Raw genomic sequence first — 355,757 nt, forward strand, 5'->3', positions numbered from 1 at the left:
GGTGTTCCTAGTCGCGCACATTTGAGCGCTTCTGGAATATCGCCCATATAGGCAAAGCCCGGAGAAAACCCCACTGCGTATACTTTATAAGTCGTGCTTGTGTGCAATTCGATAACTTCTTCAATAGACAGTGACGTTTTTTTACTCACTACACTCAAATCACTTGCATTAGGTGCACCGTACCAAACGGGAATATCAATCACTGCGCTACTTTCGTTTCCTTTTGCTTGTGAAGAGTCTGACTGCTGGTATATGTCTTCAGTACTTAAGTTGCTTAGGGCACGGTACACACCGTGGCTATCAATTAATGTCATGTCAAAAACAATTAATAAACTGTCGTAGGACGGCACACATTCACGCAGCCAAGCCCACGAATTGCTTCCCTTTTTGCTATCTATCGCTGCCAGCATGTGATGACAAGCGTTATTTGCGTCATCCAGGTTTGTGCCATCAAAATACAAAATAATGGCGTCTGCACTTGCTGTAACTATTCGCTTAATGCGACCGAAAGCTTGCATCTGCTGTCCTTGTTGTCTTAACGGCCATAACTATTGCTATTGAGCGCTAGATAATAGGTATCTAACACCTGGTACAACAAAGGTTGATAGCCTTTTATATTGTTCTTTTAAATTGTGTTTTTAATGAGGCAAATTTATAGAAATGTTCTGATTTTTTTTGCAATACTCACCGCCCCTTTAGTATCACCATGTACACACAGAGAATCCGCTTCTATTGCAAGTGTTGCTCCCGAAGCTGTGGTTACCGTACCCGACGATATAAGTTGTTTAGCTTGAAGTAGTGCGTCGCTCTCGCTTAATACGGCACCTTCAAGTAAGCGGGATTGTAGCAAACCTTCATCGGTATAACGCCTGTCTGAAAATGCTTCAAAATACAACGGCAGTCCCCACTCTTGCGCAGCGTCTTTAAGCGCCGCATTGTGCGAAGTAGCCTGCACCATTAACGCAAGGGGCGAATCTGAATGCTGCGTATTTATTTCAGCGATGCTTTGCATGACTGTGCGCATGACTGCAGTATCTTTCATCATGTCGTTGTAAAGCGCACCATGAGGTTTCACATAGCTCACTTTAGCTCCGCAAATTTTTGCCATCCCACTTAACGCGCTTACTTGATATTGAATCATAGCGCTAAGTTCATCGGCAGCAATCGCCATACTTCTGCGGCCAAAGCCCTGTAAGTCTGGATAGGCTGGATGTGCTCCTATGACCACGTCATGTTGTTTAGCTGACAGAATAGCCTGCTTCATGACTAATGGATCACCCGCATGAAAACCACATGCAATGTTGGCCTGATCAATTTCTGCCATAATGGCCGATTCCACCGGCATAGACCATGCGCCAAAACTCTCACCTAAATCGCAATTTAACTTCATAATGGTTTAGCTCTTACGTTCATTCCAGTATCATGTTACCTGTTCTTTTTAAAAAGTCAGTGCTGATGATAAATATTGGAAAAATTAATACATTACGCGTCGTAGCCCAATACCCTTTTGGCTACGCTTTAGCGCCACTTGTCGAAAACAACGACGAAAACGACTGCGTAATAGAAATAGATGATGCTGAAGAGCTGCAAACTGTGACCCTTGCGATTGACGAAGTAGAAACTTCGCTTACCGAAGGCCAGCAGGTAGATGTATTTGTAGCCACAGATCAGCGCGGCGATCTTTATGCCACCATGAAGAAACCTTTGATTCAAGTTGGTGAAACTAAAGTACTTAAAGCAGTATCTGCCACTAACTTTGGTGCATTTTTCGATTGGGGCTTAGACAACGACCTTTTAGTGCCTAACGACTTCCAAGCTCAACCTGTTAATCCAGGTATGTACTATGTTGTTCACACCTTTTTTGATGATAAAACTCAGCGTATTTTAGGTGCTACCAAGCTCCACTATTTTCTAAAGGAAAGTAGCGCCTACCTCAACGAGGGCGACACAGTGCAATGCTTGGTTTATGCCAAAACTGATTTAGGTTTTAAGGTAGTTATCAATGAAAAAAGCTTAGGTCTTATTTTCCATAGCGATGCCTTTAAGCCGCTTAAAGTCGGGCAAGCTACTGAAGGGGTAATTAAAACCATTCGTGACGACGGCAAAGTGGATGTAGCCCTTCAGCGCATAGACAAAGGTGGCCGTGATGCACTTCAACAAGCCATTTTGGATGATTTGGAAGCCCACGGTGGGATTTCTACGCTAACAGATAAGAGTGCGCCAGAAGCCATTTACTCTCATTTTAACGTGAGTAAGGCGGCGTATAAAAAAGCGTTAGGGGCGCTATATAAGCAAAAGAAAATCACGCTTAGCCCAGATGCAGTTCGCCTTAACAAATAAACGCACATGTTACAGCTGCATTGAAGCGCTAAACTAGCCTGTCTTGCAGCTTCCTTTTTTTATTCTTATGACATTAGGACAAACAATGAAAGCACGTGTTTCTTGGGACCAAGATTTAACGTTTACCGGTACAACAGACAGTGGATATAAAACGGTAATGGACGGCAGCGGTAAGGCCGTGTCACCAATGGAATCAGTACTATTAGCAGTTGGTGCGTGTTCAAGTATTGACGTGGTAGACATTCTTAAAAAAGGCCGCTTTAACATTGAAGCCTGTAATTGTGAGTTGGAAGCTGAACGCGCTGAAGAGCCGCCTCGAGTATTTACTAAAATTCACGCGCATTACACGGTGTCAGGCGAAGGCATTAGTGAAAAGGCCCTTGCTCGTGCTGTGCAGCTTTCTGCAGAAAAATACTGTTCCGTCATGCTAATGCTAACGGGAAATGTAGAGATCACTACAAGCTATACTTTGGTTTAATAAACTATAGTAGAAACAACCTCTTTTTAGTGATTCTCGCTAAGCATTAGTATAAAAAGCCAACCGTTTAGGTTGGCTTTTTCGTAGACACCGTTTGTTACAATCGTAAGCCCATGAAATATAAAACAATTAACATTAGTTAACATCTTTGGCATATTAGCTGCTGTATGTGGTCATTATTATATAACGACAATTACGTTAGGGTTATTGACCATGGAAACTACAACGCGCAGCAACACCTCTTTTGCACCAATACGTTCTTTATTACCGTTTTCGCCAACATCACTCAAATTACTTGTTGGAAGCGGTATTGTTGCCCTCACTCTCTCGATGACAGCATGTTCCGATGCCGATGCTGTTAACGACCAAGCCAATACCACTGAAGTCGAAGAAACCGTTTTTGCTATTCCCGTTGAAACCCAAACCATTGTTACCGGCGACATTACGTCTACTTACGATACAACCGCTATTTTAGAAGCTCGTGAAGAGGCATTTGTGGTTGCGCGAGCATCTGGAATTATCGAAGAAATCTTCGTAGAAGAAGGTGATTATGTTGAAAAAGGCCAGGTACTGGCACAGCTTGATAAGCGCCGCTACGAGCTGAACTTATCAAAAGCACAGGCTGATTTAGCTGGTATTGAAAGCGAACTAGAAAAGGTCAACAAAGTCTATTCTAAAAAGCTTATCAGCGATGACACTTACGACAAGCTCACTTCGCAATTTGAATCAGCAAAAGCATCTGTACGCTTGGCTGAACTTGATTTGAAAGAAGCAACGATCACGGCACCAATTGATGGATACATTGCAGAAAGGAATGCCAAGGTAGGTAACCTGACTGAATCGTTCCAACGGGAGAGAATGTTTCATATCGTTCAGCAGCGCAATCTGCAAGGCATTGTGTATTTACCCGAAAACGAGCTGCCTAACGTGGTCATTGGGCAAGGCGCTAAGTTGACAGTTGCGGCCTTAGGCGACAGAACGATTACAGCCAACGTAGAGCGTATTAGCCCGGTTATCGACGCGACCACCGGCACGTTCAAAGTAACGTTAAAAGTACCTAACGAAGATAACAAACTAAAAGCCGGCATGTTTACCGATGTATCGCTTGAATATGCTACCCATGCAAACGCTACATTATTACCCCGCAGAGCGCTGGTTACCATCGATAACAACCACAGCGTGTTCGTTGTCGATAATGGCAAAGTTAAAAAAGTTGATATTTCTACTGGCTTTGAAAACAACGAAGTAATCGAAGTTACCCATGGTTTAAGCGGCAATGAAGAAGTGGTTACTGCAGGCCACCAAAATTTGAAAGACAGCGCCCCTGTTGAAGTAGTAAACAGCTAATTCGGCCCAACAAGGAATTCACACAATGCGTATTGTAGATATTGCTGTAAAGCGCCCTGTTGCCGTTAGTATGTTCACTTTTGCGGTATTGCTCTTTGGTATGATGTCGTTAGGCAGACTGTCGGTTAACCTACTGCCTGACTTATCTTACCCTACTCTCACCATTCGCACCGACTACGACGGTGCAGCGCCAGGCGAAGTCGAACAACTGGTTTCAAAGCCCATTGAAGAAGCCATTGGTGTAGTGAAAGGTGTACGTAAAGTCACGTCCACATCGCGAGCAGGACAGTCTGACGTGGTGCTTTCGTTTGCATGGGGTACTGACATGGATTTCGCGAGTTTAGAAGTACGCGAAAAACTTGATGTATTGCAGCTTCCCCTTGATATAGAAAAGCCAAGACTCCTTCGTTTTAACCCAAGTCTAGACCCGGTAATTAAACTGGGGCTGACGGCACAAAGCGATACGTCAAGTTTAAGCGTAGCGCAAATGAAGCGATTACGTTTATATGCCGAACAGCAAGTAAAACGAGCGCTAGAGTCAGTAGAGGGTGTGGCAGCCGTGCGTGTTGGCGGTGGTTTAGAAAACGAGATTCACATTCTTATCGACCAGCAGAAAGCCAGTCAACTGTCTATTCCCATTACCCGCATTGTTGACCGGGTAAGTGCTGAAAACATCAACGCGGCGGGCGGTCGAATTGATAACGCAGCCCAGGCGTTTTTGGTCAGAACCTTAAATCAGTTTGAAACACTTAGCGATATCGAAAACCTCTTCATTGGGCGTTTTGAAGGCAGAAACATTCAACTTAAAGACGTGGCTACAGTTGAAAGTGCCTATAAAGATCGTGATGTGGTAACGCGCTTTAACGGCAATGAAGGTATTGAAATTGCCATTTATAAAGAAGGCGATGCTAACGCCGTTAACGTTGCGCAAAAAGTGGCTAGCCGGTTAAATGAGGTCAACAACAACCTGCCTTCAACCTACACGCTTAGCGAAATTTATGACCAAAGCGTGTTCATTAAGCAAGCTATAGATAACGTGAAATCAGCGGCAGTGATGGGCGGTATTTTAGCTATGTTAGTGCTGTATCTCTTTCTTAAAGACTTCTGGGCTACCGTTATTATCTCGGTTTCTATTCCGGTATCAGTAATTGCTACCTTCAACTTGATGTATGCCAACGACATAAGCTTAAACATGATGAGCTTAGGTGGAATCGCACTTGCTGTTGGCTTGTTAGTAGACAACAGCATTGTTGTGCTTGAAAACATAGACCGTCACAAAAAGTTAAAAACGGCTGGAAGTGACAACGCTACAGCTAATGAAAACTCAAGAGCTGAAAACACTAAAGCAGAGGATTCCGCCGCCAGTGAAGGCACAAAAGAAGTCTCTGGCGCAATTGTGGCTTCGACACTGACCACTATGGCCGTGTTTGTGCCGCTAATATTTGTAGAAGGTATTGCAGGTCAGCTGTTTAAAGACCAAGCGTTGACCGTGTCGTTCGCTTTAGCAGCATCGCTTGTTGTTGCGCTCACACTTATCCCTGCAATGGCACATAAGAAGAAAAAGCAACAGCTTGATCACGAAGATGTGTTCACTACACCAGCGCCTCCCCCTCCTACGTCAACGTTTGGCAAAGTTATGTATTACATTACCCTGCCTATTCGTTGGGTATTCAGACTTATCTTTGTATTTTTACCTGCGGCTTTGGTCACCTTGGTGATAGGTGCATGGCATATCTTCAGCAAATTACTGAGCGTTGCCTTTAAACCACTTATTTGGGTATTTAATAAAGCGTTTGACCTTCTCGCTTCTGCCTATGAAAAACTGCTACGTATAAGCCTTCGCGCAAAAGCGCTGGTACTAGCCATTGCCTTTGTACTTGCGGCGGGCGCGGTGTTGCTGATACCGAGATTGGGCATGGAACTTATCCCAACCCTATCACAAGGAGAATTCTCGGTAGAAGTGTCCCTTCCTGCGGGTTCGCCACTAGCGCGTACTGACGCTATTATCAGCGAGCTTGCTGCGGTTGCAGTAAATAACAATGATGGCGGCGAAACCAAGGTGCTTCGCACGTATGCCATGTCTGGTACGGGTAGCCTTATAAGCGCCGCGCCTAATCAGGGTGGCGATCATTGGGGCCGCTTAAACATTGTCATGCAGCCTACGGCGACGGCTAACGATATGGACGCGGTAAAGCGTGCCCTTCGCGATCATTTAGCGTTTAAACCTCAGGTTCAGGCAACGTTTTCAGAGCCAGAGCTATTTAGTTTTGCATCGCCTATTCAAATTGAAATTGCGGGTTACGACCTTAATCAACTACAGCAGTATGGCGACGCCATTGCTACCAAGCTAGCCAGTTTTAATAATTTTGCAGACGTAACGACCAGCATTCGTGACGGAAACCCAGAGCTTAAAATAGCCTTCCATCACGCCAAACTTGCTCGCCTTGAGCTTGACGCATCAACCGTTTCTCAGCTTATTGCAGCCAAAGTAGGTGGCCGTGTCGCTACACAGTACAGTGTTGAAGACAGAAAGGTGGATGTGCTGGTAAGAACGCAAGAAAACCAGCGAGATGACATCGCCAGCGTGCGCGCCATTGTTGTTAACCCAGGCTCTGCACAACCTATTCCATTAAGTGCCGTGGCAGACGTATACATGAGTGTAGGTCCTAGCGAGATCACCCGCGTTGGACAGCAGCGTGTAGCGCTGGTATCTGCGAATTTAGCCAAAGGTAAGCTTGATGAAGCAGTTGCCGTTGCTAATAAAGTTATCGATGAAACCCAACTTCCTCTGTCATTAAGTGCAACAGTAACCGGGCAAAGTGAAGACATGCAAAGCAGCTTCCGTTCACTACAGTTTGCCCTAGCACTTGCCGTGTTTATGGTGTATTTGGTTATGGCGTCACAGTTTGAGTCGCTGCTGCACCCTCTGCTTATTTTGTTCGCAGTGCCGCTAGCCGGTGCAGGTTCTGTGTACGGGTTGTGGCTTACCAATACGCCGCTAAACGTGGTGGTATTTATCGGTTTGATTATGCTGTGCGGTATTGTAGTGAACAACGCTATTGTATTAGTTGACCGTATAAATCAGTTACGCCGTCAAGGAGTAGATAAAGACACCGCTATTCTAGATGCTGCAAAGACCCGCCTGCGCCCTATTGTGATGACTACACTTACTACGGTGTTGGGTCTATTGCCTATGGCGTTTGGTTTTGGTGAAGGTGCTGAAATTCGCACGCCAATGGCCATCACCGTTATTTACGGCCTTCTGTTTGCAAGCTTGCTCACCCTCATTTTACTGCCAGTGCTTTACAGCCTGTTCGACGTGAAGAAAAACGTTGCGCAGAAAACGTCTGTTAATACTAATGCGGGCTTTGGTGACGAAGCAGCAATGTCGAAAGGAGGTGTACTATGAGTACACCTTCTCACAACGCTAATAACAGTTCTGAAACCAATACTGACATGCGCCAAACACGTGACCCGAGTCAACGCGAGACAGACATAGCTTCACAGCCGCAGCTTTCAAAAATTGCAGGTATAGGCGCCTCGCTTGCACGCTTTGCGTTAAATAAGCCCGTTACCATCGGAATGCTGTTTTTATCTATGTTGCTGTTCGGCATTGTATCTGGCCGCTTATTACCTTTAGAGAAGTTCCCTGGGATTGATATTCCAGAAATGGTAGTGCAGATCCCCTACCCTGATGCAACGCCAGTTGAGATTGAAACCATGATCACCCGCCCCGTAGAAGAGGCCGTTGCTACCATGTCGGGGATAAAGCGATTAAGGGCACGTTCGTACGACAATATGGCTGAGGTCATTGTGGAATTCGATTGGGATGAGAACCTTAAAGCCAAAAGTATTGAAGCACGTGAAAAGATTGACGCTATTCGCCACGAACTCCCTGACGATATAGAGCGGATCATGGTGTATAAATTTAACACCAACGATATGCCTATATTCCAGCTGCGCGTATCGAGCGACCGCGACTTATCAAATGCTTACGATTTGCTTGAGCGTAACCTTAAGCGTCCGCTAGAGCGTGTTCCAGGTGTATCGAAAGTTGAGCTATATGGCACCATGAAGCGTCAAATTACTATTCGCTTAGATCCTAAGAAAATGGCGGCCTACCAAATAGACGGAACCCGTTTAGAGCAGCAGCTTCAAAACGCCAACTTCTCGCTAACTGCGGGCTATATGTACAACAACGGTGAAAAAGTTTTAGTTAACCCCACTGGCGAATTCACCGATGTAAACGACTTTAAAAACATGTGGGTTACTCGCAGCGTGCGCTTGTCTGATATTGCCAGCGTGACATACGAACTTCCTCAGCGCAACGAAGGGCGTCATTTAGATCGCACCTTTGCGGTAGGCTTTAACGTATTTCGCGAATCGGGCAGCAATCTTGTAGAAGTGTCCGACGCGGTAATGAAAGTTATCGAAAAAGCCAAGGAAGACCCTGAGTTTACAGGCATTAGTTTGTTTGTAATGGACGACACCGCGAAAAGCGTGACTTCGTCGCTGAGCGATTTGCTAAACGCTGGCCTTTTAGGTGCGTTGCTTTCAGTTATTGTGCTGTACTTATTCTTGCGTCAGTTAACCACAACCTTAATTGTAGTGCTGTCGGTGCCGTTCTCTATTTGTATAGCCTTGGGCGTAATGTATCTCTTGGGCTATACCCTTAATATTTTATCACTCATGGGCCTCATGCTAGCGGTAGGTATGCTGGTAGACAACGCCGTTGTGATCACCGAAAGCGTATTTCAAGAACGCCAACAAGAGGGAGACATTAAGCGAGCCACCCAGATTGGTGTAAACAAAGTCAGTCTTGCGGTCATTGCTGGAACTGCAACCACGGCAATAGTGTTTTTACCTAATATTATTGGGGTAAAAATAGACGTGACTATTTTCCTAGAGCACGTTGCTGTGGCTATCTGTATATCTCTGTTCGCGTCGCTTTTCATTGCTAAAACACTTATTCCCTTGCTGACAACTAAGGTAAAGATCCCTGTTGTAAAAACGCCTAAAACACCGTCCTACATAAAAGGCTATGGTCGTGCGCTTAACTGGATGTTAAAGCACCAGCTCATAACCTGCATTATCGCTTTATTTATTCTGGGATCGACTATTGTGCCCATGCAAGCGGTAACGTCTGACGATGAAGGTAACGACAATCAAGAGCGCATTTGGCTTAACTATCATGTAACGCAAAACTTCACCTTGGAGGAAGTGGAAAAAACCGTCGATAAAATGGAAGCTTACCTATATGAAAACCAAGAACGCTTTCACATTAAACAGGTGTATACCTATTTTACTGCCGGCCATGCAGTGAGCGGGATCACGCTTAATGACGAGTTGCCCGTAAGTGTGAGCAAAATTAAGGAGGATATTCGTGAAAACATGCCTTCATTTGTGCGTGCTCGCCCCTCTTTCCAGTGGGATAGCGGCAACGGTGGTGGCGTAAGAGTAATGCTGTTGGGTGAATCTTCAGAAACCTTGCTGAATATTTCAGAGCAGATCATTCCTATTCTTTCCACCATAGAAGGGCTGGAGGATGTAAAAGCCGACACGGGATCTACCCGCGACGAGGTTCAAATACGCATAGACAGAGAGAAAGCAAATCGCTTTGGCATACAAGTAAACGATGTGGCTAAACTTATCTCTACGGCACTACGCGGCAGTAATTTACGTACATTCCGCTATGGTGACGCCGGAGAAGTGGCGGTGCAGCTTAAGTTTGGCAGCGATATTCAAGCCTCGTTAAGCGAACTTAAGAACATCAATATTGGGTTTACGCAGGGTCAATCGGTAACGCTGAACATGATTGCCGATTTCTCTGTGGTGCCACAGCTTTCGCAAATTAACCGCAACTATCGTCAAACCGCGCTTGCTATTGGTGCAAATCTAGAGGGTGAAACCACCACCGAACAAGCTCGTGAACGCATAGAAAAAGCACTAGCTAATATCGAATTGCCTACAGGCTATAAGTGGACGCTAGACGGTAGCTTCTCTCGCCAGGATGAAGCCAATGCCGTAATGCAAATGAATATGCTGTTAGCGCTTTGCATGATATACGTTGTAATGGCTGCATTGTTTGAGTCGCTCATCCTTCCAACGTCTGTGATCACTTCGCTGTTATTTTCGTTCACTGGTGTGTTTTGGGCATTTATGGTGACGGGTACCTCAATGTCTATCATGGGAATGATTGGTATGCTGATATTGATGGGCATTGTGGTTAACAATGGCATTGTATTAGTAGACAGAATCAATCAGCTAATCAACGAAGGTTTATCGCTGTATGACGCAGTGATTGAGGGATGTATAACACGTATCAGGCCTATTCTGATGACAGTAGCCACCACGGTATTAGGGCTAATTCCACTAGCTATGGGAAGTACTCGAATTGGCGGCGACGGCCCTCCCTACTCGCCAATGGCGATAGCGATCATTGGTGGGCTGGTGTTCTCAACGCTAACCAGCTTGTTCTTAGTACCACTTGCTTACGTGTTGCTGCTAAAACTTAGGTTTAAAACGCAGCGTTTGTTTAAAACCAGTAAAGCGCGTGTAGCCACGTATATTAGAATCGCCAATTAAGGCGCATACTTTAAAAAAAGTAAGACAAAAAGCGGGTCTAGTTTTCACTTCTACGTCAACGTGATTGACGATGAGTGTAAGCTAGCCCGCTTTTTCTGGATTTATCGTTACCGCAAACAATGCCTTAGCTACGCGACGTTAGGTATTCATGTACCGCATCAGCATGACGCTCTTCAGAAAATTCAATAAGGCTACTACCATTGCATGTTAAACCTTCTTCAGACGTTACCATACGTAATACCTCACGTTGGCTGGCACCAATTCGACCTACGTTACGCGATAGGCTTGAACGAAGAACTCTTACATCGTCATCAATTACCGCTTTACAAAACCCAGCAAATTGGGTTTCACCTACAAAGCGGATGTCTTTTTGCGGTGCTGCCGCAGTGGCGTTAACGCTAAATGCTACGGTTGCAGTTACGGCTAGTACTTTTACCGCGTTTGTTAGTTTTGTATTAACTCGTTTCATGTTTCATTCCTCAATGTGTGGTTGAAGGTGCTATATCAAGTTTGTGGCAAACTCTTGGGTTTTGGTCGAACGGCGCAGAATGGATCAACGTTTCGCTCAACGCCCTTTATTTATGCACCAAGAATCAAAATTTTTCTGTTGAATGATTGTGTAACGGCGGTAAATACGCGGTAAATCAGGTTGTTACACCCTTGTTACCAACTTAAGTGACTGTTTTGCAAAGAATAATTTAAATTACATATTACTAATATATATAGAAGAGTAACTTGTAGGAAGAAAGAAGTATAAGACTTTAGTATAAAAAGGCCCCTTAAGGGGCCTTAAAACTGTAATTTTAACAAAATTTTTGAAGATACAGCCTAGTTAACAAGCAAATAATTGCTAATTTTACGTAATTAAATTACAAAAAATGTAGGTAACTACTCATATTTGCGCTCACGCTTGGTTTCAATTGCGTCGATATAAGCGTGCCATGACGCATAGCCGACAATAGGCATTAAAACAATAAAACCAACGAAACCTGTAACATAACCGACCGCAACGGTGGTAAAAATTATGGCTCCCCAGATGAGCATAGGAACCTTGTTTACCCACACTGCGTTTACGCTGGTCAGTACTGCCGTGGCAAGGTCGACTTTGCGTTCCATCAAAATAGGTTGGGTAAACGCCGTAACAAATAGCATTGCCAATGTAAAACCAGCGCCAACGAGTGTGCCCAACGCTAAAAATGGTAATAAGCTTTCTAAATCGTTTTCTATATAAGGTGGATAGAGAGCATGAATTAGAGATGCAACACGCAACCAAAAAATCATCATCACCATAAGTAAAATAGCAAAGCCCCACTCGTTAAACGCATTTCTTCGCATTGCGCGCAGCGAATGACGCAACGTAGGCTTATGCCCTTTTTCCATTTCCCAGCTCACATCGTAAAGGCCAGCAGCCAGAAACGGCCCTATCAACATAAAACAAACAATGGCGGGTAAAATAACTAGGTGCCAACCTGTCATTTCAACCAAGTACATAATGAACCACGGAATAACCGCGAAAAGAACGCCATAAAACAATGTGAGCCCCGGCGCACGCATAGCGTCTCTTAATGCTAGCGACAGCCACTTAATCGGGTCACCAACGTCTAACTCTTTACAGGGAATAACACGTGCTATACCACTTTGCGTGATTGCATTCTCTGGTGTTTCTTTGAAATGGTGGGACATATTCTTATCACCTCTGCTTGTTAGCCTGTTTGTTACTAACGCGTTTTTTATACACGCCTTACTACTACGATAGGCGCAGAATGAAAAGTTCACAAGCTATTAACATAAATTTTATACTTAAGTGACAGGAGTGATATTCATCTCGTTACATGTTCAATAAATAGCCACTTGGTGAAAAAAGTCGTACTTAAAGCGGAAATACTGCAAAAAGGCCATCGCATATGGCTTTGGATTGCGATAATCTCAGGGTATGTAAATCAACCAGATAGACCATGAAAACTGTATCTCGCTCACATAAATTAGATAACGTTTGTTACGACATTAGAGGCCCCATCGCTGCGCAAGCACGCAAAATGGAAGACGAAGGACACCGCATATTAAAGCTGAATATAGGTAATCCCGCCCCATTTGGATTTGAAGCCCCTGACGATATCGTAAAAGACGTTATTCATAACCTGCCTACGTCTCAAGGATATTCAGACTCGACAGGAATTTATGCCGCCCGCGTGGCCGTGATGCAGTATTACCAGCAGCGCAACATTAAAGACATCCGTGTAGACGATGTTTATATTGGCAACGGCGTATCTGAGTTAATCATGATGGCGATGCAAGCGTTGCTTAATCATGGTGATGAAGTTCTTATTCCAAGCCCTGACTACCCACTTTGGACGGCAGCAGTTAGCCTTTCGTCAGGTTCACCAGTTCATTATCGCTGCGACGAACAAGCAGGCTGGTTCCCTGACATTGACGACATAAAAAGTAAAATCACCAGTAAGACTCGTGCAATAGTACTGATCAACCCTAACAACCCAACTGGCGCAGTTTACGACAAAGCCCTGTTACAAGAAGTAGTTGAAGTTGCCCGCGAACACGGCTTAGTAGTGTTTAGCGACGAGATTTACGACAAAATTCTTTACGACGAAGCAAAGCACACCAGTATTGCTTCACTGGCTGACGATGTGTTTTTTGTTACCTTTGGCGGCTTGAGCAAAAACTACCGCGTGGCGGGCTTTCGTTCAGGTTGGCTAGTTGTCAGCGGCAACAAGCGCCTGGCGTCGGATTATATTGAAGGGCTTAACATACTGTCTTCTATGCGAATGTGCGCGAATGTACCTTGTCAAAGTGCCATTCAAACAGCATTAGGCGGCTATCAAAGTATTGACGACTTGGTAAAGGAAAATGGGCGTTTGCGCATTCAGCGTGACGTAACCACAGATATGCTAAACGGTATCGACGGTATCTCTTGCGTTAAACCTAAAGGTGCCATGTATTGTTTCGCCAAAGTAGATGAGAAGAAATTCAACATTCAGAACGACGAACAAATGGTGTTGGATTTATTAAGCTCTGAAAAGATTCTGCTGGTACACGGTCGCGCGTTTAACCTAACCGAAGGCACCTACTTCCGGTTAGTATTTTTACCGCACAGCGATGTATTAGTGCCTGCACTGCATCGTATTGGCAACTTCTTTAGAACGTATAAGCAAGGGGCGTAACGTGTCTGATAAAAGTCACTTTTTTGCGCACCTGGCGCGCTTAAAGCTTATTAATCGCTGGCCGCTTATGCATAACGTGCGCACAGAAAATGTGCAGGAGCACAGTTTGCAGGTCGCCATGGTTGCCCACGCGCTTGCTTTAATAAAAAATAAGTTTTTTGGCGGCACACTAAATCCAGATCGCATTGCAACCATGGCAATATTTCACGACGTGTCGGAGGTACTCACCGGTGACCTCCCTACCCCTGTGAAATACTTTAACCCTGCGATTAAAGAAGAATATAAAAAGATCGAAAAAATTGCAGAGAACAAGCTAATTGAAATGGCACCTGAAGCATTTCGAGAAGACTATGCGGCGCTTATTGATCATCACTACCATAGTGAAGAAGAAGCTTTTATTGTGAAAGCAGCAGACGTACTTTGCGCTTATCTAAAAACGCTTGAAGAATTAGCTGCTGGTAACCAAGAGTTTAAGCTGGCTAAAAAACGATTAGATAAAACCCTTAAAGAGTATCATTCTGAAGAAGTAGACTACTTCTTAACGCGTTACGTACCAAGCTTTTCTTTAAGTCTTGATGAAATTACGCAAGACGATATGTGAGCAAAGTAATTAAGCGCCCCGAAATTACTATACTGACGTAACAAAAGTAGCAAACACAGCATGGCAGCGAGGTTTTTTTGGCAACAAGCGATTGGGAATTAGCATTACACGAGCGTCGTTTACCCCGAAGCGAAACGCGCGACGGCGATCACCGCAATCCGTATCAACGTGATAAAGCGCGGGTTCTTCACAGCGCCGCGTTTCGCAGATTGCAGGCAAAAACCCAAGTGCTGGGTGTGGGGCTGAGCGACTTCTATCGCACTCGACTTACCCACTCTCTAGAAGCTGCCCAAATTGGCACCGGTATTACAGCCCAGCTGTGGGTGAAGTTTCCAGATATCGCCACTACTTTGGCTCTTGATCCTACGTTAATCGAAACCCTCTGCTTGGCTCACGATATTGGTCATCCACCTTTTGGCCATGGTGGTGAAATTGCCCTGAATTACATGATGCACCAATACGGCGGGTTTGAAGGAAACGGACAAACCTTTAGGATCATCACTCAGCTAGAGCCCTATACCGCCGAACACGGCATGAATTTATGCAGAAGAAGCGTGTTAGGCTTGGTTAAATATCCGAATTTTATCGATGCCCTTCATAGTAAAGGACCTACACCAGAGCGCCCTGTTTCACTTCGTCAGGTAAAGGCTCACGACTGGCACCCTCCGAAGGGGTTGTTTCGCTGCGACGAGCCTCTATTCGACTGGCTACTTGCGCCATTTAGCAATGAAGATAAAGATGCGTTTATGCAGTTTACTGCAAAACCGAATACCCACAGTAAAACGCAATTTAAATCGTTCGACTGCTCAATTATGGAGCTGTCTGACGATATCGCCTATGGCATTCACGACTTAGAAGATGCCATTGTAATGGATATGGTAGACAAGCATCATTTTGTCGAGGATGTAACCACCCCGCTAAAAGCACTAGATGTACCCTGGCTGTCAGACAATATAGAAGTGCTTACCAATAAGCTATTTAGCGCTGCACATCACGAAAGAAAAAATGCCATAGGTGCGCTGGTAAATAGCTTTATCACAGCCATTGAAATAAAAGGCGTTGAGGGTTTTGCTCACCCGTTACTGGCGTTTAACGCCGTGATGCCCGAACAATTTGCACAAGCCCTAGAGCTTTTCAAACGCTTTGTGTTTAACAAAGTAATACGCCGCCCCGATGTGCAGCTTCTTGAATATAAAGGACAGCTGGTGGTTATGGAGCTTTTTGAAGCCTTTGCATCAGATCCCGACCGCCTACTTCCCGAAAACACCCAAGTTCGCTGGCGCAAGGCCTGTGAGAACGACAATGGTATGCGCGTTCTCGCCGACTATATATCCGGCATGACCGACGAATTCGCCTCTCGCCTATACAGCAATATCTTTTCCCCTAAACAAGGCGGTATTCAAGATAGTTTGCATATGTAAACTAATCGACGAATTAAAGAATCGTGCAGTTACTTTTTCTAAAAATGGCGTTGAGCATAGCTTATAAATGCGTAGAAGCACTCACCAACCAAGGAATGTGTTCAATTTCAATATAGCTGTACACTCTGTTTCTTAGCGATGCCGCAGGTATTACACCTTCATTTTCAAGTTGTTTGATCAAACGCTTTGTACTTAACTCAAGGGATTGGGCGCGCATTTGATTATAGCCCACTGCTAAATTTCGCAATAGCAACGCAATATCAATGCGCTCATCTAATACGCTTTCGGGATAGCGTTTGTGAAAGTTAAGGATTGCGCGATACGTTTTCGCCATAAAAATTGTTTCTCTAGTAACCATCCCATACATTTGAGCAGCTAAACTTCGCGTTAGGTGGTCTGTCTCTCTAAAGTGCCTCATTTGGACTTGATTAAAGTATTCATCATTTGCATCAACCAAAGTGTCCAACGCTTTAAGGGTATATTTAACTTTCTTATTTCCATAAAGCGTACAGCTTAAAAAATTTCGAAGTTGCGACCTATCCTTCACAACATTTGCTTTGGCTTTTTCATACAGGTCGGATATATCTTCCAGCAAAAGTGGAGAAGTACCGTTAGCGATGTTCGCTGATAAAAATTGAAGACCGAGTGAAGCTACTACCATATCGGGCAATTGCACGTTGGGGTCAGTTAATATGTTTTCAATTGCACTAAGCGTAGAAGCTTCGCTTTGATTTGGGGTGCCCGAAATAATGGAGTGATATAGGGCTGCACTTTTATCTGAACTACGCTCGATAAAAGGAAATGCATCGATGTTGGATAATTCGTTAGCCCAACTGATATTTGCCACATTCACACATAAGACAAACACGATTGCCGAAAATATTTTCATAGGGTCCTTCCTTTGCTGTTAACATCAGCTTTCCTGTCTGATTTAAACCCTACTGCCATTATTACAGCATGTCAAAATCGAAGAATTGTAACAGCACCACTCTTTAATGAAATTTAATACCGATTTCTACGGTCTAATTTAATACGCACCTAAAACTTAATTGCTGTGGTCTCGTATTAACAGCATTGGTAAGACATCAAGTAAAGCTTAATGCGCGCTATAACATTCTCAAGTACCAAATATACACAGAGAATCTTATTTAGATATGGCGTTTTTTAACGGCAGATAAAGGTATAGTAATGGCAAAACCATTTAAACCCTCAGTAAAATTAACTGACAATGACGTAACCAATGAAGACGTTTACAAGAGTCGTCGTTCATTGCTTAAATCTATGGGCTTTGTAGGTGCGTCTACGTTACTTGCAAAGTCGGCAGGTGCTGCCGGTTGGTTCTGGGAAAATGAAGAAGAAAAGGCTGCTTTCAAAGGCAAGGCACTGGAGTTTAGTCAGCCCCCTAAGTTTCAGATAGCGGAAACCCGAACGCCTGAAGATAAAGTGACTAGCTACAACAATTTTTATGAGTTTGGCACATCTAAAGATGCGCCTGCTAAAAATGCGACTGAATTTCAAACTAATCCATGGACGTTGAAAGTTGAAGGTATGGTGAAAAACCCCATTGAGCTTGATTACGATGCCTTAACCAAACGCTTTCCCCTTGAAGAACGCATTTACCGGTTGCGCTGTGTTGAAGCGTGGTCGATGGTGGTGCCTTGGATTGGGTTCGAGTTAGGGGCGTTGTTAAAACAAGCCGATCCGTTGATGTCAGCCAAGTATGTGGCATTTGAAACTTTATATGACCCTGAGCAAATGCCCGGTCAACGAAGCCGCTTTACCGGTGGTGGTATTGATTACCCTTACGTAGAGGGTTTGCGTCTTGATGAAGCTATGCACCCGTTAACGCTAATGTCGGTTGGTCTTTACGGGAAGACCTTACCACCTCAAAACGGCGCGCCTATCAGGCTTGTTGTACCGTGGAAGTATGGTTTTAAAAGCATTAAGTCTATTGTGAGAATTAGCCTGACCGACAAGAAGCCTCCTACCACATGGAATCGACTGGCCGCCAACGAGTATGGCTTTTACGCTAATGTGAACCCAAACGTGTCGCACCCAAGGTGGAGCCAAGCCAGCGAGCGTAGAATAACCACAGGTGGGCTACTTGCCAGAAATCGCATCGACACCCAAATGTTCAACGGCTACAGCGAAGTTGCGCCACTATACAAAGATATGGATTTATCCCGTTATTACTAGCTGCTACTTTTTATAGGGCTACGAGCAAATAGCTAGCCCTTTTAACCAATATCTTATAACCGAAGCTATTAAACATTATTATTAAGTTGTTCATTTAATGCCGTTAAGAAAAAAACCGTTTCGATTCTCTATTTGGCAGCGTCGCAGTTTGAAGGGCCTTATTCACCTTTTTGCATTAGGCTACGTCGCTTGGTTGTTCTTTGCCGGGATCAACGACCAGCTTGGACCAGACCCCGTAAACACGCTCATTAATGAGACTGGAACTTGGGCAATCCATTTTCTTTTACTAACGCTTACTCTAAGCCCACTTGCTAAATGGCTACCAAGCCCAGAACCTATGCAATTCAGACGTATGATTGGCGTATACACCTTTGTGTACGCCTTTGCACACCTACTCACTTACATTGTGTTTGAACTCCAGCTTGATATGGCACTAGTGGCTAGCGAGATAGTAAGCAGGCCTTACATAATTGTTGGCATGGCAGCGTTACTTCTTCTTTTTGCTCTCACTGCCACGTCGTTTAAGCGTATCCAGCGCAACATGGGAAGAAAGTGGCAGAAGCTTCATAACAGCATTTACCTAATTCTGCCCCTTGCACTACTGCATTTCAGCTGGTCACAGAAGACGTTTTGGCAAGAGCCCGTTTGGTATTGGATGATTGGACTGATATTAATGAGCCCAAGAATGAAGCAGTGGTATGTGACGTATCAGAAGAAAAGCCAAAAGAAGTCGAGAGACGAAAATGCGGCAACGTGAGAAAAATAAAGCAGACAACTTTTTAAACCAGTACGTAAAGCAGGGCAGCATAGCGCGCTGTTTTACTAATAGTTACGGCAAGAATGAAATACCAAAACGGGCTTCTAAGTACACCTGCCACTAGCGTAATAGGGTCGCCAATAATAGGTACCCAGCATAGAAACAAGCTCCACTTCCCCCACTTCGTAAAGGTGTGACTTGCACGGGTAAACGCCGCTTCGCTCACTTTTAACTTATCGGTCGCAATTTCTTTTCCGAACTTGAAGCCCAATACATAATTAACCACCGAGCCGAGTACATTTCCTAACGAAGCAACAAAAAGCAACAACACCCAGCTCAACCCACTACTGTATAAAGCACTAAGCACAATTTCAGAGCTGAAAGGCAATATAGTGGCAGCCAAAAATGCTGATAAGAACATCCCCAAGTAGCCTAAATGTATTAATGCGCTCAACGCTCCTCCAGCTTTATACAGTAGTGTTCTATGTAAGATTCGCGCGGATCTTACCTCAATCGGTGTCTAAATACTTCCTGCAGAAATTGATAGAACAAAAAAACCATTATCTTTTATATAGTTACTGAGAAAGCACCAATTTGTGTGAAAAAAGTACAACTAAATACTTGCCAAAGCCCTCTTTTACGAATACTGTATACACATACACACTGTATAAGCAACCAGCATCAATTAATAACAATATTCCCCAAGTTCGTATTGTGAACTTTAGGGCAAATGCATAAAGGGTTTTACTATGAACACATCTTCAGTTTCACGATTTAATGCTTTGCGCGCTTCGGTTTCAAATGTTGTTCAACTACCGTTACCGATAGAGGGATTTCCTAGCGAAAAACAAGGTAATGGAAAAGGAAGTAACAACAAAGGTTGGAATTATCTGCTTTCAAACACGGTGTCGTTTTCAAAAACCGTTGATCATGCAATTCGTATTCAAAAACCTGAAAAAGAAAAAATGCCAGAGTGGATCAGTAAACTGATTACAGGTGGACAGTGTAAAACGCTTTATGTAGAAAACATCGATTTGGACCTTCAACCAACAGATAGTGAAATGATCAGAAAGCTGTGTGAGCTTTACTCTGTCAGCCTAGTGAATGTGCGTGTTAACAGTATTAATGATGAACAAAATGTCGCATTGGGCCCTTGGTGATAAAAAGCCTGTTTATGCCTAAATCCTGTTTTTGCCCAAATAGAGACATAGGCAAAGTTTAAACATTTATTGTCATACGCCCTTTTGCCCTATTTTTTGGTATGGTTTTCTTGGTATGAGTTCTTTGGTGTGATTTCTCTGACATGAGTTATCTGGCATAGCTCGCCACGGAATCATTGAATACCTGCAACATTCACGTTTAAAAAAGTTGGGGCTCACGCCACTTATATTTATACTGTAGCGCTTTGTTATACTCTTAAACCGCGAGTTGTCTTATGCGCTGTTACTGTTGCTCATCAAAACCCTTCAACGAATGCTGCGAGCCTTTTATTAAGGGTGTTGAATACCCTAATTCTGCCGAACAACTTATGCGCTCGCGATTTTCAGCCTACGCTACAGCGCACTATCAGTATATTCTGGAAACCTATACCAAAGAGAAGCAGCTGGCTCTTTCTGTAGAGGAGTTGGCGAAAAGCGCACAAGGTGCGACATGGTTTGCGCTGAAAGTACACCCCACTCTAGCGGCTAACTCCGTAGATAGCTTGGTAAATAACTCGGTCGGTAGTACTGAAGCTAGTTCGATAGACAGTTCTGCACATGCTAGCGCTAAAGTCGAAGCGCTAACTAGCGCCGAGCCAATTTTAAAGCCCAATACTGCCGTCGTTGAATTCACTGCTTACTATTTTGAAAATAAGAGCATGTATCAGCTTCACGAAACGTCGAATTTTTGTGTTGAAGACGGTAAGTGGCGTTATCACGATGGCGAATTACACGACGACTGCGGAAAAGTTAAATACGGCAGAAACCTCCCTTGTGTTTGCGGTAGCAATAAGAAATACAAACAATGCTGCGGGCTTAAAAACCGTTAATGCTTTAGTGGCTTGAAAAAGTTAACGCATACTAATTATTGCTCTACACTTAAACGTAACGTGATGTGAAGCACTTAGGTAAAAAATAATAATATGATTCACATATTGTCGCTGCCGCTTTTTGTGACATCCAGCATCTGCTTGCTGATGAGCTTTTTCTTCGCTTTGCTCTATTACCGACTAACCTTTCACCATAAAGAACCCGTTAAATACTATTTTCTATTTGCACTGTCGGCTTTAATAAGTGCGATTTTCTTTGGTGCTTTTGGCGTACTGGTGAATTCAGGTGAGAATCTTTTCGCTCTTAGTATTTCAAATAGACTTACCATTATTGGGGCTATGTTTACCCTTGTCACTAGTCTTCATTTCTACCTTGCATTCTATAGCTACACCGCCCCTTATTTTTTGAAATGGTGTTATGTCATCTGCGGTATATTTTCTGTTTTAACTGCTGTGCCCAGCCCATACTTTTTAGATAATGCGTTCTATGCGACGTCTAAGTACTATACCGGGCTAAAGTATGGATTTCTTTTTGAAGTTTGGGGAATTTGGATCCTGGTGTTGGGATCCTATTGCATATATATACTCGTTCGCGTGTTTGCCCGCCAACGCTCAAGACTTGAAAAAAGTAGTACTGTACTACTGCTTCTCATGGCGAACACACTATGGCTTATAACTGGTATCAGCGATACGTTAACCGGTATAGAAGTTGTTGATCTTCCCCCGCTCACTTGGCTTGGTTCATTTATTGTTACCAGTACCATTGCATGGATTTTAGTACTTCACATCGACGGATTATATAAAGATAGACGTAAGCTCAACGACAAGTTAATGCACGACCATTTAACTCAGGCCTTATCTCGTAGTTTTTTAGAAGTTAAGCTAAATGAAGCCATTTTTAGGATCAAAAATAGCGACATAAATCGATTAGTGGTGTGCATATTCGATGTTGATAATTTTAAAAATATCAACGATAACTACGGTCACTCTAGTGGTGATGTATTACTCAAAAACATTACTGAAATTGTGAAAAGACACCTCAGCCCAAGTGACTGCGTGGCGCGTTTAGGTGGCGATGAATTTGTGATCTTATTCTCTGATTACCACTCTGCGCTTAAAGCGAGTGATATTGTAGAGCAAATTCGCCAAACTATTGCTTCTACAGTATTTAAAGCAAAAGCACACACTTTTAGTACAACCTGTTCATTCGGAATAGTAAATATCTTATCTGAAGGGGACCTCGCAGAAGACCCGGCTCACGATATTTTATCAACCGCTGACGAGGCCCTATACACGGCGAAATCTTTAGGCAAAAATACTATTAAAAACATTGGCTATCATGATTGATATTTGCGTTTTTAGCTTGATGATCTGCGTGGCTTCCCACTTCATAATTCAACCACTAGATACCGAATTTTACCATTCACAGCCTGTGGCAGAAAAAACTGTCCATTATATGTAAAATACTGAATTCCATTAATTTTGACCGTTTGTGCTTCATTCGGCAATTGGCTGTAGAAATGGCCTGATAAATATTGTTTTTCACCCTCGTGTTTTTCAAGTATAGGTTCACTTACCACCACGTATTCATCGCCCGATTGAAAGTAGTAAACACCCTCCGCCGTAAAATATCTATCTCCCTCGAAAATAATCACATCGGGGTTTGGTGGAAGTGTCTTAACAGTGATACCTATAGGAGGTTTAACTACTTGGTAATGCCCGTCGAATTTACGGTAAAACACACCATGATGGTAGCGATAAGCGGCCCCGTGATAATGAATGACGTGCGCATTTTGGGGAACGTCTTTTGGTTTATGTCCCGGCTCGTAACTAGGTTTAGTTAACACGTTTGTGATAAGTGCTCCTATTCCTATTCCTGCTGCTACTGCAACCACGGCACCGCTGCCATGTCCACCGACCCTAACGTGCCCTCTAGCACCGCCAGGTGAATGCGCACACGCTGTGATAAGTGATACTGACAAAACAGATACCATCGCTATTTTTAATTTCATATTGCAACCCTATTAGAATTGAAGTTAAACGGTTGGAAGACTGTCGTTACTGTCTGTTCTATTTGATTTCATTCGTTTGAGAAAATTCGTCAGCAACTCATCAAGTAATGTATAAATTGAGTAAAGCGCATGCCGTTAATTTAGTGTCTTCATGCCTAACCTTGTTTCGTGAACAATGTGATCCTTTACCTATATTTCGAGGAAAGAATGTATGACTGTAACTAAATGGAGGTTATACATTATGGAATTACAAGGTAAGACAGCGCTTATTACAGGTGCAAACCGTGGGATTGGAGAAGCAACTGTAAAAGCCCTTTTCGATAAAGGCGTGAGCAAGGTTTATTTGGCGGTACGGGATACTGAATCAACCACTCACCTTCACGCAAAATACGCAGAAAAAGTGGAAACACTGCAAGTTGACGTTACCGATAAGGCATCAGTCCAAAAGCTCGCCCAAAAAGCCACTGATACTCACATTGTCGTTAATAATGCGGGAGTGATGAAGCACGAGTCGCCGCTAAGCGAGAATGCTGAAGATGCCCTTCGCAGTGAGTTTGAAGTAAATGTGTTTGGCTTACTTCACGTTGCGCAAGCATTTGAATCGACACTGGTTGCCAACAAGGGTGCCATTGTTCAGCTTAATTCCATTGCATCAGTTAAAACCTTTGGCGACATATCAACATACTGCGCATCTAAAGCAGCAACCTATTCGTTGACCCAAGGCTTACGTGAAAAACTATCTGAAAAAGGGGTAGCAGTCATTAGTATCCACCCAGGCCCTATTGGAACTGACATGGGTAAAAATGCAGGCTTTGATGATGCTCCCGGTCCTGAAGTCGTAGCGAACGCGATAGCAGAAGCGCTAGAAAGTGAAGATTTTCATACTTTCCCTGATGACGTTGCTAAACAAATTGGCGACGCATACGCGAGTTTCGCAGACAATATTATTTTAGGCGACATGTCTCTCTAGTACCTAAAAAAGCGCCCCCGTTCAGGGGGCGTTGTTTCTGAATTCTGCTATACCCACCAAATCTTAGGTCATTTTTATTCTTGCTCCACCAAAGCTATGTCAGGACTTTAGGCAATAAAACAACTCAGTACCTAAATTCTATGTACCGGAAATGGGCGCCCTAATATGGAGTTTGGAATGACTCAGCGTCACTGCGTCTCTGGAGTAACACAGTTTACTTTTACATCAATTATATTAGTATAAATTCTAGAGCGGCTTTGTATTACGTGTATTACGAAGCCGCTTTTTTATTTCTAATTGTCACAACATTGCTACGAAATCTACTATCGTATCTAGTTATGAAAAATAAAAAACAAGGAAGGTTATGACTACTATTTTACGTATTGCTGCGACGTTCTCTGCTACTGCGCTCTTATTAGGCTGCGGTGGTAGCGATTCAAACGATACACTCGACGACCTCAACGCCAATCGCGCAAAGTGGGAAAACGGAAACATCGACAATTATCAGTTTGAATATCAAGTCTCATGCTTTTGTACCGAAGAAACCATACTTCCTCGCTTAGTCTTGGTAGAAGATGGTCAGGTCACCTCTCAAACCATTGTTGCAGGCAATATTGCCTTACCCTTAGATGATGCAACTACAGAAAACATTGATAGCTTGTTTCAACTTATTGCATTAGAAGAAAGTCGTGCAGAATCTCTATCGGTAAAATACGACCCTGAACTCGGCTATCCGACCGAAATTAGCGTGGATATCAACGAGCAAATAGCTGACGACGAATATACCCTAACAATTAGCAACCTTGTTGCCGAAGGCGATGTGGCTTGCACAGCAACGGTAGAAGATGGCCTCTTGCTTTCGGTAACAGATAAAACAACGCAAATGCCGATTGCATGTGGCGTTACAGCTACTGTTACGGAAGAAGCGTATTCAGAGACCGTTGAGATTGATGATACGGATTGTGCGGATGACGATTTAATTGCAATGCTGGAAGAACGTCCTGGCTTTTACAGCCTCACTGTACAAAAACAGGGTTATCAAGACTATCTGGTAGATAATGTAGGTATTGGTAAAGACTTGTGTCATGTCTTGACCAGAGAATTCAACGTAGAACTAATACCAGAATAACCATTGCTCAACGGCTTTCGAAAAAAGCCTGAACCATAGAGTGAAATGCCCCCCCAGTAGTTGGACTATCCAATTACTGGGGTCACGCCAGTAGGCTCAGGCTTTTTGTTAAGTTACCTGCGTGTCAGGCTTGTAGGATCAAGGCACAAGCACCATTTTGCCTTTCACTTCCCGGTTCATAACCTTCGCCATGGCTTTTGTGGCTTGTTCTAATGGCAACGCTTCATCTACAACCACTTTAACCTTACCTTGCACATACCACGTTAAAAGCTCTTGCATGTTCTCAGCGAAGCCTTTTGGATCGTGCTGAGTAAACGAGCCCCAAAATACGCCCATGACCGAATAGCCTTTTACCAGCGCTAAATTAACTGGAAATTTAGGAATTTCACCGCCTGCAAAGCCAACTACAAGCAAACGCCCTTCCCATGCCATACTGCGGCTGCAAGCGTGGAATGTGTCACCACCAACGCATTCATAAACTACGTCAACACCTTTGCCGCCTGTAACTTCCTTCAGCGTTTCTTTGAGATCTTTTTCTTTGTAGTTAATTAAAACATCTGCGCCATACTCTTTGGCAAGGGCTAGCTTTTCTTCTGTTGAACAAACAGCAATCACTTTAGCGCCCATAATCTTGCCTATTTGCACCGCTGCTAAACCAGTACCACCCGCTGCGCCAGTTACCACCAGTGTTTCGCCTGGCTGCAGTTTTGCGCGTTGTTTTAACGCGTGATGTGCTGTCGCATGAGCAGTAACAAGAGCTGCCCCCTCGTTTACGTGAATGGGATCGGGTAACGGCATAACATGAGTGGCAGGGATCAGCGCTTTTTCTGCGTAACCACCTAAGTTAGACAGCGCAATAACTCTCTGACCTTCTTTTAAGTGGCTTACGCCCTCACCTACTTCAGAGATAGTGCCTGCTACTTCGTTACCAGGAATAAACGGGAAGTCTGGCTGCATTTGATACAGACCTTGCACCAATAACCCATCAGGAAAATTCACTCCTGCAGCTTCCACGTTTACGACTACATGACCCTTTTTAACTTCCGGGTCTGCCACGTCTTTAAATTGAAGGTCATCAAGTGGCCCGAAAGATTCGCATACAATTGCTTTCATACTGTCTCCAGTTTTTTATTCGACGTACACGCTATTGATAACGTGGCACGCCATTTAATACGTTATAAGGCGCTCATTCGCTTTGGTGAATGGTTTGGTTTGCAATTTGAGCAAGGGGTCGCACCATCGCGCCTAACTGCATGGCCTTCTCGCTTGACGCATTCCCATCGTGGGCGCGCTTTACCACACCTTGTAAAATAGCGGCTAAGCGGAAAAAGCTGAACGCCAAATAGAATGTCCAATTATCAATTGCGCCAATTTCCCTGCGTTTGCAGTACGCATCGATATACTCTTTTTCTGTAGGTATACCTAACTGCTTTCGATCAAGTCCGCCTAACCCTGCTGCGTGTGCAATATCAGAGGGAAGGCGTAGCTGCATGCACTGATATGCCAAATCGGCATACGGATGTCCTAACGTTGATAGTTCCCAATCGAGCACCGCGACTACTTTTGGATTTAAAGGGTCAGCCATATCAAACATCATATTGTCCAATCGAAAATCGCCATGGACCAACGAGACTTGCCCATCATCTTCAGGCAGGTTGGCCTCAAGATACTGAATAAGACTTTCAATTTCTTCAATATGCTCAAGTTCAGATGCTCGATACTGCTTTGTCCACCTGCTTAGTTGACGTTCGAAGTAGCTGCCAGGCTTGCCGTAATCGGTTAAGCCTGCACCTTCAATATCGACACTGTGAAGCGCAGCAAGGACTCGATTCATTTCATCGTACATTGCACCGCGTGTTGCAGAAGACTCTACTTCCGGTAACGCACTGTTCCAGAAAATGTCCCCCTCTACAAACGCCATTATGTAAAACATGCTGCCAATAATGCTGGAATCTTCACACAAATGGTACGCTTTAGGCACTGGCACTTCTGAGCCTTGCAAGGCGTTAATTACGCGAAATTCTCGGTCAACCGCATGGGCCGATTTCAATAACTTTCCGGGAGGTTGGCGGCGTAACACGTAAACGCCGTTGTCCGTGGTTAGCTTAAACGTAGGGTTTGACTGTCCACCTGCAAACTTCTCGGCAGTTTTAACTTTCCCAATGCTAGGGCACGCAGTAGATAAGTATTCATTCAACACAGCTAAATCTAGCGCATGTGGGGCTTTCGCCTTGTCTTTAGACACGTTTACTCCTTACCCGTAATTCTTCAGTATTGTTCTGATAAATCACACACCTATCCAGTAACAGCTTTTTCTGCAATAAGATTACGACCTAACTGCATCATGTGAACCTGATCTGGGCCATCTGCCAGCTTGATGGTACGCGCATAAGCGTACATAGCAGATAATACAAAATCTTGGCTTGTGCCTGCGGCGCCGTGCATCTGTATAGCTTGATCAATGACGTTACAGGCCATAGTAGGCGCAACTATCTTGATAGCAGCGATAAGGTCGCGCGACACTTTGTTACCGTAGCGATCCATTTTATCTGCGGCTTTTAACGTAAGCAGACGTGCCTGTTCAATATCACAGTGCATCTGCGCAATGCTCTCTCTAACCGATTGCTGTTTTGACAACGGCTTGCCAAACGCCACACGGTTTTCAACTCGTTCACAGGCCATATCGAGCGCGCGCTGTGCACAGCCAATAAGACGCATACAGTGGTGAATACGGCCCGGGCCTAAGCGACCTTGGGCAATTTCAAAACCGCGTCCTTCACCAAGCAGTAAGTTTTCTGCCGGAACACGTACGTCTTCAAACAAAACTTCAGCATGACCAATAGGCTCGTCGTAATAGCCCATTGCAGCCATTGGGCGAACAATGGTCACACCTTTGGTGTCCATAGGGACTAGAATTTGAGACTGCTGCTGGTGACGAGGCGCATCGAAATCAGTTTTGCCCATTACCACCATAATTTTACAGTTTTCATTCATGGCACCGCTGGTGTACCACTTGCGGCCGTTAATAACGTATTCATTGCCATCGCGCTTAATTGAGGTTTCGATGTTAGTGGCGTCACTTGAAGCCACTGCTGGCTCTGTCATAGCAAAGGCTGAACGTATATCTCCATTCAGAAGCGGCTCTAACCACTGCTTTTTCTGACTTTCGTTACCGTACTTCGCCAGTACTTCCATATTGCCGGTATCTGGCGCACTACAGTTGAATATTTCAGCGCTAAACAAAACTCTGCCCATTTCTTCACAAAGTGGCGCATATTCTACGTTAGTCAGGCCCGCGCCATAGGGCTTATATTCTTCAGGTAAAAACAAATTCCATAGACCCGCTTCTTTGGCACGTTGCTTTAGCGTGTGCATCATTTGCGGCGTTTTCCAACGACCTTCGCCATTGGTGGCAGAGCCATTTTCTACGGCGTGAATGTATTCCTTTTCAATTGGATACACCTCTTCTTTCATAAATGCTTTTAGTTTGTCTAAAAGTGCTTGGGTCTTTTCATTATATTCAAAGTTCATAACTGCCCCATTTAGCTGTAGGTAATGGCGTGTAACCTGTCAATCACATCCAGGTGAGGTACGCTATTGAAGTTATTAAGGTGAACGCCTCGCGCATTAGCAAAGCATTGAGAAAAACTGGCATTTCGAATCTGCAAATTCATATTCACAACGGTGGCCGCATCGTAGCCAAGAATGTGTTTGAGCATCATGGCAATTGCGCCGCCAGAACTCACAACAAGAACTCGCTTTGCGTCAATACTTTGAAGATGTGTAAGCATACTGCGAACTCGGTCTTCAAACTGCCCCCATGTTTCATCAAGGAGTTCATGCGCCAGTTCGTCTTGCGACCAGGCAAGCATAGCTTTTTTAAGCAATCGGTAATATTCAGAAGGCGACGCACCTTCTGGTACTTTTGCTTCTGGATAGCGGGTTAAATAGGCGGTAGCCACCGCTTGAAAATTAAATTCATTCAATGCGCTGTTCACTGTAACTTCTGGTAGTGTATAGTTTTCAGAGGCGATGCCCGCAGCAATACCGTCTTTAGTTTCATGGTGTCTAACCATGTCGCCAGAAAACACCGCATCAAACATGATATTGCGATGTTTGAAATAATCACCAAGCCAAATCGCCTGTTGTCCACCTAGTTCACTAAGTTTGTCATAGTTCGCTTTGCCAAAGGACGCTTGACCATGCCGCACTAAATAGATGTCTGTCATACCGCCGCCTGATGTTATTAATATGTTAACTTTCAACCAACATACTAAGGAAAACGGTGATATAAGTTTAATTGATATTTTGAATGAGTATGCATCATGTGAAACTATTGGCAGATGATAAGGCGTTCATTTTTTGCACGTTGCGAACAATATTTGACATGATAGGTTCAAATGCGTGCAATATATGTTCAATAAATTGTATAGTGAAAAAGCACTACTCAACGCCATAGGGAAGTTGGCGCATTGAAAATGTGAAGGACTACTCGCATACGGACGCGACCTTGTCGTGATTAATTTTGTTTTAAGCTAAGCGCTTTTAAAAATAAAAAGAACCAAAATGAAGTCACTTACACACGTTTTGCCTTGTACCCACCCATGTACAGTTGTTGCAACATCTACTTCCAAAAATGCCAAAACACCCTACTTCTTCAGCACGCCATTTATCGCATCGATTGTTTCATCTTCGTTTGTTCTAGCCCCCCACACTTACGCCAATGAAGATGCTGAATTGACTCAGCACAACAAAAAGGCGCTGGAACACATTGTTGTGCAGGCGCAAAAGACCAGTCAAAACTTGCAAGATGTACCTGTTGCCGTCACTGCGCTCTCGGGTCAAGACCTAGTTGGAACAGTTAGCCGAGATGTGTTTGACCTGCAAAACTACGTACCTGCCTTTGGCGCGTTTCAAAATCAAAGCGTAACAAATTCAGGGTTTTCAATACGCGGTATTGGCACGTCTTCACAAAACTTCGGCTTCGAGTCTTCGGTGGGTTTATACGTAGATGGTGTATACCGTGCAAGACAAAACGCGTTAATTAACGACTTAGTCGATATTGAATCTATTGAAGTGTTGCGTGGGCCACAGGGCACACTATTCGGAAAGAATACCGCCGCTGGCGCAATGACGTTGACCACGGTCGCACCTTCACACGACGAGCGCGATGGCTTTGCCGAAGCCATCATTGGCAATGATAACTTGGTTCGTTTGAGTGCTGGCTCATCGTTTTCGCTTATCGACGATATTCTTGCCATGCGTGTTTCGGGTTTTAGCTCTCATAGCGACGGTTTCATTACCGATGAGCGCAGCGGACAAACCCTGAATAACCGTAACCGTTCTGCGATAAAAGCACAGCTGCTTTACACTCCAACAGATGAAATTAGCGTGCGACTTATTGCTGATTACGGCGAGCTAGACGAACGGTGCTGCGGCGCACTTACTTTTCAAAACAACATTCAGGCTAATGACATAGCGGGTAAATTTGGCACTGATGCGCTGCTGCTACAACCGCCATTCAATGCGACTATTTATGGGCGCGATAACTTTTACGACTATAGAACCTCGCTCTCGCAAACTCCCCTTTCAAAAATGAAAGACAAAGGACTATCAGTTCAAGTAGATGCGGCTTTAAACAAAGCATGGGATTTTGTGAGCATAAGCGCGTACCGCGCGTTTGACAGCTTAGATACGGTAGATACTGACTTTTCTGATGCCGACCTTCTTACCGCCACTAACGACGCCAGGCAGCAATCGTTTTCTCAAGAAATTAGATTGCATTACACCAGTGAAGATGTGCGTGGGTTATTAGGTGTTTACTATTACAGCCAAAACTTAAATCTAACCTTTGATACTACCACGCAAGATGATTTTAGTGCGTTCTTTAATGCCGCTGCATCCGATTTGCTGCCTTTGGCTAACGCCATCAACGAGCTATCTGTAGTTACATCAGGCTTTATTGCGCCTGCTGCAGCACCCGCGCCGTCCGGTACTGCTTTCGAACACAGCGCCAATCAAGAGCAGGACAGCATTGCTTTATTTTCTCAGCTGGATTGGCTGTTAAACAGTGATTTCACATTAACGACGGGCATACGCTATACCCGCGAAGAAAAGTCGATTATCGGAACCTACGATGAGCAAGGGCCTGGTATTGACGGACTAAGTCAAAACCCAGCGCAATGGCCTGATGCAGGTCGTGCTATAGTTGGGTTACAAAACATCGCTGCTGCGTTAGCGGCGGGACAAGCCCCTACAGCAGAGTCCCTTAACGCTATCGCACCATTTCAACAAGCGGGCTGGGGATATTTCTTCCTGGGATCAGCAGCAGTTATGCCGCGCCCTGATTTAAACGAAGAGCTTGATGATTCGCAGTTAACCGGCACAGTGAAACTGGCTTATCACCCAAATGACAACACGCTAACGTACGCCAGTTTTGCGACTGGTTACAAAGCTGGCGGTACGAATACCGACAGAATCTTACCTTCGCTTAGCCCGCTTTTTGATGCTGAAAAATCGCGAAGTGCTGAAATAGGTATAAAACACGATTTTGAAGAATACGGCGTTCGCGTAAATGCTGCGGCGCACTATACACAAATTAGCGACTTTCAGGCGACGACCTTTACCGGAACGGGGTTCAACCTGCAAAATGCGGGCGATATCATAGTCAAAGGCGTAGAGCTTGAAGCCACATGGCTAATGACAGAAAGCACCGAATTACATGCAGTTGCGTCGCGCACATTGGCGAATTTTGATGAGTTTAAACGCGGTACCTGTTGGGTAGCGTACACGTGGCACACCGGCATTGACGACCCGGGCCGTGTGGAGCCTAACGACCCGTTCTGTTCAAGAGACGGAGACCGCGTAGGCTTCGAGCCTCAGAACTCACTGTCTCTTATGCTGAATCACTACTTCGAAGCTGGGAATTATCCTGCCTCCGCCAGTATTGACTACCAATACACGGGGGACGTATTCCTTGATGATGCGAACGACCCGTACAAGTACGCTGATGACTTTTCATTATTTAACGTTCGCGTAAGTTTCACTATCCCACAATGGGATAGCGAAATTATTGCGTGGTCGCGCAACGTTTTCGATGAAGAGTACGTTGCTCGAAGTGGCTTTGATGTACCCGTACAAACCGGAAAGATCATGGCCTACCCAGGTGCACCTAGAAGCTTTGGCGTTACCTTCAGAAAGTCTTTCTAACGCTTTAAATGTGTGGGTTTGGTATGAAACACCGCATGGCACTGAGCAATAACAGACAGCGCTATATGCTCTGGTAGCTCACCACCGATATCAAAGCCAGCTGGGCTCGCGAAATACTGCGTAAAGTCGGTATTACCAAGCCCGGCTAAATCCATAATTTCCTGCTTGCGGTGCAGCGGACCGAGCATTGCCGTATAGGTTAACGATTGCTTACTTAGCACCTGCAGCGCTTTTGCATCAATTTCTCGGTGATGGGACATAAGCACCGCAGCTTGAATATTATGCTCGCCCATGTGAAGACGTAAGCCTTCCGTAGACGGGTCTTCAATTAAGTAATTTACTTCTGGAAAGTGTTCAAGTCTTGCTTGTGCAGGCCTTGGATCCCAAAGACTTACTAAATAGCCCTGCAAACTAGCAAGCTTGGTCATAAAGGTAGCGTCATACCCACCTCCAACAACAAGTAAGTGGATAGGCGGCAGCATCAAAACTGACAACGTGCGCTTGCCATCAACTGTGTCTAGCACAGCTTTTCTAGGTTTAGCAGAATGGTCTTCCAATTCCGAGCAATTACCCAAAGTACCGTCTACGGCGCAGTGCCACTCACACACTTTTCCGTTTGATAAGCTTTTGCTAACCACATCCAGTGATAAATACTGATTACTCTCGTTAACAGGTACAAGTGCTAGATGCACCACACCGCCGCATCCTACACCTAGTTTAAACGCGATGTCTTCTTCATCTTCATCGTCGTAAACCGCGGTACGACTAACGCCGTCTGTCATTACACGCTGCGCTTTTTTAACGATGTCACTTTCTAAGCAGCCGCCGCTTAATATACCTAGCTGATGCCCTGCATCACTAAACAACATCATAGCGCCGGCTTTGCGATAGCATGAGCCTTCGGTTTTAAAAATGAAACCTAGCACCCATTTGTGCTTGTTTTTAAGTGGAAGCCACTGGGCCAACAAATGGTTAACGTGATTACTCATAACTACCTCTACACCCGTTTAACCTGCTTATTGCTGTGATGCTGCTTGGGCAATAAATGCAGCCAAGGTTGCAGGCTCTTGCGCACCAGCCACACCCTGATTACCGATCACAAAAGTAGGTACACTTTGGATACCGCGCTGTATCCAAAGGGTTTCTTCCTCGCGAACTACTTGCGCGTATTTTTCAGTTTTAATTACTGCTTCAGCTTCGGTTTTGTCGAGGCCCACAGACTCGGCCAATTCTACTAGCACACCAAGATCGTTCACGTCTTTACCATCAGTGAAGTAAGCATTAAACAAGCTAAGCTTCATTTCTTCTTCAAGGCCGTTTTGTGCTGCAAAGTGAATAAGCTGATGGGCTTTAAAAGTATTCTGCATGCGAGAGTCGTCAGTGAAATTAAATGCAAAACCCAACTCTTTACCCGCTTGTACAAGTCGTGCTCGGTTCTCCACGCTTTGCTGCTCACTAATGCCGTATTTTTCCATTATATGCTCGCGAAGGTTTTGCCCGTCTTCTGGCATATTGGGGTTTAACTCGAACGGGTGAAACTTAATATCTACTTCAATGTTATCGAGGGTTTTAATGGCTTCTTGCAAACGCTGGTACCCAACAATGCACCACGGGCACACCACGTCAGATACCATATTAACCGTCACTCTCTGCATATCGCTCGCACCTTGTACACTTTGCTCATTTGCTGCCATTATAGGCCTCGCTTTGTTGAATTCATGAATATATAAGGGCTTAGATAAGGTTACTAAAAGAAACTTCAACCCCAAACAGCGATTATTTTGTCGCAGTTACATCAGTTTCTGCTTTGACTTTTTTTGCCGTGCCCATTGTGGTGCTGTAAAGCGTGGAAAGTTTTTCAAGGGCTGAGTGTGCCCATATTTCATAGCCTTTTGTAGAGGGATGAAAGCCATCTTCTGCCATCAAACCACTTTGCTGGATATCTGTTATAGTCCCGCTCACACTAAGTGCACTAACATACAATAGGTCTGCGTTAGCACGGGCTGTTACGCTATCAACCAAAGCTTGGTTTAATAGCCACGCGCGGTAACCTAATAGTGCACGCAAAGGTTGCGGAAGCGCTGGAAAGCAATGAATTGGCGGTAATGCAGTAAATAATATTGTTTCGCATCCAAATTTATCTGACAGCAGCGCGCTAATAGCATCGATGTTTTGTCGCCAGCGTTTCAACGGTACAAATTTGGTCACGTCGTTAACACCAATAGAGACGAGCGCCGACGAAAAGTGCTCGGCAGGCATTTCATGCAAAAGATTAAGCACATCTTCACTCTTAAAACCAGTTTTAGCCTGCAACGTCACTCGCGTTGGCCCGTGCTTAACAAGCTTTGAATACAGCAGACCTGTGAGTGCCCCCATCTGCGTTGTTGCACCCACGCCAGCGGCAGCAGAATCGCCTACAACCAAAACGTTATTAGTTAGTAGCAAATCACTATCGGCTGAGGCAAATACCCGCTCGCCGGCGGGCTCGGGCAATACAGCTGTCTTTTTCCTCACCCACAATGCTTGAAGCAAAATGATTGGAAAAAGTACGACAATGGTAAGGTTTAATGCCAAAACCTTGAAGTAGATCAAATCAGCCTCCCAAGCAATCCATTAAGCTTTAATCATCGAATTGAATTCGCGCCTAGATATCTAAGAGTAAGTGCAGAGCCAAGATGACAATAGTAGCCGTAAAACAACGCCCCGTATCAACCATTACTAAATATGCGCTGAATGCACCCCGCTATACTTCTTACCCCACTGCACTTGCGTTTGAGCCACTTCAAGAAGATATTCTCCCAAGAGCACTTGCCGTTTCTAAGGCTCCGGTAGTCAGTCTTTACGTTCACATTCCGTTTTGTAAAACGCTTTGCTACTACTGTGGCTGCAATAAAATGGTGACCCGTCACAATGAAAAAGCGGACGAATATTTAGACTACATAGAAAAAGAAATCCTGTCTAAGCGTTATTTAACAGACGGCAGGCGTGTAGTTTCTCTGCACTTAGGTGGCGGTTCACCCAGCTTTTTGAGCGAGACTCAGCATACTTATTTAATGTACCTGCTAAAAAAACACTTTACCTTTGAAGCAGGTGCTGAGTTGTCTATTGAATTAGACCCCAGAAATATCGATAAACGCTACCTTCAGAACTTAAAATGCCTTGGCTACACGCGCATTAGCTTTGGCCTTCAAGACACGGACTACAACGTACAGAAAACCATAAATCGCGTACAAAGCACGTCTCACATTGCCGATTTAGTGTTCGAGGCTCGGTCGCTGGGTTTTGACTCCGTCAATTTAGACCTAATTTATGGGTTGCCGCATCAGTCAATTGAAACGTTCTCATCGACTATCGCTGCCACGAAAGCCATGATGCCAGATCGTATTTCGCTTTTCAGCTACGCACACCTTCCCAAAAGATTTGCTGCGCAGCGAAAGTTTGCTGAAGAAACACTGCCTAGCAGTGAAGAAAAAGCGGCGCTTTACAACCTGGCTGTTAATAGCTTTACGAGCATAGGTTACGAAATGATTGGTCTTGATCATTTTTCTTTAAGCAAAGATTCCTTAGCCATTGCGAAGAATAAAGGCGAGCTTCACCGTAACTTTCAAGGGTACACTTTGCGTGGTGACGCCGACCTTATAGGCTTTGGCGTATCGGCCATTAGCACGGTAGGTAACGCCCTTGCGCAAAATGCGAAGGATCTAAATGAATATTACAGTCGGTTAGACAATAATTCTCCTTGTTCCAAGGTTGGGCTTTCGCTGACAATTGATGATCTCATTCGCAGAGACATAATTTCTAGCTTAATGTGTAATTTAGCGGTAGATAAACAGGCCATAGCTGACAAGCATCACATCATATTCGATGAATACTTTGCTTCAGCGCTACATAACCTTGGAGAGCTTGAACAAGATGGGCTTGTAGAAGTTACCCCAAAATATATTCGAGTGCCAGATTCAGCGCGCATATACATCCGTGCAATTTGTGCACGTTTCGACGCTTACTTAAATACAAGTGAAACGCTCTGTAGTTATTCAAAAGCCATATAAATTTAGGGCAATTTAAATCGTGCAATAACCTGCATACCCACAGCAAGCTCAAGGCGCGTTAGGGAAATACAGCTAATGCTGGCATACAGGGTTTGATTACTGTTTAGTACATCAAGTTTTAACAACACCTTCGCACTGTTTGCCGTCGCTAGCTTTGTAGGTGTGCGTTTTGTGTCAGCGTTATTTTCAGGGTCGTTCAAAGAGCTAAGCGGGTTAGCCACTGGCTCGATACGGGATATAACACACGGTAGTGCATTTAAAATACTGATTGTGCTGGCGTTGCCAAAGTCAGCAGTATTGGTATCGATGCTTACATCACAGGCTTTAACTGCAAAACGAACAGAAACTTGCTCACCGCATTGCTGAGGCAAATAGGACACTGATTCTGCAGTGACGAATATCTCGTGCCCCGCTACCTCAACGCGCTCAATTCCGTTTTCCGACTGACATTCCTCGTTGTCTTGTATGGTTAAAACGTTTCGATCTTGTTGCGTTTCGCTATCGGGTTTGTAGCTGACAACGGCGTTTTGTGACTGGTAGCTGTCGAATGCTTCGCTTTGCGCAGTAACTTTAAGTCCCTCAAGTACGCTAGACGGTGTCGCAAATCCTTCTTTTGCGAATACTTGAGTCAATACATCGCGCGTTTTTCCACAAAGCTCTGTGCGGCCTTGATCAATAAAAACCAACTCATCGCTGAACAAGGCAAGATCATCTAAATCGTGAGAGATCACAAAGCATATTAGCTTCCCCGAAACACACAAATTGTTCAAAAACTGGTAAATTTTGCGCCGGGTGAAGATATCAATTGCGCTTAACGATTCATCTAGCAATAACACATCTGGCCCATTGACCAAGGCTCTTGCAATCGCGACCCGCTGCGCTTCACCACCAGAAAGCGCTTGAACTGGCTTATCGATTAAATGTTCGCAATAACAGCCGCGCAAGCACGTGTCGATAGACATTGCATTAGGGCTTGCGTGACGCTGCGCCAAGGCTAAATTACCGCGCACATCCGTATGGGGAAATAACATAGGTTGCTGAAAAACGATGCCGACCTTTTGAGAGGTCCACGGCGTTTGCACTTTTGCGCTTTTTTCTACGCCAGCTAGGGCGCGAAACAAGCTGCTTTTTCCCGCACCTGATGGACCGGTAACCCCAATGAATCTGCTTTGTGGCTGCAATGAGATTTGTGCGTTAATGCGATTTGGTAGTAGCGCAGATATTTGCATGTTAACGCGCCTCATCACTACGGGTGACACCGTTAAAACGATAGAGCGCCGCGAGCATTACGAATGAAAAAATCAAAAGGGCCAACGCAAGGTTGTGTGCACTGCTATATTCCAGCGCTTCTACCTGTTCATATAGCGCGATAGACAGCACCTGAGTTTCTCCTGGAATATTGCCTCCTATCATTAGTACTACGCCAAACTCGCCTATGGTATGTGCAAAGCTTAAGCCTAATGCCACCACTATGGGCGCTTTGCTTAAAGGCAGTACTATTTTTATAAAAGCTTCAAAGGCCGAAAACCCCAGCGTTTTTGCTACATCTAAATAACGGTTATCCAATTGCGAAAAGCCGCTATACAAAGGCTGCAGAGCAAATGGAAGCGAGTAGATAACAGACCCCAATACCAAGCCTTCAAAGCTAAATGCTAAATTACTCCCGGTTAGGCTTTGCCATCCCTGCCCCAACGCACTTTGCGGCGAAAAAGCAATAAGCAAATAAAACCCCAGCACAGTTGGCGGTAACACCAAAGGCAACGCGAGTATCGACATCACCAAAGGCTTAGCTTTGCTCTGCCAGTTCGCTAAAAACCATGCTAGCGGCAATGCGAATAACAACAGTAAGCCACTGGTTATAAAGGCCAGCTTTAAGGTGAGTAATATAGCTTCAAGTGTCGATGCCCCGAAGAATTCTGTGAGCATACTTAGTTACCAACGCCTGATGCAATTGTGGATTCATAACCCCATTCAGTTAAGCTGTGCTGCACCCCTTGCGACATTAAATATTGTACGAAAAGGCTGGGTGATGACACTCCACTAGCGTCACTCAAACGAAATGCTCTGGTTGGCTCAACGTTGTCGTTGTGAATAGGCTCATCAACTGGCGCTGCCGCATTTTTGATTGGAAGTGGTTCGAACAGATTCGGAGATAATGTAGCTACCGTTTTACTATTAACCACCAACGATTGAATAATGGGTTGATACAAGGTTTCAGGTACTGGGACGATAACCGTAATAGCCTCAGCGCTTTCGCTATTCACAGCACTGTTAAAATTAGAAGGCAATTCAGAAGATAAGTTTGCAGGCAAATCTAACGCCGATGAGTACGCAACGAACGCCCCTTTCACGCTGCCAGTGGTATAAAACTGCAAGGTTTGCAGCACGTTCTTACCCATCACTCTGTGAGGTAAAAACTGGTGCCATAAGGATAAGTTTTGCAACGTCTGTTGCGCAGCATCACCATAGGGGGCCAGTTTAGGGTTTGCGATAGCTACCTTGTTTTGAGGGTTTTCCATTAATTGAACAAGCTGCTTCGACAAGCAATCGGTAAGCTGAACGTTTATTTGTGCAGTGGTGTCTTTCGTTGATGTACGCGCTATTTGATCGCAGTTTCTTTCACTCGATGTCTTACTAGATATTTCATTGAATGCCTGACTTGATAAGTCGCCAGCATAGACAAACGCCAGCTTGCCTTTAGCGTAATCCACCAGATTGCCGTGGTGCACTAGGTTATTATCAACCAAGGCTTGCGGCCGAGCGCGATCTGCAGATAGAAACACGTCGAAGCTAGCACCATGCTGAATTTGCGCATACAAAGTACCGCTAGAAGATACCGTTACCGCGACTTCTATGCCGGTAAGCTCAGTAAACTGCTCGGCAATACTCTTTAGCGGTTTTGCAAAGTTTGCCGCAACAGCTACGTTAATTTTTTCGTCGCGCTTGAAATTTACTGAATGGTTTTGTTTATCGGCACTAATAACGCTCCCTTCATTTACAGTATTATTCGCCGCTTCAAAACTGCTCGCCTGCACCACAGAACTTGAAAAAGCCGTAACACCTAGGGCTACACTTGCATATGTACTTGCACTTACCAAAATAAGCATGGCCAAGTTAACAAAGCTTGAAAGTCGCATTGCCAAAGAAAAAAACATTACTTTTTGTGCATCCACTTAAGTGCCGCTTTATCGTCAGATGCTTTTGCCGCAACCCATTCAGATTTATCGCCCTTAAATTCTTTTTTCCAAAGCGGTACCGACTGTTTAAGCATGTCCATTAAGTAGCAGGCAGCGTCAAACGCCGCCTGGCGGTGGGGAGCGGCGGCACCTACCCATACAATTTGTTCGTTGTTGTGTATGCGCCCTACTCTGTGCAGTGCGCCAGCACTGTTAAGTGAAAAGCGTTCGCTCGCTTGTTCAACCAGAAGCATTAACGCTTTTTCAGTCATGCCCGGGTAATGCTCTAATTCGATGCCGTCTATATCGCCAGCGTTATTAAAGTCTCGCACTAGCCCAGTAAAAGTAACAATCGCGCCGGTGTTGCCGCAGGCCTTCTCATCTGCCGACTGTTTTAGCCTAGCGTAAAGCTCTCCTTGGTCGAAATCTTCAACTTGAACTAGCGCGAACATAGCTAGCCCCCTGTCACAGGTGGAAATAGCGCCAGCTCATCGCCGTCGCTAAGTTCGGTTTTAGGGTCGCAAAGCTCTTGATTACAGGCAGTAAGCACACTGCCCTCTAAGGCTAATGCCCACTTGTCACTGCGCGCTTTAAGCTGCGATATCACGGTCTCTATGGTGCTGTTCTCGCTTAGATTAAGCGCAATATTGTCTTCTCCCGTAATCTCTCGGGTTTGTGCGAATGTTTTTACCGTTACCTGCATACTTTGCCTGTTATCTACTTTGTTAAGGTCGCTTTGTGCGCACTGTTTGATATTTTTAAGCCTGGGAAATGGATTGAGCCTAAAGTGCATTGCTTTTTGAGCGCGTGTACACTTTATGCACTTTAGGCTCGTTTATTTTTAAGCTAGCTACTTTTCATGTGCACTAAGAATCAGACTGCCAATGGCCTGTCTTACCGCCTTTTTTCTCTAGTACCCGTATCCCTTCCATATGCATGCCAGGGTCGATGGCTTTGCACATATCAAACAAGGTTAACAGCGCCACATTTACGCCCGTGAGCGCTTCCATTTCAACGCCGGTTTTACCGCTTAGCTTGCAATAGCAGGTGGCTTGAATTCGGTTTTGGTCGGCCTGAATGTCGAAGTTTATATCCACCTTTGACAGTGCCAATGGGTGACAAAGAGGAATAAGATCCGCGCAGCGTTTTGCCCCTTGAATACCCGCTACACGGGCAACTGCAAATACATCACCTTTCGCAATTTTTGCTTCAGAGATTTGGCGAATAACGTCTTCGCTTACGTATAAAAAACCTTCTGCTGTGGCTTCTCGCTTGGTAACGTCTTTGTCGCTAACGTCTACCATGTTAGCTTCGCCACCAGCGTTTAAATGGCTAAAGGTACTCATGCTTCCACCAAATGCTTCACAAAATTACACGGTCTAAAGTCGGCATCAAGCTGGCTAGAAATAATTTTTTCCCACGCCGTACGACACGCGCCTGTTGAGCCTGGTAAGCAGAAAATAACCGTATTATTAGCAAAGCCCGCAACCGCGCGAGACTGAATGGTTGATGTGCCAATCTCTTCATAGCTAATTTGACGGAATAGCTCGCCAAAGCCGTCGACTTCTTTATCGAACAATACACTGATGGCCTCTGGCGTTGAGTCACGGTGGGTAAAACCTGTACCACCGGTAATTAATGCGGCGTGAATGTTTTTATCGGCAATCCATTTCGACACCACGGCGCGCTGCTGATAAATATCGTCTTTCACCAAATCGCGATCGTAAAGGTTATGGCCAACCGAGGTAAGAGCCTCTTTCAAGTAGTCTCCCGACTTGTCGTTTTCGAGGGTGCGCGTATCTGAAATAGTGAGTACGGCAATATTAAGGGGTTGGCTGACAACTGACATATGAAATCCTAATTTGATATGCGACATTTTGGCGGTTTTTGATAAAGTACCAGCCAAAATACTATTTGGTAATCACTTTATAAGGGTGCATGCCATGAATTCAACAATTAAGTTGGCATAAACTATGTCTAAAAGCCTAACTCATCAGCAGGCTATGCGTTATAACCGCCATATCGTGCTTCCAAAAGTGGACCTAGACGGTCAAGAAGCGCTGCTAAACGCCAATATTTGTATCATTGGTATTGGCGGGCTTGGCACCGCGGCTGCTACTAACCTTTGCGCCAGTGGCGTGGGCTCTCTTACACTTATCGACCACGACACAGTTGAGGCCACCAACCTGCCAAGGCAAACCTTGTTTAGCGAACAAGATGTAGGCACAAATAAAGTAGAGGCGGCTAAAGCGCGGCTTACTGCAATAAACAGCGACTGCGACATTACCGTAATGGCAGAACCGTTTTCGGCGCCCAGCAGTACTAAGGGCAATACTCAGCTGTCACCAGCGTTAAAACAGGCCATAGAGCGTGCTGACGTTGTGCTAGATTGCACGGACAATACAGACTCGCGAGATTTAATAAACCTACTGTGTTTTAAACTAAATACCCCGCTAGTATCGGGTGCAGCCATTCGCTTTGAAGGCCAGCTTTTCGTAGCTATACCCGGTGAGAGCCGCTGCTATGCATGCTTACGAACGCTATTTGAATCACCCGATTTAAGCTGTGTTGAGGCAGGTATATTCTCGCCAGTAGTAAATATTGTTGGTACTTACCAAGCAATGCTAGCTATGCAAGTATTGATGGATTTCGATAATATTCCTAAAAACACGTTAATGACGTTTGATGCTCTGTCGCACGAGTGGCGAAACTGGAAACTACCTAAAGGCGTAGATTGCGAGCTATGTGCTTGCTAACAATACGTGCTTTTGCAGCATGAATGACAAAAGCTGTGTTTAAAAGCAGCATATTTAAACAAAGAACAAGACAGAAAATAGGTTGATTTAAATGACAACCCAAGTAGTGAAAAAACACATGGTAGTGGCGCAAAACGCGTCTGGACGTAACATGAACGTGCCTATTTATCGTATGAAGGGCGCGCGCCCTGGCCCCACCGTGTATATTCAAAGCTCTATTCACGGCGCTGAAGTGCAAGGCAACGTGGTTATTTACCATCTCATTCAGCGCTTAAAAGACATGGATATTTGCGGCGAAATTATCCTAGTGCCCAACTGTAATCCCATTGGTACTAACATTAAAGCCGGTGAATACACATTAGGCCGTTTCGACCCTGTGAACGGCACAAACTGGAACCGCGGCTATTTCTTCGATAAAGAAGCGGTTAAGCATTTCGCTAAAACGGTAACCCGCGAAGAGTCTATTGAAGGCATAAAACAACGTTTTCGCGCTCATTTATCTAACGCTATCGACAACAAACTGGCCGAACCCTGGGGTTTAGGCTTGGCGCAGCAGCTAAACCTGAAACTACAACAAATGGCGGTAAACGCCGACTTTGTTCTAGATCTTCACAACGGCCCGGTGTCTACCCGTCACGTTTATATTCCCGAGTACGCCAAAGACAGTGCTAAGCTGTTTAACATTCCTCACTGTATTTTTATACCTAACGTATTTGCAGGTGCGCTAGACGAAGCGACGTTCTGCCCTTGGTGGACACTGCAAGAAAGCATAAAAACTAATTTAGAGCGCGAGATTAGCTTTAACGTAGAGGCTTTCACGCTAGAAATGGGTAGCCAAGAAGTGATCGATTTTAACGAAGGTAATATAGACGCCACCAGTATTCTTAGCTACCTGAACGCTAAAGGTGTATTGCACGAGTGTGACATTAAACCGAAAGAAATGCAGCGTTTAGGCGTGTATTTAAAAGACTATAAAACCCTGTTTACTAACTGGGGCGGCATGGTGGAGTACATGGCAAAACCAGGCCAAACGGTTAAGAAAGGTGAACCGCTAGCGCAAATTTTAAATATTGACGACCTAGATACCGACAACGGCAGCAGGACCTTAGAAGCGCCTTGCGATTTGATCCCTATTCTGCACTTCCCGTCGGCTTCGGTGTTAAGTGGTACACAGTTGTACAAGGTGTTTACGAATTATAAGGAGTTGTGAGCGAACAACGAACATTGCGCGGACTCATTTAGAAATGATAATGTTGTGTTCGATTATCATCATAGCTTGTTAATTTATAAGGATTTTAAATAAAAATGATTAGGGCTTTTTTATTATGTTGCAGTTTAATAATTGCGACGTCTGCTTTTGGAGGTATGCCCCCCTATTTCAACAAAGAAATTGATAGCGAGTACAGAGAGCTGCTTAAACATGTGGATGAGATGCTTCCGAAAACGGATATACAGCTAGCATATCTTCCCTCATTTTATCCATTTAGCCTGCTGGATGTTCGTCCAACGCATTTCATCAACAATAACGACAAGCAAGCTTTTGCAAATTTCAATTTTGGGGTATTTGGAAGTCGATTGCTAAATATCAATAAGAAGCAGCTGGCTAATTTACCAAGTATTTCAATATGTAAAGAGCAAAAATGTAAAGAAGAAAGAATTGAGCGGATAAAAGACTTTTTAGTGGACTCGAAGCTTGAAGTTGAAGGGTTGAGGCAAAGTAAGAATATTTATATTGTACAGCAAACTACGTCACATGTTTTTCGCATAAATAATACGTTTTATAGTCCAACGCAGCTTATTACCTACTATCCATCCGAAAAGGCAGGATTTATCCCGTCCAGTGATTACAAGTTATCCACGCCTGAACAAGCTTCTGAATTGCTGGCATTATCTGAGACTACGAAGTCACTGAGAGAGGTAATGGCTAAGTATGACGTTGCTGCAATCACGAAGGTAAACGAAGAGAGTTTCAACATAATTTTTGGAGGTATAAGTGATAACCACTGGGGAATTGTGATTAATCACCAATCAACTATTCCAACTTCTGGCGACTATAACCACATAGGATTGGAATACGACATTGTTCAAAAAGTTTCAGATAGTAGCTTTTACTATCAGACTAACTAATGCCTGTTTTTGATATAACTCGCAAGTTAAGTGCCTAGCCCCTAAATATTTCGTGCTTTTGTTTTGATGCCAGTCACCGCAATTCGTGTGTATTCAAAATACCTTAAATTCAAATAGTGAATACAACGCTATCCTTACATAAGGTGAAACGTTGACGTGAATAAAGAGAATCCATCTATTTTTCATCTGAACAAACACAAAAGTAAGGGCGTGACTTTCACTAAAGTCTGACCTTTAACAACTAATAAAACTTACATTTTACTTAGCATTGCGAAGTAAGTTGAGTTGTTGAAGTTTTTAACAACTGATTTAATTACAGACGCTTGTGGTCAAAGCGAGTCAGGAGTAAGAAGTCTAACGCAAGCCCCCTGCTCTGCCAAAGGTTTACAAGATAAAAACCATTGGTCATTGCCGTCCCCATTCTTGTCCACCCATTTCTACCAGCCGAGACGCTGCTCGTCTAAAGGAAAAGGCGAGATCACTGGCGGACGAAAATTGTGCCAATGACACGCCAACTCGTCCCGTCGCCGACCACTCATAATATTCTCCCTCCTTGGTGCGGATCATGGTCGTAGCGAAGGAACTCGAGTTGCCCCCCTTCTCACTGACAATCAATTCTCCGTCGCCTTCGCTACTCTCAACATGTGCTTCAAAATCAACAAACAGTTCGTCGAGCGGGACTTGTGCCGCCAGCACTAAGCGGGTACGGGATTCATAACATGCGTCAATTAGGGTCACAAATCGGCGTGCTTCGTTGAGGTGATTGGCGTTTAATTGGGGGACGCGTTCCATGATGATGACCGGAAATCGCCGGCAGAGGGAAATATAATCGGCCGCCCCAAGCGGTTGATAGCACAACTCGGAAAATTCAAACCAGGCGCATCGGTCATTCAATCGGGCGACTTGGACAGTGCGACCAAAGTGGACAGAAATGCTCTCGGTCTCAGTTGTGAATGCAGTGCCACCAAATATTTCTTCCAACTGCGCCTGTATGTAGTCATCAACACCGCCATAAGCATCTTTGCTCGACCAAAAGTAGGATTGGCCATCCGCTCGAGTTTCGAGCCGATAATCCACACTGGAATCTTCCATTGAAACAATGTCGAACGTGTGTTCTAACATGTCTATGAATGGCAAAAAGAGAGAGCGGTTAATGCCTCCCTCGTACAGAGCATCGGGGGCGCGATTCGAGGTGGCCACCACCACCACATTCCATTCCGATAGGAATAAAAAAAGTCGTTTCAAAATCATGGCATCGGCAACGTCCGTGACTTGGAATTCATCGAAACAAAGAAGCTGGGCTTCTTGCGCTAATTGTTGTGCAATGATCGGTAGCGCATCATCTCTTGGGTACTGTTGTTTGTATACAAATATTCGGTGATGGACGTCTAACATGAATTCATGAAAGTGCACGCGGCGTTTGGTTATTTTTGCGTGTTTGTAATTGCGATTATTACAGCGATAATTATCAGCAGAACCAGCAACCGACGCGTAAAAGAGATCCATTAAAAAGCTCTTTCCTACCCCAACCGGGCCATGAATGTAAATACCTCGCGGTGGTGAACCGAAATACCACAAATCGAACTTCTTTCGAAAAAAGGACCGGGCTGATACCAAGGTTCGCACCAATGACAGTAACAGCGGTCTGCGGCTTTCAGAGCTGCTTGTCGGTTTATTGGTGCGCACTCGTCTTGGTGGGAGCGAGGCAAGAGACTCGTGTAGAACATCGAGTTTTGCCGCGAGAGCGACTTGGGCATTATCTCGTCTCACCTCTCCGGCATCCACCATACGTTCATACGCTTTTGTCACTGGGGCTGTCAGAAATGACCGCCGAGCGGTGCGATGTTGTACTGCTATATTCTTCATCATGAACCTGATGAGTTTATCAACAAGGTAATTTAGTACGCTAAATTTCTTTATGGGTATCAAACGAGTTTGTAACAAAGCCCCAAGCTTCAACCTCCTTTATTACCCAATAGGTGATAAGAGCGTGTTTTAAATCGGCGAACCTGGCGGAAGCGGTTCTATTTCAAAAGCACCTGGCCATGTCTTACTAGCCCAATAGGTATCAAACTGCTCTTTCAGTATTTCATACTGATTGTCGTCAGCCTTATCGTCTAGCCATTCGCTAAATTCAATTAAAGCAAGTTCAGCTTCCATTCTTACTTCTGGCGCCAACTTATCGTTAGTTACAGCTTTCATCACTGCATTTAACGCCACTAACTGTAAGCGTTTTGCTAGTGGGCTTTGCGACTTATTTTTATACCAGTGAACGTTTAGTATTTGTTTCACTAACATTGAAACGCCTACTTTTTTGCGTCTGTCATTAGTACTTCTTGTTTGCCACTCCAAACGGTTTAAGCGCTCTGGGTGCAACAATAATTCAAACGCGAAGTTAGATGCCGAAGCAGCGGCAGAAACAGGGTCTAACATTAAACCCATTTTTCCCTTAAAGTGCTCGCGGGTAATATCGTCGCCATAGGCCGTAGGTGGAATAAGGGCGAGAACCGACTCAGGAATGGTCAGGTAATCGGCGGTAGTCGCAGTCAGTAACTGTTGCATAGCGCGTTGCTGCACTGCAAGCGCTACAAACTGTTGGCCCTGCGCTTGGGTGTAGTCACCTTTACGTTCGTATTCATACACTAAACCGCCGACTTGCTTTGCTACAGCTTCTAGCTGATAGCGATGTAGCAAGTAAATAGGTACTAAAGCATTTTCAAGAGACGACAAACTGCTGTTCGGGCTTAAGGTATCTAGGCCTAAATTGGCTAACGCCAGTTCGCGCACTTGTGAAATTTCATCGAAGGCATCTAGCGGATTGCTCCCGTTTTCCCACATATGGCCATTTGCCGATGCATGGCGACTGCTGCGGGTATCTGGGTCTGACTTAAAGCTTAAGCCCTCATTACGACCTTTTACGATGATTTTTGCTAAGGCTTCGGCTTCCTCTACGTCGCTGGCAAAGTCTTGGTAACCATATGCTACGGCGTGTATATCCCATTCGCCTATGCCTTTATCATAAGCGCCTTCCAAGCTGATTTTGCCGTTTTTAATACTAATTTTGGGATGAGGATAATCCATCACCGACGCACGGTTGTTTTCACTTGCTGCAAAATTGTGTGCTATGCCTAGCGTATGCCCTACTTCGTGAGCAGACAGTTGCCTAATGCGGTCTAGCGCCATCTCTTGCTGCACCGTGGTGTCGGTATTACCCTCTTTGAACGGGCTGGTTAGGCCTAGGGCAATTAAATAATCTTGTCTTACACGCAGCGAACCTAAAGTAACGTGACCTTTGATAATTTCGCCCGTGCGCGGGTCGACAACCGACGAGCCGTACGACCAACCCCGCGTTGCGCGGTGCACCCAGTTAATCACGTTGTAACGCACGTCCATTGGGTCGGCCCCTTCTGGCAATACTTTCACCTGAAACGCGTCTTTATAACCTGCAGCTTCATAGGCTTGATTCCACCAACTCGCCCCTTCTTTAAGCGCGGTCATTACCGGCTCGGGAATGCCTGGATCTAGATAATACACGATAGGCTCTACTGCTTCGCTCATTGCAGCATGCGGGGTTTTCTTGTGTAAACGATGGCGGGTAATAAAACGCTGTTCGGTAGGCTCACTTATAGGCGTAGAGTAATCAAAGTAGCTGAATTTCCAGTAGCCTGAGTATGGGTGGTACTCTCTGGGCGTGTAGTTATCGTCAGGCAGTGCCACAAACGAGTGATGCAAGTGAACCGTCACACTTTCTGGATCGGGCGTAACTTGCTGCACGTATTCGCCCGGCTTTTTACCTGCAAAAGTGACTAAAGCTTCTAATTCAGTATTTTTTTCAAAGCCTTTAGTTTTAGGTAAGTACACACCGCTTCGCATTTTATCAACGCTGAAGCTACCTTGGTTGGTTCGCGCCATACGGTTTCCTATACCGTGAATATCACTTAACAGAAAAGGCGTATAGTCGATAAGGCTAACTTCGTCGCTTTTTGCTACCAGCGTAAAACCAGCAATAACCGAATCTGCGAAAGCTTCATCAATACTCTGCTTTTCAGCGTCGCTGCCGTGGGCCGCGCGGTATTTGGTGTTGTGCTGCTTTAATAAAACCTTATTACCAAATTTTTCAAAGCTGACTAAGCGCGTGTCGCCTAACTGGCCGCGATCAAGGCCAATATCGTTTGAACCTACGCCATATGGCAAACTGCTTTGGAACAAATATTCGGCATCGATTGTAGGCACGGCCAAGTAAACTTTGTCGCTTTCATCGTCATAGTAAACGGGGATTAACCCGTCTTTTTTGGTCATATCGCTGGTGAATTCACCGATGCTTGGTAACGCTGCCCAAGCTGAAGATGCAGACACGACAAACAATACCGTAAACGCAATAGCTGATTTACCCGATGCTTTCACCTGTCGCGCGGCTTTGTGAAAAATGTTCAATTGCAGCATGCAGTTAGTCCTTATTATTGTGAATTTCTAGCCTACCCTATGTAAGAGATTTTGCCCATGGTAATTCGTCGTTTTTACGCCCACGCCAAGCTGACCAGTTTTTCTGGAGAATTTACTTGAATCACAGCCAAGAGTAAGCCCTAATTGCGCTATCGATTTAACCAGCTCAAACTATGAAGGGTTTAATTTTGAAGTTTACCTCTCGCGCTACCGCTATTTCTCCGTTTCTCGCCATGGCCTATGGCGAAAAAGCCACCGTACTAGAAGAGCAAGGTAAAGATGTTATTAGGCTTAATTTAGGCGAGCCTGATTTTGGCGCTCCAGCGGCAGTACTTGCGGCAATGAAAGAAAGCTTGGATATTCCTGATTTTCCCTATACCTCTGCATTGGGTATTCCAGAACTACGTCAATCAATTGCTAGCTTTTATGAAACCCAACATGAAGTAAAACTAAGCCCATCACGAGTCGTAGTTACCGCTGGTGCTTCAGGCGCGCTACTTTTGGCAAGCGCCGCTCTAGTAGAGCCTGGCGACAACGTGATATTGGGCGACCCTTCTTACCCGTGCAATCGACGCTTTTTAAACGCGTTTGGCGCAGAGGTAACGCTAGTACCAACACGTAGTGAAGATAGCTTTCAACTAACTGCCGAAAGTGTTGCCGATAATTGGAAACACAACACGAAAGGCGTGCTTATCGCCACACCTGCCAACCCTACAGGCACGGCGATAGAAACAGACGAGCTGATTAAGATTGGACAATACTGCAAAGCCAAGGGTGGCTTTTTAATTGTTGATGAAATTTATTTAGACCTAGCGCTTTCATTGGATGTTCAAGTGGATACTGACGCGTCTATATCAAATGACAAAAAACTCCAAACTGTGCTTGCCAACGCAGAACTGCAGGACACTGTGGTAGTCATAAACAGCTTTTCAAAATACTTTGGTATGACAGGTTGGCGTCTTGGCTGGTGCGTGGTGCCTGAGACAATGACCTCAATAGTCGAGAAGCTCGCGCAGAATTTGTTTATTTGCCCTTCTACCCTTTCTCAAAAAGCCGCACTTGCGTGCTTTACCCCTGATGCCTTGGCGCAGTGTGAGCAAAACCGCAATACGCTGATAGAGCGTTCATCTCTTGTTTTTAATGCGCTTAAAAATATGGGGCTTAGTTTGGATGCAAAGCCTGACGGCGCGTTTTACGCTTACATCAACATTAAGCATACGGGCTTAAGTGCTATCGAATTCTGTGATGCTCTACTCTCGCAGTATTATGTGGCGCTGACACCAGGCAATGATTTTGGCGAGCACAATGCCGACCACTATGTACGGCTGTCCTTCGCGACCAACATTGAACGCCTTAGCGAAGGGCTTTCACGACTGGCTAAGTTTATTGAGTCACTAAGATAGCGCGTTTTGTCGACAGCTGTTTAATTTCGTGAATAGACAAATATTATCTAAAAAAATGAAAGATATCTGCACTTGTGCGTATATTGGGTAATACATATTGATGACACGTGTCGAAACGATATAAAACAGGACAAAACAATGAGTAACGAACGGGAATTTGATGTAGTTATTTTCGGTGCCACTGGTTTTACGGGCAAACTAGTGGCTGAGTATTTTCAGGCGCAATATGGCAATGACAGCAATGTTAAATGGGCAGTAGCAGGTCGCAACGAAGCTAAACTTAATGATGTAAAACAAGAACTAGGCATTAGCGACAGCGTTACTAGCATCGTAGCCGACGGTGATGATGGCGAGGCACTTGACGCAATGACAAAGCGCACAGCCGTTGTACTGACTACCGTAGGACCATACCAAATTTACGGCGAAAAGTTACTATCAGCGTGTGTTGATAATGGTACAGGCTATACAGATTTATGTGGTGAACCGGCGTGGATGCACCAAATGATCAACAAGTACGAAGCAAAAGCTAAGGAAACGGGTGCCAACATTGTGTTTTCTTGCGGCTTCGACTCTGTGCCATTCGATTTAGGTGTTCACTACTTACAAGAACATGCTAAAAAGCAAACCGGCGAAGTAATCGAATATGTAAAAGGTCGAGTACGCAAAATGCAGGGCACGTTCTCTGGAGGTACGGCTGCTAGTTTGAAAGCGACAATGGCTGCAGCGCACAAAGACAAATCAGTAATGGCTGCGCTTATCAACCCTCTCTCGCTAACCGACGGTTCGACTAACCAACCACAGCCAGATGGCAACAAACCCTATTTTGACGAACAGTTAGGTACGTGGGTAGCGCCATTTATCATGGCTGCTATCAATACCAAGAATGTTCACCGCTCTAATTACCTAGCAGGCTACGCTTACGGTAAGAACTTTCAGTACGATGAAATGATGATGACGGGGCCTGGCGAAAAAGGTGAAGCCATGGCAAACCACGTAGCTAAAGATAAGTCTCTGGCTAGCGATGATGGCCCTAAGCCTGGGGAAGGCCCAAGCAAGGAAGAGCGCGAGAACGGTTTTTACGATGTAATGTTTGTAGGCACAGCCAAAAATGGCGATATGCTAGCCGTATCGGTTAAAGGCGATAAAGACCCTGGCTATGGCTCTACCAGCAAGATGATTTCAGAATCGGCGCTTTGCTTGTGTAAAGACGTAAACCTATCGGGCGGCTTTTTTACACCAGCAGCAGCCTTAGGCGATAAGTTAATTAGCCGCCTTGAAGAAAAAGCAGGCTTAACGTTTGCTATCGAAAAGTAGCGTGCATTTTCGCACAACTAATTTGAAAAAAGCTGAACACAAATAGTGTTCAGCCTTTTCTTTCTGCGCTAGGTGTTATTATTGTTTTTCTAAGCAAGTACTGCTTTTAATGCTTTAACACAGGCATCGGTTTCTGCAGGCGTCCCCACACTTATTCGCGACCATGAATCGTAACCTGGCCAAGTGCGCCCTACTACCTTTATACCTTGGGCTTTCATTTTTTCTGCGAACTTGTCGTGCGGCATGCCCGTATCCATGTAAATGAAATTCCCTTGTGGATTCGGCGCATATGGCTGCTTTAATTCTTTGGCAACTTTTACTAACTTGTCACGTTCAGTCTTAATCCGTGAACGCATAGTGTTTAGATTCGCGTGGTCATCCATACTTGCCATACCTGCAACGAGTGCCAAGTAGTTTACGCCCCCCATTCGCAGCATACCGCCCATGGTTTTCGCTTGCTCAGCTGGCATAATGGCGTAACCTAAACGCTGGCCTGCCATGGCGTGAATTTTCGAGAATGTGCGGCAAATTACTACATTATGCCCTTCTGCTACTAGCTTCGACTGCACGTTAGCCGGGTAAGCATCTGACATTTCAATGTAGGCTTCATCAATAAAGACTTGCGCTTTCTTCGATACGCGTTTTGCAAACGCGGTAAGTTTAGCCGCATCTACCATGCTGCCCGTTGGATTGTTTGGATTACATACATAAACGGCGGTTGTATCTTCAGTTACTGCCGCTTCAATGGCGTCTAGGTCGAAAGTCATGTCATTAGCAAGGGGCACGTAAGTCACATCTGCGCCCATAAATTCAGCGCCTCGCGGTACACCTTCATAGGTTGCCATAGACGTTACTAGCTTATTACCATTTTTCGTGATCCAGTCGGCATAGCCAAAAAGAATTGGTGAAGAACCGTTTGTGATAACGATTTGGTCAGCAGATACGCCTTCTTGCTTAGCAATTTTTTGCGCCAACACTTCAACCGTAGCGTCGGTATAACGCGCTAGGTTCAAAAGCTCGCTTTGCATTGCCTTAGCGGCCTTTTTCGAAGGTCCAAAGGCGTTTTCATTTGACGATAAGCGAATAAGACCATCGTTCACGTTAGGTGTAGCCGACGGAAAATGTTCGGTGGGCATTCCCGCCGCATGCAGGTCGCCCATAATACTGTCGACACTCGTCGTCAGGGCCACTGCACCAGCCCCTAACCCCACTGATTTTAACCAATTTCGACGTGAAGAATTTATCGTGGTTTGTTGTACATTTTTATTCATATTTCGCTCAGCCTTCCATCTACAATGTCTTTAGACTAAAGGCTTGGTTTTGAACGCGCAATAGCCTAAAAATGCTAAACCATTGACACAATTGCACTTTTTCTGTGCATAAAACGCACTAAAATTGACAATGTAAGTAGTTTTAACGTGTTAAGCGGTTACATTGCGGTGCAGCGCTTTTATTAGCATTTAAGCGTTTGCGATGAATGACATTTTTTCTCGGATTTAGCAGAGTATATTTTAAAGCGTGTTATTACACGCTTTAAAATATGGACTTACACAAACTGTGCTAAGTCAGTCTAACTAGCGCGTCTAGCTCTTGAAAAAGCTATAAGCGATAACAAAAAAACACCAAATGATGTTGGTTCTGAAACTTGAGTAACTGAAAGTTGTGCGTTTCGGCCGATATCATAAGCTTCGTCATTAGCTTTGATATACCAAGTTCCGTCGTCGAAAAATTCCAAATCGAACGTAATCAATTTCAAAAGAGCTTCTTGACCTGAATTGACTAAAGTACTCATCTTGATATATTCGCCGGTCAAGGGGTCCACAGGAACATAAGTATCGAAAGATATTGATAAGAAGTAACTTTCTAGGTCTCCCGTAATTTTGCCTACAACGCTTAAATTTTCGCCGAATTCAGCATAGTAGCCCTCTGGAGAAACCGTGCCAGTTACTGTTGTGAGAAACTCAGTCCGTTCAATAGTACTAAATATATCGTCAGAGTTATCAATCCAAGCATCCTCGGAAGAATAACCCGCGTTATATATAATTAGATTGTCCACATGGTTCGATGGACCATCGTACTGAAATGAATAAAGATTAGACGAATTAAAACGATAGTCTTCTCCATAAGTAAAACCATCAACAACAATGTTACCTGATACATTTATTGCATTTAAAAAGCTATCGTCTCCTTTTGTGCCTAAACAATCAGAACAACTTCCAGTCCAACTAATTATGGTTCTGTTTTGAGCACTGGTCTCGAATATTATGCCGGCCGACGCTGATGAAGCCGCCACCATTAAGGCTGCCGAGAAACAAGCATTTCTTAAGTACATCTTAATTCCTTTTATTAATTATTATGATTTCCGAATATATAAGAAAATCCTAAATAAGCAAAAACTAAACCACTTATTATTTTCATTAAATTCAGTTAGTTAAAATAAACATTTATAATATCGTAAATTTTCTCGACACTTTATTACGACTCTAGGATTACACAGCTATTAGATTGCAGAAGTGCAATCAGCGAAAAGTAAAACGCTGCAAATATGCAAAATTTTAATCAAGAAAAGTTTAAAATTTGATACCTAAAAAATAGCCATACTAATAATTAAACTTTTATCCAACCGGTCTAGTAAAAACTTTTGAGTTCACGATAAGCAGGAGTTTTAAAATGGCTAAGGACCACGGTAACCAAATAAAAAATGACGATACCTATGAAGCCCTTCGCGACGAAGGCTATAGCAAAGAAAAGTCAGCGCGCATTGCCAATGCACAAGCTAATAGTAAACAAACTCCGTCAAAAGATGGCGGAAAAGCCAATAGATATGAAGATCGCACTAAAGACGAGCTCTATCAAAAAGCCAAAGAAGTGGGCATTGACGGGCGTTCAAACATGAGTAAAGACGAGTTAATTGATGCGCTGCGTAATCACTGAGGGGGCTTTGGCCGTCACTACACAGCGTTGAAGGAACGCATATACGGCCATTATTAAGTGTCAGCGCACAATTATTATTGATCTCTGGTTAAAAGTCCGAAGGATTGGTCGAACTTTCAGGGTTTGCGAAAGTATCTGTGGAACGAAATTCGGCAGATACAAAAAAATGAACAGCATAAGTTCGCAACTATTGCGACTTCCACTCTTCATATTCAAGCTGGGCTTTGCGCATATTTATCAGCAGTTTAGTCAGTTCAGGGTCTTTTTTAATGACAGTTTCCATATAAGCAAAAGATTCATTTCTGTCGCTAACCGTTAAGTCTTCGATATCTTTCATGGTTGGTGTAGGCATGTTCTGTCTAAGCGCCTGCTGAGTTTCCTTGTACATCCGATCAAGCGCATACTGGGGGTAGCAGACAGTCTTCTTAATTCGGCTGTTTACGGATGACTCTTTTCTACATCTTACTTTGAACTTTTTGTTGTCTGCTAATGCGTTAAATCGTCTGTAAAAATCCAGCTCCGTTCGCTGGATTTTACGTAGGAAAAAACCACTATTTTTATTAACTTTACCTTTTACCTCAACGACTTCTATATCTTTAGGTTCAACAAATTCTTCTTTGTTGTTAGTTTGCGGTGTAGCGTTAGCCAAACCACAAATGAATACCCCTGAAGCCAGAAGTAATGAAAAGCGTAAGGGCGAAACGAAATTGATGTGTTTTATGAGATTCACAGGCTGCCTCCTTGCCGTCCTATAAGACAAAAATAAAAATAGTAGACTTGATAACTTCTAGTGTTAAGTAACTAATAGGTAGTATTAAGTTGCTAATAAAGTAAGTCAAGGCATCTACTTTATACAATGTAAGTATTTGTTAACCGAATGCGTTTCTTTTCAGCTTTGTTTACCTCTAGAGGCTTCAACTAATACTTCTCAAATGGCTTAAAGGTGACAGAGTACGTCGCTTTAACAAATAAAGGCTAACGCGCATTACCACAAGCTTTGCCATTTAAATTCCTAGTCTACGCCGCAATAAATGCGCTTTAATGTAAAGTTGTTGGCTAATAGATATACCGTGTTTTACTAAACGCAGTTTCAAAGAAGCATTAGGTTTAATGCACACGCCTATCGTTTGAACGGCATTGCAAAAAGTGCTTTGTAACTGGGTTGAACATCATCAATACCAGTATCTTTGGTATCTGCGTCTTTGAACGTGCCAAATAAACGATCCCACACAATGCATACGCAGCCATAGTTAGTGTTGCTTTCACTGAACACTTGAGAGTGATGATGAATATGGTAACGATTAGTTGTGAAGAACCAGCCAACCACCGCTGAGTTTAAATTCAAGTTGCTATGTGCCAGGACGGCTGTTATTGCTGTTAATGAAACAAATGCAGCACCAACTACCTCTCCACCTAAAAGAAAGCCCACAATAGCTCTAGGAAAGATAAGGAAAAACCCTTCTAGAGGATGGTTTGCAACTGCATTTAAGCTGCTTAGTTTTTTAAACGCATGGTGCGCGCTGTGACCTGAAAGCCTCCACAGCCATCCCCATCGGTGAGACGCCCTATGATACCAATAGTTAACAAACTCTAGTGCAGAAAAGATAAGCAATACTTGTAAGACTACGGGCCATTGCGAAGGCCAAATGTTTAAATGCCACGCTTCGCTTAAATTCGCCATCCACTTGAAAAGTGATGCTTCATACAGCGTTTCTATCATCGCATATGCTGCCCCGGCAAGGATCACAAATACCAAAAGTGCAGCAGTTTCACCCGCGCTTTTTCGCCATTCAGGGCGCGCTGGAATAGTAATTTCAAAAAGTGTAATAATACAAAATGCTACAGTGACAAATAAAATATGCGTATCAAGGGAGGCGTCAATATGTGCCAAGTAAAGAGAAGCGACTATTAAAATAGGCTGTAACGACCAATAGACTATTTGACGCATTCCGTGCGTTAAAAATGTACTAAACCTAGTTTCAACACTCATATCAATTCCTTTTTAGCATTCACTTCCATCTGTGAAATTTGTTGTGTGCACTTGCGTCACACACCGCTCTAAGTTATCGCACCTTACTAGAATAAATTTGATTAATAAACGAGCGACATGGTTTAAGTTGTTACAATTTGCTACCTTCTTGTTTCTAAATGAAAAACGATCCGAGTTTGTCAATTAACGCATAAAGGTTGCACTGTGAAACACCAAGAGCGAGATAAAGTTGAAATTGTCCCCTATAAAAAAGCGTGGCGTGAGCAGTTTCAAATTGCTAAGCGCTGCTTATTATCTGCGCTAGGCGATATTTGCATTTGTATTGACCACATTGGCTCTACTTCTATTCCTAACATGCCAGCTAAAGACCGAATTGATATTCAAATTGGAGTTAGTGAAATATCTCCTGCTATTTGCGACACGATAAACCAGCGAATAAGTAAATTAAACTTGCCTAACGCTCACCTGAGCCAAGATCATTTACCGCCTAACGAATCATGCCTTGCGGACTGGCGTAAAATTTACCTGCAAGGGGTCACAGAACAATGGTCGTTTAAAGCGAATATTCATATACGAAAAGTAGGTGCAAAAAACTTTAACTATGCTCTTCTATTCAGAGATTATCTTAGCATTGATGACGATACCGCAAAGGCTTACGCGTTCTTCAAGCAAACCCTTGCCTCCCAAATTCCAGACGATAGAGACTTATATTCACAACTGAAAGATCCGGTCTGTGACCTAATTATGATTAGTGCTAGGCGTTGGGAGGATAAAACGATGTAAGCCCTCATTCCAAGCGCAAGATGACATGAATTTATTTCATATAAAAATGAAATTAAGTCATTTTTATTCATGAATAAAACCACGTATAAATTAACCATAGCTTTTACAGCACTCACAGTACTCGGTTTAATTTTAGGAATAGAAGCGCACTCTCATGAACAACAACGTTAGCACTGACTTTTCTTTTACTATTAACAGCGTTCAGTTTAATGAAGATTATCGCCCTTCAGATAACACGCGAATCACCACTAATTTTGCTAATTTAGCGCGAGGTGAGCGCCGAAAAGAGAACTTACGCGATGCGTTAAGTATGATTAACAATCGGTTCAACGCGTTAGCGAGCTGGGATAATGAGCGTGGCGATCGCTATGCCGTTGAATTAGAAATAGTATCGGTAGATATTGATGTAGAGGGTAACGGCAAAACCTTCCCTACGATTGAGATTTTGCAAACTAACATTATCGATAAAAAAACGGGGAAGCGTACCCAAGGTATTGTGGGCAATAACTTCTCGTCTTATGTTCGAGATTATGATTTTAGCGTTCGCCTTTCTAATCATAATCGTGGCCAATCATCGTTCAGCGTACCAAACGATTTTGGCGATCTACACGGTAAATTGTTCCAGTATTTCGTTAACTCAGAAGCTTATAAAGCACATTTCTCAAAGCTCCCGGTTATTTGCTTAAGTGTTTCCGATAACAAAACCTATCGCAGAACCGAAAACCAGCACCCTGTTTTAGGCGTTGAATATCAACCAAACGAGTCCTCGTTGACCGAGCAGTATTTCAAAAAGATGGGCTTAAACGTTCGTTATTTTATGCCGCCTAACAGTGCCGCGCCTTTCGCGTTTTATTTCTTTGGCGACTTACTGAACGACTATACAAACTTAGAGCTTATAAGCACTATCGCAACGATGGAAACGTTTCAGAAAATCTATCGCCCTGAAATCTATAACGCTAACGCACAAGCAGGTTTAAGTTACAAACCGAATTTAAAAAATAGCGATCACTCGGTCACTCGCATTGTGTACGACCGCGACGAACGCAGTCACCTTGCCGTCGAGCAAGGCAAGTTTGTGGAAGAGAACTTTATTAAACCTTATCAACATAAGCTGCAGCAATTTACAGCAAGTTACGCCAGTTAAACGCTTCGGAACTGGTTGTTGGTCCCTTACTCTTTGTCAGCTGAAATCAACGGTTCGCTAAAAAAGTGAGCTTATAAATTTTGATGGGGCGCAACGGCCTGCCCCACAGCCATTCATATTAATTATTGACTTAAAGAAAACGAATCACATGAAAAAATTACTTCCCACCTCTATCGCCGGCAGCCTACCAAAACCTTCATGGCTTGCAGAGCCTGAAACCCTGTGGTCGCCGTGGAAGCTAGAAGGCGAAGCATTAGAAGAAGGTAAAAAAGACGCCCTGCGCGTTACACTTCAGGAACAAACGATATCAGGCATTGATATTGTGTGCGACGGTGAGCAAACCCGTCAGCACTTTGTGACTACCTTCATTGAGCACCTTGACGGTGTAGATTTCGAAAACCGTAAAACAGTACGAATTCGCAATCGTTACGACGCGAGCGTTCCCGTTGTAACCCAGGCGGTTACCCGACCTAAATCGGTATTCGTTGAAGATGCTAAATTTTTAAGAAGCCAAACTGATCAGCCTATTAAATGGGCGTTACCTGGCCCGATGACCATGGTCGATACCTTATACGACGACCATTATAAAAGCCGAGAAAAGCTCGCATGGGAATTTGCAAAGATTTTAAACCAAGAAGCGAAAGAACTAGAGGCTGCAGGCGTTGATATTATTCAATTTGATGAACCCTCATTTAACGTATTTTTTGATGAAGTAAACGAATGGGGAATTGCAGCATTAGAGCGCGCTATTGAAGGGTTAAAATGTGAAACAGCGGTACACATTTGCTACGGCTACGGCATTAAAGCCAATACCGATTGGAAGAAAACGCTAGGCTCAGAATGGCGTCAGTACGAAGAAAGCTTTCCTAAACTAGCGAAGTCGAGCATTGATATGGTGTCATTGGAGTGCCACAACTCCCATGTACCCATTGAACTAATATCCCTTCTTAAAGGCAAAAAAGTGATGGTAGGTGCTATTGATGTTGCAACTGACAGTATAGAAACACCAGAAGAAGTCGCTGCAACATTGCGTGAAGCGTTAAAATACGTGGATGCAGACAAACTTTACCCTTGCACCAACTGCGGCATGGCGCCACTTTCACGAAGTGTTGCCCGTGGCAAGCTTGAAGCACTTAGCGCGGGAGCTGAAATAGTCAGGCAGGAACTAACACTGAAACGCTCTGCGTAACAATACTTTTTGCCACTTCTCGATTTCTACCATTCATAATAGAAAACAAGCCCGCGCACGCGGGCTTGCTATATTCACAATTATTGCTAATTTTAAGAACTAGATATGTTGCAATAGTTGCCTGTCTTAAACATGCCGTAGTTTTAACCATCTATTCAAATTTGTATTATACTTCAGACATTTATTAGTTTTTGTTTAAACTACAGTGTAAACTTTGGTGGTCTTTTGAAGATGAAATGCTTCAAAAGATGTTGAGTTTGGCGCAAAGGGAAGAGCCAAATTACATGTTGTAATCCAAACTAAAGATGAAAGCGATAATGACTCCAAAACCTTTAAGAAAAAAACGAGTTAAATTTTCAAACTGCATTCTGTTTTTCCTAATTTCAATTTGCACTTTCACGCTGTGTCATGCTGTTGAAGCCCCCAACAGTATTTTAAAGGAAGCGTATGAAATACGCAGTTCTAACCCTCAAAAATCTAAAGCGCTATTTACTAGCATAGACAAGGCAAGCTTAAGTGAAGATGATAAGCAACTTTATGATTTTACTGCGGCTTATATACAGCTAGTAGCCGGTGACTTACTTGCGGCATCTGAGGCCTATCGGCAAATAGCAGAAGGTGATTATTCGTTTAGCTATCAATTTCAGTCGTATGCAGCATTAGCAGCAATCAATGCCGCTACACAAAACTGGGCTGAGGCATTTTCAGCCATGGATTTTTTGACTGAAAATATTGACAAGATCACTGACCCTTTAGTGAAAGAGCAGGCGCACAATGCAATCATTAACTTCTACAACTCTATTGACGAAAAAGAGACGGTGATTAGCTATGGGAATTCGTTAATTGATGGGCAACACTCTACGCGATTTACTTGTTTCTTGCATATGCAGCTTATCGTTGCTCTGGTCTTGACCGAAAGCGACTCGCTGTCAGAAGAACGATTTTCTCAAGCACTCAATTATTGTGAAACTGCGAACGAGCAAATAGCGCTTATTGCGATTTATACACATTACGCCACCTATTTGTATAACAGAAACGAAATTGATAGCTCTCTCGCTGTTCTTAAAGAACATCTTGTTGACGTAGAGAGCACCAACTACCCGCCGTTACTAGAAGAATACTATGCTCTGTTAAGTAAGATATATTTTCTAAAAGGAGAATATAAACTAGCCAAAGAATACGCTTATAAAGTAATAGACCAAAATGAAGATGCCGGGTACGCCGTTATTTCAGAAATAGATGCCTACGAAGTCTTGTATAAAATTGCGGAAAAACAACAGAACTATAAAAAGGCGCTCGAATTACATAAAGCCTATGCAAAATCGAAATCTTTAAATTTATCGAGCATGAGTAACAAAATGCTAAGCATTCACAAAGCTCAGCAAGATAGCCTTATAAAGTCGAACCAAATTACCCTGCTCGATGCAGAAAACTCACTACTAAAAGCACGAGCGCAATTAGCACAAGAAGAAGAAAATATACGAAAGCTAATATATTTAGTGCTTTTTTTAACGTTTGTGGTCATCACTTTCTGGTTATACAAAAAACGCAGCCACTATATTGCCTTAAAGAATATTTCACAAAGAGATGGTCTTACAGGCACTGCAAACCGCACCTTCTTTACAACAATGGCCTCAGAGCAAATAAGCAACGCTCAACAGCAATCAAATTCCGTCAGCTTAATCATTTTTGACTTAGACGACTTTAAACAGATCAACGACACCTTTGGTCACCGGATGGGCGATCAGGCTTTGCAGACAGCGGTATCAGCAGCTCAAAAAGGCTGCAGACCACAAGACTGCATCGGCCGATTAGGTGGTGAAGAGTTTGGTATTATTTTACCTAACTGTAGCCTCGAACAGGCGCTTACTATAGCTCAACGCTGCCAGAAAGAAATAGAACTTACTAATCAATCTGACCAACAAGATTTCAAACTTACTGCTAGCTTTGGCGTTGCCAGCGCTCCTAACCACGCCTACGACTTTGAGGTACTGTTTGAGGCCGCAGATAAGGCACTTTATCAATCTAAAGCTTCCGGCAAAAACCAAGTTAGCAGTTAGCTTCTTAATAATTAATGATTGCCAAAAGCACTTCAAACTAAGAAGGTTATTAAGTATTGCCCCAAAATTCTTAGTGATGAAGCTGAAAATATGCGGTGCTAATTAACGAAAGCGAAACATTTAAATTAACATTCCAGAATTGCCGATAGAAAACCTAAATATTAAGACAAGTTGCAGAACCAATTTCAACAAGGTCAAAATAAATACTATTTATTAAATTTCTGCCTTTTTACATCGCAAATAGCCGTAATACATTCCGTTTCTATTGCACTTCTATCTGCCCATAAAAAGCACTATTAGATTAGGTTTTAATCAAGTGTTTATAATGCGAACCTGCTTTGTTCGTTTTTCATTCAGTAACTTTAATACATAGTAGAAATCTACTATTTAAATAAGTATCAAAAAAAAGTTAACCGCCTAAATAGCACCACCTATTTCGCCGCAAAAAATTGATTTCGCTGGTTCTTGCTCATTAGAATGCGCGCCCTCTTAGACATAAGTATAAATTCGTACACAAATAAACCTTGTAAGGCTTGCCTAAAATTTGGGCCTTATATGACAACAAGCACACTAAATCTAATTCATTAGGAACAATCCATGAAAAACATTGCAACTGCTGTTCGGTTCGCACTGGCTGGAAGCGTCGCTTTGACCTCTGGCAACGTATTCGCGCAAGATTCTTCGACTGAAAGCGCCGATGTTGAAAAAATTCAAGTTACAGGTTCACGTATTTCTCGCCAAGGCGCTATTGCCCCTTCGCCAGTAACCGCCATTTCTGGCGAGTCGCTTCTTAACTCGGGTGCCATGAACATCGGTGAAGTACTTAACGAGCTACCCTCACTTGCTAATACGTTCTCGCTAGGTAATTCAAGTCAGTTCATCGGAACAGCTGGCCTTAACATTTTAGATCTTCGCGGTATGGGCACAGATCGTACACTTGTGCTAGTTGACGGGAAACGACACGTATCTTCATCAGCAGGAACTGCTGCGGTAGATACTAACACTATCCCTACTTCATGGATTGAGCGCGTTGAAATTGTCACTGGTGGTGCATCTGCTGTATACGGTGCAGACGCCGTTACTGGTGTAGTTAACTTCATTCTTAAAAAGAATATTGAAGGGTTTGATATCAGCGCGACACAAGGCTTTGCACAGGAAAATGGTTATAAAAACGATAAGTACCAAGCGTCTTACGGTTTTAACTTTGACAACGACCGAGGCAACATTGCTTTTGCCGCTGAATACAGCTCACAAGAGTCACTAGATGCGCTAGACAACCCTTGGACTGCTACGTCCTATCGCAATATGAGCTTTGAAAGCATCATGGGTTACGAACGTAATGAAGATCAGCTAGATTCAACTGCCTACCCGGATGATATTTATACCGCTAACGCAGGTTACTACGTGATCAATAATGCGGGAGTATTTGGCGATGGTACGAAAACCTTTAATGCCGACGGTTCAATTAAAGACATTTATATTGGCGACCAAGTAGATGGCGTTTTTTGCGCCAATTGTGACTTTTTCAACCTTCGCCAATTCACACAGCTACAGCCAGAATTTGACCGTACTAACCTAAACGTAAAAGGTAATTACGAGCTTAATGACGATACTAGGGTTTACGCACAAGCTAAATATGCACGCACTCGTGCTATTTCTATGGCGCAGCCAGCGTTCTTTTTCTACAGCGACGAAACAACTATAACGCGAGACAACGCATTTTTAGACGACAGTGTTGCTGACTACATGGATGCAAACGGCCTTGATAGTATTGTACTAAACCGCATGATGACCGATTTAGGTGTTCGTACAGAAGCTGACGAGCGCGAAACCTATCGCTACGTGTTAGGTGTAGAAGGCTACATAAATGATGAATGGAACTACGAAGCGTTTGTAAACTACGGCAAAACAGAGCTAGAGCGTGAGAACCGCAACAACTTGATTTTGCAAAACTTCTACAACGCTATAGATGCAGTTGAAGATGACAATGGCAACATTGTTTGTGCATCAGGTAGCGCAGATGGCTGTGTACCGCTTAACATTATGGGTTACGGCCAAGCCTCTCAAGAAGCTATCGACTATGTGAATACTACGTCTGTAGGTACCAGCAAAATTGAACAGTATAATGCTGGTGCAACTATCGCTAACTCAGGTATCTACGAGCTGCCAGCGGGCTACATAGGCTTTGCAGCGGGTGTGGAATATCGCAAAGAGAAAAGTGAAATTGATGAGCCTGAAAACGCGGCAGGTACCTTCTTCAACGCGCTAGGCGAAGATAAGGGTGAATACGACGTTTCTGAGGTATTTACAGAAGTTACTATCCCGCTTCTTGAAGGTTTACCGGGTGTTGATATGCTTACGTTCGATACAGCGGCACGTATTGCTAACTACTCATCTATTGGCAACGCGAAAAGCTGGAAGCTTGGTTTAGATTGGCAGGTTTTTGAAGACTTACGTGTTAGAGCAACTAAGTCCTCTGCCCTTCGTGCGCCGAATATTAGCGAGCTTTACGGTGAAGCCAGCCAAACGTTCTTCAACGTTGACGACCCATGCCGTACAGACAACTTAGAAAACCTCGCTAACCCAGATCAGCGTATTGCTAACTGCGCCGCACTAGGCGTCCCGACAGACTTCAACTCTGACTATGATGCGGCAACGTTGGAAGGCGTAAACGGCGGTAACATCGACCTTCAAGCAGAACAATCTATTTCTAAAACAGTAGGCTTCGTGTATACGCCAAGCTGGTTTGAAGGTTTTACCGCTACCGTAGACTATTGGGAAATTGAGCTAACAGACGCAATCACCAACATCGATGGTCAAACTATTCTGGACCGTTGCGTTGACTCTGAGACAGGCATCGATAATCCATATTGTGGTCTTATCGACCGTGATTCAGAAACAGGCGAAATTACCGAAATTCGCAGCTACGCGCTGAACATTGCGGGTCAAGAAGCGAAAGGTGTCGACTTTGAATTTGGCTACGACTTTGACGCGCTAGAAGGTGCATTCCGTACAAGCCTAATTGCGACTTACCTAAAAGATCGTAAAGAGTTCCCATTCCAAGACAACCCTGAGCTATTTTACCAAAATGCAGGCACGGCGGGTGAATCGGACTGGCAAGGCGTATTCACAGTTAACTACAGCCGTGGTGATTGGGAAGCAAGTTGGAAAACCCGTTACATAGAGCGCGCCAGCATTTATGACAATCAAGACCTAGCGCTAAACCCTAACCCAAGTGATCGTATGGAACTGCCTTCATACGCAGTGACTGACGTCACCGCCGGTTACAACTTCGCGAACGGCGTTAGCCTAACCGTAGGTGTTGATAATTTATTCAACCGCGCTCTTCCTGTAGGTACCACAGGTACGGGTTCAACTGATGCTGCCTATGACAACATCGGCCGCTTTGGTTACGTGACCGTAGCATATAAAATGTAAAACGCATTGATAATCTAAAAAACAAAAACCGGCGTCTTAGCGCCGGTTTTTTTGGGGGAGTAATTCACAAGAAGCAAGTGTGAACAGGATCTATGTAGCAAGCGTTTCCATTACTCTTGCAGCAACGTCTGGATGTCTTTTATCAAATAACTAACAGACGCGGCATTCAAGCCATTATAAATTCCACGAATATGCTTATTTTTATCAATAAGCAACAAGCTTTCAGTATGCAAAAAGTCTTTATTTTTTTGCACATTACCTAGGTCTTCACTAGCAAAATATGCCTGTTTTGCAATGGTATAAATTTTGTCTTTATCACCGGTAAGCAAATGCCACTGCTCGTTGTTAATATTATTTTTACTCGCGTAGGCTTGCAGTACGTCAATGGTATCTGTTGAGGGACGAATAGAATGTTGTACTATTTTTACCTGCTCATTCCCTACGAACGTTTCTTGAACCCGAATGAGTTTTGAGCGCACAGTCGGGCAAATTCCAGGGCACGTACTAAAAAAGAAGCCAGCAACGTAAACTTTATCATCTAGGTCCCGGTCGGTAATCGTTTGCCCGCTCTGGTCGGTAAAACTAAACGCAGGGATTTTGTGAAACGACGATAAATCTACTTCGTCTTCTGATAACCAATAAGGAGCGAAGGAAGCGTCTTGATAATAAGGTAGTTCCTCAACCTGTGCGCTATTAGCACTTTGCAGGTCATTTGCTTTGTGCGCAAATGAACCCCCGCTATAAGCCAATAGATTGCAGGCGATAGTAATCAACAGATATTTCTTCATCTTCTAATCCAACGCAGTTATTTGCTTTTCTTAAGCCAAATATACGGCCATTTTTGTATTCAAAATTACTAAACAATTTGCCATTTTGACGCCAGGCTTGCTGCAGTCCGCTTGGCTGACCTGACCTAAAATTATATCGCTTAAATTTCTCGCCACTTCGGTACCATTCCTCGGCCACGCCTTCTATTTTTCCATTTTCAAAAAAACGGAGTGACCGTAAATTTCCGTTAGCCCACCAACTTTTCACTTCTCCTTCGCGCTTGGCATCGTTGAATGTAGCCTGGTACGCAAGTTTACTGTTAGTAAACCATTTCTTAGTTTCACCATGTCGACGACCATCTTTAAACTGTTCACGCGCCGCAATGGCGCCATCAGGATAGTGTGTTACTACTTCGCCAGTAAAAGGTGTTCCGCGGTAAACCCTAAGTCCTTCGCTGTTAATAGCTATATCATTATTAGAGACAGGCTGTGGGACACTCGCATTAAAGTAATAGATAGCGCTTCCTATTAGGCCGGCGCCCACCACGAAAGCCAATAAATACTTCATGTGAAACACGCAGCTTAGTTCACACCGTTGGGCGTGCCTTGAAAGTCTCCGGGGAAAATAAGGTAGTATTCACCATTTAGGTATTGCTCTGCTGATACATGGTAGTGATACTCTCCTTCCACATTCGATGCGTCGGTAAATTGAGTTACACCAATGTGCCCGTTCGATGCATCAAGATCACTAGGATAGTCGGCGCTCGAGTAACAACGTCTGCCATAAATGAAAAAACCGTCTGACATAATACCTACTAGGCTATCATCATCATAGGTGATGGCTCTAGGCTCTAAGTGATAGTGATAGGTTTGTGGGCCAGTATGGGCACCGTTTCTATCGAAGCCTTGTATAACGCCTAAGGAAACATCGCCGTTACCTTCTGAGTCGTTAAAAATTGGTGCACCGCTCGTTGCAATACCTATTGCCCCCAAAGGCGTAGCGGAAGATGAATCAGCTAGCTCGGGGTTGACTGGCACTGTAAGCTGGAACAAATTAATGTAATCTTCAATATCGCCAGGGGAACGCCGTTGGTCGAATAGGTCAGGATCTTCAGGTTCAACATACAAACCGCTTTCGTTGCCTGAATCCCAATAAGAAGACGTATGATTAGGTTTGCCATTTGCCTCAACGGTTACAGTACAGCCGTCAGATGAAAGCACAGCCGTCACGTTAGCTGAGGCATTGAACTCCAAAAATATTGCGGGTAGCGAAGTAACCGGGTTATCGCAAGAGTCAGCAGTGCTGCCAGTATCCGTTTCCTCTTCTGATGAGCCAGTATCGACAGTTACACTTTCACTCTCTGAGCCTCCACAGGCGGCAAGCGTTCCAATAATTGCCATTGTAATGAATGATCGCGCAAACAAATCGGGCTTTCTCATAACTGACTACCTCAGTATCTTTAGTTTTTTTATCATTTCAAATAAGGTACTGAACCTTTGTGCAGATAATGTGCAGAAAATGCATAAAAACGCGTGAATGTAATCTAGGTTAACTCCACGGAGTTGCAGCTCAATTCATTTAACGAAGTGGGTGTTAACCCCCTTTCGCCCAAAATTGTTGGTTTAGCTTTAAGTGGTCGGCGTTGATCCAAATTGAAGCCAATGAAATAGTAACTAAGTCTAACGTTTCTAACGAAGCATCTTAACGTACAGTTTTGCCCACAAATTAGGATATCCCCAATCCATGAATGCATCTGACCGAATTAAAGCCTCATCCATTTATCTTGCAACCGCACTTGTTTTTTCACCGTTTGTAATGGCCCAAAAAGGCCCGCATCCTGAAGGCCCACCACCGCCTCGGCCAGATACGCCTGAAACATTGGCAATAAAAGCTCGAATGGGTGATACAAGTACGCTTATGGGAGATATTAGTGTTCCAGCTGCAACGGAAGACTGTGACAACAGTGAGCATATTACGACGCTTCTGTGCCTCATCTCTTTGCTTAAATCTACCTTAAGTGAAGATAATCTATCGCTAATCCAAACCGAATATTCACTGGAGCAAGCCAAAAACTGGAGCAATTTGCCCGCCGGTGCGTTCCCAGAGCGCCCAGGAATATTTCTTGGCGAATTGTCCATCAAACAAAGGGGCATGGTAAAAGCTATTTTGAAAGAAGCGGCCAGCGAAAGTAGAAATGAAGGCTTCGATGAAATGGTTCAAACACTTAACGCCGATGACTACATAGGAACTATTAGCACAGACTATAAAGCCGCCTACTCCTCTTACAATGGCAAGCTCGCCTTTTTAGGTGAGCCATCAGAAGATGGGCTTTGGGAGCTATATTATGGCGGTCACCATTTTGCCTTCTCTAACACGTACAACAACGGAAAGCTTGTAGGCGCTACCCCCTCTTTTCGGGGGATTGAGCCATTTCCTTCCTTCGAAATGAATGGACGTGAGAATAAACCGCTTCTGCAAGAACGTAATGCGTTTTCGAAATTACTCACATCATTAAGCGAAAAACAGCAAGAAAAAGCGAAATTAAAAGGAACCTACCGAGATATTTTAGCGGGACCGCAAGCTGATGATGCTATTCCCGAAAAGCAAGAAGGCTTAGCAGTTTCCTCGCTATCAGAACAACAGGTTTCTCTGTTGAAAGAAGCTATCTATACCTATGTTGGCGATATTCACGAAACCGAGGCGAAACGGTACATGGAAAAATACGCAAGTGAATTTAACAACACAGTTATCGGGTATTCTGGGACTACATCACTGAACTCTGAAGACGATTATGTGCGCGTTCACGGCCCCTCGCTATGGATAGAATTCTCTATGCAGTCGAACAAATCGACAAATCAACCAGGTAACCACCCTCACTCGGTTTGGCGTGATAGACAAACCGATTATGGCGGACAAAAGTAGTGATAACGATAAAACCGTTAAAAGCTCTTATCAGTGTTACTTGCGTTTTTGTATGCAGCTTCTTCGCACTAGCATGTCCAGCTAGCGCGCATTCACTGCCAGGCAGTGAGTTAGTCATTAAACAGAGTAGCTCTCAAACAAGGATAACCTTAAGCTTCGCTTTGGAAGAGTTTGTTATTGCAGCGCCACACTTAAAGTTTGTTGAAAAGACATCAAGTTTAGGTGATTTGACCAATAACCAAGTCAAGCAATTGTCTAGCTATTTTAACCAACACTTTAAGATTAAGCCCTTAAATGACGAACAAGATGATCAGTTCATTTCACCAAGCTTAGATGCAATCGAAATACAGGGCGCATTCAACGAGCACGTTGGACAATATAGGCGAGTTGAAGCCCAATTTTCAGTGGATTCAAAAACGTTGCCGTACAACAGTCTTTTTCCAGCTGTTCTGCACTTCGACGCGATTTTGCACGAGATACGAAGTCATAGAGTGGTGGTGTTTTATGAAGGTGAGCAGAACAGTAAGATAAAGCTTGTTGACTTTGTTTACAGTGAAACTAACGGAAAGCCTGCCACCCATTTACTGTCACCAAACAGCTAACAGAACGTTTAACGGCCTTGCTACTATGAATAAGATTTTAGCATGTCAGACAGCGGCATAAGTTTAACCTCGGCACAGAAAAGCGGCGATTCACTGTTGACCCAACCAGCGCAAGTAAGATGGCTTGGGTCTTTTTCAACAGGCGCAACCAACATGTTTAAACAATCATTGCTTTTGAGTTGCGCTAATTGCTGATTATCGATACACATATTTTGCGAAACGTAGATCATTGGGTTACTTATCAAGTCATAACCTAGGGCCTGAGCTCGTTCTAACATTGCCGAAGACATTAATGAAAGTGGATAAAACTGTGGGAAACAAACCGTATTCGCAAATTCATCAATGTATTGTGTTTGATCGGCAAAGGCGCTTAACAGGTAATTTTTAGCATTACCAACAATCATCCATTTTCGTTTTAAAAAAGCACTGTCATCTAATAATGTTCGGTCTGGCATCTTTGAAAGATGACCTTTGTCATACTTAAGTAATGGGGACGAAACGGATAAATAGTCTGACTGCCTGTAGAAACCCATTAAGCTTGGCTTCCCCGATGCTTTCAAGATCAGGCGTTGCGATTCTTGCTCGCCCATCGGTGTTTTAGATACACGGGCCGACTTGAGTATCAAGCTTAGTTCGTCGCCTTCTCTAGCAGGGTTAACGAAGCTAAATTCATACACTGAGTATCGTCTTTGCTCAATAGTAGAAGCACTTTGGTTTATCTGCGTTTCTACAAACAAACCAAGTTGAAAGCCAAGCGCTATCGTACCTTGGAACGGGTTACCTGCTATACGCTGCCAGCGCAATGGATCGTGAAACAGGTTAAAATCGTCCGTAGCATTTCGAGCGATGTCGATATGTAATTGGGTAAGAATGTGCACTTGCTTTCCTTAACTAAGAAACATCCACCATAAAAAGCTATTTCAAACACGGTATTTGTGTTCAAAAGATGCCTAATTCACATAGCGAAGGGGAATATTCCACCTTACAGTTTCACCAAGTATAGGTCATAAAAGCAATAGCAACTAACTCTCAGATATTGCATTGTTTCATCGACATTTAGCCCTTATTCGAGTCATTATTTTATCGCCATGTACACATCTATGTGGTTGGCATTCACATAATGCTCGAAGTCCACTGTAAACGCCCTTTCATATTCAGTATCTGCTTGGGTGAAATAGCGCCAGATATCACTCCATACATCGATAGCAATTTGCGGCATTTCACCTTGTCGGGAAAAAACGAGATATTTTCCCGCGGGGATAGTAATGTTCTCAATCTTTAAATGTTCGGGCACTGTGTCGCCATCAAAACCTGCTAGCACCGAAAAGTCACCGGTATGATCTGATTCGTAGTTGAAATAAACGCCATACACCCGCTCGCCGCCTCGATAGTCAACAGGTATTGAACTATCAAACCTCTGCCAAAGCGCGGGGATCTTCCCCTTTGGCGAGAATTCAGCATGATTGTTGGTAATCACCGAAAAGCCTTTAATATTTATCGGTGAAGTAAGGTTTCTTACGTCCATAAAAACGTCCTAATTGTTAAGCATACAGAAAGTTTGTCCAAGCAAGTGGATTCAAGCAAACCATGTTTTAGCAGAATGACTTCAACACCTTACCTTAAGTTTCACTCCTACTGGTACGTTTCTTGATTTAATTTTTGATAAAATAATAAATGCTTCTCAAAATAAAAAACAAATTTAGGACTCACCATGGCACATACAGGAAACGTCGTTATTTCGGGTGAAGGTTACGATGTTATTGACTGCGAAACGTGCGGATTTAAACATGTCACGCCAATTCCAGACAAACTGGAGAATGAAACACTTTATCGTGATAGCCACTACGATGACGGCGAACGCGATAGGCTAAATTATTATGAGCGAGACCGCGATTGGTGGCTAATGAGTTACCGTGATGTGCTTAGTGAAATAGCTCAATTTATTACGCCTAATGATGACAATACCCTGGTTGATATTGGCTGCGGTGCGGGTCTGTTTTTGGAAGCCGCTAAAGGTGAAGGGTGGAACACAGTTGGTGTCGAAATAAGTACAATAGCGGCAAACCATTGCCGCGATAAAGGCTTAGAAATCATTAACAGCAGCTTCGATGCTGATCTCACCAGCCTTCCAGAGAATATCAAAGTGGTTCACATGCGTAATATTCTAGAACATGTTCCAGACCCATTCTCACTCATTAATGTTGCTTTCGACAAACTCGCTAGTGGTGGTATTTTAGTTGTGGGTGTACCGAACGACTTTAACCCTTTACAAGAAGGCTTAAGAAAAACCCAAAATTACAAACCTTGGTGGGTTGCCGTCCCACACCACCTAAATTACTTTGATTTCGACTCGCTAGAAGCATTCGTTTCAAAATGTGGATTTAGTCCTTTGAGCCGCTTTTCCAGCTTCCCACTCGACCTATTTCTTGCAATGGGCGACAACTACATTGAAACCCCAAGCATAGGCCGTGAATGTCATTTAAAAAGAGTTAACTTTGAGTGGTTCATGGAAAACGCGGGATTAAGCAGTTTACGCCAAGATATTTATCGCGCTTTTTCTAACCTAAATTTAGGCAGAGAAGCCATTATAATTGCGCAAAAGCCTTAGGACTGTTCATGAAAATTGAGTATATAACGAATGCGAGCTTTTTGTTCACTTTCAGTGACGGAACAACGGTTTTAACCGACCCTTGGTATGAAGATGGCATATATCATGGCCTTCTTTTCAACTACCCTCCTATTCATGAAGAGCAGCGCGCACATTATTTAAATTTAAAGCCTGATTATTTATATATTAGCCACATCCATGGTGACCACTTTAACCCTTATACGCTTTCTCATTTTGATAAAGACATCCCAATACTGATCGGTAAATTTCCGACGCCCGCCCTTCGCTTAGCTTTGCAGCAATTAGGCTTTACGAATATTACGGAATGTACCTTCGACAAACCGTGGCAACTTGGCGAGCACAGCATAACGATTATAAAAGAGTTTTCCGGGTCTTCTGATGACATTGTGAATGAAACAAACATACCTGTCGATTCATCAATATACCTTGAAGATAGAAACGGGTATAAGGTGTTTTTTGCTGTCGACAACCCTATGCAAATCAGACACGCAGAACAAGTTAGGGCGACTTTCGGTAAGCTTGATGCAGCGATTCTTGCTTACAGTGGCGCAAGTATTTACCCCTTTGTTTTTTCTCATTATAGCGATGATGAAAAACACACTCGCGTCGCGCAGTTAAAAGCCTCTCGATTACAGAAGTTTTGCGAACTTGCTAAAATTATCGGTGCGGATTTTAATATTCCGGCTGCCGGGTCTTTTGTGATAGCAGGAACGGGTTATCAATACGCGCAGTATCAACATCAAGCATGTCCTGAAGAAATTGAATCGGCCTGGCAACATCACAATCTTAACAATGATAAGTTGGTCTTGTTATCGACCGGTGACGTTCTGGACTTGGCCTCCCGCTCAACAGAGTATTCGCCTCTTGCGTTAGATAGGAATTTTACTCAACAAGACAGAGTAAACTACGCTGAGTCTCTCAAAGATTTCCCATGCGAGCTTCACAATATAGCTTGGCCTGAAGGGCTCATGATGCCAATCAATAGCTTAATTTTTAAGGCTAGAGCAAACGTTTGGAGCGCTCAACAAAGGTTATCTACATTTCCAGATACGGACGTGGTGTTACACATTCAGCCAGTAGAACAACTGAATGCAGGCTTGCAATGCCCAATGTACGCTAAGATAGATATGAAAAATGAACGTGTTCAGATAAACACATCGTTTGAACCGACTAAAGATAAGCCTTATATCAAATTTACAATGTCTACGCAGGTGCTGATAGCCCTTCTTTTAGGCGGTACATTTTGGAATGTAGCTGAGTATCACATGACAATTGAACGGGTTCCCGATCAGTTCGATCCTACTCTAAGAAGCTTGATGTCGTATTTTAAATTATAGTGCGCTGAATCATTGGCGAAGTATTGCGTTGATCTTAGTTCTTGCTCGCATAAGTATAATACACGCACAACCATTACCCACGGTAATGCATACAGGTATCAAAATGAAAAAACTCATTTTTCATCTTGCTCCTTTGCCCGTATTGAATCATAAACGTTGGCAGCACGTTGCATAGGATATATTAGCAACCGCTGCCACGGCGTTTTGGTTATTAGGCTTTAATTTTCAGTACTTTCCCTTATCAACGCGCATTTCAGTGTTAGAACAAATATAATCCAGTTTTGTCCCATCCAGGTTGCATTATATTGTGAATCAACGTTTTCTACTTGCCATAGTCGCTGTGCTTCTGGCGATGGTAACCATTCAATCTGGTGCATCGTTTGCAAAACAACTCTTTCCAATCGTCGGTCCTGAAGGCACCAGCGCACTGCGTGCTTTTTTCGCCGCATTAGTACTAACAATAATTTTTAGACCCTGGCGAGCACGCTTAAGTGCAAAAGGGTGGCGTAACGTAATTTTCTACGGCGCGTGCTTAGGCGCAATGAATATTATTTTTTATCTCGCGATTGAACGCATTCCTCTTGGCATAGGCGTTGCGCTTGAGTTCACTGGTCCTTTAGCGGTTGCATTTTTTAGTGCCAGAAAAAAGCGGGATTTTGCCTGGGCTATTTTAGCTGTCGCAGGAGTGTGCTTGCTACTTCCCGATATTGGCGGTGCAACGGCTGATAGTTTAGATCCCGTTGGCGTTGTTCTAGCCCTTACAGCTGGCGCTTTTTGGGCCGGTTATATTGTATTTGGAAATAAGACGGGCAGCGAAGGTTCTGGTGGTATTACGGTAACATTAGGCATGTTGGTAGCAGCTATTTGTGTGGTTCCTATTGGCGCAGTAAGCCAAGGCACCGCTTTACTCTCTTTAGACGTTATTTTCATAGGCTGCGCCGTAGGCATTTTTTCATCGGCTATCCCCTATACCTTAGAAATGAGTGCTATGCGTAATATGCCTAAGCAAACCTTCAGCATTATGATGAGTGTTGAGCCAGCTGTTGCAGCCATAGCTGCGTTTATCATTATTGATGAAACCCTTACGCTTTCACAATGGTTTGCCGTGGCTTTAGTTGTTATTGCTACCGCAGGAAGTTCTGCAACTCAAAAGCAACTACCAAAAGAAAAACAAATCGAAACCCTATCTTAGGGTTTCAAGCTTACTTTTCCCTTCTTATTATCCTGCTTTGTGAACTCATACCTTGCCCGTATCGTTAAACAACTAAGTAAACGGTTAAATTAACGATACAGGAAGTAGCTATGAAACATTACGCGGTGAACACAGAAGTTGAATGGGAATGGGGCAATGGCAGTGCAACGGGCAATATTAGAGAAAAATTTACCAGTAATGTAGAACGCACCATTAAGGGTTCTTCGGTAAAACGAGAGGCAAGCGACAGCGACCCAGCTTACCTCATTGAGCAAGACGACGGCAGTAAAGTGCTGAAATCTCACAGCGAAATTACGAAGTCGTCTTAATCTGTTTATTGATAAACCTAAACAAAAAATGCAGCGTTCTTTTTTCACTGATAGCGATGTCGTCAATGTAGCGAAGTCGCTTATTGGTCAATTCCTTTTTAGCAACGTCGGCGGCGTACTAACCGGGGGAACGATAACAGAAACGGAGGCCTACCGTGGTCATCAGGACCTTGCCATGGAAAAACACCTGTTGCGGCGCCCTTCTTCTATATCAACACTTAAAAAGCAAGGCGGCATTGCGTACATCTACACCATTTATGGTACTCACAGTATGTTGAATATTGTTACAAATGATGCTGACCACACTGACTCAGTTCTGATCCGAGAAATTAAGCCTACAGAAGGTGTCGAAAAAATGCGTGAACGCCGCGGCGTAAATACATCATTGCGTAATTTATGTAACGGCCCAGCTAAGCTGACACAGGCTCTGGCGATAACACCTGCGCTAAACGGTGAGCCTGTGTTAAATAACACTTTGATTTGGATTGAGGAAAGTAACCGTACCATTGTGAGTGAGCACATCACTAGTTCGCCTCGCATTGGCATAGACTACGCAAAAGACAATCAAACGGGTAAGCAAGGTGCACGGGATGACACAACCTTGCCTTGGCGGTTCACGCTTAAGTAGCGCACTTCAACTAAGACTACTTTGCAAAAGCGAAGGTCAGTTTGCAGTCGATGTATTTGAGCAATTTATTTACCACCCTTGGCACAGCAATATCACCGCTAGCAGTTTTTGATTCAACATAAATATCGCAGTCATCATATTGAATTTGCTGGCGAATAACGTAGTCGTTGATTTCGTCAAACAGGCTTTCTTTTAACGGCACCATACCAATGAACGCATCTGGGCCTTTTTTATCTACACATTCTTCACGCTTAATAAAATAAGCGCCTTCAATTTCTCGTTTTAGCGTGTACGCTTGCATGGCATCTAACGATGTTAAGCGAAAGTGCACGCTTATTTGGGGTTCTGTCACTCGTAATCTCGGTTTTTCTGTTGAAATTTATATAGGGCCTGTAGACCTTTAGTATACAGCAAAGGTCTACAGGCCCTAATTGGCTACTGCTTGATTTCCACTTTCCAAGGTGGGTTCACCCTATTTTCCCCTGCCCAGTACAGCTTTATTTTATTGCCCGATGGATCTTTTAAAATGGCCTCTTTCCAAAGGTACCGTTGTTCAGTTGGCGGTTGCTCAAAACGAATGCCTTTCTCGACAAGTGATGTATAGAGTTCGTCTAATTCCTCATGTTCGAAATAAATTACACTGGAACTTTGAGTACGCTCGCTTTCTAAAGAGAGCGAAAAAGTAGACGAGCCTTCAGGGCACGTGAATCTAGCATAATGAGGAGTGTCTACAATTTGGGTAAACCCAAGTGTAAGGTAAAATTCTACCGCGTCGACCATATTAGTTACGGGTAATGTTACTTGATTCAAATCCATTAGAGCCTACTCCTTTTTTTAAATGTTCAGAATCGCCAGCCTGTTGGGTTACACCTCAAAAATAGCGACCTATCGACATAAAGCTTACACTATTAAAAACAATGTTGCTGCTGTAGCCGCGCCCATTGTAAGGTTAAACTGCCTTCTTCGAACTGGCGAACTCAACCACACCCGTATTTTTGCGCCTACCGCCGCCCAAAGCGAGATGCTTGGAAAGCCAATAACCGCAAAAGCAGTGACAATCGCAATGCCAGATTGGGTGTAGTGCTCGCCAGGCAGCGAAAACGTGCCTACGCTGGCTAACGCCATCATCCATGCTTTAGGATTTATTAGCTGGAATAATGCCCCTTCCCACCACTTAAGCGGCCCTTGGCGTTTGGTCGATTTAATTTTGTTTTCTATTTCATCTACTGGCTCATCTACTGGGCCAGTGGCAATTTTAAATGCTAGCCATAACAGGTATGCCACGCCAAGTACTTTAAGCACACTGTACAGTACAGGAAATATGTTGAACAGCGCTCCAACGCCAAGCAGTGTGCCTATCATTAAGCCAGCGACGCCAATTACAATACCCAGTATGTGCGGCAGCGAGCGTTTATAACCGTATTGTGCTCCAGAAGCCAGCAACATCATGTTATTTGGGCCAGGCGTTACCGTACTGATAAATGCAAATGTCGCAAGTGCGATGAGTAAAGATGTTTCCATGACAGTCCCTATGTGTTGATGTAAGCAATGCGTTTCTATAAAAGGAAGAAGGTCGATTAACCAGCCATTTATTCTTCACCAATACAATACAATCATATTTTTGTATGCATCATACCCAAATACACTTAAAAACAGCCATACAGTTTCGTCATGGTAACGCCTGCATGGTAGTTTTTTCACCAATCTGTATGGTTAAAAGCCACAATAAATTAAGATATAGTTATCTGTATGCAGGTAACTTTTAAAGAGTATGGTTGAAATGACGCTTTACGAAACATTAGCCAATGAACTTAAAGCCCAGATCGAGCGTGGTGTTTTTGAGGTGGGGAACAAGTTACCTTCGGTTAGGCAGCTGTCAACGGAGCATAAAGTAAGTATAGCTACCGTGCAGGAAGCATATCGAGTGTTAGAAACGCAGCAACTGGTAGAGGCAAAACCTAAATCAGGTTATTTTGTTGCCCGTAGTGTATTAATAGATAACACCCCTAACATGACGAAGCCTCCGCAACGTCCTATGGATGTGTCTCAATGGGAAGATGTACTAGACACCTTGCTAAATACCTTCAATAAAGAGCATGACGCTAAAACCCTGTGTCAGTTTCAGCATGCCATGCCCAACATGACTGCCAAAACCCTTAAACCGCTTATAAAACGCCTGCATGAACTCACCAAACATCGAGCCTTGGACGGCATGATTTACGGTGACGTAAAAGGTGATGAAACTCTGCGAAAACAGCTTAGCCGATTGGCCGCAGCATCTGGCTGTGTGTTGCAGAGCGATGAATTTATTGTGACTTCTGGCTGCCAGGAAGCCTTATCTGTGTGCCTTCGCGCAGTAGCGAGCGCCGGCGATGTAATAGCGGTAGAATCCCCTGGGTTCTACGGTGCTATGCAAGCTATAAAAGGCGCTGAATTAAAAGCGTTAGAGATCCCCACCGACTCTGAAGTAGGGCTGAGTTTAGAAGCATTAAAGTTGGCCTTGGATCAATGGCCGATTAAGGCCATTTTAGTTGCCCCTACAGTAAATAATCCACAGGGATTCGTTATGCCTGAGGCGAAAAAGAAAGCGTTATACGAATTGGCCAGAGAGTACGACGTAGCCATTATTGAAGACGACATTTATGGTGATATTGCGTATTCCTACCCACGTCCAAAGACCATCAAGTCTTTCGATAAAGATGGGCGTGTTTTGCTGTGTTCGTCTTTTTCAAAAACGCTAGCTCCTGGTTTTCGCGTGGGTTGGATAGCGCCGGGAAGCTACAGAAATAAAGTGCTCCACGTTAAATATGTTAGCAGCTCTATGTGCCCTACCTTGCCCCAATTGGCTATAGCCAGTTTCATCGAGCAAGGCGGTTACGACAAACATATTCGGGCTATGCGTCACCATTACCTAAGTGCACGAGACGCCCTACGTTCAGACATAAGGCGTTACTTTCCTGCCGACACTTGTATTAGCTATCCGCAAGGTGGCTATGTGTTATGGGTAGAACTCAATAGTCGATACGACTCCGTTAAGCTAGCTGACGAGGCCAAGGAACTAGGCATTTACATCGCGCCGGGTCAATTGTTTTCGGCAACAGGGAAATATCGACATTGCCTGCGGTTTAATTTTATTGATAGTACTCAGGCTGCACGCACCGAAGCTATCAAACGCCTTGGTGAGATGCTTGTTACGCAACACGCCTAATTCTTTATACAAAAGGCGTAAACCCGGGGGCAGTTGATCCACATCAACGCAGGCTAGTCATAAGTCCACCAAAATAAAACCATCAAAACTACTCTACGAAACTTTGTATGCTTACGTTAGTAAATAATACAGATGCGAATGACGACATTGTGCCTGAGGCACATGGGCTATACCGGCTACATTTAAAGCCTAACACGCAAATGGCGATAGAGAACAAGCCTGTCTTTGGTGCGAATATTACCCTACATAGCAGCATTTTAAAGCACGATAATTTTGTGGCGACACCAGATAATATATTAGGTTGGCTAGATCACTGTGGCTTGTCACACTTTGCCGTGAAAGCCGAGGCCGACAATGCAAAAAATGAAGACACCTCAGCATTCCTGCCTTCCCAATTTTTAAATGCTGAAGGCGGAGTTTTGCGCGTTACTGCGCCCACACGCATTTATCTGATCAGCAAGACCCCCACTGATATAAACAAACGTGGCCTGTGCCTTTTTACGCCAGTAAAATAAACACACAGAAATGTACTCTGACCCCAAAATTTTGGGGTCAGAGTACATTTTTTATTCGATTTCTATGGTGGCGTTTGATGTGCTCTCTAATTGCAGGCTAATCGCTTCAGACAGCCCGGAATAACGCTTATCTACCCGCTGAACCATGTGGGTAAATGTTGCGTTGTCAGAAATGATTAAGCAGCCGTCTTTGGCACGGGTTAACCCTGTGTACACTAGGCCTCGATGAAATAAATTGGCTGCTTTCTCGCTATCAGGCTTAGGTAGAATAAGTACAACATGGTTAAACTCAGAGCCCTGAGATTTATGTATGGTCATGGCATACACAGTTTCAAACTGCGGTACTCTTGATAGCGATATGCTGCGCAACGCTTGTTTTTGCTGTAGCGCCTTGTCAGCACTGTCTCCCGCATTTGCCGAAGCTTTCTGACTTGAACCGTTTTGACCCGAAGCTTGGCTATCCTGGTAAAACCACGCATATAGCTTTCCTTTGCTGTCAGGCCAGATCACACCAACCTCACCGTTTGAAAGTCGCTGTGGGTGATGGTTCTTTACAATCATGATGGGCTGACCTTGATAGAAATGGCCTTCCCGCTTTCTGATCTTGTGCTTGATAGCATCGAACACCAAATTATTCAGGCCTTCTACGCCCATTCCGCCCTTGCGGACCGGGGTTAGCCACCTAACCACATTCAGACGATTAAGCGCCTCTTCGGCACTGCCAGCGTGAAAAATAGGCAAGAAGCTTTCTTTGGCCAACTGGTGTAAATCACGGCCGCTAACCTGGTGCTCTGGCCATAGGTGAACGCCAGATTGTAGGCGTGATGCAGTCTTTGAAACAAGAGTTGAATCGATATTTGAATTGAGGCCAGCAGTTTCATCATTGTCACTAGCCTTGCCGGTAATCGCGGTAAGTGCGCCGCTTGCATCACCTCGCTGTATGGCCGTTGCAACTTTTGCCACCTGCCCTTTGAAGCGCTGCGGTGCTTGCAGAGTTGCTACATAGCTTTTTGCCTGCTCATCAACAGGTAACAGAGGCAAATGCGGGCACAGCGTAGCGATGTGCTGACGCATTAACGATGGCACGCCACCTAAAGAAAGCGCGTCGTCATGACTGTTAAAACTAAGTGAACTATGTGTGCTGTTTGTGCCATTTGACACATTCGCGTTTTCGTCAAAACTTGCTGGCCCGGTACTTACTAGCTGCTCTAACACGTTGCCAAGCTCAACTGCTGGAAGCTGATCTGCATCACCGATAAAATAGAGCCGTGCATGGTCTGGCAATGCTCGTACTATACGTGTCATTAGCGCTAAGTCGACCATACTTGCTTCATCGACAATGAGCACATCTGCTGCCAATTGGTTGTGCTGATTGAACTTAGTCGATACACCGTGCTCGCGCAATCCTAGTAATCTATGCAGCGTCACAGCATCGGTAGGCACGTTGTTAAGTACTGCGTCGTCTAACTTGCCGCGAAGTCCGTCTATGCTGTTCATGATAGACTCCGTCATACGCTGTTGCGCTTTACCTGTAGGCGCTGCCAGCACAATTTTTAAGTTTTCATCGCAAGCCTGTAGCGCCAATAATAAACGCAATACGGTATAGGTTTTACCTGTACCTGGCCCACCGTTGATAACACAAAAGCGCTGCATCAGGCTTTTCGCCACCGCTATTTGCTGCCAGTCTTGCTGATCGGTTGTTTCGGTAGGAAAGATTGCGGGCCAAAGTTGCTTTACTTTTTCGCTTGCGTCATCACTTAACGGCGTAAGCGCAGCTCGTTTTACCACATTGCTCGCAACTTCTTGTTCAAACTCATAGTAGCGACGGCTGTACAGCTTGCCGTTGCTATAGACAAATAGTTGAGCCACCTGCTCGTTAACCAGCGCGCTTTTTACAATTCTAAGTAACGGTGTTAGTTGTGGCACGTCAACACCTGCTTTGGGCGCTTTTTCCTGCTCGGTTTGTTCAACCAGCGTCAGTGAAGCAGCCGCCGCCTTGTTACCACTATGCTCATTCGTTTCGACCGCCAAGGCCGTCTCTTGTTCAGCTATTGGTTCTTTAAAAAGCGTCGTACCCGCTATGTCTTTAAGATAGATACAGCTGTGTCCATTGCGCTGCATAAACGACAGATACGCCAAGATCCCCGCCCAAATAAACTGTTCTTCTTGTTCCAGTTCATCAATAAAGCCAAATTCTTTTGCGACAAATTTGTCGATAGCTTCGATGCCAAACAAGTTATCAAAAAATGACGGTACAGAGTGTTGATTGCTTTTCATTATTTTCCTTTGCCTTAGTTCTTTTGACGTGTATTACTCGTCGTCAAAACTAAACTGCTGCTGACCCAAAGACGTTTGTTCCAATGGCTGGTGAGAGCTGCCAGCATTCGAAGAACCATCGCCTTGCTGGGCATCGACTCTGCTCGCAAATATCCCGTCTAATCGGTTGAGTAAAGACGATGGAATATCAGTGTAAAACACCCCTTCTCCGCGCTCGTTTTCTGGGTGCATGCCGCGTAAGTACAGGTAATACACCCCACCGAAATGCACATCTGGGTCGTAGTTGGGCAGCGTATTCTTTAAATAGCGATGGAGCGCCAGGCAGTAAATTAAGTACTGAAGGTCGTAAAGGTGATGCTGGTTATTATGAAACAGTGCTGTTGGCGTGTAGCTATCTAGGGTATCGCCAAGCCAAGTCGATTTGTAGTCTGCCACATAAAACTGACCGTCATGTTCAAAAATCAAGTCAATAAACCCGTGCATCATTCCCTGTAATTTAGCTGTGATTAATTGAGGCGCAGTTTCCACCTCGCCACCAATAATGTCAGCCACGTTTTGCCTATGGGTAGCGAGTACTTCACGAAGATGAGCCCATTGCGTGTCGTTCATTGGAAAATAGAATTCTGCTTCGCGCAGGGTTTGCGCTAAGGGCAAATCACTCATACTTAACTGCGTATTAGGATAAAGCGGTGTTTGCAGTGTTTCCTCTAGCCACTCATAAAGTAACGGCGTGCGCTTCTCATCTAACCCAAAGCGGTTTACCAGTTCTTTGCCAGTTTCTTCCCACTCGGGCGCACTAAAGTCACTGTGCTCTAGAATATCGTGAAGTAAGTTACCTGCGCTCGCACCTTTCTCTAGGGTGAAACGCAGGTCATTTTTACTTACCGTACTTTCAATACCCGCCGAGGAATTGATGTCTGCATCAATTGAGCCCATCTCCCCCACAAGAGTGTCGCTTGCATACACTTCTTCATCTCGAATGGTTTGAAGTACGGGCACACTAGGAAGGGTTTGACTCAAGGGCTCTGTTATTGCGCCTTTTTCTGCTGCCGCGCCAGTCTCTGGGCTTTGCCCTGTAACAACCGTGGTTAAACGGCTCATTGCTGAGAATGAATACAGTCGCCATTCTTCGCTTGCCGTGCCGGTAAATTGCAACGCGGTAAGCTGAGGTAACTCATCTTCTTGCTCAAAGCCATTATACACTTCCTCAAACTCATCACCGTCGATATGGCTGGCATGGGACGCATCTTCTTCAGCAACGCGGTTTAACACACTTGACCAATCGTTGTTGCTGCCATCGCCACCTACACCAAGTGCTCGTGCTAATGCGCTTCTTTCGTTGTTAGTTAGCGGTACAACACCCATGTAACAACGATGGGCAGCTCGTGTTACCGCCACATAGGCCAGTCGCATGTCTTCCGCTTCGCTCTCGCTTTGAACGCGAGCTATGGCCTGTGGCGTCTGCCCCAGTTGCATTTGTAAATCTTGTTTTTCTTCGTCGTAATAGGTAAATATCTGCGACGTAGTATTGCCGTTTTTAGCGGCGTCTTTGTAGCCGGTGGCAAAAGGAACAAACACGATGGGGTACTCTAGCCCTTTCGAGCCGTGTTGAGTAATAAGTCGAATAAGCTGGCTGTCACTTTCAAGACGCAAAGTAAGCTCTTCATCACTTTCAGGCTTATGAATTTGCTTATTCAACCAGTCGAGTAGCTGCTCTGGGCGCTGGTGAGTCGTGCTGGCTTTTTCCAGCACTTCGGCCAAATGCTGATAGTTAGTAAGGGCGCGTTCCACACTGTCAGCATGAGGTTGATAGCTATCTTGCATTAAATACAGCAGCACACTCATGCACCCTTTTTGCAGCCACATATCTCGCAGCGACAATACTTTGTCGATTGCCGCATCCCACTGCGCGTCATCTTCATGGTACAGCAGTTCAATAAGAGTTTGGGCACTATAACCCCAAAGCGGAGACGCCAAGCTCGACGCCACTTTACTGGTGTCGTTGGCATGCCAAATACCGTTAAGTAACCGCAGTACATCTTTGGCTTCGGCACTGGCAAATAAGTTACTGCGATCGCTTAAATAAACGCACGCCAAGCCTTTTTGCTGCAGTACACTTTTGATAGCACCAGCTTCGGTCCTGTCTTTCACTAAGATAGCGATATCCTGAGGCCTCACCGGCGCGGTGCCACCATTGGCGGTTTGAAAGTGCGCTTCGTTCAATAAGCGGTAAATCTCTTGCGCAATCCACTGAGCCATTTTGCGACGCATAATGTGGGCGTTTTCTTTGTCCTCCAAACACATGCTAACGTAGTTCATTGCGCTGCGTTTCGTTACAGCACTTTTCATTACACCGCTCTTCATTAAACTATTTTGTTCGGCAGGGTCGATAAGTGGCGTTTTTGCCGCGGCCGCTTTAGGCGTAAATTCCACAGGGTTGTATTTGATGTCAAAGCCAAACACGTCGGTGGGTTTATTTGATGCCACAGGCGCACCATAAAATAACCGATTATAGGCCTTAACCATTCCCTCTACCGAGCGCCAGTTGGTATTCATCACCCAGCGGTAATCTGCCTGCCTACCCGCCTTTAAATAGGTAAAAATATCGCCACCGCGAAAACGATAAATCGCCTGCTTGGGGTCACCTATCATTAATAATGCACTTTCGTTGGCATTCTCAAGATTAGGATAAACTGCGTCTAAAATCGCGTACTGCTTTGCATCGGTATCTTGGAATTCGTCAATAAGCGCTACGGGAAATTTTTTGCGAAGTTCAGGCACAAGAGTATTGTTTGGCTTCACCACTTCGTCGGCGAGCATGCGAATAAGATCGTCGAAGTCGATAACGCCAAGCTGCTTTTTCTGCTTTTCAACGCGGGATTTGATGAACGCAATGGCTTCAACCACCAGCTTGAATACAGGCACCTTACCAAGCGCTTTGTCTTTCTCACTAAATGCTTTTTTAAGCGCCCCTGCAAAATCTTTTATAGGCGTTAAGATCTCTTTTACACCAGATGAATTTCGCGCATATCGGTTACCTTTAACAAAGGCTTCCGCTTCGGGCGGCGGAAGATAATAACTTTGTTCATCCACGCAAGAACGCAACCAAGCTTTAAGTGCAGCCAATTCCTGCGGCCGCTCTTTTTTATGGGCCGGTGTTTTGATGAGCTGTTCTACCAATAGCCCTTCATTATCCTCTACGCTTTGAAGTAGAGACTTCACGTAGGCTAAAGACGTGTACGGCGCTTCATCTAGCTGCGTTTTACACGCCGCCTCAATATCCTCTTCACTAAGCAAAATCGGGGTCAGAGTACTTTTAATGCTGGCATTAAACTCCCGCAGCAGTTTTTCGGGTGTATGCCAGCCAGACTCTGCCAGTAGTCTAAACTCGTCCTCACTTTTGCTAATTTTTCGAATGAAGTCTTCGGCAGCTTCAAGATATAAATCGCTGGTGTCATTGCCCAAATTGAGGGACATGGCAAAGCCACTGTTAAACGCTAACTGGGTAATAACATGCTGACAGAAGCCGTGAATAGTAAACACTGAGGCTTCATCAAGTTCGAGCTGCGCCGCTTTTAAAAGGGCCAGACTCTCGTCAATATCACAGCTATTGAATAAATACTGATAAACCGGGTCACAGCCACTGTCTATTTCATTGCCGTTACCTTTGGCTTGCTGCCAAATAAGTAGAGCTTCTCTTAGTGTTGCCGCAATACGCCCCTTTATTTCTTCGGTCGCGGCTTTGGTGAAGGTCATCACCAATATTTCTTTGACGGTGAGCTTTTTTTCAAGCAATAGACGCAGGTACAAGCGCGTAATATTAAAGGTTTTACCTGTGCCGGCGCTGGCCTCAATAAGATGGCGCCCTTTTAACGGCATAGCGACGACATCGAGTAGTTGCGCTTCAGTGCCACTGTGGTCGTCGGTTTCCAGCTGAGATTGCTCGTCTAGAGGGTTGTCAGAGGATGTAGGGTTGTAACTCATAGCTTCTCCTCCTGAGACGCATTGTTGACCATGGCGAGCAGCACAAAAGCACTTAAATACGGCACATCGTTCCAACTCACGCCCTGAGGAAACAACCAATTTAAGTAAGGATTGCTTGCCATATCGGCGCTGAACTGCCCGCTACTTTGTTGCCAGTCGGTTAATGCTCGCTGTAATTCTATCGTGTCAAAAAGTGCAGCGGCTTGGTCTAATGTTCGTTTGGCTTTTTCGTGTTTTTCACTTGTTGTTTCGCTGTCTACATCGTCTCCCTTATCAATGAATGGGAACAGCTCATCTACTGCCTGTTGAACTTGGCTAAGTATCGCTTTGTCGGTTTCACTAGTCCCGTCCGCACTCTCTAGTAGCGCATGCAGAATGTCGGTAAACATCTCAGGCTTTATGCTTTCCACTACAGGCTTAGTGTCTGAATTTCTGGTCCCGGGCATAAAAGTACCGAACAAACTTAAATGAATAGGTGTCGGCGCCGTGTAAACTGCCATATAAAGCTGTTCAATAAACAAAAGTAACCGCACAGCAGTTTCCCGATCGTAAGCGGGGAAGCGCTGCTTTTTCAAAATGGTTTCGCCCTTTTCCCAAGTGCACGAATAGATATCCAGCGGATAGTTGTTGTAGCTGGTTTCTTCAACGCTACTTGAAAAAACTAATTGGGAGATGAAGGATCCCAGGGCGCGATGTGCGTCAACTTTGCCTGCACATAGCTCGACTAGCGCGTCACTGCCTAATAAAGCCGATGAAGTAAAGGTGATGTACTTGCCTTGAAAGTGTGCTTTTTTAGGTTCTGCGTCATGAGGGCCCATGGCCTGACTTAATGCCAACGCCCCTTCTTTCCACATATCAACTTCATCTCTGGCAACGGGGTTATTGGGAATATCCCCTCTAAGCGACGCAATCGTGACCACTTTTTCACTATATGAAAGCTGGGTAACATCATCTTTCTCTGGCGCAATGCGCTCCGCAGATGAAAAGATAGCGTCGAGCACCTGGTAACGTAGCAGCGCATTGGTTTCAAACGGCTCGCTATTTTCAAGTAGCGTAAACGATTGAGACAGATTCACGCCCAACCGTTGGACAGAGAAATACTCCAGCGGATCTTTGAAAGCTCTCGCAATTTGAATACCTGATAAACGAAGCGATTGCGTTGATAGTGCATCAGGTGATGGTGCTAACGTTGCCGTATCCGCATCATTGGCAGATTCATTATCTGCTTCATCGGTATTTAATTTCGTTTTCTGCAACGCGTCAGCTAACCGTAACCACCCTGTTTCGTAGCTCGGAAAGGTTCCCGTAAAGCCTTCTTCACTGAACGGGTGAAGCGGCGCATTAACGCTGTACTTTGATAAATCCAGTACGTAGCTGTTTGCTAACATATCCATGAACTCAGCCAATACTAGACTGGGTTGCCGCTCACTGTTATTGGTAACGTCGTTCCCTTGGTAACTTAAATATAAGCTGTCTCTGGTGGAAATAATGGCTTCTAGGAATAAATACCTGTCTTCCAAACGCCGTGAGCGGTCACCAATTTGGCGGCCAGCACCTGCCATTAAATCAAGACCCAGCGGGCTTGATTTTCTGGGGAATTCACTGTCGTTCAGCCCCAAAATGCACACTTTTTTAAACGGAATGCTACGCATTGGCAGCATAGAACACACCGTAACCTGACCGGTCATAAAGTGGTTGCCGGCATCTGGCGACGAGAATCGATTGAGTAGCAGGTCGCGAACCTGACGAAGGGTGAGTTCGTGTTCATAACCTGCCTCTTCGCACCGTGCAGCAAGATCGGCAGCAACTTTGGCAATAAGATCCCAACTTTGCTGCTGCTCTTGTATCGGCATAAAACACGCATCTCTAAGCGATATTAAGGCTTTAGACCACTGCGCGGCCGTCCTTGGGGCTGTTAATACTTGGGCAAACTCACCCAACAGTGCCACAACGTCAATAAGCTTGCCTAGCGTAAGCGCACTTTGTCCTTCAACGTCGGGAATAGTAAGTAAGTCACTAACAATGACTTCACTATCTGGTGCAAGCATGCCCATAAGTAATCGGCGTATTCCCCACCACCAGCTATAGGTATCGTCTAGATCAACACCTTCTGAAACGGCAGTTTTGTGGGCGCTATTAAGGCCCCAATGAATATGAGCTTGTTTTAGCCAAACCACCATTTGATCGATATCATCTTGTGACACTGAGAAACGCTTTTGCACTGAATCTAACTGCAAATAATCCATAATGTCCGACACACCAAAACGGCTATCGGGCAGTTGTAGCAGCGCCATAAATGCCGCAATCAACGGCTCTGCATCCATTGGGCTTCTATCTGCAATGGTACACGGAAGCCTAACCTGCCCCCTGCCAGCCAAAGCCTTTGTGCCTACTCTGTGAAATACAGCATCAACAAATGGCGCGTAGTTTTCGATGGCCGGGCACATCACCAGAATATCAGATGGGGTGCGCGTTTTATCTTGAGATAACCAGTGTAACAAGTGGTCGTGTAATACCTGCACTTCGCGAAGCGCGGAATGGGTACACATGATAGTAACGCTATCGTCTTTTTCTCTTAAATCATGAGTAAGTGGCTTCGGTTGAGCGGCTTGCAAGATATCGTTGTGAATATACTCGAGTAGACCACGAGCAGTGTCACTGTCAGCGTTATCGTTTGTTTCTTCAAAATCAGGTGAATCAAACGCACTAATCTCAAAGGTATCCAGTTCAGTGAGTAAGTTGAATAGCTCTCTGCCCTGTTTACCTAAGTTTCCAAGCAGCGGGTTCGACTGATCTTCTTCCATCCATTTTTTGAGCCCTTCCAAACGTAATAATTTCGCCTGTTCGCTACTGCTTTTCGCTTCACCCCAATAATTAACGCTAGGATTTAAATGAAATATATGAATATCAATGTGCTGCGCGAGGGCGTCAAAAAACGCGATAAGCTGTGGGGCCATAGTGTTAATGGCAAACACTATGACACGAGTAGGCAACTTATTTGATGGATCAGTTGGTAAATGGCCAGCTTCCAACGCTCCTAACGCCTCTAGGGTCATTTGATGCAAACGTGCAGGGTGCAAAGGCTGCTCTTTGACCAATATGCGCCAAATTTCGCTTTGCCATATCTCCATGTCATCGAATACAGCGCGTTCGTTCGCTTCCCATTTAAACAACCAGTCTGGGCGGTACAGTAAGTATTGCTCGTACACGTCGGCCAGAGCGGTAGCAAGCTGAAGGCGCTGTAACCCCTGCTCTTGTTCACTTCCTGCATTCTGCCAATACCGGTTAACTTGCTCGAAGGCTTCTGCGCTCATCAGCGAGCCATCTTGGAGAATATTGTCGATTCGCCATGTCAGTACTTCACGACGATATGGAGATTGCTTGGGTACTTTGTCTTGTCCTAGTACAGTACGTGCGGTATTCCACATAAAGCGCACTGGTAAAGGGTAATCAATATTCATTGCCACGCCGTGTTCTGTGGCAAGCTGCATGCTGACCCAGTGCTGCATTCCAGGGCTTTCAACCAAGATGGTTTCTGGCGTAAATACGCCCATGGGCTGCTGACGTAAAAGCGTGGTGAGAAGAAAACTTAAGTGTTCTAATTTATTAGAGGGATATAGCGCAAGCAATCGAAAAATCCTTTGTAGAACGTGCTTTTAGATACTGTGCAAAGACTGTACAAGTATCGTCGACCTTATAATTTAGTGTATCGCATTGTGCTCAGTAGTTAAGTTATTTCTCCAAAATTTAGATAAGCAAATGTCTTATGATAATAGAACAAATACCGAGGGGCATGGCGAAAACAACCTCCGAATAATTCATTAACGAAGTGATACAAAGATATGGCGCAGCGAAAGAGTGCAAAGAAGCATGCGAGGGCGTTTTTCAGACAAAAAAAACCCACACAGACCTCAGGACACGAAAAATCTGTATGGGTAAGGTTTACGGTCTACTCAGTAACAACGTGAATAAGCGTTGCCTGGCACTCATTCACGTTAGCGCTACTGGGCAGCACTGTTAACAAATACTATTTTGCAGATTGAGTGCCAACTTTTTATTCATTACAATTCAAAGACTTAAGCAAATAGCAATACTTTAGTTGTAGCGATGCAGTTTTACAGTGGTGCAAGTGCACCACAAGCATGCACTAAACCGACGAATTAATACTGAGATAACTCGGATGACAATTAGCGGTTTCTCCTGCGACGTCATTCAAGTACAATTTCCTTTTTAGAAAACTCAAATAAATTCACGGCAGGAGCACTAATGTTAACCGCGCAACAACTCGCCACTATGCTTTCTCTTCAAGACAAAATGAACGCCAAAGTAAACCCTGACTGGCTAAATGCTGGTTATGGATATTTACGTGCAGCCATGGTTGAGTCTGTTGAAGCCATCGAGCATCACGGTTGGAAATGGTGGAAAGCACAGCAGAAAGACTTGCCTCAACTTCAAATGGAGTTAGTTGACATTTGGCACTTCGCGCTAAGTGCCTGCATCATCGAGTATAAAGGTGATATTGAAGAATCTGCGAAAAGTATTGCTTCTGAACTGGCAAGTGGCAACACCTTAGTGACTTTTGATGGTAAAGATTATGACGCGTCAAATCAGTCGCTTCTTGATAACTTAGAATTGATGACAGGCCTTTGCGCCGCCAAACGCTTTAGCGTTCCACTATTCATGTTTATCGTGAGTCAGTGTGAAATGTCAGCTGACGAACTGTATCGTCAGTACGTAGGTAAAAATGTGCTCAATTTTTTCCGCCAAGATAACGGCTATAAAGAAGGCACTTACGTAAAAGTGTGGGAAGGTCGTGAAGACAACGAGCACCTGGTAGAAGTAATGGATTCCCTTGATTTGACGAAGCCTGAGTTTAGCGACTTGGTCTATGAAGGCTTACGCTCTCGCTACCCGGCGTAATCGCATTACGCCTTGCTGGCGCAATTGTGTTTGCGCGTATACAAATTGTGCATGCATGCTGCGGTAACGAAATACCCCGCTAAGGTTTCAACGCTGACTGTTTCCTTCCTTCAGATAGCAAAAAGCTCTGTCATGACAGAGCTTTTTAGTTTATTTCCGTAACAATAAAATAAAACTAGCGACAACGTTACGCGTCTACCCAGACTAATTTGTCGCTATAGCTACCTTGAATAATATCAACGAACCTATCTTCTAGTACGTGACGCTTAACTTTAAGCGTAGGTGTTAATAGATCGTTTTCGATACTCCATTCATTTTTCATCACTACAACGCGATCCATCACCTGGTGGCTTTCCAGTTTTGCATTGATGGCTTCGAATGTTTTCTTAAGGCTTGCCTCAATACTCGCTTTATCTTTTTTCTGCGCTTCTTCACTAAGCACAAGTAAAGCCACTGGCTGAGGCAAATTTGTACCTGTCACGCAGACTTGCTCAACTATAGGGTTTTCCATAAATTTAGCTTCAATCGGCGCTGGCGTAACGTACTTGCCTTTCGCCGTCTTAAAGATATCTTTCAAACGGCCCGTTATTTTAACGTAGCCATCGTTATCAATAACACCTTTGTCACCCGTGCGAAGGTAGCCGTCTTCGGTAAAGACCTCAGCGGTTTTTCCTGGCTCTAGGTAATACTCCAACATATTGCATGGCGACTTCACTTGAATTTCGCCTTCTTCTGAAGTACGGATGTCTACACCGTCATACGGCTTACCAATACAACCAATTTTATCGTGTCTAAATGGTACACTACCCGTGCCGTAGGCACTGTTCTCGGTCATTCCCCACCCCTCAGAAATGTTGATACCGATTTTCGCGAACCATTCAATGACCGCAGGTGCAAGTGGCGCTGAACCGCTTGCCCACAAGCGGGCGTTGTTGATGCCGAGACCATTGCGAATTTTTTTCGCCACGATCTTGTTCAAAATTGGAATTTTCAGCAACGTATCTAATTTCTTCTGCGGCATTTTCGCTAGTACGCCCATTTGGAACTTGGTCCATAAACGAGGTACAGAGATGAACAACGTGGGCTGACAATGCCCCACATCGCGCTGGAATGTCGCTAAATCTTCCACAAAATGAATTTTTCCGCCGCTGTAGTAGCTCGAAAGCTCGACTAATACACGCTCTGTAATATGCGCTAGCGGTAAATAGCTCATTGTACGATCGTTTTGGTTGATACCTAGTTGGTCTAGTGAACGACGCGCTGCCCAACAAGCTGTATTGTAGCTATGAACCACACCTTTTGGCTGACCAGTACTACCCGACGTATAGATGATTGTCATTATGTCATCCATGTCATGTACCGGTGAGTCGGTAATTGGCGCGATATCCATAAACTCTTTCCACTGTTGCTTGGTAGCAATATTTGGATAAGGGAAAGCAACCGTTAGATATTCTGAAGGAATAGACGCAACTTGCTCTGCGGTGTTGTCTAGTTTTCCAACGAAAAGGAGCTGTACGTCAGCGTGCTTTAATACATACTGGACCGTATCCGGACCCGCTGTGGAAAAGATAGGCACCGACACATGGCCTGCCATCATTATGCCCAGGTCAGTGATAAACCATTCAGCACAGTTTTTTGAGAAGATGCCTATACGGCTGCCTTGCGGAAAATCGAACTCACGTAAACGTGCCGCCACTTTTCGGGCTTGCTCGGCTACTTGCTTCCACGTGTAGTCGTGGTACTCACCGTTAACAGGCTGGGTGAGAAATATGTCGTCCCCACGGCTTTGTTCCCAGTGGTACAACATACTTAATGGCGATGTTATTACTTCCGTGGTGTTTGCGTTTGCTGTCATGTCTAGCGGCATAAGTCACTCATATGTTGTTATAATGTAGCTCATTTTTACAATGATTTCACAGTCTTATAATAAGCCTTATTTTTTATTGAAAAACAAGCTTTTTAAACAAGTGTTTACATTCTTTGCGATGAATAACAAGGCGTTGAGCGCTTAATTTAGTTTTTTTATAGATGGGGCTTTGTACTCTTTATGATCCTCTCTGCACAATAAAAACGCTTTCAACGGCTATTCCCACTTTTTAAATAATAGGGGTACTAGGTCGGCTGCAGTACATGGCTTCGCGTAAAAATACCCTTGGTGGAAAAAGCACGACTTTCCTATAAGTTCGTCTACTTGTGCCCGAGTTTCAACTCCCTCTGCTACACAACTCATGTTAAGGTTTGTAGCGAGTGCAATGGTTGTCGTGACCAACGCTTCGTTAGCATTGCCAGGCGCCATTTCGTTAACAAAGCTTTTATCTATTTTCAGCACAGATAATGGATAGCGTTTTAGATAACTGAGCGACGAATACCCTGTCCCAAAGTCATCTAGAGCAAGAACAAACCCTTCACTAACAAAGCGGTTAATTTGTCTCAAAGCGTTATCGCTATCGTCCATTAACACACCTTCAGTGATCTCGAATCTAAATGCTTCTTTTGGAAGATCGAATTCCTTTAAAAGACTCAGCACACCGTTTAAGTCGAATTCAGTCTTGAAATGAAGCGCAGATAGGTTAATCGACACATAACCAGTAAAACCCTGACTATACCAAGCAGACAAGTCTTCGGCTGCTCGCCGCATGGCTTGGCGCGTTACTTCTATAATATATTTCAGTTCTTCTAAAACGGGGATGAATTGGTCAGGAAATAGCGGTTCTTCGTCTAACTCCCCTCTTAGCAGCAACTCAACGCCTATCGTCGTATTAGTCCTTGCATCTATAATTGGTTGGTAATGATTAAAGAAGCAGTCATCTGAGTAAGCGCGCTTAACTTTATTTTCTAGCTGCAAACGTGTTTTGGCGCGTTCGTTCATGTCACTGGTGAAGTATGTAAAGCCGCTTAGCGCATCTTTCTTGGCACTATACATGGCTACATCGGCCTGTTTAATAAGCTCTGCAGGTTCAGAAGCATCCTCAGGATAGAAAGCAACACCTATACTACACGACACCCGAAGTACTTCTTCAGCCAATGAGATAGGTGTCTCTACCGATTCAATAATTTGTGCAACAAATGAACTTAAATCATTGTCTGCCTCAACCTCTTCGATGACAATAACGAATTCATCGCCGCCAAGTCGTGCCACGGTACCAGACTCTGCAACAAGATTTCGCATTCTGTTCGCCACTATACGTAGCAGTTTGTCGCCATAATCGTGCCCAAGAGAATCGTTAATGCCTTTGAATCTATCTAAGTCAACAAACATTACTGCTACACGGTGTTTGTGATGACGAGCAAGACCGATGGCGTGTTCAAGTCTATCTATCAATAACGTTCTGTTTACCAAACCTGTTAAGCTGTCGTATGTTGCTATTTTAAGCAGTTTGCGTTCGGCGTTTTTCTGTTCGGTTATGTCAGAGATAACAATAAGGTAGTGTTCTGCGTCGCTGCTCTCGCCACTTACTGCGGTAATATCTATTAATACGTCATAACGCTTACCGTCGGCCCCATCAATAACAGTTTCATCTTTCCAAAAATCCCCGCCCTGCATCTCCGGAAGCTTCCCTGACAAATGCCTATTTAAGTTGGGATAGCGCATATAAAGCCGTGCAAGCTGCTTAGGTAAAGGGTCTTTGCGATTAAAACCAAATACTTGCTCAAATGCAGGATTAGCGGCGACTAGACGCTTTTCCTTATCGAAAATTAACACCCAGTCTCGGGTTTGCCTGAAAGCATCGCTAAATAAAGTCACTTGTTGCTGTGCTTTTTGTAATCTGAACAAGTGACGTTGCCTAGAGAGCAAATATGCCACTAAAAGGCCCACAACTAAGGTGGCATAAATCGAATATGCTAGGGGTGAACGAAGCGGAGCGTATGGCATGGAAAAGCTTATTTCCGCCGGTATTACATTAAAATCAAAGCTTCCAGGTGTAGGAGCTACAGTAAAAACATAGTCGCCAGGGGCTATGTTGGTAAAGGTGATTTTCGCGTCGTCAGTAATGCCTTCTGTCACTACTTGATCACCATTGAGAAGTTTATAGTAATACTTCACTTTTCCTATTCCAGACATAGCGAGTGCCGAAAAGTGAATGGTTAATCCATAATCTTCATAATCTAAATCAAAATGGTGACCGCTTAAGTTTTTAAGAGGCTGATTAAGTAAGCGATTACCCAAGGCAACTTCTGTGATTGCCGTTTGCCTGCCGAGTAAGCTGCCACCTGAGTCTAAACTTTCAAGTTGGGAAGCAGAAAAAACAACGGCACCACTAGTTGAACCATAGGCAAGTCTGCCATCGTTAAGCTTCAAAGACGCACCTTGATTAAACTCTGAAACGCTTAGTTCTCGACCATAAATAAAATTTTTAATTTGCCCCGTGGAAGCGTCGTACCTATGAAGACCTTTATGCGAGCTAAACCAGATACTGCCAGATTCATCCTTTTGAAGCCCATATACAATGTTTGATAACAAAATATTGGAGTCATTAAGATTATAAAGAGGTTCAAAAGTATCGGCATCTACGCCGATTAACCCCACGCCACTATACGCTAGCCAAAGTACGCCTGTATCGTCAATTACCCATGAAGTGATGGAGCGTTCACTCCCTCGATACACCTCGGGGAAGCGGTATACAAGTTCATGTTGTGAAGTTGCTGAGTCGATTAACCACAACCCTCCTTCCGTAGCTAAGAACAGCCTATCATTGTGGTACTTTGACTGCCCTATAAAGCCATAAGAGAAATTGATATCGAACACCCGTGGGTCGAGACTAAGTGGAGAAATCGCCTTTTTTTCTGTGTCATATTTTAAGAAGCTTTCATAACCAATAAAATACAGGAGCCCATCATTGGATAGCATCATGCCTGACCCATAGGTATCGAAAACCGTATCATCCCCGCCGCTAAGTACTTCAGGGCGAGACACTTTCTCTGTTTTTAGGTCGAAAAGCCGAATCCCTTCATAGGTACTTAAAAACAACGCGTCCTTTTTCAAAGGAATAATTTTATCTACCGTCCCCTTTCCGTATACCTTGCTAGTAGAATACATAAACTTGTCAGATGTTTTCGTCGCAAAGTCGTAGTGATTAAGTCCGTTTTCAGTCCCAATCCAAATTTTATTGGGCTCAGTTTCAGCAAACGTCCACACAACATGACTAGTTAGTGTTCTGTTTTCACCTGTTCGCTCATTTTGAATAGCAAAGATGTCGGCGCTTTTTACACCAAAGTAAAGTGCGCCTGCGTAGACGGAGCTCATCCACAGGTTGTCGGCTTCGTCTTTCGCTATTGCGGTGATTTTCTTATTTGATATCTCAGTAAAGCCATTATTAGGCTCTAGTATGTGCTCGCTGCGCCAACCGTTAGCTGTTTGAGCTAACTGATACAAGCCTTTGTTCGTTCCCATCCAAAACGCGTTGTCTTTGTGTTGTACTATCGTCCACACGTTTCTATCAGAAACTACCTGCGTAAACACGCTATCTTTAGCACCGTTAACTTGCGCTAAAAAGTCGTCTTTATCTGCGATAAACACCCCAAGTACCGTTGAAATCCAAACTCGGTTTTGCTTATCCAGCATTAAAAATTTTGCGTTAATATTGTCTATATTTTGCGGGGTGCCACCTAAATAATCTAAGCTGACTAAGGGCTGTTCTGTATCGTGAATATTCTTTACGAAAGCGCCTTTCGATGTTGCAACTAAAAGAATGTCATCGATAGTCATAGCAGCACGGATAATATGGTTATTTTCTAAAAGTGCTGAAGGTAGCTTTGCAATGCGGGTTAATTCGTTTTTTTCAGTATCAAATAGCTGCACTTCTTCGCTTAGTGCCATTACTAGCTTGCTTGCTGTGTACCAGTGAAATGTTTCGGCGTGTTGCACAACACCTTCAATATCATGATAGTTTGTTGGCTCTATTTGAACGACATCTTGCGTGGCTAAATCAAGGTAAAAATTTCCTCGGCCATAAATACTGAACCAAAGCGCTTCTGAGCCTTGCAGAGATAGCCGATAGACAGAAGCATCAACAAGCGTATTTTCTGGCCCCGTTATTCGTTTAGTACTTACGCCATCCCACCGAACTAGTCCACCTTCCGTGGCAATCCAAACAAAACCATCTTCGCTTATCGCTATATCGTTGACGACATCTTGAGGCAGGCCGTTTTTTGTTGAAAGAGATTGAAATACGGGGTTAGATAAACGTGGGGACGCCACTGCATCTAAACAAACAGAAAAAACCACAAGAAAAAGGTAGGTCAAACACTTCATCACGAATGGATCGCATATTTTACATTTTTATTATTTTTCAAGTGTAACAGAATGTTTGAAACATGGGCAGCGTCAGGCCAAGGTTTTTACAATCTAATTAAATGACCCTATACCATTGAAATTGAATGACTTATTAGAAAGTTAACGACTGGATAAGTAACGCAAAAAGTACACCAGCTAAGGATTAGCTCACGATCTGGTTGCTGTGGAAATTAGTGAACCCTTTTTTAGCTTTGGTTATACACGACGTGTAAAGTCATTTTGTAAGTCAATCTTGCTGTACCGGCACGCGACCAACGGGCACGACTTGGCGTCGAATACTCGCCTGCGGGGCTAACCTGTATAAGTCGCCATTTTGACCGACGTAATGCTTCATCACTCCGCAGGCTTTAGCAATTTCCGCGTGCGCTTGTAGGTGTTGGTGTTCGCCATGAACTGGAATGGCAATCTTAGGTTTAACCCAATGATACATAAGTTTAAGTTCTTCTTCGCAAGGATGACCACTCGCGTGAATAGGTAAGGTGCTATCTTCACTGTGAATAACAGACACCCCTTTGGCTAACAGAGCCTTGCTTAAACGCCCTACACTTTCTTCATTGCCGGGGATGACGATAGAAGAAAATAAAACCGTATCACCCTTGTCTAAATTAAGGTGTGGATGATTGTCACGGGCCAAACGAGCGAGCGCCGTATTTTTTTCGCCCTGACTACCTGTTGCTACAGCTAGTACCTCGTGAGGTGGCAAGTAGCCTAAGTGTTGAGGGTCTGTGATCGGTAAATCATCCGGCCAAATACCTTGCTGTTTGGCAATGCCATACATGTTCATTAATGAACGCCCATACAAAGCCATGTATCGCTTTGTTTTCTTTGCAATTTTGGCTAGTGAGATAAGCCTTGCAATGTTACTTCCAAAACACCCCACAACTACCCTGCCTTTCAAAGGGGCAATAGTACTCAGTAAACCGTCATAACAATTTCTTTCTGAAATAGAAAAACCCGGCTTTGGCGCGTTAGTTGAATCGCCTACTAGCGCAAGAATATTCTCGTCGCCTAGCTGCTTATAAAGATTTACATCAAAAGGTAAACCGGTAATAGGGTTTGCATCAATTTTCCAATCTGCTGTGTGCAAAACCGTTCCCACTGGGGTGGTAATCTTTAGTGCGAAGGGCTCAGGTAAAGAATGGGTGATAGCCAACCAATGTACGCTGAACGGCCCTATCTGCTTGGTATCACCGGCATCAACTTCAATTATGGCTATTCGGTTTGCAAGCTTGCTGCGAGCGAGTTTGCGCCTTAATACCTCAGCGGTGAAAGACGTGGTATAAATTGGCTTTTGAAACCGTTCCCATAAATAAGGAATAGCACCAATGTGGTCTTCATGAGCGTGGGTGATCACAATACCAGCTAGCGCGTCTTTCTGCTTCGCAATGAAGGTGGGATCAGGCGCTACTACTCGGTGTGTAGAGCCTTTTGATTCGATACCGTTAGCGACTTTGTCACCCTTTTTATAGTCGGGAACTAGGGGCTCATCGAATGATACCCCACAATCCACCATTAACCATTGACCATTGTGTCCGTATAAATTGAGATTCATACCTATTTCGCCTGTTCCCCCTAGGGGAACAAACCACAAGTCGTCAATGTTTGGTTGCAACAAAGCGTAAATGCCTTTTTTAAAACGTTAGAAATAGAGTGCGAAAACGGGTGTTAAAGCACCTGATTATTCGTGGAGTTCTGCATTAAGCAGATCGATAACTTCAGCCCACGCAGCATCTTCCACAATAGCCTCTTTCAAAAAAGCAGACTGACTTTCATTCCAATACGGAGCTTCATGTAAATGCTGGCTTTTATTTAGCCCTCGATGCGTCTCGAAAAATTCAGCAATTTCTTCGTCAGAGCTTCCTAAACCGAGTTGGCAAAACAAGCTGTTCATTGTAGGTTGTTCAGTAAACATAACGCCTCCTTGGGTTATAGATACACAAAAGAATGTTTGAGGCGACGACAGCGCCACGCATGAATCGCGCGCACATGCCCTCGGCTGCTACTGAATATCTACATTTTGGTGAACGCTTGAGATCACACGTTAAAGATACTCAGCGAATTCCTCTGGTGTAATTACCTCACCTTCTTCAGCGGGAACTGGGCATACAATAACCATGAGTTCATCTTGTGTCATACCCGGTACCCATTTCGTTAAAAATTCTTTAGTCGACAGTTCCATGGCTTCACAATGCGCCCAATCTTCTGTGGCCCATAACAATGCAAGCTCTGCATCGGGCCATACCGGTACGCCATCTTCCTCATCGGTAGTTAACATCACGCAGCCATGCTCATCCTTAAGAATAAACAATTTCTGTTCTGCTTTGATTGTTGCAAGGCTGGCTTCCAAACGCTGGAACGCATTTTTTTCTAGTAAAGGATGTAATTGAGACATTGGACTCTCTCTAAAATTCTGTCATTTGCGTGCCGAACAGTTCGGCACATTGGCGTAACTAGGGATAGTGTTTAACAGGCTGTCGATACACTTTGTATGATTTCAGCGAGTCCGACCCGTCGTACTTGCTTCATGCTATGCACGTAAACTTTAAAAGATACGTTCTCTATGGTTTCTATTTTAGTCACTTTAGTGCCTGCTGGTAACTGACTTTCAACATCAATTGGAAGCACTGCTATACCACCCTCACTTTGTAAGTTGTTTAACGCTAAATTTAACGAATTCGTTCTTAACTTGGCATCACGAAGTTGCGGGTAGGCAGTAAGAAGCCAGTCTCTAGCTTTCGTTCCCCAGTCAATCGCCACAAAATCTGCAGCATCTATGGAGTCTGAGCCTTCACCAATTCGGTATAGCGCTAGTTCATGCTCCAACAATACATCGCTATTTACCTCTTCAGATTTAAGCGGCTCAGTGGAAAAAGAAAGATCGGTGACTCTTTCATGAAGCTGACGAGACAAGGTATCTAGCGTTAATACTTCAGCCTTTACCGACCAGTCTGGAAATGAGTTGTGAAGGTGGCTAAGCATTTTCGGCAACAATAGTTCACTGGCAAGCTGCGTCGCTCCGCACACAACATATTCAGACGATTGAATTTGCAGCTCTTGTTTTGCTTCATTGAGCGTGGCACAGAGTTGCTTTGCATATGGCAATAGTTTTTCGCCAGATTGCGTAAGCTGAATACTATTGCGCTGCCTTATAAAAAGTGTGGTATGAAAGTATTCTTCAAGAAGCTTTATTCGAGCACTAACGGCAGATTGAGTGAGGTAAAGGTTTTCCGCAGCTTTACCAAAGTGACGTGTTTTGGCCACCTCTATAAAGGTGGTGAGAAAGCGTATATCCATGCTTGTTGTACAACCGAATCAAAGTGAACCTAAATTGACACAGATCATACGGCAAGTAAACACAAAAGCACAGAAGCGCACCGCTTAATGCGGTGCGCTTTATTAAAATTTCACCAACTCGCTGAATTAATACTCTTCTTGGTGCAGGCGACGCTGTTTATCACGACGTTGCAAGTCACGCTTCTGCTTTTCCTTTACAGTGCTTTGACGTTTGGAATTTGGCTTTTTAGCGTGAAAATCTTCCTCTTCTACCGAGTCCCATTCATCACGCTGGTAACGATAGTCTTTACTCATTGACTTCTCTGGGTTGTTAACACACCTCAATTATTATCGTAAGCCGCAAAATAGAAAACGAATTTTAATCATCGTAGCGACAAGAATTTTTGATTACGTACGCTATAAAATTTCGTAGACCTAACACATCACTATCTATTACGCTCTTGTAAGTTCGTAGCCCAAACGGCCTCACATTAAATAAAAAATACAATTATATTTAAAATCAAGAAGTTAAATATTTTTTCAGCGTGCACTGCCACTTAGCATTACTGTTTATTATTTAAACAATCAATCCAAGTTACTGTTGTTTTTTAAACGCTTAAAAATTTTTTATTGATAAGAGAAAAATCTTTTGTTTTATCTTCGTTTTTAATTATTTTAAAAGTGCGCTGAACAAAACATTACGTTGGGTACAACATGAAAAGTCTAGCTATTCGACTATCAGCAAAACCTTATATTGACCGTCAGAAGTTTCCATATGGTTTTCGTAAATCAGGTGACTTCAGCATTACTGAAGCCGATCTTTTAACTAACTACGGAAAGACCTTGCTGGGTCTCGAAAGTGGTGAGCTATCGCCAGAAAGCGAAGATGAAAAACACTTCGTTGAATTCATTAATGGCAAAGTTGAAGCGGCTAATAACCTAGAAAAGGCATGGGCAAAGTACGTCAGGCTAGCTAGGGGTAAAAAGCACTTTTACACGCTTCATAGCAGTGCTAGCAACCAATCGGATTACGACGAGGACTATTCTGACGAAGAGTTCGATGTAGCCTAAAGCTCATTCTTATTTTAAAGCTCGCTTAACGCGAGCTTTTTTGTTTGTGGTACTAAATGATCTCTATCAACTTTAACCAAGAACAAAATGGTGAAAGGTTAAGGAATGTCTACACTTAGAGTTATAAAGGGCAACGCTTATCATCGATAACTGTTGCTTTTTACAAAGAGCCCTAGCAAAGGAGGCGCAACGATGATCATTAGTTCAAATCAGCTTACTCATTTTTCTATCCATGCCGTGGACGATAAAGTGGGCGGTATTCGGGATATTCTTTTTGACGATGAGACATTTACCGTACGCTACTTGGTTGCAGATACCAATACATGGCTTCCGCTGAGCAGAAAAGTAGTCATTTCCCCCATCGCCGTGACAAAATTAGACAGTGAGACAAGCTCCGTCGATGTAAATATGACGGTTGAAAAACTAAAAAATAGCCCCTCGATAGACGAACATAAACCCGTTTCTAGAGAATATGAAGAGAATCTCTTTAAATATTTTGGTTATGGATACTACTGGATAGGACCTGGTGCTTGGGGTGAATTCGCTCACCCTAACGAACTTGTTGAACTGCAGCAAGCAGATGAATCAGACACGCTTCATCCCAAAAAGACCAGTAATCATCTGAGAGCCGTGGGTGAAGTGAATGGCTATGAGGTCGCTACTACTACCGATAACGTTGGACACATTAGCAATTTCATTATTGACACTCGCAGTTGGAGAATTGTTATGCTAGTTGTCGATACGAATAACTGGCTCCCTGGTGGAAAACATTTAGTACTGTTGCCATCCGACATAAAGAATATCGATTGGGCCGCACACAGTGTCGAGGTCAATTTAAGTCACGATGAATTAATCAATAGACCAGAAATAGATAGCGACAGAATTGCAGAGGAAAACTACATTGCAATGCTTTGCGAGCAACTGGACAAATAGCTAATGTTGAGCTTTAAAAACTGATATCGCCATACAATGTCCGTTTTATAGCGGACATTGTGGTTTATGTGATGAAAAAAATTACTGGCAAAAGAACTCGTACATTAACGCAATAAGGCGTTTTACCCGTTCATCCGCTAGACGATAATAAATCGTTTGGCCTTCTCTTCTGGTAGCCACCATCTTCGACTCTCGTAACAATGCAAGATGCTGAGAAATCACGGGCTGAGAAACATTAACCACTTCCAAAAGCTCGGTTACTGATTTTTCTTCTTCTAACAGTGAACAAAGTACCATTAGACGAGTTTTGTTCGCGAATTGCTTTAAGAAGATCTCTGCTTCCGCAGTGTGTTCCATTATATTTTCTGAACCTATAACCATATCCTCGGACATAAGCACTCCCTATGTGTAAAGTATTTCGGCACTAATTTAGCCACTAACTATACTAAAGTATAAGACATTCTGCCGACTTGCTATTTTATGCGATGAACGTCAGTAATTCATATTGTTTACCTACGTTTGCATCCATTACATTAGATTTGCCTTATTTGAAATTTATAGAACGCATATACCGTAGAAGGATGAGTTATGCTGATTGATTTAGCTTCACGAATTAAAAACATTGGTTTCGATATACGTTGTGTGTCTGCTGAACAGGCCGTAAACGAGTTAAGACAAAATAACGGTACGCTTATCGATGTAAGAGAAAGTGTTGAGGTAGCTAAGCACCCGGTCCTTGCTTCACTTAATATTCCACGTGGTATCTTAGAAATGAAAGCACTTGAGCATTTTCAAGATGCTTCAATACCGCTATATATTCATTGTGCATCTGGCGTTCGGGCGAAACTAGCCGCAGAGCAATTAATGCATATGGGATATAGCAATGTGTCAGTTGTAACTTGCTCAATTTTTACCATTAACGAAGTTAACGAAAAATGACTTGCACAAATTGTCTGTGATATAAGTACGTCAAACAAAAGGTTAAAGGCGATATATGCTTAAATCTACACTAGAACAATGGCGTATGTTTAAAGCCGTGGTAGATGCCGGTGGCTTCAATCAAGCAGCTGCTGAAGTACATAAAAGTCAATCGAGCGTTCATCATGCGGTCCAAAAACTGGAAAACGCAATAGGTGTAACGCTATTCGAAAATATAGGCCGTAAGGTAAAGCTATCCCCGCAAGGTGAACTTATGTATCGACGAGCCTCATTTTTGCTTAATGAAGCTCACAAACTCGAAGCAGTAGCAAGCAGTTTAAAAGTAGGTACAGAAACAACCCTGCGCATTGCTGTTGATATCATTTTTCCTTCTGAATTACTCTATAATGTCCTTGCCAAAGTTTCAGCAGAATTTCCGTTATTGCGCATAGAAATTGAGGAAACCGTGTTAAGCGGTGCTAATGCATTATTAAATAGCGGAAAGGTCGATTTGGGTATCTCTCCGTTTGTTTTTCCAAATGGGTTTAGCGAAGATTTGTGTGAAATTGAATTTGCCGCTGTCGCTCATGCCGAGCATCCCCTGCATCAACTCAACAGGACTCTCACCCTAGAAGACCTTAAAACCCACCGTCAAATTGTGGTTCGCGATTCCTCAGCAGAGCGTAAGGCCGATGTAGGATGGCTTGGTGCAGAACAGCGATGGACAGTTAGCCATGTAAGAACATCGTTAGATATCATTGCACAGGGCTTAGGGTTTGCTTGGTTACCTATTGCAATTATTAAAGAGGAGCTAGAAAACGGTACGCTGGTGCCGCTTCCTTTAGATAACAATGCTGCATTAAGGAAAGCCTTGCTTTACCTTTCTTTTGAAGATGGCGACACATTAGGGCCAGCAGCCCGCGCATTTATGGGAGAGTTGAGATACCAAACTATGAACCTTCCTACATCAGATTTTATGGTAGAGACCCGTCCTGAATAGCAGTATGTTAGCCGATCGCATTTGGCAAGTGTTCGAAGCCTAGCGCAAATCCAAATAGCGATATCGTAACGCCTATCAATGCCACTGCGCCATCGTCAGTGGCCATACCTACAGCCATGATGAAAACCGCCAGTGCTGGAATTAACCCCATAAAGGGAATGAGTTCTAGGGGAATCATCACAAGGCCGCACCCAACGCAGTTCAGTGCAATTAAAGACCGAAACACGGGTTTTCTCATAAAAAAGCAGCGTGGAACCAGAAAACGATCTACCCGTGCAGCATGAGGTTTAACCTTCACAACAATGTTTCTTAACTGATCTGCATCACAGTGTATATCCATCACTTTTTGAGGAAGCCAAGGGTGTCGACTACCGAGTAAAATTTGCAATGCGATGAGTAAAATCGTCACACCAGACAATGAAGGCACACCGGGTATAGCCCCAACAGGCGTACAAGCAATAAACGATGGGAGGGCCAACATAGGGCCAAACCCGCGCTTCTCCATCACGTCCCAAAAATCAGCAAAATAGAATAAATCTTGACTTGCCCTTGGCTGCATCTTTGACAGCAGCTCAGTCAAGGTCATTGATCTTTCAGCTGTTTTTGCCCACATATTCAATTCCTTTGACACGAGTTTCGCTATGTCCTATTAATTTAAAAGCGCTTTTCTTTCTATAAAGCTGCTCTAGATTCATACAAGCCTTCGCAGTCTAATTTGCAACTATAAGAGACCGTACGGATAAAATTTGTGCGAAAAATGTGCCATAGAAGTTGCTATACGCCTCTAAATAGTTAGTGGGAATACTTTTTGCAGTAACGTGTAAATTGGTAACACTTTTTCACTTACACCCACAGCGCAATCGCCTTTCATCAATTATCGAAGTCGATGAAGTACAACAATAATTGATAATCGGTTTTAAATGTGGATATCGCATTGTAAGGATGGGTGTTACCCCGAACTAAGCAATGAAAGCAAGGAAATACTCGGTGATAACAAAGCATTTTTGTTATTGTTCCTTGTTATTTATGATAAAACTATAATATTGATTTTATTCCATATTCTTAAATGGATAGTGAAAGAGAGGGACATCCACGTGCTAACTGTACTCTTAGTCGATGACGACGCCGAATTTACTGAAGTTGCCTGTACAATTATTGAATTCCTGGGCCACGACGTTCTAACTGCTGCTACGTTGGCTGAGGCGCGAGACTGGCTTGAAAAGGAAACCTTCGACCACGTTTTACTAGACTTCATGCTCCCTGACGGTAGCGGTGCACATTTATTCAATGAACTTGATGCACTTCCCAAAAGACCTCGCGTAACCCTTATAACTGGTCACCCTTCGGTTAAAAGCGTAATAAAAGGCCTATGCGGCCCTACTGTTGACTATCTTGTTAAACCTATACAGCGAGAAGAAATCGAAGCGGTACTGACAAAAAAAGCGAAAGCAAAGGCGCCAGCAGAAGAACAGATTGAAAAGCACTTCGACTTGCTAATTGGCGAGTCGCCGGTAATGAAAGAGCTATACAAACTCATTTCCAGAGTAAGTAAGACCAGCGCCAACGTGATGCTTTTGGGCGAGAGCGGTGTAGGTAAAGAAGTGGTTGCAGCAGCGATTCATCGCGCTTCAGAAAGTGAAGGGCCTTACATCGCCACAAACTGTGGAGCTTTTTCAAAAGAATTAATTGGTAGCGAGCTGTTCGGCCATGAGAAAGGCGCATTTACCGGTGCCGTAGGTAAAAAAGAAGGCGTATTTGAGCAAGCTGAGGGTGGCACCCTTTTCTTGGATGAAATTACAGAAATGCCTATCGATATGCAGCCAAATCTATTAAGAGTTCTTGAAAATAAAGTTGTTATTCGCGTAGGAGGCACAAAAACCATACCTGTTAATTGCCGTGTAGTGTCTGCAACAAACAGAACAATGGAAGAAATTGCCCAAAGCAAAGTGTTACGCGAAGACATTTATTTTAGGCTTGCCGTATTTCCAATCACCATTCCACCTTTGCGCGAAAGGAAAGAAGATATTCCTCTATTGGCAAAAACCTTCATTGCAGAATTTAACAAAGACAATGGTTCTAATTTCAAATGGGAAGAAAGCCAGTTAGATACGCTTCAAGCTTATGATTGGCCCGGCAACGTTCGTGAATTAAGGCACTTTGTACATCGTGCAGCAATTATGAGTGACCCTGAAAAAAGCGAAATTGAGCTACCTAAAACTATCGAGTCTCCATTTGCACAGAAACAAAGTACTACGCCTGCACTACAAGCGGGAAGAACGATTGAGGATGTAGAAAAAGAGCTTATATACGCCACTCTGGAAAAGGTGAATGGTAATAAGACCACAGCAGCAGAAATGTTAGGTATAAGCACTAAGACGCTATACAACCGTCTCCACGCCTATGGTGATCTTAGCAAAGACGAATAAAAGAGGTATTCGATATGACTAGCGAAGAGTTTTCACGACTAAGCGTTTTCGTGCATGACGCTCGCAAACCTTTAAATAGAATTTCTATGCAGGCAGAGCTTGTGAAAATGGCATTGAATGGAGACGTTGCGCCCGAAAAGGCGCTAGCGGCATTGGATAAGATAATAAGCAGTGCAAAAGACTGTAGCCACACCCTTTCTGACATGACGGCTGAGCTGGGTGAGAATGTTTCGGAATAAGTAAATGATTACTAAAGTTCTGTCTTCGCTATATAGCTGGATAATTTTGGTCGTATTGGTCATCGTTGTCATTACAGCGAACTCTTTTTATGTGGTAAGTACACTTAACGACCTTTCTGCATTGGAAGCGCGATTGTTCACCACTAATCGCGTCATCAATGCAGTGAATCGATTGCATGTTGCCATACTTCGAGTCGAGTCTGGACAGCGTGGATACATGCTAACAGACGACGAAGAGTACCTTACTGATTATACCGAAACACTCGGGGTAATTGGTGAACTCATGGACGAAGTAGAAGTGAGCTCTTTTTCATCTGACATTAACGATCAGTCTGTAAGAATTGAAGAGTTGCTTAAATTAACCAAAGCGAAAGTGAATGAGGTCATTGAAGTTGTTGAGCTAGTCAAAGAAGGAAGAGAACAAGACGCCATTAGCCTAGTTAGAAGCGACAAAGGGATAAAGTTATACAAACGATTCGAAAAGTTGTTTCGCGAAATTGACAGCTCTGAAAGGAACATGCAGGGAACCCATTTAGCGAATTTGATGAGTTTAAGAAGAGATTCAGTAAATACCTTGATTATCTCATCCGCCACTACCCTGCTGCTTATAATTACTGTTTTCCTACTTTTGAAAATTAATTCCCGAGAGCACGAGAAGTATCAGGCAGACCTGGAATCTGTGAATGAAGATCTAGAGTCTCGCATTGAAGAACGGACACAGGAATTGAGCCTTTATTCCGATGAGTTAGCGCGGAGTAACCGAGAATTGGAAGATTTTGCATTCGTGGCCTCTCACGACTTACAAGAACCGCTTAGAAAAATTAGGGCCTTCGGAAACCGTCTGGAATCCGGATACAACGATGTCATTGACGAACGAGGTAAGGATTATTTGGCGCGTATGCTAAACGCTGCGGAGCGTATGTCTATGCTAATCTCCGATCTTCTGGCGTTTTCACGTGTCTCTACACGTGGTAAAGAGTTCGATGAAGTAGACTTAAATAATACGGTTCAAAGCGTTTTAGGCGATTTAGAGATAGCCATTGACGAGAAGTCAGCAGAAATTAATGTTGGCGACATGCCTGTGATCAGAGGTGATAAATCGCAGCTTGAACAATTGTTTTTAAATTTAATATCTAACGCGCTCAAATTTCAAAGTGAAGGCGTAACCCCCGTTGTCACCATCACCTCAAAAGAAGCGACTGAGTCGGATACGCGCGACATACTTATGTCAGAAGAATACGACTGGGTGAAAATTACAGTAAAGGACAACGGCATTGGATTTGATCAATCGTTCGCTGAGAAAATTTTCGCCCCTTTTCAACGCCTTCACGGTAGAAGTGAATACAAGGGCACAGGTATAGGGCTCGCTGTATGCCGTAGAATAGTGGAAAGGCATAATGGACAAATTACTGCTATGAGCGCCCCCGGACAAGGGGCAACATTCTCGATAATAATGCCGGTAGATAGCGAGCCGTTTGGTTCTAACAACAATAATGGAGAAACACAATGACGCGTAAACAAACTCAACCTATCAATATTCTAATGGCAGACGATGATGAAGATGATCGTTTGTTGACCGTCGATGCTCTGCAGGAAAGCCGTGTGCTCAACAATTTATTTTGTGTTGAAGATGGCGTTGAATTACTAGAGTTTCTTCGCCACGAGGGTAAGTACACTGACCCCGCTTCAGCCCCTCGTCCTAGCCTTATTTTGCTTGACTTAAACATGCCAAGAAAAGATGGTCGAGAAGCACTTCAGGAACTTAAAAACGACCCTAAACTTCGCAGTATTCCTGTTGTTATTTTGACAACGTCGAAGGAAGAGGAAGACATGCTTCGTGGTTATGACCTTGGTTGCGCGTCTTACATAACAAAACCCGTTAATTTTGAAGGCTTAGTTGAACTAATGCGTGCTTTAGGACGTTATTGGATAGAGTTTGTAGAGTTACCACACGAGTAAGAGGTGCTAGATGTCAGAGGTAATAAAAATTCTGTTGGTAGAGGATGATGAAGATGATTACTTCTTAACTTCTGACTATCTAGAACGGTGTGAATCACCCAAGTTTGAATTAACTTGGGTGACAAACAGCCTTGATGCAGTCGAAGCCCTCAAAACCGAAAATTTTGATCTTTGTTTGCTCGACTATCTTTTAGGCGCTGAGAACGCCATTGATGTTTTAGCCGTTTTAAAATCAAATCAATTCAGTTTACCCGTGGTGATACTAACAGGTCAGTCAGACGTCACTGTAGATGAAATGGTTATGCGCGCTGGTGCCGCTGATTATTTGCAAAAGTCAGAGATAGAATCGCCACGCTTTATGCGTACCATTCGTTACGCCATGGTTAGGCGCGACATTGAAAACGAGCGAATTGAACGCAATAAAGTAGAACAAAAGAATAAAGCGAAAGACAAATTTCTTGCGCACTTAGGTCACGAGTTACGCACTCCCCTCACCTCTATATTAGGCTATACAGAGCTTTTGATTGACGATGCTAGAAACAGCCCGTTTCAGCAAGAATTATCGATTATTCATTCCAACGGGAAACACCTGTTGAGTTTGTTAAATGACCTTCTCGATATGTCTCGCATAATGGCGGAAAAGCTTGAGCTAAATATTAAAGAGGTAAATTTATCTGCTTTTCTCACCGATATTCATTCACTAATGCGGTTGAACGCAAAAGACAAAGGATTAAGTCTCAACGTTATCTCAAAGACTAAGGTCCCTGAATTCATCCAGACTGACCCTACGCGGCTTCGGCAGGTGCTGCTTAACCTCATCTCAAATGCCGTAAAATTTACGGATAAGGGCAGTATCACCCTTACCATTTCACTGGACCAACATGATGAAGCTAACAAACAGTCCCCGCTTCTCAGATTTTCAGTTGATGATACCGGCATTGGAATGCCGCCAGACAAATTAGCCAACATTTTCCAGCCTTTTGAACAAATTGAAGATGTAATGCGCGCTAATCACGGCGGTGCCGGACTTGGATTGGCTATTTGTAAAGAGCTGGTCACGAAGCTTGGGGGGGATATTCATGTGACATCTCGGCTGGGCGAAGGCAGTACTTTTACATTCGATATCAACCCGGGCGATATATCCTCTCAACCTAATGTCGAATTAACACTCGGTCAGATTCAACCAGTCGAATCTAGTAGCATTGATTTGAATGTGACGGGAAGAGTTTTAATTGTCGATGATTTGAGAGAAATTCGTAGACTTACCGGTCACATTGTAAGTCAGTCTAAGGCAGACATAAGCTATGCTGAAAATGGAGTAAAAGCACTGGAAGCGGTTTTGCAGGCAGATGAACACAACAAACCGTATGACTTGGTACTCATGGATATTCACATGCCTGTAATGAACGGAATTGAAGCCTTACATGCAATCCGTCGCCATGGTAAGAATATTCCTGTAATCGCAGTGACAGCCGCCAGTCGAAAAGGGCTAAGGGAGTCGCTGATACGCGAAGGTTTTAATGATGTTATCGGTAAGCCTATAGACCGCTTTGCATTAGCTAATTTACTTTCGCAATACCTGCCTCCCGGCGACCACATTACGTTTAGCAATGTTGAAGCGCAAGTGGCAGATATGCCCATGCAAAAGCCTTACGCCCCAGAAAAAGAGGAGTCTCATGGCGCCCCTATTAAACATCGCGTTGACTCAGATGAAGCAACAAACGGGGCTCAGCAAAGCAGCATACAAAAATCCAGCAATAAACGTGTGCTGGTTATCGAAGACGATGAAGACGCAGCCGAGCTTTTACAGCTGTTTTTAACCCACTTAGGACATGATGTAACCACTGAATACTGTGGCGCCGACGCGCTTAAAGCGGCCGAAAGCGACAGCTTTGACCATGTATTAATGGATCTAACATTACCTGATTACGATGGATATGATTTAGCTGAAGAAATTAAAGGAAAATTGCCCAATGCGACTCTCACCATAGTGAGCGGACATGAGGCAAGTAAAGAAACCATGCAAACAATTGGTATAGACAGCGCGTTGCTAAAACCAGTATCAAAAGACGACCTGGCTTCTGTAGTCGGTTAATTCATCCATCACTTTTAAGCAGCAAGAAAATATTACAAAGGTTTGCAAAGATACCGTGATTATCTTGCAAACCACTCACTTCAACAAACCTCACCAACTCCTATATCCTTTTGATTATTATACAAATTTATATTTGGTATACCCGTTGCAACAATTAAAGTGAACCCAAAATATTAAGGAGAGTATTATGGCTACACAAGCTTCAGCAAAAACACAAACCGTTAACACAACCCGTACTAATGGTGTGGCTGAGCCGAGTCACCCAGTAACGGATCAACTGAAAGATTCTCTTCATGCATCGGTAGACAAGTTGGCTGATAGCGCAGGTATTGCCGAGGAAAACATCCGCCGCACTGCCTCATCGTCAGCGGAAAACATGTCAGCAAGAAAGCGCTTAGCACAGCAAAAATGGCAGGCATCGAAAGTACGTCAATATGCAATTGAAAACCCTCTAGCTACTGCGGGTATGGCGTTTGCTGCGGGTATGTTGGTAACGTCACTACTACGTAAGAAGTAAACTTATGAAAGCACCAGATTTTCGTACATCACAATTTATTGTGTGCAATGAAAATCCGTTTCGCCTGACGCCGCCCTCGGCGCAGGCGAATTTTCGCGCACAGGTGAAAGGTGATCATACAACCAAAACATCGCCAAAAGACCAACCATCTACCCAGCAAAATTACCCAGATCCATCATTTTCAGACATTTTCACTGCGTTTAAAGAAGCATTCAACCAAAGAAAAGCACAGGGCCTAGCGTTTCTCGAACTTACTAACAGTGAGTTGATGCTCATTAAAAAGAGTTTCTTTGTTACCATTTTCGCGTGTTTAGCAGCTTTCGCAGTAGGTACGGTTTGTTGGTTGATTTTAAATATCGCTATTGGCGCTTTACTCCACAATATGGGTCTACATTACGTAGCTGTTCCACTTATTTTATTGGTGTTAAACAGCATTGCCGCATTTGGATTCTTTAAGCTTGCTCAGAACGCTTTTAATTACCTGAGCTTTAGCAGGCTAATTCAAACCTGGCGCAAGGTCTTCGAATAAAACGAAGCTCTAACCCATGCATCAAATGACATGAGCACTAAACGAGGCTATTTGTTATGAATATCTTTCTAAAAGCTAACATGCGCGACATTGCACAAAAAGAACATGCCTATTTTTCACAAAAACATCATGCCGACGTTGCACTTACACAGGCAAAAAGGCAATGTAAGTTAATGATGGGCAAACCAGAGACCCTTCTTGGCATTGCGTCAGTAGGAGCATACAAAGGTGCAGTTGATGCAAAGCCTAATGCAAAGCGAAACCAAGCGCTAATGACATTAGGCAGGACCGCATTATTGTCATTGTTTCAGTGATTACAGTATTAAGGAACATGTGAGATGAACATCAAAAATAACATTAAGAATAGCCGTATACTTCTTACCTCTATGAGCATGGCATTAAGCCTTGCAATAGTGGGGTGTTCATCCACACCAGTGGCTGCGCCTACGCCATATAAGCCCGCTAATTCGAAAGCGGCTTACGGATACTCAAGTGAGAAAATCGCTGTAGATGAATATAAAGTGCTTTTTAAAGCAACGGATAAGACACCTGCAGATAAAGTTCAACAGTTCGCACTTTATCGAGCAGCCGAAATTGCCCAGAAACAAGGATTCACTTATCTAGCGATAGTGAAAACGAATGTAGACAAAAAGCCAGTGATAGCGAGAGAGGTAATGACAGGGAAAGAAGAACCTCCAGTATTTCAAACAGACAGGCAATGTACTATGTCTGGCTGTGATGAGGTGGCTCAACCCATGGCCGTCCCAAGCTCTAACGACGTTGTAAAAACTCAGATTAACGACATTTACTTTACCATTGATGTAAAAATGGCGAATGATAAAACGCGTTTAGGTAAAAACGCCTTTACTGTTTTAGAAGTGCTTTCACAGCCTCTAGAGCCAAAAAACGCCAACTAGCTGAACGTCATTCTGTTTCTCTATAAACTGTAGCATCAGTTTTTTAACAGGAATGCTTTTCGGTACGCAGTTGGCGTTACCGAAAAGCATCGCTCAAATGCACGAGCAAAACCGTGATACGTTTTAAAACCAACAACCAGTGCAATAGTCTTTATTTCTTTTTCCGTCGTGGCTAAAAAATCGCTAGCTAACTGCATTCTATACTTTTCCACGAACTGTGCCGGTGTCATATTTGTTTCTTTCAAAAAGAGTCTATGACATTGCCTTTCGCTCAAATAGACTAAATCAGATAACTGTTTAACGGTTATACTTTCATCGATATGCTCTCCAATCCAGCTTATAATTTTAGCAAGCCGATCAGATTTTGGCTTTTGAATGTCAAGTACGTTGGAAAATTGCTTTTGATTTCCTGAACGTTTTGAGTAAACCACTAAATGCTTAGCAACATGGTGCGCGAGGCCAACACCGTAATCAATTTCTATAAGACGCAGCGTTAAATCTATCCCAGACGTAACACCGGCCGAAGACCAATATTTTCCATGTTGAACAAATAGCTTTTCGCGCTCTACATTAAGCGCTGGGTACTGGGACTGTAAATCGCTGGTAAACGCCCAATGGGTTGCAATAGTAGTATTATCAGGTAGGCCAGTTCGAGCAATTAAGTATGCACCCGTGCAGATAGTTGCAACACGTTCCGAGTTCGACATAAGTCGATTTAAGCTTTCTAACTGAGATGGTGTGATTGACAGACTTCGTGCCCCCTTTCCTCCTGGAATAATCAATGTGTGGCACGCACAAACATCGTCCATAGAGGTAGACGGTATAAATTGAAGCCCCGCTTCACACTGAACAATACTGCGATCAAAGCCCACTATCTTTAATTCATAGCTATCATCCATTCCCTGAAGTGCCTCATAAAAAGCAGACTGAGGACCAGCAAAATCGAGTAATTCCATTCCTTCGTATGCAAGTAAACAAATAAGTTTGCGCATAAGTCACGTAATATTGATGAAGTAATGCGATCATAATACACACTTACCAGCATGACAGATATGACATCAAAACGCCCAAAACTGACACATTTTTGGACATCTTCATTTTTAATGAGCCGTTAATCTTCTGTTAATGTTGTACAAAAGTCTCCGTCATTCAAGCCAGCTATCATTAAACCCATGAAGTGCAGAGCAGATTTGTAGACCGCTATTCACAACGTGACACAGGCTCTGCTCCAAGCAATTTAATTAGGTAGTAACACATATTTATTTTGCAAATGACTGAGGAGTCACGAGATGAAAAAGCTAAGCTCGTTAATGACAAAAACAACACTTGTAGCAGCTTCGATTATGGTAGTAACAGGCTGCAGTGCAGTTGCAAAGCCGCAGATGGATCATTCACGAAGTGCAAATGCGCCAGTGTTAAAAGCTAACGCACTGGATAACGCATTACTGTATTCAGATGAATGTATTACTGAGCGAGAAGTGGTTACGGCACAAAAAATGTGGGGCGATGGCATCGTACGAATTGGTGCAGTATTTAGTAACAAGGGGGATTACTCTGGTGAGGCCGCAGACTTTATACAAGCCATGTACGGTTACGACTTAAGCAGTGTATTGTTTAAACCTACACTTGCAGCTAACGACCAGTTCCGCTCAAGCTTTGATGCAGCGCTTTCATACTTTGTTGGGGGAAATGACGCATACGAAGAGGACAAAGGTTTTGCAATAAAGCCTTATACCAATGTGAAATTCGATAACGTGGGTATTATCAACAACAGCTGTCGAATGGCTGTAGCTATGGGTAACTACTTCTTTACCGACACGAAAGGTGGTGAAACCAAAGTAGAATACACCTTTGCTTATGTCAAAGATAGTGATGGCGACCTGCGGATTGTTGCTCACCAATCGTCGCTACCTTACAACCCAAATGGTAACTAAATAAATTCTAGCCCCTCAATTCTCACAGAATAGATGGGCAAAACTCTCTCCTTTTCTTAGGCAAGGCGTTTTTTCCCTTTCGCTTTGCCTCTTTTTTATTTTTGGTCAAAAGTCGTTAATTACTTTGAGCCAAGTGGTGAATTGTTAGCCTTTTTCATTCTGTAAAAAATGCATTCATTCGTGTAATCGTGACGTTAATTACCTACATACATGCCCCAAAAAATATAGAAAATTAAAATTATATCAATATATTTCAACAACTTAAAAAACAGGCACAGAGATAGCATTAGTAACAGTGAAAGTAACGGAAGCAATACGAGGATTAAGTTATGTTAGGTTGGGCAATCACATTTTTTATCATCGCCATTATTGCAGCAGTTTTTGGTTTTGGAGGCATCGCAGGTGCAGCAACAGGTATCGCACAGTTTCTTTTCTTTGTGTTTATCGCGTTGCTCGTAATTTCACTTATCGCAAATGCGTTACGTGGTAGAGCACCAAGGGCCTAAGAGTTAAAAGTATTTTAATAGGAAAAAGGAGTAAGGATATGTTTTCATTTAAAAACTTATCAAAGGTACTAGTAGCATCAGCATTTGCACTATCACTAGCAGCATGCGGTGACGGTGAAGCGGAAGACGCAGGCGAAGAGCTAGACGAGATTGTTACCGATGCAGGTAATGCCGTTGAAGACGCTTGTGAAGATGTGAAAGAAGGCGCAAACGCCGAAGATAAAGACTGCTAATTAGTTTTTTATCAAAAAAAGGGCCAGACAAATGTCTGGCCCTTTTTGTGTTTACTCTCGACGTTGTTTTACCTGGCCGTTTACTTAAGAGACTTCCTCACCACCTAACTCCCGCGCAAGGTCGTCAAGTGTAGATAGCGTCGAATCAAACTCACCGAGGCTATAACGATACTTCACGCTTACATGATGGTCGGTACGCCCAAACTTCACCCTTAACCCTTCAGCTTCGATATGCTTTACGGTATTTAAAAAGCGATAGGCAGACATTTCTGTTTCAAATTGAAACTCAACACTGTTTTCCATTGAGTCTATCCGTTTAAACCACAATTTCTGGGTGAGCATCAATGACCGCAACAACCCGTTGAAGTAAATGGTTATCTGCTTCACGTATGGAGTCGTATGATAACCAGTCCGCAAGGATATCTGGAGCCGTTGCCGCCTCACCTTGTTCCAACTTAGCTGTCATCATTTGCAGCTGTACGCTAGAGCGTATAGATGCATCGGCATCTGGGCTTGGCATACCTGTAGCGACTTCTAATGCTACCGTTAACCATTGCCTATCGTGCTGAGTTGTTCCATTTCCAGTAGACTGGCCCAATACGCTCGCCCAACGCTTCCCTAACGTTTCCGCCAGAGACTGCTCGTCACCACTGCCCTCACCTACACTTAGCTGTAGTAAAGCAATCAGAGCTCGAGCCCGTGCCAGTTGCGCTTGGGATTGTGCATTTTTAGCGTGTGCTGCTCGCTTACTTTCAAGTGAATCTATCTTTTTGTCTACTTTCGTACGCTGCGCTTTAGGCAAGTCGGTTAACTGAGCACGAACGTCACTTATTGATTGACTGAACGTTGCATCATCGCTGTTAATATCAACCGCTTCCACTTGCTTGAGTATCGAATCTACTAACGCATTAAACGCATTATTTTGCACTTTTCGCTCGGCTTTCAAACGTTCAAACACGGTATCGTTTGCAGCTTTAAATTCTGCCCACAACTTACTTTCTTCACGTTTGCCCGCATGACCAACTTGTTTCCATTGGCTTTGCAATTGCTGAGCTTTGTCAGCGGCGATAGTTACATCTTCTTCAACTGCAAGCTGCTTGGCCTGAGCAACTAACGCGCGCTTTTGCACTTGGTTATCACTTTGCCACTTATTCACTTTTGCCTGAATGGGCGATGATACCGCCTTCCATTCTTGCTTCAGCTGCTCATACGCTTCACGTTCAACCTGACCCGCACCGTGCCATTGTTTCGATACTCTATCGAATACCTTCACTAATTCAGCTTCGGGCATGTTTACATCTACTGCCTTGACCGTAGCGATAATTGACTCACGCTGTTCACGTGCTGCAGCCCGTTGTGCGTCTAACTTTGCGTAATGTGCTCTACAAGGCTCGAACGCTTTTTCAAGGGCATCATCGAATTGCTGTTGTAACAACGTATCTTCGCTGCTCTCTTCGTTATTTGATGATGACGGCGTCAGTGATAACCACTGCTTACGCAGATATTTAATAGCCTCACTTCTTTGCTTAATGTTTTCGGCGTCAGCGCTAGCTAGCGCCTTTGCTTCTTCTAGAAGTGCAGGTTTGCGCGGTGCAGCAAGATAGTCCTGCCAACCTTCTAGGCGCGAAACATCGCCAGCTGTCTTCTCAAAGCGCTTCTCTACATACTTTTTGGCTGAACCAGGAAGTGCAGCATAACTTTCCTGAAGCTTTGCAAATTTAGAAATAGCAACGCGAAACTTACCCTGAGCAATTAAGTTATCAATGACACTAATGTGTTTTCTAACGTATTTTATTTGCTCATTTTCTTTGGATTTTTGTGCACGCTCCTTGGCATTTACACTGTTTGTTGCTGCATTAAAACGTTTAGATAAAGCCTTTGGAATGGCGTCGATTTCGCGGCTAAGCGCTTTGTACGCTTGACGAGCTTCCTCAAATTCAGCTTTAAGAGCTATTGCGCTAACGCTAGGTGCCTCGTCGTCACCGGTTACTTCACCGACAGCCTCAGTGGACAGGCCAGCGTCTTCAACGCTCATATCACGGGTATCTTTGTCCGACTCACTATCGCTTGCCGAAACGATCTTAGCAGCAATGTCTTCGAGCGACTGAAGTTTTATAAGTAGCTTTTGACCGTATTGCTGCTGCATAGAGAAGCGATCTAGCTGCTCGTTTAGTTCGTCGACAGAGCGCTTAATCTGTGTAATTCGTTTATCAGTTGCAGATTCATCATCTAAACGGGCTAACTGTTCGAGCGTTGCTTCAACACCGCGTACGCTTTCATTTACCGTTGCAACATCAGCAAGCGTAGCTTCACAAAGCCGGTTGTTGTACAGCCAGGAAACCTGCTCTTTGGCGTGTGTCAACTGCTGCTCGCACAAGGCTTTGGTATTGGCACGTTGCGACGCTTGTTGCTTTTCTTCCCATGCCGGGCGAATACGGCTTAAGTATCGTTCAAGCTGCTCACCTAAACGGGCGCGCTTTTCTTCATATTCAGCTTGTTCTTCTGAAGTGAGTAAGTCAATTTGAGCAAACAGCCCGGTTAATTCGGCCTCTAGCTCTCTGCGCTTTTCATCAATGGTTTCTACATCTGACTTGTCCAGCAAAGCCTGATATTTTGAAAGTCCCAAAGTGAGCTGCTTTTTAAGCTCCACTGGGCGCTTTGCAGCCTCTTTGATAGCATCGATCCGCGCATTAATTTGCATAACAAGCGCATCATCTGACACTTTCTTAGCAAGCTTTTGCAAATCTGATACGTCTGAGTGTGCGTTGACTAGTTGAGTCTGCAGTTGAGAACTTGCGCCTTCTAAAAAGACAAACTGGGTGAAAGATGGCTTCGCTACTTTTTCGATTAGCGCGTTAGCTAGCGCATCATCTTGTAAGAGCGTAGGCTCTTTCTTCAACATTTGCGGTACTAACTGCACAACTAAATCAGCGTTAGCTGTTTCAGTTAAAAAAGAGAATATCTCTTGGCGAGAAAGTGTGACATCACCCTCGCCTAACAAAGCGGCATTTACCTTTTTCTCCGCCGCTTTTTTAACGCGAGACTGCTTGGCAATTTGAGACATTTTAAGCCACAGCACAAAGCTATTAAGCTTCTCTAGCGCTGCTAAACTGACATTTGCATCTTCGTCATTAAATGCCAGTTCGTGAAGAATTGTTTTTTCCTGTGCCTTGTCGGGAGAGAGACTCTCGATTGCCTGCATCCGTTTCTCAGGCTTTGGGCTTTGGTGTGAAGGCGCAAATATACGACTAAATATCATCCTGTTTAAACCGCGCTATTGTATTTTTATCATCCTGCTCATCGCGTAACGAGCGTTTAAAATCGGCTTTGCTTTTATGTACAATTTCGCCGCTCTCGCCTACTGTCATATGCTCAGAGGACTTTTCTATTTTCGCTTGATACAGCATTACCGCCTGCATGCTGCTTGCTTTTTGATCTTCGTTTAAAGGCGTACCGTCAGGCCACTTACCTGTTTCAACAGCCTGACGCAGACGCTCGTATATCTCCGGCGTCATACTGGCTAATAGTGCTTCTATATTCATTTAGGAAAAACGCTTTATATAAACAATTCGCGCTCGGTTTACTAAGTACCATACAAAGCCAACCACAGCGCCCAAAATAGCTAAATTGTGTTGCAAATCACCTGGGCGTGTTCCGCCCCAATACATGAAGCCGAAACTCGCAACGAAGATAAGCATAGCAAGAAGGGATTGGTTCTGGATACTGGCTAACTTTTTAAATCTTTGTAAGCTTTGTTTGCGCTCTATATCTTCAGAGGTCGCATCACCGATTTTAAAGTCACAGTGAGGACACGTCTTCGCTTTATCAGACGTTTTCTTATTACATGAAGGACAGTCAACTAATGCCATATGTTGCTCCTATTTATTGGGTGCGAAATGGAAATGCACAACACGCCATTGAACGAGTGAGCATTTATACGCGGACGGGTATCATACTTAAGTTCATCACAACAATGAAGTCGATTCTGTGGATTAACCTTATCGCCATAAAACAAAAATGCGCAGGGTGTTAACTTTTGTACAAAGTTCACCGCTACGCATTTCTATCTGATGACCAACTTGCCTTTTCTCTCAATAAAACTCAAGAAAAGGCAATACTCACCTTATTTTTTATGTCGAGACCAGTAGTCGTTAACCGTTTCCTTCATCTCTCTACATAGCAGCATAATGCCGAACAGGTTTGGCAAGGTCATTACTACAATAGCCACGGCTGAAAGCGCCCAAACCAATGTGGTGTCAGAAAATGCAGCCCAAACAAAGCCGGCGACGTAGATAACGCGATACGGCATTACCGAACGAGGACCAAACAAATAGGTCATAGCGCGGTCACCATAGTAAGACCATGCAATGGCAGTTGAGAACGCAAACAGCATAAGGCCAATTGACACGATATATTGGCCGAAGTCGCCAAAGAAGCCACGAGTAAAGGCAATAGTAGTGAGCGCTGCCGAGTGGACCAGCGACTTACCGCTTACTTCAAGGTTCTCTTTAACAGGCTTTCCGTCGACAATTTTAAGCGTACCGGTGAACAAGTCTTCACTGCCTACCGCATACTTCACATCTTCTGCTACAGACCTAGCGTTAAGCAGAGTAAAACCATCGCTCACAGCCGTGCCGTTAACAACGGTAATAGAGCCAGTGTACGGCTGTACATTGTTACCTTCAATTTCATTCAAGTAACCGTATAGCTTGTTTACATCGTCTTGGTTTGAATCGTCGTATTGACCAGCGACAAAGTACATGTCTGAACGGTCGAAGACGTTTTCATGTTTTTCTTTCCACACGCCAGACGACAAAATAACTAAACCAGTAACGGTACAGATTAGAATAGTGTCGATGAAAGGCTCAAGCAGTGACACCATACCTTCTGACGCAGGCTCTTTCGTTTTTGCTGCTGCGTGAGCGATAGGTGCAGAACCTTGACCCGCTTCGTTTGAAAACAGGCCGCGGTTAACGCCACGGTTAAACGCATAAGCTAACGAAGCCCCCAAGAAACCACCAGCAGCGGCTGAACCTGTAAAAGCATCACCGATAACAGCAGAAAACGATGGGCCAATGTTGTCTAAATTAGCAAAGATAACGGCAAGCGCACCGATAAGGTAGATAACTGCCATAACGGGAACGACACGCGCTGTAAACGCGGCAATGCGTTGAATACCACCAAGAATGACCAAAGCTAGAAGAATACCCAGTACACTACCCACCATCCAAGGCTCGAAACCAAAAGTGGCTTCAATACTTTGCGCAATACCGTTACTTTGCGGAAGGTTGCCAGTACCAAATGAACTTACCACGGTGGCAATAGCAAAGGCTACGGCAAGCCACTTCATGTTCAAGCGGCGGTCCATATAATACATAGGGCCACCAGCCATGGTGCCGTCTTCTGTCTTAACACGGTATTTATGTGACAGAGTAACTTCTACAAATTTGGTTGTCATACCTAGAAAGGCTGTTACCCACATCCAAAATAGTGCTGCGGGGCCACCAAGAAAAATAGCGAAAGCAACACCAGAGATGTTACCTGTACCTACGGTACCAGACAGTGCGGTTGTAAGTGCACGAAAGTGCGTGGTGTCACCTGGATCGCTTTCTTTATCAAACTTACCGGTAACAACCTGCCAGGCGTGTTTAAAGAAACGAATTTGCGGAAACTTAAGATAAACAGTAAAGAAAAGACCTACGCCTAACAGTACATAAGGAAACCAGAACGCGCCCCCTAAGAAACCATCGAGCATAGTTAGAAAACCATATAACCCTTCCAACGTTATTCCCCTTTTTTATTATGTTTAATTGTTGTTTTATTTTAATAATTAAAAGGCCTCTTTTTGTCGAGGCCTTTTTTGCGGAAGCTTTTGCTTCCTTATTTTTATATTATTGCTCTGATGCTTTTAGCTTTTTGACAACTGCATTCACACCAATAAGCAAATCTTCACCTAATTGACGGCTGCGCTGTACCGACCAACCGTATATGTCGTCTGGTACATCAGCGTTGTCTTTAAATGGCATTTCTACCGTGTACGCCATACATTTGAACTTCTCGCCCACCGCGTTTGAAGCCACAGTTAAATTAGCCTTACCCGGCTCATCTTTATCGTAGCCAAACTCGTCTTGAAACTCAGGCGTTGCATTTAACAACGCATCTTTAAAGGTGTTCTCAAGCATTTTGATAGTGTCATTGTAGCTAGGGTTACCTTCACTTCCTGCAACAAAGTTGTACGGCAATGCCTCATCACCGTGCAAATCAAGATACATATCTACACCAATTTCGCTCATTGCGTTAAGTACGTAAAGTACTTCTGGGCTTTTTTCTTTCGATGGTGTTGCCCACTCGCGATTAAGATTGGTTCCTACAGCGTTGGTACGCAGGTGACCGCGCGCGCTTCCGTCTGGGTTCATATTTGGCACAATGTAAAACACAGCGTTATCAAGCAACTGTCGAGCCAAACCATCTTGCTCGTCGAGCAAACGGTAAATAATACCTTCTGCACACCACTCGGCCATGGTTTCACCAGGGTGTTGGCGTGCGGTGATCCAGACTTTTTTCTTTTCTGGTGTTTCTTCACCGATAACCAGCATAGACATATCACGGCCATCCAAAGTAAGGCCTAGGAATTTGTGCTCGCACAGTAACGACATTTGCGCGTCGTGCACAAGATCGAGATGACGTTCGTAGCTGTACGGAATGAAATACGCAAAGTAAACGCTAGGTTGTTCTAACGTTAGTGAGAACGTAAGGTTATCGCCGTCAAATTCGCTAGGAATTCTAAACCAGGTTTGACGGTCGTAAGACGCTAAAACGTTATATCCCTTCCAACCCTCTGGATACGCTGATTTTGCCAAGTTACCAATCGTCATTGTGTGCGTAACAAAGGTTTCGCCCACTAAACGAAAATGGAACCACTGAGCAAATTCAGATTGGTTGTCGTTGGGAATGGTTAGACGGATATCGTCTGGTGATTGTGCGCTAACAACTTCAATGTTACCGCTGTCGAATTGACTGGAAATATGCATAGACTGTCGTTTTCCTCATTATTTGAGCGGTAATTTAGCATAGACGTAAACACAAATTCCACGCACTCAGCGGGTTTTGTACTATCGAAAGTATACAAAATGTTTACACCATCAAAAAACCGACCACTTAGGTCGGTTTTTTGTACAGCTTCTTGTAATGCGTGTTGCTTACAGCGGCAACGTAGGGAAGCTTAGTCCTGCCATGTCACGAACTACACGCAGTACCTGACAGCTGTAACCAAACTCGTTGTCATACCACACGTATAGTGTCAGGCGGTTATCTGCGGCAATAGTTGCCTGAGAGTCAACCACAGACGCTGCGCGAGAGCCCACTAGGTCTGTCGATACAATCTCTTTACTTGCCGTGTAGTCAATTTGGTGCTGAAGTTTTGAGAACAGCGCGGTATCGCGCAAGAACTCATTAACGGCGATGCGATCCACCGGTGTTTTAAGGTTTAGGTTCAAAATCGCTAGCGATACGTTAGGCGTAGGTACGCGGATAGCATTACCGGTAAGTTTGCCTGCCAGTTTCGGATAGGCTTTGGCAACAGCTTTCGCTGCGCCCGTTTCGGTAATAACCATATTAAGCGGCGCACTGCGTCCACGACGATCACCTTTGTGGTAGTTATCGATAAGGTTTTGGTCGTTGGTGTAAGAGTGAACGGTTTCAACGTGACCGTTTTCAATGCCATACTCTTCGTCTAGCGCTTTAAGTACCGGCGTTATTGCGTTAGTCGTACAGCTTGCAGCAGATACAATTGTGTCTTCTGGTGTGACTTCTTCGTCGTTTACACCGTGTACAATGTTCTTAATATCACCTTTACCCGGGGCAGTAAGAATAGCTTTCGCTGCACCCTTAGCTTTAAGGTGTAGGCCAAGGCCATCGCGGTCACGCCAAATCCCCGTGTTGTCTACGATGATAGCGTTATCGATACCATATTGAGTGTAATCCACTTCATCTGGGCTGTTGGCATAAATGACTTGAATGTATGAACCGTTTGCTTTTAGCGCATTACGTTCGTGATCAACTGTGATGCTGCCGTTGAACGGCCCATGCACTGAATCGCGGCGCAGTAAGCTTGCGCGCTTTTCTAGGTCGCCATCGCGTCCGCCGCGAACCACAATGGCACGTAAGCGAAGCTTGTTGTTTTTACCCTGACGCTCAATTAGCAAGCGAGCAAGTAAACGACCTATACGGCCAAAACCATATAGTACAACGTCCTGAGGTTTCTGATCGTCCTCTTTGTCGGCAACGTCGTTTAGTTTTTCGTTAAGGTAGGCCGTAAGGTCGTTGTTGTCGACCGCAGAACCGTAGTGAAAATCAAAAGCTAATTTACCAATATCAATTTGTGCCGGAGCAAGCTTCATGTTGCTCAGGGCTTCTAAAATTGGGTAGCTTTCGCGTAGGCGTAGTTTAATACCTTCGTGCAGACGCACTTTGCGGTGCGCTTTAATAACATCAATAGCACTGGCGTTCAGTAGCGAGCGTCCATAAACTGAAATTTCAACTGCCTTATTTCGGTATAACTTACCAATAAGGGGCAACATCATTTCTGCGTATTCCTGACGCTCTTGCCAGCTGCTTTGTAATTCCTGCTCAAACTGTTGATTCATGCTTCTGCCTTCATCGATATTAAATTAACGGTGTTGTCATTGTTGTATGCGCGGCCAATTTATTGATTGGCCCTAACGCTCTCAACTATTCCTAATTACGCGTCAGCTTTTTATTATTTTTAGGGTACACTAGGTGAGTTTTCGCCTGACGGTGACGAGCAGTATCTTAAATAAACAAGCAAGGAAGACCAAATTGTTGATAAGTTTCAAAACCTCTATGAAAACTCGTACAACAACGAATTTATTTAGTAAGTTTCCAACAAAAGGTTATGTGACGACTGTGTGGCTGGCAGCAGCGGCAACACTCACCGGTTGTGGCGATCTTTTTGAACCTACTATCAGTGAAATTTGTGAATCTCACAGCGAGATTTGCTTAGATTTGAGTTTGGATGCCCGTTGTCGCGGCGAGCGAGCTGAGATTATTCGCTTACGTTACTACAATCAAGATTCAAAAGACGACGCGTACAAATACCCTCTTCTTCTAAACTTCGAAGAGTATCTAACCTGCGTTGAAGAAGTGCAGCATATAGAACATATAAAACGCAAAGGTAAAGAAGCAACGAGACTAAAAGGCGTTATTACCGCTCAGCGTGAAATTAAACGTCTAAGCCGCGAGACGAAAGACTCACTTGACCCCTATCTCTCTTACTATCACTGGACACGGTATAACGATAAAGACGCTTTTCATCGCTTCGAACGCTATGCGTCCAGCAACCGTGTAAGCGATCCAAAGCTTCTGGTTGCATTGGCCTCTGTTCAAATAAAAACCGATCAGAAGCGCACTATTGAAACCTTGTATCGAGCGCTGAGTTTATACACGGATAGTGACAATATCGATGTCAGTATCTTCTACTCTCTTGCGTCTATGGGAATGGATATGGATAACTATCGATTCGCCTACGTTTGGTATGGTGTTGCTGAGGCTTTCGATGAAAGACTTAACGACACTCAGCGCATACAGTTAGGTCAGCAACATGCCCTTCCAGTAGACATTCTAGATAATATTGTTGATGAAATAGTCAGTAATTTAAATAGCGCGACCTTTGATGCAAGTTCATTAAAGCTAGACAAACTCTGATTTTTTGAAACTCAATTACACAATTTCATTGGGAAATAATTAAAAAAACCGCCGTTTATGGGCGGTTTTTTTTAATTGGGCTCCGTAGCTTTACACACAAGGTTAAAATTTAATCAGATGTTTACCTTAACTATACGTACCATCTGCGTAACGCTCTTTTCCGTTGCTTTTTAACCTTTGATTTTAATATCGTCTTCGCCTTTAAAGGTCATAGATAGCGAGTTTACGCAATAGCGCTGCCCCGTTGGTGCAGGGCCATCAGGAAATACGTGCCCTAAGTGCGATCCACACTGCTTACAAAAAATCTCGACCCTGCGCATACCGTGACTTAAGTCTTCTCTGTAATCTACGTTACCGTCATCAAGCTGCTTATAAAATGAAGGCCACCCACAGCCAGCATCAAATTTAGTATCAGAGGGAAAAAGTGGTGCTTCGCAGCACTTGCAAACGTACAAACCGTTTCTCGTTTCGTCTAGCAACACCCCAGTGAAAGGTCGCTCAGTACCCGCTTCGCGGCATACATAATATTCCTCGTCACTAAGCTCAGTTTTCCAGTCTTTTTCAGTTATTGATACGCTTGCTTTTTTATCTGTCGACATAACTTACCTCTTAAAACAAAAAAGGTGTATTTGAAAACAAATACACCTTTTCATAGTTTACGCTCAATTTTGAGCGCCTGTCACACTATTTAGTTCAGACTATTTTTTGATAGCTATTTGTGGACGTGCAGGATCACTCCACTCGATGTGATACTTTTTACCTGCTGGCTTATCTACACGCTGATAAGTATGTGCACCAAAGTAATCGCGCTGCCCTTGCAGCAAATTAGCAGGTAGCACGGCTGTGCGATACGAATCATAATAGCTAAGAGCCGACATCATTGCAGGGCAAGGCACGCCAGCCAGTGTCGCCTGGGCAATTGACTCACGCCAGTCAGCTTGGTACTGCGTAATTTGTTCCGCAAAGAACGGGTCCAATAGCAAGTTAGCCAAGTCTTCGTTATTCTCGTAAGCCTGAGAAATAGACTGAAGAAATACGGCGCGAATAATACAGCCTGCACGCCATATTTTCGCTATTTCACCAAACTCCAGTGTCCAGCCGTGTTCTTTGCCTGCCATAGCCATTAACTGGAAGCCCTGTGCGTACGCACAGATTTTAGAGCAATAAAGCGCTTGCTCTAGCTTGTTAATGATCGACATTTTCTCATCATCGCTGAACGATGGCGCATCAGGGCCAGCAAGAACCTTGCTTGCAGCTACACGCTCGTCTTTCAAACTAGAAATACTGCGCGCAAATACTGCAGAAGTGATGGTCTGTGCCGGACTACCTACTTGTAATGCGCTTACTGCAGTCCAAAGGCCTGTTCCCTTTTGACCCGCTCTGTCCAGGATGACGTCAACCAATGGCTGCTGTGTTTCTGGGTCCATTTGTTCAAGGACCTCAGCGCTGATTTCCATCAGGTAGCTGTTTAGCTTGCCTTCGTTCCAGCGACGAAACACCTCTGCTATTTCAGCAGGCGCCATATGCAGCGCTTCGCGCATAACATGGTAAGTTTCGCAGATAAGCTGCATGTCGGCGTATTCGATACCATTGTGCACCATTTTTACATAGTGCCCTGCTCCAACCGGACCAATATAGGTCGCGCATGGTTCGCCTTCTAACACTGGCTGACCTGGGGTATGACTTTCTAAAGGTTTACCTGTTTCTGGGTCAACCTTTGCAGCAATCGCTTTAAGAACAGGCTCAATGCGTGTCCATGCATAAGGGTTACCTGAAGGCATAAGAGATGGCCCGAAACGCGCGCCTACTTCACCACCTGACACGGCGGTAGAGAAGAAGATGAATTTGCCTTTGTACTGGTCTTCACGTGCTACAGAGTCCGTCCACAAACTGTTACCAGTATCAACCACAATATCGTCAGCGTGAATTCCAGCGTCAATAAGATGATTACAAACGTGGTCAACGGGATCGCCAGCAGGCACAGAGATAATAATAAGATGCGGGGCTTTTAACTTGCTTAAAAGCTCGGTGTAAGAACTGCAGCCTTCAACACGAGGCTCAGTATTTTCAGCTCTTTCGCTTGCGTCTTTGGCTAGAATAGACTCAACTTTATTTTGGTCTAAATCGAAACACGCTACACGATAGCCATGGTCAACTAGGTTCATGGTAAGCATACTACCCATCACCCCTAAACCGATAAAACCAATATCACACGACTTGTCTTCGTGCGAATTACCACCTTTCTTTTGCATAGGAACACCCTCACATTTCAGATGGCTGCGCATGATACCACCTGAAAGAATAAAGAACAGTCTAAGCTAACAATTTAGTGCGCACTGGTGTAATTGTCACCAGCGGTAAATATTAATGGGTTTTGTAAGCTAAATTGACCAAGATATTGTCACGTAAAGCACATTAACAACGCCCGCGCTTGAACATGCTGTATGAAATTCACACAAAGGTAAAGACTCTGTTTTTTTACTTACTTTAACGCTTACGCGCACTTTATCCCTCGCCGCCTTCGGTGATTGCATTGAGATCATTACCTCAATTACCGTTAGCTACAGGCAATTCACTAACCTATCCAGAAAATTGAGAAAAGCTGAATAGCGTTAGCGATTTACTGGCCTGTAAAAACACTTTCTGAATACAAATTGAAGGCTGTTCTTCAAGAGAGCTGTAGCGCGTATCAAGGTGCATGGTCCAACCCCCTCTAGGAATAACAGAAGGTAAATGAAACCTTACGTCGCTTTCACTTGCGTTAACACACAAAAACCAATGCTCGGGCTTCTGATCGCCCATCACACAACCCTTTATTTCTACCCCAAATGCTTTGTTATGATGCGCATTCCAATCTTCAGACGCTTTGTCAGAACCATCAGGCTTATACCAGTTTATTTCTTTTACATTTCGCGAGAGCGTAAAAGTATCATCATGCAGCTTTAATTCACTTAACAGTGACGACGACTGACGCAAGCGGATCACATACTGGCAGAAGCTAAGAAAATCTTGCTTACGCTTGTTGAGTTCCCAGTTCATCCAGCTGATAGGGTTATCCTGACAGTAAGCATTATTGTTTCCGTTTTGAGTGCGGCTTAATTCATCGCCTCCGAGTATATGCGGCGTACCTTGCGAAAAGATCAACGTGGCAAAAAGGTTGCGCTTTTGACGCTCACGCATAGCGAGAATTTGTTCGTCGTTTGTTTCCCCTTCAATACCATAATTGGCAGATAGGTTGTGTCCATGGCCATCTCGGTTTTCTTCTAAGTTATCAAGATTATGGCGCTCGGCGTAGGTCACCATATCGTGCAGCGTGAACCCATCGTGATATGTCACGTTATTTACCGAGGTACTGATATGTCGATGGCCTTTGTGAAATATATCTCGTGAGCCCATTAAGCGGGTAGCAAAGTCGGCGGTAACGCCATCGTCGCCACGCCAGAAGGCGCGTACCGTATCGCGATACTTGTCGTTCACCTCTAACCATGGAGACGGAAAGTTGCCCACTTGATAACCGCCAGGCCCTATGTCCCAAGGTTCGGCAAGCAGGACTTTTTCTTTTAAAATAGGGTCGCTACTAATGGCTCTTAATAGTCCAGATTTTTTGTTGTATTCTTGTGGCTCTCTTCCCAGGCATACTGCTAAATCGAAACGGAAGCCGTCAACGCCAATTACGGATACCCAGTGGCGCATGGCATCTAAAATAAGCCCCATCATAAATGGCTGCGAAGTATTAACCGTGTTACCACAGCCAGAGTGGTTGGAATAAACCAATTCTCCGTTTTTCGTTTGTTCTAATAAGTACGCTTGATAAGGGCAAAACCCCTTATAAGAAAGAATAGGACCGCCATTGCCTGCCTCTGCTGTATGGTTAAACACCACATCAACAATGACCTCAAGTCCGGCAGTATGATAAGCATCTACCATAGACTTCAATTCGGCCAGCGCGTCTGACACGCCGTAGCGAGGTTCTGGCGCAAAGAAGTTGACCGGGTTATACCCCCAGTAGTTGGTTAAGCCTTTTTCTGTAATAAATGGTTCAGGCATGAATGAACACAATGGCATAAATTGCACCGTGGTTATGCCTAGTGCTTTTAGATGCTTGATAACGCTGGGATGTGCAGCACCGATAAATTTCCCTCGGTGTTCTTTGGGTACATCAGGATGGAGCTTTGTGAGACCTTTTACATGTGCTTCGTATATAACACGCTTGTGTTTCGGAATAACAGGCGCGCTTACATGACTGGGCGCATAATCATTCTGATCAAGTACGATGCACTTGGGGATCATAAATTGAGAGTCGTGTTTATATCGCCTTGCATCCCATTTGATCGCGCGGCTAATTTTCTTGGCATAAGGATCGATAAGTAATTTGTCGGTGGGTACCTCATGTAACCCACCCTTACCGCGTTCCACGCGATAGCCATAATATTGCCCTGCGCTCACGCCGCTAAAGTGACCGTGCCAAACATCACCGGTTTTCTCAGGCAAAGGATGCTCGCTTATGGCTTCTTCTGTGTCGCTGTTGAAAAAGCACAACACAACTGCCTTTGCATCGGGCGCGTACACAGCAAAATTACATCCATTGTGTGTAACTGTTGCACCAAGTGGATGGGGCTCGCCCATTCCACTTTCAACTATTAATGCGGTGTCTCGAATTTCGTTCACTACGTTCTCAATTTATCTATTCGCTAAGGCGTTCTGCCCCAGTCGGATTAATCCATATTGGCAACATAAAATACTGTGGCTAGCGGTGGTAACGTGATTTCTGCAGAGTAAGTACGCTCATTCCAAGGTGTAGGTTGCGTATTTACACTTGAAATAACATCGTAATTACTCCCCCAATATGTACTATCATCTGTGTTCAACGCTAGCGTTAACGTGCATGCATCATCTACGCCTATTCTAAATTTTTCACGCGGTACGGGCGTAAAATTAGACACCACGTAGAGTTTTTGCTTTGCATTTTTTGAGGTTCTTACAAATGAAACTACGCTTTGGTCGGCATTGTTATGGTCCAGCCAGGCAAAGCCTGCTGGTTCATGGTCTTGCTCATAAAGCGCTGGCGTAGACGTATATAAGTGATTGAGCGCTTTATACAGTGCTTGAATGCCTTTGTGTTTTTCGTAATCGAGCAAGTGCCAGTCTAAACTGCTGTCATGATTCCATTCGCGGGCCTGCGCAAGCTCATTTCCCATAAAGTTAAGCTTCTTGCCAGGGTGACCATACATAAAGCCCGCGTAACAACGCAGGTTAGCGGCTTGCTGCCATTCATCGCCAGGCATTTTATGCAGCATACTACCTTTGCCGTGCACCACTTCATCGTGCGAGATAGGCAATACGAAATTTTCGTCGAACGCGTAGACCATGCTGAAAGTGATTTCGCCATGGTGGTAGTTGCGATACGCTGGGTCTTTAGCAATGTAGTGCAGTGAGTCGTGCATCCACCCCATGTTCCACTTAAAGCCAAACCCCAAGCCACCATCAAATACTGGACGAGACACCTTGGGAAACGACGTCGATTCCTCGGCAATCGTCATTGCGTCTGGGAAGTGCTTGTACACTTCTTCATTCATCCATTTCAGTAAGCTGATGGCTTCGTAGTTTTCGTTGCCACCATCCACATTCGGGATCCACTCTCCATCATTGCGTGAATAGTCGAGATAAAGCATAGATGCCACCGCATCTACCCGCAGTCCATCGATATGGAATTTATCTAACCAGAACAACGCATTCGCGACTAAAAACTGACGAACCGTGTCTTTGCCGAAGTCGTAAATACAAGAATTCCAGTCTGGGTGCCAACCTTTTCTCGGGTCTTCATACTCATAAACACATGAACCATCAAATCGCGCCAGGCCATGACCGTCTTCCGGAAAATGCGCAGGTACCCAATCGATAATGACGCCTATACCTGCTTGGTGGGCTTTATCGACAAAATATTTGAAGTCATCTGGGTTTCCAAATCTGCTGGTTGGTGCAAACATCCCCACGGGCTGATAGCCCCATGAACCGTCGAACGGAAACTCGGAAATAGGCAGCAGTTCAACGTGCGTGTAGCCCATGTTGCTTACATAGCTTATTAAGTCATCTGCCAACGCTTTATAAGTAAGATAGCGCGCATCTGTTTCAATGCCAGGCCGCTTCCAAGAGCCAAGATGCACTTCATAAATGCTCATTGGACTGTTGTATTTGTTCTTCTTGCGCTTTTCCATCCACGCATCATCACTCCACTCATAGGCGTTGTGATTGTAAATTTTTGAGGCGTGAGAAGGATATTGCTCTGCACTAAAGCCAAGCGGATCGGCTTTATGCGGTAAGTCATGACCGTGTGCATCCTTGATGTGATACTTGTAGCGCTCTCCCTCTACAAGTTCTGGAACAAACAATACCCAGTATCCCATAGAGGTCTTTTCCATGGGGTGCAAGCGACCATCCCACTGATTGAAATCCCCAATAAGCGACACCGCACTTGCATTAGGTGCGAAAACGCAGAACCTGACGCCTTTTATCGCATCGCCTTGCGATGAAGTAAGTGTTAAAAGTTGCGCGCCCGCCTGCTCGTACAAGTTTGCAGGTTTGCTATCGATATAATGTACCGCATGATAAGCCTGCTCAGAGAATTGGTAAGGGTCGATGTATCCCTCTTTGTTATTCGAGCCTTTAACAGCGACACGATAAACCTCGCCTTGGTATTCTCGAGGCAACGGGGTTTCAAAAAGACCATTTTTGGAGGTAACAGTTACATTGGCTAGCGCTGTGTTCTCCCATTTAATCGTTATTTCAGTGGCATTAGGGCACCAAACGCGAAGTATCGATTTTTGTTTATTGGTAACTACACCTAAATGGGAAAACGGCTGAGAACATAATACCTGTTCGAACTGCTGCGCTAATTGCATTCGCTACTCCTAGTAAAAACCCGCATAGCAGCGGGTTGAATTGAGAGCTTAAATGGGTTGTGCACATTTAAGCTCTATCAAGTACCGTCTTGGTACTTATCTTACTCGTTAAAGTTACCTAGGCAACTGCCCATCATCACTTCTTTGATAATGGCAATTAACCTTGGCTTGCTCGCTTTCTGGCGTGAGTAAGTTTAGACGCTAACTCATTTATATCATGTCTATCAAACATCGACTCGATATTCTCGGTGAGTTTTCTTCGCCAGTTAGGGTATTCGTTAAATGTGCCAGGAATATTTACCGGCTTATCCATCTCTAGCCAGTCCTCTAGCTGCAGGCTTAACAGAGCGCTCGAGCCTCCTGCCATGTGTACCTGCATACCGTTATTGAGTTCGCGATTCATACCCGTATGATTGACATCGCGGCCCACATTGTCGCCAATTGAACCATGCCCATGCAAAGTATCCAGGATTGACTGTTTATTTTCATGACGATCTGCATACAGCGTTTGAAGAATTTCTTCTGTTGGATATAACCCTATCTCTTTGCCTAATTCTAAGTCTAGACAATGCCAGTAACCAATCAATGTCGGCATATCGTGAGTAGTCAACGTAGACATCGACTGAACGGGATAATGGCTAGGCGAGAAGAAACCGCCGTCTTCTGCTTGCTCGAAGAAAAATACACGGTAGGAATACACGCCATTATCAGCGAGCTTGCCGCGAATTTCTTCGGGTACGGTGCCTAGGTCTTCACCAATAACCAAACTTTCATTGCGATGACTTTCTAGCGCTAAAATACCTAACAAATCGTCGACTGGATAATAAATATAACCACCGTCTTTCGCGTGGTCGCCCTTCACTACCCACCACAAACGGAGTAACGCCATAACGTGGTCGATACGCAACGAACCTGAAGACGCCATGTTAGACGCAAACAAGTCAATAATTGGCTGATAGGCTTGTTCGTAAAGCTTGCGAGGATCCATTGGCGGTAAACCCCAATTCTGACCAAGCGGGCCCAAGATATCTGGTGGTGCACCCACACTTGCCCCCGTGCAGTACAGGTCTTTATTACCCCAAATTTCTGCACTGCCTTCGCTCACACCTACCGCAAGGTCGCGATAAAGACCAATAGTCATGCCTGCATCGGTTGCTTTATTACTTGCTGCTTCAAGTTGCTGGGCAGCAATCCATTGAAGGAACAGGTAAAACTTAACTTCATGCTGATTGGCGCTTTTAAACTTAGCCACCGCTGGATTGTGGTAGTCTTTGAATTCCTGTGGAAATACTGGCCAACCCCAGCTTTCCTTACCATCAGCTTTAAGATGTGACTGCAGGGCATCGTACACCGCCAGCATATCTAAGCTTTCTCCGCCCGCTTCTACGAAAGCTTTGAACGCTTTGTTTTGTTTGGTATTTTTGCGAAGGTATTTAACATCATAGACGTCAAATACTGCTTTAAGCGCAGCCAATTTCACATGCGCTACCGCCTCGTAGTCTACGTGTTCTACACTACGCGCATGCTCAAGCGTTGCTTTAAATTCATCACTGCTGACTACCGTTTGCACTGATGCATCGTCGTAGCCGTCGATGGCAGTTACATCGATATACAAATAATTAAGCCAGCGACGTGAGCTTGGGCCATAAGGCGAGCACGCATTAGGATTTGCTGGATAAAGCGCATGAATTGGATTAAGCCCAATAAAATCTGCGCCAACGCCAGCGGCTTTTTCAATTAGAAGCGCCAGGTCTGTAAAGTCACCTATACCCCAGTTCTTTTCACTGCGTACACAATAAAGCTGAACGCTTAGGCCCCATATTTTTTTGCCTTCTTTGATCTCGCTCGGCGTGTAACACGCTTCTGGTGCCACTATTAAGCGCGAGTGTGCAAACTCATCGTCATCAGCACTTAGAGCAACATCATGGTACCCAAGTGGTAAATCCAAAGGTAGAGTTACAACGTACTCATGAAATTCTACATCATCGATATGCGCCATTGTCGTCATTTCTTGATCTACTGGCGTAAATTGATGGGTGAGTACGTCACCATTTTCACAGGTTACGGTAAGCGTGTGGTCATCGTTTACTAACTCAATAGGCAAACGCACCGCCAAAATAATGTCTTGAGTATTTCGAACCACCTGAACAGGATTTAACGGCGACAACCATACCGATTTAATATCTTGTGTAATTTGTGACTGAATTTTTTCATCACTGCTGGTGTCATAACCAAGCGTGTTTAGCAGTTTTGCTTTACTCGATTCTGCGATGGTTGCTGGTTTTCCCCATGCGTCGACGTATTGGGTTTCTATTCCCCGCATTTCAACCAGTTGTTGCAGAAGTTGTTGTGTCATGGTGTGTCATTCCTGTTATTCGGTGAAAGACGCACTGCCAGAGGTGCTAGGTGCGTCTACAAACAAATTTTTAACATTATTCTAGAAACAAGGGCTTAGCGATATGTGAATACGATTGCAATAGCACTAATTCGTAATTTTGCAACACTTTGGCTTTTTATTTTGCTAATTATGGCATTTTGATCCATACTTTACGTAATTTATTTTCATTTTATTTGAACAATCGGGGTACGTTATGACAATTCGCATCGGTATCAATGGTTTTGGCCGTATTGGTCGCCTAGTAATGCGTGCAGCAGCAGAGCGCAACGACATTGAAGTTGTTGCAATTAACGACTTGCTAGACACAGATTACATTGCTTATCTTTTGAAATACGACTCGACGCACGGTTTATTCGACGGTGAAGTTACAGTAGATAACAATAGTCTAGTTGTAAACGGCAAAACTATCCGTATTACTTCAGAAAGAGATCCAGCTGCGCTTAAGTGGGATGAAGTAGATGTTGACGTAGTTGTTGAATCTACCGGTCTATTCCTAACTAAAGAAACGGCGGCAAAGCACATTGAAGCAGGCGCGAAGAAAGTGGTTATGTCTGCGCCTTCTAAAGACGACACGCCAATGTTCGTAATGGGCGTGAACCAAGAAAGCTACGCAGGTGAAACTATCGTTTCTAACGCGTCGTGTACTACTAACTGTCTTGCTCCACTGGCGAAAGTTCTAAACGACAAGTTTGGTATCGTAGACGGTCTGATGACTACTGTTCACGCTACTACAGCAACGCAAAAAACCGTAGACGGTCCTTCAATGAAAGATTGGCGTGGTGGTCGTGGTGCGGGTCAAAACATCATTCCATCATCAACTGGTGCTGCAAAAGCAGTAGGCAAAGTTATCCCTGAGCTTAACGGTAAGCTAACGGGTATGGCTTTCCGTGTACCTACGCCAAACGTTTCAGTAGTAGACCTTACTGTAAACCTTGCGAAGCCAGCTAGCTACGATGAAATCTGCGCAGCAATGAAAGAAGCGTCAGAAGGCGAACTTAAAGGTATCATGGGTTACACCGAAGATGCGGTTGTTTCTAACGATTTCCTTGGCGACGCGCGTACATCGGTATTCGACGCGACTGCAGGTATCGCGCTTACAGACACATTCGTTAAGCTTGTTTCTTGGTACGACAACGAATGGGGCTACTCAAACAAGGTTCTTGACCTAGTAGCGCATATTTCTAAGTAATTCATGAAATAAAGAACAAATAGTTAAACTATTTGTTCTAAAGTTGAGTTAATCTAAGGGTGCAACCTTGTGTTTGCACCCTTTTTTATTTTTATCGCGCGATATATAAAGACGGTTTCCCAGCGACAATCATCTTCCTGTCGCTCATTTTGTGATTTTTGTATTCGGTCCAAGGAGGACTTATGTCACCTGTTAATTCAGTTACCGTTAGTGAATCAAACGGCCTTACTTTTTTGGACGTGGATAATGCATTAGCCACTGCGCGAATTAGTTTATTTGGCGGCCATATTTTATCTTTTGTTCCTAAAAGTGATAACAAAGAGCGACTATGGGTGAGTCCACACGCATACTTAAATGGCGAGCGTCCAATTCGCGGAGGAATTCCTGTTTGTTGGCCATGGTTTAGTGATGACCACGGTCGCGAAAAAGGCGCCCTGCCCGCTCACGGATTTTTAAGAACCCAAGTCTGGAAACTTATTGGTTCAAAAGACTCTGACAGCGGCACTACTATTACGTTATCACCTAGTTTTAGTCGCGCCGAAGGGTTCGAAAATGATTGTTCTGTGACTATGGTTGTAACCGTTGGTAAAACGATGGAAGTGTCTTTGATAACTGAAAACACCGGCGTTGCTCCCTTTAGTTTTAATTGTGCGTTACACACTTATTTTCACGTCGAACACATTCAGCAGACATGTTTAAAGGGTATTAAAGGCCAATATAAAGACAAACTTGATGCTTGGGCGTTAAAAGAAACGCCGTCGCCTTACACCATTACCGGTGAAACAGACCGAATCCATCTAGAGCCAATCAAAACGGCCGAAATTGAAGTTGACGGCAGTGTATACACCGAGGTTGTCTCGCACGGTAATGATTCACTTGTTGTGTGGAATCCTTGGCAAGGTGCGGCGTCTATTTCAGACATGGACCTGTTTGGTTATAAACATATGCTATGCGTAGAAACATCGCTAACACAAGGCAAAACCTTGACTCCAGGCGCTAGTCATACGCTAAAACAAACTATCATCCCACGGTGAGTATCAGTTGTTAATATTTTAGTAGTGGAGCTAATAAAGCGCCACTACTGCGACCAATCCAACCTAAATCAATATTAAACGCTGGTGTAGTTATATGCTTTTCAATGGAATGAAGCTCAAGGGTAAAAAATTAAAGTTAGTTAGATTGTTGTTTCTCTTTTTTATGGCGATGTCTTTATCGGGCTGTGCCCGCCTTATTGCTTATCAAATAGCCACTCAACATACCCCCTCAGTAAGTGGAAATTTGTCTGAGACATTTAAAACATCACGTCTTTGTTCAACTAGTAGTGAATGCATTAGAGTTCAACGTTCGCCAGATATCGCAGTAAGCCAAATGGAATTTTCTCTCACCATCAACAATAAAACTAAGGTATGGACTTTTAAAGATAGTGGAAGAGGTAGCACAAGTGATGGACGTCATTTGATATTTATTTTTCCAGGGTACGGCACCGCGAAAGCTATTGTGGCTATGCATCAACAATGGCTTACGTTAATGACGGGCGCCGATGTGATAGTCGTTGAAAGCGCAGATAGCGCTGAACATTTTGCTTTTGGTCTGAACGCCGTCACTCCAATAGTTTCAGCAATCGAAGAGCAAAAGCCAACTAAAGTAGATTTAATCGGCATTTCTATGGGAAGCGTCGCCGCGTTTCACATTGCATCCAAGATTGAAGGGGCGCGACTACACTTGATTGCGCCAATGACAGACTTCCATCACTCTACATTGGCGCTATGGAATATTTTGCACAGAGATAAAGTGTATTCATCATTTATATCTAAGCAGAACATTGAAGACGCTGTAGCTATTGTATACAGCAATGCAAAAGCTGAGGAAAGTGACATAGACATCATAGGGAAATTAAAACAATCCCCTCTTACGACCTATGTTTACACTTCACCCGCCGACAGAGTCGCTCTAGAGCGAGATTGGGAACTTGTTAATAGCTCAGGTATCACACAACACTCTTTTCCAAACTTGAATCACTTAGAAATGTCTTCATTAATGGATGAAAAACTATTGGCGCGCTTTGTTTCTAATCTATTAAATACGGACGTTGAGAGAAGTCTGCACACAACTGGTGTGATATGTGAGTCAAATCAAAAAACATGTGGGAAAGGTTCATAAAGGGTTATTAAATGACGCGTAACATTGCTATGCCCACCACGAAACCACAGACTCTATCTTCGTAAAAACAAAGCTCTTTTACAAATAAAAAAGAGACGCTATAAGCGTCTCTTTTTTCATTCTCTACAGCTTTAAAATGGCAACTTATTCCCTTAAAAGAAATAAGGTTGTCGTATCTTACTGCTTAGCACCCGCTACAGCTTCTTTAGCCAACTGCGTGATGCGTGCCCAGTCTCCTGACTCAATTGCATCATCTGGCGCTAACCACGAACCACCCACGCACTTCACATTTTTAAGCGCTAAGTAATCGTTGTAGTTATTTGGGCCAATTCCACCTGTTGGACAGAAGGTTACATCAGGGAATGGACCACTAATAGACTTAATAGCCTTAACACCACCTGACGCCTCTGCAGGGAAGAATTTCATGTGGGTATAACCCGCATCCTTGCCCTTCATTAGATCAGACGTTGAAGAAATTCCAGGGATTAGTGGTATTTCTGCATCCATACCCGCTTTAAGTAGGTCAGCGGTCATGCCTGGGCTAATTGCGAACTTAGCACCCGCTTCAACAACTGCTTTTAGCTGTTGCGCATTAGTAACCGTTCCCGCTCCAATAAGAGAGTCAGGTACTTCTTGTGCAATTCGCTTAATTACGTCGATTGCTGCAGGCGTACGCAAAGTAACTTCTAGTACTTTAATACCACCTTCCATTAGCGCTTTTGCCAGAGGAACAGCTTTTTCTACGTCGTTGATAACCAAAACAGGTACAACTGGACCGGCCGCAAAAATTTCCTCTGGAGAGGTTTTCCATTTCGATGTCATAATTTAGCTCGCTGTATTTTGATTCAGATATGCAGCCGCACCTAACAAACCGTGATCAGGTTCTGCAATTAAATAGGTGGGAATGTCTTTTACGTAATGCTTCATTTGCCCTTTTGCTTCAAAACGCGCTCTAAAGTCGCTGTTTTGTATAAACTCAGGGAAACGGTTCGCAATACCGCCACCAATAAAGATGCCGCCAGTCGTTGCCATGTTCAGCGCTAAGTTACCCGCAAAACTTCCCATAATTCGGCAAAACTGAGTCAGCGTTGCTTTAGCCAACTCACATGTTCCATTTAATGCTGCTTCGGTAATCTGCGCAGGCTCGGTAAATGCAACAGGGGCAGATGCATTGTTTGCCAACGCGGTATAAATATTCTGTAAACCACGTCCCGACATCACTTCTTCAGCAGAAGCGCGACCTAGCGTAGTTTGCAGATGACGCCATACCACAACATCGGTTTCATCGACAGGAGCGAAATCTACATGACCACCCTCTCCGTCTAATGTTTGCCAACCTGATGAGGTCATAGTGATATGCTCAACGCCAAGACCGGTGCCCGGGCCAAATACTGCAATGTTGCCATTTTCTTTGGCTGTACCTTCCCCAATCTGAATAACTTGCTCTTTACCTAACACAGGCAAAGAATGAGCTACTGCGGTGAAATCGTTGATCACAAACAGCGCATCTAGCTTCAGCTGAGAGCGCAGAGCATTTTGAGAAAACGCCCAGCTGTGGTTAGTCATTACGACTTGATCACCTAGTACAGGGCATGCAATCGCGATACAACCTTGGGTAAACGTATGCTCTGGCGTGTCTGCAAAATACTGTGAAATGGCTAAATCAATGCTAGCAAAGTCGTTGCACATGTACTTTTTAATATCAGTGACGCCCGACTCGGTTACTCTCGCAACACGAATATTGGTACCGCCAACGTCAGCCACAAACTTCTGGCTCATTATGCTTGCTCCTGCGTGTAAAACAGTGAACACGCCCCTTCTTCTGCGCCAGTAAGGATTGCACGCATTCCCGCGAACATTTCACGTCCCATACCAACATGATGCTTCGCCAAGTTAGCTGGCGCAGCTTCACGAGTGGCAAGCGTTTCTTCATCAACATGCAGGGTAAGCGCACCGGTTTCGGTATTAAGCTCAATGATGTCGCCTTCTTGCACTTTAGCAAGCAAACCACCTTTATACGCTTCTGGTGTTACGTGGATAGCAGCAGGCACCTTACCAGATGCACCTGACATACGACCGTCAGTAACAAGAGCTACTTTAAATCCACGGTCTTGCAGTACACCTAGCGGCGGGGTTAAGCGGTGAAGCTCTGGCATACCAATGGCCGATGGACCTTGGAAACGCACAACCACGATGCAGTCTTTATCTAACTTGCCAGATTTAAACGCGTCATCCAGTTCAAACTGATCTTCAAACACAACCGCTGGCGCTTTGATGTTGCAGTGAGGCGTACGAAGCGCTGAGGTTTTGATAACACCACGACCCAAGTTGCCGTCTAGTACACTTAAGCCGCCATCTGGCTTAAACGGTGCTTCTACGGTTGCAAGTACCTCTTTGTCTAGTGATTCTGAAGGGCCATCACGCCATTCTAGCTCACCGTCTTTTAGCACTGGCTCTTTGGTGTATAAATCTAAGCCTTCACCTACAATCGTTTTCACGTCGTTGTGAAGTAGACCCGCATCTAGCAGTTGTTTAATAAGTAAAGACATACCGCCAGCGGCAACAAAGTGATTGATGTCTGCTGAACCGTTAGGATATATGCGTGTCAGTAGAGGCACAGCATTTGAAATGTCTGAGAAGTCATCCCAATTAACGATGTAGCCAGCAGCACGAGCAACCGCGATAAGGTGCATAGTGTGGTTAGTAGAACCACCCGTTGCTAGTAAGCCAACAAGGCCGTTTACAATGGCCTTAGCATCTACAATGTGGCCAATTGGCGTGTAATTGTCACCGAGATCAGTTAGACGAGTTGCTTGAACCGCAGCCGCTTTCGTTAGTGCATCACGCAGTGGCGTGCCTGGATTGACAAAAGAAGAGCCTGGTAAATGCAAGCCCATCATTTCAACCACAAGCTGATTTGAGTTAGCTGTGCCGTAGAAGGTACAAGTACCAGCTGAATGGTAAGACTGGGATTCAGCTTCTAGTAGTGCGTCACGGCCTACTTTACCTTCAGCAAATTCCTGACGAACGCGGGCTTTTTCTTTATTTGGCAAGCCTGATGGCATAGGACCGGCTGGAACAAAAACAGTTGGCAAGTGACCAAATGTTAGTGCCCCCATTAGAAGCCCGGGTACTATTTTGTCGCAAATACCCAGCATCAGCGCACTATCAAACATGTTGTGTGAGAGCGCGATAGCCGCACCTTGAGCGATGTTGTCACGGCTCATTAGGCTTAAGTCCATACCAGACTGCCCTTGAGTAACACCATCGCACATTGCAGGTACACCGCCAGCAAACTGCGCAACACTGCCCACGTCTTTTACCGCTTCGCGAATAAGCGCAGGGTAAGTTTCATAAGGCTGGTGAGCAGAAAGCATGTCATTGTATGCTGACACAATAGCCACGTTGGCTTTGGTCATGGAACGAAGATCAGCCTTTTCACTTGTACCACATGCTGCAAAGCCGTGAGCCAAGTTACCACACGACAACACACCACGGTGTGGTCCTTGACGACGTGCGGCTTCAATCTTTTCTAAATACGCTTTACGCGTCTCTTTACTACGCTCGATAATTCGTTGCGTAACTTCAGCAATTTTTGGATTCACTTTTGTCTCCTATGGCGCCCACATCAGGGTGACCGGTGCTCTATTCACAACGGCAGTGATGGGCTTTTGCGCTTCGGTAGCATTTTCAATAGCGTCTAAAAGCACTTGCTTTTTCTTTTCACCAGTTAAGTGTAAAAAGATATTTCTACTATTGAGTAACGCAGGTAGCGTTAATGAAATACGTTGGTGAGGTGCTGTTGTAGGTTGAACAGCGATGCAGGTTCTGCCGCTGCTCATATCTAAGCCGTCAAGTACTTGCTCTGAACAAGGGAAAAGCGACGCAGTGTGTCCGTCTTCCCCCATGCCAAGAATTAATGCATCGAAAGGCTGTGACATGCTAGCCAGATTTGACTCAGCTGCATTTACGCCTTCATTTGCATCGTCAACATCGCTTTTCAATTCGATAAAACGTGCTGCTGCGGCTTTATTTTGAATTAGGTTCTTTTTTACTAAGCTGGTGTTGCTGGCTTCGTGGCCTTCTTCAACCCAGCGTTCGTCGGCAAGGGTAATATCAACCTTATCCCACTCTAAATCGGTCTCGCTTAGCTGTTTGAAAAGCGCAAGTGGAGTACGCCCCCCACTCACCACTAGCGAAGCACGACCGCGAGTTTTAATACCTGTTTTCAAGATACTGACTAAGTCTTGCGCAAATGCATCCGTCAGTGCGTCAGGTGTTTCAAATGATAGAGTTGTTAACGCCATATTATTTCTTCTTCACAGTTTTGCTTTCATACCAGCTGCGATTTTCACGCGCAAGAAGGCCTATAGAATCCACCGGGCCCCATGTACCTGCTTGATACGGCTCTGGCGGCTCACTCGATTGCTTCCACGCTTCAAGAATTGAGTCTACCCACGTCCACGCTTGTTCAATTTCATCGCGACGTACGAATAGCGCCTGATTACCCAGCATTACTTCAAGCAGTAACTTTTCGTATGCGTCAGGAATGCGCTCGTCAGCAAAGGCTTCCGAGAAGCTTAAGTTTAGCTTGGACTTTTGAAGATCCATTGAACCTGAACTAGTAAGACCAGGGACTTTATTCATTACCGTGATTTCTACACCTTCATCAGGTTGAAGACGAATAACCAGCTTATTAGGTGGAAGGTTCTTAAAGCTGTCGCCGAATAAGTTATGCGGCTGACGCTTAAAGTAAATAACAACTTCACTCACCTTAGTCGGCATGCGCTTACCTGTACGCAGGTAGAAAGGCACTCCTGCCCAACGCCAGTTATCAATTTCAGCTTTAATGGCAATAAAGGTTTCAGTTTTACTCTGTGTATTGGCACCTTCTTCTTCAAGGTATCCCGGCACTTCCTCGCCCTTCACAAAACCAGAGGTATACTGCCCGCGAACCGTGCTGTCGTTAATGTTGAACGAGTTGATTGGACGAAGCGCCTTGAGTACTTTCAGCTTTTCGTCACGAATGCTATCCGCATCTAGCGTTGTTGGCGGCTCCATTGCAACCAAGCTTAAAATTTGCAACAGGTGGTTTTGCACCATGTCACGCATTTGACCTGCATCGTCGAAATAACCCCAGCGCCCTTCAATACCGACTGATTCCGCTACTGAAATTTGAACATGGTCAATACAGTTGTGGTCCCAGTTAGTGGCAAAAATAGAGTTAGCAAAACGAAGCGAGACTAGGTTAAGAACGGTTTCTTTGCCTAAGTAGTGGTCTATGCGGTAAATCTGTTTCTCGTCGAAGTATTCCGCAACTTGTTCGTTGATGACTTTTGAAGACGCTAAGTCGTGACCGATTGGCTTTTCAAGCACCACGCGAACGCTAGAATCAATAATTTTGCAGCTGTGAAGTCCACGGCAAATATCGCCGTAAATCGCAGGAGGAGTTGCTAAGTAACACACCATTGTGCGGGTCGGGTCGACGTGATCGTCAAGTACGCAATAGCTTTCAACGTCTTTCATGTCAACGCATGCATAATGCAGACGCGCTTTCATTTTTTCCCAAGTGGCTTCACATAAGTTCTTTTCACCGAATTTAATAAGGTTAGCGTGAACTTCTTCAATATACGCTTCTAGCTCCATTTCCTGACGCGCCACACCAACAATCGTGGTTTCAGGGTGCATCAAGTTAGCTTTTTCTAATTGATAGAGAGAAGGCAGCAACTTGCGTCGTGAAAGATCACCCAAAGTACCGAAAAGTACAAAATCACAGGGTTCGTAGGAATTATCCAATACCATATTCGTCGACCTTTTAAAATGTATATGTCCGTAGTGTATCGTACCGTTATTTACAACACTAACGACTATTTTTACCGTATAGTTAACACCAAATGTAGTAAAATTACAACTTGAACCAACTATAGGATCTGAATCTTTACTATTTCCCTCAGTTTACCCTCTTTTACCCCGTTACAAACAACAAAATTTGTCAAAAAATTACATTTTTCTTGTCACAGACGTCACATTGGGTACTATTATGAATGTACCTTACAATAAATTGTGCTAACTAATTGCTATATCTGTATGAACATTTTAGAAAAAATCACACAAAATCAAGCGGCATTCAGTAAATCTGAGAAAAAGGTAGCTGAAGTTATTTTAGCAAACCCTCAAACAGCCATTCATTCGAGTATAGCAACCCTAGCTAAGATGTCGGATGTTAGTGAGCCTACTGTAAACCGTTTCTGTCGAAGACTAGACACCAAAGGCTTTCCAGACTTTAAACTTCATTTGGCTCAAAGTTTAGCCAACGGCACGCCTTATGTTAACCGTCATGTTGACGAAAACGACAGCCCAGATGAGTATACAAACAAGATTTTTGAATCGACCATGGCATCACTTGAAGTGGCTCGTCAGTCAGTCAACGTGCATGTTGTTAATCGCGTGGTGGATTTACTCACCCAAGCTCAAAAGATTTCTTTCTTTGGGTTAGGCGCTTCTGCTTCTGTTGCTCACGACGCGCTGAACAAGTTCTTCCGATTCAATGTACCCGTAGTCTACTTTGAAGATATTCTTATGCAGCGCATGAGCTGTATGAATTGCTCTGCTGGGGACGTGGTTGTACTTATTAGCCACACGGGCCGTACCAAAAGCCTTGTTGAAATAGCTCAGATTGCTAGGATGAACGATGCGACTGTTGTGGGAATAACATCAGCTGAAAGCCCACTTGCCCAAGAGTGCAGCTACGTATTGTCCTTGGAAGTACCTGAAGATACTGACATGTATATGCCGATGGCTTCTCGTATTGCTCAACTGACCCTTATTGACGTATTGGCAACAGGGTTTACATTGCGCCGAGGCAATAAATTCAGAGAAAACCTTAAACGAGTTAAAGACACCTTACGTGGTTCTCGTTATGAAAAGCGCGGGGATTAAGAATCCGTTCAATGCTCGTTTTTAAACATTTAAAAGCTTAGTTACTTCAAGCTTAAAAGTTTTCAAAAACGCCCAACTGGTCGAGCCAGTTGGGCGTTTTTGTTTATTTCGTTCACATTTTTGTCAAATTCAACTATTATTCTGTAATAAAATTACGTAAAGCGATTACAGGCATACCGAAGAAACGCGTAGCCTATCACTCTTTGTCTTTTCTAACTTAGAAACAGCGACGGAATCACATGACTAGAAGAACGAAAATTCTTGCCACCCTAGGACCTGCCACAGACTCACTCGAAAAGATTCAGGCACTTATTGCCGCAGGCGCAAACACAGTGCGTATGAACTTTTCACACGGACAAGCTGAAGATCATATTGAACGTGCAAAACGGGTTCGCCAAGCAGCGAAGAACCTAGGTAAATACGTAGCCATTTTAGGCGACCTTCAAGGACCAAAAATCCGTGTTGCGCGTTTTGCCGAGGGTGCTGTTCGTCTAGAAGTCGGTGCTAAGTTTATATTAGATGCAGAGCTAGGCCGTGACGAAGGTGATATCAATCAAGTAGGTATTGACTACAAAGCGCTTCCTGACGATGTATCAGCAGGCGATATTCTTCTTCTGGACGACGGACGTATTCAACTTCGCGTAACAGGCGTTGAAGGACGCAAAGTGCTCACTGAAGTTACCGTTGGTGGAAAGCTTTCAAACAATAAAGGTATTAATCGCCAAGGCGGTGGTCTTTCTGCTGATGCCCTTACCGATAAAGATAAAGAAGATATCAAAACTGCAGCAAAAATCGGTGTTGATTACCTAGCGGTGTCATTCCCAAGAAGCGGTGCAGATTTAAACTACGCACGAGAACTTGCAGAAGCAGCAGGCTGCTATGCAAAGATTTGTGCGAAAGTCGAACGAGCTGAAACCGTCGCTTCTGACGAAGCTATGGATGATATTATCTCTGCATCAGATGCTGTAATGGTAGCTCGCGGTGATTTGGGTGTAGAAATTGGAGACGCAGAGCTCGTTGGCGTTCAGAAGAAATTAATTGCCCGCTCTCGCCAACTAAACAAGGTTGTTATTACTGCGACTCAAATGATGGAGTCGATGATTGACAGCCCTATGCCAACGCGTGCAGAAGTAATGGATGTTGCAAACGCCGTACTTGATGGCACTGATGCGGTTATGCTTTCGGCTGAAACTGCTGCGGGTAACTTCCCCATCGAGACAGTTGCAGCTATGGCTCGCGTTTGTGAAGGTGCAGAAACCCACCCAAGCATTAAGATTTCTAAGCACCGTATGGATCAGAAGTTCTCGTCAACAAGCGAGTCAATTGCACTATCTGCTGTGTACGCTGCTAACCACTTGCCAAGTATTAAAGCTATTGTAGGTTTGACAGAAAGCGGAACTACCCCAACGTTGATGTCTCGCATTACAACATCTTTGCCAATTATTGCTATGTCTCGTCACGAATCTACACTTAATACCATGGCATTATGCCGTGGTGTGAAGCCGGTTTACTTCGACTCGTCAAATAGCGAACCAGGTAAATTGAAATATGATGTAATTGCATCGCTTAAAGAAAAAGGTTTAGTGAAAAGTGGTGACAGTATCATCTTGACCTACGGCGATGAAATGGAAAAAGTGGGCGCAACCAATACGTTAAAAATCGTAGACGTTGAATAACCATAATAATGAAAAATGCGAAGCAAATGCTTCGCTTTTTTTTGCCTGTATTTTATTTCGGGCGTGATAAGTGATAACAAAAAAGGCCCCTAACGCAAGGGGCCTTCTTTTAGTTATTTAACTTAAATAGCTTGAGCAGTATACGTTTGGGCGTTTTGTTGCGCCTCATGTGCATATTGAGTAAGGTGATGACTTAAAATATTTTCAGCACGCTCAACAAACTCATCACGCTTAAATTTCCAGCCTCTCACATCAGCTTGCTTAGCCTGTGCGATATAGTATTCTAAACGTGTTTTTCTTAAAAGGTGCGCCTTCTTCGATAAATCGAATTCTACTAATGAAAGGTTTCTTTCAACTTTTTGAATATCCATATGAACAGGGCGTTCAGCATCATCGGCGGTTGCTCGGCTGACAGAAAGCTTTCCCTGTCCAAACATGCCCACCAATGCGATGACAAGTGTTACAACAATTCCTGAATATACCCATTTTAAAACGTTCATGTCTCACTCCTTGAGCAAAATCAAGATGCTCATAATGCTAATAGTGTAATTGCTCATGCGTTCGCCAATTATCCACTTGGGATTCATTGATGTAGCCCTGCGACTGACCGCATTGCTAAGCGACTTGATGAAATAATCTACTTTTACCATTTGTAAAAGCAGCTTCCATACCACATATTTTTTCTATACATATCAGAAAGATACGAAACATAAACGCTACTGCAAAGTGTATAAAAAGAATTTTCTACACACTTTTAGAGAAAATTTTCCCTTTCTTCCTTATTAGTTTAAAAGTGAGATTCACTACCTAATTTATACGTGCTAAATCTCATCTCAACTCGGGTGAAATAATATAATGCACAGCGCATATCTGGTATTACCAAAAAGTTTATTTATTGACTAATCAGCGCCTAATCTTGTTAGACATTAGTAGAAAAACGAACATTATTTAGACATCCCCAGCTATTTCACTATTAAACCACGGCCTCAACCTCCCCATTAACCAAAGCCCTGAGGATATTTTGCAATTGGTTTACATGAATGATAAATTGGCATTACAAAAAATAACGAACAAGATAAACTGGACTTACCAAATTATTGCACTTAGGTATTAATTGGGTAAGCACGCGACTGTCTACCAAGAGGTTTAAATGTTTAAAATAAAAACAACGCCTACCACCTTTTCTTCACTTAAAGTTTTTACTAGTGGATGGACAAAGCCTGTTATTGCGACTCTGCCATTTATTTTTGCTTCTGGCACTGCTAGTGCAGAATTGCTCCCTGCTGAAAAGTTTGATTTAAGCGAATGGAAAATCACGCTGCCAATAGACGAAGATGGAAATGGAAAAGTCGATGAGATATCGGTAAAAGACATTCAGACTTTCCAACATGAAGATTTTTTCTACATAGATGATGAAGGTAATATGGTTTTTGCTGCGCCCAATAAGGCATTAACTACACAAAATTCATCTAATACTCGAAGTGAACTTCGACACATGCTCCGCGGTTCAAAAACGCGCATAAAGACCCACTCCCCCAAAAACAACTTTACTGTTGCCAGTAACCCAATTTCTGACCGTTTTGCACAGGTTGGCGGAAAAATGAACGCAACGCTAAAGGTACAGCATGTGGCAACACGAGCTAAATACCCAGATAAAGCGCCTGCTTTTTCAGTAGTTGTTGGTCAAATACACGCCAGCAAGTGGGAAAAGAAAGTGAAAGGGTTTGGTTGGGGTAATGAACCCCTAAAGATTTATTATAAGAAATGGCCGCAACACGAGACAGGTTCAGTGTTTTGGACGTACGAGCGCAACTTGCCAAAAGATGATAAAAACCGTACAGACATTGCCTATCCGGTTTGGGGTAATTTGTGGAAAAACCCAAATGATCCCGGTAGCGAAGGTATTCGACTAAATGAAAGTTTTAGTTATGAAGTAAATGTTCATGGCGATGTCATGTATTTGAGCTTCACTGCAGAGGGACATGAGACTGTAAACTACGCTATCAACTTAGCTAATGGGGTAAATGCGTATGGTGAGTTAGACCAGTATGATCACCCATATGGCTACACACTAGACTGGAATTACTTTAAAGCCGGAGCTTACAACCAGTGTAGTACAAAAGATGATGACGGTTTTTGGTATGCAGCCTGTATGGGCACGGGAAATTGGGAAGAAGACAAGAAAAATGGAGACTACGTCCAAGTTGCATTTTCAGAACTTAAAGTAGGTGAAAGCAGCGAACCTTCAGAGGCGTTCAAAGCTCATCTAATATCAGAAAGACCACCTGAGAAAACGAATGAAGTAAAAATTGGCGCGACGCTTAATAAGAAAGAAGCTATGGCCATTGCGCAAATTCCGGCGTCTGCACTTGCTGCGCTACAACAGGTAGCACCTGACTTTGTCGCACTCGAAGTCGAAAAAGAATATAAGCACGATCACGTGTACCTTGATGTTGAGGGTAAAGATGCAAACGGCAACGAGATTGAATTCGATATGTTGCAGGACGGCGATTTATGGAAAATTGTTGAAATTCAGCGTGATTTAAATATGGAAGATTTGCCTTCAGCGGTACACACGCTTATTCAGGGCCAAGAAAAGTACGAGAATATAAAGCGTATTATCGAAAGTAAGCAATTTGGAACTGATGTCACTATCTATGAGTTCTACTTTGTCTTTGATGATGGCACCGAATCTCGAAAAGAGATTAAATCTGAAAATGACGAAGTGGTACTTCTAAGCGAAGAATGGAAACATTAATTTCGACAGTTATTAATTTCGAGTACATTTGAAAAAGGGGCGTTCGCCCCTTTTTTTAAATATGGTGGAAAGAACCGTTAGTTCATTGCAGTTTCAGTAACTACACGAAGGTTACTTTCAACGTCTTTCACATCTGACGCATTCTTTGCAATTTCTACGGCAAGATCATGCTCAGCGTCAGAATCAACTTCACCTGTTAGCGTTACGACACCGTTTTCTACGTCGACGTCAATATCAAAGCCTGAAATATCGGTGTCCATTAAAAGGCGCGTTTTAATAACTGTAGCAATCTTAGCGTCGGTAAGTTCGCTTGTGCCTTCGTCAGCGGCGTCTTCCATGTCATCTGACATACCGTCATGCATATCTTTGTCAGATACAACAGTCAACTTGTTATCAACCGACATTACACCGTCGATATTAGCAATTAGCTCTTCTGCTAGTTTTTTGTCTACAGAGTTTTCTACTTTACCTGTAAGAACAACATTACCGTCTTTGACGTCAGTGTTAATGTCGAATGAATCGAGGTTGCCATTGAACAATAGCGTTGCTTCTGCTTTACCGTCAATCCATGCATCTTTGGCACCTTTCTCCCACTTGTTGTCAGTGTCCATGTCACCCGCATAGGCAGCGGTAGTCAAAGTTGTAGCAACAATCATAGAAATAAGTGAACGTTTCATAACATTTCTCCTTTGTCGAAACTCACTGTGAACGATGCCAAAACCCTGCCAATAACGTATACTATTGATTTAAATGAAAAATACCATAATCACTTCATGCATTAACGTTTGTTGTTTTGAAATCTTTGCGTTTATCCGAGAATTTTTTACTTAATTTTCACGAAACTAAAAGTTGCCTCATTTCAATACAAATGACCAATTGTTGTTTTAAGACATAGATTCTTTTTTGTTCTTGACCGCCACTTGGGAATACTTGGCGCAAGTTAAACTTAATTTAAAATGCTGCCGTAACTATAACGAATCTTTTCACTTTGCCGGCCGTTACATCATTCTTCGATTTGTTACCGCTTGAGGCAAAACTCTGTTTTAGTTATAAAATTCAAGGACCAAACAGACATGGACACTGCACTTACTGCCGTTTCAGTCTTATTTATCGCACTAAGTTGGGCCCCATTGCTGCCTTCTTCTCATTGGTTAGTAAGAGTGTGGGAATTTCCACGCTTACAGATAGCAGCGATCATTTCACTATTGCTTGCAGGGCATGCTTTCAACGCCACCTATTACGCACAGTTTAATATCCTCACAATGGTTATTATTGCTGGTTTAACGGTAAGCCTTATCTATCAAATAGTTTGGATTATTCCCTATACTCCTTTATACAAGCGAGAAGTTAAACGGGTTGATACGGAAAGTTCGTGCCAAAAACTAAGCGTCTTATCAAGTAACGTATATATGCCAAATAACGACTTTCGTAAGCTCATATCACACGTACGCAATAAGCAGCCCGATTTCCTCGTAACACTGGAATCAAATGAAAAATGGCAAAAAGGTATTAGCGAAATAGAGTCAGATTATCCTTATCGCAAATTTTGCCCGTTGGAAAACCTCTATGGCATGCATCTCTACAGTAAAATTCCTTTCGAAGAGGTCTCTTTGCGATTTTTAATTGAAGATGATGTTCCATCTATGCGAGTGAAAATTAAACTTAATGAACGAGATATCACACTGTATTTTCTTCACCCAAAACCTCCAAGCCCAACAGAAAATACTTACGCAAAGCCTAGAGATGTTGAGCTAACCTTGGTTGGGGAAGAAATTGCGAAAACAGAAGGGCCTATTGTTGTAGCGGGTGATTTAAATGATGTAGCCTGGTCTCCCACTACCAGGAAATTTAAGAAAATAAGCGGATTGTTAGATCCACGAGAAGGACGAGGCTTTTTCAATACGTTCCATGCGAAATATCCGCTTGTGAAATGGCCATTAGACCATGTATTTCATTCTGAACATTTTGCATTAGTAAATATAGAGAAACTAGAGGGTGTTGGTTCTGACCACTACCCTCTTTACACCGAACTGGCGCTAACTAATCATGATGGTAAATGATAATTGGTGACTTTTTTAGCGAGAGCCGCGATGTTTTACGCACCACATCAGGCTCTCGCAAGCCTCTTCACGCTTTTTGAAATGCGCCAATCCTATCAGACTATCTTCTCTAGGCCACACTGCTTGGCTAAGCATTTCTTGGTCTTTAGCTGAAAGTTGGTCAACATCTAGAACGATTTCAATAGCTTTTTTATTAGGCTTTATTAGCGTTGGTTTCGCTTCTTTGACCAAGGCAGAATTTACACAAATATATTCCCGTTTGACTGGATCACGCACCACACCGATATAGTCTTCGTCGCATATAATAGCTGGCCAGCCTTCAGTTATTCTGCTTTGTCCGAACATAATGAGCGTAAAAGCAACGAGGACAAATAGCGTTAAACCGATAAACTGCGCGCTGAGATCGGGTGCTACACTTACGATCACACCAACAACAGCCGCAAAAAATATCCAGCCACCAAACACTCTGCGCATCGCATTCGGCGAGATACCGGATATAACATCAACCACTTTCAATGATTGTTTGTCATAGTTTCGAATTATTACAGACGATTGTGATTCCACAGCCTTTGCCCACCAAAGAAAAAATACGAGATACAGAAATTAATACGTTACAAGTAAGGCTGAAGATTTTACCTACACTCAAGTTGAGTGGTTCTTCATTTTGAAGAAAGTTTTACTCGAAAAAAAACGTGTTAAATAACAATTGCAGGAATATTTAAACTATTGAATTGTATTGTTTAACCTACTGAGCAAGCATATCAAAATATGTGACGGGGGCAAAGCTATTACGCGGTAAATGCACGGCAAAATAAGACGCTAAATTCGTCAAATTTCACCGTGTTTTTTTAAACAGTTCAGAATTATCTTTGTGGCGGATGCTCTGGCATAGCAACAAGGGTATCATCTTTTAGTGTGCAAGTACCTTCCACGGTTTCGCCTCTTGGAGTTTCAAAAGACACTGTGTCACCTTCGGCTTTTCCATCACACGCTTCTATTGCCTCTGGTGGTGGCTGTCTTGGGTGCTCTCTATCGCCTTTAGCGAAGCATCCCGCTGTACTTAAGCTCAGTAGACCAATTAAAATTGCCGTCTTATTCATATCACTTCTACTCCTTCTCAATAGATTAGAAAACTGGGTGGAACATGTATGGCAGTCGCTTATGCTATTACCGCAACGCACTGCGTACCCTAGAACTTGCATAATAAAGTGAGAATGTGCAGAAACAGTGCAAAATGTCAGTATTATCCGATGATTTGCGGGTCTCCCATCCTTTAGAATATTGTAGTGTAGTGTTATACATCGCTATACTCGAAAATATGAAGCTATCTCATAAACTTACTATTACTTTACTCGCTTTCTCTTGCATGTCTTTGATGCTTGCGCTTGCTACTGCGCGTTGGAGCTTTGAACAAGGCTTTAACAAGTTTATTATCGCGCAGGAAAAAGAACGGCTGACTCAGCTAGCAGACATGCTCGCGTTAGAATACGCAATTAATGATAAAAGCTGGCAGGGTATTTCACCCTATACATTTTCTATTCAAGACAATCGACCGCCACCTCGAGGTCCAAGGCTTCGAGCCACAAGCCAGCGCCCCCCAGAGCGACACTTATATCGCCCACCCAATAATGAAGAACAACACATAGGGCCCCCTACTACACTTCTTGATTTGCAAGGTAATGTAATCGCAGGCAGTCTGCCCGATACCTTTAATCGCGACGAGGATATTCAAGTTACGGTCCCCATAAAAGACGCAAGCGGAAACATAGGTGTGTTAGAAAGTTACCTGCCGCCCTCACCTAGTTCTGCAATGGCGCAGGAATTTATGCGACAACAACGCGCGTCGTTTATTGCTATCGGCGCAGTAGCCCTTTTTGTTTCGTTGATAATTGCCATTATCATTGTGCCCAAGATGCTATCGCCGTTTAAGGAAATCTTGAAGGCTGTTGAACAACTTACAAAACGAAAGTACAGCATGAAGTTCAATCAGCTTCCTAACGACGAGTTTGGGGTGCTAATGAAAGACATTAACGCCCTTGCCATTGCCCTTCAAAAGCACGAGGCAACGCAGAAGCAATGGCTAGCAGATATTTCCCATGAATTGCGTACCCCGCTATCAATCCTTGCGGGTGAAATGGAGTTAGTCGAGGCTGGTGTTAGAAAATTCGACCACGCGCAACTCGCTTCTTTTCAAGATGAAGTGGCGCGTTTAACGCGTTTAGTAAATGACTTATATCAGTTATCCCTCTCCGATGTTGGGGGCATGCACTACGATTTCAGTATTATGAATATCGACGAGTTGATAAAAGACGTTTTAGCGCAGTTTAATCTCGCTTTTGAGGCAAAACCTATTTCCGTTAGTACATATATTCCTAGCAATGTGAGGATAAATGCTGATGCACAGCGTTTGCACCAAGTATTCTCAAATATCTTTAGCAATAGTATTGAATATACTGATGCACCGGGACAACTTAGGATCACATTAGTTGACGATGGGAAAAAGGTAGCAATAGATATAGAAGACAGCGCACCAGGCGTATCGACCGGTAACGAAAAACATGTTTTCGATCCTCTCTATCGCGAAGACTCGTCACGAAAAAGACGGGCTGAAGGCGCAGGGCTTGGCTTATCAATATGTCAATCTATCATCCACGCTCACAAAGGTACGATAGATGCCTCGCGATCAGAGCTCGGTGGGATTAAAATAACGATCAACCTACCTTTAACGGGAGATGGAAGTTAATGTCTACTCACTGCCCTGTATTAATTGTTGAAGACGAAGAAAAAATTGCCCAAATATTAGTGGATTTTTTCACTTTAGAAGGGTTCACTACAGAGGTCCTCCATAGTGGTGAACATGTTATTTCTACTATTGAATCGCACGTTTACAGCGCGGTCATATTAGACCGTATGCTTCCGGTAGTAGATGGTCTAACACTGTGTAAGCAAATAAGGCAATTTTCTACCATCCCGATTTTGATGTTAACCGCCCGAGTCGATGAGATAGACCGACTGATTGGTCTAGGCGCGGGTGCCGATGACTATATTTGTAAACCATTTTCACCTCGTGAGGTGGTAGCGCGGGTGCAGGCCATTTTAAGAAGAGCGCAATCACAAAATATAGTTTCAGAAACAACTCAAAGAAAATTAGCATATAAAGACATCGTCCTCGATTTAGACAGCTATGTCTGCGAGCGAAAAAACCAAACGATTGAGTTAACACCTGTTGAATTCAGGTTGCTTAAAGCCTTTATTGAAAAGCCAGGTCATGTGTTCTCAAGAGAACAGCTTATGGACAAAGGATATGTTGACGGCCGCATAGTGAGCAATCGAACCATTGATAGTCATATGAAAAACTTACGCCACAAGCTAATGCAAAATGACCATATCTCACCGCTTCAGGCTGTATACGGTATAGGCTACAAACTGTGTTAGCTTAAACTTCTCTTTTTATGTGGTGAACCTGCAAATTTTCTGCACATTTCCCTCTTATTATAAAAGCTCTTAACCTAATCTTTGTCTAAGAGCCTATTTTATGCAGTCAGATAACCCGCGCTTTTCTGTTCACTTATGTTTTTACATTATTTGCGCTATTGGAATAAGTGCATGTTCAGGCGGAGATTCAGAAGACAACGCTACATCACTGTCTGACGATACATCTTCCAGCGAAACTGTCGACAATGAGGCAATACAGACAAGTCTAGACCCAGACTTATTCCTTGCTGCAGGCCTTGCTGAAAGCATAACCACTACCGCATGTACGCTTACTGACGGTACGCAAACCGAGTGCTTTAAAGTGGTAATTAATGGAGCACCGGCAAATGCCGACATTGGGCCATTTTGCCCTCGCAACATTACCGACGATGCTACGCAAGGTGGCGTATGGTTTGATGGAAGCGGAGAACTTTATCAAGTCGACGGAAGCTTTATTCTAAGCCTTCCTGATTTGTATGGCAGTGACTGGCAACTCTATGATGAAGCAACCGGAGAAGTATTTGTTACGGATTCGCAGATTGCATGTGAAGCTGCCGCCCGTCCAGATGTCGACCCAGAATATCAAAATCACTGCGTCGAATGTTCCATTGACTATTATGACGGTGGGGTTACTCAAACACTACTTATTCCTGTTGAACCCGTTGCGCTTGCAAATCCAAATTCGTTATCAGCAGATTTGGGGGTATCGCTCAATGGCGTAGTGATTGCTGGCCCTGCCCCCGTAAACGCTATTTTAAGTGCAAATACCATAGCCGCTTTCGATGACTGTGGCGGGCACGTTAACCCAGCAGAAGGATACCACTATCACGCGGCGCTAGGCTGCAGTGACGTAATATCCTCACTAGACGGTCACGCGAATATATTAGGTTACGCGTTGGATGGATATGGTATTTACGCCATGCTAAATAGTGAAGGCGAAGAAGATTTTGACCTCGATGAATGCCGAGGTCATAGCGATGAAACCCGTGGCTATCACTACCATGCAGCAAGTGCTGCAGAAAATATGTTTATTGGGTGCTTCAAAGGGGCTCAGGGAAGTATTACTGTCGGAAGTAACTAGCTAAGCTGAGCACTTATATAAAAAGGGGTATTCATGAAAATAGATCTAACACGCTTAGCAGTAGTTAGCTTATCGCTATGTTTTACATCGCTCAGCTTTGCGCATAGCGGGCACGTACACAAAGCACCGCTAATTGCCTGCCAATCATTGAGTAAAGGTGAGTCATGTCGCTACATGGTTGGCAAAGATAAAGTATATAAAGGCACCTGTCAGCTGTTCGAAGAAACACTGATGTGCGTTAGAAATCAGCCCATTGAATACCTGACGCCACTTTCTGATCCCAAACTCGCTAGTGTTAAAGATAATGAAAGCATAACCCTTCAAAAATAATGAAGACAATAGGTTTTAAAGTTCACTTCACTTATGAATGCTCTTAGTCTTACCGTTTGTAAAATTTTCTCTTCCTTTGCATCTCTTGCGCGCATTTAGGCCAAACCTGTATCAAACCCACGCCAAAAACCCATAAAAAAACATATAAATCAGCACCTTAAAAACCAGGAACACTCTTTGCTTTATACGAAAGTATAGTGTGCAAAGTGCACGGTTAAGCCAAAGGCATCAAATAGGTCAGCAAAGGAGGTTGAGTATGCGTTCGCCAATAAGTGCAGTAACTATTGTAAAAAGTAGAACCGAGAAGCTTTGCAATTTAATTTCGCAGCTAGAGCGTTGCTCACCAACGCCAGATGAACTTGTCATTGTATGGATGGCACCGCCTTCCGACTTGTCTCTCATTCAGAGCGATAAATTCGACATTGTGCACAAGTTTGTTACGCAGGAAGAGCTGCCTATTGCTAAAGCTCGAAATAAAGGGATGCTATCGGCTAAACATGAGAATCTTGTTTACCTAAACGTTGATGCCGTTATCTCTCCTACGCTTTGTAGAGATGGGCTTTTGGCTTTAAAGGACAACACTGTTCTGTTCACTTCGGTGGTCTTTTTACCCAGTGAACACTGCAATAAGCCTTATTCAGCCATTTCAAAAACCGAAAAGCAAATTGGTTATCTCGCGAGTAATGATGAGACATTACCTGACGATGATAACAATGAAATACCTTCAAGAAATCAGGGAAATAATCATGGAAAGTTTAGTGACGATAGTATTTGTTCTACAGTGTTTTTTATTCGTAAGACAGACTTTCAGAAAACCGGCGGCTTCGATGAAGGCTACGCGGGTTTCGGACTAAACGACGAAGACTTTTTTACCAATTGCCGGGCGCTAGGCTATTCACTAGAGCAATTGCCTACACGCACTTTTGCGCCACATCGCCCCAATTATCAATGTCCCGTCAATCATTTATTAGACTTTGTTCGCAATGCACAGCGCTTTCACTCAAAGTGGGGCTTCTATCCCTGCCTTAATGTACTAGCGGCCTATGCAGAAAAAGGGTTTATCAATTCAAACTTTGAAGAAAAGGGTTTGAAAATTGTTCAGTTACCCGAAAAAGAAGATGAATCAAACGACGGTGTGAATACTTCGACACCTCACCAACCTACTGCAGGGATTGAATTCACCTCTTTCCATTCGCCAGATAAGAATCAAGTGCGGTTGAGCAGCACCGCGTAGTTCATAGACCTGGAGATTGTGGGCTTAACCCCATGCTCAGCGGGCGAGTCAAATAATTTCCGCTACAAGCCAATTCAGTTTGAAATTTTGCCCGCGGCCAACATATAGCCGCGAGCGTTATCGTCTTAATGAACAAGCCCTATCGCGCTTCTGCATTAGCGCTTGGCTTTTCTTGTTGCCAGTTCAGACGCATATCCCACTTGAAGCGATGTTCAGGCTTTAGTGGTGGCTGCTCGGCATCAATAGTACTCAACACATTGGTCGCCTTAGTTAGCGTTGCGTCGCGGCCAAACAAATAACTTTGCTCTTTTACTATGGTTAAGTAGGCTTTGTTTAACGCATATGCGCGCTCTGGCGAAGGCGTAATGATTTCGTACACTGACTTGGCACGCTGCACTTCTTCCGCTTTAACCATACCTTTCTCGTCGAACCATTTAGCCAGCATTTCGCCGTTTTGACGAAACTCGTCGCCACCGCCTACGCGTTCCATGTAAGTGAGGAATTCGCCTTTTTCTTCATTGATATTTGGCACATCTTCAATTTCACGCAGGTCAATATAACCCCATCCCGCTTTTCCAGGTACTTTACGGGCAAATGAGAATGTTTGGTCGAAGGTTGACCCAACTGTTTTATGACAACCGTTACAAAAGGCAAGCTCTTGGTCATGCTGTGCGCGAAGCTCGCCCTGTTCATTTTCAATGAAGCCGTTTATCGTCCATCCAAAGCCGTTGTCTATTCCTTTCTCACCTAAATATCGGGTTTGCGGTAGCTTTTCAAAATGCTTGTCTTTTGCTTCAGCATAGTAGGCAGAGGCTAAACTCTCTCTGCTTCTGAACATATGTTTTTTCATGTAGCGTACTTCTTTCATACGCGGCGCATTGTAAATATTCCCGTTTTCGTCTACGCCAATGTAGCGTACGGTATGCAAAAACTCTGTGCCCTCTGGGTACAGCATATGCGCTAGAGGAACTACACTTGCATCGCCAACGTAATGCGACGAACGAGCAACTTCAGTTACGGATTCTGACAGCTTGCCGTCTTGATTAATGTCAATATTCAGTGCTACCTCATTAACCGGCGCCATAGTTAATGTGTCTAGCTCTTTAAGTGCCATTTCAACTAGGCTTAGGTTTAATGTGTATATAGCTTTGTTGTAGTCGCCATTTAGCGTTTGAAAGTTTTCCGGAAGTCGGATCATGGCATCGCCCGTCGACCCGTTGGTCGGCCAGAAAGTGCTTGGGAAGGGTTTGTAGTTGTATGATACCCACCCGCTGCCATCTTTAGCAAAACCGTCGTTATCAAAGGCTTTGTCAGCGGCGCTCAAGTTTTCAATGCGCATGTACTCTGGCATGGCGTCTTTTTTAAGCGAAGCGGTGTAGTTGTCTTGTTCTACGTATTTTTTAATTGTGGCATCGTCAATACCCGCTATAAGCGACGTACGGTCAATAAACAGATTCTTCCAGCTGTTTGTTAGCCCCACATCGGAAAATTCATAGTTACCCTGCAATGTACCATCACCCATTTGGTTAGGGCGCTTTTCTATCGAATCATAGCTCTGGTGACATGCGTAACAAGGGTTATTTACGCCCTCTGTTTTGGTGTAGCACTGGGGCGGGATTACCGATTCAGGGTTATACACTTCTTTGTGCTCAATATACGCAAGTGCAGGGATATCGTCCCCTTCCTGATATGGATATCTATGCGCACCGTCGCCGTTTGCCTGAGCCGATGAAGGCGCTTGCGCGTTAGTAGAATAGCTACTTGCACTTACATTAGAATTTGATTGATTGCTTAAATCAGCATCCGTGTTTTCAGTGCACCCTGCACTGATAAGTAGTGAAAGCAGAATGCCCGCACTTGAGGTTATTTTTGATATTTTCATAATCATCACAACGGCAAAAGCCGGGTGTACAAACACCCGGCAAATATTAAATTAAACAGAAAACTTACTTGTCAGCTGGCTCATACATCCACAGCGTGTTGTTTTCTTGGAAACCGTCTTCACCGATAAGAATACGGCCGTCGTTCATTACCACAACGTTATCTGGCTGAGAAAGCTGCTCTACATCACAACGCTCTGCGCCTGTTAAGCTTGAACGGTACGTACCACCCATCACTACAGGTTCGATGCGAGAAATGTTGTAGCCTTCTTCCAGCTTGGCGCGATAAACACCACCACAATCTTTAACGCGGGCAGAAAGCTGCATATCGCCTTCATCATCAATCATTGTGTTGTCGATATCTGCAATGCCAATGTAAAGGTATGCATTTTCTACGACTTCACCTTCGATGGTATCAACGCCTTCTACGGCTTCTTGCGCACGTTTTTGGTTAATAGAGATACCTTCTAGTTTTCTCCATTCTGCCGTTGCACCTTTGAGACGCGCTGCCGCACGACTTTCTAGGAATGCAACACGGTCATCCATTGGCTCACCAGCCGTTACGCTTGAACCGCCTTCTTCTACCGTTGGGTAAGTCGCATCACCATCCGCCCACGCCTGAACGTCTGCCATGGTGATGTAAGAGCTTTGCCCGTCTACGTAATCGTCGGTACCAATACCGTTATATTCATCAATCCAGGCGCGAATAGTCATATTATCGCCACTGGCTAGCTCTACCCACTCAACGGCAAACCCTGTAGTTGCTGGGTCATTCTGCCCTACATCTTGAGTGAGTTTAGCGCCGTAAAGCGTGCCTGCTGATAGGTCTTCTGCCGTGTCAGCAACAAACTTAAATAGTACGCCGCCGGTGTCATCTTGAGAAAGATAAACGGTTTTTCCATCAGGCATTACCGTTGAATTTTCATGCTCATAACGGCCCATCGTGAAGTGCTTAACAATCACCGGCTCATCAGCCAATGGCTCTGTTACTTCTGCAATGTAGCCGTAGTTGTAAGGGTTTGGTGCATCAGGTGCTGTCATTTGCCACATGCGACCTAAGCGTGCATCTGTAGATACTGCTTCTGGGTTGTTCCAGTTAGGTGACGTTGTGGTATCCACCTCCGAATCAACTACCCACTCTTCAGAGGTAAGCGGTGTACCCCAAGGAGACATCGAGCCGAAACAGTTTGCTGCCGTGCCCCATACTGGTGAGAAATCCAGCATCATGGCTTCTGTAACTTCCCACATACCGAATTCATCTTTTTCTACTTTCATGCGGCTCATACCGCCAGGTAGTTCTTCCCAGTTTGAGAACAGGTACCCTTCGCCTTCGGCAGTTGAAATAAAGCCGTTAAAGTCAGGCATATCGTTTTCTAAAACAAGTTCTTCGCCATCAAGTGTGTAAATATGACCTAAGCCTTCCGGCAAGTCAGAACCAAAGGTATCACCGGTTTGACCTAGCACTTGATACTGACCGATAGCAGAAATAACCAGCTCTTTTTCTTCGTCAGAGCTAGGTACTGGAGAATTTGGTAATGTAACAGGCAAGTTATTAAAGTTTGCGCCTGCAAGTACGCCTACGGTACCTGTATTTATAGGCATATCGTTAACGCTTGTCGTTGCAGCGTTAGTGCCTGAAGGGTGCTGGACGTTAAAAAACAAGTCACCTTCATCCGTTAAGAATATACCGGTAACTTCTGCACCAAGCGGAACCGTTGCAATACGTGTTAGTGTGCCCGCTGTATCACCCTGGGGACCTTGTTCACCCACTGGGCCTTGTTCACCTATTGGACCCTGTTCGCCGACCGGCCCTTGTACGCCATCTTCGCCGTCATCACCTTCTAGTGAACAGGCAGTCATCCCTAGTGTTACAGCCAGTGCTATCGCTGAATACTTAATTCCACGAAGAGTTTCGCTTTTCATTATGGTTCCTTGCTTATACTTATTTTAAGTTTTTGAATAGAGGCAAGCAGAAGCGCTACCTCAATAAACGGTCTTTGCGGGCAGAAAGTCTGGCGGACATTTGTGACACTCTAGTGACAATCAATTGACACTGAAATGAAGCTTTATTGACACTAAGGCTAGAAAAAACAAAACAATTTACAAAGAAAACTTACGGAAGTACTGCATTTATTGACGTTATTGAATAGCCAGTCAAAAAAGCTCAACCATTCAGTCAGTTTATGAATTATTTGTTGCGCTACTTATTAAAGACGCTTAACGACAAAAATTTTGAAATGTGACGCATTAATCGCTTTCGGGAAATTCGTAGTAAAGTGGATTATTAGAAATCGTGAACAGGTTTAACCTGGAGAACTTGAAACTATTTGCCTGCTCACATTGCGTAACCACTTGGCATCTATTATCTTTTAGTTACCATTGTGTACTTCATTTTATTATGTCCATACGTTTTCGTTACATCACGGCTTTAGCTTTGACAGCGTCGCTGATCACCCTTTCTTTTTTTATCCTCTCTGGACTGATAAAAAACCAAAAGCAAGATGCAAAAATCATCAATATTGCGGGTCAACAACGTATGCTATCGCAGCGCATAGCGATGCTTGCTACGTCACCTAAATTATGTGAAGACAGTCAAGAACTGCGCTATTTACAACAAGATCTTTCCACGTTCGAAAACAACCATAACTATCTTGTATCGTTGGAGCAGCTTTCAACGAAGACTTTCAACGCTTACTTTGAAACAGGACAACTCGATTCAAAAGTTAGAAGCTTTATAAGCGAAGCCAAAACTCGGGGTGAAGGTGGCGTTTGTAATGCGCCTCCTCTTCTATCAATTAAAGAGCTAACTTTACTTTTGAAGCAGTTAGACGAGGTCGTGGGCCAATTTGAACAGGAAGCGACATCACGTGTAGATACTGTTCTTACTATTGAAATGTACCTTTGGCTAGCCACGCTTGCTCTGTTAAGCATTGAAGTCGTATTTATCTTCTTTCCTATGGAACGTCAGGTTAGGCGTTCTATAAATTCTTTGAAGCAGTCAAAACAATTAGCTCAAAACGCAGCGGAAGAGGCATTAAAAGCGAGCAAGGCAAAATCAGAGTTTCTTTCTAGTATGAGTCATGAGTTACGTACACCGATGAACGGGTTGTTTGGCATGATAGAGCTGGCCATTGATAACCCAGAAAAAAGTAACTTGTACTTAAAAAAAGCGAAAACTGCGGGTCGACAACTCCTCGTTTTAATTAACGACATTTTAGACATATCAAAAATCGAAGCGGGCAAAATAAAAATAGAAAAGGCTCCGGTCGACTTGTTGCAAGTATTAGACGATGTGGTATCGCTACAGCGTGTTTATTGCCAACGCAAGGGGCTCGAATTCCATTATTTGAAAGATTCGGATCTTCCTCATGTGATAGAGGGCGACATTACGCGAATTTCTCAAATTCTGCACAATTTATTAAGTAACGCCATCAAATTTACCACTGAAGGCTCTGTTACGCTGAAAGTTACTCATACTCAACATAAAAGTGGTAGTAGGCTTATTTTCGATGTTATCGATACGGGTATAGGGATCCCAGCGTCTAAGTTAGAAAATATATTCCAAAAGTTTGAACAAGCCGATCAATCCACAACGCGAGAGTTTGGAGGCACGGGCCTTGGTTTAAGCATTGCGAAGCAGTTAGCTAATTTAATGGGTGGCGATATCAACGTTATTTCATTCGTTGGTCAAGGCAGTACATTCTCCTTCACCATGCCATCTAAGGAAGCCCAGCTACCAGACATCGATATTGTGCCTAACACCAACTTGCGCTGTGCAATTATTGACGACTTACAAACAAGTCGCGAGTACTTTGAACATGTAGTCGCTTCTATGTCGCTTAAGCCTTGTAGTTATGACAGTGCTAAAGCGTTTCTAGATGATAGCCCGTTCAGTTTCGACGTCATAATTCTTGATCTTTCTATGCCAGAGATGAGCGGCGTCGATTTACTCCATAAGTTAAGAGCATTAAAACCGACTAAGTTTCCAAAAGTTATCTTAATATCCGCTGAGTTAGAAAGGCTAGAAGATGAACACGAGATCCTAGCGAGTATTTGGAAAACGCACGCTAAACCCATTAACCGACGTGAACTAGAAAGTGACTTAAGTAAACTGATTGAAACTAAGCCGGTAAGTCGTCTAGAGATTCAAGCGCTCAATAACAAAAAACGAATATTGCTTGCTGAAGACAATGAAATAAACGCCGAGATTGTTAAAGCGATATTGCAAACAGAAGGCTATAAATATCTACATGTAAAAAACGGTAGCGATGCCGTTGAAGTTTGCAAACGACATAACTTCGACCTCATTCTTATGGACTGCAATATGCCTATTATGGGAGGCATTGAAGCTTCCACAATTTTAAGAAAAACGATGCAAGCAAACACACCCATCATAGCACTAACCGCTAATGCATTCGCCGAGGACAAGGAAGAGTGCTTGGCCGCAGGCATGAACGACTTTCTAGCTAAGCCATTGGATAAAGACACCTTGTTAATTACAATCAAGAAATATATTGGGTGAGGTGCCCGACAATACCGCGGGCCGGCTTCCCTTTACCGGTAAACGCAACCCACTTAAAGGGTTGCTACACGGTGTAAGCCTCTTGCTCTCCGATATAACCTGGGGCTATAGCAAGGTTGTCAGTGTCTGCCAAATTTTGTTGATTTCGAAGCCAAAGCTGATATTCACCAGTCCGCAGGCTCGCATGTTTTGTACAGTCAACGTTCCAACGCCTAAGTAAATACCCGGCCATAGCTGCACGTACTTCCAATTTAAGTACTCCCTCCTCCATCGCATAGTCGAGTTCTATCGCGGTAGAAAACTTAATATTTTTCGGGTGGGGCACGATTTCAAGGGAAATAAGTCTTCCCCACTCTTCGTCATGCTCAATACACTCATGGGCTTCAGGTTCCGCTTTGACCGTTACCTTACTAATTCTGGTCAGTACAAAATCGCGAAAGCTGTGTGATTTTCTATCGAATGCGCGCACATGCCAGCGCTGACCGTTATCAACAATGCTGTGTGGCACAAGCTCACGGGCACCGCTGCCACTCGACAGCGACGTATAAATAACGCTCATTGCCTTTTTGTTTACTATGGCTTGTACTACTTTAGCTACCACAAAAATATCAGGTACGTTCAGGGAAGAGGCACTTTCTACCGGGAAATGTACATCGCCAATGGCATCGAAACCGTCCGATATATCGTTGGCGAGCTTTACCAAGGTACGTTTTGCATCGTGCTCAAAAACCGGAACGAAGCTTTCAGTTTGGAAATAACGTTTTTCCCTTGGATCGTAAATTAAGTTATCAGGCGCGAGTTCTTTATACAGCGTAAAGTCACGAGAGCCGGCCGATAAACCCACTTCAAAACGATTGATTAAATCTTGGCGATGTATGGCCCCTTTAAACAAAAGGCAGAAGTCGATATAGGCCAATCGTTGGCGTTGAGAAAAAGAAATGGTTTCTAACATGGTGCGCACTTATTGTGTTTTTATTCAGTGTGGTTCATTTACAGCCGCATGTAAATAGCAAAAGAAATAAAAAAGCCCAGCACTTGGCTGGGCTTAAACTTTAGCATTTAAGGTTTACGACTTCGCACGCTTACGAGCGAAAAACATACCACCTAAGGCCAAAAGAGATAGCGCAAAGGTACCTGGTGCAGATACTTGAGCGATTTCAAAGCTTGTGCCTTGAGGAGTATCGAGGGATAAATTAGACCCAAGACTATTTGATAATTCAGCTTTAGAAAATGAAAGTTCGACTTTTCCACTACTTAGCGCAACTAAAACAAACGAGAAAATGTCCACCTCATTTTTGCCAGCTTGAAAAAACTCTACAGGGCCAAAAGTAGCACTACTTAGTGACGCTGAATCAGCTGAACTATCGTTGAGAGGCCCAAAAAGTGGCACCCCAATAGCACCTAAATCCATTACAGTAGTTGGGTCAAAACTTACAAACAACGAATCAAATAAAACAGCGATATCATACCCAAAAAAATATGTCTGAGCGCCACTTTCTGACAATTCTGAGGCTCTCACTGTTGCTGTAATTGTTTCGCCAACATTATAAGTATCTTTGTCAGTTGTAATCGAAATTAGAGCTGCATTTGCATTGAAAGTAGCGGCAGCCATTAATAGTAAAAAGAATTTTTTCATTGTTATTTTCCTAAAATTAAATTGCACAGTTAGCGCGTGTACACATCGCCATTAATGCCTGAATGTCGAAGAAGTTAATTTGGCCATCGCCGTTAAAATCGAAGTTTTCACCCGTCGCTTGCCCTTGTAAGAACAGTTGATAGAAAGCCATGATATCGTTGTAATCGACATCGTTATCACCATCAAAATCTCCAACTGTTACTTCTTCTGGGAAGTTAAGCACTACCACTACCGGGTCGTGATCTGACGAGCGATACGCATCGGCGCCGTAGTAACTAGAAAGCTGGGTTTCAGTCTTATACTCAACGTTATAGTCGAACACCCGAGGTTCGTCAGCGTTAATGTGCCATACCGTTGCATCTACCACATATTCAGTTAATGAAGGGCTTGATAAGGCATGATCTAAGTAACCTACTTCGCCGCCGAAGCTATACGAATAAGCGCTATCGCCATCGAAGAAGTTAACTAAGTTACTGTAACCAGCCTCTTCAAGCGCAAGGATAGGCTCTTCTTTCGCATAAGCATTTAAATCGCCCATTACGATAACGCGGTCAGACAAGACATCACTATTTTGCTCAACAAGAGAAATTAAGCCTTGTGCTGCTTGGGTACGCAGTTCATTCCAACACCCTTGACCGTCTCCTGAGTCTGCGTTGTTGCCTGTTGCGTCACCACAACTTTTCGACTTAAAGTGGTTTATTGCTAAGGTAAAGTCGCCGCCGTTACTGTTTACACTGAAGCTTTGTAGTAAAGGCTGGCGGTTACCATAGTCAAATGGTGCATCGGATGACGTTACAGGGTTCCCTTGTAGTGAAACCACAGCAGGTTTATAGATGATGCCTACTGCTATTTCGTCACTGCCTAATAGAGACTCTAACGCAACGTAGCTGTACTCATCACTACCTAGTTCTGCATTAACGCTATCAACTAATGTCGCAATCGCAGAATCACTGCCGTAACCATCATTTTCAATTTCAACAAGGCCAAGTACATCAGCGTTCATCGCTACGATAGCTGCAATAGTTTTCGCTTTCTGACGCTCAAATTCATCAAGTGAACTTGCGCCCCGAGAGGTCGGGAACTCTGGGCCATTGAAGTAATTGAGCACATTAAAGCTAGCTACTTTTACATCACCGATGGCATTTAGCTGTGGGCCAGCAATACGAGGGTTAGTGCGGACCGTTTGGATATCGCCTACAGGAATAAGGTTGTATGCACTAAAGGCATAATGTAAAACGCCTTCAAGCGCTTCAACGCTATCACCCAAGCGCAGTGGATTGCTATGCGATAGACCTCCTACAGGGAACGGAATATCATCCAAATTCTGTGACGTCGCACCATCGTCTACTAACAAGGTATTTCGTGCATTAATTTCGGCTAATGCCAACGCTTCTTCTGAACCTGCTACAAATTGATTAGTAGGGATCATTAAGCGTTGTGACGACACGTTAAACTGCCCATAGCGCCCAAGGTTATAAATATCAGAGACTTTAAGGGTTTGCTCAAAACTAATATGCATGCCCTCTAGTGCTTCTAAATCAGTATCAGGGCTAAACGGCATAGCAACAGGTGTGTAAAGCACATTACTACCTACACCCGTAACCTCAGGTTCTGCAGACAGGGTTAACTGGGTTACACCGAAGCGCTCGCCTACTGTACCTTGCAAACGCACCGCATCCCCTGCTTCCGGAAGGTTAAATGAGCCTGCGTAAACAAACACACCTTCAGAAGTTGCTGTGTTACCGTCTGAATCACTCGCTTCTTCCTGAACAAAGAAACCGCTCATGGCAGGCACAACTTTGGTTACCACAGCCTCTACAATGACGTCAGCGCCAGTCATTGCTGATTCCTCGCCGTCACCTTGAATCGCGCTGATAAGTACTACTTCAGCAATTGGATCGGTTGGGTCAGTAGGCTCTGTCGGGTCGGTTGGATCTGTTGGGTCCGTTGGGTCCGTTGGTTCACTTACTGAACCATTGTGAGAACCAAAATTACTTAGCGTATCTTTTGCAAAGCTATCCCATTCGTCAAGAGTAAACGCAGGGTTGCGGTTTGGGTTACCGCTTGTTACCGAGCTTTTACGCACCAAGGTAACATCTTTACCCCAGTCAGTATCAACCCCATAAGTACCCAGGGCATCTACTACTTGCCCGTTGTAAACAAGCTCAACGTAATCGTCGCCATTGAAGTTCATTACGAAACTGCTAAGAGTTGAACCGCCGGTAAGTAAAGCATCAGCTTGGGCATGAGCAAATGTTGCTACGCCACCTGCAGGAATTTCGCCCTCAAGCGCCAGTACTTTTCGGTCGGCGTCGGCAGTAGCGCCGTTCGAAAGTAAAACTAGCTCATAACCAGACAAGCTCACAGGCTGAGTCGAGCTATTGAAAAGCTCTATTGCTTTATTATAGCCACCGCCCTCAATGTATTCTGAAATGAAAACGCTATTAGAAAATGGGGCTGTATCACCGTCTGTGTCACCGCCTGTGTCACCACCGGTATCGCCACCTGTGTCACCACCTGTACCGTCGCAGCTTTCGTTATAAATAAGTGAAGCGAGTTCAGGCTTATCAATGAATGGGTTACGATTACCTTGTAGTTCATAAACCCTTTCGTTACGACGACTTTCAAATTCATCCACCGGATCGTTTTCATGCCACTGGAGCAGCACGCAAAGCTTACCGAAAGCGGCTTCATCGGTAGACGTTAAGCGGTTTAACAAAACCAAATCATCTTCCGTATCACCTGCAGTATTGCCGTCGTAACGTACATCCATATAAAGCATAGAGCGAGCAATGTCGCCTTTAACTGCGTCCCGCGGCTCGAAAGAATCGCTATCAACGCGGTTCGCAGGCGCTTCAGCAAGTTCGCCATCGCTAAAATCAAAATCTAAGTTGCCACGCGAGCTGTTTATCGAAATGTCTGAAGGACGTAAGTGAAGGATATCAGTATAAGCCGTTAGGCTAGAGCTTGAGAATCCATGACTGCTGGCCCAAACGTGTTCACGGTTCCAGTTGTCTGGGTTAGTGCTTTGGCTACCGCTTCCGTTAGTAAACTTATCTTGCGATAAGCCTTTGTAAATCAGGATAACATTGTCAGTATTGGCAGGATCTTCATCAGTATAGGTAAGCGCTGTCCATACTTCAGAATATGAAAGTGTGCGATGACCATTTTCAATGATGTTGTGCGTTGTTTCTTTCAGTGTTTGTGCACTATCGCCGTTAGCTATACCTGCATCTAATGCGGCGTAATAGTCTGTTGCAACAAAATTGCTTGCTAGATTAATCGCTTCTAGGTCAGGGCAATTGAAGCACGTTCCGCTTAAGAAAAGCAGTTCGTTTGAAGGTTCACCACCGTTGTCGGGGCTGTCTCCGCCATCTCCGCTTACTGAGATACTGTCTAAATTTAGATATTCTGCGCCAGCATTATTCGCCATAGCTACTTTTAATACTAACGAACTTCCACTTCCAATTGTTTCATTTACAGTGGCACTTCCGAAGTCATCGTTTACAGTATTAGATGCCCCTTCAGTGAGGGTTATTAGCTCAAAAGCTCCGCCATCTAATGAGTAAAATACGTCGATATAATCTGTCGATTCAAAACCACCGCTTTGCGAAAGTACTGCATTGATAGTGACATCGCCCGCGCCATTGATATCAATTGATTCACTCAACCACACCACTTCGCCGTCGACGTCACGAGCTTGCATGGCGCCGTTTTCTACCCGAAACCAATCATCAGTTGCAGATAATTGACCTGCTGAAACATCAATTGACCAACGCTCAACGCCTTCAAGGTTTAGAATGGCCCCGTCAGGATTCGAGCCAGTTGCGCCTTTGTTTTGAAGCTCAGCGGCTTCAAAATCTTCTTGCCAAAGCGTATCTGCCGAAGCGTTAATCGAAACAACGCCAAGTGACAATGCCCCTGCCAACAACGCGTTAACTACCTTAGCTGAATGCTTCAGCTTATACTTTTGTGTGTTACCCTCATTAATCATTTTGCTTTCCGCTTTTTTGTATAAGGAAGGTATAAATTCTTATACATACGTATTCGCAGCAAGCATTTAAAGAAAATAATAATAAAAACGTCATGTACTTTATATAACAACAACTTACAGCTTTAAAATAAGTTTACTTATTGTTTAACTCTACTGAACTTCGGTACAGGGAAAGTTGATTTGTCACATAACTAAGTTGTTTCAGTTTTGAAACATTTTCATGCTGTAACCTAGTGCATGTTACACCTTAAATGCACAAAAAAAGGGCAATTATTAGGTGCTGCTTAATGTAGTGATAACCCTGTTGCGCGCAAGGTAGGCCTTCTGTTCGTTATGCCACACTGTGAATTACTGATTGAAGGTTAAAAGAACCGTTTCTAACCTATAGATAAGAGGAGATCTCTGCGAGAAAAGACGTGTAACACCGTTAGCGACGCAACTACATTTGCAGGCGATATAGATTTTCGAAACAAGACGTCAAAATTATCAACTATCTATGCTTCAATGTTTGTATAAGCTCAACACACTGCTGAAGGCTGTTTATTTCATTTGCACTTTACCGCCCACTATCTTTAGCGCTGGAGCCCCTCGAATCATTGCATTTCTGGCAAACTGAACGCTACACGATGGGCAAATACCTTCATCAACTGTGAAGTCTTCAACAATTCGCTCTTTGAAGCATTTTACCAACGCGCCCTTCCCCCCTTTTCGATACTTAAGAAGCTGGAATTTACATTTAGCGCAGAAAATCTGCACGGTTCTCACTGGACCTTTTGCATTGGGTTTTGCCATCTCTAAACGTGTCCTCCACTTTAAAATTCATCTTTTGTTGAAGTGCGACAAATTGCTAATCTTGGTTATACTTCACGAAGGGTGATTTGCCCTATAGTAACAATGGCTCTGCACTGCAGTTTGATAATTAAACGACTCAGTACGCAGAGTGACGATTGAAGGTAATATCAATGAAGATAATTGCAGCTCTGTTCTTAATTTTTTCGGCACCACTTTACGCGGGTACTGCCGTGATTGTAAATGCTAGCAACAACTCGGGGATAGATCTCGACACGGTCAAAAAGATTTACCTCGGAAAAGTGAAAGCATTCCCAGATGGTAGCCGAGCGATCCCACTTACGTTTGAGCAAGGCAATGCTGCTAGAGACGCTTTTAACAACAGTGTTTTAGGGAAGTCAGAATCGCAGTACTCTGCATTTTGGTCGAAGCTCGTTTTTACCGGACGCGGCACACCGCCTGAAATGATTGAGACTGAAGACGAAATGTTAAAGCTTGTGGCGACAAATCCAAATACTATTGGCTTTATCGATGAAAGCAAAGTTGATAGTCAAGTAAAGGTAGTGGGCACGTTTTAATTTCCCCCCTCACCAACACTTCCTTCATTGAGTACGACACAATTTTTAGACGTGTCGTACTCAGCGCTCTCATTAGTCTGGATAGCTCGCTAGATAATTAATGTTAGCGAATGCCATTATGACGTCTTTTGCAAAGTCGACTCTAGGATGTCGCAGTGCCCCCTTCTTCCAAACAAGATAGATTTCGTTTTCAGGCCCGCTCTTTCCAAGCGGAATAAGCTCACCTTTAGCAATGGCTTCTTTACAAAGGTAATCTGGCAACACGGAATAGCCTATTCCAGCCTTTATGATACTGCTTATTGCGCGAATGTCTGGGCATATTGCAGCTACAGGCGACTCGCATGGTGCATTAAACACTTCTGAAAAATAACGGCGAATAAGCGGAAGTTGCTCGTCATAGCTCACTACTTTGTGCTGATTCAACAATGACGCCGTAATCTCTTTATCGCCAATTAATTTACCTTGAACCCGGTTCATCACTAAAATTAAACGCTCTTTGTCTAACATCTGATATTCATACATAGCATCAGTTGGCTCAGAGGCGGTAATTGCGAGTTCAGCAACATCATCTTCTAACAGTTGATAAGTGTTGTTTTTATTACCCGTATGAATAACCAAGTTCACTTTGTCTGCTTGAAGTAAATTGGCCAGTGCAGGGCCTGCCACAAAACTCAAATATTCTGCTGGCCCAGCTAAATGTAAGGTGCCATGGTCGGTTGACGCCCGACTTCGTATAGATGCTACTTTTTGTTCCAAGGTATCTATATGGCTGGCCACTTGTAGCGCTAAATCATCAGCAATTGCCGTTGGCTCTACGCCCCTTGCTTTTCGCACGAACAGCTCTTTTCCGACAATATGCTCCATAGCCTGAATATGTGAAGTTACCGCAGGCTGTGACATATGAAGGCGTGCTGCAGCACGAGTAATGTTGCCGCTCCGATAGACTTCTACGAACGTTTTTAACTGTGTTAAGTAAGACATAACCCCTCTACCCATCAGATTTTTGATGACTCGTCATAATTTATCTGACTTCTGCTTTCATACCAAGCGCTCTAAGATGCACGCACTTTCAAATGCGACAGGAAATGCACATGAAAACATCATCATCAATTCTATCACTTGCGATCATCACAGGGTTGTTACAATCGGCGTATGCCGATGACGTTCAAACGTCCAAAGTAAGTAAAGGTGAAATACTGGTACTCCTTTCCAGCGAAAATGTCATGCAGCTTGCAGAAGGTAAAACAGAACCCACAGGTTACTACCTTAACGAGTTTGGCGTGCCGGCCAAAGCGCTGGTAGACGCGGGCTACAAGCTAGTACTAGCAACACCAAAAGGCAATGCGCCATCAGTCGATAAAAAGTCCGTAATTCCGCAGTACTTTGATGGCGGCGAATCGCAGATGCGCGATATTCAAACGTTTGTAGCGTCGATAGAAGGCATTAATGACACGCTGTCACTAAGCGAAGTGATTGCACAAGGGCTTGATGAGTTTGAAGGTGTATTTATTCCTGGCGGTCATGCACCGCTTATCGACCTTGCAAACAACCCTCAAGTGGGTGAGATTTTGTCTCACTTTCACAGTGAAGGAAAACCTACTGCCGCTATCTGCCATGGCCCAATCGCCTTACTTTCTGGTCAATCTAACCCACAGAGATTTGAACTGGCATTGAAAACCAATAAGCAGGCCACATCTGACAGTTGGATTTATGAAGGCTATAAAATGACAATCTTCTCGACGCCAGAGGAAGAGTATTTTGAAAGCACTTTAGATAATGCAACGCTTTTGTACTACCCAGCTGATGCCATGGCGCAAGCGGGCGGAAAAATGGAATACAAAGAAATGTGGGCGCCACATGTAGTAGTAGACCGTGAACTTATTACAGGCCAAAACCCATTTTCTGACGAACTGCTAGCTGAAAAGCTTTTACAACAGTTAAATTCACAAACTAATTAAGGACAGGCAACACTATGCTTAATTTTACATTTAAAAATCAAACCGAAATTTTGTTCGGCAAAGGTCAACTAAGTGAAGTGTCTTCACGTTTGCCAAAACAAGCAAAAGTTCTCTTCCTATATGGCGGCGGATCAATTAAGAAAAATGGTATTTACGATAAAGTAAATGCCGCGCTCGAAGGCGCTGACGTTATTGAATTTGAAGGCGTTGAACCCAACCCAGAATTCGAGACTTTGATGAAAGCGGTAAATGTGGCCCGAGAAAACGACGTTAACTTCATTCTTGCAGTAGGCGGCGGAAGTGTTATTGACGGCGCGAAATTCGTTGCAGCGGCAGTAAACTTTGAAGGCGATCCGTGGGACATATTAGTTAAAGGGGCTGCGTTTGAAAACCCATTACCTATTGGCGCAGTGCTTACGTTACCTGCAACAGGCTCTGAAAGTAACGGCAACTCGGTAGTAAACAGAAAAGAAACGTCACAGAAACGCGCGTTTTCATCGGAAACAGTACAGCCAGTGTTTGCTGTGCTTGATCCTGAGTTCACGTATTCACTGCCGCCTCGTCAGGTTTCCAATGGTGTAGTTGATGCATTTGTTCACGTAATTGAGCAGTACTTAACTTACCCGGTAAACGCACCGCTTCAAGACCGCTTTGCAGAAGGTATTTTACAAACCTTAGTTCAGGAAGGCCCTAAAGCCCTAGCAACACCTGAAGATTACGACGTACGTGCAAATGTAATGTGGTCAGCAACAATGGCGCTTAACGGTTTAATAGGCAAAGGTGTACCGCAAGACTGGGGCACACACATGATAGGCCACGAGCTAACAGCACTCCATGGTTTAGACCACGCTGTAACTCTAGCTATCGTATTGCCATCGTTGATGTTTGTACAGCGCGACAAGAAGCAGGAAAAAATACTACAGCTAGGCGAGCGCGTGTTCGGCATTAAAGAAGATGACAAAGAAAAAGCCATCGACTTAACCATTAAAGCTGTACAAGACTTTTTTGAAACTATGCAGGTTAAAACCCGCTTGTCTGACTACAACATAGAAAAGTCTGCAATTGATGGTCTTATCGCCAACTTAGAGCGCAACGGTTTAACAGCCCTTGGTGAGCATGGTGATATCGACCTGGAAAAAGCGCGCGAAATTTTAACTCTAGCAGCATAAGCCTGGTTGCATATGACGCACCTCGCATATGCTTTTTCAACATTTAAGTGCCCAGCATCGACTGGGCTCTTTTTATTTTTTATCTTAATTTGAGAGAAGTATGACTGCACTATTTGAACAGTTTTCGTTAAAAGATGTGACGCTTCGCAATCGTATTGCTGTACCGCCTATGTGCCAATATTCGGCAGAAGACGGCTTTACTAACCAGTGGCATGAAGCAAACTATCAGTCGTTCGCCCGTGGTGGCGCTGGACTTGTTATTGTCGAGGCAACAGCGGTCTCTCCAGAGGGGCGCATTACTCCTAACTGCTTAGGCATTTGGAAAGACGAACACGTCAGTGGCCTGAAGAACATCGCAGAACGTATTAAAAGCCAAGGCGCGGTTGCCGGAATTCAAATTGCTCACGCTGGGCGAAAAGCCAGTGCTAACCGCCCTTGGGAAGGCGACGACCACATTCAGCCAAGCGAAGAAAATGGTTGGCAGCCCATTGGCCCTTCTGCAGAAGCATTTGGCGCGCACCTGCCAGTAACACCTACCGAAATGACTAAAGCCGACATTGAGCGCGTTAAGGCTGACTTCGTTAAGGGCGCAGAACGTGCGCTTGAAGCTGGGTATGAATGGCTTGAACTGCATTTCGCACACGGTTATTTAGCCCAAAGCTTTTTCTCGAAACATGCTAATAAGCGAACCGACGAATACGGCGGTGATGCTCAAGGTCGCGGACGCTTCTTACTTGAGACACTAAGCGCAGTGCGCGAAGTATGGCCAGAAAACCTTCCGCTGACTGTGCGCTTTGGCGTTATCGAATACGATGGTGATGACGAGCAAACACTAAGCGAATCTATCGAGCTTATAAAACAGTTTAAAGAAATTGGAGCTGATTTTGTAAGTGTTAGCGTTGGTTTTAACACACCCAATGCCAATATTCCTTGGGGACCGGCATTCTTAGCACCTATCGCTAAACGCGTACGCGATGAAGCTGGTATACCCGTTGCGACAGCTTGGGGTGTAGACACGCCAGAACTTGCTAACGACACCGTTGAGAAACAGCAACTTGACGTTGTGATGGTAGGTAGAATGCACCTTACCAACCCACATTGGACCTACTTTGCAGCGAAGAAGCTAGGTGTTGAAAAACCGTCTTGGGTAATGCCCGCGCCTTACGCTCATTGGTTAGAGCGCTATGCACCATCAGACGAAAGATAATTATTGATATTAAAGACAGCATACCCACTGGGTTATGCTGTCTTTTTTATAAGCGCCTTACTTAGTTTAACACGGCTTTCTTGCTCGATTTCTTGCACTGAAGCGAATGAGTTTTACTAGGTATATGCCATCTACAAGTTGCCAATAAGAGAAGCAACAAACGATTTGCACCGCCTCATTACGATATATTTCTTTGCGTAGGCGATGATTTAAACACTTTTGACAATTCGAAAGGGTCTTTATTTTGACGGTGATTTACTGCCGCTTCAGACCACCACTGCATCTGACTAAGCGCCCGTCCAAAATAAGCTCTCCAGCTTTCTTCTTTCTGATTGTTAGCAAAACCTTCCTCATCAAATGCATCTTGTGCATGAGGCACATGGATCATTGCAGAAACAGGCAGACATCCAAGCTCAGACAGAAAGGTGCGCATTCCAACGGCCGCACGCATACCGCCCCACTGTCCCGCGGAATAAGTGGCAATTACGCTGGGTTTGAATGAATATAAAGAGCTGCCAAAATGGTTAAGTAAATTTGCCAACGCAGGGCTCATTGAGTGGTTGTACTCGGGGCTTACCATTACATACCCGTCGGCAGATTTTATTTTTTCAGCCAGCGTTGATAACGCTTCGGGCGCTTTCCCTTGGGCATAGGAAAAATGAGGCTTGAATACTTCACCAGTTGAATAATCTAAAGGATCTATCAGTTCAAACTCGTGATCAGCCATATTGTCTTTGCCCCAATTCAATATGGCTTTGGCGACTCGAAGCCCAAGTCTTGCTGGTCTTGGAGGCGTACTGTCTCGTACGGTACCTAGAAAAACTAAGAATTTCACTTCGCATGCTCCTTATTAGCGCAGTTTACGGGACAGACTAGTAATTCTTGTAAAGAAGTACAACCGTTGCGCTATCGAGAGCACGACGCATAGGGTCAATACACTAAAAGCCGTGGTACGTTACAAATTCTTCGTTGTCGGCGCGTGTTGAACGAACTTCATTTGCTGGAAAGTCTGGATCTGGATAGCCCAACGCGATACAAATCATAATGGCTTCATCATCTGGAATATTGGCGTATTTATGAACTACGTCAGACTGCATTATGCCTTGACCATTGATAACGCAACCAAGCCCTAAATCCCAGGCAGCTAACACGATGCCATACGCCAGCGAACCTAACCCAAATTGTGTGATCCCTGCTGGCTCTAAAGACTTGTCGTAAGTCAGCACCAATGAAACCGGTGCATCAAACTGCCTAAAGCCTCGCATCATCCAATCCATGCGCTTTTCTTTGTCTTCGCGAGCAATTCCCATCACGTCAAAAAGCTGTATAGCTACATCAATTTGGCGCTGGCGATGAATGCCTTGGTAATCTTCTTTATATGGGAAATCTCTGACGTGGGGTTTTCCTTCTAATGTATTCTTCGTGTTACCCTCGCGAATTTTATCTAACACATCACCAGTCACTGCATGTATTTTCCACGTTTGCGTATTGTATGACGACGGCGCCCACTTCGCTGCGTTAATAATGGCGTCTACTGTTTCCTTAGTTACCGGCTGTTTAGTAAACCCTCGAGTACTTTTTCTTGATGCTGCAAACTCCGCAAAATTCATACACTTCCTTAAACGCGGTTATTAAATTTGTTAATTTAGAGTAAACACCAGAAGATGTGTCTTCAATAGGTAGGTATGCTTATTAAGATTCATTGTTTTTATAGATATATATAGAAAGTTGTAAACCCTTTCATTTAGCCATGCGTAGCAAAAGCATGTCATGAGTCAAGCACACATGATGTTAATGGACGTTTGGCTTTCAAAAGAAGCAAATGAAAGGAGTATTTGTATGTCTAAAAAACCTCAATTAACCACATCTGCAGGCGCCCCTGTAGTAAGTAACGAAACTACTAAAACGGCCGGAGAACGTGGCCCCGCCCTCTTACAAGATTACCAACTTATCGAAAAGTTGGCGCATCAAAACCGTGAACGAATTCCAGAGCGCGTGGTACACGCAAAAGGCTGGGGGGCGCAAGGCACGTTTACTGTCACACATGACATTACCGACTATACATGTGCAGACTTATTCTCAGAAGTAGGTAAACAGACAGAAGTCCTAAGTCGCTGGTCTACAGTAGCTGGTGAATCTGGTGCAGCAGATACAGAGCGTGACGTGCGAGGCTTTAGCTTAAAATTTTACACTCAGCAAGGCAACTGGGATATGGTAGGTAATAACACCCCTATCTTCTTCATTCGCGACGGCTTTAAATTTCCAGATTTCATTCGCACGCAAAAACGCCATCCAAAGACGAACCTGCGCTCTCCAGAAGCCATGTTTGACTTTTGGGCTGCTCAGCCAGAAAGTGTACATCAAGTTACCATTCTAATGTCGGACCGAGGTATTCCGGTATCGCCCATGCACATGAACGGCTATGGCAGTCACACGTTCAGTATGTGGAATAAAGAAGGCAAGCGTCACTGGGTTAAATTTCACTTCAAAACGCAACAAGGCATTAAGAACTATACCAATGAAACGTCTGAGAACATCATTGGCAGCACAAGAGAAAAGTATCAAGAAGAGCTTTACAACGCTATTGAGGAAGGAAAGTTTCCGAAGTGGACAATGTACATTCAGGCCATGCCAGAAGAAGAGGCAGGTCAACAAAGCTATAACCCATTTGACCTAACTAAAGTATGGCCGCACGATGACTACCCCCTCATTGAAGTAGGCGAACTGGAAATGAATAGAAATCCAGAGAACTACTTTCAAATGATTGAAAACGCAGCGTTCAGCCCGTCTAATGTTGTTCCTGGTATTGGTTTCAGCCCTGATAAAATGCTTCAAGCACGTATCTTCTCATATGCTGATGCACATCGTTATCGTTTGGGCACGCATTACGAGGCTCTGCCTGCTAATGCACCCAAAAACAGTAAAGTGAATCACTATCATAAAGACGGTTCGATGCGCTTCTTTACCAACGATTTTGGTAATCCAGATGCCTATTACGAACCTAATCAATACGAAGGCCCAGTCGCAGATTTTTCAGTGAAAGAGCCGCCGCTTCGTATTGATGGAGATGCCGACAGATATCATCAAGATGATGTAGATGTCGATTACGTGCAGCCGCGCAAGCTGTACGAAATGTTCTCTGACGATCAAAAAGAACGGTTATACAAAAACTACGCTGCTGCGATGGGCCCATGCTCTGATAGCGTAAAAGAACGCTGGTACGCTGTGTTAGAAAAGGTTCATCCAGACTACGCCGCAGGTGTGCGCAACGCTGTAGAAAGCTTAGATACTGACGTTAACACTGTGCCAATTACTGAAAACACGCCTATAGAAGACAGTTAAACGCATTTATTATTGTTTAACACTCTTACCTGGTTGGTATCTATTTTAGGTGCCAACTGGGTTATTTGATTATCGAACATGATAAATTTTTAACGTATACCCCCCTCTTTCTTACGCATACAGCATTCGACTTTTCTTACTAAATCAACGGCATTCAACTTTAGAACAAAACTTAACTCGCAAATTTGCGAGATTGAATTTTGTGGCTTACGTTTAATGTATCTAATCGTTCACAGCACTGTGTATGTCGTTATTCAAAAAGTCAAAAACTGAACAAAGTCCCCCTCGTCTAGCCCCATGGAAAATTGCCATCATCGATGATGAAGAAGGCGTTCATGAGGTCACCAAATTAACACTGCGTAAATTTAGTTTTGAAAAGCGTGGCGTAGAATTTTTATCTGCCTACAGCGGTGAAGAAGGGTTAGCCTTATTAAAAGCGAATCCTGATATTGCCCTTGCGTTTGTAGATGTGGTGATGGAAACAGACGACGCAGGCTTAAAGCTAGTAGATGCCATTCGCAACGACCTAGCAAATCATATTACCAGACTCATATTGCGAACAGGTCAACCAGGGCAAGCTCCTGAGGAAGACGTTATTAGACGGTATGACATCAATGACTACAAAGCTAAAACAGAGCTTTCATCGCTAAAGCTTAAATCATGCGTATACACGGCTATACGATCATACCGGGATATACAAACCATAGAGCAAGGCAAGCGTGGCATGGAAGAGGTTTTAAAATCGTCCTCGTCTGTATTAGCTAGTCAGTCATTGGCGCAATTTGGCACTGCTGTTCTCAAACAAACCCTTACCCTTCTAAATTTAAACAACTCAGTGTTATACCTGTCTACCCAGCATACCGATTTGTATGGCGATACGAGTATGACCGTATTAGGGGCAAGCGGAGACCTAATTGGCCTGTGTGAGCCTGGTATTTCAACTCGCATACCAGAGGCAATTGAAGAAGAGGTTAAACAGGTATTAGCAAATAAATCGCACTTTCAAAGCGACAAGGTGTTCATTGGCTATTACCCCACAGGAGACGACAGCCACAATATCCTTTATGTAAAGCTCGAGCAGCCTCTAAATGATATGCAGCGACAAACATTAGAGATGTTCGCGTCAAACGTTGCGGTTATTTTTCAAAACCTTACTCAAAAAGAAGATATACAAAAAACGCAAAAAGAGCTGATCATGGTGCTAAGCGATGCCATCGAGATGCGCAGCAAAGAAACTGGTGGACACGTTAGACGGGTGATTTTAATGACAGAGTTTCTTGCTGAAAAGCTACACATGAGCCGAGAGTTCATAGATACCATTCGCTACTCTGCGGCCCTTCACGACGTGGGGAAAATCAGCATACCTGAAACTATTTTGCACAAGCCTGGAAAGCTTGACCCTGATGAGTGGGAAATTATGAAAACTCACGCTCAGAAAGGTTATGAACTGCTTGCCGGCTCTGATCGCATCGTTGCCAAGATGGGTGCAATCATCGCCAAAACACACCATGAAAGGTGGGATGGAAAAGGCTATCCTGAAGGACTGGCTGGAGATAACATCCCTGTTGAAGGCCGCATTATGGCTATTGTTGACGTGGTTGACGCCCTTCTATCTAAACGTTGCTACAAACCTGCATGGAGCGTTGATGAGGTAAAAGCTTACCTTGAAGAAAACGCAGGTAAACAGTTCGACCCGCTAATCACCCATATAATGCTAGAGCACTTCGATAGAATACTAGAGATCCGTGCCACAGAACCGGACGAAGATGAATGAAAGAAAACCTAGAGTTAATTTTACTACGCGTTAGTCAAAGCCCTGACATCGACAAAGGCGAATTAGACGTTGCTTCAAGGCTAATTATCAATTCGGTATGTGAAGGCTTGGAAATTACACGAGCGGGTATTTGGTTATATGATGAAGGCCAGACGCTGGTGCAGTGCACATTACTTATCGACAAAGGCAACGACCTTGACAATGAAAGTTTAGTGTTAACCCGAAGAGACTTTCCCCACTACTTTGAAGCACTTGACTCGGGCAGAACTATCGCAGCACACGACGCGATAACAGACGTTGCAACCTTCGAATTTTCAGAAGTGTATTTAACGCCACTTGGCATCAGTTCTATGTTAGACGTCCCTATTCGCCACCGTGGCAAAATGATAGGGATAATCTGTTGTGAACACCAAGGCGAGGCTAGAAAATGGCTTGACGATGAAATTGTTTTCGCTGCGTCACTTGCCGACCTTTACGGCCGCGCAGTCAGTGCCAACGAACGCGCAGATTACGAACAAAAATTAATTGAAGCCAACCAAACCCTTGAACAAAAAGTTAAAGACCGTACTGCAGAGCTTGAGGCTGCCCAAGAAAAACTTGTCGAGTCAGAAAAAATGGCCGCGTTAGGTAATCTGGTAGCAGGCATTGCCCACGAAGTTAATACGCCTTTGGGGATTGCACTTACCTCTGTAAGTAATTGCAAAGAAGAGCTAAAAGACATTTATCGAGACTTCGAAAATGACGAATTAACTGAACAAGGCTTTAAAGATTTTGAGTCAATTTGCTCTGAAGGATTAAATTTAGCCGAAACAAGTCTAATGCGAGCTGCGAACTTGGTTCAAGATTTTAAGCGAACCTCTGCCGACCAAACATCTCTAGAAATTGAAGAAATCGCACTGGATGAATATATCCCTCGGGTTTGCAACCCATTAAAACCTATGCTTCGCAAAGAGCAAATCGAGCTTAGTATCGATGTTACCCCAGATTTGGTTATTACAACCTGCCCTGGTGTTATTGCCCAATTACTGACTAATTTAATATCGAATGCCCAGCGCCATGCTTTCGACTCATCAATAAAAAACGAGGTGAATCAAGTCACAGTAAGTTGTAGCAAGAGTGACGAAGGTGTTGTGGTAAGCGTTAAAGACAACGGAAAAGGCATTCCTGCCGAATTTCACAAGAAGGTGTTCGAGCCTTTTTATACAACTGCTCGTGACAAAGGCGGTACAGGACTTGGCCTGAATATCTTATACAACCTGGTTCGACAGAAATTTAACGGAGAGATTGATTTAATATCGTCGCCTGGTGAAGGAACCACGGTAACCGTTTGTATACCCGTTGAGAGTTAGTGTTACGCTAACCTTTAGCTCAAAACATTAATAGTTTTTGGGCGCTTATTAGTGAAAACAATGGCCACGAATACATGCACTTGCTTTTGGTCTATATGAAAAAGCGCAAGCAATACCGAGAACGTTGGGTAGGTGCCCAATTTTTGGATTTATAGAAGATTAAGTGCGTGGGTGTCGCTTCGAAGAGAGAAGTTGGTCGGTGTGAGAGGATTTGAACCTCCGACCCCTGACACCCCATGACAGTGCGCTACCAGGCTGCGCTACACACCGACCGAAAGAGCGAGTAAGTCTACTCAAATTTGTTCACAATGCAACGAGAATTAGCAATAAGCCTGTTTAAGCGCTCAATTGCTAACCATCTTTGCAAATTTCTACATTAAAACACCTGATTGCCGCTTTTTTGATATCAGGCCAAGGTAACGTAGCACACCGCAGTCACGACTAGCGCCACCAGCAGGTTCAACATTACTCCTTCTCTTGCCATGGTTTTAATATCGAACTTTTCTGTTGAGTACGCAATGGCGTTAGGCGCAGTTGCTACAGGCAACATAAAAGCACAACTTGCGCTAATGGCCGCCGGTATCATAAGTAATTTAGGGTCAACGCCTACCGCTAGCCCAGCTGCAGCCAATATCGGCATAAGAAGTGTAGACGTTGCGGTATTAGAAGTAATTTCTGTAAGAAAAGTTACGAATAAGCAAATGCCCAGTACAAGTAGTAAAACGGGTAAGGTTGCAAGCCCTGTTAACCACGAGCCCATCAACACACTTAAGCCTGAAGACATAAATGCTTTTGCAATACAAATACCGCCCGCAAACAAAAGCAACATTCCCCATGGGATATCGTTAGCGGTTTTCCAGTCTAGTAGCTTGTCGCGGTTGCCTTTTGCGTCTACTTCACCGTTATCATTGCCGCTATTGGTGAAAAACATGGCGGCAACACCCGCAACGGCTATAGTGCTATCACTGATAGTAGTTACCCCTATCCATGCAGTCCAAAAAGGTCTGAATATCCACGCCATTGCAACCGTTCCAAAAATGGCAAGTACACGCTTTTCGGCTTTCGTCCACGTGCTTGGTATGGGTAAATCGATGTTTCCCACTTCTTTTATACCGCGTGCTAACCATAAAGCCATAATCGGCACACCAAGGATCACAATGGGTACGCCGGTTTTCATCCAGTCGATAAAGCTGTATTCAACACCTAGTGTTTCTTCATATACGCTCATGAATATAATATTCGGTGGCGTGCCAATTGGCGTGCCTACCCCACCTAAACTTGCCGAATACGCAATACCCAAAATAAGGGCCACGCCAAATCGCGGGTTATCTACAGCATTAATAATGGCGATAGCCATTGGCAACATCATTAAAACTGTAGCCGTGTTACTAATCCACATACTAAGTACTGCAGTTGTCAGCATGAAGCCCAACACCAGTTTAAGCGGGCTGCCGCTGCCTGTTACACGCAGCATGTAAATAGCAAATCGCTTGTGTAAATTAGCGCGCTCCAACCCTTTTGACAGCATAAAGGCAGCCATTAATAAAATAATGACATGACTTCCTAACGCTGACGCAGCTTCACTGTGTGAAAGCACACCGAATAGCGGAAACAGCGCGAAAGGTAAAAGTGAGGTAGCGGGAATGGGAAGTGCTTCAGTTACCCAAAGTATCGCTACAAATAGTGTGATCGCAGCAGTAAAGATTATTTCGCTAGGCTGATCTACAGCCCACAACCCCATGCCACCCAAAACAGCGGCGATAAGCGCGAAAAGAATAATGCTGTTTTTGCGTGTTGGCTTTCGTTGTTGAATATCTGAAGAAGGTTCAGGATTTGTATGCATTGCGCTTCCCGTTACTAATAGCTTTATTATAAGTGCCAGGGCAGTAACCCTGGTTATTGCTCTTATATTTTCTATCAGTAATTAGCGAGAAACGCACTAAGCTTTTGCCAAAAAATCTTGTTTTTAAGGCTATTTTTCTTACTTACTCTCGTCGTCTGACGAGATTCGACTTGCAACTGCACCTGCTTGGCCTTTGTATTTTGCGTCCACTCTTGCGTTGTACGGCTTTTCAGCTGGCGCTGACAACACTTCAAAGCTAAGTGCACCTATTTTCATTTTAGGGCGAAGCGCCAGCGGTAACTTACCACTGTTGTAAAACTCTAGAACGATATTGCCCGACCAACCTGGGTCGATTCTATGCGCGGTCACGTGAACCATTAAGCCCAAACGCGCCAGTGAAGAGCGCCCGTCTAGCCAACCAACGATATTGTCTGGCAGCGTTACTGATTCGTAGGTTATAGCTAGTGCCAACTCGCCCGGGTGCAAGAAGAACGCTTTACCTTCTTCTAGCTCAATTTCATCGCTCATAACATGGTCAAGCGCTTCTTGAACCTGTGCTTTCGGCCCACTTAAATCGATAAACGGCGCTTGGTGATCTTCAAACACGCGAAATTTATTACCTAGGCGGATATCTACCGTTACACCACTTATTTGATCATAGCTGGGTGTAGGGTCGATTTTAATTTTTCCATCTTGCAGATGTTGGTAGATATCGCGGTCGCACAAGCGCATGGTGTATTCCTCATTTCGTTAGGCCGCTATTATGCGTATGTCACCGCATGCATTCAACTGCTCAAAGGCTTGTTTTATCTGCTTTTGCGCAATTTTTATTAAGTTTATGACGAATTTGAATTTAAGCGCCAGAACTTACCTCAATTTTTGCTTTGCTAGGCCTATAACTTGGCTTCAAAGTAAACTTTCTCAAATATTGCGCACCACGTGTTAGCACTTAACCTTGCTTTATCCTTTTATTCTCTACCAACAATGCCAATCGGGTTGCCTTTAATGTGTTTAACTGCCCCTTTTCGAGGCGCAACAGTAAGGGCCAATTGCATAGACAGTGCTCTAGCTGCCTCGCGATAGCTTTCACTTAAGTCACTTTCGGGCGAAGTAATTAACAAAGGCGTGCCGGCATCGCCATGCTCGCGAATATGAATATCAAGCGGTAGCTGTCCCAAAAGCGGCACTCCATGACGTTCGGCCAGCGCCTCGCCCCCGTCTTTTGAAAACACATAGTCTTTGGTACCACAGGCTCTGCATTGGTAATAACTCATGTTTTCAATAAGCCCTAATACTGGCACGTTCACTTTCTCAAACATGCTTATACCTTTTTGAGCGTCGGCTAGTGCTAAGTCCTGCGGCGTTGTAACTACCACTGAAGCAGTCAGCGGTACTTGTTGCGCCATCGTCAGTTGGATATCGCCTGTACCCGGTGGCATATCTACAATTAAGTAGTCCAGCACGGGCCATAGGGTTTCATCTAGCAACTGCTTTAACGCCCTGCTTGCCATTGGCCCACGCCACACGGCCGCGTCTTCCTGAGGCACTAAATAGCCAATTGAGTTTGCCACCAGCCCATGTGCAGTTAGCGGCTGCATGTGCTTATTATCTTCGCTTTCAGGGTGTGCATCGGGGTTGCCCAACATAATGGGAATAGACGGACCATAAATATCGGCATCTAAAATCCCAACTTTCGCGCCTTCTTGCATAAGCGCAAACGCTAAATTGATACTGGTTGTCGACTTACCTACACCGCCCTTGCCAGAGGCCACTGCTATGATGTTTTTAATGTTGGTGACCGGTGCTACTTCAGTTTCTCCACTCGCTACGTTTTGTTTAAACGTAAGCTGGTCATCGCCAAGATTCCCTTTTAGCTGGTTAAGCACTTCTTGTTTAAGCGCGTCTAGCTGTGTAGCAATACAAAACGGCAAAGTAACTGTCACACCGGCATCTTCATTTTCTGGCTGGCTAAAAGCACACCATGGCAAGGTATCTTCAACATCTAAAGAAAAATACTTGGCCAAAATTACAGCAACTTTTTGAGTTACCGGCTCTGCTTTGCGAGAAAAGAACATAAAATGCCTTACTAGTAGTAGAATTGTGTGAATTACGTAATGCAAAAAACGCGGTTTTCCGCTAGTATTTGCAGCCATTTTGAAACGCAAAGAATCAATAACGTCATTATGTCAGAAAAACGCCGAATTCTGGTAACCAGTGCGTTGCCATACGCAAATGGCTCTATTCATTTAGGCCATTTGCTAGAACACATTCAAACCGACATCTGGACTCGTTTTCAGCGCCTTCGCGGAAACGAATGTTACAGTGTTTGCGCCGACGATGCACACGGTACGCCGGTTATGCTTAAAGCCCAAGAGCTTGGCATTACACCTGAAGAAATGGTGGCAAGAACGCGTGCTGAACATCACCAAGACCTTGTTGATTTTCACGTAGATTACGACAACTACTATGTAACCCATTCACCAGAAAACAAGGCGCTGTGTGAAGAAATTTACACCCGTTTAGATAATGCGGGCTACATCAGCAAACGCACCATTAATCAGCTGTTCGACCCTGAAAAAGAAATGTTCTTGCCAGACCGTTTCGTTAAGGGTACCTGCCCTAGCTGTGGCGCAGAAGATCAAAACGGCGACAGCTGTGACGTATGTGGCGCAACGTATAGCCCAACAGAAGTAAAGAACCCGCGCAGCGTTGTATCGGGTGCTACACCAGTGCTACGTGAGTCTGAGCACTTCTTCTTTGACCTGCCAAAATTTGAAGGCATGTTAAAAGAGTGGATCCGCTCAGGTGCCCTGCAGGAAGAAATGGCTAACAAGCTGCAAGAATGGTTTACTGAAGGTCTTCAACAGTGGGACATCAGCCGTGACGCGCCTTACTTCGGCTTTGAAATTCCAGGTGCGCCGAACAAGTTCTTCTACGTGTGGGTGGATGCGCCTGTTGGCTACATGGCTAGTTTCAAAAACTTCTGCGACCAAAACAATCTAGAGTTTGATGACTTCTGGAAAGCAGACTCAGAGGCTGAGCTTTATCACTTTATCGGTAAAGATATTACCTACTTCCACTGCCTATTCTGGCCTGCCATGCTAGAAGGCGCGGGATACCGTAAGCCTACTGGCGTAAACATTCACGGTTTTGTAACGGTGAACGGCGCGAAAATGTCAAAGTCGCGCGGTACTTTTATAAAAGGCCGTACTTACCTTGATCACCTGAACCCAGAGTATCTGCGTTACTACTTTGCGTCTAAGTTAGGCGACGGTGTTACTGACATCGACCTAAACTTTACTGACTTCGCACAAAAAGTGAATTCAGACTTGGTAGGTAAAGTGGTTAACATTGCAAGCCGCTGTGCAAGCTTTATCACTAAGCGTTTTGACGGAAAACTGTCTGACAACGTGATTGAACCAGAACTGATTGCTGAGTTCCAAAACGCATCTGAAAGCATTGCTGCACTATTTGAGAAGCGTAAGTACCACCAAGCCGTGCGCGAGATTATGGCCCTTGCTGACAAAGCAAACCAGTTCATCGACAACAACGCACCTTGGGTAACCATTAAAGACGAGACTAAGCAGCAGTTCACACACGATGTGTGCTCGCTAGGTATCAACATGTTCCGTCTGTTGGTTATTTACTTGAAGCCTGTACTACCTGTACTTGCAGAAAAAGCAGAAGAATTCCTAAACGACAAGTTCGACTGGAATTCACTGCAAACCCTATTGAAAGGCCACGCCATCAACAAATTTAAGCCGATGATGCAGCGTGTAGAAATGGAGAAAATCGACGCCATGGTTGAAGATTCAAAAGAAAGCCTAGCGCCAGCAGCACCAGCTATCGACCCAGACAGCCCGCTAGCTAAAGATCCTATCAGCGACACTATCTCGTTTGATGAGTTCGCCAAGGTAGATTTACGTATTGCACGTATCGCTAAAGCTGAACACGTAGAAAAAGCTGACAAGCTTTTACGTTTAGAGCTAGATTTAGGCGGCGAAACTAAGCAAGTTTTTGCGGGTATTAAGTCGGCCTACTCGCCTGAAGCCCTAATCGGTAAACATACAGTAATGGTGGCGAACCTCGCCCCTCGTAAAATGCGTTTTGGCATGAGTGAAGGCATGGTATTAGCCGCGGGCCCTGGTGGCGACGAGCTATACATTCTTGAGCCGCACGAAGGTGCGAAGCCGGGTATGCGCGTTAAGTAAGCTTTAAAGCGCCCCACAAAAATAAGGTGACATTCAGCGCGATTAAGCGACGGGATGTCACCTTTTTTATTGAGCGGTTATTGAAACTCTTCAATTTTTAATACCCAAAGTTATCTAGATACTCCAAGTACAAGCACACAGCCGTAGAAACTCAGTAATCTCCCCCATCATCTAGCTCCACCATTACTCACATGTTCTGCAACTTAATCCGCTATTTTCTATTGCCCTCTTGCCCTCTTGTCCTCTTGTCCTCTTGTCCTCTTGTCCTCTTGTCCTCTTGTCCTCTTGTCAAAGAGGCTACCGACTTCAAATCAACAAAAAAACTATTCCACTCGAGTTAATTCACGGCGATCTATCATTCTTTCTTTAACGTAGTCAGGGTGTTTAATCATTGAAAGAGGTATTTATGGAAGATTTATTCGGGACTAATATCGATTTATCGGAATTAACCGAAAAAGCCATATCACTGGTGATGACTTATACCCCCAAATTGCTCTTGGCTATTCTTACTTTGGTGGTGGGTCTTTGGTTGGTGAATCGTTTTGTAAACCTATTGGATCACCGAATAGGAAAAAAGGACCCCACGCTAAACAAATTTTTATGCGGGCTTATTAGTGCCGTTTTAAAAGTCATGTTGTTGATTTCTGTTGCCTCTATGATAGGTATTGAAACCACCTCATTTATTGCAGTAGTTGGGGCGGCAGGTTTGGCTATAGGTTTAGCTTTACAAGGCAGTCTGGCTAATTTTGCTGGCGGTGTACTAATACTGATTTTCAAACCCTTTAAAGTGGGTGACACCATTGAAGCAGAAGGCCATTTAGGATCTGTTGCAGAAATACAAATTCTTTATACTGTAATTAACACCTTTGACAATAGGCGTGTTGTTATTCCCAACGGGAATCTGTCCAATGCCACACTAACTAACGTTAGCGTATATGATAAACGCCGCTGCGACATGACATTTGGTATTGGCTACGATGACGATATCGACAAAGCAAAGAAAATTTTGCAACGTCTGTTTGAAGAAGACGAACGCTCATTGACCGAACCTGCACCTAGGATCTGCGTAGCTGGCTTAGGTGATAATTCAGTCGACCTGATGTTTAGACCGTGGGTCGGTACAGATGACTTGTGGCCTTACTACTGGGATATGCAGGAAAAAGTTAAAAAAGCCTTTGATGAAGAAGGTATTAGCATCCCTTATCCACAGCGAGATGTGCATTTGTATAACGCAAGTAACGATTAAACCTTTAATATGGAGATAGCGTGCCAAGCTATCTCCATCTCCCCTTCAAATTGGCTTATGAACGCTAAAGCTTGGGGTTCTGGTACAGCAACCAAGCAAATATCTAAAAAGGTTAACGCTTATTACGGCCTTTTAGTTATAAACATGGCCCGCTTTAAGTGCGAATGGCATGTACATTAACACCACTAACGCAGCGTACGATTTACCGTAGAAGTCCTTACGCTTGCCCCTACCGCGGAAAAACGCGGCTTTAAATTGCGTTTAGGTTTTATTGCCGTCATGGGGATCACCCGCTTTTTCGCGAGTATTACATATACCGCACTGCACCAAGGCAAATAAGAGGATAAATAATCCTGAAGCTTAACCGCCCCTTTCCACTTTTGTTGAAAAAAGAGCGTTGAGAACATTACTTGACGTTGTTCAACAATTTCAAATCCAAGCAACTGAAGCCAATCTTTAATGCGATATGACGTAAAAAAGCGAGCATCGTGCAAAATGTTTCCACGTTTAACCGGTAGAAATTTGGCAATTCCAGCTAGGCTTAACGGGTTAAAACCACTGATGATAACGTAACCGTTTTGCGTAATAACGCGGTCAACTTCGCGTAATATCTCGTGAGGGTCTTGCGCAAAATCTAATTCGTTAGCTAACAGAAAGCCATCAATGCTGTTTTCGGCAAAGGGTAAGCAGTGCGACTGCCCCACTACCGTGTTTTCTCTGCTTGTGTTTAGTTCGCTTGTGCCTTCGGTTAATGAAGTACCTGACTCTGAATTACGGTTGGAAAAGCCACCACTCACATTGTCGTCATTTAGCATGTCGCCAACTTGGTCATTAAACGGAACATAGTTGATATGATGTCTAATTGGGCTGCCATCGAGATTTATCCCGGCACTTAGCGAACCTAATTTGGCAAAGTGATACCCAAATATGCGCTCAGCATAATCGTTACACACAGTATTCACAGCATGTCTAATATGCTCGCCAGCGGGAAAATCATCCCAGTTTGTAGGATAGCGAGGCGGTTTGGCTTTAAACGCCGATCTCATTAACACTGCGCGCTCTTAGGTTGCTCTGCTGTTCACAAGTCCCTATAGTAACGCATAATTCTACCTACACAAGCAGGTACTCTTATGACGGCAGAGACACTTCCTTCAGATGTAACAATTCATCCTATTCCCGCTTTTACCGACAATTACATTTGGTGCATTCACAACGGTAACAGCGCCATAGTCGTTGACCCGGGTGATGCTGAACCTGTATTGGCTTTCCTAAAAGCGAAAAGCTTAACGCTTAGCGCAGTGCTTATTACCCATCATCATAGAGATCACACTGGTGGCATTGCGAAGTTAGTGTCGGCAGTACCCAATTTACCTGTTATAGGCCCCAGAGGTAACCATATACGAGGCATTACCAAATCGGTGGCTCAAGGCGATACCGTTACACTTCCTGTGTTTAAAATGTCACTGCAAGTTATGGAAGTGCCAGGGCATACTCTTGACCATATTGCTTTCTTTGGGCATGGCGTCCTATTTTGCGGCGATACGCTGTTTTCTGCTGGCTGTGGTCGATTGTTTGAAGGCTCTCCAGAGCAAATGCACCATTCATTAAATAAGTTGAAGCGACTTCCAGACACCACTAAGGTGTACTGTACCCACGAATATACCAAAGCCAACGTTCAATTTGCTTTGGCTGTAGAGCCTAACAACAAAGCGTTATGCGACTACGCGCAGTGGGTGGATGAAAAACGCGCACAAAGTCTGCCTACGTTACCGAGTAACCTCAAAGAGCAAAAAAACATTAATCCATTTTTACGCGCCCATGAACTTTCTGTGAAAACTGCTGCCGAAGCCTATTGCGAAAATAACCTGGCTGACGATGTTGCAGTGTTTGCTGCAGTTCGCCGCTGGAAAGATGAGTTTTGATGCAAAAGTAAGCCGATTATCGTAATATTGCCGGTTTGCAGTGCTCCAAGAGGTTTCTTCATATATGCAGTTGAAGTTTTTTCCTCTATCGCCGTTGTTATTGGCGATAGGTTTAACGGGTTGTCAGTTAACCGAAGACAGTAGCGACAATGCACAGTTACAGAATAATGAAAACGCCTCTTTAGAAGCGTGCAGTGAAATTTATAGCAACGAAGAAGCCATTTCAGATTGTGAATTAGCAAGAGATGGCGTTGTTGAAGTCGTTCACCCGAATGACGATACGCTAGAAGAAGGTGCCGAGCTTACCGATACACCTGACATACATACGCAAGCTGTAGTTACAGACGTTTGGGAACGTGCTAGCGCAAACTTCTCCCTTCCCATCCCTGATGACAAGCGTATTAGCGCCCAACGAAAATGGTATTTGAAACACCCTGAATATATGGCTCGCGTGGTAAAGCGCGCAAAGCCTTTCCTCTACTATATTGCAGAGGAAATTGAAAAGCGCGATATGCCGATGGAGTTAATTCTTCTTCCTGTGGTAGAAAGCGCATTCGATCCTTTTGCCTATTCTCACGGGCGAGCAGCCGGAATGTGGCAGTTTATTCCTGGCACCGGAAAACGATTCGGTATGCAGCAAAATTGGTGGTACGACGGACGTCGCGACGTTGTTGCGTCTACTCAAGGTGCACTTGACTACCTTACCTATTTAAATGAAATGTTCGACGGAAATTGGCTTCATGCACTTGCTGCCTATAACAGCGGTGAAGGTCGTGTGCAGCGAGCGATTAAAGCAAACAAACGTGCAGGAAAACCTACTGATTTCTGGAACCTGAATTTACCCAAAGAAACCCGTGCTTACGTACCTAAGTTATTAGCTCTTGCTGATATTCTTAAAAACAAAGATGAATATGCGTACTCATGGCCAGAAGTGGAAAACGTTGCCGTTATTGAAGTGGTTGATATTGGCTCTCAGGTCGATTTAGCGTTTGCGGCCGAACTTGCCGGTATGTCTTTAAAGGAATTGCATGGGCTAAACCCTGGCTTCAACCGCTGGGCCACGTCGCCTGAGGGACCTCATAGATTAGTACTTCCGCTTGATAAAGCGGCTGCCTTTTCTCAAGCGCTTGCAAAAATTGATCAAAAAGAGCGGTTAAACTGGGTACGCCATTCAGTAAAACCCGGCGATAGCTTAGGTAAGATTGCAAAGCAGTATCACACCACAGTTAAGGTGCTTAAAAAGGTAAATGAGCTAGACTCGTCAATGATCCGTGTAGGACAGGCGATTATGGTACCAGTGGCATTACAAGAGCTAAACAACTACACACTATCTCAAGAGCAGCGCCTAGCAAGCTTGCAAAATAGCGGAGCGTCTAAGCAAAAAGTACGTCACACCGTTAAAACAGGTGATACGCTATGGGATATTGCTCGTAAGTATAATGTAAGCACGAAACAATTAGCGAAATGGAACGGCATGGCGCCAGGTGATACGCTTCGCTCTGGCAAGACATTAGTGATTTGGCAAGAAGGGAAAGCACAAGACGGCGTTAGGAAGAAACTTACTTATACCGTTAGAAACGGGGACTCATTGTCGCTTATTGCTAGCAAATTTAACGTTAAAGTTAGTGATATCGGTAAGTGGAATTCGCTTAATACCAAGCGCTATCTTCAACCTGGCCAGAAGCTAAAGCTTTATGTAGACGTAACAAGGTTGAATGCATCAAGTTAACCTTTAACACTTAGCGTTCTATATTGTTCATGTCCAACTGCATTTACATCACGCTTTAAGTCAACATACAGGATAAGGAAATGCTAAGAATTAACCGGGAAAATTTGCGAAACAGTCATGAAACGCCTTGGTTAATTTTAGACTTAGTCATGTTAGGTATACTGTTTGTTAACCTAGCATGGCTCATTTTCGATGCCCTTTATGCCACAGACTTTGTTTATGGTGTTTTGGGTACCTATTTCCCTGCATTCCTTAGTGCGTACGACCCTATACACAACAATTTTTTGTTGGTCGATTTAGTTTTTATTGCCATATTTTTCACTGAGTTTTGCTTTCGCTGGATTGTTGCGATTGTACGTAAAGAACATTTACGCTGGTATTTCTTTCCTTTCTTGCACTGGTACGACATTATCGGCCTCATTCCAACCGGGCCAACTCGTTTATTTCGTTTCTTGCGAATATTCTCTATTCTGCACCGCCTCCACAAATTCGAAATAATCGACTTAAATCAAACTGCCGTCTTTCGTTTTTTTGCCTTTTACTACGATGTCTTCGTTGAAGAGTTAAGTGACCGAATTGTTGTCAAAGTGCTTAGCGACGCGCAAAAAGACATTTCAGCGGGCTCGCCCTTGTTAGACGATATCAATGCACAAGTACTGGCTCCCCGTCGCCCTGTGATAACTCAATGGATGGCTGGCGTTATTAACCATTTAGGCCAGTCTATTCAAAGCGAAGAGCACGGTGAGGTAATTCGAGAGCACGTACGAAAAAGCGTAGGCAAAGCGGTACGAAGCAATGCGCAAGTCTCTTCCCTTCACTATCTACCTGTTATTGGTAAAACCATTGAAAATACATTGGAAGAATCGGTTACTGACATAGTTACCACATCACTTGTAAACCTTTTAAGTGATTTAGATGCAGAGCGCATCGACCACTTTATTTCTGTTGGCATGCACGACTACACTCCTACTGCTGACGCGCTAGATAAAGAAGTACTTAACGTTGTAAACGAATGCTTGGAATTGGTGAAAGCCCATGTTGCCCAGCAGCGCTGGAAATCGCATTTAACCGAGAAAGAGAGTGCAATCCCCACTGACAAACCGGACATAAACCCTTAAAAATGCCAGCTTCCAGAAAACAAACGCAATAATTAATAACAACTATTATCATTACCCCTCTAATGATAGACTAAAGTCTATACTGCAAATATCTATCACTCGAGGAAGGAATCTATGGCGTTTATTAAGCCATCATCAGCGGTACGCAATGCTTCAAAAAACACTGCCTTTTCGCTTTCAGCACTTGCACTCGCTGTATTAGCATCAACTAGTGTATTCGCTCAGCAAGAGGAAGAAGACGAGAAATTAGAGCATATCGAAGTGAACCCCATGCAGTCTTACAGAAGCACTGCTACGAAATCGTCGCTTCGTCCTATTGAATCGCCCGTAAGCATTAGCGTTATTGACCAAGATTTACTGCAACTTCGCCAAGCTGATTCAGTAAACAAAGCCCTGCGTTACGTCTCTGGTGTTACCACTGAAAGCCGCCCTACTATTACTATCTTCGACCAGTTTACTATTCGAGGTTTTACGACTTACCAAACCTTTTACGATGGGTTACCGCTGCTTACTAACAATAGCTGGAACCTTTACCCTCAGGTTGATGCGTTTGCTACTGAATCATTAGAGATCTTAAAGGGTCCGGCCTCATCGTTGTATGGTTTGGTTCCGCCTGGCGGCATGGTCAACCAAGTGGCTAAATACCCTAAAGATGAAGATGAAACCCTTGTTAGAGCAGCATTGGGGTCTGACAGCTTGTTTGAACTAGGTTTGGACACAGCGGGCGCACTTACCGACAATGCAAGGTACAGGCTGGTTATGTTGGGAAGAAAGCGTGACGGGTTTCAAGACACAACAGAAACCGAGCGCTATACCATAGCCCCATCTGTTACCGTAGATATTAGTAGCGAAACAGAACTTACACTATCTGGCTACTATCAAGATGATCCAGAGATGATCCCGTCTACTCCTCTACCTGGCCAAGGCACTCTTTATAGCGACCAGTTTGGAAAATTAGACGCCAGTACCTATGCGGGCGATGAAAACTGGAATAGCTTTTCACGCGAAGTGCTTATGCTTGGATACAAACTGAACCACCAAATAACAGATAGTTGGTCGATACTGCAAAAGTTCAGATATACAGATTCAGAAGCGCTTCAACGCAATAGCTACCATTCCGTATTGGATGCCGAAAACAATTTATACCGTTCTGCTTATTTAACTGATGAAGAAACCGATGGGATAACGGTAGACACACAAATTGCAGGGCAGATAGTTACGGGCGATGTAGTTCACAACCTTCTGTTCGGTGTCGACTATCAAGATTCTGATTCTACAGTAGCCTACCGCGATACGTTAGGCACGAATACACCGCCTTTAAACCTTGTGAATATTGATAACGATCTTTTTGATGTTAGCGCGCTCCCGCTCGATTTCTACCAAGAAGATCACGATATCGATGTTGAACAACTCGGTTTTTATGTTCAAAACGAAATGCAGTTCAACAACATTACTGTGCTGCTAAACGGTCGCTACGATAACTTTGAAAGCACCGATGTCGCTGCAAACGTTTACGACGGTTTTGAATACGGCAGCACTACCGAAATTGACCAAAGCGAATTTTCAGGCCGTGTTGCCACTATGTATACCTTTGATTCGGGTTGGCGCGTATACGCAAACTACTCAGAATCTTTTGAACCTGTAACGGGAATAGACTCGGTAACGGGTGAAGCCTTCGAGCCGACCACTGCCGATCAAATTGAAGTAGGCACTAAGTTCCAATCAAGCGATGGCGCAACTACATTTACCGGAGCTTATTTTGTTCTTACTAAACAAAATGTAGTGGTGAATACACCAGATTTTCTTCAGCGTACCCAAACTGGTGAAGTTGAATCAAAAGGTGTTGAACTAGAGTTAAATACAAATATCACCAATGCTCTTTCACTTCAGGCTAACGCGACCTTCTTAGATATGGAAGTGACAGAAAATGAGCTAGACCCAGCAGAAGTAGGCAATACGCCAGTATGGGTCGCCGAGGAAAGTGCTTCACTGTGGGCGAATTACCTGTTTGAAGACAACTTAGATGGTCTAATGATTGGCGCTGGCGTGCGCTACGTTGGAGAAACACAGGCCGACAAATACAATACCGATGAAGTACCGTCTTATACACTTATAGATGCAGTCATCACTTATGATATGCCAGAGTATGACCTTAGGTTTACTGGCAGTATAAGCAATCTAACCGACAAAGAATATGTAGGTTCATGTTTTGATACCAACAACTGTTGGTTCGGGGCACAGCGCCGCTTCGAAGTTGGAATAGAAAAGCGTTTTTAGTCGATACAAAAAAGCCCACATCAGTGGGCTTTTTCAATTTCAAACGGTAATAAACCAGGCTTACGCTTTACGCCACGTCGTACCGCTTGGGCCATCTTCCAGCACTACGCCCTTAGCGTTTAACGCATCGCGTGCCGCATCTGCGGCCGCCCAGTCTTTAGCTGCACGAGCGTCGTTGCGCTGTTTAATTAAAGCTTCAATTTCAGCGGCTTCGTCATCGTTGCCCTCGCCACCTTTAAGGAAAGTATCAGGGTCGCTCTGAAGCATACCTAAAATAGCACCTAGCCCTTTAAGAACCGCTGCCAGTTTGCCTGCTTCTTCAGCGTTATCTTTTTGGCGGTTAAGCTCACGTGCCACGTCGAACAACACCGAAAAGGCTTCAGGTACGTTAAGATCATCATTCATAGCCGCTTCAAAACGCGCTAAGTAGCCACCGTAGCCAAGGTCTGTGCTCTCATCTATTGTTACACCACGCATTGCAGTATATAGACGCTCTAGCGCTGCTTTCGCTTGTGTGATGTTATCTTGCGAGTAGCTTAACTGACTACGATAATGCGCCGACATCAAGAAGAAACGCAAGGTTTCTGAATCATGCTCTTTAAGCACATCGCGCAAGGTAAAGAAGTTACCCAACGATTTAGACATTTTTTCGTCATTAACCTGAACCATACCTGCGTGCATCCACACGTTTACGTAAGGTGTGTCATACGCACAGCACGACTGAGCTACTTCGTTCTCGTGGTGCGGGAAGGTTAAATCTGAACCACCACCGTGAATATCAAAGTGCGCACCAAGGTGCTTATGGTTCATTGCAGAACACTCAATGTGCCAGCCCGGACGCCCTTCGCCCCACGGCGACTGCCACGCTGGCTCTCCCGGCTTGGTAGTTTTCCACAGTACGAAATCTAGCGGGTCGTCTTTACCTGCCGCCACTTCAACACGGGCACCGGCTTTAAGTTGATCCAGGTCTTGTTTACTTAACTTGCCGTAATCTTCGTACTTGCTAACGTCGAATAGTACATCGCCGCTTTCAGCTTGATAGGCGTAACCTTTGTCCATAAGACGTTGGATAATTTCAATAATCTCATCCATGTGGCCACTTACTGTCGGCTCCACGTCTGGCTCAAGCAAATTAATGGCCGCAAAGTCTTCGTGCATCATAGCGATAGTACGCGCTGTTAGCGCTTCAAAGCTTTCTCCATTTTCATTGGCGCGAGCAATAATTTTATCGTCGATATCCGTGATGTTACGAACATACTTCACATCTAAACCTAGATGGCGTAAGTAGCGTACTAAAACATCGAAACTTAAGTAGGTGCGGGCGTGACCCATATGACTTAGGTCATAAACGGTAATACCACACACATACAAACCCACTTTCCCTTCTTGAAGCGGAACAAACTTCGCTTTTTCACGGGTTCGGGTATTGTAAAGATGTAGCATGTCTATATTTCCTATTTGTCATAATTTTGGGGCGGAAAGTTTAGCACTGTCACGATTTAAATGGTACAAGCCTTTTGCAGCGATATTGCCGTGATTTGCGGTAACCGTCTCTTTGCGCTGACTACCCGTTTTGCGCTGACGACTCGTTTTGCGCTAAAATGCCCCCCACTTTATATGTATGCTAAAACACAGGACACACCACAATGGTTACGTTAAAAACAAATTTCGGTGACATCACTCTAGAGCTTTTTGAAGATAAAGCACCTAAAACAGTAGCTAACTTCCTTTCTTACGTAGAAGACGGCTTTTTTGACAACACTATCTTTCACCGTGTAATCAACAACTTTATGATCCAAGGTGGTGGTTTTACGCCAGATATGGACCAAAAAGATACTAAAGATCCTATCGAAAACGAAGCCGATAACGGTGTTGCAAATGAAGTAGGTACCATCGCGATGGCTCGTACTCAAGACCCGCATTCTGCTACCGCACAGTTTTTCATTAACGTGAACAACAACGACTTCCTTAACCACACTAGTAAGTCTGTAAACGGTTGGGGTTACTGTGCTTTCGGTAAAGTGGTTGAAGGCATGGACGTTGTAGAGAAGATCAAAGCGGTTAAAACCGGTAACCACGGCTATCACCAAGATGTACCTGTTGAGCCAGTGATCATCGAAAAAGCAATTGTCGCGTAATTAACTGCCTAGATAACTGTTAAATAATCTAACTAAGTAATGGCGCGCTCGACACCTTGTTCAAAGCGAGCCTAAAGCCTTTAGTTAAGTAAAGGCCGCGTTATTAACGCGGCTTTTTAAACCACACTTAAGAAGATTTATGTCGTTCACCTACTTCATTGCCGATTTACACCTAAGTGCCGACCGCCCAGATATTACAGAGTGCTTATTGCGATTTTTAAAAGAAGACGCAATTAATGCTGACGCACTTTACGTACTTGGTGACTTATTTGAAGTTTGGATTGGCGACGATAACGTTACCCCATTTAACACTGCCATAGCATCAGCCTTTAAAGAAGTGAGTCAGCACTGCCCTATTTACTTTATTCACGGTAATCGCGATTTCGCCATTCGTGAAAAGTGGCTATCGAAAGCCGGTATGACATTGTTAAACGAACAAGAGGTCGTGGACCTATATGGCACACCTACCCTGCTTACTCACGGTGACGAGCTATGTACACGCGACGTCGCTTATCAAAAATTTCGTAAGAAATCTCGTGGTTGGTGGTGGCCTCGCTTAATGCTTGCCCTACCTTTATGGTATAGACAGCGTGTTGCCGATAATGGCCGCGCGGAAAGCAAAGCCAAACAACAAAACCTCAAACCAGACATCATGGATGTTACCCCTGAAGAAGTGGTGAAAGTGATGGAGAAATGGGGCGTGCAGCGCATGATCCATGGTCATACTCACAGACCAAACATCCACAGCCTTGAAGCTAATGGTAAACCTGCCTCGCGTATTGTTCTAGGAGATTGGTATGACCAAGGCAGTGTGTTGAAGGTTACTGAAAATGAAGTGATGCTGCAAAAGCATAACTTCAGTTAGCGTTAAAGCGCGATACATCATTATTTGTTACAAACTAGCCCAAAGTACATGTGTTACGCGCTGGCTTAATTTTTGTTCTGTGGTATAAAGAATAAAAGCAAGTTAGTCATCATGGACGGTGTAAATGACAGATGTTCTTCTTTCCCCTGCAAATTTTTGGTTTAGCATTGCGCTTATAGCCGTATTCTTTGTTTTTATTCTAGAGCTTATTAGTACCATCTTTGGCGCAAGCCTGTTAGGACTTGGCGACGACTTTGCGGAATTAGATGGCGAAGGTTTTTTAAGTACATCTCTAGCAAATTGGCTAAATATTAATAAAGTCCCTTTCCTTATATTTCTCGTTACATTACTGACCTTATTCGGACTTATTGGGCTGATTTTAAATGGACTTACAGCAAGTGTATTTGGCGTTACTTTACCCGCGCTTATGTCTGTTGCTTTAGCCCTTTTTATTGGGTTAATAGTTACAGCTAAAACCGTAAAAATTATTGCCAGCGTATTGCCAAGCGTTGAGTCAAGCGCGGTAAATAGCGAAGATTTTATTGGCTCAGTAGCAGAAATTACCATAGGTAAAGCGAGCCGAGGCAACCCTGCTGAAGCGAAATTTACCGACCATTATTCTCAGCCTCATTTTGTGTTAGTAGAGCCGTTCGAAGAAGAAGAATTGTTCGCACAGGGAGAGCGCGTCATTTTAGTTCAGAAAAAACAACACAGCTGGTTAGCTACCCGCTATCTATAACCTAAAAGAGATAAAAGTATGGATACAATTCAACCATCTAACTTGCCGTCAATACTCTTTATTGCCGGTGCTATCGTTGTAGGGCTCATTGTTATAGGCCTTATATTTGCCAAACTTTATACCCGTGCGACCAAAGAAACTGCGTTCGTAAGAACCGGTCTAGGCGGTGAAAAAGTGATAAAAGACGGTGGTGCTATTGTACTTCCCGTCGTTCACGAAATAATTCCAGTGAACATGAACACGCTTCGTATAGAAGTGGAAAAAATTCAAAAAGACGCGCTTATCACCAAAGACCGTATGCGTGTAGATGTTAAAGCCGACTTCTATTTACGTGTAGCGCCAAATGCTAACGGCATCTCAATGGCAGCACAGACACTAGGCACGCGCACCACCCGCGCTGAAGAAGTTAAGAAGTTAATGGAGTCAAAGTTTGTTGATGTACTGCGCGCCGTAGCTGCTGAAATGAGCATGACTGAAATGCACGAACAGCGCGCTGACTTTGTACAAAAGGTTCAGCAAAGTGTGGCTAACGACCTTGAAAAGAACGGCTTAGAGTTAGAGTCGGTGAGCTTAACTGGGTTTGATCAAACCGACTTACAGTTTTTCAATGAGAATAATGCGTTTGATGCCGAGGGCCGCGCTCGCCTTACCAAAATTATTGAAGAAAAACGCAAAGAAACTAATGATATTCAACAAGAAAACCGTATCTTCATTGAACAGCGCAATTTAGCCGCCGAAAAACAGTCGCTTGAAGTGAAAAGAGATGAAGAAGAAGCACGATTAGCCCAAGAGCAAGTTCTTGCTTTTAAACGCCAAGAACAAAAAGCAGAGATTGCCAAGCAGCGTGAAATGAAAGAACGAGAAGAGCGTGAAGCAGAAATTGCTAAAAACCGTGCTATTGAAGCGGCTGAAATTGAAAAGTCTCGCGAAATTGAAACTCAAGAAATTGCCAAGCGTCAGGCGCTTGAACAAGCGCGTATTCGCCAGCAGCAAGAAGTTGAGGTATCGGAGCAAATTAAGCAAATTGCCGTAGCAACAAAGTCTGAAGAAGAGTCTGCTGCGCGCGCCAAAGCTGCTGAAGCGGAAAAAGCTAAAGTAGAAAAAGTGGAAGCGGTAACTACAGCAAAAATGGTTGCTGAAGCAGAGCGTAAGAAACAAATTGAAGTTATTGATGCACGTAAAGAAGCAGAACGTGAAGCAGTGGGCATAACCGTTGAAGCACAGGCTAAGAAAGAAGCGGCTGAAAACTCTGCCGCCGCTATTCTTACGGAAGCTAAAGCCGCAGCCGATGCCAAAATGCTTCAAGCTGAAGCAGATGAGAAAGTGCTTGCCGTAGAAGCACAAGGTAAACAAGCCCTTTACGAGGCTGAAAACACCCTTAAGACCGAGCAAATTGAACTGCAAAAAGCCCTGGCTATGCTTAAAGTATTGCCTGATCTGGTTGCACATGCCGTTAAGCCCCTTGAGAACATTGATGGAATTAAAATTCTTCAAGGATACGGCCAAGGTAGCGGCGCAAAAGGTGATCACACCATTGCCACTGCTGGCAGTGGTTTGGCAGAGCAAGTAACACAGGCAGCGCTAAGCTACAGAGCTAACGCGCCACTGGTAGATTCTATGTTGCGTGAAGTAGGTTTGGTCGATGCAGAAAAAGGGACTTTAGAAGATTTGGTGACAGGCAACAGCGATATACTAGCCAAAGCTGGTGCAGTAAAACCTAAGCCAGTTGTGACATCACCAGAATCACTTAATGGTAATAAGCCATCGGAAGCACTTTCAGCGGATTAGTACTCTACGAGCGAGTATTTAACTAATTGGCATGCGACACCATCTAAAGCCCTGTATCTCAACAGGGCTTTTTATTTTCGCGTAGTTTATCAACTAACCATTCAGAAAATACTTTTAACCGAAGGGGCATTTGTCTTCTAGAGGGGTAAAGGAGGTTAACTGGCATCGCCTGGGCCTCGAATTCAGGAAGCACTCGAATTAACTTTCCTTCTTTCAGGTCAGACTCAACTCCCACGCTTGGAATTTGTGCGATACCTAATCCACTTGCACAAGCAGCGAAATAGGCTTGAGTGCTGTTAACACTTAGTAAGCTTTGCATTTCGAGGGCATGGCGCTTTCCATCTTTCATATATTCAAACTCCGGTGCTTTATGGCTTAGCGAGTGAGAATAATCAATAAGCTTATGATCAGCTAAATCTGCCAGCGACTGCGGTATGCCCCACTTCGTTGCATAACCAGGACTTACACAGTTATAAATTGGATAAGTTAAAAGGCGACGGGCAATCAAATTGCTATCCGTTAATGCACCAACCCTTATGACACAATCAAACCCTTCTTTAACAAGGTCAACTTTGCGGTCGACGCTGCTTACTCGCAACGTAATGTTCGGGTAAGCAGAGATAAACTCTCCTAACACTGGAAGCAGAATGTTGGTTGCAAATCGACTGGGCATGTCGATACGAAGCTCGCCACTCACATTGTCTGGTGACGATATAAATTGTGATTGTAAAGCATCCCACTCACTCAGTAAGGCTATACTTTGCGGCAGAAATATTTCTCCATCAGAGGTGAGAGAAACACTTCGCGTGCTTCGGTTAAAAAGGCGTGTGCCCAACTGCTTTTCGAGCTTTGTTACCGCTTGGGAAATGCTCGATTTAGGCAAGCCGAGAAGTGCAGCCGCCGCACTGAAGCTTCCCAACCTTGCAGTTTCTACAAACCGGGTAAGCATATCGAACCTGTCCATCACTCACCTATTGTTCATTAAATATGAACAATGTTATCGCTTTAGGCAGGTTTTTCATACCAATTTTAGTCAATATAATCGTCTACGAATTAACCTAAAAAGAGAGATAACAATGGCGATTGCATTAATAACCGGTGGAAGTCGAGGTCTTGGGCGCGCTGGCGCACTAGCGCTGGCGGAAAAAGGAGTAGACGTCGTTATCACGTATAACACTAATAAAGCAGCGGCAGTTGAGGTAGTTAAAGAAATTCAAAGCTATGGAAGAAAGGCCTGTGCCCTGCCCCTTAACACTGCTGTATCGCATTATTCTTTTCCCGAATTTCTGGTAACCCTTAAAGAAGTACTAAATAGCCAATTTGGAAAGCAGGCTATTACCTACCTAGTAAACAACGCCGGCATTGGCCTAAATGCTTCTTTTACAGCAACCAGCATTAAACAGTTCGACACGCTATTTGATATGCATGTGAAAGGCCCTTATTTTTTAACCCAAACACTGTTACCTATTATTGAGGATGGCGGCGCAATACTGAATATCTCCTCTGGCTTGGCAAGATTTTGCTTTCCAGGAAATAGTGCATATGGAATGGCTAAAGGTGCTGTTGAAGTAATGACTCGCTATTTGGCAGCAGAGTTAGGAAATCGCAATATTAGAGTGAATACTCTTGCACCGGGTGCCGTTGAAACGGATTTTGGCGGCGGCTATATTCGTGATAATTGCGAAGTCAATAACGCTATAGCCTCTCAAACGGCTTTGGGGCGCGTTGGCAAACCCGAGGATATAGGTGGCGTTATGGCTGCGCTATTAAGTGACGATTGTTATTGGGTTAACGGTCAAAGGATTGAGGCATCTGGTGGCATGAAGCTGTAACATCTTAAAAAATATAGCGTTAATGTCAGCTTTTGCTTGTTAACGAAAATAGGTCAAACGTCTTTGTAACCTTTCAAGCTGCAAAGGCATATCATAAGGAGTAACATATATAGACATAGTATTATCACTTTTGCTTAAAAGATTGCGTTCGGGCGAAAGAATGTTGTTAAACCTTAAAGATACTATTTGAGATTAGGATATTTTTAAGGAATGAAATCGAGGATAAGTGCTATGAAGTCACTACCCGAGGAACCAGAGAAACCATTAAGGGACGATTGTTGTGGCGGAGGTTCATGTTGCCCATGCATATGGGACGTATATTACGACAAACTTGCAAAGTGGAAAGAAGCGAAGCGAGAGTTCGACGAGTTAAATAATAGCGAGTCACCAAATACCGGTGCACAAGAGTGACGGTCAGTATTGGTGCTTGAGGTTATCGTGTTCGCTATTACCTACTATTAAGCAGCCCTTAAACTCGCTACCCTACCCTAACATATGCGTGACAAGAAACGCCGCATAGCAATTTTAAGCGTTCCATTTTTTAAACTTCTCATTTACAAATATCTTTTCTACTGCTATTTTAACTTAATCGATTAAGCTACTTTTCTCTGTGTGCCTCAACCAGGTTTGGTCAGTCAACAGAGGAAGATTAAGAATTAAGCTAAACCCATTACATGTTCAAGTTTGTGCCTGACAGACTGGTAATGCTTAGTTCGAAGTAATGTGTGCTCGCGAAACAAAAACGCAGTACGAGCCAACGCATGCTGAATTTTGGAGAATTATCATGTCTATACGCAATGGCGTTCAATTAATCACCTATGCAGATCGACTGGGCGATGGCAACATCGAGAGTCTGGCAAGCTTACTTGAAGGCCCGTTGAATGGGCTGTTCACTGGTGTTCACGTCTTACCTTTTTACTATCCATACGATGGTGAAGATGCAGGCTTCGACCCTATAGATCATACATCGGTCGATGAACGTTTAGGCGATTGGAACAACATCAAAAAGCTCGGCGAATCGGTAGATATTATGGCCGACCTTATTGTTAACCATATGTCAGGGCAAAGCGAAGCATTTAAAGACGTACTAAAGAACGGGCGCGACTCTGCTTACTGGCCACTCTTTTTGACCAAAGAAGATATTTTTAAGGGTAGTGATCAAACCCAAATCGACGAACAAATCGCGCGCGTATTCCGCCCTCGCCCAACGCCATTTTTCAGTAATTACGAAGTAGGTACTGAGACTGACACCACTGAAACCGTGCCGTTTTGGACTACCTTTACGTCCAATCAAATTGATATTGATGTTGAGTCACAGTTAGGCCAAGAATACCTTTCTTCCATTCTTACGTCGTTTACGGAAAGTAATGTTGATCTTATTCGCTTAGATGCGGCAGGCTACGCAATTAAACGCGCAGGTTCGAACTGCTTTATGCTTGAAGAAACCTTCGAATTTATTGAAGAATTATCGAACCGCGCACGTGGTATGGGCATGCAGTGTTTGGTAGAAATACACAGCCACTATCAAACTCAAATTGATATTGCAGCGCGTTGCGATAGTGTTTACGACTTTGCTTTACCACCACTTGTACTGCACACCTTGTTCACCAAAAACGCAGAGGCACTAGCACACTGGCTTTCTATTTCGCCACGTAATTGCTTTACCGTACTTGATACCCACGATGGTATAGGTATTGTTGATGTGGGCGCAAGTGGTGACAAGCCAGGTCTACTTGATGCAAACGCGATTAACGCACTCGTTGAACAAATACACGTAAACTCTAACGGTGAATCGAAGAAAGCCACAGGCGCTGCAGCAAATAACGTAGACTTATATCAGGTTAATTGCACGTACTATGATGCACTAGGTAAAGATGACTTTGCCTATTTGGTCGCCCGTGCCATTCAATTTTTCAGCCCGGGGGTGCCTCAGGTATATTACGGTGGGTTACTTGCTGCAGAAAATGATATGGCGCTTCTTGCTAAAACCAATGTTGGCCGCGACATTAACCGCCCATACTTGTCTACTGCCATGGTAAAAGAAGCCGTTGAAAAGCCAGTGGTTAAAGGCTTGATGCAGCTAATAAAACTTAGAAACGAAAGCGATGCATTCAACGGAGAATTTGACGTTAGTTACAAAAATGACTTATTGATTCTTACGTGGACAAAGGATAACGATGCGGCTTCACTACGCGTAGATTTCGGTAGGATGGATGCAACGATTAAGACATTAAGTAATGGTGAAGAAAGCGTGTTGTCTATCGAAACGCTACTCGCTTAATACAGGCTTTCTGTAGCTATTTAAGCTCAGGGCTCTGCGATTTTACGTGTAGCACTTTAGTTTTCGCGTACGAATAAACGTACGGTTTCGGGGCTTGGGTGTTACGCCAAAACTCTCTCAATCACTCCGTAACTACTTAGTATGTTTCTTGTAAAGCGAGTACTGTTGCTGTTCTATTCAGTACTCGTTTTTATAAATGAAATCGTCTCTTTGTTTTAACGCTAAAAAAGCCACAGTAACGCTATCCTATAGCCCAATGTAACTTTAATTCACTTATCTATAGTCATCGTTATAGGCCCTTCCCCAATCACATAATTGGCGTAAGGTGGGCTCTAGTGTGCGGCCCAAATCAGTAAGAGAGTATTCAACTCGAGGTGGAACTTCAGCGTACACTTTCCGGTTAACTAACCCGTCGCGTTCTAATTCTCTCAGTTGCTGAGTAAGCATTTTTTGAGTAACGCCTTGTAAACGCCTGCGCAACTGACTGAAGCGCAGTGTTTTGTGACAAAGATGCCATAAAATAACCCCTTTCCACTTACCGCCTATGATCTCCAGGGACACTGCTACACCACAAATATATTGGCTTTGGTCGCTCTCGTTTTCTCTAGTAGCTTCATTACAACTTTGGTTTGGGCTATTTAAGGCGGCGCTACTTTTATTGTCAGGCGTTACTTTTCCAGTTACTTCCTTAACGCTTTTTAAATTTACCGACATATTCTCACTCATATTTATTACGTAAATTACGCACCTACGGTGTTAATCCGTTTGGCCAAAAGCAAAACTAAGCTGAATGCTTGTTTACTCTTCAATAGTATCTTTTTGGGTACTACCCTACTAAAAAGTGCATACTTGCGCAAAGTTTATATACCTTCACAATAGGTAGCGAATATTTTCGATCAACGGAGACAGGTATGACAACGTTTAAGGCTTTGCTTGTAGAAAAACAGGAAGATAAAACTTTTACCCGTGGTATCACTGAGCGTTCACTCGACGACTTGCCAGACGGCACACTGCTCGTCAAGGTAGAATTTTCATCAATCAACTATAAAGACGCATTGTCGGCAACGGGCAACCCCGGTGTTAGCAGACACTTTCCTCATACGCCAGGCATCGATGCAGCAGGCACAGTAGTGTCATGTGATAACAACAGCTTCAAAGAAGGGGATGAGGTTATCATTACAGGTTATGACCTTGGTATGAATACCCCCGGCGGCTTCGGCGAGTATATCCGAATTCCCAGTGACTGGGCGGTAGCTAAGCCAGATGGCCTTACGTTAAGAGAGTCTATGGTTATTGGCACAGCAGGCTTTACGGCAGGGCTATCGGTACTAGGGTTAGTTGAACATGGCGTAACGCCTGATAAAGGGGATATTTTGGTAACAGGTGCCACAGGTGGCGTGGGCTCTGTGGCTGTTGCACTGCTGGCGAAAGCTGGCTTTTCTGTAGTGGCATGCACCGGTAAAAAAGAACATGACCCATTCTTCAAAAAACTCGGTGCAAGTAAAGTTATAACCCGCGATGAGCTGTTAGAAAGTAAAGCCCGCCCTATGTTAAAAGAACAATACGCGGGCGCTGTTGATACCGTAGGCGGCGAATACTTATCGCAGGCTATTAAAGCGACCCAATATGGTGGTGCGGTAACATGTTGTGGGTTAACTGCTTCTGCCGACCTCAACGTAAGTGTATTTCCTTTTATCTTACGCGGTGTGTCTTTGCTAGGTATCGACTCAGTGCAATGCCCTATGCCGCCTAGGTTGAGACTTTGGGATAAATTAGCCGGCGAATGGAAACTAGAATGTCTTGACGATTTAACTGAAGAAGTGTCGCTAGATGACGTTAGCCAAAAAATAGATGCCATATTAAAAGGCGAACTATCGGGCAGAACAATAGTTAAGCTCTAGTCTATTGTATGTAGAGGCTGTCATAAAGACAGCCTTATTACATTCACTACAAATAACTCGCTACTTTATAAAAACGTATCAGTACTAATGTTACCAGCCGAGCCTGCCTGTACATTTATCGCAAAGGTGCTGAGTAAGCCTAGAAACAAGGAACAAATAAGAGTATTACCTGTCAACTATCAAACAGTTAGTTAATTCATTAGCACTATTTCACAGTGACTAAAAAACACATTAAGGTCAGGTACTCTATGTCATCTCTTAAAGCGCAGACTCAAGCAAAAGTAGACGCAGGACGCAAGAACAACCCTGCATTCATGGAAGGTGTAGACAGAGAAATTGAAAAAGCTCGCACATTCCAGCAAGGCGAAAAAGCGCTTGATTTAGGTGGCGCAGCACCAGATTTCACGCTCCCCTCTGCAACAGGAGGATCATTTAAGCTATCCGAAGCGCTAAATGAAGGCGCTGTGGTACTCACGTTTTATCGAGGCAGCTGGTGCCCCTATTGCAATTTACAGCTAAACGCACTGCAAAAAATTAATGATGAAATTAAAGCGTTAGGCGCACAACTTGTCGCCATTAGCCCAGAGAGTCCTGACAGCAGTTTAAGCGCGGAGCAGATTAAACAGTTACCTTTTACTGTGTTGTCAGATCAAGGAGCTAAAGTTGCGGCAAGCTATGGTGTTGCTTGGGAAGTGCCAGAGTTTCTACTTGAGCACATGCGTAACGACCGTCAACTTGACTTGGAAGCGATTAATAATGGAAATAGTAACATCCTCCCGATCCCCGCTACATTTGTCTTAAATAAAGGGGGAGAAGTTATTTGGCGATATGTTGACGTCGATTATAGAAGCCGTTCGGAACCAAATGACATCCTAGAGGCACTTCAAAAAAATTAAGGCGAAACATGGGCAAGGGCTGAAGCTAGATCGCTTCGCCCTTACTTGCTTCAATTTTGAAATCAGCTAATAAAAGCTAGCACTTCTCAGTTTGAACTCTCAGTGATTTAAGTGGATTCCAATAGCGAGCATTATGCTAAAACCCTTCTAATACTAATTTGCCAATTGCACGGCCTTCTTCCAGAGTTCTATGTGCTTCTATTAAATTTTCAGCATTAATTTTACCTAAATGCTTACCAACCGTAGTCTTAATCTTACCTTCGTCGATGAGGGCTGCTACGTGGGTAAGTAGGCGACTTTGTTCTGCAATATCGTCGGTTTCAAACATTGAACGGGTAAACATGAATTCCCAATGGAGCGACAGGCTCTTTTGCTTAAGCTTCGCCACATCCAAGCTTTCCGGATCGTCTATTAGCGCCAGCTTGCCCTTGGGTTTCATTACGTCGACATAGGTATCAATATATTGGTGGGTATTATTTAAACTAGCAACGTGAGTAACCTCACCGATATCTAACGCCCTTATTTGCTCTGCCATTGGTTTACTGTGGTCGACCACGTAGTCCGCTCCCAATTCTTGCACCCACTTTTTTGAGCTTTCGCGCGATGCAGTGGCAATAACAGTTGCTCCCGTTAGTACTTTAAGCAATTGCAGCATAATAGAACCCACGCCACCTGCTGCACCGACAACAAGTACAACTTCACCGCTTTTCTCATCTTGTTGTTTCAGTTCAAGGTGATCAAACAACAATTCGTAAGCGGTAATGGTTGTTAGCGGAAGTGCAGCAGCATCACTGTCTGATAAAGACTTAGGTGCTTTACCGACAATACGCTCATCTACCAATTGAAATTCTGCGTTGGACCCTGCTTTAGTGAGGTCGCCAGCGTAGTAAACTCTGTCACCTACTGCAAACTCGGTAACGTCTGCCCCAATTTCAACCACCTCGCCCACTGCATCCCACCCCAGAATTTTGGGCTCACCGCCATTAGGATTAATGCGTTGACGAATTTTATAATCAACAGGGTTAACCGCAATAGCGCTTATTTTTATAAGCAAGTCTCGACCCGACGCGCTTGGCTTATCAATTTCTAAGTCCATCAACGCATTAGGCTCATTAATATCAAGCGAGTGGATATAGCCAATAGCTTTCATCATTCGTTTCTCCTCTAAATCATGTTTGCATCATACCCTTGATAATTTTTGTATAAACAGCACAATACAAGAAACATTATCAAATGGTTTTTGAAAATCATGTTGCTAGATGACTTGAACGTTGTAATAAAAGTAGCCGAGTTTAGAAATATAACCGCTGCTGCGACCCATTTAAATATGCGTACAGCTACCGCAAGTGCAGCGTTAAAACGCGTAGAGCAAGCACTTGGCACCGAGCTGTTTGTGCGAACCACCCGCTCCTTACGATTGTCGTCAGCGGGCGAAAGGTTTTTGCCAACCTGCCAAGAAGCCATGTCAATGCTTGCTAATGCAAAGCAGAACTTAAAAGGCGATACAGGCGTTATTGAGGGCGAACTACGGCTTGGCTTATCGTCCGATTTAGGCCGTAATGTCATTACTCCATGGCTCGATGAGTTTATGGATGAACATAAAAAAATAAGCGTGAAACTTAATTTGAACGACAGTAATGTCGATTTTTACCGTGACCCTATCGACTTAGCTTTGCGATACGGCTCGCCAGACGATGCAAGCATTTACGGATTTAAAATATGTGACGTACCACGCTTGCTCGTTGCCTCTCCTTCTTATATCAGCACTCATGGTGATCCCAAAAACTTTGACGATTTACAGGCCCACAACGGGCTGTTTTATCAACTTTACGACAAAGTTTATAACGAATGGGAATTCGTACATGATGGAAAACCTTTGAAGATAAAGATGCAGGGTAATAGAACAGCAAACGACGGTGAAATAGTTAGGCGATGGGCCGTTGCGGGTAAAGGAGTAGCCGTAAAGTCGAGTTTAGATACCTGCAACGATATTTTAAATGGCCGCCTTATTACGTTATTACCAGAATACCAACCAAAACCAACACAATTATGGCTAATCTGCCCAAGCCGCCAGTCGATTACACCAGCGGTTAGGCTATTAAGAGACATGCTGAAAGCGCGCTGCGCAGAATATTTAGCGCAGCTTAAAGAGGCTGGCGTATTTTGAAATACAGCCTAGCTAAGATAGGTTATCTTTAGGGTTTAGTTTTTGAGTTAAGCTGCACGTATGCTTCATCAAAGCCCGCTAATGATATCGGCAAGGTAACCTGTTGGCTTTCAGACTTCTGAAATGCTACTAGCATGGTTTTACCATTATTCATTTGCTCTAAAAGCTCGCTATCTATTTTAATTATACTTTGGCAAGTATTTTCGTCACACCCGGAAAAAGGAAGTTGTAAGGGCGCAAAGTTATCGATTTTTACTCCGACTCCATTTTTTGTAAGTGTATTTTTAGGCAGTTTCAATATCAAAACAGGGAAATCTTTCGAATGAGAATAGTCAACGTTAACGCCCAATAACACTTTAGTGGCTTTTTTATCTTTGGCGACAAGCTGACTAAGGGTACATGCTGAAGATTCGTTACACAGCAAACTCCAACTCCCAAAATCGCTTGTTGTAACAGCCCATGAAGAAAACGGTGCGAATATCGCACTAATTATCAGTAAATATTTCACGTCTACCTCTTAACTAATATGGGGAGCTTTAGCTCCCCTTATTTATACTATTTACGCTTTCTCAAAAGAAGAGTGCCAAATAATGCACTTAACATGAGGAGCAACGTGCTTGGTGCAGGAACCGGTGTTGGATCAGGTACGAATACAGTAACCGCATTTTGGTTCATATTAATTACACCCGAACTATCGAATGTTAACCCAGTTACAAATGCATCTGGCGTAGGGTCAAGCATATTTGAAACATCAATTCCCATTATTCTGAAGCGGTCTACAGGTGAAGTAAAATCATACTCTACACCTCCAGTAATATCTGTACCTGTATCTAGCCAATCCAAAAGGACATCATCCCAAAGAAATAGGTCAAACATGTTGTCGTCATAACCTTCAGGTAAAAGGACTGAAGCGATATTAGGGCCACTATTCACAATATAGTCATAACCAACTGCTACATCTGGGTCGATAAAAACAAGTTCGTCTGGTTCATCGATAGAGAACTCAAACTCATAGTCAGTTGGCGTTTCGGGATCAACTATTGGCAAAATAGGATTTTCTGGGTTCTTACCCGGCAGTACGCCATCGCGAATAGCAAATTTCCAAATACCAGGCGTGCCCGTATTGCTGTTACTTTCGTCTATATCAGCAATAGCGGCGGTTTGAGAGCCTGGTACCGTGAAAAAGTTTTCGCCATCGCCTGCGTCATAACCCGCTTGCGCAGGAACACCGTACGATGCTTCACCTGAAGTCCAACCGATATCTTCATATCTAAACTCAACATCGAAATTACCTGCACCAGTGTCTTCTCTATCAATCAATACTAATTGAAACGTATTAGTAGGGTTACTATTTTGGCTGTAATAGCCAACTTCATTCCATGTAACTACTAGCGTGTCTTCATTTGGTGATCCGATAAATACATCGCCACACTCTGAGCAACGTGTATCTACATCACCCCAAAATGGCGCGATCATAGGTTGGTTGCTGTTGGGAAAGGCGTTTGGTGTAAACGTACCTACTGGACTATTGAAGGTTACGTTTCCATTATTGTTAATGAAGAATCTATCGTAGGTCGTTCCGAAAAAATTTAGACCATTATTGAACGCCAAAGCTTCGTATGAGTCGAAAACAATAGGCCCAGATGAGCTATCATCATTGCTTTCCATCGCTAAAAAGCCAAAACCACTGTCAGTCGAGCCATCCCAACCTGAAAGTAAAACTGATGCATTAACAGCCGTGCTTGATATAGAAAATGCTAGCGCTGTGCTTGCCAAAAAGGAATATGAAAAACACGATATTTTTTTCATGTAAACGTCCTTGTAGTTGTTGATAAGATTTTTATTATTTAGCGCTGGCCACAAAGCAAAGTATGAGCCAAATAAGCTTTTTTCATAAATAACAAAATGTTACAAAGAAAAAAGCTTAAAGAGTAAATTAAATGTAAAGAAAACTGACATCCTTGTCCTTGTTTTTTAGTTCTGCGTTCGGTGATACATGGCAGGCGCACCTTTACTTGGTGTGCTTGCTTCAATAAATTCGCGTAAGTCTTGATTTGACTGTTTTAAATCGTCGCGACGCAAATACATCATGTGTCCGCTGCGATACCCTTTAAAGCTTAAGCGGTCTTTCAAAGTGCCACTTTGATCAAGCTGCCACATGGTGTATTTAGCATCAAAGTAATTAGTCGCACCATCGTAATAGCCAGCTTGAATCATTACGTTCAGGTATGGGTTTTGCGCCATTGCCAATCGCAAGTTCTCTCCGGTTTTGTTGTTACTTCTATCCCAGGGGTGCACATTTCCAAACATGTTGTATTTGATATCAGTTTTGTATTTTAACTCTTCACGTAGATAGTAATTAATGGCAGGCGTGAACGAATGAAGCCATGATGTTAGCTCAGCCCAATAGTCAGGTCGGTCGCCGCTTTGCTTAGCATCTATACCCAAATAGCGGCTGTCTAAACGACCTAGCGTCTTCCCTTCGTCGCGCAGTAAGTCTTTCCAGAAAAATGCAGTGCTTACGTCTAGGTTATTCTGTGCAATAGACGCTTCACTTAACCCAGAATAGCGCGCCATTTGCTTTAGCACATCGCGCTTTTCAGTCCCACCAATAAAGCCCCCTTTAGCCAAAGCCGGAATAAGTGTGTTAATGGTGAAGTCTTCGACTTCAGGCAATAGCTCGGTGAGATCTTTGTTTTGCAACTCAGCTTCAAGCTTGTTGTGATACCACGCCGCCGCAGCAAAGTAAGGCAGTCGATTTGCAGCTTTTACTGGACCGTTGCGCTCAATACCAATGTCAGTTGGCGACACAAGTACCACGCCGTTTAGGTACATCCATTGGCGATTTTGAAGTTCTAATGCAAGCCCTGAAACACGCGTAGTGCCATAACTTTCACCGATAAGATACTTAGGTGAGCGCCAGCGATTATTGCGCGTTACAAAAGTATTCACCCAGTCTGCCAAATAGCTAATATCGGCATTTACACCAAAGAACATTTTCTGCTGTTCATCTTGCGACGGCATGCTGCCATCGGCTTTAGGCAGCACACGGCTGTACCCAGTGTTTACTGGGTTAACAAACACAATGTCAGCCACATCTAAAATGGAGTAAGGGTTGGTTTGAACACCATAGGGCTGTACTGGATAGCCCTCATCGTCAATATTAAGAATACGAGGGCCGGTGTAAGCTACATGCATCCACACTGACGCAGAGCCTGGGCCACCGTTAAACGAAATAATAAGCGGGCGCTCAGTGCTATCTTTTAGGTCAGTGCGCTGATAGTAAGTGTAAAACAAAGTGGCTACCGCTTCGTCTTTACTGTTCCAAACCGGTTGAGTACCCGTGGTGGCACTGTACTTTACGCGCTTGCCTAGAATTTTAGTTTCGTGCTCTGTCACTACATTGCTATCAATTTTTATTGAACGAGCATGTGCAGATGCGCTTTCTTCTTGCGCTGAAGCACTGGAAGTTAGGCTTACAAAAGCAATTAAGGCTGCCGTTAACCATGTTAGGGTCGAGTGCGATTGCGCTCTGTTTTTATTGTTACCCAGACGTAATAATACGGGCGATGTATTTCTAACTAAGGATTGAATATTCATCATTATTATCTTTGACTGTCGTTAATGTTATCGTTTTTGTGTTGTCTTTGTATTGCACGCTTTACTATATCGCTCTTCACACGACAGCTTAGCAATGAGCGACAAAACTACCAATTTCTTCGATACATTTCTGCAACACCGTTAAGCATTTCAAATGTTCTCAGGTCCGTTGCTTTCGATATGCATGATGAGATCAGGAAAAAAATCCAGAAATATCGCTTCAATCTCGGCTTTGTTCGCACTTATATCATCTACAGCTTTATGAAATGTGTTGGCGAATCGAATTCGCTTTGCGACAACAGAAATCGCTTTGGCAATGCCCTCTTCCTTAGCATAATCTTCAAACCAGTCATGAGTTATCATATGCCCAACGCTATGCTGCATTGTTCTTGGCATAATAGGCAACCGCTGTTCTAACAATGCAAAACTCCGCTCCCTGAATTCATCAAAACCCTGTGTTGTAAACGACGTCCAGTGTTTAATGAGCAGGTGATCGAAATAGATATCCAGCGCTACAGGCGCAAAGCGCCGACGACTTTTATGAAATAACGCTTTTGCTGCCAAAACACTGGAATGACTATCAGTGAACTTATCCACTTCATAGTGGTTTTTAAGACCTAGCTGTACCGCTTGTCCAAACTCTTTAATGTCAACACCTCGCCTGAAATCACCGAGTAGGTTACCGAATTGAGAGTCGGCAGTTGGACGGGCTAAAAAAAGGTGGGCAAGATAATTCATTTTGTAATTTATTGGCCTCGATTTTAAGTTGTAAGGGCTTGTAGGTTTCAAGTAAAATTGCAGCTCAATTCAGATACGCTGTATTTTGTACCCTTATAAAGCAAAACTGCCGAGACTAGCGTTGGCAGCAGCCAAATTCAAATGTAACTGAAAAACCGTAGCACTTAAAATTGAGTTTCAACATGTCTGTAATATCTACTTCTGAAGTCACGTCTCTACTTTCACCAGTCAATGCCTTTTTACATTGCGAGACGCCACAGTCGTGGATAGAAGAAGCACAGAAAGAAGAAAATCTTCGCGTTATCCTTACCGACCACCTAATTTGCGAGCTAAAAGCAGCTCAGTCTGCTATGTACCTTCTTCGCCGCTATGTGGCTGATGAGGAAACCAGTAAGGTATTGCTGGGCTGGTTGAAACCTTATGAAGACTTCACTTACCGCCACGAAGGCGATTGGCAATCGCTTAATACTAAGCACCTTTCCAAAAACGTATTTAACACCGAAGGGCTAGACCCCTTTAAGAAAGACATGCTGGATAAAATGGTGATGCTGATTAAAGAGGAGCTACATCATTTTTACCAAGTGCTAGAAATTATGCACGAGTTGGGCTTTGAATATAAGTCGGTAACATCCAGTCGTTACGCCAATGGTTTGCTGCGTCACGTACGTACTTATGAACCTGAAAAGCTTGTCGATAAGCTTATTTGTGGTGCCTACATTGAAGCACGTTCCTGCGAACGCTTTGCCAAACTTGCGCCGTATGTTTCTGAAGATTTAGGCAAGTTCTATGTATCATTGCTGCGTTCAGAAGCCAGACATTTTGAAGACTACCTCACCCTTGCTGGGCAGATCGCCAAAACCGATATTTCAGAGCGCGTTGCCCACTTCGGAAACGTTGAAAAGTCGCTGATTGAAAGCGACGATGACGAATTGCGTTTCCACTCAGGTGCACCACAGTTAAGTTAACGCTTTGCATCCGTCTATAAATTAATCAATTTATATTGACGGCTTAGTAATTCTGCTGCACACTCGCCTTGTAAACATATTGTTAACGGCAGTGTTTAGCGCTTTGCGCTGTGGTTGTGTATCTTTGGTTTTACGGCTAGTCCGTGTGTTCTCCCTGCCCTACAACAATATTCTTAAAAATAATAACGTTGGTGAACAAGGCAGGACTTTATGATTTTAAATCATTTAATTGGTATCTACACTCATCCTAAAGAAGAGTGGCAAACCATTGATACTAAACACGAAACCTATTTTTACGCGCTTACCCATATCGCTTTTATAGCACTTATTCCTTCAGTTGTGGCTTACTACTCCAGTGCTCATACAGGTTGGAGTATTGGTGCCGGTGACATAATACGTCTTAGCGAGAATACCGCTATTATGATGGGCATTGGTATGTACTTTGGCCTAATAGCGGGTGTAGTCGCCTTGGCAGTACTTATTCATGAATTGGCAAAAGCGTTTGATGCAACGCCAACATATACTCAGTCGCTGGAACTTGCGGCCTATACGGCTACACCATTATTTATGGTGGGCTTTGCAGGTCTTTACCCCGAGCTTTGGGTAGTAATGACGGCGCTATTAGTGGGTATTAGCTATTCGGTATATTTACTTTATTCTGGCGTGCCAATATTGATGCATATGCCAGAAGATAAAGGGTTCATTTACTCAAGCTCGGTAGTGACATGCGGATTAGTATTGCTCGTTATTCTAATGACAGGTTCGGTATTGGTATGGGGACTTACTGGCGGGCCGGTATTTGTTCACTAACGGCTTGTAAAAAGCTAACCATTAAAAAAGCCGCTGATTTAAGCGGCTTTTTACTATGTTAAAGATCGTTTAGCACTAATCTGCGGAATCGATATTATGTACATCAAGGTTGCTAAGTTCAGCTTGCACCACAGGCGCTTTTCTTGACGCTTCACCGCGCGACATATCAATTCTCTCAAGGTACTCTTGGTCGATATCCGCGGTAATATAGTTACCATCAAACACTGACGTTTCGAAACGCTGGATAGATTCGTTCTCTTCACGAACTGCATCCACCAAGTCAGAAATGTCTTGGAAGATAAGGCCATCTGCTTGGATGAGCTCTGCAATTTGATCGATTTCACGACCATAAGCAATTAGTTCGTTTGCCGATGGCATATCGATACCATACACATTAGGGAAACGAATTTCTGGCGCAGCTGACGCAAAGTACACTTTCTTCGCACCTGACTCTCGCGCCATTTCAATGATTTGACCTGATGTAGTCCCGCGCACGATAGAGTCATCGACAAGTAGTACACTCTTACCTTTAAACTCAGATGAGATTGCGTTTAGCTTACGACGTACTGATTTTTTACGCATAGTTTGGCCAGGCATAATGAAAGTACGGCCAATGTAGCGGTTTTTAACGAAGCCTTGGCGATATGGCAAATCCAGTGTGTTCGCGATTTGAAGCGCCACATCCATGGACGTTTCTGGAATAGGAATAACCACGTCGATATCCAGGTCCGCCCATTCGCGCTTAATTTTTTCACCTAGCTTACGACCCATGTTTACGCGTGATGCATAAACTGAGATACCGTCAATAAAGCTGTCTGGGCGAGCAAAGTAAACAAACTCAAAGATACACGGAGAGGTTACTGGGTTTTCGGCACACTGTCTGGTGTGCAACTGCCCTTCTTCGGTAATGAATACCGCTTCACCTGGCATTACATCGCGCACAAACTGGAAGCCAACAGCATCAAGCGCCACGCTTTCAGATGCCACCATCCATTCCTCACCTAACTCACTCATACGCTTGCCTAGGGCAAGAGGGCGAATACCGTGCGGGTCGCGAAACGCAACAATACCTTGACCGATAATGGCTGCAACGACTGCGTAAGCACCTCGGATCTTTTTGTGAACTTTCGTTACCACTTCAAAAATGTGTTCAGCACTTACGCTTAAACCCGCCACTTGCTGTAATTCATGAGCAAGAATGTTAAGCAATAATTCTGAATCTGAGGTGGTGTTGATATGGCGGCGTGCAATGCGGAATACTTCTTCTTGTAACTCATGCGCGTTAGTCAAATTACCGTTATGAGCAAAGGCAATACCGAACGGCGAGTTTACATAAAACGGCTGCGCTTCTGCAGAGCTTGATGTACCCGCTGTTGGATAGCGAACGTGACCAATGCCCATGTTGCCAGACAACCTTTTCATATGGCGGGTATGAAACACGTCTCGAACCAAACCATTTGCCTTGCGCAAATTAAACATATTTTGGTCGATAGTCATAATGCCTGCGGCATCCTGTCCTCGGTGTTGAATAACCGTTAGACCGTCGTACAGTGACTGAGCTACGGGCGTTTTACCAACTATTCCGACTATACCACACATGTGCGTTACCTATTTCAAGCGGGATTTAAGAAACTGGAGGAGTCTTTCACATAGCTGAAAAACCACTCTATGATGACACCAAACTCGGGAATGAGCACCGATGATAGCCACCAATCTGAGGAGGCTGCGCCAGTGAAGGTGTCCATAAAAAAGAGCAATGCGCTAACTATAAGCACGCCACGCAGTGCACCAAATACTATACCTAGGGCCCTATCTGTGCCAGACAAACCTGTTGCCTGAACCAGCTGGCTAATAACGTAATTGATCATGCCGCCCAAAATGAGCGTGGTAACAAACAATGCGGCTATTGCAGCACCGTTTTTTAAGTAGGGATCGTCAATGGCTGTGAAATAAACAGCGAGGTCAGCGTAGAAATTACTTGAAATAAAGAGTGCAGCAAACCACACCACTAGCGAGATGGCTTCTTTAACAAACCCTCTGATCAGGCTTATTAAGGTAGATACCGCAATGATACCCAGTATGGAAAAGTCTACCCAGTTCATCGTCTCTTTATTGCGTTGATGTTGCTCATAATAGAAAAGCAACGAGCCTTTGGCGAGATGGCGCGCATTCTAACAGAAGATAAAAATATTACTAGTCTGTAATACCCAATCCCTGTCACTCCATTTATGCTTAATCCGACAAGCCCGGTGAACGCCATGGGTTACTCTACTTTGAATGTGGTGACCTTGCCTTTAAGGCTCGTCAGCTCTTTTAAATGCGGTAGTGCCGATTCCAGTTTCTTCTTGTCTAAATCCGGGCCAACAAATACTTTATTAAGTGGGCCGGAGCTGGTTTGAATTTTGCGACTGAACGCGCGATATCCAGCCTTTTCTAGTTTAGCTAACAGCGCTTTTACGTTTTTCTCGTGGCGGAAGCTACCCAGCTGAATAACCCAACCTGCATCGTCGTCAGCTGTAGTACTTTTCGTATCAACAACCGTTTGACTTGCTAGCTTGTCTTCTTCTTCAAAGGTTTTCACCGCTGGCGCTTTTGCAACAGTGGCTTCGTCTGAAGTACTATTTTCGCCAGCGCCTGAAGGACCCAGATCATCATCTAATGCCGTTTCATCTTGAATTTCAATCGCTGGCACCGCAGCTTTCGCTACGCGCTCTGATGGGAACGATTCTGGCTCTACGATGGGCTTTTTAGGCGGGTTAGCAGGTACAGAGGCAAAAGGTTCTCTGTTTGTTTGCTTTTTGCCGTCAAGAAAGTCTGGTAAAAAGATAACCGCTAGGGCGACAACAATAATTGTCCCCACCAGTCTATTCTTTAATGCCGATGTCACTGTGCTCTCCTGCTTGAATACACGGTTTTACTCTACAATGCGCGTGTTAGTTTTTCTCAGCAAGCACGTCTGCTACGGTAACGAAAGAACCAAAAACGAGAATAAGTTCGCCAGTTTGATAATCTGCAAGCGCGCGCTGATATGCCGAGGTCACGTCCTGAAACGTATCTATATTCTCTATGGTTGTGCCGGCATTAACAAGTGCATTTTCAAGTACTTCTGCCTTGCAGCCCCGAGGACCACTTGTTGACGCTACGTACCACTTGGCATTAAGTCCCGCCAATGGCGCTAAGGTCTCTGCAATAGACTTATCTTTTAGCATGCCCACCACAATACGAATTTGGCTTACATCATATCGATTCAGCCAATCTTGCATAGCTGTTGTAGCCTGTGGATTATGGGCAACGTCAACAACTACCAGGGGCGATTCACTAATAGTCTGCTGGCGCCCGGGCATAGTGGTGTTCTCAATAATATCTCTTACCACGCTTTCTTCGGGCAGCAAATCTAGCAGCTCCAACGCAGCCAGTGCTGTACTTGCATTTTGAAGTGGTATTTTAGGATAAGGTAGCGACGTATAACTATTGCTCTTCCCTTTCCAGCTCCATTCACTGTAATCATTTGCTACTACTGTTTCGAAATCTTGTGTAGCCCAACGTACGTTAGCTTGTAGTTCGTTAGCCACATCGTAAAGCGATGATGGAGGAAACAGCTCACCGACCACTGCATTACCGTTTTTGCGCATGATCCCCGCTTTTTCTCGAGCGATTTTTTCGCGGGTATTGCCAAGCCAATCTTGATGGTCAAGGTCGATAGTTGTAATAACAGCAAGGTTGGGGTCAATAATGTTTGTGGCATCCAATCGCCCACCCAGACCTACTTCAAAAATGACCACATCAACAGCCCACGACTGCATCATTTTCATGGCAGCCAGAGTACCAAACTCAAAGTAAGTTAAGGTAATGGGTTCACCACCCGTGTTCTTTCGCGCGTTTTCAACAAACTCAAATGCATTTACAAATTCATCGGCAGGCGGCAATTCGCCGTTGTAGCGCACGCGTTCTCTATAGTCGGTTAAATGGGGTGAACTGTATACCGCAACACTTTTACCTTGCGATAGCATGGCCTGCTCGAGTAAGCGACACGTTGTGCCTTTACCGTTTGTGCCTGCAACAGTTATAACCAAAGACTGGCTAAGTGAAAGTGCCATGGCATTGGCCACTTCTTTCACTCTGTCTAGCCCCATATCGATGGCGCTAGGATGAATAGATTCTAGGTAGGATAACCACTGGCTCAGGCTTTTTTTCGAAGGCGAAGACGCTGAGGCGTCTTGTGCGTGTGGCGCTGAGCCAGTATTTAAATTGTTTTCGTTATTCACTAATTCTTATAATGCAACTTAACCAACAGGCTGTGTAATCTATCACGCATATCTCTGCGGTCAACAATCATATCAATTGCACCTTTCTCAACAAGGAATTCACTGCGCTGGAAACCTTCAGGCAGCTTTTCTCTTACTGTTTGTTCGATTACGCGAGGACCCGCGAAGCCGATAAGCGCTTTTGGCTCAGCTACGTTTACGTCACCAAGCATTGCCAAGCTTGCAGATACACCGCCCATTGTAGGGTCGGTAAGCACGCTGATATAAGGCAGGCCTTTCTTGCTCATTTTAGCCAGAGCAGCAGATGTTTTAGCCATTTGCATTAGCGACATCAATGCTTCTTGCATACGTGCACCACCACTTGCACTAAAGCAAATAAGCGGCATATCGTTTTCTAAACATGCATTAACAGCAGCAACGAAGCGAGCGCCTACAACCGATGCCATTGAGCCGCCCATAAACGCAAACTCAAAACACGCAACCACTACCGGCATACCTTTTAGCTTTCCCTGCATTACCACTAGTGCGTCTTTTTCGTTTGTCGCCTTTTGTGCGGCGACAATGCGATCTTTATAACGTTTAGAGTCTTTAAATTTAAGTACGTCTTGCGGCTCGTGTTCTGCACCTAACTCAACGCGATCACCTTCATCTAAGAACGCGTCGATACGGCGGCGTGCCGTAATACGCATGTGATGGTCACACTTAGGGCAAACTTCCTGAAGTTTTTCCAGTTCGCTCTTATACAGCACTGCTTGGCATGAACCACACTTTGTCCAGATACCTTCTGGTACGTTACCTTTGGTTGATGTTTGCGTGCGAGGAAGAATTTTTTGAATCCAGCTCATGGAAATTGAATCCTTTGTTTTTTGTTTGCCGACCATGACGATTAATGTTTATTCATACTTGTGGTCAGCAACGCATTAAATTTTTAAGTTTCATACTGTATTACAAAGAAAAAATTACGTAACACAATAGAACAGCTACCTAATATAGCGCGCTATTAGACCACAATACAACGAAATGGAAAAAACAAAACTGGTCTTAGAAGTTGCCTAGTGGTGATTTAAGAGGGGGGCATTAGATTTTACCTAAGTTAACTACCATCAAATTAGCAGCTAACTCAGGCGTGAGTTACGTTGGGCGAGTAACGATAAGCTTATACTTCAGGAAGGAAAAGCGGTCCTAACGGCGGTTTAGGCAAACCGTGCTCGTCTGGGTATGTGACATCGACCAAGTACAATCCATTTGGCTTCGCTGTGGCTGCAGATTTACTTCTATCTTTCAGGCTCAAGAGGTGAGCTATCCAATTTACATCTTGCTCCCCAGCCCCAATCTCAACAAGCGCGCCCGTGATATTGCGAACCATATGATGCAAGAAAGCATTGGCGCGAATATCGATAATAACGTATCGCCCTTGGCGATATACGCTTACGTTAGTAACGTTGCGAAATGGTGTTTTACTTTGGCACAGCGCTGCGCGAAACGAGGTAAAATCTTGCTCGCCTAGCAATGCTTGTGCGGCAACATGCATTTTTTTCTCGTCTAATTCGCGGTGAATATGAGTAACACCTGAATGGAGAATAGCGGGCCGCATTTTCGCATTGTGAATGACGTAGCGATAGCGACGATGGGTAGCAGAAAAACGCGCATGAAAGTCATCGCTAACGTTCTTCGCCCAGGTTACGGCAACAGAATTAGGCAGGTTTGCATTAACCCCAAGCGTCCACGCGCGCTCTGAACGTGGCGCATCACAACTGAAGTGGACCACTTGCCCAGTCGCGTGCACACCAGCATCGGTGCGTCCGGCACATTGCACTTCAATGGGTTCATTGGCTACTGTTGATAGTGCCTTTTCAAGATGCTCTTGAACACTTGGTACTTCGCGCTGGCGTTGCCAACCGTATACAGCAGCACCGTCGTATTCAATCCCTAAGGCAATTCGCCCCATATCTGTTCTACCCCGTTTCTGAAAAGGCGCTAAGTGTAGTCATGTCGCTTGCAACATGCAATGCTGCTAATACCCAAAACTCTTTTGCGTTTTAGAAAATGAATGTACATCGCCTAAAGAAAAAACGGCCTGTATATCTTGTAAATATACTGGCCGTTCAAAATCTCAAACGAGAGCGCGGTTATGCGCATAAGAGCAAACTACTTAAGCAATATTCGCTAAAATCGATGCGGCTTCCTGCTTTTGTTCCTCGCTACCTTCTTTCATTACTTCTTCAAGTAACTCTTTTGCAGCGTCTGCATCATCCATTTCAATATAAGCGCGAGCTAAGTCCAGGTTAGCGTTCTGCCCTGCGTCTTTGTCTATATCAATCACCGTATCTTCATCCGACACGCCCGTAAAGTCAGATAAACTTACATCGAGATCTAGCGCTTGGCTATCTGGGTCAATAGCGTCTGCATCATCGCCATCGTCCATCAGCGCCTCTACATCAAGGAAGTCCTCTGGTGGTGTTTGGGCGTCGCTTTCACTGTCGACATCACTAAGTAAGGCGGCGAGATCTAAATCTGGATTATCGAGTTTAAGGTCGTCCTCTTGAGCCTTTTCAGTCTCAGCGGCTTTTGCACTTTGTTCGTCCTCTTCTATTTCAGTTGGTGTGGCAATATCCAATTCCACATCATCGGGAATTTGAAGGTCGTCTAATGCAAGTTCCGAATCATCTTCTTCAAGGGCGAAAGTATCATCGTCGTCTTCTTGCTCAGACTCAAAAGCGCCATCTTCGTCTAGCTCAAAGGTTTCATCTTCTTCGTCTAGTTCAAACGTGTCATCGCTTTCGTTGAATCCAAGGTTGTCGTCACTCCCTTCTAACTCGAATGTGGCTTCATCATCTTCTTGCTCAAGTTCAAAAGTTTCTTCACTCTCTGCTGAAGATGCTTCTGGATCCTGACCGTTTTCACTTTCTATTTCGCTCGTATCGGCAATTGAGTCTGATTCAAGACTTTGAAGGAGCTCGTCGAACTCCGCACTGTCAAGGTCGTCCAGAATCTCGTTGTCGTCTACGTTATCTTGGTCATCGGAAGCAGACAGCCAGTCGTCAAGGCCTGGAACATCGTCAAGTTCGTTAAAGTCTTCTTTGTCATCCTTATCTGAATCACCTTGGTTTGAATCAGGTTTTTCAAGTGAACTCGATTCTTCAGCAGCACTAGATTTTGAAGATATTTCGTCACCTTCATCTTCACCATCTACTACACCATCAATTTCTTGCTCTAATTCAAAGCTTTCTACTTCGTCATACGCAGCGTTTAACAGGCTGTCGTCGTATTCATCACTTTCTTCTACTGAAGCATCTTCCGCTGGTTCTGTTGGCGCTGATGGCTTTTCCTGCGCTGAAGGCTCTTCCGTATCCATCTGACTGAATGAAGGAATATCATCCATCATTTGTCTTTCAAACGCTTCAATAGCGTCATCCAGTGGGTCGTCTGACGTTTGCCCTGCCTTTTCTTCAGCGTCTTCATCGACAGCTTCGAGATCTGGCTCTACGTCTGTTTCTGGCTCTAGTTCTGCCTCGGCTTCAGGTTCTAGCTCTACTTCATCTTCCAAGTCAGCTGCAGGTTCAAACTCCAGCTCTGATTCCGGCTCTGGCTCAGACTCAAGTTCCGCTTCTAATTCAAGCTCAATCTCAGATTCTTGCTCGGGTTCAACTTCAGTGCCTAACTCTGGCTGTGGCTCTAATTCTACCTCGGTTTCCGCCTCTAGTTCTGCTTCATTTTCAGCGTCGGCTTCAGGCTCAGGTTCAACTTTTTCTTCTGACTCGAGGTCTTGTTCTAATTCCGAATCGAAATCCTGTTCTAATTCAGATTCAAGCTCAGACTCCGCTTCAAATTCTAGCTCTGATTCTGGCTCTGGCTCAGATTCAAGTTCAGCTTCTAGTTCAGGCTCAATCTCAGATTCTTGCTCGGGTTCGACTTCAGTACCTAGTTCTGACTCTAGTTCTGCTTTACTCTCCGAGTCGGCTACAGGCTCAGGTTCAACTTTATCCTCTGACTCGAGGTCTTGTTCTGATTCCGAATCGAAATCCTGTTCTAATTCAGATTCAAGCTCAGACTCCGCTTCAAATTCTAGCTCTGATTCTGGCTCTGGCTCAGACTCAAGTTCCGCTTCTAATTCAGGTTCAATCTCAGTGTCTTGTTGTGACTCAACTTCGGTACCAAACTCTGGTTCAGCCCCCGGCTCAACTTCAGCTTTCGTTTCTGGTTCTGACTCAGCCTCGGCTTCCTGTTCGAACTCTGCGTCTGCCTCATCTTCAGGTTCTATTTCAGACTCAAGCTCAGAAAGCAGCTCGTCTGTGAGCAAATCTACATCTTCACTACTTTTAGATTCTTCAGCTTCAAGTTCAGCAAGCAACTCGTCGGTTAGCGGGTCGCTAAAATCATCTTCGCTTTCAGCTTCCTCATCGTTTTCAAGCGCTTCGAGGTCTACGTCTTCATCGTGAGGTTCTGGACTAACATCAGGCTCATCTTCCAACTCTGCTTCGAGTTCTGCGAGTAGTTCGTCGGTAAACGGGTCGTCGAAATCACCTTCATCGTCGGTTTGAGGAGGCAACTCGCCAGACGCGCTTTCATCAGCTGAATCGTCTTCACCCTCTATATGCGCTTGAGCCGCTGAAGGCTCTTCACCAAGGCCGTCTTCCGCCTGTAGCTCTGCGATAAGCTCGTCAGAAAGAGGATCACTAAAGTCTGCATCCGTTTCTATCTCGTCGGTGATGATCTCATCTAAATCATCAGTAAGGGCATCAAGACTTTGAATAGACTGAGGAGAAGGCGACGGCGAAGAGGTTGTTATCTCTTCTTCAAGGTCATCGTCATCTTCTTCACCTAAACCACCCATCATTTCAATTTGCTCAATCTCATTTAGCAAATCGTCGGTGATTTTATCAATTTCTCTATTTTGCTGATTTATCTCGTCGTCAAGCTTGCTCAGCATATCCTCATTGATAAGGTCGTCATTGCTGTCTAGCTCATCAGTAAGGCCTGCATCAACGCCGTGCTCTTCAAGTAAATCATCAATGCTGATCTCAGGCTTATCGTCTTCATCCTCTACCGTTGGCAAAGATGAAACACTTTCTGTCTCTTCGTCACCTTCAGATAAACTGTCTACCGAGCTGGCTAGCAACGCATCAATATCGTCTTCATCGACATTGTCAGATTCCGCAGTTCCGTTTACCTCAGCAAGAATATCGTCAGGATCTACATCGCCCGACTCATCTAGTTCGTCACTTTTAGGCTCTAATGTATCTTGGCTTTGAACATCATCGAGCAAGTCATCTATGTCAAAATCATCGTCATCCGAAGATGCCGCCGCATCAGTATCCGCAGCGTCTTGAACACTATCTTCATCTGTATCTTCATCAAAGATGTCGTCATCCCCTGACAGGTCAAAGCCTTCAAGGTCGTCTGCGTCGTTTTCGTTTAATACTTTATCTGACAGGTCATCGTCATCAAACAGACTATCTAGTTCACTTTGATCAAGCTCATCATCGCCAGCTTCAAACAAGTCATCACTGCCATCGTCTGGCACCAACATGTCGTCTTCAAGGTCGGCGAAGGTTTCTAGTTCGTCATCTAGGCTTTCTTCTAAATCTGAGGTAAGTACGTCATCAAGTAGGTCGTCATCATTAAACAAGTCATCATCTGACAACTCTGCTTTATCATCAAAGTCAGGGGCCAATGCACTTGAAAGATCGCCAATGTCAGAATCAGGTACCGGCACTTCATCGTTATCGGCTGTAATCGTAGGTCCAGCTACAGGCGCTTCGTCAGGCTTACTGTTGCGTTTGAGCAACCACATGATAAGGCCACCTACTAACAATAGTGACAGAATTGCAGAGCCTATAATTAGACTCAAAGGGCTGATAAGTGCGCTTAAAAACGAAGACTGCTTTTCTGCTTCGCGCTGCGCTTGCTCGGCCTTGATCATGTCGAGCAATTCTTGCTGAAGCGCCACTTGCATATCTAGTTGGCTTTTAACATCACCTTCCACTTGTCCACGCAAGGTTTCTAGCTCGCCATTAACGGCCTCAACACGCTCGTACAAACGTCTGTTTTCGTTAAGAATCGCTTCAACATTTTCCAGTGAGGCTGCAAACTGCATACGCAGTTCGTCAAATTGTCGGGTTTGCTCCTGATCTAAGCGAGTGATTTTCTGCTCAATATCAGTTTGGGTTTGCGTTAAATCTTGTTGATTGACTAAAGGCGATGCAGGCTTGATATTTCTTACGCTACTGCCGGGCTTATTAAGCATTTCAGCAAATGCCCTATCATCCTGCTCAGCGCGCATCTGGGCTTTTTGCTTATCAATTCTGGCAATATAGCGTTCTGATGGTAGCTTTAATACCGCACCATCAACTAATAAATTTAAATTGCCGTTTTCAAAGGCGTTTGGATTGAGCTCGTAAATGGCGGTCATAACCTGATATACGCTCAGGTTATTATTTTGGCGATAGCGCTCAGCAATACGCCATAGGGTATCGTTGGCGTCGATAGGGCCATATTCTAGGCCTGAATACTGGTCAGTTGCGTCTTTGGGACCTTTTAAGAAGGTAGCGCGTTCTTGTGCATCAACAGTGATGATAGGGCCAGACAAACAAAGTGTTAGTAAAAGTAAGCCCGTCAAATGCAATTTCATAGCAGTCCTATATGCCCTCAAGCGTCTTTACCACCCGAGACGTATGGGCGGATTTTCTAGCCAATCAGTACGGAAGAAAATATTGGCTTTTATTTTTATTCTTAAGCCACCTTGAAACCATTAATAATCAAGCTAGCGTTTTACAGTCTTTATGAACTTAGCAGTAAGATTTATTTGCGCTTTTTAGAGTTCTTACCCTTCGCCTAAGTGTCTGACTGAGTATTGTTTTTAACGTTGTTCTATTCCTAACTTTACAAACTATAAACCAGTTATTAAGGGTGATCTAGTTAGACAGTAGTATTGGAGCACTCTAATGCTCAAATTTTCACTAAAAGCCGTCGAAAGTAGTATCAAGCACTGTCTTTCTATTTCATTGAATACCGCCGCTTCATTGCATTAAATGCTTTTTCAATTGCAGCAGATATTGCCCTTTCATTGCGTATCGGCAAGCACAGAAAAATGTTTACCTTTTCCTGTGCTTATCCGATTAAACAGAGGTCGATGCTCTGTAAAACACTTACAAGTAGTCGCGAATGAGTGTCTCAGCAATTTGAATGCTGTTTGTCGCTGCACCCTTGCGAATGTTGTCTGACACCACCCACAAATTTAAACCACAAGGATGAGTAATATCATTCCTGATACGCCCCACATGCACAATGTCGTTGCCACTAGCGCTGCTTACTTGCGTTGGGAATTGCTCATTACCGTCGTAAACTGTTACGCCTGGCGCATCGGCAAGAAGCTCTTTAACATGCTGCGCATCTATTGGCGAACGTGTTTCTAAGTGAATGGCTTCAGCATGACCGTAGAAAACCGGCACGCGCACAGCCGTCGCGTTTACCAAAATACTTTGATCGCCCATGATTTTTTGGGTTTCCCACAGCATTTTCATTTCTTCTTTGGTGTAATCGTTGTCTTGGAATACGTCGATTTGAGGGATAACGTTAAAGGCAATTTGGCGACTAAACGATTCTGGCTTTACTTCACGTGCGTTTAGCAAACCTGCGGTTTGTTTAGCCAGCTCTTCCATGGCTTCTTTACCTGCACCAGAAACTGACTGATATGTGCACACGTTAATACGGTCAATACCAACCGCGTCTTGAATAGGTTTAAGTGCAACCAACATTTGAATGGTTGAGCAATTTGGGTTCGCAATAATATTTCTATTGCGAAACTCTGCCAGTGCATGGGCGTTAACTTCTGGCACCACAAGTGGGATATCTGGCTCGTAACGAAACTCTGAAGTATTGTCGATAACAATGCAGCCTTCCTCTGCAGCTAACGGCGCAAATTTTGCGGAAATGCTGCCACCGGCTGAGAAAAAGCCAAATTGCACTAATGACCAGTCGAAATCATCAGCATCTAATACTTCAATGTCTTCGCCTTTAAACGATACGGTACTACCTGCTGAACGTTTACTGGCAAGCGGATACAAACGGTTTACCGGAAAGTCTCGCTCTTCTAATAGTTCAATCATGGTTTGGCCCACTAGACCTGTGGCGCCAAGTACCGCTACGTCAAACGCTTGCGACATAATGCTTTATGCTCCTAATATTAAAATAACTAAACCAGACTTACGTGAAAGCCCAGTTTGGTGAATGTGTCTTGGATTTGCTTACTGGTGTTTTTTGGCAAGTGTAACGCATAGGCGCTGCACTCGCGACGCACTCTGTATTGCTTGCGCAATGTAGAGAACGTATTTGCTATGTGTGTCTCTGGCGTTTCATTATGGCCTGACGCAAACGCGTTTCGCGTTATCTCATCGTCAATAGCTACATCATACACATTGTGGAATACGGCAATGAGATCCTCAACGGACAACCGCACCGCCTCAGGCGAATTTAACGCAACTTTGATCGGATTGGTTTTCTCTAAAAAGTCGCTAAGCACTTTGTCTGGGGCTTTGCCCACTACGTCACAAATTTGCTCGTAAATCATTTGCGTACCGCGCACTTTGCCTTCTACAGAGTGCCCCGCAATATGTGGTGTAACGAACCAAACATAGTCAAATAATGCTGTATTTATGGCGGGCTCATTGTCGAATACGTCGAGTACCACCGTTGGCGGTTTTTCACCTCGAAGTACACTAAGTAGTGCCACTTCATCAATAACCTCACCCCGGCATGCATTTATAAGCAGCTGGTTTGACGTTAATCCTTCCAGAAACGCTTCGTCTATCATCTGATATGTAGGATATTCGCCGCCTTTAATAAAAGGCACGTGAAGCGAGATAACATCGCACTTTGCTATTTGCGCTAAGTCTACAAATGACTGACCGTTATGCTCCTTCTTACCAGATTTTGCTAGCGCTTGCTGTAGCGGTGGGTCATACAGACAGTGTTTAACGCCAATTGCCATTAAAATTCTTGATAATGCAGTTCCCACATTACCAGCACCTACTATTCCCACTGTCGCATTATATAAATCGAGCTTTTGGGCTTTTTGCGCGTGCAGCAAAACACTCAACACGTACTCGGCAACCGCTACGGCATTACAGCCTGCTGCACTGCTATGCATAATTCCCACGCTATCTAAATGCGTTTTATCTAGATGATTGGTCCCCGCCGTTGCCGTAGTAACAAACTTGAGCTTGCTAGCCTTGGTTAGCAGTTCAGGGGTAACCTTGGTGGTAGAACGTAGCGCAAGAATATCTACATCGCGCAGCATTTCAGGCACAAGAGATTGCCACGCATAGGTTTCAATCTCACCTACGCTATTAAGGTAATCGGTGCCAAACGGAATGGTATCTTCAAGAAGTATTTTCATGGCGCTAAGTGTACCTTAACTTAGGCTTTTAGTAACCCAGCGCCCTTGATTTATCTTATCGGTGATTCGTTTAATTTACGTTATTTTGATGCACGTTTGGCCGCAACATTAAAGAGACGGCCGAAGTTCATACAATCCTTTAAAACGGGAACGCTTAGAGCAAACCGCTTTAGCTCACGTTTTTTGTCCACTTCATCCTTTGCGAACGTGGTATTGGATAACGTTAACTTTAAATAGTTACTTGTCGTAACCAGGGAAACGGCGTTCAACGCGTCGTTTAATACCCGGCCATGCTAACGAACCACCAGCCTGCCGAGTGACTTGATCGGCTTGAGTACGAATGCCATCTAGAATTGCCGAATGAATTGGAATAAGCGGCTTGCCTGTGGCCTGCGCTTTTAACTGAATTTCACAGGCGCGCTGCATGATAAACATAAACAAAAAGGCATCGGGAATATTGTCTGCACAGGTTAAAAGCCCGTGATTGCGCAAAATCATAAATTGGGTATCGCCAAGGTCGCGAACCAATCGCACTTTTTCTTCTGGATTCAACGCCACGCCTTCGTAGGCATGATAGGAAAGCGACGCCAGCGGAAAAAGCGATTGCTGCGAGTATGGCTGCAACCCTTCTTCTAAAATGGATACCGCCACACCTTCTGCTGTGTGCAAATGCAACACACATTTGGCATCGTCTCTAGCCTCATGAACAGCGCTATGAATAGTAAAACCTGCTGGGTTAATGTCGTATTCACTTTCCATTACTTTGTTACCGTGAAGATCAACTTTAACCAAGCTTGATGCAGTAACTTCATCAAACATTAAACCGTAGGGATTAATCAAGAAATGGTGGTCAGGCCCAGGAACACGAGCAGAAATGTGAGTAAAAATAAGGTCGTCCCAACCATACATAGCGACTGCACGATAACATGCGGCTAGATCAACACGGGTTTGCCATTCTTCACTGCTAACTTTCGACTTTACTGAATCTGTCATAGCTTTACTCTTTTAACGTACAAATTAATTTCATTTGAGGCGGGTGCCCTAGGTGGAAGGCTCGATACCTTGAACGTTTCAATGAAACTTCCACTTACTTTCTCTTACCGCCTACATTACGCGCAGTAATTGCTATACACTGTCGGATATACGACATTGTAAGAAATTTGTTAAATGGAAAAATTTAAACCTGTTCTCGCCAGCTCTACTTGGTTTAGCGCGCTTCCACCCTATTTGCAGGAAGTTATGTTCGACAAGATGCGTCTAAAACACTTAAAAGCCGGGCAGCAACTGCATGCCAAAGGTGAAGACGGTGTCGGTTTTTATGGCGTATGCGAAGGCCGTTTAAGAGTTGTCACTGTGGGCGTGGATGGTCGAGAAATGCTATTTGCGCTACTGGGCCCCGGCACCTGGTTTGGTGAGATATCGATGTTTGACGACCTCCCTCGTACTCACGACAACTTCTGCGAGACAAATTGCACGGTGGCGATTATTCAAAAGAACGCGTTTAAAGCACTGCTTGAGCAATATCCTGAACTCTACCCGCATTTTACTCGCCTTTTATGCACGCGAGTGCGCAGCGCTTTTCAGTTTATTGACTCAAGCGCAGGGCTTAGCCTTAAGCACCAGCTCGTAAAACGGCTTTTAATGCTTACCACCAGTTACGGTCAGCATTTGCCCAAACACAACGCGATTACACTTACGCTTTCGCAAGAGTCTTTAGCGCAAATGATAAATAGCAGTAGGCAAACGGTGAACCAGTTATTAGGTGAACTTCAACAAGAAGGTTTGGTAAAACGGCATTACGGGAAAATCACTATTCCCGAGCCAGATACCTTGTTTAGTCGTTATCAGTTTATTTAACCGAAATAACTAGCTAAATTGCTGAAGAACTTGTGAAATATTATTAAAGTCATGGAAACGCAAAGAAAAGGAAAATTCGCATTGAAAATTTTATCTGTCAGCATAGTTTTGCTTTTATTGGTCGGTTTTGTATTTCAGTCATATTCAACCTATGTCGATTCCACCTCTTTTGATAAGTGTGGAGAAATGATAGATGTCGGTGGCTATAGCCTGTATGTCGAGGACATTGGAACAGGAAAAGTTACCGTAATTTTTGATGCTGGTATGGGTGATGACTCATCAGTCTGGAACAAAGTAGTAGAGGAAGTCTCACAGTTTTCTCGGGTTATTACCTATGACAGAGCTGGACTTGGGTGGAGTGAGGAAAGCCCGCACGATAGAGACAGTAAAGTCATTGTCGCTGAACTTCACTCGGTTCTGAAAGACAAAGATATTTCTGGACCAATTATCCTTGTAGGCCATTCATTTGGTGGGGTTAACATGCAGCGCTATGCCCTTACCTATCCTGAATATATAGCCGCTTTGGTGTTGGTAGACTCTGCCCATGAAGATCAGATAAATAAAATGCCTCAAACGAATTATCTTCAAAAATACCTTTTCAAATTTGGAATGTGGGCAGCCCCTGTCGGTATTCCCAGATTGTACCTTTCCAACACTAATCCAGAAGAAAAAGCTAAAAAAAGTACAACCAAACATCAATATACCAGCTTAGATGAAGCCGAATACTTTCCAAGAAGCCTTAGTGAATTAAATGAATTAACGCCTAACTTTGGCAATTTGCCTTTGGTGGTTGTTGCGCGAAATAAAGCGTCTTCTGAAATCGATAATACAAAAACCAGAGATTTGGTATGGGCGACTTTGCAGGAAGACATTGCCACTCGCTCTACCAATAGCACAATCATTTTTTCAGGGGAACGTCAGCATTCTATTCACAAAAGGCAGCCAGAAATAGTTGTTGGAGCAATTCAAAAGTTAGCTGAAAAACTTTAACTAATACTAGAATTCCGCTGTGGAATGCCTTGTAGTTATTTTCCGAAAACTTAGTAATAACACAGTAGCCCTCTATTAATATTAGGGTGAGTTTAGGGTTTTACTTAGTCAGATATGGATTTGTACGTGGCGTAATGTGTTGAGCGGTGCAACTTCGTTTCCGTCTTTAAGGTCTGCTTAAGACAAGGAGCGGACACCGAGTTTTGTTTGTTGGCTTGATTTAGAGCCATTCAACGATGTCTTGCCCACCCAGAATTGCCATTATCTCAACTTCAATACCATTGTATCGATAGTAAATACTGTCTGAGCCATAAGCGCAGCGTCTATACCCCTGTCGAATATGGTCAACTGATTGGTATGCGGATGGATTACTTGCAATTTTTTCAAATGTCTGAAAAAAACCTTCGAAATACTTATCTGCTTGGAGTTCGCCAAATTCTACAAATCCATATGTATAGATACGCCTGAGATCCTCTTTGGCATTCAGCGATAACTTGTAGCTTTCCATTTATCTTTTTAATTCAGCCTTAAATTCTTTCAGCATATCTTCAGGCGATTGTTCAATGAATCCGCTTCTCTCTGCACTGACGAGCTTTTGATTTATTTCCTCAGCGCGTCTGGCCCGGCGAATTAAATCATTCACGAGTTCACTTTTGTTTGCATATTCTCGCGTATCTTCAATATGACTTTTGAGCCACGCATCATTTTTTTCAGTCAGAGTGATACTTTGACGAGGCATGACATTTACTCCAATAAATCTTATCTGGTGCAATATTACACCAGACTTGGTTAAACATCAGCATTTTTTAATTTAGAGAAGACAAAAGCCAAAATTATCACAGGCAGCTTGAGTGACGGGTAAATGTACGCAGCCGAAGAATAGTCTTTTCTGGCAACTACAGACAAACATGGTGTTTAGCAATGGTAACGACATGAGATAACCGTAATTGAAGTATCTTCCATCACATATACCAAACGGTTGGGTCATCTAGGATCATAGAGCATCTAGAAAACTAGCAATTGAAGATTTTAACTCTTCGTCATCTTGATTTATCAAATTCAAAGCTTCTTGTCCGTATTTTTTTGCAAGGTCCACCTGCTCACGTTGCTCGTAGCCTTTGGCTAAATTAAAAATAACCCACGCAGAGTCTGGATATAATGATGCATTGTATTTTAATAACTTCATACCTTTCTCTGGAGAGTGAACACCATTGGTCATGTAGTCTGCGGCGAAGTTAATTGACCCCTTACGAGGTTTAATTTCTTGGTAAAGGTCGGAAGATAGCTTTTCGTAGTGTTCAGAAATGGCTTCAGGCCCTCCTTCAATTGCATCAAATGGTAAAACCCAGTACCTGTAGAGTTCGTTAGTTGCATTAACCAAACCGGATATATTCGTTGCAGCATGGGGAAGGTTTTTTAAAATTTCACTTTTCACTCTTAATCCTGGAACACTGTGTTCTTTGAAAAAGGTTTGTAACCTTAAAAAAGAAGCGCCCATTGTGTTATTTGGTTCATACTCACTTTTCACTATTTCATTACCTAAATTCATATATATGAATTGCTTTAAGGATTTACGAGATGAAAGGTAAGTAATAATTTTTTCTACTGTTTTATTATCTCCCCAGTGAAGGGATGGGCTGAAAGCATAATGCGCTGTAAAGAGTTCAGGCCGAGCTTGAACGGCATATAACGAAAGTAATCCTCCAAGAGAGTGACCTTCGAAAATTCTAAATTCAGAAGTCTGATAATTACTGTCTACAAAAGGGATAAGCTCTTTTTCGATATAGTCTAGGAAAACATCTGCTTTACCGCTAAGTACATCAGCTGTTGCGTGTGGAGTAGGTGTATAATCTCTGATGCGGTTTTCATTATCTATAGTAACCACAATAGTCTCAGGAATTAGCCAGTCATCATAAAAGCGTGCAATTACCGCACTTACCATTTGTTTATAATACTTGCCGTCCAAAGCATATATTACTGGGTATCTGTGAGTGGGATCTTCTCCATACTTCTCAGGAAGGTAAACACTTATTTTCTGTTCTTCGTTAAGTACTTTTGAATTTAACACATGCTCTTCTAAAGTAAGCTGTTGCGCTAATATCGAACTTGAAAAACAAAATGATAAGAATAAGCCAAACAAAAACTTCCCTGCTACATTCATGATTTCCTATCTTTTTTGAATTGATTTATTGCTCACTATATAAATGTACCTATTAATATTCAAGCTGACCGATGCGTTAGCTTAAATAGAGAATTAAAAAGTAATTGGTATTGTCTTCTCTATAATACCTAGGCACTTTTCATAGAAAAATGGCAACAAAAAAGGGCATAAACACAAACACCCACGGTGCTCAGGTTTACGCCCTTTTGTCTTTATTGAAACTTCTTAACTGAAGCTAAAAAAGCTTACTGGTTCAAGCGGTTTTGATTAACCGTTGTAACGCTGCATTACTAACGTTGCGTTAGTGCCGCCGAAGCCAAAGCTGTTAGACATAATAGTGTTTAACGTTGCTTCACGTGTCTGGGTAACAATGTCTAGCCCTTGTGCCGCGTCGTCTAGCGTGTCGATGTTAATTGATGGCGCGATAAAGTTATTTTCCATCATCAACAAGCTGTAAATAGCTTCGTTTACACCCGCTGCACCTAGTGCGTGACCTGTCAGTGACTTGGTTGCACTAATAGGTACGCCCGCTTGACCAAACACTTCTTGAATCGCCGCAAGTTCTTTCACGTCACCTACTGGCGTTGATGTGCCGTGAGTATTCAAGTAATCGATAGGCGCATCGATATTTTGCATTGCCATCTTCATACAGCGAATTGCGCCTTCACCCGACGGTGCAACCATGTCGAAACCGTCTGATGTAGCGCCGTAACCTACAACTTCGCCGTAGATTTTTGCGCCGCGAGCAAGGGCGTGCTCAAGTTCTTCAACAACAACCATACCGCCGCCGCCAGAACTTACAAAGCCGTCGCGTGCTGCGTCATAAGTACGTGATGCCACGGCTGGATTGTCGTTATATTTAGAGCTTAGTGCGCCCATAGCGTCAAACTGGCTTGATAGTGACCAATGTAGCTCTTCACCGCCACCTGCGAATACTACGTCTTGCTTACCTAGTTGAATAAGCTCTAGCGCATTACCAATACAGTGGGCGCTGGTTGCACACGCCGAGGCAATTGAATAATTCACGCCGCGAATTTTAAACGGTGTGGCTAAACAAGCTGATACCGTAGACGCCATACAGCGAGGAACCATGTATGGACCAACACGTTTAACGCCCTTTTCGCGAAGAATATCTGCAGAAAGCACTTGGTTTTCAGAAGACGCGCCACCTGAGCCTGCGATAATACCCGTGCGCTCGTTTGAAATGTCGCTTTCTTCTAAACCAGAGTCTGCAATGGCTTGTTGCATCGCTACATATGCGTAGCCTGCCGCATCGCCCATAAAGCGCATAGCTTTACGGTCAATATGGTCTTTCAAATCGATGTCGATGTCGCCCCAAACTTGGCTGCGAAGGCCCATTTCGGCGAACTGTTCTGAAAATGTAATTCCAGACTTACCCGCTTTAAGTGAAGCAAGTACGTCTTCTTTATTTACGCCGATGCTTGATACGATACCAAGACCGGTGATAACTGCTCTTCTCATAGTTTACCCTTTGCGTTGTTGCGGCTTATGGTAACGATTTTGAATGGTAAAGTGGTCTGCTCTGCCAATTGCTTTGCTAAAACAAGCTGAACATATGGCGTTCAGCGTAAGTTCTTGACCTGTGACCTGAAAGCCCTTGATGTAGAAATCTTTAATTACCGTGAAAGCTTCTTACAGCAACATCAAACTATTAGAGCCCCTGCTCACTTAAGAATCTGGTTGGCATTGGCCTTCTTGTTTTAAGCAGACAGCTTTCCCACTGCCCTTATCATTCGTTATTACCGTCTTTGTTTAGTTAATCATTCCAATGTAGCACGAATATACTGGGTAATGACCAGCGTTTATTTAGACCTTCACAAAACCTTCAAATAGCGTAATTGTAAACTTTTGCAGAAAAACAATGGCGTGAAAGGTAGAATACGTACCCTAACATTTGTGATTTAAACAAAAAGACTGAAGATTGCCGTGCTATTGAAAAAACTAAGAAACATAGCCCAAATTATTACTCCTAAAGTGTTTTTCCTGACTTTTCTCATGTCAGCTTCTTATGTAATGGCTAACGTAGCAGTTACGCCAAGTGACCTTCCCCCTTTGCCCGAACCGGTAGCAAATAACGCTGTTGCTACCGTCACGATTGATAAGAAGCTATATGTGTTCAGTTTTATGGGGCTGGGCAACGGCAAAACCCATAACGATGTGCACAACCGGGCTTGGCAGCTTGTGGTTAACAACAATGATAAACCTTCGCAATGGCAAGCCCTTCCCCCAGTTCCATCAAGTCTTGCACTAAAAGGCCGTTTGGCTTCCGTAGCAGTGGGCGTTAATGACAGCGTTTATATTTTTGGCGGTTACACGGTTGATAAAGATCACAATGAAATTAGTACCCCAGATGTTTATAAATACGCTCCTGTAACTGGGAAATATACGCTTTTGGCGCCTATGCCTGTGCCTGTTGATGATGCAAGTGCACTTGTTTACCAAGACCGCTACGTTTACTTAGTTTCAGGCTGGCACAACGATGGCAACGTAAACCTTGTGCAGGTTTACGATACGCAAACCGGCCAATGGCAACAGGCGAGCCCTTTTCTTGGCAATCCGGTATTCGGGCAAGCTGGCGGCATCGTTAATAACACTGTTGTAATTTGTGACGGCGTTTCAGTAACACCTCACAGTGATAAACGCCGTAGCTTTGCTGCAGAAACTGCCTGCTTTAAAGGCGTAATTGATAAGCAAAACCCTTTTAAAATTGATTGGCGTACACTTGACCATCCAACGGGTACTGCGCGCTATCGCATGGCGGCAGCGGGCGATAAGGCCACCAATAAAATCTATTTTGTTGGCGGCTCGACTAATCCGTACAATTATAATGGCATTGGCTATAACGGCGAGCCTTCAACTGCAGATGACGCCATATGGACCTTTGATATTGCCGAAGGCACTTGGGTTATCTCGAAAACAGAAGCTGAAGCGCCTACGATGGATCATCGCGGATTAATTAACGTTAACGGTTCTTGGGTTACTATTGGCGGTATGCTTGGGGCACAGCTCGTGACCAGTAAAGTAACTTCGCACTTTTCAACACCTGCAGAAGTGTCCTGTCCCTCTAAAAGCCAGGCTAGCTCTGGCGTTTCAAAACAAGCACTGGATGGGCAAGCTGTTGAAGTAGTGAAAACTGCCTCCAATTCAAAGTGCCAACACAACAACGACATAAACGGAGAAAAATAAACAGTGAAATCTAAGCATGCACAGGTTCATTTTAATGAGAGCGGTACGCCTGTCGCCGACCATTTTGACGACGTTTATTTTTCTAACGACAGTGGAATTGATGAAACCCAACACGTTTTTGTTGCAGGCAATGACCTTGCTGAGCGCTGGCAACAGTGGTGCAATCCAACTTTTGTCATTGCCGAAACAGGTTTTGGAACTGGGCTGAACTTTTTGGTTGCCATGCGCGCCTTTAACGAATTTAAAGCAGCAAACCCTGATCATCCGTTAAAGCGCCTGTATTTTATTACCACGGAAAAGTTTCCACTACCTCAACAGGATATGCAGCGTGCACTAGAAGCTTTTCCTGCCCTCAAAGACGAAGCGCAAGCACTCGCTTCACTTTACCCCATGGGCCTTGAAGGTTGTCATCGCCTTCATTTTGATAACCATTCAACCACACTCGACTTATGGATTGGTGATGTGCACGAGCTTTTGCCTCAATGGCATTCCCCTGTAAATGGCCTCATCGATGCCTGGTTTTTAGATGGTTTTGCACCAAGCAAAAACCCTGATATGTGGACTGATGCACTGTTTAGCCAAATGGCTCGCTTGTCAAAAACAGGTACAACCTTTGGAACCTTTACCGCCGCAGGCATCGTAAAACGTGGGCTAGCTGGTGTGGGTTTTACCATTAAAAAACGCAACGGTTTTGGCCGTAAGCGCGACATGTTGACCGGCGTTTTTGACCAAGACCATGATAATGTGCAGCATAAACTTCGTCTGCCTGCTGGCCCCTATTACAGGTACGTTAACGGCAGTTTAGATAAAACAAGTGAAGTCGCAGTAGTAGGCTCCGGCCTTGCAGCAGCTACGGCATGTCTGGCTTTAGTAAAACGCGGCATTAGCACTACTTTGTATTTTGATGGTGACACCCTTGCAAGCGGCGCGTCTGGCAACCCGCAAGGCGGTTTTTACCCGCAGCTTCATAGCGAAGCAAGTATTGCCAGCCGCATTCAGGCGCACAGTTTTTTGTATGCTAGACAAGCCTACGACCACACTATTGAACATGCAAAAACCTGTGGCCTATCCGACGTTGCCCATGATTTCTGTGGCGTTATTCAACTGAGCTTTAACGACAAGGTAGCAGAGCGTCAAAATAAACTAGCAGCAGCCGACGTATGGCCTGAAGCTTTAATTAAGTCCGTAGACAGCAAAGAAGTGAGCGATATCGCTAACCTAACTCTTCCCTACTCTGGCTTATACATTGGCCTCGGCGGTTGGCTTTCTCCTCCGCAGCTAGTTACTGCCATGATTGAAGAAGCACTTCAAAGTGGCAGACTCACGCTGAAACCCAATCATACCTATGTATCTCATGAGGCAATTGAGACAACAAAGCAGCAGGTGCAGATTCGTTTTAACTTAGATAGCGCTGAGAGTGAAGAAGTTATTACTGCCGATCACCTTATCCTTGCCCTTGGCGCAGGTGCGGTACACGCTAGCGATTTTGACAGTCTGTCCCTTCGCCCTGTTCGCGGACAGGTTGAAGCTATTCCCACCCAAATGCCAATTGAACAGCTTAACACTGTGTTGTGTCACAAAGGCTATATGACACCTGTATTCGAAGGTCGGCATGCGTTAGGTTCAACCTACGTTAAAAACGACTTAAGTACCGATGTGAGAAGCGATGAAACTGAAATGAACCTTGCTACACATGAACAGGCGCTAGCAAACACCGACATCGTGCAAGCATTACAACATGACGGTAAAGCCAGAGCGGCTACCCGTTTAGGTTCACCCGACCACCAGCCTGTTGTCGGTGCACTACATAATTTTGACTCATTAAAAGAGCACTACACTATGCTAGGCGTGGGCAAACCGTTGACTAGCGCGCCAGTGTTGCCAAGCAGCGTAGTTTCCACCCTTACTTGCTTAGGGTCACGAGGGTTAACCACAGCGCCTTTAATGGCAGAGGTCTTGGTGAGCAGTTTATGTAAGGAGCCGCTACCTTTAAGCAATGAACTGCTTAATGCTGTAAACACAAGCCGCTTTATGACTCGCGAAGCAATTAGAAGTCAGGGTTAATAAACCAGAGGGCCTTTGTGAAAATTCTACTGTGCAAGACACAAAAGATCAGATGTTTAGAGGATTTAAAGCGAACATGAAAGGAGTTCGCTTTCGAAACCAGAGCACAATCGAAGTAAATGGCTAGTTTACGCTAGCCATTTTATTTAAATCCATCACGATAAACGCAGGAATGTATACGTTGGCGCTTGCTACCACTTGTTTATTTTCCAGCGACACGATACGGGCGTTTACGCGGACGCCTCTGTCATCTTCAATGATGGTGCCGGTTACAACATGGTCCATTTCAACCTGTTTAGCGAGTGCAGTACCATCTCTAGTAAGTACGAAATCGCCAACAGGCGTTACGGTAATGCCACCTGCAAGCTTAAAGTCGACAACCGCTAACCCAAAGTCTTGCAGCTCGGCTATTAAATATTCTGAAAGCTGATTGCCTAACACGGTGCTGTCGCTCAACGACTGATTAAGCCTCACAAAACTCGCCACACCCACCATATCTTGCTGCGTGAGGCGGGTTGCATTGTCCATTAATTCCATCGCAAGTTGCGAGGCGTAATCATTTAAGCGCTTATGCGTTTGTGAAGGTGAATAGCCATGGTGTAGTGGGTCTTTATAGCCGGGTTCGACTTCCACGTGCTGTTGATATTGTCTATCGCGAGAATCTGGTGTGTACTCTAACCCTGAACGGCTCGGTACAGGTACTGGCTCGGCGTGATGCGTAATTTCACCGTCTTCACCTAACCAAAACGAGCCAATAGATTCCGTGCTAGTGCACCCTGTCATACATACACTTAGCATTACGCCAACCGCTAACCAACTGCTAGGCACAAGCTTCTTTGTAAACACCATGCTGAAACTCCTAGCCGCGACTTAGCTTAACGCCATCGCGCATACCGTTTTGCTGGCTACCGTCACTTGGAATAAGTGCATCTACTACGTAGAACGGCACCAACATTTGCGCAGTTGCCACCACTGCGCGCGACTCCATGCCTAAAATACGGGCGTTAACTAACACGCCACCTTGGTGCTTGGTCATCGTTCCGGTTAACACGTATTCAATAGGAAGGCTGCTGCTCAATTCTAAATAGTCTCGGCTTAATACAAAATCACCATCGTCAGTAATGCGAATATACTCGGTGGCTTTGAAGTCGATAACCGGCACGCGGAATTTATGCAGTTCGTGAACAAAAGATTCGGCCATCTGACGGCCAAGCAAATCTGTTTTCTGCAAGTCAGTATCTAGTAGTGCGAAATGGGTTACACCAATAGGTGTCTTGTTATTCACATATTCCATATTGGCAATTAAGTCTTGCGCCATGTTCTTCACATAGTCGCCAATATGCTTGGTTAGAGGTCGACCTTTATACGCGCCCTGTACGCTCGAATACAAAGGAGGTTGACCGATAGCGCCGTACGCGTCCATACCCTGAGACTGGGTATCACTGGTATTTTCAATTGGCTTTGAAGGAGCGCGGTCGGCGGCAGTAATATCAATCACATTCATGGCCGGGCGCTGAGGCGCTTGTTCGGCTACCTCTTCTTCCCCCATCATCATAGAACACCCGCTAACGCTTAGCAGTGAAGCACAAAGCGAAAGCGCCGCGTATTGATTTCGTCTTTTCATGGGGTTACCTCGTACCTTCAGTTCTGTATAACTTGCCGTTTCTGGTGGTTACTTGTTCTTCGCGCCAAAACAGTTCGGCAGGGAAAAAACGTGTTGCTGCAGCGACAATGTTTTTATTTCTAGCGTTGATAATTCGAGCGTTAACCACCGCACCAGACTCTTGATACACCATGGTGCCGGTAATATAAAAATCGACGCGCTCAATATTGGAAAGCTGGTCGATATCGCGGGTTAATACTCTGTCGCTCTCGTCACTCACAATTATATCGTTCGAAAGCTTAAATTCTTGAGTAGAAAAGCCTCTTTTCGTGGCCTCAGTGATCATTCCCTGTTCAAGCTGATGGCCCAACAACATTAACGGATGTTGATGATCAGCACTGTATTTCATAGTATCGGCAGGTACAAAGCCAACTACCGCATAGCGAGACTGACGTGCTGGACCCACATCCGCAAAAAGTTCGTTTGCCAACATATAGGTATGGTATTCCACATTCCCCAATGCCGATACGTCGCTGGCATCGGTTTGCGCAAATTGACTCTTAGGTTCGTCAGATGAAGAGCAACCAGAGAGTAAGCCCAATAGAAGCGCGGTATATGCCAAGGCTTTCGCGACTAAGCGACCATTTTCTGTCAGCAAAGCGTGAGAGACAGGTTTTGTCATACTTTTCATTACACGTGTCCAGTGAAAAACGTCAAATTTCTATCGGAAAGAAGCAAAAACTCATCGAAAAACAGTGATCAGCTACTACGCAAACCGACATTTTCAGTGTCTTTAAACAGGCTTCTGCAAAATTCACACCAAAGAGAGACTACAAGTAGCATTGAGAACGCTACTTTTAAGCGTGTTAGATAAGGCGGCTAATTTCAGGGGGATATAGTTTTTCAGTGCTGAAGGAATTTAATATCCATCGCCATCCAATTCATAAAAAGCGGAGGGGACTTGCCGCCTTAGGACAGAAAGCTGCCGATAATTAATAGGCAATTATCATAATGCCAAGTGACTAAAAAACTTGAGGACTCCTGAGACTCTCATGCCGCGTTAATGACCAATTAGCTAAATAAACCTGCACATGCCTAAACCTAAACTTTCACCATCACGAGGTTCAAAACCGAATTTAAGATAAAAACTCTCTTTACCGTGCGCAGCCAACAAACCAATCGTTGCGCCAGGTGCGCAGCAAGACTCTAAATGTCTAATCAACGTGTTCATTATTTTCGATCCCAAACCTTTATTCTGATGTTCTGGATGAATAATGACGTCTTGAATATAAAAATACATTGCGCCATCGCCAATCACTCGACCACAACCTACAAGATTGTTATCGAAGTAAATTGTTGCCCAAAACAACGAGGCATCAATACTTTTTTGAACAACCGATAGACACGGGTTACTCCATCCAATCAATTTTCTTAAACTGGCAAAGTCTTCAACCGACGGAGGGCTTTCTTTAATGGTGTAATTCGTATGCATCATTGGTCATTCCGCCCCTCATTTTCGCAAAAGCTAGCTACCTAATTCGGTAATGTGAAGTAGTTCGCCCGACGGGCCCCATAGATAGAAAACACTTCCCCAATGTTGTTGCTCAATTGGTGAAATTTTCGTTTTATGTAACGAGCGTGAGCACAAATCAAAAGCGTCCTGAATGTCTGCTACACATATTTGTAGCATAAAGTTATTCGCCAATTCAGGATTATAAAAGCGCTGAAGAAAGAAGAGACAATCACAATTTTCAAACAGTGTTAGGTCTTCGTTTACGTATTCTGCATTAAATCCAATCTCAGAATAAAATGCTTTAGAAATGTCGTAGTTTTTGCTTGGAATAAAAGTCTTAATATCTATGACGTCCATATCTTGAGCTCCCTCGCATTTCGCTGCTTTAAATTTAAATCGTGGCTAAACGGCAATAACAGCAAGCATGTCTTCGCCATCTTCATCTAACCCCACCTCTTCGAAACCAAAGCTTGAATAGAAGGCTTTGGCGACAGGATTCTTAGGGTTATAGCATATCTCAATAAATTTGAGCTCGGAAGTTTGCTTTATAAGCGTGATAGCTTGAGATAAAGCAACTCTGCCAATTCCTTTATTTTGATGGCTCTCATCAATCATAAAGCGCCAAATGGACACCTTAGTTGGCGTTTCCTGAACCCACATGAAGAACCCTACAGGCTGGTCGTTGCAATAAATGGCTTTGCAGGTATGGTTATCATTGTAAAATGACTCAACCAACGACCACATATTGCACGCAACAAACCCTTGCTGATTTTCCGCTACATCCAAGTCACAAACCTGCTCATAGTTAGATTTGTTTATTTCTTCCAGTGAAATTTTCATCCTGTTTTCTTTTTCCGGTTAATTATTAAGAACAAATAGATAATTGTGGCTGTATTGGTAATTTAAACTTTCTTATAAGCAATTGTGGTAAGTAATCTCGTTATTCATTGTGATATGTTGTTCTTGGTTCGTATTTTAATCTTAAAGTACAGTGACACGCTTTACAGGAACTGTTGGTTAGGAGCATACGGAATAGCGCTTTTGACAGAGGTAATCTTCCCCACAACAAGCACATCATCTTTCAGTTATTGAAATAAGGATATTTATATTGAAAAAACTCTCTTTTGTTTTGACCGCAGTATTGTTCACTACTGTGGGTTACTTTATCGGCTCGTTAACCAGTGAGCCAGGTATTCAGAAGAAAGACCACGCAACTAACCTGAACAATACAGCAGTGCCCCTCGCGGATAAGTCAGGTTCAACTTCGTTTCAGGCACTAACTTCAGCGGAAGAACTTATGGTGACGAAAATTGATACTGTCGCTGAGCTAAAAAATGAAAAGCTAACTAGTGATGAAACCAATGTTCACGCTTTGATTGAACCAGAAGAACCCATTGACGATACAAGTCACATTTTGCAGGTCAATAACGACATTGCCACATTAGATACTAAGCGCTTAGGCTCTTTAACTATTACAGAATTAAGGGGCCTTGTTGAGACGATAAAGTTTGCTCCAAAGACTAGTGAGACCCTTTCAATAGAAAGCGATCTGCAAGATTCACTTATCGACAAACTAAATGAGCAAGACGCTGCACTGTATCATGAGGCCGTTTGCAATAATGACCTTTGTGCAATAGAGGTGGCGTCAGATGACGCTGAAATATTAAATAGTCTAGTAGATGACTTAATGTTTGATTCAGACATATCCTCCAGTATGCAAGGAGGCTTTGTTAGGCTATACAGTGAAGATAATCAACACTTTGCTACATTTCTTGGCGTCAGAAAAGGTAAGGCATCAACTGTAATAATCGCCAACTGAATAACCCCAGTCGCCGTTTATTTTACTAGCTAATGCCTTCCCTAAACAGATTCTGTCTGGCATTCTGCAGCTTTTATTTGTATTTACCGCTCGACCAACTCCATGACTATAAGGACAGGACGGAACTAAGAACCAATGCCGAAAGGTACAACCCTAAGCCAAATGCTGCATGGTTTAAAAAGCTGTGTAGACGGACAGCGCTAGGATTAGGCGTTTTCGACGCAGCAATTCCTACGCCCATTCCGGGCTGCAATATAAAGAACGGTGCAACGACCGTAGCGATACCGAGCACCAATGCTGGACCTAGTGTCGGCTCGAACAACCAAGCCTCTCCAAATATAAGAAAAAGTAACACCGCATAGCCAATACCAATTACGTAATGCGCTGTCCACCCAATGATCTTCTCACCACTCACAGCATCAGCATTTACAATAGAAATATGCGAGAACTGCCCTTTTCTCATGTGCCCTATCCAACGCCCTACCATGCCCCAATTTGTTGGAGCAATACCAAACAGTTGTTGCCTTAGCAGCGCCCATAAATCCATCACTAGGGTAGCCCCAATACCAATTAGCACGATAAAAACAATATTCTGCATATTCACACTCAACAGCTAGTTACAATTAATTAGAGGTGATAGCCTACAACTTCAAGTTAACTTTAAGTCAAGCGAACCTTTGGAAAAGTGTATGGAAATATCTCAAGTTGCAAAAAAGTCCGGAGTTTCAGCATCTACGCTGCGGTTTTATGAAGAGAAAGGTCTTATCACTTCTATTGGCAGGCAAGGTATACGTCGCGTGTTTAGTCCGAATGTACTAGAGCGCCTTGAGTTAATTGCATTAGGTCGGGCTGCAGGTTTTTCTTTAGAAGAGATTGCGGGCATTTTGGGGAACGAGCCAAAGCCTGAAATTGATCGTGAGCTTTTACTGAGAAAAGCTAATGAACTAGACGGAACAATTAAAAAGCTCACAGCCATGCGTGATGGTCTGCAACATGCGGCAGCCTGCACAGCACCAAGCCACTTAGAATGCCCAAGATTTCGTCGCTTGATGAACCTTGCAGGTACAGGGGCAATAAAAGGCTTAACAACGAACACAAAGTAAAATGACAGCTTTTAGACGTGTATTTGTTCGAGCTGGAATTTGAGACTATACGCGCACATCCTTCTTGCTGTTCACCCAGCGCAATTATCCAATTAAAAGCCACATTGATAATTTAATTTTATCAAAATAATAATAATCCATAATTTCAAGTTAATAACTTTAGAAATTAGTATATCGGTCAATCAAGGGCGCTTGCCCGGTTTACAGTAATACAACAGTTAAGGAAGTTATGATGAAGAAGTGGCTATTAATGATGGCGAGTTTATCGGTAATCACTCTACCGACATATACTGCAAATGCTGCGCAGGAAACAATGACGAAAGAAGAGCAAGCCTCACAAACGGCTTATCCACGTGCCTTTTCTCACATTGGTATTTCGGTACCAGATTTAGAAAAAGCGGTAGAGTTTTATAGTGAAGTACTGGGTTGGTACACCATAATGGGGCCGACTAGTGTGCAAGAAGATAACAGCGCAATTGGCAAAATGTCGACCGACGTATTCGGCAAGGGATGGGGCAGCTATAAAATTGCTCATATGTCGACCAGCGATAAGATAGGTATTGAGCTGTTCCAATTTGAACAACAGAAAAACCCTGACAATAACTTCAAATATTGGGAAACGGGTGTGTTTCACTTCGCAGTTCAAGATCCAAATGTTGAAGAACTGGCGCAGAAAATTGTGGATGCCGGCGGTAAGCGCCGTATGGAAAAGCCTCGCTACTATTACCCGGGTGAAAAGCCATATCGTATGATTTATATGGAAGACCCGTTCGGTAACATCATCGAAATTTACAGCCACAGCTACGAACTTCACTACGCTAGCGGTGCTTATCAGTAAGCCTAATAATCGTTAAAACGCCCGCGTGTAGCGGGCGTTTTGTTATCATTCAACAAATTCAACTTACAACAGAAACAGAGTCTTTATTGCTTTAAGCTATCGATAAAATCTTGCTGTGGTGGCGTTTGCTCAGGTGGCAACAACACAATTTTACCCACGTGCTTTTTCTCAGAGAAATCTTTTTGAGCAGTTACGATATCTTTTAGCGGGTAAGTTCTAGCTAACATAGGTTTTATTTCACCGCGTTCGATATAAGAAATAAGATTCGGGAAAACCGGCTCGTCCCATGCAGTACAACCAATAAAGGTAAGATCTTTTAAGTAAAAGTTGCGCATATCAAGCGTAACTATTGGCCCTGCTATAGCGCCGGAAGAAGCATAGCGACCACCACGTTTCATAACTACGGACATTTGAGTGAATCCTTCACCTGCAACGTTATCGATAACTACATCAACCGACTTTTCTCCTAACACTTCAATTAGATCGCTGTTGCGTTCGATAACGCGGTCTGCACCTATATCCTTAAGTACGTCCATTTTATCTTTACCAACAACCGCGGTAACTGTCGCACTACGGCGTTTAGCTAACTGCACAACAGCGGAACCTACGCCACCAGAAGCCCCAGTCACCAAAACATGCTCCCCTTTAGAAACGCCGGCTCGATGAACCATATTTTCAGCAGTGCCATAGGCACAAGGTATTGTTCCGAGTTCGGCATCCGACCAGTCGCACTCGACAGCGAAGGCTTCGCTCGCCGTTATTTTTACGTACTGTGCGAAAGCGCCATCGAAGTCTGACGCCATCCAAATATTCTCTAATGAGTCCCAAGAGTCTTTGCGGATACAAGAACGTATCAAAATTCGCTCTCCTATACGTGTAGGGTCCACGCCTTCCCCCACCGCAACGATTCGCCCACAACAGTCAGTTCCTTGGATAAACGGAAAAGGGGTTTGTTCATTCCATCCACCGTCTAACTCTTCTGCTGCGCTCGATTTCTCATCGTCATTTTCGTCCAACGCGTCGGTGCCTTGAGTGACTTTAGAAGAATACCAACCTAACCGAGTATTAATTTCTGTATTATTGACACCTGCTGCTAAAACCTGAACCAGCACCTCGCCAGCAAGTGGTTTTGGCATGGGGACATCGGTGTAATTTAACTGCTCGTAACCACCGTTCGCCATGGTCACCACAGCCTTCATAGTCGTATCGTCAGGTTTTACATCGAATCTTTGCTTGTCGCCAAGCAAGTTAGTAATACTCATAATCTCTCTTAAGTTTAAAATTGATAACAATTAGTATGGTAAAATAACGTATGCCTGTCGCTCATGCAAAGTAGCGACACCATTCCGAGTTAACCGCAACTTCTTCGATATGACCGCTTAAAGAAGGCGTAACTCAGCTTGGCTCGCCTACTACCACGTTTAATGGCTTTTACTCTAGCTATACTAATATAACGAACGCGTAGATCTGAATGTTAGCTAACACATAACATCGCTGCCTTTCTCTTCGAAAAATTCCAAGCGCGTTGTATTCGATGCTCGTTGCTGCTCTGTAGAGGAATAAAAACAGCCGTAAATTTTATGTTCAAGTAAGGTGATAAATAGAATTAGTGCGGTTACACACCGTGTTTGTTATCCACGCGAATACTGGATACTAGAAATTAATAAAAATCTATAGCGCCATTCACACAAACCAAGCATCGCTACAAATATGCACTCTACACAAATAAATAGCAGTGCGAATATACTCGCTTGTTCGAAGTAAGTGAGGATAACTCCTACACATACAATTGCCCAAAGAAAATTGGCAATAGCTAAAGCTGCTACTTGGTTAAGTGATCTATTGCGTATAAGGGCAAGCCTCAATGCGTATATGCCATAGCATACATTAGCACCCGCTAAGAATAGAATTAGCCCTTTCGGCAGTTGGTAGAAGTCGCTCGCTATATCTTGGAAAAACAGAAGCAATAGCCCAACACTCGTTCCTGCAAAACCATCAATATGAAGTATGTATTTACCTAAAAAAGCCTTCATCCTTGCATCTGCGCCTAAAGTAACTTCTCGTGAGGATTAAGAAAAAACATTTTTTTCCAACCTTGAGTTTCAGATGTTGCTTTCCATGGCAAAGGAATAAGAGAAACTATCGAGTAGTGAAGGTGTGGCTGCTTACCTTTGGCATTGCCAGTATCGCCAAGGGTTCCCACTTTATCTTTTTGCGATAACCAAGTCCCTTTCTCAACTGTAACTTCTTGCATGTGAGCGTAATAATGCACACGCCACTTGGGGCCAAGAACCGCGACAACGTTCCCTCCTTTTCCCAATTCACCTGTGTAGATAACGTAGCCAGAGGTAGCGGATTGAACAGGCGTGCCTTTTACACCGAAGATGTCTACACCTTTGTGCACACCAGAGCTGCCCCATGGCTCATACCAAAACGTGTTGTGATTCCAGTCGTTAGAGGATGCCCCCTCTACAGGAATTACAAGTTTTTCTGGAATTACTAGCCCCGCGCAAATGAATACCAGAACAATTAGTAAAATTGATATGATCGTTTTTTTCACAAAAGTTCCTTTTTATAGGTTGCACCTTTCGAAGGTTGTTTTCTCGGACTCAGATAAACACTTTATCGGGGAATTTCCTTCTAGCTATCTCAAAGTGGTAAAAATATGGCTATCGTAAAACTGTCCATCTTTGAAAATGGCGCGTTGCAATATTGCTTCCTGCTTGAACCCTGCATTTAGCAGCAGCTTTTGCGAAGCAAAATTGGATGAAAATACGCAGGCAAAAATGCGCTCTATATTTGTGTTTGAGAAAGTAAGCGCAATAATCTGGCGCAGCGCCTCGCGCATAATGCCTTTTCGCCAATATGATGAGCAAAGCCAATACCCAACTTCTCCAGACCTCTCATATTCAAAGTTACCTGGGTTAACACCAATACACCCTACTAACTCGCCCTCATACTCAACAGCTCTTATAAAGCCTTGGGTACTACCCTCTTGAACCCACCACATGGCATCTTCTTTGGTATAAGGGTTAGGAATTTTTGTCGAAAGAAATTGAGTAACCGACGGTTGATTTAAAATATCTACCAGTCTATCCACATCGCCCATTTTAAAATCTCTGAGTGCTACCATGCGCGTTACTTCCCACCCGCTAAATCAATAAAGGACCCAGTAACATATGAAGACTGAGGTGATAGAAGCCAGGCTATCGCCTGTGCGACTTCATCTGCTGTACCGCCCCTCTGCATAGGAATTTGTGAGCTTAACCGCTCTACTCTGCCAGGTTCACCGCCATCCGCGTGAATATCGGTTTGAATAAAACCAGGCCGAACGCTGTTCACACGAATGTGCTTCGCAGCAAGTTCTAATGAAAGTCCTTTAGTAAATGAATCCATTGCCCCTTTCGACGTTGCATAGTCAACGTATTCAAAAGGAGCGCCAGTACGAGAGGCTATGGACGAAACATTGACGATTGCACCTCCTGCAACGTTTTGTTTAACAAAAGCTTTTGAACACAAGAATGCGCTAAGCACATTGGTGTTAAGTACTTTGGTGAAGCGCTCTGCACTGACGTTAATTAACTCAGTTTTGGTGAATAAAACACCCACATTGTTAACCAAATGGGTTACCTCACCCCATTGATTCCTTACGTACTCGAACATGTCTAGCACTTGCGCTTCATCGGAAACATCGGCTTTATGGGCAAATGCAACGCCACCATTTTCGTTTATAGAGCCGCACACACTATCAGCTGCGTTTTTATCTGTTAGGTAATTAACGCAAACCTTATACTCGCTACACCCCAACAGTTTAGCGGTTGCGGCACCGATACCGCGGCTCGCCCCAGTTATAATGACTACCTTGCTCACTAATTTATTCCCTTACCAAGTATCCAATGCTGCATTTACTTTATAAGACTAACTTACCAGCTGACTCTTTCTTCAGAAAGTCTTATTCACCATTGACACATAACCAGAAAACATCACAATGGTTCTACCTCATATTTATTCGCGATCTTTAATGCTGTATCTTTCCGAATTTCAAACAAAGCTTTCTAATCAATACATTACCCCGGCATTTTCAATATCACTCTGTACTGAAAACGCACCTTCACACTTTCTAATTGCTGGTAAAAATAGTAGCGGGAAGTCGCTTTTGATTTCCGCCCTTGCTGGTAACGGAAAGGTCGTAAGCGGTAGTCGTGAATGTAATTCGGTTGTTGCAGAAGTATCGGTTTTTAAACAGCAAGCGTTAATTGAAGAAGAAAAACAAAAAGACAGTGCGGATATTTTAGACGTAATAGCCCAGCCAACTTCAGTTCGAGAACTATTCGCGGGCATCAATAAAGATTATCAAAGTCATCGGTATTACAACGAGCTAGCCTCTGCGCTTAGAATTGAGCATTTGCTAGATAATGGGTTTCTTTCACTTTCAACAGGTGAAACCCGCAAGATTATTATCATGCTGGCATGGTTAAGTAATGCCTCTATTATTTTGCTTGATGAACCTTTCGAAGGCTTAGATGTGGAAGCTATCAGCGCCTTTAGTCGCTTCATTGTTTCTCAGCAACAGGCCTCACTGGTGCTTACCGCTAATAAACTCGCAGATATTCCCAATAACATTCAAGCCCAGTTAATTGTAATGGATGATTTGGCCATTACTTGGAAATCTGAGGGCAAACTCAGTTACACCGACTTACGCTCTGAATTAAGTACGTGGTTTGCGCTAGAGTCTGATGATATCGATGTACCTCATGCGCTTAATGCTAATGACAAACACGGCGGTGACTCCAAGCACAAAAAGCAGAACAGTGAGTTAGATTTACTGCCTCATACCTTAATTCAGCTTAAAGATGGGTTCGTACGTTTCGATGAGCGAACCATATTTGAAAAGCTTAACTTTACGCTTTATAAAAATGAGCACTGGCAGATCACTGGCCCTAACGGTTCAGGCAAAACCTGTTTGCTTCAAATGTTTACTGGTGATAATTCCCATTGTTATACCAACGACTTAACAATGTTTGGCATAAAACGTGGTACAGGCGAGAGCATATGGGACATTAAAAAGCACATTGGAATTATGTCTAACGCGCTCCACATGCAGTACAAAGTGAATGCAAGTGTAGAGCACGTTATTATTTCAGGCTTTCACGACAGTATTGGTCTGTACACCCGCCCCACGCTAGCGGAGCGCATGGTGGCAGAGCAGTGGCTTGAAGTACTGGGTTTGAAACAGAAAAAGAACACGCCATTTCAGTCACTGTCTTTTGGTGACCAGCGATTAGTACTTATTGCACGTTCTATGGTTAAGCACCCCGCCGTGCTTATTTTGGATGAACCTTGCAATGGCTTAGACGACTTTAACCGCCAAAAAGCGCTTAAACTTATAGACATATTGGCTAAGGCAGGTACGAGTACCCTGTTGTATGTAAATCACCATGCAGAAGAACGCATTCCTAGTATTCAAAATACGTTGAATATGAAAGACTATAATGTTTAAAGGTATATGTTGAAGCCGCTAGCTTTATGTCTTCTCTAGCTACGTCGTAGCGCCTGTATATTTGTTAGTCAAATAGCTCTAAACTTCACAGCTTAAAGGCGAACATTTAAGAAGAGTAGCTGGGCTACGTACCGAGAAAGCTAATATTGAAAAAGCCAGTACCAAAAAAACTCCGAAACAAGTACAGAGAAAGAAAAAAGCGCTATCACAAGGGAAAACTCAAAGAAAAAGTGATAGCGCCAAAGTGAGCGGTAATAAACTTCATATGGCTCTTAACGTTACACCATGCTCATAGCATCTTACATGGGGTCAAGAGTAAGCAGTACGCGTTGAGTTTCAGGCATTACTTTGCAAGAACGGTGGACCGCAGCAAATTCTTCATGACCCTGCCACGCTTTTCCTTTAAGTAAACCCACATCGAATGCGCTCATTTGCCTAACGCTGTTTTCTTGATAGTGCTGCCCCAACCGATTTTTCGTAAGCCCTTGCGTATTCGCGTCATTAAGGCCAATCATCGGGCTAGATACCACACTTTCTTTCGGCAGCCACTCTGTACCTTCGCCCAAATAGGTATTCACCAATCGAACAGGTATATTGTCCACATGAAAGCTTGGGCACATTGCTGATGAAAGGGGCACTAACCTTACGCCCACGCTGTCACAGTCAAATAACGTGGTGAGCATGTCAGACAGCAAATAAATATCGTCAATGGCAGCCTGCTTCCCGGCACTACTTTTTCCATTAGGTAAAAGCTTTGCGATTTCTTCTTTCAGTGATGTTAAAGAGAAAACACCGCGAATCCCCATTCCTAATGATTTAAAAATGTCGTCATAATATTGCGAGATGAGTGGCGCTTCGGGCCTTGTCCATATAGCTACACTGATCCCTTTTTCAAAGATATCGCCTAACACCATAGCATCGGCGCATGAGCGCCAAGAACTGCTACGTTCGAATACGGTATTGTAGTCTTGTAGCGCCTGCATACTAGTGCTCCCACGCAGGAAATGGATCAGGCATTTCAGCCCAAACATGATGGCCTTGAATAAGCTGCTCGTCAGTTAACAAGCAACTGTCTAGCCGCTCGATAATGTCGTTTTTATTGAGCCCTTGCCCAATAAACACCAGCTCTTGACGCATATCACCGAAAGGCTCCATCCATTGTTCTTCAATCGCTTTAAGGTATTCAGTGTCTTCAGGCCACTGCTCTTTGGGTACGGCTTTCCAAAACAGCCCAGCAGCCCCGTATCTCGCCATACCGCCAGCTTGGCTCCAGCTACCAGCTAATTGAGGGCGAGTTGCCAACCAGAAAAAGCCTTTTGAACGAATTAACTTACCTGCAATGTCTTTACTATGGATAAAATCATAAAACTTCTGCGGATCAAACGGACGTCTCGCTTCATACGAAAAGCTGCTTATGCCAAACTCTTCAGTCTCTGGTACGTGCTCGCCACGCATTTCTTTCAGCCAACCGGGCGATTGCTGAGCACGCTCAAAGCTAAATCGCCCTGTGTTTAGCACTTTATCGAGGGGCACTTTTCCATGCTCAATGGGCACTTGAATAGCCTCGGTATTAAGGGTTTGCAGAATACTTTTAAGGCGCGCCAACTCTTGTTCAGAGATAAGGTCGGTTTTACTTATTAGCAAAATATCCGCAAATTCCACTTGCTCTACCAATAAATCTGCAACGCTTCGCTCGTCTTCTTCACCCAAGCTTTCTCCTACTTCGTTCAGAAACTTGGCTTCGTCATAGTCCTTAAGAAAATTCAAGGCATCTACAACGGTAACCATGGTATCGAGGCGTGATATTTCCGATAAGCTTTTACCGTTTTCATCGGCAAATGTGAATGTTTCTGCTACAGGTAACGGCTCTGAAATACCTGTAGATTCTATAACCAGGTAATCATATTTCCCTTCGTGCGCCAAACGCTCTATCTCTTCAAGCAGGTCTTCTCGCAACGTGCAGCAAATACAGCCGTTGCTCATTTCAACTAGCTTTTCTTCGGCTCGATTAAAGCTAACTTCATTTTTCACCGTAGCAGCATCAATGTTGATTTCACTCATGTCATTAACAATAACCGCCACTCTTAATCCATCGCGATTATTCAAAATATGGTTTAAAACCGTGGTTTTTCCGGCACCTAAAAAGCCCGAAAGTACAGTAACGGGAAGCTGAGTTTGAATAGACATAACGACTCGCTAAGTTTTATTTTAAATCTCCAATTCAGCAAATGTTATAACATAACAATTAAAATATAAATATCGATATGGTTAATTTATTGCAAAACGCTTGCGATATTCTATCGGACTAAGTCCATACTCTTTTCTAAATATCTTTCTAAACGCATTGACGTTTTGATAACCCACGCTAAAAGCAATATCAGCAATGCTACGTGTTGATACCTCAATTTGCTGACAAGCATGATGCAACCTCAGTTTTTGCAAATAGTCGATGACAGTCATGCCCAATGCTTGCGTAAATCGTCGTTGTAAGGTTCTCTGGCTAACAAAAGTGTGGCTGGCTAAATCGCTAAGAGAAATTGGCTGACTATAATGAACAGCCAAGTAATTTTGCGCTTTAACAACTAGTGCATCGCCATGGTCTTTAGTGGGGGCAAATTGGTGATAGAAGCCTTGCTCTCTATATCCAGTATCTACCACCATCTCTTTGGAAAGGCTTAAAGCAATGGCTGGTGAACTTAAGGTCGATATGATTTCAAACACAAGATCAATCCACGCCATTCTCCCGCCAGCCGTTATTACGCCCTCCCCGTTTACCACGATAGCCTTAGCATCTAGTTTTGCAGTGGGAAAGGTTGTCATGAAGTGGTCGGCAATTCGCCAGTGTGTAGTACACACTTTATTATCTAAAAAGCCCCCTTTGCCAAGAATAAATGCTCCAACGCAAGCAGATGCGAGCAATGCACCTTGTGACTGCATGGCTTTTAAATAGTTTATAAGTGCTGTGAAATCATGTTCAAAAAATGTTTCATTCATGCTCGGCGGCAAGATGACGACATCAACCGGCTTATTTGAATTCAACTGCTCCGCTTTATAAATACTTGCGCTAAAAGCCATGTCAGCGTTCAGCTGTACACATACCGTATTCGCCAATTCTAACATTTCAACTATGCCGTAAAGCGCGGATTGGCTTGCGGTTGGATAGTTTATTACTGCTATTTTTATTTCTTTCATCGTTTCATTATCGTTCTGCAAACGCTGTCGCATTTGGCGCGCTTTTTGTCATTATCGTCACTCTCTATTACACGTGAAGATCTGCAAAATAGTCAACATCCAGTAAGCACAACTTAAATCGTGCTAGAGACTAATTCTTGGAAAAAGAGGATAAGACCGTGGTTAAACAAGCACTTATTGTTATAGATATTCAAAACGATTACTTTCCTGAAGGGAAATACCCTTTACACAAACCAGAGCTTGCGATGAGAGAAACACTTAAAGCGATGGCTATTGCACAGGAAAAAAATGTTCCTATTATCCATATACAGCACCTCGTACCTGTTGCGGCTGGAGAAGGACTGTTTTTCTATGAAGGATCTCATGGCGCTGAAATTCATAAAGAGGTGATAGCCGCTGCCCCGAATGCGCCCATCATCACAAAGCAACACGCCGATTGTTTTGAGAACACCAATTTAGAAGAAACCTTACAGTCATTAGACGTGGATGAAATTCTTCTGGCAGGTATGATGACGCACAACTGCGTAACCCACACAGCATTATCACCAGCGGCTGCCAAATATTCCCCTAAAGTCATTGAACCTTGCACTTGCACACGTGACGCCATTGGCCACCTTCTGGCGCTGGATTCTATGCAAGTACGCGGCATTGATATTGTATCAATAGAAACTGCATTTCCTTAGCGCCTTGTCGCTCATCAAGTGCCGAATTTACTTGATGAGCGAATTAAGCACATTAGTGATACTGTTCACTAAAATGCCCGTTTGTTACCTGTAATTACATTTTTCAAATACTGTTTTAAACAAACCGCAATACCATGGAGATAATCACGCCGGATACGATAAGCTGAACTAAGCAAAAGCCCATAATGTCTTTAGCTTTGAGGCCAGCTATGGCAAGCACGGGCAGTGCCCAGAACGGCTGAATTAAATTAGTCCACGCATCGCCCCACGCCACTGCCATAGCCACTCTACTAACTTCAGCGCCCAATTCTGCAGCAGCAGGTAAGATTACCGGAGCTTGCACTGCCCACTGCCCTCCTCCCGAAGGCACAAAAATGTTAACAATGCCTGCGCTTATAAAACTCCATGCGGGCAACGATTCTGCAGATGCAAAGCTAATTAGCCATTCTGACATGGTCTGGGCCAATCCCGATTGCACCATTACCGCCATGATCCCCGCGTAAAATGGGAACTGTATAACAATACCACTTCCGCCCTGTACTGCTTGCTGCAGGCTATGTAATACATTGCGCGGTGTACCGTGAAGGATAATAGCGAGAAAAAGAAATAGCGTATTCACGATATTGAGATTAAGCCCGCCCCCTGAAACAAAGTAGTTAGTGAGATACGCAAGCCCGGCAAAGCCTACAAGCACCCCAAGTACTTTACTATTTTCAAGCTTGTCGGCGGGCCGCTCGTTTGTTGGTGAAGGCAAAGCATCGTCTTGTAGCTTTGCGCTATCTACAATAATGCTTTCAGATTCGGGCGGTAACATTAACCGATTAACAAGAGGAATAATCACGAACATGATTGCCAATAACAGCAAGTTAAACCCGCTGAATATAGTCTCGCTTGTACTCACTACGCCAATTTGTGCTTCTGAAAAATGACCCGGCGTTGCAATTGTTAAGGGCACAGAGCCTGCTAAACCGCCATGCCACACAATAAAGCCTGAATATGCGCTTGCTACTAATAACCGATAATCCACCGTCACTTTTCTTGCCAAGGCCTTAGCAAACAACGCACCTACAACAAGGCCAAAGCCCCAGTTGATCCAGCTTGCAATCAGCGACACCAAGGTAACCAGTACAATGGCGCTTCCTGGACTTTTCGCTACGCTGGCTAGCCTTTCAAGCAGTGTCTTTACCAACGGCGTGCACGCCAACATAAATCCTGTGACCAGCACCAAGAGCATTTGCATAGAAAATGTGAGCAGCCCCCAAAATCCGCCTCCCCACTGTTGAATAGTTGTAAGTGGAGACTGATTTTGAATGACCACTGCAAACGCAAACGTAATTAAGGTAAGTAATAAAACGAAAATATAGGGGTCAGGAAGGTATCTTTCGACGAGTTTGACGAAGGGTTTGGATGCTCGGTTTAGCATTAACGCTCTCACAACTTGTTAAAAACTTGTTGCATATTAACGCGTTTATTTCCCTGTTGGCGAGGGTCTAACTAACTTTGTTAAGCCAATACTGTAATGTTGAAGTTACTCTTTGGTGATCGATGGGCTTAGTAAGAAAATCGTCCATTCCTGCTTCCATACACTTACTTTTATCACCCTGCATAGCGTTTGCTGTCATTGCGATGATAGGCGTATTTTTGTAAGTATCGCCAGCTGCACCATAGCGAATAAGCCTTGTCGCTTCAAATCCGTCCATTTCAGGCATTTGGCAGTCCATCACTATCGCGCTGTAATGGTCGCTAAGCTTTCTAGATTTTAATAGCTCTAGTGCTTCCACCCCATTATTGGCTACATCAACCTCATACCCTTCGCTTTCCAATAAGTTGGTGGCAACAATTTGATTAATCGTATTGTCTTCAACCAACAAAATTCGCTTAGCATTTTCAATAGGCGTGCACTTTTTAGTTTCGACCGAAACTAACTCACCGCTGTCCCTTTGCGCTGTAACACCATCTGTCTCGGCCTCTTCCTTTTGAGTATACAGACAGATTTGCTCGTCGGGTGCCTTTGCCGCTTTCTCTACTATCCGAATTAAGTCTGATGTTGTGATGGGCTTAGGTATACATTCATCAACCACTAGTCCTGCAAACTCTGTATAGCTGCTTACATCACTAAGTTGAGTCATCAGAACTACCCGTGAATGCTTCAAACGATCGGTACCTACAAGAGTGTTACACTGATTCTCTGGCCCCTGTTCTTGTGCTGTTTTCTTCAAAAAGGTTACATCTATAGCGGGTGTAACGAGCTCAGGTTCACCAACGCAAAGTAATGCTGTCGCTTCCTCTAACGATGAAGCAACAATTGCTTTAATACCCCAAAGCGTAAGCTGATTTTGCATGACGCGTCGCGCCGAGGGATTGTCATCAATGACTAAGCAGCACATATTTTCTTTAACGTCTTTGGGTTGTACTGCTTGGCTAACATTTGCGTGCGTAACCTTACAGGTCACATTAAAACAGCTACCTTCTCCAAGTTTCGTCGTAACGGTTATGTCTCCGCCTAATAACTGGCACAGCTTTTTGGTAATACTCAATCCAAGCCCGGTGCCTCCGTAACGCCGTGTAGTCGATGCATCAACCTGGGTAAACGCATCAAATAAGTGGGGAAGTTTCGATGCTGGAATACCAATACCAGAATCTTGAATTGTGAGGTTGAGAATGGCTTCATCTTCGCTATCGCTTGAAAGCACCTCTGCAATAATGAATATCTCACCCTGCTCAGTAAATTTAACTGCATTACTCAACAGGTTTGTGAGAATTTGCTGAATTCGGCTCGGATCTGAATTTATCTTTGTCACGTCGACTTTAGAAACATCAACAATGACCTCTACACCTTTTTCTTGGGCTGAATGTGCGACCGACAACGCTATATTTTCTACTAATTCTCTGATGTCAAAGTCAATTGATTCAAGCTCTAGCTTATCGGCTTCAATCTTCGAAAAGTCGAGAATATCGTTGATGAGTACCAACAATGAATTGGCACTCGAGCTGGCGATGTTTACACGCTGACTCTGCTCTGCAGTTAGCTCACTTTTTTTCAACAGACCCAGCATGCCTATAACACCATTCATTGGCGTTCTAATTTCATGACTCATATTGGCGAGAAACTCAGACTTCAGCTTCGTTGCTTCTTCAGCTTGTTCTAATGCTTGTTTCAAATCGTTAGCTTGTGCTTTTAGCGATGCTGTTTTCTCTGAAACCTGCTGCTCTAAGGTTTGTACAAAGCGTTTTTGCCTAGTAATTTCGGTTTGTTGCAAACGGGTTCTAAGGTAAATGACTAACACAATGACAACCAATAAAAAGGCGCCGTACATTGTGTAAGCCCACCATGTTTTCCACGGTGCTGTACCAACATGTAAATTTATCGAAAGGACTTCACTGCCCCAATTACCGTCTTGCTTCATGGCTTTTACAAGAAACTTATAATCGCCACCATTTAAGTTAGTGAATGACACCGTGGTATGATTTCCAATATCAATCCACTGTTCATCGTACCCCTCAAGCTTGTATGCAAAGTTGGCTCGCTTAGGGTCAGAAAAGTCTAGAAGAGCAAAGTCTAAAGAGAAGAAATAATCTTCATAGGAAAGATCTATGTCAGAAACGTAGGACAGCGGCTTTTCAAGCTCCACCGATTCACCCATTTTATTAAAACCTGTGAGTACTATTTTCGAGTCGACAAAGTCGGCCTGCCCCTGGGTATAATTAAAGTACTCTATTCCCCGCTGACTGCTGGTAAAAAAAGAATTGCTACCTGCTTTAATCAAGCTATCTGAGTAAAAATTTTTACCTGCTAAACCTGAAGAACTGTTGTAGCTAATAACGCTTTGTGTACTAGGGTTATAAAGAAAAATGCCTTTGTTCGTGGTCAACCATAGCTGACCAGCATCCCCATCTGCGATAGCACGGATCAACAATGTTGGTAGACCATTTTGATCGCTAAAATGTTTAAACGTATTTGACTCTTGCAGATACTGATAAAGGCCATTTTGTGTTGCAACCCATATTTGTCCAGTACTCGTTTCGTGAATGTCTTCTACGATGCTATCTACTAAGCTTCCGAACTGGCTTTCACTGTCACCAAAGTGGATAAAGGCCTTACTTTCAGTTAACCACAGATTAACTCCTTCCCCCGTACCTACCCACATATTTCCCTGAGTGTCTTTGAAAATAGTATGAATTTCTGGGTGAGTGAGGCCGTCTTTAGTGGTGATATGCCTAAATTCACGGGAGTTTTTATTGTAAATATAAATGCCGTGCTTGTAGGTGCCTATCCACACATTGCCTTCGTTATCTACCTCAAGGGCTCTGAATTCTCTAAATTGACGATAAAGACTGTCTGTCTTTGGATATTCAATGCGGTTTACTTCTTTACTGTTGCGATCGATTTTGGCGACGAAATTGTCCTGCGCTACCCATAGCAAACCATCTTCGTCTGGAACTATAATTGGCCGTTCAATAACACCTCGCGACTGATATTCTTCGTGTACTTGAAATACCGAATCGAACTCCTTCTGAAGAAATTCATCATCAATTTTCCATTTAAAAATATCGGCGTTAGCGGTAACAATTAACACATCACCACTGTCGTCGGTATTATCAAGGGCAATACCACTAGGGGCTGCCAGCAACTCACTGTTAATTTGTTTTATTTTGTGGCGCGGCGAAAACTTAAAGATTCCGTGAACCTCACTGGTAACCCATTTTGTTTTGGTATGATCTTCGAAGATTATGCGAAGGCCGTTGTCATAACCAAAGTCCACTTTTTCAACATAGTTGCCGTCTCCAGTATGTCGGTAAAGCCCTTCTGTCGTTACAAACCATATCTGACCTTCATGGTCCTCAATCATTGAGTTTACCTGACTTAGCGTTTTCCCTTCTCGTGTGGTTTGAGGTAAAAACACGCCAGAACTGGGGAAGAACAAAAATGGTCCGTTTTGAGTTGCAACGAAAAGCTGACTAGAGGAACTGCGCAATAGGCTGCGTATCTCGTTAGCACCTGTCGCGGTTTTGTTAGTTGGGTCGGGCAAAAAATGTTTGGCCGAAAGCGTGCTTTTATTAAGTAAATTCAATCCATAACTAGTAGCCACCCATAAACTATTGGCATCGTTATCGATAATGTCCCAAATACGATTATGAGAAAGGCTATTTTGATTACCCGATATTTTCTGAACTCGCTGAAATTTACCGTCACCCAAAAAGCGATTGAGCCCCTGATCGTAAGAACCTAGCCATATGTCTCCATTTTTATCGTGAAAAAGCGACTGAATTCGGTTTGACGATATAGAATCTGGGTTGTCAGGATCATTTAAATAACGTTCGTATCGACCCGTTTTTGGATCGTACTTGTTTAGGCCACCGCCCCAGGTTCCAACCCAGATATTGCCCTGAGCGTCTAACATTAGGTTGCCGGCATCGTTGTGAGAAAGGCTTTGTTCGCTTTCGCTGCTAGACTCAAATAGCTTAACGTTGCGCCCGTCGTATCGCATTACGCCGTTTTCACCAGTACCAAACCAAAGAAAGCCCTGGTTATCTTGAATAATTGAATAAATTTCTGAGGAAACGAAACCGTCTTCGGCGGCTAAAAGTTCGACTGAGTACTCATTCATCAGTTTGTTTGACTCTGACGCTAATGCAATAGATATACAAGCCAAATTTAGAAAGGCTAAAGCAAGTACCCACAAAGTTGAACGTAAGGATTTTGCGGTGCCCATGAAGGAAGAGATCTTCAAGATAAGAGTCAAACTACTAATTTAAATTTGTTTAACTTTAGTGCATGTAGCAACCGCAATCCATTGTACAAAAGACGCATTTGTCATCAGTATAAACTAACAAAAGAACGTATTGGCCTTGCTATCGGTATCACAACACCATGTGATGGCTGTATTGGCTTCACGCTAAGGCACTAGTTCACCTAGGTGCTACGCGTGATGAGATTGATGAGGTATGCGAAATGTCTGTCTATATGGGAAGCGGACCTTCACTATGCACGCTGCAGACGCACTAAGGGCCTTTGATGAGTTTACTGAATAGCACTAAATAACTAGGGCCGAAAACGTCCGGCCCTAGTACTGGTTAACTTAAACCCCAACCTGTTACAGTGAATTCATGCTTTGCACACTGACCGGTCCAAGCTTCGCAGCTTCAACTTCTGCTTTAATCTTCTCGGCATCGCCGATGATTACCCAGGTTAATTTCTCTGGGTGCAGAACTTCTTTCGCAGCGTTACTCAAATCGTCCAAAGACAAGTCATTGTACTTTTCGACTAAAGACTCTGGGTAATTATATTGCCTATTGAATCGCTTGCTCGATAAAAGACTCGACAGAACCGCATTGGCGGTTTCGAACTGGCCAGGCAACGAGCGGACTACATCCAATCGCGCTATTTCCAATTCATTCGCCATGGGCGGCTTTTCACCTAAGTAAGCATTAAGCTCTTTCTTAAGCTCAAGCAGAGATGGACCTGTTTTATCGGTTTGCACTGGCGCATAAACCATAAACGGGCGCTGACCTCTAGCATCTTGCAGGAAGGTGTACGCGCCATAAGACCAGCTTTTATCTTCACGCAGATTCATATTAACGCGAGCAGTAAAAGCACCACCTAAGGTTAAATTCATGGCATTAATTGCAATATTATTGTCAGCCCCTGTTGGAGGCGCTAAATGTGCTGCCAGAATAAGCGACTGTTGTGCACCAGGGCGGTCGATAATAATCGCTTGGCCTTGCTCAGGCATTGACGCTTCAGCAATTTGCTTCGTTCCTTTGCTGCCTTTCACCTTCCATTTACCAAACTCTTTTTCGAGCATAGGTTTTATGGCATCTAATGTAGTGTCGCCCACTACAAAAATTGTCGCGTTGTCAGGGCGTAGCCACGTATCTTTGAAGCTAACTAGGTCGCTTCGCGTAATTTCTTGGACGTCTTGAGCAACGCCTGTACCGGTAAATGGAATACCATAGGCGTGATCATCACCATAAATAAGAGGCGGAAGCAACGTGAGCGCTATACTCACAGGACGTGTTTTTTGCTGTGCAATATTGCTCAATATAAGCGCGCGTTGACGCTCTATCTCTTCTTCTTTAAAAGTGGGGGATTTTAAGATATCCCCCATAATTGCCAAAGAAGACTCCATGTTTTCGGTTAGCATCGACATGCTAACTGTGGTGGTGTCTAGATTAGAGCCGGCGCTTAAATTCGTACCTAACTGCTCAAGCTCTGCCGCGAGTTCCAAGGCATCGTATTTTCCCGCGCCTTCGTCAAGCATCTGCGTGGTGAAACTCGCAAGCCCTAACTTACCACCCGCATCAGCAGCGTACCCTGCATCAAATTGCACTGCTACATTCACCAATGGAACCGTAGAACGTTGTGCAAACACCACATTTATACCGTTGGACAGCGTAGTTTCTGTAACTTCTGGAAAGCTTAGTTGAGTCTCGGCATCAATTGATGGCAAACCTGAACTGCGGTCGACGCCATCGGTAGATGCTGCATGCTCGATAAATGGAACAACCGTGATTTGATGCCATCCTTCTTTTAACCATTTATTCGCTGCCGCTTTAACGCCTTTAGGGGTAGCTTCTCCTAGCTCGTCTAATTCAGTTTTGAAATAGTTAGGGTCGCCAGCAATAAACTCACCACTGGCAAGTGTATCGGCTTTACCGCCAAAACCACCTACCTCTTCTAGCCCGCGAATGATTGAAGCTCGTCGTTTAGTCGACACCAATTTAACTTCATCTTTGCTAGGGCCTTTGCGCAAGAATTCGCTTATGACTTTATCAATCTCTTTTTCTACTTTTGCTACGTCAACGCCGTCTTTTACGTCAACCGTCACACCAAAAATAGACGCCATTTGAAGCTCGTAATTGAATACCGAGGCATTGGTAGCAATTTGTTGATCGTAAACCAGCTCTTTGTAAAGACGTGAGTTTTTACCATCACCCATGACACTGGCGGCGATAAATAAGTCGGTTGCGGTAGATGACGTGTTTTCAGGTGAAACCCAAAGGCGGTAAATACGCGACTGAGGCACCTTGTCTTGGATCACTTCTCGGGTGTTTGCGCTACGCTTCGGTACCCATGCTTCCCATTTAGACAGTGCTGGACCTGGTTCAATGTCAGCGAAATACTTATTAACCAAAGGTTTAGCTTCTTCTGCATTTATATCGCCGCTAAGCACCAATATTGCGTTGTTGGGACCATAATATTGATTAAACCAACCCTTAACGTCGTCAAGCGACGCTGAGCTAAGGTCTTCCATAGAGCCTATTACCGTATGATGATAGGGATGCCCTATGGGAAATAAACCCTCAAAGATGTGGGTGAATACGCTTCCGTAAGGTTGGTCTTCGCGTTGGCGCTTTTCATTTTGTACAACGCCACGCTGTTCGTCTAATTTCTCTTGTGTTACCGCACCTAACAGGTGCCCCATCCGGTCAGATTCCATCCATAAAATACGGTCAAGTGCAGGTGTAGGAACGGTTTGGAAATAGTTTGTGCGGTCAAAGTTTGTGGTGCCGTTTAAGCCTGTAGCACCTGCTTCTTGAAGCGGTCCGAACCATTCATCGTCATAGTTCTCTGTGCCGTTGAACATGAGGTGTTCAAATAAATGGGCAAACCCAGATTTGCCGTTGGGTTCATCCTTAGAGCCCACTTTATACCACACCGCTACAGCAACTACTGGCGCTTTTCGGTCTTCGTGAACAATTACGGTTAGCCCGTTATCGGTAGTAAACTTTTCATAGTCGATATTAATATCGTTTTTAGCAAATGCTGAACCCATCAGCGAACTACTTACTGCCAGCACACCTACGCTCACTTTTAAGCGCTGGGTGAGATGCTTAAATACAGTCATGTCGTCATCCTTAATCTTGTTATACCAATCCGCATATTATCTGCGCTGAACACCAGAATGTGCCAGGCACCACAAAGCGGCTTTACACCTGTACTAAACATAAACCAATCTAGCTGTTAATAAAGGGCTGTGATGCAAAAAACTGTAACGGATTGTAAAAGCGAAGAAAAACGACGAACAGATGATTAATGCTAAGGCCGACTGGCCTTTACTGAACATTTTTGAAATAGCCTTTGTACCATCTAACCAAGGCGGATGCTTAACGGTCTAGTGCGTTCAAGAACGAGGCCATTCAACCCGGTATGGATGGCACACAGGTCCCAGAGAAAAGTGAAGAAGTAAGCCGCAATTATATTGCGACTAACCGTGCCCAAAGTGCTTTTACTTGCTGAGCGTCATCACTTTCTAATTCTTTGTTAGCAAAAGCATTATCAAGGCTTTCGAGCATTTTTTCATTAAGCAACGCAACGGTAGCGTCTTCTTGCATTTCGAGTTGGCGTGCCTCCACCGCGAAATGCCCCTGTAAGTAACTGGCAATGAACAATTCATCATCACTACCATGATTTACCACATCATCAAGCGATGCCTCAATATCTGCGATAGCGTTAACGACACTTTCTGGTGCTGCAGCAGGTGGTAACACGTCTTACTCCTTCCTGTTGTTAATTTCAGTTCTTTATCTCTAAATATTCAGTTCGAGATAAACCTCGTTGTTCTAAAGGCAATGGATTTGCTTCGGTGTATTGCGCAATGCCTTTAAACAGCTTGGCAAAGTACTTTGTCTTTATAGCCGGTAATAACCGTAAAGGCGCCCGCTAATTCAGTATCGAGCACAGCATCGCTTGAATCTAAACGAAGCGGTTTGCCGTTTAACGCCTGTAGTTTTTGTTTAGTGGCAACGACAAGCATATTCTGTTTGCCAATTTGACGGATAAAAGCTGGGCTTAGCTGCTGATTTCCGCGTCCTAATATGTGGCCTTGCCCACCGATAACCGTCAAAATAACTTTGGTGGGCTTGTCTTGCGTCAGAGCAATTAGTTCACTAGCAGTCACATCACTGGCAATTAACTCACCTTGCTTCACCACATCAACGCCTAACAAGGTGTTGTCTAAGCCTAGAAACTCCATGACCGCGCCTACCGTAGAGCCAGAGCCCATAACAAAGTACGTTTCAGGCTCATCGTCCATGATCTCGCTCACATATGCCGCAATATCATCAAGCACCAAAGCCTCGTCTTCTTTGCCGCCCATTTTTACTGCTTGAACGTAAGTAAGCTCTGCAGGTACGCGCATTTCACCATAGTGTTTGGCAATAACTTTGCCCTCGCGAAATGCGTTTTCGTCAATATCACGTACTTCGGCGTCCATTTCACTCACAAGTTCGCCTGCTATCATTTGACTTACTACCTGTCCTGCCGCTGACGGCGACACACAATAAACACCAGAGTGAATTTTGCAACCTGCTGGCACACCTAGCACGGGCACCATTGTGCCTACTACACTACAGATATTACGGGCTGTGCCGTCGCCGCCTGCAAAAAGCAGCAAGTCGACGTTTGCATCCACCATTGCTTTGGCTGCACGTTCTGAGTCTTCTCCCTCAGTTTGTGCAGTATCAGGCGTGTAGATTACTTCATAAGAAATACCTAAAGATTCACAGACAGATTCGCCCATATCACCAGACGCCGTTACCACAGTAAATTGCCCAGATAAGGCTTCTAGAATACTGAGCGCTTTGGCCATTTTTTCATTGGCTTTTTTCTCTGCACCCATAGCGAGGGCTTTTTCACGAATTTCAGCTCCATCGCTACCTTTCAGTGCAAGCGCGCCGCCAATGCCGGCAAAGGGATTTACCACAACACCCAGTTTGAATTTGGGTTTGTTATCAAACGTTGAATGGCTAAGATCAATTTGATTCATTCGGCATTTACTCCTATCCCATCACCTAACCCACTACTAGCCGCATTTTGGCGCGAGTCTGTTGACGCGCTATTTACGACGTTGATGGGCGTATCAGATAACTTATCGTTGCCAAACACAGATGACAGCGCAGTGATAAATCTCTCAGCCCTAGGCGGGAAGCCCTCAGATTTATAGCGTTGAAGTTGAGTGGCGACGTTTTGAGTAAAGCCTTCTCTGTCAGGCTCAGCACCGTTCAGATTATCCGTACTTACCTGAAACTTTCTTCCTGCCGCTTCTGTAAACGCCCACTCAATGGCTTGGGGCTTAATTTCCACTTTTTCAAAATCAGCTTGCTGCGCTGCATCGCGCCCATCTGGACAATACCAGTATCCGTAATCTTCTAATAGTCGACGCTTTTCACCTGCAATACACCAGTGCGCAATTTCATGTAAGGCACTTGAAAAGAACCCATGGGCAAAAACGATTTGATGGTAAGACGTTGTGATACCTGCTGGAATATAAATAGGTTCGTCATCACCTAAAACCAAGCGCGTATTAAAGTCTTCGAAGGTAGAATTAAATAGTGCAATTAATGCGGGAACATCGGGGTCTATTTCTGAGTTAGATGTGCTCACAGAGGTTTCTTGATGCATGATCACATTTTTACCTGCAAGGTGTTCAATTCCGGTACTTTTTGATTGGGTATCTTTTGCTTGGGTGCCCTTTACTTGGATACCTTTTGCTTGGGTGCCCTTTACTTGGGTACTACTTGTCTCGGTATTTTTTATTCCCGTATTTTTTGTACTAGGGCTCTTATTTTCAATCTCGTCAAACAGAGCGTGTCTACCGGCGATGTTCATAACGTCTAATAAATTCTATACAGCAGAGCTAAATCGATGGCGGTGGAGTATACCAGTAAAACTTAGTCATCTCACTTGAAAGGCACGCTTGCTTAGGTCAATCTAGGTTTACAACAGCAAAAAAGCCACACTCGTTCAACAGGGAGTTTGTCATTTGGCGCAACAGATAATTAAACATATTCATCGGGTAAATGCCCTTCGTGACTTAGCCAATCAGTTGGGTGTAATGCCTATTATTCATCAACTGCAACATTGGCAATGTGAGCGCTTGCTGGTAACGCACGACGATTTAGCACAGCAAAAGCGCTATCAAAAAGCCATGGCTTTTTTTGTAGATGAATTGTACGGGCCAAAAGATTTCAGCCAACGGGACGCTGACTTAGTACGGGTTATTCCGAAGCTCGCAAAAGTATTGCCCGACAAAGCCATGAACGCTATGGACGATGCATTGTCTTTAAATGCATTGTCGTTTGATTTAGATATGGCTATGGCACAGTACTTACAAGGCCATTTTCCCGGAGAACCTATCAACCGTGACAACTATGCCCTTGCTTATCGCAATGTGGGCAGGATGGAAGATAGGGAGCATCAAATCGACATAATTTCGCACTTGGGCGATCAACTCTCTGATGTAATAAAGATTCGTGGTATAGGTATGTTGATTTCGCTGTCCCGCCGCCCAGCTAAACTAGCCGGCTTACTTGCCTTGCATGAGTTCTTAGAACGCGGCTTCAATGCTTTTAAAGCACTAGGGGATGTACAAAGCTTTATACAACCCGTGTTAGTGAGAGAAAAAGCGATAATGCAAACGCTGTTAAGTGACGATTTAACCTTACCCGAAGATAATCCGTTGCCAAAGGTATAAGTTGCCGAAACAGAAATGCAATAATAGGTCTTCGAGAGCACCGGCGCTAAGCCAATGCTAATGAAGCAGCTAGGATAGTAACAAGATTTATGATTGAGGAAGAGGTTTGAACTCCACCACGCTAAATTGGATGTTAGACAACCCCTATGTTCAGCAATGGCATATTGATGAATCACACATCGATCACTATCAGCACGTGAACAATGTGGCGTACCTGTCGCAGCTAGAAAGCCTAGCGTGGGCTCATTCAAACGCCCTTGGCTTACAGTTTGCCGATTATCAAGCGCTCAACCGTGGCATGGTCATCAAACGTCACGAGCTAAACTACCATCTGCCAACACATCTTGGAGATACGTTAGAATGCGCGACTTGGATAGCGCATTGCGACGGCAAACTGACCTTGAAACGCCAGTTTCAATTTATCTGCCCAAAGCGAAACAAAACCGTATTCGATGCTATGACCACATTCGTGTGCGTGAGCCTCGATACTGGCGCGCCTAAGCGGATGCCTAAGCAATTCGTTGACATATACGGCGAGGCGTGTGTGGACTAATGAAAACCTGGCTCGCGGTAGTGCTTTCGTTTTTTCTTTTTGTGTCGCTAGGCATAAATATCTATCTGTGGTTAAGTTTAAAGCAGCATAATGATAAGGCTTATGAACTAGAAGCTAGCTATGAACACCGCTTAGATAGTGACAAGCAGCTAGAAGCACAGTTGGGAGGTGAAAGTCAGATACAAGGTATGGCTAAGCCCTTCAACAATGAACGCCCTCCTGCTTACTCTTCAAGTATGAAAGGGGTTAGCAAGCCATCAGGTGAACCTGGAGATCAGCGCTCAATTTCACCTCTTATAAGCCAAGAAAAAATAGAAACACTGACTGCCCTACTCAACAACGGGCAATATGCGTTACTTACCACAGAGCTTACAAACCTTTTAAAAAATGATTCACTAAACGAATCGCTACTGTTGCTAGAAGCTGAACTAATTGAGTTAACCAAGCCCCTGCCAACAGCGATAGTGCACTACTACGATTTAGCTGAACTGCCTCTTTCAACTGAAACTCTAGCATTTATCGAAACAAAAATTGCTACCTTGTATCAACAAGCACAGGCGCAGTTAAGTCAAGACGAACAATGGGAACTGGTTGCAAGGTTGAACGAACCTTTATATCAGCGCATACCAGATGCGAAACACTACACTCTTAACTTGGCTGAAGCCTATGCGTTTCAGCAAAAATTAACCCTGATGGAGGATGTGCTCGCCGCCCTACCATTAAACGATAGAGACGCCAATATCATCCGCAATAAAGCCTATGAAATGCGCGATGTTGCTGACACAGATAACACGCCAAGTGAAAGCGAATTAGCGCCACCAGAAGCTGAGGCAGCGCGTTATCAAACTCGAGTAGCTTTGCAGCGCATTGGCGATCAATATCGCCTTGAAGCAAAAGCGCTCAATCAAAAAGCCACCATGATTCTAGATACGGGTGCCAGTACCACAGCAATATCGTCACGATTATTCGCTCGCTTGGGTCGTATGCGAAACCTCACGTTTATCGGTAACTTCAACGTTAGAACTGCATCTGGCACGATAGAAGCACCGCTGGTGCAAATACCGCGCTTTTACTTTGCTGGCTACGAATTCAACGATGTTTCTGCCATCGTGCTGCCCGAAGATGCATTACCCGATTCTGATGGATTATTGGGAATGAACGTTCTAGGTCAGTTTGACTTTGCGATAATGCCCCAGTCTAGTGAATTGATTTTGACAGAGCGTGATTAATAACAATTTAGTCAATGAAAGCGTACAATATAAAAATCAATATTGTGATAAAGTATAGTCGGTAATCGAAGGTCATGGATGAAGTAGTGTCGCGGTTGTTCTCTCTCTTAGTTTTATTGACGATGGCAACAAATGCCTCTGTTTTTGCGCAAGCACCAGAAGCAGCAAATTGCGTGAACTGCCACAAAGAGCAAGTTAAGCAGTGGCAAGTGTCCGACCACGCAAAAGCAATGGATCATGCTACTAATTCATCAGTTTTTGCTGACTTTGACAATTCAACTATAAAACACTTCACACAAACTGCGCACTTTTTCAAAAACGGTAGCAAATTCTTCGCAAAATTAACAGAAGGCGGTGTTACAACAACCTTCCCCATCACCTATGTCTTTGGGCACTATCCGCTGCAACAATATTTAGTAGAAACGCAGACCGGGCAATTTCAGGTTTTTCCCTTCGCATGGGATACACGTGACAAGAAAGAAGGCGGTCAACGCTGGTACCCCAATTATCCATCAGAAGATATGGCCATCAACGACAGATTACATTGGAAACAACCATTACAAAACTGGAACGGTATGTGTGCTGACTGTCATTCGAGCGGCTTAAAGCGTAATTTTGATACCGACACTCTCTCATTTAATAGCCAGTTTGATGAAATTAACGTCTCATGTAAATCTTGCCACGGCGATGTGTTGTCACACACAGTCAATAACAACAGCGATTTTGAGGAAAACGACACTGAACTTAGCCACTTAAGTGGGCCTGTAGATGAATCTCGTAAAAAATTCACTATAAAACCTCACTCCCTATCGCAAAATGAGCAAAAATCGCTAGGAAAATGGCTGTTAAAAGAAGGGAGTAGTATTGCGTCTTGGCATGAAAAAAAAGATGGCGAATTTGTTCCTGCTTCCCGGAACAATTCGTTCATGGATACCTGTTTCGCATGTCATTCACTTCGCAGTGCACTTACTGATGGTATCGAGCCACAGCAGCCTTTCTTAGACCAGTTTTCCCCTTCGCTGCTGATTTCCCCTCTTTACTTTGCAGACGGCCAGATCCGAGAAGAGGTGTATGTTTACGGTTCGTTTTTGCAAAGCCGGATGTATGATGCAGGCGTTAACTGCATTGACTGTCACAGTCCTCACTCTATGAAGCTAAAAATAGAAGGTAACGGCTTATGCTTACAATGCCACTCGGTAGACACGTTTCAAGGTGAAATCCACAGTAAACATACACAAAGTGAAGAGGCTAATCAGTGTATAAACTGCCATATGCCTAGCCGCACATACATGGGGGTTGATGCAAGACGAGACCACAGTTTTAGTATTCCAACCCCGCACATATCAGCTAAAACGGATGCCCCAAACGCGTGTATAAATTGCCATGACAAAGATAATGCATGGGTATCGAAGCAACTAATACAATGGTACGGGAGAGATTCTACGCTAAGTAGTATTGAAGAAGATTATGTGTCACTTATGCATGGCAATACTTTTAGCAATCAAGCTATATTACGCATAGCTCACTCAGCGTCGTTGCCTGTAATAAAGCGAGCAACGGCGTTAACCATGCTCCCTTCAACTAATCAGCCGCTTAATAATAAAGACTTACGACACTTCATCCAAAGTAAGGAACCGCTAATTAGATTAGCGGCAGCGCAAGCCGGCCGCGCTCTTCCACTTCATGAACGAATGAAAACCTACGTCAAATTACTAGATGACGAATATCGAGCTATTCGCATTGCCGCGGCAAACAACCTCATTGGTTCGGGTTTAAAAAGTAAAAGCTTTAGCAGCGCGCTGTCAGAACTGACTTTGTCGAACAAGATAAATCAATGGCGTGGTGAAGGTAGCCTTAATCAAAGTTTAGTTGAATACAAGTTAGGGAATGTTGGTCAGGCAGAAGAATTATTAAAACAAGGTATCATTGTAGACCCATACTTTGAAGCCAGCTATATAAATCTTGCAGAATTTTATCGTGCTCAGCACAAAACACAGCTAGAAAAGCAGATCTTACTCAACGGGGCAGAAAACATGCCCAAGAGCGATTTATTTAATTACGCTCTCGGGATGTTTTATATTCGAAATCAAGATAAACCAACTGCGCTCACTTATTTTAAGAAGGCCACAGCACTTGCACCGGATAAACCACAAAATTGGTATGTCTATGCACTTGCACTAGATAGTATTGGTGAAACCGAAACTGGGGTTAGCATTTTAAAGAATGCCATTATAACCACCCCAGATAGTTCTCTTATTAAACTAGGCTTGTCATTGTCACGGAAACTCGGCGATGAAGACTCAACTCGCTTTTTTCAATCAAAAATTAGGCAGTAGACTACTCTCTTAGTTTGTCCGTTGGGGAAACTAATGGCCGAGCTATCTTAGTTTGAACCACTACTAAGCGTGAATTACTACCAAAGGAAATGCCTCAAACGCAACCCCTTCATGACCCGTTTTCATAAAGTTGCGGATATTGGCATGGTCGTCGCCGTTAGGGTTATTGAGTACATCTTCTCGATAAAAACGTCCAAATAGGGCCAGCGTTTGAGCTTGGGTTAGGTTTAAATGCTGACCGAGTGCGAGCAGTTTGCAAGAGCCGTTGTTCTGGTTTGCTTCGTTTGACACATCACCATTGGTGAAAGCAGTGGGCGTGAAAGTAAATGCGCTATCGATAAGCGCAATAACGTCGTTAAATTCGATAGTATCTGGGGAATTAGTAACTGCTTGAACTAAGTCTTGGGTGTTGCTGTATGACATGTTTATCTCAAAAAAAGAAAACAATAATAACAGGTCTAGGCTACCATCACAGACTGAAACAGGCCTGGTTTCGTTATTTTCATGAAAAATCGCAGCCTTCGGCTGCTAGATAAAATAAACCCCTCCGAAAAAGAGGGGTTTATAATGAAGCTGAAGCACCTATTGATGAGGCGCTTATATTTCTAACCGCACGCTTGCGCTAGGCAATTAAACCGCAGCGCATACGCGCGTACCCTGGTCGATAGCCCGTTTAGCATCTAGTTCTAGTGCTTCGTCTGCACCACCAATCAAGTGGTAAGGCATGTTTAAACCTTCAACAATGTCTCGCATCGGCTCTTGGCCTGCACAGATGATGATGTTGTCTACCGGCAATACTTGGCTATTGCCATCAACCGTAATATGTAGCCCTTCGTCATCAATTTTATCGTAGCTTACACCTGGGATCATGGTTACGCCTTTGGCTAGTAGACCCACTCGGTGTGCCCACCCCGTTGTTTTGCCTAAACCCGCGCCAACTTTGGTTGTCTTGCGCTGTAGTAAGAAGATTTCCCTTGGCGATGGTTCTGGCTGCGGCTTAACGCCTTCAATACCCGCCCGGGCCGAGAAAGTCATATCAATACCCCACTCTTTCATAAATGCAGGAATATCTTGGCTTGGCGTTTCTTTGCCATGAGACAAGTACTCAGCGGTGTCAAAACCAATTCCACCAGCGCCGATAATGGCTACCTTATTGCCAACGGGTTTCTTTTCTTTCAATACTTCGATATAGGTCAGCACTTTTTCGTGCTCAATGCCTTCAATCGCTGGCGTACGCGGCTTGATTCCCGTAGCAATCATCACTTCATCAAAACCCTCATCGTTTAGCGCAGCCGCATCAACATAAGTATTCAGCTTAAGGGTTATATTTTTGTGAAGCTCAATTTGACGCTTAAAATAACGTAGCGTTTCGTAAAACTCTTCTTTGCCCGGAATTTGTTTGGCAATATTAAATTGCCCACCAATTTCACTAGACGCATCGTAAATCACAACGTCATGTCCGCGTTTGGCTGAAGTCACTGCCGCTGCTAATCCAGCTGGGCCTGCGCCTACCACTGCAACACGCTTTTTGGTTTCTGCTGGTTTTACGTTTATTTCAAGCTCGTGACAGGCACGTGGGTTCACCAAGCAACTGGTCATTTTGCCGTTAAATACATGGTCAAGGCAGGCTTGGTTACAGCCAATACAGGTATTAATTTCGTCGGCTTTATTTTGCTGGGCTTTACGCACAAAATCAGGGTCGGCCAAGAACGGACGTGCCATAGACACCATGTCAGCATCGCCGCGAGACAACACTTCTTCAGCCACTTCAGGCGTGTTGATACGGTTCGATGTAATAACAGGAATTGAAAGCGCTTCTCGGAATTTAGCGGTCACCCACGTAAATGCCGCTCGCGGTACTTTAGTGGCAATGGTTGGGATACGCGCTTCGTGCCAACCAATACCGGTGTTAATGATAGTTGCACCCGCTTTTTCAATCTCTTTTCCAAGCTGTACGACTTCTTCGTAAGTAGAGCCACCTTCAACAAGGTCTAGCATAGATAAGCGATAAATAATGATGAAATTCTTACCTACCGCCTCGCGCACGCGGCGCACAACCTCAATAGGCAAACGGATTCGATTTTCGTATTCACCGCCCCATTCATCATCGCGGTGATTTGTGCGTTTTGCAATAAACTGATTGAGGAAATAGCCCTCAGACCCCATGATTTCAACGCCATCGTAACCCGCGCGCTGAGCTTGAGTTGCGGCAGTGATGAAATCTTTAATTTGCTTTTCAATCTCGTCAGCTTCAAGTGCCTTGGGCTTAAACGGATTAATAGGCGCTTGTACCGCAGAAGGTGCCACAAGCTTAGGGCTATACGCATAGCGGCCTGTATGCAGTATTTGCATGCAAATTTTACCGCCAGCAATATGCACCGCGTCAGTCACTTCTTTGTGGTTTTTAACTGCTTCGTCTGTATCTAATCGAAACGTTGATGGGTGAGTAGCACCCTCTTCATTTGGCCCAATACCACCTGTAACGATAAGCCCTACACCACCTCTGGCACGTTCACCATAAAATGCCGCCATGCGTTTGTGGCCATCAGGTAATTCTTCTAAGCCCGTGTGCATAGAGCCCATAAGCACGCGGTTTTTAAGGGTGGTAAATCCTAAATCTAACGGACGAAATAAATGAGGGTAAACGGGATGATCGGTAACGGTCTGATTCATGATACATTCCTGAAAGTCGTTTTGGCTTGGTAAAAGCCGTTAAAAAGCCTGTTTAAATATTCTTATCTAATGCGCTCTTTCTCTGAAGGCGCTATGTAATTCAACGAATTACATTCACTTACGAATTCATTTTCTTAATGGCTGGGTGTAATGGCGGATATTCCGGCAGCGTTTTGGTTTTCTGCGCTTCCATGGCTTTAAACACATCTTCCATTTGGAACATGCCCGCTTGCCATGTGGCCATATAGGTCAAGCTCTCTGCCACCGTGTGTTCTACTGCGTAGTTAATCATAGTCTTAGTGCCTGAAACTGCTAACGGCGAATTCATTGCAATCTGCTGCGCTATTTTCATCACTGCGTCTAGCATTGATTCTTGGTCGTCAAAGACCTGATTTACAAAGCCAAGCTGCTGCGCTTCTGCTGCACCAAAATTGCGACCTGTATAAGCCAACTCTTTAACAATGCCAATAGGGATAAGTTTTGGTAGGCGTTGCAGTGTGCCTACGTCCGCCGTCATACCTAACTGTGTTTCTTTTATGGTGAAAAAGGCGTCTTGGGTGCAATAGCGCATGTCGCATGCACTAAGCAAATCTACTGCACCACCAATTGCCCCGCCCTGCACTGCACCAATAACCGGCATACGTGCCTGCTCTATGGCAGTAAAGCTATCTTGAAGCAACATCACCATACGGCGCATACGCTCTGCTCTGCGCGACGGGTCGCCCTTAAAGTCTTCTTTCATATTCAGGAACACCGATAAATCCATACCGGCAGAGAAATGCTTACCCGTTGATGAAATAACAATGACGCGGGCGTTACCTTCATCGTCTATTTCACGAATAGCCGCTGGCAATTCGGTCCAGAACTCTGGGATCATGCTATTCATTGCATCGGGTCGGTTAAGTACTACGTGGGCAATAAGGCCCTCTTGTTTTACTTCTAATGTAGAGTACTTCATGGTTTGCGCTGTCTCCTTGGGCTGTTCCTGTTAACAAATTTGCAAACTAGACAGCGTCAAGATAAAAGGCTATGTTGACAGTGTCAAGATAAAACGTTATCTATTTGTCTCAATTTTGAAAATGGAAACATCGGGTTTATGGCTAATGCAGTACAAAGCTACCATCACGGCGACCTGCGCAGTGCGCTGATAGAGGCGGCAACGGCGCGTCTGTCTGAATACGGCATTGATAGTTTATCTCTCAGAAAGCTGGCAGAAGATGCCGGAGTGTCACGTACTGCGCCCTATCACCATTTTAAAGACAAGAGTGCGCTTTTAAGCGCCATTGCAGCCAAAGGCTTTAGCGATTGGCATACCGCAGCAAAGCGCATTTTTGAACAAGAAGACAAGACACCGAAGGCACGTTTCCGCGAATTTGTACACGAATACATTGGCTACGCTGCCGACAACCCAGAGATGTACGAACTGATGTTTGGTCGCACTATTTGGCAAAACCAAGCGGCGACAAACGATTTGAAAGATGTTGCATTTCCCTGTTTTCAGTTTCAGGTGACGATGACACGCTATTGGCAAGATAAAGGGCTTCTCCCAAATAATCAGGATGCACTGAGACTCGCACAGGTTACTTGGGGCACGTTACACGGTATTGCACGATTGCTCATTGATGGTATATACGCTGACAGCAGTCATATCGATGAGATGTGTGATTGTGCAGCGGATTTATTTATGCAAAAACAGCCATAAGCAGTGCGGTTATTAAGCTTGTTTTGGCACACTGAAATGCTTTTACAGCCTCTAAGTTGTCGACATCGACAAAAGCGGATAAATACCCGCGAAGCGATTTGAATCCCCTTGCGCGACTGAACCTACAGTAAGCGACTAAAAAGCCCGGAGCGAGGCAGTTCCTCGCTTTTATCCCTTTTGCCTAATTACGCCGATTCTGCTTTAGCCAAAGATACCGGCTGCCGTTCATGGGCCGCTTTTATAAACTCCGCAGCACGTTCAGCGATCATCACGGTAGGCGCATTGGTATTGCCGCCAATTAGGCTGGGCATCACCGAGGCGTCTACCACTCTAAGACCAGCTATACCTCTTACCCGCAATTGAGTGTCGACCACGGCCATCTCATCGTCATCACTACCCATTTTACAAGTACCAATCGGGTGATAGATGGTTTCAGCGCGCTCACGTAAAAATTCTAATATTTCTTCATCTGTTTGTGCTTCTTCCCCAGGGTATAGCTCACTGCCCTGGAACTTGTCGAAATCTGGTGCCGATAGCAGTTTACGGGCAATACGCACGCCTTCAATCATGACCTGCTGATCTTCTTTGGCAGACAAATAGTTCGGGTCGATAAGTGCCTGATCAGCAGGATGGTTACTTTGCAGCGAAATAGTGCCCCGGCTTTTCGGGTATAGGCAGCATACATGCAGACCATAGCCGTGACCAAAGGCTAACTGTCTTCCATGGTCGCTCAATATTGCAGGTAAAAAGTGGAACTGAATATCAGGTCCGTGCGTCGCTAGACTTGAACTAACAAAACCACCGGCTTCAGCAATATTTGATGAAAAAATGCCTTTGCGCTTAAACGCATAGTCTGCGGTGGCTTTTACATAGGAAGGTAATGCCCCCAATGCCACGGCATAACCCTCTCTGGCTTTGCAGGTATACTGTACAATGGCATCAAGATGGTCTTGTAAGTTTTGGCCCACACCCGGCAGGTCTTGTTGTACAAAGATCCCCTTTTCTTCTAGCTCTGCTCTGGGTCCAATACCCGAAAGCATCAGCAGTTGTGGTGAATTAATCGCGCCGCCACAAAGAATAACTTCACTTTTAGCAAAGTAGCGATTTACTACACCTTTTTCGCGTACCTGAACGCCGATAGCACGCCCTTCTTTTAATAGCACCTTTTCGGCAGCGACTCTTGTAAGTACAGTTAAGTTGTTGCGATGCTTGGCCTGCGTTAAATACCCTTTTGCTGTAGAACAGCGCTGTCCGTTAGCCTGGGTAACATGGTAATAGCCTAGCCCCTCTCTATCGTCTCGGTTAAAGTCATCAAGCTGTTGATAGCCCGCGAACGACGCTGAGTTTACGAATGCGTCTGACAGCACACAGGTATGCCTTAGCTTGCTAACATTTAACGGGCCGCCAGTACCGTGGAATTCATCAGCACCTTCTTCGAAATTCTCAGAGCGTTTGAAATAAGGCAGTACATCATCGAACGACCAGCCTTCAGCCCCTTCTTCGTTGGCCCAGCGGTCGTAGTCTTCTTTTTGCCCGCGGATATAGCACATTGCATTAACTGAACTACTGCCGCCCAAGGTTTTACCGCGAGGCCAGAATAGTTCTCTGTCGTACATCTCTTTTTGGGGCGCTGTGTGATATCCCCAGCCTATCCCCTCAAATCTACTAAGTAAAGATAACCCAAACGGGATATGAATAAGTGGATTGGTATCCTTCGAGCCAGCTTCTAATAGCAAAATATCTAACGCGGGATTTTCTGATAAGCGGGTGGCAAGCACCGCGCCCGCAGAACCGCCGCCTACAATAATGTAATCGTATTTGCTCTGTACTTCGCTCATTTCGCCAACTCCTTGAGGGCAAGACATTTAAATGTTAAAAAAACGTTGTGGTACGACCAGATTACCAAACAACACTTCGCCAAGAAAAGACTTAAATTGTAAGATTTAAAAAATCTAATAATCCTGATAACTTAAGTGCTGAATCGGTATTGTCCCTATCCAATAATAGCTAACTACAAGCCATCGCCTAATAAAATTAGGCTAAGAATGAACGTTGACCAATAACCTTTCGTTTAAAGACAAATGCAAAGTCTACCTAGCACAATGGCTTGTGAAATGGGGTAAACTCACGCACGATGATTTCACAAAGTCAGAACTACAAACACTTGTAAAAGACAGCTTTCCCTACCCATTCGCTTTTGATATCCCTATGGGAGCCGGAACAGTGACCGTGCTCGAAGGAAATATAGCACTCGATAGTGCAAGCAACCGTATTGGACTACAGTGCCTTGCTGCACTTAATATTGTGGTGGCCACCACCACTATTTATCGCGCTCATGTTGTATTTACCGTATCGGCTTCACCTTATTACGACAAAAATATGAGTACACTTTATTTGACCGACATCACCACTGACAGCGTTACTCTAGTTAACGATGATTACGCGCTGATTAAAGACACACAATTTCTAGTGTCTCGCTTTTTTCCTAAAAGTGTTAATTCTCTACTTGGCGGCTCTTTAAAGTCAGCCCTATCACTGTTTAGTGCTGGTGCATCCGACATGGCCGCCGACTACCTAAAAGTTTATTTATCTGGTTCGAAACAAGCGGTTTTGGACTACCACATTCCTCATATTAACAACGCGATTAAAACGCAAATTAAGCAAGAAGACTTAAGTCATAGAATGCGTAACGACCATTGGCGCGAAGTTTTATTTTCAAAGGCCGGTCGAAACGTACGTGTAGAAGACGATGTACTGCGTTTCTACCTTGATAAATGACTACACCTAGCGCCTTAAACAAGCACGCTAGTGATCTGAAACAATAGAAACAGGAACAGTATCTATCTGTTCCCCAATATCATCGATGTTCAACCTAGGGTCGTCCACGCTTGCCTCTAACATATCGAATGCTTCTTTAACGTAGCGCGCTAATGGCTGCAACGATTCAATATTTTTGTTGCAGCACACTAGGCCTACATTTGCAGTGCCTGCGTATGTCATAAGCGTAATATTCACCCCGCCCCCTGGCGTCATAGTAGAGATGGGGTAACAGGCCAAAAGCTCTGCATCTTTCAAATATCGCGTATCTTTTGGTCCAGGTACGTTTGAAATTAAAATATTGGCAATGGGTTTAACTACACTGGACAGCCTTAACCACTCGAAGACCAACGCAAGCGATTGAATAGCAATGGTATAGCCGCTAAACGCTGCGGGGCGCGCATGCTGCGCTGCATTTTTAACAATACGGTGATTCACTACAATTTGACGTAACCTAAGGTAGGGGTCGTTCTCACCATGAGCTAACTCCACCGGAACAATAGCTATTTTATTACCTGTTGTTTTCTCGCCGGGTTTACGCAAATTAATCGGCATATTGGTGAACAAGGCTTTTTTGAATACCTGTCCGTGATCTTGCAGCAGTTTATGTACACCAATATCGAAAGCGCATAACAATACTTCGTTTGCGGTAGAGCGCGTGCGCCTAGCAAGGGCTTTCACCCGCTTAAAGTCTAAATCCATAGTAGCTACCGCTCTGCCCGCTTTCACTTGTCCGGTTAGCACCGTTTTTGTGCCGGTAAAAGGAACAGGCATATAATTCGGATTTACGCGTAGCACCTTCATAAATATGCGAATAAAGATAATAAGCAAATCGAGCGCGGTTTTAAGCGCGTAGCCCACCCCAACTAAGCGCTTATAAAAACTCACCGAGTCTCTACGCTTATGGCGAAGCCGCTTTACTGCCCACACTGGCGTAAACTTTGTTTCGTGAGAGTTAGAAACATAGCCCGCCTGAAACCAGCGAACCAAGGTAGCTCCGTCGCCATACATGTGATGAACGCGGGCATAAATGGCAAAGGTTTCGCTGTTATCGTCGAAAATGAAATGGTATTGCCAAAGAGGCTTATCAGGATCTAACCGTGAAGCATGTAACCTTGCTACAAATGCGTCTAATGCTTCTCGATTCGTAATATCAGCAACGCGATGAATTTGAACGTGATAGTCCATGTTGAGTTTCTTTACTGGCGCAAACCCCACCGGGTACCCTAATACTGTCTTGATCGCGCAGTTAAATGGAGAGGTGGCGCGGGCAAAGCTTCTTATTTCTTGGAACAATTGAGGAACATATTCTGTACTTTTTGCCCCTTTAGGTATGGCAAGTAGCTGCAAACAAGCTACATGTTTTGGATTCTCGTCTGACTCTGTTATCCAAAATGACTTATCTAAGAAACTGAGCGTTTTTGCCATTACTATTCCTTTACTCGAAGTCGAGGGGTGACGGGGTTGAGGCATCTCTCATAAAGTCATGAGAGTGTAGCATTTGTTCTAGCTGTTGCTTTTGGTCGCCAGATAGCGCCAACCTAGGCATTACGCTTACCATCATTAGCGATAAAGCATGGTAACGCTGCATTGTGCTATCCATATGACTGTTTAATTCATCAAACTGGCATGACTGGGTAATAATTAGAGATATCAAGTCTACCATGAGTGCTCTATCGGCTTTAGAAGCAATGAAAATGTTTCGATTTGATAATGATTCAAAGAGAAACGCTAATTGTTTATTCAAGCTTGACAAAATGTGCTGCCGAGGGCGCACAATACTGGGGTATTTTTCCGCTAAGTCAGCTGGACTTCGGTAGAAAAAGCGAAACACATGAATGCTGTCTATAAGCAAATATAGATAATACATAATTTCTTCAGGATGAAGCGTATCGAGCTTTTCTCGACTTAGTATTTTCTGCATCTGCTGCTCATGCATTTTCATCAAGGCACTAACTAAGCTGTCTTTGCCTTTGAAGTGGTAGTAAAGATTTCCTGGACTAATATCCAACTCAATGGCTATATCAACACTGGTAACGGTGTTTTCGCCGTGCTCGTTAAATAAGGTTAGCGCGGTAAGTAGTATTTTCTGCGCGGTTTTCATAAATTAGTCCAATCCTTTGCCAACCCAGTGCATTAATTTTTTTACTCGTTAAACACGTTACATAAACACCAGATAGAGTTGAGCTATACCAGCTACCATACCTAAAATAGCCCCCGTTACGATAAGTTTCCACTCATCCTGTTGATATGCGGGGCGCAAAACGCCTTCAAATTCTTCAACACTTAATGCCTGCATACGCTCACTCAAATCGTGCCCAATCTGCAAAGCGTTGTTAGCGTAATCAAACGCATAGAGCAGATATTTATCAGAATTATCAAATATCTGACGCACCGCTAGCGCCTTCATTTTATGGTAGTTTTCTGAACCCACACCCAACGCAAAATAAGGTTGAGCGATGGCAACATAACGCTCAATGGCATCGTTAACATGAAGTTCAATAAGCTCTAAAAGCTGAGCGGAACCTGAACCATGTAAGATCACATGGGTGATGTTTTTAGGCGTTATAAGCTTCTCTTCGATTATATTAGAGTAGACTTCAGACACTTCCTTTTGGCGCTTAAGAAACATACCTTGAATGGTAATAGGCCCCAATTTTCGCGGGCGTTTGGGCTCAAATATGATCTTGATAGCAATCCAGTTAGTGGCATACCCCACAAGCAGTCCACCTAAGGGTAAAATCCACCATGCTTGATAGAAGTACCAAAGAAGCATAGTTGGCAAACCAAACAAAAAGCCAAAGTAAAATCCAGAACGCACGATGAATGGAAACTCTTTGCTGCCCGCCGTTAAGAAAATTTCGTTAACGAGTTCGGGCGCATTCACCAGCTGCTCTACCACCAGCTCTTTAATGTCTAAAATTTCTGAGACATTGTGCTGAAAGTCGTCCACCATTTTATGAACCACATTAGGAATGTCGTTTTCAATACGTTGGTAAACTAAATTTTTGCCCTGTACAGGTAACGCAGCCCAAAGTTGGGGCGCAGATTCCGCCATTACATCGTTAACGACTTTACGAATAACCTGACTTAAACGGCGTTCTATTGCTTTGGTGAGTTCGTCCGCATCTAACCGCTGTGCTAATTCTTCAACACTAAGCAGTTTGCCAAGCACCAACTCAACCTCAATCTCGGCCATTTGGCGGCGCTTTGCAGGAATAAGCCCTTGCCACCCTAAGAAAGGCTTAATACCAACGAATTCAATGGGGTAAAACATCATTTTTACCGCCAGATAGTTGGTTAGCCATCCAACAATAGCGCTGATTAGAGGAATTGATAGCAGACTTAGCGTTTCAAAGTTCCATTCCATACTACGAACATGTGGTCCAATTTATTATTCTCTCTCTCAGGCTACTGAGTGCTTATGAAATGGTCAATGTAAAAAATGAAATTACTGCTAATTGTTGATTGATAACAACACAAGGAAAGTCTAAATAATAAATAGCAATCAACTTGCGTAATGCATTAACCATAGTCGCAAGGTGAATCGTGCTCAAATGATTAGGTAGTGAATTCTAAATTAACCCCATAAACTCAAACGAGTATATGGATTACAAAGATTTGGCATATTTACAGGCATGTTCACAGCGTGTGTTTATTTAAGACTTAAAAGGGAGTAACCCTTTAAATTCAATTTTTGATGGGTTCATTTAGGCTTGTTCACGGTATATATGGCTAAGAGCAATAGCTCTCGTTAATCAACAAAGGTAGTCGCCATGGCAGTATTCGATTTGCGGTTAAAAAAGCTTGAACATGACATCGAGCATGCAGGCACTTACGATGAATATGAAGCCGCATGCTTAGCGCACGACGCCCTCTCTGGTGCAGAAGAGTGGAAAGGAAAACACGAGAGCGATGACTACGACTACAAACTTATCCGAAAGCGTGTACAGCGTTTACAGCTTGCTAGAAGCAAAGGCGATTTACATGCATTAATGTCAATCCTACACGAGGGGCTGCACGGCAATCTAGGAAACATTGCCAACCCCGTACTACTGACACAATGTAAGATAGGCACTAAGTATCTTATCGAACAGTTTATTGACGAAGTGATCTTGGCATTAGAGCATATTTATCACGCCGATGAACACAACGTTGACTTCTACGAAAAACTATCGTTTTTTGAAGAAACTGCACACGCATTTGGTCGAAGCTGCCTCATGCTTTCAGGCGGCGCAGGCTTAGGCTTTTTCCACGCTGGCGTGGTTAAATCATTAAACGAAAAGAACCTGTTACCTACCGTAGTCTCTGGCTCAAGTGCAGGGTCAATCATCGCAGCTTTGTTAGGCACGCGTACGCACGATCAGTTGCAAGAAGCACTTAGTGCTGACTTTATTTACGAGACCTTCAAGCATTGGCGAAGCTTTGCAGGACTGGGGAAACAAGGGTTATTTGATAGCTCGGTACTTGAAAATGCGTTGATTGAACTGTTCGACCTCACTACTTTCGAAGAGGCTTTTAAAAAAACAGGTCGACACATAACAGTTACAGTCTCTCCCGCCGACCTACATCAGCATTCGCGGCTGTTAAATGCCAAGACGTCGCCCAATGCAATAATTACGCAAGCGGTCCGTGCATCCTGTGCAGTTCCTATCATTTTTAGCCCTGTACAACTAAGAGCGAAAACACCGTCTGGCGACATCGTACCTTACATTCCTAACCGTCGCTTTGCCGACGGTTCATTAATGGCCGACCTTCCCTTTGAACGTTTAGCGAGACTATACGGCGTCAATCACAGTATCGTTAGTCAGACAAACCCGCTGGCAGTGCCCTTTATTTCGTCAAACCGAATAGACCCCAATTCTCTGTGGGATATGTCAGCACGTCACCTCGGGCAACTAGCAAAAACCAATAGTATTTTCGCTATTGATATCATTGAGCGATTAACAGGGAATAAGGGGGCCAAGCTAGCAATTCACAAAGTTCGTTCTATTATTGATCAGCAGTATGTAGGCAATATTAATATTTTACCTAAGCGCCAACTTAGAAATTTATCACAGGTGTTGTCTAACCCAACCCGTGAAAGCATTAGCCAGTTAATTGTCAGTGGAGAGCGGGCGTCGTGGCCGCAACTGCATGTTATTAAAAGAAATACCAAAATTAGTGAAAATTTACGGTATCATCTAGGCCAATTGAAAAAACGTGAGGCAGTAGAGCTTGGACATGAGGTTAAATAACCTAATGCACCGCTTGACCTGACCTGTATTACCTATCGTCAAATAAAGGTAATTCGCAGCATCATTTGAAAGGAAGACGGTGAGCGCACAAAGCCAAAACCCAGACAGTATTTACACGCAGCAAGTAAAGCAACTCATTAATATGATTTATCCTAAAGACACGGGCTATGGCTCGGTCTTCGAGGATGCCAGTCATTATTTTTCCCTTACCCCTTCTCTTGAGCAGCATATTGAAGACTTAAAAGCACAGCTTAAGCGAATAGAAGGTAACAAAAATAAAGAGGTGCTCGCTGAGCAGCTTTCCAAACAAGTAAAAAATAGCTCAGAAAAACTTGAAGAAGAGCGCTTGGCAAGGTTAGAGCGGCTTGATGCTGTAAGTACAAAAATTATTGAGCTGTGCGAAGGCGAAAACTGGCAAGAAACCCAGCAGCTTAGTGCAAAACTACTGGGTACACTCATGCTGCTGACACGAGGGCCTGAAGGCAACTTTGCTAAGGTACACATGCGCTTCAAACCCCTTTACAAGGCGGTATTAACGTTGCGTTTAGTCGATAGGTTGTTAGAGCATGATGCTATCGCCCACAAATACTTATCAAAATATCGCGAAGCCGCATCTCGCTTTCGCGGAAACCGTTACTGGCGTGAAAAATGGAAAGTTGAGTTAGGGCGCCCCCTGATAACGGCGGCCTTGCTTCAAGACATTGGCTTGCAAAGCCCTGCCGCACAAACCATTTTGAAAGGCGAGAATGGCGATTTAGATGAGTTTAGACTTTTAGAGGAGTCTCAGCGAAAAGACTTACTGAAGCTAAACTACCATTTTACGCTAAGGTACTTATCGCAAGGGTTAGGACATCCCGTTTACGTCGGAAACATCAAGGAAGAAAGAGAACGTTTTAATCAAACTCACAAAGACGCAAACGAATTTTTACTGAATTTGGTTAAAGACGCGTTCTTATCGAAAACCGGCCTAGGAGAAATCGTAAAGATCCCACAAATATATGTGTCTATTGTTCTATCAACCAAGTCGGATTACTCCCGCATGAGCTTACCTAAAGGCTATATGTTAATAGAGCAACTGGCTAAAAAAGGTGGCCTGAATAAACAATTAGCACAAGAATTTATAGAGCTTGTGGGCTATTTTCCTCAGGGTTTCGGTATTACGTATATTCCAATAAATGAAAAGGGGCAAGAGAAGGATCAGTACGAATGCGCTGTCGTAGTTGGGCTTAACCCCGCCAACCCCGCAGAGCCCTTGTGCAAAGTAGTAACAAGAAACCAAAAGTATATTACTAGCGGTGTTCAGGAGATTATCCCCAAAGGGAGAAACTTGTACTTCCCAGCTAACAGAAAAAAGTTAATGCGGGTGGGTCAAGACAGATTGGGCGAGATCATGAGCCAGCTGTCAAACAACTTTACGCCAGATGCCCTTGACGATTTAGTGCCGAGCTTCTGGGAGCCCTACGACTTTTTCGGCTTTAAAAAGCACCAGAGTTTGTGGACGAAGAACAATTAATAAGCGATAGGTTTGAAGCACAAAAAAACGCCCATTAAAGGGCGTTTTTGATGAAACTCGTTTATGACCAGAGCGCTATCACACCTCGCGACACGATGAAGTGAGTCGAGGTTCATTCATAATACCCGCCCGTCTGTAGGTATTATTATTTTCCGTATTATTGTTAACGGCTCTCATATTATGACGTATCGCAGCAGCATGACAATCCTGTGCATCTTGGTACTGCCTAACGAAAAAGCCTTGCGCATCATAAAGCGCAACCCCGCCGCTGTTCGCTTCTGGTTGCTTGTGTGCAATTTCTGTTGAATCGCATGCCGTTAAAAAGATTACTGATGCCACTAATAGTATTCTCATGCCATATTCCTTCATTTAATGTTCAACTAAACAATAGGTTATATAAACACCACCTGCAAGTGTTTATTGAACAATAATCAAACAGAACTATCCCGGAAAGTGATTTTCAAGTAATATTTTTAACCAAACTACTTATATTAGTAGATCAGACTTAATCTGACAGTTGACCATTTTTGATGGTACAGCGGCCAGATTAAGCCAAGACCGTTAATGAGCGAAAATTAAAAAAAGCCCTACTTCTACTATGTGCTTTTAATCTTCGCTTTTCGACGTGTCACTAGGACTTGCGGTACTTTCAGTCGAGGAAGATTTTACGCTCGCAGATGTTTTCCTAGCAGGCGCTTTCGTAGTTGCAGGTTTGGCCGCAGTGCGCTTGCCAGACGTTCCGGTAGAGGCTTTTTTAGATGTACTCGCCGATGTAGCCGTCGACTTTGACGCACTCGATTTGCGAGTGCTAGTTGCCGTTGTCGAAGTAGTCGTCGATTTTTCCGCACTCGGCTTGGCTGTTGCTGTTGCCGTTTTCGATGCTGCTCTCTTAGGTGTAGCAGCCTTGCTCGCAGTGCTTGCCACTTCTACTTTTTTAGCCGCTTCTTTCGCAGCTAGTAAAGCTACCTGCTCGACGAGCAAATCAACTTTCGCGCTCAGCATGTCAAGCTGCTGTTCTTTCTGTTGGCGCTTTTGACCACCAGACAACACCGAAAATAGTGGCGTTGATGCAACCAGTTTTTGAGCAGTATCAACTAGGGCGAATGGATTAAGCGTACGTCTAAGTTCACTCTCCACTTCCAAGCCTTTAGTTTGCATAGCATTGATGGTTTCTTGAGTATTATCGATTTTTTGGCTGACCACACCTGCCGCTTGATCTAGCTTTGCAGACAATAGGTCGGAACCAGCAAAAAGCCATCCAAACAAGGGGGACGATTTTAGAGGTGAAGCGGTGGTACCGTTTAACGTTGTCGATTCTCTTTGGACAACAGGCATAGCTTCCGGGTTGGGAATATTTTTGTTGCTCATAACGCCTCCAATATGGAGATTTAGTAAGCATGACAGTGGAAAGCGATATGATTTACACCACACTAAGTTTGCACATTCGCTTTCTGCTGTCACTCAACTGTAGCTTTCTATCTAGTCTATTCAGTTAAAAGGATTAAATGAAAGCTGCGTTTTGGACACCGAATCGGTGTCCAAAATACTGATTGCTTTACTTGCTCGCTGCGAGTTTAGCAACAGCTTCAGTCAAGGCATCGATTTTTGCTGATAGCTCTTCGATACGCTGGTCAGCAGGCTCAGAATCAAGACCAAGCTTTTTACGAACATCAGCCACACGGTTTTCTACATCGTTAGTGGTCGATTTAAACTTGCTCTTAGCATCGTCTTCAAGCGTTTCACCTTTAGTTACTAGCTCGTCGAACATTTTGCTCGCTTCTTCGCTTAACTTCTCGTAACGCCCCTGCGCTTCTTCAACGCTCTTACCATAAGCGCCTAGGCCTGCTAACCAAATTTTACGCGCCATTTCTTCGGCTTCGTTAATTTTGCCTTTAATTGTGTCAGTAGTAGTCATGTTCAGCTCCTATGAATGCTAAATGAGAGTGTATTTCAACACCATGTACACACTCTACGTTCAACAATTAGAATCTGCATACTAAAAACACAAAAAAATTAAAAAGCCCGAAAAGTAGTGACTTATTCGGGCCTAAAAACCTAGATTTAAAAATCAGCGTAGAATTAGAGTGGAACACCTGCTAGATGCAAAACAAAGGCGTATTCCAAAGCTGTTGACTCGAAACGCTTAAAACGCCCTGACGCGCCTCCGTGTCCTGCTTCCATGTCGGTCTTAAAAAGAAGTAAGTTATCATCCGTTTTATTCTCTCTCAGCTTCGCTACCCATTTCATAGGCTCGAAATATTGAACCTGAGAGTCATGTAGCCCCGTCGTCACTAGCATATGCGGATAATCTTTAGCTTCTACTTGATCATAAGGCGAGTAAGAAAGCATATATTCAAACTCTGCTTTATTCGCTGGGTTACCCCATTCTGTATATTCACCCGTTGTCAAAGGAATAGAAGCGTCACTCATGGTTGTTACTACATCAACAAACGGTACATGAGCGCTTACGCCCTGATAAAGCTCTGGAGCCATATTGACAACCGCGCCCATTAGTAGACCACCCGCGCTGCCGCCCATAGCAAATACGCGCTCTTTATCAGCATACTGCTGAGCTACCAAACCTTTCGTCACGTCAACAAAATCGGTGAAGGTGTTCATTTTTTGATGCATCTTACCGTCTTCATACCATTCGCGTCCTAACATTTGTCCCCCGCGAATGTGTGCAATGGCGACTACAAAACCTCTGTCTATGAGTGAAAGCCAGCTGCTCCTAAATGTAGGGTCAATAGTTGCACCGTACGAACCATATGCATATTGATAGAGGGGATTCGTGCCGTCTTTGTTAATCTTATCCTTGCGATAAACCAATGAAACCGGAACTTGCGTGCCATCTCGCGCTTCAATCATCACGCGCTCTGATGCATAAGCGGACGAGTCAAAAGTGTCAGAAACACGGGTTTGCTTCATCACTTCACTTTCTAGCGTATCAAGGTTGATGTCAATGATAGAGCCTGGCGTAGTCAACGAGCTGTAATAAATCCTAAGCGTATTGGTATCCATTTCAGGGTTTGCATTGAAGTAGGCACCGTAAATGGGATCTTGCGTGGGAATAATCTTTTCTTCATTTGAAGTAAGGTTATGCACAACCATGCGCAGCATGCCGTTTTCTTTCTCTTTTACTACTAAGTGATTTTTCATCACTTCAATGCTTTGAAGGAAGACGTCAGGACGATGAGGAACTATCTCTTGCCACTTTGACACGTCAGCAGTAGCGTTCAGTGGCGCCTTCATCACTTTGAAGTTTTTTGCATCAATGTTGGTAAGAACGTAATAACCGTCACTTGCTTTTGCTAGGCTGTATTCTTGCCCGTCCTTAATGGGTAAGAATATTTCTGAATCAGACGTAGGGTTATCTGCATCAATCAAGGTCACGCCAGTTTTATCTGTGTTAGAGTGATAAATATAAATGACGCTGTCGTCTTTGCTTTTACTTATGTAAGTATAAAACGTTGGGTCGCTTTCTTCGTAAACTAGTACGTCATCTTCCTGGGACGTACCCAACTTATGGCGATACACTTGATAACCCAAAAGGGTTTGCGGGTCTTTTTTCACATAAAACAAATGTTCATTGTCATTTGCCCATATCGCGCTGCCTGACGTACCTTCAAGTACGTCACTTAGTTTTTCTCCGCTTTCCAGGTTTTTTACATAAACGGTATAAATGCGACGACTAAGCGTGTCTTCAGAATACGCCATCAGCCTATTATTACTGCTCACCGCGTAACTTCCAATGCTGAAATAGTCGTGCCCTTCAGACATAAGGTTTGCATCAAGTAACACTTGCGGTTCAGCATCAAGCGAAGATTTTCTTAGATAAACAGGATATTCGTTCTCTCCTGAATAGCGGGTGTAGTACCAGTAGCCGTTATCAAACACTGGTACTGTAGAGTCGTCCTTCTCGATGCGAGAAACCAACTCTTCATAAAGCGCCTCACGCGTTTCTTTAAGCGGCGCAAGTACTGTTTCTACATAGCTGTTTTCCTGCTCTAAATGCGCCAGTATCTCTTTATCGGTGCGTGAATCGTCGCGCATCCAATAATAATTATCGTTTCTGGTAACGCCATGAGCTGACATTTCGTGAGGGACTTTTTTCGCCACTGGCGCATTTACATTCGTATTTAACATAACTGATGGTATCGTTTTATCTACTTCTTGTTTTACGCTGTCCGATTTATTCTCGACACCACAGCCTGACATCAGCCCACCTGCAGCAAGTGCTATCCATAGATATTTCATTGTTTTTCCTTTATGACACTATTGGAGCGCTTCGTATTTCGCATGCTTTTGAAAGCCTCTGTTCTATTGAACATCGTTTTCAACGTCATGCGACGAAGCATTTAGCTTTATTTATTATTGAGTATATATAAACGCAACACAGGTTCTAGCGTTATCGGCTTGTAATTGGCAGTAAGGCAGGTATTAAATGTTACAAAATATGCAAACCTGAGTTTGAAAAGAGGTAGATAATATAGGCTGCGCATATAAAAACGCCGCGTATTTCAAAGAAATATGCGGCGCTGTCTGTTTTGATAATTAGTTGGCTGTAAGGTGGCTTTTTTATCAGGTTGAGAAAGACTTTTAAAATCAGTCGACCAAGTCTTTAGGCATCTCATCGCGAATGGCCTGCCACACCTTGCCACTTTCTATACCATAATTTCTCACTACAACAGGCACCCTATCGTATTCGCCTTTTTCTGCTACTTCGAGCAGGTCAGCGTAATACTTCATAGCAATGTCTCGAGCCTGTTGGTGAGAGAAGAAATAACCACCAATACGCGAGTAAAGGCCACGGAAGCCATTCATCATCAACACAAACACATTGTTGTTCGAAGCAAGCGCTAAATCGTGGGTCATTTGATAATCGAATTGCGCAAACGCTAGGCCTTCTTGCTCTACATTTTTATATCGAGCGATAATATCTGCAGACTCTTGAGGATTGTTACGAATGGCGCCTCTAATGAAAACGGCACTAAGGTTAGTGCGGGCTGCAAGCAAATTATCGACAAGTTCAGGAATACCTTCTTGGTCCAAGCGGGCAAGCGTCTCAAGGATATTCAGACCGCACGTTTCCCAGAAGTTATTCACCTTAGTTGGCTTACCGTGTTGAATAGTTAACCAGCCATCCCGTGCCAAACGCTGTAGCACTTCTCGTAGCGTGGTTCGCGTTACACCAATTAACTCAGAAAGCTCTCTTTCTGCAGGCAAAATGGTGCCAGGTGGAAACCTTCCACTCCAAATAGATTCAACAATATACTCTTCGGCGAATCCGGCTGGACTCTGTGCCTTATAAATCATAACTAATCGCCTGCACGTTCTTGTTATTTTGCAACTGATTGTACCAGATGCTGTTTTATTATCACAATGAATTATGCTTCGTCCACTAAAGCTTTTAACAACTTGTTAAAATTAGCGTGGCATTTCAAACACTATAATGCAGTACTTGTACATTTTATGCTCGAAATATTATGCATTTTCGAATTCGATGATATTTATCACCAAAAAAGTGATAAATATTCAGTGACTTTCACATGGTGGGGTCTGTGAATTGCTTTCTCAAGGCGTTAATATCATGTACGCTTATTTTCCGACTATAATGACAGCAGCAAAACAGTGGTAAAGCGAAATAAATCGCATAACGCCAGCAGTTTATGTATGCAATAACCGGAACTACACAGTATAAAGATGCGCAAAATGCGTGCTTTGTTGTAAAAGGAACAGGAACTCATGCAAACCTCAATGATCGCGGCGATCTATAAGAATTTCCTGGGACACGCGCCCGACTGGTATAAAAAAACCATTATTGCCTTTCTCATTGTTAATCCCTTCATCTTTATGGTGGACCCATATATAGCTGGCTGGACGCTTGTCATTCAGTTTATTTTTACGCTAGCGATGGCGCTTAAATGCTACCCGCTTCAACCAGGTGGTCTCCTTCTCATCGAAGCCATGTTTATCGGTATGACCACTCCCGGTCATATGATGCATGAGATTGAAGTGAATTTAGAGGTGCTGCTACTTCTTGTATTTATGGTGGCGGGCATCTACTTCATGAAAGATTTACTTATGTACTTGTTCACCAAACTGGTTATCAAGGTACGCAACAAGTTAATTCTTTCGCTTTCGTTTATTTTTGCGTCTGCGTTTTTATCTGCATTCCTCGACGCGCTCACGGTTGTGGCGGTAATCATCAGTGTAGGCTTGGGCTTCTACTCCATTTATCACAAAGTAGCGTCAGGCAAAGAGTTCCACTCCGATCATGATCACACCAGTGACGACGAGCTAGGAAGCCATGACTTAGAAGATTTCAGAGCGTTTCTACGCAACCTAATGATGCACTCAGCTGTAGGTACAGCGTTAGGTGGCGTTATGACAATGGTAGGCGAACCACAAAACCTGATTATTGCTGACAAAGCAGGCTGGGATTTCGTGGAGTTCTTTATCCGTATGGCACCTGTTACGATACCTGTATTTGTGTTTGGACTATTAACCACCGTTGTGTTGGAAAAGACCGGCATGTTCTCTTACGGTGCCAAACTGCCAACTGCAGTTAGACAGATTTTGGTCGATTACAACGAGCACATGGATAAAGGCCGCAGTAAGCGTGAAACAGCAAAACTTGTAGTTCAAGCGCTAATTGGTGTTTGGCTAATAGTAGGCCTGGCTACACACATGGCATCCGTGGGTTTAATCGGCTTATCCGTTATAGTGCTTGCCACTTCAATGAGCGGTGTTATCGAAGAACATGCACTAGGTAAAGCATTCGAGGAAGCACTACCTTTTGCTGCACTACTTTGCGTTTTCTTCGGTGTAGTCGCTGTTATTATCGACCAGGGCCTATTCCAGCCAGTTATACATTGGGTGTTGTCGTTTGAAGGCGAAACTCAAATGGTCATGTTCTATCTTGCCAACGGTGTGCTGTCGATGGTGAGTGATAACGTATTCGTGGGCTCGGTGTACATCACTGAGGTAACAGCTGCTCTGCAAGCTGGCCAGATCACTCGCGACCAGTACGATATGCTTGCAGTAGCAATTAACACAGGTACAAACTTACCAAGTGTTGCAACGCCAAACGGTCAAGCAGCTTTCTTATTCTTGCTTACCTCCGCTATCGCACCATTACTTCGCTTGTCTTACGGCCGCATGGTAATGATGGCGCTACCGTACACAATTGTACTTACTATCGTAGGTTTGGTCGCAACCTATATTGGGCTTGCCGATGCTACTCAGTGGCTTTACGACATGCATCTTATTGAGCACCACACCGCTGCTGAAGCAGGCGCTCAAGCGGTAGGTCACTAATCTATGCGCGGAATTATTCACAGCATTAGCCAGTGGGCAGAGCACAAGTCTTCATGGCTTGTGCTTTTCGCCACGTCCTTGGCATTAGAAATTGCTGCCCTCTACTTTCAATACGGCATGGGCCTAAAACCCTGCATAATGTGTATTTACCAGCGTACAGCTATGTACGGCATTGTATTGTCGGCACTTATTGTCGTAATAAAAAACAACGGTTTTACACGCATGCTTGGCTTTGCCGGTTGGGCTGTAGCTGCAGGCTGGGGCTTTTTGATTGCCAAAGAACACGTGGGTATTCTTAACGCTGCGAATCCATTTTTTGCTAGCTGTGAAATAGTGCCTAACTTTCCGTCATGGCTTCAACTTCACGAGTGGTTGCCTGCAGTGTTTGCCGCTGAAGGTGACTGCTTAGAAGACTCGTGGCAGTTTTTATCTATGGGAATGGCTGAGTGGATGCAAATTATATTTGCTGCTTATTTTGCTGTATTTGCCATTGTATTTGCATGCCGTTTGCTGGATAAGAAACCCTTTTGATCGACTTATCCATTCTGCCCTCTCGCCTTCCTCCTATACATACTGAGCAAGGCCCAATTAGCATTCAGCGCATCGCAGAGAAACACTGCTATGCGCTGTGCGATGCAGGCCAACAGTCGATTCATCATGTCAAACCTTGGTTTGGCTCTGCCGTGTGCCCTGTTACTCCAGCTTTATCTAAACAGTGTATAACTGGTATGGAGAAGGCACGCGAAACAGGCTACGGCCTAACCTATTTGTTAATACATGACGAAAAATGTTTGGGTATGGGGATTATCAATCATATCCACCATACCCATTTGACGGCAAATCTTGGCTATTGGTTAAGACCAGATGCATGCGGTAAAGGCTTAGCAACAGCAATTTGTGAAGCGTTGAAAAAGCTTGCGTTCTCTCAGATGAATTTGCATCGTTTAGAATGCTTTATTGAGCCAAATAATAAGGCAAGTATCCGTGTTGCTGAACGTATTGGTGGAATAAAAGAAGGGCTGTGTAGAAAGCGTGTATTTGGAAGAGATGCACTTCTTTATGCGGTTATCAACGACAGCTAAGCTGCCTAAAATATTGCCGCTTTTAAGCGGCAACTTGCTTTTTTAAAACGTGTAGGTCAACGCCGTATAACCGTATATAGAATCATCAGGATATGCACCACTATCTAGCGCGTCGCCTTTAGCTAGATAAGCGCCTCCAAACTCTAGCTGTAATGCCTCGTGCGCGTTGTAGCGCCAGCGAAGCTCAACCTGATGCCCCAAGAAGTCATTTGCGCCATCAGCAACTTTTTGCAGCCATAACCCTTTATAGCCGATCATTATGTCGTGTAACTCGTCAAGTTTCGTTACGCTTCGAAGGCCTGGCGCAAAGATGTTACTTCTAGGAAAAGTTTGATATACATCTGTAGGTCCAAAGTCAAAACGCCGCAATCCATACAAGGAGTCGAACGCGCGTATGGTATCATCGCTGGCGTCGTCATCACCGCTTGCAGCGTCAACTTCCGCCCTTAAGAACGTACTATCGTTTATTTGTTTACCTATGTGACTATGAACCATCCATGCTCTGACATCTCTGTCTATCACATCAGAAGCCAGCGCGGATTGTCTAGCCTCACCAACTTGCCCAATCGCTTCTATGTTAAACTGCCAGTCGTTGAGCAACATCGCGGTATGATCTATTGAGAGTGTATAGAGATCTCGATTTTTCGTACTAAGTTCTGCAGAGTCAGACTCTTTTAGCCAATAGCTATGAACCTTCCAAGCATTGTCTTTAGACTCTGCGTAAATACCGAAAATCTTTCGATTGCTGAAGCTTTTATCAAACTCACGTTCGTTGTCATCAATTGCCCCTGTATCATTTGGAAAACGGGTTACAGGGAGCAAATAGAAGGCTCGGACGCTCCATTCAAGCCAATTTGTATCAACAAGCATCCCTTCAAACGTGTTGGTAGCATTTCGGTACCGTGTGCGCCCCATTAATCGTCGACTTCCATGGTCTAGCGTTACGCGACCAATAGATACACTGTCGATATAAGGCAGTGCGCTTTTGTAAGAAAGGTAGAACTGGATAGGCTCTAAGGCATTGACTTGTGAAGACGTTAATGTGGGATCGTTGTCGTCCATGAAGGCTCTTGCATCTTCCAACTCTCCAACTGCTTGCCAACGACCATATTCAACTGCACCTTTTAATCTAATTCGCGTTGAAAGGCGTTCATTCGTTTTTGAACGTGCTTCTTCAGTAGTAGGGAAAATAGGGTTGTTCAAGGTTTCGTAACGTAGCCTAATCGAACCGCTGTGCTCAAAACTAAATTCCTGTGCACTAACATTAGATAGTGTATTTGTTATAACAAACGACAACCAAACGCTGTTTAGGACAAACGCCTTCATCGATAAACCTTATTAGTTCGCAACTAATTACGTGTAAAAGTGGGAGTATAAACTAGGTTTGTTGCCAATTCTCATGGCTTTAAGTCTAATACAGTTAAAAAATGACTGCTTGAGCAGTCATTTAAGAGCAAGATAGTGCGGGCAAAATGAAAGGTTAATCTATATCTTCCAGAGGCCAGATGGCTATATAGTCTTCAAAGTGGTTTAGATCTACGTCAGTTTCGAACACAGTTTTGTTGCGTACCGACATACCCTTTGCGTGCATAACGTTTTTCTTACCTTTGTTGAGTAATGGGTGCCATGAGGGTATTCCCCTCCCCTCGTATAACCGACGATAGGTGCAGCTATTCGGCATAAAGAAAATATCTTTTAAGTTTTCTTTAGTGAGCTTCACGCAATCAGGCACCAACTCGGTGCGTCTTTCATATTGGGTACATTCACATTTTTTTGTGTTCAAATACGTACACACAATATTAGTGTAGTGAATCTTCTCATTTTCGTTGATATGATCGGTCACTTCATATTCTTCTACCGCATCATCATCGATAAATTTTTGCAGACAACATTTACCACACCCATCGCATAACGATTCCCATTCCTGCTGGGACATTTCTTCTAAAGATTTGGTTTCCCAAAATGCTACTGTCATTCAGCTACTACCTTTGAACTTACCGTTATGAAGCCGTCTAACGACGCCTCAACTTTATCTGCCGGGCTAAGCTTACCTACCCCTTTGGGCGTACCTGTAAGGATCACATCACCACTGTCTAACGTAAATATAGACGACATGTGGGCGATGAGCGGTATGATTTTGTGCAACATAAGTTCAGTATGCCCTTGCTGTCTAATCTCTTCGTTTATGGTTAAAGTAAAACGCAGGTCGTCCAGATTAATTGTTTCATTAAAGGGTACAAAGCCTGACAGCGGAGCACTGTTGTCAAAAGACTTGGCCCTTTCCCATGGCTGCCCTTGCTTTTTAAGCGCCGCTTGAACTTCGCGAAGGGTTAAATCGAGACCAAGTCCAATACCCCATATCGCGTCTTTGACCTCATCTTCACTGGCATTTTTAAGCGGTGACTTGAGCAACACTGACACTTCCAGTTCGTTGTGGCACTCGCCTTTGTCGGTAGGAATGACAATAGGCTCATCCATATGACACAAGGCCGCCTTTGGCTTCATAAACAACAATGGCGCTTCAGACACGGTAGAATTCATTTCTTCTATGTGGTCTAGGTAATTTCTACCTATACAAACCACTTTACTAACGGGTAGCGATATTTCATTGCCTTGAAAATCAATGTGACGATAAACCATTAGTAACCTCGCTTTATTCGTTCTGATAAATACCCAACCGACACACCAAAATATGATGAGCGGTTCCATTTCATCAGCGTGTGAAAATTGTTATACACCAAGTAAATTCGGCCTTGCTCACCATCGGGCATAATGAGCGATGCATTAATCTCTGCGTTGGGAAGCTCACTTCCGTTGTAGCGTTTAACGCCGTTCTCCTGCCAGAAAGACAAGGGCTTCATATTAGATTTTGCGAGCCCTGAAAAAGCTACCGGTTTGGTTAATATTACCTGCCGGCCCCACGTCCCTTCACTATCCCACCCTTCAGATGAAAGGTAGTTGGCGATTGACGCAAACACGTCTGCCTTGGTTCCCCAAATATCCTTTCTGCCGTCGCCGTCGTAGTCCACTGCGTAATTTAAAAAGGATATGGGCATAAACTGTGTTTGTCCCATGGCACCGGCCCAAGAGCCTTTAAGCGCCTCGACAGAGATATGCCCTTCATCTAGTATCTGAAGTGCCGCAAAAAAATTGTCCTTAAACAGCTTTTCCCGTCGCCCTTCGTATGCCAAAGATGCCAGTGCAGACAACACACTGAAATTGCCCTGTATTTTACCAAAGTTAGACTCATTACCCCATAGCGCCACAATAAAGCGTGCCTGAACCCCGTATTTTTGAGCAATTTCTTCAAGCAGTAGTTTGTGCTCGTTGTACTGCTCAACCGCCTGTTTTACTTTCCAGTCAGGTACTCGCGTTGCTAGATAATCATCTAACGTTATTTTTTTCTCTGGCTGGCTTTTATCTGACTTGACGACCGTGGGCCTGAAAGTGATGTCAGAAAACGCCAAGTCTAACTTAGTTTTGTCTATACCTTTTGCGTCCGCTTCTTTTTTCAAATTCGCAACGTAGCTTTTAAAGCCCTCTTCACTCAACCTACTGTCATTACTTAGTTGATTTTCGGCATGAACTGTAAGTGAGAAGCTTAAGGTTACACTCACTAAAACTAGTGCAATATTGCGCGGTTGAGGAAACGGGCTATGGCTACGACGCTTAGCATTAACGGTAATTCGGTTGACTAAGCGGTTAAGGGTCTTTAATAACATGGAATTTTAGAACTTCTTATCGGGCGTTTTTGAAAGCCCTAGCGATTCGCGGTGCTGCTCTAGCAAGTTATCTTCTTTTGGCGGCATTTGAAGATAAAAGCCTTTATCATTAAGTTCGTCGATAAGCTTTTGCTTATCAACCATGCCAAGTTTCTCTCGTTTTTCTAAAGCAATAATGGTAACAAATTCAGGGCGACCAAACTTTGCCATTAGCGGTTCCGGCACGTCTTCAAAATGGTCTTTTTTTGGTACGTATAAATACATACCGTCTTTTTTTCGCGTTTTATAAACTGCGCATAGCATAGAATTTTTACTCTTTCTTAATTCGTTTATTTAGTTTCTTTTGGGTTCACTATGTAGATTAAATTGGCCACAGAACATACACCTCTCGCCAATTCTGCTCACCCATATTACTTTTAAAGCACTATTGGGCGGGAGCGTCGCCAAGTAAACGGGTTACGTGAGGGCGAAACAATGGCTCTCTCCACGTCGACAGCACATCTGGCATTAAGCCCTGAACGCGGGTCTCATCAACCGAAAACCAATACCATTTTAACAGCTGATTCAGCTGTTTTTTAGAAGCAATAACGTCACTATTAACGGCATTGTCTTTCGCTATTTGATCGCTGATGACTTTAAGCTCAGCCAACGTTTTCTTGTACTTTGCAATATCGATTAACCGCAGCACTACCGGTAGTCTAAGCTTTTCTGGCGTTTGCGCGTATCTAGCTCTTGTTTCTTCAATTAGCGTAATGATGGTATCGCCGTATCGGCGTACCGACTGATGATTCACGCCGTTAATGCGAGAAAGGCCAGACTTGCTATCAATAAGCCGCTGCGCTGCTTCAAATAGATGTCCTTCTTTAAACACAAAATTTAAAGCCAAGTCTTTTTTACGTGCAGTATTTAAACGCCACGCCGCTAATGCTTGTAATACAGTGAGCTGCTCGCTGTTTAATCGCCAGTTGTTTTTAATACTCAAATAAGCAAAATCTTCAGGCATTTGGGCGCGCTTTTTATCAACTAGCAAAGCGATTTCCTGGTAAATCCAGTGTACTTTACCCGCCTCTTGTACTTTACTGGCTAACTGTTGATAGCAAGGCAGTAAATACAGCACATCATTCGCTGCGTAGCTAAGCTGGGCTTCGCGAAGTGGCCTGGCTAGCCAGTCGGTACGCGACTCTCCTTTGTCTAAACTTATGTCACACAGTAACTCTACAAGCTTTGCGTAGCCAAGAGATGGCCCCATGTCCAAAATACTTCCCGCAAGCTGGGTGTCAAACACAGGCGTTGGCACCGTATCAAAAGCAGTTAGGAATGCCTCGATGTCTTCAGAACACGAGTGCAGTACTTTTACGACTTCGGTATTCTCCATGAGATCGATAAACGGGCTCATGTTGTCAATGGCTAGCGGATCGATAAGTACCAGTTGGTGACCATCATACAGCTGGATAAGGCCTAAATGAGGAGTAAGGGTTTTCGTTCGTACAAATTCGGTGTCTAAGGCTACCGCCTCTTGACGCTGTGCGGCAGTGCACACTTTTTCGAGTTGTTCAGATGTTGTAATTAATTGATATTGCATATTTTTGCACAGTAATAAAAAAGCCGGCTTACGCCGGCTTTCACAAAACTATTTCAAAGGAATTAGTCTCGAAGCTCCCGACGCAGTATTTTACCTACATTGGTTTTTGGTAAGTCGTCTTTGAAAACAACTTGCTTAGGCACTTTGTAACCTGTTAAGTGATTACGGCAATGCGCGATAACGTCTTTCTCAGTAAGTGAGTCCTTGTTTCGTACTACGAACAATTTCACCACTTCACCACTGACCTCATGAGGAACACCAACGGCCGCTGCTTCAACAATGTTGTCATGCATCGCAGCTACTTCTTCGATTTCGTTGGGGAACACGTTAAAGCCTGATACCAGGATCATATCCTTTTTACGGTCAACAATATAGAAGTAACCTTCATCATCTACCGTTGCAATGTCACCTGTGGCTAACCAACCGTCTTTTAGAATTTCTTCTGTTGCTTCAGGTCGGTTTAAATAGCCTTTCATCACCTGTGGCCCTTTTACCCACATTTCACCCGGCTCGCCCTTTTCGACAGGGTTACCGTCATCATCAAGAAGTTTGATATCTGTTGACGGAACCGGCATACCAATTGCGCCTTTATAAGCTTCAATCTGAGGTGGGTTAACCGCAACTACAGGCGAGCACTCTGTTAAGCCATAGCCTTCAAGAAGCACAGTACCGGTAACCTTTTCCCACTTTTCTGCAACAGGACGCTGAACAGCCATCCCGCCGCCTAAGCCGAACTTAAACTTGCTAAAATCAAGCTCGCTGAATCCAGGAGTGTTCAATAGGCCGTTAAATAAAGTATTAACGCCTGGCAAAATGGTAAACGGATATTTGCTAAGCTCGTTTACAAAAGCAGGCATATCGCGTGGGTTCGTAATAAGTAAGTTACGACAGCCGTATTTAACGAACATTAGGCAATTCGCCAGAAGCGCAAAGATATGGTAAAGCGGAAGCGCTGTTACGACAAAGTCTTCACCTTCTTCAATGACGGTTTCTAGAATACCTGACACCTGCTCTAGGTTAGCAACCATATTGCGGTGAGTAAGCATAGCACCTTTAGAAACACCCGTTGTGCCACCCGTATACTGAAGGAATGCTAAGTCGCCGCTGTCGATGTCTGGGCGCGTATATTCAAGAGACTGCCCTTGTTTAACCGCCGACATAAACGACGTCGTCTCAGGTAGATTAAACGAAGGTACCATCTTTTTAACGTACTTCACCACCGCATTCACTATCCAGCGCTTGGGCGCGGGAAGCATATCGCCTAAAGCCGTCAAAAAGACTTCTTGCAAATTAGTATCTGCAATCACCTCTTCTAAAGTGCAGGCAAAGTTTTCGACTATAACAATGGCTTTCGCATTGGCATCGTTTAGCTGATGCTTCAATTCACGTGCGGTATAAAGAGGATTAACGTTAACCACAACCATACCTGCACGCAATATCCCAAACATGGCAACAGGATACTGAAGGAGGTTGGGCATCATGATTGCAACAGCATCACCGCGTTTCAGGCCGCTAGACTGTAAGTAAGCAGCAAATTGCGCTGACAAGGTATCTAGCTCTTCAAACGAAATTGAGTGCCCCATATTAATGAAGGCTTCTTTATTTTTAAACTTCTTAACCGACTGCTCGAAAATGTCTACTACAGATGCGTAACGATCGGCATCGATTTCTGCGGAAACGCGAGGGTCGTAATGCTTAAGCCAGGTTTTTTCCACCAAAACCTCCTCTACTTTATTCTTATACTATTTGATGAGCGCATTAAGAAGGCGCGCCCATATAACTGGTCTGATAACTTGCGAATAGTATAGGAAGTGTAAAAAAAAATAAACGCTACAATTTACAATTGCTCAACAAAATTGCGAATTATTAGCCCTACATCATCAGTATTTTCCATGTGAATATGATGACCGCCTACTAATTGTTCATATTGTGCATTTAAGAACCACCCTTTTCTTTCGGGAAAAACGCTTTCGAGATTTTTAAAGCTATTGGATGCACCAATAAAAAGTACAGGACATACAATAGCACGCATAAGAGATTCTGCCTGCTTTTCTGTCAGTCTTAGTGATGATTTTGTGCGAAGCTTAGGGTCACTTGACCAGAAGCAATGTCCGCCAGCATCTTGGGTTAAGTTTCTAGACAATATTGAACGTGCGTGTTCTTCTGGAATATCTGAAATTTTGCATCTTGCTTTTACGGCTTCTTCTAAATCAACAATCTGTAATTTATTACGCGATTTGGCATGTCGACTAATAATAGACTCTCGCATTTGCTTTGCAGTGGTTTCCTCGCTTTCGGTAAGCGGTCCACATGCATCGATACTTATCACAGCAGTGACTTTCTCAGGAAATAGAGAAGCAAACAAGGTTGCTAATATTCCGCCAAGGGAGTGCCCTAATAAAATAACTTCATCCCATTTTTGAGATTCTATCAGCGCATACAAGTCTTGTAGGTAATCGGCTTGATTGTAATGTGTGCCCTGCGCACGATGCGAGGAGCGGCCATGCCCTGCAAGATCAATAGCAACAAAACGATGGGATTGAAGGTAAGGCGCTAACAGCCGTAGACTTTCAGCGTTATCTAGATACCCATGTAAACCAATGATAACTTTGTTACCACCTTGATTGTCTAAGGCTGCTAAGTGTAATGCGCCAATATCGAACTCTGTTTCAATCATAAGTTTCCATGCTGGCAAACATTTGCCGCCTCCCTTACGTTATCGCTCTACTTAAAAATATAAAGCGGCAATGTTATGCCGCTTTAAAAATTAACCCTATTACTGCTTATCTACCCGCAGTGGTTGTCCCGTCGACTTGGTTCTTGTGCTACTGTCACCTGAATTGCGCGACGGCATTTTAGCTTTGCTCGGTGCATTTTGGTAACGAATAACTCGAGTTCTATTGAAATGGGGATACATCCAAGGCCCATTGAAGCGATGAAACGGTGAGTACCATCCCGTGTGGTAATTGAAGAAATACGTATTTACATCGTAAACCTCTTGCTTTCTCCACATGTGGTAATCGTCAGCGATAATCGTAGGGTAGATATAGGGTTGCTCGCCCACCATACCCGAAGTTGGCGAAGTTATAGTGCCCAAAAATGTGGCCGAGCGCCCTTCTTCAAACACAATAGGATCGACAAAGCCGTCAATCTGTACTTTGAAACGCCCCGCAGTTTCACCATTTGTGGAAGGTTTGCCGTAGTGGTTCAAAGGGAAGTGAGCGAGCTCGATGAGCGTTTTATTAGGCTTGTTTTCAACGCCCACGATCATACCGCCCCAGCGAGCTTTTTGACCTTGTGCATTCGCCCCCGACGTAACCGCCTTAGAATAAGTAATTAATTGAGTACCCTCAGGAACTTCAATACTCTCTGGAACGATAGTACAGCCTGCAGACAACATAACTGTTAGTAAAACTAAATAACGAAACATCAATGCGCTCCTCTAAACCCTAGAAAAGATGTTGCTACTTTAAACTTTTAAGTAGATCTGCATGAACTACACGTGCAGCAACACATTTATTAACTCTTATATACTTTGACGTATCTATTTAAGTTAAAAAGAAAAATTGCGTCCTAGCATTTAAACACTAGCATTATTACGGAAAGACAACCACTGTTGTTCAATTAATGTAACGAATAAATGTAATAGATAAAGGTTATCAAACAACGTTTAGAGTATATCGGAAAGGCGTTTGTTCAAAACGCTGTGCGAAATTTAACAATTTGTTAGATTTTTTACTGCACGGAGTAACACTTTACTTTTTTAATTTAGGCGTAGATATCTACGCCAAACATCGATTGAATGGAATCGCGTTGCTGCTGCTTTTCAAAGCTTGTGTATGAGGCTATGGCATTTTGAGAATAGGTGTTGCCGTCTTCACGGATAAATTTTTGGTACGCTTTGGCATTATCCGTTCCATTTTCGTCGGGCGCAACGACGATCGCCTTGGCAGACGACTCACTTTGCCCTTTACTTTGCTGTTCGGGGTCTTTGTTAATTTTAGCGACACGGCCTTGCGAAGGTTCGGAAGACGGTACGGCGAAATTATTATTGATAATCATACAAAGTTAACTGAGGCAAGAATCATACCATTGGGAAGCGAGCATTAACCTTAAGACTCGCCCCTCTTTTCCCCGTTGCTCGATTTATCTTATTGTTAATAATGGGCGCCCAATATTTGGCGGCGTGTCGCTACTCTCTGCCTGGTAATTTTTTCCACGTAACTTTATCGCGCAGATATACAGGTTCTACATTCACAGCGTCAAATACTTCGCCTTTACTATGTGCATCGATTGCAAGTTTGAGCATATATTGGGCGTTAGGAAGCGTGACATCAGACGTTACCTCACTACATACCTTAGACTTCCACTGGTCAAGTTCCTCGTAGGCAGACCAGCCGGTGCCAGCTGCAATCACAGCGGCGCTATTCTCTTCCTTAAGCGCGTTTAGCTGTTCAATAGCCACTTCAGGCGGACAAACTTGCTCTTCAATACTAAGCACAAGACCACTGTGAGACTGTGAGTAAACCGCGAAATACACTTCACCCATACGCGCATCAGACGCGACGGCAATCAATGCTTCTTTGTGCTGAGTTTTAGACGCCACTTCAAACGCCATAGCTTCAAGCGTGCTTACGCCCGCTACGTTTAAGCCTGTTCCTAACGCTAGTCCTTGAATCATTCCCGTCGCTATGCGAACTCCAGTAAAGCTGCCTGGGCCTCGACCAAAAGCCAATAAATCTAGGTCGCCCAGCGAAATCTCAGCTTCCTTTAACACTTCATCAACCATGGGTAGAAGACGCTGACTATGCTGCTGAGGGCATATCTCAAAACGCGTGATCACAGTGTCTTTGAATTGAAGCGCAACCGAACAAGCTTCGGTTGCCGTGTCTATAGCTAAAATGTTCATGTTTATCTCTTATTTCATATAAGCTGAAAATGGGGCTAGTGGCGTAAAATACGCTTACCGCTTTTTCAGTGCTTTAACTTAGGCTTCATCAATGCCGGCTAAAAATTTTTCTACTTCGTCCAAGCTTCTTGTTCGCTTCATATCCGGTAAGCTACCGACGAAGGTTTTGGCGTAAGGTTTTGTCACTAATCGATTGTCACATATTACCAATACGCCTTTATCTGATGGGTCTCTAATGAGTCGTCCTGCGCCCTGCTTTAACGTAATGACAGCTTGAGGAATTTGAATAACACCAAACGGGTTTGCTCCACGTTTTTTTACATCTTCCATACGGGCTTGAAGCAACGGATCATCAGGTGACGCAAAGGGCAGCTTATCAATCATCACGCAAACCAAGTCGTTGCCGCGTACGTCTACTCCTTCCCAAAACGCGCCTGTGCCCATTAGTACCGCTTTTTCATCTGCAAGGTACGCATCCAGCAATGCTTGCTTGGTGGTAGTCCCTTGCACCAGTAGCGGGTTGTCTATCTCGTCTTCTAGCTTCTGCGCAATCTCTCTAAGCATAGCGTGACTAGTAAACAGCAAAAAACATCTGCCGCGGCTCGCTTTAATTAACCGTTTGGCTGTTTCTAGCAAGGTTTCGCGCATAGCGTAGCTATTCGGTTCAGGTAAATAGCGGGGCACGCAAAGCATGGCCTGTTCAGGGTAGTTAAACGGGCTATCCAATCCTAAGGTTTCTGCGTCTTCTAAGCCCATGCGGCGCTGAAAGTGATCAAAACCGCCATTTACCATTAAGGTTGCCGAGGTGAAAATCCACCCGCGCGGCGGCGATGATACGAAACGTCTGAATTTAGCGGCAATCGATAAAGGCGTTAAATGCATAATGAGGTGGCGCTGAGTAGTTTCATACCACAAACTTACATTTTCTTGCTTATTGTCGCTTAACGCATCTAATTGCTCTCTTGCAGCCACAACACGTTCGTACATGTTGTCTAAATCTTTATCGCGGCCAATATGTAACTTACACACTTCGTGCAGTACACCTAGCGCTTCGGCCAGCTTGCCCACCTGCATACGCACGTCATCACGGTCTAGCGCCTCGGCCCAGTTGCCGCGTTCAGCCGTATCCGGGAACAATAACCGTAAATCAGAGGCAATCATTCTGCATTTGTCAGCTGCTTTGTCTAGCTGCCCTGCATCTTTTAGCACTGTTCTGAACAACAGCGTGATATCTTTCGCAATGTCGTGAATTTGCCTTGTTGAAAGTGACTCACCAAAATAATCACTCGCAATATCAGGAATTTGATGAGCCTCATCAAAAATAATCGCGTCAGCTTCTGGGATAAGTTCGCCAAACCCTGTGTCTTTCAGTGCCATATCTGCAAAGAAAAGGTGGTGGTTTACCACAATAATATCAGCATCTAGCGCCTTTCTGCGTGCTTTAACCAAGTAACAGTCTTCATAATCTGGGCAATCGCGGCCCAAGCAGTTATCCACTGTAGAGGTAACAAGCGGTAAAACGCGGGCATCTTCAGGAAGGGTTTTAAGCTCCCCCATATCACCTGTTTTCGTAGTACTAGACCAACGTTTCACTTCTGAAAGCTGACCCAATACCTCTTTTTCAACCAGCGTAGAATTACCACTGTGCTGTGCTACTCGATGAAGACAAAGGTAATTTGAACGGCCTTTTAACAGTGCAGTTTTTCGCTTGCTGCCCAGGGCCTTTTTTACCAGTGGTAAGTCGCGGTGAAATAACTGCTCTTGTAAGTTTTTAGTTCCTGTAGAAACAATGGCCTTTCCGTCGCTCAACAATGCAGGGGCGAGATAAGCGAAAGTTTTTCCCGTTCCCGTTCCCGCTTCAACGATCAAACTACCCGTGGTATCAATAGCACGCTTAACCGCCTTTGCCATTTCAGTTTGAGCTTCGCGAGGTACAAACCCCTTGATAGCACCCGCAAGGAGGCCATCTGAAGAGAATACGTTATTTATTGTGGGCATGGTTTCAGCGCTGTCGTTACTTTTCTACTTTAGGCCGCGCATTATGCCAAAAAGCCTTTAAAATGCCCATCAAAGGTTTACACTTTAGCGTGAGCCAAGCCCACTCTCTTAAATCCTGAACTACCCAGATATCAAAAAAAACTTCCCACCTTAACTATTCGCTTCCTGACACTTTAAGAGTCAAAAAAATTGTTAAATTTTTGATGAAAAGAATTTGTCTTCTAGAACAAAAAAATTAGCTTTTTAATAGTAAAACTTAGGCGCAATATCCCGCTCGTAAATATTTACACAACTATTTAACGAGGTAATTATGAAAGGTTTACGCTTTATAGGTTTAGGCTTGGTAGGTTTAAGCGCAATGGCGTTGTCTGTAATTGCAGCTGCATCGGAAGAAGCACCTGCAGAGCTGGTAGCGGAATTAACCCAGTTTTGTAAGGAAATCGCTGCAGAAGAAGGCACAAAAGGCAAGTCGGAAGACGTATTCGTATTAGAGTGCGTAAACGATGAGCTAGAAGCTGAAGGTTACCAGAAGCTGAAATCTTTAAACTAGTCTAACAAGCTAGTTTACTGATTCGCGTTAACAGAATGAATAAACGTGCCTCTCCAGAAATGGCGGGGCCTTTTTGTGCTTTTCTTTTTTGTACTTTTCTTTTTTTTGCGCGTGGTTTCGGGCTCTGGTCTTAGAAAAATTTTTCGCTGTTCAGCGTTTTTGACGGCGACATATACCATAGCTGCTCAATATAAAAGTTAACGCTCAAAAAACGCGTCAACCAAATCGGCGAGTGATTCTTCTAACTCTTCTTCAAAAGTGTCGATATCGATGCCAAAACTGTCCATATATTTAGCCGCATTGTCGCGGGAAAGTACGGCATTTTTTATCTGAAATTCAAGCTCAGGCAGTGTCTTGTCGTAGCGGGGCTTAATGGTCCATCGCAAACAATGACCATGGTTGTCTTTTAGCTTTTTCTTGGCAAATACACAGAATTCCTCGACGTAATCAGCACCTTGCGGCCCAAGGCAACCCGGTTCTATGCGGTACATCACCAGCAGCTTTTTATATAGCGGAAGTCGCGTTTCCATCACATCTTCAATTTGTTTAAAGATTTGATTATCGGAAAATTTTGAGAATTTTGCCAGCCACGCAAGGGGTGAATACGAGAAATGTCATATTCACCCATATTATTACTCTGCTAGTTCAGGATCTTTTATGAACAAAATATCCATGATAATTGCAGGGTCCCACTCGCGCATCTCTGCTTCGCATTTCAGTCGAATTTCATCTAAGTCACTGATCGTTGCAATAGAGAATGCGTCATCCACTATAATGTGGACTAGCAGATAAACATCCCTACCCCGTTTACTAATTCGCACTTCCACGTGCTCGTATGGAACGTCCGCCAAGGTTTTTTTGAATTTTTTCTCGATTACCGCCGAGATAGCTTCAGGCGGCGCTTTATTGATTACCTCATTAAGGCTTTCACGCAGGATCTTAAACGGAACCGGCAACATCGCCGAGCCAAGAATAATCAATAAAACTGGGTCAACGTACGGCGACAGCGTTCTATATTCCGTCAACTCCAGCGCATAGGCCAAAATAAAAGCAAACAAGATGGATGCACTTAGCACACCGTCTATCATCCAAGTATGAGAATCCACTTTTACTAAATCGGACAGTAGATGCTTACCTTTTACACGCATGTAAAAAGAGATACTAAAACAGCCAACCGTTGCCACAACACCATAGACCATACCAATACCATAGTCAGCTGCGTGACCACCTGCTAGTAAACTCTGAACAGAGCTCGCGACGGCATACACACAAGTGGCAATGATAATAAGCGACTTAAACATGTTTAGCGTAGGCTCAATTGCCGTGTAACCAAAGTGGAACCGGTCATCATCAGGACGTTGAACCAAATTAGCTACTTTAAGCGTTAGCATTGACATAACAAAAGCAATTAACGAGTAAGCAGCATCAAATAAAATAGCGCCAGAGCTGGTTAAAATGGCAAAACCAAGCGCAATAACGACAAATGCACCGGCAATGTAAAAAGAAAGCGTTAATAGACGCTTTTCTTCAAGGTGATGGAAGCCAATGTCCATGAGAGTCACATCGAAATTAAGGTGCGCGGATTCTACTCCGTTATTTTAAAAAAAATAGTGCTTTGAACAAAAATATTGCTATTTTTTTAATCAATTCAGTGATACATAGCGCCTATATAATTTCGACTTAACGCAATGCGTTTTTAATACCTATTTTAAACTATGAAAACCGTTATCCACCCTTCTATAAAAAGTTATTTTGATGCTAATGAAAGCCAGCAGGAAATCGAACAGGCATTCTCTCGAGGGCTTGCTTATGCGGGCCATTCTCTCATGGTGCCAGAGAAGTTTAGTTATCAGGTGCTGCCGCACTTTAACGACCGTTATGTGTTATTTAATCAGGGTGAGAACCATGAACTTATATCCAATGTTTGCTTACATCGACAAGCTCAACTTCTTGAAGGGCAAGGTCGGGCACGCAGCATTGTTTGTAAACTCCACTGTTGGGGCTATGACAACACAGGCCAGCTTAAAGGGACGCCCCACTTTAAGGGTGCACCTAACGGTCAGTTGAAAAAGGAATCGCTATCAGTATGGAACGGCCTTCTATTTAGAGGGCGCTCTCCTGATATGGACTTATCTGCCCTTGGGCTTGAGGACTATCTCGACTTTACCGATTACTTTTACGCCGGTTCTGAAACGTCGGAATATCAATTTAACTGGAAGACATTTATCGAGATCTATCTAGAGAACTATCACGTGTACTCCATGCATCCTGGGCTTCGCCAGTTTGTTAAACCCGATGATTTAGAGTGGTCCTTTGGCGATGATTTTTCAATTCAAAAAGTAGGGCTAGGCGACCAGCTTACCAAGCGCACAACGCCGCGTTACAGAGAGTTCCAAGACGCATTATTGGCACGATTCGGGCAAACACTTCCTCGCTTTGGCGCAATATGGTGCTTTTTGTACCCTAATATTATGATTGAGTGGTACCCGGACATTATCGTTGTCAGCACGATTTACCCCAAGGGTGCGAGCGCGTGTATAAACCACGTAGAATTTTATTATCCAAAAGCGCTTTATAAGGATATGCCAGACTACTTTGCAGCAGAAAAAGCGGCCTATATGGAAACAGCGGTAGAAGATGAAGAAGCCTGCCTATTGTTAGAAAAAGGTCGACGGGCACTTTATTTATCAGGCGAAGAAGAACAAGGCCCCATAGAACCGTTTTTAGAAGCGGGCGTGGCGCATTTTTACGACTGGCTTGCTAAACAATAGCAATCTTGGTGCTTTAAACAGTGTTATTTCACAAAAAGGGAGTTTTGATGAAAAATTACAAAGGGTCTTGTTTGTGCGGTTCAGTAACTTTTGAAATTGAGGGTGATTTTGACAGTTTTTATCTATGCCACTGCAAACATTGTCAAAAGGATACAGGTTCGGCTTTCGCTGCCAACCTGTTTTCAAGTTCGGCTATATTAACTTGGGTATCGGGTGTTGACGCTGTGACTACCTTTACTCTTGAAAACACCTGTCACTGCAAAAGTTTCTGTAAAATTTGTGGTTCAGCCCTCCCGAATACTCAATTCGGTAACATTCTAGCCGTACCCGCTGGGTGTTTGGATACAAAACTACTCATTAAACCTACTGCACATATCTTCGGCGTAAGCAAAGCTGCGTGGGAACAAAGTTTAGAAACAATTACAAAATTCGAACGTTTACCGTAACAAACATCGAGCACTAATTCGAAACTTGGTGACTTTATATTAAACAAAACTCGCTGCTTGAATAGCTGCAGGTCGATTGATGCTTACGGTCTTAGCGAACCTAAATCATCTTGTATCACTTTTGTTAAAATCATTGGGTAACTTTTGCATGAAATTCTATAGTTCTCACAATTCAGCGTAACGCTCACTAGCCCCACAAAAACCTAAACCATTTATTTTTCATGCACTTACTAGAATGGCACATGCTGTGAATAGTCCATAGTGAATTCTCTCCTCCGTTTTTAAGCAGTATGGAGGCCGAAAAACCAAGGAGTAAGATATGAAAAAGTTAACTATTGCTACACTAATCAGCGCCGCGCTTTCTACCGGTGCATTCGCTGGTGACATGAAAAAAATCGACACTACCTTCGTTGATTTAGACAACGATGACAATGGCTACATCTCGAAAGAAGAAGCTGATGACGATGAGATTTATGCGCACTTCTCCAAAATTGATACTAATTCAGACATGCAGCTTTCAATCAAAGAGTTTAATACTCACGTAATGAAGCATCCTCAACATTTCGATGATGAAGTGCTCGCTACGGTAAAGTCTATGAAAGTGAGCATGGGCAAAAAAGGAGCCATGGAAACAAAAGTTAAAGTTGACACCGATGTAGATGAAGTGGTCGCAGCGACGAAAGATAAAAGACTAACCCACGAACTAAGAGCTGAAACTGAGTTGGAAGCTAATGGAAATTTAAAGAAAACAACCGTTGAAAAAGTGGCGAAAGATACTGTCGTTCACGATAAAACGGTTATTGCAGATGAAGCGGTCATTGCACGCAGTAAATTTGAGATGATGGACGCTAACAGCGACGGGAAGCTTACTAAAGCTGAAGCCTCACGAAGTGGCGTAACTCGTGACTTCGCTAAAATTGACGCAAATGACGATGAATTAATTACACGTACGGAATTTAAGCGTTATGAAAATTCGTCTGAAAGTAACACAAGCAATAGCTCTGAAGAGTAATGACTAAGTGATACTAGAGCCGCACCGGCGGCTCTTTTTCTACGTTTACAGCATGTTTTGCACACGTGCCTTCAATGTTGTACACGGCAAGAATTTTCTTTAATAGTCCATCACTTTATCGAAGAGGGATTTTTATGTTAGCTTCCACAGGAATTAAAGGCCTACTTGCGTATCGAGCACTGCGGAAAATGAACAAGCCCAGTGCTAACACAGCGCAAAATAAAGAGAACTTTGTAACATCTAGCACTTTGAACGACGCGACAACGCCTCCATCTGTCGTCGCCATTACGGGCTCTGCTTACGCGCTATCTAAGATGACGCATGCACCAAAGGTTCAGCGCTTTCTTTTAAAGTCGACGTTATCAGCTTCAGTGGCGGGATTACTTAACGCAGCGCTTAAACGTTTGATTGGACGAAAGCGTCCAAGAGCAGAGAGCGGCCCTGAAATAAAAGGCCCCGCATTGAAAGACAAATTTAACTCTATGCCATCAGGGCACGCATCAGCAGTAGCGGCAGTGGCTGGTTCAATACCTCGTAGTTCTGGACCTTTACTATTAGCGTCAGCGGCAGGCTTAGCTGCTACAGCTGTTATAGGAAAGTCGAGGACTAAGCGCGACGCGCATCACTTATCAGATGTTTTGGTGGGAAGTTGTTTGGGCTTTGGCGTGGCCTATGCGGTATCGAAGCTAGAAAAGCCTGTTGAAGATGAAGTTGAAAGTCTTAAGCAGAGCTCTCACCTGCCGAATCGATTTAAATAACGCTAATCACGGAAATACGAGCTACGGTGTGTCTCCTCTCTTTTTTAGGAAGGGACACACCTATATTAAATGAATTAAATAAGCATCTAACTTTCGGGTGTGGACTTAATCACTTCCTCGATTTCACTGTTACCACTTAAGCGCGCGAGATCAATTAAATAGCCTTTTTCTAGCTTATTTAAAGTGTGCCCTTCAAGTCGCGCTTTAACCTCTTTTACATCACCATTGGCAATGGATGTTTTCAGCGCAGCGTGATTATTTAAAGAGCGGTCTTCGCTTTTTTCAGTTGGATCATACGTAGTCATAGTTCGTCCTTAATCTTTACTCAGTAAAAAATGAAAAATCTCATATACCTTTTGTAGTTAAACACTACGCCAAACGATCAACGCTTCAAGCTACCCAAATTTCAAACTGCCAAGGTTCAAGCTTACAGACAGAACCAGCTTTAAAATTTCGCTTCTCCTCGTGCTGCCATTGTGTATATTCGCCTTGAAATAGTGGCTCTTCAAAGGTTACTTCTAGATGCTCATTTGAAAAATTAATCACAACAAACACTTTTTCACGCTCGTTATGACGTACGAAGCTAAAAACCTTGTCCATCTTAGAGTTTGGCACCTGAATCATTCTTGCGCCGTACTCTCCATTTCCTAGCACGGCTTTAGACTTTTTAAGAGCAATTAGCTGGCGATATAAGCTGCCTATTTCATGTTCTCGCCAATGTATAGGATCGCGCTCAAAAAACGCTAAACGCTTGGTTTCCCCAGCTTCTTGCCCATTATGAATGAGCGGCATGCCCTCACCTATTACCGATAAAGCAATGCAGGCTTCAAGCGCATCTCCAAATTGTTCGCGCTGGGTGCCATCCCAGGCATTTTTGTCATGATTACTCACGAAGGTCATTCTGTAAGCCGAGTGAGGCCAGCTGCGTTCGTTCCACGAATAATATTTGCGCAACCTATCCAGAGAACACTGTCCGTGTGCGAGTTCGTGTAGCGTCTCGTTCCAGCTCCATGCGTAAGTCATATTGAACGCATTTTCGTGAAGATCTCGATTCTCCCATTCAGCCAACATGAAAACTGGTCTGATTGCGCTTAGCGTTTGCACTGCTTGCTGCCAAAAATCGTTGGGGACATACCCCGCTACATCACAGCGAAATCCATCAATATCGAATTTTTCAACCCAATAGCAGAGCGCGTTAATCATGTATTTGCGAAGACCGACTTGTTCGTAATCGAACTCAATAATATCGCTCCAGTCCCACCAGGGAGACGGGCGAAAGTCGCCCTTGTAGTCTTTGGCGTACCACTCGGGGTGCTGCTCAACCAAAGGGTTATCCCACGCACTGTGATTTGGCACCCAGTCTATGATGACTTTAAGCGAAAGACGGTGCGCTTCTTCCACCAGCGCTTTGAAATCTTCTTCGCTACCAAATTCTGGGTTTATGGCCAGATAATCTTTTACCGCATAGGGGCTACCTAGCTCCCCTTTCCTGTTTTTTTCCCCAATAGGATGTACAGGCATTAGCCAAACAATATCCGCGCCGAGTGACTTAATGTGAGCTAACCCTTTTCTCACTCCTTCAAAGTCACCTTCTTGCGAAAATTGTCGGGTATTGACCTGATAAATAACGGCATGAGAAGACCATTCAGGCTGAAGCACCTTGTATCGTTTTTGAGGGACAGGATTGATATCCATATTATCTTTCCTTATCGAAATGAGCGTTTAGAAGAATCTAAATTGTGTTCATTTTATTGTGCGTCACATTACTTTTAGGCTTTACGTTGCTTTAAGCTGGGCTGTCAACAGTCGCGATTTCATGGGTTAAAGAATAGGTAAACTGGTAACACCTAAAATTAGTACCCAAAGGCCGAAAAAAAGTTTTAAACGTTGAACAGAAAATGCCAAAACTACATATTTTGCAATTACTCCACCGATTATTGCACCAGCCCCAGCAAATAAAACAACCTGCCATACTACGGACTCGCTAACAAATATGTGATATGGCAAGGCAGACCATACGGTAAAAGCCGATAATATTACGGCTACAGCGATAGACATGGTGACATTGAAACCACGAATAATAAGGTAAACCGCCACTAGCTCACCCACCCCTACCGAGAGCCATGCGGTAATAATGCCGCCCACAAAACCAATGAAAGGTAAAAGCAAAAGATCTTTGGTGTGTAAGTCTTTTTTAAAATGGGTGCGCTTCATTAACGGAATAGAGGCAAATATTGCAATCGCCAATAGAATAGAAAAACTACCGAATGCAATATGAAGGTTATGAGCACCGCCCCATAAATGCGCTAACAGCAACTTACTTTGCGAAGAATACTGCGCAAACCCTATACCGCAAATTGACGATGGAACCGTTAGCAGTAGCGCGCTCGGCAGCGCTTTCCAGTAGCCATCTTGTTTGTGCTGGCGTTGATAATACGCTGCCCAGGTTAATGCGCCAGCGGTCATGCCGCAACATTGAATAGCAAAGCTGGTTGCCACAACGCTTTGCGCAGAAAATGACAGGTAGTTAAAAAACGGAACAAAAACCACACCACCGCCTGCACCTGTCGCGTTCGCAAATATCGCACCTATGATACCTAGCCCGCTAAATAAACCGAACTCTTTAATGAGATTGCCAAGTGCGGGTTGCGCTAGCAAAATGGCGCACCATGCCAAAAGAAGTAACACAAGAAATAATTTGCCAGTATGGCGCTTTAATAAAGAAATCACTCACGTCCCTAAGACAAAATACGACAAATGTCAGAAAACACTTCCGATTAATATGTTATTCATTCGCAACAGTACATTTTTCGAACTATTGTTAACGCGCAACGTATAAGCTTTTACTTACACAAATATCACTTACAGCACGTTGAACAACATGGTTGAAGTATCTACATTTGAGCAGCAGGTGCAACTGCATCTTTCACCAAACCGCTCTGCAACATGGCAGCAAACTAAATATCTTATTGCAGCTTTTGCTTTTTTTATTAGTTCAATTGCTATCGCTTGGACAATAGTGGGCGCGTGGGTCATCTTGCCGTTTGCAGGGTTAGAGGTTGGGCTGTTAGCAGTAATTATGTACATGGTGTCTAAAGCCACTTACCGGTGGGAAACCATTCTAGTTTCTGTCGATAATATCCATGTATCTTGCTCAAACGGAGCAACTCTGTGCTTTCCTAGATTAGATACGTCCCTGTTTTATCAAAAAGATTTAAGCCTTAAAAGTATTTCACGATTAATTTTACAGACCCCTTTGCAGCAGTTTGAACTGGGCACATTTCTTAATTCGGAAGATAAAGAGCAAGTACGCGATAGTCTGCATCAAGCAGGGATAGTGGTGTGTACAAATAAATGGTGGTGAAGTTAGTCATTATGATTTGTGGATGCAAACTTTATTCAGTTCCTAAATATGCACGTTCTAATTAACGTGCGTCTAAACTTTCATGACACAAACTTAATGATCACTGTAGCCGTTTTCGACTAATTAACTATATAACGCAGCCACAGTTAGCTGCGACCTAACGAGGGCTACACTATGAACTTATATATTGAATCATTAGAAGGTGGTAACTACCTTGCAGCTACAGGCATGGGCGCTTCACGCACTTTAGTTCGAGATAAAAAATCGCAACCCAAAACGTTTCACTGTTTAAATGAAATCAGAGAGCATTTTGATACTCAAGCCTTTGAGCATGTTTGGCTTCGCCAAAGTACGCCGTATGAAGAAATGGTCGGTCAAACGGACCATCCCGGTGCGCTAGAACTTGAAATTGAATGGTAAATCTTTATCGGTAAGAGGCTAATAACTCATTTAGCTTTTTCTAATTTAAGTTTGAATGCATCACCTAGCACAGTTTTTGCGTACAAGTCATGTAACGTAAATAAAAACGGTATTTTATTGAATTACTAGCGATAGAAACTGTCTTTTAACGCAAGTAATAAAATACCTACATGCTAAGGAGAATTGCATGAAGATTAGTAAGTTAGCGATTAAGTCTGTATTTTTGGCTGCTGTTTTGGCATTAACTGCTTGCGCCTCTATGGGTGATGGTACTGTTGCTGAAAAGCAACAAGCGATCTTAGACATGCAAGAAAATGCGCTGGCTCGCCTATACACCGAGAAGCCAGATACTCGCTCTCAGATAAGAGACGCAGCGGGATACGCCGTATTCACCAACGCCAACATAAATGTTTTCTTTGTGGCAGCGGGCACCGGTTACGGTGTTGTGAACAATAATGTTACCGGTGCAAAAACATATATGAATATGGCTGAAGGCGGCGTTGGCCTTGGTTTAGGCGCCAAAGACTATCGCATTGTTATGGTTTTCCACACTCAAAAAGCGATGAACTACTTTATCGAAAACGGCTGGACAGTAGGCGGTAATGCAGACGTCGCAGCAAAAGCAGGTAATAAAGGCGCATCAGCAGAAGGCGAAGGCTACTTGGGCAACGTTACAGTTTACACAATGACTGAAAGTGGCCTTACGCTACAAGCCACGGTAAAAGGCACTAAGTTCTGGGTAGACAAAGAACTAAACTGATCCTGCGCTAACTATGCCTAATTGAATTATCGATTAGTGCTCCAACTAACCGAAGGCCTCTTGAATGCAAGAGGCCTTTTTATTTTCGCTGGCACTGTTTTACAGTGCGTTCGCCGAGTGTGGCAGGCATTAAACCTTAAACAATGTTTTGCATAAGCGCTTTTAATTGGGCATATTTTAAACACAATTGGCGAAGGGATTTTTTATGATTACCGTGGTTTTCAATCAAAAAGGTGGCGTGGGCAAATCGACTGTAAGTACCAACCTAGCTGCTCAAAGCGCTAAACTGGGCCATAAAACCTTACTAGTAGACTTAGACGCTCAGGGAAACAGCACTTACTACACAGGGTTTGACGCTAACGAGGAAAGCCTTACCGTGGCCGATATGTTCAAACAAGTGGTGGGAATATTTAGAACAGCGAAGAAACCTAAGGAGTTCGTTCACCCCACGCCTTTTGAAAACCTCTTCGTCATGCCGTCCTCGCCAGCCTTAGCTGACGTAGAGCGAGAGCTCGAATCTCGCTACAAAATTTTTAAACTCAGGGACGCATTAAAAGAGCTAAAGGGCGAATTCGACAACATTTATATTGATACGCCACCTAATTTTAATTTCTATTCAAAAGCGGCACTTATTGCTGCTGATGGCTTTTGTGTACCGTTTGATTGCGATGACTTTTCGGCACAAGCTATCGAGCACTTACTCAACAATGCCACAGAACTAAAAGAAGACCACAACCCTGAACTGTGTTTATTGGGTGTTGTAGTTAATCAATTTAATGGTCAAGCAAAGCTGCCGACAGAACTAGTACAATCGCTCAAACAACAAGGGTTGCCAGTGTTAGAAAGCTATATAAGTGCTACAGTGAAGGTGAAAGAGTCCCACTCTAAGCGCATGCCACTACCCTTCTATTTACCCAAGCATAAAGTCACGGGCCAAATAGAAGCACTATTTGAAGAACTAAGCGCACTTCAAACGTAATGCCAGCAGAATATCCTAGACATCAATATCAATATGCTTAAGCCCGCTGCCGTTACTGTTTCGTTCTTTATCCTTTGAGTTCTCGACTGACGCGTCAACCACCTCAGTACGCTTAACGTCTTGAAAGTTGTCTCGCTCTTCTTCGTTAAGGTGCTCAGACTTTTTCGCCTTCTGCACTTTCTTCACGCGCTCATCCGGCTCAACCGGCACTTTGGTGTTGCGAGGCAAAATTGGAAACAGTAAATCGTTGCTCATGTGCTCACCAGATGTTTACTTTTGTCACTACAATTTATCGGCAGCGTAATGCTAAAAATTACGGTTCAAAACTAATTCATAACGAATAGTTTTATTATATACACATTAATTTAGAGTTAATGTGCGAAAGAAGTTCACTTTTGCCTTGCAAATCTTAAGTCAAACCGCTAATGTTTGGGCCGTTCGAAATTAGGAATTAAATTCATCAAAATGATTAACTGCGCGGCGAAACATCACCATCACCACAAAGCATAACCTTTCAGGTTCGTGCTGGAAGGTCTATATTTCCTTCCAGTGGCGCAGATAGAAAATTCTCGACCCTCGGAAGGAAACTTCCGGGGGTTTTTCGTTTTAGGCGCAATCAAAAGTTAAGACACAACGTGTAAGGAACGTTTCAATGAGTAACAGCAAAAGACTTCGAATTGCCGTACAAAAATCAGGTCGTCTGAGCGATGACAGCATTGCCCTACTTAAGGCGATAGGCATAAAGTTAAACATTCGTGATCGTCTGCTGATTGCGCATTCAACGAACCAGCCTATTGATTTGCTGCGCGTACGTGACGACGACATTCCAGGTCTTGTCATGGATGGCGTGGTTGACCTTGGCTTTATCGGCGAAAACGAGCTTGAAGAGAAAATGCTTGAACGCAAAGCGGCAGGCAAGCCTTTCGAGTATGAAGTATTACGTCGTTTAGACTACGGTGGTTGCCGTCTGTCAATTGCAGTACCGAACGAGATGGACTACAACGGCATCCAATCGTTAGAAGGCAAAAAAGTAGCAACGACGTACCCTTACCTTCTTGAGCGCTATTTCAAAGACCAAGGCATTAACGCAAAAGCAGTCATGCTTCAAGGCTCTGTAGAAGTTGCTCCACGTGCAGGTGTAGCTGACGCTATCTGTGACCTTGTATCTACCGGTGCAACCCTTGAAGCTAACGGCCTTGTTGAAAAAGACGTTATTTTCCGCAGTAAAGCAGTACTTATTAAGCGCGCTGATGGCGAGCTTAGCGAAGAGAAAGAAACACTGGTTAATCGCCTTATGCCACGTGTTGATGGCGTGTTACTAGCAAAAGAAAGCAAGTACATCATGCTACATGCACCAAAAGCATATTTAGAGCAGGTGAAAAGCTTACTACCAGGTGCTGAAAATCCAACGGTACTACCGCTTGCTGGAAATGAAGAGCAAGTGGCTATTCACGTTGTTTCTACAGAAACCTTATTCTGGGAAACCATGGAGAAACTTAAAGCCCTTGGTTGTAGCTCTATTCTTGTAATGCCAATCGAAAAAATGATGGGCTAAAAGGCAGGCAATTATGATTACTTGGTCATCTCTTTCGGCAAATGAGAAAAAACAGGCGTTAGCTCGCCCGGCTATGGCCAATAGCCAACAGTTAAAACAAACCGTGGGCGAGATTATTGCCCGCGTTGAAGCAGAAGGTGACGCGGCAGTACTGGATTACACGCGTAAATTTGACTGCCCGGACCTTGCTAGCCTTGTACTTTCACAAGACAACATTGATGCTCTTGCCGCCAAGGTTACACCTGAGGTAGCAAACGCCATCGACACAGCGTTTAACAATATAAAAACGTTTCACGAAGCGCAGGTGCCAAGTGACATTGCATTAACCACTACACCAGGTGTTAAATGCGAGCTTCGCTTTACGGCACTTGACGCAGTAGGCCTTTATATTCCAGGTGGCAGCGCACCACTTCCTTCTACCGTGTTGATGCTGGGCGTGCCTGCATTGGTAGCAGGTTGTGAAAATAAACTGCTCTGCACACCGCCAAATAAAGAGCAGTTGATTGCACCTGAAATTGCCTATGCGGCCAGAAAGTGCGGTATCGACAAAATCTTTTTATGTGGTGGTGCTCAAGCTGTTGCTGCTATGGCGTTGGGTACAAACACCATTCCACAGGTTGATAAAATTTTCGGCCCAGGAAACAGCTTTGTGACTGAAGCTAAACAGCAAGTAAGCCAACGTGCTGATGGCGCAGCTATTGATATGCCGGCTGGTCCATCAGAAGTATTGGTACTTGCTGATGAGTTTGCAAACCCTGAGTTTGTAGCGGCCGACCTGCTTTCCCAAGCCGAGCACGGTCCAGACTCGCAGGCTATTTTGGTGTCTAACAGCGCTGCGCTTATTGAAGAAGCAAAAGCCGCGGTTGAACGTCAATTAGCAACCCTATCTCGCGCTGAAATTGCCCGCCCTGCTATGGAAAATGCGCGCTATATTTTGGCCGATACAATTGAACAAGCCATTGAAGCAAGTAACGCCTACGCAGCTGAGCACTTAATTGTACAAATAGAGAACGCCCGTGATTATTTGCCAAAAATTAAGTATGCAGGCTCTATATTCTTAGGCCCGTGGTCACCAGAGTCTGCCGGTGATTACGCGTCAGGTACTAACCACGTACTGCCAACTTATGGCTATGCTAAAAATTATTCCAGCCTTGGTCTTTTAGACTTTATGCGCCGCTACACGATTCAAGAGTTGAGTGAAGACGGCATGCGCAATTTAGGCCCTGCGATTATGGCACTGGCCGCTGCCGAGGGCTTAGATGCACACGAACAAGCTGTTGCACTTCGTATGCAGGCACTTAAGCAAGGAGACGCCTAATGTCGGCGCTTATCGATAACCTAATTAACGACAACTTAGTGCCGCTAAAACCCTACGAGTCGGCACGTCGTTTGTTTTCCGGTGGTCAAGATTGGCTGAATGCTAACGAGTCACCTTATGCTAACGAATACAGCGTTGATAGCAGTAACTTTAACCGTTACCCATCGTGTCAGCCTGAAGCGGTAGTCAGTGGTTACGCAAACTATGCTGGGCTAGATAAATCACAGCTTATTGTTACCCGCGGCGCAGATGAAGGCATCGAGTTACTTATTCGCACCTTCTGCACGCCGGGTAAAGACAGCATTCTAATATGCCCGCCCACCTACGGTATGTATGCTATCAGTGCTGAAACCTGTGATGTGGGCATTAAGAAAGTGCCGTTAAACGACGATTTCAGCTTGAATGTAAATGCCGTTTGCGCTGAAGATGACGTTAACGTGATTTTTATCTGTGCGCCAAATAATCCAACCGGTACGCCGGTCGCTCGTAAAGACATTAAAACTGTGCTTAATCACTTTGCCGATAAAGCACTCGTTGTTGTTGACGAAGCGTACATTGAGTTCGATGCTGACAATACGTGGGCGAATGAGATTAACAATTACCCGAACTTAGTAGTACTTCGTACGCTGTCTAAAGCGTTTGCACTGGCTGGGCTTCGCTGTGGTTTTACACTTGCTCAGGCACCGGTGATTCAAGCTCTGCTTAAAGTGATAGCGCCCTATCCCATTCCAGAGCCAGTAGCGCAGATTGCTGCACAAGCATTATCGGCTGAGTCGCTAACGTTACTTGAGCTTCAGGTGGCTACCATTAACCGGGAAAAAGAGGCCCTAGCCGAAGCGCTGGCATCTATTGAAGGCTTTGAATTAGTGGGTGATAGGCGAGCAAACTTTATCTTATTCCGCTACGCAAAAGCGCAAGCCCTAATGCAATACTTGGTAAGTCAAGGCATGCTCATTCGTGACCAATCAAAACAGCTTAACTTACAAAACTGTTTACGCGTAAGCATCGGCACTGAAGAGCAAAACCAGCGTTTAATGCAGCTAATTAACGAATTTAAAAATAATGAGGACGCGGCATGAGTCAGCAAGCCATTTTATTTATTGACCGCGACGGTACACTTGTAGAAGAGCCGCCAATAGATAAGCAATTAGATAGTTTAGAGAAGCTTGTATTCGAGCCAAACGTTATTCCTGTGCTACTTAAGCTTAAAGCGGCAGGCTTTAAGTTAGTAATGGTGAGTAACCAAGACGGCTTGGGTACAGACAGTTTCCCGCAAGAAGACTTCGACAAGCCACACAATGCCATGATGGCCATTTTTGAAAGCCAAGGCGTAGTGTTTGACGACGTGCTTATTTGCCCGCACTTCGATGCTGATAACTGCACATGCCGCAAACCAAAGCTTGGCTTAGTACAAGAATACCTACAGCAAGGTAAAGTGGATTTCACCCGCTCGTTTGTTATTGGTGACCGAATTACCGATGTACAGCTTGCTGAAAACATGGGTATTCGCAGCTTTCAGTACAATCGCGAGAGCTTAAACTGGAACGATATTCAGAAGAGCTTGCTTGCGTCTTCACGTATTGCAGAAGTGGTACGTACCACCTCTGAAACTGATATTCGCGTGCGTGTAGATCTTGATTCGCAGGCTAAATCAACCATTCAAACCGGCATGGGCTTTTTTGACCACATGCTTGACCAAATAGCTACACACGGTGGCTTCGAGCTAAACCTGACTACCAATGGCGATTTGCACATTGACGATCACCACAGTGTAGAAGACACCGCCCTTGCCCTTGGTGAAGCCCTTAAAAAGGCTCTGGGCGACAAACGCGGTATTGGTCGTTTTGGTTTCGCGTTGCCAATGGATGAATGTCGTGCGGAATGTATTATGGATATTTCTAACCGCCCACACCTTAAGTTTGACGCTGAATTTAGCCGCGACCAGGTAGGCGAAATGGCAACAGAAATGGTGCCGCACTTTTTCTATTCGCTTGCGCAAAGCATGGGACTATCGCTGCACCTTTCCACCAGCGAAGGTAATGCTCATCACCAGGTAGAAAGCCTGTTTAAAGTATTTGGTCGTGCCCTTCGCCAAGCCATTACTCGCCAGGGTGATGCACTACCAAGCAGTAAAGGAGCGCTGTAATGTCAGTGGTAAACACTAGCCAACGACAAAAAATAGTCATAGTGAATACCGGCTGCGCGAATATTTCGTCGGTACGCTTTGCCCTTGAACGCTTGGGCGTTGAAGTGGACGTATCTGACGATGTAAACGTGATTAAAAGCGCTGACAAAGTGTTTTTACCCGGCGTAGGTACAGCAGCAGCGGCTATGGCAAGCATTAAGCAAAAAGCGTTAGTGGAAACCCTGCAGTCGCTTACCCAACCTGTACTAGGCGTATGTTTAGGCATGCAGCTTATGGTTGAAACCAGCGCTGAAGGTGGTTTTCAAGGAACTGGCAACATCGACTGTTTGAACCTAATGCCAGGACATGTGGCTCGCATGGAATCAAAAGGCGTGCGCTTACCTCATATGGGTTGGAACACCGTTTCTCACAACAGCGGTCATAAAGAAGAAAGTTTATTTAAGGGCATCCCACAAGAGACCTACTTTTACTTTGTGCATAGCTTTGCAGTACCAGAATACGAGCACACGCTTGCAAGCTGCACTTATGGCAATTCGTTTTCAGCGGCTATAAATAAAGACAACTTTTACGGGGTGCAATTTCACCCAGAGCGTTCTGGCGAGGCCGGAGCACAATTACTGACTAACTTTGTGAACCTATAATGATTATTCCAGCGATTGATCTTATTGACGGACGCGTAGTACGCCTTTATCAAGGCGACTACGAGCAGAAAACCCAATACGAACTGGACCCAGTAGACGTGGTTCACGACTATGCCGACCAAGGTGCAACCTGGCTGCACATTGTTGACCTAACGGGTGCTAAAGACACCAGTAAACGTCAGCTTTCATTAATCAAGTCCATGGTCGATACCAAGCGCATGAAGTTTCAAGCCGGCGGCGGTATTCGAAGCGAAGAGGAAGTGGCGCAGTTACTAGAAACGGGCGTGAGCCGCGTAGTGATTGGTTCTTTGGCGGTAAAACAACCCGAGCTTGTAAAGTCTTGGGTGAAAAAATACGGCCCAGAGCACATTGTATTGGCCCTTGATATCAATATTAGCGACAGCGGTGAAAAGCTTATTGCTACCCACGGTTGGCAAGAGAATTCGGGCGTAGCCCTTGAAGGCTTACTGGAAGACTTCGCTACAGTGGGCGCAAAGCATGTACTGTGTACCGACATTAGCCGCGACGGCACGTTGCAAGGCGCGAATACCGAGCTGTATCAAGAAATGGCAGCCCGTTTCCCACATGTTAGCTGGCAAGCGTCTGGCGGCATTGGCAGTATTGCTGATATTGAAGCTTTGAAGCCTACAAACGTTGGTGGCGTTATTTTAGGCCGCGCATTGCTTGAAGGTAAATTCACGGTGAAGGAGGCTATTGCATGCTGGCAAAGCGCATAATTCCCTGTTTGGATGTACGCGACGGCAAGGTCGTCAAAGGCGTTCAGTTTAGAAATCACGAAATTATTGGTGACATCGTGCCTCTTGCTGAACAATATGCGAAAGCGGGTGCCGACGAATTAGTATTTTACGATATTACCGCAAGTTCTGATGCCCGCGTGGTAGATAAAAGCTGGGTAAGCCGTATTGCACAGGTTATTGATATCCCGTTTTGTGTAGCTGGCGGCATTAAAAGCATTGAAGACGCTGGGCGCATTTTGGAAATGGGGGCGGATAAGATTTCGATTAACTCCCCTGCCCTTAATAACCCAGATCTCATCAACCAGTTACACGACGTATACGGTCAACAGTGCGTAGTGATTGGTATCGACAGTTTCTATAACGAAGCAACCGACCAATACGAAGTGTATAAATTCACCGGCGATGAAGCGCGTACGCAAAAAAGCCAATGGCAAACCATTGACTGGATCAAAGAAGTTCAGTCGCGCGGTGCGGGTGAAATTGTACTGAACTGCATGAACCAAGACGGCGTGCGCAAAGGCTACGATGTGAAGCAGCTGAAAGCCGTGCGTGATGTGTGTGAAGTGCCGCTAATTGCATCGGGTGGCGCAGGTGAAATTGCCCACTTTACGGATGTATTTCAACAGGCTGACGTAGATGGCGCGCTTGCAGCATCAGTATTTCACAAAGGCATCATTAACATTGATGAACTAAAAGCAGAGTTAACCAGCAATGGCGTTGCCATGCGTAAGCGTCACGGTTTAACGGCGCAAGCAGAAGGAGTAAACCCGTGATCATTACTAATGAAAATAGCAATAAACTGGCTTGGGATAAAATGGACAACCTGCTGCCCGCCATTGTGCAAGATGCACTATCTGGCAAGGTATTAATGCAGGGCTACATGGACCAAGACGCATTGGCGAAAACCCTTGAAACGGGCAAAGTGACTTTTTTCAGCCGTTCGAAACAGCGTCTTTGGACCAAGGGTGAAACATCTGGTAACACGCTAGATTTAGTGAGCGTTGCTTGTGACTGCGATCAAGATTCACTGTTGGTACTTGCCAACCCTAACGGCCCGACATGCCACACTGGTGTTGAAAGCTGTTGGTTCGACGGCAACACTCCAGCCTTTACGTTTCTTGCAGATTTAGAGCGTGTGTTGGCGGCCCGTAAAAATGCAGACCCAAAAAGCAGCTATACCGCTAGCCTCTACAACAAAGGCATTAAGCGCATAGCGCAGAAGGTGGGCGAAGAAGGTGTAGAAACCGCATTGGCTGCGACTGTACACGACAAAGAAGAGCTTAAAAACGAAGCCGCTGACTTGTTGTACCACTTAACGGTACTGCTTCAGGCGAGCGATATGTCGCTAAACGATGCACTTGATGTGTTGCGTGAGCGCCACAAGTAATCCGCTGTAAAACTCGTTTATTATTCAAAATGCCCTTCTCGTTTTCTACGCGAAGGGCATTTTTGTATAACGCTTCTCTATTTCTCTATTTCCCTTACCACTTGCCCATAAGCCAGCAGTGCGAACAGCCCTGTTCCGCCCACAATATTTCCTAGTAATGTTGCGCCAATTAGTGAGATTGTTTCAAGAACGGTTATTTTATTTTGCAGTGTTAACAAGAAAAGTTCGGTTGAACCGGCTATCACGTGGGTGAAATTTCCTATAGCAATTAAGTAGGTAAAGATAACAATCATCAATATTTGAGAATGCTTAACCGAAGGCTTCATCCACACAATAGCGGCAATGATAAAACCAGACGTAATGCCGAATGAGAAGACGTCAGACGGTGATAATTTAGCGTAATGCTCGGATATGGCAGTCATCCCATCAACAAGCTCTGGTGGTACAGCTTGCAGAGTGAAGCTGAAAAAAGCTGCCAAAAAGGTGCCGAACATATTTGCGGCGAAAACAATAAACCACAGTCGCGCAATGCAAAGGCCCATATTGAACGAAGGCTTGCTTAACAAGGGAAGAATGACCGAAAGCGTGTTTTCGGTGAACAATTGAAGTCGACCAACAATCACCAGCACGAAACCAACTGTATAGCCTAGGTTTTCGATAACAAACTGATTGGGAGAGTTTATGAAGAGGTGATGCAGAATTCCTTCGGCCAGAATAGACAGCGAAATACCAATACCAGCAGCAACCCCAGACCACCACAATGACATCATTGGACGCTGTAGTTCTTCCAGACCTTCCCTATGAACAATGGCATACAGAGAAACAGAGTTTAAACTCTGATTATCTCGTACATCTTTTTCTTCTGTATGGCTCAGGGCTACATCTTGCTCGCGTCGCCCGGATTTCTTCACTTTTTCCGTCACTCATGCCTCCTGCAACTCTTTGCTTAACTAGGACGTTTGACTCAATTACATAGTATTTGGTCTACGACACAACTGTTAAACAGGCACCAACAGACCACCCTATTCGGTTACGTTGATTTAGCACATTATCGGTCACAATAATCTTGCCCATTTCAGATATAGCATTCGTTTTAATAAAAAAACCCGCGTGAACGATGTTCTCGCGGGCCTTTGTTTTATTAACTGCCGTTTTAAATTTTTTAAAACGTCAAATACTGTTATGAGGCTGAACTAAGGGTTCAACAATGTAGGTTTCCCTAATCCAAGCGCTTCTAAACGCTCGAACTGGGTATCTTTGTCCCCTACTATCAAATAAATCATCTTGTTAGGATGTACATAATTACCGTAAAGGCGCTTTATCTCATCAAGGGTTAACGCTTTTACTTCAGCTTCTCGTTGTATAACGTAATCGCTGGGCAGGCCAAAGTCACTGATTTCGCTAACCATATTCAATTTAGCACCTAGCGTTTCAAAGGCCCTTGCGCCAGATTTAAGTGTAAACCCTTTCGTAACGTCTAAATCTTCATCTGAATAGTTCGTGCCAAACGCTGCTAGTATATCCATAATAGCTTGCGTTGCTTCCAAGGTAACGTTCGACCTTACAGCGCTTCGAATGCTGAACTCACCCGTGTATTGATCGCTAGAAAACGAGGAGCGAATGCCATAGGTGTAGCCTTTGTTTTCTCGCAGTTCCTGCATGAGTTGTGAAGCGAAACCGCCTCCGCCTAATCGATAATTCATCACACTAACTTTATAGGCATCTTCGTGCGTAACTTTGGGGGCCGAGTGGCCGAAGTAAAGCACTGACTGTTTAGCCCCAGGAACGTCATAGAAAAATAGCTGGGCGTTTTCTGGTAGCTTGGGCTCTGATACCTTAACAACGCTTACGTCTTTCGGTAACCATCGCATATTAAGTGACGATAGGCTTTTTTCAACGTCGTGCTGTTTGATGTCTCCCACAACGTGTAACTTTGCCAATGACGGTGTGAAGTATTTCTCGTAATACCCCTTTAGGTCATCAAGCGTTATATCATTCACACTTTTCTTATCGCCAAGCACAGTTTTAGCAAATGGATGCGCGTCTGAATAAAGCAGTGTTTTAAACTCAACCGATGCAATGGCATTGGGGTTAGCTTTTATTTGTTCAATCTGGTTAATTGTGTCGTCTTTAGCTAATTCAAATTCCTGTTCATCAAAACGAGGGGAAAGAATTACTTCAGTCACGAGCTTTATTAAGTCACTGTAGTGTTTAGACAAAACCGTTCCGCTAATAGTAATGTCTGTTTCAGAAGCATTAGCCTCCAGAGATGCACCTAAAAGCTCAATTTCCTGCTCTAGCTGTTCAGGTGTTTTTCCTGCCGTACCTTTAAGCAAGGTTGCGGCAAGCAAATTGGCAGTTCCCGTCTTACCTGCTGCGTCCAAAAGCATACCGCCTTCTAGCTTTAGCTCAAACGCAACCAAAGGTACTTCGTCATTAGCAATACCCGCTATTTCAATACCTGACGACAGTGTATTTTGCCAAACTTCTGGTGGTGTAATTTCTATCGATTCACCATAAGCAGGCTCTCGCGTACGATCGAAAGATGACGGAGTGCGTTCGAATTCCGCCGCAATAGACGCATCAAAGCTCTCTTCTGCCCCCGCCACTATTTGCTCTTCAACTACGTTAGCTTCAGTAGAGCCGCTCAACACCAACTCTTTCTGTCCCTTGGGTACAAAGCTGGTAGCCACAAACGGTTTATCCTTGATATAAGTGTTATAAACACGCATTACGTCTTGTTGTGAAACGCCCAGAATTTTCTGAACATCTTGGCTGATAAATTCAGCCCCGCCCGCAAAAATTTCGTATTGCGCCAATTGAAACCCTTTACCTAAGACGCTTGAAAGTCCTTTATAAAACTCAGTCTCTTGACCTGCTTTTATACGCGCTAAATCCTTTTGAGAAATTCCATTTTTTTCAAAGCGGGCGAACGCTTCATTAACGCCTGCGGCAACAGTGTTTAAGTTCACCCCATTAAACGCCATAACCTGCAGCTGTAGCTGCCCAGCAATCTCTGCGTCATAACCGTAAAGATAAACGTCACTGGTAAGCTTCTTCTCGTCAACAAGCACCTTGTTCAGCGGAGCATTTTTGCCTTGGCTTAAGTACTGAGAAAGTACTTGAAGAGGATAATAGTCATTGTGATATTCGGGTACGGTTGGCCACACCATCGATAAAAGTGGTGCTTGTGCAAAATTATCTATATGGAATCGCTTTATAGTCTCATTGAGCTTCGCAGATTGAGGCGGTAATTTATTGATTTGCTCTCCCGCTGGAATTTCATCAAAATACTTTTTTACCCACGCTTTGGTTTGATTGACGTCAATATCACCCGCGATGGTAAGCACCACGTTATTAGGTACATACCATTTTTTGAAAAATTCTTTCACGTCGGCAAGCGTTGCGTTTTGCAGATCTTCTAGCGACCCAATCACTTGCCAACTATACGGGTGCCCTTCAGGATAAAGGTTTTTATCAATCACATATTGATTGTGACCATAAGGACGATTATCCACACTCTGGCGCTTTTCGTTCTTCACCACCTGCTTTTCTTTAGCGAGCACAGGATCTGTCACGGTATTAATGAAGAAACCCAACTTATCGGCTTCAGCCCAGATCATTTTTTCTAAGGCATCAATAGGCACCGTTTGGTAGTAATTGGTACTATCACGACTTGTCGAGCCATTTGCACCAGAGCCACCAATTTTGGCGCTGAGCTTATCAAGACCGCCTTTTCCTAAATTCTCTGATTCGAGAAAAAGTAAGTGTTCGAATAAGTGTGCAAAACCTGTTCGCCCTTCCTTTTCTCTGGCTGAGCCTACGTGGGCAGTTAAGGCGACAGCAGCAACAGGGTCAGATCTGTCAACGTGCAGCACAACAGTAAGCCCGTTATCCAGAGTAAAGCGCTCGAAGTCTACGTTGAACAATGACGTATTCGAGGAAGCGGTAGCTGTACCCGCATTAGAGTTTGCTTCACTAGTTATATTGGTAGCTGTTTGTGCATTTTGAGGGTTATTGGTGTTATGCGTACACCCTATCGATACTGAACTTAGCGCTATTACAGCGATTGCAGTGTACATTCTTGTTCGTTTGAATGTTTTAAGCATTGTTTTATTCTTTGCCAATCAAAAACATAACAAGTACCACAAGTGCACCACCAGTGCCATGATATTCCTTTTTCGGACATTTTTTGTATGCCCAAAGTGACGACTTTGATCTTTTACAGATAAAAATATAAACATATGATTAGTATATATTTTTTTAATTTCAGCTCAACATTCTACACCTTATAACTAAAGCAACCGCAATTAACTACCGACATAGTTCGTTACATTTTCCACAAGCCTAATTTGAACAAGTTGGGTAATTTACAATCTACAAATATTATAAACCTCTTGTCTTGATATAACTTTGACCGAACGAGCAACTAACGAAAAGTGAGAACCAAAGCCGTGTTAAACCTAAAACAAAGCGTTAAGAACAACCTGCCTTTCATTTTATTTGTGGTTTTACTTTTCTCGTTTCGAAGCAGCGTTGCTGATTGGTATTATGTTCCAACGGGCTCTATGGAGCCCACAATTCAAGTAGGTGACCGCGTAGTGGTTGATAAATCAGCCTACACGCTAGAACTACCGTTCACAGATGTTGTTGTTGCTAAGACCGGTAACATTAATCGTGGTGACATTGTCATTATTGACAGTAGTGCGGCTAATACCAGACTTATTAAACGTGTGGTTGCCGTTGAAGGCGACGAGGTCAAATTAGAAAACAACGTTCTTTTTATCAATGGTGAAAAAGCAACGATAAGCGCAAAAGATCACAATCTTTATTCCGAGGCAATTTTAGGACAAACGCGAACCATTGCACTTAACCCAATACCTAGCCCAGCCAAAAACTTCAATTTGGTCACCGTGCCCAGAGATCACGTACTGGCCATGGGAGACAATAGGAATAATAGCGTCGACTCTCGTTATTATGGATTTATCCCAGTTGAAGAGATTCAAGGTAAAGCCAATTCTGTTGCGTTTTCGTTAGATACGGAAAATATGTATTTGCCGCGTAAAGATAGATTTTTCACTTCTCTTTATTAATTTCTAAAGGTAAATACCCTTTACATTAGCACTATAAGTGCCTTTACCTATGATTGATTTTCAAACACTTAATTGCTGACAAGATTAGCTAAGGTAACCATAAAAACTTACTCGTTGAAAAAGTAGGCCCCATTTTTTATATCTAACCTACGACCTTTTTCAGTGCTTCTTTCTCATATAAGGACGCACATAATTTATTTCATTTTCTCATTATCTTTGTCAAAAAAGCACTGCGCCAAGGCTTTTAAGCTTATCGCACATTCGCTATCCCTCATTTTAAGTTGGTATTAGTAATACACGATTTACACACTTTGTAACTAAGTGTCACATCTTTCGCACCTTACACTATTGCAACTTTAGTCTAAGGAATGCTATTCATAATTTCGCAGCATACTTATGTTGCAGAAACACACAACAAGTAAGATGGACAATAAGGAAATAATAATGAAACAAGGTCGTAAAATAAGTGCAATTGCAGTGGGATTAGCACTTTCAGGATTAACTTCTCTATCTCCTGCGTATGCACAGCAAGCTGACGAAGAATCAGCCAACCTCGAACGAATTGCCGTCACGGGTTCTCGCATTAAGCGTACAGATATGGAAGGCCCCTCGCCAATTCAATCAATTGATGCAACTATGATTGAAGGCATGGGCTATGAAAATCTTCAACAACTACTTGAGCGTATGCCGGCCACAGGTGCGGGTACCTTCTCAACACGTAACAACAGCCAAGATTCTACCGCCAACGGTGCGGCAGCGGTATCTCTCAGGGGTATGGGGCCAGACGCAACGCTAGTTCTTATCAACGGTCGTCGAGTAGCAATCAGTGCCTTTGCTGAAAGTATTACTAACTCATTCGTAGATATTAACTCTATCCCAGTATCTGCCATCGAACGTATCGACATATTAAAAGACGGTGCTTCTGCGATTTACGGCTCAGACGCTGTTGCAGGTGTAGTAAACGTAGTACTTAAAAAAGACTATGAAGGGCTGGAGATTAATGCAGGTTATGGAGGCACAACAGGCCCAAGCTATGATGAGACCACCGCCAGTATTCTATGGGGCTCTCAAAGCGACAAAAGTAGTGCTACCGTAATCATCGACTACTTTAACAACAGCACGCTTGGCGCTGACGAAATGGGTCGTTTCGGTACGGCTAACCAATCTCCTTACGGAGGTATGGACTTTCGTTCATCGCGTGGTTACCCCGGCTACTTTTACGTAGATGGCGTCAAAACAATCGACCCAGACTGCCCAGAAGACAGTGCAACAGCATCTGGCAGCTGCCTGTTTGATTATGGCCCATTTGGTTTAACCATACCGGCTTCTGAACGTGTAGGCTTTATCGGCCAGTTTGATTACAAAATTGGCGAAGACACTACAGCATTTATGGAAGTTGCAATGCAGCACAATACGTCTGAAGCAGGCGGTGCAGCCACTCCTCTTGATGAAGACGCAGGTTTAACTGTGCCTGGCACTCACCCAGATAACCCTTTTGGACAGGACATTGAAATTGGTCGTTACCGTCCTGTTGACGCTGGCGCTCGCCGTTGGGATATCGAGTCTGACACCCTTCGTTTGGTAGCAGGCCTTCGCGGTACATTCAATGACTATGATTGGGAAGCATCGGTACAAAAAGGTCGCAGCCGTTCAGAGCAAAGCGGCGATCAGTCTCAAGGCTGGGTACGCGTTGACTGGCTACAAGAGCAAATCGATCTTGGCAACTACAATCCGTTTGGTGGCGTTACTAACCCGCAAAGTGTCATTGATGACATTACCACGAGTCTTGTGCGTCGTGGTGAATCTCGCATGACCAGCGTTGATGCACACATTACGGGTGAAGCCTTTGAATTTGGCGACGACGTTGTCATGATGGCTGCCGGGGTGGAGTATCGTGAAGAACAAGTGTCTGACGTGCCTGACGTTCAGTTCCAACGCGGTTTAATCTTTGGTACCGAGTCAGTATCAGCTTCAGCAGAACGCGACCAGTATGCCGCGTACTTAGAGCTTTCCATTCCTCTAGCTGAACAGCTTGAACTTCAATTAGCAGGCCGCTATGACCACTACAGCGACTTTGGTAGCACAACCAACCCTAAAATTGCATTGCGTTGGGCGCCGAGCGACGAAGTAACCGTACGCGGCTCTTGGGCGCAAGGCTTTAGGGCACCGTCTCTCGCACAAGTTGGTCTTGGTCCGTCACAAAAGAGCGTATTTTTTGTCGACCAATACCGCTGTGACGCAACTGGCCAAGATTGTGAGTCACTGGACTATAACATCGAGTTTGCGGGTAACCCCAATCTAGACGCAGAAGAATCTGAATCTTGGAACGTAGGTGTAATTTACGCGCCTATACAAGAGTTAGGATTAAGCATTGATGTATGGAGTATCACCCAAGACAACAAAATTGACGAACAGCAGTTTGGTCTGGTTTACAATGCCGAGTGTAATAACCAAGACAGCACAATCTGTGTTCGTTTAGACCCTCAGCAGGGTGAGTCACTAGGTGTTATCCAGAAAATTTTCAACACATACCAAAACGTATCATCTCAAGAAGCCTCGGGAGTAGATTTTAGTGCTAATTACAGCATGGAGCTTCAAGAATACGGTAACGTGCGCTTTAACCTAGACTGGTCTTATATGGATAAGTTTGAAAAAGACGGTCTAGAATACACCGGCGAATACGGCTATCCAGAACATCGTTGGTTGTTCGGTACTACTTGGTCTAAAGGCGCGTTCGATGCGAACTTGAATATTAGCTTTATTGGTGAGTTTGAAGACACCCCAGACATTGACTTCGACGGAGTATTAGACTTCGAAGAAAATACCTCGAGAACGGTTGATTCTCAAATGTTGGTAGACTTGCAGTTTGGTTACAACTATAGCGATAACCTTCGCTTAGTAATTGGTTCAAACAACTTACTTGATGAAGAACCACCATTTGCCATTGGCGATGGTGATAGCGACCTTTACGGCTATGTAGGTAGCGTACATAACCCGCGTGGTCGCTTCGTTTACTCGAAGTTAACTTACCGCTTCTAAAAGCCTATAAGACGATAAAGCGCTCAACGGCATTGCTTCACAATGGCATGCCTTGAGCGCTTTTTTTTCATTCATGTATTAACGTGTGTTTAGAAAAAAAGATATTCAAAGAGCACCGTGGTGAGCCATGCAAGAATCACAGGCAATACAATCATCACATAAACCATAACTTCAGACCCCACCTTTTCGGCGCGCCATGCCTCCATCATCTTCACTTTAAACCTACGCTTCAGCAAGTAGGTGTAAAAAACTAGAAACACCAAAACTATAAGAATCTTGAGCATTCAGACTCCAACCGAATTTGTTAAACGGCCACACAGGACAAAACTCTTAGGTTGCAAAAGTTCCGTCAAGTCGCTTCGTTGCCGTTATTCCTCTATTGCTGGGACTATACCTTCGCAGTACACAAAGCGAACCTGTCCTCAATATCTGAATTAGCTCAACCTGAATGAAAATGAGGTAAAAAAAATGCCAGCTAAGCTGGCATTTTTCTATATGTATTCACTACTATTGCGACGCTTACAATCCGAAATGAATGAGCACCAAATTACCTATTGCTGCGCAAAGCATAGCTAGAAAAGTCAGGATCATACCTGCGAAACGCTGCCAGCTAACGCCAGAATGTCGGCCCAAGCCGTAGGCATGTAGCACACGGCCAAATAACAACGCGCTTCCTAAAGCATGAACTGCCCACACTTGACCTGTATTGGCTTCAAAGCACGCTATCATGATAAGTGTAATTGGTACATATTCGCTGAAGTTGCCGTGGGCTCTGGATAAACGAATAAGATCTTCATGACCACCATCGCCGATACCCACCTGATGGCGACGTCTGGCGCCGATCACTAGAAACGACAAATACAGGTAACAAATACCCAATAGACTGGCGTAAAACGCCGTGATTGGCAAAACCATGGTGTACTCCACATGTTATAGTTTTATCGCGTAGTTTTAAACAGCGCTTAATTACACATCTACTGACTGCTATTAAACGTTATCCGCTATCAACTTACAAGCAACAAAAAAGGCCGCCTAAGCGACCTTTTATAAACGTTGTCGGCGATTAACCTAAACGTTCTGCTAGTTCAGCACTTACTTCTTCAACTGGACGTGTACCGTCAAGCTTGTGGTATTCACAGTTTCCAGCGTCAGCTTCAGCACTGTAGTAGTTTACAAGCGGCTTAGTTTGCTCGTGGTAAATCGCAAGACGCTTGCGTACAGTTTCTTCTTTGTCGTCGTCACGAACAATTAGTTCATCACCGGTTTCATTGTCTTTGCCTTCCACCTTAGGCGGATTGTAAACAACGTGATAAACGCGGCCCGATGCAGGGTGTACGCGACGACCGCCCATACGCTCAACAATTACGTCATCAGGAACATCAAACTCAATGCAATGATCAACAGTAACACCTGCTTCTTTCATTGCATCAGCTTGTGGAATGGTACGAGGAAAGCCGTCCAACAAGAAACCATCTTTACAGTCATCTTGTGCAATACGCTCTTTTACAAGGCCAATGATGATCTCATCAGACACAAGTTTACCTTCGTCCATTACACGCTTTGCTTCAAGACCTAGCTCTGTACCTGCTTTAATAGCTGCACGAAGCATATCGCCTGTTGAAATTTGTGGAATGCCATATTTGCCCATTAAGAATTGAGCTTGTGTGCCCTTACCCGCGCCAGGAGCGCCGAGAAGAATGATTCGCATGAGTGCGTTCTCCGCTTATGATTTTTGAACTTTTTACTTCGGGCACTTTACACATTCAACACTGTAGTGACAAGTGTAAGGAGTACCGTAAAGTTAATCTTAAGACTAATGGCGAATATATGTTTAGTTTATAGACAATTTTGCAGCACAATTTTCGGTAGAGCCACATACTCACTTGAAAATAAGCATAGCTAGACACCTTTTTAGGCGAAAGTGGTATCAGGGTACTCACTTGTTCTTCTTTCTATAATGGCACTCAATTCATCATTACCACGAGCGCCTTGGGCGATTTATATACATAGGTTCTTTTACTAAGGACTATACTTTGAACAAAAAGATAATCGTCGAGTATTTTTACATAGCATCGGCTCTAGACCTTAAGCCTATATTAAATCACTGATTATTTTAGGTTAAAAATTAGGCACATTTAATGCTAAACAACAAGCGCAAGGCTTTTCAACATCTTTTCAAAGGAATAAATAGATGAAAGAAAATACTATAGCTTGGTTGAAAATACGCAAATGGAGTAGTATTGCAATTTTAACCCTTTCAAGCATTGTATTCTGTTCTAATATTGCAAATGCAGCGGTTATAAAAACAGATATCGTTATGATCGTCGATGAGTCTGGTTCAATGGGTGGAGTGCAAGCAAACCTGCGGAACAATATAGGCTTATTTGCCTCTATTCTTTCTGCCGGTGGTGTAGATGCTAATTATGCACTAGTTGGATATGGTAGTAGCGGCGATTTAATCAGACTTATAACTGACTTTACCAACGCATCCGGCTTTGCAGCTGCTGCGGCAAACCTAGTAGCATCTGGTGGAATTGAACCCGCCTACGATGCGACAGCTTATGCACTCAACTCGCTAAGTTCTGAAAGTGGCAATCTAACTTACCGTGCAGATGCTGTTAAGAACATGATTGTCTATACTGATGAAGCATCAAATGGTGATTCTGAGTACAGTGCAGCAACTTTAGATACATTACTTAAAGGTAATAACTCCTTGTTTAATGCTGTTGTGCCAAACACTGGGTATACTAGTCTTGTCAATCTAGCAACAAATAACGGTGGCCAGTTCTTTAATCTTGGTTTCTTGAACACCAATGATCAAACTGTCGTTGAACAGTTTGTTGAAGATTTTGCTCTTGCGAAACTTCAAGAAACACTAGACTTCTGCCAAGTCAATCCAAACGACCCAGCCTGCTCTAATGTGGAAGTTCCAGCACCTGCCAGCGCTGGCTTACTTCTAATTGCCGTTGCTGCCGTTTCAAGTAGACGGTTGGCTAAAAAGAAAAATCAAATTTAACAGTTCTAGGGCCTTGCAAAAAAAAACCGATATCTTACAAAGATATCGGTTTTTTATTTCCGTTTCGGTTGTTGTCTACTTAGCCAACTTCATCAGTAGTGTGTTTAAGTTCTGAACAAACGTAGACGGATCTTTCAAACTGCCTTGCTCTGACAGTGCAGCTTGGTCAAACAACACACCAACCCACTGGTTGAACAGCTCTTCATCTTGGGTGTCGGCAAGCAATTTAACTAAGCTATGCTCAGGGTTAAGTTCAAAGTGATACTTAACATCTGGTACCGTCTGGCCAGCAGCCTGCATCAACTTCATCATTTGCGTGGTCATGCCGTTATCATCAGCAACAATAACCGCAGGTGAGTCGGTTAAACGGTGGGTGAACTTAACGTCTACAACCTTGTCACCAAGCGCTGCTTTCGCTCGCTCCAGTACGCCTTCAACTTCTTTCTCTGCTTCTTCTTGAGCTTTCTTAGTCTCTTCGTCTTCTAAGTCGCCTAAATCTAAGTTTCCTTTCGCGATAGAGACAAACTGCTTCTCGTTAAACTCAGTTAGGTGAGACATTAACCATTCGTCAATGCGTTCGCCCATTAGCAGAACTTCGATGCCCTTCTTGCGGAAAATCTCAAGGTGCGGGCTAGATTTCGCCGCTTGCAGACTGTCTGCAGTCACGTAATAAATCTTATCCTGCCCTTCTTTCATTCGCTCAATATAATCAGCTAATGAAACCGTTTGTGCGTCAGATTCTCCATGGGTAGATGCAAAGCGCAATAGACCAGCAATTTTCTCACGGTTGCTGAAGTCTTCCGCTGGGCCTTCTTTTAATACATTACCAAACTCGTTCCAGAACGACTGATATTTTTCACTGTCATTCTTCGCCATTTTCTCAAGCATTTGTAAAACGCGCTTGGTACAACCTTGACGTAGTGCTTGGGTAATCTTGTTGTCTTGAAGAATCTCTCGAGACACGTTTAGCGGAAGGTCGTTGCTATCTAGCAAACCTTTCACAAAACGCAGGTAGGTCGGCATAAACTGCTCTGCGTCATCCATGATAAAGACGCGTTGAACGTAAAGCTTAAGCCCGTGATTCTGGTCGCGGTTCCACATGTCGAAAGGCGCTTTAGAAGGAATATAAAGCAGGCTTGTATACTCTGTTTTACCTTCTACTTTGTTGTGTGCCCACGCAAGCGGATCAGCAAAGTCGTGAGAGATGTGCTTATAGAATTCGTTGTACTCTTCATCAGTAATATCAGACTTTTCACGAGTCCACAGCGCGGTAGCTTTGTTAACGACTTCCCACTCACCAGGCTGAGCTTCGATTTTTTCGCCATCTGGGCCTTCACTTTCAGGCACCTCATCTTTCCACATTTGCACAGGAATACTGATGTGGTCTGAATATTTGCTTACGATAGAACGAAGACGCCATGTATCAGCAAATTCTTTTTCATCTTCGCGAAGATGCAGCGTGATTTCAGTGCCGCGAGTAGGTTTGCTAATTTCAGCGATTGTGAACTCGCCTTCACCATCTGAAATCCACTCAACACCAGCAGATGCATCTGCGCCAGCAGCGCGAGTGCGAACAGTAACTTTGTCAGCAACAATAAACGCAGAGTAGAAGCCAACACCAAATTGACCAATAAGCTGTGAGTCTTTAGCGCTATCGCCAGAGAGTTTGCTAAAGAAATCTTTGGTGCCAGACTTTGCAATGGTACCTAAGTTCGCGATAACTTCGTCGCGAGTCATACCAATACCATTATCGGTAATGGTTACGGTGTTTGCTTCTTTATCGACGCTCAGCTTTACGTTTAATTCACCATCATTTTCGTAAAGACTATCATTTTCTAGGGCGCGAAAGCGCAGTTTATCTGCAGCGTCAGCTGCGTTTGACACTAGCTCGCGTAGAAAAATTTCTTTGTTTGAATACAAAGAGTGAATCATCAGTTGAAGAAGCTGTTTTACTTCTGTTTGAAAACCGTGGGTTTCTTTGTGGGCTGCTTCAGCCATAATCCAATATCTCCTCGTTGAATGGATCACGTTTGATGATAGACAGGTAAGGTCACTCACCCTACTTTTCAACGTTTAGAACGAAAATTTATTTTCTTTTAGCCAATTTTTTTTACAAACATAAATACTCAGAGTACGTAGTAAGCAGTTAGAAAGAAGTGGGTTTGGTACGAAGGCGAGTTGTGGGTGATACGAGCGTTTTACCGTTAAAACGCTCTGTGCGTAGTTACAATTTGCGGCGACCTGAGAATGCGTGCGTTAAAGTATTACCGTCAATATATTCAAGCTCTCCGCCTACCGGCACGCCGTGAGCAATTCGCGAAGCATCAACGTTATGGCTTGCGCAAAGCTGGGCAATGTAATGCGCCGTAGCTTCCCCTTCTACTGTCGGGTTTGTCGCAAGTATTACCTCATTAATTCCACCAGCAGCAAGGCGCGTTTCAAGTTCGGTTAAGCCAATCTCTTCTGGCCCAACGCCATCAATGGGAGATAAATGCCCCATTAGTACAAAATACTGGCCTTTGTAACTGAGCGTTTGCTCTATTGCTAATACATCTTGGGGGCTTTCCACAATACACAACAACCCGCTTGCTTCTCGTTCTGGGTGACGGCAAATATCGCATAGCTCATCTTCAGTAAATGTTCTGCAGCGTTTACAATGATGAATGTGTTCCATTGCGTTATGTAACACGTTGCTTAAATCAATAGCGCCTGTTCGATTTCGCTCTAGTAGGTGAAATGCCATTCGCTGAGCACTTTTATTCCCAACGCCAGGTAAACAGGTTAATGCCTGAATTAATTCTGAAAGTAACGGACTAAACTTCATATTATTTACTGCTTAGGTGTTTGTTCGGGTTGTTTTGGGCTTTCGCGATATTTAATCACGTTCCGCTTAACTTGGTCGAGTTTAACTTCATATACATTACCGCCAAACAGCCCCTTGTACTCTTCGTCAGTGAACACAAGTGTATTATCGTCGTAAAACGTTACTGCTTCTTTTTGCGTCACAACGCCAAGGTCTATACGCGATACATCGCCACTAAAAAAATTATCGCCTTCAAAATTCTCAAACAACCAAAGGCTCGTTGAGTCTAGCAATACCAGCTTTGTTCTATCTGGACTGATAGCTGCTGACGTGATCCAGCATAACTTTTCAAGGGTGGTACAGGTTTTAAACTCACCGATTAACTGCGCATCGAAATTCGCCGCGTGATCGCCCACTTTGTATAATTTTGTAATGCCATCAAATGGCTTTGTTCTATTTTTAGTGAACAAGTAAAGGTTGCGCTTATATTCCACAAACGCTTCCAAATCATAGTTCTTATCCTTAGGTTTTACTTTACCCTTTCCCATTTCAGGATAAGTAAACTTTATGATTTCTGCTTCTGTGCTATCGCTCTCAATATCGATAGGGTTTTCAATTTTATAAATGGTTAACCAACGGCGGTTATTGTCATTATTGCCAAAGTCTCCTAAGAAAAAGTGACCAAAACTGTTTTGTGTCATGTCTTCCCAATCAACATTTTTAGCATTTGAAACAGTCACTTCTCTCACTATGCTGCCGTCTTTATTCAGCATATATAGAATTGGGCCATCACCGCTATCATTGATAGCCCACAGCCTTTTGTATTTGTCGAACTCTATTCCAGAAATTTCTTTGAGTTTTGGATCTACCGTTACCGTTTTCATTTTAAACAGTTCGTGAACACTCATAAAAAACAGCACGGCAGCGATAGGAAGCAAAAGAACCGTGGTGATAACTAAGCCTTTCCTTAGCACTAGAAAACCTCTATTTAAGATAATTGGTTTTACGATTGACCCAGGCTTTTTATTAAAAAAACGTTGGAAAGCCCAAGGGTAATAAATCAATAATATAACGAATTAAGGTAGATTAAGGACCACTTTTAAGCGGAGGGTCATTTTAGTGCGATATGTCACCTCATGTCGACGTAAAATATACAATGAGAGGTAGCTAATAGGATAAAAAGTTGAAGATAATTAGAATGTTGTTGGAGTGGAGCAAAACCGGTGCCGAACTCATTTATTCATCTTCAGCGTGTTCTCTGATTTCAGGACATGTTGAGGCGTGCTCAGTTTGAAGGTACTCCATTAAACCAACTAGATTCAAAGGCCGAGTAAAATAATAGCCTTGCATGGCTTTAGCACCAATTTTCTTGGCAAAGGACACTTGCTCGCTACTTTCCAAACCTTCTAACGTACACGGCATTCCTAATTTAACGCACATCGAAACAACATTTTCGATAATTAGTGCTCTGCGCTTTTCTTGTTTAGTTCGCAGTGGGAAGTCAGGCAGCAGCGAACGGTCAATTTTAATAGCGTCATAGGTTTCATCGGCCAATTCTGATATGCAAGAAAAACCGGTACCAAAATCATCGATGGAGACAGTTACCCCAAGTGCTTTAATTTTGGTAAGCACTTCTCTCGCCTTCGCACTTTGAAGCGTAGATTCAGTGATTTCAATAACTATTCGCTTTGGATTAATATGGTGAAAAGCAAAGCGTTCTGCGAGCAATTCAACAACCCCATCGTTTTGTAACTGCACTGCAGACATATTTAAATTAAACTTTACGTCTGAAAATCCCCAACTTTTAAGCGCTTTCAGCGCAAAACACACTTCATCCAGCATTAACAAACCAATGTCATGAATGTGCTTTGTGCGCTCTGCTATGGGAATAAATTTGTCGGGGCTAATTGGCCCATGACTTGGAATGTACCAGCGAGCTAACGCCTCTACTGCTAAAATTTCACCTTTTGCCCCTATTATAGGCTGAAAGTACGCTGTAATTTGCTTGCTTTGAATAGCGGTTTTAAGGCCCTGTTGAATGAAAAGCCTGTACTCTATGTTTTTCGAAAGACTTTCACTGAATGTAACAATACTGTTTTTACCGCTCTGTTTTGCTGAAAACATAGCAATATCAGCATTTTTAAGTAACTCAGTGGACGACATGCTTTCAGTAGACGATGCAACGCCGATACTTGCAGTTATATGAAAGTCGCCAGATGTTGTTTTGAACATTTTTTTCAATGAAGAGTTTAATCGCGACGTCATTTTACTTAGAAGCTTATGACAAGTAATACTCGTCACAATAACAAACTCGTCCCCCCCAAATCGAATAACACTATCATTATCTCGCAAGGTTGCTTTGAATCGGCTAGCACATGCTCTGAGTATTTCGTCGCCTACCTCATGTCCGTGCGTATCGTTTATGAGCTTAAATTCATCGATATCGATAAAAATAATTGAGCATGGTTCACATGATTCACTAAAGCTATCAACAATATTGTTTAGAAAGTTTCGATTTCCTGCGCCTGTAAGCGCATCAGTAAAGGCCAAGTATTTAAGTTGGCTTTCAGACGATTTGAGCTCTGTTACATCGGTAAGAATGGCAACAAAATTTGTATCGCCATCATCAACATCAAATGACGTGACTGACATAGTAAGGTGAAATCTGCGTTCTTCGCTCACAATCGTAAGCTCAGTTCTTAAGCCATCAATAAGATAATCAGGCCGAGGGTCGTGTTTTCTCGCTTTAGGAAAAACATTATTAATATGAGTAGATATTAGGCTTTCAGCATTAGTACCTAACATATCGCACAAAGATTTATTAGCTTTTATTATAAGCCCAGCGGCATCACATACTAAAACACCTTCTTTAATCTCACTTACAATCTTATCTGCGACGCTTAAATTCGATTGCGTACTCTGAAGTACTGATATGTCTTGTATCGCGCCTATTTGAACATAATCGTCGCTCCACCCTACATCGGAAAGGACAACCTGAAACCATTTAGTTGGTTGACCATCAATTTTTAACTGCAACGTTGTAAGGTAATTCGACTTTGTATTCATTGCCTCTATTAACTCAGCCTCCTTTTCTTGTGGAAATAACGAAAGAAATTTAGATATCGTCATTTTGCGAGGAAAGTCGAAAAGGTTTTCTACACTTTCTATGACGACTGACTGAGTAGAGATATCAACTTCTAATATCCCCAGTTTTGCGATATGCGAGGCCATTGCGAAACGCCTGTTAGACGAGGCCAGTGCTTTCTCTATTTTTTTTCTTTCAAGTGCGACTTGAATAGTTGTAGTGAGCGAAAGCACACCATAGGGCTTAACAAGATACCCATAAGGAGAGATTTCCAGCGCATTAGAAATAGTAGTATCGTCGCAATAAGAAGTGCTAAAGACCACGGGCAGATGAAACTTTGCTGTTATATTTTTAGCGATTTCGATACCAGAATCAGCTCCGCCTAAATCAATGTCCATCAAAATAAGATCGGGAACCTGTTTTGAAACTAATGAATACAGCTCACTTTCCGTTTTTGCTATGCCTAGCACCTGCATACTGGCTTCTACAAGCGCATTTTTGACGTGGATTGCTTCGACTAAATTGTCTTCCACAATAAGTATCACAGGGCTAGTATTGTCATTCACGATTTCACACCTTGAACCCAAAAGCTTCGATAGAGCGCTTTAGTAAAGTTGTGTCGACCGGTTTAGTTAATATGTCCACACCAGATAGTTCATCTGGTAGCTCTATCGCGGCTCCGTAACCCGTGATGAAAAGAAATGGAATGGATAGCTTTTGTATTTCAATGCCAAGCTGAAAAGTATTTTCATTACCCAAATGAACATCTAGGAACATCATTGAAGGTTTAACTTTGGCCAATGCCGCTCTTGCAGAGCTAATATCTCCAAAGATATCAATCTTATCTATTCCTAATTTTTTGAGGTGCTTCTTAAGGTCGAGGGAAATGAGTAAGTTGTCTTCAACAATAAAGGCGCTTGTGAGAATTTTTTCAGCTTTTTTTGAAAGCGCAGTTTGAGGAGTTTTGTCATTAGATCCTTCTCGCTTTTCTAATTCGTGTGCACCCATCTCTATAAATTTACTAGGAATTAGAAACTCTGCGTTGAGCCCGCTGACCTTTGCGCTCAATGATGCTTTTCCTTTAAGCTCGTGGGGAATAACGGATTTTATAACTGTCATTCCAAACCCTTCTTCGCCTAAACCATGTAACGGTGGCCCACCATGCTCCTCCCATTTGATTGTGCAGCCTCTCTCATCTAATTCCCAGGTTATAGCTACTCGGCCATCGTTACTGGTCGCGCTTAAAGCACCGTATTTTGCTGCATTGGTAATCATCTCATGAAATACCAAAACAATGGGTGTCACTGCATAAGGTAAGATACGTATATCAGGGCCTTCTATCTTAAAAGACGACTCTTTAATCATGTAGGCTTTGAGCTCGTTATTAAGTAGCTCTTTGAATTTTACACTGTTGTATGAGGCATGGGTTAGCTGGTCGTGTCCCAGAGCGAGAGCCGATATTCTAGACGATAACGAAACCACAAATTCATCAATATCTTTTTTGTTCTGCGATGTCTGTCCAATGATCGCGCTGACTAAATTTAAAATATTGCGAACGCGGTGGTTTAACTCACCAATAAGAAGCTCAAGTCTTTTTTTCGCTTCACGTTGCAACAATTCTTTCTCGTGCAAATGACGTATAGTTAATTCCATTACACCAAGCCTAATAGATTTGGCGCGTTCGATATCTAGCGTTGTCCACGGCGTCGAGGTAGATTCATTAGTCTCTACCCACTTATCAAAACTCGCACGTGGCGTAAGCATTTCTTTTCCTTCTTTGAACTCAACGCGTTTTGCAGGGTTACCCGCCCAAGAAACTTGTTGAACCACCGAGTTTCTGAAAAGAAAAATATAGTCCATCGGCTGGCTAGAGATCTTCAATGCCAAAACACCTGCTACATTTTCGTCAGCTAACTCTCCGTCAATATCCGCTAAGTTGTCAAACTGATGGATTTCTTCATCAGGTAGTTCGGCGAGTATGGCTGTGAGCCGCTTAATTTTTCGTGCGCTAAATGCTGCGCCCGATTTGGTGTATTCACTGCTGAAGATACAACCTATACCGTCAATATCTATCAGCGTTTTAAGCAAAGAGAGTTGTTCTACAATGGCATTATTTAACGACTTGCCTAGGGAAAGATTGCTGAGTACTCGGGTAAAAGTAGCATTTGCTTTCTCGCTTACCCTTATACGTTCATTTACCAGTCTTCGCGATAACTCCAGTGAAAACATTTCTGCGAAAAGTTCCAACTGTGATACTAAACGGGCAGGAATTGCTTTTTCTGTATTGTGGTGACATGCAATTAGCCCCCATAATTCTCCTTCTACTATGAGCGATATCGACATTGAAGCGCCAACTTGCATATTCTTAAGGTATTGAATATGAACTTCAGAAACCGCCCTTAAACGAGATAGCGAAAGATCTACTGCAACGTCATCGCTGTTGCTTGTACCTATAATACGGTGGGTTTCACCATTAACATCAGAAATGGTTCTAATAAGGTTTTTCTTGTAAAGCTGTCTTGCTTGACGCGGAATATCTGACGCGGGGTAACGCAATCCCAGGAAAGGGGTCATATCGTTTGACATTGACTCTGCAATAACTTCGCCTGAACCGTCGGATAAAAACTGGTAAAGCATCACCCTGTCATGACCCGTCGCCGTTCTTACGCTTTCAACCAAACCTTGATAAAGATCTTCAAGCTCAGAAAACATCGACATCTGAGCCATTAGCGCTGTGATAACCCCCTCATACTTGCCCGAGTTATCAAGCTTTTCGAATTCAATGATTAAGTGCTCTGCGCTTTGGTGAATACAAAGATCGAATTTGTCTTCAGTGTGGGGGATTGAAACAGAATGAAGGTAAGTTGCTTTGCCAAGAATCATTGCTTGGCTCTGCGCCCCTCGTATGGCGTGTACAAGTTCACGATCGACTAATTCCCACAATGTGTAACCGAGCAGTTGACTGCTCGGTACATCAGCAAAACGGTCTAGGTTTTCTGAGAAATGAGTAACGACTCCCGCCTTATCGACGATAATCATGAAACCATGGTTTTGTATCCGACCTAGAAGGTGGATCGGTTCTTTATCACATTGATTGACTAATGATGAAAGTTCGCCTGCTTCATCGTGCATTATTATTATCCCAACCACTTCATTTTATATGGCGCCTATGAAAACTTGCAGTACTAAGCTTCACGAGAGCCTTTAAGGTAAACTAAAAAAACATTACAGATAAAATATAGCTTAGGTTCTGGCGAACCTAAACCCTTCATGCATGTTTATTTATATTAGTGTAAATCTAAGCAAACGTGAGTTTTTTTAGCGTTAGACATGAAGTGGCTTTAAGAATATAGCCATAATCTAATTTAAGCTATTAAGTGTGATGAAATAACTCGTCGAGTGTGCCACTCATTTGAGACTTATGACGGAACGATAGACACAAAAAAGCTCTGGTGCAAAACCAGAGCTTTTTGGAGTTTTAGCCCCTTTGCGGCCCCGCTAGCTTTGTAAACTTAAGCTGATGTATAGTGACGGGCGCTGGGGGCTTAGTGTTTTTTAAAACGGCATTTTGAAGCCAGGAGGTAGCGGCATTCCGCCTGTCACATCACCCATTTTCTCTTTGCTAGTTTCTTGAACACGACGTACTGCGTCGTTAAATGCGGCAGCAACTAAATCTTCAACCATATCTTTATCGTCGTCCATCAATGACTCATCGATGTCCACGCGGCGTACGTTATGGTTGCACGTCATGGTTACTTTGACCATGCCTGCACCCGCTTCACCGGTTACTTCTAATTTAGCTAGGTCGTCTTGTACTTTTTGCATGCGCTCTTGCATTTGCTGCGCCTGCTTCATGATATTGCCCATTCCACCTTTAAACATAATTTTTGTCTCGCTTCGTTTTGGTGTTAATAATTCTGCTATCGCGCTTTAACCGAATCGGTTAGCACTGACGCATCGAAAGTCGATAGCAATGCTTGAATTGTATCGTCGGTTTTAATCACCGAATGTGCATGCGCATGGCGCATGGCCTGAATTTCTTGTTGTAACGCAAAAGGTGTAGATTTTGGTTCACCTAACGTGATATTTACTTCAACGTTTTCACCCAACCCATGATGGATTGCATCAACCAATTGCTTTTTAGCACTGTCATTTAATAAATGCGTCTGACTGTGGTCAATTTCAAGGGACACTTGATTACCATCTCGAGAAAATGATGCGTGCAGCACCAATTGCTTAAGTAAGCCAGCAACTGGAATTTGCTCAACTAGGTTGCTCCATTCGTCAATTTGGCTAGCGTGAGTTAATTTACTTCCGTCATTTAAGTACGCTTTTAACTGCCCGTCATAGGTACTGCTCAGCGGCGTATCAAAGTTTAGAGCATCCCTTGCGAACGACCGTTCTCCCGCACTTTCCATCTGCTCTGGGGCACTGTCATGATTGGAGCTGCTATCAGAGAACGCTTCAACATAATCAGCATCTTCAACGTGTTGAGGTGGTTGATTATCGTAGTCAGTAGCCCAAGGGGGCATATCTTCAACAGGTATTAGCGAGTTAGGTTGCGCCTCTGCTTCATCATTTGAAAAAGGCATATCCTCTTCAAATTCATCTAAAGTGAAATCGCTTGTGGCGTTTGCGCTATCATGATTGTTTTCTGATTCGCTAGTTCGCATAGCGTCAGAAGAGTAAGCCTGAGAGCTATCTAAAGATGAGCCTGAATTTGCACTTTGTTGAGGCTCTCCATCGCATGCAGTGGCATTGTCTTTATACTCTGAATTGCTGTCGATAGGCTCAGGGTTATAGCCTACAGTCTCAGCGCCACTATTTACAGGCTCAAGGCTGTCCCCATTACTAACAGGGTTTAAATCGCCAGTCTTAATTTCGTTATCAGCACCATTATCGTCACTCTCGCTAATTCCATTTGCAGCTTGTGCTGTACTCAAAGCCTCGGCTTTACTTCTGGTAAAGCGCGCTTGAATATCACTTGCACTTTCGATCTTAGTATTTGCTGCGCTGGTACTTTTTGCTTCTGCGTCTTGTGCTTTTCTTTGCTTTAACTTCTGACGAAGTGCCAACATATCAGCCGTAGAAGTAAGCTGCTCTTCGGCGGTTAATGAGGACGGTTCGTTCTCGCGTAACAACGACTCGCTGTTTTTATCAGAGCCTTCAGCGTCATAGGAGCCCTCAGCGTTATGAGAGCCCTCAGCGTTATGAAAACCTTCAGCGCTTTGAAAACCGTCAAAACCTAAAGAGCCATCATCTTCTGACGAAAGTGGCATATCGTCCATGTACGCATCTAACGGAGGTTCATCGAAATGTTGCGCGGCTTCGTTATGGGACGCGCTGACTTCATCAGGCGTTGGTTCGATCTCTGCGGTAACGCTTTCTGCTTTTATCGCAGTGTTTTCTACGGGTAATTCTTCAATAGACGAAGTCGGTACTTGGTTTTCTAATTCACTACCATGTGCAGCATCACGCTCAAGTGCTGTTCTTTGAGTCGTCGTTGTACCCGACTCTACTTGAGGTAGCGCCGATCGAGTGTCATTTTCACTCAACGCGTTTTCATCAACAGTTGCTTGTTCCTGCTTTTGCTGTGATTCAAATGGAGACGTCGATTGAGGCTGTTCTTGCTGCTCTTTTTCGATTATTGATGGAGCAAGTGCATCAGGGGTAGATGCCGCACTTTCTAACGACGGTTCAGAGGTAGATTCAACCGATAGATGTGAAGGCGTCGCCTCCTGCACCTTGGTTGCAGAAGTTTCGCTTAACGGCGCTTCCTCCTGCTTACCGACGTTTCCCGGGCCACCACTGGAAGAAGCATGTTCGACAGGTAAACTATGCTCACTCCTCCCGTTTTCAATCTCACTTGCGGTGTCGTCGATGGGGTTGTTTGGAGCAAACGACATCATACGCATCAATGTCATTTCAAACGCACTTTTTCCATCAGCAGCAAAAGGTAAGTCTTTTCTTCCTTGCAGTGCAATCTGATAAAGCAACTGCACTTGCTCAGCTGGAATAGTTTTCGCTAATTGAAATATCGCTTTAGCGGATGTGGTTTCTAGCTTACATGCTTCAGGCACCCATTGCGTTAACGCTATTTGGTGCAGCAGGCTAGCCAATTCGCTGTGTACGTTGTCATAATCGGGGGCTTGCTCTGCGATGTCATTGACCAACTGCAATACATCAACAGGACTTTTACTTACCACAGCATGAACCACTTTAAGCAACTGGTTCTTGTCCATCAGCCCCAGCATATCGGTTACCACCGATGCCAGCACTTGATTTCCACCTTGCGCAATCGCTTGGTCAGTTAAACTCAGCGCGTCACGCATACTGCCTTGGGCGGCTCTTGCCAAAAGCGCTAGCGCTTGTGGCTCAAAAGGCAGCTGTTCATGCTCTAAAATATGCTGCAGCTGTCCAACAATCTGCTCCCGAGACATGGCTTTCAAGTTAAACTGCAAGCAACGGGATAAGATGGTTATCGGAAGCTTTTGAGGATCGGTGGTCGCAAGCAAAAACTTAACGTGTGGAGGTGGCTCTTCCAGCGTTTTTAACAGCGCATTAAAGCTGTGTTTTGAAAGCATGTGTACCTCATCGATAAGGTACACTTTGTAACGTCCGCGAGTCGGTTTGTATTGCACGTTATCAAGAAGCTCGCGAGTATCCTCAACTTTGGTTCTTGATGCAGCGTCAATCTCTAACAAATCAACGTAGTTGCCCTGCTCTATCTCTTTACAGGTGTTACATTGACCACAAGGGTTAGCCCCTTGTCCTTCTTCGCAGTTAAGGCTTTTCGAAAAAATACGTGCAATGGTGGTTTTACCTACCCCTCGCGTACCCGTAAACAGATAAGCGTGGTGTAGACGGTCGTTATCCAAGGCATTTGAAATGGCAGAGACAACATGTTCCTGACCCACAAGTTCACTGAACTTGCCTGGTCGCCACTTCCTTGCTAGTACCTGATAACTCATTATTACGTATTTCGCCTTTTGCTAATTATGCTTTATAGCGATTATTCGCCTTCAAACTCACAAATAGAGTAGCTTTCTATATCGAGCGTACTCAATTTCGTTTCGCCACCTAGGTCCGGTAAATTAATAACAAAACCTGCATGGTTTACTTCACCGCCTAATGAACGGATTAGTTTCGCAGAAGCGGCTATCGTTCCACCTGTTGCAAGTAAATCGTCAATAAGAAGCACTTTATCACCGGGCTCAATGGCATCTTTATGGATTTCCAATGTATCCGTGCCGTATTCAAGCTCGTAGCTTTCGCTAACTACTTCACGAGGAAGTTTGTTGGGTTTTCTCACTGGTACGAAGCCAATACCCATTTCGATGGCCAATGGCGCACCAAACAGGAACCCGCGCGCTTCAGTACCTGCGATCTTGGTAAATCCCATACCCTGATACTTTTCTACAAGTAACGAGATACAGCTACTAAATGCTTTGTGATCTTCTAAAACGCTGGTCACATCTCTAAATAAAATACCTGGCTTTGGATAGTCAGGTACGGTTTTCACTACTGATTTAATATATTCTGCAGTCACAATTATGCCTTGAATGTCTGCGTTATAACCAGAAGGTGAACCAGCCGGCGATGATATGCATCAACGGGAACGCGATTAGAGTTACTAGCGATGCTAGAAAGTACCACTTGTTATAGACTTCTTTGAAATCTGAATTGTCAGCCATTTGCACTACCTAAACAATTTTGTGAACAAAAAAATGGTGCTAAATGTTAATCGAAAGCAAGCCTGATTGACAGCGCTAATATGACCGATCGCTCACTTTCAGACCAGATCTCGGCGAAAGTTTAATATAACGCAGGTAAATAGTAATAGTTAGCTAGGATAAGGGAAGCAATATTCCTTTTTGCAACATGTCTGTTAGGGTCTGGTTCATACCATTTACGAGCACGTTTGAAGGTATTTGGGGAAGTTGTTGGCACAACGACTCCGCTAATTGTTCAACTTCCATTCCCTTTTCATTTTGTTCCAATGTGTTAATTAAAATAGCCGTCACTGGATTAACATGAGTAAATTGAACGTCAAACTCTCGGTCTCTATAAACTATATAAAACTGCTGTTCTTGGGCAGGTTGCTCTGGGATATAATCCTCACCAATTAAATGGACTTCAAACTGATATGCTGCCAACGAGGCATACGGTGACACCCTGATAGCGGTAATATTGTCTTCTTGTTGATAGAATTCAACGCTGTCTTCGTTTTTTCTAATACTGACGTCAAGCTCAAGCCACTCATAGTGAGCAAGCTCCGCAGCAAAGTCAGGAAGCGTAATATCGAAGTTTGGCTGTGTTGAAAGGTACTCAACGAACTCTTTACTTATTTCAGCAAAATAAGGAGAGCGGCATTCGTGCTCAATAAAAAACTGACGCACAATACTCTCCCATCCTTTTTCACCATACTGTTTTACTACGATGGACTTCAGAACTGGAAAACCCGTACTCACAAAATTGTCGATGTTATTAAAAAACAGGGATTGATAGATTTTCATCCGGCGAATGTGATCAGCGTCGGCATCACAAAATGTCTGTGGGTCTTTGATCGCATCAACAAACGTTTTTTGAGTGTTTTGAAATGACTGAGTCACGCGACACTTCCTTTAACGTTTGACACTACACCAGCTTCGCATTTTGCTTGAATTTGCTTAATTTTCTTCACCTCCGCCAATAATTCGCTTAAAGGTGGAATATTAAAATCACGCTCTAGCAAAGTCGGAAATACGCCGTGAGTAAGGTAAGCATGCTCCAACAGCGCCCAAACTGGCTCAATCACATCAGCCCCGTGAGTATCAACTTTCAAATCCTCTGCTTCATCATAATGACCAGCAATATGGCCATACACAATTTTGTCTGAGGGTAAGCCGTTAATAAACGCTTTCGCATCGTATTTATGATTAATACTGTTGACGTAAACATTGTTTACGTCCAGAAGCATTTTGCAACCTGACTCTTGTAGTATGCTCTTGGTAAATTCAAGCTCATCCATCTCTTGGCCTGGCGCAATGTAATAAGAAACATTCTCTAAGACTAGCGGCCGTTCAATGATATCTTGAACTTGAACAATTCGAGATACTACGTGCTTAATTGCGTCTTCAGTAAAAGGAATTGGCATCAGATCGTACATATGACCGTTGCCAGAACAAAAGCTTAAGTGCTCGCTATACAATGCAATGTTGTTTGCATCCAAAAATCGCTTAACGGTTTTTACAAACTCAACATCTAGTTTGTCGCTACTTCCGATAGACAAAGATAAACCATGCGTTGTAAAGGGAGCTTGCGAAGACGCTTGCTGAAATTGTTCTTGGTATTTCCCACCAAGTGGGATCCAATTTTCTGGGGCTACTTCCCAAAAATCGACCTCAGATGGCAATGTAGGCAAAAGCGCTTTAAGCATTTCCCGACGAAATCCAAGACCCGCGCCACAGATGTTTTTCATATCTTCCCCTTTACCGCATGGGATTGCACAATATCAACGCACGTTACTAGACAAAAAAGGCCATCATTCGACAGCCATTTTTTGCTAAGCGTAACTCGTGTAGCCTTCATCATTCTTTTTCAAGCTACACGATGTTTTTTGAATGGCAGTTACATGCTACCGCATTTACCTTCGCCGCACTTGCCTTCTTTACCAGCTTTCTTGTCGCCGCCGCACTTACCTTCGCCACACTTGCCTTCTTTGTCAGCTTTCTTGTCGCCGCCGCACTTACCTTCGCCGCACTTGCCTTCTTTATCAGCTTTCTTGTCGCCGCCGCACTTACCTTCGCCACACTTGCCTTCTTTTTCAGCTTTCTTGTCGCCGCCGCACTTACCTTCGCCACATTTGCCTTCTTTCTCTGCTTTGTCGCCGCCACATTTTCCTTCGCCACACTTGCCTTCCGCGGCGAATTGGCTGTAACCAGACTCTAATGCTTGCATACCAAATGGATTTACGTCTGCTACTGCAACCGTTGACGCCAAAGAGCCAATTACAACTGCACCTAACGCTGTCGCTACTGATGATTTTTTAATTTGTTTCATTGATGTACCCTCAATAATATTAGTCATGTTTGACGTACAGTAAGCACGTGTATCTTAAAAGACCCTGCCAGCTTAAAGGATATTTCACAAAAATTAATTTTTTTACAATTTATTTCTATACTGCTGATTATATTGATAATTATTGTAGTCTTGGCTATCTATAAAACTATTATCAATAGCTATGTTACGAATAAGGTCGCGTGTTATCAGATAGTATAGAATAAAAAACAGAGGTAACTTATAGGTAGTGAAACGGTAAGTTTTTACTGTTTAACATTACGATAGAAAGCATGACTAGCAGTGTTCTTTTTCAATTGCCGGCTGCTTAACGTCAATGTTCTCTTTAGTCACCCTTTTTTCTGTAAGAATTAAAAATTGTTTTACCCTTAAGTGCTTCAGTTACAGTGTGTAAATCTTCAAGCAACACCACTCGATATTTACTCGTTTTTGAAACTGCTAAATAAGAAGGGATTGTTAAGCGCTCTGACAGATCCGAGCTAATCGAAGCATTACTGAAGCTGTTTAGATAATAAAGGTAAGGCTGCTTATAACTTAGTAAGTGTGAAGTTCGTTGCATCAGAAACATACGAATAGCATCGGTACTATCTGCCGCATCAAAAAAAGTAAAACCCTCTTCCTTTAAACGTTTTCTTTCTCCAAAGTAATCATAACCACGAATAGCTGATACAACTTTATCACTGGTAAAACGAGGGTTCTGTGCAAGAATTATAGAAAGATTGATAAAAGGCTTAGACACAAAAGTTACATTGTCGTCTAACGCCAACGTTCCTCTAACATTAATAGTAAGGTCGACATGCCCTGTTTTCACACGCGCGAAAAGACGAGCAGGAGGAATACACTCAACGTTTACAATGTAATCCAGTTCCCTGAGTATCTTAGATGTAACATCAATAGCTTCGCCATAACAGCTATCATCTTTTACATGTTTAATCACTAGGGGCGGAAACTCTACCACACCTAGCGTTATGACTTTCTCCGATGTTAAAAGCGGTTCGGAATTCGCCGTTACTTCATCAATCAAAAACAGTAATAAAACAACGATAGTTAACGTTTGCTTCAAAACATACCCACCTATTTTTTATTTTATTTATATATGCTTTTTTGCATAAATAAAATAACGGCACTCCAACTATTCTTTATTTCTAGGCAACCTAAACTTACAAAACTGGGGTGCAGATTACTTTCCCACACTGACAAGTTCATCGAATAATGGGGTCAGAGTACATTTTTGGATTTAACGGTGCTAGATAATGAATGTATGACTACGCTCTGCTAGTTAGCGAAATAAAGTACTCTGACCCCTTTATTTTGAATCGATCTGTTGTACCGTTTGTGAGATCAAACGTTATGCTAAAAAAGACGAGAAAGAGAACTACGGAGATGTTTGAAATCTTAATATTGGGGTCAGAGTACATTTTTTGATTTAACAGTGCTGGACAAAAATGTCTGACTACGCTCTGCTAGTTAGCGTAATAAAGTACTCTGACCCCTTTATTTTGAATCGATGTGTTGTAGTGTCTGTGAAATCAAACGTCACGCTAAAAAGCTGAGAAAGAATACTACAGAGATCGTTGAAATCTTAATATTGGGGTCAGAGTACATTTTTTGATTTAACAGTGCTGGACAAAAGTTGTATGACTACGCTCTGGTAGTTAGCGTAATAAAGTACTCTGACCCCTTTATTTTGAATCGATGTGTTGTAGTTTCTGTGATATCAAACGTCACGCTTAAAAGCTGATAAAGAGAGCTATAGAGATCGTTGGAATCTTAATATTGGGGTCAGAGTACATTTTTTTGATTTAACAGTACTGGACAAAAAATGTATGACTTCGCTCTGGTAGTTAGCGTAATAAAGTACTCTGACCCCATTTTGGTGTTTGCTGGGGTGATGGGGATTAATGTACTCTGACCCCATTATTTTTTCTGGTTCAGAAAGCAAAAAACCCGCTGTTAGGCGGGTTCTTTTTAATGGGACCTGGCAGTGTCCTACTCTCACATGGGGAAGCCCCACACTACCATCGGCGCTAATACGTTTCACTTCTGAGTTCGGAATGGA

At 43.9% G+C, this 355,757-nt stretch carries 304 protein-coding genes, 1 tRNA gene, 1 rRNA gene, 3 pseudogenes and 1 other annotated feature (1 of these 310 only partly in view); of the genes and pseudogenes, 134 read left to right on the forward strand and 175 right to left on the reverse strand.

From position 1 onward, the window contains the following. Both E5672_RS13960 and E5672_RS13965 read right to left on the reverse strand, forming a co-directional pair. Nucleotides 1-518 carry the 5' portion of a 5-oxoprolinase subunit B family protein gene (locus tag E5672_RS13960; RefSeq protein ID WP_136782752.1) on the reverse strand. Its footprint begins 223 nt before the window's first position, so 518 of the gene's 741 nt are visible here — the first part of the coding sequence; it begins with the start codon at nt 516-518; its stop codon lies off the left edge, out of view. A gap of 134 nt (nt 519-652) precedes the next feature. Next, nucleotides 653-1,390 carry a 5-oxoprolinase subunit PxpA gene (locus tag E5672_RS13965; RefSeq protein WP_136782753.1) on the reverse strand — a complete coding sequence of 246 codons (738 nt, stop codon included), beginning with the start codon at nt 1,388-1,390 and terminating at the stop codon, nt 653-655. Between the two features lie 65 nt (nt 1,391-1,455). Between E5672_RS13965 and E5672_RS13970 the strand changes: the two genes are divergently transcribed. The 5 genes from E5672_RS13970 to E5672_RS13990 all read left to right on the forward strand — a co-directional run bounded on the left by E5672_RS13970 (nt 1,456) and on the right by E5672_RS13990 (nt 10,750). After that, entirely contained in the window at nt 1,456-2,340 is an 885-nt protein-coding gene (locus tag E5672_RS13970) for a CvfB family protein (RefSeq protein WP_136782754.1), read from the forward strand. A gap of 85 nt (nt 2,341-2,425) precedes the next feature. Beyond that, nucleotides 2,426-2,818: an OsmC family protein gene (locus tag E5672_RS13975; protein ID WP_014949747.1), complete on the forward strand. Its 393-nt coding sequence runs from the start codon at nt 2,426-2,428 to the stop codon at nt 2,816-2,818. A gap of 213 nt (nt 2,819-3,031) precedes the next feature. Further along, on the forward strand, nt 3,032-4,165 hold the full coding sequence (locus tag E5672_RS13980; RefSeq protein ID WP_136782755.1) for an efflux RND transporter periplasmic adaptor subunit: 1,134 nt from the start codon (nt 3,032-3,034) through the stop codon (nt 4,163-4,165). 25 nt (nt 4,166-4,190) lie between these two features. Then, complete coding sequence (locus E5672_RS13985) at nt 4,191-7,574, forward strand: efflux RND transporter permease subunit (RefSeq protein ID WP_136782756.1); 3,384 nt, start codon at nt 4,191-4,193, stop codon at nt 7,572-7,574. Continuing rightward, nucleotides 7,571-10,750 carry an efflux RND transporter permease subunit gene (locus E5672_RS13990; protein WP_136782757.1) on the forward strand — a complete coding sequence of 1,060 codons (3,180 nt, stop codon included), beginning with the start codon at nt 7,571-7,573 and terminating at the stop codon, nt 10,748-10,750. Before E5672_RS13985 ends, E5672_RS13990 begins: the two co-directional genes overlap by 4 nt. A 124-nt stretch (nt 10,751-10,874) precedes the next feature. Here the strand turns inward: E5672_RS13990 and E5672_RS13995 are convergent, their stop codons facing one another. Further along, nucleotides 10,875-11,219 carry a DUF3718 domain-containing protein gene (locus E5672_RS13995; RefSeq protein WP_136782758.1) on the reverse strand — a complete coding sequence of 115 codons (345 nt, stop codon included), beginning with the start codon at nt 11,217-11,219 and terminating at the stop codon, nt 10,875-10,877. A gap of 419 nt (nt 11,220-11,638) precedes the next feature. Next, nucleotides 11,639-12,433: a DUF2189 domain-containing protein gene (locus tag E5672_RS14000; RefSeq protein ID WP_136782759.1), complete on the reverse strand. Its 795-nt coding sequence runs from the start codon at nt 12,431-12,433 to the stop codon at nt 11,639-11,641. A 272-nt stretch (nt 12,434-12,705) separates the two neighbouring features. On the opposite strand from E5672_RS14000, the gene E5672_RS14005 reads away from it, so the two are divergent. The 3 genes from E5672_RS14005 (at nt 12,706) to E5672_RS14015 (ending at nt 15,948) form a co-directional block, all read left to right on the forward strand. Then, nucleotides 12,706-13,926, forward strand: coding sequence for a pyridoxal phosphate-dependent aminotransferase (locus E5672_RS14005; RefSeq protein ID WP_014998627.1), 1,221 nt, complete (start codon nt 12,706-12,708; stop codon nt 13,924-13,926). A gap of 1 nt (nt 13,927) precedes the next feature. After that, nucleotides 13,928-14,527, forward strand: a complete 600-nt coding sequence (yfbR, locus tag E5672_RS14010) for a 5'-deoxynucleotidase (protein ID WP_012519109.1) — start codon at nt 13,928-13,930, stop codon at nt 14,525-14,527. A 77-nt stretch (nt 14,528-14,604) separates the two neighbouring features. Beyond that, a complete protein-coding gene (locus E5672_RS14015; RefSeq protein ID WP_136782760.1) occupies nt 14,605-15,948 on the forward strand; it encodes an anti-phage deoxyguanosine triphosphatase in 1,344 nt (447 codons plus the stop codon). A gap of 61 nt (nt 15,949-16,009) precedes the next feature. Here the strand turns inward: E5672_RS14015 and E5672_RS14020 are convergent, their stop codons facing one another. Then, nucleotides 16,010-16,837: a hypothetical protein gene (locus E5672_RS14020; RefSeq protein ID WP_136782761.1), complete on the reverse strand. Its 828-nt coding sequence runs from the start codon at nt 16,835-16,837 to the stop codon at nt 16,010-16,012. A 299-nt stretch (nt 16,838-17,136) separates the two neighbouring features. On the opposite strand from E5672_RS14020, the gene msrP reads away from it, so the two are divergent. Together msrP and E5672_RS14030 are read left to right on the forward strand one after the other, a co-directional pair. After that, the gene (msrP, locus tag E5672_RS14025) at nt 17,137-18,144 is read left to right on the forward strand and encodes a protein-methionine-sulfoxide reductase catalytic subunit MsrP (RefSeq protein WP_136782762.1); all 1,008 of its coding nucleotides are present in this window, start codon (nt 17,137-17,139) and stop codon (nt 18,142-18,144) included. Between the two features lie 97 nt (nt 18,145-18,241). After that, the gene (locus E5672_RS14030) at nt 18,242-18,901 is read left to right on the forward strand and encodes a protein-methionine-sulfoxide reductase heme-binding subunit MsrQ (protein ID WP_136782763.1); all 660 of its coding nucleotides are present in this window, start codon (nt 18,242-18,244) and stop codon (nt 18,899-18,901) included. A 22-nt stretch (nt 18,902-18,923) separates the two neighbouring features. On the opposite strand, the gene E5672_RS14035 is transcribed toward E5672_RS14030, so the two are convergent. Further along, nucleotides 18,924-19,322 carry a YqaA family protein gene (locus E5672_RS14035; RefSeq protein WP_136783025.1) on the reverse strand — a complete coding sequence of 133 codons (399 nt, stop codon included), beginning with the start codon at nt 19,320-19,322 and terminating at the stop codon, nt 18,924-18,926. Between the two features lie 328 nt (nt 19,323-19,650). Here E5672_RS14035 and E5672_RS14040 point away from each other — a divergent pair, with 328 nt between their 5' ends. The 3 genes from E5672_RS14040 (at nt 19,651) to E5672_RS14050 (ending at nt 22,277) form a co-directional block, all read left to right on the forward strand. Then, nucleotides 19,651-20,061, forward strand: coding sequence for a deoxyguanosinetriphosphate triphosphohydrolase (locus E5672_RS14040; protein WP_136782764.1), 411 nt, complete (start codon nt 19,651-19,653; stop codon nt 20,059-20,061). 275 nt (nt 20,062-20,336) lie between these two features. Beyond that, a complete protein-coding gene (locus E5672_RS14045; RefSeq protein WP_136782765.1) occupies nt 20,337-20,930 on the forward strand; it encodes a YchJ family protein in 594 nt (197 codons plus the stop codon). 93 nt (nt 20,931-21,023) lie between these two features. Beyond that, nucleotides 21,024-22,277, forward strand: coding sequence for a GGDEF domain-containing protein (locus tag E5672_RS14050; RefSeq protein WP_136782766.1), 1,254 nt, complete (start codon nt 21,024-21,026; stop codon nt 22,275-22,277). Between the two features lie 41 nt (nt 22,278-22,318). On the opposite strand, the gene E5672_RS14055 is transcribed toward E5672_RS14050, so the two are convergent. Next, nucleotides 22,319-22,942, reverse strand: coding sequence for a DUF6515 family protein (locus tag E5672_RS14055; protein WP_136782767.1), 624 nt, complete (start codon nt 22,940-22,942; stop codon nt 22,319-22,321). A 211-nt stretch (nt 22,943-23,153) separates the two neighbouring features. Here E5672_RS14055 and E5672_RS14060 point away from each other — a divergent pair, with 211 nt between their 5' ends. Next, nucleotides 23,154-23,912: an SDR family oxidoreductase gene (locus E5672_RS14060; RefSeq protein WP_240692243.1), complete on the forward strand. Its 759-nt coding sequence runs from the start codon at nt 23,154-23,156 to the stop codon at nt 23,910-23,912. Between the two features lie 364 nt (nt 23,913-24,276). Further along, nucleotides 24,277-25,041, forward strand: coding sequence for a DUF6174 domain-containing protein (locus E5672_RS14065; protein WP_136782769.1), 765 nt, complete (start codon nt 24,277-24,279; stop codon nt 25,039-25,041). A 138-nt stretch (nt 25,042-25,179) separates the two neighbouring features. Here E5672_RS14065 and E5672_RS14070 read toward each other — a convergent pair whose 3' ends face one another. From E5672_RS14070 to E5672_RS14085, 4 genes are all read right to left on the reverse strand, one after another. Beyond that, nucleotides 25,180-26,154, reverse strand: a complete 975-nt coding sequence (locus E5672_RS14070; protein WP_136782770.1) for an NADPH:quinone oxidoreductase family protein — start codon at nt 26,152-26,154, stop codon at nt 25,180-25,182. 73 nt (nt 26,155-26,227) lie between these two features. Then, on the reverse strand, nt 26,228-27,286 hold the full coding sequence (locus tag E5672_RS14075) for a phosphotransferase family protein (protein WP_136782771.1): 1,059 nt from the start codon (nt 27,284-27,286) through the stop codon (nt 26,228-26,230). A gap of 50 nt (nt 27,287-27,336) precedes the next feature. After that, the gene (locus E5672_RS14080; RefSeq protein WP_136782772.1) at nt 27,337-28,572 is read right to left on the reverse strand and encodes an acyl-CoA dehydrogenase family protein; all 1,236 of its coding nucleotides are present in this window, start codon (nt 28,570-28,572) and stop codon (nt 27,337-27,339) included. 11 nt (nt 28,573-28,583) lie between these two features. Continuing rightward, the gene (locus E5672_RS14085; protein WP_136782773.1) at nt 28,584-29,270 is read right to left on the reverse strand and encodes a histidine phosphatase family protein; all 687 of its coding nucleotides are present in this window, start codon (nt 29,268-29,270) and stop codon (nt 28,584-28,586) included. 337 nt (nt 29,271-29,607) lie between these two features. On the opposite strand from E5672_RS14085, the gene E5672_RS14090 reads away from it, so the two are divergent. After that, entirely contained in the window at nt 29,608-32,250 is a 2,643-nt protein-coding gene (locus E5672_RS14090; RefSeq protein ID WP_136782774.1) for a TonB-dependent receptor, read from the forward strand. On the opposite strand, the gene E5672_RS14095 is transcribed toward E5672_RS14090, so the two are convergent. The 3 genes from E5672_RS14095 to E5672_RS14105 form a co-directional block, all read right to left on the reverse strand. Continuing rightward, nucleotides 32,247-33,239: an XdhC family protein gene (locus E5672_RS14095; protein ID WP_136782775.1), complete on the reverse strand. Its 993-nt coding sequence runs from the start codon at nt 33,237-33,239 to the stop codon at nt 32,247-32,249. The genes E5672_RS14090 and E5672_RS14095 overlap by 4 nt on opposite strands. A gap of 27 nt (nt 33,240-33,266) precedes the next feature. After that, a complete protein-coding gene (locus tag E5672_RS14100) occupies nt 33,267-33,944 on the reverse strand; it encodes a DsbA family oxidoreductase (RefSeq protein ID WP_136782776.1) in 678 nt (225 codons plus the stop codon). An 82-nt stretch (nt 33,945-34,026) separates the two neighbouring features. Then, nucleotides 34,027-34,842 (reverse strand): SGNH/GDSL hydrolase family protein, encoded by an 816-nt coding sequence (locus E5672_RS14105; RefSeq protein WP_136782777.1) that lies wholly within the window; start codon nt 34,840-34,842, stop codon nt 34,027-34,029. A gap of 83 nt (nt 34,843-34,925) precedes the next feature. Between E5672_RS14105 and hemN the strand changes: the two genes are divergently transcribed. After that, nucleotides 34,926-36,299 carry an oxygen-independent coproporphyrinogen III oxidase gene (gene hemN, locus E5672_RS14110; protein WP_136782778.1) on the forward strand — a complete coding sequence of 458 codons (1,374 nt, stop codon included), beginning with the start codon at nt 34,926-34,928 and terminating at the stop codon, nt 36,297-36,299. A 2-nt stretch (nt 36,300-36,301) separates the two neighbouring features. Here hemN and E5672_RS14115 read toward each other — a convergent pair whose 3' ends face one another. The 7 genes from E5672_RS14115 to moaB all read right to left on the reverse strand — a co-directional run bounded on the left by E5672_RS14115 (nt 36,302) and on the right by moaB (nt 41,324). Then, entirely contained in the window at nt 36,302-37,528 is a 1,227-nt protein-coding gene (locus E5672_RS14115) for an ATP-binding cassette domain-containing protein (RefSeq protein WP_136782779.1), read from the reverse strand. A gap of 1 nt (nt 37,529) precedes the next feature. Next, on the reverse strand, nt 37,530-38,225 hold the full coding sequence (gene modB / locus E5672_RS14120) for a molybdate ABC transporter permease subunit (RefSeq protein ID WP_136782780.1): 696 nt from the start codon (nt 38,223-38,225) through the stop codon (nt 37,530-37,532). 2 nt (nt 38,226-38,227) lie between these two features. Beyond that, nucleotides 38,228-39,472: a molybdate ABC transporter substrate-binding protein gene (gene modA, locus E5672_RS14125; protein WP_136782781.1), complete on the reverse strand. Its 1,245-nt coding sequence runs from the start codon at nt 39,470-39,472 to the stop codon at nt 38,228-38,230. After that, nucleotides 39,454-39,927 (reverse strand): molybdenum cofactor biosynthesis protein MoaE, encoded by a 474-nt coding sequence (locus tag E5672_RS14130; RefSeq protein WP_136782782.1) that lies wholly within the window; start codon nt 39,925-39,927, stop codon nt 39,454-39,456. Before E5672_RS14130 ends, modA begins: the two co-directional genes overlap by 19 nt. Before the next feature lie 2 nt (nt 39,928-39,929). Further along, nucleotides 39,930-40,178, reverse strand: a complete 249-nt coding sequence (locus E5672_RS14135) for a MoaD/ThiS family protein (RefSeq protein WP_136782783.1) — start codon at nt 40,176-40,178, stop codon at nt 39,930-39,932. A 163-nt stretch (nt 40,179-40,341) separates the two neighbouring features. Beyond that, nucleotides 40,342-40,821: a cyclic pyranopterin monophosphate synthase MoaC gene (gene moaC / locus E5672_RS14140; RefSeq protein ID WP_136782784.1), complete on the reverse strand. Its 480-nt coding sequence runs from the start codon at nt 40,819-40,821 to the stop codon at nt 40,342-40,344. After that, nucleotides 40,818-41,324: a molybdenum cofactor biosynthesis protein B gene (gene moaB, locus E5672_RS14145; protein ID WP_136782785.1), complete on the reverse strand. Its 507-nt coding sequence runs from the start codon at nt 41,322-41,324 to the stop codon at nt 40,818-40,820. Before moaB ends, moaC begins: the two co-directional genes overlap by 4 nt. Nucleotides 41,325-41,448: 124 nt before the next feature. On the opposite strand from moaB, the gene E5672_RS14150 reads away from it, so the two are divergent. The 3 genes from E5672_RS14150 to E5672_RS14160 all read left to right on the forward strand — a co-directional run bounded on the left by E5672_RS14150 (nt 41,449) and on the right by E5672_RS14160 (nt 44,358). Continuing rightward, nucleotides 41,449-42,231: a HesA/MoeB/ThiF family protein gene (locus E5672_RS14150; protein ID WP_136782786.1), complete on the forward strand. Its 783-nt coding sequence runs from the start codon at nt 41,449-41,451 to the stop codon at nt 42,229-42,231. Nucleotides 42,232-42,322: 91 nt separating this feature from the next. After that, nucleotides 42,323-43,441, forward strand: coding sequence for a M14 family metallopeptidase (locus E5672_RS14155; RefSeq protein ID WP_136782787.1), 1,119 nt, complete (start codon nt 42,323-42,325; stop codon nt 43,439-43,441). A 155-nt stretch (nt 43,442-43,596) separates the two neighbouring features. Then, on the forward strand, nt 43,597-44,358 hold the full coding sequence (locus tag E5672_RS14160) for a hypothetical protein (RefSeq protein WP_136783026.1): 762 nt from the start codon (nt 43,597-43,599) through the stop codon (nt 44,356-44,358). A 405-nt stretch (nt 44,359-44,763) separates the two neighbouring features. On the opposite strand, the gene zapE is transcribed toward E5672_RS14160, so the two are convergent. Continuing rightward, nucleotides 44,764-46,227: a cell division protein ZapE gene (gene zapE, locus E5672_RS14165; protein WP_136782788.1), complete on the reverse strand. Its 1,464-nt coding sequence runs from the start codon at nt 46,225-46,227 to the stop codon at nt 44,764-44,766. Between the two features lie 126 nt (nt 46,228-46,353). After that, nucleotides 46,354-48,801 carry a zinc-dependent metalloprotease gene (locus tag E5672_RS14170; protein ID WP_136782789.1) on the reverse strand — a complete coding sequence of 816 codons (2,448 nt, stop codon included), beginning with the start codon at nt 48,799-48,801 and terminating at the stop codon, nt 46,354-46,356. A gap of 188 nt (nt 48,802-48,989) precedes the next feature. On the opposite strand from E5672_RS14170, the gene E5672_RS14175 reads away from it, so the two are divergent. Both E5672_RS14175 and E5672_RS14180 read left to right on the forward strand, forming a co-directional pair. Then, on the forward strand, nt 48,990-50,204 hold the full coding sequence (locus tag E5672_RS14175; protein WP_136782790.1) for an aminotransferase class I/II-fold pyridoxal phosphate-dependent enzyme: 1,215 nt from the start codon (nt 48,990-48,992) through the stop codon (nt 50,202-50,204). Between the two features lie 138 nt (nt 50,205-50,342). Beyond that, the gene (locus E5672_RS14180; RefSeq protein ID WP_136782791.1) at nt 50,343-51,518 is read left to right on the forward strand and encodes a saccharopine dehydrogenase family protein; all 1,176 of its coding nucleotides are present in this window, start codon (nt 50,343-50,345) and stop codon (nt 51,516-51,518) included. 89 nt (nt 51,519-51,607) lie between these two features. Here E5672_RS14180 and E5672_RS14185 read toward each other — a convergent pair whose 3' ends face one another. Both E5672_RS14185 and E5672_RS14190 read right to left on the reverse strand, forming a co-directional pair. Continuing rightward, on the reverse strand, nt 51,608-52,789 hold the full coding sequence (locus E5672_RS14185; RefSeq protein ID WP_136782792.1) for a pyridoxal phosphate-dependent aminotransferase: 1,182 nt from the start codon (nt 52,787-52,789) through the stop codon (nt 51,608-51,610). Between the two features lie 299 nt (nt 52,790-53,088). Continuing rightward, nucleotides 53,089-53,850, reverse strand: a complete 762-nt coding sequence (locus E5672_RS14190; RefSeq protein WP_136782793.1) for a hypothetical protein — start codon at nt 53,848-53,850, stop codon at nt 53,089-53,091. A 338-nt stretch (nt 53,851-54,188) separates the two neighbouring features. Here E5672_RS14190 and E5672_RS14195 point away from each other — a divergent pair, with 338 nt between their 5' ends. Beyond that, nucleotides 54,189-54,452, forward strand: coding sequence for a DUF7218 family protein (locus E5672_RS14195; RefSeq protein ID WP_136782794.1), 264 nt, complete (start codon nt 54,189-54,191; stop codon nt 54,450-54,452). A gap of 187 nt (nt 54,453-54,639) precedes the next feature. Here the strand turns inward: E5672_RS14195 and E5672_RS14200 are convergent, their stop codons facing one another. After that, entirely contained in the window at nt 54,640-55,182 is a 543-nt protein-coding gene (locus E5672_RS14200) for a hypothetical protein (RefSeq protein WP_136782795.1), read from the reverse strand. 390 nt (nt 55,183-55,572) lie between these two features. Further along, the gene (locus tag E5672_RS14205) at nt 55,573-56,442 is read right to left on the reverse strand and encodes a sterol desaturase family protein (RefSeq protein ID WP_136782796.1); all 870 of its coding nucleotides are present in this window, start codon (nt 56,440-56,442) and stop codon (nt 55,573-55,575) included. 204 nt (nt 56,443-56,646) lie between these two features. On the opposite strand from E5672_RS14205, the gene E5672_RS14210 reads away from it, so the two are divergent. The 5 genes from E5672_RS14210 to E5672_RS14230 all read left to right on the forward strand — a co-directional run bounded on the left by E5672_RS14210 (nt 56,647) and on the right by E5672_RS14230 (nt 65,056). Beyond that, a complete protein-coding gene (locus E5672_RS14210; RefSeq protein WP_161569403.1) occupies nt 56,647-57,225 on the forward strand; it encodes a GrpB family protein in 579 nt (192 codons plus the stop codon). 154 nt (nt 57,226-57,379) lie between these two features. Further along, a complete protein-coding gene (locus tag E5672_RS14215; RefSeq protein ID WP_136782798.1) occupies nt 57,380-58,369 on the forward strand; it encodes a DUF1852 domain-containing protein in 990 nt (329 codons plus the stop codon). Nucleotides 58,370-58,517: 148 nt separating this feature from the next. Then, nucleotides 58,518-59,558 (forward strand): methionine synthase, encoded by a 1,041-nt coding sequence (locus tag E5672_RS14220; RefSeq protein WP_136782799.1) that lies wholly within the window; start codon nt 58,518-58,520, stop codon nt 59,556-59,558. Nucleotides 59,559-59,875: 317 nt separating this feature from the next. Then, the gene (locus tag E5672_RS14225) at nt 59,876-61,618 is read left to right on the forward strand and encodes a GGDEF domain-containing protein (protein WP_161569404.1); all 1,743 of its coding nucleotides are present in this window, start codon (nt 59,876-59,878) and stop codon (nt 61,616-61,618) included. Between the two features lie 597 nt (nt 61,619-62,215). Continuing rightward, nucleotides 62,216-65,056 carry a TonB-dependent receptor domain-containing protein gene (locus E5672_RS14230; RefSeq protein ID WP_136782801.1) on the forward strand — a complete coding sequence of 947 codons (2,841 nt, stop codon included), beginning with the start codon at nt 62,216-62,218 and terminating at the stop codon, nt 65,054-65,056. Between the two features lie 110 nt (nt 65,057-65,166). Here the strand turns inward: E5672_RS14230 and E5672_RS14235 are convergent, their stop codons facing one another. Genes E5672_RS14235 through E5672_RS14245 form a run of 3 tightly spaced genes read right to left on the reverse strand, consistent with a single transcriptional unit; the run spans nt 65,167 to nt 67,263 of the window. Further along, on the reverse strand, nt 65,167-65,844 hold the full coding sequence (locus tag E5672_RS14235; RefSeq protein WP_136782802.1) for an SCO family protein: 678 nt from the start codon (nt 65,842-65,844) through the stop codon (nt 65,167-65,169). Further along, entirely contained in the window at nt 65,795-66,391 is a 597-nt protein-coding gene (locus E5672_RS14240) for a toxin-antitoxin system YwqK family antitoxin (RefSeq protein ID WP_136782803.1), read from the reverse strand. The genes E5672_RS14235 and E5672_RS14240 overlap by 50 nt, the downstream gene beginning before the upstream one ends. Before the next feature lie 14 nt (nt 66,392-66,405). Further along, on the reverse strand, nt 66,406-67,263 hold the full coding sequence (locus E5672_RS14245) for a YHYH protein (protein ID WP_136782804.1): 858 nt from the start codon (nt 67,261-67,263) through the stop codon (nt 66,406-66,408). 304 nt (nt 67,264-67,567) lie between these two features. On the opposite strand from E5672_RS14245, the gene E5672_RS14250 reads away from it, so the two are divergent. Further along, nucleotides 67,568-68,746 carry a DUF3500 domain-containing protein gene (locus tag E5672_RS14250; protein WP_240692244.1) on the forward strand — a complete coding sequence of 393 codons (1,179 nt, stop codon included), beginning with the start codon at nt 67,568-67,570 and terminating at the stop codon, nt 68,744-68,746. Then, nucleotides 68,746-69,348 carry a hypothetical protein gene (locus tag E5672_RS14255; protein WP_136782805.1) on the forward strand — a complete coding sequence of 201 codons (603 nt, stop codon included), beginning with the start codon at nt 68,746-68,748 and terminating at the stop codon, nt 69,346-69,348. The genes E5672_RS14250 and E5672_RS14255 overlap by 1 nt, the downstream gene beginning before the upstream one ends. A 23-nt stretch (nt 69,349-69,371) precedes the next feature. Here the strand turns inward: E5672_RS14255 and E5672_RS14260 are convergent, their stop codons facing one another. Continuing rightward, the gene (locus E5672_RS14260) at nt 69,372-70,226 is read right to left on the reverse strand and encodes a hypothetical protein (RefSeq protein WP_136782806.1); all 855 of its coding nucleotides are present in this window, start codon (nt 70,224-70,226) and stop codon (nt 69,372-69,374) included. Between the two features lie 197 nt (nt 70,227-70,423). After that, complete coding sequence (locus E5672_RS14265) at nt 70,424-70,873, reverse strand: GyrI-like domain-containing protein (protein WP_136782807.1); 450 nt, start codon at nt 70,871-70,873, stop codon at nt 70,424-70,426. A 186-nt stretch (nt 70,874-71,059) separates the two neighbouring features. Between E5672_RS14265 and E5672_RS14270 the strand changes: the two genes are divergently transcribed. The 5 genes from E5672_RS14270 (at nt 71,060) to E5672_RS14290 (ending at nt 75,463) form a co-directional block, all read left to right on the forward strand. Further along, complete coding sequence (locus E5672_RS14270) at nt 71,060-71,956, forward strand: class I SAM-dependent methyltransferase (RefSeq protein WP_136782808.1); 897 nt, start codon at nt 71,060-71,062, stop codon at nt 71,954-71,956. A gap of 8 nt (nt 71,957-71,964) precedes the next feature. Then, nucleotides 71,965-73,314, forward strand: coding sequence for an MBL fold metallo-hydrolase (locus E5672_RS14275; RefSeq protein ID WP_136782809.1), 1,350 nt, complete (start codon nt 71,965-71,967; stop codon nt 73,312-73,314). Nucleotides 73,315-73,621: 307 nt separating this feature from the next. After that, complete coding sequence (locus E5672_RS14280; protein ID WP_136782810.1) at nt 73,622-74,506, forward strand: EamA family transporter; 885 nt, start codon at nt 73,622-73,624, stop codon at nt 74,504-74,506. A gap of 110 nt (nt 74,507-74,616) precedes the next feature. Then, complete coding sequence (locus tag E5672_RS14285) at nt 74,617-74,835, forward strand: hypervirulence associated TUDOR domain-containing protein (protein ID WP_136782811.1); 219 nt, start codon at nt 74,617-74,619, stop codon at nt 74,833-74,835. A 28-nt stretch (nt 74,836-74,863) separates the two neighbouring features. After that, complete coding sequence (locus tag E5672_RS14290) at nt 74,864-75,463, forward strand: DNA-3-methyladenine glycosylase (protein WP_136782812.1); 600 nt, start codon at nt 74,864-74,866, stop codon at nt 75,461-75,463. A 16-nt stretch (nt 75,464-75,479) separates the two neighbouring features. Here E5672_RS14290 and E5672_RS14295 read toward each other — a convergent pair whose 3' ends face one another. From E5672_RS14295 to E5672_RS14305, 3 genes are all read right to left on the reverse strand, one after another. Next, complete coding sequence (locus tag E5672_RS14295) at nt 75,480-75,815, reverse strand: hypothetical protein (protein WP_136782813.1); 336 nt, start codon at nt 75,813-75,815, stop codon at nt 75,480-75,482. Between the two features lie 83 nt (nt 75,816-75,898). After that, nucleotides 75,899-76,279, reverse strand: a complete 381-nt coding sequence (locus tag E5672_RS14300) for a VOC family protein (protein ID WP_136782814.1) — start codon at nt 76,277-76,279, stop codon at nt 75,899-75,901. Nucleotides 76,280-76,363: 84 nt separating this feature from the next. Further along, nucleotides 76,364-76,984 (reverse strand): LysE family translocator, encoded by a 621-nt coding sequence (locus E5672_RS14305; RefSeq protein ID WP_136782815.1) that lies wholly within the window; start codon nt 76,982-76,984, stop codon nt 76,364-76,366. Between the two features lie 259 nt (nt 76,985-77,243). Between E5672_RS14305 and E5672_RS14310 the strand changes: the two genes are divergently transcribed. Beyond that, nucleotides 77,244-78,671, forward strand: a complete 1,428-nt coding sequence (locus E5672_RS14310; RefSeq protein WP_136782816.1) for an aminotransferase-like domain-containing protein — start codon at nt 77,244-77,246, stop codon at nt 78,669-78,671. Between the two features lie 107 nt (nt 78,672-78,778). After that, nucleotides 78,779-79,186, forward strand: a complete 408-nt coding sequence (locus E5672_RS14315; protein ID WP_136782817.1) for a hypothetical protein — start codon at nt 78,779-78,781, stop codon at nt 79,184-79,186. 51 nt (nt 79,187-79,237) lie between these two features. Here E5672_RS14315 and recD read toward each other — a convergent pair whose 3' ends face one another. The 3 genes from recD to recC are packed head-to-tail and all read right to left on the reverse strand — an operon-like array spanning nt 79,238 to nt 89,076. Next, entirely contained in the window at nt 79,238-81,463 is a 2,226-nt protein-coding gene (gene recD / locus E5672_RS14320; protein ID WP_136782818.1) for an exodeoxyribonuclease V subunit alpha, read from the reverse strand. Nucleotides 81,464-81,496: 33 nt separating this feature from the next. Next, nucleotides 81,497-85,447 (reverse strand): exodeoxyribonuclease V subunit beta, encoded by a 3,951-nt coding sequence (recB, locus tag E5672_RS14325; protein WP_136782819.1) that lies wholly within the window; start codon nt 85,445-85,447, stop codon nt 81,497-81,499. Next, on the reverse strand, nt 85,444-89,076 hold the full coding sequence (recC, locus tag E5672_RS14330; RefSeq protein WP_136782820.1) for an exodeoxyribonuclease V subunit gamma: 3,633 nt from the start codon (nt 89,074-89,076) through the stop codon (nt 85,444-85,446). Before recC ends, recB begins: the two co-directional genes overlap by 4 nt. Nucleotides 89,077-89,713: 637 nt before the next feature. Between recC and E5672_RS14335 the strand changes: the two genes are divergently transcribed. Further along, complete coding sequence (locus tag E5672_RS14335) at nt 89,714-90,367, forward strand: dUTP diphosphatase (RefSeq protein WP_136782821.1); 654 nt, start codon at nt 89,714-89,716, stop codon at nt 90,365-90,367. A gap of 187 nt (nt 90,368-90,554) precedes the next feature. On the opposite strand, the gene E5672_RS14340 is transcribed toward E5672_RS14335, so the two are convergent. From E5672_RS14340 to E5672_RS19890, 7 genes are all read right to left on the reverse strand, one after another. Next, nucleotides 90,555-92,234, reverse strand: a complete 1,680-nt coding sequence (locus E5672_RS14340) for an AMP-binding protein (RefSeq protein WP_136782822.1) — start codon at nt 92,232-92,234, stop codon at nt 90,555-90,557. Between the two features lie 216 nt (nt 92,235-92,450). Continuing rightward, nucleotides 92,451-96,620 (reverse strand): EAL domain-containing protein, encoded by a 4,170-nt coding sequence (locus E5672_RS14345; protein ID WP_136783028.1) that lies wholly within the window; start codon nt 96,618-96,620, stop codon nt 92,451-92,453. A 268-nt stretch (nt 96,621-96,888) separates the two neighbouring features. Then, on the reverse strand, nt 96,889-98,277 hold the full coding sequence (locus tag E5672_RS14350) for a ribonuclease J (protein WP_136782823.1): 1,389 nt from the start codon (nt 98,275-98,277) through the stop codon (nt 96,889-96,891). A gap of 63 nt (nt 98,278-98,340) precedes the next feature. After that, complete coding sequence (locus tag E5672_RS14355; protein ID WP_136782824.1) at nt 98,341-98,574, reverse strand: DUF2789 family protein; 234 nt, start codon at nt 98,572-98,574, stop codon at nt 98,341-98,343. 129 nt (nt 98,575-98,703) lie between these two features. Then, nucleotides 98,704-99,054, reverse strand: a complete 351-nt coding sequence (locus tag E5672_RS14360; protein WP_136782825.1) for a DUF2750 domain-containing protein — start codon at nt 99,052-99,054, stop codon at nt 98,704-98,706. A gap of 71 nt (nt 99,055-99,125) precedes the next feature. Beyond that, nucleotides 99,126-99,956 (reverse strand): LysR family transcriptional regulator, encoded by an 831-nt coding sequence (locus E5672_RS14365; RefSeq protein WP_136782826.1) that lies wholly within the window; start codon nt 99,954-99,956, stop codon nt 99,126-99,128. A 126-nt stretch (nt 99,957-100,082) separates the two neighbouring features. Beyond that, entirely contained in the window at nt 100,083-100,250 is a 168-nt protein-coding gene (locus tag E5672_RS19890) for a hypothetical protein (protein WP_014949813.1), read from the reverse strand. A 399-nt stretch (nt 100,251-100,649) separates the two neighbouring features. Between E5672_RS19890 and E5672_RS14370 the strand changes: the two genes are divergently transcribed. Both E5672_RS14370 and E5672_RS14375 read left to right on the forward strand, forming a co-directional pair. Continuing rightward, on the forward strand, nt 100,650-101,006 hold the full coding sequence (locus E5672_RS14370; protein ID WP_136782827.1) for a MaoP family protein: 357 nt from the start codon (nt 100,650-100,652) through the stop codon (nt 101,004-101,006). Between the two features lie 192 nt (nt 101,007-101,198). Beyond that, complete coding sequence (locus tag E5672_RS14375) at nt 101,199-101,939, forward strand: PRC-barrel domain-containing protein (protein ID WP_136782828.1); 741 nt, start codon at nt 101,199-101,201, stop codon at nt 101,937-101,939. A gap of 81 nt (nt 101,940-102,020) precedes the next feature. Here E5672_RS14375 and E5672_RS14380 read toward each other — a convergent pair whose 3' ends face one another. Further along, nucleotides 102,021-102,332: an ArsR/SmtB family transcription factor gene (locus E5672_RS14380; RefSeq protein ID WP_136782829.1), complete on the reverse strand. Its 312-nt coding sequence runs from the start codon at nt 102,330-102,332 to the stop codon at nt 102,021-102,023. Nucleotides 102,333-102,527: 195 nt separating this feature from the next. Between E5672_RS14380 and E5672_RS14385 the strand changes: the two genes are divergently transcribed. Together E5672_RS14385 and E5672_RS14390 are read left to right on the forward strand one after the other, a co-directional pair. Then, nucleotides 102,528-102,878, forward strand: a complete 351-nt coding sequence (locus E5672_RS14385; RefSeq protein WP_136782830.1) for a rhodanese-like domain-containing protein — start codon at nt 102,528-102,530, stop codon at nt 102,876-102,878. Nucleotides 102,879-102,933: 55 nt separating this feature from the next. Continuing rightward, nucleotides 102,934-103,857, forward strand: a complete 924-nt coding sequence (locus tag E5672_RS14390; protein ID WP_136782831.1) for a LysR family transcriptional regulator — start codon at nt 102,934-102,936, stop codon at nt 103,855-103,857. 7 nt (nt 103,858-103,864) lie between these two features. Here the strand turns inward: E5672_RS14390 and E5672_RS14395 are convergent, their stop codons facing one another. Continuing rightward, entirely contained in the window at nt 103,865-104,470 is a 606-nt protein-coding gene (locus tag E5672_RS14395) for an exopolysaccharide biosynthesis protein (protein WP_136782832.1), read from the reverse strand. Nucleotides 104,471-104,951: 481 nt separating this feature from the next. Between E5672_RS14395 and E5672_RS14400 the strand changes: the two genes are divergently transcribed. From E5672_RS14400 to E5672_RS14440, 9 genes are all read left to right on the forward strand, one after another. Further along, nucleotides 104,952-106,283 carry a sigma-54-dependent transcriptional regulator gene (locus tag E5672_RS14400; RefSeq protein WP_136782833.1) on the forward strand — a complete coding sequence of 444 codons (1,332 nt, stop codon included), beginning with the start codon at nt 104,952-104,954 and terminating at the stop codon, nt 106,281-106,283. 14 nt (nt 106,284-106,297) lie between these two features. Next, nucleotides 106,298-106,522, forward strand: coding sequence for a hypothetical protein (locus E5672_RS14405; RefSeq protein ID WP_136782834.1), 225 nt, complete (start codon nt 106,298-106,300; stop codon nt 106,520-106,522). 4 nt (nt 106,523-106,526) lie between these two features. Continuing rightward, nucleotides 106,527-108,032: a sensor histidine kinase gene (locus tag E5672_RS14410; protein ID WP_136782835.1), complete on the forward strand. Its 1,506-nt coding sequence runs from the start codon at nt 106,527-106,529 to the stop codon at nt 108,030-108,032. Then, nucleotides 108,029-108,481, forward strand: a complete 453-nt coding sequence (locus E5672_RS14415) for a response regulator (protein ID WP_025255558.1) — start codon at nt 108,029-108,031, stop codon at nt 108,479-108,481. Before E5672_RS14410 ends, E5672_RS14415 begins: the two co-directional genes overlap by 4 nt. A gap of 10 nt (nt 108,482-108,491) precedes the next feature. Further along, nucleotides 108,492-110,576: a response regulator gene (locus E5672_RS14420; RefSeq protein ID WP_136782836.1), complete on the forward strand. Its 2,085-nt coding sequence runs from the start codon at nt 108,492-108,494 to the stop codon at nt 110,574-110,576. 187 nt (nt 110,577-110,763) lie between these two features. Then, nucleotides 110,764-111,093: a DUF883 domain-containing protein gene (locus E5672_RS14425; protein WP_136782837.1), complete on the forward strand. Its 330-nt coding sequence runs from the start codon at nt 110,764-110,766 to the stop codon at nt 111,091-111,093. A gap of 4 nt (nt 111,094-111,097) precedes the next feature. Then, complete coding sequence (locus E5672_RS14430; RefSeq protein WP_136782838.1) at nt 111,098-111,622, forward strand: hypothetical protein; 525 nt, start codon at nt 111,098-111,100, stop codon at nt 111,620-111,622. A gap of 56 nt (nt 111,623-111,678) precedes the next feature. Further along, a complete protein-coding gene (locus E5672_RS14435; protein WP_039216551.1) occupies nt 111,679-111,936 on the forward strand; it encodes a hypothetical protein in 258 nt (85 codons plus the stop codon). A gap of 24 nt (nt 111,937-111,960) precedes the next feature. Further along, on the forward strand, nt 111,961-112,539 hold the full coding sequence (locus E5672_RS14440) for a CC0125/CC1285 family lipoprotein (RefSeq protein ID WP_039216552.1): 579 nt from the start codon (nt 111,961-111,963) through the stop codon (nt 112,537-112,539). 35 nt (nt 112,540-112,574) lie between these two features. Here the strand turns inward: E5672_RS14440 and E5672_RS14445 are convergent, their stop codons facing one another. Continuing rightward, nucleotides 112,575-113,531 (reverse strand): GlxA family transcriptional regulator, encoded by a 957-nt coding sequence (locus E5672_RS14445; RefSeq protein WP_136782839.1) that lies wholly within the window; start codon nt 113,529-113,531, stop codon nt 112,575-112,577. Between the two features lie 297 nt (nt 113,532-113,828). Between E5672_RS14445 and E5672_RS14450 the strand changes: the two genes are divergently transcribed. The 3 genes from E5672_RS14450 (at nt 113,829) to E5672_RS14460 (ending at nt 115,212) form a co-directional block, all read left to right on the forward strand. Beyond that, a complete protein-coding gene (locus E5672_RS14450; RefSeq protein WP_136782840.1) occupies nt 113,829-114,473 on the forward strand; it encodes a phosphoribosyl-AMP cyclohydrolase in 645 nt (214 codons plus the stop codon). A gap of 329 nt (nt 114,474-114,802) precedes the next feature. Beyond that, nucleotides 114,803-114,979, forward strand: coding sequence for a DUF1328 domain-containing protein (locus E5672_RS14455; protein ID WP_014949832.1), 177 nt, complete (start codon nt 114,803-114,805; stop codon nt 114,977-114,979). Nucleotides 114,980-115,017: 38 nt separating this feature from the next. After that, entirely contained in the window at nt 115,018-115,212 is a 195-nt protein-coding gene (locus E5672_RS14460) for a hypothetical protein (RefSeq protein WP_136782841.1), read from the forward strand. Nucleotides 115,213-115,296: 84 nt separating this feature from the next. Here the strand turns inward: E5672_RS14460 and E5672_RS14465 are convergent, their stop codons facing one another. The 7 genes from E5672_RS14465 to E5672_RS14500 form a co-directional block, all read right to left on the reverse strand. After that, a complete protein-coding gene (locus E5672_RS14465) occupies nt 115,297-115,515 on the reverse strand; it encodes a hypothetical protein (protein ID WP_136782842.1) in 219 nt (72 codons plus the stop codon). Between the two features lie 13 nt (nt 115,516-115,528). Further along, complete coding sequence (locus tag E5672_RS14470) at nt 115,529-118,471, reverse strand: DUF349 domain-containing protein (RefSeq protein WP_136782843.1); 2,943 nt, start codon at nt 118,469-118,471, stop codon at nt 115,529-115,531. After that, nucleotides 118,461-118,754 (reverse strand): YeaC family protein, encoded by a 294-nt coding sequence (locus tag E5672_RS14475; RefSeq protein WP_136782844.1) that lies wholly within the window; start codon nt 118,752-118,754, stop codon nt 118,461-118,463. Before E5672_RS14475 ends, E5672_RS14470 begins: the two co-directional genes overlap by 11 nt. Beyond that, the gene (locus tag E5672_RS14480) at nt 118,755-119,081 is read right to left on the reverse strand and encodes a zinc ribbon domain-containing protein (protein WP_014949837.1); all 327 of its coding nucleotides are present in this window, start codon (nt 119,079-119,081) and stop codon (nt 118,755-118,757) included. A gap of 254 nt (nt 119,082-119,335) precedes the next feature. Beyond that, nucleotides 119,336-120,994: an alanine/glycine:cation symporter family protein gene (locus tag E5672_RS14490; protein WP_136782845.1), complete on the reverse strand. Its 1,659-nt coding sequence runs from the start codon at nt 120,992-120,994 to the stop codon at nt 119,336-119,338. 109 nt (nt 120,995-121,103) lie between these two features. Beyond that, nucleotides 121,104-122,243 carry a M14 family metallopeptidase gene (locus tag E5672_RS14495; RefSeq protein WP_136782846.1) on the reverse strand — a complete coding sequence of 380 codons (1,140 nt, stop codon included), beginning with the start codon at nt 122,241-122,243 and terminating at the stop codon, nt 121,104-121,106. A gap of 168 nt (nt 122,244-122,411) precedes the next feature. Continuing rightward, entirely contained in the window at nt 122,412-123,857 is a 1,446-nt protein-coding gene (locus tag E5672_RS14500; protein ID WP_014979588.1) for a glyceraldehyde-3-phosphate dehydrogenase, read from the reverse strand. 193 nt (nt 123,858-124,050) lie between these two features. On the opposite strand from E5672_RS14500, the gene E5672_RS14505 reads away from it, so the two are divergent. After that, nucleotides 124,051-124,935 carry a DUF2989 domain-containing protein gene (locus tag E5672_RS14505; RefSeq protein WP_136782847.1) on the forward strand — a complete coding sequence of 295 codons (885 nt, stop codon included), beginning with the start codon at nt 124,051-124,053 and terminating at the stop codon, nt 124,933-124,935. A 170-nt stretch (nt 124,936-125,105) separates the two neighbouring features. On the opposite strand, the gene msrB is transcribed toward E5672_RS14505, so the two are convergent. The 5 genes from msrB to malQ form a co-directional block, all read right to left on the reverse strand. Beyond that, entirely contained in the window at nt 125,106-125,534 is a 429-nt protein-coding gene (gene msrB / locus E5672_RS14510) for a peptide-methionine (R)-S-oxide reductase MsrB (RefSeq protein WP_136782848.1), read from the reverse strand. A 99-nt stretch (nt 125,535-125,633) separates the two neighbouring features. Continuing rightward, a complete protein-coding gene (gene gndA / locus E5672_RS14515) occupies nt 125,634-127,187 on the reverse strand; it encodes an NADP-dependent phosphogluconate dehydrogenase (RefSeq protein WP_136782849.1) in 1,554 nt (517 codons plus the stop codon). A 328-nt stretch (nt 127,188-127,515) separates the two neighbouring features. Next, nucleotides 127,516-129,603, reverse strand: coding sequence for a glycogen debranching protein GlgX (gene glgX, locus E5672_RS14520; protein ID WP_136782850.1), 2,088 nt, complete (start codon nt 129,601-129,603; stop codon nt 127,516-127,518). A 47-nt stretch (nt 129,604-129,650) separates the two neighbouring features. Continuing rightward, nucleotides 129,651-131,834, reverse strand: coding sequence for a 1,4-alpha-glucan branching protein GlgB (glgB, locus tag E5672_RS14525; protein ID WP_136782851.1), 2,184 nt, complete (start codon nt 131,832-131,834; stop codon nt 129,651-129,653). 157 nt (nt 131,835-131,991) lie between these two features. Further along, a complete protein-coding gene (gene malQ, locus E5672_RS14530; protein WP_136782852.1) occupies nt 131,992-134,190 on the reverse strand; it encodes a 4-alpha-glucanotransferase in 2,199 nt (732 codons plus the stop codon). A 235-nt stretch (nt 134,191-134,425) separates the two neighbouring features. Between malQ and gap the strand changes: the two genes are divergently transcribed. The 3 genes from gap to E5672_RS14545 all read left to right on the forward strand — a co-directional run bounded on the left by gap (nt 134,426) and on the right by E5672_RS14545 (nt 137,581). Next, on the forward strand, nt 134,426-135,421 hold the full coding sequence (gap, locus tag E5672_RS14535; RefSeq protein WP_014976817.1) for a type I glyceraldehyde-3-phosphate dehydrogenase: 996 nt from the start codon (nt 134,426-134,428) through the stop codon (nt 135,419-135,421). A gap of 182 nt (nt 135,422-135,603) precedes the next feature. Then, entirely contained in the window at nt 135,604-136,455 is an 852-nt protein-coding gene (locus E5672_RS14540) for a D-hexose-6-phosphate mutarotase (protein ID WP_136782853.1), read from the forward strand. A 145-nt stretch (nt 136,456-136,600) separates the two neighbouring features. Further along, on the forward strand, nt 136,601-137,581 hold the full coding sequence (locus E5672_RS14545) for a hypothetical protein (protein ID WP_136782854.1): 981 nt from the start codon (nt 136,601-136,603) through the stop codon (nt 137,579-137,581). Between the two features lie 177 nt (nt 137,582-137,758). On the opposite strand, the gene E5672_RS14550 is transcribed toward E5672_RS14545, so the two are convergent. From E5672_RS14550 to zwf, 5 genes are read right to left on the reverse strand one after another with little or no spacing between them, the layout of a single operon-like run. Continuing rightward, entirely contained in the window at nt 137,759-138,403 is a 645-nt protein-coding gene (locus E5672_RS14550) for a bifunctional 4-hydroxy-2-oxoglutarate aldolase/2-dehydro-3-deoxy-phosphogluconate aldolase (protein WP_136782855.1), read from the reverse strand. Between the two features lie 3 nt (nt 138,404-138,406). Then, complete coding sequence (locus E5672_RS14555; protein WP_136782856.1) at nt 138,407-139,360, reverse strand: glucokinase; 954 nt, start codon at nt 139,358-139,360, stop codon at nt 138,407-138,409. Beyond that, nucleotides 139,360-141,186 carry a phosphogluconate dehydratase gene (gene edd, locus E5672_RS14560; protein WP_136782857.1) on the reverse strand — a complete coding sequence of 609 codons (1,827 nt, stop codon included), beginning with the start codon at nt 141,184-141,186 and terminating at the stop codon, nt 139,360-139,362. The genes E5672_RS14555 and edd overlap by 1 nt, the downstream gene beginning before the upstream one ends. Before the next feature lie 9 nt (nt 141,187-141,195). Next, nucleotides 141,196-141,888 carry a 6-phosphogluconolactonase gene (gene pgl, locus E5672_RS14565; RefSeq protein WP_136782858.1) on the reverse strand — a complete coding sequence of 231 codons (693 nt, stop codon included), beginning with the start codon at nt 141,886-141,888 and terminating at the stop codon, nt 141,196-141,198. A gap of 1 nt (nt 141,889) precedes the next feature. Then, the gene (zwf, locus tag E5672_RS14570; RefSeq protein ID WP_136782859.1) at nt 141,890-143,383 is read right to left on the reverse strand and encodes a glucose-6-phosphate dehydrogenase; all 1,494 of its coding nucleotides are present in this window, start codon (nt 143,381-143,383) and stop codon (nt 141,890-141,892) included. A gap of 285 nt (nt 143,384-143,668) precedes the next feature. Here zwf and E5672_RS14575 point away from each other — a divergent pair, with 285 nt between their 5' ends. Then, nucleotides 143,669-144,520 carry a MurR/RpiR family transcriptional regulator gene (locus E5672_RS14575; protein ID WP_136782860.1) on the forward strand — a complete coding sequence of 284 codons (852 nt, stop codon included), beginning with the start codon at nt 143,669-143,671 and terminating at the stop codon, nt 144,518-144,520. A gap of 239 nt (nt 144,521-144,759) precedes the next feature. Then, nucleotides 144,760-146,196 carry a pyruvate kinase gene (gene pyk / locus E5672_RS14580; RefSeq protein WP_136782861.1) on the forward strand — a complete coding sequence of 479 codons (1,437 nt, stop codon included), beginning with the start codon at nt 144,760-144,762 and terminating at the stop codon, nt 146,194-146,196. A gap of 122 nt (nt 146,197-146,318) precedes the next feature. On the opposite strand, the gene E5672_RS14585 is transcribed toward pyk, so the two are convergent. After that, entirely contained in the window at nt 146,319-146,696 is a 378-nt protein-coding gene (locus E5672_RS14585) for a hypothetical protein (protein ID WP_136782862.1), read from the reverse strand. A 650-nt stretch (nt 146,697-147,346) separates the two neighbouring features. On the opposite strand from E5672_RS14585, the pseudogene E5672_RS20010 reads away from it, so the two are divergent. Then, nucleotides 147,347-148,441, forward strand: a pseudogene (locus tag E5672_RS20010) (polysaccharide lyase family 7 protein); the annotation flags it as partial. Nucleotides 148,442-149,031: 590 nt separating this feature from the next. Here the strand turns inward: E5672_RS20010 and E5672_RS14595 are convergent. Beyond that, on the reverse strand, nt 149,032-149,631 hold the full coding sequence (locus E5672_RS14595; protein WP_136782864.1) for a BON domain-containing protein: 600 nt from the start codon (nt 149,629-149,631) through the stop codon (nt 149,032-149,034). 396 nt (nt 149,632-150,027) lie between these two features. Here E5672_RS14595 and E5672_RS14600 point away from each other — a divergent pair, with 396 nt between their 5' ends. Next, the gene (locus E5672_RS14600) at nt 150,028-151,014 is read left to right on the forward strand and encodes an endonuclease/exonuclease/phosphatase family protein (RefSeq protein ID WP_136782865.1); all 987 of its coding nucleotides are present in this window, start codon (nt 150,028-150,030) and stop codon (nt 151,012-151,014) included. Between the two features lie 15 nt (nt 151,015-151,029). Here the strand turns inward: E5672_RS14600 and E5672_RS14605 are convergent, their stop codons facing one another. Further along, entirely contained in the window at nt 151,030-151,578 is a 549-nt protein-coding gene (locus E5672_RS14605; protein ID WP_136782866.1) for a hypothetical protein, read from the reverse strand. A 299-nt stretch (nt 151,579-151,877) separates the two neighbouring features. Then, nucleotides 151,878-152,114, reverse strand: a complete 237-nt coding sequence (locus E5672_RS14610) for a hypothetical protein (protein WP_136782867.1) — start codon at nt 152,112-152,114, stop codon at nt 151,878-151,880. A gap of 134 nt (nt 152,115-152,248) precedes the next feature. Between E5672_RS14610 and E5672_RS14615 the strand changes: the two genes are divergently transcribed. The 6 genes and pseudogenes from E5672_RS14615 to E5672_RS20150 form a co-directional block, all read left to right on the forward strand. After that, complete coding sequence (locus E5672_RS14615; RefSeq protein WP_136782868.1) at nt 152,249-153,757, forward strand: ATP-binding protein; 1,509 nt, start codon at nt 152,249-152,251, stop codon at nt 153,755-153,757. Continuing rightward, the gene (locus tag E5672_RS14620) at nt 153,757-154,449 is read left to right on the forward strand and encodes a response regulator (protein WP_136782869.1); all 693 of its coding nucleotides are present in this window, start codon (nt 153,757-153,759) and stop codon (nt 154,447-154,449) included. Before E5672_RS14615 ends, E5672_RS14620 begins: the two co-directional genes overlap by 1 nt. A 100-nt stretch (nt 154,450-154,549) precedes the next feature. Next, complete coding sequence (locus E5672_RS14625) at nt 154,550-155,569, forward strand: YHYH protein (protein WP_136782870.1); 1,020 nt, start codon at nt 154,550-154,552, stop codon at nt 155,567-155,569. A 33-nt stretch (nt 155,570-155,602) separates the two neighbouring features. After that, on the forward strand, nt 155,603-155,899 hold the full coding sequence (locus tag E5672_RS14630; RefSeq protein ID WP_136782871.1) for a hypothetical protein: 297 nt from the start codon (nt 155,603-155,605) through the stop codon (nt 155,897-155,899). Nucleotides 155,900-156,155: 256 nt separating this feature from the next. Next, a complete protein-coding gene (locus tag E5672_RS14635; protein WP_136782872.1) occupies nt 156,156-157,133 on the forward strand; it encodes a glycosyltransferase family 2 protein in 978 nt (325 codons plus the stop codon). A gap of 15 nt (nt 157,134-157,148) precedes the next feature. Further along, a pseudogene (locus E5672_RS20150) lies at nt 157,149-157,241 on the forward strand (DUF1989 domain-containing protein); the annotation flags it as partial. A 31-nt stretch (nt 157,242-157,272) separates the two neighbouring features. Here E5672_RS20150 and E5672_RS14640 read toward each other — a convergent pair. Then, entirely contained in the window at nt 157,273-159,015 is a 1,743-nt protein-coding gene (locus tag E5672_RS14640; protein ID WP_136782873.1) for a hypothetical protein, read from the reverse strand. Between the two features lie 64 nt (nt 159,016-159,079). After that, the gene (locus tag E5672_RS14645) at nt 159,080-160,936 is read right to left on the reverse strand and encodes an alkaline phosphatase PhoX (RefSeq protein WP_136782874.1); all 1,857 of its coding nucleotides are present in this window, start codon (nt 160,934-160,936) and stop codon (nt 159,080-159,082) included. Nucleotides 160,937-161,411: 475 nt separating this feature from the next. Between E5672_RS14645 and E5672_RS14650 the strand changes: the two genes are divergently transcribed. Further along, nucleotides 161,412-163,535: a response regulator gene (locus E5672_RS14650; RefSeq protein WP_136782875.1), complete on the forward strand. Its 2,124-nt coding sequence runs from the start codon at nt 161,412-161,414 to the stop codon at nt 163,533-163,535. 64 nt (nt 163,536-163,599) lie between these two features. On the opposite strand, the gene E5672_RS14655 is transcribed toward E5672_RS14650, so the two are convergent. From E5672_RS14655 to E5672_RS14670, 4 genes are all read right to left on the reverse strand, one after another. Then, nucleotides 163,600-164,487 (reverse strand): WYL domain-containing protein, encoded by an 888-nt coding sequence (locus tag E5672_RS14655; protein WP_136782876.1) that lies wholly within the window; start codon nt 164,485-164,487, stop codon nt 163,600-163,602. 114 nt (nt 164,488-164,601) lie between these two features. Then, a complete protein-coding gene (locus tag E5672_RS14660; RefSeq protein ID WP_136782877.1) occupies nt 164,602-165,171 on the reverse strand; it encodes a hypothetical protein in 570 nt (189 codons plus the stop codon). A gap of 16 nt (nt 165,172-165,187) precedes the next feature. After that, a complete protein-coding gene (locus tag E5672_RS14665) occupies nt 165,188-169,165 on the reverse strand; it encodes an ExeM/NucH family extracellular endonuclease (RefSeq protein ID WP_136782878.1) in 3,978 nt (1,325 codons plus the stop codon). Nucleotides 169,166-169,705: 540 nt separating this feature from the next. Further along, nucleotides 169,706-169,957: a hypothetical protein gene (locus tag E5672_RS14670; RefSeq protein WP_136782879.1), complete on the reverse strand. Its 252-nt coding sequence runs from the start codon at nt 169,955-169,957 to the stop codon at nt 169,706-169,708. A gap of 170 nt (nt 169,958-170,127) precedes the next feature. Between E5672_RS14670 and E5672_RS14675 the strand changes: the two genes are divergently transcribed. Next, on the forward strand, nt 170,128-170,532 hold the full coding sequence (locus E5672_RS14675) for a type 2 periplasmic-binding domain-containing protein (RefSeq protein WP_136782880.1): 405 nt from the start codon (nt 170,128-170,130) through the stop codon (nt 170,530-170,532). A gap of 72 nt (nt 170,533-170,604) precedes the next feature. On the opposite strand, the gene E5672_RS14680 is transcribed toward E5672_RS14675, so the two are convergent. Next, complete coding sequence (locus E5672_RS14680; protein ID WP_136782881.1) at nt 170,605-171,513, reverse strand: LysR family transcriptional regulator; 909 nt, start codon at nt 171,511-171,513, stop codon at nt 170,605-170,607. Nucleotides 171,514-171,623: 110 nt separating this feature from the next. Between E5672_RS14680 and E5672_RS14685 the strand changes: the two genes are divergently transcribed. The 3 genes from E5672_RS14685 (at nt 171,624) to E5672_RS14695 (ending at nt 174,866) form a co-directional block, all read left to right on the forward strand. After that, nucleotides 171,624-172,490 carry a type 1 glutamine amidotransferase domain-containing protein gene (locus tag E5672_RS14685; protein WP_136782882.1) on the forward strand — a complete coding sequence of 289 codons (867 nt, stop codon included), beginning with the start codon at nt 171,624-171,626 and terminating at the stop codon, nt 172,488-172,490. A gap of 14 nt (nt 172,491-172,504) precedes the next feature. Continuing rightward, nucleotides 172,505-173,659, forward strand: coding sequence for an iron-containing alcohol dehydrogenase (locus tag E5672_RS14690; protein ID WP_136782883.1), 1,155 nt, complete (start codon nt 172,505-172,507; stop codon nt 173,657-173,659). Between the two features lie 100 nt (nt 173,660-173,759). After that, entirely contained in the window at nt 173,760-174,866 is a 1,107-nt protein-coding gene (locus tag E5672_RS14695) for an NADH:flavin oxidoreductase/NADH oxidase (protein WP_136782884.1), read from the forward strand. A gap of 178 nt (nt 174,867-175,044) precedes the next feature. Here the strand turns inward: E5672_RS14695 and E5672_RS14700 are convergent, their stop codons facing one another. Further along, nucleotides 175,045-175,701, reverse strand: coding sequence for an NADPH-dependent FMN reductase (locus tag E5672_RS14700; RefSeq protein WP_136782885.1), 657 nt, complete (start codon nt 175,699-175,701; stop codon nt 175,045-175,047). A gap of 103 nt (nt 175,702-175,804) precedes the next feature. After that, nucleotides 175,805-176,476: a nitroreductase gene (locus E5672_RS14705; RefSeq protein ID WP_136782886.1), complete on the reverse strand. Its 672-nt coding sequence runs from the start codon at nt 176,474-176,476 to the stop codon at nt 175,805-175,807. A gap of 229 nt (nt 176,477-176,705) precedes the next feature. Here E5672_RS14705 and E5672_RS14710 point away from each other — a divergent pair, with 229 nt between their 5' ends. From E5672_RS14710 to E5672_RS14720, 3 genes are all read left to right on the forward strand, one after another. Further along, complete coding sequence (locus E5672_RS14710; RefSeq protein ID WP_136782887.1) at nt 176,706-178,208, forward strand: catalase; 1,503 nt, start codon at nt 176,706-176,708, stop codon at nt 178,206-178,208. Between the two features lie 244 nt (nt 178,209-178,452). Further along, nucleotides 178,453-179,982, forward strand: a complete 1,530-nt coding sequence (locus tag E5672_RS14715; RefSeq protein WP_136782888.1) for a DUF3369 domain-containing protein — start codon at nt 178,453-178,455, stop codon at nt 179,980-179,982. After that, on the forward strand, nt 179,979-181,331 hold the full coding sequence (locus E5672_RS14720) for a sensor histidine kinase (RefSeq protein WP_136782889.1): 1,353 nt from the start codon (nt 179,979-179,981) through the stop codon (nt 181,329-181,331). Before E5672_RS14715 ends, E5672_RS14720 begins: the two co-directional genes overlap by 4 nt. Nucleotides 181,332-181,524: 193 nt before the next feature. On the opposite strand, the gene E5672_RS14730 is transcribed toward E5672_RS14720, so the two are convergent. The 4 genes from E5672_RS14730 to apbC form a co-directional block, all read right to left on the reverse strand. Beyond that, nucleotides 181,525-181,601, reverse strand: a tRNA-Pro gene (locus tag E5672_RS14730). 136 nt (nt 181,602-181,737) lie between these two features. Further along, nucleotides 181,738-183,174, reverse strand: coding sequence for an SLC13 family permease (locus E5672_RS14735; RefSeq protein WP_136782890.1), 1,437 nt, complete (start codon nt 183,172-183,174; stop codon nt 181,738-181,740). 138 nt (nt 183,175-183,312) lie between these two features. Then, nucleotides 183,313-183,906 (reverse strand): dCTP deaminase, encoded by a 594-nt coding sequence (dcd, locus tag E5672_RS14740; protein WP_136782891.1) that lies wholly within the window; start codon nt 183,904-183,906, stop codon nt 183,313-183,315. A gap of 236 nt (nt 183,907-184,142) precedes the next feature. Then, nucleotides 184,143-185,249 (reverse strand): iron-sulfur cluster carrier protein ApbC, encoded by a 1,107-nt coding sequence (gene apbC, locus E5672_RS14745; protein ID WP_136782892.1) that lies wholly within the window; start codon nt 185,247-185,249, stop codon nt 184,143-184,145. A 108-nt stretch (nt 185,250-185,357) separates the two neighbouring features. On the opposite strand from apbC, the gene metG reads away from it, so the two are divergent. Together metG and E5672_RS14755 are read left to right on the forward strand one after the other, a co-directional pair. Further along, nucleotides 185,358-187,385 (forward strand): methionine--tRNA ligase, encoded by a 2,028-nt coding sequence (metG, locus tag E5672_RS14750; protein ID WP_014976866.1) that lies wholly within the window; start codon nt 185,358-185,360, stop codon nt 187,383-187,385. A 406-nt stretch (nt 187,386-187,791) separates the two neighbouring features. Next, on the forward strand, nt 187,792-188,631 hold the full coding sequence (locus tag E5672_RS14755; RefSeq protein ID WP_136782893.1) for a mechanosensitive ion channel family protein: 840 nt from the start codon (nt 187,792-187,794) through the stop codon (nt 188,629-188,631). 185 nt (nt 188,632-188,816) lie between these two features. Here the strand turns inward: E5672_RS14755 and E5672_RS14760 are convergent, their stop codons facing one another. After that, complete coding sequence (locus tag E5672_RS14760; RefSeq protein WP_136783029.1) at nt 188,817-189,677, reverse strand: class I SAM-dependent methyltransferase; 861 nt, start codon at nt 189,675-189,677, stop codon at nt 188,817-188,819. Between the two features lie 84 nt (nt 189,678-189,761). On the opposite strand from E5672_RS14760, the gene gloB reads away from it, so the two are divergent. From gloB to E5672_RS14780, 4 genes are all read left to right on the forward strand, one after another. Then, nucleotides 189,762-190,553: a hydroxyacylglutathione hydrolase gene (gloB, locus tag E5672_RS14765; RefSeq protein ID WP_136782894.1), complete on the forward strand. Its 792-nt coding sequence runs from the start codon at nt 189,762-189,764 to the stop codon at nt 190,551-190,553. A gap of 64 nt (nt 190,554-190,617) precedes the next feature. Then, entirely contained in the window at nt 190,618-192,282 is a 1,665-nt protein-coding gene (locus E5672_RS14770; protein WP_136782895.1) for a lytic transglycosylase, read from the forward strand. Nucleotides 192,283-192,362: 80 nt separating this feature from the next. Next, nucleotides 192,363-193,400 carry an ion transporter gene (locus tag E5672_RS14775; RefSeq protein ID WP_136782896.1) on the forward strand — a complete coding sequence of 346 codons (1,038 nt, stop codon included), beginning with the start codon at nt 192,363-192,365 and terminating at the stop codon, nt 193,398-193,400. 114 nt (nt 193,401-193,514) lie between these two features. Beyond that, nucleotides 193,515-195,677, forward strand: a complete 2,163-nt coding sequence (locus E5672_RS14780; RefSeq protein WP_136782897.1) for a TonB-dependent siderophore receptor — start codon at nt 193,515-193,517, stop codon at nt 195,675-195,677. A 60-nt stretch (nt 195,678-195,737) separates the two neighbouring features. Here E5672_RS14780 and cysS read toward each other — a convergent pair whose 3' ends face one another. Beyond that, on the reverse strand, nt 195,738-197,120 hold the full coding sequence (cysS, locus tag E5672_RS14785) for a cysteine--tRNA ligase (RefSeq protein WP_136782898.1): 1,383 nt from the start codon (nt 197,118-197,120) through the stop codon (nt 195,738-195,740). Nucleotides 197,121-197,323: 203 nt separating this feature from the next. Here cysS and E5672_RS14790 point away from each other — a divergent pair, with 203 nt between their 5' ends. From E5672_RS14790 to E5672_RS14805, 4 genes are all read left to right on the forward strand, one after another. Further along, nucleotides 197,324-197,815 (forward strand): peptidylprolyl isomerase, encoded by a 492-nt coding sequence (locus E5672_RS14790; protein WP_136782899.1) that lies wholly within the window; start codon nt 197,324-197,326, stop codon nt 197,813-197,815. A 139-nt stretch (nt 197,816-197,954) separates the two neighbouring features. Beyond that, on the forward strand, nt 197,955-198,680 hold the full coding sequence (gene lpxH / locus E5672_RS14795) for a UDP-2,3-diacylglucosamine diphosphatase (RefSeq protein WP_136782900.1): 726 nt from the start codon (nt 197,955-197,957) through the stop codon (nt 198,678-198,680). Nucleotides 198,681-198,804: 124 nt separating this feature from the next. Further along, the gene (locus E5672_RS14800; RefSeq protein ID WP_136782901.1) at nt 198,805-199,419 is read left to right on the forward strand and encodes an OB-fold-containig protein; all 615 of its coding nucleotides are present in this window, start codon (nt 198,805-198,807) and stop codon (nt 199,417-199,419) included. A gap of 18 nt (nt 199,420-199,437) precedes the next feature. Further along, nucleotides 199,438-201,207, forward strand: coding sequence for a flotillin family protein (locus E5672_RS14805; protein ID WP_136782902.1), 1,770 nt, complete (start codon nt 199,438-199,440; stop codon nt 201,205-201,207). Between the two features lie 58 nt (nt 201,208-201,265). Here E5672_RS14805 and E5672_RS14810 read toward each other — a convergent pair whose 3' ends face one another. Continuing rightward, entirely contained in the window at nt 201,266-202,171 is a 906-nt protein-coding gene (locus E5672_RS14810; RefSeq protein WP_136782903.1) for a LysR family transcriptional regulator, read from the reverse strand. Nucleotides 202,172-202,283: 112 nt separating this feature from the next. On the opposite strand from E5672_RS14810, the gene E5672_RS14815 reads away from it, so the two are divergent. The 3 genes from E5672_RS14815 (at nt 202,284) to gtfA (ending at nt 205,320) form a co-directional block, all read left to right on the forward strand. Further along, a complete protein-coding gene (locus tag E5672_RS14815; protein WP_136782904.1) occupies nt 202,284-203,039 on the forward strand; it encodes an SDR family NAD(P)-dependent oxidoreductase in 756 nt (251 codons plus the stop codon). Nucleotides 203,040-203,270: 231 nt separating this feature from the next. After that, nucleotides 203,271-203,450, forward strand: a complete 180-nt coding sequence (locus tag E5672_RS14820) for an oxidoreductase-like domain-containing protein (protein ID WP_136782905.1) — start codon at nt 203,271-203,273, stop codon at nt 203,448-203,450. Nucleotides 203,451-203,823: 373 nt separating this feature from the next. Then, nucleotides 203,824-205,320, forward strand: a complete 1,497-nt coding sequence (gtfA, locus tag E5672_RS14825; protein WP_136782906.1) for a sucrose phosphorylase — start codon at nt 203,824-203,826, stop codon at nt 205,318-205,320. A 273-nt stretch (nt 205,321-205,593) separates the two neighbouring features. On the opposite strand, the gene E5672_RS14830 is transcribed toward gtfA, so the two are convergent. Next, complete coding sequence (locus E5672_RS14830; protein WP_136783030.1) at nt 205,594-205,896, reverse strand: winged helix-turn-helix transcriptional regulator; 303 nt, start codon at nt 205,894-205,896, stop codon at nt 205,594-205,596. 335 nt (nt 205,897-206,231) lie between these two features. On the opposite strand from E5672_RS14830, the gene E5672_RS14835 reads away from it, so the two are divergent. Both E5672_RS14835 and E5672_RS14840 read left to right on the forward strand, forming a co-directional pair. Then, complete coding sequence (locus E5672_RS14835) at nt 206,232-207,221, forward strand: YhdH/YhfP family quinone oxidoreductase (RefSeq protein WP_136782907.1); 990 nt, start codon at nt 206,232-206,234, stop codon at nt 207,219-207,221. Between the two features lie 248 nt (nt 207,222-207,469). Further along, entirely contained in the window at nt 207,470-208,117 is a 648-nt protein-coding gene (locus tag E5672_RS14840; protein WP_136782908.1) for a peroxiredoxin-like family protein, read from the forward strand. Between the two features lie 136 nt (nt 208,118-208,253). On the opposite strand, the gene E5672_RS14845 is transcribed toward E5672_RS14840, so the two are convergent. Beyond that, complete coding sequence (locus E5672_RS14845; protein ID WP_136783031.1) at nt 208,254-209,267, reverse strand: zinc-binding alcohol dehydrogenase family protein; 1,014 nt, start codon at nt 209,265-209,267, stop codon at nt 208,254-208,256. 99 nt (nt 209,268-209,366) lie between these two features. On the opposite strand from E5672_RS14845, the gene E5672_RS14850 reads away from it, so the two are divergent. Further along, nucleotides 209,367-210,284, forward strand: coding sequence for a LysR family transcriptional regulator (locus E5672_RS14850; RefSeq protein WP_205676499.1), 918 nt, complete (start codon nt 209,367-209,369; stop codon nt 210,282-210,284). 28 nt (nt 210,285-210,312) lie between these two features. On the opposite strand, the gene E5672_RS14855 is transcribed toward E5672_RS14850, so the two are convergent. From E5672_RS14855 to E5672_RS14870, 4 genes are all read right to left on the reverse strand, one after another. Continuing rightward, a complete protein-coding gene (locus E5672_RS14855) occupies nt 210,313-210,792 on the reverse strand; it encodes an invasion associated locus B family protein (protein WP_136782910.1) in 480 nt (159 codons plus the stop codon). Nucleotides 210,793-210,839: 47 nt separating this feature from the next. Continuing rightward, a complete protein-coding gene (locus tag E5672_RS14860; protein WP_136782911.1) occupies nt 210,840-212,093 on the reverse strand; it encodes a nidogen-like domain-containing protein in 1,254 nt (417 codons plus the stop codon). 165 nt (nt 212,094-212,258) lie between these two features. Then, nucleotides 212,259-213,884, reverse strand: coding sequence for a S10 family peptidase (locus E5672_RS14865; RefSeq protein ID WP_136782912.1), 1,626 nt, complete (start codon nt 213,882-213,884; stop codon nt 212,259-212,261). Nucleotides 213,885-214,034: 150 nt separating this feature from the next. After that, complete coding sequence (locus tag E5672_RS14870; protein WP_136782913.1) at nt 214,035-214,622, reverse strand: acyl carrier protein phosphodiesterase; 588 nt, start codon at nt 214,620-214,622, stop codon at nt 214,035-214,037. A 182-nt stretch (nt 214,623-214,804) separates the two neighbouring features. Here E5672_RS14870 and miaE point away from each other — a divergent pair, with 182 nt between their 5' ends. Both miaE and E5672_RS14880 read left to right on the forward strand, forming a co-directional pair. Next, nucleotides 214,805-215,587 carry a tRNA isopentenyl-2-thiomethyl-A-37 hydroxylase MiaE gene (gene miaE, locus E5672_RS14875; protein ID WP_136782914.1) on the forward strand — a complete coding sequence of 261 codons (783 nt, stop codon included), beginning with the start codon at nt 214,805-214,807 and terminating at the stop codon, nt 215,585-215,587. A 210-nt stretch (nt 215,588-215,797) separates the two neighbouring features. Then, complete coding sequence (locus E5672_RS14880; RefSeq protein ID WP_136782915.1) at nt 215,798-216,397, forward strand: Yip1 family protein; 600 nt, start codon at nt 215,798-215,800, stop codon at nt 216,395-216,397. Nucleotides 216,398-216,472: 75 nt separating this feature from the next. On the opposite strand, the gene purF is transcribed toward E5672_RS14880, so the two are convergent. From purF to E5672_RS14930, 10 genes are all read right to left on the reverse strand, one after another. Next, the gene (purF, locus tag E5672_RS14885) at nt 216,473-217,996 is read right to left on the reverse strand and encodes an amidophosphoribosyltransferase (protein ID WP_136782916.1); all 1,524 of its coding nucleotides are present in this window, start codon (nt 217,994-217,996) and stop codon (nt 216,473-216,475) included. Between the two features lie 14 nt (nt 217,997-218,010). Then, nucleotides 218,011-218,499: a CvpA family protein gene (locus E5672_RS14890; RefSeq protein ID WP_136782917.1), complete on the reverse strand. Its 489-nt coding sequence runs from the start codon at nt 218,497-218,499 to the stop codon at nt 218,011-218,013. A 161-nt stretch (nt 218,500-218,660) separates the two neighbouring features. Then, on the reverse strand, nt 218,661-219,284 hold the full coding sequence (locus E5672_RS14895) for an SPOR domain-containing protein (RefSeq protein WP_136782918.1): 624 nt from the start codon (nt 219,282-219,284) through the stop codon (nt 218,661-218,663). 46 nt (nt 219,285-219,330) lie between these two features. Continuing rightward, the gene (gene folC / locus E5672_RS14900) at nt 219,331-220,662 is read right to left on the reverse strand and encodes a bifunctional tetrahydrofolate synthase/dihydrofolate synthase (protein ID WP_136782919.1); all 1,332 of its coding nucleotides are present in this window, start codon (nt 220,660-220,662) and stop codon (nt 219,331-219,333) included. Next, the gene (accD, locus tag E5672_RS14905) at nt 220,662-221,507 is read right to left on the reverse strand and encodes an acetyl-CoA carboxylase, carboxyltransferase subunit beta (RefSeq protein ID WP_136782920.1); all 846 of its coding nucleotides are present in this window, start codon (nt 221,505-221,507) and stop codon (nt 220,662-220,664) included. The genes folC and accD overlap by 1 nt, the downstream gene beginning before the upstream one ends. A 311-nt stretch (nt 221,508-221,818) precedes the next feature. Further along, the gene (gene truA, locus E5672_RS14910; protein ID WP_136782921.1) at nt 221,819-222,610 is read right to left on the reverse strand and encodes a tRNA pseudouridine(38-40) synthase TruA; all 792 of its coding nucleotides are present in this window, start codon (nt 222,608-222,610) and stop codon (nt 221,819-221,821) included. Nucleotides 222,611-222,814: 204 nt separating this feature from the next. Beyond that, nucleotides 222,815-227,293 carry a FimV/HubP family polar landmark protein gene (locus E5672_RS14915; RefSeq protein ID WP_136782922.1) on the reverse strand — a complete coding sequence of 1,493 codons (4,479 nt, stop codon included), beginning with the start codon at nt 227,291-227,293 and terminating at the stop codon, nt 222,815-222,817. A gap of 517 nt (nt 227,294-227,810) precedes the next feature. Then, complete coding sequence (locus tag E5672_RS14920) at nt 227,811-228,827, reverse strand: aspartate-semialdehyde dehydrogenase (RefSeq protein WP_014979671.1); 1,017 nt, start codon at nt 228,825-228,827, stop codon at nt 227,811-227,813. Nucleotides 228,828-228,856: 29 nt separating this feature from the next. Next, complete coding sequence (locus E5672_RS14925) at nt 228,857-230,059, reverse strand: 4-phosphoerythronate dehydrogenase (protein ID WP_136782923.1); 1,203 nt, start codon at nt 230,057-230,059, stop codon at nt 228,857-228,859. Between the two features lie 237 nt (nt 230,060-230,296). Continuing rightward, nucleotides 230,297-231,052, reverse strand: coding sequence for a class II aldolase/adducin family protein (locus E5672_RS14930; RefSeq protein WP_039225270.1), 756 nt, complete (start codon nt 231,050-231,052; stop codon nt 230,297-230,299). A 174-nt stretch (nt 231,053-231,226) separates the two neighbouring features. Between E5672_RS14930 and E5672_RS14935 the strand changes: the two genes are divergently transcribed. Together E5672_RS14935 and E5672_RS14940 are read left to right on the forward strand one after the other, a co-directional pair. Beyond that, on the forward strand, nt 231,227-231,916 hold the full coding sequence (locus E5672_RS14935) for a Crp/Fnr family transcriptional regulator (protein WP_136782924.1): 690 nt from the start codon (nt 231,227-231,229) through the stop codon (nt 231,914-231,916). Between the two features lie 81 nt (nt 231,917-231,997). Then, the gene (locus E5672_RS14940) at nt 231,998-232,906 is read left to right on the forward strand and encodes an alpha/beta fold hydrolase (protein ID WP_161569405.1); all 909 of its coding nucleotides are present in this window, start codon (nt 231,998-232,000) and stop codon (nt 232,904-232,906) included. A gap of 220 nt (nt 232,907-233,126) precedes the next feature. Here E5672_RS14940 and E5672_RS14945 read toward each other — a convergent pair whose 3' ends face one another. The 4 genes from E5672_RS14945 to fabB form a co-directional block, all read right to left on the reverse strand. Continuing rightward, nucleotides 233,127-233,414: a type II toxin-antitoxin system RelE/ParE family toxin gene (locus tag E5672_RS14945; RefSeq protein ID WP_136782926.1), complete on the reverse strand. Its 288-nt coding sequence runs from the start codon at nt 233,412-233,414 to the stop codon at nt 233,127-233,129. Next, complete coding sequence (locus E5672_RS14950) at nt 233,415-233,645, reverse strand: ribbon-helix-helix domain-containing protein (RefSeq protein ID WP_110288631.1); 231 nt, start codon at nt 233,643-233,645, stop codon at nt 233,415-233,417. 255 nt (nt 233,646-233,900) lie between these two features. Then, nucleotides 233,901-235,067, reverse strand: a complete 1,167-nt coding sequence (locus E5672_RS14960) for an alpha/beta hydrolase (protein ID WP_136782927.1) — start codon at nt 235,065-235,067, stop codon at nt 233,901-233,903. Nucleotides 235,068-235,334: 267 nt separating this feature from the next. Continuing rightward, nucleotides 235,335-236,549 (reverse strand): beta-ketoacyl-ACP synthase I, encoded by a 1,215-nt coding sequence (gene fabB, locus E5672_RS14965; RefSeq protein ID WP_136782928.1) that lies wholly within the window; start codon nt 236,547-236,549, stop codon nt 235,335-235,337. 534 nt (nt 236,550-237,083) lie between these two features. Here fabB and E5672_RS14970 point away from each other — a divergent pair. After that, nucleotides 237,084-238,274, forward strand: coding sequence for a Kelch repeat-containing protein (locus E5672_RS14970; protein ID WP_240692246.1), 1,191 nt, complete (start codon nt 237,084-237,086; stop codon nt 238,272-238,274). 3 nt (nt 238,275-238,277) lie between these two features. Then, complete coding sequence (gene mnmC, locus E5672_RS14975) at nt 238,278-240,338, forward strand: bifunctional tRNA (5-methylaminomethyl-2-thiouridine)(34)-methyltransferase MnmC2/FAD-dependent 5-carboxymethylaminomethyl-2-thiouridine(34) oxidoreductase MnmC1 (protein ID WP_136782930.1); 2,061 nt, start codon at nt 238,278-238,280, stop codon at nt 240,336-240,338. A gap of 123 nt (nt 240,339-240,461) precedes the next feature. Here mnmC and E5672_RS14980 read toward each other — a convergent pair whose 3' ends face one another. The 6 genes and pseudogenes from E5672_RS14980 to E5672_RS15005 form a co-directional block, all read right to left on the reverse strand. Further along, a complete protein-coding gene (locus E5672_RS14980) occupies nt 240,462-241,187 on the reverse strand; it encodes a FlgO family outer membrane protein (RefSeq protein ID WP_136782931.1) in 726 nt (241 codons plus the stop codon). A gap of 10 nt (nt 241,188-241,197) precedes the next feature. Beyond that, nucleotides 241,198-241,962 carry a FlgO family outer membrane protein gene (locus E5672_RS14985; RefSeq protein ID WP_136782932.1) on the reverse strand — a complete coding sequence of 255 codons (765 nt, stop codon included), beginning with the start codon at nt 241,960-241,962 and terminating at the stop codon, nt 241,198-241,200. A gap of 4 nt (nt 241,963-241,966) precedes the next feature. Continuing rightward, entirely contained in the window at nt 241,967-242,632 is a 666-nt protein-coding gene (locus E5672_RS14990) for a FlgO family outer membrane protein (protein ID WP_136782933.1), read from the reverse strand. 384 nt (nt 242,633-243,016) lie between these two features. After that, complete coding sequence (locus E5672_RS14995; protein ID WP_039236431.1) at nt 243,017-243,436, reverse strand: GNAT family N-acetyltransferase; 420 nt, start codon at nt 243,434-243,436, stop codon at nt 243,017-243,019. Further along, nucleotides 243,433-243,811: pseudogene (locus E5672_RS15000) on the reverse strand (VOC family protein). Before E5672_RS15000 ends, E5672_RS14995 begins: the two are co-directional and overlap by 4 nt. A gap of 45 nt (nt 243,812-243,856) precedes the next feature. Then, on the reverse strand, nt 243,857-244,294 hold the full coding sequence (locus tag E5672_RS15005; RefSeq protein WP_136782935.1) for a GNAT family N-acetyltransferase: 438 nt from the start codon (nt 244,292-244,294) through the stop codon (nt 243,857-243,859). 268 nt (nt 244,295-244,562) lie between these two features. Between E5672_RS15005 and E5672_RS15010 the strand changes: the two genes are divergently transcribed. After that, nucleotides 244,563-245,273 (forward strand): hypothetical protein, encoded by a 711-nt coding sequence (locus E5672_RS15010; protein WP_136782936.1) that lies wholly within the window; start codon nt 244,563-244,565, stop codon nt 245,271-245,273. A 106-nt stretch (nt 245,274-245,379) separates the two neighbouring features. On the opposite strand, the gene E5672_RS15015 is transcribed toward E5672_RS15010, so the two are convergent. Continuing rightward, nucleotides 245,380-245,871 carry a DUF2938 domain-containing protein gene (locus E5672_RS15015; protein ID WP_136782937.1) on the reverse strand — a complete coding sequence of 164 codons (492 nt, stop codon included), beginning with the start codon at nt 245,869-245,871 and terminating at the stop codon, nt 245,380-245,382. Between the two features lie 91 nt (nt 245,872-245,962). Between E5672_RS15015 and E5672_RS15020 the strand changes: the two genes are divergently transcribed. Next, nucleotides 245,963-246,376 carry a helix-turn-helix domain-containing protein gene (locus E5672_RS15020; RefSeq protein WP_136782938.1) on the forward strand — a complete coding sequence of 138 codons (414 nt, stop codon included), beginning with the start codon at nt 245,963-245,965 and terminating at the stop codon, nt 246,374-246,376. 313 nt (nt 246,377-246,689) lie between these two features. Continuing rightward, a complete protein-coding gene (locus E5672_RS15025) occupies nt 246,690-247,214 on the forward strand; it encodes a lactoylglutathione lyase family protein (RefSeq protein ID WP_136783032.1) in 525 nt (174 codons plus the stop codon). 83 nt (nt 247,215-247,297) lie between these two features. Here E5672_RS15025 and E5672_RS15030 read toward each other — a convergent pair whose 3' ends face one another. From E5672_RS15030 to E5672_RS15050, 5 genes are all read right to left on the reverse strand, one after another. After that, entirely contained in the window at nt 247,298-248,476 is a 1,179-nt protein-coding gene (locus E5672_RS15030; RefSeq protein WP_136782939.1) for an alcohol dehydrogenase family protein, read from the reverse strand. A 369-nt stretch (nt 248,477-248,845) separates the two neighbouring features. Next, nucleotides 248,846-249,247, reverse strand: a complete 402-nt coding sequence (locus E5672_RS15035; protein WP_205676500.1) for a hypothetical protein — start codon at nt 249,245-249,247, stop codon at nt 248,846-248,848. A gap of 14 nt (nt 249,248-249,261) precedes the next feature. Next, on the reverse strand, nt 249,262-249,774 hold the full coding sequence (locus tag E5672_RS15040) for a M23 family metallopeptidase (RefSeq protein ID WP_205676501.1): 513 nt from the start codon (nt 249,772-249,774) through the stop codon (nt 249,262-249,264). Nucleotides 249,775-249,858: 84 nt separating this feature from the next. Further along, the gene (locus E5672_RS15045; protein WP_240692247.1) at nt 249,859-250,347 is read right to left on the reverse strand and encodes a GNAT family N-acetyltransferase; all 489 of its coding nucleotides are present in this window, start codon (nt 250,345-250,347) and stop codon (nt 249,859-249,861) included. A gap of 5 nt (nt 250,348-250,352) precedes the next feature. Beyond that, the gene (locus E5672_RS15050; protein WP_136782940.1) at nt 250,353-251,084 is read right to left on the reverse strand and encodes an SDR family oxidoreductase; all 732 of its coding nucleotides are present in this window, start codon (nt 251,082-251,084) and stop codon (nt 250,353-250,355) included. A 118-nt stretch (nt 251,085-251,202) separates the two neighbouring features. Between E5672_RS15050 and E5672_RS15055 the strand changes: the two genes are divergently transcribed. Continuing rightward, nucleotides 251,203-252,714 carry an ATP-binding cassette domain-containing protein gene (locus E5672_RS15055; protein WP_136782941.1) on the forward strand — a complete coding sequence of 504 codons (1,512 nt, stop codon included), beginning with the start codon at nt 251,203-251,205 and terminating at the stop codon, nt 252,712-252,714. Nucleotides 252,715-253,013: 299 nt separating this feature from the next. On the opposite strand, the gene E5672_RS15060 is transcribed toward E5672_RS15055, so the two are convergent. The 3 genes from E5672_RS15060 to E5672_RS15070 all read right to left on the reverse strand — a co-directional run bounded on the left by E5672_RS15060 (nt 253,014) and on the right by E5672_RS15070 (nt 255,939). Then, nucleotides 253,014-253,697, reverse strand: a complete 684-nt coding sequence (locus E5672_RS15060) for a DUF1826 domain-containing protein (RefSeq protein ID WP_136782942.1) — start codon at nt 253,695-253,697, stop codon at nt 253,014-253,016. Between the two features lies 1 nt (nt 253,698). Further along, entirely contained in the window at nt 253,699-254,901 is a 1,203-nt protein-coding gene (gene zigA, locus E5672_RS15065; protein ID WP_136782943.1) for a zinc metallochaperone GTPase ZigA, read from the reverse strand. 81 nt (nt 254,902-254,982) lie between these two features. Continuing rightward, nucleotides 254,983-255,939 carry a GlxA family transcriptional regulator gene (locus tag E5672_RS15070; protein WP_136782944.1) on the reverse strand — a complete coding sequence of 319 codons (957 nt, stop codon included), beginning with the start codon at nt 255,937-255,939 and terminating at the stop codon, nt 254,983-254,985. 125 nt (nt 255,940-256,064) lie between these two features. On the opposite strand from E5672_RS15070, the gene E5672_RS15075 reads away from it, so the two are divergent. Next, nucleotides 256,065-256,589, forward strand: a complete 525-nt coding sequence (locus tag E5672_RS15075) for a cysteine hydrolase family protein (RefSeq protein ID WP_136782945.1) — start codon at nt 256,065-256,067, stop codon at nt 256,587-256,589. Nucleotides 256,590-256,704: 115 nt separating this feature from the next. On the opposite strand, the gene E5672_RS15080 is transcribed toward E5672_RS15075, so the two are convergent. The 6 genes from E5672_RS15080 to E5672_RS15110 all read right to left on the reverse strand — a co-directional run bounded on the left by E5672_RS15080 (nt 256,705) and on the right by E5672_RS15110 (nt 267,993). After that, nucleotides 256,705-258,012 carry a short-chain fatty acid transporter gene (locus E5672_RS15080; RefSeq protein WP_136782946.1) on the reverse strand — a complete coding sequence of 436 codons (1,308 nt, stop codon included), beginning with the start codon at nt 258,010-258,012 and terminating at the stop codon, nt 256,705-256,707. A 67-nt stretch (nt 258,013-258,079) separates the two neighbouring features. Beyond that, on the reverse strand, nt 258,080-262,198 hold the full coding sequence (locus tag E5672_RS15085; protein ID WP_136782947.1) for a hybrid sensor histidine kinase/response regulator: 4,119 nt from the start codon (nt 262,196-262,198) through the stop codon (nt 258,080-258,082). Nucleotides 262,199-262,684: 486 nt separating this feature from the next. Beyond that, nucleotides 262,685-265,438 (reverse strand): M16 family metallopeptidase, encoded by a 2,754-nt coding sequence (locus E5672_RS15095; RefSeq protein WP_136782948.1) that lies wholly within the window; start codon nt 265,436-265,438, stop codon nt 262,685-262,687. 349 nt (nt 265,439-265,787) lie between these two features. Continuing rightward, the gene (locus E5672_RS15100) at nt 265,788-266,081 is read right to left on the reverse strand and encodes a YfcL family protein (RefSeq protein ID WP_136782949.1); all 294 of its coding nucleotides are present in this window, start codon (nt 266,079-266,081) and stop codon (nt 265,788-265,790) included. Between the two features lie 113 nt (nt 266,082-266,194). After that, nucleotides 266,195-267,358, reverse strand: a complete 1,164-nt coding sequence (locus E5672_RS15105; RefSeq protein ID WP_136782950.1) for an ATP-NAD kinase family protein — start codon at nt 267,356-267,358, stop codon at nt 266,195-266,197. Beyond that, nucleotides 267,355-267,993: an elongation factor P hydroxylase gene (locus E5672_RS15110; RefSeq protein ID WP_167483153.1), complete on the reverse strand. Its 639-nt coding sequence runs from the start codon at nt 267,991-267,993 to the stop codon at nt 267,355-267,357. Before E5672_RS15110 ends, E5672_RS15105 begins: the two co-directional genes overlap by 4 nt. 361 nt (nt 267,994-268,354) lie before the next feature. Between E5672_RS15110 and E5672_RS15115 the strand changes: the two genes are divergently transcribed. From E5672_RS15115 to E5672_RS15130, 4 genes are all read left to right on the forward strand, one after another. Next, the gene (locus tag E5672_RS15115) at nt 268,355-269,065 is read left to right on the forward strand and encodes a DUF8198 family protein (protein WP_136782952.1); all 711 of its coding nucleotides are present in this window, start codon (nt 268,355-268,357) and stop codon (nt 269,063-269,065) included. A gap of 106 nt (nt 269,066-269,171) precedes the next feature. Beyond that, nucleotides 269,172-269,618, forward strand: coding sequence for an acyl-CoA thioesterase (locus E5672_RS15120; protein ID WP_136782953.1), 447 nt, complete (start codon nt 269,172-269,174; stop codon nt 269,616-269,618). Then, a complete protein-coding gene (locus tag E5672_RS15125; RefSeq protein ID WP_136782954.1) occupies nt 269,618-270,847 on the forward strand; it encodes a retropepsin-like aspartic protease family protein in 1,230 nt (409 codons plus the stop codon). The genes E5672_RS15120 and E5672_RS15125 overlap by 1 nt, the downstream gene beginning before the upstream one ends. Nucleotides 270,848-270,921: 74 nt before the next feature. After that, nucleotides 270,922-273,183, forward strand: a complete 2,262-nt coding sequence (locus tag E5672_RS15130; RefSeq protein WP_136782955.1) for an ammonia-forming cytochrome c nitrite reductase subunit c552 — start codon at nt 270,922-270,924, stop codon at nt 273,181-273,183. A gap of 63 nt (nt 273,184-273,246) precedes the next feature. Here the strand turns inward: E5672_RS15130 and E5672_RS15135 are convergent, their stop codons facing one another. From E5672_RS15135 to E5672_RS15145, 3 genes are all read right to left on the reverse strand, one after another. Continuing rightward, nucleotides 273,247-273,606 carry a HopJ type III effector protein gene (locus tag E5672_RS15135; protein ID WP_136782956.1) on the reverse strand — a complete coding sequence of 120 codons (360 nt, stop codon included), beginning with the start codon at nt 273,604-273,606 and terminating at the stop codon, nt 273,247-273,249. 207 nt (nt 273,607-273,813) lie between these two features. Beyond that, nucleotides 273,814-275,856: an NADPH-dependent 2,4-dienoyl-CoA reductase gene (locus tag E5672_RS15140; RefSeq protein ID WP_136782957.1), complete on the reverse strand. Its 2,043-nt coding sequence runs from the start codon at nt 275,854-275,856 to the stop codon at nt 273,814-273,816. Nucleotides 275,857-275,974: 118 nt separating this feature from the next. Then, nucleotides 275,975-276,814 (reverse strand): crotonase/enoyl-CoA hydratase family protein, encoded by an 840-nt coding sequence (locus tag E5672_RS15145; protein WP_136782958.1) that lies wholly within the window; start codon nt 276,812-276,814, stop codon nt 275,975-275,977. Nucleotides 276,815-276,952: 138 nt separating this feature from the next. Here E5672_RS15145 and E5672_RS15150 point away from each other — a divergent pair, with 138 nt between their 5' ends. Further along, a complete protein-coding gene (locus E5672_RS15150) occupies nt 276,953-277,558 on the forward strand; it encodes a TetR/AcrR family transcriptional regulator (protein ID WP_136782959.1) in 606 nt (201 codons plus the stop codon). A gap of 185 nt (nt 277,559-277,743) precedes the next feature. Here E5672_RS15150 and E5672_RS15155 read toward each other — a convergent pair whose 3' ends face one another. After that, entirely contained in the window at nt 277,744-279,396 is a 1,653-nt protein-coding gene (locus E5672_RS15155) for a GMC family oxidoreductase (RefSeq protein ID WP_136782960.1), read from the reverse strand. A 214-nt stretch (nt 279,397-279,610) separates the two neighbouring features. Here E5672_RS15155 and E5672_RS15160 point away from each other — a divergent pair, with 214 nt between their 5' ends. Then, nucleotides 279,611-280,336: a DUF1439 domain-containing protein gene (locus E5672_RS15160; protein ID WP_136782961.1), complete on the forward strand. Its 726-nt coding sequence runs from the start codon at nt 279,611-279,613 to the stop codon at nt 280,334-280,336. 27 nt (nt 280,337-280,363) lie between these two features. Here E5672_RS15160 and E5672_RS15165 read toward each other — a convergent pair whose 3' ends face one another. From E5672_RS15165 to E5672_RS15175, 3 genes are read right to left on the reverse strand one after another with little or no spacing between them, the layout of a single operon-like run. Next, on the reverse strand, nt 280,364-281,803 hold the full coding sequence (locus E5672_RS15165) for a wax ester/triacylglycerol synthase domain-containing protein (protein WP_136782962.1): 1,440 nt from the start codon (nt 281,801-281,803) through the stop codon (nt 280,364-280,366). Between the two features lie 10 nt (nt 281,804-281,813). Beyond that, nucleotides 281,814-282,479: a TetR/AcrR family transcriptional regulator gene (locus tag E5672_RS15170; protein ID WP_136782963.1), complete on the reverse strand. Its 666-nt coding sequence runs from the start codon at nt 282,477-282,479 to the stop codon at nt 281,814-281,816. 57 nt (nt 282,480-282,536) lie between these two features. Continuing rightward, nucleotides 282,537-283,745, reverse strand: coding sequence for a DUF445 domain-containing protein (locus E5672_RS15175; protein WP_136782964.1), 1,209 nt, complete (start codon nt 283,743-283,745; stop codon nt 282,537-282,539). Between the two features lie 406 nt (nt 283,746-284,151). On the opposite strand from E5672_RS15175, the gene E5672_RS15180 reads away from it, so the two are divergent. Next, nucleotides 284,152-285,612 carry a DUF3336 domain-containing protein gene (locus tag E5672_RS15180; RefSeq protein ID WP_136782965.1) on the forward strand — a complete coding sequence of 487 codons (1,461 nt, stop codon included), beginning with the start codon at nt 284,152-284,154 and terminating at the stop codon, nt 285,610-285,612. 79 nt (nt 285,613-285,691) lie between these two features. Next, entirely contained in the window at nt 285,692-287,125 is a 1,434-nt protein-coding gene (locus tag E5672_RS15185) for a hypothetical protein (RefSeq protein WP_136782966.1), read from the forward strand. A 78-nt stretch (nt 287,126-287,203) separates the two neighbouring features. On the opposite strand, the gene E5672_RS15190 is transcribed toward E5672_RS15185, so the two are convergent. The 5 genes from E5672_RS15190 to fadR all read right to left on the reverse strand — a co-directional run bounded on the left by E5672_RS15190 (nt 287,204) and on the right by fadR (nt 292,441). After that, nucleotides 287,204-287,479 carry a hypothetical protein gene (locus E5672_RS15190; protein ID WP_136782967.1) on the reverse strand — a complete coding sequence of 92 codons (276 nt, stop codon included), beginning with the start codon at nt 287,477-287,479 and terminating at the stop codon, nt 287,204-287,206. A gap of 252 nt (nt 287,480-287,731) precedes the next feature. After that, nucleotides 287,732-288,493, reverse strand: coding sequence for a hypothetical protein (locus E5672_RS15195; protein ID WP_136782968.1), 762 nt, complete (start codon nt 288,491-288,493; stop codon nt 287,732-287,734). A gap of 187 nt (nt 288,494-288,680) precedes the next feature. Continuing rightward, nucleotides 288,681-289,040 carry a phasin-related domain-containing protein gene (locus E5672_RS15200; RefSeq protein WP_039222766.1) on the reverse strand — a complete coding sequence of 120 codons (360 nt, stop codon included), beginning with the start codon at nt 289,038-289,040 and terminating at the stop codon, nt 288,681-288,683. A 164-nt stretch (nt 289,041-289,204) separates the two neighbouring features. Beyond that, the gene (locus E5672_RS15205; RefSeq protein ID WP_136782969.1) at nt 289,205-291,382 is read right to left on the reverse strand and encodes a S9 family peptidase; all 2,178 of its coding nucleotides are present in this window, start codon (nt 291,380-291,382) and stop codon (nt 289,205-289,207) included. Between the two features lie 348 nt (nt 291,383-291,730). Further along, a complete protein-coding gene (gene fadR, locus E5672_RS15210) occupies nt 291,731-292,441 on the reverse strand; it encodes a fatty acid metabolism transcriptional regulator FadR (protein WP_136782970.1) in 711 nt (236 codons plus the stop codon). A gap of 429 nt (nt 292,442-292,870) precedes the next feature. Here fadR and nhaB point away from each other — a divergent pair, with 429 nt between their 5' ends. The 3 genes from nhaB to E5672_RS15225 are packed head-to-tail and all read left to right on the forward strand — an operon-like array spanning nt 292,871 to nt 295,527. Beyond that, nucleotides 292,871-294,445: a sodium/proton antiporter NhaB gene (gene nhaB / locus E5672_RS15215; RefSeq protein WP_136782971.1), complete on the forward strand. Its 1,575-nt coding sequence runs from the start codon at nt 292,871-292,873 to the stop codon at nt 294,443-294,445. A gap of 3 nt (nt 294,446-294,448) precedes the next feature. After that, nucleotides 294,449-294,976 carry a disulfide bond formation protein DsbB gene (gene dsbB / locus E5672_RS15220; RefSeq protein ID WP_136782972.1) on the forward strand — a complete coding sequence of 176 codons (528 nt, stop codon included), beginning with the start codon at nt 294,449-294,451 and terminating at the stop codon, nt 294,974-294,976. Further along, a complete protein-coding gene (locus E5672_RS15225; RefSeq protein WP_136782973.1) occupies nt 294,973-295,527 on the forward strand; it encodes a GNAT family N-acetyltransferase in 555 nt (184 codons plus the stop codon). The genes dsbB and E5672_RS15225 overlap by 4 nt, the downstream gene beginning before the upstream one ends. A gap of 42 nt (nt 295,528-295,569) precedes the next feature. Here E5672_RS15225 and E5672_RS15230 read toward each other — a convergent pair whose 3' ends face one another. The 12 genes from E5672_RS15230 to E5672_RS15285 form a co-directional block, all read right to left on the reverse strand. Beyond that, a complete protein-coding gene (locus E5672_RS15230; protein ID WP_136782974.1) occupies nt 295,570-296,853 on the reverse strand; it encodes an alginate export family protein in 1,284 nt (427 codons plus the stop codon). A 154-nt stretch (nt 296,854-297,007) separates the two neighbouring features. Next, nucleotides 297,008-297,502 carry a YcgN family cysteine cluster protein gene (locus E5672_RS15235; RefSeq protein ID WP_136782975.1) on the reverse strand — a complete coding sequence of 165 codons (495 nt, stop codon included), beginning with the start codon at nt 297,500-297,502 and terminating at the stop codon, nt 297,008-297,010. After that, on the reverse strand, nt 297,499-298,167 hold the full coding sequence (locus E5672_RS15240; RefSeq protein ID WP_136782976.1) for a fumarylacetoacetate hydrolase family protein: 669 nt from the start codon (nt 298,165-298,167) through the stop codon (nt 297,499-297,501). The genes E5672_RS15235 and E5672_RS15240 overlap by 4 nt, the downstream gene beginning before the upstream one ends. Next, nucleotides 298,167-299,249: a lytic murein transglycosylase gene (locus E5672_RS15245; protein WP_136782977.1), complete on the reverse strand. Its 1,083-nt coding sequence runs from the start codon at nt 299,247-299,249 to the stop codon at nt 298,167-298,169. Before E5672_RS15245 ends, E5672_RS15240 begins: the two co-directional genes overlap by 1 nt. A gap of 6 nt (nt 299,250-299,255) precedes the next feature. Further along, on the reverse strand, nt 299,256-299,552 hold the full coding sequence (locus E5672_RS15250) for a YcgL domain-containing protein (RefSeq protein ID WP_136782978.1): 297 nt from the start codon (nt 299,550-299,552) through the stop codon (nt 299,256-299,258). Between the two features lie 121 nt (nt 299,553-299,673). Beyond that, complete coding sequence (gene rnd, locus E5672_RS15255) at nt 299,674-300,831, reverse strand: ribonuclease D (protein WP_136782979.1); 1,158 nt, start codon at nt 300,829-300,831, stop codon at nt 299,674-299,676. A gap of 62 nt (nt 300,832-300,893) precedes the next feature. Next, nucleotides 300,894-302,546, reverse strand: a complete 1,653-nt coding sequence (gene fadD / locus E5672_RS15260; protein WP_136782980.1) for a long-chain-fatty-acid--CoA ligase FadD — start codon at nt 302,544-302,546, stop codon at nt 300,894-300,896. Nucleotides 302,547-302,668: 122 nt separating this feature from the next. Next, nucleotides 302,669-303,508: an alpha/beta fold hydrolase gene (locus E5672_RS15265; protein WP_136783035.1), complete on the reverse strand. Its 840-nt coding sequence runs from the start codon at nt 303,506-303,508 to the stop codon at nt 302,669-302,671. Between the two features lie 99 nt (nt 303,509-303,607). Then, on the reverse strand, nt 303,608-304,261 hold the full coding sequence (locus E5672_RS15270) for a Slp family lipoprotein (protein WP_136782981.1): 654 nt from the start codon (nt 304,259-304,261) through the stop codon (nt 303,608-303,610). A 338-nt stretch (nt 304,262-304,599) separates the two neighbouring features. After that, nucleotides 304,600-304,893: a hypothetical protein gene (locus tag E5672_RS15275; protein ID WP_136782982.1), complete on the reverse strand. Its 294-nt coding sequence runs from the start codon at nt 304,891-304,893 to the stop codon at nt 304,600-304,602. A gap of 130 nt (nt 304,894-305,023) precedes the next feature. After that, complete coding sequence (tsaB, locus tag E5672_RS15280) at nt 305,024-305,740, reverse strand: tRNA (adenosine(37)-N6)-threonylcarbamoyltransferase complex dimerization subunit type 1 TsaB (RefSeq protein WP_136782983.1); 717 nt, start codon at nt 305,738-305,740, stop codon at nt 305,024-305,026. 78 nt (nt 305,741-305,818) lie between these two features. Further along, on the reverse strand, nt 305,819-307,738 hold the full coding sequence (locus tag E5672_RS15285) for a DNA repair helicase YoaA (RefSeq protein WP_014950010.1): 1,920 nt from the start codon (nt 307,736-307,738) through the stop codon (nt 305,819-305,821). A 310-nt stretch (nt 307,739-308,048) separates the two neighbouring features. Between E5672_RS15285 and E5672_RS15290 the strand changes: the two genes are divergently transcribed. Continuing rightward, entirely contained in the window at nt 308,049-308,288 is a 240-nt protein-coding gene (locus E5672_RS15290) for a hypothetical protein (protein WP_136782984.1), read from the forward strand. A 197-nt stretch (nt 308,289-308,485) separates the two neighbouring features. Here the strand turns inward: E5672_RS15290 and E5672_RS15295 are convergent, their stop codons facing one another. Next, nucleotides 308,486-308,818 carry a hypothetical protein gene (locus tag E5672_RS15295; protein ID WP_136782985.1) on the reverse strand — a complete coding sequence of 111 codons (333 nt, stop codon included), beginning with the start codon at nt 308,816-308,818 and terminating at the stop codon, nt 308,486-308,488. Between the two features lie 102 nt (nt 308,819-308,920). Continuing rightward, nucleotides 308,921-309,841, reverse strand: coding sequence for a cation diffusion facilitator family transporter (locus E5672_RS15300; RefSeq protein WP_136782986.1), 921 nt, complete (start codon nt 309,839-309,841; stop codon nt 308,921-308,923). 162 nt (nt 309,842-310,003) lie between these two features. On the opposite strand from E5672_RS15300, the gene E5672_RS15305 reads away from it, so the two are divergent. The 4 genes from E5672_RS15305 to E5672_RS15320 all read left to right on the forward strand — a co-directional run bounded on the left by E5672_RS15305 (nt 310,004) and on the right by E5672_RS15320 (nt 313,275). Next, nucleotides 310,004-311,059: an aromatic ring-hydroxylating oxygenase subunit alpha gene (locus tag E5672_RS15305; RefSeq protein ID WP_136782987.1), complete on the forward strand. Its 1,056-nt coding sequence runs from the start codon at nt 310,004-310,006 to the stop codon at nt 311,057-311,059. A 47-nt stretch (nt 311,060-311,106) separates the two neighbouring features. Beyond that, a complete protein-coding gene (locus E5672_RS15310) occupies nt 311,107-311,505 on the forward strand; it encodes a GFA family protein (RefSeq protein WP_136782988.1) in 399 nt (132 codons plus the stop codon). A 319-nt stretch (nt 311,506-311,824) separates the two neighbouring features. After that, on the forward strand, nt 311,825-312,517 hold the full coding sequence (locus tag E5672_RS15315; RefSeq protein ID WP_136782989.1) for a CREC-EF hand family protein: 693 nt from the start codon (nt 311,825-311,827) through the stop codon (nt 312,515-312,517). A 134-nt stretch (nt 312,518-312,651) separates the two neighbouring features. Continuing rightward, nucleotides 312,652-313,275, forward strand: coding sequence for a phosphatase PAP2 family protein (locus E5672_RS15320; protein ID WP_136782990.1), 624 nt, complete (start codon nt 312,652-312,654; stop codon nt 313,273-313,275). An 86-nt stretch (nt 313,276-313,361) separates the two neighbouring features. Here E5672_RS15320 and E5672_RS15325 read toward each other — a convergent pair whose 3' ends face one another. From E5672_RS15325 to E5672_RS15335, 3 genes are all read right to left on the reverse strand, one after another. Next, on the reverse strand, nt 313,362-313,580 hold the full coding sequence (locus tag E5672_RS15325) for a hypothetical protein (RefSeq protein ID WP_136782991.1): 219 nt from the start codon (nt 313,578-313,580) through the stop codon (nt 313,362-313,364). Between the two features lie 85 nt (nt 313,581-313,665). Continuing rightward, nucleotides 313,666-314,970, reverse strand: coding sequence for an alpha-amylase family glycosyl hydrolase (locus E5672_RS15330; RefSeq protein ID WP_136782992.1), 1,305 nt, complete (start codon nt 314,968-314,970; stop codon nt 313,666-313,668). 126 nt (nt 314,971-315,096) lie between these two features. Then, nucleotides 315,097-316,005: a sulfite exporter TauE/SafE family protein gene (locus E5672_RS15335; protein ID WP_136782993.1), complete on the reverse strand. Its 909-nt coding sequence runs from the start codon at nt 316,003-316,005 to the stop codon at nt 315,097-315,099. Nucleotides 316,006-316,156: 151 nt separating this feature from the next. On the opposite strand from E5672_RS15335, the gene E5672_RS15340 reads away from it, so the two are divergent. The 4 genes from E5672_RS15340 (at nt 316,157) to E5672_RS15355 (ending at nt 318,798) form a co-directional block, all read left to right on the forward strand. Next, nucleotides 316,157-316,639: a DUF2244 domain-containing protein gene (locus E5672_RS15340; protein ID WP_136782994.1), complete on the forward strand. Its 483-nt coding sequence runs from the start codon at nt 316,157-316,159 to the stop codon at nt 316,637-316,639. Nucleotides 316,640-316,813: 174 nt separating this feature from the next. Next, complete coding sequence (locus E5672_RS15345) at nt 316,814-317,059, forward strand: DUF6482 family protein (RefSeq protein ID WP_136782995.1); 246 nt, start codon at nt 316,814-316,816, stop codon at nt 317,057-317,059. A gap of 187 nt (nt 317,060-317,246) precedes the next feature. Further along, nucleotides 317,247-317,819 carry a lipid-binding SYLF domain-containing protein gene (locus tag E5672_RS15350; protein ID WP_136782996.1) on the forward strand — a complete coding sequence of 191 codons (573 nt, stop codon included), beginning with the start codon at nt 317,247-317,249 and terminating at the stop codon, nt 317,817-317,819. A gap of 205 nt (nt 317,820-318,024) precedes the next feature. Further along, the gene (locus E5672_RS15355) at nt 318,025-318,798 is read left to right on the forward strand and encodes a ParA family protein (RefSeq protein WP_136782997.1); all 774 of its coding nucleotides are present in this window, start codon (nt 318,025-318,027) and stop codon (nt 318,796-318,798) included. A gap of 15 nt (nt 318,799-318,813) precedes the next feature. On the opposite strand, the gene E5672_RS15360 is transcribed toward E5672_RS15355, so the two are convergent. Continuing rightward, nucleotides 318,814-319,053, reverse strand: a complete 240-nt coding sequence (locus E5672_RS15360) for a hypothetical protein (RefSeq protein ID WP_136782998.1) — start codon at nt 319,051-319,053, stop codon at nt 318,814-318,816. 230 nt (nt 319,054-319,283) lie between these two features. Beyond that, nucleotides 319,284-319,400 (forward strand) — a sequence feature (His leader region). A 50-nt stretch (nt 319,401-319,450) separates the two neighbouring features. On the opposite strand from E5672_RS15360, the gene hisG reads away from it, so the two are divergent. From hisG to hisIE, 8 genes are read left to right on the forward strand one after another with little or no spacing between them, the layout of a single operon-like run. Further along, nucleotides 319,451-320,353: an ATP phosphoribosyltransferase gene (hisG, locus tag E5672_RS15365; RefSeq protein WP_136782999.1), complete on the forward strand. Its 903-nt coding sequence runs from the start codon at nt 319,451-319,453 to the stop codon at nt 320,351-320,353. 13 nt (nt 320,354-320,366) lie between these two features. After that, on the forward strand, nt 320,367-321,671 hold the full coding sequence (gene hisD, locus E5672_RS15370; protein ID WP_136783000.1) for a histidinol dehydrogenase: 1,305 nt from the start codon (nt 320,367-320,369) through the stop codon (nt 321,669-321,671). Continuing rightward, nucleotides 321,671-322,750: a histidinol-phosphate transaminase gene (hisC, locus tag E5672_RS15375; RefSeq protein ID WP_136783001.1), complete on the forward strand. Its 1,080-nt coding sequence runs from the start codon at nt 321,671-321,673 to the stop codon at nt 322,748-322,750. The genes hisD and hisC overlap by 1 nt, the downstream gene beginning before the upstream one ends. Further along, a complete protein-coding gene (gene hisB, locus E5672_RS15380) occupies nt 322,747-323,817 on the forward strand; it encodes a bifunctional histidinol-phosphatase/imidazoleglycerol-phosphate dehydratase HisB (RefSeq protein WP_136783002.1) in 1,071 nt (356 codons plus the stop codon). The genes hisC and hisB overlap by 4 nt, the downstream gene beginning before the upstream one ends. Then, complete coding sequence (gene hisH, locus E5672_RS15385; RefSeq protein WP_136783003.1) at nt 323,817-324,458, forward strand: imidazole glycerol phosphate synthase subunit HisH; 642 nt, start codon at nt 323,817-323,819, stop codon at nt 324,456-324,458. The genes hisB and hisH overlap by 1 nt, the downstream gene beginning before the upstream one ends. Next, a complete protein-coding gene (hisA, locus tag E5672_RS15390) occupies nt 324,458-325,195 on the forward strand; it encodes a 1-(5-phosphoribosyl)-5-[(5-phosphoribosylamino)methylideneamino]imidazole-4-carboxamide isomerase (RefSeq protein ID WP_136783004.1) in 738 nt (245 codons plus the stop codon). The genes hisH and hisA overlap by 1 nt, the downstream gene beginning before the upstream one ends. Continuing rightward, nucleotides 325,177-325,989: an imidazole glycerol phosphate synthase subunit HisF gene (hisF, locus tag E5672_RS15395; protein ID WP_014950033.1), complete on the forward strand. Its 813-nt coding sequence runs from the start codon at nt 325,177-325,179 to the stop codon at nt 325,987-325,989. Before hisA ends, hisF begins: the two co-directional genes overlap by 19 nt. Next, a complete protein-coding gene (hisIE, locus tag E5672_RS15400; protein WP_136783005.1) occupies nt 325,986-326,603 on the forward strand; it encodes a bifunctional phosphoribosyl-AMP cyclohydrolase/phosphoribosyl-ATP diphosphatase HisIE in 618 nt (205 codons plus the stop codon). The genes hisF and hisIE overlap by 4 nt, the downstream gene beginning before the upstream one ends. 77 nt (nt 326,604-326,680) lie before the next feature. Here hisIE and E5672_RS15405 read toward each other — a convergent pair whose 3' ends face one another. Both E5672_RS15405 and E5672_RS15410 read right to left on the reverse strand, forming a co-directional pair. After that, complete coding sequence (locus E5672_RS15405) at nt 326,681-327,526, reverse strand: formate/nitrite transporter family protein (protein WP_136783006.1); 846 nt, start codon at nt 327,524-327,526, stop codon at nt 326,681-326,683. 270 nt (nt 327,527-327,796) lie between these two features. After that, entirely contained in the window at nt 327,797-330,712 is a 2,916-nt protein-coding gene (locus E5672_RS15410; RefSeq protein WP_136783007.1) for a M16 family metallopeptidase, read from the reverse strand. A 330-nt stretch (nt 330,713-331,042) separates the two neighbouring features. On the opposite strand from E5672_RS15410, the gene lepB reads away from it, so the two are divergent. Together lepB and E5672_RS15420 are read left to right on the forward strand one after the other, a co-directional pair. Further along, nucleotides 331,043-331,696, forward strand: a complete 654-nt coding sequence (gene lepB / locus E5672_RS15415) for a signal peptidase I (RefSeq protein WP_136783008.1) — start codon at nt 331,043-331,045, stop codon at nt 331,694-331,696. 444 nt (nt 331,697-332,140) lie between these two features. Further along, on the forward strand, nt 332,141-334,735 hold the full coding sequence (locus tag E5672_RS15420; protein WP_136783009.1) for a TonB-dependent receptor: 2,595 nt from the start codon (nt 332,141-332,143) through the stop codon (nt 334,733-334,735). An 89-nt stretch (nt 334,736-334,824) separates the two neighbouring features. Here E5672_RS15420 and E5672_RS15425 read toward each other — a convergent pair whose 3' ends face one another. From E5672_RS15425 to adk, 3 genes are all read right to left on the reverse strand, one after another. Beyond that, nucleotides 334,825-335,019: a hypothetical protein gene (locus E5672_RS15425; RefSeq protein WP_136783010.1), complete on the reverse strand. Its 195-nt coding sequence runs from the start codon at nt 335,017-335,019 to the stop codon at nt 334,825-334,827. Between the two features lie 235 nt (nt 335,020-335,254). Then, nucleotides 335,255-335,650: an MAPEG family protein gene (locus tag E5672_RS15430; RefSeq protein WP_136783011.1), complete on the reverse strand. Its 396-nt coding sequence runs from the start codon at nt 335,648-335,650 to the stop codon at nt 335,255-335,257. 148 nt (nt 335,651-335,798) lie between these two features. Then, complete coding sequence (adk, locus tag E5672_RS15435; RefSeq protein WP_136783012.1) at nt 335,799-336,443, reverse strand: adenylate kinase; 645 nt, start codon at nt 336,441-336,443, stop codon at nt 335,799-335,801. A 483-nt stretch (nt 336,444-336,926) separates the two neighbouring features. On the opposite strand from adk, the gene E5672_RS15440 reads away from it, so the two are divergent. After that, complete coding sequence (locus E5672_RS15440) at nt 336,927-337,751, forward strand: vWA domain-containing protein (protein ID WP_136783013.1); 825 nt, start codon at nt 336,927-336,929, stop codon at nt 337,749-337,751. Between the two features lie 75 nt (nt 337,752-337,826). Here the strand turns inward: E5672_RS15440 and htpG are convergent, their stop codons facing one another. The 14 genes from htpG to rrf form a co-directional block, all read right to left on the reverse strand. After that, complete coding sequence (gene htpG, locus E5672_RS15445; RefSeq protein WP_136783014.1) at nt 337,827-339,749, reverse strand: molecular chaperone HtpG; 1,923 nt, start codon at nt 339,747-339,749, stop codon at nt 337,827-337,829. 226 nt (nt 339,750-339,975) lie between these two features. After that, nucleotides 339,976-340,575, reverse strand: coding sequence for a recombination mediator RecR (gene recR / locus E5672_RS15450; protein WP_136783015.1), 600 nt, complete (start codon nt 340,573-340,575; stop codon nt 339,976-339,978). Nucleotides 340,576-340,580: 5 nt separating this feature from the next. Continuing rightward, entirely contained in the window at nt 340,581-341,528 is a 948-nt protein-coding gene (locus E5672_RS15455; protein WP_136783016.1) for a hypothetical protein, read from the reverse strand. Nucleotides 341,529-341,790: 262 nt separating this feature from the next. Then, nucleotides 341,791-344,205, reverse strand: a complete 2,415-nt coding sequence (locus E5672_RS15460) for an EAL domain-containing protein (RefSeq protein ID WP_161569406.1) — start codon at nt 344,203-344,205, stop codon at nt 341,791-341,793. Nucleotides 344,206-344,209: 4 nt separating this feature from the next. Then, nucleotides 344,210-346,771 carry an HWE histidine kinase domain-containing protein gene (locus E5672_RS15465; RefSeq protein ID WP_136783018.1) on the reverse strand — a complete coding sequence of 854 codons (2,562 nt, stop codon included), beginning with the start codon at nt 346,769-346,771 and terminating at the stop codon, nt 344,210-344,212. Nucleotides 346,772-347,194: 423 nt separating this feature from the next. Beyond that, nucleotides 347,195-347,521, reverse strand: coding sequence for a YbaB/EbfC family nucleoid-associated protein (locus E5672_RS15470; RefSeq protein WP_014998895.1), 327 nt, complete (start codon nt 347,519-347,521; stop codon nt 347,195-347,197). 38 nt (nt 347,522-347,559) lie between these two features. Beyond that, a complete protein-coding gene (dnaX, locus tag E5672_RS15475) occupies nt 347,560-350,610 on the reverse strand; it encodes a DNA polymerase III subunit gamma/tau (protein ID WP_136783019.1) in 3,051 nt (1,016 codons plus the stop codon). A gap of 41 nt (nt 350,611-350,651) precedes the next feature. After that, a complete protein-coding gene (gene apt / locus E5672_RS15480) occupies nt 350,652-351,188 on the reverse strand; it encodes an adenine phosphoribosyltransferase (RefSeq protein WP_136783020.1) in 537 nt (178 codons plus the stop codon). A 22-nt stretch (nt 351,189-351,210) separates the two neighbouring features. Next, nucleotides 351,211-351,333, reverse strand: a complete 123-nt coding sequence (locus tag E5672_RS20075; protein ID WP_256253717.1) for a hypothetical protein — start codon at nt 351,331-351,333, stop codon at nt 351,211-351,213. A 153-nt stretch (nt 351,334-351,486) separates the two neighbouring features. Further along, the gene (locus E5672_RS15485) at nt 351,487-352,251 is read right to left on the reverse strand and encodes an HvfC family RiPP maturation protein (RefSeq protein ID WP_136783021.1); all 765 of its coding nucleotides are present in this window, start codon (nt 352,249-352,251) and stop codon (nt 351,487-351,489) included. Continuing rightward, nucleotides 352,248-353,099, reverse strand: coding sequence for an HvfB family MNIO-type RiPP peptide maturase (locus E5672_RS15490; protein WP_136783022.1), 852 nt, complete (start codon nt 353,097-353,099; stop codon nt 352,248-352,250). The genes E5672_RS15485 and E5672_RS15490 overlap by 4 nt, the downstream gene beginning before the upstream one ends. A gap of 149 nt (nt 353,100-353,248) precedes the next feature. After that, nucleotides 353,249-353,680 carry an HvfA family oxazolone/thioamide-modified RiPP metallophore gene (locus E5672_RS15495; RefSeq protein ID WP_014976963.1) on the reverse strand — a complete coding sequence of 144 codons (432 nt, stop codon included), beginning with the start codon at nt 353,678-353,680 and terminating at the stop codon, nt 353,249-353,251. 343 nt (nt 353,681-354,023) lie between these two features. Then, nucleotides 354,024-354,761, reverse strand: a complete 738-nt coding sequence (locus tag E5672_RS15500; RefSeq protein WP_136783023.1) for a hypothetical protein — start codon at nt 354,759-354,761, stop codon at nt 354,024-354,026. A 913-nt stretch (nt 354,762-355,674) separates the two neighbouring features. Beyond that, nucleotides 355,675-355,757 (reverse strand): 5S ribosomal RNA (rrf, locus tag E5672_RS20165); the annotation flags it as partial.

Origin of the sequence: Alteromonas portus (assembly GCF_005117025.1) — a bacterium.
GTDB lineage: Bacteria > Pseudomonadota > Gammaproteobacteria > Enterobacterales > Alteromonadaceae > Alteromonas > Alteromonas portus.

Excerpts from the sequence above, each read along its gene's own strand:
- E5672_RS14305 (WP_136782815.1), bottom strand. The coding sequence starts at position 76,984 with ATGGAAACATCTTTACTCATCGCACTTGCGACATTTGCATTTATCAGT.
- E5672_RS14595 (WP_136782864.1), bottom strand. The coding sequence starts at position 149,631 with ATGAAACGTTCACTTATTTCTATGATTGTTGCTACAACTTTGACTACC.
- fabB (WP_136782928.1), bottom strand. The coding sequence starts at position 236,549 with ATGAGAAGAGCAGTTATCACCGGTCTTGGTATCGTATCAAGCATCGGC.
- E5672_RS14890 (WP_136782917.1), bottom strand. The coding sequence starts at position 218,499 with ATGAACTGGGTAGACTTTTCCATACTGGGTATCATTGCGGTATCTACC.
- nhaB (WP_136782971.1), top strand. The coding sequence starts at position 292,871 with ATGCAAACCTCAATGATCGCGGCGATCTATAAGAATTTCCTGGGACAC.
- E5672_RS14615 (WP_136782868.1), top strand. The coding sequence starts at position 152,249 with ATGTCAGTATTATCCGATGATTTGCGGGTCTCCCATCCTTTAGAATAT.
- E5672_RS14230 (WP_136782801.1), top strand. The coding sequence starts at position 62,216 with ATGAAAAACATTGCAACTGCTGTTCGGTTCGCACTGGCTGGAAGCGTC.
- E5672_RS13990 (WP_136782757.1), top strand. The coding sequence starts at position 7,571 with ATGAGTACACCTTCTCACAACGCTAATAACAGTTCTGAAACCAATACT.
- E5672_RS14115 (WP_136782779.1), bottom strand. The coding sequence starts at position 37,528 with ATGCAAATATCTGCGCTACTACCAAATCGCATTAACGCACAAATCTCA.
- E5672_RS15350 (WP_136782996.1), top strand. The coding sequence starts at position 317,247 with ATGAAGATTAGTAAGTTAGCGATTAAGTCTGTATTTTTGGCTGCTGTT.
- E5672_RS14630 (WP_136782871.1), top strand. The coding sequence starts at position 155,603 with ATGAAAATAGATCTAACACGCTTAGCAGTAGTTAGCTTATCGCTATGT.
- E5672_RS14770 (WP_136782895.1), top strand. The coding sequence starts at position 190,618 with ATGCAGTTGAAGTTTTTTCCTCTATCGCCGTTGTTATTGGCGATAGGT.
- dnaX (WP_136783019.1), bottom strand. The coding sequence starts at position 350,610 with ATGAGTTATCAGGTACTAGCAAGGAAGTGGCGACCAGGCAAGTTCAGT.
- E5672_RS15135 (WP_136782956.1), bottom strand. The coding sequence starts at position 273,606 with ATGTCATACAGCAACACCCAAGACTTAGTTCAAGCAGTTACTAATTCC.
- E5672_RS14850 (WP_205676499.1), top strand. The coding sequence starts at position 209,367 with ATGTTGCTAGATGACTTGAACGTTGTAATAAAAGTAGCCGAGTTTAGA.
- E5672_RS14065 (WP_136782769.1), top strand. The coding sequence starts at position 24,277 with ATGACTACTATTTTACGTATTGCTGCGACGTTCTCTGCTACTGCGCTC.
- tsaB (WP_136782983.1), bottom strand. The coding sequence starts at position 305,740 with ATGAACATTTTAGCTATAGACACGGCAACCGAAGCTTGTTCGGTTGCG.
- E5672_RS14995 (WP_039236431.1), bottom strand. The coding sequence starts at position 243,436 with ATGATGCATACGAATTACACCATTAAAGAAAGCCCTCCGTCGGTTGAA.
- E5672_RS14620 (WP_136782869.1), top strand. The coding sequence starts at position 153,757 with ATGTCTACTCACTGCCCTGTATTAATTGTTGAAGACGAAGAAAAAATT.
- lpxH (WP_136782900.1), top strand. The coding sequence starts at position 197,955 with ATGTCGTTCACCTACTTCATTGCCGATTTACACCTAAGTGCCGACCGC.
- zigA (WP_136782943.1), bottom strand. The coding sequence starts at position 254,901 with ATGTCTATTCAAACTCAGCTTCCCGTTACTGTACTTTCGGGCTTTTTA.
- E5672_RS14920 (WP_014979671.1), bottom strand. The coding sequence starts at position 228,827 with ATGTCGCAAGCGTTTGACGTAGCGGTACTTGGCGCCACAGGTCTAGTG.
- E5672_RS15085 (WP_136782947.1), bottom strand. The coding sequence starts at position 262,198 with ATGAATGAGTACTCAGTCGAACTTTTAGCCGCCGAAGACGGTTTCGTT.
- E5672_RS14495 (WP_136782846.1), bottom strand. The coding sequence starts at position 122,243 with ATGCATATTTCCAGTCAATTCGACAGCGGTAACATTGAAGTTGTTAGC.
- E5672_RS15080 (WP_136782946.1), bottom strand. The coding sequence starts at position 258,012 with ATGCTAAACCGAGCATCCAAACCCTTCGTCAAACTCGTCGAAAGATAC.
- E5672_RS14865 (WP_136782912.1), bottom strand. The coding sequence starts at position 213,884 with ATGAATATTCAATCCTTAGTTAGAAATACATCGCCCGTATTATTACGT.
- hisA (WP_136783004.1), top strand. The coding sequence starts at position 324,458 with ATGATTATTCCAGCGATTGATCTTATTGACGGACGCGTAGTACGCCTT.
- msrP (WP_136782762.1), top strand. The coding sequence starts at position 17,137 with ATGGCAAAACCATTTAAACCCTCAGTAAAATTAACTGACAATGACGTA.
- E5672_RS14685 (WP_136782882.1), top strand. The coding sequence starts at position 171,624 with ATGAAAACATCATCATCAATTCTATCACTTGCGATCATCACAGGGTTG.
- E5672_RS14645 (WP_136782874.1), bottom strand. The coding sequence starts at position 160,936 with ATGAAAAGCGAAACTCTTCGTGGAATTAAGTATTCAGCGATAGCACTG.
- E5672_RS14660 (WP_136782877.1), bottom strand. The coding sequence starts at position 165,171 with ATGAAAAAATTCTTTTTACTATTAATGGCTGCCGCTACTTTCAATGCA.
- E5672_RS14720 (WP_136782889.1), top strand. The coding sequence starts at position 179,979 with ATGAAAGAAAACCTAGAGTTAATTTTACTACGCGTTAGTCAAAGCCCT.
- dsbB (WP_136782972.1), top strand. The coding sequence starts at position 294,449 with ATGCGCGGAATTATTCACAGCATTAGCCAGTGGGCAGAGCACAAGTCT.
- E5672_RS15465 (WP_136783018.1), bottom strand. The coding sequence starts at position 346,771 with ATGCACGATGAAGCAGGCGAACTTTCATCATTAGTCAATCAATGTGAT.
- hisH (WP_136783003.1), top strand. The coding sequence starts at position 323,817 with ATGTCAGTGGTAAACACTAGCCAACGACAAAAAATAGTCATAGTGAAT.
- E5672_RS15030 (WP_136782939.1), bottom strand. The coding sequence starts at position 248,476 with ATGAGTATTACTAACTTGCTTGGCGACAAGCAAAGATTCGATGTAAAA.
- E5672_RS15315 (WP_136782989.1), top strand. The coding sequence starts at position 311,825 with ATGAAAAAGTTAACTATTGCTACACTAATCAGCGCCGCGCTTTCTACC.
- E5672_RS14435 (WP_039216551.1), top strand. The coding sequence starts at position 111,679 with ATGAATATCTTTCTAAAAGCTAACATGCGCGACATTGCACAAAAAGAA.
- hisD (WP_136783000.1), top strand. The coding sequence starts at position 320,367 with ATGATTACTTGGTCATCTCTTTCGGCAAATGAGAAAAAACAGGCGTTA.
- E5672_RS14060 (WP_240692243.1), top strand. The coding sequence starts at position 23,154 with ATGACTGTAACTAAATGGAGGTTATACATTATGGAATTACAAGGTAAG.
- E5672_RS14450 (WP_136782840.1), top strand. The coding sequence starts at position 113,829 with ATGAAAAAGCTAAGCTCGTTAATGACAAAAACAACACTTGTAGCAGCT.
- E5672_RS14925 (WP_136782923.1), bottom strand. The coding sequence starts at position 230,059 with ATGAAAATACTTCTTGAAGATACCATTCCGTTTGGCACCGATTACCTT.
- E5672_RS14465 (WP_136782842.1), bottom strand. The coding sequence starts at position 115,515 with ATGGAAAACAGTGTTGAGTTTCAATTTGAAACAGAAATGTCTGCCTAT.
- E5672_RS20075 (WP_256253717.1), bottom strand. The coding sequence starts at position 351,333 with ATGGCTGACAATTCAGATTTCAAAGAAGTCTATAACAAGTGGTACTTT.
- E5672_RS14100 (WP_136782776.1), bottom strand. The coding sequence starts at position 33,944 with ATGGCAGCAAATGAGCAAAGTGTACAAGGTGCGAGCGATATGCAGAGA.
- E5672_RS14870 (WP_136782913.1), bottom strand. The coding sequence starts at position 214,622 with ATGAATTATCTTGCCCACCTTTTTTTAGCCCGTCCAACTGCCGACTCT.
- E5672_RS14090 (WP_136782774.1), top strand. The coding sequence starts at position 29,608 with ATGAAGTCACTTACACACGTTTTGCCTTGTACCCACCCATGTACAGTT.
- E5672_RS14310 (WP_136782816.1), top strand. The coding sequence starts at position 77,244 with ATGACGCTTTACGAAACATTAGCCAATGAACTTAAAGCCCAGATCGAG.
- E5672_RS14985 (WP_136782932.1), bottom strand. The coding sequence starts at position 241,962 with ATGAAAAGACGAAATCAATACGCGGCGCTTTCGCTTTGTGCTTCACTG.
- E5672_RS14150 (WP_136782786.1), top strand. The coding sequence starts at position 41,449 with ATGTCTAAAAGCCTAACTCATCAGCAGGCTATGCGTTATAACCGCCAT.
- E5672_RS14445 (WP_136782839.1), bottom strand. The coding sequence starts at position 113,531 with ATGCGCAAACTTATTTGTTTACTTGCATACGAAGGAATGGAATTACTC.
- E5672_RS15490 (WP_136783022.1), bottom strand. The coding sequence starts at position 353,099 with ATGAAAAACATCTGTGGCGCGGGTCTTGGATTTCGTCGGGAAATGCTT.
- E5672_RS15130 (WP_136782955.1), top strand. The coding sequence starts at position 270,922 with ATGGATGAAGTAGTGTCGCGGTTGTTCTCTCTCTTAGTTTTATTGACG.
- E5672_RS15285 (WP_014950010.1), bottom strand. The coding sequence starts at position 307,738 with ATGCCCACAATAAATAACGTATTCTCTTCAGATGGCCTCCTTGCGGGT.
- malQ (WP_136782852.1), bottom strand. The coding sequence starts at position 134,190 with ATGACACAACAACTTCTGCAACAACTGGTTGAAATGCGGGGAATAGAA.
- E5672_RS14070 (WP_136782770.1), bottom strand. The coding sequence starts at position 26,154 with ATGAAAGCAATTGTATGCGAATCTTTCGGGCCACTTGATGACCTTCAA.
- E5672_RS14375 (WP_136782828.1), top strand. The coding sequence starts at position 101,199 with ATGATCATTAGTTCAAATCAGCTTACTCATTTTTCTATCCATGCCGTG.
- fadR (WP_136782970.1), bottom strand. The coding sequence starts at position 292,441 with ATGATTTATAAGGCACAGAGTCCAGCCGGATTCGCCGAAGAGTATATT.
- E5672_RS14980 (WP_136782931.1), bottom strand. The coding sequence starts at position 241,187 with ATGGTGTTTACAAAGAAGCTTGTGCCTAGCAGTTGGTTAGCGGTTGGC.
- E5672_RS14810 (WP_136782903.1), bottom strand. The coding sequence starts at position 202,171 with ATGGACAGGTTCGATATGCTTACCCGGTTTGTAGAAACTGCAAGGTTG.
- apbC (WP_136782892.1), bottom strand. The coding sequence starts at position 185,249 with ATGTTCTTTTCTCGCAAAGCAGAGCCGGTAACTCAAAAAGTTGCTGTA.
- E5672_RS15070 (WP_136782944.1), bottom strand. The coding sequence starts at position 255,939 with ATGCGACAGCGTTTGCAGAACGATAATGAAACGATGAAAGAAATAAAA.
- E5672_RS15425 (WP_136783010.1), bottom strand. The coding sequence starts at position 335,019 with ATGCTCAAGATTCTTATAGTTTTGGTGTTTCTAGTTTTTTACACCTAC.
- dcd (WP_136782891.1), bottom strand. The coding sequence starts at position 183,906 with ATGCGCTTGTGCGACCGCGATATCTACCAACATCTGCAAGATGGAAAA.
- E5672_RS14390 (WP_136782831.1), top strand. The coding sequence starts at position 102,934 with ATGCTTAAATCTACACTAGAACAATGGCGTATGTTTAAAGCCGTGGTA.
- E5672_RS14790 (WP_136782899.1), top strand. The coding sequence starts at position 197,324 with ATGGTTACGTTAAAAACAAATTTCGGTGACATCACTCTAGAGCTTTTT.
- E5672_RS15245 (WP_136782977.1), bottom strand. The coding sequence starts at position 299,249 with ATGTTATTAAAGACCCTTAACCGCTTAGTCAACCGAATTACCGTTAAT.
- E5672_RS14410 (WP_136782835.1), top strand. The coding sequence starts at position 106,527 with ATGATTACTAAAGTTCTGTCTTCGCTATATAGCTGGATAATTTTGGTC.
- gtfA (WP_136782906.1), top strand. The coding sequence starts at position 203,824 with ATGTCTATACGCAATGGCGTTCAATTAATCACCTATGCAGATCGACTG.
- E5672_RS14480 (WP_014949837.1), bottom strand. The coding sequence starts at position 119,081 with ATGGCATTAGTTGACTGTCCTTCATGTAATAAGAAAACGTCTGATAAA.
- E5672_RS14080 (WP_136782772.1), bottom strand. The coding sequence starts at position 28,572 with ATGAACTTTGAATATAATGAAAAGACCCAAGCACTTTTAGACAAACTA.
- purF (WP_136782916.1), bottom strand. The coding sequence starts at position 217,996 with ATGTGTGGTATAGTCGGAATAGTTGGTAAAACGCCCGTAGCTCAGTCA.
- E5672_RS14205 (WP_136782796.1), bottom strand. The coding sequence starts at position 56,442 with ATGAGTGTTGAAACTAGGTTTAGTACATTTTTAACGCACGGAATGCGT.
- E5672_RS14460 (WP_136782841.1), top strand. The coding sequence starts at position 115,018 with ATGTTTTCATTTAAAAACTTATCAAAGGTACTAGTAGCATCAGCATTT.
- rnd (WP_136782979.1), bottom strand. The coding sequence starts at position 300,831 with ATGCAATATCAATTAATTACAACATCTGAACAACTCGAAAAAGTGTGC.
- E5672_RS14415 (WP_025255558.1), top strand. The coding sequence starts at position 108,029 with ATGACGCGTAAACAAACTCAACCTATCAATATTCTAATGGCAGACGAT.
- E5672_RS13980 (WP_136782755.1), top strand. The coding sequence starts at position 3,032 with ATGGAAACTACAACGCGCAGCAACACCTCTTTTGCACCAATACGTTCT.
- E5672_RS15235 (WP_136782975.1), bottom strand. The coding sequence starts at position 297,502 with ATGACAGTAGCATTTTGGGAAACCAAATCTTTAGAAGAAATGTCCCAG.
- E5672_RS14045 (WP_136782765.1), top strand. The coding sequence starts at position 20,337 with ATGCGCTGTTACTGTTGCTCATCAAAACCCTTCAACGAATGCTGCGAG.
- E5672_RS14020 (WP_136782761.1), bottom strand. The coding sequence starts at position 16,837 with ATGAAAATATTTTCGGCAATCGTGTTTGTCTTATGTGTGAATGTGGCA.
- E5672_RS14355 (WP_136782824.1), bottom strand. The coding sequence starts at position 98,574 with ATGTTTACTGAACAACCTACAATGAACAGCTTGTTTTGCCAACTCGGT.
- hisB (WP_136783002.1), top strand. The coding sequence starts at position 322,747 with ATGAGTCAGCAAGCCATTTTATTTATTGACCGCGACGGTACACTTGTA.
- E5672_RS14425 (WP_136782837.1), top strand. The coding sequence starts at position 110,764 with ATGGCTACACAAGCTTCAGCAAAAACACAAACCGTTAACACAACCCGT.
- E5672_RS14960 (WP_136782927.1), bottom strand. The coding sequence starts at position 235,067 with ATGAATGTAGCAGGGAAGTTTTTGTTTGGCTTATTCTTATCATTTTGT.
- E5672_RS15355 (WP_136782997.1), top strand. The coding sequence starts at position 318,025 with ATGATTACCGTGGTTTTCAATCAAAAAGGTGGCGTGGGCAAATCGACT.
- htpG (WP_136783014.1), bottom strand. The coding sequence starts at position 339,749 with ATGGCTGAAGCAGCCCACAAAGAAACCCACGGTTTTCAAACAGAAGTA.
- metG (WP_014976866.1), top strand. The coding sequence starts at position 185,358 with ATGTCAGAAAAACGCCGAATTCTGGTAACCAGTGCGTTGCCATACGCA.
- E5672_RS14990 (WP_136782933.1), bottom strand. The coding sequence starts at position 242,632 with ATGAAAAGTATGACAAAACCTGTCTCTCACGCTTTGCTGACAGAAAAT.
- E5672_RS15205 (WP_136782969.1), bottom strand. The coding sequence starts at position 291,382 with ATGAAATATCTATGGATAGCACTTGCTGCAGGTGGGCTGATGTCAGGC.
- moaC (WP_136782784.1), bottom strand. The coding sequence starts at position 40,821 with ATGAGTACCTTTAGCCATTTAAACGCTGGTGGCGAAGCTAACATGGTA.
- E5672_RS14815 (WP_136782904.1), top strand. The coding sequence starts at position 202,284 with ATGGCGATTGCATTAATAACCGGTGGAAGTCGAGGTCTTGGGCGCGCT.
- E5672_RS14345 (WP_136783028.1), bottom strand. The coding sequence starts at position 96,620 with ATGAAGTGTTTGACCTACCTTTTTCTTGTGGTTTTTTCTGTTTGTTTA.
- E5672_RS14265 (WP_136782807.1), bottom strand. The coding sequence starts at position 70,873 with ATGGACGTAAGAAACCTTACTTCACCGATAAATATTAAAGGCTTTTCG.
- E5672_RS13985 (WP_136782756.1), top strand. The coding sequence starts at position 4,191 with ATGCGTATTGTAGATATTGCTGTAAAGCGCCCTGTTGCCGTTAGTATG.
- E5672_RS14385 (WP_136782830.1), top strand. The coding sequence starts at position 102,528 with ATGCTGATTGATTTAGCTTCACGAATTAAAAACATTGGTTTCGATATA.
- E5672_RS14945 (WP_136782926.1), bottom strand. The coding sequence starts at position 233,414 with ATGGAAAGCTACAAGTTATCGCTGAATGCCAAAGAGGATCTCAGGCGT.
- E5672_RS14710 (WP_136782887.1), top strand. The coding sequence starts at position 176,706 with ATGTCTAAAAAACCTCAATTAACCACATCTGCAGGCGCCCCTGTAGTA.
- E5672_RS14005 (WP_014998627.1), top strand. The coding sequence starts at position 12,706 with ATGAAAACTGTATCTCGCTCACATAAATTAGATAACGTTTGTTACGAC.
- E5672_RS14050 (WP_136782766.1), top strand. The coding sequence starts at position 21,024 with ATGATTCACATATTGTCGCTGCCGCTTTTTGTGACATCCAGCATCTGC.
- E5672_RS14095 (WP_136782775.1), bottom strand. The coding sequence starts at position 33,239 with ATGAGTAATCACGTTAACCATTTGTTGGCCCAGTGGCTTCCACTTAAA.
- E5672_RS14755 (WP_136782893.1), top strand. The coding sequence starts at position 187,792 with ATGGAAGATTTATTCGGGACTAATATCGATTTATCGGAATTAACCGAA.
- E5672_RS13975 (WP_014949747.1), top strand. The coding sequence starts at position 2,426 with ATGAAAGCACGTGTTTCTTGGGACCAAGATTTAACGTTTACCGGTACA.
- E5672_RS15240 (WP_136782976.1), bottom strand. The coding sequence starts at position 298,167 with ATGGTTTATCGTCACATTGATTTTCAAGGCAATGAAATATCGCTACCC.
- E5672_RS14235 (WP_136782802.1), bottom strand. The coding sequence starts at position 65,844 with ATGAAGAAATATCTGTTGATTACTATCGCCTGCAATCTATTGGCTTAT.
- E5672_RS15420 (WP_136783009.1), top strand. The coding sequence starts at position 332,141 with ATGAAACAAGGTCGTAAAATAAGTGCAATTGCAGTGGGATTAGCACTT.
- E5672_RS14420 (WP_136782836.1), top strand. The coding sequence starts at position 108,492 with ATGTCAGAGGTAATAAAAATTCTGTTGGTAGAGGATGATGAAGATGAT.
- recD (WP_136782818.1), bottom strand. The coding sequence starts at position 81,463 with ATGAAAAGCAATCAACACTCTGTACCGTCATTTTTTGATAACTTGTTT.
- E5672_RS14935 (WP_136782924.1), top strand. The coding sequence starts at position 231,227 with ATGGAAAAATTTAAACCTGTTCTCGCCAGCTCTACTTGGTTTAGCGCG.
- E5672_RS14675 (WP_136782880.1), top strand. The coding sequence starts at position 170,128 with ATGAAGATAATTGCAGCTCTGTTCTTAATTTTTTCGGCACCACTTTAC.
- E5672_RS15270 (WP_136782981.1), bottom strand. The coding sequence starts at position 304,261 with ATGTTTCGTTATTTAGTTTTACTAACAGTTATGTTGTCTGCAGGCTGT.
- cysS (WP_136782898.1), bottom strand. The coding sequence starts at position 197,120 with ATGCTACATCTTTACAATACCCGAACCCGTGAAAAAGCGAAGTTTGTT.
- E5672_RS14405 (WP_136782834.1), top strand. The coding sequence starts at position 106,298 with ATGACTAGCGAAGAGTTTTCACGACTAAGCGTTTTCGTGCATGACGCT.
- E5672_RS14950 (WP_110288631.1), bottom strand. The coding sequence starts at position 233,645 with ATGCCTCGTCAAAGTATCACTCTGACTGAAAAAAATGATGCGTGGCTC.
- E5672_RS14300 (WP_136782814.1), bottom strand. The coding sequence starts at position 76,279 with ATGGATTTGAATCAAGTAACATTACCCGTAACTAATATGGTCGACGCG.
- E5672_RS14835 (WP_136782907.1), top strand. The coding sequence starts at position 206,232 with ATGACAACGTTTAAGGCTTTGCTTGTAGAAAAACAGGAAGATAAAACT.
- E5672_RS15360 (WP_136782998.1), bottom strand. The coding sequence starts at position 319,053 with ATGAGCAACGATTTACTGTTTCCAATTTTGCCTCGCAACACCAAAGTG.
- E5672_RS14555 (WP_136782856.1), bottom strand. The coding sequence starts at position 139,360 with ATGAGCCAGAAGTTTGTGGCTGACGTTGGCGGTACCAATATTCGTGTT.
- E5672_RS13965 (WP_136782753.1), bottom strand. The coding sequence starts at position 1,390 with ATGAAGTTAAATTGCGATTTAGGTGAGAGTTTTGGCGCATGGTCTATG.
- E5672_RS14635 (WP_136782872.1), top strand. The coding sequence starts at position 156,156 with ATGCGTTCGCCAATAAGTGCAGTAACTATTGTAAAAAGTAGAACCGAG.
- E5672_RS14250 (WP_240692244.1), top strand. The coding sequence starts at position 67,568 with ATGAATGCATCTGACCGAATTAAAGCCTCATCCATTTATCTTGCAACC.
- E5672_RS15145 (WP_136782958.1), bottom strand. The coding sequence starts at position 276,814 with ATGAAGTACTCTACATTAGAAGTAAAACAAGAGGGCCTTATTGCCCAC.
- E5672_RS14370 (WP_136782827.1), top strand. The coding sequence starts at position 100,650 with ATGAAAAGTCTAGCTATTCGACTATCAGCAAAACCTTATATTGACCGT.
- E5672_RS15125 (WP_136782954.1), top strand. The coding sequence starts at position 269,618 with ATGAAAACCTGGCTCGCGGTAGTGCTTTCGTTTTTTCTTTTTGTGTCG.
- E5672_RS14240 (WP_136782803.1), bottom strand. The coding sequence starts at position 66,391 with ATGAAGTATTTATTGGCTTTCGTGGTGGGCGCCGGCCTAATAGGAAGC.
- E5672_RS14500 (WP_014979588.1), bottom strand. The coding sequence starts at position 123,857 with ATGAATCAACAGTTTGAGCAGGAATTACAAAGCAGCTGGCAAGAGCGT.
- E5672_RS14035 (WP_136783025.1), bottom strand. The coding sequence starts at position 19,322 with ATGTTCTTATCAGCATTTTTGGCTGCCACTATATTGCCTTTCAGCTCT.
- E5672_RS14225 (WP_161569404.1), top strand. The coding sequence starts at position 59,876 with ATGACTCCAAAACCTTTAAGAAAAAAACGAGTTAAATTTTCAAACTGC.
- E5672_RS14600 (WP_136782865.1), top strand. The coding sequence starts at position 150,028 with ATGGACACTGCACTTACTGCCGTTTCAGTCTTATTTATCGCACTAAGT.
- E5672_RS15295 (WP_136782985.1), bottom strand. The coding sequence starts at position 308,818 with ATGGAAACGCGACTTCCGCTATATAAAAAGCTGCTGGTGATGTACCGC.
- E5672_RS14160 (WP_136783026.1), top strand. The coding sequence starts at position 43,597 with ATGCCCCCCTATTTCAACAAAGAAATTGATAGCGAGTACAGAGAGCTG.
- E5672_RS14220 (WP_136782799.1), top strand. The coding sequence starts at position 58,518 with ATGAAAAAATTACTTCCCACCTCTATCGCCGGCAGCCTACCAAAACCT.
- gloB (WP_136782894.1), top strand. The coding sequence starts at position 189,762 with ATGACGGCAGAGACACTTCCTTCAGATGTAACAATTCATCCTATTCCC.
- E5672_RS15165 (WP_136782962.1), bottom strand. The coding sequence starts at position 281,803 with ATGGCAAAAACGCTCAGTTTCTTAGATAAGTCATTTTGGATAACAGAG.
- E5672_RS14705 (WP_136782886.1), bottom strand. The coding sequence starts at position 176,476 with ATGAATTTTGCGGAGTTTGCAGCATCAAGAAAAAGTACTCGAGGGTTT.
- accD (WP_136782920.1), bottom strand. The coding sequence starts at position 221,507 with ATGAGCTGGATTCAAAAAATTCTTCCTCGCACGCAAACATCAACCAAA.
- E5672_RS14340 (WP_136782822.1), bottom strand. The coding sequence starts at position 92,234 with ATGCCGCTAGACATGACAGCAAACGCAAACACCACGGAAGTAATAACA.
- E5672_RS19890 (WP_014949813.1), bottom strand. The coding sequence starts at position 100,250 with ATGAGTAAAGACTATCGTTACCAGCGTGATGAATGGGACTCGGTAGAA.
- hisG (WP_136782999.1), top strand. The coding sequence starts at position 319,451 with ATGAGTAACAGCAAAAGACTTCGAATTGCCGTACAAAAATCAGGTCGT.
- E5672_RS14655 (WP_136782876.1), bottom strand. The coding sequence starts at position 164,487 with ATGTTAGAAACCATTTCTTTTTCTCAACGCCAACGATTGGCCTATATC.
- truA (WP_136782921.1), bottom strand. The coding sequence starts at position 222,610 with ATGGGGCGAATTGCCTTAGGGATTGAATACGACGGTGCTGCTGTATAC.
- E5672_RS14860 (WP_136782911.1), bottom strand. The coding sequence starts at position 212,093 with ATGAAAAAAATATCGTGTTTTTCATATTCCTTTTTGGCAAGCACAGCG.
- E5672_RS14640 (WP_136782873.1), bottom strand. The coding sequence starts at position 159,015 with ATGAAAATATCAAAAATAACCTCAAGTGCGGGCATTCTGCTTTCACTA.
- E5672_RS14085 (WP_136782773.1), bottom strand. The coding sequence starts at position 29,270 with ATGACAGACATCTATTTAGTGCGGCATGGTCAAGCGTCCTTTGGCAAA.
- E5672_RS14380 (WP_136782829.1), bottom strand. The coding sequence starts at position 102,332 with ATGTCCGAGGATATGGTTATAGGTTCAGAAAATATAATGGAACACACT.
- E5672_RS14695 (WP_136782884.1), top strand. The coding sequence starts at position 173,760 with ATGACTGCACTATTTGAACAGTTTTCGTTAAAAGATGTGACGCTTCGC.
- E5672_RS15055 (WP_136782941.1), top strand. The coding sequence starts at position 251,203 with ATGGTTCTACCTCATATTTATTCGCGATCTTTAATGCTGTATCTTTCC.
- E5672_RS14395 (WP_136782832.1), bottom strand. The coding sequence starts at position 104,470 with ATGTGGGCAAAAACAGCTGAAAGATCAATGACCTTGACTGAGCTGCTG.
- hisF (WP_014950033.1), top strand. The coding sequence starts at position 325,177 with ATGCTGGCAAAGCGCATAATTCCCTGTTTGGATGTACGCGACGGCAAG.
- E5672_RS15330 (WP_136782992.1), bottom strand. The coding sequence starts at position 314,970 with ATGGATATCAATCCTGTCCCTCAAAAACGATACAAGGTGCTTCAGCCT.
- pyk (WP_136782861.1), top strand. The coding sequence starts at position 144,760 with ATGACTAGAAGAACGAAAATTCTTGCCACCCTAGGACCTGCCACAGAC.
- E5672_RS14735 (WP_136782890.1), bottom strand. The coding sequence starts at position 183,174 with ATGCATACAAATCCTGAACCTTCTTCAGATATTCAACAACGAAAGCCA.
- E5672_RS15345 (WP_136782995.1), top strand. The coding sequence starts at position 316,814 with ATGAACTTATATATTGAATCATTAGAAGGTGGTAACTACCTTGCAGCT.
- E5672_RS15155 (WP_136782960.1), bottom strand. The coding sequence starts at position 279,396 with ATGAGCGAAGTACAGAGCAAATACGATTACATTATTGTAGGCGGCGGT.
- E5672_RS15250 (WP_136782978.1), bottom strand. The coding sequence starts at position 299,552 with ATGCTATGCGCAGTTTATAAAACGCGAAAAAAAGACGGTATGTATTTA.
- E5672_RS14805 (WP_136782902.1), top strand. The coding sequence starts at position 199,438 with ATGGATACAATTCAACCATCTAACTTGCCGTCAATACTCTTTATTGCC.
- E5672_RS15095 (WP_136782948.1), bottom strand. The coding sequence starts at position 265,438 with ATGACTGTATTTAAGCATCTCACCCAGCGCTTAAAAGTGAGCGTAGGT.
- E5672_RS14180 (WP_136782791.1), top strand. The coding sequence starts at position 50,343 with ATGAGTAACGAACGGGAATTTGATGTAGTTATTTTCGGTGCCACTGGT.
- E5672_RS13995 (WP_136782758.1), bottom strand. The coding sequence starts at position 11,219 with ATGAAACGAGTTAATACAAAACTAACAAACGCGGTAAAAGTACTAGCC.
- zapE (WP_136782788.1), bottom strand. The coding sequence starts at position 46,227 with ATGATGAAGAATATAGCAGTACAACATCGCACCGCTCGGCGGTCATTT.
- E5672_RS15170 (WP_136782963.1), bottom strand. The coding sequence starts at position 282,479 with ATGAAAACCGCGCAGAAAATACTACTTACCGCGCTAACCTTATTTAAC.
- E5672_RS14880 (WP_136782915.1), top strand. The coding sequence starts at position 215,798 with ATGATTTTAAATCATTTAATTGGTATCTACACTCATCCTAAAGAAGAG.
- E5672_RS13970 (WP_136782754.1), top strand. The coding sequence starts at position 1,456 with ATGATAAATATTGGAAAAATTAATACATTACGCGTCGTAGCCCAATAC.
- E5672_RS14970 (WP_240692246.1), top strand. The coding sequence starts at position 237,084 with ATGTCAGCTTCTTATGTAATGGCTAACGTAGCAGTTACGCCAAGTGAC.
- E5672_RS15005 (WP_136782935.1), bottom strand. The coding sequence starts at position 244,294 with ATGAAAATTTCACTGGAAGAAATAAACAAATCTAACTATGAGCAGGTT.
- E5672_RS14800 (WP_136782901.1), top strand. The coding sequence starts at position 198,805 with ATGACAGATGTTCTTCTTTCCCCTGCAAATTTTTGGTTTAGCATTGCG.
- E5672_RS14000 (WP_136782759.1), bottom strand. The coding sequence starts at position 12,433 with ATGTCCCACCATTTCAAAGAAACACCAGAGAATGCAATCACGCAAAGT.
- E5672_RS15410 (WP_136783007.1), bottom strand. The coding sequence starts at position 330,712 with ATGCTTAAAACATTCAAACGAACAAGAATGTACACTGCAATCGCTGTA.
- E5672_RS15045 (WP_240692247.1), bottom strand. The coding sequence starts at position 250,347 with ATGGTAGCACTCAGAGATTTTAAAATGGGCGATGTGGATAGACTGGTA.
- E5672_RS15230 (WP_136782974.1), bottom strand. The coding sequence starts at position 296,853 with ATGAAGGCGTTTGTCCTAAACAGCGTTTGGTTGTCGTTTGTTATAACA.
- adk (WP_136783012.1), bottom strand. The coding sequence starts at position 336,443 with ATGCGAATCATTCTTCTCGGCGCTCCTGGCGCGGGTAAGGGCACACAA.
- recB (WP_136782819.1), bottom strand. The coding sequence starts at position 85,447 with ATGAGTTACAACCCTACATCCTCTGACAACCCTCTAGACGAGCAATCT.
- E5672_RS14365 (WP_136782826.1), bottom strand. The coding sequence starts at position 99,956 with ATGGATATACGCTTTCTCACCACCTTTATAGAGGTGGCCAAAACACGT.
- E5672_RS15195 (WP_136782968.1), bottom strand. The coding sequence starts at position 288,493 with ATGAGCAACAAAAATATTCCCAACCCGGAAGCTATGCCTGTTGTCCAA.
- E5672_RS15175 (WP_136782964.1), bottom strand. The coding sequence starts at position 283,745 with ATGGAATGGAACTTTGAAACGCTAAGTCTGCTATCAATTCCTCTAATC.
- E5672_RS15025 (WP_136783032.1), top strand. The coding sequence starts at position 246,690 with ATGACGAAAGAAGAGCAAGCCTCACAAACGGCTTATCCACGTGCCTTT.
- E5672_RS14130 (WP_136782782.1), bottom strand. The coding sequence starts at position 39,927 with ATGTTCGCGCTAGTTCAAGTTGAAGATTTCGACCAAGGAGAGCTTTAC.
- E5672_RS15290 (WP_136782984.1), top strand. The coding sequence starts at position 308,049 with ATGAAAGGTTTACGCTTTATAGGTTTAGGCTTGGTAGGTTTAAGCGCA.
- E5672_RS15180 (WP_136782965.1), top strand. The coding sequence starts at position 284,152 with ATGGCAGTATTCGATTTGCGGTTAAAAAAGCTTGAACATGACATCGAG.
- E5672_RS14540 (WP_136782853.1), top strand. The coding sequence starts at position 135,604 with ATGTCACCTGTTAATTCAGTTACCGTTAGTGAATCAAACGGCCTTACT.
- E5672_RS14185 (WP_136782792.1), bottom strand. The coding sequence starts at position 52,789 with ATGAATAAAAATGTACAACAAACCACGATAAATTCTTCACGTCGAAAT.
- E5672_RS15105 (WP_136782950.1), bottom strand. The coding sequence starts at position 267,358 with ATGAATCAAATTGATCTTAGCCATTCAACGTTTGATAACAAACCCAAA.
- gap (WP_014976817.1), top strand. The coding sequence starts at position 134,426 with ATGACAATTCGCATCGGTATCAATGGTTTTGGCCGTATTGGTCGCCTA.
- gndA (WP_136782849.1), bottom strand. The coding sequence starts at position 127,187 with ATGCAAAAGAAAGGTGGTAATTCGCACGAAGACAAGTCGTGTGATATT.
- E5672_RS15140 (WP_136782957.1), bottom strand. The coding sequence starts at position 275,856 with ATGAATCAGACCGTTACCGATCATCCCGTTTACCCTCATTTATTTCGT.
- E5672_RS14820 (WP_136782905.1), top strand. The coding sequence starts at position 203,271 with ATGAAGTCACTACCCGAGGAACCAGAGAAACCATTAAGGGACGATTGT.
- E5672_RS14275 (WP_136782809.1), top strand. The coding sequence starts at position 71,965 with ATGAAAATTGAGTATATAACGAATGCGAGCTTTTTGTTCACTTTCAGT.
- E5672_RS15060 (WP_136782942.1), bottom strand. The coding sequence starts at position 253,697 with ATGCAGGCGCTACAAGACTACAATACCGTATTCGAACGTAGCAGTTCT.
- pgl (WP_136782858.1), bottom strand. The coding sequence starts at position 141,888 with ATGGCGTTAACAACTCTATCATTTGAAACACCTGACGCACTGACGGAT.
- E5672_RS14845 (WP_136783031.1), bottom strand. The coding sequence starts at position 209,267 with ATGAAAGCTATTGGCTATATCCACTCGCTTGATATTAATGAGCCTAAT.
- E5672_RS15015 (WP_136782937.1), bottom strand. The coding sequence starts at position 245,871 with ATGCAGAATATTGTTTTTATCGTGCTAATTGGTATTGGGGCTACCCTA.
- E5672_RS14155 (WP_136782787.1), top strand. The coding sequence starts at position 42,323 with ATGACAACCCAAGTAGTGAAAAAACACATGGTAGTGGCGCAAAACGCG.
- E5672_RS14290 (WP_136782812.1), top strand. The coding sequence starts at position 74,864 with ATGCAGCGTTCTTTTTTCACTGATAGCGATGTCGTCAATGTAGCGAAG.
- hemN (WP_136782778.1), top strand. The coding sequence starts at position 34,926 with ATGACAATAGTAGCCGTAAAACAACGCCCCGTATCAACCATTACTAAA.
- E5672_RS15265 (WP_136783035.1), bottom strand. The coding sequence starts at position 303,508 with ATGATTGAAACAGAGTTCGATATTGGCGCATTACACTTAGCAGCCTTA.
- E5672_RS14055 (WP_136782767.1), bottom strand. The coding sequence starts at position 22,942 with ATGAAATTAAAAATAGCGATGGTATCTGTTTTGTCAGTATCACTTATC.
- E5672_RS15110 (WP_167483153.1), bottom strand. The coding sequence starts at position 267,993 with ATGCATCAAGAAACCTCTGTGAGCACATCTAACTCAGAAATAGACCCC.
- E5672_RS15020 (WP_136782938.1), top strand. The coding sequence starts at position 245,963 with ATGGAAATATCTCAAGTTGCAAAAAAGTCCGGAGTTTCAGCATCTACG.
- E5672_RS14690 (WP_136782883.1), top strand. The coding sequence starts at position 172,505 with ATGCTTAATTTTACATTTAAAAATCAAACCGAAATTTTGTTCGGCAAA.
- E5672_RS14715 (WP_136782888.1), top strand. The coding sequence starts at position 178,453 with ATGTCGTTATTCAAAAAGTCAAAAACTGAACAAAGTCCCCCTCGTCTA.
- E5672_RS15310 (WP_136782988.1), top strand. The coding sequence starts at position 311,107 with ATGAAAAATTACAAAGGGTCTTGTTTGTGCGGTTCAGTAACTTTTGAA.
- E5672_RS14270 (WP_136782808.1), top strand. The coding sequence starts at position 71,060 with ATGGCACATACAGGAAACGTCGTTATTTCGGGTGAAGGTTACGATGTT.
- E5672_RS15035 (WP_205676500.1), bottom strand. The coding sequence starts at position 249,247 with ATGAAGGCTTTTTTAGGTAAATACATACTTCATATTGATGGTTTTGCA.
- E5672_RS14775 (WP_136782896.1), top strand. The coding sequence starts at position 192,363 with ATGCTAAGAATTAACCGGGAAAATTTGCGAAACAGTCATGAAACGCCT.
- E5672_RS14215 (WP_136782798.1), top strand. The coding sequence starts at position 57,380 with ATGAACAACAACGTTAGCACTGACTTTTCTTTTACTATTAACAGCGTT.
- E5672_RS14610 (WP_136782867.1), bottom strand. The coding sequence starts at position 152,114 with ATGAATAAGACGGCAATTTTAATTGGTCTACTGAGCTTAAGTACAGCG.
- E5672_RS15470 (WP_014998895.1), bottom strand. The coding sequence starts at position 347,521 with ATGTTTAAAGGTGGAATGGGCAATATCATGAAGCAGGCGCAGCAAATG.
- E5672_RS15190 (WP_136782967.1), bottom strand. The coding sequence starts at position 287,479 with ATGAGAATACTATTAGTGGCATCAGTAATCTTTTTAACGGCATGCGAT.
- E5672_RS14030 (WP_136782763.1), top strand. The coding sequence starts at position 18,242 with ATGCCGTTAAGAAAAAAACCGTTTCGATTCTCTATTTGGCAGCGTCGC.
- E5672_RS14670 (WP_136782879.1), bottom strand. The coding sequence starts at position 169,957 with ATGGCAAAACCCAATGCAAAAGGTCCAGTGAGAACCGTGCAGATTTTC.
- E5672_RS14135 (WP_136782783.1), bottom strand. The coding sequence starts at position 40,178 with ATGCAGGTAACGGTAAAAACATTCGCACAAACCCGAGAGATTACGGGA.
- E5672_RS15320 (WP_136782990.1), top strand. The coding sequence starts at position 312,652 with ATGTTAGCTTCCACAGGAATTAAAGGCCTACTTGCGTATCGAGCACTG.
- modB (WP_136782780.1), bottom strand. The coding sequence starts at position 38,225 with ATGCTCACAGAATTCTTCGGGGCATCGACACTTGAAGCTATATTACTC.
- msrB (WP_136782848.1), bottom strand. The coding sequence starts at position 125,534 with ATGTCGACAGATAAAAAAGCAAGCGTATCAATAACTGAAAAAGACTGG.
- E5672_RS14040 (WP_136782764.1), top strand. The coding sequence starts at position 19,651 with ATGAACACATCTTCAGTTTCACGATTTAATGCTTTGCGCGCTTCGGTT.
- E5672_RS14930 (WP_039225270.1), bottom strand. The coding sequence starts at position 231,052 with ATGACAGATTCAGTAAAGTCGAAAGTTAGCAGTGAAGAATGGCAAACC.
- E5672_RS15275 (WP_136782982.1), bottom strand. The coding sequence starts at position 304,893 with ATGATTATCAATAATAATTTCGCCGTACCGTCTTCCGAACCTTCGCAA.
- E5672_RS14245 (WP_136782804.1), bottom strand. The coding sequence starts at position 67,263 with ATGAGAAAGCCCGATTTGTTTGCGCGATCATTCATTACAATGGCAATT.
- E5672_RS14190 (WP_136782793.1), bottom strand. The coding sequence starts at position 53,850 with ATGTACTTAAGAAATGCTTGTTTCTCGGCAGCCTTAATGGTGGCGGCT.
- E5672_RS14625 (WP_136782870.1), top strand. The coding sequence starts at position 154,550 with ATGCAGTCAGATAACCCGCGCTTTTCTGTTCACTTATGTTTTTACATT.
- E5672_RS14780 (WP_136782897.1), top strand. The coding sequence starts at position 193,515 with ATGGCGTTTATTAAGCCATCATCAGCGGTACGCAATGCTTCAAAAAAC.
- E5672_RS14760 (WP_136783029.1), bottom strand. The coding sequence starts at position 189,677 with ATGAGATCGGCGTTTAAAGCCAAACCGCCTCGCTATCCTACAAACTGG.
- miaE (WP_136782914.1), top strand. The coding sequence starts at position 214,805 with ATGTCTGTAATATCTACTTCTGAAGTCACGTCTCTACTTTCACCAGTC.
- E5672_RS14550 (WP_136782855.1), bottom strand. The coding sequence starts at position 138,403 with ATGACATCGAAATGGAAAACCTCTCCAGAGGAAATTTTTGCGGCCGGT.
- glgB (WP_136782851.1), bottom strand. The coding sequence starts at position 131,834 with ATGCAATTAGCGCAGCAGTTCGAACAGGTATTATGTTCTCAGCCGTTT.
- E5672_RS14170 (WP_136782789.1), bottom strand. The coding sequence starts at position 48,801 with ATGCTGCAATTGAACATTTTTCACAAAGCCGCGCGACAGGTGAAAGCA.
- E5672_RS14840 (WP_136782908.1), top strand. The coding sequence starts at position 207,470 with ATGTCATCTCTTAAAGCGCAGACTCAAGCAAAAGTAGACGCAGGACGC.
- E5672_RS15200 (WP_039222766.1), bottom strand. The coding sequence starts at position 289,040 with ATGACTACTACTGACACAATTAAAGGCAAAATTAACGAAGCCGAAGAA.
- E5672_RS14430 (WP_136782838.1), top strand. The coding sequence starts at position 111,098 with ATGAAAGCACCAGATTTTCGTACATCACAATTTATTGTGTGCAATGAA.
- E5672_RS15430 (WP_136783011.1), bottom strand. The coding sequence starts at position 335,650 with ATGGTTTTGCCAATCACGGCGTTTTACGCCAGTCTATTGGGTATTTGT.
- E5672_RS14440 (WP_039216552.1), top strand. The coding sequence starts at position 111,961 with ATGAACATCAAAAATAACATTAAGAATAGCCGTATACTTCTTACCTCT.
- E5672_RS15150 (WP_136782959.1), top strand. The coding sequence starts at position 276,953 with ATGGCTAATGCAGTACAAAGCTACCATCACGGCGACCTGCGCAGTGCG.
- E5672_RS14475 (WP_136782844.1), bottom strand. The coding sequence starts at position 118,754 with ATGAATATAGAAGCACTATTAGCCAGTATGACGCCGGAGATATACGAG.
- E5672_RS14665 (WP_136782878.1), bottom strand. The coding sequence starts at position 169,165 with ATGATTAATGAGGGTAACACACAAAAGTATAAGCTGAAGCATTCAGCT.
- E5672_RS15300 (WP_136782986.1), bottom strand. The coding sequence starts at position 309,841 with ATGGACATTGGCTTCCATCACCTTGAAGAAAAGCGTCTATTAACGCTT.
- hisC (WP_136783001.1), top strand. The coding sequence starts at position 321,671 with ATGTCGGCGCTTATCGATAACCTAATTAACGACAACTTAGTGCCGCTA.
- E5672_RS14335 (WP_136782821.1), top strand. The coding sequence starts at position 89,714 with ATGTTAACCGCGCAACAACTCGCCACTATGCTTTCTCTTCAAGACAAA.
- E5672_RS15305 (WP_136782987.1), top strand. The coding sequence starts at position 310,004 with ATGAAAACCGTTATCCACCCTTCTATAAAAAGTTATTTTGATGCTAAT.
- E5672_RS14650 (WP_136782875.1), top strand. The coding sequence starts at position 161,412 with ATGTCCATACGTTTTCGTTACATCACGGCTTTAGCTTTGACAGCGTCG.
- E5672_RS15440 (WP_136783013.1), top strand. The coding sequence starts at position 336,927 with ATGAAAGAAAATACTATAGCTTGGTTGAAAATACGCAAATGGAGTAGT.
- E5672_RS14315 (WP_136782817.1), top strand. The coding sequence starts at position 78,779 with ATGCTTACGTTAGTAAATAATACAGATGCGAATGACGACATTGTGCCT.
- E5672_RS14360 (WP_136782825.1), bottom strand. The coding sequence starts at position 99,054 with ATGTCTCAATTACATCCTTTACTAGAAAAAAATGCGTTCCAGCGTTTG.
- E5672_RS15340 (WP_136782994.1), top strand. The coding sequence starts at position 316,157 with ATGGTTGAAGTATCTACATTTGAGCAGCAGGTGCAACTGCATCTTTCA.
- E5672_RS14680 (WP_136782881.1), bottom strand. The coding sequence starts at position 171,513 with ATGTCTTACTTAACACAGTTAAAAACGTTCGTAGAAGTCTATCGGAGC.
- E5672_RS14195 (WP_136782794.1), top strand. The coding sequence starts at position 54,189 with ATGGCTAAGGACCACGGTAACCAAATAAAAAATGACGATACCTATGAA.
- E5672_RS14575 (WP_136782860.1), top strand. The coding sequence starts at position 143,669 with ATGAACATTTTAGAAAAAATCACACAAAATCAAGCGGCATTCAGTAAA.
- E5672_RS14455 (WP_014949832.1), top strand. The coding sequence starts at position 114,803 with ATGTTAGGTTGGGCAATCACATTTTTTATCATCGCCATTATTGCAGCA.
- E5672_RS14585 (WP_136782862.1), bottom strand. The coding sequence starts at position 146,696 with ATGAACGTTTTAAAATGGGTATATTCAGGAATTGTTGTAACACTTGTC.
- E5672_RS14470 (WP_136782843.1), bottom strand. The coding sequence starts at position 118,471 with ATGATATTTAGTCGTATATTTGCGCCTTCACACCAAAGCCCAAAGCCT.
- recR (WP_136783015.1), bottom strand. The coding sequence starts at position 340,575 with ATGAAGTTTAGTCCGTTACTTTCAGAATTAATTCAGGCATTAACCTGT.
- E5672_RS15325 (WP_136782991.1), bottom strand. The coding sequence starts at position 313,580 with ATGACTACGTATGATCCAACTGAAAAAAGCGAAGACCGCTCTTTAAAT.
- zwf (WP_136782859.1), bottom strand. The coding sequence starts at position 143,383 with ATGGTATTGGATAATTCCTACGAACCCTGTGATTTTGTACTTTTCGGT.
- moaB (WP_136782785.1), bottom strand. The coding sequence starts at position 41,324 with ATGTCAGTTGTCAGCCAACCCCTTAATATTGCCGTACTCACTATTTCA.
- E5672_RS14915 (WP_136782922.1), bottom strand. The coding sequence starts at position 227,293 with ATGAAATTGCATTTGACGGGCTTACTTTTACTAACACTTTGTTTGTCT.
- E5672_RS14285 (WP_136782811.1), top strand. The coding sequence starts at position 74,617 with ATGAAACATTACGCGGTGAACACAGAAGTTGAATGGGAATGGGGCAAT.
- E5672_RS15495 (WP_014976963.1), bottom strand. The coding sequence starts at position 353,680 with ATGAAACAAATTAAAAAATCATCAGTAGCGACAGCGTTAGGTGCAGTT.